Raw genomic sequence first — 461,373 nt, forward strand, 5'->3', positions numbered from 1 at the left:
GACCGGGCAACGGCCACCGCCGACTGCCTGGCTATACCAGAGCCACGCCTCGGCATTGATCGGCTCGCCGACCGAACCCAGCACCCGGAGGCTGGCTCGGGACGTGTCGGACAGGCTTGCCGGAGCCTCGCGCATCAGCGCGCGAATGGCGGTGGGCGCGGTGTAGAAGCAGTTGACCTGGTGCTTGTCGATCAGCCGCCACCAGCGGCCTGGCTCCGGCCATGACGGCGTGCCCTCGAACAGGAAGGTGGTACCGCCGTTGGTGAGCGGCCCATACACGACATAGCTGTGTCCGGTCACCCAGCCGAGATCCGCTGTGCACCAGAAGACGTCGCCGGCGCGATGGTCGAACACGATCTCCTGGGTCAGGCTGGCCCAGAGCAGGTAGCCGCCAGTGGTATGCAGCACGCCCTTCGGGGCACCGGTGCTTCCCGACGTGTAGAGGATCATCAGAGGATCCTCGGCCTGCATGATCTCCGGCTCGCAGTTCGGGTTGGCGGCTGCGACCAGGGCCGCATAATCATGGTCCCGGCCTGCCTGCATCGGCACGTCGGCACCGGTCACCGACACCACCAGAACGGTGTGGAGCGGCGAACCACCTGACGCGCCGTCAAGCTCCAGAAGGGCCTGGTCGGTTATGGTCTTGAGGGGAATGCGCTTGCCGCCGCGCCGGCCCTCGTCGGCGGTGATCAGCAACTTGGCGCCGCAATCGCGCAGCCGTCCCGCCACCCCGGAGGCCGAGAAGCCGGCGAACATCACGACATGCACCGCGCCGATCCGGGCGCAGGCCAGCATTGCCACGACGCCTTCGACCACCATCGGCAGGTAGGTGGCGACCCGGTCGCCACGTTCGACGCCCAGGCCCTTAAGCACGTTGGCCAGTCGGCAGACCTCCTCATGCAAGGCACGGAAGGTGACGTGGCGGACCGCGTCCTCGACCTCGCCCTGCCAGATCAGCGCGGTCCGGCCGCCATTCTCGGCGAGATGGCGGTCCAGGCAATTCACCGATGCGTTCAGCGTCCCGTCGGAGAACCAGGATGTCCTGACGTCGCCATCGAAGCTGCCGTTGCCGGCGAGCTCGGGAAACCGGAACCAGTCGAGCCGTCTGGCCTGCTCCAGCCAGTACGGATCCGGGTTCTGCATTGCATGGTTGGTCATGACGCCGAACCGCGACGCATTCACGCGTGCCGACGCTGCAAAACTCGGCTTGACGTGGAAAATCATCTCGTCGGCCATTGGCACTCCCGATCAGGAGTTCGGATCGCGCCGACCCCCGTTGGGCCCTATGGTCGGCTCGACGGCCGCATAAGGTCAACCGCCGGGGGGATTGGCTGCCTGTTCGGCCATCCGGCCTGTCGCGTGGTTTTGCGGATGCAGTTCGGCCCCGAGCGAAACCAGCGACGGCGGGGCCGACATCGACACACCGGGACGCAACATGCGATTCAGGTCCGAAACCGGCGCATGCGACCGGCCGACGATGACGATCGAAAGCCCGCACAGGACCGTAGCGGCAAGCACTGCCTCGAAGACCCGGCGCCTGTTCAACCGCGATCCGTGTCGATCCATGTAAGCACCCCTGGCAGCCGAGGATCATTATATCCATCGGCGGAACCGTGATGCAAATTATACCACGAATCTCGTTAGTTGTTATTACGCGATGCCAAAGCCTACCGCGATCCCGTAAAGCAGACCGACCGCCCCGAGCGTGGCGCCCACGCCCAGCAGCCAGAACAACCGGGTCGCCATGAAAAGGCCGACCAGCACGATTGCGATCTGCAATGCCCGCACGCTGCGTTCGAACCCCTCATGCAGATGCAGCGCGTGGTCGCGCCGATGCTCTTCCTCCTGGGCCCTGGCCGCCAGCTGGCGCATCCCGTCGTGACCCGGTTCGTTCTCGAGCCTGGCGGCCCCAATACGCGCCGCCGCGACCTTGGCATCGAGTTGCGTCTTCGCCGACTGGGCCGAGGTCGAGGGTTGCGTTCCGCTTTGGGGCGCATCGGTCGCCAGGATCGCCGCCTGCGACTCCAGAATGTCGGCGGTCTGCAACATGACGGTGTGGCGGACCGACTTGCCCTGGTATTGCGACCACAGGTCGGAGGCAGCGACATCGTTCGCCAGATACATGGTCTGCTGGTCGTTGCCGCTCATCTCGACGACCACTGCAACCGCCGCCAGCACGGCGACCAGCACGGCCGCGATCCGGGTAGAGGTAGGCGGTCCACCGGCTGCATGCGCTGCATGGCCGTGCGCATGTTCCAGGCTGTCCTGGGCCATCTCGACATTGTCCAAGGCGTGGTTCTCCGCACCTCGAGCCTGAGGCGAACCGCCTGGAGACACGCACGACCGATTGAAATCAAGCCCGTTCACAGACGTGATGCAGCCATTGAGGCTCCTTGATCGTTATCCCCCTGTTAATGGGTTGTGTATGAAACGGGATTATCGTGATAAGCAAACGATGGGACGTAATTACAGCCGTATTAAACATCCCTGATTGAACAAAGCTCGCGTCAGCTGAGGTCGGCGGTTCGGCCACCCTGACGGAAGCGGAGAAGAAAACAGATGCCGAACGACTTGAACATGGAAGACCTGTCCGAGATCCGGGATGCCGTCCCGCATCTTGATCTGCTGGCGATCCGCTCCCTTCGTCGAGCAGGCTTCGATATCGTGCGGCAGGAACCGGAACCGGTCGAGACACAGAACCTCTGGCACCACGTTCCTCGCCCGATGGCCACATCGGCCCTGCGTGTCGCCCCGGCAGATGCCTCCGACGAGGTGAGCTGAACCCGGAGTTGGCAGAGGCGGTCTGATCGACTTCTGCCAATACTTGTTTATGGGCTCGAATATTGCAGTGCAATATTTTATAATCGTCACTTAAGGTTAGTAAAGGCGACGACCCTGATACGCTAGACCATGCGCCGTCATGTTATAACGGAGCTGGGTTTTGCAAGATCAGGATCGTCGTTCGTTCCTCAGGCTCATGGGTGCGGGAGCCGTTGCGGCAACCCTCCAGGAGAGCATCGGCAAGGCGCTGGCACTACCCGCCAATGACGCCACCCGATCGATCAACGATGTCGAGCACATCGTTATCCTGATGCAGGAGAACCGGTCGTTCGACCACTATTACGGGTCGATGTCCGGGGTCCGCGGTTTCAACGATCCTCGCGCCATCCAGCTTCCGGGCGGCAACCCGGTCTGGTACCAGCCGAACGGGGCCGGCTACCTGCTCCCGTTCCGGCCTACCGGGGACAGCCTCGGGCTCAGCTTCATCGGCGACACGCCGCATGATTGGAACAGCACCCAGCGCGCCTGGAACGACGGAAACTGGAACGACTGGGTTGCCCAGAAGACCACCGCGACCATGGTCTATTTCAACCGCGGTGATATCCCGTTCCATTACGCGCTCGCGGACGCCTTCACGATCTGCGACGCCTACCACTGCTCGGTCATGGGCCCGACCTACCCGAACCGCGCCTACATGTTCACCGGCTGGACCGGAAACGACGGACAGGGCAACGGTCCGCAACTCGACACCAATGCGCTCATCTGCAACTGGCCGACTTACCCGGAGCGCCTCGAGGCGGCGGGCCTGTCATGGAAGATCTACCAAGATACCGGCTCCGGGCTGACCGCCGCCAACAACTGGGGCGACGACCCCGACCATTATGTCGGCAACTCCGCCAACAACACGCTGCTCCGGTTCGTCAAATACCAGAACGCCGCCGACACGGATCCGTTGGCGATCAAGGCACGCACCGGAACCAATATCACGGCGTCCGGAACATTGTTCGATATCCTGCAGAAGGATGTCGACACCAATACCCTGCCGCAGATCTCCTGGCTCATGTGCCCGAACGCGTATGACGAACATCCGAACTGGCCGGCAAACTACGGCGCCTGGTTCATCTCGAAAATCATCGACACCCTGACCTCGAACCCCGAGGTCTGGAGCAAGACCGCGCTGTTCGTCACCTACGACGAGAATGACGGCTTCTTCGACCATATGGTGCCACCGGCCGCGCCGCCGAACGCAGCCCAGGGCCAATCGACGGTTTCGGTCGCCAACGAGATCTTTGCAGGCAACGCTACCCACGATGCCGGTCCGTTCGGCATGGGCCCGCGCGTCCCGATGCTGGTGGTATCGCCATGGAGCAAGGGCGGCTGGGTCAACTCCGAGGTCTTCGATCATACATCGCTGATCCGGTTCATCGAGGCGCGCCATGCCGGCCAGCATCCCGGCCTGATCGAGCCCAACATCACCCCCTGGCGCCGCGCCGTTTCCGGCGACCTCACCTCTGCGTTCGACTTCAAGAACCCGAATGCGAAACTACCGTCGCTACCGTCGACCGCGGCATACCTGCCGCCCGACAAGGCCTCGCATCCGAATACGCCGATCACCCTGCCGACCAACCAGGTTCTTCCCAGGCAGGAACACGGCATCCGCCGCGCACGCGCGCTTCCTTACAACCTGCATGTCAGTGGCGGGCCCGACCAGCACGATGACGCTCTGCACCTGACCTTTGCCAATACGGGCAAGGCGGGTGCGGTGTTCCAGGTACGCGACCTCGCCGGCGGAACCGCGCCCCGCTTCCATACGGTCGAGCCGGGCAAGCAGATCCAGGATAGCTGGCCGGCTGCCGCATCGCGGCTCTATGACCTTTCGGTGCACGGGCCGAACGGATTCTTCCGGTCGTTCAAAGGCAACCTTGCCGGCAGGGGATGGATCGCCGCCTCGGCGGAGGCGGATCCGCTCGGCCTCGCCTTCGTCGTCAGGCTGACCAATCGGTGCCTCACACCCCTGCATGTGCAGATCGAGAACATGTATTCGAAGCACACGACCGAGCACCTGTTGTTTCCGGTCGGCCTCGACCCGATCCTGATCAACCTCGCGCCGACGTCAGGATGGTACGACATCACTATCCGCCTGGCGGAAGACAGCAGCTTCCTGTGGCGTATCGCAGGCCATGTCGAAAACGGCCGGGACAGCATCACCGATCCGGAGATGGGCCTAGCCAGCACCTGATTAGGTAGGGTTTGATCCGCGCTCCACCAGCCGCATCAGGCTGTCGAGCCGGTCGGCTTCGCTTGGCGGCTTGTCCGTGCGGAGCCGGCCGACACGCGGAAAGCGCAGCGCCACACCCGACTTGTGCCGTGTCGACAGCTGCGCCGCGTCGAATGCGATTTCGAGCACGATACCATTTGTCGGTTCGTGCTCGACCTCGCGGACCGGACCGAAACGCTGCGTGGTGTTGTTGCGTATCCAGCGATCCAGCACGACCAGCTCGGCATCGGTGAAACCGGAATAGGCCTTGCCGACCGGCACCAGCTCCTCGTCGCCGTTTTCCAGCTCGCGCCACAGCCCGAAAGTATAGTCCGAATAGAACGAGCTGCGCTTGCCATGTCCGCGCTGCGCATACATCAGCACCGCATCGATGGTCAGCGGATCGCGCTTCCATTTCCACCACATGCCCTTCGGACGGCCGGGCAGATACGGGCTGTCGAGACGCTTCAGCATCAGCCCCTCGATCGATGCCGCACGGGCACCATCACGCATCTCGGACAGCGCCTCGATAGTCGGCGCATGGATAATCTCGGACAGGTCCATCCGCACCGGCGGCGACTGTTGGTAGAACGCTTCCAGTCGCTTGCGGCGCTCGGTGAACGGCAGCGGACGCAGATCCTCGCCGGCCTCGAACAGGATGTCGTAGAGCCTGACCCAGACAGGGAACTCCGCCAGCATCTTGGCGGTCGGCGCCTTGCGGTTCAGCCGTTGCTGCAGGTCCGCGAATGGCGCCACCACCCCGTCCCGCAGCACCAGCAACTCGCCATCCAGCACCGCATCGAAGCCCATCCGCTCGACGATCTCCGGGAATGCCGCCGAGATGTCGTCGGCGCCGCGGGAATAGACGCGCCGGCCGCCCGGCGTGGAGACGAGCTGGACCCGGATGCCGTCCCACTTCCATTCGGCGGCGAAGGCGTCGCAGGCCAGGGCCCGGCGATCGTCCGGCTCCAGCGGATGCGCCAGCATCGGCGGCCGGAACACCGGCGCATCCTGCGGATCCGGGCGCGGCCCGCGTCCCTCGACCCAGGCGAACAGCTCCGCATACGGCGGCGACAGCCCGTGCCAGACTTCCTCGATGTCGTCGGCCGCTATGGTGCCGCCGCTCAGTTCCGCCAGAGCCAGTTTTGCCAGCCGCACCGACGCGCCGACCCGCAGCGAGCCGGTGATGATCTTCAGGATCGCCAGCCGGACGGTCGCCGACGATGCATCGAGCCATCCCGCCACCAGCGCCGGCAGCTCGGATTTCGGCGTGACCGCCAGCGCCTCGACTACATCCGCCAGCAACGGCGGCGGCGCGTTCACCCGTCGCTCGGGCCACATCAGCGCGACGGTTTCTGCCAAGTCGCCGACATAATCGTACGACCAGGCGAACAGCACCGGATCGGTCCGGCTCTCGGCCAGCGCCCGGATCAGTCCCGGCTTGGCAGCCTGGAACGAGAGTTCGCCGGTCAGCGCCGCAAGCCCGATGCCCCGATCCGGGTCCGGCTCGGTTTCGAAGAAACGCCGCAACAGGGCGATCTTGGCGAGACGGCCCGGACTGAGCGTCAGCCGCTCCAACAGCTCGGCGAACGCGATCATGCGGCTGGTACCGGAGCACTGGCGGCGTCGGCTGCCAAGGCCTCGCCTTCCTCTTCCTCGTCGCCGTAGCCGACCAGGCGAAGCGCCCTGCCGCGGCGTCCCTGTGCCTCGGCCGCGTGGATCAGCGCCTCCTCGCGACCATGCGTCACCCAAATTTCCGGCGCATCGACGTCGGTCAGCGTCTGCAGCAGCTCGTCCCAGTCGGCATGATCGGAAATCACCAGCGGCAGCTCGATGCCCTTGGCCTTGGCCCGCTGGCGCACGCGCATCCATCCAGACGCCAGGCACACGACCGGATCGACCAGGCGCCTGGCCCAGCGGTCGGCAATCGCCGACGGCGGTGCCAGCACGATCGCGCCGGCCAGCTCGGCCTTGGCGGCGACGGTCGCCGGACGCAGGTCGCCGAGCGGCACGCCCATCGCCTCATAGGCGCGGCAGACCGGCATCAGCGCGCCGTGCAGGTAGATCGGACCATCCCAGCCGGCCTCGCGGATCAGCCGGATCAGCCGCTGGCATTTGCCGAGCGCGTAGCAGCCGACCACATGCGTCCGCCCGGGAAACAGCGCCACGCTGTCCAGCAGCCGTGCCACTTCTCCGGCCGGCGGCGGATGGCGAAACACCGGCAGCCCGAAGGTCGCCTCGGTCACGAACACGTCGCAGGCGATCGGCTCGAACGGCAGGCAGGTCGGGTCAGGCACCCTCTTGTAGTCGCCGGACACCACAGCGCGGCTGCCCTGCCATTCCATCGCGATCTGCGCGCTCCCGAGCACATGTCCGGCCGGCTGCATCCAGACGCGCACGCTGTCGAGGGTGATCACCTCGCCGTAGCCGAGCGGCTGCTGCACCCGGCCTGACCGGCCTTCGCCCATGCGCACATCCATGATCGCCAGGGTCCCGGGACTGGCCAGCACGGCGCCGTGGCCGGGCCGGGCGTGGTCGGCGTGGGCATGGGTAATCAGCGCGCGCTCGACCGGATTAACCGGATCGATGAAGAACCCTCCCGGCTCGCAATAAAGCCCGTCGGGCAGAACTTTCAACCAGGTCTCGGGATGCGGCATCGAGCCCCAAAGCCTTGCAGGCGCCAAACGGTTGCGTCATCCGACGCGAGCCACAGCAACCGTTTGAAATCTCCGGTCCATGTCGGCATGATCATGCCATGAGATAGGGGCCGGTCGGCCGATCCTGAACGGAACGAGGAGCATCATATGAGCGGGTTTCTGTCCAGTGCCCTGGGATCGCTGATGCAAGGCGGGGGCAGCAACACCGCCAATCCCGCCAGTGCGGGTAATTTGCTGTCGGAGGCATTCGCGTCCGCCGGCGGCGTCTCCGGCATCGTTTCCAAGTTCCAGCAGGCGGGGCTCGGCGACAAGGTGCAGTCCTGGGTCGGCCAGGGTGGCAACATTCCGATCGTGGCCTCGGAGGTCGAGAAGGTGTTCCCGCCGCAGCAGATCGAGAGCTGGGCGCAGGCGCATGGTATCCCGGCCGGCATGGCCTCGCAGGTCCTCGCGCACCTGCTGCCGCATGCGGTCGACAGCCAGACGCCAGATGGCCAGGTGCCTGACCAGGCGATCCAAGCACAAGGCGGCGGGACCCCGGTGACCGGGACCAGCCAGGCCGGCAACGGATCGCCGGGTTTCGATTTCGGTGGTCTGGTGCAGCGACTGATGGGAGGACATTGACAATGCGCAACATTACCGCGACCGGATTCTGGTCGATCGCCGGCTTCGGGCTGGCGCTGAGCCTTGGCCTTGCCGGCCCGGCACAGGCGCTCAGCATGAAGGAGTGCAGCGTCAAGTACGCGGCGGCGAAGAAGGACGGCACGCTGAACGGGCAGAACTGGAAGGCCTTCCGGGCCGCCGAGTGTTCGGCCGCCGGTTCCGCCCCGACTGCAGCGGCAACACCTGCGACGACTGCGGCAGCAGCGCCTGCGGCGACCGCGGCACCGATGCCCACAGCGAGCGTCGCCGCACCGGCGAGTCCCGCCCCGGCGCGAGCGGCCGTCGCGAGCGCGGCACCGGCGGGGAACGCCGCCTTCCCCAGTGCCATTGATACCAAATACGCCAGCCTGAAGCCGGGCAAGGCGCGCATGAGCACCTGCCTCGACCAGTACAAGGCCAACAAGGCCGCCGGCGGTAACGGCGGCCTCAAATGGATCCAGAAGGGCGGCGGCTACTACAGCGAGTGCAACAAGCGGCTGAAAGGCGCCTAGGCTCTATTCCGCCGCGACCTTACGGCGGCGGGGACGGGTCAGCAGTCGCCACGACAGGGCGAGCCCGCCCTTCTGTTGCGCGAGCCACGATCCGGTGGCGAGCGCTTCGGGCACACGGGCATCGCCGGTCTCCACCACGTCGTGCCGGAAGTCCGCGGTGCGGAACAGCATGTCCCACCAGGGGAACACGGCACCGTAGTTGCAGGAGTTACGACCGGCGGCGTTCAGCCCGTGGTGCGCGCGATGGAACTGCGGCGACACCAGCAACCGCTCGCCGAGCCAGCCGAACGAGATACGGGTGTTGGCGTGGCTGAAGCTCTCGACCAGCCGCAGGGTCAGGACCAGCAGCGGGAACTGCAGCGGCGGGATACCGATCAGCAGGCCGGCGCCGATGAACCACATGTAGGTGATGACGTCGTCCAGCACGTGGTTGCGGTCGTCCGACCAGAAGGTCATCTGGCGCTGTGCATGATGCAAAGCGTGCAGGCCGTACCACCAGCCGAAGGTGTGGCTGAAGCGGTGGCGCCAGTAGTCCGCGGAGTCCAGCACCACGGCGTAAATGAAGAAGGTGAGCACCGGCAGGCCGAGCAGCGCCGGAAACAGGCTCTCGAGCGTCGGCGGGATGTAGCCGTGGTCGGTCATCCAACCGTTCATCGCCGTCTGGATCCAGTAGAACCCGAAGAAGGTGACCAGCGGGAACACCCCGATGCGTGCGATGAGCGTGTAGATCACGTCCATTGCCACCGTCTCGCGCCGCTCCCAGCGGGCCAGCGGGAAGTAACGTTCCGCCGGCACGCAGATGGCGTAGTTGATGACTACCTGCAGCACGCCATACACGGCGAACAACGCCCACATGAACGACGTGTCCTCCCACTCCATCTCGCCGGTGCTGAACAGCAGCGGCAGCAGGAGCGTCTCGTGGATCCAGCCCGCGATCCAGGCAAACGGGTCGATCATCGGCCATTCCTTCTAAAGTCCGGACGATCGGCAAACTGAGGCCGGTCGCCCTTGGGTCATGGATCGCCTGCATCGGCCACGAGGCCGGCTGCCTGCTACTGGAAATGCGCCGACCGGGTTCGGAGGGCCGGGATCGATCGGGGGTCATATTGCGTGGGACCGGCCGGTCGCTGCTATATCACCTCGTGGCTAACCATCGCTGCAGATTTCGGCACGACAGCATGGCAACCCTGCCGGCCAACCCCTACCGGGAGAGTTTAGAATGGCCGCTCGTCGGTTGTTGATCGTCGAGGACGAATTCCTCATCCGGATGACGCTCGCCGAGGTTCTGACCGATGATGGATTCGAGGTGCTCGAAGCCGGCGACGCGGACGAGGCGCTCGCGACACTCGAGCGGGAACCGGATCTGGCGATCATGCTGACCGACATCCAGCTTCCCGGTTCGATCGACGGACGGGCACTGGCGGCGCGGGCCCGGCAGACCCGGCCCGACCTGCCGGTGATCTTCATGAGCGGGCGTCCGGATCCGGGCGCCGCCAACACGACGCTCGACCTTCACATCAGCAAGCCATATTTGCCCTCGACGATGTCGGCGGCGGTGCGGCGCCTGATCGGCGACTCCTAGGCGGATGCGCCGGTCGCCGGCACCGGTCCAGGTCGATCACCGTTCGCTCCTGGCGGCAAGCTTCGGTGATCTCCAGGAAGGACGCTTCGAGGCAGCCCGGAACCGACTGCTGCCGATCATGCGCGACAGCTTCAAGCTGCAGGATCTCGAAACCCGGCTGGTGTTCGGGCTGGCACTGGCGGGCACCGGAGACGTGGCTGCGGCCGCGCCGCTGCTGAACGGGATTGCGGCGGAACGGCCGCACACGCTGCATCCGTGCGTCGACCTGGTCACGCTCCTGCAGAAGCGGCAGCGGAGCCGGGACGCCGAGCCCGCTTTCCAGGCCTGCCTCGCGCTGACCCCCGGCGATGCCAGGCTCAGGCTGGGGCTGGCACAACTGCTGTGCGAGCTGCATCGCTTCGAGGATGCACTCGCCGCAATCGACCAGACTCTCGGTCACGACCCGAAGCTCGTCCCGGCGCTGAACCAACGTGCGATCATCCTGGCAGCCCTTGGCCGCGGCGACGAGGCACTGGCCTGCTTCCGGCAGATCGTCGCCACCGACCCACGCAATGCGGCAGCCTGGGCCAATATCGGCATCACCCTCGCTGCCGAGGGTGATTTCGAGGAGGCACTGTCGGCCTACCGGCGCAGCATCCAGATCAAGCCGGCCGAGCCGCAGGTCCGGCTGAACCACTCGATCTGCCTGCTCAAGGCCGGACGCATGGTGCAGGGCTGGCAGGAACATGAATGGCGGCTGCGGCTGCCGGGTCACACCCAGCTTCCGCTCGACCGGCTGCTGCCCAACCTCACCCCGACCAGCGACCTTGCCGGCAAGACCATCCTGGTCACCCACGAGGAGGGCATGGGCGATACGCTGATGTTCCTGCGCTATGTGCCGATGCTGAGCCGGCTCGGGGCGCGGGTGCTGCTCTGGGTCCCGGTCAACCTCGCCAAGCTGGCCGCGCGTGTCGAAGGCGTGTCCGGGGTGATCGTCGCCGACGCTGTGAAGCTGGAGGCCGACTGGCACTGCCCGTTCATCAGCCTGCCGCGCGCCTTCTCCGGAACCGTGCAAGCCTGGGGGGCACCGGCTCCCTACCTCCGGACCGACGCGGGTCGGGTGGCCGAGGCAGCCCTTGCACTGCCCGCGCCGATCCGGGTCGATCCGCTGGCCGATCCGCTCGGCTCCCGGTCCGGCGGGACCCTCATGGTGGGCCTGGTCTGGGGCGGCGCACCGCGGCCCGATATCGTGAACGCCAACGCGATCGACCGGAAGCGCAGCATGTCGTTGGCCGAGCTGGCGCCACTGGCCGCGCTGCGTCACGTCCGCCTGATCAGCCTGCAGCATGGGCCGCATGCATCCGAGGCAGCGCATCCGCCCGCCGGCCTGGCGCTGTTCGACCCGATGAGCTTCGTCGACGACCTGGACGACACCGCGAGCCTAATCCGCAACCTCGACGTGGTCGTCACGGTTGATACGTCGATCGCCCATCTTGCCGGCGGTCTCGGCGTCCCAACGATCCTGATGGACCGCTACGACAATTGCTGGCGCTGGTTCCATGGGCGCGAGGACAGCCCATGGTACCCGTCGATGAGGATCGTCCGGCAAACCGCCTACGGCGACTGGGCCGGAGTGGTCCAACGGGTCGTGCCGCTGCTGCAACGCATGGCGAATGCGAAGCGCGCCGGTACGCCGATGGCCTAGTCCAGTCTCCGGACAGGTGGATGTCGCAGCGCGGGCCAGACTGATTCAACCTGAAAGAGACCGCCGGCCGATCACGCTTGTCCAAGCGGAATAACTACCGACGCCCGCTGCGTATCTTGGACAGATCAACGGCCATTAGTTGGCGGAGGTGCACGAAGTTAGCTTGATGATCGCACAACCGTATGCATCCAAGTGAAGCCGCCCATGCTGCACAGAACTTGCCTCGATCAATTCGAACCCTGCAGGTAGCCCCTCGACCTCGACCCGCTCGGAGGTCGTATTCTGCAGGAACAGGAGTCGGCGATCGTCGCTTTCGCGCAGCGTTGCCTCTACTCCCGCAGGCAGTCCGGCGACCAGCGGCTCTATCCCAGCTTGCGGAAGCAGCAGATCGCACAACGATGCGGTAAGGGCAGGCGTCAGGAAACTTCCGACATAGATCACGCGACCCCGCCCGGCGGCACGTTGCGTGATGGCGGCCTCGCCTTTCAGGAAACGGCTGTCCCAGCGAGCCAGTACGGTGGTGCCATCGTCGGGGACCAGACGCTCATACCAGAACGCGGCCGGGATCCGAGCTTCACCGAGGCTGATGACGTGCTGGCGCTTGCCAGACTCCGCCGGCTTCGATGCAAGCGGTTCGGAAAGTCCCCATATCGCCGTGAGAGCGGGTGCGCCTTCGGCAGGAAGCGGGCCGAACTCCTCGACTGCGACGCCACATAACGTGCGCAGTGAACCGGGCGGCGTCACCTGGATCATGTGGTTATCCGGCGTATGTGCGCCGGTACGGGCGCCGATAACCAGCGTGCCGCCCTGTTCGGCAAAGCGTTCGAGCAGAGGCGTCCATTCCGGCTTCCACAGCATCCAGTGCGGGACGAAGAACAGCTTCAGCCGATGCAGGGCATCCTCGGGATGGACGAAGCCACAAGCGATCCCCTGCTCATAGCAGTAGCGATGCAGCGGCATTGCCGCCTCCTGGGGAGTCGGAAGGCCAAGCGAGTAACTTTTGGCGGCTTCCTCATTGTCGAAATCCGGACCGGCAATCCCGACATCGATCCGCACCGTGGTGCCGAGAATTTCCGGAGCGATGCGGCCAACCTCGTGGGCGAAGCGGCTCGCCTCATCGTAGCGACGGCGGGGAATGTCGTCATGGTCGAGCACCCCCATCCAATAGATTTCGGCGCCATAATGCGCCGGGCGCCAGCGGAAAAACATCAGTCCGTCGACGCCGCGGGCAATCGACGAATAGGCCATCCTGCGCATCTCGCCCGGTTCCGGCACCGGGGTCGCAAACCCCGGCTGGCTGCCGAAGCCGCTTTGCTGCTCGGGCACGATCAGGTTACCGGCCGCACCGCGCACAAGATCCAGATGGAACGCCGGGAGATAGGCGTGACCGCCGCGCAACCGCTCGTCGAACAGGAACGGATAGATGTCGTAGCCGACGAAATCGAGATCGCTCGCGAGTGGCCCCCGCATATCCAGATCGCGAATGGCACCGATATTATGTGTCACGAACCAGTCCGGGTTTATCCGTCGCAGGATCTCCACCTGGTCGCGCTGGAACATCGCGGTCGCATGGGCAAGGAAGCGGTGATAGTCGAGTACCTGGCTAGGATTGCCAGCAACCGGCATATGTGGATACGGCAGGTCGATTTCACTGAAATTATTATAGCTCTGTGCCCAGACGCGTGTGCCCCAGGCTTCGTTCAGCGCGTCGACCGTGCCGTAGCGCGCAATCAGGAAAAGCTGGAACTCATCCAAGGCGGCAGCCGAGAAGCTCTCGGAGTAGGACGTGTTCAGCTCGTTGTCGGTCTGCCAGCCGATAATCCCAATGGTGCTGCGATAATGCTGCGCCATCACCTCGGTGATACGGCGACTATGCTCCCGGAAGCGTGGGTTGGTCGTATCGACATGCTGGCGGGAGCCATGACGGTGCGGAGCGCCTGAGGCCGTCATCCGGAGCAGATCCGGTTCGGCGACAGTTAGCCAGCGTGGCGGTGTCGCCGTCGGCGTGCACATGATGGTGCTGACGCCATGTGCCGCAAAGGTCTTGATCGCACGGTCGAACAGGGCGAACTCGTAGCGGCCCGCTACCGGCTCGAACAGGTTCCAGGCAAATTCGCCCATGCGCACGACGTTGAAGCCGGCCGCGGCGATCCGGACAGCGTCACGTTCGAGAAAGCTCTCGTCGACATGCTCCGGATAATGCGGCACGCCGAGCAGGAAGCGATCCAGCGACAAAGTGCGCCAGGCAGAAAGCGGGCGTTGCTCGAACATGATGGATCCAGTTGAAATTTGTGGGGTGGCGGTCATTTAACGCCGCCGCTACCCAGGCCGGTCTGCCAGAACCGCTGCAGGCACAGGAAGGTGGCGAGGACGGGCAGGATGGCGACGAGGGCGCCTGTAAGGACGAGGGTAAAGATCGCCTGCGATCCACCGCCCGCACTGGCCGCCTGATACCAGGATGCCAGGCCGACGGTGACGGGGAACAGGCTCGGGCGGCTCAGCACCACAAGCGGTAGGAAGTAGTTGTTCCAGGTTGCCACGAACGAAAGCAGAAGCACGGTCGCAGCCGCCGGAGTAATGAGTGGGAACACGATGGTGGTGAAGATCAGGAGCTCGCCGGCGCCATCCATTCGGGCAGCATCGATGAGGTCCTGTGGCACCGCCTGCTCGATATAGACCCTCATCAGGTAGACCCCGAGCGGAAAAACCAGTGATGGAAGAATCACCGCCAGCGGCGTATCGATCAGCCCGAGTTGGCTCAGGAGCAGGAAGATCGGGATAGTCAGTGCGGTCTGTGGGATCATCACCGCGCCAAGCACCAAGGCAAATAAAGCGCGGCTGCCGATGAACCGGAACCGGGCAAACGCGTAGCCTGCAGCGCTCGAGATGAGCGTGGTGCCGATCGAAGCGGAACCCGAATACAGTGCCGTGTTGATCAGCCAATGCAGGAAGACACCGTTCTCGAACGTAAAGACGGCATGGATGTTCGAGAAGAGCGCCATGCTGTGGCCGAACGCAAAACCGAAGGTTCCAAACAGGTCGGACTGGGTCTTGGTCGCGGCGATGACGAGATAAGCGAGTGGCAACAGGGTGTAGAGCAGCGGCACGCAGAGGAAAGTGGTGCCGATGGCGCGGGTACGCCGGTAGGCGGCCGTTCCGGGTCTTGCGCCGACCATTCTCATCCGGGCTCTCCCTTATCGCGGGTCGAGAGCATGAAACCGTAGGAGATCACCGCGATCAGTGCGCCAAGCACGAAGGACACGGCCGCGGAGTAGTTGTATTGCTGGTCGGTGAAAGCCAGGGCATAGGCATAGACGTTTGGCGTGTAATGGTCGCCGATCACGCTGGGTGCAGCGGCCTTCAGAAGTTGCGGCTCATTGAACAACTGCAATGTGCCGATGATCGAAAATATTGCAGTGAGCAGAAGTGCACCTCGGATCGAGGGTACTTTCACCAGAAGCGCTGTCTGCAAGGGCGAGGCGCCGTCCATCGCGGCGGCTTCGGCAAGGTCGGCCGGCACCGCCTGCAGGGCGGAATACAAGATGACCATGTTGTAGCCGACGAACTCCCAGGTCACCACGTTGGCAAGCGAGGGAAGCATCCATCGCGACGAGAGGAAATCGATGGTGGGCAGGCCGAGCGCGTGCGCCGCTTGCGAAAACGGCCCGAAGCTTTTCCCATACAGGTAGCCCCAGATCAACGTGGCAACCACGCTGGGAACTGCGTAGGGAATGAAGAACGCGATCCTGAACGCACCGCGCAGCCATACGACACCGTGGTCGAGTATCAGGGCCATCGCAAGCGACAACGCCAACATCACCGGAACCTGCACGACGCCGAACAGCAGCATGTGCCAGACGCCCTCCCAGAACGCGTTGTCGCCGAACACGTCGACGTAGTTGGCGATACCACTGAAATGTCGCCCGCCGATCAGCTTGTCCTGGAACAGGCTGAGATAGAAGGCATAGCAGAGCGGCACCATCACGAATGCCGCGAACACCACGAGGAAGGGAGTGATGAAGAGGTAGGGAGCAACGGACCGACGCAACCGGTGCGGGCCCGGGCTGGACCGCTTCGCTTGGCGGTCAGACGATCGGTCCAGAGGCAGCGTCGCAGACATGTCAGCTGCTCACCCGGAAGCCCTGCTGTTTGGCGTAATGAGCGATCCGGTCCTGCAGCCGGTCGAACGCGGCTTCGAGGGTGCCTCCGCCGGACGCCGCGGCGCCGAGTTCGTTGCTCATCTGCGACATGAAGTAGTCGTTGAACGGACTCCACTGGAAGCCTGCACCGACCCGCTGCGCCGCCTCCGCGAACACCGTGTTGATCGGCTGGTTGCCGTAGAACGGATGGGGCGTCGACAGGAACTTGGTGTCGTCGAGCAGCGCCTTCTGCACCGGGAACAGGAACTGCTTGGTGGCAAAGGCGGTTCCTGGCTGCTTCTGCGCCAGCAACCACTGGATCGCCGTCGCGGCCGCCTGCTTGTTCGGGCTCGTCGAAGACACCGCAAGCGAAGACCCACCATAATTGCCGTTGCTAGGCTTTGCGGTGTCCCATTGCGGCAGTTGTGCACACCGCCATTGCCCGGAACTGGATTGGGCAAACTGGGAGAGAAACAACGGTCCCCACGCCGCGGTCAGCCAGATCGCGTAGCGGCCGCGTGCAACCGACTGATACCAGTCGGTCACAAAGCCCGGTGCGGTATCGACCGCCTTGGCGTCGATCAGCTTCTGCCAGTAACGGGCGAAGCGTCGCGCGACGTCGTCGTTGATCCGGATGGTAATCTTGTCGTCGTCGATCGCGAACGGACGCCATCCTGCCTGCCACAGCAGGCCGGTCGACCAGCCGCCATCGGAGAAGGTCGCGTTGCACAGGTAGCCCTCGCCGCCATCCTTGCGTATCCGGATCGCGGTTTCCGCAAACTCATCCCAGCTTTTCGGAATGGTGAATTTCTGCTTCTCCGCGATGTCCTGGCGGTAGATCTGACCCATCGGACCGCTGTCCCAAGGGAGGGCGAACACGCCGGTGTCACGCGTGACCTGCTTCCAGCTCCAATCGACGTAGGTGTTGCCTAGGCTGGCGGCGCCAAGCGGCGCAAGGTCGGCCAGGCCTTTGACCTGCATGAATGTCGCCACCATGCTCAGTTCGAGCTGGACTATATCCGGAGCCCCGGTGCCCGCCTTCAGGGCTGTGCGCAGCTTCGCGTATTCGGGCGCCGACTGACCGGCGTTGATCACGTCAATGCGAATGTCCGGATGCGCGGCCTCGAACATGTCGAGTTCAGTACGCAGGTCCGGAACCCAGCTCCACATCGTCAGTCGTATCGGTGCCGCCGCACTGGCCGGAGTCCAGCCGAGAATGGGTGCGGCCAACCCGGCAAGTGAAGCAGCGAGCACCTGGCGCCGGGTTGGAGATAGAAACGTAGTGTCGCGATCATTGGTCATCGTGGTGCGTTTCCCTGTTTATATTTTCTCGTTATCCACAAATCGTCAGCGCGCTGGCGGCCCGGTGCTGGCACGCCGGACCAGGGCCGGCGTGCCGACGACACGCAGCGCCGATGCCGGGACCGTTGCCGGATCGTCGATCAGGTCGAGCAGGAGATTGACGGAACCGTCCGCGAGCGATGCTGTGGCGATATCGATCGTCGTCAGTGCCGGGCGAACCTGGGCAGACATCCAGATACCGGTCAGGCCGATCACCGACAGTGAGTCTGGCACGCGTATCTGACGTTCAGCCGCCGCCTGCAGAGCACCGATTGCCAGCAGATCGTTGGTGGCGGCGATCGCGGTGACGGTGGGATCTAGGTCGAGAAGCCTGTTTGTCGCCAGACGCCCGCCCTCGATGCTGTCGGACCCGATCTGCAGGCGTGGCGACGGCACCGTGACATCGTAAGCGGCGAGGCTTTTGCGGAGGCCCGCGAGGCGCGCATGATGCGCAACATCACCGACGATCTCCGGGTGTTCGGAGCCGGCCACGATGCCGATGCGACGATGGCCCAGTTCGGCGAGATGCGCTCCGGCGAGCTGACCGGCCTTGTGAAAGTCGACGGTTACGCAGGGCACCGTCGGATACATGTCGGTCTCCTCCCAGGTCGACAGCACAACCGGAACGCCGGCGGGGAGCATCGCCAGCAGGCTCTGCTTGCCGAGGTCGCTGCCCAGCACGATCAGTCCCTCTGCAAGTCTTCCAGCCACTGCGTTGAGGTAGGCGGTATCAAGGGAACCCTCCGGCGTCGCCGCATTGCAGATCAGCAGGAAGTGCTCGCGTCTGCGTGCAGCCCGCTCAGCGGCGAAGGCGAACTCCGAGTAGAACGGATTGAGGATGTTGGTAAAAAACACGGCAATAGTCGGTGAGCGGCGTTCCGCCAGGGCACGGGCGACCAGGTTAGGCCGGTAGCCGAGGTCGCGCGCAACCTGCTGTACCTTGGCGATGGTTGCGGCGCTGGCCGCTCCCCGTTGACGCAGCACATTCGACACTGTGGCACCGGACACGCCGGCTAGCTTTGCAACGTCCTCGAGAGTGGGCATCGCCGATCCCCCTGCCGCAGCTCACTTTTAGTTAAGCGCTTAATCTTGTTAGGACCCTCGGTGTTCTGTGTCAAGTGTTTGCGCCGAGGCGGATCGGAAGATCCTAGGCACGCTCACGCAGCGGCTACGATTGGCACAAACCGGCTGGCCAATCTGGCGTGCTCTCGACCGTCGCCACCCCTTCCCAAGATGGCCGGATGCTTGGAGATGCAGCGCTACCCGATATCAGGGCGGGCGCATGCTCGTCGGAGCGATTCTACATGCGCTGTTGCAACAAAGCGGCTTGCGTTCGACTGATGGCATCGCAACCATGCTGCCATGCGTCTCATCCAGCTCGCCCTTCTCCCCGCCCTTCTCTGTTCCACCGCCTGGACCACCACCGCCGCTTTCGCCGAGCCCTCGGGGCCGCCGGCGATCGCTCCGGTCCCGCATGACGATCCGGCGGCTCCGGATCCGGCGGTGATCTTCGCGCCGTTCGAGAAGGGCAACCAGCCGAACGCTACCCGGTCCGGCAGCGGCCTGCCCGGGCCCGGCTATTGGCAGAACCGCGCCGACTACACGATCGCCGCCTCGATCGAGACCGGGCCGCACGTACTGCACGGCAGCGAAACGATCGCGTACACCAACAACAGCTCCGATCCGCTCGACGTGCTGTGGGTGCAGCTCGACCAGAACATCTATCGCGCCGACGCACGTGCAAGATTCTCGTCGCGTTATTTCAACGGACACACCACCGACGGCGACGTCATAGAGTCAGTCAGCGTCGAACCCGCGAAAGGCGGCATGCCGGTCCCGGTTCCGTTCCTGATCTCGGACACGCGGATGCAGGTGCGCCTGCCGGCCAGCCTCGCGCCGCACGGCGGACGCCTGCGGCTGCACATCGCCTGGCATCATACGGTGCCGGGCAGCTGGGGCGGACGGACGGCGGTGACGCCGACCAGCAATGGCGACATCTACGAGATGGGCCAATGGTTTCCGCGCATGGCAGTCTATGACGACCTGCGCGGCTGGGATACCTCGCCCTATCTCGGGCAGGAATTCTATCTCGAATACGGCGACATCGATTACAGCGTGACGGTGCCGTGGAACTTCATCGTCCAAGGGTCGGGCGCGCTGCTCAACCCGGGGCAGGTACTGACCGCGACCGAGCGGGCACGCCTGGCACAGGCGGCCACCAGCGACCGCACGGTGATGATCCGCAGTCCCGCCGAGGTGACCGATCCGGCCAGCCGCCCGACCCGGTCGGGGAGCCAGACCTGGCACTTCCGCATGCAGAACACCCGCGACGTCGCCTTCGCGGCATCGGCCGCCTTCGCCTGGGACGCCGCGCGCCTGAACCTGCCGCCGGTGTCCCCGGCTCCGGGCGCCAAGCCGATCCCCCGGCTGGCCATGTCGATCTATCCGGTGGAGGCCGCCGCCAACTGGACGCGCTCGACCGAATACGTGAAGCACGCGATCGAGTATTTCTCCCGGCAATGGTACCCCTTCCCCTGGCCGAACGCGATCAACCTCGCCGGGCATGGCGCCGGGATGGAATATCCCGGCATGGCGTTCGACGGGATCAAGGACCATGGCAAGGAGCTGTTCTGGATCACCACCCATGAACTCGGCCATAACTGGTTCCCGATGATCGTCGGCTCCAACGAGCGCCGGGATGCTTTCATGGACGAGGGCTTCAACACCTTCATCGACGTCTATGCCTCGGACCATTTCAATCACGGCGAATATGCCCCGAAGCGCGATCCGGAATACGCCCCGGGCGGCGGCAACCCGGCCGACGAGATCATCCCTTGGCTGAAGGACCCGAAGGCGCCGACGCTGCTGGAACCGCCCGACCTCGTGGTCGAGACGTACCGGCACCCGATCACCTACTTCAAGGGATCGCTCGGGCTGGTGCTGCTTCGCGAGCAGATCCTGGGACCGGACCGGTTCGATCCGGCGTTTCGTCGCTACATCGCAGCGTGGGCCTACAAGCATCCCACCCCGTATGATTTCTTCCGGTTCATGAGCAGCGAAGGCGGCGAGAACCTGTCCTGGTGGTGGCGTGGTTGGTACGAACACAACTGGACGCTCGACATGGGAATTACCGGAACGTCGTATCCCGACAACGACCCGGATCACGGCGTGACGATCGCCCTGCACAACAAGGGCTGGCTGCTGATGCCGGCCACGTTGCTGGTCACGTCCGCCGACGGCACCGCCACGCGCGCGACGGTTCCGGTCGAGGCCTGGATGCAGGGCAACAAGACCAGCATCACCCTGCCGACACATGGTGCGATCCGTTCGGTCGTGCTGGACCCGGATTTGAAACTTCCCGATACCGACAGGAGCGATAATATTTTCGATCCTAAGCCGTAGCCGGGATATCGAAACACGGGGGCCGAGGCGTCCCGTGCGGGGTGGGACGCGTTACGAGGCGCACCCGGCCGATCGGCGGTTTAGGGCGCGCTTCCCAGCACCACGCGAAGTTTCTGTGCCAGCTCGTCCCGGCGATAGGGCTTGCTCAGTATCGGAAGGCTCCGGCCGACCAGCTGGCTGGCGCCGCTCTCGCCCGCATAGCCGGAGGTCAGCAGCACCTTCAGGCCGGGCCGTAGGCGCTGCGCCTCGATCGCCAACTGGGCACCGTTCATGCTGCCGGGCATGACCACGTCGGAGAACAGCAGGTCGATCCGTGCCTGCCCGGCCAGGTGTTCCAGCGCCTCGTGCGCATTGCGCGACACCATGACGGTATAGCGCAGCTCCTCGAGGCTCTCGACCGCCATGTCCAGCACCTGCTCGTCATCCTCGACCAGCAGCACCGTTTCCTCGCTGGCCTGACGCAACGGCATGAGGGTCGACGGGGCGGGCTTCGCCTCAGGCGCGGTCTCTCCCGAACGCGGCAGATAAAGGCGCACGATGGTCCCTGCCCCAACTTCGGATTCGATCGCCACGTCGCCACCGGCGCTTCGCATGAAGCCATAGACCTGGCTGAGGCCGAGACCGGAGCCCTTGCCGATTTCCTTGGTGGTGAAAAACGGCTCGAAGGCCCGTGCCAGGGTCTTCGCATCCAGGCCCGAGCCTGTATCGGACACCGACACGACCACATACGAGCCCGCAGCCAGCTTCCGGTCGAATGCCGCTGCCGGGCCGAGCTCGATATTATGGCAGGCAAGCCTGATGGCCCCGCCATTGCCGCCGGCACCCTGGATCGCGTCACGCGCGTTGACGATGAGGTTCAGCACGGCCGACTCGAACTGGGCCGGATCGACCCGTACCGGATAGACGTCGGGGTCGAGGTCGAACCCGAGTACGACCGCCTCGCCGACCGCGTGCTGGGCCAGCTCCTGAAAGCCGCGCAGCAGGCGGCTCGGATCCAGTGTTTCCGGCTGCAGCATCTGGCGGCGGGAATAGGCCAGAAGTTGCTGGGTCAGTTGCTCCCCGCGGCGCGCCGCGGTCATCGCGGCTTCGGCCAGGCGAACCACGCGGTCAGTCCGTTCAGGTTTGCGGATGACCATGTCCAGGCCACCGACAATCACCGTCAGCAGGTTGTTGAAATCGTGCGCGACACCACCGGTCAGCTGCCCGATCGCCTCCATTTTCTGCGCCTGATGCAGCGCATCCTCGGTCTGCCGACGTTCCGTCGTATCCATGACGACCCCGGCCATCCTGACCGGTCGCAGAAGATCGTCGTACTCGACACGACCTTTGGCAACCACCCAGCGGATGCTGTCATCGTGGCGCCTGATCCGGCACTCGACATCGAGCCGTCCGGTAACGACCGCCTGGTCGAACGACGCCGCCACGGCATCGCGGTCTTCCTCGATTACGACTGCGAGAAACAGGTTGCGGCCCCATGACGGGCGCTGCTCGGCGAAGCCGAAAATCCGGTCGTGCTGTCCCGAATGTCGCGACATGTCGCTCAGCAGGTCCAGGTCCCACGAGCCCATCCCGGCCGAATCCAGCGCGAAGGCCAGGGTTTCGCGCGCGGCCTCGAGTTCGCGGGTGCGCTCGTGGACGCGTTGCTCGAGCGTCTCGTTCAGCAGGCGAAGCTCGGTCTCCCGGCGATCTCGTTCCAGCAGCAGGCCTCGGGCCTGGTATTGCCGGCGTCGTGCCCGAAGTGCGGAGTCCGCAGCACTGAGCAGGGTTTCCGCGTTGATCGGGCGCTCCAGCAGCACCACGTTGCCGAGCCGTTCCAGAAGGTGGGAGGCGGGCTTCGATCGTCGTGCGCTCTGCCGGGTGGCGAGCACGATGATCGGCAGGTCGGACCATGGCGGCTGCGCGTCCACCCACTCCAGCAGCGAGCGCAGATCGGTCTCGGCCAACGCTTCCTCGGTGACGACGACACCACCGACATCGCCATCGAGGCAGACACGCAACGCTGCAAGCCCGTCGCACACCTGGCACACGATGCTGCTGCGGCCTAGGACCTGAGCGATGATCGTCGCGTCGCGTCCGCGTGGGGCGAGAACGAGAAACCGCTCGACCATCGTCAGCCTGCGACGCCGGCGACCGCAGGTTCCTTCAACAGCGAGACCTGGCCCTTATAGGACGGCATGCCGCTCAACAGGCCTTCGAAATCGCTGAGGGCCTCGCCGACCTGCAGCCCGGCCGAACCCAGCTTGAACTCCCTGATCGTGTGCTCATGCGCGCTGATCCGGCTCTTGATCACCGAGACGGCGCTTCGGATCGAACCCTCGGACTCGAAAAACCGGAACAGCAGGATTCCATCGCTGAGGTAGCTCAGATCGAGATCCGAACGCATATCCCCGAGAACGCCGTGCTGCCCGAGTATCAGCAATGTCTTGACCCCCCGCTGGTTCAGGTAGCTCAGCAATTCATGCATCTGCAGGATCAGGAACTGCTCGCCCGGCATCGCGTGCAGGTAGGCGTTCAGGCTGTCCACGACCAGGAACGTCGAGCGGTCATGCTCGACCGCATCGCGCACCATGCAGGAGAACTCGCCCGGCGACAGTCCGGCCGGATCGATCTGGCTGATCGTCAGCCGGCCGTTGTCCAGATAAGGCTGCAATTCCATACCCAGGAGCCTGCTTCGAACCAGCAGCGTCTTGAGGCCTTCGTCGAACAGGTAATACGTGGCCCGCTCGCCGCGCTCCAGGGCCGCAAGCATGCAGCGCACCGCGGTGGTGGTCTTGCCGACACCCGACGGCCCGCTCAGCAATGTATTGGTTCCCGGCACGAGCCCGCCGCCAAGCAGCGCATCCAGTCCACGATTACCGGTCGAGACCGGCCTGTCGTCGAAACTCCCATGATGCCTCGACGCGACCAGTCGGGGAAACACGGTGAGGCCGCCCTTGTCGAGTGCGAAATCGTGATAGCCGCCGCGGAAGCCGATGCCGCGCATCTTGATGATCCGCAGGCGCCGGCGCTCGGCACCGAACTCCGGCGGCGCCTGCTCGAGCGACAATACCCCGTGCGCGATACTGTGCAGTTGCAGGTCGGTAGGGTCGGCAGTGCGATCGTCCAGCATCAACACGGTGCAGTTGCGGCTCGCGAAGAACTGCTTGAAGGCCAGGATCTGGCGGCGGTAGCGCAGCGGATTCTGCGCCAGCAGGCGCAGTTCCGACAGGCTGTCGAACACCACCCGCGCCGGCCGGAGCTCGTCGATCTTGCGCATCACCTCCCGCGTGGTCTCGCCGAGCTCGACCTCCGATGGATGCAGGATCGACTGCTCGCTGTCGGCATCGAGTTCGGCCTCGCTCACCAGTTCGAACAGCGTCAGTGCGTCGAGCGACCAGCCATGGCTGGCGGCAACGGCTGTCAGTTCCTTCGCTGTCTCGGACAGGGTGATGTAGAGGCCGGTCTCGCCCCGTCCCGCGCCCTCGAGCAGAAACTGCAGCGACAGGGTGGTCTTGCCCGTACCTGGCGAGCCTTCGACGAGATAGACGCGGTCCCGGGTCAGGCCGCCGTTCAGGATTTCGTCCAGCCCCGATATTCCGGTCGTCACGCGCGCAGGATCGGACAAAGAGGGTGTTGACGTCATCGCTGCACACTCGAAGCACTGGGTCTGCCAAACCGGTCAGACCGGATCCGCCCGACGACAAAGCCCGAGCGCGATCAGAGTTCGAACACATTGCCTGCGTCGGTGACGCCTCAGTACTGGAACTGGTACTTCAGCGCGACCGAACTGCCTGGATCGTTCTCCGGCGTGATGATCCCGGTGGTGGCACCGCCGGTTCCGACCGTGGTCTGCAACTTGAGGCGGCGGGTCAGGTCGATCTGCACCGTGGCCTGACTGCCGCCACCGCTGGTCGCCTGCTTGGCACCGACATACACGCCGCGCGCCACATATTTGCCGGCCTCGACACTGGCTCCGGTGCCGCTGCTCCCGCTGCTGCCGACCGCGAGCCGATCGAGACCGAGTTTCTTGCGCACCGTGCCGAGCGGATCGAAACCGCCGCCGGCTCCGGTCAGCGAGGCCAGGCCCGCCGCCACCTGGGCGATCTGCAGCGGGCTCAGCGATTTCGTGTTCTGGCCGAACAGCAGCAAGGCCAGCACCTGGTCCTGCGGCAACGACGGCGTCGAGGACAGGGTGATCTTCGGCGCGTCCGCATAGCCGCCGACATTCAGCCGCGCCACGGTCGAGCTGACGACGCTCTCTGCGGTGAAGTCGAGCGTCGGGTCGATCTTGTGGGCGACGCCGGTGCCGTTGAAGCCGACCTTGCCCTTGGTGAAGGTCAGCGAAATGCCGGCCAGGTCGAAGGTGCCGCGTCGCATGTCGAACCCGCCGCTGATCGCCGGTGCGCTCGACGTGCCGCCGACATGCAGCTTGCCGCCGAGCTCGGCATCGAGCCCATGGCCGCGCACGAAGATCTGGCCGGGTGCGTTCAGCGTGAGGTCGAGCCCGACCAGCGACGTCGAAGGCGCCGCCGCGACCGGTGCAGGCTTGTCGTCCGGACGGATGACCTTCAGCTGGGCGACCGACGGCGGCAGGCCGTTCGGGATGTTGATCGAGGCGCTGTCGATCGTCACCGTGCCACCGACATCGAGGCGGCCGGCCGCCTGCCCGTGCGCGCGGATATCCGCATCCAGCACCGCGGTCAGCAGATCGCTGGACAGTGGCCGGGCATTCTTGGCGGTGATGCGCAGATCGACGGGGAGGCCGGGCACGAGGGCGCCGACGGTTCCGCTGGCGCCGATAGTCCCGCCCCCGGCCTGCGCGGTGAAATTCTCGATGGCCAGGCTCTGGCCCTGGGCGCGGATCAGCGCGGAGATATCGGTGAGACGCAGGCCCTGCGCGAAGTCCTGGATGCCGCCACCGGCGAGTTGCACCGTGCCGTCGAGACGGGGCGCCGCAACCGTCCCGGCCACGCCCATGGCGAGCGTGATGCGGCCGCTGACCTGCCGCCCCTCCGCACCGAGGACGGCGTTCGCCAGCCCGAGATCGACAGTGCCGTCCGCCCTGAGGGCCAGCGGGCCGGTCGATGAGGTCGGCGCGGTGCCGGCGAGCGTCAGCGCCACGTTCGGGCCTGCGTCGAGACGCACATCCACCCGGGCACTGGTGCCGGCAAGCGCCACGTTGGCGACCAGCCTGGCCGCCGGCAGCGAGGCAGCCGGCCCGGTGCGCAGCCGCAGCCCGTCGCCGGTCAGGTGCACCGTGCCTGCGGGGCGGCTGGTGGTGCCGGTGAGCCGGGCCTGCGCCGCGATCACGCCGACCGCGTCGAGCGTCGGCGCGAACGGCCGCGCCAGCGCCGGTGTCACGTTGGCAACCATCACGGTCAGGTCGAGGCGCGGCATGATCCGGCCGGCCACGTCGATCGTGGCAGGGGTTGCGCCGGCCGTGCCGGCCGGCACCACCGACAGGCGCAGGCGGTCGACCATGACATCCGTGCCGAAGCCGATGCGCGCCGGGGCCAGCAGGCGGATGGTCTCGCCCTTCGCATCGGCCTCGAGCCGGCTGATCGCGACCTGCTTGTGCGGCAGGTCCAGGCGCAGCGCGGTATCGAGCCGGGCCGGGGCACCGGCGACGTTCTGCAGGATCGCCTGCGCCGTCACGTCGAGCGCCGTCTGCGGTCCGCGGGCGACGACATGGGCGTTGCCGGTGATCGCGCCGGCGGCGATGCCGGTCGCATCCAGCCGGAGATTCACCGACGGCGACGCGATCGGGTCGTCCACGGTGCCGGCAAGCAGCAGCCGTCCGACCCGCGCGCTCTTGATGCCGCCATCGGCCCGGACATCCAGGGTCACCCGCGGCGCCGCCCCTTCCGTCTGCGCGGTCCGGATATTGGCCTGCAGGCTGCCGGCGACCGGCTGGCCGATCACCGGCTGCAGATCCCCGAGCCTGGCCATCCGCACATCCAGCGTGCCCAGCGGCAGCTTGGCGCCGACCGGGAGCGTCATGTCGGCGTGTCCGACGGCGCTCTTCCAGGACAGCGCGTCCAGCGTCAGGTGCAGCGCGCCACCGGCGAGCCGAGCTGCCTGCGCCTTGAGCGTCAGCGGGGCGCGATCGAGCGTGCCGGTCAGCGACGTCGTACCCTCGGGTGCGGACGGCAGATGCCGGGCGTCGAGCAGCAGATGCAGCGGTCCGGTCGCCATGGTCGCGGTGCCCGGATTGCCGTCCGCGGTGATGTGGGCCGCGAGATCGGTCGTCGGCCCCGTGGCGGTTCCTGCCAGCGACAGGGCCCCGCGCAGGCTCGGCAGCGCACGTTCGAGCGCCGGCAACACCAGAGCAAACTGCGCGGCCAGCACGTTGGAACGGTCGGTGCCGGACGCGGTCAGGTGCAGCGCCTGCCCGTCGAGCTTGAGCTGGCGCAGCACCAGGTCGGCACCGTCCTTCGAGGCGGCGAGTGCCAGTTGCCCGGCGGGTCCGATCAGTCCGGCCGCCTGCGGCTGGCCGCCGGTGATGGCAACCGGGCCGGCGATGGTCACATCGGCTTTGGAACCGTTCTGCGAGAAGCCGACTGCGAGCCGGGCATTGCCCTGCAGATCCGTACCGCCGGCGGCGGCGAGCGGTGCCAGGTCCGGCAGGGTGACCATCAACTGGCCATGCAGCGGCGCTGCGGTGACAATCCGGCCGCTGACGCCGGCCAGCGGATGCGAAACCACGAGATCGAGCGGCCTGCCCGCCTGGTGCGGGTCGAGCGTCGCATCGAGCGTCAGCGGCGCTCCCGCCAGCAGCAGCGGCTTCGGCCCAGGGATACGAATACCCTCCGCCACCGCATGCAGATGCACCGGCCCCGAAGTCTCCGCACCGTCGAAGCGCGCGGTCAGCCGGTTGAGCCCGGCGCCGGCGGCGGATAACTCGTCCAGCACCAGGTTACCCTGGCCGAACGGCGCCTGCGGCGTTCCCTGGATGTGCGCATCCAGCGCCACCTTGTTCCAGGCGACGCCCGCCATCGGCTGCATCGCCGGGGCATCGAGCTTCACCTGCACGTCGAAGCGCGGCTGCAGCAGGTCGAGACTGCCGTTGGCCGCGAGGGTCAGGACGCCACTGGCCGGCGCGCCCGCCGTGGCCGCCAGGGTCAGGGCGGCACGGTCGCGCGGCCCATCCAGATCAAGCGACAGATGCAGCGGATCGAGCACCGGCATATGCGCCAGCACGGTCACGAAGCCATCGGCCGGATCATCCGCCTTCAGGTGCAGGGCGAGGCGTGCCGGCGTGACCCGGGCAGAGAGTTCGGCATGGCCGGGATGGTCGAGACGGGCCAGCGACAGGGCGAGGTCGGTGTTCGGCAGGGTGGCGATCGTGGCGCCACCGAGCAGCGGCGCCAGGTCGGCGATCCGCGCGTGGCCATCAACGCCGGCGCTGACCGCGGTCCCGGCCACGGGGGCGCCGAGATCGATGCGGCCGACATGCAGCCGGTCGATCAGCACGCCCAGGTGCAGGCCGCTCTTCTGGTCGGGCCGCGCCGGCGGCACCGGTTTTGCGTTGGGATCGGGCACGGCCAAGCGCGGCACTTCTATCCGGTCCGCACTGGCCAGCTCGACATGCGCGTCCAGTGCCAGCAACCGCAGCGGCGACCAGTCGAGCACCAGATGGTCGATCGCCAGCCAGACGCCCTTGGTGTCGTGTATCTCGAGCCGGTCGACCTTGAGCGCATCTGGGAACCGCCCGCCAAGACCGTGCAGCGCAACCAGCCCACCGCTCAGGGAGGCGGCCTGCCGCTCGATCAGCCGCCGGCCGGGGTCGGTATTGGCGCCTATCAGCACCACCGCCAGCAACAGCAGCACCAGTGCCAGCGGCAGCCCGACCAGCAGCCCGAGTACCCAACCCACAATCCGCAACCCGCGCCGGGACCGCGTCCGGGAAGAGCCGTCCCGACTTGACGGGGGCGTGGATGATCCGCTCATCAGAACGCCTCCCCGAGGCCGATATACAGCTCGAAGCTGTCGCCGCCGGCGGGCTTGTTCAACGGAACGGCGACATCGAGCCTGATCGGCCCGATCGGGGTGTAGTAGCGGGCACCGACGCCCGCTCCGATCCTGAGCTTGCCATGGAGCGGCGCGCTACTGGCCGACACCTGCCCCGCATCGGCGAACGCGGCCACGCCGAAGCTCTTGCCGATGCGCTGGCGGAATTCAAAGCTTCCCGCATCGAGCGAGGTGCCACCGACCGGGTTGCCGTTGGAAAACAATGGCCCGACCCCCTGGTACTTGAAGCCGCGTACCGTGCCGCTGCCGCCCGCATAGAGCCGCTGGTCGGGCGGCAGATCGAACGTCGTGGCGCCCTGCACCGTCCCGACCACGATCCGGACCGCCAGGACGCTGCGGCCAGCCTTCGTCAGGCCGAACCGGGCAAGGTCGAAGTAGGTGGCGGCGGAACCCTGCAGGATGGTGAAGAAGCTGTTGCCGCCCGAGCCGGAAAGCCCGTTGGACCCGTCGCCGGACTGGCTGCCGAGACTGTAGGTCGGGGTGGCATTCAGCGAGATGCGGAACCCGCGGGTCGGATCGTCGAGCGGATTGGCCAGATGGGTGCTGTCGTAGCTCGCGGTGAGCGGTACGAACGCCAGCGTGTAGCTGCGCGAAACCCCCTGCTGCACGATCCGCTCCTGCTCCGCGCCGACGCCGGCCGAGATGCTCCAGCTCGCGGAAATCTTGCGGCTGACGATCGCATGCACCAGCAGGGCGGTCTGATTATAGGCCTCCAGATCCTGCTTCAGCCCTTCGACGCGCAGGTCGAGCGTCTGGTCGCGGTGGTAGTAATCGGGCTTCGACAGGTCGGCGTACACGTCGTAGCCGAGCCCGTTCTGCGACGTGCCGCCCAGCCCGGTCAGCAAGGCCACCAGGTCGAGCTTCTCGGCATGGCCGAACAGGTTGTGATGGGTCCAGGTCACCCCGGCGCTGCCGCCGAGGTCGGTCGAGTAGCCGCCCTGCAATGCGACCGTGTGGCGCAGCCCTTCGGTGAAGTCGAAGGTCAGCGGCAGCGTGCCGGCCTGGTCCAGGGACGGGGCAGCGGCGACGCCGACATCGGAAAATACCCCGAGCGATGCCAGATCCTGGCGCGCCGCCTCGATCCTGCTCGGCTGGTAGAGCTGGCCCGGATGGACGAGCAGCCGGCGGCGCACATAGGCGGGATCGACCTTGACCAGCCCGACCAGCTGGATCGGGCCGATATCGACACGCGGCCCGAGCTTTGCCGTGGTCACGATATCCAGCGTCCGGGTGGCGGGCCGGAGGTAGGCGGTCGGCTGGCCGACATCGGCGAAGGCGTGTCCCTCCTCCTGCAGCGTGGTCAGCAGCCGGCCACGGGCCGCGAGCACATCGGAGGCCACTGCCGGCTGGCCGGCCTCGAGCCCGAACGCGACCTGTTCGGTCATGGACAGCATCTCGCCGGGAGGCAGCTGGAGGGTGACCGTGCCGACATGGAACAACGGCCCGCGCTCGACGGTGATCCGGACCGGCGCGACGCTGCCCTTCGCGAGGTCTCCGAGCAGATCCGGAAGCCTGGGATCGGAGACCGGATGACCGGCCACCTCGATGTCGATCCGGCCGGCATAGTAGCCAAAGCTTTCCAGCGCGGTGCGGAGCCGGGCTTCGTCGGCCCGGGCGCGGCCAGCCAGCGCGAAGGGTCCGACCGCCTGCGTCTTCTGCAGGCTCACCAGGCTGGAGGCTGCCTTGAGCGTGGTGTCCAGGGTCGCATCGCCGGTGGCCACCACCGTTACCTGGTAGGCCTGCGGATCGGCGGCCAGGGCGTGCGTCGCCGTCCGGCCGGCGAGGATCAGCAGCATCGCGCCGATCACCACCCTGCCGGCTGGATACATGATGAAGCGCCCATCCCGGGCGCCGTCCCGGCCATGGCGGGCTCTGTCGGCACGTGCAGTCAGAGCGCGTCTTCCCCGGTGTGAGCCCGTTCCTGTAGCACCGGCCATGATTGTCGTCCCGCCCCTAATCACGCTATGTCGGGCCGATGCAGGTTCTCCCTGGCAATTCAAACCTTCGCCATGCCGGTCATACCCAGCCCGAGCTTCAACGTTCGGCATCCTCGTCGCGACCAGGCATGTCGCCGTTTTCTCGCGGATCACGCACCGGCCCGGCATCGTGCAGGCTGGTCGGCGGTGCAGAAGTGGAGGCTTGGCCGTCCAGCGACACCCGGACCAGCCCCGCAATCCGGTTGCTGCGCGCAGTCCGGGTGGTCCGGCGCGGCGTGGCGATCCTGGCCTGGACCGGTGCCGCGTGCGTCGTACAGTCCGTGCTGCTGCACATGCCCGGGCGCGCCAAGGCGCGGTTCGCGCGTTTCTACTGGTCGGTCACCTGCATGCTGCTCGGCATGCGCATCCGTGTCATCCGGACCGGCGCATCGGTCGAACCATGCGGTCGGCCGATCATCTACGTCTCCAATCACTCCTCCTGGATCGACGTTCCGGTCCTGGGCGCGCGGGTGCTCGGCTGCTTCGTCGCCAAGGAGGATGTCAGCCGCTGGCCGGTGGTGGGCACCGTGGCCCGGCTCGGGCGCACGATCTTCGTCAGCCGGCAGCGCAAGGCGACCGGCCGCGAGCGCGACGACATGCGGCTTCGGCTGGCGGGCGGCGACAACCTGATCCTGTTTCCGGAGGGCACCAGCTCGGACGGTTCGCGGGTGCTGCCGTTCCATTCCAGCTTCTTTGCGGCAGCCAAGTCGGGCGGCGTGGACAAGGCCGGTTGCGAGGATACGGGTGCCGCCTTTGCCCTGCCGCTGATACAGCCGGTCTCGATCGTCTACGACAGGCTGGGCGGCCTGCCGATCGGCCGCTCCAACCGACCGGTGTTCGCCTGGTACGGCGACATGGACCTGGCCTCGCATTTCACCCGGCTGGCCCGGTGGCGCGGCATGCGTGCGACCATCCTGCTGCATCCGGTTCTCGACCCGGCGGATTTCGCGACCCGCAAGGCCCTGTCCTCCGCGGCCTGGACTGCCATCGCCGGGGGTGCGGCAGCGCTGCGGCAGAACCGGGTTCGTGACATCGAGGTGAAGATCGTCGCCGTCCCCGGCCGCGACTCCCCCGTCGAGACGTTTCCGCTTGACAGCAAGGCCCCGTCTTTTGCCTGATCGGAATGCCTCCAGCGGGAGGATCCGGTTCGGGGGAATGGTGATCGACACACGGGGTGCGAGACAGAGGGTCTTCCGGGGCAACCCTGCCCATTGACGTGTTGCCACGCCTCTACGGGCAGGTGCCCTTGACCGGGGGCCGCTCCGACACGATTGCTCTCCGTGCTTCCGCACGGACTCCTCCGGCGGCTGCCGGGAATTCCCTGTCCGTGACCCCTCCACCCGCCGACAAGCGTCTCCACGTCATCACCTGGGGCTGCCAGATGAACGTGTACGACAGCGCCCGAATGGCCGATGTGCTGAAGCCGCTCGGCTATCGGCCGACCGAGACCCCGGCCGATGCGGACATGGTCATCCTGAATACCTGCCACATCCGCGACCGTGCCGCGGAGAAGGTGTTTTCCGAACTCGGCCGCCTGCGCGTGATCAAGCAGGCACGCGCCGCCGAGGGGCGTGCCACCGTGCTCGCCGTCGCCGGCTGCGTGGCCCAGGCGGAAGGCGCCGAGATCCTGGCACGTGCCCCCTACGTCGATATCGTGCTGGGACCACAGACCTATCACCGGCTGCCCGAGATGGTGGCGCGTGCGGCACGTGCAGGCGGTGCGGTGATCGAGACCGATTTTCCGGTCGAGCAGAAATTCGACTTCCTGCCGGACGCGACCGGCCCCCAGCTGCCCGGCGGCGTCACCGCGTTCCTCACGGTGCAGGAAGGCTGCGACAAGTTCTGCTCGTTCTGCGTGGTGCCCTACACGCGCGGCGCCGAGGCAAGCCGCCCGGCGGCGTCGGTGATCGCCGAGGCCCGTCGCATGGTCGCCGGCGGCGTGCGCGAGATCAGCCTGCTCGGCCAGAACGTGAATGCCTATCACGGTGCCGGCTCCGGCGGCGGCGCGGACGAGAGCAGCTGGAGCCTGGCCCGGCTGATGCGGGCGCTCGCCGAGATCCCCGGCCTCGTACGCATCCGCTACACCACGTCGCATCCACGCGACATGGGCGAGGATCTCATCGCCGCCCATCGCGACCTGCCCGCGCTGATGCCGTTCCTGCATCTGCCGGTGCAGTCCGGATCGGACCGGATGCTGAACGCGATGAACCGCGGCCACACCGCCGACGACTACCGCCGGCTGATTGAACGTCTGCGCACCGCGCGGCCAGACCTCGCCTTCTCGTCGGACTTCATCGTCGGCCACCCGGGCGAGACCGACGCCGACTTTGCGGCCAGCATGGCGCTGATCCGCGACATCGGCTTCGCACAGGCATACTCGTTCAAATACTCGTCCCGTCCCGGCACCCCGGCGGCAGGCGCCCCCATGCCTGTGGCAGGACCGGTCGGCGACGAGAGGCTGCAACAGCTGCAGGCGCTGGTGCGCGTGCAGCAGGACCAGTTCAATGCGTCCAGCGTCGGCCAAACGATGGAGGTGCTGTTCACTGGGCACGGACGCAAGCCCGGCCAGCTGTCCGGACGAAGCCCATACCTGCAGGCGGTGCATGCCGCAGGACCGGATCAGCTGATCGGCACCACCGCGATGGTGAAGATCGAGCAGATGCTCACCAACTCACTGACTGCATCGCTGTTGTCACCCGTGCCGACCCGTCCCATTCCCACCCGCGCGAACCCCTTGCTGGAGAGAGCCTGCGCTTGAACGAGCTTGTCACCGCCACCCCGATCACCCCGGCCTCCGCGAGCGCCGGTTCGCTTTCGCCTTTGTCCGCCGCTGCGGTGGCCTCCGGGCCCGCCGCGGTGCCTCGACCGGGCCTCGATCCGGAAACCAGGGCGGCAACCATGCAGTTCAACGACAACGCATTGCTGCAACTGCTGCTCGGCGATCATGACCGGCACCTGGTGCGGCTCGAGCAGGGTCTCGGGGTGCGCCTGGCCTGCCGCGGCAACCGTGTGTCGATCAGCGGCGACCCCGGACGCGTCGCGCTGGCTCGCTCGACCCTCGCCACCCTGTATCGCCGTCTCGAGGAAGGACGTCCGATTGACTCAGCGGAAATCGATGCGGCGATCCGCATGTCCGACCTGCACGGCAACGTGCTCGATCCCAGGCGCGAAACCATTCGCGTCACCGGCGCCGCATCCGCGCGCGCATCGAATGGACGCCCGATGAGCCCGCGCCGCGACAACGAGGGATTTCACGGACTGCCCGGACCCTCCGGGCTCGGTGGCCTGCACGGCACCGACGCCGACCCTCGCCTGCCGTTCGCCGACTTGCCGGCAATCCGCACCAAGCGTGGTGCGATCGAGCCGCGCTCGCCTGGCCAGGCTGCCTACATGGAAATGCTGACCAGCCACGAGATGGTGTTCGGCATCGGCCCGGCCGGCACCGGCAAGACGTACCTCGCTGTGGCCCAGGCGGTCGCGATGCTGCAGGCCGGCCGTGTCGACCGGATCGTCCTGTCACGCCCCGCGGTCGAGGCGGGCGAGCGGCTCGGCTTCCTGCCGGGCGACCTGAAGGACAAGATCGACCCCTATCTACGGCCTCTGTACGATGCGCTGCACGACATGATGCCGGGCGACCAGGTGCTTCGGCGGATGGCGTCAGGCGAGATCGAGGTGGCGCCACTGGCATTCATGCGCGGTCGCACCCTGGCGCACGCATTCGTCATCCTGGACGAGGCACAGAACACCACGGTCGCGCAGATGAAGATGTTCCTGACCCGCATGGGCTCCGGCACACGCATGTCGATCAACGGCGATCTCAGCCAGATCGACCTGCCCCAGGGCATCTCCAGCGGGCTGCGCGACGCCGTCGAGACCCTCGAGGGCCTGCCCGGGATCGGCTTCACCCGGTTCGAGAGTCGCGACGTGGTGCGTCATCCGCTGGTCGCGCGGATCGTGGATGCGTATGATCAGCGAGCGGCAGCCGAGCGGGACATCTCCCGGCACAGGACGCGCCGGGAGAGTGATGGAACCGCCAAGTAGATCCGAACGTCCCTCAGGCTCTGATCAGGGCACGAAGGGGAAGCGTTCGTCGAAGCGGGCCAGGCGCGACAAGCGCCGGGCCAAGGCCATCGCCGGGGTGTCGCAGCTTGCGGCTGCGCGCCGCCGTCTTGAACAACCGGGTTCCGTCGAGATCTTCGTGATCGACCAGCGCTGGCGGCGGCTGGTGCCGCACGTCGAACGGCTGGCCCGCCGAGCCGCAGCCGCCGGCGGCGGTGCGGGGTCGATCGTGCTGGACAACGATTTGCGCGTGCGCAGGCTCAATGCGCGTCATCGCGGCAAGAACAAGCCTACCAACGTGCTGACCTTCGAGACGCCCGCGGGCATTGCGGGCGGCGACATCGTACTGGCTCTGGAAACCGTGCGCCGCGAGGCCCTGGCCGCCGGGCGCCTGCCGCGTCACCACCTGGCCCACCTGGTCGTGCATGGCGCGCTGCACCTGCGCGGTCACGACCATCATGGGGTCGGCGAGGCCCGGCGTATGGAAATGCAGGAGGCACGGATCCTGCACGGCCTGGGCGTGCCGAATCCCTGGAAGCCTCGTGCCCTGCCCATCGTGGGAGCCGTCCGATGAGCGGACACTCCGAAAGAAGCGCGGATGGCGCTTCCGAACCTCAGCCGCGACCTATCCTGCGCGGCCTGATGGCCAGGTTCTCGCGACGTCGTGGCGATCAGGGACTGCGCAACTCGATCGCCGCCCTGGTGCAGGAAGCCGCGGACGCCACGCCGACCGACGGCGAGTTGCCCGAGCTCGACCGGCAGGAACGCGCCCTCATCGCCAATGTGCTACGCCTGCGCGGAACCACGGTGGACGACGTGATGGTGCCGCGAGCCGACATCACCGCGATGCCGGTGGCGATCAGCTTCGAGGAAGCGCTGGCCACGATGAAGCGGGAAAACCACTCCCGCCTGCCGGTGTATGGAGAGCAACTCGACGATATCGTCGGCATGGTCCACGTGAAGGACCTTGTGGCCTATGCCGGTCCGAGCGAGACGTTTCGTCTGCAGGCGATCCTGCGCCAGCCACTGATGATCGCGCCGCAGATGCCGGTACTGGACCTGCTGCTGCAGATGCGGCTGCGCCGCATCCACTTGGCGCTGGTGATCGACGAATATGGCGGCATCGACGGCCTGGTCACGATCGAGGACCTGGTCGAGACCATCGTCGGCGACATCGCCGACGAGCACGACGAACCCGATGTCCCGATGCTGGTCGAGCGCCACGACGGCACGCTCGACATCGACGCCCGCATGCCGCTCGAGGATTTCGAACACCGGCTCGGCCCGATCCTGACCGAGCAGGAACGCGACAGCGACATGGAAACCGTGGGCGGCCTGGTGTTCCAGCTGGCCGGCCACGTCCCGACGCGCGGCGAAGTGCTGAGCCACCAGAGCGGCATCCAGTTCCGTGTGCTCGATGCCGATGCGCGTCACATCCGCCGCGTCCGCGTCCGGCCGATACAGGAGCCCGAGCCCGAACCGGCAAAGGACAAGGCCGAGGCTGGAGACCGGAAAGCCGTCGCCACCGCGGATGCGAGCGACACACGGTCATCGCTTTAACAACGTGTCTGAAGCAATGCAGGTATGTGTTTTAGGTTGACCTGTTCGTTATAGCACCATCATGATCGTCCTGCCGTAGTTTCGCAGAAGGAATGATCATGAACAGTGCGCTGGGCCGGGACGCCAGAGAAGACCTGATTTCACGCGGTTATTCCCGTCGTCAGTTCGGGCGGGTATCTGCCCTGCTGGGGATCGGCGCCGCCGTTTCGACCGGCGGCCTGGCATTTCCCGGCCGGTCTGCAATCGCTGCACCCGGCCAGGCCCGGACGTTGGCGAGGCCCGACCTTTCGGGAATGATCCGGATCGGGACCAATGAGTGCTGGACTGGTCCTTTTCCTGCCGCTGCGCTCGCCGGCGCGGACATGGTCCAGCATGGCAATCGCTATGAACCGAGTGATCTGCGCCAGCGGCTTATCGACAACGTGGCGACGGTGGAGAAAGTCCCGGTCAGCCATATCGTGCCCTGGCCCGGATCGAGCGATCCGCTGGCGCGTGCGATCGTTACCTTCTGCTCGCCGACCCGCGGCGTGGTCACCGCCGACCCGACCTTCGAGGAAGCCTGGGTCACCGCGGCCTGGCTGAAGATCAAGGTGTCGAAGGTCGCGCTACGGCCCGACAATCACTACGCGACGGACGTGCGGGCGATGCTGGCCGCCGATCCGAACGCCGGGCTCTACTATGTCTGCTCGCCGAACAATCCGACCGGAACGGTCACCCCCGTCGCCGACATCGCATGGCTGGTCGAGAACAAGCCGGCCGGCTCCATCGTCCTGATCGACGAGGCCTACCTGCATTTCGCCGGAACCCCGAGTGCCGCCTACCTGGCGACCCAGGGCAAGGATGTCGTGGTTCTCAGGACATTCTCCAAGATTTTCGGAATGGCCGGACTCCGGTTGGGCCTGAGCATGGCCCGTCCCGACCTGCACGAGCGGATGATGCGCTACGACGGCAGGATGCAGAGTGGCGCGCTCTCGGTCGTGGCACTTGCGGCCGGTGGTGCAAGCGTCCTGCTCGCGTCGGACATCGTCGCCAGGCGCCAGGAAATGATCGACGCACGCGAAGCCACGTTCGCCCATCTGAAGTCACGCGGAATCACCCACCTGCCGAGCAACGCGAACATGTTCATGGTCGACTGGGGAAAGCCTGCCGCCGACATGAAGGCCGCGTTCGCGGCACAGCAGATCGACATCGGACGCGACTGGAAGATCTGGCCGACACGATCGCGCATCACCGTCGGCTCGGCGTCCGAAATGAAAAGCTTCTGCAGCGCGCTAGACAAGATCATGGTCTGATCCGAGAGCGCCTACCCCTCCCCGGTCTCGTCTTCCAGGCGAGCCCGGGTACGTTCCTCCTCGACCAGGCGGTGCGCCTCGCGGTCCTGCGCCTCGACGAACACGCGGGTCACCTCGGGGTGCGACGCGCGCACGCGCCTTTCGATCCGCGACACCGCCTGCTCGATATCGACGGCGCCGCACCGATCGACGAAGTCGAGGCTGAGAGCCAACAGCACGTCCTGCGGACCGAAATGCATGGTCAGCACCTCGTTGGTCCGCGCAACCAGCGGTTCCTCGGCGACGATGCGACGGATGCCGGCCTGGACCTCTGCCGAGGCGCCCTCGCCGGTGAGGAGCGACTTGCATTCCCAGGCCAGGAACGAGGCGGTTCCGGCAAGGATCACGCCGATGACGATCGAGGCCACCCCGTCCAGGACCGGCAGGTCGAGCACCTGGGCAAGCCAGATCCCGATCAGCGCGGTGAAGAGCCCGAGCAGCGCCGCCGTGTCCTCGAACAGCACGGTGAACATCGTCGGATCCTTGCTGTGCCGGATCGCTTCCAGCCAGCCCTGCTTGCCCTTGTGCCGGCGGAACTCGCGCAGCGCGACCAGCCAGACCCCGCCTTCGAACAGGATGCCGAGTGCCAGCACCAGGTAGATCAGCCAGGCATCGGTAACCACATGCGGATGACGGATCTTGTCGATGCCCTCGATCACCGACACGCCGGCGCCGACACCGAAGATCAGCACAGCGACCACGAAGGTCCAGAAATAGAGCTGCAGCCCATAACCGAACGGATGCAGCGCATCGGCGGGGCGTGCAGCCTGGCGCAAGCCGAGCAACAGCAGCAACTGGTTGCCGCAATCAACGACCGAGTGGATCGCCTCGCTGAGCATGGCGGCACTGCCGGTCCAGAAGGCCGCGCCGAACTTGGTCAGCGCGACCAGGATGTTGCCGCCGAGGGCTGCGTAGATAACCAGTCTAGACGAAGAACGTGCCATATGCCGAGCATACACAACGCCGACGCCAGGATATGCCGGTCACATCATTCGTAAATCGATGCCGCAGCCGTGCTTCCCCGGTGCGCGTTCTCAGGCTGCCGCCGCGACCTCATAAGCCTGCGTGGAAGCATGCCGTGCCCGCGCAACGATGCAGGCTTCACGCAACAGGCACAGGACCGTCGGCATGCAGTTGCCGCACTCGGCACGACGACCACAGCCGGAATAGACCTCGCTCGGACGCGTCGCACCGCCCTGGATCGCCAAGCGGATGTCACGGTCGGTCAACGCGTTGCAGCTGCAGACGTACATGATGCCCCCCTGAAGCCCGTCACCAGCTCCTACAGGTAATGAGAGGCAGTCGCAACACCGGCGGTGAATATCGCGATCTCGTGATGAAAGCCGCTATAGAGGATGGGCAACCTGAGGCGGACCCCATGAAGCGCGACCAGCAGATGATCGACTATCTCAACACCCAGCTCACCAACGAGCTGACCGCGGTCAACCAGTATTTCCTGCACGCACGGACGCTTCGGCACTGGGGCGTCACGCTGCTCGCCAAGCACGAATATGCCGAGTCGATCGACGAGATGAAGCATGCCGACTGGCTGATCGAGCGCGTCCTGTTCCTGGGCGGCCTGCCCAACGTGCAGCGGCTCAACCAGATCCAGGTCGGCCAGACCGTCGAGGAGGTCCTGCGTTGCGACCTGTCGCTCGAGGAAAAGGCGCATGGCGACCTTCGCGACGGCATCGCCTACGCCGAGACGATCCGCGACTACGTCACCCGCGACCTGCTGATGCGTATCCTGGCCAGCGAGGAAGGCCATGTGGACTTCCTCGATCGTCAGTTCGACCTGATCAAGCAGATCGGTATCGAGCGCTATATCATGCTGAACTCGGCAGCCGCGCCGGATCAGGAGGCCGACACCGAGGGATGAGGGCGGTCGACTTCAGGCCGGTACCGCCGGCAGACGTGAGGTGAGATGAGCCGGCGGACCGGATGAAGTCCGCCGGCGGGATGTTCGCTAGGACACCGGCCGGCAAATCTGATCGGCGACCGATCGCGGTGATGCAGAGTGGAATTGCCGGGCCGCATGCCATCTGACGGCAGCCAGGCTCGGCAGGATCTTGCCATGCATCGGCCGGACCCGATCGTCGGTTGCGAAGAAGGCCCGGTCGATCCGGTTCGGCTGCAGGATGGCGGTGCCGACGAACACGCCATCCACCTCGACCACGTCGCTCTTGAACATCAGCCTCAACCTCGGAGTGCAGCCTGCCTCGGATCGGCTTAGGCCTGCCGGGACGCTACATCGTCCCTAGCCAATAAACAATCACGCAGTGTGGTGTAATTATTACTACACGTATGTAACCGTTGAATGACGCCCGTGTTGCGTCGATGCCTCGTTGCTGACCGGTTTTTACAAGCTGGCTGGATCAGGCCTCGTGCAACGCCTGGAGCCGGTCCAGCCCTGTCTCGGAACCCAACACTGCGGCACGTTCCTGCGGCGTCAACAGCGCCAGTGCCCCGGCCAGGGTCGTGGTCTCGCCGAGCTTGGCCAGGCCCAGCACCAGCAGCGGCTCGAACGGATCACGGCCGACGACCCGCGCCGGCGGCAACATGGCACGGTGTGCCGCCATCAACGCCGGCTCGTCCAACAGGCGCCGCAGGCTCTCACCGGGCGCGGCGTCACGTGCCAGGGATTGGAGTTGGACGGCGCGGGCCAGCACCGCAGGGGGCGCCGCTTCCTCGGGGATACGCAGCAAACCCATCCGTCGCAGCGCCAGCCCGGTATTCCTGCCGGCGGTCAGCGACACCAGCGGGACCGCCAGGGCCAGGCCGAGCAGCACCGGCGACATCCAGGCGAACAGCGCCGGCGACACTGCCCAGGCAATGGCGGCCAACACCAGCCCAAACACCATGTAGCGCCAGTAGCCGGACCAGATCACCGCCAGCGGGATCTGCCCATCGTCGCGGCGCTGGGTGTTCCAGCCGGAATCGCGGCCGGCGAGGATGGAGATCACTCCGCTGGTCTGGATCAGCATGGCGATCGGCGCGATGAGGCCGCCAAGGAGCGTCTCGATCAGCAACGACAGCAGCGCACGGATGCCGCCACCGGCACCGCGCCGGTCGGTCGGGTTCAGCAACAGGGCGAGGTAGGCAAGCAGTTTCGGCGCCAGCAGCACTCCCATGGTGCCGATGAACACCCATTTCGCCAGCACGGGATCGACCTGCGGCCAGTTCGGATAGAGCGTCTTGGTGCCGCCGAAATATTCCGGCTTCACGAAACGCGACTGCAGCGAGATCAGGATGCCGCACAGCAGGAACACCAGCCACAGCGGCGACGTCACATACGACCCGATCCCCATCAGCAGGTGCAGCCGGCTGACCCAGTGCAGGCCGCGCGCCGGCAATACGCCGGCATGCTGCAGGTTGCCCTGGCACCAGCGACGGTCGCGGATCGCGATGTCGGTCAGCGATGGCGGGCTTTCCTCGTACGATCCGGCCAGTCCCGGCACCATGTGGATCGCCCAGCCGCCACGGCGCATCAGGGCGGCCTCGACGAAATCATGGCTCAGGATATGGCCGCCGATCGGGCGACGGCCGGTCAATACCGGCAGCCCGGCCTGTTCGGCAAAGGCGCGGGTGCGGATGATCGCGTTATGGCCCCAGTAGTTGCTCTCCGGGCCGTGCCACCAGGCAATGCCGTAGGCGATCAGCGGGCCATACACCCGGCCGGCGAACTGCTGCATCCGCGCGAACAGGGTGCTGCCGTTGACGATGACCGGCAGGGTCTGGATCAGGCCGACGCCCGGATGCTGCTCCATCGCGGCGGCGATGCGCACGATCGTGGTTCCATCCATGACGCTGTCCGCATCGAGGGTGATCATCTGCGGATAGGCGCCGCCGAACCGCCTCACCCACTCGCCGACATTGCCGGCCTTGCGCTCGGTGTTCTTCGACCGGCGGCGATAGAAGATCCGCCCGTGCCCGCCGGTGCGCTCGCGCAACGCCAGGAAGGCAGCCTCCTCTTCCAGCCAGACGTCGGCATCGGTGGTGTCGGACAGGATGAACATATCGAAATGGTCGAGCCGGCCTGTCGCGGCCAGGCTCTCATAAATCGCTTCGAGTCCGGCCATCACCCTGGACGGGCTCTCGTTGTAGGTCGGCAGCAGCAGGGCCGTACGCGTCGAGAGCGACGGCACCGGACCATCTCGGTCGATTCCGAGACCCAGCCCGCCCCGGCGAAGCAGCGGCACGAACCCGCCCAGGGCCGAGGTGAACGCGAGCGCGATCCAGGCGAACAGCACCACGAACAGGGTCAGCACGATCAGCCCGAGCGTGTTCGGACCGTTGCCGTTCAGCACGAAATACATCTCGTAGCCGCCGCCGATGGTCATCAGCACCGCGCCGCCGATCACCAGCAACCGCCGCAGGGCCAAGGTAGCCGGCCGGGTCGACGACGCCGGCAGCCCTCCGCCCGCCACCGTCCCGCCTGCTCTGGGCATGGCGGACAGCGACTGCACCGGCATCGCCAGCGGCGCATCCGGCGGCAGGGCGGCAAAGGGGCTGATCAGGGTGTCCAACGATAGACCCATGCCTCAGACAGCGGCCCCTGCTCGCCGGATAATACGCAGTGCAGTTCGGCAATCTTGCTGCTGCCTGGGTAGAACTCGAAGGTGATCCGCCAGCCCTGGATCTCGGGGTTCGGCTCCACCACGACGTTGCGTATGTCGCCTGCGTTGGTACCGAGGTCGGCATGCAGCTTGGCGTCGGCGCCCAGCGATTTCACCGACTCGCCGGTGAAGTCCAGCATCACGAACCGGCCCTTCTTGTCGTCGGTCGTGCCGATCCGGGTCTGGCTGATGCGGGCAAGCCTGCTGGACCAGGGATTATCCCAGCACCAGTGCATCCGGTAGGTGTAGGTGTACTCCCCACCCGCCGCGAGCGGCGCCTTCGGGCGCCAGAAGGCGACAATGTTGTCGTTCACCTCGTTCGGCGTCGGGAGTTCGACGAGGTCGATCGCCCCCTCGCCCCAGTCGCCGATCGGCTCGATCCAGAGGCTGGGCCGCTTCTCATAGTTGAGTGCCAGATCCTGGAAGTCGCTGAATGCGCGCTTGCGCTGCATCAGGCCGAAGCCCTTGGGGGTGACGTCGGAGAATGCGCTGAACTGTAGGTCGATCGGGTTGACCAGCGGCCGCCACAGCTGGTCGCCCTTGCCGTTCCACATCGACAGGCCTTCGCTGTCATGCGCGGCCGGCCTCGCATCATCGATGTGCTGGCGGTCGTTGACATCGAAGTAGAACATGCCGGTGAGCGGCGCGATCCCGGACCCGGCGATCGTCCGGCGCGGATACAGCACGCTCTCGACGTCGAAGATGGTCTCGTCGCCCGGACGGATGGTGAAGCGGTAGGCGCCGGTCACGGTCGGACTGTCGAGCAGCGCATGCACGACGATCGCGGTCATGCCGGCCTGCGGTTTCTCCAGCCAGAAGGCACGGAACAGCGCGAACTCCTCGCCCTTGGGGTCGCCGGTGCCATTGGCGAAGCCTCGCGCCGACAGCCCGTAATTCTGGCCCTTTGCCACCGCCCGGAAATAGCTCGCGCCGAGAAACACGCAGATCTCGTCGTAATAATCGGGGCGGTTGATCGGGTAGTGGATACGAAAGCCGGCGAACCCGAGATCGTCGGTCACCCGCAGCTTCTGGTCCTCGTAGGAGAACAGGTCGGGGTTGTAACCGACCCGCGCCGCCTGCCCGTTCTGCACCTCGAAAATATCGATATGCGGCCGGTACAGGAAGCCGCGCGGCAGGAACTCGACCTGAAAGTTGAGCCCCTGGCCGTGCCACAACGCGCTCTCCTTCTTGAAGCGCACGCTCCGGTACTGGTCGAAGCTCATCTGGTCGATCGCGCCCGGAAGCTTGCTGTCGGGTGCCTGGTACGCATGCTTCGCCATGGCCTGGGCAAGGCGGCGCACGGTCGCGCCGTCGAACGGTCCAGGCCCGGCTGCCGCCACCGTCTCGGCTGCGTGCGCTACGCCCGGCGTCGCGACGCGTGCCATCATGGCCAGCATCGATGCACCTAAACCGGCTTGTACCAGGTCCCGTCGAAGCAGAGCCAACCGCATCCTCCTTGTTCCGCACCTGCGCGTTGCCGCCTGGGTGCACTGCTGCGTCATGCGTCTCTGCGTGCTCAGGCATCGTCCAGGACGTTGCAAAGGCCGGTCTGAAATCGTCGCCGCTCGTATCAATAGGACAGGGCTGTGGCAATTTGACGGCATCGGACGCCCCGAGTTGCAGCGGAGCACTGAAATCGACGGTTCTGGAGGGTGTTGCGCAGAACCGCCGTTGCATAGAAGAATAACTATCTCTAACCGTTCATTAAGGGGCGGACACCTTATAATCCCAGATCGGCTGTTGTTATAACAATTACCCCCGGATGCCCATGGCCCTGAACATGCCCCGCCCACGCCGCAACAGGCCGTCGCCGTCATCGCTACTGCCATCGAGACCGGTGGTACTGGGGCTGGCCGGGCTGCTCGCGGCCGCGGGTTCATCCGGTGGCGCGCATGCGCAAGGCCACTCGGCGACCCTGCACACGGCGCCGCAGTTCGCAGCCTTGCCGCAGACCCGCAGCAACCCGACCAAGGCACAGGCACCGCAATCCATTCATACCGGCGACTGGGGGATCTTCAACCGGCTGGATGGCTCGCCCGCCGGGTTCGGCCCGGTTGCCCGCTACGGCGTTGCGCGCTGGGCCGAGGACTGGAGCGCCCTGCGCAATCCGAAGCTGCGCAGCGATCCTTTCGACCCGCTCAAGTTCATCCCGCTCAACGACAGCAAGAGCATCTACCTGACGCTCAGCGGCGAGAGCCGGCTCAAGAACTGGTTCGAGAACCGTCCCTTCCTCGGCACCCAGAAGCCGGACGATTCAGGACGCATGACGGTGCGCAATATCGTCGGTGCGGATCTGCACATCGGCGAGCATCTCCGGATCTACGGGGAGCTGATCAACGGCGAGGCGGCCGGATGGAATGGCTACGGCTACAACACCACCTACCGGACCCGGCTCGACACGCAGCAATTGTTCGTCGAGGCCAAAGCGACCCTGCTTGGCGCCAAGACCGGTGTCATAGTCGGCCGGCAGCAGTTCCTGGATGCCCCAAACTACGTGCTGTACGCCCGCGAGACGCCGAACATCCCACTCTCTTGGAACGGTGTGCGTGGTTATGCCGTCTTTCCGCGCATCCGCTTCGATGCCTATGATTTCACGCTGACCAATACCGCTCAGCAGCAGCTGTTCCGTGACAACGAGAACTACAATTCACGGCTGTTCGGCGGCAACACGTCCTATGCCCTGCCCGACTTCAAGGTTCTCGGCCAGCCCGGGCGCGTATTCGTCGACCTGTTCTATATCGGCTACCTGCTCGGCGGCACCCCGGCGGCGATTGCCACCGCCACCGGCACCCAGGCCGGCTCCACCTTGCGCAACAATTACGGCACCCGCATCTGGGGCAAGGCCGGACCGATCGAGTTCTCGGTCGGCGGGATCTACCAGGGCGGGGAGTTCCGTGCCGCCAAGACCAACGTGAGCCGGGACGTCAGCGCGTTCTCGATCAACAGCTTTCTGGGCTACCGCTTCCAGAGCATCTATGGACGTCCGTTGGTCGGCATCCAAAGCGATGTTTATTCGGGCGGCAGCTACAACCGCAAGACAGGCGACGTTCACACATATAGCGCGCCCTACAACCCGTCGACCAACTACCTCGACACGACCACCTATTTCGCACCCTCGAACCTGGTCAGCATCGCTCCCAGTATCGAATACACACCGAGCCAGTCTACATTATTACGGTTCAAGGTTCCCGTGCTGTGGCGCGAGAACACCGACGACGCAGTCTACGGCGCCAGCCGCATCTACAGCTTCCGCAGCAAACTCGCCGGCGGGTTCATCGGCACCGTACCGCAGGCCAGCCTGGGCTGGCGGATCACCCGGCACTTGACCTGGACGCATGATCTGGCGCGTTATTTCGCCTCACACGCGATGCAGAAGGCGGGCGCATCCAGCGGCACCTACTACCTGTCGACGCTGGCGTTCAGGTTCTGATACGTGCCGTTCATGACGGGCGGTCGATGAACCCGACCGCCACATGGCATCGCGCGATCCTCCATCGTATCCTCGAGGTCACGCTTGCGACTGCACATTCATCCTGTTCGCCCAACTCTCCTGACGTTCCTGCTGGCATCCCTACTTGGCGGGTGCGCGGTCGAAGACTCCCACATCTCGCATAGTGCCCAGACCAGGCTGCTCGGCCTCAGCGAAGTCGATCTCGAAGCCTGCCTGGGCGTGCCCGACCAGCACGCGACATTCGATACCACCGACATACTGACCTATTTCGCGACGTCGAGCAGTTCGACGAGCTACTCGCTGCCGATCGTCGGCGGCATCGGCCTGTCGAATGGCGGCTATTGTCATGCGACGTTCCGGCTGGACCGGGGTCGCGTCACGCAACTGCTGTATTCGGGCGAGAAGAACGCGACCATGGCGCCGGATTCATACTGTGCGCCGATTTTTCGCACCTGCATGAACTGGCTGAGCCAACACAAGGACCTGCGCAGTTCGACCGCCGCCGACCAGGGCACGCAAAAGAACTCTGCCAACGGTTCGAGCGCGATACCGCCCGGCGCCACGAGTGCCGCCCCGCAGCCCGGCGCCTCGACCGCCGCGTTGCCCGCCAACGTGCCGACGCCGACGCCACGCTGATGCACCATCTTGACGGGACCACCGCTCCGGTCCCCTGATCCGACACCACGCACACCGTTTGCCGGCCAGGAACACACCCATGAGCACATCCAGACTTTCCGGACGTCGCGTCCTCGTCACCGGCGCCGGCAAGGGTATCGGCCGGGAGACGGTACGGCGCCTGGTCGCTGATGGTGCCGAGGTGGTGGCGCTCAGCCGGCAGGCCTCCGACCTGCAGAGCCTGGCCGGCGAGACCGGGTGCGGCACCATCGCGGTGGACCTCGCCAACCTCGAGGAAGCCGCCGACGCGGTGACGCAGGCGCTGCCGTTCGACTGCCTGGTCAACAATGCCGGCATCACCTCGCTGCAGTCGGCGCTCGAGACCTCGATGGCACAGTTCAGCGCCGTGCTCGCGGTCAACACGCTGGCGCCGCTGCGGCTCGCGCAGATCGTGGCGGGCGACCTCGTCCGCCGTGGCGAGGGCGGCGCGATCGTCAACCTGTCCTCGATCGCCGCCTCGGTCGGGCTTGCCGACCATGCCGCCTACTGCGCCTCGAAGGCTGCCCTCGATGCACTAACGCGAGTGCTGGCGGTCGAACTCGGGCCGCACCGTATCCGCACCAACAGCGTCAACCCGACCGTGACCCTCACCCCGATGGGCCAGCTGGCCTGGTCCGATCCGGCCAAGGCGGGGCCGATGCTGGCCCGCATTCCGCTCGGACGCTTCTGCGAGCCCGGCGACGTCGCCGGCGTGATCAGCTTCCTGCTGAGCGACGACGCCGCCATGCTGAACGGCATCACGATCAACGTCGATGGCGGCCTGCTGATAAGCTGATCGCCGACAGAGGACTGGCGAAACAACGGCGTTCACCGAGATCGGACCACAGGCGCAACTGGCATCTGCTTGGCATATACCAGTCGCGACGTCAGCGCGTGTCGCGCCGGCTACGTCTGTTCCGTAACAACTGGAACCAAGCGATCCGCATCCCAGTGGAATTCGACATGCCCGGGAGCGAAGTGATCATCATACGGAACGGCGACCGCCTTATTATCGAACCGGTGAGGAAAACGGTCTCAGTGCACCCCGGATAGCTGGGAGCCATCCAACGAGTGATGTCCCGGGATCGACGATCGCCCACCAGCGCGCAAGGCTATTTTCTGGGCATGCTCAACGTGCTGATTTGCTGATCGCCACTCATGCCTATGTTCTCGGTGCTACCATCGTGGCAGGAAATCCCGGTGAACTCCGACGTATCGATGGCCTTAAGGCGGAGAACTGGCTTACCTGACCGGAACTCTGCCGGTTCGCTCCAGGTTCAAGCGGTTTGGGTCGTCATCAGGTCGCGGTAGGCCATCTGGTCTTCGAACATGCGCTGAAACACAGCGTATTTGGCATCGTGGTAGCGACGAACAGTGTCCGGTCCCGGCTCGATCACCGAGCCCGACCGGCTCATCGCGGCCATCGCATCCCGGACGCTCGCTTGCGCGCCGCCGGCCACCGCGCCCAGGATCGCAGCCCCGAGCAGCACGGCCTCCGGCTCGCGCGGCAGGACCAGGGTGCAGCCGCTCGCGTCCGCATGCTCGCGCAGGAACACCGGGTTCTTGGTGCCGCCGCCTGACGCCAGGATCGTGTCGATCGCATACCCCTCGCCGTTCAGCGTCTCGATGATGTGCCGGGTGCCGTAGGCGATCGCCTGCACGGTCGCGAGATAGAGCAGCGCGAGATCGTCGGCGTCGGCACCCAGGCGCAAGCCTGAAATCATGCCGCGCAGGCTCGAATCCGCACGGGGCGACCGGTTGCCATGGAAGTCCGGCATCACATGAAGGTCGCGGGTCAGCATCGCAGGAAACGCCACCGCCTGGGCCAGGTGATCCAGGCGGGCATTGAGCGTCTGGTAGATGCTCACTCCCGCCGTTGCCGCCTCCCCAGCCAGGGCCGGATAGGCGGCATGGGTGGTGATGACATGATCGATGAGACTTCCGGTCGCCGACTGGCCGCCTTCATTCAGCCACAGGCCCGGCACCATCGCCGCGAAATACGGGCCCCAGATCCCCGGCACGAAACGGGGTGATGTCGAAACCGTCATGTGGCAACTGGATGTACCGCCGACCAGCGCAAGCCGCCGCAGCAGTTCGTCATCACCCGGCGGACGCCCATCCAGCGCCGCACCGATGGTGCCGATGCCGCCGGCATGCGCGTCGATCGCCGAGGCACCGACCGGTATGCCCGCCGACAGGCCCAGCGCAGCGGCAGCCTCGGCAGACAGGATACCGATCATCTCGCCCATCGGCCTGATGTCGGTGCCGATGCGACGGAACCCCTCATCGACCAGTTCGCCCAGGCCGATCGAACGGAAATACGCCTCGTCCCAGCGTGCCTCATGGCCGAGATAGGTCCATTTGCAGACTGTCGAGCACAGCGAACGGGTGTCGCTGCCGGTAGCACGCCAGGTCAGCCAGTCCGGCAGGTCGAAGAAGTGCGCTGCGCGCGACCACGCATCGGGCCGATGCTCGCGCAGCCAGAGCAGCTTGGGCGTCTCCATCTCCAGCGAGATCCGGCCACCGACATAGCGCAGCACGTCATGCTCGCCGGCATTGATCGCATCCGCCTCCGCGCCGGCGCGGTGATCCATCCAGACGATGACGTCCTGTTCAGGCGCATCGTCCGGACTGATCGAGACCGGGCCACCGGCTTCGTCCACCACGACCAGCGAGCAGGTGGCATCGATGCCGATTCCGCGCACCGTGACCGGCCCGGCTGCGGCACAGGCCTCGCGCACCGAGGCGCAGACGGAAGCCCAGATATCGGCGCTCGATTGCTGAACGAAGTCGGGCCGAGGCCGCCATGCCCGGATCGGCCGGCTCGCCTGGGCCAGCATCGTGCCGTCCAGGGAGAACAGGCCGGCGCGTGCGCTGCCGGTTCCGACATCGATCCCGATCACCGCATCCACGGGCATGCCGCAGTTCCTACGAAATCGCCGAAGCGGACTTGAGCAGGACCTTGATCGAATCGAGCGAGTTGGCGACCTTGATCGCCTCGTCCCAATCCTCGAACGCGTAATCGTGTGTGACGATGCCATCCGAGGTCACCAGCTTGCGATCGAGCAGGTCGATGGCGATCGGGTAGCAATACGGGCCGAGATGCGCCCCGCGGATATCCAATTCCTTGCGGTCGCCGATGATCGACCAGTCCACGCTGGTTTCCTTGCCGAACACCGAGAACTCGACGAACCGACCCAGCTTGCGGATCAGTTCCAACCCCTGGGTGACGCCGCCCGGCGAGCCCGTGGCCTCGATATAGACGTCGCAGCCGTAGCCGCCGGTCAGCGACTTCACGATGGCGTCGGCATTCTCGTTGGCCGGATCGATCACCACGTCGGCGCCGAACTTCAGGGCGAGATCCCGACGCTCCTCAACCATGTCGATCACCACCAGCTTCTTCGGTGTGCGCAGATGCGCCACCTGCACCATCATCAGCCCGATCGGCCCGGCGCCGGCGATCACCACGACGTCGTCGAGCTGCATCTCGGCACGGTTGACCACATGGATCGCGCAGGATAGCGGCTCGATGATCGCGGCATCGGCGAGCGCCATCGATTTCGGGATCGTGTGCACGCGCGCGGTTTTGGGGATCAGCATGTATTCCGACATGCCGCCGTCGGCCACCTTGCGCTGGAAGCCGAAGATGTTGTGCACCTCGCACATCCAATACTGGCCGCCACGGCAGTAGCGGCATTTGTCGCATGGCACGATCTGCTCGGCGATGATGGTATCGCCGGCCTGCACGCCGAAATGCTCGGCCGCGTCGGGGCCGAGTTCATCCACGACGCCGAAGAACTCGTGGCCGGGAATCACCGGTGCCTTCACCCAGGGGTTCTCGCCCCAGAACATCTTGGCGCCTGACCAGCACTTGCAGTCGCTGGCGCAAATGCCGCACGCGGAGATGCGGATGACCATCTCGTTGATGCCGGCCGTCGGGCGATCGACCTGCTCGACCCGGTAATCCTCGGGCCCGTGGCAGACGACGGCGGTCATCCGGTTATTCTGGCGGTCCATGGAACGTGCCTTTCGATATTGATGTTGCGGCGACGTAGAAGCAGGCCGTACGTCAGGCGCGCCGACGCCGTTCGCGGCCGATATAGATTGCGAGCAGGATGATCACGCCCTTGACCACCGTCTGCACGTAGGGGTTCACGCCGACCATGTTGAGGCCGTTATTCAGCACGCCCAGCAACATCGCGCCGAGCAGCGTGCCGATCAGCGAGCCACGGCCGCCGGCGATCGAGGTGCCGCCGAGCACGACGGCGGCGATGGCATCGAGTTCGAACCCCTGGCCCGCATTCGGCTGGCCGCTCATCAGGCGCCCGGTCAGCACCACCGCCGCGATCGCCGCGGTGAAGCCGCTGAGCCCGTAGATGAGAAGCTTGGAGCGAGCGACGCGAACACCCGACAATCGTGTCGCTGTCTCGTTGCCGCCGATCGCATAGACGTAGCGGCCGAACGGGGTGCGCTCGAGCAGCACCCAGCCGACTACATAAACCACCAGCATGATGACGATCGGTGTCTGCACGCCGAGCAGCCGCCCCTCGCCGAACCAATTGACCCATCTGGGAAGTCCGCTGATCGGATAGCCACCGGTGTAGATCAGCCCGAGCCCGCGGGCGATGCCCATGGTCGCCAGGGTGACGATGATCGGCGGCATCCCGGCAAAGGCCACGAAGGCGCCGTTCGCCAGACCGAAGCCGCATCCGAGCAGCAGGCACAGGATCAGCGCCAGCACGCCGTTCATCCCGGCGGCCATCAGCCCGGCGGCGACGGTGCCGCACAGCGCCATGACCGCGCCCACCGACAGGTCGATACCGCCGGTCAGGATCACGAAGGTCATGCCGACCGCGATCAGCGCGTTGATCGAGACCTGCCGGAGGATGTTGGTGATGTTGCTGTAGGACAGGAAGCTGTCCGACGCGAACACCATGACGATCGAGACGACGATCAGTCCGACCAGCGGATAGAACGACGTGTAGCGCGACGCCCGCCGCAGTGCGGCCGTGAACTGGCGCGGTTCGCGACCTGGCGCCAGGGTTTCAGACGAGCTCATGGATATCTCCCGCGGTCGCATGGCGCATGATTTCGGCCGGCGCGATATCGGCGGCCTCCAGGGTGCGGACGATCCTGCCCTCGCGGAACACGGCGACCCGGTCGCTCATGCCGACGATCTCGGGAAGCTCCGACGACACCATGATGATGGCATAGCCGCGCTCGGTAAGTTGCCGCATCAGCGTGTAGATTTCCGCCTTGGCGCCAACATCGATGCCGCGCGTCGGCTCGTCGAAGAACAGGATCTTGCAGTGGTGGTTGAGCCAGCGTGCCAGCACCACCTTCTGCTGGTTGCCGCCGGAGAGCGTCTCGACGGTGGTCCCCATGTCCGGTGCCTTGACGCCGACGCGCTTCATCATGTCGTCGGTAGTGGTGCGTTCCAGTGCGAAGTCGAGGAATGCACCCATCGACTTGTACTTGCCGAGATTGTTGATCGAGATGTTGTCGCGAATGCTGAAGCTGGTGATCAGTCCCTCGACCTTGCGGCTCTCCGGCAGAATGCCGAGTCCGTGCGTCAGGGCCGCCGCCGGATCGGTCAGCCTTACCGCTTCGCCGTTGATGCGAACGGTCTTGGCGTAGGCGGGATCGGCGCCGAGCACCGCCATCACCGTCTCGGTCCGCCCGGAACCGACCAGGCCCGAGAAGCCCAGGATCTCGCCTTCGTGCAGCACGAACGAGTTCACCGGGCCGCCGCGTTCGATCTGGAGCCCTTCGACCTCGAGCACGATCTTCGCGTTCGCGGGACGCGGCGGCTTCGGCGGGAAGCTGCGCTCCAGCTTGCGACCGACCATCATCTGCACCAGGCTGTCCATGTCGGTCTCGGCGACCGGCGTCATCCCGATGAACTGGCCGTCGCGCAGCACCGTGATCCGGTCGCAGATCTCGAAGATCTCTTCCATGTGGTGGGATATGAAGATCATCGCGACGCCCTGGGTCTTGAGCGCGCGCATGATGATGAACAGGTGCTCGGCATCGGTCGGCGTCAGGGTCGCGGTCGGCTCGTCGAGGATCAGGATGCGGGCATCCAGCGCCAGAGCCTTGGCGATCTCGATGAATTGCTGCTGCGCCACGCTCAGCATGCGCACTTCGACGGCAAGGTCGATCCGGACGCCCAGCCGTTCGAACAGCCGGATCGCCTCGTTCCGCATGGCCGCGGTCTGCAACAGGCCGAAGCGCCGGCGCTCGCGTCCCAGGAAGATGTTCTCGACCGCGTTCAGGTACGGGATCAGCGAGAATTCCTGGAACACGATGCCGATGCCGGCGGCGACGGCATCATGATAGTTTCCGAATTGCTTCTCCTCGCCGGCAATGACGATGTGCCCGTCATCGGGCCGGATGATGCCGGACAGCACCTTCATCAGCGTCGACTTGCCGGCGCCGTTCTCGCCGAGGAGCGCATGGATCTCACCCGGATTCACCGAGAGATCGATCCCGGCGAGCGCCTTCACGCCGGGAAAGCTCTTGGTGATGCCTCGAAGTTCCAGGATTGGATCCATGCTCGTTACCCCTTGGATCAGACGACCCTTACCAATGGAACGTCTTGGCCGCCTCTGCATCGACCATTTTCACGTCGATCGGTACCAGCTTCGGAACCGTGTTGGTGGCGCCCCAATAGTCGGCGAGTGCCAGGCCCAGCCCGATGCGAACCATGTCGCCCGGAAACTGCGCCGACGTCTCGATGAACTTCGAGCCCGGTTTGGCGATCGCAGCGACGGCTTCCGGCGCGCCATCGACCGATGTCAGCTTGATGTCCTTGCCGCTGCTCTCGATCGCCGACAGCACGCCCATCGATCCGCCGTCGTTGACGCTGAAGATGCCCTTCAGGTCGGGATGCGACTGGATCATGTTCTCGGTCACGTTGAGCGCCACGTCTCGCTCCTGCTTGCCGTTCTGCGTATCCACGATCTTGATGTTCGGGAACTTGGCGAGACCGTCCTTGCAGCCGCGTACCCGCTCCAGGATCGGCACCACCGCGATGCCGTCCAGGATCGCCACGTTGCCGGTGCCGCCGATCGCCTTCGCCAGGAAGCTGCACGACATCACGCCGGCATCGTAGTTCTTCGAACCGACGAATGCATCGACCGGCCCGTTCGCGTTGGCATCGACCGCGACCACGACCACACCGGCCTTGTGGGCCTCTGTGACCGCGGCCTCGATGCCGGCGGTGTCGGTCGGGTTCACCAGCAGGATGTTGATATGCTGCTGCAGCATGTCCTCGATGTCGCTGATCTGCTTGGTCACGTCGTGATGCGCGTCCGTCACCACGACGGTGGCGCCGATCGAGGCGGCCGCGGACCGCAGCGCCTTCTGCATGGTGACGAAATATGGATTGTTCAGTTCCTGGAACGTCATGCCGATCTTGATCGGCGTGGCGGCGTGCGCGCCGGCCGACATGATCGTCAGGGCGAGCGTGCCGAGGAGGGCGGATTTGAGGCTGGACATGGTATCTCCCGTGATTATCTTATTGTTGCCGTATCTTGGGTCGTTAAGCTGCAACGATCGTATTCTCCCTGTGCCGGCGCCTGAACTCCGACGGCGACATTCCCTTCTGCGCCCGAAACTGTCGATTGAAGTTGGCAAGGTTGTTGAACCCGACCTCGAAACAGATATCGGCGATATGCGTATCCTCTCCGATCAGCAGCGCACAGGCCCGATTCAGCCTGATGCCGTTCAGATAACGCACGAAGCTGTTACCGGTCTTGCGCCTGAAGGCCCTGGAGAAGGTGCTGGGGCTGTAGCCGCTCAGGGCGGCGAGATCGCTCTCGCGCAGATCGGATGTCGGGTTTGCGGCGATCTGTGCCAGCGCATGATTGAGCGGCTGGCTCATGTAGATCTCCGGTGTCGGATGATGGTCGATCCCCGCCAGCGGGTGGGGCGCGGGACCGTCCTGGATCACCGACATCAAGGCAAAGAACAGCTCGATGCGGCGGGGACCATCGGCATCGAGCATCCTGCGCATGATCGGGCGCGCGGCGGCGCCGACCGGCGTCGGGAACTCGAGGCCGCGCCGCGATGCATCCAGCAGCGATCGCAGAAACAGCAGTTCGGGAAACAGCGCGATGCAACCGGCGGCGAATGCCTGGGTGAACTGCAGGACGATGCAGCGCTCGGCAACGACCGTCCCGGTCGGGACGTCGCTCAACCAGTTATGCGGAACGTTGGGCCCGATGATCGCCAGGTTGTCGGGTTCGAAGCGCCCGATGTAATCACCCACGAAAGTTTGGCCACTGGTCGTGGTGATCAGGTGGATTTCGTATTCCGGATGAAAATGCCAGCGCACGGTGCGATAGGGCAGGCCGTGCGACCAGACCTTGAGACATGCGCTATCCCCGACATCCACCAACTCGAGGGCGGGCTGGGTGTTCATGCGGCAAGCCTGATCGCGCGGTCGGTCTTAGGACGCCGACGCGCCGCTCGGGGTCGGACAGTTTCGCATGGCCTTGCTGATTTTCAACATCGGGGACGATCTCCATTCCGGCCGCTGTTCATGCAGTTCGCCGGCCGCTATTTTCAGCGACGTTAGCGAGGTGGAACAACTTCCTCTACTACTATCCTACCCGAAAACCGATACGTTTTGTGCCGGATGGCCACATGGAGTTAGAAACTACTGCTGGAACAGCGCAAGGAATGCCGCACTGCAAAATTTGCGGTGGTCCCGGTGAGCGACGCTGGCACATGGGAGCCATCCGGCACCCGTGCAGCCTTGTGGAACCAGCCGGACGGTCTCCATATGCTCCGGACAGGACCGGTATTGTCGGCGCCCGCGGGCGTCATGTGTGCAGGAGAGACATCATGCGTATTGCGTTGGGCGGAGACAGTGCGGGCGAACCCCTGGTACGGGTAATCGCCGATCACCTCCGGAAGTCGGGCCAGCACGAGGTGATCGATCTCTCGATCCCGGACATGAAGACCGAGACCGGCGAGTACTACGCCGAGATGACCGATCGCGTCGCCAGCCGCGTGCTCTCGGGCGAGTTCGATCGCGGCATCCTGAGCTGCGGCACCGGGATCGGCGTCTCGATCTCGGCCAACAAGATCCCCGGCATCAGGGCGGCACTCACCCACGACACCTATTCGGCCGAGCGCGCCGCGCTCAGCAACAACGCACAGATCATCACCATGGGTGCGCGGGTGATCGGGCCGGAGCTGGCCAAGGCGATCGTCGATACTTGGCTCGCCAACATCTACGATCCTGCCAGCCGGTCCGCCCCAAATGTGGACGCGATCGACGCTCTGGACGCCAAATATGCCCGGAACGCATGACGCTGCGCGGAGCGGGCCGAGCATGACCGGCAACTCCGCGTTCGTCGTCATCGCCGAGTTCCGGGTCAAGCCGGGAATGGTCGATGCCTTCATAGAGCTCGCCCATATCGATGCGGACGGCTCGGTCGCCAACGAGGCCGGCTGTCGCAGCTTCGAGATCCTGGCGACAGAGGACGATCCGGAGAGCCTCGTGCTCTACGAGGTCTATGACGATCGTGCGGCGTTCGAGCTGCACCTGCAGCAACCGCACTTCTTCACCTTCCGTGACGGTGTTCTGGCGGTGCAGGTCTCGGAACCCACGGTGCGGTTCTTCACACGCCTGGGCTGACCGGATCTATCGGTCGCTGCCCATGACCAGTCCCTCGATATCGTGCTTCTGGGTGATCGGCACCAGTTCGTCGACCACCCGGCACGTGAGGTGCTCACGGACCGAGGCCGGCAGTCCGGCATAGAACTCCTTCGTGACCATCATGTCGTGGAGGGCCGCATGGCCGGCGCCCGGCGCATCGACGCCGATCACCAGCACCGGTCGTGCGATCGGCGACGGGTGTGCGGTGCCACGATGCATGGTCAGTGCCGACCGGCAGGATATATCGCCGCGCTGCGGGTATTTCCGCGTCGCCCGCTCCTCGAAGCGCGGCCAGACCGACCGGTCGGGGAACATCTCGTGGTTCCAGCCGCGGCCGTCATCCCACTGGGTTCCCGGTGCCACTTCGAACGGACCCATGTCGGGGGTCACGTCGACGCCGGTCAGGTTGAAGGCGAGCGAGGTGATCCTCCTGCCCTCGTACGTGTCGACCGGCGACGGAAAGTCGCGATGCCAGGGCTGGTTCGACGCCCCCTGGAACGGCGTGTCGAAGCCGATCTCGACGATCTGGTAGTCCGGCCCCAACACCTTCTCGGCCATGGCGGTGATCCAGGGATGCGACACCAGCTCGGTGAAACCGCTCAGCGCCTGCGGATGCAGCTCGACATACCAGCGGCGTGGACCGCGTCCGACCGCGCCGCCCGGTCGCTGGATCGCCTCCCAGAACGCGGTCATCATGTCCTCGCGAAGCTGGTCGACCCAGCCCGGCGCAAAGGCGCCCTTCTTGCCGACGACGCCGTCGCGCTGGAGGATTTCGAACTCCCCGGCCACATCGACACGGACCGGGTTCGAGAGAATGTCGGTTGTCATGCTGTATGCCTCCGATCGCAGGGATACTGGTCGTGCCGAAGACTATCGGGTTTCAGCCGCCGGGTGCCATGTTCAGGACCGGTGCATGGCGTGCGTCAGGCACAGCCTCGCCGCGTCACTTCGTCGCGCGATCGTCGGTCTCCGGCCTGAGCGCCAATGCCGCCTCGCTGATGTCGCGGCTCAGCATCTGCAGGGTGAATCGCGGCAGCGGCCCAGCCTCGTCGCCGAGCCGGCCGATCACCGCCATCAGCCGATCGGCCTCCCGCAAGGCCTGGTCGTGCGCATGGCTGTTATTGTCCGCCTCGTCCTGCATCGCCGTCCGCAGCGCCTGCAACGCAGCTGAAATCGCGTCGGCGACCGCGCTCAGCCGGGGCACCAGGGGCGCATCGCGGTCCGGGGTCGGCGTCGTCACCGCGGTCTCGTGGACGGCACGAGCCACGAACAGCACGTCGCTCTGCAGGCGACGCAGCATCGGGGCAAGCCGTACCATCAGCGGCTCGTGCCGCTCGATCGAGCCCAGCCGCTCGCGCCGGGCCTCCAGGATCGACGTCACCAGGACCTTTAGCAGCTCCGAACTCGCATCGTTCAGCCGCTCCAACTCCGGGATCGGCAGCCGGTGGACCAGCGCCTGCCGCTGGGTGTCGTCCAGTGTCGCCAGCATGGTGGAAGCCGCCTCGAACGCCTGGGTCCGGGACCGCGACCGGAACACCGCGTAGGACACCAGCAGCGATACCGCCGCCCCCACCAGGATCGCCAGCACGCGATCGACCGGACGGCTGAATGCGCCGCCCTGGGCCGGGAACAAAAACACCACCACCAGCGTCACGCCGGCCAGCCGCAGGTTCGGCTTGAAGGCTGCCAGGAGTGCCAGCGGCACCATAAGGGCCGCGAACAGCGGCACCCGCGGCAGCCCGGCCAGGGCCAGCGCGATCGCGATGGCACCGGCAAAGGCGCCGATCAGCGTGCCGAGGATCTGGTCGCGGCCGGCTTCCAGGCTTGAGCTGACCCGGGCCTGGGTGACGATCACCGCGGTGATCAACGCCCAGGCCGGCTCATGCAGGTGCAGGCCGCGCGCGACCACGTCGGACATGAACACCGAGACCAGGGTCCGCACGGTCTGGCGCAGCTCCGGGGTCCATGAACGGAGCCGGTTCAGGAGATGATACCGGGAGACGCCAGTCTGGTCGCTCATGCCACTTCGGATGCCAGGGCATGATCCGATCATCCTGCCATCGGATCGGATCATGCTCGCTAAATAGAGTCGGCCAGGAACGTCTCGGGCGGAGCCCTAGTCGTGGTTACCCGGACCATGCCGGCCTTTCGGCGTGGCCTGGGGGGCAGTCGCCTGCACCGGCAACGGCACCCAGCGCATGCCGTCGCCGCTCTGCACCAGCATGACCACCGACGGCCGCTTTTGCTTGCGCGCCTCGGCGATCCGCGCCTGGATCTCGGCAGGGGTGCTGACCTCGGACTGCTGCACCTCGACGATCACGTCGCCCACCTTGATGCCGCGGTCGAACGCCGGACCGGGCTCGATGATATCGGTCACCACCACGCCCTTCTGGCTGTCGCCGAGCTGGTATTTCTGCCGCAGCACGTCGTCCAGGGTGGCAAGCTTCATGCCGATATCGGCCATGTCGACCGGCGCCGGACCGGATTGCTTCGTCGGCGCCGTCGGCGCGGCCGGCTTCGGCTGGTCCTCGGGGAAGTCGCGGATCGCCACCTGCAACGTCTGCGACTTGCCATCGCGCCAGATACCGAGTGGCACGGTCTGCCCGACGGGGGTCTCGCCGACCACGCGCGGCAGGGTGCGGCCATCGACGTCCTTGCCGCCGACCTGCTGGATCACGTCGCCAGTTTTTAGTCCGGCTTTCGCGGCCGGCCCGTTCGGCTCCAGCCCGGCCACCAGCGCGCCCTTGGCAGTTTTCAGCCCAAGGCTGTCGGCGATGTCCTGGGTCACGTCCTGGATGCGCACGCCGATCCAGCCGCGCTTGGCCTTTCCGAACTGGCGCAGCTGGTCGATCACCGTCCGTGCCTCGTTCGACGGGATCGAGAAGCCGATGCCGATCGAGCCGCCCGACGGCGAATAGATCGCGGTGTTGATGCCGATCACCCCGCCATCCATGTCGAACAGCGGGCCGCCCGAGTTGCCGCGGTTGATCGGCGCATCGGTCTGGATGAAATCGTCGTACGGGCCGCTATCGAGCGAGCGTCCACGCGACGACACGATGCCGGCGGTGACGGTGCCGGACAGGCCGAACGGGTTGCCGATCGCCAGCACCCAGTCGCCGACCCGGCTCTTGTCGCTGTCGCCGAACACCACCGCGGGCAGCGGGTGGCCGGCATCGACCTTCAGCAAGGCGAGGTCGGTCTTGTCGTCATGACCCAGCAGCTTGGCCTTCAGGACGGTGTTGTCCTGCAGCGTCACGGTGATGGTGTCGGCGCCCTTGATGACGTGGTTGTTGGTCACGACCAGGCCGGACCCGTCGATGATGAAACCGGAACCCAGGCTCTGCATCTTGCGTCCCGGGGTGGCCGGACCGCCCGGGACGGCGCCGCCCTTGCCGCCGCCATGCTTGTTCATGAAGTCGTGGAAGAACTTCTCGAACGGCGATCCGGGCGGGAAGGCCGGGGTCGGGCCGTCACTCTTGCCGCCACCCTTGCCACCTGGGGTCTTGAGCCCCGGCGCCTGCTGTCCCGGCGTTTGCGGGGACGGATCCTTGTCGCCGGGGCCGGCACCCGGTGCGCCCTGGTCGGTCGGATCGTCGTCATCGTCCTGGCTGTCGTCGGTGACGGTCTCGGTCGAGGAGATGTTGACCACCGACGGCAGCAGCCGGGCCGCGAGATCGGCGAAACTGTCCGGCGCGCCGCGGGCAAGGGCCGCCTGGGGCGCCAGCACCGACAGCGCCGGAGCGGCGATCAGCGACAGCGAAAGGCCGGAAGCCAGCAGCCGGGCACGAAGACTGGACGCGGCGCTTGCGCCGGAACACGTGGTCGCAAAGCGCATGAGGTCGGGTGTCTCCTGGGACGGGCACAGAACGATCGAGGCAGGGAAACGTGAAGCGGCGGACTCTGCTCATGCGCCACGCCGGACGCAAGGCCCGCCGGTCGGGCACAGCGTGAACGCGCCGGAGACAGAAACCGTCAGGAATTACGCTGTTTTCAGGCCAGGTCGAGAAGCCAGACCGCCAGGGCCTCGCCCAGCAGGGCGTAGCCGCGATCGGCCATGTGCAGCCCGTCGGGCGAGAGCGTGTCGCGCGTCAGCTCCGACCCTGCGCACCAGTCCAGCATGCGTGCGTGCCGATCGAACAGTGGCACGTCCATGTCCATGGCGATCCGGTGGAGCGCGGCCAGGAACGAGGGCGAGGTCGGGCATTCGTCGAGGGCGCGGCAATATTGCTGGTCGACCAGGACGAGGTCGGTGCCGGTGGCACGCAGCCGGTCGATGCCGTCTCGGGTCAGGTGCTCGAAAACGGCAAGCGGTATCTCCTGCAGCGGGTCGTTGGAGCCGGTCTGCCAGACCACGAGGTCGGGACGCTCCTCGATCACCGCCCCGATGCGGACATCCATCTGGATTGCGGTGTCGCCGCCGATACCGCGGTTGGCGAGCGCGATGCCGCCCGCAAAATACGGCAGCATGGTTCGCCGCATCACGGCGGGATAGGTGTGGGCCGGACCGCTGGAGCCGGAGCCCTCAGTGGTCGAGGAGCCGAACGCCACCAGGCGCAACGGCACCGGCCCGGCGTCGCTGGACCCAAGGCGATGCGCATGGGTGCGTGGCAGGGCGGGAGCCAAGGTCATCAGGGGGCCAGGGTTCCACCGGTTGTCGGGACGGGCAAGGGCGCGGCCGGATTCGTGCGGCTGCGCGCTGCCGCCTTGCGGCGATCGAGGGTGACCGCCAGGAGATAGATCGTGCCAAGGCCGATGACGTTGACGGCGATCTGCATCGGCCAGGCGGTGCCGTACGTGGTCATGATCAGCCGGGCCAGCAGGTCGAGCACGGTGCCGAGCGAGAATACTTCCAGCGAGTGGCGGCCGATCACCGCCAGCACCTGTCCGATCCGGCCGGCGGACAGGCGGCTGGCGAGCTGGCTGCTCTGCACCAGGTAGAAGATCGCCAGCACGTCGATCAGCCGCAGCGGTGAAAGCGGCGTTTTTTCCGGCGGCGCCAGCGGCAGCAACGACAGGTCCGGCAGGCCCCAGAGCGCCCACGGGAACGACTGTACCGCGCTGAAAGCTAGATACAGGCAGCAGAGGCCGGCCAGCCAGCGCGACTTCGGCACGTCGCCGCCGGTGTTGCGGGTTTCCATCGCCGCCCAGGCGCCGATGGTGAACAGGAACTGCCAGGCGAACGGATCGAAATACCAGCCATCCGGATCGAGCCAGTTAGGCAGGTTGATCTGCGGGTCGAGATTGATCAGCAGCCACACGCCGGCGCTGAGGGTGAGTGCCGCCCAGCGGTTGAACCTGAGCGCCAGGTAGATCACCGGGAACAGGATCAGCAGCACCATGTAGAGCGGCAGGATGTTCAGGTTGCCGGGCAGTGCCTCGAGCGCCAGCACACGCCAGAAGCTGTGCACGCCGTGCGCCAGTTCCGGCTCGAGGAAATCGACCGGCACCGGGTGGTAGCGCCGCCATTCCTTGATCACCAGCACCGTGGTGAGCAGCATCCCCATCTGGAACAGATAGAGCTTCACCACCCGCCGAAGCAGCTTGTTCAGGGCCGACCCTATGCTTTCCCGTTCGAAGGCACGGCCATACGCCAGCATCGAGGCGAAGCCGGCCAGCAGCACGAAGATCTCGGCGGCATCGCAGAAACCGAGATTTCGGATGGTCAGCCGGTTCAGCAGGTTCTGCGGGATGTGGTCGGCGAACATCATGGTCAGCGCCACGCCGCGCAGCGCATCGACGCGATGGTCGCGGCCGGGCTTGGGCGGGCGGACCGTGCCGTCCGAAAGCGACGCATGGTCGAGCGATGGCGACGAGGCGGCCGGTGTCACGATCATGTCCATGGTTGCCCCCTCGTCGCTCGCGTCGATGCCGCACCGATCCGGACAGTATGAACGCTTCCGGTCCCGGTTCCAGGGCGACAGGCTCGAAGTTACGGTCCGGTACGGCATCGCAACGCGCGCATCGCGGTGCCGGTTTGCCGGCCGCGGGGGGCTGCACTATGCCCGGCCAGGCCCAACCTCCTGTCTGTGGCAGGATCGGGTCGGCCACCGGAGGCAGCATGACGGACATCGAGAAGGGCACACTGGACCAGGCGGTCCGGCAGGTGCTGGAGCGGGTTCGCGACCCGCGCAGCCAGCAGGACCTGGTGACCGCCGGCCTGGTCGAGAGCGTGCGCATCCAGGGCGGGCTGGTGCAGATCACCCTCGCCGCCGATCGGGCCCATGCCGCCGGGCTGGAGCCGGCGCGTGCCGAGGTGGAGCGGGCGCTGCGCGCCGTTCCCGGCATCATGAACGCGACCGTGGTGCTGACGGCGCATCGCCCCGCAGGGTCCGCGCCGGCACCGGCGCCGGCCAGGCCGCCCGTCCCTGCAGCCCCGGCGGGCGGTGGCGGCGGTCATCGGCCGATCGGACTGGGCGGCGGCGGGCCTGCCCCGGCGGCGACGGATGGTCCGCCGGCGAAGCTGCTGGCGGGCGCCAAGGCGGTGATCGCGGTGGCGTCCGGCAAGGGCGGCGTCGGCAAGTCGACCACTGCGGTGAACCTGGCCATCGGGCTGGCACGCACCGGATTGTCGGTGGGCCTGCTCGATGCCGACATCCACGGGCCCAGCCTGCCGCGCATGCTGGGCATCACCCACCAGCCGGAGGTCCGGGACAAGCGGCTGATCCCGATCGATGCCTGGGGCCTGAAGGTGATGTCGATCGGGCTGCTGGTCGAGGAACGGACCGCGATGATCTGGCGTGGCCCGATGGTGATGGGCGCGCTGCAGCAGCTGATGGTCGATGTCGACTGGGGCGAGCTCGACGTGCTGGTGGTGGACATGCCGCCGGGAACCGGCGACGCGCAGCTGACGATGGCGCAGAAGGTGGCGCTGGCCGGCGCCGTGATCGTGTCGACGCCGCAGGATATCGCGCTGCTGGATGCACGGCGCGGGGTGGCGATGTTCGAGAAAACCCGCGTGCCGGTGCTGGGCATCGTCGAGAACATGAGCACCTTCTGCTGCCCGAACTGCGGCCACTCGACGCCGCTGTTCGGACATGGTGGGGCACGTGCAGAGGCGCAAACGCTGGGCGTGCCGTTCCTGGGCGAGGTACCGCTGCTGCTCGACATCCGTGTCAGCGCCGACGCCGGAACGCCGATCCTGGCCAGCGCGCCGGACAGCGATGCGGGCCGGGCCTACATGGCGATCGCGACGCGGGTTGCCGAGGCGCTGCGGCCGCAACTGGAAAAGAAGCGCGCGGGCTGACGGGCATGGATGAGGAAATGGGCGGAGCGGCCTGCTAGGCGTAGGCACCGGGCAAGCCGGAGCGGCAAGACGACGTGCGGGTCGCACCCCCGTACGCGTTCCGCGCGCCGGTCGATACCGGGCGAACCGTATGGACCGCGTTCCGTTCACACGCCGTTGGATCGAGGTGTGTGATGCCGGGAAGCTTCCCAAGCCGGAACGCCCGGTATCGCTATTTGCAGCAGATCGTGTCCGGGGTCAGCGACGGGGTCATCCTGATCGAGACCGACGAGACGATCATCTGGGCCAACGAGACCGCATTGGAGATGCACGGGGTACGGACCCTGGCAGATCTCGGGACCACCGTTCCCGACTATTGCGGCCGGTTCGAGCTGCGATACCGCAATGGCCACCGCACCGCCGGAGGCCACACGCCGATCGAGCGGGTGATGGCCGGCGAGACCTTCAATGAGGTCGTGGTCGACGTGGCGCGCAAGGGCGAGAAGGCGGCCCGCTGGACGCACCGCATCCGCAGCCTGGTCCTGACCGACGATGACGGACGCCGCGACCTGCTGGTGCTGATCCTCGACGACGAGACCGAGCGCTACCATGCCGAGGAGCGCTTCGAACGCGCCTTCAATGCCAACCCTGCCCCCGCTTTGATCCTGCGGCTGCGCGACCTGACGCACATCCGCGTCAACCAGGGCTTCCTGGACATGACCGGTTGCCGCGAGGACCAGGTGGTGGGCCGCTCGATCTACGAGGTCGACATCCTCGAGGGGGCCGCACGCCGGGAACTGGCGATCGAGCGGCTGCAGGAGGGCCGAACCGTCCCGCAGATGGAGGCGACGATGCAGTTGCCGCAGGGCGGCGAGCGCTGCGTGATCGTCGCCGGACAGCCGATCGATGTCGGCGATACGCGATGCATGCTGTTCACCTTCGCCGACCTCGAGGGGCGCCGGCAGGCGGAGGCGGAACTGCGCCGCAGCGAGCAGCGGTTCGAACTCGCCTTCCGGATGGCGCCGGTCCCGACCGCGATCATGGTGTGGAAGGGCTGGCATGTGCTGCTGGCCAACGATGCGTTCGCCCGCGAGTCCGGCCACGCGACGGACGAACTGGTCGGGCAGGACGCGCATGCCCTGCCACTCTGGGCCGACCCGCAGTCGACCGCCGTGCTCGATCGGCTGCTTCGCAAGGACGGACGGGTCAGCAACCTTGCTTTGCCGCTACAGACCAGAGGCGGCGACCGGCTCGACTGCCTAGTCTCGGCAGAGCTGGTCGAGATCCGTGACCAGAGCTGCGTTCTTCTCGTGGCCCAGAACGTTGCGGACCGGCAACGCTCGAAGCTGGAGGTCGCCGATGCCATTGCCGCGGTCATGCATGACACGAGCTGGTTCACCGATGCGGTGCTCGACAAGCTGGCACGCCGGAGTGCCGGCGTGACGGACGAACAGACGAGTTCACTCGCGGAACTGCCGCCCCGCGCGCGCGAGATCCTCGACCTGGTCTGCGAGGGCCTGGACGACGGCACGATCGCCGAACGCCTGGCTGTGGCGCGCAACACCGTGCGCAACCATGTCGCCAGCCTGTATCGGCGCACCGGCGTCGACAGCCGGGCCAAGCTGATCATCTGGGCCCGCGAGCGCGGCGTGATGGGCGCCCCGGTTCGTCCGCGCCCGCGCCCGCGCCGCTGAGCCGCCGGCATCCTGACGGACTAGCCGGACTAGTGCCGGACCACCAGTCGCCGGTCCGGATCCGGAAATAGCCTGGAGAACCTGCCGTCGCATCCATGCTTGTCTCAGCGCCAGTCGAAAACGACAGGCAACGGAGGAGAAACACCATGGACAAAGATCGCATCAAGGGCGCCGCGAAACAGGCAGTCGGTTCCGTCAAGGAAACCGCCGGCAAGGTGACGGGCGACACGAAGCTGCAGGCCGAGGGCACCACTGAAAAGACCGCCGGCCACGCGCAGAAAACCGTAGGCAGCGTCAAGGACAAGGTGCGCGACGCCTGACGCCGATCCACGGATAGACGAAATGACCACGGTCTACCCCGGTCCGACCGACAGTACCGCGGCCGGGGCGGATGAAGAGATCCTCGCTCTGCACAGCGAGGATCTCGTCGTCGGCAAGCGCGTCGTCGATCGCTCGATCGTCCGCGTCGCCACCGTCACACGCAGCCACGACCATCTGGTCGACGAAGAGCTGACGCATCGGCGCGTCGAGATCGTGCATGTGCCGATGGGCTACTTCGTCGATGCGGTACCGCCCGTTCGCGAGGAGGGCGACTTTACCATCATGCCCGTGGTGGAAGAGGTCGTCATCGTGGAACGCCGCCTCCTGCTCAAGGAGGAAGTGCATATCCGGCGCGTCAGACACACCGCACAGCATGTCGAGACGGTCGCGCTGCGCAGGCAGGAGGCGATGGTCACGCGCACCCCGATCACCACGGCCGACGAGACACCATTCCCCACCAGCAACCCGTAACCAACATCAGGAACATCGAGACCATGACACACGAAACCATCGTAGCGGTCTATGATACCGCAGCCCACGCCGATGCCGCGGTGCGTGATCTGGATGCGGCAGGCTTTCCGCCCGACGCGATCTCCAGGACCGGCGCAAGCTCCGGCACCGCCACCCCGGGCGCAGCCCCGGTGCGCGAGCAGGGTTTCTGGAGCAGCCTGTTCGGCGGCGAGCCGGATCATGACACGGCGGTCTATGACCGCAGCATCGAGAGCGGTTCCAGCATCCTGACCGTCAGGGCCCCGGCCGAGCATGTCGCCGGCGTGACCGCCATTCTCGAGCGGCACAACCCGATCGATATCGATGAGCGCTCCAACAGCTACGGCCTGGGCCGTTCCGCTTCAGGTGCGATCCCGGCGACGGCAGCGGCCACCGCGGCCGAGCCGTCCTATGGCAGCGGCGAGGCGGTCATCGCGCTGTCGGAGGAGCAGATCTCCGTCGGCAAGCGCTTGGTCGATCGCGGCACCACGCGTGTGAGGCGCTTCGTGGTGGAGAAGCCGGTCGAGCAGCAGGTGACGCTGCAGTCCGAGCGCGTGTCCATCGAGCGGCGTCCGGTGACCGGCAACGTTGCGTCCACCCCGGACTTCTCCGATCGCGTGATCGAAATGACCGAGAGCGACGAAGAGGCCGTTATCGCCAAGACCGCGCACGTCGTCGAGGAAGTCGTCGTCCGCAAGGAAGCGACCGATCGCGTCGAGACGATCCACGATACGGTTCGGCGCGAGGATGTCGAGATCAGCCGCGATGATGCCGTCGCGACAAAGCCGGCCGCATCGCCGCTTGCGCGTCCGAAGATCTGATCACCACCACGCGGGCCCCTGATCGGGCCCGCGTGCCACGGCCGTTCCCCCTAGCCCAGGACCATCCCATGCGCCGCATCTTCCTCGGTATCGCCAGTGCGATGCTGACACTTGGTACCGCCAGCGCCCAGACCTCCGGGACTGCACCCGCGACCGATACCGCTTCCGGAAACGACAACCAGGCCGTCGCCACGACCACCGCGAACGCGCCGACGCCCGCTCACGGGCGCAATTCCTTTACCCAGGGCGAGGCACGGCGCCGCATCGGTTCGCATGGCTTCACCGCTGTCCATGCGCTCCACAAGGACGCGACTGGCGTCTGGCGCGGTGCGGCCGAGAAAGGTGGCAATCCGGCCTCCGTCTGGCTCGACTACAAAGGCAATGTCGGCAACAGCGCGATCGCGGGATAGACGATCATGACCACCAGAACCTTTACTCATCTCTACGACAGCTATGACGATGCAGCCCGTGTGGTCGGCGACCTCGAAGCCAACGGCGTGCCGCATGCCGACATCAGCATCGTCGGCAGCAATCATGATGACCGGGTGCCGGCAACGAGCCTGGCGAACGGCACTGCGCCGGACGCTCCGACCGGCGCCGGAACCGGTGCCAGCGTCGGCACGATGGTCGGTGGCGGTGCGGGCCTGCTGGCCGGCATCGGTGCGCTGGCGGTCCCGGGCATCGGCCCGCTCGTCGCCGCCGGCTGGCTGGTCGCGACCCTGACCGGCGCAGGTGCCGGTGCGGCAGCCGGAGGCCTGCTCGGCTCGCTGACCGGTGCGGGCGTGCACAAGGACGACGCGCATGTATATGCCGAGGGTGTCCGCCGTGGCGGCACGCTGGTGACGGTCCGCGCGGACGAGGGCGACGCATCGCAGATCGAGCAGGTTCTTTCAGGCAGCGGATCGGTCGACATCGCCGCGCGCCGTGCCAGCTACCAGTCGAAGGACTGGAGCCATTTCGACGACACGGCTGCCGGCTACCGCACCGCCGAGGTGACGGCCGAGCGCCAGCGCGCCCGTAGGCTTTGACGTCTGACGCCGGGAAGATGCCTCCGGTGTTTCGGCAACCGGAATCAACCCGGTCTCGTTGACCGTTCGTTAGCAACAACATTCGGAGTTATATCATGTCCATCATTGCCTGGATCATACTCGGCCTTGTCGCCGGCTTCATCGGCAGCAAGATCGTCAACAAGTCGGGAGAAGGTATCGTCCTCGATATTATTCTGGGGATTGTCGGCGCGATCGTGGGCGGCTTCGTGTTCAGCTATTTCGGCGCGCAGGGCGTGGACGGTCTCAACATCTACAGCCTCATCGTCGCAGTTGTCGGTGCGGTCATCGTTCTGTTCCTATACCATGCGATCGTCGGACGTCGCGCAATCCGCTAGATCCCGGGCTGGCGGTGGGTAAATCCACCGCCTTCCATGACCGTTTCGATAGCCGCTTCGATAATGTTATCGGCGTTGCCTTCGATCTGGCCAAATGCTTTTAAAAGCGGATCGAATAAGCCGTCACGGTACTCGGAGACGGATCCGTCCAGAGATCGTTTCCGGCAATCGCGAGTTGAATAGGGACAGGCGCAAGATCGCCGCAACAACACGTCCGCTACTCAGGCTTCTCAAGCTTACGAGATGTGGAAACATGTCGGCCAGACGCCCGGCATCGCCGGCGTAGATGAGATCCGTTCATGAACCGGCTCAGGCAAGGTAGATGTCTCGATCGATGATCCGGTAGATTGGGCAGGCTATGTAGCGCCTTCATCTGCGACGGCCCGGTTCCTAGCCCCCGTCGCACCCTGCCCGTCCCCGACGCTTGGGGTTACGGCCCCTGTTATCCGGGTGACAATCGGTGGTGCGGCTTGCCTGTCCGATGAGCGGCGACAGCATTCGAGATCGGCCCTCTCGACCATGGTACCCGCCCATCCTGATCGCGCCAATCCTTCAGCGGAACGGCAAGACCCGATGGTCAATTCACCCGTCGACGCTGGATCGGCAACGACGGTGTTCCACTTCCTGGCTCGATCACCATCGCGGTTCGTCACCAGAACTGCGATGCTCACCGACGGCGGCTGGCTGAACCGACAGCCAGGCCGCGGCGGAGGACAGAACATGAAGCTTTTGCGCTACGGCCCCAAGGGCCACGAAAAGCCCGGACTGCTCGATCCGGCCGGCCAGATCCGTGACCTGTCCGATCATGTCGCCGATATCGCAGGCGCGGCCCTGCTGCCGGAGACGCTGCGCAAGCTGGCCTCGCTCGACCCATCCACCCTGCCGCCGGTTGTGGGCGGGCCCCGGCTCGGAGCCTGCGTCGGCGCGGTCGGCAAGTTCGTGTGCATCGGGTTGAACTACTCGGACCACGCCAAGGAGACCGGTTCTCCGATCCCCAAGGAGCCGATTTTGTTCGCCAAATGGACCAGCGCCATCATCGGTCCGAACGACGACGTGGAAATCCCGGTCGGCTCGGAAAAGACCGACTGGGAAGTCGAACTCGGCGTAGTGATCGGCCAGGGCGGCCGCAATATCGACGAGGCGCAGGCGCTCGACCATGTCGCCGGCTACTGCGTCATCAACGATGTGTCCGAGCGGGCGTGGCAGCTCGAGCGTGGCGGCACCTGGGACAAGGGCAAGGGCTGCGACACGTTTGGTCCGATCGGACCGTGGCTGGTCACCACCGACGAGGTGCCCGATCCGCAGGCGCTCGGCCTGTGGCTCGAGGTCGACGGACATCGCTACCAGGACGGCAACACCTCGACGATGGTATTCGGAGTGCGCACCCTGGTCAGCTACTGCAGCCAGTTCATGAGCCTGCAACCCGGCGACATCATCTCCACCGGAACCCCGCCCGGCGTCGGGCTGGGCTGCAAGCCGCCGGTGTTCCTGCGTGCCGGCCAGGTGATGCGTCTCGGCATCGACGGTCTCGGCGAGCAGCGCCAGACGGTCTCGATGGCGAAGTAATGTGCGGACCGGGCTCGGGGCTACCGATGTCCGGTCCCTGGAGCCAGGGAACAGTGCAAAGCCCTGGCGCCGGTAGAGCAGGCTGCCGAACGATCCGACGGATGATCAAGGCGGGCTGGTGCAGTCGGTCCGTCCGCTCGCGACGCAGTCCTGCTGCGTCATCATGGTCTTGAACCTCGGGAACAGCGCGAAACCCAGGAAGATGACCAGCAGGAGGACAGCCATCACCACGAACGGGAGCAGGCTCGGTATCGAACTCGGCTTGGATGGATCGCGCATGGACCGATACTAGGCCGCCCGGTGGGCTTCGCAATTCCAATCGGCAAAGGCCCGCCGCGACAGCCCCGATAGCGACCGGGCGCGGTCCAGGAGGTCAGGCCCGGCCCAGCGCCTGCATCAGCTCGTCCCATTCGCGACGGCTCAGCCCGCTCGCCTTCTGCTCCAGGGGTTCGCCATCGAGCAGGCGCTTCACCACGCCGAGCATCGAGCTCGACAGGGTGAAGGCGCCGAGCCGGTAATCCTCGAATGCGGCGCAGGCGGTCGGCACCCAGGCACGCACGCAGTCCAGCATTGCCTCGGCATAGACCCGGATCTCGAACTGGGCATGGAGGTCCAGGCGCAGGCTGAGGAAGTTGAGCAGGTTATGCAGGTCCGACTTCCAGTACCACTGCGTATAGGTATTGAGCGTCAGGTTCATCCGGGCGAGCTCGCGCGCCAGGCCATAGCCGCGCTGGCCGGGATTGCCGCCGGCGACCTCCTGCTCGTCGTCGCCCAGCATCAGCGCGTAATGGTCGTGGCAGCGGGCGGCATCGTCGCGCAGCAGGTCGAGCACCGCCGAGGCGGCCTCGCCTTCCAGCACGTCCCCCCTGCCCTGGCGGTTGCTGGAGCTCTGGGCCGCGAGGTGCTCCGGCTCCGGGATGTAGAATTCTCGATCGAGGATCGAATAGCGGGCGGAATATTCGTTCACGTTGGCCATGCGGTGGCGGATCCACTGGCGGGCGACGAAGATCGGCAGCTTCACGTGGAACTTGATCTCGCACATCTCGAACGGCGTCGAATGACGGTGGCGCATCAGATAGCGGATCAGCCCGGCATCCTCGGACACCTTGCGGGTGCCCTTGCCGTAGGACACGCGGGCCGCCTGCACGATCGCGGCATCGTCGCCCATGTAGTCGATGACACGGACGAACCCGTGGTCGAGCACCGGAGTCGCGCGATAGAGCATCGCTTCCAGGGCGGGCACGGTGGCCCGCCGGGTGGGCGCGGACGCCTGCTGGTGCTGATCGATCTCGGCGAGCTGGTCAGGACTTAAGGGCATGATGCGGACGTAGCATCGGTGGTGCCCGGCTCCAACCGAACAAAGCGTCCATCTGGACGCAACGGCATGCACACCCTATATTCAGTAGTGCGAGGGGCAACCCTAGCTATGGCGATAAACGGTGTGTGGAATAATCGTTGTGGACCCGGGGGCAGTGCCCGGCGTCTCCACCAAACGCCGGAGGCCGCGAGGCCGAGGGCCTCATGGGGACGAAACAGGCTCGACACGCGTGGTAAAGACTAACTTTTTGCTCGGCATGATACCGCCGTCATCGGGTCATATTACAAGTGCCAACGATAACAATCAGGCGCTCGCTGTCGCTGCATAAGCGATAAGCGCGGTTCGGGGGGGCACCGGGCAACAGAAGCCCCCTCACTTAAGAGTTTGGCAGAGCATGTGATGCGCGTTTTAGTCCGCTTGCGTCGCCTGTGGCTTTGCCTCATGGCTGCACGATTGAGGCCAGTCGTCCGGGAACGGACTCCGGCGCGAATTCAGGGGGCCCACATGGCCGAAGACGATGTCGGTGGCATTTCCGGTGGCGGTGACGAGACCAGCATGGCCGACAGCCTGCTCCCGTACGACCGTTGGATCGAAGACGCCTATCGGCAGGTGATGATCAAGGCGATCAACTTCGCCGCCGCCGAGGGTCTGCCGGACGGGCACCATTTCTATATCACCTTTCGCACCGACGATGCCGGCACGTTCATTCCCAAGCGGATGCTCGCCCAGTATCCGCAGGAAATGACCATCGTGCTGCAGCACCAGTTCTGGGACCTGAAGGTCGACGAGGAGGCGCAGCTCCTGACCGTCGGCCTGTCGTTCGGCAGCGTGCCGACGACACTGGTCGTGCCGCTCCGGGCGATCACCGGCTTCGCGGACCCGTTCGTGCACCTCGCCCTGCGCTTCACCCCGGGTGACGAGGCAGCAAATGCCGACGACGCGCCGGAGGAAACCCAGGCGCTTCCTGCAGCCGCTGCCGTCAAGGATGACGCGGATGACGGCCCGGCGCCTGATCCTACCCCGCAGGTCGTAAGCCTGGACGCGTTCCGCAAGCGAGGCTCCACGCCCAACTGACCGCAACCGGCCGCGTGACGCCAGATCGTCCTGCCGCCTGAACCGGAACCACCATGAACGCCATGCCGCCGCTTCCGCGCCGCTCCTCGCAGCCGCCGGTCAACGAGTTCGCCTACACGCCGATGTTTCCGCTCGGCGAGGACGACACACCCTGGCGCAAGCTGGCGATCGAGGGTGTTTCGACTGCGGTGTGCGACGGCAGGACGGTGTTGCGGATCAGGCCCGAGGCGCTGTCCGACCTCGCGGCAGAGGCGTTCCGCGATGTGTCGCATCTGCTGCGCCCCGGACATCTGGCGCAGCTCTCGCGCATCCTGACCGACCCCGAGGCATCCGCGAACGATCGGTTCGTGGCCCTCGACCTGCTCAAGAACGCCTCGATCGCCGCGGGCGGCGTGCTACCGATGTGCCAGGACACGGGCACCGCGATGGTGTTCGGCAAGAAGGGCCAACGGGTCTGGATCGACGGCAACGAGGAAGAGGCGCTGAGCCACGGGGTGCATCGCACCTACACCGAAACCAACCTGCGCTACTCGCAGATGGCGCCACTCACCATGTTCGACGAGGTCAACACCGGTAACAACCTGCCGGTGCAGTTCGACATCGCAGCTGCACCCGGCGAGCATCATGCCGACGAACTGCACCTGATGTTCATCGCCAAGGGCGGTGGTTCCGCCAACAAGACCTTCCTGTTCCAGGAGACGCGGGCGCTGCTGGCGTCGAAGGAAAAGCTGCTGGAGTGGCTGGGGGTCAAGATCCGTACCCTGGGGACCTCGGCCTGCCCGCCCTACCACCTGGCGATCGTGGTCGGTGGAACCTCGGCGGAGCTGACGCTCAAGACGGTCAAGCTGGCCTCCACCAAATATCTCGACGCGTTGCCGATCGAGGGTTCGGCGCTTGGGCACGCGTTCCGCGACGTTGGCCTGGAGCAGGAGGTGCACAAGCTGACCCAGTCGCTCGGGATTGGCGCACAGTTCGGCGGCAAGTATTTCTGCCATGACGTCCGGGTGATCCGGCTGCCGCGGCATGGCGCCTCGCTGCCGGTCGGGATCGGCGTATCGTGCTCGGCGGACCGGCAGATCAAGGCCAAGATCACGCCCGAGGGCATCTTCCTGGAGCAGCTCGAGACCGATCCGGCCCATTTCCTGCCCGAGGCATCGGACGAGGTGCTCGGCGGTGATGTTGTCCAGGTCGACCTGAACCAGCCGATGTGGGAGATCCGCAAGCTGCTGTCGCAGTATCCCGTGAAAACCCGGCTGTCGCTGACCGGCACCGTGGTGGTCGCGCGCGACATCGCGCATGCCAAGTTCAAGGAACGGATGGATCGCGGCGAAGGCCTGCCGGACTATTTGAAGAATCACCCGGTCTATTACGCCGGCCCTGCCAAGACCCCGGAGGGCCTGGCGACCGGTTCGTTCGGTCCGACCACCGCCGGCCGCATGGACAGCTATGTCGAGATGCTTCAGGCCAATGGCGGATCGTTCGTCATGCTGGCCAAGGGCAACCGCTCGAAGGCGGTGAAGGATGCCTGCCAGAGCCATGGCGGCTTCTATCTCGGCTCGGTCGGTGGGCCGGCGGCGCGGCTGGCGCAGGACTGCATCCGCAAGGTCGAGCCGCTCGAATATCCGGAGCTCGGCATGGAAGCGGTCTGGCGTATCGAGGTCGAGAATTTTCCCGCGTTCATCGTCATCGATGACAAGGGCAATGATTTCTATGATGGATTGACCTGATCCGATGCGCTTCACCGTCGACCGGCTGGACCATATCGTCATCACCTGCCGCGAGGTGGAAAAGACCGCCTCCTGGTATCAGCGCGTGCTCGGGATGGAACGTGAGGAGTACGGCCGCAACCGGCGCTGCGCGCTGAAGTTCGGCGGCCAGAAGATCAACCTGCGACCATTCGGCGTCGAAGGATGGACCACCGCCGACGATTCGATGCCCGGCAGCCAGGATCTGTGTTTCGTCACCGCCGTCGAGAGCGACGACGTGATCGATCATCTGACCAAGTGCGGCATCACCATCACCGAGGGGCCGGTCGAACGGCTCGGCGCACTCGGGCCGACGATCTCGGTCTACTGCCACGATCCGGATGGAAACCTGATCGAGATCGCCTCTTACCAGGCGTGATCGCCGGACCGCCGGAACGTCATCCGATCGTCCTGCCCTCCGATCTGAGAAACGGGTCCGCCGGATCTTCCTGATGTGACTCCGGCGCTTCTTCCAGTTCGGACAGCTCGGCCATCGCGGCCTTGGCTGTGGCGCCGGGGACATCGACAGCGAGGCCGCGTCCGGCGTTGACCGCCTGGCCGGGCTTCAGGCGACCGGTGACGACGAACGCGGTGATGACCGCGAGGCTGCCGAACAGCATGCCCCCGGCCGCCTGGCCGAACAGCACGCCGACCGGGCCATAGCGCATGCCGAACGCCACGAACGGGATCGTGCCGAGCGTGGCCCGTCCCCAGTTGAACAGGGTCGACAGCAGCGGAAAGCCCAGATTGTTGAATGCGGCGTTGGCCACGAACAGCGCGCCGACCCACAGGAAGCCGGCGACCGCCACCGAGCAGAACAGGTGGATCAGCATCGCAGCCGCGCCCGTTGCCGAAAACAGCAGGACGAGCTGGTCCTGCAGCAACGCCAGGATCGCCCACATGATCGCGACGCAGGCCAGCACTAGGATCAGCGAGGCCCGCAGCGTTTCGCGCACCCGGCCGAGCAGCCCAGCTCCGAGATTCTGCGACATGATCGGCCCGACCGAGCCGGTGAGCGCGAAGATGAAGGCGAAGGCGACCGGGGTGATGCGGTCGATCGTCACCTGGCCGCCGACCGCCTGCAGCCCGAAGCTCGACATCGCGTGGGTGACGTAGGCGCCCCCGACCGGGGTTGCCAGGTTGGTGAGGATCGCCGGCATCGCGACGGTGCCGACGCGGCGCGCATCGGGGACGATGCCGCTCCAGGTCGGACCCTCGAGCAGGGCATGGCGGTGCACGCTGCGAAAGCCGATGAGGGCGACGACGCTGCGTGACAGGACGGTGGAGATCGCGGCCCCGATCAGCCCCAGATGCAGCCCGGAGCCGAGGCCGAGGATCAGCACCGGATCGAGGCAGGCGGTCACCCCGGCACCCCAGAGGGTCACGGTCATCGACCGGCGCGCATCACCGGAGGCCCGCAGCAACGCGGAGAACCCCATGCCGAGCGCCACCAGCGGCAGGAACGGCGATACCAGCGTGAGGTAGCCGGCGGCGGCCCGGAGGGTCTCGCCGCTGGCGCCGACCGCGCGTAGAATCGGGTGCAGCAGCATGACCGTGACCAGCCCGATCAGCAGCATCACCGCGGCCATCACCACCAGCGCGGAGGACGCCACCCGCCGCGCTTCGTCATGGCGCTCGGCGCCGATCAGCCGGGATACCACCGCGCCGAGGCCGATCGACATGCCGATCGAGACCGACATCTGCAGGTAGCCGACCGCGCCGGTGAAGCCGATCGCGGCGGTCAGGCTGCGGTCGCCGAGCAGGGAGATATAGAACAGGTTAAGCAGGTCGACCGAGAACACCGCGACCAGCCCGATGCCGCCGGTCCCGGCCATGACGGCCGTGTGGCGCATGATCGAACCGGTGCAGAAGCGTGCTCGCCGGCCGGATGGCGAAGCGGCTCCTGCCGATAATCGAGGCTTGTCGTCGCGCGGCCGTCTCACGAGCGAGGGTGTGCCACGAACCGCACCGGCATGGCCATTGCGGGATCGCGACTTCGCGGTCACATCGGGCGCATTTTCACGACACCGACACCGGCCGGAGGCGAGAGCCGAAATCCCCGGGCTATGGCGGACCCGGACAGTTTCACACAAGGCGGGTAATGGTCTTGTGGCGCCAGACCGTGCGGTAATAGAGGCCCTGGAACAGCAGCATCGCCATGAAGGTCAGTGGGTAGGCGATCCAGACGCCGTCGATGCCCATCATGCGACTGCCGATCCAGGCCACCGGGACCTCGACCAGCACGATCGCCACGACCGACAGGCTGGTCGGGACCAGTACGTCGCCGCTGGCGCGCATCTGGCCGGACAGGATGCCGGCGGCGCCGTAGGCCACCACGCTCCACAACACGATATGAAGCAGCGACTGGGTCAGCCCGATCACCCCGTCCGTGGTCAGGAACAGGCTGACGATGCTGCGCGAGAACAGGTAGGCCAGCAGCACCAGCGTGCCGGTGAGCACCAGGTTGAACAGCATGCCGGTGCGCAGGATGCCGGGCAGGCTCTCGACGCGCCCGGCACCGATCGCCTGGCTGCTCAGGATCGAGGTGGTGATCGCCACCGAGATGGCCGGAAACTGCACGTAGGCCAGAACCTGGTTCACGGCGCCGTAGGCCGCGGTCGCGTCGGAGCCGTAGCGGTTGACCAGGCCGAGCAGCACCATCTCGGCGAGCGCCATGATCACCATCTGGACCGCCGCCGGCACGCCGAGGCGCAAGACCAGCTTCAGGATCGACAGGTTCGGCCACATCGCGCGCAGGAACACCGCGTCCGGCGCCAGCGGATGATCGCGACGGCGCAGGTACCAGACCATCCAGCCAACGGTCAGGGTCCAGGACGCCACCCCGGCCCAGGCGGCGCTGGCGACACCCAACGGCGGCAATCCGAGCCGGCCGCGGATCAGCAGCGGGGTCAGCACCATGGCGATGCTGATCGATACCGCCAGCGCCTTCAGCGGCGTGACGGTGTCGCCGACGCCACGCAGCAACTGGGTGAACAGCAGGAACGCCACCAGCACCGGCATGAAGCTCAGGATCACCGTGGCGTACGCGATGGCGCCCGGCAGCACGTTCGCCGGCGTTCCGAACGCCGTCATCACCAGACGCGTGAACGGGGTCATTGCCACCGCGATGAACACGCCGAATGCGAGTGCTGCCGTCATGGTCGTCGCGGCGATCACCTTGACCCGGTCGCGCTCCCCGGCACCCCAGGCCTGGCCGATCAGCACCGATGCGCCGGCGCCGGTTCCCATGATCAGGGCGATGAAGAAGAACAGGATCGGGAAGAACACGCTGGCGCTGGCGAGTGCCGCGGTGCCGATCATCTGGCCGAGATAGATATTGTTGATCGTGCCCGAGAGCGCCTGGAGGATGTTGCTGAGCATCATCGGCGCCAGGAACGCGAGGAAGCTCCGCCAGAGCGGACGGACCGGAATCACGGTCGAGGCTGATGGCGTGGGCATGGCGCAGGTTCAAACCACACAAGGTCGGGGTTCGCCAGATGCCGAAACGTTTGGCGCGCTTTCGTATGGCGGGAGCCGGATACGGACGCACCGACGGATCGGGCCGGATGATCACGCCGGTGCCGTATCGGCGGCCGATAAGGCTGTTGCAGGCTGGCGATTCCGGGCCGCAGCACGTAGATCGTGCCGGTCATGAGCCTGCTTGCCTCGGACTTCGATTTTCACCTGCCGCCCGAGCGGATCGCGCACGTCCCGGCGCGGCCGCGGGAGAGCGCACGGCTGCTCGATGTCGGGCCCGACCGGGTGGCCGACCGCATCGTGGCGGCCCTGCCGTCGTTGTTGCGGGCGGGCGACCTGGTGGTGGCCAACGACACCCGCGTGATCCCGGCACAACTCACCGGCTTCCGGGGCGACGCGCGGATCGGCATTACCCTGGACCGCATCCTTGCAGACGGGAGCTGGCATGTGCTGGTGCGCAACGCGCGTCGCCTGCATGACGGCGACATGCTCCGCTTCCCCGGAAGCACGATGACGGCTGAAGTGGTGTCCCGTGAGGAAGGCGGCGCGGCCGTGCTGCGGTTCAGCGAGGATGCAGGCTTCGACCGGTTCCTGCGGGAAGTCGGCCGGCTCGCGCTGCCCCCTTATATCGAGCGTCCGGACGGGCCGACCGCCGACGACACCAGCGACTACCAGACCGTCTTCGCCCAGGCCGATGGCGCGGTCGCCGCACCCACCGCCGGGCTGCACTTCACCCCATCGTTGCTGGCGGAAACGCAGGCGGCCGGGATCGGGCACCTGACCGTGACGCTGCATGTCGGCGCCGGCACCTTCCTGCCGATGCGCGAGGATGCGGTGAGCGCGCACCGCATGCATGCCGAGCGCGGCATCGTCTCCGCGGACGCAGCCGCCGCGATCAACGCCGCACGCGCCCGCGGCGGCCGGATCGTCGCGGTCGGCACCACCTCGCTGCGGCTGCTGGAAAGTGCCGTCGATGCGGACGGCCAGGTACAGCCGTTCGATGGCGAGACCAGCCTGTTCATCAAGCCCGGCCATCGGTTCCGCACCGCCGACCTGCTGCTGACCAATTTCCACCTGCCGCGCTCGACCCTGTTCATGCTGGTCTGCGCGTTCGCCGGACGCCGGACCATGCTGGACGCCTATGCGCACGCGGTGGCGACCGGCTACCGGTTCTATTCGTACGGCGACGCCTGCCTGCTGCAGCACGATCCGGCTGCGTCATGAACGGGTTCCGCTGGCAGCCGGAGGCGACCGACGGCGCCGCCCGCGCCGGCCACCTTCATACCGCGCATGGCGTCGTGGCGACGCCGACCTTCATGCCGGTCGGTACGGCGGGTACCGTGAAGGCGATGACGATGGACTCGGTGCGCTCGACCGGTGCCGGCATCGTCCTCGGCAACACCTACCACCTCATGCTGCGGCCGGGTGCGGAGCGGGTGCAGGCGCTCGGCGGGCTGCACCGGTTCATGGACTGGCCGGGGCCAATCCTGACGGATTCCGGCGGTTTCCAGGTGATGTCGCTGGGCGCACTCCGGAAGCTGGACTCGGACGGGGTGACGTTCCAGTCGCATATCGACGGCTCCCGGCACCGGCTGACGCCCGAGCGCTCGACCGAGATCCAGCACATGCTCGATGCCACCATCACCATGTGCTTCGACGAGTGCCCGGCCCTGCCGGCGGAGACCGACGCGATCGCTGCCTCGATGCGGCTGTCGATGCGCTGGGCGGCACGCTCGCGCGAGGCGTTCGTGGCCCGTGACGGGTATGCGCAGTACGGCATCGTCCAGGGCGGCACCGAGCCGCAGTTGCGGGCGGAGAGCGTGCGGGCACTGACCGATATCGGCTTCGAGGGCTACGCGATCGGCGGGCTCGCGGTCGGCGAGGGCCAGGCGCTGATGTTCCAGACGCTCGACGGAACCGTCCCGCTGATGCCCGCGGACAAGCCGCGCTACCTGATGGGCGTGGGCACGCCGGACGACCTGCTCGGCTCGGTGATGCGCGGCATCGACATGTTCGACTGCGTCATGCCGACCCGGTCCGGACGCACCGCGCGGGCCTATACCGGGTTCGGGACGCTCAACCTGCGCAATGCCCGTCACGCGCTCGACCCGCGGCCGCTGGAAGCCGGCTGCCCCTGCCCCGCCTGCACCAGACACAGCCGCGCCTACCTGCATCACCTGTTTCGCGCCGACGAGATACTCGGGCCGATGCTGCTGACCTGGCACAACCTGACCTACTACCAGCGGGTGATGCAGGGTATCCGGACGGCGATCCTGGAAACCCGGCTCGGCGCACATGCAATAGAGCTGCGAGCAGGCTGGGCAGCCGGCGATCCGCCGCCGTGACCGAGGTAGCGCGGACGGCCCCGACGCCAGGCGAGCGCATCCGCGACAAGGCGCTGGCGCTCGGCTTCGACGCGTTCGGCATCTGCGACGCCGCACTCGGACCCGAAGCGCGCACCCGGCTGATGGATTTCCTGGCCGCCGGCCAGCATGGCGAGATGGGCTGGCTGGCCGAACGCACCGAGCAGCGCAGCCATCCCCAGGCCTTGTGGCCCGAGGCACGCAGCGTGATCGCACTCGGACTGTCGTACGCACCCGGCGAGGACCCGCGTCATATCCAGTCGCGGCCCGACCGTGGCGGGATCTCGGTCTATGCGCGCCACCGCGACTACCATGACGTGATGAAGGGCATGCTCAAGCATTTGGCCCAGTTCGTGGTGAGCCAGGCACGCGTCGACGCCGGACCCGAGGTGAAGGTGTTCGTCGATACCGCGCCGGTGATGGAGAAGCCGCTGGCGGCGCGGGCCGGGCTCGGCTGGCAGGGCAAGCACACCAACCTTGTCTCGCGCACCCATGGATCGTGGCTGTTCCTCGGCGAGATCTACACCACCCTTGAGCTGGCGCCGACGCCACCGCGCGCCGGCAGCTGCGGCAGCTGCACGCGCTGCCTGACCGCCTGCCCGACCGACGCGTTTCCCGCACCCTACCGGCTCGATGCGACACGCTGCATCTCCTACCTGACGATCGAACACCCGGGACCGATCCCGCTGGAGTTCCGGGCAGCGATGGGCAACCGGATCTACGGTTGCGACGATTGCCTGGCCGTCTGCCCATGGAACCGGTTCGCCGCGGCCGGGCATACCGCCAAGCTGCAGGCGCGTGACGACCTGACGGCGCCGCGACTGGCCGAACTGGGTCGGCTCGACGATGCGGGCTTCCGCACGCTGTTCTCCGGATCGCCGGTCAAGCGGGTCGGGCGCGGCCGGTTCGTGCGCAACGTTCTTGTCGCGATCGGCAATTCCGGGCTGCCGGAACTGTTGCCGACGGCGAGTGCGCTCACCGCCGATGCCGATCCGGTGGTGGCGGAGGCCGCCGGGTGGGCCTGCGCCCGGCTTGGGCCATGACGGCGTCGAGCCTGGTCAAGCGAAGCCTGGCGCTTTCCGGGCACCGCACCAGTGTCGCGCTGGAACCGGAGTTCTGGGATGCACTGGACGCGCTCGCGGCTGCGCGTGGCCAGACATTGATCACGCTCGTCGCGGCCGAGGATGCAGCACGCGACCCCGGCCGCAGCCTCGCATCCGCGTTGCGGGTACTGGCGTTGGGTGCCGCGACTCATACCGTGAATTCTATGCAGGGTTGAGAACCTTTCCCTGTATTTGACCGGCAAGAGACCGTCTTCAATGCGTCTTGCATTACACAATATGAATTCAAGCCTATAAGCCCATATGATTTTTTGGGCGTTGCAGCCGCGTAAGTTCCGTTGCATCATAATTGAGACATCTGCTCTTCTGCAGCTGGAAGAACGTTGGATTGGTCGCGATGGTGCTGCAGGTCGACGAGATCGAGCGCCTGGTTCGATTATATTCTCTCGGGATCCTCGATACCCAGCCAGAGGACATTTTCGATACGCTGACGCAGGTCGCGGCAGACGTCTGTGGTACGAGTTCTGCCCGCCTGAACTTTCTTGATCAGGAAAGGCTCTGGGCGAAGTCGATCTTCGGGGTCAAGGATTACCCGCAGATCCCGCGCGATGTGGCGATCTGCTTCCTGGCTATCCCCATGTCGCAGGTCATGGAAATACCGGATGTCAGGCTCGACACGAGATTCCTGCATAGTCCGCTGGTTCAGGGAGACCGGGGATTTCGATTCTACGCATCGATGCCGTTGCTGATCGATGGTTTCTGTGTCGGCACGCTCTGCGTCATGGACGAGAAGCCCGGGAAGCTGACTGATCATCAGATCCGGACCCTGTCGACGCTGTCGATGGCGGTCATCAATGCACTGGACACCAGGCAAAAGTTCCTGGTGACCTTCGACAATCAGGCCCGGTCGCGACGCAATACGCAACGCCTATACAGAACCACTCCGGCGATGCTGCAATCGACCAACGCCGAAGGACAATTGATCGCCGTGAGCGATCGATGGTTGTCCAGGCTCGGCTACACGAGGCAGGAAGTCCTGGGTCGCCCATTCGGCAGCTTTCTCGCCAGCCCTCTGCAACCCGATCCCGTCGACATGGCGCGCGCGTCCACGATGGAGGAGGGCGACATCCAGACGGTCGAGTGCCGGATGGTCTGCAAGGACGGCACGGTCATCGATGTCGGACTGGCTTCCAGCATCGATCGTGCGCCGGACGAGACGTTCTCGCGCATGACGACGGTGGTGGAAGAAACCACCCTTCAGCGTTCGACCGAAGCGGCCTTGTTGGCCGGTCCGGACACGCTGGACGATGTCGTCTCGGCCGTCGGCATGGGCAGCTGGGAACTCGACTTGTCGACGCGCCGGGTCAGCTGGTCGGATCAGACCTGCAGACTGCACGACCGGGAACCCGGCTTTCAACCGACATTGGAGGAATGGCTCTTGTATTACACCAGCCATTCCAGACCGATCATCGACGCTGCAATCACCCAGGCGATCATGCATCGGGTGCCGTGGGACCTGGAACTCGAGCTCGTGTCGGCGCGCGGACGTCCGTTCTGGGCACGGGTCGTCGGACAGGCCGAGCCGACGGAGGGTGCGCCGACGCGACTGACCGGGGCATTCCAGGATATCACCGGCCGCAAGCGGCTCGAACGCGAACTGGCGGTGAATCGCGAACTGCTTCAGGTGACGTTGAACTCGATCGGCGATGCCGTCATCACGACGGATACCGAACGCCTGGTGCGATGGATGAACCCGGTGGCCGAGCGGCTGACCGGATGGTCGAGCGACGAGGTGCTGGGCAAGCCGATCGCGACCGTGTTCAGGCTCCTGAACGAGGTCGAGCGTCAGGTGACGTTCCATCCGGTCGAGGAATGCATCAGGCTCAATAGTACCATCAAGCTCGCAGTGGGCACGGTCCTGGTTTCCCGCGACGCCAGCGAATATGCGATCGCCGCGTCGGCCGCCCCGATCCAGGATGCGAACGGACAGATCCTGGGGGCGGTACTGGTATTCCAGGACGTGACCGAGCAGCGTCGCCAGGATCTGCAGATGGAACATCGCGCAACCCACGACGCCCTGACCAATCTGGCCAACCGGGTTGCGTTCGAGACGAGGATCGATGCGCTGCTGGCCCGGGCACGGACCCATCCGGACTTCTCGCATGTTCTGCTGTTCATCGACCTGGACCAGTTCAAGATCGTCAACGATACGTGCGGGCACCTGATCGGCGACGTGCTGCTGCGCGAGATCAGCCAGGTATTGACCGCATGCGTCCGGGATCGCGACATGGTCGCCCGCCTCGGTGGCGACGAGTTCGCGGTGATCCTCGAGGACTGTCCGGTCGAGCATGGAAAGCGGATCGCGGAACGAATCCGCATCGAGGTTTTCGAACACCGCTTCTTCCACGACCAGCGCCGCTTTCGCGTCGGAAGCAGCATCGGGCTGGTGCCTTTCGATAAACGCTGGTCCGCCCGGGAGAAATTGGTGCAGGCAGCGGACATGACCTGCTACGCCGCCAAGGAAGCCGGACGCAACCAGGTCAAGACCTGGTCCGAGAGCGACCAGTCGGTGATCTATCGGCTGGGTGACGTGCAGTGGGCGGCTCGTCTCGAGCAGGCGATCGAGAACGATCAGTTCGAGCTCTTCGGACAACGGATCGAGGCACTGACCGACGGCCGGTCCGACGTGCGCTGCGAAGTCCTCCTGCGTCTCCGCGACATGGATGGCAGCCTGGTTCTGCCGAGGATCTTCGTGCCGGCAGCCGAGCGGTTCCACATGGTCGCCCGCGTCGATCGATGGGTGCTTCACCGGGTCATCCATCTCCTCGAAACCAGCCCCTGGCTGTTCGACACGATCGGGATGCTGTCGGTGAATGTGTCGGGCCAGTCGATCGGCGACCGGGCGTTCCATGCCGATATCTGCGCCATGCTGCAGCGGGCGAGTTTCGACATGAGCAAGCTGTGTATCGAGATCACCGAGACGTCGGCGGTGACACGCCTTGCGGATGCGCGGGTTTTCATCAGCGAACTTCGCGGCATGGGGGTGAAGATCGCCCTCGACGATTTCGGAGCCGGCGCATCCTCGTTCGGCTATCTGAAGGCGCTGCCGGTCGATTTCATCAAGATCGATGGCCAGTTCAGCGAGAATATCCTGGCGGACCCGCTCGATATCGCCGCCGTCCGCTGCTTCCGCGACGTGGCTTCAACCCTAGGCGTCATGACGATCGCGCAATATGTCGAGAGCCACGACCAGAAGCACGCTTTGACGAGCCTGGGCATCGATTTCGGCCAGGGCTACGGGATCCACCGTCCGGAGCCTCTCGAGCAGGCGGTCGGTCCCGGCTGGAGCCGCCCGGACATCGCGGCCAGCTCCGTCGGACTTGTGGAACAGGCGTCCGCACCGGCCGACCGGGCAACACTTTATTAACCGATCGGCGTCCAAGGTCGGTCACGGCACCAACAGGGGGCCGGATCCGCCCGAAGGAAAAAGTCCGATGCGCTCCTCATTTCACACCGGTGGCAACAATGACCGGAACGAGACTGTCAGCCCGCTCCTGCTGTCGCACCAGCTGCTCGCGCTGGCAGAGGAGGCGCACCGCGCCGGCATGCCACACAGCGCCACCCGGCTGCTCAGGCTGGCGCATTCCGTCTGTTCCGACCGTCCCCGGCCTCTCTGAGGCCCGGATGGCGCGACCGGACGCAAACCCGTCAGCACTTGCCCGTTAGAGCAGGAGCCCATCCAATGCGGGCTTGTGATACAGGCAGGTTATGGCGATCTGGGGCAAACTTTTCGGCGGGATGACGGGCTTCGCGATGGGCGGGCCGATCGGAGCCATGGTGGGCACGGCCCTGGGCCACGCGGCCGATCGTGGCGCCCTGCTCGACCCGCCGCAGGGTGGTTGGGGGAGCTGGGGCGGTACCGGGTTCCTTGGCAGCGAGACCGGCAACCGGGCGGCACCCGACCCGAACGGCGCGGCGCTGCGATTCGCGGTGAAGATGGCAGCGGTGGCCGGCAAGCGAGACCAGCTGTTCGCGATCGTGGTGGTGATCCTGTCCGCCAAGCTTGCCAAGTGCGACGGGCCGGTGAACCGGCCGGAGATCGACAGCTTCAAGCGCAGCTTTCGTATCCCGTCCGAATCGACCCGGGAGATCGGCCGGCTGTTCGACCAGGCCCGCACCCGGACGGACGACTACATCCCGTTCGCGGAGGAACTCGGGCGCGCCTATGCCGACCAGCCGCATGTGCTGGAAGAAGTGCTCGCCGCGCTGTTCCTGATCGGCAAGTCGGACGGGCCGCTCAACCGGCAGGAGCTCGACTTCCTGGGCACGGTGCATCACGCATTCGGCCTCGGCCCTACAGCCTGGGACCGCGCCGAGAATGGCGGCGCGCGCGCCTCCGTCGGCGAGCCTGACGCCTATGCCGTGCTTGGACTGCGCCGCAATGCCAGCGACAACGAGGTGCGGGCCACCTGGCGCAAGCTGATGCGCGAGATCCACCCCGACTCGCTGGCTGCGCGCGGCACGCCGGCGACGGATATTGCCGCCGCCTCCGATCGGGTGGCGCGGGTCAATGCCGCCTGGGACCGCATCAAGCGCGACCGCGGCATCTAGGCCCCGCTCTGGCCGGTCGGTCCACCGCGGGCAATACTGCTCCGACGGACCCGGCGACTGGCAGGAGCCTCCATGCACGACGCGATCATCGACAGCCCGAGCCCGAACTGCCGCGAGCGGGACCCCGGCTCGGTCATCGACACGCTGGTGCTGCACTACACCGGCATGCAGACCGGCCAGGCAGCACTCGACCGGCTGCGCGATCCGGACGCCGCGGTCTCGTCGCATTATCTCGTCGAGGAGGACGGGCGCGTCTTCCGGCTGGTGCCCGAGGCGCTGCGCGCGTCCCATGCCGGCATCAGCGTCTGGCGCGGACGATCGATGCTGAACGACACGTCGATCGGCATCGAGATCGTCAATCCCGGCCACGAATGGGGCTACAGGCCGTTTCCGGCGGTGCAGATCGACGCGCTGCGCCGGCTCTGCCTCGGCATCCTGTCGCGCCACGCGATCCCGCCGATCCGGGTCGTGGCGCACAGTGACATCGCTCCCGACCGCAAGCAGGATCCGGGCGAGTTGTTCCCCTGGCCCGGGCTGGCGGACGCAGGCATCGGCGTGTTCCCCGAAGGCGTGGCGGATGCCGGGACGGATGACGTGGTGGCCGACGCGTTGAGCCTGGAAGCCGTGCGGCAAGACCTTCGACGGATCGGCTACGACATCGCCGGGAACGGCAGCCTGGACGAACCGCTTGGCCTGACGCTGGCTGCGTTCCAGCGGCACTGGCGACAGGAAACCATCAACGGGCAAGCCGACGCCGGCACACGTGCCCGGATCGCAGCCGTCGCGGGATTATCCTCATGACCGGCACGACGCCGCCCGCCTGCCCGAAAATCATGGAGACCGTCGAGGGCCAGCGGCTGATCGCAGCGCGGCCCGACAAGGCCGGGCGCGTGCCGTGGAAGGCCTGGGGCCCCTATCTCAGCGACCGCCAGTGGGGAACCGTCCGCGAGGATTACAGTCCGGACGGCCAGGCCTGGGACTACCTGCCGCACGACCATGCAAGGAGCCGCGCCTATCGCTGGGGCGAGGACGCGATCGCCGGCTTCGGCGACGAGCGGCTGCGCTGGTGCCTGGGGGTGGCGCTGTGGAACGGCCACGATCCGATCCTGAAGGAGCGGCTGTTCGGGCTGACCAACCAGGAAGGCAATCATGGGGAGGACGTCAAGGAACTCTATTACCACCTCGACAACACGCCGACCCATTCCTACTCGCGGATGCTCTACAAGTATCCGCACGGGCCCTACCCGTACGATGAACTCGTAAAGGTCAACGGCGCGCGCGGGCAGGATGCGCCGGAATACGAACTGATCGATACCGGCATCCTGGCCGGCGAACGCTATTTCGACGTGTTCGTGGAGTATGCGAAGGCGGCCCCCGACGACATCCTGATGCGCGTGACGGTGATCAACCGCGGACCGGACCCGGCGCCGCTCTGGCTGTTGCCGCAACTCTGGGCGCGCAACGTCTGGTCCTGGTCCGACCGTATCGAAAAGCCGCTGCTGCGTGCGATCTCGGATACCGAGATCGCCGCCACGCGGTCGTCGCTGCCGGAGATGCGCCTGTCGGTCGAGGCTGGTGCCGACCTGCTGTTCTGCGACAACAACACCAACGTCAACCGGCTGTACGGCGCGAGCGACGTCGGATTCTTCAAGGACGGGATCAACGACTTCATCGTCGATGGTCGCGAGGCCGCCATCAACCATGGCCGGACCGGCACCAAATGCGCGGCCCTGCACCGGATGACCCTCGCGGTTGGCGAAAGCCGCGTGATACGGCTGCGGCTGCGCACGCATCGCGACGACAGCGATGCCTTCGCCGATTTCGACAGCGTGTTCGCAGCGCGACTGGCCGAGGCCGACGCGTTCTATGCAGCCCTGCAGGAGAAGGTCGAGGATGCCGATGCCCGTCTGGTGCAGCGACAGGCACTGGCCGGCATGCTCTGGTCCAAGCAGTTCTATCGCTACGACGTGCATCGCTGGCTGATCGGCGACGAGAAAGGCCCGACGCCTCCCCCCGATCGCGGCGCGGTGCGCAACGGCGACTGGGACAACCTGAATGCCGCCGACATCATCTCGATGCCGGACAAGTGGGAATATCCCTGGTTCGCGTCGTGGGATCTCGCGTTGCAGTCGGTGGTTCTGGCGCTGGTGGACCCGGATTTCGCCAAGGAACAAGTGCTGCTGCTGACGCGGGAGGGTTACATGAACCCGAACGCGGCAATGCCGGCCTACGAGTGGTCGTTCGGTGATGCAAACCCGCCGCTGCATTCGTGGGCGGCGGTGCGGGTGTTCGAAATCGATCGCGCGCTGAACGGGCGTCCGGACCACGACTTCCTGAAGCGCGTGTTCATCAAGCTGTCGATGAACTTCACCTGGTGGGTGAACCGCAAGGACGAGAAAGGCCGCAACATCTTCCAGGGCGGCTTCCTGGGCCTCGACAATATCGCGATCTTCGACCGGTCGTCGCCGTTGCCGGGCGGCGGCACCCTGTCGCAGTCGGACGGGACCGCCTGGATGGCGATGTATGCGTTGTCGATGCTGCACATCTCGATCGAGCTGGCCTTGCAGGACAGTGCCTACGAGGACATCGCCACCAAGTTCTTCGAGCATTTCCTGCTGATCGCCGCCGCCGACGGTAACGCCCTTTGGGACGAAGAGGACGGCTTCTTCTACGACACGCTGTCGATGCCGGACGGCGAACGTATTCCGTTGCGGGCAAAGTCGATGGTCGGGCTGATCCCGCTCTATGCGGTCACCGTGCTGCAGGCCGATGAAATAGAGCGCCTGCCGGCATTCGCGTCACGCATGCGCTGGTTTCTCGAACACCGTCCGGACCTCGCCGCCCAGGTGTCGAACTGGGACCGGGTCGGCAAGGAAGGCACCGTGCTGGTGTCGCTGCTGCGGACGCACCGCATGTCGCGCACGCTCGGACGGATGCTGGACAGCGACGAGTTCCTGTCGCCGAACGGAATACGCGCGGTGTCCAAGGCGCACGAGACGGCGCCCTACCAGTTGGAACTTGACGGCAAGCGCTTCGAACTCGGTTACTGGCCGGGCGAGAGCCGGTCGAGGCTGTTCGGCGGCAACTCGAACTGGCGCGGTCCGGTCTGGATGCCGGTCAACTACCTGCTGATCGAGAGCCTGTTCCGGTTCGACCGGTATTACGGCGACAGCTACGAGATCGCCTGCCCGACCGGCTCGGAGAAGCGGATGAACCTGGGCGCGGTGGCGACCGATCTGTCGCACAGGCTGATCGGACTGTTCGCTCGCGGCAAGGATGGCCGGCGGCCGGTGCATGGCGACGTGGCCACGCTGCAGGAGGATCCGGCATTTCGCGACCTGCTATTGTTCTACGAGTACTATGACGGCGATACCGGACGTGGCGTCGGGGCATCGCACCAGACCGGTTGGTCGGGGCTAGTGGCCTTGCTGATCCACAACCTTGCCTGGCACTGGCCGCAAGCCGTCGCCACCGAGGCGAACACGACGGACGCTTCATAACGCCTCGTTAACTTCGCGGGCGGATGATCCCGATGGCTTTCACATCGGGATCGGAACCTCACGCCATGAGTGGCAGCGTCAGTCAGGCCTCGTTTGCCACCGCCCCGGCGCCCCCGGCACCGGCATCCGCCGTCGCAAAGCCGTCAGGCAGCGGCTCCGCGTCCGGTAGCAGCCAATCGACCTCCGGCAACACCACCAGCGTCACCACCAATGCCGACGGATCGATCACCACCACCGTTACCGGCACCAAGGGCAATGTCGTGTCGAGCACCACGGTGGCTTCGAGCGGCGGAGCCTCGTCGTCCGCAGCGCCCGGGAGCCAGCTCAGCCTGCAGGCATGACCAATGGTGGCTCGGCCTGAACCGGACGCACGCCCAGAATATGGGCGATCGCATAGGTCAGGTCGGGTCGGTTGAGCGTGTAGAAATGGAACTCGTCGACGCCGTTGGCCTGCAGGAGACGCACCTGCTCGGCGGCGATGGCGACGCCGATCATGCGCCTGGTTTCCAGATCGCCTTCGGTGCCGGCGAACATCGACTCCAGCCAGTCCGGTACCCGGGCACCGCAGCTTTCGGCGAAGCGCTTGGCCGGCCCGAAGTTCGAGACCGGCATGATGCCGGGCACGACCGGCGCGGTGATGCCGACGGCGAGGCACTGGTCGAGAAAGCGCAGGTATGTCTCGACGTCGAAAAAGAGCTGGGTGATTGCACGATTGGCGCCGGCATCGAGCTTGCGCTTGAGGTTATCCAGATCCGCCTGGGGGCTCGTCGCTTCCGGATGCATCTCGGGATAGGCCGCGACCGTGATCTCGAAGTCGGCCACCCGCTTCAGTCCGGCCACCAGCTCGGCAGCGCTCGCATAGCCGTCGGGGTGCGACTCGAAGCGGCCGCCCTTGACCGTCGGATCGCCTCGCAGCGCGACGATGTGTTTTACGCCGCAATCCCAGTAGCGCCGTGCGACATCGTCCACCTCGCCGCGGCTGGCATCGACGCAGGTCAAGTGGGCCGCCGGGGTCAGGTCGGTTTCCTTGACCAGCCGCGCGACCGTGTCGTGCGTACGGGCCTGGGTCGAGCCGCCGGCCCCGTAGGTCACCGACACGAAGCTCGGCCGCAGCGTCTCGAGCCGCCGGATGCACGCCCAGAGCTGCTGCTCCAGCACGTCGGTGCGTGGCGGGAAGAACTCGAAGGACAGCACCGGCGGCGTGCGGTCGGCATTTGGTGCGGGGAGCCCGGCAACCCTCGGCCCGGTCAGCCAGCGTTCGAGCGGCGGCATCGACTTCGCCTCTGAACACGCCGGCATCATGCCGTCGCGTCCGGTCGGAGTGTCGGTTCGTGCCATGGTGCCGTCATCAAGGTCGATCATGGTGATCCGGTTCGAGATAGGCCGCAGCGAAGGTGCTGGATAGGATGTTGGGGCGAGCGGCCAGGCTGCAAGCCCGCGACCGCCTCTCCGGTTTCGATCGTAGTCAACCACGACCAGACGACAAGGACCGCAACTTCGTTCCCGACCGCGAGGATTGCGCCGGGCCGAACCCATGTTAGACAGGTCGCTCAGTTGGTTCGGAGGGGCGGCAATGCTGTCCATGCTGAACCGCGTCCGGGTTTTTCCAGGCCCGCCATCAGGGTAGCCGAGGTCAAGAATGCAGCCAGAGACTCGGGCCAGACGGTCGCGGAAAGTGCAGGCTGCGATCGCTGCATCGCTTTCGTTGCTGGCGCTCGGAGCCTGCGCGACCAAGCCCGCCAATCCGGCGCTCCTCGGCGAATACAACCAGTCCAACGATCCGCTCGAGCCGACCAACCGGTTCTTCTATCGGGTCGGCGACACGCTCGACGCCTATACGCTCCGGCCGGTGGCGCAAGGATATGTCTGGGCGGTCCCGCTGCCGGTCCGCACCGGCATCCACAACGTGTTGCGCAACCTCAACAGCCCGGTCGTCTTCTTCAACGACGTGTTCGAGACCAAGCCACGCCGCGCCGGCGACACCTTCGTACGGTTCGTGGTCAACTCGACCATCGGGATCGGCGGCGTGCTGGACGTGGCCAAGGGCTGGGGTTATCCGGCCCACACGGCCGACGGCGGCATGACCCTGGCCAACTGGGGCCTGCCGCAGGGGCCATATCTGTTCCTGCCGCTGCTCGGACCGTCCAGCCCGCGCGCCCTCACCGGCTTCGGGATCGATATCGCCTTGTCCCCGTTCACGTACGTTCCACGCGGCTATGGTCTGCTCACCTTCAACTGGGCGCGCTATGGGGTCGGCGTCATCGATGCCCGGTCGCAGGTGCTCGACGACCTCGACCAGCTGAAGCGGAATGCGCTAGACCCTTATGCAACGATACGCAGTCTCTACCGCCAGCACCGCAGCGCCGAAATCCAGGCGATGCGTGACGACCACCGGACGACGGTTCCGGACTGGTATTCCCATTGAATCGGGGCAGATCGCCATGCTGAAGACCAATATCCGCTTCCGGGCGACAGCCGCCATGCTCGCTGCCCTTGTGCCTGCAACCGCATCGGTCGGCGCCCTCGTACTGGCGCCGGTCGGACTGGTAGCCCTCACATCCGGCGCGCAGGCGCAGGCCCCAGCCGCCGCCTTCGTGCAGGGCCTCACCAGCAGGCTGACCGCCGTCGTCAACGGTTCGGGAAGCACCGCCGACAAGAAGGCGGCGATCCTGCCTATGCTCAGCCAGGATGTGGATGTCGACGCGATCGGCCGGTTCTGCCTGGGCCGCTTCTGGCGCACCGCCACGCCGTCCCAGCAGCAGCGCTACCTGACGCTGTTTCATCAGGTCCTGGTGAACAGCATCACGGGCAAGCTCGGCGACTACAAGGGGGTCAGCATCACCACCGGATCGGCCACGGTGCAGGATGGCAAAAGCACCGTACCGACCGTCATCACCCGGCCCGGCCAACCGACCGCAAACGTCCAGTGGATGGTCAGCAGCGAGAGCGGATCACCCAAGGTGGTGGACATCGTGGCCGAGGGCGTGAGCCTGAGCCTGACCCAGCGCAGCGACTATGCCAGCTACCTCGCCCATAACGGCAACAACGTCGATGCACTGCTGAACGCGCTCTCCAGGCAGGTGTCACGCACCTCGTCCTGACCTGACGATCGCGGCCTGCAGGCGTCACGGTGACGCATGCAGGCCGCTTCCCGGTGCACGCACGCTCTCATAGACCAGCATCCGGTAGCCATCGCGCTCGAAGCGGTCGAACACCGTCATGCCAATCCCGCCCAGCGTGGTGCGGGATGCGAAGTTGGTCTCGCGTGCTACCGCGATGATCCGTTCCTCGCCTGCGTCATGGGCGAACCGCAGCGCCGCCGCCGCCGCCTCGCGAGCAATCCCCCGCCCGCGTGCCGCCGGAAACAACGCGAACCTCAGACCCAGTCCGCGCGCGTCCGGACGCTCATGCAGCCCGGTCATGCCGACGAACTGATCATTTTCCCGCACGGTAAAGATGCCGACGCCGCGCCGCGCCCAGAAGGCGAGGTCCTCGATCATTTCGGCCTCGACCTCCGCCCGGCGGCGGACACCACCGAGCATCAGGCCGAACGCGCCGGCATCGCCCTTGAGGCGCGCCATGTCGTCCATGTCGGACCAGGTGACCGGGGCGAGCACCAGCCGGCCGGTCCGCACGGAACGCCCCATCGGCATGGAATGCGGACCGTGCGCCGGCCCCGTGCGCTTAACGCGCCAGCGGCCGGTACTTGATCCGATGCGGCTCGGTGGAATCGGCGCCAAGTCGGCGTCGCTTGTCCTCTTCGTAGGCCTGGAAATTGCCCTCGAACCACTCGACGTGGCTATCGCCCTCGAAGGCGAGGATGTGGGTCGCCAGCCGGTCCAGGAACCAGCGATCATGGCTGATGATCACCGCACAGCCGGCAAACTCGCCGAGCGCGTCTTCCAGGGCCCGCAGCGTATCGACATCGAGGTCGTTGGTCGGCTCGTCGAGCAGGATGACGTTGCTCTCCAGCCGCAGCATCTTGGCCAGATGCACCCGGTTTCGCTCGCCGCCGGACAGAATGCCGACCTTCTTCTGCTGGTCGGCGCCCTTGAAGTTGAAGGCTCCGACATAGGCGCGCGACGGTACCGCCCGCTTGCCGAGATAGATGATGTCGGTGCCGCCGGTGATCTCTTCCCAGACATTCTTGTTGTCGTCGAGCGAGTTGCGGGACTGGTCGACATAGCCGAGCTTCACCGTCTCGCCGACCCGGAGCGAGCCGCTATCGGGCTGGTCGTCGCCGGTGATCATCTTGAACAGGGTGGATTTGCCGGCGCCGTTCGGGCCGATCACGCCGACTATGCCGCCAGGCGGCAGCGCGAAGTCGAGCCCGTCGATCAGCATGCGGTTGCCGAAGCCCTTGCGGAGCTCCTCCGCCTGGATGACCGTGCCACCAAGGCGCGGACCCGGCGGGATGACGATGTCGGCGGTGCCGCCGCCACGCTCCTGGCTCTGCGCCTGCATCTCCTCGTACTTGGCGATGCGAGCCTTGTTCTTGGCCTGGCGCGCCTTCGGGCTGGCGCCGATCCATTCCTGCTCGGCGGCGAGCGCACGGCTGCGCGCACTCTCCTCCTTTTCCTCCTGCTGCAGCCGCTTGCGCTTCTGGGTCAGCCAGGACGAATAGTTGCCCTCGAACGGATAGCCGCGGCCACGCTCGATCTCCAGGATCCAGTTGGTCACGTTGTCGAGGAAGTAGCGGTCATGGGTGATGACCATGACGGTGCCCTCGTAGTCGCGCAGGGTGCGCTCGAGCCAGGCGACGCTCTCGGCGTCGAGATGGTTGGTCGGCTCGTCGAGCAGCAGGATATCCGGCTTCTCGAGCAGCAGCCGGCATAGCGCCACGCGGCGGCGCTCGCCGCCGGACAGCTTGGAGACCGGGCTCTCGGCGGGCGGGCAGGCCAGCGCGTCCAAGGCAATCTCGATCTTGCGGTCGAGCTCCCAGCCGTCGCCGGCCTCGATCACTTCCTGCAGGGTGGATTGCTCGGCGAGGAGGTCGTTCATCTCGTCCTCCTCCATCGGCTCGGCGAACCTGTTCGAGATCTCGTTGAAGCGATCGAGCGCCACCTTCAGCGCGCCGAAGCCCAGCGCCACGTTCTCGCCGACGGTGAGTTCCTCCTCGAGCTTCGGCTCCTGCTCCAGGTAGCCGATGCTGATGCCCTCGGCCGCCCAGGCCTCGCCGCCATATTCCTTCTCGATCCCGGCGATGATCTTGAGCAGGGTCGACTTGCCGGCACCGTTCACGCCGAGCACGCCGATCTTCACGCCGGGCAGGAAGGAAAGCGTGATGCCCTTGAACACCTCGCGTCCGCCCGGATAGGCCTTGGTCAGGTCCTTCATCACATAGACATATTGGTAGGCGGCCATGGTGAGGCTCCCGGAACGAGGGGTATGCGACAGGGTAGTTATGGCGCGTCGAATGCGGGACGGCACCAGGAATAAGGGACCTGCGCCCGGCAGGACTCGAACCCGCAACCAAGCCGTTATGAGCGGCCCGCTCTAACCATTGAGCTACAGGCGCACAGGCCGGGCATGGAATCGCGCATCGTCCGAGTTTTTGCAAGCTGCCGACGCGACAATCCGGCTTCTGCTTGGCAAATTGCCGTCCCCCCGATACGGTCGCGCGCCCGAACACGGCCGAACCCCTCGACACAAAGAGAAGCACGCGATGGACGTCTCGAAGATCAGCCCCGGCAAGGACGTCCCGTGGGACATCAACGTCGTGATCGAAATCCCGCAGGGCTCGCAGGTCAAGTACGAGATCGACAAGGAAAGCGGCGCGATCTTCGTGGACCGCTTCCTGTTCACGCCGATGGCCTATCCCGCAGCCTACGGTTTCATCCCCGGCACGCTCGCGGCCGACGGCGACCCTGCCGATGCGCTGGTCCTGGCGCCGGCGCCGATGGTTCCGGGTGCGGTGATCCGTGCCCGTCCGATCGGCATGCTGAAGATGGAGGACGAGAGCGGGATGGACGAGAAGATCATCTGTGTCCCGCACGACAAGATGCACACCCAGTTCACCGACGTGCACGAGATCGGCGACCTGCCCGAGATCACCCGGCTGGCAATCGAGCACTTCTTCACCCGCTACAAGGACCTCGAGAAGGGCAAGTGGGTAAAGGTCACCGGCTGGGCCGGCAAGGAAGAAGCCGGGCAGATCATCCGCGAGTCACTGGCCGCCGCCCAGAAGGCCTGACTGGCTCCGGCACTATCGCCGCTTCAGGCAGCGGCGATAGTGCGCTCGATCAGGGCCTCGTACCGGCTGATATAGTCGGTCATCGACAGGGTACGCTCCGCCTCCTTGCGCGCGGCCCGACGCAGCCGCTGGGACAACGCCTTGTTCTCCAGCAGCTCCAGCACGCTGTCCGCGACGCCGACCGGATCGTGGAACGGCGTCAGCAATCCGTTCTTGCGGTGCCGGATGAACTCCTGCACCGGCCCGGTATCGCTGCCGACCACCGCGCACCCCGAGGCCAGCGCCTCCCGCAACGACCACGACGCCACGAACGGGTAGGTCAGGTAGACATGCGTGTCGGACCTTTTGAGCAGGTCGGCGTAGCTCTGGTAGTCGAGCTTGCCGACGAAATGCACGCGTGAAAGGTCCAGCCGGGCACCGAGTTCCGCAGTCAGGATCTCGCGCCAGCATCCTTCGGACAGGCGGGCGCCATAGCTGACCCCGTCGCCGCCGACCACGATCACCCGGGCGTCCGGGCGCGCATCCAGGATGCGTGGCAGCGCACGCATGAAGATATGGAAACCGCGATACGGCTCCAGGTCGCGCGCAACGTAGGTCACCAGTTTCTCGTCCGGCGAGACGACCACGTTGCGCAACATGAAGTCCTTTTTCGCCACTGACGCGTCCGGTGCGCAAGCCTGCAGATCGACGCCTTCATGCAGAACGTCGATCTTGTCATGCGACCAGTCCGGATAGGTCGATTTCTGGAACAAGGTCGGGGTTTGGCCGCGTCCGGTATTGTTCAACGCGAGCAGATTGACCGCGTTCTTCGCCCGCACACGCGGATACATGGCGGGATTATCCGGGAATTCCGGATCGAACCCGACGTCGAACCTGTCGATATGATAATAGAATTCCAGATACCCGAGCATCGGCGTGTCCGGATACACGTCCGGCATGTTCAGCAACTCGCCCCAGCCATGATGACCGATGATGATGTCGGGCTCGAAGCCGAGCTTCTTCAAGGTCTGTGCGGTCAACGCAACCATTTCGGCGCGCAGCATGGCGAGCTCGAATTCCTGCGCCGCCGGATGGGTTTCGGTAAAGGCACCCCGTGGCATCTTATAGAAGATGCGACGGACGCCGGGCATCACGTTGGTGTTCGGCTCGCTGATGAACACCACCTCATGATTGCCCTGCTGCGTGAGGTGGCGCACCAGGTGCAGGAACTGGCCTGGAAAGTTCTGGTGAACGAACAAGTATCTCAAGACCGTTCCACCATTCGTTCGACCGTCGTCACACCGTAACGACCCAATCATGTACAACGAAACGTGTGACCGGACGGTTAATCACGTTTCGTTGTGAAGGCGAGATGAACAAACCGGGAAGCTGGCTTGGTCAGCGACGCACCTTGGTTCCCGGCTTGCCACTCGACCGGCCAGGCGGCAGTGGCGGCGGCGCCTTGATGACCGGCCGCGACACGATGGGCTTCGGAGCGTTGAGCCGGGGTGGCTCGGCTCGCACCGGTTCCGGCTTCGCGGCTCCCGGACGGCGCAGCACCGCCGCTGCCGCCCTGACCGCATCGCGAGCCCCGACCGGCTCGCTGATGGCTTTCGGAACGGCGCCGACATTCGGCTGGGTCGCCCGGGCCGGTTCGCCGGCTACGGCCACCGGCACGATCTCGACCATGAAGGCCTCGAGCGGGGCCAGGCTCGGGGCTTCGGCGGTTCCGGTGGCATCGACCGGTCCGACGCTGGTGCCGTCGGTAAAGCTTGCACTGACACGGACATCGTAGTGCTCGGCGGCGTCCCCCTTCAGGCGTACCCGCAGCCCCAGGATCGGCAGCGCCATGCCGCGGCTGCCGCAATACTGGCCGCCCTCGGACCAGGGCGAAAGCCAGCCCTTGCCCAGCACCGCCTGATACTCGATGTCGGCCGGCTCGACGAAGCGGTTCGGCGAGATCGCGAAACCCTCGATCCAGTTCTGGCTGCCGCGCTCGCCCATCCACTCACCGAGCAGGGTCAGCAGGTCGCCGCGTCGCTGCACATGCGCCGCGACCTCGAGCTTGGCCGGAGGTGCGGCAGGTGCGGTGGTCGGCGTGCCGGGAAGTGCGGGCACGGCTGGTGATGCCTGCGGGTGAGCGGCCTGGCCCGCGTTCTGGATCGGCGCCTGCCCCGGGCGGGCCGGTGCCGCGTCGCTCAGGCGCAGCACCTGGAGCTTGGGCGCTTCCTGGCTGCTGTCGCTGGTCTGGTAGATCGTGACCAGCACCTGCGAGGGTGCCTGCGTCACCCGGACCAGGGCCGCACCGGTTTCGGCGCCGAGCCACCCGTCCGGGTTGAACGTGCTGATCGAGACGGCGTCCGGCGACGATCCGGGCGGCCGGGTAATTCGTACGCCGGGGAGCCCGGATACGGAGTCGGGAAGCGGGCCGCCGGGCGCGTGGAACACGCAGAACAGGCCGGGGTCGAGCAGCATCAGGTGTGCTGAAACCTTGAGCTCCGTCACCACTTTCTGGTTCGGTGTCGGATTGGTCTGCGACATCGGTGATATCCGTTTCTGCGGCCCCGGAGGGCGAGGGTTATCGATACGGGCTGCGATCGTGCGACGATGGCCGCACCTCCGCAATGGGTTGCATCGCCGCGGACGATGGCGGAATCGCGGTTGTGCCGAGCCTGCACAGCCTGAGCAATACCGTGTTCATCTCTGCAATTGGTAAACCGAGCGGCAGGACGACGCCGCGGCGGGTGAGCCCGATCCGTTCCGCCGGTGCACCGATATCGAACGAGGCCGTGGGCAGCCCCGCCCGCCAGGCGAGACTCAACGTGAAGCACCAGGTTTCCGGCCAGATCGACGGCAGCAGCGCCAGGTCGGCGTCCTGCGACCGGATCAGCCCGACCGCCTCGTCCTCGCCGTATTCGCCGGTGACGAACAGGCATCCCGCATCCATCAGCGCCGTATCGTCCGGGGTGTGTCCGACCACGACGAACTCCAGCGGCAGCGCCCGCGCCCGCGCGTCGGCGAGACAGGCCAGCAGCACGTCGTAGCCCTTCTCGCGCCCGATCGCGCCGATCACCACCACCCGTCCCGGACGCATGTCGCGCGGCCCCGTCATGCCCTGCCGCGGCAGCCGGTCCGTGCCCGGCCTCGGCGCCAGCGACGAAACCGCCGCCAGCCGCTCCAGCGACAGGTCCGGACGATCATCCTCCCAGGCCACGATGTCCGGACGGAGCTTCGGGAAGTGCCGCGTCATCCGGCTGGCCGCATCCCTGGAGGGCGCGATCACCCGGCGCGCCGCCTTCAGTTCGGCTGCCGACCGCGACAGCAGGTCCGGCATCGAGATCGCCTCGCGCAGGTTGCTGCCCTGGATGGCCACGCAGGCCTCGCAACCGGCGATGTCCGGCTCGCCGCAATAGCGCCCCTTCGGCCCGACCAACGCGATCCGCTGGCAGAACCAGGCATAGTCGTGGACATAGGCGTCATAGGGCACGCCGAGCCGGTCGCACACCGTGCGCAGCGATGCGTGGTGGCCGAGCAGACTGTGCCACTCGGCGTGCAACACGCCCTCGGCGCCCAGCAGCGCCACCAGCGCGTCGAGTTCGCTGGGCAGTGCATAGCGCAGGTTCGGATACGGCGTTTCGTCGACCGCGTCCGACACGATCACGCCGTCCCGGGTCTCGCCGTCCGGCCCCATGCCGGCCGGTTCCGGCCGCACGATGATCGACCGGATGCCCTGGGTCCGAAGCTGGCGTGCGCGCTCCCGCACCACGCGCTCCACGCCGCCGCCCTGGTCGTGGGTGATCAGCAGCACCGAGCGCGGTGCGGCGTCGCGCGCAATGCGGGCGCGTCTTGCCTGGACCCAGCGCGCCAGGTCGAACCGGCGCCGGGCCGGCGCCAGCGGGTCGGCCGCGATATGGGCGAGGATCATGTCGTTGTAGCCGGGATGCAGCCGGTTCAGCACATCGAGGTTGCGCCGCATCAGTTCGGTCCGGGCGGCACCGAACGAGACGTTCCCGTAATGCGCGACATACACACCGAGAGCCGCGACATGACGCCAGCCCAGATGGCGGGCGCGGAGGCAGAAATCGTTCTCCTCGCCGTAGCCCTGCGCGAACAGATCCTCACGCAGCAGCCCGACCTGGTCCACGCAATCCCGCCGGACATACAGGCAGAAACCGTTGCCGGTCGGGATATCCTGCACCCGGTCCGGATTGGCAGACGCCGCCAGCGCCATCAGGCCATCCGTGCCGGCGCGGTCGGGCGCCTTGTTGCGCTTGCCGCTGTCAGGGTAGCTGAGAATGCTGGCGTCGTTCGAGAACGGCGTCACCGTGCCGATGTCCGGCGCGTGGTAGGCCGCCCGGCGCAGGCCTTCCAGCCATCCGGGCGCCACCAGCGTATCGCTGTTGAGCAGCACCACATCCTCGCCGTCGCAGGCGGCGATGCCGTCGTTGACGCTCGCCGGGAAGCCCTGGTTCTCGGCATGGCGGATCAACTGGATCCGGCCGGCCTCCGCCATCTCGACGAGAGCCTCGATCAGCGGCGCATCCGGAGAGGCATCCTCGACCACCACCAGCCGCGTATTCGCGGGCACGGTCGCCAGCACGCTGTGCAGGCAATCGAGCGTGCGGCGCAAATGCCGATAGACCGGCACCACCACGGCGACCGGCGCGGGTGGCCGGATCGCCGGCCAGCGACCGATCAGCCAGGCCGAGATCGGCAGGAACGGCGGCATCGGGTCGCGCGGCGCGCCTTCGTCGATCGGCGGGAGGCGTCCATCCCTGCGCCGGCTGTCGGTGCTGTGCCGTGCCTGCAGCAGTGCGGCGGCCGCCGCCGCCCGAAGTTCCAGCCCCGGGTCCAGCGGGCTCCCGAGCAACTCGCGCCCGTCGCTACCGCGCAGCCGCAACGGCCCGTTCGTCTCGAACACCGAGATGCCCGCCGGAAACACCAGTTCCCTGGGCCGCGCCAGGGGCCGGTCGCTGGCGATGCTGTCGGCAAAGCGGGGCATCGCCACCGTCATCCCGGCGCGTTCGCCGGGCACCACGGCAGCAACAGGGGTCTTGCCCGGCGTGACGCTGCCGAGACGGATCCGTTCCGGCGTGACCGTGACGAAAGGGATCCGTTCCGGCGTGACTGTGACGAAAGGGATCCGTTCCGGCGTGACCGTGACGAAAGGGATCCGTTCCGGCTCTCCGGGATGCCAGACCCACCCGGTCAGCCGCCCGTCCCTGACCTCCACGAACCCCTCGACCCGCAGGATCGCCTGGATGTCCAACGGACTGCCCAGCAACGGCCGGCCGCCACGCGACACCTCAAGCCGGTGCCCGCCTCGCCAGTCGCCGGTCAGCACGGTGACCCCCTTGCGGGTCTGCGCCCGGACCGGTGCGCCATCCAGTTGCAACGACAGCAGCTCCGCGGGGTCGGCGCGCCCCGGACCGGTCCGCACCGTCGCCGGCGCCCGGTCCAGATGCAGCCGTCCATCGCCCGAGAGCCCGCACCAGCCGGACCACCCGCCCGCCTGCGCGATGTCCGACAGCAGGCCGAGCATCGCCTGGTCCGGCGCGTTGCGGGACAGCGCCTCCGCGATCGCGGCCGCCGCCTCGGTCGGCAGGCCGGCGGCACGACGCACGGCAGCCAGCATCATCCACCCCTCGCGGAAATCGAACTGCTGCACCAGGGGCTGCAGCAGCCGGATCGCGCCGTGCAGGTCACCGCAATTGAGGCGCGCGACGGCAAGCGGAAACACCACGTGGCCGGCCTGGGGCGCGAGACGGCGCGCGCGCTCGAGCCAGCGCAACGCCTCCTCCGGCCGGCCGCTATCGGTGGCGATGCGTCCGTGACGGAATGCTTCCTGCGCGCGCTCCTGCGCCCATTCCCGCCAGACGGCACGGTCGGCCTCGGTAACGCGGATGGGGTTCGGCACGCGGGTCAGGTTCGCATGCAGGGGCAGGTCAGGGGCTCCACCCCTGGACCCCGATGAAGACGAAGCCTTTGCAGTCCGTTCGGGAAAGGAACAGGGAGCTGGCTAGCGCTGGCGCGCGGCGCGGGTGAGCGGCGCCTGCACGGGCTGCGGCTTGGCGCCGAGACGGCTGAGCTCGGTGTCCGCCTGGGTGATGCCCTGACCACTCGCGCGCTGCAGCCACAGCCTGGCCTCCGCGACATCGGTTTCGCCGGCGAGACCTCGCGCCAGGTAGCGGCCGAGCATGAGTTGCGCCATCGCATGCCCGCGCTCGCCGGCCTGGCGGAAATACGACTGCGCCAGCATGCGGTTTTCCGGAACGTCATGACCGCCGCCATGCATCGCGGCAGCCGAGAACGTCGCGCCGATGTGCCCCTGCTTCGCCGCACGGACGAACATCTCGAGCGCCGCGGGGTGATCGCGCGGGCCGCCACGACCGCTCAGCAGCATCTCCGCATAAGCCATCTCGGCATCGGGCAGGCCGGCATCGGCTGCCTTGGCGATCCATACCCGCCCCTCCTTGAGGTCGACCTCGACACCACGACCCTCGGCCAACATCCGCCCGTACCAGTATTGGGCATTCACCACGCCATCCGCGGCGCGGCGTAGCCACAGCGCTGCCTGCCGGTCGTTGCGCTCGACGCCGACACCCTCCGCCAGGCACACGCCGAAATTGAAGGCCGCGACCAGGTCACCGGTTTCGGCTGCCTTCTCGAACCGCTCCCGTGCATCGACGCGGTCCTGCTCGGTGCCGGACCCGCTCAGGACCAGGTTACCGAGATCGACATGGGCCAGCTGGTCGCCGCGCTCCGCCGAATGCCGGAACCACCGCGCCGCTTCCCCGGCATCCCGCTGCACGCCCGCACCGGTCAGATAGAGCAACCCGAGCGCACGCGCCGATGCGGCATGACCGGCCGCAGCCGCCCGGCCATACCAGCTTGCAGCCTCGGCGTAGTTCGGCGGCAGATCACCGCCGCGTGAATAGATGTCGCCGACCAGGGCGGCGGCTTCCGCGTCGCCGCCGAGCGCCGCCCGGCGCAGCCAGGACTCGCCCTTGGTGATGCTGCGTTCGACGCCGCGGCCTTCCATCAGCGCCAGGCCATATCTTGCCTCGCCCGACCGGACATGTCGTTCGGCCGCCTGGCGATAGAGGTCGACCGCCGCAGCGATGTCCTGTTTCACGCCAGCCCCGCGCTCGGTCATCACGCCGAGCAGATACAACGCCGTCCCGAGCCCGCCCTTGGCCGCCTTGGCCAGGCTCGATGCGGCCTGCTGCTGCCCTTCGGCGTCGAGAGCGTTGCGAAGCTTCGCGAGCGCCACGCCGAGATGCCCCTGCGGACAGCCGGCATCGGCTGACTTTCCGTACCAGACGTCGGCTTCGGCGAGGTCCCGCATCTCGGGCGGTCCGGAGGTGAGGATGTAGCCGAGCAGTGCCTGGCCGTCCGGAGATCCGGCATCCGCCGCGCGCCGCGCCCAGAGCGCCGCACGCTCGAAATCGGGCTTGGCTTCGTGCTGGTTGGGGCTAGGCGCGAACACCATGCCGCCGACGCTGGCGCCGACCACCAGTCCGAACAGATGCAGCGTGGCCAGCACCACCTGTGCCTCGACCCAGCCGGCCCCGGCGGCGCGCTCCATCCAGCGAGCGCCTTCCTCGCGGCTGACCGGGACCCCGGCACCGTCGAGATAGGCACGGCCGACACGGAACTGCGCCTCGGGAATACCCGCACCGGCGGCCGCGCTGAGCGGGGCGAAGGCGCGTCCGGCCTCGCCGGCCTCGATCAGGCTCACCGCGTAACGCAGCTTGGCGCGAGGTGAAAAGATCGAAGCGACGCGCTGGGTCAGAAAGTTAGCCATCGGACCTCGCATCAGCCTTCGTGAACAAGAGGTCTGTGACGGTCCCGCATGCCACGAAGCCTGATCGGGCAATCATGCTTCGGGCAGTGCGGCGGCAGCCCGGACATGGACGGCATCCGGGCGAACCGATCAGCCTGGGTCACGCATTCCTTCGGTCGCGGTCGGGATGACCGTGCTCAACAGGAACTGCAGGATGGTCCGCTTGCCGACATTGATGTCCGCCGCAACGAGCATGCCGGGCGTCGGCTTGAAGAACTTCGGCACGTTATGCAGCGTGTATTTATCGATGCGTATCCGGACCCGATAGAACGACGTGGCACTGCCGCCCGGCGTCGTCAGCCCGTTCGCCGGCGCACTGGCGGAGGACGCCTCCGTCTGATCCTGCGAGAACGTATTGGCGCTGATGTTGGTGACCGTGCCGACGGCACCGCCATACTGCGTGTAGGAGAACGTCTGGAACTTGATGTTGGCGGTGTCGCCGACCCTTACGTAACCGGCGTCGTCGGCACTGAGCCTCGCTTCGATCTGAAGCGGCGCATCGAGTGGGATCAGCGTTATGAACTGCTGGGCGGCACTGATGACCGATCCGGTGGAAACCCTTGCGATGTTCAGCACCACGGCATCCCGATCCGCGGTCATGACGTTCAGGGCGCTGGCCATATTGGCTTTCGTGTAGGAGCCGCTCGCATCGAACAGCTTGCGCTGCGCGTCGGTCAGGTCCTGATACGTCTGTGCCTTGCTGCTCTGCACATACTCGTCACGCTCGGCGACCATCGCGTTCAGCTTGTTGCGGGCCGAGGTGGCGCTCTGCTGCGAGGTCAGCTGCGAGCGCTCGACTTCCATCAGATCGTCCTGCGACGCCAGTGAGTTCAGACGGCTGCCGACCTGGTCCCTCTGGAGCTGGACCCGCATGTTGTGCACGTCGGACGCCACCTTGACGCGTCCCGCATACATCGCAGCACTCGCCTGGTAGCCGACCAGGTCGCTCTGCAGTCCGGCGATCTGCTGGTCGTAGTCGGTCAGCTTGGCAATGTTCTGGGATTTGCGGCGCAGGAAGATGGCTTCCTGCTGGGTCGAGGCGGGGTTCTTCGGATCGACCACGTAATCCTTTCCCGACACCTCGGCAGTCAGACGATCGACCTCGGCCTGGAAGCTCTGGGTCTGGCCCAGCAGGTTGGTGACATCGGCATTCGAGACGGTCGGATCCAGGTGGGCAAGAGCCTGACCCTTGTGAACGACGTCGCCTTCGCGAACATCGATCGAACGGATGATCGAGGTCACGAGCGGCTGTACGACCATGGTCGGAACCGTGGGCACGAGTGCGCCGGGGGCTGTCGCGACCCGATCGATCGGGAACAGCGCGAGCACCAGCATGCCGGCCAGCGACATCGAGGAAATGATCCAGGTGATGTAGCGGGCAGACGGCGTCGGAGGCATCGATGCGATAGCGGCACTGGGGGAATGGAATTCCAGCAGTGCGGGAGGCATGTCGTCGTCGTTGCGACGCTTGCGAACGGCGAGCTTGCGGCCGGGAGTTTCGCCCGGGCCCTGGGTGACGAGATCGGTAGAGCCGCTCATGGTCAATCTCCCTCGGCGAGCATGGGAGCCGGGCCGGCATTGCGGTCCGGGTTCATGTGGCGATTCTGCTGCAGCCAGAGCTGGCGATAGATGGCGCAACGCTCGACCAGCACGTTATGCGGGGCGATGTCGTCCACCTTGCCCATTTCCATGACCAGGATCTGGTCGCAATCTACCAACGACGAGAGACGGTGGGACACGATGACCATCGTCCGACCCTTGCCGATACGCTGCAGGTTCGCGTTGACCAGCGCCTCGCTCTCCGGATCGAGCGCCGAGGTGGCCTCGTCCAGGATCAGCAGCCGCGGATCGGAGATCAGTGCGCGGGCGATCGCCAGGCGCTGCTTCTGGCCACCGGAGATGTTGGTCGAGCCTTCCTCGATGAAGGTCTCGTAGCCGGCCGGCATGCGCTCGATGAACTCCTCGGCGCCCGCAAGTCTTGCCGCCTGAACCACGTCGTCCAGGGTCAGTCCGGGACGGCCGGCGGTGATGTTGTCGCGGATGGTGCCGCGGAACAGGAAGTTGTCCTGCAGCACCACGCCGAACGAGCGGCGCAGATGGTTCAGGTTGATCTCGCGCATGTCGATGCCGTCGAGCTTCAGGTAGCCGGTATAGTTCCGGCTTACGCCCTGCAGCAGGCGGGTGAGGGTCGACTTGCCCGAGCCGCTTCGGCCGACCACGCCCAGCATGGTACCGGCCGGGATCTCGAAGTCGACGCCGTCCAGCGCCTTGGTCGGCGAACCCGGATAGGCGAAGTTCACGTCGATGAACGACAGCGCGCCCTGGATCTTGGGCCGCATGCCGGTGGTCAGCGCCTTGGTCTCGGTCGGGTTGTTCAGCACCGAGCCGGCCTGCTCGAGCGACGACCGGACCTCGGTGAAATCCTCGAGCAGGCGGGCGAAGCCGACCAGCGGCGAGGCCACGCGCCCACCGAGCATCATGAACGCGACCAGGCCACCGGCGCCGACGGCACCGCCGGTGGTGTCGCTCAGCGCCAGATAGGCACCGACCAGCAGCACGCCGCGGCTGATGAACATCTCGATCGGCATGATGATGGTCTGCGGCCAGTTGCTCATGCGGCCGGCTGCGAGCTTCCAGCGGGTGACCTCGGCGGTCTTCTCGTCCCACTCCTGGCGACGGGCCGGCTCGAGCGCCAGCGTCTTGAGCGTGCGGATACCGGCGATGGATTCGTAGAGCACCGCGCCGCGCGCCATCTCGGCACCGGTTACGCGCCCGACATAGTAGGCGACCGGGCCCATGAAAATGACCACGATCAGTCCGATCGCTCCGGCGGCGGCGAGCACCATCCAGGCCAGGGTCGCGTTCAGGAAGAACAGGAACGGCAGGATCAGCACCAGCGTGAACATGTCCAGGAAGGTGCGCAGCAGCGACCCGGTCATGAAGTCGCGGACCTTGTAGATCGCCATGACCCGGCCGATCACGTTACCGGCCTGCTGCCGCTCGAAATATTCCAGCGGCAGGGACAGCAGCCGGTTGAAGATGTGGATGCTGATCCGGCTGTCGATGCGGGCCGTCATGACCAGCACCAGCTCGCGCCGGGCATAGCTCAGCAGGGTCTCGTAGAAGGTGATGGTGATCATGATCATCACGATCGAGAATAAGGTCGCCATTGAATGCTGGCCGATGACCTTGTTGATGACCTGCATGATGATCAGGGCGGGCAGGATGGTCAGCACCGACAGCACCATCGAGGCCAGCGCGATGTCGCGGAGCGACTTCTTCTCGCGCATCACGACCCGGGTCAGCCAGCGGATGTCGACCGGCGACTCGGACTCCGCCTGGGTGCGGGAACGGCGGATCAGCAGGACGTCGCCGGTCCAGACCTGCGACAGCCGCAGCTCGTCCACGGCGACCAACGGATCGCCCTCGTCGCCCATCGGGTCGCGCAGCCAGACCACGCCGCGCGAATAATCGGCGGAGATGAAAAGGCCTGCGGAGCCGTCCTTGAACATGAGGACGACCGGCGGGGTGTTGAACATGCGGAGCAGGTAGCGCCACTTCAGGTGCATCCCCTTGGCGACCATGCCCTGGTCGTCCAGCCAGCGCACAAGCGTGGCGGGCGACGGCGACGGCTCGTTCGGCTCGGCCCGGAACGTCTTCGGGTCGAGCTCTACACCGTGATATTTCGACGCCGCCATGACCGCGCGAAGCCGGACCAGCAGGGGCTCGGGCATCTTGGCAGTGTGCCCCGCAGCAGGCGCATCCGGCGGAATGCCGAGGTCACCAGCATTTTCGTCGCGTTGATCCACAGGATCTCCTTCGTCAGGTCGCCGCCGGGTTCAGGACCCTCCCCGAGCGGTAGGCGCAGCTGCCACGTGTGTGGCCAAGAGCAACAACCATAGCATGCAATAGCCTGAAAACGGATGAATTTGTTCCCTACGGCTGCTCCAGTCGGAACAGTGCCGAAACCAACCTGTCGTCCGTCGCCAACCGCCTGAAACCGCTCTCGGCCGACACCGACATCACCAGCAGAACCCGGCGAAACAATGGCAGTGTTCCGCGTGCGCGCTGCTGGAACAGCTCCGACAGCAACACCGCGAGCGCTGGCCGGGCGACGCAGCAGGCACAACCGCTAGCATGTCCGGCTATCGGGCCGCTGGCCGAGCTAGCCACCCGGTTCGATGGCGGAACCCTGACAGCCGCCCAGCCCTCGGCCGGCAGCGACAACGCTGCCCGGTCCGCCACGCTCGCCACCAGCACGGTCGACCCGTCGGCCTCGGCCGCGAGGGCCGGGGGTCGCCCGATCGAACCGCGCCAGCCCGCTCCGGGAACCGTCACGATCCTCAGAGAAATGCGCGCATCGGGCAGCATCGGCCGCCTCCCTGTCGGTTCGGGCATCGTTTGGCGCCCATCACGCTGGTCATATGTGCAGCCGGGGCGACTGGACACGGGGCAACAGCCTTGTGAGAACCAAGGCCGCCCTATCTATCAGTGATGGCCTGTCGACCGCGACGTGCCGCACCATCGTAGCGACCGCTTCAGCCCGACAGGATACCATGGCTCGACCCCATCTCCTCGACGCCCTCCGGGACCAGGTGCTGCTCTGCGATGGCGGCATGGGCTCGCGCGTGCAGATGCTCGATCTCGATGTCGAGCGCGACTACTGGGACCGCGAGAACTGCACCGAGGTGCTCAACCTGTCCCGCCCCGAACTGGTCCGCGACATCCATCGCGGCTACTTCGAGGCCGGCGCCGACATGGTCGAGACCAACAGCTTCGGCGGCTCGCCGATCACCCTGGCCGAATTCGACCTCGGCGATCGCACTCACGAGATCAACCGGATCGCCGGCGAGCTGGCCCGCGAGGCCGCCGACAGCTTCTCCGACGGCCGCCACCGCTATGTGGTCGGCTCGATCGGGCCCGGCACCAAGCTGCCGTCGCTCGGCAACATCGCCTATGACCCGCTGGAAGCGGCGCTGGCGGAGCAGTGCCGCGGGCTGATCGCCGGCGGCGTCGACGCGCTGCTGATCGAAACCTGCCAGGACACGCTGCAGATCAAGGCGGCGGTGAACGGCGCCAAGCTCGCCCGCCTCGAAGCCGGTACCGACACGCCGATTTTCGTGCAGGTGACGGTCGAGACCACCGGCACGCTGCTGGTCGGTCCGGACATCGCGGCGGCGGCCACCACCATCCACGCGCTCGACGTGCCGTTGATCGGGCTGAACTGCGCCACCGGGCCGCAGGAGATGTCGGAGCATGTTCGGTGGCTCGCCGCCAACTGGCCCGGCCTGCTGTCGGTACAGCCCAATGCCGGCCTGCCCGAGCTGGTCGATGGTGCCACCTACTATCCGCTGTCGCCGGCCGAGATGGCGAGCTGGGTCGAGCGCTTCATCAACGAGGACGGGCTCAACCTGATCGGCGGCTGCTGCGGCACCGGCACCGACCATATCCAGGCACTGGACTCGATGCTCCGCCGTCGCGCCGGGTCGAGCCGCCGGCCCGCGCCGACCCTGCGCCGCCCGGTCTGGATCCCGTCGGTCGCCAGCCTGTACAGCCAGACCCCGTTGCGCCAGGAGAACAGCTACTTCTCGATCGGCGAGCGCTGCAACGCGAACGGCTCCCGCAAGTGGCGCGAGCTGCAGGAGAATGCCGACTGGGACGGCTGCGTCGCGGTCGGGCGCGAGCAGGCCGAGGAAGGCTCGAATGCGCTCGACGTGTGCACCGCCTTCGTCGGGCGCGACGAGATCATGGAGATGGACGAGGTGATCCGCCGCTTCACCAGCTCGGTGAACGCGCCGCTGGTGATCGACAGCACCGAGACGCCGGTGCTCGAGAGCGCACTCAAGCTGCATGGCGGCAAGGCGATCATCAACTCGATCAATTTCGAGGATGGCGAAGCGCCGGCGACCGACCGGCTGGTGCTGGCCCGCAAGTTCGGCGCGGCCGTTATCGCGCTCACCATCGACGAGGTCGGGATGGCGAAAACCCCCGAGGAGAAGCTTCGCATTGCCGAGCGCCTGGTCGCGTTCGCCTGCGACAAGCACGGGTTGCCGCAATCCGACCTGATGATCGATCCGCTGACCTTCACCGTGGCCACCGGCAACGAGGATGACCGCAAGCTCGGCGCCTGGACGCTGGAGGGGATCCGGTTGATCCGCGACCGCTTCCCCGACATCCAGATCATTCTCGGCCTGTCAAACATCTCGTTCGGACTCAATCCGGCGGCACGCGCGGTGCTGAACTCGGTGTTCCTCGATCTTGCCGTCAAGGCCGGCATGTCCGGGGCGATCGTGCATGTCAGCAAGATCCGGCCACTGCACCTGATCGCGCCGGAGGAGGTGCAGGTCGCCAACGACCTGATCTTCGATCGCCGACGCGAGGATTACGATCCGCTGAAGCGGCTGCTGGAGCTGTTCGCCGACCGCAAGGCTTCCGAGGCCACCAAGAAGGTACGGGCCGAGACGGTCGAGGGGCGGCTGCGCGACCGGATCGTCGACGGTGACCGCAAGGGGCTGGAAGCCGAGCTCGACGAGGCGATGGCGAAGATGCCGCCGTTGGAGATCATCAACACGATCCTGCTCGACGGTATGAAGATCGTCGGCGAGCTGTTCGGCTCGGGCAAGATGCAGCTCCCGTTCGTGCTGCAGTCTGCCGAAACCATGAAGGCGTCGGTGGCGCATCTCGAACCGCACATGGAGCGAAAGGAAGGCCAGCAGCGCGGAACCATCGTGCTGGCAACGGTCAAGGGCGACGTTCACGACATCGGCAAGAACCTGGTCGACATCATCCTGACCAACAACGGCTACAGGGTCTGGAACCTCGGCATCAAGGTGCCGCTGGCCGACATGATCGCCGCCGCCCGCGAGCATAAGGCGGACGCGATCGGCATGTCCGGGCTACTGGTGAAGTCGACCGTGGTGATGCGCGAGAACCTCATGGAAATGGCGCGCCAGGGGCTCGATGTCCCGGTGCTGCTCGGTGGTGCGGCGCTGACCCGCAATTATGTCGAGGAAGAATGCGTCGCCGCCTACACCGGCACCGACGGCGGGGTCGGCCGGGTCGCCTATGCACGCGATGCGTTTGACGGGCTGACGCTGATGGACAAGGTGGCGACCGGCCAGTTCGAGGATTATCTCAGCGCCATCCAGTCACGCCGCAAGGGCAAAGCCCGGGTGAACAAGCGGGCTCCGGAACAGGCGGAGTCGCGTGGGTTCCAGCCGGTAGATGCCGCAGCTGCGACGTTGCGACGGCGGCGGCTGAACGACGGGGTCGAGGTGCCGGCGCCGCCGTTCTGGGGGCCGCGCGTGGTGCAGGCGACGCCGAATGCGGTGATCCCCTTCCTTAACGAGCGCAGCCTCTATCAATTCCAGTGGGGCTTCCGGAAACAGGGACGCTCGCTGGACGACTTCCTGGGCTGGGCCAAGCAGGAACTGCGTCCGGTGATGAAGCGCATGCTGGCCCTGTGCGCCGAGCAGGACATCCTGAAGCCGCAGGCGATCTACGGGTATTGGAAAGCGGCCGGCGACGGCAACGACCTGATCCTGTTCGAGCCGGACGGCACCACCGAGGCGGCGCGCTTCTCCCTGCCCCGGCAGCCGCGCGAGGACGGCGCATGCATCGCGGATTTCGTGCGCGACATCGGCGATGGCGGCGCCGACGGGCGCGACGTCATCGGGTTGCAGGTGGTGACGGTAGGCCAGAAGGCGTCCGACGTGGCGCGGGTCTGGTTCGAGGATAATCGTTACCAGGACTACCTCTATCTGCACGGATTATCGGTCGAAATGGCCGAGGCGATGGCGGAATACACACACAAGCGGATGCGCGCCGAACTCGGCTTTGCCGCCGAGGACGACCGTGACATGGACAAGCTGCTGTCCCAGGGATATCGCGGCTCGCGCTACTCCTACGGCTATCCGGCCTGCCCGAAACTCGAGGACCAGGAGCCGCTGCTGCGGCTGCTCGACGCGAGCCGGGTCGGGGTGTCGCTGTCGGACGAATGGCAGCTGCATCCGGAGCAATCGACCAGCGCTCTGGTGATCTTCAACCGGGAGGCAAAGTACTTTTCCATCTGACCGGATCGCGAGTTCGGCCACTAACGTTTTGTTAGAATTTCGTTGCGTATCGGTTATGACAGACGCTATGGTTTCCTTGATGGCGCGTTCCCATCGAGGAAGGCACGACCATGGCGACCACCTACGACATGACCAGCGACGTCGAGTTCACGGCGAGCTACACCACAGCCTCGGGCGGCTTCTACGAAGCGGCGAACTCCGTATTCAGCGCGTTCAGCAAAACCGGCACGTCCAGCACGATCGTCAGCGTGCTGTTCGGGATGTATGGGCAGACGGCCGGCGGCACCATCAATGCCGGCTGGTATTCGCACATCGAGTACAATGCCCCGGTTGGTGCATCGCCGTCGACGACGTCCATGACCATCGGCGAGACGTCGAAGGCCGCCAATTCGTCCTACTATTCGACCGCCCCCAACAAGGTCACGCCCGCTGCATCCAACGGGGGACCAAGTGATGCGAACACCGGCTACGGCACGCTGTAGATCTCTCCGATCGGGATCGGCACCACCTTCAGCAAAGGCATTACCTTCTCCGGCATCAACAACACCCTGGTCTTCGATACGAGCACGCCGAATATCGCGTCGCTCGGCACGCTGAACAACTTCCAGGCCGCCGGCGATCAGATCGTGCTCAACGGCGTCGCCGCCGCGACCGCCTCAATCACCAGCTACAGCAACGGCACGCTGACCTACGTGAACAACGGCGTCAGCTACCAGATCATCTTCGGCGGCATGGCGGCCAGCGTCGGCACGTCGAACTTCGCGATCGGATCGGTGGCGGCCATCGAAGGCGGCAATGCCTCGACCTTCGCCAACAACCTGGTGATCAGCTACGTCCCCTGCTTCCTGCGAGGCACGATGATCGCCACGCCGGATGGCGAGAGGCCGGTCGAGAGTTTCCGCGCCGGCGATCTCGTCAGCGTCCTCGAGGGTGGGGCCCGGGTCGCCAGGCCGCTCATCTGGACCGGCGGCCAGACCATGCGGACCGGCGAGTTCGCGGATCCGGGAGCGATGTGCCCGATCCGGATCCGCAGCGGAGCATTTGCGGACGCCATCCCCCATCGCGACCTGCTGGTCACGCCCGAGCATTGCATCCTGACCGAGGCCGGTCTCGTCCCGGCGCGGATGCTGGTGAACGGCAGTTCGATCCTGATCGACCGGAGCATCCCGGACTACGCGTTCTTCCATCTCGAGCTGGAGCGGCACGGCATCCTGCTGTCCGAGGGCCTGGCCACGGAGAGCTATCTCGACACCGGCAATCGCGGCGTGTTCGCGAGCGTCGGGGCGACCGACCGGCCTATGGTGATAGCGGCACCGCTGGCGGTCAGCCGTGCCCTGGTGGAACCGCTCTGGAACCGGCTCTTCGCCCGCGCCGGGCTTCTCGGCTTCGCGCCCACGCAGGCCAGCTTCGCCGTGACCAGTCAGCCGGACCTGCGCCTGCTGCTCGATGACGGGCGTGAACTCGGCGCCTGCCTGCATCACGAGCACCGCCACATGTTCCATATCCCGCAAGGCACCCGCCCGCTGCGGCTCCTGTCGCGCTCTGCAATTCCGGCCGAGACGATCGGACCGTTCGTCGACGATCGTCGCACGCTGGGTGTTGCCGTCGATCGGCTGGTGCTCTGGGCCGGGCTGGATGGGACGGTGCTGGCCGCCGCTGACATGAACCTCGGAGGCTGGCATCCGCATGAGGCAAGCGGACGCTGGACCGACGGGAATGCCGGGCTCGACCTGCCCAAGGCCGGTTCGGATACCTTCCTGGACGTGCATGTCGCTGCGACGATGTTCTACCGCGACGAGGCGTGCATGGCCGGCTGATCCATGACCGGCCCATTGCCCGCTGGGCTGGCTGTCCTGCATGATGGTTCTCGCAGCGCGGCCTCCGGCGCGGGCGGATCATTCGCAACGGGACGCTGTCCAACCGATGGAACACACCGCCAGAGCCGATACCGTCCTGGCCGCCTTGTTCAGCCGGCTGGACGAGGACCGTAACGAGCCCGCGTCGGTCAAGAGCCTGGCACAGGAGTTCGGGGAGCAGGCAGTGCATTGCGTCGCCCATACGCTCGAAAGGCGCCACGATGCCCTCGTGCAGTCGAGTGCCTCCATGCTCCGGACGCTGGTCCAGCTATGGGCCGCCTCAGGCCTGGCCCCCGACGAGATCTGGATCGAGCTACATAAGCGCGAGCAGCTCGGCAGCCTGCTGATGCAACTCAACCAGGCGCAGAGCCAGGCCCCGCGGCGGCTGCTCAAGCCATGGCGCGTGGACAGCACCAAACTGCCGTGAACCGGATGCCGCGCGGCGGTCGGCCGAGGGAATGGCAGGGCTGATATGACAGGGCTGGCGTTGCGGCGTCGGCGGGGCGATATACCCGGCATCTTGACCCCGTATCCTCTTCTCCCAGGCCAGGCCGAGCGCTTCCGAGTCCCGGAGTGTCCGGCGCGATGAGCTGGGTCGACCTCGCCGTGCTCGCGATCCTCGTGTTGTCTGGGCTGATCGGGCTGATGCGGGGCGGTGCCCGCGAAATTCTCGGACTGTGCGCCTGGATCGGCGCGGCCGTGCTGGCGACGCGGATCTATCCACAAGGTCTGCCCCTGTCGCGCCGCCTGATCGGCGATGACGCGGTGGCGGACCCGGTCGCCTTCATGGTGGTGTTCGTCGTGCTGCTGATCGCGTTCCTGCTGGTGGCGGCAGCCCTGGGCAGCCTGGTACGCGGATCCCTGCTGGGCAGCCTCGATCGCCTGGCGGGGGGCTTCTTCGGGCTGGTTCGGGGGTTTGCCGTGCTGGTGGTCGCCTATCTGGTAGTGGTGCCGCTGCTCCCGACCGATGAGTGGCCACAATCCGTGCGCGACAGCCGCAGCCTGTTCTATGTTCGCCAGGGCGCCTTCTTCGTGGCGGCCCGATTGCCGGACCGGTTTCGCCCCAATCTCGGTTCGAACCCCACCGACGGCCCAGCCGGGGCGTCCGGGGAAGACCATGCCACCTGATCGCCGCGCATCGATCGCCGGCAGGAGACATTCGCCATGACCGATCAGTTCGGCGGCCATCCTTATGGCCCGACTTCGTCCCATGAGGCCGGCGGGCCGGACGGCCCGACCCGTTCGGAGATGCTCGGCGAGCCGAGCGGGCCGCACGACGACGACAAGCCGCACGAGGAATGCGGCGTGTTCGGGATCTGGAACGCGCATGATGCCGGCGCCATGACGGCACTCGGCCTGCACGCGCTGCAGCATCGCGGCCAGGAGGCGACCGGTATCGTCTCGTTCGACAAACAAGGCAGCGGCTTCCATACCCACAAGGGTCTCGGCCTGGTCGGCGACGTGTTCGGCGATGCCCGCATAATCGGCGCCCTGCCCGGCCATGCCGCGGTCGGCCATAACCGCTACGCCACCACCGGCGCCACGGTGATCCGCAACGTTCAGCCGCTCTACGCCGAGTTCGAGTTCGGCGGCCTGGCGGTCGGGCATAACGGCAACCTGACCAACGCCGCCAACCTCAGGCGGGCACTGGTCCGGCGCGGCTGCATCTTCCAGTCGACAACGGACAGCGAGGTGTTCATCCACCTCATCGCCATCAGCCTCTATTCCAGCGTGACCGACCGGCTCACCGATGCGCTCAAGCAGGTGATCGGCGCCTATTCGCTCGTGGTGCTGACCCAGGAGGGGCTCATCGGGGTTCGCGACCCGCTCGGGGTACGGCCGCTGATCCTGGGGCGCATCGACCAGCCGTCCGAGAACGGCCTGGAGACCAAGCCGTCCTGGGTACTGGCCAGCGAGAGCTGTGCACTCGATATCGTCGGCGCCGAATTCGAGCGCGATATCGAGCCGGGCGAAATCGTCATCATCAACGATGACGGCGTGCGCAGCATCAGGCCGTTCGGCAACCAGGCCGGCCGGTTCTGCGTGTTCGAATACATCTACTTCGCCCGCCCGGACTCGGTGCTCGACGGGCACGGGGTGTATGAGGCGCGAAAGCGGATCGGCGTCGAGCTGGCCCGCGAGAGCGCCATCGAGGCGGACGTGATCGTGCCGGTGCCGGACTCAGGCGTGCCGTCCGCGATCGGCTTCGCGGTGGCAAGTGGCATCCCATTCGAGCTCGGCATCATCCGCAACCACTACGTCGGCCGCACCTTCATCGAGCCGACCGACCAGATCCGCAATCTCGGAGTGAAGCTGAAGCATTCGGCCAACAAGGCGATGATCGAGGGCAAGCGGGTGGTGCTGGTCGACGACTCGATCGTACGCGGTACGACCAGCCGCAAGATCGTCGAGATGGTGCGGGCCGCGGGTGCCACCGAGGTGCACATGCGGATCTCGTCGCCGCCGACCACGCATAGCTGCTTCTACGGCATCGATACGCCGGAGCGCGGCAAGCTGCTGGCCGCCAACCACTCGGTCGAGGAAATGGCCCGGCTGATCGGCGCCGACAGCCTCGCCTTCATCTCGATCGACGGCTTGTATCGTGCACTCGGTCGGCCCGAGGGCCGCGATCCGGAGACGCCGCATTACTGCGACGCGTGCTTTACAGGCGACTACCCGATCAGCCTGGCCGATATCGACGAGAACAGCCGCGCCCGTGCGCCGGTGCTGGTGTCGGAGGCAAGCTGACCAAGGCTTCTCCGAAGGCGGATAACTTCCGGATATAGCTTTCGGTCCACGCCCGCTCTCACGTGCCCGGCCGGCCCCGTCGAAACGACCGGGCCGGCCGGTGGTGTGTAGAGAAGGCTGCTACACGCCGGTGAGGTAGGTCATCTTGCCGATTTCCACGCCCTGCTGCCGTACCAGGCCGTAGGCTGTCGTGACGTGGAAGAAGAAGTTCGGGATGAGGAACTGCGTCAGGTAGTCCCCGCCATTCTTGAACACGTGCGGTTCGCCGCGCGCCGGAATGGTGATGCTCCGCTCCCCGCCCGCATTGATCTGCTCCGGGGTGAAGCTCTCGACATAAGCGATGACCTTCGCGATGCGGCCTTTCAGCTCGTCGAACGTGGTCTCGGTATCGGCGTGGCTCGGGGGCACTTCGCCGCTGAGCCGGGCAGCACCGGCCTTGGCGGCATCCGCCGCGCTCTGCACCTGGCGCGCCAGGTTGAACATGTCCGGTGCCAGACTGGATTCGATCATGGTGGCGGGCTGGATGCCCTTGGCCGCGGCATGGGCGGCTGCCTTGTCCAGGATGCTGGAGAGATTTTGCAACATGCGAACCATCATCGGGATGGAGGCGTCATAGATCGTGAATGCCAAGGCTGCTGCTCCGTTGCCAACCGGCCGTATACGACCGAACGTCGCGTCCATAAAGCCGGCGTGACCGGAGTTCGGTTCTTCGCGCCATCGACCGGAAGCGACCTCGATCGTTCCGGGCCCATACCGGCCCCGGGGGATCGTTTGCGCGGTTACGATCGGGCTGCAGATGCACCCGCATCGGACTTGCGGGCCATGACGATCCCGAGCGGTGGGAACGTGGTCAGCGGCCAGGGTCCACGGCGCTGCACGGAGAGACCTTCGTTGCGGAGCGTCGCAGCGTAGTCACCGAGATGCATCATGTCGGAGAGCAACGCGACGCCTCCGGGGCGCAGGACGCGGGCGATCTCGCGGCATGCCAGGGCGCGCCCATCTTTTTGCGGGATATTGTGCAGGCACAAGTTCGATACGACGACGTCGATGGACTCGTCCGGCAGCGGCAAGGCTCGGGCGTCCCCTGAACAGATACCGGTCCGGTCGGCCACCCCCTCACGGTCCATGGCCGCTCTCGTCTGGTCCGCGCCGTTACCGCTCAGATCCTTGGCCTGCCAGAGATCGATGCCGATCGCGTGCCCTCGCAACGCCCGACGGGCCGCGCCGGCAAGAAGCACGCCGCGCCCGGTCCCGACATCGAGCACCATCTCGTCGCCACGCCAGTCATGCAGGGCGAGCAGCCGGTTGCAGTGCCGTGGCTTGCCCCAGATTGAATACCCCAGCATGGCAAAGCCCGGGGCTGCACAGAACAGGATCGGGAGCCAGAGGACGATGCGTAAGGGCCCGATCACCAGCGCCCCTTCGACAAGCTGCACGATGAGCATCAGCGCGGCGATGGCGAGGTTCACCCGGATCATTCCGGGCGCATCGATGCCCCATGGAGCGATGACCGGCCTGCGAGCAGCGACGTTCATTCCGCACTCTCCGAATACCCGCCGATGCGGGATGACGGCAGCATGGCACCAATCGCCCGCTGGCAAGCATGCCGAGGAGAAGCCTGCCTCGAACCGGAGACGGCAACGATCATCCGTTGCAGCGTGGCAACGTTATTTCAGGCATTTCCGATACGCGGGTACCGCCATCCAGGCCACCATATCGCTACCGTATCGGATGGAGAGCGGTGGCAACCTCATCGCGTCGCTTGTTCAGTGCCTGCGTCTATCGTCCGTCCGCATCGCTCTCGCGACGTGAGCGGGGCGGGGGAGAATCAGATGCGACACGGGACGTTGATCGGCGTTAGCGTCGGAGGCGTGGCCAGACGCGACTGTCTCGCGTCGATATGCCCAACCACACCAAGGAGCCACCAATGATCGATCTGAGCCAGATCAAGGAACACGCCGAAGTGATCGGCGCCGACGGCGTGCATGTCGGCACCGTCGATCACCTTCAGGGTGACCGGATCAAGCTGACCAAGAAGGACTCGTCCGACGAGAAGCATCACTACATCGCGACGTCGCTCGTGGCCGAAGTAGAGGACGGCACGGTCCGGTTGTCGGCCAATTCGGACGTGGCGCTTACGTTCGAAGAAACCGAATAAAGTCTACCCCATCGCGGACTACGCGGCGGCGTCGAAGCATGGCGTCGCGTGGTCCGGTATCGAGACCAGGTCCCTCAGGATGAAGGTTGGGCTGAAGCCACCGGGCAGGACCAGCCATCATGATGACCGGAGCCTCCTTGCTCATCGGCGTCATCACGGCGTGCTTGGCTGTAAGCTGGTGACGGACTGCCCCTTGCCGCACGAGATACCGATCCGGCCGGTTTTCAAGATGCTCCGTTCCTCGCGAGCAGGCAGTCGGACCATCGGCCGGCGCATTCGGCCAGGATCACCGGGCTCTGCGTGATCAGCATCAGGGAGGCGTAGTCTCTACGGGGACTGGACCACCGGGGCGGGCGCCGGGGCGGCCAGCATCAGGCCGCGCAGGCGCTCGACCGTGCTCCGCTCGGGAGATGCCGTACCGGGCATTGTGACGGCAGCGGCGCCGGTGGCGACGCCCCAGGCAAAGGCATCCTCGGGGCTTCGTCCGTCCGCCAGCGCCATCACCATCCCGGCCAGGAAACTATCACCGGCCCCGACCGTGCCGTTCACCACCACGTCGAGTGCCGACAGGCGAACCGCGCCCCGCTCGCTGACCAGCAGCGCGCCGTTCTCTCCGAATGTGACCGCCACCAGGCGAGCCTTGCCGGCACTGATGATCGAGGCGGCGGCGTGCTCCTGGTCCTTCGGATCGGGCAGCCGGCGCCCGATGACCGTCTCCAGTTCCGAAAGGCTCGACTTCAGCAACTCGATGCCACCGCCGCCGAGGCCGCCACGCAGCGCCGAGCCGGAACTATCGAGTGCCACGCGCATCCCCCGCCCCCGCGCGACGCTCGTCAGGCGCGCATAAAAATCCTCGGGCACGCCCGGAGGCAGGCTGCCGCTGGCGACCAGCCAGGCGGCGTCCAGGGTCGCGACCGTGTCGAGCATGGCGGTCCATTCCGCGCGGCTCACCGTCGGACCCTGGGCGATGAACCGATACTCGTTGCCGTTCGAGGCGTCCGTGACTGTATGGCTGGTTCGGGTGCGCCCGGCGATCGGCACGCTGCGGTGCTCGATCCTGCGACCCTGGAGCAGCGCCTCGAACAGGCGCCCGGTCGGACCGCCGCACAGGAGCAGTGCCAGGGCGTTGCCGCCAAGCGCATTGACCACGCTCGCCACGTTCACACCGCCGCCACCGGGATCCTCGCGTTCGCCGAAGGTGCGGAGCTTGTGGGTCGGCTGGACGCTTTGGGCCTGCGCCGCGGTATCCACAGTCGGGTTCATCGTGACCGTAATGATCGGCGTCTTGGACGAGGAAAGCGGCATGCAGGCTCCATCGGCGTAATCCAGGTTCGGCGCAGACGCGGCGTGCATCGTCCACGGTCGTCGCTGCCGGCCCCGGTCATGATCCCAGCAACCGGACCTCTGGCGGTCAACTGCGAACTATGACCGGTCGGTCGTCAACATGGAGGCAGCGCCGCCTATGCTCTCAGGCCGCATCCCGCAGGTTGCGGCCACCGGTCATGTCCAGCGCGAGTGCCTCGGCAGCCCTGATCCCGTCCATGCCCGCCGTCATGATGCCACCGGCGTAACCGGCGCCCTCGCCGGCTGGATAGAGGCCGCCCGTGTTCAGGCTCTGCATGTCGGCGCCTCGGGAAATGCGCAGCGGCGACGAGGTGCGGGTTTCCACACCGGTCATGACGGCGTCCTCCATGTCGAAGCCACGGATCTGGCGGCCGAACTGCGGCAGCGCCTCGCGAATGGCAACGATCGCGTAGTCGGGCAGGCACGCCGCCATGTCGGTCGGGGTAACACCCGGCGTGTAGGACGGCACCACGCTGCCGAGTTCGGTGGAGGCGCGGCCGGCAAGCAAATCGCCGACCCGCTGGACGGGTGCCCGATAGTCGCCGCCGCCGGCCTGGTAGGCCATGCTCTCCCAGTGGCGCTGGAACTCCATGCCTGCGAGCACATCGTCGCCGTAGGGCGTGTAGTCGGCCGGGGTGAGGCCGACGACGATGCCGGCATTGGCGTTCCGTTCGGCGCGGGAATACTGGCTCATGCCGTTGGTGACGACACGGCCCGGCTCCGACGTGGCGGCAACCACGGTGCCACCGGGACACATGCAGAAGCTGTAGACGCCGCGGCCGTTGGCGGCGTGGTGCACGAGCTTGTAGTCGGCGGCGCCGAGTAGCGGGTGGCCGGCATTCTCGCCGAAGCGGGCCCGGTCGATCAGCGATTGCGGATGCTCGATCCGGACGCCGATCGAGATCGGCTTGGCCAGCATCGATACGCCTGCCTGGTACAGGGCGGCGAAACTGTCGCGGGCGCTATGACCGACCGCCAGCACGACATGGGTCGCGGCGATGCTGCTGCCGTCGGCAAGGGTGACGCCCTCGATTCGACGCCGGCCGTTGGTGCCGAACCCGACTTCGAACGACGTCACGCGGCTCTGGAACCGGTATTCGCCTCCCAGCCGTTCGATCTGAGCCCGGATGCTCTCGACCATGGTGACCAGCCGGAACGTTCCGACATGCGGCTTGGAGACAGTAAGGATCTCCTCCGGCGCACCGGCGCGGACGAACTCGTGCAGCACCTTGCGGCCGTAATGCTGGCGGTCGGCGACCTGGCTGTAGAGCTTGCCGTCGGAGAAGGTGCCGGCGCCGCCCTCGCCGAACTGCACGTTGCTCTCGGGAGTGAGTTCGGACCGGCGCCACAGCGCGAAGGTATCGACGGTGCGCTCGCGCACCACGCGGCCGCGCTCGAGAATGATCGGGCGCAGGCCCATCTGCGCCAGGATCAGCCCGGCGAGCAGGCCGCACGGTCCCGCACCGATCACCAGCGGGCGGGCATAGTCCGGCCGCGACGCCATGGCAGGTCCGTCGTCGGTCACGAAGCGATAGGACATGTCGGGCGTTGGCTGCACATGGCTGTCGGCGAGGTGGCGCGCCAGTACCGCCGGCTCGTCGCGCAGGCTGACATCGAGCGTGTAGACGAGGCTGACCGCCATCCGCTTGCGGGCGTCGTAGCCGCGCCGGAACACCGTATGCGCGAGCACGTCAGTAACCGGCACGCCGAGGCGCGTGGCGATCGCGGGTGCCACCGCCTCGGGACCATGATCGAGCGGCAGCTTGAAGTCGGTCAGTCGAAGCATGGTAAACCTGGGTTCATGGCTCCCGGACGGGTCGCAGATGATTGGTGCTCGATATCGCCCCAGCATCGTGCATACGCAAGCTTGGGACAGGATAATCGGAATGGACGCCTCGAATGGATGATCACGCGCACGACCATGACCATCCGCACGATCATGGCCATGCCGGCCATAACCACGCCGGGCACGGGGGTCATGGCGGGCACGTCCATGCCCCGGCGAGCTTCGGAGCCGCGTTCGCGATCGGGATCACGCTGAACCTCGCCTATGTCGCCGGCGAGGCAATCTATGGCGTGCTGGCCGGTTCGCTCGCCCTGCTGGCGGATGCCGGCCACAATCTGGGCGACGTTCTGGGACTGGCCGCTGCCTGGCTGGCGGCCGGGCTGGGGCGGAGGCTGCCCAGCTCGCGCTTCACCTACGGGCTGCGGCGTTCCTCGATTCTTTCGGCGCTGTTCAACGCAGTCGTGTTGCTGGTGGTCACCGGCGGCGTGGCCTGGGAGGCCATCCGCCGGCTGCTGCATCCAGAACCGGTCGCCGGTACCATCGTAATGATTGTCGCCGGGGTCGGCATCCTGGTGAACGGCAGCACCGCGCTGCTGTTCATGTCCGGCGCCAAGAGCGACCTCAACCTCCGGGCGGCGTTCCTGCACATGGCCTCGGACGCCGCCACCGCGGCGGCGGTCGTGGTCGCCGGCCTGCTGATCATGATGACCGGCTGGCTGCGGATCGATCCGGTGGTCAGCCTGCTGGTGGGGCTGGTGATCGTCATAGGCACCTGGTCGCTGCTGCGGCAGTCGCTGGACCTGGCGCTGGACGCGGTGCCGCCCGGCATCGATCCGGCGGAGGTGATGCGGTACCTGCGGGCGCTCCCCGGCGTATCCGAGGTCCATGACCTGCATATCTGGGGCATGAGCACCACCGAGACCGCGCTCACGGCGCATCTGGTACGCCCCGGCCTGCCGCCCGACGACGCCCTGCTGCACGATGCCGCCGCGATGCTGGCCCGCAAGTACGGGATCGGCCACGCGACCTTCCAGGTGGAGAGCGGCGAGGACGGACATGGCTGCGCCCTGGCACCCGCAAGCGTGGTCTAGCCTTGCAGGCGCCGATCGCGGAGGAGCTGGTCACGGACGGGTCGGCCGGGAACCATGCCGTGCGGCTGGTGAAGCGTCCGGACGATGCGGTGCCGGCCTGGCAGGCCGCGATCCTCGGCCTGCAGCATGCGTTGTCGATGGATGTGTACGTGGTGCCGTTCCTGATCGGGACCGCACTCGGGCTGACGGCCGCGCAACTGGCGACGCTGATCGCCGCCGGGTTCCTGGCGGCCGGGCTGGCCAGCCTGATCCAGTCGCAGCTGTGCCTGCGCATGCCGGTGATGCAGGGTCCGTCGTATGTGCCGATCGGCGCGGTGATCGCGATCGCATCGGCATCGGGCGGCGGCATGACCGGCCTTGGCACGGCGTTCGCGGCACTCATCCCGGGCGCGATCCTGGTGGCGCTGCTGGGCTGGCCGCTGCGGCTGTTCCACCACGTGATCCGGCGCCTGGTGCCGCCGCTGGTCGGCGGGGCGATCATCGTGGTGGTCGGGATCACGCTGATGCCGATCGGCATCCGGGCCGACGTGCTGTCCGGCGATCTGGCAACCGTGCAGGGCAACATCCTGCTGGCCACGGTCTCGGCCGGGCTGCTGGTCGCCACGAGCTTGATCGGAACCGCGCTGGGACCGCGCGGCATGGCGTTGCGCACTGGCTCGGTGTTGCTGGCATTGCTGGGCGGCAGCCTGGTGGCCTGGTGGATGGGCCGGCTCGACCTGTCTCCGGTCGCGGCGGCACCGTGGCTGCAGCGCCCGCATCTGGCGATGCTGGATTTCCCGCTGCGGTTTTCGGGCAGTGCCGTCGTGGCGATGCTGCTGGTCTATGCCGTGGTGCTGGCGGAAACCACCGGCACCTGGCTGGTGGTGTCGGCGGTGACATCGACCCGGTTCGAGCGGCGCCATGCCGATCGCGGCGCATTCGGCGAAGGGCTCGGCTGCCTGGTCTCGGCGCTGCTCGGAAGCGTGCCGGTGACCGGCTATTCGGCCAATGGCGGCGTGATCGCATTGACCGGGATCGCCAGCCGGAGCGTATTCCTGGCGGCGGCCGTGTTCCTGATGGCGTTCGGGCTGTGCGGCAAGCTGGCAGTGCTGATCGCCTGCGTGCCGGCGCCGGTGATCGGCGGCATGTTCGGCGTGCTGTGCGTAGTGATCCTGATGAGCGGGCTGCGCATCCTGGCGCAAGCCGGGTTCGACGAGCGCGCCACCATGGTGGCCGGCCTGCCGGTGCTGCTCGGCCTGTCCGCGACGCTGCTGCCGCCGGCGCTGCTCGCCTCCTGGCCGCCGCTGGCCCGCGAGCTGTTCGGCTCGGCGACCGCGGTCGGGGCGGGATCGGCAATCCTGCTCAACCTGATCCTGCCCGGCGCGAAACCTTACCGGGCCGCTCCACCAGCGGTCCAGACCGAAGAAATGTTGGGCCGGGACGCGGTGTAGAGCAGCGTCGCCAGCAGGTCGTCCTCGCTCTCGCCGCCCCATAGCCTGATGGTGCCGCCGGGTGCGGCCGGATCGATCAACATGGCATCGAACAGGCAGCCCGGCTCGAACCGGCCGACGGGCAAGGCCAGCACATCAGCCCCGCCGGCGGTCGCCAAGTGGAACGCGGCGCGTATGTCGATGCGTGAGCCGGGCCGGCCGCGCATCTCCGGCGACACCTTGGGGTCGACCCCGGTCTCCAGCATGCGCGACGCGGCCACTGCCATACGGACCGTGTCGAACATCGAGGCGCTCGGACCACCCGATATGTCGGTGCCCAGCCCGGCCCGCACGCCGCGCTGCATCGCCGCGCGCAACGGAAACACCGCGCCGGCGAAATAGGCGTTGGAGAGCGGGCAGTGCGCGACACCCGAGCCCCGGAGGGCCACGCGGTCCATGTCGGCTTCCGACAGGAAATTGGCATGTGCGAGCACCGTGCGTCGGGTCAGCAGGCCGAAGCCGTCCAGCACCTCGGCATCGCTGCGGCCGAACCGGTCGAGCACATGGCGGTGCGCCCAGTCGCTTTCGGAACAATGCGTCTGCACATGGCAATGCCCGGCGCGGGCGATGTCGCCGAGCCCCTGCAGCAGACGGTCGGTGCAGGCCGGCACGAAGCGTGGCGTCACCACCGGCTGCACCAGGCCGTCATTGCCGGGCAGCGTGCGGATCTCCTCGATCAGGGACCGGGTTCCATGCAGACCGGCATCGGCATCGCTGTCGCGATAGGAGATCGGGCAGAGATCGGGATGGTCCATGGCGACCTTGCCGACCAGTGCCCGCTGGCGCCTCGCAACGCAGAGCTCGGCAAGCAGCCTCGTGGCCGGACCGTGGATGGTGCCGAAATAGACCGCAGTGGTGGTCCCGCCGGCGAGCAGGTCGTCGACCAGCGCACCGTACGCATGCCGGGCGAAGGCGAGATCGGCGTAACGCGCTTCCAGCGGGAAGGTGTAGCGCTGCAGCCAGTCTTGCAGCGGGATGTCCAGCGCCTGCCCGAGCTGTGGATATTGCGGCGCATGGACGTGCAGGTCGACGAACCCCGGCAGCACGAAGCCATCCACGCGGGTCAGCGATCCGGACCGCGATGCAGACTCGACGCGTGCGGCATAGCCCGGATCGGCCGTCCCGGTGACCGACACAATGCGGCCATCCAGGTCGATCTCGATCAGCGCCGAAGCCAGCAGCGGCGCGGCATCCGGATCGGGCGCGTGAAAGAACGACCCGAGCACGGACCTGCCCCTGAGGTCGGCCGTCGGCTGGGCTCGTGGCATCCGCACCTCCGCCCCGCGACCGGAGCAGATTGCTCATACCGAAACCGGCTGTCTCAGAACAGGACGAGCTGTGCACTCTCCTTCTGTCGCAGGCCTGCCGCAGGAACCTGGGCGGGAGGTGTGAAATGATCGGTGCTGAGGGCGGCGCCGGTGGTTAGCCCGTGCAGCCTGGCCGCCCGCCTGAACCGCTGAGCCAGAAGGTCCGCGTAGGGCCCCTGCCCCGAGAAGCGCTGGCCGAAGCGGATATCGTTCAGCTTTCCCTCGCGTGTCTCCCGGATCAGGTTGAGCACGTGTTTCGCGCGCTGCGGATAATGCTGCTGCAGCCAGGTCTCGAACATCTGTCGGAGCTCGAGCGGAAGCCGCAGCAGCGTGTAGTTGGCGTCACACGCGCCGGCGGCGGCGGACGCGGCCAGAATGCGCTCGAGTTCGGCATCGTTCAGCCCGGGGATCATCGGCGCAGCCAGCACGCCGGCGGGCACACCGGCTTCGGCAAGCCGCGAGATGGTCGCCAGCCGGCGCTCGGGCGTGGCGGCGCGGGGTTCCATCCGGCGTGCCAGCGCCGGGTCGAGCGTGGTGACAGACAGCCAGACCCGCACCAGCCCGCGCGCGGCCATCCGTTCGAGAATATCGAGATCGCGTACCACCCCGGCCGACTTGGTGACGATGCTGACCGGATGGCCGAACCGTTCCAGGACTTCGAGCACCTGGCGGGTCAGGCTCAGGGTGCGATCGACCGGCTGGTAGGGGTCGGTATTCGAACCCAGCGCCACGGTCCGGGGGACGTAGCCGGGCTTGCTCAGCTCGCGTTCCAGCAGCCGGGCGATCTCGGGTTTGAAAGTCAGCCTGGTCTCGAAATCGAGCCCGGGCGAATAGCCGAGATACGCGTGGCTGGGCCGGGCGTAGCAATAGACGCAGCCATGCTCGCAGCCGCGATAGGGATTGATCGACCGGTCGAAACCGAGGTCGGGGCTGTCGTTCCAGGACAAGGCGGACCGGCTTCGATCCGGCGTGAGAGTGGTGGAGACCGGCGGCGGAGCCTGCTGTTCCTCGATAATGGTGGACCAGCCATCGTCGAACGGTTCGGACCCGAGCCGGTCGAACCGGTTCCCCACATTGCCCGACACGCCGCGACCCTTGCGTATCGCAGGCGCCGATCCGGCCGTATCGCTCAGTTGTTGCAACATATTGCGCTCTCCTCGACGGGACGCCCATGACACCGGAGTGTCCTGCCGTTCGCCTCCGGACACAAGAACAAAATGGGAACAAAGCCGCATGGGTCAAGCCTGGCGGTCGCATGGGCGTGCAATGCCGGCACAAAGACCGGTTACGGACGGCGCTCCCGGTCGGAACAGCTATAATTCGGGCGAAAGACACAATAGAAACAAGGACGACCTGGGCCAGAACGGCGCATGATGAAGACGGAAATCCCTGAGATGCGCGCGACACCATGTCATTGATCGCAATACTCGACGATCGTCTCACGAATAGGAACATCTACGCGCGCCTTGCTGCTGCTCTGGAGACCAATATCGAGGTGGTTACCTTCGATGACCCTCTGGTAGCGCTTGATCATCTGCAAACGGTGCAGCCCGACCTTGTCGTGACCGATTTCAAGATGCCGCATCTGGACGGCGCGGAGTTCACCAGGCGGTTCCGTTCCTGCCCCGGTTGCGCCGACATCCCGGTGGTCGTCATCACCGCCTACGATGACCGGTCGTTTCGCCTGCAGGCGCTCGAAGCGGGTGCCACCGACTTTCTGCAGAGCCCGGTGGACCATGCCGAGTTCATTACGCGCGGCCGCAACCTGCTCCGCATGCATCGGCAGCACCGCATCATCGAGACCCGTGCACGCGATCTAGAGCTGGAACTGAAGAACAGCGAGCTCTCGCACCAGAAACTGATGCGTGACAGCAGGGAAGCCCTTGCCCAGGTCATCGATACGGTGCCGGCCTTCATCAGCGCGGCCGATCGGGACGGCCATATCGTGTTCATCAACGCGTCGCAGTCGGAACTGACCGACCACGGTGCACCCGATCGGCGCGTGCCTGACCAGTACGCGGACCAGCCTGAAAGGCTCGGGTCCGGAGCCGTGTCGTTCGGCAATGACTACCAGCAACGCAGCCGGTCGCTGGATCTGCTTGTGTTCAAGAGTGGCAAGCCGTTGCAGGCCTTCGAACAGGAAGTCACCGACCAGCAGGGTCGGCGCCGGATCCTGCTCACCACGAAATCGCCGCTGCGGGACGGTTCCGGCGACATCGGCAGCGTGCTGACCACCTCGCTCGATATCACCGAACGCAAGCGCGCCGAGCAGCACCTGCAGCATGTGGCCAGCCACGACCCGCTGACCGACCTGCCCAATCGGGCGCTGCTGCGCGAACGCCTGCAGCACAGGCTGTCGCGCGGCGGACGGGCCGAACGACTGATCGCGCTGCACTACCTGGACCTCGACCGGTTCAAGGAGGTCAACGACCAGATGGGCCATCATCTCGGCGACATCCTGCTGAAGACCGTCTCGGCCCACCTGATTGCCTGCGCCGGCAAGCAGGACACCGTGGCGCGCATCGGCGGCGACGAGTTCGCGATCCTGCAGACCCAGATCGACCACCCGGACCAGGCGGCCGAACTGGCGGCGCGGATCATCGCGCGGATCAGCCAGCCCTCGATGCAGAACGGCCAGGAGATCACGATCAGCGGCAGCATCGGCATCACCATCTTCCCGACCGACGGCACCGACACCGAGGAACTGATTCGCAACGCCGATCTGGCGATGTACCAGGCCAAGGCCGAGGGGCGGAACAGCTACCGCTTCTTCGTCACCGACATGAACGAGCGCATCAGCCGGATCCAGCGGATACGCCGGGAACTGCGCCAGGCGTTGCGCTCGAACGAGTTCGTGCTGCACTACCAGCCGCAGATGAACCTGCTGACCGGGCGCATCGCCGGGGTCGAGGCGCTGTTGCGCTGGAACCATCCGGTCGACGGGCTGCTGGCGCCCGGCGATTTCCTGGTCATCGCCGAACAGGGTGGCCTCGGTGGAGAGATCGACGACTGGGTGCTGCGGCGCGCCTGCCTCGATGCGATGATCTGGCAGAAGAACGGCCTGCAGCCGATCGCGGTCGGGGTGAACCTGTCACCCGTCCGGATTGGCACCCTGCGGACGCAGGAGTTGATCACCACCGTCCTGCACGAGACGGGCCTGGACCCGTCGTTGCTAGAGCTGGAGCTGACCGAACACGAGTTGGTGGACGATCTCGACGCGGCGGCCCGGGTCCTGAACCAGATGCGCCTGCTCGGCGTCCGCCTCGCGATCGACGATTTCGGAACCGGCTACTCGTCGCTGAACTATGTGAGGAGCTTTCCGGTGAACCGCCTGAAGATAGACCAGTCCTTCATCAGGAACCTGCGCACCGACGTCAACGACGCGGCGATCGTCCGGAACATCATCAGCCTGGCGCACGACCTGAACATCACCGTGGTGGCCGAGGGCGTCGAGACCGTCGAACAGCTCACCCACTTGGCCGGCGAAGGCTGCGACGAGATCCAGGGTTTCTATTTCAGCCGGCCACTGCCGACCGACGCGCTGCAAGCCATGCTCCGGCGCGAGCTCGCGTCTACCCATCTTGGCTGAGGCCGGCCGTCTTGGCTGAGGCCGGACAGGCTCAGGGCTGGACTGCCGGCCGGGTGGCCGGGCTTCGCGCGATTGCTCAAGGTCTGCAGGCAAGGCTCCGGGAGCGGCCGGACCTGGAACACGAGATGGGCTTCAACCGGCTTATCTTCTGCGCGCTGATCGCGACCTACCTCTGGCTCGTTCCGTCCCCCGACATGTTTACGGGCCTACAGGCCTGCGCCGTCTACTTCGCGTTCGCGCTGGTGCTGATCACCGCCATGGTGCTGCAGCCGCGCATCTCGCACCCGCGTCGCATCGTCGCGATGATCGGTGACCTGACCGCGCTCGGCACGGAAATGCATATCAGCGGCAGCGCCAATGCCGGCTTCTATCCGCTGTATCTCTGGATCATCTTCGGCAACGGCTTCCGGTTCGGGCTGGGCTACCTGTTCCTGACGCTGGGCGTGGCGCTGGCGAGCTTCGGTGTCGTGGTCGCGACGACGCCCTATTGGTCCGGCAAGCCGATGCTGTCCGGCAGCCTGTTGCTGGCCCTGCTGGTCCTGCCCGCTTACGCGAGCGGCCTGATCCGCAAGCTTTCGGAGGCCAAGCGTATCGCCGAGGAAGCCAATCGCGCAAAGAGCCGGTTCCTCGCCAATGTCAGCCACGAACTCCGCACGCCGCTGAACGCCATCCTGGGCTCGACCTCGTTGCTCCGGGGTACGCCGCTCGAGGCGGAGCAGCGCGAACTGACCGATGCCCTCGATGTCGGGACCCGGGCGCTGCTGTCGCTGATCGGCGGCATCCTCGACTTCTCCCGGATCGAGGCGAACCGGATGCCGCTGCGGCTGGAGCCGTTCGACCTGCCGGACCTGCTGGCGGACATCCGCGAACTGCTCGGCCCGCAGACACGCCTCAAGAACCTCCGGCTGCGCTTCCATGTCACGCAGCGCGTGCCGGAAATCATCCGGACCGACCGCCGCCATCTCCACGAAGTGCTGCTGAACCTGGCAAGCAATGCCATCAAGTTCACCTCGGCCGGCGAGGTCATGATCTCGGTCGATGCCAGGCCGTGCGGTCCGGAGCGTCTACGCTTCCGCTTCGAGGTATCGGACACCGGCATCGGCATCAGGCAGGAAGCGCGCGAACGCATTTTCGAAAGCTTCACCCAGGCCGAGCCGACCATCATCGACCGCTTCGGCGGCACCGGCCTCGGCCTCACCATCGCGCGGCAGCTGGTGACGCTGATGGGCGGCACGATCGGCGTCGAGAGCGTTTTCGGCGAAAGCAGCACGTTCTGGTTCACCATCGAGTGCGACGAGGTCGTTGCCGCAACCACACCGACCGATCAGATGGCGATTCCAAACATCCGGGTGGTGCTGCTCTGCGACGATGCGCTCATGGGCGGACGCATCAAGCGGCAACTGGAAGCACTCGGACTGGAGGCCGAGCGCGCGTCGGATGAGCCGGACGCGCTGGCACGGCTGGCACGGAAGCCGAACGCGGGCGTCCGTCTCCGAACCCTGCTTCTGCTGCAGCGTGACAGTCTGCATCCGGCGGCTACGCTCGACGAGGAGACCGGCCGTTTCCTCGGTTCCGCGGACGTGCCGATCATCGGCGTGGCGACACTCGCGGAGACCGGCCCGCCGGCCGACATCGCGATCCGGCGCTATGTCGGAACCTGGATCTCGCAGCGTCCCGATCCGGCCGAACTTCGCGCCGCCCTCCGCAAGGTGGCCGCCAGGCCGGAACAGCACGCGGAACCGGACAGCGTAGCTGGATCGAATGCGGTTCCGAAACGAAGCCTGCATGTGCTGGTAGCAGACGACAACGACATCAATCTCCGTGTCGTCGCGAAAGTGCTGGAACGCGCGGGTCATTCGATGCGGCTGGTCAGGAACGGCGTCGAAGCGCTCGACGCACTGGAGCAGGAACGGTTCGACATTGTCCTGATGGACGTCAACATGCCGGTCATGAACGGGATCGAGGCCACGAAACTCTATCGCTTCGCGTCGCTCGGCGAGCCACGCGTACCGATCGTGGCGCTGACGGCAGATGCGACGCAGGAGACAGAGCGCGACTGTCTTGAAGCAGGAATGGATGCCTGCCTGACCAAGCCGATCGAGGTGTTTCGGCTCGCCGCCGCACTGGAGCGCATCGCGCATCCGGCCGCCCCCCCGGCGTCTTCGCAATCGCATCGGTCATCATCCGCGGCGATGCTGCCGATCAGGCAGGTGCCGCAGCACCCGATTTTCGATGACGAGATGCTGGATAACCTTCGCACACTCGGCGGCGAGGAGTTCCTTGACGAAATGGTCGCAAGCTTCGCCGGCGATGCGGTCCTGCTGGCAGGCAATATCGCCGGTGCGGCGCAGGATGGCGACCTGCTGATGTTTCGCAGCGAGATCCACGCGCTGCGCAGCTGCGCCGCGAACGTCGGCGCGCTGGCGATCCAGGAAGCCTGCAAGTCGTGCCGCGACGTCGGGCCTGCGGAACTGCAGACCCGCGGCGTCGAGTTGGCACGACGCGTAAGCGACGAGGTCGTTCGATTGGAAGGGGCGGTGGCGCAGTCCCCAAATCGGTACCTGCGCACGCCATCCGCAGCGAGCGAGCTTCCGACATGAAGCCGCTGGCTGTCGGGAGACGGACGCTTGATCACCGCGTTCCCGCGCCTTATTCGGCCGCTACGGCATGGGCCGGCTCCATCGCCATCAGCCGGCGCCGCTGTGCCGCGACCAGGCGCTCCATCTTGCGCAGGTCGGGCTCGCCGAGCTGCAGCGCGGCATCGACCCAGATTTCGACCACGTCGCGCAGTTCCTGCTCGGTGATCGCGTTGACACGGCGGCGCGCGCGCAGAAGCGCATGATGTGCGTTGAACTTGCGACTGTTGCGGGCGATGTAGTTCCGGACCGTCAGGACGCCCTCGCCATCTTCGGCAAGCACGTCGACGACACCCATCGCATGCAGTTCCTCGCCGGTGTAGAGGCGGCCGGACATGATCATCGCTTCTGCACGTGCGGCATCGAGCCTGCGTCGCAGGAAGCTATAGGCGCCCATGCCCGGAAACAGGTTGAACAGCACCTCGGGGAGACCGAGCTTCGCGCTGCGCTCGGCAACCAGCACGTCGTAGGACAGAGCGCTTTCGAAACCGCCACCGAGTGCGTCGCCCTGCACGAGCCCGATGGTGATGATCGGCTGGTGGAAGGCGACGTGATTGTTGAAAATCACGTCGATGCAGAGGTGCGCGTAGTCGCGCAGCACGGTCTCGTCGCGCTCGCGGATACGATCGGCGAACAGGGCCAGGTCGCCACCAAGATTATAGATGCCGGGAATATCCGAGCCGAACACGAAATACTGGACCGGATCCTGGTTCCGGGCGATCTGGCGCTCCCGCAGGGTCCTGACAACGCCATGGGTCGACAGAACGTCGCGCAACAATGGCGGAGTGACCCGGACGGTTCCATGACGCAATTGCATCATGCTCCAGAACGTCCGAGCATCGGGATCATAGCGGTTTGCCAGATGATCGAAATCCACGACCGCATGATGATCGTCGCTCCCGCCGAAGATCGGAGAGGCATAAGATGCTCCGGGCTGTTCGGTCGTATCGAGCGCGCTGAAATGCTGGGCCTGCTTATTGATAAAGGTCACGGCACAATCCTTTTGTAGATGCTGAGCGTTGCGAATACAGACGAACCCAGGCGCGGTTCGTCCATGCAACCCCAACAGTGTGTGCCGTCTTGGTATCCCCCCGCTACATCCTTATTCAGTTAACGTTACTGTCACGCAGACTTATCTCTATTTTTAGATACGGACGTCACATGAAATGGAATGTGAGACGATCCCTGTATTAGGGCGGTCATCATCAGCGGGCAGCTAGATCGACGACCGCCATCCTTCCGTTTTCGCAACCAAAGGCCAGCAACGTTCCGGCGGGATTGAACGCCAGTGCACTGACCGAACTGCTGCCTCCGCCGTCGCCCGGACCGCATACCGGCAAAACCCTTTTCGTCGCGACATCGGACATCAGGACAGTGCCATCGGCGAAGCCGGCCGCGACCAGTTCATGCTGCGGATGGAACGCGACGCGGGTGCACATCGAATTCGGCGCACCGGCCAGTTCGACCGGCGGCTTGCCCATCGGCCCGCCGCCGAAGAACGGCCACAGCACCACCACCTCGGCGCCACTGGTGGCGAGCCAGCGCCCGTTGCGGGAGAAGCTGAACGACTGGGTCTTCTGCGGATAACCGCTCATGCGCATGTTGTGACTGTCGGACAGCCGCCAGCCATGCAGCTCGTTCTCCTGCATCGCAGTGACCACCGCCTCGCCGTCGGGGTGGATGGCGATGCCGATATGGCTGCCCTTCCAGGTCAGCAGGCGCGGCGTGTCGGATCTCGAGTTGGCGAACCAGATCGAGGCGCCGTTATAGTGCGAGGCGGCGATCCGCTTGCCTTTGGCGTCGAAGGCAATGCCTGAGACCGTGCTGTCGTGGTCGAGCGTCCTGAGCAGCTTGCCCTCGGCGTCGCGGAGTTCGACCTGCTTGCCGACCGCGGAGGCGATCAGGCCCTTGCCGCCATCGCTGCCCGGGCGTTTCGCCGAACCCGGCTTGTCCTCCGAGAAACTTGCCACATGTTCGACCCAGCGACGGCCGCTGGCGAGCACGCTCGCCTCCAGGGTGTCGCCGTCGACACGGCACAGGCGGTTGTCGTCGCCGCCGGTCAGGAAGCCACGGCCGGCGATGTCTGGCGCCAGGCCGAGAATTGCACCGTCATGCGCTGCCGCCACGCGCCAGTTGCCGCCGCTGGCAGGAGACGATGCGAGATGCAGTTCGCCCTCGCCGGTTGCGAAGGCGGCCAGGCTACCATCGCGCGAGAATGCGCATCCGAGCACGAACGCATCGACCGTATGGGTGATGCCACGCGTCCGGAGCAGATGGTCGGGATCGGACAAAGCTGCCTCCATGGCCGCGTCTCCTGTGGAAGTGCTCATCGGGCGCGGCAGCTCTCGAAGCCCCGGCGAAGACGGGGTCGGTTCAGGTTGCGACCGATGAACACCAGCCGCGACGTCCGCGCATCGTCTGGCTTCCAGGCGCCGATGAAATCGCCATCGGCCATCATGTGGACGGCCTGGAACGCGAACCGGCGGTTCTCGCCGGTAAAGCTCAGGATGCCCTTGGAGCGCAGGATGTCGCCGCCCTGTTCCTGCAGGAGTGCCCCGATCCAGGCCTGGAACTTGCCCTGGTCGAGCGGCTCGTCGACCTCGAACGACAGGCTGGTGATGTCCTCGTTATGACTGTGGCTGTCGTTCTCCAGGAAGTCCGGCGCGACCTCGAGTGCCCGGCCGAGGTCGAAGCCGCCCTGGTCCAGCACGTCTGTGATCGGCACGTTGCCGCGCACCGCGCGATGCAGCCTGACGAACCGGTTGATGCCACGGATCCGCTCCTCGAGCGCCACCAGCGTGGCCTCGTCCACCAGGTCGGTCTTGTTCAGTACGATGACGTCGGCGAACGCGATCTGCGTCCGCGCCTCGGGACTGTCCTCGAGCCTTGCGGGCAGGTTCAGCGCATCGACCACGGTCACCACCGCATCGAGGCGGGTGCGGGCGCGGATATCGTCGTCGACGAAGAAGGTCTGGGCGACCGGCGCCGGGTCGGCGAGGCCGGTGGTCTCGACGATGATGCCGTCGAACCTGGTCCGGCGCTTCATCAGCGCGCCCAGGATGCGGATCAGGTCGCCGCGCACGGTGCAGCAGATGCAGCCGTTGTTCATCTCGAACACTTCCTCGTCGCTCTCGACGACGAGGTCGTTATCCACCCCGAGCTCCCCGAACTCGTTGATCACCACCGCATATTTACGGCCGTGCTGCCCGGTCAGGATGTGGTTCAGCAGCGTGGTCTTGCCGGCGCCGAGATAGCCGGTCAGCACGGTGACCGGGACCAGGCCCGGCTCGGCCACTGCCTGTTCTCTGGGATCGGTCATCGCGTCAGCCATGTTGTTTCTCACTGTCCGTGTTGGCCTGGATATAGGCGGCGCCTGCAGTCTGCACAGGGGATCGGGCTATCCCGGACGCTTCTGCCAGCCCTGTTCCCAGGAGCAGGAAGAACCATCCGCCGAGCGGCATGTTGGTGAATGCGCTGGCCGATGCGATCGGCCATTCATGGATGAACACCGCGGCGAACAGGCCGACCCGCCAGGCCTGCCGCGTTCCGCCCGCGCCCTGGGCCAGGCCCCGCCCGAGGGCGACGAGCCAGGCAACCACCATGGCGCAGAACATCGCCAGCCCGATCAGGCCGGAGTCGGTCAGTGCCTGCAGAACGTGGTTATGGGCGTGCTGGACGCAGATCGCGGCACCACCGCCACTGCCGTTGTTCAGGCTCCAGGGGGGCCAGTCCTGGAAGTAGGCGGGTAGCGGGCATCCGTTGCGGAAGCCGTCGAAACCGAGCCCAGTCAACGGGTTGGCGATCGCGATGGCCAGCGCTCTATTATAGATCAACCCGTACGGGCTGTTCGGGAAGTCATGCATCTGCGTGCCGAAGAGCACTACCAGGTGCTTGAAGCTGTGCGGCGAGACGAACGCGCTGATCGCGATCAGCACCGGCGCCGCGGCAAGAGCCGCCAGCAGCGGCAGCCGCAGCCGTCGCAGCACCAGCCCCGACACGACCAGGCCGAGCAGCACCAGCAGCATCGGCATCCGCTGGCCCGCCAGCACCATCACGGCGAGCCCCGCCAGCAACGGCAGCACCGAGGCCGCAAGCAGCCACCAGCGAGAATGGCGATTCGTGGACCCGGCGCGGTCGGCAATCCAGGTGCTCGCGACCAGCATCACCGGCAGCAGCAGGCGGGACAGCGGCGCCGAGGCACGCGGCTTGTCGTATGGGCCGGTCAGGGTACCGTCGTGGAAGCGGGGATCGCCGAACAGATTGTAGCCGGTCACCGCCTGCAGCAGCAGTTGCGCCGCGATGTACAGGCAGGCAGCCACGAGCAACCCGCGCATGAGCCGGCGGGACCGCGGGTCCGACAGCACCCCATGCTGGAGCGCCGCCACGAACACCAGGAACCGCAGGGTCGCAAGTGCCTGGCCGAAATCGGGCCAGCCGCCGATGCCGAATGGCCCGACGGGCAGCGAGCACATGACGAGCCAAAGCCACCAGAACAGCGATACGGGCACCCAGCGCGTTCGCAACCAGAGCCAGTCATGGCTGATGGCGGATCGCAGCAGGAAGGCAGTGGCGGTGATGTCGATCATCGCCTCGGCAATCCCACGGCCATGCACCAGGAAGACCGGACACAGCAGTGCCGCGACGAGACACAGGCGGTCGAGCAGGCGGATCGCCGTGGGACGGGACAGAGAGGGTGAAGACATCGGCACAGGGGTTAGCGCGAACGCGGTATCCAAGGAAATGACGCCAGTGCGTCATGGCGAAGGGTCCGCAGCCGGGCGCGGGCTTCCGGTAGGTCGAATCCGCGGGCACGGGCAAGCCCCGCCCCGGATAGCCGTGCACGTTCGGTCTGGCCATGACCGAGCCGCAGCAATGCGGCTGCCAGCGTTTCGGGCCGATCGGGATCGATCACCAGGGCCGCATCGGCCACCAGTTTGGCAAGGCCGCCACGCCCGGAGCAGACCAGGGCCGCGCCGCAGGCCATCGCCTCCAGCGCGGTCATTCCGAACGGCTCCATCCACCGGCTCGGCACGACGACGATCGCCGCCCGCGCCATCGCCTCCAGCACAGCGGCATGCGGCTGGTAGCCCGCGAGCGTCACGCCGGCCCGTCCGGCCGCCGGACGCAACGTGGCCAGGAACGGTGTATCGGCCGCGCCGTGATGAAAACGGTCGGCGCCGATCATCTCCGCACGCCAGCCGGGCAGCGACGGCAGCACCTGCGCGCACGCGGCGACGAAGCTGTCGGCGCCCTTATCCGCGACCAGCCGGCCGGCGAACAGGATCAACCGCTCGCGTGCCTCGGCGGGACGGGGCGGTGGCAGCGCTGCCAGATCCAGGCAGTTGGGCAGGAGCCCGATCGTGACGCCCGGCCCCACGCCCTCGAGGAAGCGGCTGCGCAGATAGTCCGAGACCGCGACGATCCGCATCCGCCCGGCCAGCGCCCGCCGGGCCCGCGGCGACCGGGCGCCCCGCATGTCCTGCGGGTCGTTATGGAGGAACAGGCAGACGGGAATGCGCGGCAAGCGTCGGGCCAGCATCGACGCGACCTCCGGCCGGTTTTGAACCTCGATCAAATCCGGAGGTGTCGGCGCCAGCATCCGTGCGGCGGCAGCGGCATAACGGGCACCCCCACCTCGGACGAACGGGTCACGTGGCCAATCCGGCGCCTGCACCGGCCAGAAGTGCCGGTCGGCGAATGGTGCCTGCGACAGCTTCCGTCCGAGGATCAGGTCCTGCGGGTCCGACAGCCGGTGCACCAGCAGCCCGATGGCGCCGACCGCATCCGGCGAGAAACCCTCGCGCGGCGGCAGCACGATCGCCACGCGCGGATCATCGACAGCTATGATCAGGCGACGCTCTCATAGCGATCGAGCTGCCAGTCGGCCGGTTCCAGGGTGGCGGCCTCGTACCATTCCACCATCAGCGGATGGGCCAGCACCGCATCGCGATACGCGGAGGAGGCTGCACCAAGCCGCACGCCATACGAGATGAAGCGGGCCACCACCGGAGCGAACATCGCGTCGGCCACGGTGAACGCGGGTCCGAACAGAAAGGGGCCGCCGGCGCCGTATTTCGCGCGGGTCGTGCTCCAGAGTTGATCGAGCCGATCGATATCCGCCTGGACATCGGGCGCGATCCCGCCGGCCAATGGATGGTTGCGCCCCAGGTTCATCGGCATGGCGAGCCGCAATGGCCGGAAGCCCGCATGCATTTCGGCGGATAGCACGCGGGCATGGGTGCGGGCGCGCAGATCGGCAGGCCAGAGCGCGGGCGCCAGCTCGGCGCAATATTCGCCGATCGCCAGGCTTTCCCACACCCGGTTGCCGTCATGCTCGAGATACGGCACCAAGCCGTTGGGCGTCGCGGCAGCGATTTCCGGGGTGATCCCACCCGCCAGCCGGATCACCTCTTCGGTAACGTCGAGCTCGGCCAGCCGCACTATCAGCCATCCACGCAGCGACCAGGAGGAATACCGCCTGGTCCCGAGAACCAGCGTACCGTCGCTCATCTGCATGCTCCGCCAAAGACCTGCCTATCTAACGGGGCGCGGACCGGTTGAGAATGCATTGTGTCGGGTAAGAGCGGAGGGACGTCGGATCGCCATCACAACGCGTTCTCAGCCGGTCCGCTGGATGTAGCCGCCGCCCAGGATGCGAGACCCATCATAGAACACGCAGGCCTGGCCCGGGGCCGGCAGGGCGGGCTCGTCCAGCACCACCGCGTTGCCATGGATGGTGGCGGCACGAACTGCCTCGCGGGCACGCAGCTGAACCTGGCAGCGGAGGGGCGCCGTCGGTGCGTCGATCAGCCAGTTGATGTCGCGCAACGCGAGGTCGCGGGTGCTGCTGCGGCCGCGCGGGCCGATCACCACGCGCCGGGCAGCCGGGTCGAGCGAAACTACCTGCTGCCGTTCGCCATCCCGCATCGCCGCGTTGCCGAGGCGCTTGGACTGGCCGACCGTATAGCCGGCCAGACCCGAATGCTGCCCGAGCACGGTTCCAGCGGCATCGACGATCTCGCCGGCCTCGGCGGTTTCCGGGCGCAGCCGGGTCACCAGGTCGGCATACGATCCGGTCGGCACGAAGCACAGATCCTGGCTGTCCGGCTTATCCGCAACCGACAGACCCAGACGCAGCGCCTGGGCACGCACGACGTCCTTGCTGGCCAGGTCGCCGAGCGGAAACCGCAGATAGGCGAGCTGTTCGCGGGTGGTGCCGAACAGGAACCAGCTCTGGTCGCGGCCGGCATCGACCGGGCGATGCATCTCTGCGCCGGACTTGCCGTCGACGCGGCGCACGTAATGGCCCGTCGCCATCGCGTCGCAGCCAAGCTCGCGGGCGAGGCCGAGCAGGTCGGTGAACTTGACGCCCTGGTTGCAGGCGATGCACGGCACCGGTGTCTCGCCGGCAGCATAGGCGTCGGCGAACCGATCGATCACGCTCTCGCGGAATCGCGCTTCCGCATCGATGACATAATGCGGGAAGCCGAACCGGTCCGCGACCCGCCTGGCATCATGGATATCGTCGCCGGCGCAGCAGGCGCCCTTCCGCTTGGCGCTGGCACCATGGTCATAGAGCTGCAGCGTTGCACCAACGACATCATGTCCTTGCTCCGCCAGCATCGCCGCAACGACACTGCTATCCACGCCACCCGACATGGCGGCCAAGATGCGCATCAGCAGCACCTGCTCGAAAGAACGAGACCGTTCGAGAATGTGCTGTGCCGAGTGAGAGCTCCCCCTTCGGGAGCGCCCGTCGTGGCTACCGGAGCACCGAAGCGGAGCGGCCTCCCGGCCGTGAGCATCGGATCGCACGGAAGTCGCGTCGGATCGCCGGCACAGTGCATTATCGAGCGGTCTCGCACGGGTTAGCCGGTCTTGGGGAGGCGCACGACTAGGCCATCCAGGGCGTCGGTGATGACGAGCTGGCAGCCGAGCCGCGAAGTCTTCTCCAGGCCGAAGGCGAGGTCGAGCATGTCCTCCTCGTCCTCTGTCGGCTTGGCCAGTTTGCCTGCCCAGGCCGGGTCCACCACCACATGGCAGGTGGCGCAGGCCAGCGAGCCTTCGCACGCACCTTCGAGGTCGATGCCGTGACGATGCGCGATCTCGAGCACGGAAAGGCCGAGCGGCGCCTCGACCTGGCGGGGGGCGCCATTGCGCTCGATGAAAGTCATGCTGGGCATCGTCGACCTCGGCCGGGAAGCGGATTGTGTGAAAGGGGATGGTGCGTCACGCCGGCACGGGGATGCCGGAATGAACCAGAGCATGGGCATCGGCCAGCATGTCGGCGGCCTGGCCCAGCTCGTCGGCGGACGTAAAACGTCCGATCCCCAGACGCAAGCTTCGTGCAGCCTGGTCCCGGCTCAGTCCCATCGCGGCGAGCACGTGCGACGACTCGATATCCGCCGCGGAACAGGCCGATCCGGTCGAGACGCAAAGGTTCGGCATCGCTGCCATGATCGCCAGCGCATCGCCTCCGGGGAAGCGGAGGTTGAGATTGCCGGCGATGCGGTGCTCGCGGCTGCCGTTGACCAGGATGCCGGGAATCACCGCCTGCAGCCGGATAAGCAGCTGGTCGCGAAGGGCGGCGATCCGGGCCGTCTCGCTATCGAGGTCCACGCCTGCCACACGCGCCGCCTCGCCCAGGCCGACCACGAGCGGCGCGGGGAGCGTTCCGGACCGGAGCCCCCGCTCCTGCCCGCCACCGGACATCAGCGGCACCAGCCGTACGCGGGGCCGGCGGCGCACGAACAGGGCGCCGACACCCTTGGGCCCATAGAATTTGTGGCCGCTGATCGAGGCGAGATCGAGGTCGAGCGCCCGCACGTCGACCGGCAGCTTGCCCACCGCCTGGGCCAGGTCGCTGTGCAGCAGCGCCCCGGCCGCGTGCACGATCGGCGCCAACAAGGAAAGGTCCTGGATCACCCCGGTCTCGTTGTTCACCGCCATGATGCTGACCAGCAGCGTCGGCACGCGAAGGGCCTCGCGCAGCCGGTCCGGATCGACCCGCCCGTCCGGCTCGACCGGCAGCACGACCGGCTCGAACCCTTCTCCGGCAAGGTCGCGCACGGTTTCCAGCACGCAGGGATGCTCGGTCGCCAGAGTGACGACCCGGCGCCGCGGGTCGCCGGAACGCATTGCCTGGCGGGCTGCGCCCTTGATCGCCAGGTTGTTGGATTCCGTAGCGCCGGAAGTGAAGACGAGCTCGCGCGGATCGGCACGAAGCAGGTCGGCCAGGTGCCGGCGTGCCTGTTCGACCGCATCGGCCGCCTGCTGGCCCATGGCATGCTCGGCACTGTGCGGGTTGCCGAAACTGGTCGTGAACCAGGGCAGCATGACGTCCAGCACGCGGGGATCGCAGGCCGTGGTGGCCTGGTTGTCGAGATAGATCATCCGGCGAGCATAGCTCATGCCGCCAGCCCCGGGCGCCCGGATCGGGCCAGAGACATGTAGGCCTCGATGAAGCGGTCCACGTCCGGCTCCTGCACGTTCCAGGGCAGCGAGACGCGGATCGCCGAGCCGGCCAGATCGGGCAGGCCCATCGCCGCCAGCACATGCGACTGCGCGACCTTGCCGGAGGAGCAGGCGGCCCCCGACGAGACCGCGAACCCGGCCAGGTCCAGCGCGATGAGCTGCACGTCCGCGCGCCGCCCGGCCAGGCCGAGGCAGGTGGTGTTAGCCAGCCTGGGCGCATCGGCGCCGATGCAGACGGCTCCGGCCGTTCGGGCCGCCTGCTCGATCCGGTCCCGCAGTCCGGCGAGGCGGGATTGCGACGAGAGGGTCGTGCACGCCGCCTCGCACGCGGCCGCGAACCCGGCGATCGCCGGCACTGCGGGCGTGCCGCCACGCCGGCCACGCTCCTGGCCGCCGCCCTCGATCAGCGGCGCCAGGATGAACCTGTCGACCAAGGAGGAGAGCAGCAATGCGCCGGCACCCTTGGGGCCGCCCATCTTGTGGGCCGAGATCGCCATGCTGTCGGCGCCGATCACCGCCAGCGACAACGGCATCCGCCCCGCCGCCTGGACGGCGTCGACATGTAGGCGCGCACCATACCGGCGGCAGAGGTCGGACACCTCGGCCAGCGGGTGCAGCACGCCGGTCTCGTTGTTCGCGGCCATCATACAAACCAGCGCCGGGCCGCCCGGGCCGGCCAGCGCGGCTTCCAGGCCGGCAATGTCGAGCGTGCCGTCCCGGGCGACCGGCAGCACGGCTGCTCCGGGGCCGGCGGCCCGACGGATCGCGTCGTGCTCGGTAGCACCAATCAGGAGCCGGCGGCCGGCGCCGAGCGCATGCAGTGCCAGCCCATCGCTCTCGGTGCCGCCCGAGGTGAACACCAGGCCGGCCGGGTCGGCGCCGAAGCATGCGGCGATCCGTTCCCTCGTCTCCTCGAGCACAGAACGCGCCCGCCGCCCGGCCATGTGGACCGAACTCGGATTGCCGACGAGGTCGAGCGCCCGGATCAGCGCGCCACGTGCCTCCGGCCGCAGGGGTTCGCTGGCGTTGGCGTCGAAATAAACTGGATCGTTCGCGAAACCGCGAGCATGTCCGGTCTCATGGTGCAGATCGGTCATGGAGTTGTCCTCACGGCTCCGTGTCGCCGCAAAGGCGTTCGTGCGGGTTCAGGGTGCGGTATTCCGTTGTAATTGCTCGAACCGTCTCGTTATAGAGTTCATGAACAGGCGCTGACGATGCACGCACCACTGTGGGACGGCCGGGATGCCGTCCGACAGGCGATGCCGGATCACAGTGTGCCGGAGCAGGGAGAGACCTCGTGTCCGATGTTCGGGAAATCAATCGCGTTTCCATCCCAGAGCCTGATCGAAACCTGATTTTACAGCAAAGCCAGCCCCGCGCTTGGCGCAAGCGTGACCTGCACGCCCTTTGAATCATGCGGCGTTCTGCGCCATATGCGTGCAATCAAAGCATCTATCGACCTGGACAGCCCGGCCTGAGCAGCCAAACGGCACTTTCTGATCGTCGACTATCCGAAATCATCGAACCACGTCCGGCGGGGCATCGTCGGGTGTCGAGATTACGTTAACAAGCTGCCGTTCATGCCATCGAACGGAGCAATAAGAATCGCGGGAAATAATGCCTGAGGTGATGTTCGCCGGCCCTGACGGCCGACTCGAGGGACGCTACCACCATTCCAGCGAGAGCAACGCGCCGCTCGCCCTCGTTCTCCACCCGCATCCGATGCACGGCGGGACCATGAACAACCGCATTACCTATAATATGTACCGGACGTTCGAAAAGCTCGGCTTCTCGGTAATGCGCTTTAACTTCCGTGGCGTCGGCCGCAGCCAGGGCCGCTACGATGGCGGCTTCGGCGAGATCTCCGATGCGGCGGCAGCGCTCGACTGGATGCAGATGGTCAATCCGAACTCGGGTGGGCTCTGGATTGCCGGCTATTCGTTCGGTGCGTTCGTCGGCATGCAGTTGCTGATGCGCCGTCCGGAAATCTCCGGCTGGGTCAGTGTCGCGCCCCCGGCCAACCACTACGATTTCGGCTTCCTGGCGCCATGTCCGTGTGGCGGCCTGCTGCTGCATGGCGATTCCGACGAGATGGTGCCCGAGCCCGCGGTGCGGAAGCTGGTGGACAAGCTCAACACGCAGAAGAACGTCACCGTCGACTACCGGGTGTATGCCGGCGCCGACCATGTGTTCGCGACCCACGCTGAGCACGTCTCCGAGGCGGTCGAGGATTACGTCGGCAAGATCGTGGCACGCAAGGCGATGGCGCTGGCTGCCGATTAGGCCAGAACCGGCAGGGGCGGTGGGGCTTTATCCAAGCGGGATTGATCTCCTCCGTCCAACCGATTCGTCCTGCAGGCTCCCTATGATGGCCTGACCAGGCGTCCTCCGGGAGTAGGCTCAGGCGCACCCGTGGTGCCGGGCCAGGAGAGCGGAAGTCCAGCTTCGACCCGGACGGCGAGAAACGCGAAACACTGCGCTTCCAGGGCGTCGCCGTCCCAGCCGAGGCTCTCGACCGCTTCGACCGGCGCGTGCAGGCGATCCCGAAGCGCCTGCATCAGCACCGGATTGCGCCGGCCACCCCCGCACACGAGCCAATGTTTCGGACGCTCGGCAAGGATCGTCATGGCGATCGATGCGGCGGTGAAGGCGGTCAGGGTCGCGGCGCCATCCGCCGCCGACAGGCCAGATACAGCATCGAGTGCGGCATGGAATTGAAGGCGGTCGAGCGATTTCGGTGCGGGCCGGCTGAAGAACGGATGCGCCAGCAACCCGGTCAACACCGCCTCGTCCACCCGGCCCGATGCGGCCAGCCGTCCGTCGGTGTCACAGGGGGTGCCGGTGTGCCGCATTGCCCAGTCGTCGAGCAGCGCGTTGCCCGGGCCGGTGTCGCAGGCGATGAGGGCATCGTCCGGGCCGATCCAGGTAAGGTTTGCGACACCGCCGAGATTGAGGAACGCCACCGGTCGCTCCAGCCGCGCCGCCAGCGCCGCATGATAGGCCGGGACCAGGGGGGCGCCCTCGCCGCCTGCTGCGACATCCGCGCTCCGAAAATCGTACGCCACCGGCAGCCCGGTCCGGTGCGCCAGATAGGCGGCGTCGCCGATCTGCCATGTCCGGCCTTCGCCGGGGCGATGCAGGATGGTCTGGCCATGGAAGCCGATCAGCGCCGCCGGTTCGCCGAGGGCCGCCACCGCCGCCACATGTACGTCGGTCAGGCGGCGCTCGAGCTGCAGCAGCTCCGGATCGGTCGCATCGATGTGTGCTGCACGATCGAGCAGGCCGCGTAGGGCGGTGCGCAATGCGGGATCGTAGGGGATGGTGAGGGCGGTGCCGAACGAGGCGATACGCTCGCCGTCGGTCTCGATCAGCGCCGCATCCACCCCGTCGAGCGAGGTGCCGCTCATCAGTCCGATCACCCGGCGCATGGTCGCTCCCCCGTCTGGCAGGCCGCCCGCTTCGGGAACCCCTGCCCGCATGCTACAGCACCGCCGCCGGTGGACCAGGAGATCCGGCACTCAGCGATGGTGGTTCCAGACATGTCCAAGAGCGATTTCCTGGCAGAGGCCGAAGCGCGCGGCTTCGTGTTCCAGTGCACCGACAGCGAGGCGCTCGATGCCGCACTGAACGCCGGGATCGTGTCGGGATACGTAGGCTTCGACCTGACCGCGGACAGCCTGCATGTCGGCTCGATGGTGCAGATCATGCTGCTGCGGCTGCTGCAGCGTCATGGGCATCGTCCGGTGCTGCTGCTGGGGGGCGGCACCACCAAGATCGGCGATCCGTCCGGCAAGGAGGAGGCGCGGCAGCTGCTGACGCCGGAGCGCATCGCCGCCAACGGCCACGGCATTCTCGCGATCCTGAAGCGGTTCGTGCAGATCGGCGCCGGGCCGACCGACGCGCTGATTGCAGACAATGCCGAATGGCTCGACCGGCTCGGCTATATCGAGCTGCTGCGCGAAGTCGGGCAGCATTTCTCGATCAGCCGGATGCTGTCGTTCGACAGCGTCAAGCTGCGGCTCGAACGCGAGCAGGGACTGACATTCCTCGAGTTCAACTATTCGATCCTGCAGAGCTACGATTTCCGCGAGCTCGGGCGGCGGCATGGCGTGAGCCTGCAGATGGGTGGCTCCGACCAGTGGGGCAACATCGTGTCGGGCGTGGACCTGGTGCGCCGCACCGATGCCAGGCAGGTATTCGGGCTGACCACGCCGCTGATCGCCACGGCCTCCGGCGCGAAAATGGGCAAGACCGCGGCCGGTGCCGTTTGGCTGTCGGCGGACCGGGTGTCGCCGTTCGACTACTGGCAGTTCTGGCGCAACACCGAGGATGCCGATGTCGGCCGCTTCCTGCGCATGTTCACCGACCTGCCTCTGGCGGAATGCGAGCGGCTGGCGGCGTTCGAAGGTGCCGCGATCAACGAGGCGAAGAAGATCCTGGCCACCGAGGCGACCGCGCTGTGCCACGGACGCGACACCGCGCTCGCGGTAGCCGAAACCGCGAGACTGAGCTTCGAGCAGGGTGAGCTTGTGCAAGCATCGCTGCCGTCCCGCGAGATACAAGCCGCCGAGTTGTCGGCCGGCATCCCGATCTTCCGGTTGTTCGCCGAAGCCGGGCTGGCCACCAGCAACGGTGAAGCCCGCCGCCTGATCCGCGGCGGCGGTGCCCGCATCAACGACGTCGCCGTCAGCGACGAAGCCCGCATCATCTCCGACGCCGACCTCATCGACGGCGCCATCAAACTCTCAGCCGGACGCAAACAGCACCTGCTCCTGCGCCCAGTCTAAGCCCACCAACGACGCCCCCCATCCGCGGAAGGCCGTTCGAGAATGCGCTACGGCGAGTCAGAGGCGCGCTCTACGCGCCGCCCGTCGTGGTTGTCCGAGCACCGGAGCGGAGCGGCCATCAGGCCGTGAGCACCGGAGCACAGGCCAACCGCGTCGGATGACCGCCGTAGTTAGCATCATCGAACGGCCGGCTTAGGGGAGGTGGTTGCCGCCGGTGACCCCGTAGATTTCGCCGGTGACGTAGGAGCTTTCCTGCGAGGCGAGCAGCACATAGACCGAGGCGAGTTCTGCCGGCTGGCCGGGGCGGCCGATCGGGGTTTTCGACCCGAAGGTCGGGATCTTCTCCTGCGGCTGGCCGCCGGACGGCTGCAGCGGCGTCCAGACCGGGCCGGGAGCGACCGCGTTCACGCGGATGCCCTTCTCGGCGACCTGCTTTGCGAATGCATGCGTGAAGGCGACGATCGCAGCCTTGGTGCTGGCGTAATCCAGCAAGGTTTCCGACGGCTGGTAGGCCTGGATCGACGTGGTGTTGATAATGGTGGCACCGGCCGGCATCAGCGGCAGGGCGGCCTTGCACAGCCAGAACATCGCATAGACGTTGGTGCGGAAGGTCTCGTCGAGCTGCTCGGTGGTGAGGTCGGCGATGCTCTTCTGGGCCGTCTGCTTGCCGGCGACGTTTACCAGGATGTCGAGCCCGCCGAGCCCGGTGTTCGCCGTCTCGACGAGGCTCTTGCAGAACACCTCGTCGGAAATGTCGCCGGGCGCGGTAACGACCTTGCGGCCGGCCTGCTTGATCAGCGCCACGACCTCCTGTGCGTCCGGCTCCTCGTCGGGGAGGTAGCTCATGACGATGTCGGCACCCTCGCGGGCGAACGCGATCGCCACGGCACGGCCGATGCCGCTATCGGCACCGGTAATCAGCGCCTTGCGGCCTGCGAGACGGCCGAACCCCTTGTAGCTCTCTTCGCCGTGATCGGGCTTGGGGTCCATGTCCTTGGCAAGGCCGGGCGCCGACTGAGGCTGCTCCTCGAACTTCGGCTGGAAATACTGCTTGGTCGGGTCCTGCATGTCGTACTGGTTGAGGGTGGTCATGATGCTGCTCCGTTCAACGCGATCCAGAGCCAGCCAACGTAGCCGGCAGCTGCCGCGTTGCTGAACGTTCCGCATGCGCACCACCTTGGTCGTCGCCGGAGCTTCTGGAGGACCAATCTCGGTGGAGCCGGGACGTCCGGTATCTGCCGGTTCGATGATCGGCCACGTTCTTCATCGGGCCGTCCGGAACAAGCAAGTCGACACGTAGATCCCTGGTATGCAAGGGCGTCGTCAGCGCCTGTTTCTCGGTCATGCCGGCTGCGGCGGTTCGTTCAGTTCGCGCCTTCGGATCTACCACAGTTGACGAACACGCGCAGGTCGGCTTCGGTCGAGCCGGTGCAGTCTGGTGCTATCGATTCAGGCTCACTAGAATACCTGTATGTTTATGAGTTGGCTCCTGATCTCCCTCTTTATGTCGTAGCAATCTTATTCCGGATCACGATGCTTGCGGTTTCAATCCTGGGCAAGAATGAGCGTCTTACAAACGTTACGACGGAACACGGCGCCGCCAACTCGCGAGGTAAGCTTCAGAATGCTGATCCAGCATTTTATGATTCACGGACCAGAATATATTGCGGTAGTTCAAAACATATTGCGAAAGACATACATTTGATCTTCTTCAAGAAGACCCAGCAGGCGCCCACGAGACAAGCTGATTTCGATCGGTGTAACCAGCCTCTCCATCATGACCAACTTCGTCTCCGCCCCATATCTATCGAAGCGTTGCGTTGGTTCGCCACGATCGGCCTCGTCTCCATCTATCTTGCCCCAATACAAGGCTCCGCCAAGGAACCGGGTTCACTGGCGATGCAGACTCCTGAGGCAGACTCGGTCGGAACATCGACCAATCTTGAGCTGGCCTCGAAGACATTGCTCACGCGGTTCGGCCAAATATCGAGACGAGGAGATCGGCTATCATTGGAAGACCTTCGCCGGGAAGTTTCGGCGCACGCGACCGATGGCCAGCACAAGGCACAGGATGCTGCTCGGTTCTTCATCGCGAGTCCGATCGCGAGGATACTGGCCGGCGAAACGAAAACCGGTGGGCTTACCCGCGCGGGTCTGGCGTCGGCTGCGCAACTGACGACGGACCCACGGCTCGATGAGCGGCTTATATCATTGAACGACCATGAAAAGCAGGATCCGGCGCGTTTCCAATCCCTGCTGCTTCGTGATCCCGGCATTCCGAACGCCGTTCGTGCTCGAATCATCATGCGACTTGGGGACGAACGGCTTCTCCAGGCAATCGGACGTCCGATCGTGATGGGAAACGAGCAGGACAAGCGCGACGTAACGACAGCCTTTCTCTACCTCGCGCGGCTGAGTTGGCTAGGGGGGGCAGAGGCGGAGGCAATCGTTGAATACAAGGTTCCCTACACGATGCTTCGCGGAGACAAGGACCATTCGGCTTCCTACTGGAACAATCACACCGTGCAGATCAGCGAGAAGATGATCAGTGGCGGTAGCGGAATGGTCAACGACCAGGCGCTCGCCAGGCATATCGGGATCTTCGCACATGAAAGTGGCCATGCGATATCCGGCCTGTCCGGTCAGCAGAAGAAGCTGAACGCGGATCTGGCGGCGCAGCGCATCACCCGCGGCATGGACGGCATAGTGAACGAGGCGGTGGCAGGCGTATTCCAAAACCGGGCCCACGTGGCAGCACTCGGCTACGGCGCCAACAAGGACAGCGACAAGAACCTAGCTATCATCCATGACGTCGAGAAGAACATCGTCAACGGCAACACGATGTATGCACGCTACTACCATGTCGATGTCGATGCGGCCCACGCACAGCTTCCTGTCGTAAAGCAGATCATCGCCAACGACCTGATCCCGTTCTTCCAGACCCGGTTCGGCCTTCTCGATGACCCTCAGTTGACGTCGGGACTGCCACCGTCGCACCGTTGATCGCATTGCGAATTGAGCGTCTTCCGCTGCGGCTGCAAAACTATCCTCGATCCACGGCTTCGAGCCGTCATGAAGGAAATCACATGCAAAAAAACCGTCTCTACGGAATCCTGGCGATCGGCCTGGCAACCAGCGCACCGCTGTATCCGGCTTCTGCAGCCGAGAAATGGACTGCGGATCATAATCAGTGCAACAACCAAACCAACACGATCGACATAACGTCCTGCATCAATGCGCGAACCGCAATCTGGGACCAGAGACTGAACCAGGCCTACAAGGCGCTGACCGTGATGCTGGCCGGGGAGCCATCGACCAAGAGTCGGCTGGCGCCGCTGCAGACGGCGCAGAGGGCATGGCTCAAATATCGCGACGCGAACTGTGCGTACTACAACGCCCAGGAGGGCACGATCCGCTCGGTCGAGGTGTCGGACTGCATGCAGAGGATGACCCAGGATCGCGCCATCGAACTGCAGGGTGAAGGCCCGCAATAGGCACGCATCGCCGACATCCCACCTTGCGGGGTCAGCTCGATACCCCGTCCGGCCGCTCGGTCGGCGTTCCCAGCCGGGCCTTCATGTCGGCGAGCGACGTTGCGGCGAGAGCGACGCGCATTGCGGTCTCGGCGCCCAAGAACACGTCGCCGAACAGCCAGGGAACCTGGCTGCCGACCGGACAGCCCGGGTCGGGACTTGCATGGAGCGGCAACAAGGGCGGCGCCGGTGCCGGATGCACCGCGCACCAGACATCGTCCAGGCTGATCCCGGCCGCCTCGCGTCCGAGCGAGGCGCCGCCCTGGCCGCGACGGACGTGGACCAAGCCGGCACGGGCCAGCAGGCGCATGATGCGGCGGACGACCACGGGGTTGGTGTTCACGCTGACGGCGATGCGCGGGCTGGTCAGCCGGCCGACGGGCTCGGTCGCCATCAGCAGCATGATGTGGGTGGCGACCGAAAACCGTGTTGCAATCATGATGGTGCTGTAAGCCGCATTCGCTTCCTTGGTTCATCGAAGATATTCGCGACTTGCAGCAAGGCCTGCCCGGGCGGCATGAAGATCCGGCATGGACATGCCTTCCTCCGATCCGGCCGTCGTCGACACGCCGGCATCCGATCCGCTGCTCTCGGCAGCGCCCGAACTGATCGGGCTGCCCGAGAACCAGCTTGCGATCCGGCGGGCAACGACGATGCTGTGCGGCCGGCTGGCCTGGGTGGTGCTGCACGAGGTGCCGCTGCCGAACGGACGGCGCGCCGACATCCTGGCGCTCAGGCCGGACGGTGGCTTCGTCTGCATCGAAGTGAAGTCCGGGCCGCGCGACTTCCTGGCCGACGGCAAATGGCCCGAATACCGGCCCTATTGCGACGCGCTGTATTTCGCGGTGGATGACGGCTTCCCGCAGGAGCTGTTGCCGGACGATGTCGGCGTGATGGTCGCCTGCATCGGGCCGCACTGCCTGCCGAAGGGGGTGACGGCGGATGCCGACCTGCTGCGCGAGGCCCCGGCGCATCGCCTGGCACCCGCGACCCGACGCGCCCTGATGCAGCGGTTCGCCACCATCGCCGCCAGCCGGCTCGCGGCCCTGGAAGACCCGGCGATCACCGCGTCACTCCGCGCGGCCCTGCGCGTCGAGTAGGCACGCCTCCCCTGGTCCGACCGTGCCAACACATGCGAGATTGCGTCGCATGACATCCGTGTCCTCGCAGCCTCCCCTCGAACTCCGACGCCGCTTCGAGTCCGCCCGCATCGTGGTCGCCGAGGCGGCCGAGATGGCGATGCGCATGCGGCCGCCCTCGGGCGGGCCTGTCGCCACCCAGAAGGGCGCGCAGGACTGGCTGACCGAGGCCGACGGCGCGGTCGAGGCGATGATCGCCGCTCGCATCGGCGCGCTGTTCCCGGATGACGGCTTCCAGGGCGAGGAGACCGGTCGCACCCGCGACGGCGCATTTCACTGGGTGGTGGATCCGATCGACGGCACCTCGAACTATGCACGCGGCCGCAACCGCTGGTGCGTCTCGCTCGGCCTGCTCGAGCATGACCAGCCGGTCGCCGGCATCCTGGCGGCGCCGGCCCTGGGCGAGACCTACGCGGCGGTGCGCGGCATGGGCGCCACCCTCAACGACCTGCCGATCCAGGCATCCCCGGTCGTCGATCCAGGCCGCGCGATGATCGAGGTGGGCTGGGGGCCGCGCGTGCCGGTGCCCGAGTTCATCGCCACGATCGACCGGGTGATGACGCTGGGTGCGATGCCGCGCTCGAGCGGATCGGGTGCGCTGGCCCTGGCCGACGTCGCCTGCGGCCGGCTCGACGGGTATATCGAGCTCTCCATCCACCTATGGGACGTGGCGGCGGCGCTGGCGATCCTGGCCGAGACTACGGCGATGGTGTCTCCGTTTCTGCGCGACGGCGGGCTGGAGCGGGGCATCCCGATCCTGGCGGTGGCACCGGGCATTGCGGCGGCGCTTGCCGAAGCCGCCCGCATCCCGCTGGACTAGCTGTTCTACCAAGATCAACTATTGTGCGAAGCTGGCAGCGCAGGCCATTGTTTCGGCACAATTTCGGCGTCAGTCGAACCGAGATTTCAGGAACCACCAGAATGCCCATGAGCCGTGCAACATCCAGCATCCGCCGCGGGCTGGCTCGTGTCCTGTCGACGAACCTGATCACCAGCGGCGTGGCCGCCGGCCTGATGGTGATGGCGGGCGCGGTTCCGGGCGCGAACGCACAGAGCGAACGGGCCCAGCAGCAGCAGCAGCTGGTCGATCGCTCGACCCTGGCGGTGCAGGACGTGCTGGCCTGGAAGCAGAATGGGGGCACCGCGCAGAACCTGCTCCGGAAGGCCAAGGGCGTGATGATCTGCCCGAGCATCTTCCGCATGAGCTTCCTGTTCGGCGGTTCGGGCGGCGGCTGCGTGCTGCTGTCGCGCGATGCCGCAGGATCGTTCTCGGCCCCGGCCTTCTACTCGATGGGCTCGGGCAGTTTCGGCCTACAGGCCGGCATCCAGGATGCCGAGCTGGTTATGTTCATCATGACCCATCGCGGCCTGACGGCGATCATGGACAGCCAGTTCAAGTTCGGCGCCGACGCCTCGGTCGCCTTCGCAACGCTGGGTGCCGGCATGGAAGGCGCCACCACGGCAGCATTCCGGGCGGATATCGTCGCGGTCGAGAAGGCCAAGGGCCTGTTCGCCGGCATCTCGCTGCAGGGGAGCATCATGAGCTCGGACAGCGTCGGCAATCGCGCCTACTACAACCAGCCGGTCGGCCCGGAGGACATCGTGGTGGCGATGCGGGTCAACAATCCCGGTGCCGACCCGCTCCGTGCCGCGCTGATGCATTTCAGCACCCGGCCGGGTGCACCCGGGCCGGCGCCGGCCTATGGACAGGGCGGTCCCGGCGGCGGCTACGCGCAGCCGTCGAACGAGAACGGCCCGATGCAGCTGGCCCCGACCGGCCCGGTCCAGCAGCAATCGTTGCCGCCGCCGCGCTGAGGCGACGGCGGCTGGATCAGGCGGCCTCCTCGTCGAGCTTCAGCGTCGCCATGTCGATCACGTAGCGGAAACGGGCGTCGCCCTTGATCACCCTGGCATAGGCCTGGTTGATTTCCTGGATCGGAATCACCTGGATATCCGGGCCGATCCCGTGCTCGGCACAGAAATCGAGCACGGCCTGGGTCTCGGCGATGCTGCCGATCAGCGAACCGGCGACGCTCTTGCGATGCATCACCCGCTCCTGGTTGTTCTCCGACGGCAGGGGCTCGATCGCACCGACGATGGCCAGGGTGCTATCGCGCTTGAGCATCTTCACGAACGGGTTGACGTCGTGCTTCTCGGGCACCGTGCTCAGCATGAAATCGAAACTGTTCGCCAGCGACGTCATGGTTTTCTTGTCGCTCTCCAGCACCGCCGTCACACCGAGCTTCTTTGCTTCCTCGAGCTTCTCGGCGGTCCGGGTGAACAGCGTGACCTCGGCACCCATCGCCTTGGCGATCTTGGCCGCCATGTCACCGAGCCCGCCGAAGCCGACGATACCGACCTTGTCGCCCGCCTTGACGCCCCAGTGCATCATTGGCGAATAAGTGGTGACCCCGGCGCACAGGATCGGCGCCGCAACTTCCGGCTTCAGAGATGCCGGTATCTTCAGGACGAAATCCTCGGACACGACGATCGAGCTCGAATAGCCGCCATAGCTGTTGTCGCGGCCGTACATGTTGATACCGCCCGGCGCCATCTTTGCCGGGATCATCGGACCGTTATAGGTGGCGAGCCAGCTGTTCGGGCCTTCGCAGTAATTCTCCTCGTGCGCATGGCAAGGCTCGCAGACGCGGCAGCTATCAATCATGCAGCCCACGCCGACGAGGTCGCCGACCGCATGCTTGCTCACCGACCCGCCGACGCGTGCGACCCGACCGACCACTTCATGGCCGGGCATGCAGGGATAGACGGTGTTCGACCACTCGTTCTTGACCTGGTGGATGTCCGAGTGACAGACGCCGCAGAACATCACCTCGATTTCGACCTCGGAGTCCGTCGGGTCGTCGCGCTCGAACACGATCGGCTTCAGGCGGCTGTATGAATGCTGGGCGGCGTAACCAATTGCCTTGGTCATGTGATTGCCTCGACGATCGCTTGCGGGAGTGGATTATGCGGGACGGAAACGGAACAGCTGGGTCTCGGTGATGCCCGGCCCCTGCCACGCCTTCATCTCCGGAATATGCGAGGCGGTGACATAGATTGCGCCGTCTGGCCCTTCCGCCATGCTGTCCGGCCAGAACAGTCGCGGGTCCTGCACCAGAACGGTAAAGCTGCCGTTGCTCTCCATCCGCTTGACCGAGAATTCCTCGGCACTGGTCAGCAGCATTCCGTGTTTGCGGCTGAACCAATAGCCGTCGGTGACGAAGGTCCGGGCCACGACCTGCACCTGCGCACCTAGGTGAGCAGGCAAGAGCGAGGCGTCGAACAGCGCGGCGAGCGGCACGCGATACATCGTGCGGCCGGTGGTCGCCTGCCAATAAAGGTAGCGATCCTGCCCATCGATCAGCAGCCCGTCGGCGGCGAAATGGGCCGGCTGCCCGTCGAGCATCCGCAACGGCTTGCCATTCACGGTGATGGTGACGGCCGGGTCGAACTGGGTCGATGGATGGTTGACCAGAGCCTGGCGCGCGACCCCGCTCTGCACGTCGAGCACGATCAGCGAGCCGGGATTGCCGGAGTTGGTGATAACCGCCCGCCTGCCGTCCGAGGTGAAGCGGATGTCGTTCAGGTAGCTGCCCTGCGGCGCCACCCTGGTATCAAAACGGTAGACCCGCTTCACCGTGTTGGTGGCGAGGTCGATGCAGACGAGCTTGGGTCCGCCCGGCACGATGAAGGTGAGGCCGGGTGCCGCCGGGTCGAGCACCCAGAGGTGGCCCTGGGCATCGACCGTCACGCTCTGGACGCACACGAAGCTGGATCCCGCCTTGCCGGCACTGCCGGGATCGCCGTTACGGAACCCGTTCCAGGCGGCATCGGGGAACGGCTTCAGACTGCCACCGGCGCCGACCTCGGCCACCGAGATCGATACGTCCTCCTCCCAACGCGGGAAATTAACGAAAATCCGGCCGGTCGGAGAGACCGCCACACCGGTGACCTGCCTCGGACTGGTGAAGCGTGCCACGAGTTCGAGAGAAGCCGGGCCGGTAGCGGCGCGTGCCCGCGACACCGGCGCGACCGTCGAGAGGGCGGAGACCGCCACGATCCCCGTAAGAATATCGCGTCGTCCCGGCTGGAAAACGGCGTCCTGCATAGATTTAATCCATCATCTTCCGGGACCTAATCTCTCCATGCGATCACAGTTTCGTCTCATGAGACATTCCTCCGCGCCTCTTCACGATTTTGTGTGTAAACAGTTGATCGTAAGCCCGGGGCATGCGGATCTTCTGACCGGACGCACCGCATCCTCACCGGCCAGGACGGAATATGTCGATATCGACCGGTAGCGACCTCAGGACACGATCGCAGCATGGCTGGACGGCTCCGGACCCGTGTGCCGACAGCCATCTGGACATGCTCACGCGCGTTGCCTGCGAAGCCTTACTCATGCCGATGGCGATGGTGAACCTGTTCGACGGCGACCGGCTGGCCGTCGGCTCGGCGTTCGGACTCGGGGCCCGCGAGACCGACCTGCAGGATCCACCCTTCTGCCGGCACGTCATGCGGAGCGACCAGAAGCCGCTGATCGTTTCCGATGCATGGGCGGATCCGCACTACGCCACCAGTGCGCTGGCGGCAGGCTGTCTCGGGGTGCGCTTCCAGGCGGGCACGGCCATTACCGATGCAACCGGGCAGACCCTCGGCACCCTGTGCGTGTTCGATACTCGCCCACGTCACCTGGACGAGCATGCCATCGGCATCCTGCTCGACCTGGCGGCCACCGTCGCAGCCAGGCTCGATTTCCATCAGGTGAAGGCGGCGTTCGAGGAGAGCGAACTGCATTACCGTCACGCACTGGAGCTCAATCCGCAGATGCCGTGGACCGCATCCGCGGACGGGATCGTCGATGAAGCGAGCCCGCGCTGGCGAGCCGTGATGGGCGAGCCGGCAGACAAGGCGACGCCACTCGGACGCTGGGCATCGGGGTTTCATCCTAACGAGACCATCGACGTCATGGCCGCATGGTGGAAGTCGGTGAAGGATGGCACGCCGTACGACATCCAGTGCCGCCTCCGTACCGGCGGTGCGATCTATCGGTGGTTTCGCATCCGTGCCGCTGCGAGACGCGATGACGACGGCCACATCGTGCGCTGGTACGGAACCACCGAGGATATTCACGACCAGAAAACCACCGACCTGGCCTTGGCCGAAAGCGAGCAGCGGCTGCGCTTCGCACTCGAGAATGCGAAACTCGGAACCTGGGATCTCGATCTCGCCAGCGGACATCTGAAATCCTCTCCGCTCTTCGCCGCGTGCTTCGGCTTCGAACGGGTGGACGAGGAGACCGGCCATCAGCAGCTTCTGTCGATGCTGCATCCGTCGGACGGGGCCGTCCGGCGCGACGCGATCGAAGGCGCACTGGCGCGGCACGAGGATCTCTATGTCGAGTATCGTATCATCTGGGCCGACGGCAGCACGCACTGGGTCAGGATCACCGGCCACGGCATCTACGACCGGGCCGGCAAGCCGACGCGGATGACCGGCCTGGCGCTGGACATCACCGATCAGCGGCGGGACGAGGAAGACCGTGCCCTCGCGGAGGCACGGATCCGGTATCTCGCCTACCATGATCCGCTGACCGGCCTCGCCAATCGCCGGCTTCTGCACGATCGCCTGAACGAAAGCGTATCCGACGCTCACGAACAGTCCCGGCTGGCGCTGCTGTGCATCGACATCGATCAGTTCAGGGCGATCAACGACACGCTGGGGCACGACGCCGGCGACCGCCTGCTGCTGCATGCCGCCGACCGGCTGCGCGCCTGTGCCGGACCGAAAGACATCGTCGCCCGCTATGGCGGCGACGAATTTGCCTTCCTGGTCACGGATGCGCGCAACGACGCCGACATGGACCGGCTGGTGATTCGCATCCAGCAGGCGCTGGCGAAGCCGTTCGAGGTCGAGCAGCACACGGTCCTGCTGACCGGCAGCATCGGCATCGCATTCTCGCCGGACCACGCAGGCGATGCGGAGCAGCTGCTGCGCAATGCCGACGCTGCCCTCTACCGCGCGAAATTATCGGGACGAGGCAGCTCGCGTGTATTCGAAGCCGGAATGGACACGGTGATGCAGGCGCGCCAAGCCCTCAAGCTCCGGCTGCGCGATGCCCTGACCAAGAACCAGTTCAGGCTGTTCTACCAGCCGCTGGTCGACGTCGCGACCGGACGCGTCGACAGCTTCGAGGCGCTGCTGCGATGGCAGCATCCGGAACGCGGCCTGCTGGCACCGAGCGAGTTCATCCCCGCGGCCGAGGAAACCGGCTGGATCGTCGCAATCGGACGATGGGCGCTCCAGGAGGCGTGCCGCGAGGCCATGAAGTGGCCGAGTACGATCGGCGTCGCCGTCAACCTGTCCGCGATCCAGTTCCGGTTCGCGACCCTGACCGCCGATGTCATCGGCGCCCTGGAACAATCGGGGCTACCCCCGAACCGGCTGGAACTGGAAGTCACCGAGACCCTGCTGATCCAGGACAACGACACCAACACCTCGATCCTGGAGAGCCTGAGCGAACTCGGCGTGCGGATCGCGCTCGATGATTTCGGTACCGGGTATTCGTCGCTCAGCTACCTCCGCAGCTTCCGTTTCGACAAGATCAAGATCGACCGGTCGCTGATCACCACCCTGACCGAGCCGCCGGACAGCGATGCCGTGATGAACGCCATTGTCGGCCTTGGCCGGAACCTGGCGATCGCGACCACCGCCGAAGGTATCGAGACCGACGAGCAGTTCGCCCTGGTCCGTGCCTATGGCTGCACGCAGGCGCAGGGCTTCCTGTTCAGCGAACCGGTGCCGGCCTCGGGCGTCTCCGGCCTGCTCGAGCGGCTCGGCAGCCGCTAACGTCGCGCGCGGCCGGAATCACACGAGGCCGAGGCGCTATCCGACGGTCGGAACGAACGCGCCGAGTTCCTTCGGCCATGGACCGCGGGTGGTGTCCAGCCCGTCGACCGGAGGCAGCTTCACCACGCCGCCACCAGCCGCGGCCTGATAGATCGCTGCCATGATCTTCATGTCCTGCAAGCCTTCGGCACCCGGCGTGCGTGGTTCCTGGTTCGCGTGCAGGGACGCGGCGAACGCATCCATTTCGTGGGCGAACTGGCTTTTCGGCGAGAAGCGTCTTGAGTCGGTCGAGCTCGCCATTCCCGCCTTGCGATTGATGCCCAGCGTCAGGTTGTCGTAGCCGAACGCCGGGTCGAGCCCGAACCATCCGGTCTCGGCGTGCACCCGCAGGAACCGGCTTTCGTGGAAGCTGTAGCCGGCGGTGCCGTTGGCGACGACGCCGCTCGGAAACCGCAGGGTGAACATGGAGATGTCCTCGATCTCGCGGAAGCGCGGATCGTTGGCGGGTCGGGTCAGCTGGCCGGTCACCTCGATCGGCTCCTCGCCGGTGATGTAGCGGAACGCGTTCAGGCAATAGAGTCCGACATCGGGCAGCGAGCCGCCACCGGCAAGCGCCTTGATCTGGCGCCACTGGCCATTGGGCGCGTCGTTCTGCCCGTTCACCGCCTCGATCATGCGGATCGCGCCAAAGGTTTTCGACCGGGCGAGATCGATGACGGTGCGGTGCTCCGGCGTGTATTGCAGGCGGTAGGCGATCATCAGCTTGCGATTGGCCTGGGCACAGGCATCGACCATCGACTGCGCCTCGGCAACGGTCGCCGCCATCGGCTTCTCGCACAGGACATGCTTGCCTGCCTTGGCGGCGCGAATGGTAAACTCGGCATGCAGTGCGTTGGGCAGCACGATATAGACGATGTCGATATCGGGATTGTTGCTGATCTGGTCGAAGGTATCGTAGCTGTAGAGGTTCTTTTCCGGCACGCCGTACTGCGCGGCGATCGCGCGCGCCTTGGCCGGGTCGCCACTGACCAGGCCGGTCAGGCGAACATGCTTGGTCTCGCCGAAGCCCGGGATGATATTCTCGAGTGCCAGAGCGCCAAGTCCGACCACGGCGATGCCGAGGCGTTTGCCCGGCGGCATCGGATTGGGTGCATCGGCGTTCTGTTCGCTCGACTGGTGCAGGGGTGGCAAGCTCACCTTGCCGTCCGTCACGGTGCCGCGCAGCGATTGCGGCTCCTGTTCGGGTGCGCCGGCAGCCGGCAGCGAAGCGCCCAATGCCGGGCCGACCAGCCCGATGCCGGCGGCGATCCCGGCAGCGCTTCCAAACAAGGTACGGCGGGTAAGATCGGTCATTGCAACGCTCCGGCATCGACGCGCCGTGTGAACCCGACTGGACCAGCCTGGTTCCGTGACGGCGCGCCACGGCAGACCCGGACGATTTTCACGAATCGCAAGCGCTGGCTAACGAGATTGCCGACTGGTTGGTTGGAGCAACAAGAGAGGGTGTCGCGCTCGATCGCCGGGTTGCGTCCCCCTCTCAGACGCCTGGAATCGGCCGGGAGAACCTTGGCGGCTGAACGATTGTCATGTGCTCCGGAGCGTGTCCCTGACACTTGCCGAAAGCGAACGGGCGGCAGCCAACACGAGCGGGGAGTGCGCGCGGACAAGCATGACGACCTGCGACGCGGGGAGCGCCGGTAGATCCGACAGCATCTCGTATTTGCCAAGCCCGCCCGCAACGAGCCTTCCCAGGGGCGCCACGCCGAGACCCGCCCGAACGGCTGCAGCCAGGGCGAGGCAGCTTCCACCGACGAAGGCCTCGCGCCAGGGAATGGATGCCTGGTCGAGCACCTTCAGGGCGGCCCCACGCACGCCGCAGGGGGGAGGCAGCGACACCAGCGGCAATGGCCCCTCCGGTCGCCTCCATCCGGAAGGGGCGCACCATGCGATCGGATCCTCGCCCAGCACCTCACCTTCGGCTCCGCGACCCTCCCGCCGGATGATGGCAAGATCGACCTCGCCCCGGTCGAACAGGTCCTTCACCTCCAGCGACTGCCCCAACCGAAGAGCGAAGGTGACGCGCTGCGGAACCGCACTCCGAAGTCTGCGCAGAATGGTATCGAACGACGTACCAAGCGTGTGATCGCTCACCGCCAGGGCGATGTGAAGTGGTCCGCCATCCTCAGGGGCTATCGCAGCGTCATGGGCTGCAAGCAGATGGCGTGCACGCTCGAGAAAGATGGTGCCCGCCTCGGTGAGCCGCACATAGCGGGGCGTCCGATTTAGAAGCTTTCTCCCCAGCACGGTCTCGAGCGTCCTGATCCGCTGGCTGACGACCGGCTGCACCGTGCCCGCGGCTTCCGCGGCCCGTGTCATGTTGCCGTGCTCGGCGACCAGCACGAAAATCCGGACGGACTGGAGATCGAGCATGATCGCGTTTTCCTATCATAGAAATTGCCTATGATAGTGTTCACCGATGGCTGGTGCGAGTGCACAAGATCGATGGACAAGATGGGATGTCGATCATGCCGATGATTACCGTGCGTTACACCGTGCCGCACCCCGGAGCCGACCTCCGCCCGCCCGTCTCCGCCCTCGCAGCCCGGCTCGCATTCGAGCAGCTTGGGAAGGACTACGCCTTGACCACCGTCCTGGCAGAGCCGGCCGAATCCTCGGCCTGGTTCACAGGCGGGACACCCCTGGTCGAGGCCGGACTGTCAGCTTTCTGGCTGGAGATCACCGTCACGGCAGGCACCAACACCAAGGCCGAAACGACGTCGTTCGTAAAGGAAGCCTTCAGCGGGATGAACGACCTGCTTGGGCCACTGGCCGAGCATAGCTACGTTCGTGTGCATGCAGCCGACGGCGACAGCTACGGCTATGGGGGACGGACACAGAGTGGCCGGTGGGCTGAGGCCAATCCCGACGGTGCACAGGATTGCCGAGGACCAACCTGACGGCTGCCCGATCGCTCCGTCAGCTATTGCGAATCAGCCAGCCGAAAAGGCAACGAAGATGAAGCAGTCACTGATCGGATCGATCGCCCTCGTTGCCGTTCTGGCGTCGCCGGCAAGCTATGCGGCGCCGAACCCGTCTCGTTTTGAAAGCGACGGTGCAGACCGAAAAGCGATCATGACCCTCCTCCACAATTATACGATCGCGGTATCCGCCAAGGATCAGGTGCTCTTCGAGACGCTGCTCCTCAACAAGACGATACCGTTCTCGTCGGTCGCGTCGGCAGTCAGATCGGCGGGAGCCGAAGGCGGAACACAGAACTACGACTCGTTCCGGAAAGGAGTGTTCCTGGGACCACCCTTCACGCAACGCTTCGAGGACGTGCAGATCCGGCAGGATGGAGCACTTGCCGACGTGTCGCTCGTATTCGTCAATACCAGCCGAGAAACATCGAGCTGGGGCTGGAAGACCCTGCAACTGATCAAGGTCGGCAAGAGCTGGAAGATCGCCAGCGAGCTCTACACGAATCACTCTTCCTAGAGCCGCCGCCTACAATGTTTGTCTGACCAGAGGATGAGGATGCGCAGGCTTCGGGCGGAGGGCCGGGTCAGTCCCGCGTTCCGATGATCAGCGTCGCGGGCAAAGGTTCGACGCCTGCGATCCGATCGAGGTTCGTAACCAGGCGCGTGAGCAGGACGCGAAGCAGTCCGGCCTCCTCTTCCGTGAAGTCGTGCAGCACGTCACGATTACCCAGGAGCAAAGCGGCAATCGCATCCGGCAGGCGAGCTTCGGCGACCGCCGTCAGGGTGATGCGACGGCTGCGCCCGTCAGCCGGATCGGGCGCACGACTTATCAGCCCATCCCGTTCCATGCGGTCGAGCATCTGTGCCATCGGCGGCTGCTCGATCCTTGCAAAGCGGGCGAGGTCACGTTGTGTGCTCGCCTGGCCATCCCGGAGTGCAACCAGCACCGGCAGGTGTCCAAGGCCGAAGCCGAGCGGCTTGAGCCGCGCTTCGCTGAGGCGGGCGAACCCGCGCGCCGCAAGGCCGACCAGATGCCCAGGCGTCGAAAGCACATCCAGTTTCATCTCGCCTCACCTCTTGCATCCACCACCAAGCGAATGCATACGTGCATATGTAACGACGCCGGCCTTTGATGCAAGTCGTCACGTTTGCAAGGAGCGACCCGATGGACGAAGACGTCGCGATTTTGGTGCGCATCTACGATTGCTTCAATGCACGGAATATAGGCGGCGTGCTGGCGGTTCTCACCGACGACGTCACCTGGGCCAATGGAATGGATGGTAGCCACGTCCATGGACACGTGGCTCTACACGACTACTGGACGCGCCAGTGGACCACGGTCAGTCCGCACGTCGAGCCCTTAGCGTTTCACCGGACCGCGGATGGGGCGATCGTCGCGGAAGTCCGGCAATCCGTCCGCGATCTTTCAGGCAATCCGCTCCAGGAGCAGGCACACGGGTTGAAGGACAAGACGGTTCAACATTCTTTTCGTTTTCGAGCGGGCAAGGTAGCCCGCTTCGACATCCAGGATGCTGCTTGAATTCAGGACCTGGGTGCATCGGGAAAAGACCGCTGCCGGAGCAGCATCGGAGCACGCACAATGACCGATCCGATTGCAATGCCTAATTCGGCATCCGCTAGTGATAGCGCTTCCGCATCGCCTCGAGCGGCACCTGCGGGGGTGCCCTGAGCGGATCGAGCGTCGGCATCTGGCCGGTGCGGGCGGCTTCGACGGCGCGGAACTGGGCGACGTTGCGCAGATGCTCCGGCAGCGTCGCCGCGAAGGCATGCCCGCCGGTCCCTGTCGCCACGAAATACAGCAGGTCGCCCTGTGCCGGGTGCGCCACCGCCTGCAGCGAGGCGAGCCCCGGCGAACTGATCGGGCCGGGCGGCAGTCCCGGGATGACGTAGGTGTTGTATGGGCTCGGCTGCATCAGGTCGGATCGGGTCAACGGGCGAGGCAGGCTGCCCAGGCCACCGCCGGCGCCGTAGGCCACGGTCGGGTCGGACTGCAGTTTCATGCCCTGGCGGATGCGGTTGACGAACACCTCGGCCACCTGGGGTCGCTCGGTGCCCAGCCCGGTCTCGCGCTCGACGATGCTGGCAAGCGTGAGCAGCTGCGCCGGGTCGGTCAACGGCAAGGACCGGTCGCGGGATGCCCAGGTGGCGGCCAGCGCCTTCTGCATTGCCGCCTGCATCCGCTCCAGCAGCACCGGACGCGACGTGTCCAGTTCGTAGGCATAGGTCTCCGGCAGGACCGAGCCCTCGGCCGGCACATCGAGCGAGCCGATGAGCGCCGGCGCGCGATCGATCAGGCCGGCGATCTGTGCCGAGGTCAGGCCCTCGGGAATGGTGAGTTCGTGCTGCACCGGCCGGGCGTGACGCAGCACCTGCAGCACATCGGCGATCGACGCGTGCGCCGGGATGCGGAATTCGCCGGCATGCAATGGACCATTACGGTCGGTGAGCCTGGCCAGGCCCATGAACAGCAGGCGCCCGGCATCCCCGGCGGGCAGGACCCGGTCCGCCTGCAGCGCCGTGGCCACGGTGCGCAGATGACCGTGCGGGATGAGCAGGTCGGTCGCCTGCGGCAATGGTCCGGGTCGCTGCCACAGCACGCGCAGACCGACTGCGCCAACCCCGGCGAGGATCAGCAGCACGATCAGTAGAGTCACGACGCGGCGCATCACTCGGTCACGGGCGAAGGTAGGGACGGCGAACGGTCAGACGCCGCGCACCAGCAGGCTCGCGTTGGTACCGCCGAAGCCGAAGCTGTTCGACAGCGCGACCTTGATCGGGCGCGGCTGCGCCTGGTGCGCAACACGGTCGATCACGCTGTCCCGCGTCGGATTGTCGAGGTTGAGTGTCGGCGGCGCCACGTTGTCGCGGATCGCCAGCAGCGAGAAGATCGCCTCGATCGCGCCAGCCGCGCCGAGCAGATGGCCGGTCGCCGACTTGGTGGACGACATCGCCAGCCCGCGTGCGTGATCGCCGAACAGCCGCTCGACCGCATCAAGTTCGAGGTCATCGGCCATGGTCGAGGTGCCATGCGCGTTGACGTACTGGATGTCGGCCGTGGTGACGCCGGCGCTTTTCAATGTCTTGACCATGGCGCGATAGGCGCCCGCATGGCCATCCGCCGGAGCGGTGATGTGATGCGCATCGCCGGACAGGCCGTAGCCGATGATCTCGCCATAGATCTTGGCGCCACGCGCCTTGGCATGCTCGTACTCCTCGAGCACGACGATGCCGGCACCCTCGCCCATGACGAAGCCGTCGCGATCTCGATCCCAGGGACGCGAGGCACGGGCGGGCGTCTCGTTGAAGCCGGTCGACAGGGCGCGCGATGCACAGAACCCGGCGATGCCGAGCGCGCAGACGGCCGCCTCGGCGCCGCCGGCGATCATCACGTCGGCGTCCTCGAGCATGATGAGGCGGGCCGCATCGCCGATCGCATGCACGCCGGTGGCGCAGGCGGTGACCGCCGAATGGTTCGGCCCCTTGAAGCCGTAGCGGATCGAGACGTGGCCGGAAATCAGATTGATCAGCGCCGACGGGATGAAGAACGGCGAAATCCGCCGCGCCTTGCCTTCATGCACCTGGATCGATGCCTCGTAGATGGTCTGCAGGCCGCCGATACCGGACCCGATCATGACGCCGGTGGCTTCCTGATCGGCCTCGGTCTGCGGCACCCAGCCGCTATCGGCGACCGCTTCGGCCGCCGCGACCATTCCGAGATGGATGAACCGGTCCATCTTTTTCTGGTCCTTGTGGGGAATCCACTCGTCGAGAGTGAGTCCACCGGTCTCCCTGGTGCCCGCGGGAACCTGACCGCCGACCTGGGCAGGCAGATCCGACGGATCGAACGCATCGATCCGGATGATCCCGGACTCGGCCTCGAGCAGCCGTTTCCAGACTGTCTCGATGCCGACGCCGAGCGGGCTGGCGATGCCCATCCCGGTGACGACGACGCGTCGCCGGCCGGAATGGGACGAAGAAAGAGCGGGACCGGCTGTGCCGACCGTATCGTGGCTATCAGTCGCCATGCATCCAGTTCCCAGTCACGCCGAAGTCCAGACCTGAAGAGTTCAGGCGGCCTTCTGCTTCTCGATGTAGTCGATCGCGTCCTTGACGGTGCTGATCTTCTCGGCGGCATCCTCGGGGATCTCGACGCCGAAAGCCTCCTCGAAGGCCATGACCAGTTCGACCGTATCAAGGCTGTCCGCGCCCAGATCGTCGATGAACGAAGCCTCGGGGGTTACCTTGCTCTCCTCGACTCCGAGGTGCTCGACCACGATCTTCTTAACCTTGTCGGCGATTTCGCTCATCTGCTTCTGCTTCCTGTCTGCCCTTGGTGAACGGGCGGTTCGAAACTCGTTCGTCCTGTCCTGCATTCCGGTCCCGTAGCCATATAGGGCCACAGTGGCAGATGCGACTACCCGCTCCGGACGAAGCAGCGGGCGATTAGCATGGTTACCTCATAGCCGCCAAGACGGCCCGCGATACCACGCCATGACCTCAAATCATTGCCATGCCACCGTTGACATGGATGGTGGCTCCGGTGACCCACGCGGCCTCCGCCGAAGCAAGATAAACCACTGCGGCCGCGATGTCCTCGGGCGTACCCATCCGACCCAGCGGAATGGCCGCATTGAGCATCGCCTTCTGCTCGTCGGGCAGGCCGTCGGTCATGGCGGTGGCGACGAACCCGGGTGCCACCACGTTCACCGTGATGCCACGCGAACCGACCTCCTGCGCCAGGGACTTGCTCATGCCGATCAGCCCGGCCTTGGCAGCGGCGTAGTTGGCCTGGCCGCCGTTGCCGGTCACGCCGACGATGCTGGCGATCGACACGATACGGCCCGCGCGACGGCGGACCATGCCCTTCAGCGCCGCCCTGGCCAGCCGGAACGGGGCCGCGAGGTCGACCTCGAGCACGGTGTTCCAGTCCGCGTCCTTCATGCGCAGCGCCAGCATGTCCCGGGTGAGCCCTGCGTTGTTCACCAGGATGGTCAGCGGGGCCCCCGCAAGGGCCTCGACGCTGGCGACCAGCGCGTCGGGCGCCGCCGGATCGGACAGGTCGGCCGGGCTGGCGAACGCGTGCCCCGGGGTGATCGCATCCAGTTCGGCGGCCAGCGCGTCCAACGCCTTGCGCCGGGTGCCGGACAGTACCACCCTGGCACCCTGGGCATGCAGCGAGCGGGCAATGGCGGCACCGATGCCGCCGGAGGCGCCGGTGACCAGAGCGGTCTGACCGTCGAGCCTGAACATGGGAAATTTATCCTGCAGCGATTGTGAACAAGTCAGAACGTCTTCAGCAAGGCTTCGATATCTTCCGGCGTGCCGGCCGATCGTGTCGCGGCATCCGGCGCGATCCTCTTGATCAGTCCGGACAAGACCTTGCCGGCACCCAACTCGACGAAGCTGTCGATGCCGATCGCGGTCATGGCGAGCACGCTCTCGCGCCAGCGCACGGTGCCGGTCACCTGCGCCACCAGCAACTCGCGAATTCGATCCGGCGCGGTCACCTTGGCAGCGGTGACATTGGCGATGATCGGCACCGACGGAGGCCGCACCGCCGCCTCGGCCAGCGCCTCGCGCATCGTCTCGGCGGCCGGCGCCATCAGCGAGCAGTGGAACGGCGCCGAGACCGGCAGCGGCATGGCGCGCTTCACGCCGCGCGCCTTGGCGATGTCGATCGCGCGGGCCACCGCTCCGGCAGCACCGGAAATCACCACCTGGCCGCCACCATTATCATTGGCGATCTCGATCACCTCGCGACGCGGCTTCTCGCCCGCCTCGACCGGCACCACCGCAGCCGCCTCACAAATTTCACGAGCCTGGTCCAGTTCGACACCGAGCAGCGCCGCCATGCCGCCCTCGCCCGCCGGCACGGCCTTCTGCATGGCGTTGCCACGCACCCGCAGCAGCCGGGCGGTGTCGGCGATGCCGAGGCTCGCCGCTGCCGCCAGAGCGGAATATTCACCGAGCGAGTGGCCGGCGACCAGCGTCGCACGGTCGGCCAGCCTGAGGCCGCCCTCGCTTTCCAGCACGCGCAGCACCGCCAGCGACACGGCCATCAGGGCCGGCTGGGTGTTCTGGGTCAGGGTCAGTTCCTCGATCGGGCCGCTGAACATCAGCTTGGACAGCTTCTCGCCGAGCGCCTCGTCCACTTCCTGGAACACCTCGCGAGCCGGCGCAAAGGCGGCGGCCAGATCCCGACCCATGCCGGCGAACTGGCTTCCCTGGCCGGGGAAGATGAAGGCGTGCACGGGCATCGATGCGTGTTCCGGCTGTTGACGGGCCCCGTCGCGGCGAACCGCTCCGACACCGGCCCCCGACGCGACAGGCGCTCGGGGTATTGGGCGTGAGATGAGGGACGAGGTTACCGGATGTCAATCTCACGGCCTGCGACGCCCGACGCTCCCGGCCCGGAACACCAGCCGCCACACGCGCTTCACATGCCCATGGTGGCGAACATTCCGATCGCCGCCGCGGCCATGGTGGCGGTGGCGATCCAGCCGATGGTGCGCAATACCGGCGGCAGAACGAAACGTCCCATGATGTCGTGGCGCGACGACAGATGCATCATCAGCACCATGATCGGCACGGCCGCCACGCCGTTGATGACGGCGCTCCAGAACAGCGCCTTGACCGGGTCGATATGGATAACGTTCATCACGCAGCCGAGCAGGATCGAAACGCACAACACGGCGTAGAACGACCTGGCGCGACCGACCGGATGCGCGAGCCCGACGGTCCAGCCGAGCGTCTCGCCGACCGCGTATGCAGTCGATCCGGCCAGCACCGGGATCGCCAGCAGGCCGGTGCCGATGATGCCGATCGCGAACAGCTCGAACGCGAACCGGCCGGCGATCGGCTTCAGCGCAAGGGCTGCCTGCGACGAGGTCTGGATGTCGGTGATACCGTGTGCGTTCAGGACCGCGGCGGCAGTGGTCATGATGAACAGGGCCACGAGGTTCGACAGACCCATGCCGATCCAGGTATCGATGCGGATGCGCTGGAACTCCCGGTCGGCACTTGTGGGATCGGTGCGCAGAGGAAGCGTGCCGGGATGCTCGCCGATCTCCTCGACTTCCTCCTCGGCCTGCCAGAAAAACAGGTATGGGCTGATGGTGGTGCCGAGAAGTGCCACGACGACGGTCAGGTAGCCGGCGTTCAGCACGATATGCGGCGCGACCATGCGGTAGAGCACCGTGCCCCAAGGCACATGCACCACAAGCGCCACCGCCACGTAGCTGAACAGCGACAATGCAAGCCATTTTAGGATCGAAACGTAACGCGAATAGCGGACGAACACCTCGAGCACGATCGACAGAAGGCCGAAGCCCAGCACGTACAGGAACAGCGGACCGCCGATCACCAGGTTCAGCGCCGCCCCCATGGCGCCGAGATCCGCGCCGAGATTGATGACGTTGGCGACCACCAGTGCTGCGAGCACCAGCGTCACCAGCCAGGCCGGATAATGGTGCAGCAGGTTGCCGGCAATCCCGCGGCCGGTCACCCGGCCGATGCGGGCGCTGACCTCCTGGATCGCGCACATCAGCGGCCAGGTGAATAGCAGGGTCCAGCCGAGATTGTAGCCGAACTGCGCACCGGCCTGGGAATAGGTGGCGATACCGCTCGGGTCGTCGTCCGACGCGCCGGTGATGAGGCCGGGTCCCATGACCTGCAGCAGCCTGGGCCGCTCCGGCTGCTTCACGAGGTCATCGCCCGGCGCCGGTCCGACAGGCATGTTGGTCATTGTCGGATGGTTCCGCTCGCGGTTGGTCAGGTGGGTCTATACGCGACAATCCGCGTCGGAGACCGAAAAGATCGACCGCCGGCGAACACCGGGCGAACACCGGGTGTTTGGCGGGCGGACAGGTCGCTATCCGATGACCGGCGACCCGCACCTGATGTTGCGCGCTTCCTGCCCGCTACCGCGCGGCTTTCGCTGCTGCGCGGATGAAGGCAAGGCCGTTGGGCACGCCGTAGCCGGTGGCGTCGTCCCAGCCCGGCTGTGCGATGAGCGAGCTGTCGGCGCCGAAGCTGAAATCGAACGTAGCACCGATGCCGGCGGTCGGCGAGGTGACCTGCGCACCGACGCCGACGAAGCCGTTCGGCTGGATCGCCGCGATGTCGAGCAAGGCGGCCGGCAAATAGAACTTGGTGTCGGACACCGTGCCGATCGAGCCGGACAGGTTGGACAGGCTTGCCTGCACGGGAACGATGTCGGTGAGCGCCGCCGGTGCCATTCGGGAAATGATCGGCGCCGCCTGGCCCAGCTTCGTGCCCGCGGCCTGATCGGCCAGCGCCCAGATGGCGGAAAACACCGGGCTCGACAGGCTCGTGCCGCCGATCACCTCCACCACCGTCTGCGTGCCGTCATCGCTCGGCGTCACGATGATCGCGCCCGTGAACGGATCGGCGAACGCGGAGACGTCCGGCAGCATCCGGCCGGTGCCGACCAAGTTCTTCTGCCACTTGGGCTTCTCGAGATAGGCGCTCTGCCCGCCGCCACCGCCCTGCCTGAAGCCCTCGAAGCCCGGCGGGACATCGATGCCGTTGATGTCGCCGAGGTCGGTGAAGACGCTGCCCCACGATGTCTCGACCGGACCGTCGTCGCTCGGGATCCCGAGGCTGGTTCCGCCGACGCCGGTGGCGTATGGCGAGTCCGCGGGGATGGACGCGGCACCGTACGGCCTGCCCAGACCGAAATCGCCGCTGTCGCCGGTGGATACGTTGACCGCGATGCCCTGTGCCGCCGCCTGCCGGATCACCGAATTGAATGCACGAGCCGTGGCAGGGCCATAGGCGGCTTCGGCATATCCGTAACTGTTGGAGATGACCTCCCCCAGCTTGTGCGACACCGCGTACTGCATTGCGTAGGTCAGTTCGTCCGCATCGTCGCTGGGCGCCACGACCAGCACCAGCTTCGCCTTCGGCGCGATCGCATGCGCCCACTCGACATCCAGCGAAACCTCGACCGGCCAGCCGGTCGGGTAGGGATTGGCGATCGGCGGACCGTCCGGATAAACCACCTTGAAGTTGGCGGCGGTGAGCGCCGGCAGGCCCATCATTTTCGAGAAGGTATTGGCGTCCGCCTGGATCGTCGGCGAACCGTAGGCATCCACCAGAACGATGGTCTGGCCTTCGCCCTGGTATCCTTGTCTGTAGACGGCATCCAGGCCGTAATGCGCGCTGGCCTGCTTCGCGGTGTAGCCGCACGTTGCGGTGGCCGGATTGACGCCGGTGGCGAGATACCCCGGACCGGTGACGCTGAAATGCTCGGTGCCGCCATTCGGGATGAAGTGCGCCAGGGCCAGCGTCCGCTTGGCGACGAAACAGTCATCGGTAAAGACGGTGCTTGGATCGGCAGCGTCCGCAAGCGAGAACTGCACCGGCTTGCCGGTGGCGAAATTGACCTGCCGGATTGCATAAGGCGTCATCCGCGCCGTCGCGAGCCCGGTAATTCCCGCCACCAGCGTGTTCATGCTGCCCGACAATCGCGGTTCGGCGACAGGCGCACGGTACTGCGTGTTGCCGACCTTGAACTGATGCAGCGTGGTATTGAAAACATGCGACAAGGCGCTCGCCGTCCCGGTAACCCGTAATGCGCCTGTGCCGTCGCCTCGCATCGAGACCTGCAGGCCCGACGCTTTCAACGATGTCACCAAGGCGGAGGCCTCGTCCGCGGTCACGCCATAGGCCGCAACTTCAGCCTGCGTCATCCAGTGGTGGTAATCCGGCGAGCCGGGCTCCATCCGCCTGGCGATGGCGGTCTCGAGCGCCTGCTCGCTGTGCGGCTTGAGCCAGATGGTCGCGCTGACCTGACTGGCGGCTGCAACCTCTCCCAGATCCTGCACGGCATCCGCCGAGGCGGCGGCGCTGGCGATTGGAATGATTGTGGTGGTGGACACGACGGCCACGGACACGAACAGGAGCGCCCGGGTTAAGCTGGTTGATGATTGGAAAGCCATTCTAGCTCCTGAAACATCGTGCCCTGGAGGCAACCGTAACAGAACCGTAATGGGATCGTTTTGAATGTCAAATATCGTTATTTATTTGGGAATGATGTTCACAGGCCGCATATCGACGCGCTCATGGCTTCATGGCCCGTGTCGCGAACAGGACCGGCATGAAGCGCGATCGTCCCGTATCGGGCATGCCGAAATCCTTGTCCTCGAACAGGCCGGTCAGCACGAAACCTGCCTTGAGCTGGCCGCCGATCTGGGTTTCAAGCGAGTGGCTGAACTCGACCACGTGATCCTGCTCGACCAGGCGCTGGAGCTCATCCGCAGGCAGGCTGGTGATGTCGGCGTATGGCAATGGAAACCGCACGACAAGCTCGTCCCGTTCCTGGGCATCGAGGTCGAAGATATAGACGTCCGGGTTCATGAAGCCGGCGAGCAGCGCGCCGCCCGGCCGGAGCACCCTGAAGCATTCCCGCCAGACCGGCTCGATATCCGGTGCGAAGCAGTTCGAGGCCGGATGGAAGATCAGGTCGAAGCTGGCATCGGGGATATCGGACAGGTCGTGCATCAAGCCAAGCCGGGTCGCCAGGACGAGGCCATCGCGCGCGGCGACCATCTCGTCCTGCGCGAGCTGCCGGGGCGACGCATCGAACACCGTGACCCTGGCGCCGGCGGCTGCCAGGATCGGCCCCTGCTGGCCCCCACCGGAGGCGAGGCACAGGATGTCCCGCCCCGCCACGTCCCCGAACCAGTCCCGCGGTACCGGCCGGTCGGGCGTGAGGAAGATTGCCCAGTCGCCGTGCCTGGCGCGATCGACGCTGACCGACGGGACCGGCCGGGTCCAGACATTCCGCTCCTCGACCAGACGATCCCATCCGAGCCGGTTGAGCCTGGCCACGTCATCCATGATGTCGTCCACTCCGTCGACCGGTCGCAGCACCGGGGAGCCGGCCCCCTAGGGTTTCTGCAGCACCAGCAGGACTTGCGGCAGGCGCACCGGATTGTCGAGGAAGTCGATCATCCGGAACAGGTGGCCCCACTTTTTCACCACGTAGCCGCGCGGGATCACCGCCTCGCCGTAATGCGACTGCGGATGCGGCGGCAACGCGGATGCGGCATGCAGGAACTGGCCGGCCTCGTAGCGCGCTGTCTCCAACTCCTCGTCGACGAAGCTGTTGGCGCAGGCCTCGTACCAGGGATGCTCGAGGCTGATGCCGGACGCGCGACGCAGCCGCATCTCGGCGCAGAACGCGATGAAGCGCCGGCTCTGCGTGGTGATCAGCAACAGTCCCCCCGGCTTCAGGATACGCGCGAACTCCTCGATCCAGCGCAGCGACAGGAACTCGTCGAGATGGCTGAACACCGACCAGGAAATCACGTAATCCAGGCTCTCGGACGCCAGGATCGACGGCGGCGCAAGCTGGCACGACAGGAAATTGACGCTCGGGTTGCAGCGCCTGGCCTCCATCAGGAAACGAGAGGTGCTGTCCGCGCCGAACAGGTTTTCGGGCTCGATATCCTTCATGAACAGCCGGAGCATCCGCCCCCAGCCGCAGCCGAAATCCAGCAGGGTCCGGTGCGGCGCGATCGGCCGCCCGGCATAGGCGCAATACGACTTCACCTCGCGAAAGAACACGTGCGCCTCGTGCAGCGAGACCTCGCCGGCGTGGCCGTGGATCTCGCGCTGCAGGTCGTCGGACGGGAAGCCGGGCATCGGCACGCCATCGATGCCTGGAACACGCAACGAACTCAGCAGGATGTCGAGCCAGGCCTCGTCGCTACGGTTACGGAACGTCCTGAACAGGGCTTCGGCGCCGGCTGGATGATACATGCGCACTCGCCGATCGGTTCGATCACGCAATGCTAACGTTTTGTCAGCAGCCTGTCGATCGTCCGCCGGCGGAGCAGCAGCAGCACGTCCCAGGGCAGCGCCGGCACCTCGCGCAGCCGCCAGCGCCAGCGACGCATGAACTGCTGCGAGGCCGGCGGACGGGGTGGCGGCACGGCGCGGGCAGGCACGCCGGCCAGCCGCAGCAGCACCAGGCACCGCGGCAGGTGATAGGCGCTGGTGGCGGCGAACACCGGGCCGGCATGGGGCCTCGCCCGCAGCAGCGCCGCGCAGGCATCCACCGAGTCCAGCGTGTCGGTGGCGGTTTCCTCCGTCAGGATACGCGATAGGGGGATGCCCTGCGCCCGCAGGAGCGCTGCCATGGCGGAGGCCTCGGATGGTCCATAGCGGCCGATCCCGCCGGTCGGTACATAGAGCGGCGGCATGTCCAGCCGCTCGCCGAACCGCCAGGCCGCCTCGGTCCGGCGGCTGAGCGTCGGGGTGGGTGTGCCATCGGGACGTAGTGCCGCCCCGAAGATGATGATGGCCGCCTGCTCCGGGCTCGGCATCGAAATCAGGCCGGTGGACGCAGCAGGATCCGGTTGACCCGCGACAGGGCGCGATAGGTGTCCGCCCAGGCGACCTCGAACTTCGCCTGCGCGATGCCACGGTCGGCCAGCGCCGCGGCGATCGCGGCGATCGAGCGCTCGCCGTCCACCAGTCCGAGGATGGCTTTCGCCAGCGGCGGCAGCGGCACCGGCACCATGAGCCGCCCGAACGCCATCGGCAGGCTGCCGTCCGGGCCGATCTGGCGGATGATCTCGGCCGCCGGCATCTCGCGCACCACCGGCACCGCATCCGGCGCCATCGGATCGGGCGCCGCCGGGACCTCACCGCGCCGCACGGCATAGGCGACATGGGTATTCATGTTGCCGGCGAGCGATTCCGCCAGCGACGCCCGTTCGATCGGCGACATCGAAGCCGTGCGGGCGCGCAGGCGAGGATCGGGCAGCAGCAGGTCGGGATCGTAGCGCGCCGGCTCCATCAGGCAGGCCGCCTCCAGCCCGGCCCGATCGAGCAGGCCCATGAAGCCGCGAACGTCGTAGGCCACGTCGCGCGGATTGAGCAGCAGGTCATACAGGCCCGCGTCGCCGCCCTCGAGATGATCGCCGAAGTTCATGTTGGCGCGCAGCCAGGCGGTCGCCGGCAGGTGCCGCATCACCCGCTTCGCGGTCTCGAGCCTGGTGTGCGGCGCCTCATCGATCGGTGCCAGCAGCGCCAGCGCGTCCTGCAGCATGTAAACGCCGGTCCGGCCATGCGGCGCATACACCATCAGGCCGATGCCGCCGCCCGGGGCCAGCGAGCGCTCCAACCCGATCAGCGCACCGGCCGGGTCCGGCAGGTGATGCAGCACGCCGCAGCAATCGATGTAGTCGAACTGCCCGAGGTCCGCCGCCGGCAGGTCGAGCAGCGACCGTCGCAGGAACGCGATATTGGTGAGCCCCCTGACCGTGGCCCGCTCGCGGGCGACGCCGAGCGCCCGCTCCGAACGGTCGATACAGGTGACGCGCCCGGGGCGCCCGGCCTGCTGCAGCTGGGCCGCGATCATGATGGCACCGTCACCGGTGCCGCAGCCGGCAACCAGTACGTCCAGCGGCCGGCTGGCCGGCCGGGCGGCGCCGAACACCCAGTGGTCGATCTCGCGCAGGTGGCTCGGGCTGCCGATGAACAGCCGCTTCGCCTCGTCGCGCGGGTCGCGCTCGGGATAGGGGTAGGCCTCGTACTGGGCGGCGAGGTTCAGATCCTCGCGGTCCCCGGTCGCCGATACCGGGCCGGCCGGCGCCTCACGCACGGGGGGTCAACCGTCCGCGCTGCCAGGCCTCCGCCGCCTCGTCCGCCGTCATGCCGTCGGTGCGCATGGCATATTCGAGCGCGCTGACCACCGGGTTGCCGAGGGTGAGTTCCCCCAATTCGTCCAGCAGATGCGGATCGAGCGAGGCGCGCAGCCCCGTCCGGAGCAGCAGCTTGGCCTCCTGCCGGGCCGGGAGCGCCGCCCTGGGGTCATCCAGCGGGCGCAGCCGGCCGCCATGCGCCAGTGCATGCGGTTGCCACAGCGGCAGCACCCTGGCGGCCGTCGCGTCGAGTGCCGTGGATGCATGGGCATAGGCCGCCTCGTCATCCAGCACATCGAGCCGGTAGCCGGCCTGCTCCAGGTCGTAGGCGGCCAGGACGCGGATGGCATACGTTTCGAGCCGGCGTGGCAGGACGATCGCGTGGTCGATCACCGAAGCGATATCCGGCTTCGACAGGTCGGCGATCGAGCGCAGGCCGGCGATGTCGAGCGACGCGGGCACCGCCCACAGCAGATAGGGCCGATAAAGGACGCTGCCGAGGATCTCCGCGGTCGCGGGATCGGCCAGCATCGGGTCGATGTCGGGGAGCCAGGCGGTCGCCAGCAGGTCGATGTTGCCATCGCGCAGGGAGCTGAACAGCGTATCGCGATCGCCGGCCACCATCTCGACCTCGATGTCGTGCGCCTCGAGCACCCGCAGCACCGCAGCGGCAGCGGCCTCGTGCTGCCGGTTGTCGAGATGGCCCAAAGTCAGGCTGGAGATGAAGCTCATGGCGCGCAGTTCCTGAGGACGGCCAGCGGTTGCAGCAGGTGCGGGCCGGTTCTGCAAGTGCGGAGCCGGGCGGACGCCGCCGTGGACGCTGGCCCGATGGGGATGCCTCGACTGGCGCCTGGTCGCGGATAGGCCAAGTCCGGTGTGGGGCCAAGGGATCGACCCAGGTGTCGTCGACCGTGTCATTCTCTCGACTAGTCGCGCGAAACGAGACGCAAGGAGTAATAATCGGCCTGAAATGCAACTGAAACGAATGACGAGAGCAATGTTGCAACAATATCGGTCTAATCAATAGACTTTAATACTGGAAGCTTTTAGATAATGCGTCTAAGCTTCCAATCGTTAACAGACTACAGGACTTCTGACAGTCGAGACGGATCAGTGATTCAGCATCGGCGGGCATGACTGACCGGAGATTACAGCCATCAACGTGCTCCACGGCCTGTTTCGAACGCGATCCTTCTTGCGCAGTTCGCCCTGGCTGGTTTCGACCTTATCGTTGCCAAGACGGAACACGGGCCAGGAGCCTGCCGATCCCGGCCTCGACGGCTATGCGGCGCTGGCCGCGACATCGCATGCCGTTATCGTCACCGATGCGACCCGGCCCGACGGGCCTATCGTATTCGCGAACGACGCCTTCAGGCTCCTGACTGGGTATTCGCAGGCTGAAATCCTCGGGCGCAACTGTCGGTTCCTGCAAGGCGTCGACACCGACCCGCTCGCGGTCGCCGAAATACGCCTGGCAGTTGCGTCGGGCCAGTCGCTGAACCGCAGGATATTGAACTACCACAAGGACGGCACGTCTTTCTGGAACGACCTCACGATCGACCCGATCCACGATGCGGCCGGGCAGGTAACGGGTTTCATCGGGCTGCAGATGAACTCGGATGCCATCCATCCGGCGGACGAGGCAAGGACGGTAGCGGAGTCCGAGCTCCGGGGCATCGCAAGCGACATACCGGGCTATATCTTCAGGCGCGTGATGCGAACGGATGCCACGATCGAGATGGTCTATTGCAGCCCGTCCCTGAGCAGGATGCTCGGGATCACGCAGGCGGACGCCACGAAATCCTTCTATGACTACGTCCATCCGGACGATCATGGCGCGCTGAACACGGCGATCCGCTCCTCGGCCGCCGACATGTCGGTTTTCCGGGAGGAGTTCAGGCTCGTTTCCAAGACCGGCACCGTACACTGGCTGCGCAGCGAGGCTCCGCCCCGACGGACGGACGATGGCGAGATCGTATGGGATGGTATCGCGATCGAGATCAGCGCAGAGAAACGCTGGAAAACCGAGATCGCGCAGCTGGCCCTGAGCGATCCGCTGACCGGTCTTCTCACGCGCGAAGCATGGTGGCAGGCCATGACCATGCGGATGAACACAGCAAGCGACGATGCGAACCGCTTCGCACTCTTCTACATCGATATCCAGGCGTTCCGCGATCTCAATGATACGCTCGGCCAGCGCCGGTGCGATGACATCCTGCGCGAGATTGCACAGAGGCTCGCGGCGCATGCGCTTTCAGGCGAAGGGATAGCGGGCCGGCTCGGCGGCGACGAGTTTGCAGTGCTTGTTCCGGTCTCCGCCCACGACGACGCCCTTCCCCTGCTCGCCGACGCGCTGATCGCCGCTCTTGCACTGCCGATGCAGATCGGCAAGCGTTCGCTGGCGATCAGGACCTGTATTGGCGCGACCCTCTACGAGAGCCGGAACAGTACGGGTGCGGCCGATAAGGACTTTGCGATCGAGTTGATGATCCAGGCGGAACTGGCACTCCGCTGGGCCAAGCAGCCGGGCTGCAGCGGCTATGTTCTCTATTCGCGGTCGCAGGATGATCGCTTCCATAATCAGGCCATTCTTGCCAGGTCGCTGGAGCGCGCCATCGATGACGACGAACTGGAACTTCATTATCAGCCGGTCGTCGATCTCGCATCCGGCCGGATCGTGTCCGCCGAGGCGTTGGTTCGATGGAACCACCCGACGCTCGGACTGCAAAGACCCGATCTCTTCGTTCCCATAGCCGAAAAATCCGGCCTGATCGTCCAGCTTGGCCGCTGGGTGCTCAACCAGGCAATGCGCCAGCGGACGGCGTGGCTGAATGCCGGTCTGATGCCACCGCCGATCGCAATCAATGTATCGGGGAATCAGTTGCTCGATACAGCCTTCGTCGAGTTCGCCAAGCAAGCGCTGGCTACCCAGAACGCGGATGCGAGGGACTTCGAGATCGAGCTGACGGAAGGTCAGTTGATCGAGGCATCGCCGCAGATCATGAGTTCGCTGCACGCACTGCGGACCATGGGTTTCACCATCGCCATCGACGATTTCGGCAGTGGTCATGCAACGTTTCGTTATCTGCGCGACTTTCCGGTGGACAAGGTAAAGATCGACCAGATGTTCGTGCGCAAGCTCGTGGTCGGCTCGAGCGATGCGTTGATTATTCGCGCGATCATCTCGCTGGCCCGCGGCATGGAAATAGAGTTCGTCGCCGAAGGGATCGAGACCGAAATGCAGCGGGAGTTTCTGCAGCGCGAGGGATGCAGGATCGGCCAGGGCTACCTCTTCAGCGTGCCGCTGGTCGCCGAGGATTTTGCCTGGTTGCTGGCAAACGATTGTCGGCTGCCGCTGTCCGCACCCACCGAGGACTCCTGACATGGTCCGGGTATCGGGAACAGAAGATGGAGACAAGCCCGCAATGAATGCAAAGGAACCAGCTGCCAAGGCACCGAGCGTACCGCATGGCCGGACAATCGAGAAGGTCATCACCGGCATACCGGGATTCGACGAGATCAGCTTCGGTGGACTGCCGCGAGGTCGGCTGACGGCTGTCGTCGGTTCCCCCGGCGCGGGCAAGACGGTATTCGCGCTTCAGACCATTATCAATCGCCTGATTACGCTCGACGAGGCTTGCATCTTTGTCACGTTCGAGGAACCGCTGTCCCGGATCCGGAGCAACATCGCCTCCTTCGACTGGAAGGCCGACATTCTCGAAAACCCGATGTTCCGGTTTGTCGATGCACGGCTACCGGAACAAGCCGTGATGACCGGCGCGTTCGACATCGATGGCTTGCTTGCCGGACTGACCGCACTGGTCGAGGAGATCGGTGCACGCAACATCGTGTTCGACGGGATCGACATGTTGCTCAGCAGTCTTCAGGACGAACGGCTCGAGCGGCAGGAGTTGCTGCGCCTCGGTCATTGGATAAGCAATTCGGATATATCGGCTATCGTGACGGTCAAGACATTCGTAGCCGGAGACCGGGACCAGATCCGGGCCGATTTCCTCCTCTATATGACCGACTGCCTCATCGTCCTGACAGAAACCGTCACGGCGACCGGATCGTCACGGACCATCCGCATCGCCAAGTATCGAGGATCCGGATTTGCAGGCAACCCGGTGCCCGTCGTCATTGGATCATCCGGCATCGATGTTGTCGCTTTCAAGGGACAACGGGTTGATTATCCCACCTTCCTGGACCGGCTATCCTCGGGCGTGCCAAGGCTCGATGCGCTGCTCAATGGGGGGTATCTCCGCGGCAGCAGCACCTTGATCTCGGGTTCACCCGGTACATCCAAGACCAGCCTGGCCGTCAGTTTCATTGCCGCGGCCTGTGCTCGCGGTGATCGTGCTTTGCTGGTCAGCTTCGATGAGAGCGGCGCCCAGATCGTTGCGAACATGAGCTCGATCGGGATCGACCTTGCTCCTCATATCGAGAGCGGCCTGCTCTCCATCTGCTCGTTCCTCTCGGGAGGGCGAAGCCCGGAACAATTCTTTGTTGAAATCCGGAACCAGTTCGAGGCTGACCGGACCGATTGCCTGGTCATCGACCCGATTTCCGCGTTGTTGAAAACGGATTATCCATTCTCGGCGATGATCTGCGAGAACCTCCTGGACATGGCGAAGTCGAGGGGAGCCACCGTGGTGTGCACCTCATTGCTGGACCAGGCGAGCCACAGCACCGAGTTGTCGGCAAGCCAGGTGTCAACGATCGCCGATACATGGCTGCATGTTTCGTATGTCGCTCGCGACGGAGAACGTAATCGCGCGCTGACCATCATCAAATCGAGGGGCACCGGACATTCGAACCAGGTGCGTCAGCTGGTGCTCGAGGCGTCCGGGATCGATCTCGTCGACGTCTATGTTGCCGAGGGTGAAGTACTGATGGGGAGTGGGCGGGCGCAGAAGGAAGCCGAGACCGAGCGGCTCCATGTCCTCGAGCAGATCGTCGCGGAACGACAACGCCTCAATCTTGACCGTCAACTGGCGGAAGCGCGTGCACAGGTCCAGGCGGCTGCACTGGAACTTGGATGGAAGCAGCGGGAGGCCGACCTGCTCACCCTGGCCGAAAAGAATCGTCAGGAAGTCTACCGCGAAGCCGCCATCGAGCGGCTGGGGCTGAGACGTGCTACCGACGATCTCCCTCCGGCAGAAATTTCGACAACCCAGGATATCCTACAGGATCAAAACAATGCATCCGGTTGACCCGCCCCCGGACGGCATCGACGCCTCCGGCGAGGGCGCCGGTGAAGAGCCGGCCGTCTACCTGCGACTTTATGTGGCCCGGTCCACGCCCAACTCGGTGCGCGCGGAACGCAATCTGACTACCGTGCTCGCGTCCCTGAAGCACGAGCGCGTGCTCCGTTTCCTGGAAGTGATCGATGTGTTCCTGCAGCCCAGGCGCGCCGTTACCGAGGGTGTCATCGTCACTCCGACGCTCATCGGGCTTTGCGGCGACAAACGGATCGTGCTGATGGGAGATCTGGCCGACCGGAGCCAGCTGGAAGGCGTTCTCGCAGGACTGTCGAAGGACTGACACACCGGCTGCGGGGTCACGCAGGCAGCAGTCCGGCAGTCTGAAGCAGAAGCGTCACGTTCAGGATCGACACGAAGGCCACCATGATCGAGGCCATGACCAGGGTCCGGCCGTTCATGCGGAACCGGCCCATCACCCGCCTGTCTCGGCTGATCATCAACAGGGTGATCATCGGCAGCGGCAGCACGAAGCTCAGCACCACCTGACTCCACAGCAAGGCGCTGGTCACGTTGGCGCCGAGCGCGATCACGATGAACGACGGCAGCATCGTCACCAGCCGGCGGATCCAGATCGGGATTCGGAAGCCGACGAACCCCTGCATCACCACCTGACCGGCCATCGTGGCCACCAGCGAACTCGACAGGCCCGACGCCAAAAGCGAGATCAGGAAGATCAGCGCGGCCGCGCGGCCGAGCAACGGCGTCAGCGTGTGGTAAGCGCCTTCCAGGCTGTCGATCTCGGCGTGGTTGCCATGGAAGCAGGCGGCCATGACCACCATTGCCATGTTCACCAGCCCGGCGATGGTCAGCGCGAACACCACCTCGCGGTTCGAGAACCGGACCATGCGGGCCCGCTCGGTGTCGTTGTGCAGGACGACCCGGTTCTGGGTCAGGCTCGAATGCAGGTAGATCGCGTGCGGCATGACCGTGGCGCCGACCAGGCCGATGCACAGGGTGATCGCGGCCGGATCGGGAATGCTCGGCACAACGCTGTGATACAGCACCGCTCCCCAGTCGGCCGGCGCGATCAGCAGCTCGCCGAGGTAGCTGATGCTGATCGCCGCGACCAGGCCGGCGATCACGATCTCCAGCGGTCGGAAGCCGCGCTTCTGCATGTTGAGCAGCAGCAGTGTCAGCACGCCCATGGTCGACATGCCGACCAGCAGGCCCACATGCAGCAGCAGCGACAACCCGACCGCACCGCCGATGAATTCGGCGAGGTCGGTTGCCATCGCTGCCGCCTCGGTGAGCAGCCACATCGCCATCGTCACCGGGGTCGAGAAGCGGTCGCGCGACAGTTCGGCCAGGTTGCGGCCGGTGACGATGCCGAGCCGGGCCGCCTGTGCCTGGAAGAACATCGCGATCAGGTTGGCCACCACCACGACCCAGAGCAGCGCGTAGCCGTAGCGGGCACCGGCCTGGATGTTGGCGACATAGTTGCCCGGATCGACATAGGCGACCGACGCCACGACAGCCGGCCCCATCAGCGGCAGCAGGCTACGGATGCCATGGCGCCGACCGCTGAGGGTTTCGCCGAGGGCATGCTGGGTCCGGTCGGTCAGGGTCGGAGAGGTGGCGATGAGGAGAGACTTTCCGGAAAAGGGAACCAGCCGCGATGAGATCGTGTACACCAAGTGTAGCCTCGGCTACAATTCGGTCAACCGCCCCGAATGGCGTTATCGTGCCGCCGACATGACAAGCCCGCGACACCCGGCACTGCAGCACGACAAGGACGGCGAGCGGCCCGTGCTGGCGGAACATCATGACCGCGCGCGGACTGCACAGACGCGCGTGCTGCTGGAGGACTATGTCGAACTGATTTCCGATCTCGCCGGCGAAGGCCAGGCGGTCGGCCCCAGCTCGCTGGCGCGCCATCTCGGGGTCAGCCACGCCAGCGTCATCAAGAGCATCGGCCGGCTTGGACGCGAAGGGTTGGCAACTACCCTGCCCTATCGCGGCGTATCCCTCACCGAGACCGGCCAGGCCATGGCGGCCCGTGTCCGGCGTCGGCATCGGGTCGTCGTGGCGTTGCTGCGTGCGGTCGGGGTGCCGGAAGCCGAGGCAGAGGCCGATGCCGAGGGGATCGAACACCATGTCTCGAACGCGACGCTCGAAGCGTTCGAACGCTTCCTGACGGCGTCGCAAAAGCCTTGCACACGCGCAATTGATCCCGATTGAGCGAGCATCGCAGTTAATACATCACGAGATAACCGTGATGGTTGAAATTATAGTGAGTGGCGCACGCACGCAGCGTGGTTCGATGTGAACCGTTTCAACGCGCCCGCATGAAGACCGGATCTTCACTCAGCCTGATCGTGGTAGCGCACTGTTCTTTACGCCGACAATCTGACCATATTTCGGGACAGGCACCTTGTTCCTGAACCGTGTGCTGATCGTCGAGGACGAGGCGATGATCTCGATGATGATCGAGGATTGCCTGGATCATCTCGGCTACGATGTCGTCGCGGTCGCATCGCATCTCGATGACGGGCTGGAAAAGGCACGCACGCTGGACATCGACGTCGCGGTGCTCGACGTGAATCTGCATGGAAAGCTCAGCTATCCGATCGCGGAGATGCTGGTGGACCGACATATCCCGTTCATCTTCGCCACCGGATACGGAAGGGCCGGGCTGCCGGAAAACCTTCGCAACGTGCTGGTCGTGACCAAGCCGTTCCGCGAGCAGCAACTGGCCGACGCGCTGCGGGCCGCGACCGCCGGGGCATCGACCAGCGGGATGGATCCGCTCGCCAGGTAGATCGGCCGGCCTGTTCAGGCAGGCGTCTCGGGGCTGCTGATCATGATGTCGGCCGGGCGGCTGTTGGCAAGCACCAGCCGCACGTTCGGGAGGTCGTTCCCTTCCATCTTGGTGACGATCGCCGCCTCGTCATAATCGAACCCTGCCCAGCGCTCGAGCAGTCGTTCTACCAGTATGTCCTCGGTGACATCGAGCATGACGGTCAGATCGAACAGCGGGCCGAGATCCCGCCAGCCCGGCTGGTCCAGGAGCAGGTAGTTTCCTTCCGCCAGGATGATGCGGGCCGATGCCGGGACGATACGGCCGCCGGCACGCGCGATCTCGATCGACCGGTCGAACACCGGCACCGCGATATCACGTCCGTCATCGGCGCGCAGACGTTGCAGCATGGCGCGGAACCCATCCAGATCGAATGTGTGCGGCGATCCCTTGCGGGCGCGGTCGCCACGTGCGTTCAGCACCATGTCGTCGAAATGATAGCCATCCATCGGCAGGATATCGGCATGACCGGGGCGCACGGCATTGATCCGCTCCTTGAGCGTCTCGGCGGTCGTCGACTTGCCGGAACCGGGAGCACCGGCGATCGCGATGATCCGGCGCGACGCCGACTGTTCGGCCAGGACCCGCTCGACCAGGGACGAAACGGTCAGGTGCTCGGACATTGTTTCGTGCTCCATGCCCGATGCGGCTCGAATCGGGTGGCAGACTTCATACGATCACATCGGGATCGCCGCCACCGGCTGGATCGGGATGCTGATCTCGACCCGCAGACCCGGCTGGTTGTCGGTTTCGGTCAACGTTCCGCCAAGCTGCTTGACCAGCCCATCCATGATCCGGGAGCCGAAACCCATCTGGTGCGAGCTTCGGCCGATGCCCCGGTCCGCTACGACCATGCTGACATGCGTCGGCGTCCGATCCAGCCCGACCCGGATCGGGCCCGACGCACCCGCATAGGCATATTTGTTGGCGTTGATCAGCAACTCGGTGAGGACCAGTCCGAGCGTGACCGCCCAGTCGGCGGGGATCATGACCGCATCGACGTCCAGGGTGAAGTGTCCCATCCAGTCCTGGCCCATGAACGCGAAGGTGTCCGCGCAGAGCTCCCGGACATAATGGCCGGCATCGATCCGGTCGATCGTGTCGCCGCGATACAGGCGCCGATGTACCAGTGCCACCGCGGTCAAGCGCCGCCGCGCCTCTTCCAGCGCGGCGTGCAGGCCGGGATCGGTCGATGCGCGCGACTGCATGGCAAGAAAACTCGAGACCAGGCCGAGGCTGTTCTGGACGCGATGATTCACCTCGCCGATCGCCAGCTCCTTCTGCAGCAGCAGCAGGTCCTTTTCCAGCAGGATTCGGGTCAGCCGCTGGTTGAGCTCCCGGGTCCGGCGGTTGTGCTGCACCTCCAGCAGCACCGCCCGCAGCCTGGTGGCGGCCTCGACCTCCGCGACCGACCAGGGCCGTGCACGGCCGCTGACGGTTTCCGACCAGTCGGCGAACGACGCCCGGGGCGTCAACGGCGCGGCATGATCGGTTTCGGCTGGCTTGTGTGGATTGCCGGCCCAGTTGACCGTTTCTAGCCGCTCGGCCCTGAACCAGCACAGCAGCCAGGGCTCGTCGGCGGACAAGGTGATCGCCAGCAGGCCACTGCCGAATTTCTGGAACCGTTCCGCCTCAGGATAGGTTTTTGCAAGACTGGCACTGGCGAAAACTGGCACCAGGCTGCGCGCGATCAGCCAGACCGCCAGCTCGCGCAGCTCGTGCTCGGCGGGGCAATGGCCGGTGCTGACCAGCTCGTGCCCGCGCAGCACGGCGACGCCATCGCCGTTCATCATGCGGCCGACCTCGTCGAGATGGCTCGAGAGCACGGTCTCGAGCGGGCCCTCCTCGGACAGCACCGCGACGATCTCGTCCTCGCAGGCGCGCAGCCGGATCCGCTGGAGATAGCCTTCCGCCTCCTCCTTCGCCTTGATCTGCAGGGCGAGATTGCCGACCAGCGCCCGGCAGGTGATGCGGACATCGTGCGGGATCCTGCGCGGGATCATGTTGTGACACGCGACCAGTCCCCACAGAATGCCGCCGATCACGATCGAGAACGATGCGGACGCCCGCACCCCCATGTTCTGCAGGTAGCGCACATGGATCAGCGAGACGCTGCGCAGGCTGGCATCGCTCATGTCGAGCGGCTGCGGATCGGTCCAGGCCGGTCTCAGCTCGGCCGGCTGGTAGAACGAGTCCGGGATCACCCGGAACAGGTTGCGCACATAGAGCTCGCGCGCCTGTTGCGGAATGTCCGAACCCGGGAAATGATGGTTGAGAAACCCGTGCACGTCGTCATGCCGGTCCTCGGCCAGCACGGTTCCGGCGCCATCGTCGAGAAACTGGTAAACCATTACGCGGTCGAAACCGGTAAGGATGCGGACCTCCGCCGCCGCCCGCCTGCAAACATCGATCGGCGACGCCGACTGCTCAAACCCCGCCGCGATGATCGCCACCCGCTCCATCGCCTGCCCGGCCCGCACGCCGACGTCGTTGGCCGGCTCCAGCTCGATGATGAGGTGCGGGACGCTGCGATGGACATTCACATCCAGCAGGGCGCCGGCGGTCGTCCGGAGCTGGCCCATGAAACCATCCACGGCATCCGGACCGCGGAGGGACGCGATGTTCGCCGCGAGCGTCTCGCCCAGCATGATGTCAAGACCCTGGCCGTGCCAGTCCTCGATGCCGAGCACGCGCTCGACGTCGCCCGCGACATGCGTGACGAGCAGGCTGTCGATCGACGCCACCAGCATGATGCCGTGCGGCTGGATCGACCCCGGCGTACGAATGGGCTCCCGGTCGCAGGAGGAGCCTTCGGTCGGTGTGAACAGGATCTCCATCGACAGTGCTCCTCGCGCCAAGGCGGGAGCACTGCACGGCTCTCAGCCGCCTGCGCCCGGGATCTCAGGCAGGCGATGACCGATCATACGCGATGGCCGCGATAGTTAGACAGCCTTGAATAAGGCCGTCCTCACGCGAGCCGGCTTACCAGATCTGGGCGCGATCCTTCGGGGCCAGATAGAGCTTGTCACCGGGCTTCACGTTCCAGGCCTTGTACCAGCCATCGATGTTGTGCATCGGCATGTTCACCCGTGCCGATGGCGGCGAATGCGGATCGGTCACCAGCAGCATCCGCGCCCGATCAGGGCGCACCTTCTGGCGCCAGACCTGCGCCCAGCCCAGGAACACGCGCTGGTCGCCGGTCAGCCCGTCGATCACAGGTGCCGGCTTGCCGTTCAGGAAGGCGTGATACGCATCCAGCCCCAGCGTCAGCCCGCCCAGGTCGGCGATGTTCTCGCCCATCGTCAGCTTGCCGTTCACATGCGCGCCGGGGAACGGCTCGAGCGCGCTGTATTGCGCGCCGAGCCGGTCGGCACGCACCTGGAAGCGCTTGGCATCCTCCTTGGTCCACCAGTCGTGCAGGCGGCCCTTCTCGTCGAACTTGCGGCCCTCGTCGTCGAAGCTGTGCGTCATCTCGTGGCCGATGACGCCGCCGATCGCACCATAGTTGATGGCCGGGTCTGCATCCTTGTTGAAGAACGGCGGCTGCAGGATGGCAGCCGGGAACACCACCTCGTCGAAGGGCGGGTTGTTGTAGGCATTCACCGTCTGCGGCGTCATGTCCCACTCGTCGCGATCGACGACGTGACCCTGGTGGCCGACCCAGTAGGCCCACTCGAAGGCGACCGATCGTTTCGCATTGCCGTACAGATCGTCGGCATGCACCTCGAGGCCGGAATAGTCGCGCCACTTGTTCGGGTAGCCGATCTGGATCAGGTGGTTGTCGAGCTTCCGGATCGCGGCCTTCTTGGTCGCGTCGCTCATCCAGGCATTGTGCTGCAGCCGGATCCGGAATGCCGCCTTCAACTCGCCGGTCAGCGTCTCCATCGCCGCCTTTTCCTCGGGCGGGAAATACCGTGCCGCGTAGACCTTGCCGATCGCCATGCCCATGGCGCCGCTGGTCGCCGCAACCGCACGCTTCCAGCGCACCTCGATCTCCGGCTGGCCGGACAGCATCTTGCCGTGGAACTCGAACGATGCGTTCACGAACGGCGAACTCAGATTGTCGGCGGCATCGTCGACCAGATGGAACGCCAGCCAGGCCCGCAGCGTGACGAGGTCGGTCGCACCGGCGATCTTCGCCTCGGCGGCGATCGCGGATTTCTCGGCCAGCACGATCGTGTCGGCGTGCGGCAGGTCGGCCTTCGCGAAATAGGTCCGCCAGTCGAAGCCGGGCGCCTGCTTCACGAGGTCCGCCAGTTTGGTCGGGTTGTAGGTCTTGTCCGGATCGCGCTCGTCGGCACGCGCCCAGTGCGCCTGTGCGAGCTTCGTCTCGAACGCGACCACCGCCGGCGCCGCCTGGTCCGCGTCCGGCCAGTTCACCAGCTTGAGCATCTGCGCCACATAGGCCTGGTAGGCGGTTTTCTTGGCGGCGAATTCCGGCTTCGAGTAGTAGTCGCGATCCGGCAGGCCGGTGCCACCCTGGGCCAGACCGACCGAATATCTGGTCGGGTCCTTGGCATCCGGCTGGATCGACAGGCCGAACAGCGAGGTCTGGTAGTTGTGCTGCGCGTCGCCGAGCAGGGCGGCGAACGCGGTCCGGTCGGTGACCGCCTTGACCGCGTCGAGATCGGGGGCGAGCGGCTGCATGCCGCGCGCTTCGATCGTCTTCTCGTCCATGAACGACGCATAATAGGCACCGAGCTTCTGCTCGATCGTGACCGGGTTCTGCACCGGATTGGCCGATACCTGCTTCAGGATGTCCTGCACGCGGGTGCGGGACAGTTCGGCCAGCTTGTTGAACGCGCCCCAGGAGGTGTGGTCGCTCGGGATCACCATCTCCTTGATGGCCGTGCCGTTGGCGTAGTCGAAGAAGCTGTCGCCCGGCTTGGCCGAGGTGTCGCGCCCAGCCAGGTTGAAGCCCCAGGGCGTGAAGGTGTCGCTCGGATCGACCGCGGCAGGCGCCGGAGCGGGCGTTGCGGCAGCCGGCGCCGTCGTGACGGCGGCAGTCGGGGACGCCGTCTGCGCACCGGCAACACCGGCCAGAAGGCAGAGGCTCGTTGCCGTCAGCAGGGCCAGCCGGAGCGTCCGGTTGGTGCGCGGACCGCTGCCGTCATGTCGTTCGCCAAATCCCACGTCGAAGTGCCCCTGCTCATGTTGTAACGGCGAGCAGAGCAAGGATCGGGCCCAGCCTGTCAAGCCGCCGGATGACGGTCGATCAGCCGGTGGCGAGCGCCTCGGTTTGCGGCCGCCGCACGGTTGCCGGGCGCCTGGCCATGATGCGGGCGAATTTCCGGCGGCGTGCCTGCATCGCGGCGAACGCCATGCGCGCGGCGAACTTGGAGACGCGCCCGTGCGGCGTGAAGCCGATCGTCTTGAACATCATGCCCATCGCCCGCTCGATATGGCTGCGGCGATAGAAGCCCATCGCCCGCGACATGTAGGCGGCGATACAGCGCTTGTGGTCGTACGCCACCCCGTCGCCCTCGTTGGTGCAGTGATAGGCGTAGGCGAGCTCGTCATCCTCGCTCTCGGTGATGCGACCCAGCGCGATGCGGGTGCGGCTCATCACGCCCAGCTTCTCGCGCTTCAGGTAGCGATGCATGTGATCGTAGAACAACTTGAAGTGACGATACTCGTCCGCCGCGATCTGCTTGCAGATCAGCTTGAGCACCGGCTCCTCGGTCGCCTCGGCCATGGCGGTGTAGAAGCTCGACGTGCCGGTCTCGACCATGCAGCGGGCGATCAATTCGCCGGTACGGCTGCCGCGCACCGAGGCGTCGACCTCCAGCGGGATATGGTACGACGAGCGGTAGCGCTCGAAACTGGACGGGTAGTCCCAGCCCGGATCGGCCAGCATCGCCCAATGGCCGAGCGCGTCGCCGTGCTGCACTTCCTCGATCGCCCAGTTATCGACCGCGCCCTTGAAGTCCGGATCGTCGGTGAAGACGTTGTTCAGATAGACCGCATAGTCGAGCCCGTTGCGCTCGACCACAGAGGCCGCCTTGACCATCCGAAGCACATCGAGATCCACGAGGGCCGGGTCGAACCGGTCCCAGGACACATCCTCGATCCGCCAGTGCTTCATTCCGTCCTGCTCCTGCTTCCGTCGGCGCGCCATGCCGCCGGCCCCTTGTGGCCGGGACCGGCCCGCCCGTGACAGCCTCAAGTCTGTCACAATGCCATCGGTTCGGCGAACCCGGAGCAACAGTCCCCCACTCCGTGGCCGTTCTGCCACAGCCGTGACCACGGCGATCGTCGCACGCCGTGGCGTGACTTTATGCCCGGGCCGATGCAAACATCCCCGCAGTTCGGGGGCCTCGTCGTCCAGGGCCATCGACAAGACGCCAGCCAACCGTTCGCACTGCCACCCCCGGCCGGGCCGGGCCAGGCATCGACCGGATCGGAGGGCCGGACCACACCGGAAGGAGCCCTCGCGGCCATGAACATCCACGAATACCAGGCCAAGACCCTGCTCAAGGGATATGGCCTGCCCGTGCTCGCGGGGCGTGTCGCACGCTCCCCGGAAGAGGCGCTGACCGCGGCCCGCACATTGCCCGGCCCGGTCTATGTCGTGAAGTCGCAGATCCATGCCGGCGGCCGCGGTGCCGGCCGCTTCGCCAACGACCCGAACGGCAAGGGCGGTGTCCGCCTGGTCAAGACCCCGGCCGAGGCCGAGGAAGCCGCGACCGCGATGCTGGGCCATATCCTGGTCACCAAGCAGACCGGCCCGGCCGGCAAGCAGGTCAACCGCCTCTATATCGAGGCCGGCTGCGACATCAAGCACGAGCTGTATTTCTCGATGCTGACCGATCGCGAGAGCGGCCGGATCGCCATGATCGCCTCGCGCGAGGGCGGCATGGAGATCGAGGAGATCGCCCATAACAGCCCGGAGAAGATCCTCAACGCCACCATCGACCCGGCGCTGGGCTACTCGGACTACATCGCCCGCGACCTCGCCGCCGGCCTCCAGCTGACCGGCAAGTCGATCGGCCACTTCGCCAAGGTGGTGCGCGCCATCTACACCGCCTTCGTGGCGCTCGACGCCGCCTCGATCGAGATCAACCCGCTCGTGGTGACCGGCGACGGCAGCCTGGTGGCGCTCGATGCGAAAATGACCTTCGACGACAACGCGCTGTTCCGTCATCCCGAGCTCGAAGACCTCCGCGACGAGAGCGAAGAGGACCCGAAGGAGCTGGAAGCAGCCCGCCACGGCCTCTCCTACATCGCCCTCGACGGCAATATCGGCTGCATGGTCAACGGTGCCGGCCTGGCGATGGCGACCATGGACATCATCAAGCTGGAAGGCGCCGAGCCTGCCAACTTCCTCGATGTCGGCGGCGGCGCCACCAAGGAGCGCGTGGTCGCGGCCTTCAAGATCCTGCTGTCGGATCCGAACGTCGAAGGCCTGCTGGTCAACATCTTCGGCGGCATCATGCGCTGCGACATCATCGCCACCGCGGTGATCGAAGCCTCGCGCGAGGTGAAGCTCACCGTGCCGCTGGTGGTTCGCCTCGAAGGCACCAACGTCGAGCTCGGCCAGCAGCTGATCAACGATAGCGGCCTGCCGATCATCAATGCCAGCGATCTGTCGGACGCCGCCCGCAAGATCGTCGCGGCCGTCAAGGGGGCGAAAGCCTGATGTCGATCCTCGTCAACAGCCAGACCAAGGTCATCACCCAGGGCTTCACCGGCTCGCAGGGGACCTTCCACGCCGAGCAGGCGATCGCCTACGGCACGAAGATGGTCGGCGGCGTCACCCCCGGTAAGGGCGGCACCACCCACCTGAACCTGCCGGTGTTCGACACCGTCGCCGAGGCGCGCGAGCGCACTGGCGCCGACGCCTCGGTGATCTACGTGCCGCCGCCGTTCGCCGCGGACTCGATCCTCGAGGCGATCGCCGCCGAAGTGCCGCTGATCATCTGCATCACCGAGGGCATCCCGGTGCTCGACATGGTGCGGGTGAAGAGCGCGCTTCAGCACAGCAAGAGCCTGCTGATCGGCCCGAACTGCCCGGGCATCATCACCCCCGACCAGTGCAAGATCGGCATCATGCCCGGCCACATCCACCGGCCCGGCAAGGTCGGCATCGTGTCCCGCTCGGGCACGCTGACCTACGAGGCGGTCGCGCAGACCACGGCGGTCGGCCTCGGCCAGAGCACCTGCGTCGGCATCGGCGGCGACCCGGTCAAGGGCATGGACTTCATCGAGGTGCTGGAGATGTTCCTGGCCGACGATGAAACCACCTCGATCGTCATGATCGGCGAAATCGGTGGCGCGTCCGAAATCAACGCCGCGCATTTCCTGAAGAGCCACAAGGTTAAGAAGCCGACCGTCGGCTTCATCGCCGGCGTGACCGCCCCTCCGGGCCGTCGCATGGGCCATGCGGGCGCCGTCATCACCGGCGGCAACGACACCGCTGCCGCAAAGATCGAGGCGATGCTGTCCGCGGGTATCCACGTCGCGTCCAGCCCGTCGTTGCTGGGCGAGACGATGATCAAGGCGCTGAAGGGTTAAAGCAAGTCAGGGCTCTGCCCTGGACCCGGGAGGGGACGGTCGTCCCCTCCACCCCTATTTAAAGCTGGGTGGCTCAATCGGCCCGTTAGCGAAATAGCGATATACAATCCGATAGCAGATTGTTGTAGAATCAGTTGAGACAGCCGTTTCTAGCCAAAAGCTCCCTGTCTGCTGTGCCCAGTGTGCAAAAGCAGACGCTATACGGACACACTTCTTCGGCGGTTTTCGACCATCAAGATGAACGTTGAGCGCTGATTAAAACTTTCCCCCGTGCAGCCGTCCGTTCATCCTCTACTTCTCGGAGAGGCAAGCATGAAGCCACCTGATGCCCGTGATGGTGACGAAGCCGGATAAGCAACCGAAATCCATTAGACGAATCTTTAAGTCACATGCTCCGCTGCTATTAGCTAGATTTAAAGAACTCTACCTCAGCCACGGTCAGGAAGAGACACATGCTGCCTCGCGGGCAACCAGTTCGAGGTAAGTCATAAACGGCTCTTTAGGGTCAGAACCCGCCAGCCGAAATGCAGTTTCGGTTCCGCTACTACCGAACCCACTAATTACCGCGCGCGTTTGCCTTCATCGGGTCCGTCCTCTCATCAGAGTGAACCAAGCTCAACCACCTGTCCGAAATGCGGAGACCACCTGAGTAATCGTGGCAGCGCGCTTGCCGCCGGATCCGGCAAGCAGCCCGTTTTTCCGGCCGAGCGCCACCGCCGCATGGCAGTGCCCCAGCTCGCTACAGCGAGTGCGGGCAAGAGCTGTAAAAGTGAAACGACAAGGTTTATAGTAATGCTTGTTAAACACGCTGGAGCGCGTCACCAGCGTCATTCTGCTTATTAGAAGGGGCGCAGTCGGAATGACGATGGACTTCGATGCTGCGGTTGAGGATGTGACGGCTCATCTTACTTCTGAACGGCAAGCATGGCTGTTTGGAGCAGGCATCAGCTGCCGCTCCGGCCTTCCACTGATGTATCCGCTCACGGAGCTTGTCGCCGCCAACTATGCGGATGCAGCCACAAGCCACCATGCATTGTTTATTGCGCTTAGGTCGAGCCTCCCTGCCAACGCCCATATCGAACACGTCTTGAGCCAGCTCGGCGACTTTATTACTCTGGCGGAGCGGTCAAAGAATCAGACCGCAGCCATCGCCGGAGTAGACCAGGACTTAAGAACCCTTCGAGCGCTCCACGGCAATATCCGTGACGCGATTCGTGACGTCATTCGTCATGGCTATCATCCTGCGGCGGGTGAAGACGCGCCCAAGGTCGCCGCTGACGGCGAGCACGTGGTAACAGTTGATCATCACCGGTCATTTATGCGCACTCTCTTCGCCGCTCGGGACAAAGCCGGGCGGCCAATGCGGCCATTGCACTTTTTTACCCTGAACTATGACACTCTCATCGAAGACGCTCTCGCGCTTGAGCGGATCAGCTTTGCTGATGGATTTAGTGGCGGCGCGATGGCTTATTGGTCTCCTGAAACGGCCTATGCTGAAACGAGCGCCGGCGGTCGGGTAACTGCTCACCTCGTCAAGCTACATGGCTCGATCGATTGGCACGCTGAACCGAACGGCTCGGTGATCCGCTGTCGCGAGGGGTGCGGTTATCCCGATCGTGCCGGCAATGTCCTAATCTATCCGCAGGCTACAAAATACGTTGCGACCCAGCGAGACCCGTTCGCATCCCTATTCGAGCGGCTCCGCAGTGTGTTGCGGTCGTCCGGTCCAATGGTGTTCGCGATTTGCGGTTACAGTTTTGGGGACGAGCATGTCGACCTCCAAATCGAAGAAGCCATGGTCAGATCCGATTGCAAGACGGTGCTGATCGCCTTCGTCCAAGAGGTCAACGCAGACGGCAATCACACTTTGCCGAAACGTCTAGATGAGTGGCTCAGGACGAAGACCTGGGCTAACCGTATCTTTGTCCTCACAAACCGGGGCCTCTACCACGGCAGCACTGTCAACCTTAGCCAGAAGGCCGAGGATCACGAGTGGTGGACGTTTGAAGGGGTCACGCGCTTCCTGGGCGATGGTCCACAGCAAGGCGTCGAGTCGATTGTGCCCATCGTAGCCACCGCTCTTAATAGTGAAGAAGCCCATGCTCCGGGAGCTGCCAAATGAGAACTTTCGACGTCGTGCCGGACCTCAGGATTGGCTCGATTGTCGAGGTTTCAGGAACTACAGCCCGGGTCGAACTCGACGGTGACATTACGGAACTCAGTCGAACCTACGAAGGGCGCGTTTACGCGGTCGGCCAAATCGCGAGCGTCGTAAAGATCCACTTTGGTCGGCGCGTCCTCTTCGCTTACGTTCGCCTTCTGCGCATGCGATCCGAGATGCAGCTAGCGATTGGTGGCCCGCCGCTGCCGCCCGAGCGCGATCAACGGGTCATGGAAATCGATTTATTTGGAGAAGGCATTTGGCACGCCAACAAGAGCAGTTTGGCGTTCGGTCGCGGCGTGACGACTTACCCACTTCCGCTTCAGGGCGTCTACCTCATGTCCCATCAGGAGGTACAGGCTCTTTTCACCGCCGCTGAACAACAGCGCGGCGACGGTGAAGATCCGATGGTGGAAATTGGCCGCTACGTAGGCGCAGAGGCGGCGGTCGCCCGCGCCAACATTAACAAGATGTTCGGCCAGCACTGCGCCATTCTGGGATCGACGGGTTCCGGCAAGTCGGCGACCGTAGCGGCTCTCCTTCATGGCTTGCTGCGTCAGCCCGTCGGAGGTGCGACTTGGCGTCCGCGTGTCGTCGTCATCGACCCGCACGGCGAGTACGCTAAAGCGTTCGGAGACCGCGCCATCGTCTATAGGGCCTATGATTCGAGCGCTGGCGGGGAAGAGGCCGCGAGACCCATCCTTCGGCTTCCCTACTGGCTCATGACGGGCGACGAGTTTCGCTCGCTGGTCATCGGCAAGACCGAGGAAGAAGCCACTACACAAAACAACATTGTCTATAAGGCGCTGGCTCACGCCCGCATGGTCCAACTGAGTCTGATTGAGCCGTCTAGGAATTGGGTCGACAAGCAGACCGTCATTTCCCCGGACGATCCTCGGCCGCTAAAGCCGGAATACTCCGACAAGGTCACGGGGTTTGATAGAGATTTGCCGTTCCCATTCTCGCTCGATGAGTTCGTCGCTCACATTTTTGAAGAGCAAGGCGTAACTGTTGATGCCAAGGGCGCGGCCAAACGAAAGTCTGCCACGGACTCGAAGTCCCACCGCTCGATACTTGACAAACTCAATGTCTTACGCGCCGACCCGCGCTTGTCTTTCCTACTCAAGAACTTTGCTGTGGACGATCCGGACCTCGCCGCGATCATTGAGCAGTTTGTCGGCGGAGGAGCTGCGGAGGAGCGCAAAGATATTCGGATCATCGATATTTCTGGCCTCCCGAACGAAGTTGCCGGTCCCCTGACGGCAGTCATCGCTAGGCTGCTGTTTCAATACAAGGTCTGGCAGACGCGCGAAGAGCGCGAACGCGATCCTGTGTTACTCGTTTGCGAAGAAGCTCATCGGTACGTCCCCAACCATGGTCAGGCTGAGTACGAGACGGCACAGACTGCGGTGCGACGCCTAGCCCGGGAAGGCAGGAAGTACGGCCTCGGCTTAATGCTGGTCTCGCAGCGCCCTGCGGATGTCGAGAGTACCGTACTCTCTCAGTGCAACAGTTGGATTATCCTGCGCCTCACAAACTCGGTTGACCAAGAGCACGTCGGACGGTTTCTGCCCGACAGCCTTGCAGGACTAACAAAGCTGTTACCATCATTGGTAAGGCGCGAAGCAATTTTTGTCGGTGAAGCTGCGGCCATTCCTGCAAGAATCAAAATTCGCGAACTGGCCGAAGATCAACTTCCAGACTCAAACGACATCAAGTTCGCGGACGGCTGGGCGAAGCCTCCCATCAGTCGTGAAGCGATCGAAACGGTAGTGAAGCGCTGGCGGCGTGAACCCTAAGAGGACTGACCTGAAGCACTAATCCGTCCGAGTATCTGATCACGGTGTAGGGCAAGAGTTCGCTCCTGGCGCATAGAGTCGCATCCTATCGCTATTACGGCGGTGTTTTCCAAAGGTAGTCGCTAGCCGAGCATTCGACGCCCTCAAGGTTGAGCCGCTCAAGCAGCAAGCGCCCGTCGATGGGATCGATCGTGGGCGCAACATAGATTCCTTTAATTTTCCGGTTTCGCCCGTTCATGAGGCTCAGACTGTTCGCGTCGCGCATCGAGTGACCGATGACTATTGGCCGGGACGTCTTCAGCACGTCCTCAACCGCAACCCAAAAAAGCCTGTCCATCCGCGCACGATCCGCATCGGCGGTGCTTAGAACGAGCGTCGTCGGGCGGTCCATCGACCCATCGATCTTAAAGATCGTGACCGCCGGCTTTGCATCGCCTTTCACATAATCACCTGGCGTTCGCACGGCATATGGGATCGCGAGCATTTCGCAAGCGTGCTCGAACAGCCGGTCGTAGTTGGTGGTCAGGATGATGGGAAACCGCTGCACCGCCGCCACGTGAGCCAGCGTAGGCTCGACGGGCAGAGGCGGATTGAGGAGTTCGCCGACGATACTGAGGCTTCGGGCGCGTCCGAGCGTCGTTTCGGCCACCTCGAATAACTGAGCTAGGCTGTGGCGTGACGTCTGGTCTGAATCAAGGCCGAGAGCCTGGCCGACAACTCCCGCCAAGGCGTTTGCGCTCGGATAGCCGGCACTGAGCGACAATCCTGCGCCAGCGAACAGAACCTCGGGCGGCGCGGCAGCGTCTCTCGGAGGCGTCGGCGGTGCTCGGCTCGCGGAGGTAAGCTCGACTGGCGATTGCGCTGCTATCTTCGAGACTTGAGTTTCTACCGCGGTGCGCAGGTATGAGCTGGTGAACACGTCAAGCAACGCCTGGAATACTTTTCCTCTCAGGTCAGATGCAAGATTGAACTCGGTGCGAAATAAACCGCTCTTCCAGTCGGCGATTTCCTTACGGAACTTGTCCCTCAGAATCGCATCGTCGCTGGTCGAATCTGCCCCGTACTTTAGCTTCTTGAAGAAAGGCAGGATCGGTATCCCCTGATCTTGGGCGACGTCGATCTCGAGATGGGTAACGGACTTGCCTTTGTCGGCGCCATAACCGCCCATCGGTATCCAGCCATACCGTTCACCTTGGATCAGAATGCAAATTAGGGAAGTTCGAATTTCTGGCTCCAGGACGTCCCAGCTTGTGCCGCCGTTCGGGAGGATGCCTTCGGTGTTCACCGGCTCGAAATTAAGGCTCTTGATAACCTCGACGACTGCCTCACGCTCGTTAGCGAGGTCGTCCATGGTGCTGCTCACGAACACTCGGATCTTCGCCGGCATGCAATCCCTCCACCCGCAGTTCCAATAGCATAGTTTAACATCTGCTTGCGATTCCGCGATTGGAGTTGCTTATGGCTCAACCGCGAACTCTGGAGCGCCTTTCGTGCAGTTTTGAGTTAGGCTTAACCGTCGCATAGAACTTGGTCCTTAGGTACGGCTTCGGAATGTGAGAACGATGCCGCTATCAGGGCCTAGTTTCCAGCGAGAAATGGACTTCTGCTTCTGGCGCCACCCCGACGTATCGGACTGCACTTCGCAATGGCCGCGCTCAGAAAGTGGCGAAGGCCGCCTCAACGGCCGACATGAGCGCAAACCGGTCATTCAGGTTGCTCATCCTCCATCTCCGCTACTCACTCAGGATCACGATTGACTCTGGGCATCGCCTACGGCTTTTCTTGAACAAGAATGGCGGACACGCTCAAAGGTCAAGGATGGGATCTCTACTCTGTGGGCGCAACAAGCAGTCGTCACTTGAGACGGCGAGCACGCAGTCTTCATCTTCGAGTCATCCAACTCCATCAACAGCAGGGCTCGCGCTCGAATACGGACGACGGTCGGTCTCATGGTCGGCCGGCCCGATGATACGGGTGGCCGGTGCTGATCGCCCTCGCCCGGTAAAGCTGTTCCGCCAGCAACCCCCGCACCAGCATGTGCGGCCAGGTCATCGGGCCTAGCGACAGGCTGGTGTCCGAGCGGGCCATAACCGTCGCGTCCAGGCCTTCGGCGCCGCCGATCAGGAAACACAGCGGACGGGCACTGCCGAGCCAAGTTTCCAGCCGCTGCGAGAACATCACGCTGTCCGGACGTTCGCCGCCTTCGTCGAGTGCCACCACCAGCGCGTTTGTCGGCAGGCAGGCCAGCAGCGCCTGCGCCTCGCGACGCTTGATCTCGACCGGAGCCCCACGGCCTTCGGCGACCTCGATCATCTCCAGCTTCGGGTTCAGGCGCTGCTGGTAGCGTTCCAGCAACGCCCGCTCCGGGCCGTCCTTCAGCCGTCCGACCGCGATCAGGCGCATGGCGGTCGGAGGCCGTTCCTACGAATTGACGGGCTGTTCGGCTTCAGCTTCGGCCTCGGCCGGCTCGTCGAGGTCGGCGCCCCACATGCGCTCCAGCCCGTACAAGGCCCGCGCTTCCGGCTTGAACAGATGCACGACGATGTCGCCGGCATCGAGCAGCACCCAGTCCGAGCTGCCGGCGCCCTCGATCAGCACGCGCTGCTTGAGGCCGACTTCCTTGAGCTTGGTCTCCAGATGCGTCGCCATCGCGCTGATCTGGCGGTCGGCGATGCCGGTCGCGATCACCATCCGGTCGGCGAACGAGGCGCGGCCGGTCAGGTCGAGCGTGACGATGTCCTCGCCCTTGTCGTCGGCCAGGCTCTCGGTGATGACGCCGAGATACTTGTCCAGTGCCGCGACATCGAGCGGCTCGCGCACGATTTTGCGGCCCCGCGCGCCCTGCGGTCCGGCAACGACGGCCTTCTTGCGGGCGGTGCCAGGAGCCTTGGCGACTTCGGCGAGGGATGCGGACGGCATGGACGCGCCGGCTGCACGGGTGGGCTTGCCGGTTTCGGCAATGGGCTTCCTGGCGATGATAAGTCTCCTGCCGGACATGATTCTCGATCACGGCCTGCATCATGAAAGGTCTGGGCGATGGTGGTCTGGTGCGCCTTATCGGCTTCTCCGGCGCCAGGGCCAAGCATTGCGTTGCACAGACCCCCTAGGCAGTCCCGGAAGAGCCGTTCGCCAGGCGCAGCTTGGTCGCGGAAATGTCGGTCTGGGGAGCGGTCAGGAACACCCAGGCGGGTGCGGGACGGTCGGCTAGGACCGGCGCCTCGCGGGCCGGCCGCCGGTCATGCCGTAGCATCAGCGCCGCCCGACCGGCCAGTGCGCGGTGGTTGTAGGACGGGCGCGGCAGCACGGCGATCGGCACCGCGCGCACCACTTCCCGCCAGCGCCGCCAACGCGGCAGCTCGGCCAACCCGTCGGCGCCCATCAGCCAGACGAACTGGATCCGCGGGAAGCGCCGCTTCAGGCCGCGTATGGTGTCGACCGTGTAGCGGGTGCGCATGATGCGCTCGATGTCGGTGGCGATGATGCGCCGCCCGTCCACCAGCGCCTTGGCGCCGGCCAGGCGGGTGGCCAGCGGCGCCATGCCGTGGCGCGGCTTCAGCGGATTGCCCGGCGAGACCAGCAGCCACACCTGGTCGAGCTGCAGATGCGCCAGCGCCTGCCGGGCGACCAGCAGATGGCCGTGATGCGCGGGATTGAACGACCCGCCCAGCAGGCCGACCCGGAGGCGGCGGGTGTCTCCGGCGGGGGGGATGCGGCTCACGGTCGGATCTGGCCGGACCCGATCACCTCGTAGCGGAAGATCGTCAGTTGCTCGAGGCCGACCGGTCCGCGCGCATGCACACGCCCCGTGGCGATGCCGATCTCGGCGCCGAAGCCGAACTCGCCGCCGTCGCAGAACTGCGTCGAGGCGTTCCACAACACCACCGCGCTGTCGGTGCCGGCCAGGAACCGGCACGCCACCGCCTCGTCCGCGGTCACGATCGCCTCGGTATGCGCGCTGCTGTGCCGCGCGATGTGCGCCAATGCCGCATCGACATCCTGCACTACCGCGATCGACAGCACCGGGCCCAGCCACTCGGTATCGAAATCGGCCGGGGAGGCAGCGACGAGCCCGGGGACGATGGCGCAGGCGGCCGGGTCGGCGCGGAAATCGCAGCCGAGTGCGGCCAAATCGTCGACGATCATCGGCAGCAGCGAACCGGCGATCGCCTCGTCGATCAGCAGCGTCTCGGTCGCGCCGCACACGCCGGTGCGGCGCATCTTGGCATTGGCGATCAGCGCGCGCGCCATCTCGGGGTCGGCCGCGCGATGGATGTAGGTGTGGCAGAGCCCCTCGGCATGGGCGAGCACCGGCACCCTGGCCTCCCGCTGCACCCGCTCGACCAGCGATCGGCCGCCACGCGGGATGATCAGGTCGATCAGCCCGGCGGCGCCGAGCATGGCGGCGACATGGGCACGGTCGGCGTCGGGCGGGATCTGCACGCACGCCTCGGGCAACCCGGCCTGCACCAGGCCCTCGACGATGGCGGCGTGGATCTCGCGCGCGCTGCGCAGGCTCTCGGAGCCGCCGCGCAGGATCACCGCGTTGCCGGATTTCAGGCACAGCCCGCCGGCGTCGGCGCCGACATTGGGACGGCTCTCGTAGATCATGCCGATGATGCCGACCGGCGTCGCCACCCGGCGGAACCGCAAGCCGTTCGGCCGGGTCCATTCCGCCAGCACGCGGCCAAGCGGATCGGGCAGTGCCGCGATCTCGTCGAGGCCCCGCGCCATCGCCTCGATCCGTGCCGGGTTAAGGGTCAGCCGGTCGCGGAAGGCGTCGGAGGCGGTCGAGGCCGCGACGTCCAGCGCATTGGCGGCCAGGATGGAGGCGCTACGGGCACGGATCGCCGCCGCCGCCGCGGTCAGCGCATGGTTGCGGGTCTCGCCGCTCGATTGCGCCAGCACGCGGCTCGCGGCACGCGCCCTGGCGGCTGCTCCGGCGATCCAGCTCTCGTCCAAATGCATCACGCCCCTGTCCTCGGCACCCGGTCCGGCTTCAGGCGGCCTTGGCTTGGACCAGCGTGGCCAGGTCGCCGACATTCTTGAGCTGGTCGACCTCGCGCGAGCGGAGCTTGATGCCGAACTGCTGCTCGACGCTGATGATGATGGTCACCATCTTGATCGAATCCCAGCCGGCCACCTGCTCGGCCGACGTGGTCGGGGTCAGCCTGATGGTGTCGTCGCCGAACACCTCGTGGAACACTTCGGTCAGGCCTGCATAAACTTCTGCTTCCGTCGCCACGTCTGAAACTCTCCTGGATGGTGGTAGGCGACGCGGTCAGGCGCCCTCGGTCACTGCCATGTAGCTGTCTGCCGGCACGAAGTCATGCAGCCGCAGGCGGGCCAGGTGTCCGCCATGCGCCTGGGCCGCATGGTCCGAGAAGCCCAGCCTGGCGTAATGGCCCGCCACCATGCCGTTCTTCGCAGTCGGGATGTATTCGCCCACCAGCGTCTCCGCCCCGGTCGCCGCGGCGGTCCGGGCGATCAGCGCCAGGGTGGCGTCCTCCACGCCGCGGCCGAGCACCCGGCACGACATCAGCCAGGTATCGATGTGGCACACCCTGGCCGCGTCGACCTGGCCGATCACGATGGCGATGATGCCGTTATCGCCGAAGCGGTCGAGCAGCCGGAGCTGCAGACCGAACGCGTTCGGATCCTCCATCAGCGTCGCCACCTGCTGCTCGGTCCGGCGTCGCGTGGTCAGGTTGAACTGGTTGGTCTTGTTGATGAGCTGGACGATCCGGCCGAGCCCGATCCGGTCGAAGCGGCGCCACACCAGCTGCATGTCGAGGCTGCGCAGGTAGGCCGGCATGTCGGTCGCCGAGCTTTCCAGCGCCGCCCGCTCGCGGTTCGCCTGGTACTGCACGGTGCGGGCGCGATCCTCGCCGGTGATCGACAGGCCCTCGAAATAGCCGGCATCGGCCAGCACCTGCGCCATCAGGGCGGGGTCGTCGCCGGGTATTTCCGGCACGCCGACTTCAGGCAGTTCGGCGCGCACCAGGTTGCGCTCGAACGGGTTGTCATCGAGGAACACCAGGCTGTCGAGGCCGATACTCAGGTCCGCGGCGATGCGGCGGAGGTTGGTCGCCTTGTCGTCCCAGTTGGCGACGAACGCCGATATGTCCGAGCGCTTCAGCAGCATCTCCGGATGCCTCTCGAACGCCGACAGCGCATTGGCCTCGTCGTTCTTGGAGCACACCGCGAGGATCACGCCGCGCTTGGCGAGCGACTTCGCATAGGCCTGCACCGACAGGAACGCCTCGCCGAGCGCCGAGCCCTGGCCGATCGCGATCCCCTCCAGCCCGTCATCGCCGATCACCCCGCCCCACAGCGTGTTGTCGAGATCGAGCACGAGGCACTTGGACGAGCGACCCTGGAGTGCTGCCACCAGCCGCCCGACCATGTCGCCATAGACCGGCGCCGCGACCGGGGTGATGTCCTGCTTGGCGCGGTGCCACAGCACGGGGTCGTGCCAGTCGGCGATACCGTCCCGCGCCGACGCATCGTCCAGCGCCAGCAGATGCACGCCCGCCTCGTCCGCCGCCGGGCGCAGCGCCGCGTTCAGCCGGGCGATCAGTCGAAGCGGCGAGCCGGACAGACGCTGTTCGTTGTTGCCCATCAGCGTCGGCAGGGTCGGCATCACCGTCTGCTGGATGACCGCCGCGCCTATCGACCTGGCCAGCGACCAGCATCGACGCATGCGCGACAATTCGTCTTCGAGTGCCGCGTCGGCGCCGGCCTGATCGGCGGCGACATCGAGGCCGGCGGTCACATGACGGCTATCGAACGACAGCAGCACGATATCCGGCCGGAAACGGTGCAGTTCCGCATCGACGTCGGCGAGTTCCTGTTGATACTGGCCATACTCGCCCTCGTGCAGGGTCAGCCAGATGTTGCGCCTGAGTGCCGCGACCCGGATCGGAGCCAGCAGATGCACCGTGGTGGAGGAGCCGAGGACCGCCAGCCTGACCGGCCTGGTCGCCAGCCCGGGCGGCGGCGCGTCGGCGAAATGACGTTGCAGCAGCCGGTCCAGGCGTTCGGTTTTCAGGAAGTCGAGGCGGTGGTTGGCGAGTGCCACCAGATCCGCCCAGGCCACCGCTCCGGCGGCCTCGAGCGCCTTGATCCGGGGCACGAAATCGGTGGGTTCCGGCAACCAGGCGAGGCTAGGCTTGGGCATCGAGACCTCGAACGGGCTGGCCCGCATCGTTCCTGCCACGTGGCCGGGTGTCAATTCGCCGGACCTGGCGTGGGCGGCGCATGAACTCGGCGCTCGGCAAGCCGGTGCGGAATCTGATCGGCGGCGTCGTGTTCGTGCTGGCGGTCATGGCGCTGGCGATCACCGGTTATGTTTCGGTCGGCTGGAGCTTCGGCGACGCGCTCTACATGACGGTGCTCACCGTGTTCACCGTCGGCTACGAGGAGGTGCACGCCGTCCAGGGGCCGGAGCTCCGGGCGATCACCATCGGCCTGATCGTGCTCGGCTGTTCCGGCACGATCTTCCTGACCGGCGCGCTGGTCCAGTTCATCACCTTCAGCCAGCTCAACGAGATCCTGGGAACCCGACGCATGAAGAGCCAGATCGAGAACCTGTCAGGCCACATCATCATCTGCGGCTATGGCCGCATCGGCCAGATGCTGGCGCACGAACTGGTTGCCGGCCAGGTGCCGTTCCTCATCCTGGAACGCAACCCCGAGCGGATGGCGGGCGCGCAGGCACAGGGGTTCCTTTGCCTCAACGCGGACGCGACCGACGAGGAAACGTTGCAGCGCGCCGGCATCCTGACGGCGCGCGCCCTGGCCACGGTGCTGCCCGACGATGCCGCCAACGTGTTCATCACGCTGAGCGCCCGCAGCCTGAACGCGAAGCTCACCATCATCGCCCGCGGCGAGGCACCGTCCACCGAACGCAAGCTGCTGCAGGCCGGTGCCGACAGGGTGGTGCTGCCGACCCATATCGGCGCGGAACGCATTGCCGAGATCATTCTCTACCCGGAACTCTCCGAGGCGCTCCGCCGGCCATCGGAGAACCAGGATGCCGCGACCGGCCTGCGCCGGCTCGGGCTCGAGCTGCATGTGGTCGCGGTCGAGGAAGGCAGCCCGTTCGACGGCCGCCGGATCGCCGAGATCGAGCGGCGTGCCGAGAACGGTTTCCTGATCCTGTCGGTTCAGGCCGGCCAGAACGAGGAGCCGAAACGCGCCGAGCCGAACATGCGGGTCGGCAAGGGTTCCGGCCTCACCCTGGTCGCCCGCACCGGCCGGGCGGTGGCACTGGACGGGTTTCGCGCGCCAGTGCGAACTGGCCGCGGCGGGCCGATCAGACGGTGAGCTCCGGCCGGAATGCCCATGGGCCGCGAACCAACGCGGCTACGGCACCTGGTCCCGGCACGTCATGATCCATCAAAAATGGTGAACACAGGCCGAGCCCGGTGCGGTGCGCTAAAAAGAGACTTGGATTCGTTTCGCGTTCTACGTTACGTTTTAGCCGCTATTCCCAAAAAGGATACGATGTGGCAGGGGCGGGGAGGGGCATTCCGAGTTTGACCGGGGTCCGGGGTATTGCCGCGGTCTGGGTATTTCTCAGCCACTTCTATGGCCTCGCCGCTTGGGTCTTGGCTGCCCCTTCACTTCTCCACTCGGTGTTCCTGTTCAACGGCTTCCGTGGCGTCGACCTGTTCTTCGTATTGTCCGGCTTCATCCTGATGCACGTGCATGCCGACCAGTTCAGCAGCATTCGGCGTGATGATCTGCGCCAGTTCTTCCTGGCTCGTTTTTTTCGCGTCTATCCGCTCAACACCGCAATGCTTCTGGCAATGCTGGTCGTGGTCGTTCTGTTACCCGGCTATGTCGCGACCGAGCGCAGCTGGACCGATCCGCACGCTGCCTACCGGGCGCAGAACCTTTCGTTTCCCGGCTTCGTGCAGACGCTACTGCTCGTGCAGAGCTGGACAGTGCTCAAGCTTGGGGAATGGAATATCGTCTCCTGGACATTGAGCGCCGAGGTGCTCGGCTACCTACTGTTCCCAGCCATGGCTTGGGGGCTGATGCGTGAGCGGTCGGCATCTCGTTGCGTGTTGTACGCAGTGCTCAGTCTCGTCGTGCTGACGGCAATCCTGTTCGTGGCTCACCATGCAAACAATAACCCCACGGGTACTTTCGGCTCGATACGAATGATCTTCTGCTTCCTGGCCGGGATCGCGTTGAATCGCGCCTACCAGATTGCCGGGGATCGCTGGGTGCCGGCTGCCGTGCCGATGACCGTCGCCGCGTGCCTGTTTCTCTTGATGACCTGGTTCGTGCCGGTCCTGCCGGTGCTCGATGTATTCGGGTTTGCCGCTCTCATACTCGGGCTCGCCTACCAGCGCGGCCCGATCGATGCGATGCTATCGTCGAAGCTGGCGATATCCCTCGGGCGCATCTCGTTCTCCTTCTACCTGGTGCATTTCATGATCATCAAGCTCGTGAGCTGGTCCGCCGGCGAATGGCTGGCAATGCAGTCGCTGAGCGTTCGTATCGCCGGGCTCTGCGGCGTGGTGTTGATGTGCCTCGTGGCCGGTATCGTCTGCTATCGGCTGGTCGAGCAGCCGTCGCAGCGGCTGGGACGGAAAGTCACTGCCGGTTACCGGGTGACGATCGAACGCCGAGGCGACCGAAAGCGGCTGGCGCTGCCTTTAGGGGCAGCCGGCGACTGATCTCGTCGGTCTCCCACTCGAATGTCGTCTATACGGGAGGCGGGGGCGCTTGCCGAAGCCGACGCAGGGCGCCGATCCTTGACATGCCTCGGCGGCCCGCCGCCTAGACGTTGAAGCGGAACAGCAGGACGTCGCCGTCCTTCACCAGGTATTCGCGGCCCTCGATACGCATCTTGCCGACTTCCTTGGCGCCGACTTCGCCCTTGAAGGCGATGTAGTCGTCGAACGCAATCGTTTCGCAGGCGATGAACCCACGCTCGAAATCGTTATGGATCACCGCGGCAGCCTGGGGAGCCTTCGTACCGACCGTAATGGTCCAGGCACGGGTCTCCTTCGGGCCGACGGTAAAATAGGTGGTCAGGCCTAGCAGGCGGTAGCCGGCGGCGATGACCCGGTCCAGGCCGCTGTCGGACAGGCCGAGCCCTTCCAGGAACTCGGTCCGGTCGGCTTCCGGCAACTGGCTCACTTCCGCCTCGATCGCGGCGGACACCACCACCATTGCGGCACCCTCGGCACGGGCCTTCGCGGCGACACGCTCGGACTGCGCGTTGCCGGTGGCGGCCGCAGCTTCCTCGACGTTGCACACATACAGCACCGGCTTGCTGGTCATCAGCTGGAGCCGGCGCACCGCCTCCTCCTCGCCCTTGGGGATCGCGGTGCGGGCCGGCTGGCCGGCGCGCAGGACCTCCAGCAGCGGCTCCATGATCGCGACCTGCGCCTGGGCGTCGCGGTCGTTGTTCTTGGCTTTCTTCTGCAGCGGCAGCAGACGCTTTTCCAGGCTGTCCATGTCGGCCAGCATCAGCTCGGTCTCGACCGTGTCGGCATCGCGGATCGGATCGACCGAGCCCTCGACATGGGTAACGTCATCGTCCTCGAAGCAGCGCAGCACGTGGATGATGGCATCCACCTCGCGGATGTTGGCGAGGAACTGGTTGCCGAGACCCTCGCCGCGCGAGGCGCCGCGCACCAGGCCGGCAATGTCCACGAACTCGAGGCTGGTCGGCACGATCTTCTGCGACTTGCCGATGGTGGCCAGCGCCTGCAGCCGCGGATCGGGCACCGCGACGCGGCCGACATTAGGCTCGATTGTGCAGAACGGATAGTTCGCCGCCTGTGCCGCCGCCGTTGCGGTGAGCGCGTTGAACAGGGTGGATTTGCCGACGTTCGGCAGTCCGACAATGCCGCAATTGAAGCCCATCAGTTTTGATCCTTCGAGCCCTGATCGCCAACGAGAAGGGCGACGCGCGTCATGAACAATTCAGGTTTTCCGTCCGGCAATCCCGCCGCCAGCAACGGCGCCGCATCCGCGACTGCGTCGAGCATGGTTCTCAGCCAGGGCAGGTCCACCTTGGCGAAGTCTCCGAGCACGTGGCCGGTGACCCGCTCCTTGGAGCCCGGATGGCCGATACCGAGGCGCACCCGCCAATAGTCGGGCATACCCAGCATGCGATCCATGCTCCGCAACCCGTTATGCCCGGCAGCACCGCCGCCCCGCTTCACCCTGATCCGGCCGGGCGCCAGGTCGAGCTCGTCGTGAAAGGCGGTGATGGAATCGGGCAGCATCTTGTAGAACGCGGCCGCCGCCTGGACGCTCTCGCCGGACGCATTCATGTAGGTGAGCGGCTTCAGCGCCAGCACCTTGATGCCGCTGACCTGGCCTTCGCAGAACTCGCCCTTGAATCGCTTCCGCCACGGCGAGAAGCCGTGGCGGCGTGCGATCGCATCGATCGCCATGAACCCTATATTGTGCCGCTGCCGCGCCATCCCGGGCTCGGGATTGCCGAGTCCGGTCCAGAGCAGCATCGGCGTCAGGGTCCGTGCGGCCTACTTCTTGCCGGCGGGCTTGGCGGCCGGCTTTGCTGCGGCCGGCTTGCCCGCTGCGGGCTTGGACGGCGCCTTGCTGCCACCCTTTGCCGGAGCGGCCGGTGCAGCCGCTGCTGCGGCAACCGGCTCGAGCTCGGCAACCACGGTCGGCGCCGCGACAGTCGCGATGACGAAGTCGCGGTCCGCGATCACCGGATGCACGTTCTCGACATCCTTGACGTCCGACCAGCGCACGTTGTCGTTGATGTCCAGGCCAGCGAGGTCGACGGTGAAGTTCGCCGGGATATGGTCCGGGTCGACCGACACTTCGATCGTGTGGCGAACGACGTTCAACACACCGCCGCGCTTGATGCCGACCGAGGTCTCTTCGTTGATGAACACCACCTGGACGGCGACCTTGATCTGCTCGCCCGGTGCCAGTCGCTGGAAATCGACATGGATGGGACGGTCGGTCACCGGATGCAGCTGCACTTCGCGCATCAGCGCACGCACGGAAGCGCCGCCGCCGGCATTGACCTCGTACAGGCGCGAGCGCCAGCCGGACTTGGTCAGCTCGCGCATCACCACGCGCGGGTCGAGCGAAATCAGCGTTGCCGGCTGTCTCGCGCCGTAGATCACGGCCGGGACCAGCCCTTCACGCCTCGTTGCGCGCGCCGCCCCCTTACCAGCCTCCTCACGCGTCGAAGCCTCGATCGTCGTAAAATTGGTCACTGTCTGCTCCTGAATGGAAACGCGCCGGCCTCCAGGGGTGCCAGCGCGTGGACGCACGCTTCCAGGCGAAACGCCAAGCGCGAAGGCGCGCATCTAGCGAAAAACCGTTTGCGAGGCAAGCTTTTGGCCTGTCTCAGCTCACCACGAAACGGTAGCTGGTCGAGCGGCTGCCGCCCTCGTTGCGGATCAGCAGGCCGCGCGCGACCAGCCCGGCGATATCACGCTGGGCCGTATCGGCCGAGCAATGGCCCAGCGAGGCCCATTTGCGGGCGGTGACATGCCCCTCGAACCCGTCGAGCAGACGCCCGAGCATGGCCTGCTGGCGCTCGTTGAAAGGCGCTGTCCCGGCCTGGGCCTGCCAGAAGGCCGCACGTGCCAGCACCCTGGCGGTCGAGCCTTCGGCGGCCTCGATCGCACCGGCGTAGCAGTCGATGAACCAGACCAGCCAGGCGGTGATGTCGAGGGAGCCGCCCTGGGCGGCTTCCAGCGTGTCGTAATAGCCCTTCCGCTCGCGCTCGATCTGCGCCGACAAGGCATAGAAGCGGCTGCCGGTGCGCTCCATCTGCGCGATCGCCAGGTCCACCACGGCCCGGCCGATGCGGCCGTTGCCATCGTCCAGCGGATGGATGGTCAGGAACCACAGATGCGCCAGTGCGGCGCGCAGCAGCGGGTCGAGGCTCACGCTCGTGTGGTTGAACCAGTGCAGGTATCGCTGCATCTCCACCGGGACACGCGATGCGGGCGGCGCTTCGTAATGGAGCCTGGGTTTGGCGCCATACAGGCCGGACACGATCTGCATGGCGCCGAGCCAGTCGCTCCGCCAGCACCCGACATCGATCGGGTGTTTTCTGGTTTGCACCACCGGGAACAGGTCGGCGTGCCATCCGAACAGCCGCCCGTCGGTCAACGGGGCGTCGTAGTGCCTGGTGGCGTCGAACAGGATGTCGGCCAGCCCTTCGGCCCGCCGGTCGCGAGGCCCGGTATCGTCCAGGCCGAGATCCACCCCAAGTCTGCGCGCGATCGAGGAGCGAACGCTGTCGGTGTCCAGGGTCTCGCCTTCGATGGCGGAAGTCTTGAGCGCGTCCTGCGACAGCGTCTCGAGTTCGGTCTCGAGGCGCGCATGCAGCCCGACGCTGCGCATCAGGCCCAGGAACAAGCCCTGCCGGTGCCGGACCTCGGCAAGGCGCGGCAGCAGAACCACGCCGTCCCAGCGAAACGCCGGCCAGTCCGGCAACTGCCAGATGTAAGTTGGTCCCGCCATGACTATTCGCCGCACATCATGCGGTAAATATAGCAGCTATTCGCCGCATAGTGTGCGGCGAATAAGCGATTATTCACCGCAACCGTGGTCTACCCGTGCTGGGTAACGTCCGTCAGCACCCACGGCAGCGGCTCTGGCGAGCCTGGCGTCAGCCACAACGGCACTGCGTTCTGCAGCCGGACGTTGGCCGGCAGCCCCATCGCCATGCGCAGCGCCCGGAACATCGCGCCGTGGCAGACGATCAGCGCCGCACCCTCGCCGGAGGTCGCCCGATCGACGGCTCCGACGGCACGCGACACCAGGTCCTGGAAAACCTCGGCACCCTTCGGCGTGTAATCGCCCGCAATCCAGGAATCGTACCAGCTCCCCATCGGCTGGCCTTCCTGCTCGCCGAAACAAACCTCCTGGAGGTCGGTCTCCGTGGTGATCGGCAGCAGCACCCGATCCTGAGTGGCCAGCGCCTGCGCCACGATCTCGGCGGTGCGAAAGGCACGCTTAAGAGGCGAGGATACGATGCGGGTGATCGGCGCGAAATCGTCCCAGTGCTTGGCCATCACCTGGGCGGCGCGCTCGGCCTGTTCGATCCCGTTCTGGTTCAGCTCGATGTCGGAACGGCCCTGGCTCAGGCCACGGGCATTCCAGTCCGTTTCGCCATGGCGCAGATACCAGAACGGTCGTGTGGATAATCGTGCAGTCATGAGGCTCTCAATCGAACAGCGAGCTGACGGAGCTTTCATCCGACACTGCCCGCATGGCGTTGGCAAGCAGCTGGGCAATGGTGATCTGGCGCATGTTGGCGGCCGAGCGCACCGCGTCGGTGGCCAGGATGCTGTCGGTGATCGTCATCATCTCGATCGGCGATGCGGCGACGCGCGAGACCGCGCCGCCGGTCAGCACGCCGTGCGTGACATAGGCGCCAACCGAACTGGCGCCGCGACCGATCAGCGCATCGGCCGCGTTGCAGAAGGTGCCGCCGCTATCGATGATGTCGTCGACCAGCAGGCAGTGCCGGCCGGACACGTCGCCGATCACGTTCATCACCTCGGACATGCCGGCACGCTCGCGTCGCTTGTCGATGATCGCGAGATCGACGTTCAGCCGCTTGGCCAGCTGACGGGCCCGCACCACGCCGCCAACGTCGGGCGAGACAATCATCAGGTCGCGATTGCCATAGCGCTCCTTGATGTCGCGCGTGAACAGGGGTGCGGCGAACAGGTTATCGACCGGGATATCGAAGAAGCCCTGGATCTGGCCGGCATGCAGATCCATCGTCAGCACCCGGTTGGCGCCGGCCTCGACGATCAGGTTGGCGACCAGCTTGGCGCTGATCGGGGTGCGCGGGCCCGATTTCCGGTCCTGCCGCGCATAGCCGAAATACGGCATGACAGCGGTGATGCGCCGTGCCGAACCCCGGCGCAGCGTGTCGATCATGATGAGCAGTTCCATCAGGTTGTCGTTGGTCGGGTAGCAGGTGCTCTGCACCACGAACACGTCCTCGCCGCGGACGTTCTCCTGGATCTCGACGAAGATTTCCATGTCGGCAAAGCGTCGCACCACCGCCTTGCAGAGCGGCAGGTTCAGCGCGGAAGCAACTGCTTCGGCCAGGGGCCGGTTGCTGTTGCAGGCGACGATCTTCATGGCGTGAGGCTCCGGAAGCGGCCAGTCCGGCCATGGTCACGGCAAAGCCGGGACCAGCGCCGCCGCGTTCTATCAACGGCACCCGGCGCTGTCACGCGATGGCGGACGGTCACCGCGTGATTGCCCGCGCAGCGTGGCTTTCGGGAAGACCCTCAGGAACCGGGCAGCGGCGGATGGGGCCGGCCTTCGTTGTTGGCGATCACCTCGCGTATGCCGCCCGCCGCCTCCTGGGCCGCATCGGTGGCGACATTGCCCCAGAACCCGTCGAGCGAATGCGCCGGCACGTCGTGCAGCTGGGTCGCCTTGCCAGCCTCGTGGCCCTTGGCGTTCTGCACCGTCCAGACGATCTCGATGTGCTGGACGCCGTCCTTGGGCCGGTCCGGCTTGGAGATCGAGACATGCCCGCCGACCGTGTAGTCGGCGTCCTTCGGGGTGGTCTGCAGCAGGTTGCGGCCATCCGGCAACTGCATCGCCAGCTGGCGCGCGAGCTCGATATCGCCGTTGCCGGGGGCCCCGGTGACGCCCGTGAAATAGACGCGGGTCGGGCGGTTGAGCAGGCTGTTCGGGTCGGTCTGCGCCTGCTCGGCCTGGATGCCGGTCAGCATGGTGTTCACCTGGACGGCGGCAAGCTGCGCGTTGCCGGCGAGCAATGCGGGATCGGCGCTGACCCAGGCGCCGGCCGGGACCGGAGTGCCATCCTGGCTGGCGCGCACGTGGCCGCCGGGGCTCACGATCTGGTAGGTCGGGATCACCTGGTCGCCATGCAGCCTGGCCTTGACCGCCAGGTGCCAGTCACCCCTGCGAGCTGGCTGTGCGACCGCAGGCACTTCCTTCTGCAGCAGCGCTGTGACCAGCGCGTTGGTCCAGACATGCGCCTGCGGGTCAGCCAGCAGCGCGCCCGTCGGTGTCGGGATGTCGAGCCTTGCCGGCGGTGGCACGGCCAGCCGCAAGGCGGTGGCGCCGGGATTGCCGGCAAAGGGCTGCGGCAGATCGCCGCAAGCCGACAGCATTGCCAGCAGGCAGACACTGGCAATTGCCGCGAGCCGAGGGCGGTTGATCAGCCGCATGCGATCACCGACATCTGGTGGCCGATCGGCCCGCCGCCGCCGAGCGTGCGCCGCCGGTGGCTGAAGAATCTCGTGTCGTCCGATTTTGTATCGCAGCCGAGTACGTCGATCGTGCCGACACCGCAGGCCAGCAGCCGGGCTGCACAATAGCCTGCAAGATCGAAATGTAGCCGGTCGCCGGCACCTGCGTGGAAGAACCGGTCCGGCGCCTCGATGGTGCCGGCATCGACGATCTGGTCGCGCACGTCCGGGCCGACCTCGTAGCTCGCCTGGCCGATGCAGGGTCCGACCGCCGCCACGATGTCGCCGCGCCGGGCGCCGAGCGCTTGCATGGCGACCACGGCGCTTTCGAGTATTCCGGCCGCTGCGCCGCGCCAGCCGGCATGCGCCGCACCGACCACGCCGCGGGCCGGGTCGGCCAACAGCACCGGTCCGCAATCGGCGGTGATGATGCCGAGCGCGATGCCGGGCCGATCTGTGACCATGGCGTCGGCGCGCGGACCTTCGCCGGTGCGCCAGGGCACCGATACGCTCGCGACGTCGGTCCCGTGGGTCTGGGTCACCCCCATCAGGAACTCCGGGGCCACACCCATTGCCGACGCGATCAGGCGACGGTTCTCGCGCAATGCGTCCGGGGTGTCGCCGCTGTTGACGCTCGCATTGAGGCTCGCATACGGCCCCTCCGACACGCCGCCGATCCGGGTAAAGAAGCCGTGCCGGCATGGCGACAGCAGCTTGCTTTCCAGGAACACCGGGGATTGGACCGTCATGCCTGCGTTCATCCTGTCCTCTCCACTGGTTCGAAACCCGGCAGCATGCCGATCGACGGGTGGCAGACCGCCATCGCCTTGAACAGGCGCCCCATCCGCTCGGGCGCCGCCAGCCGGTGCGCACCATCGATCAGCGCCCGAGCCTCACCGGGTGGACGCCCGCGCGCAAGCCGCTCGGTGCGTGCGAACAGGCCGAGCGCCGTCAGGAAGGCGCCCTGGCCGACTGGGCCATGCACGGTGGCACCGATGCCGAGCGCCACGTCGCGCAGGGCCGGAAAATCGACATGCGCGGTCAGGTCGGCTTCGCCGGGATCGAGCAGTGGATCGGCCGGCTGGCCCTGCCGCAGCGCCTGCAGGGTTTCGCCGGCCACCGGCCGGTCCAGGCCGTAATCAAGGAACAGGGCGACGCCGACGGTACCGGCCAGGCGCCGTGCCAGGAGGCCGGCGATCGCCAGGGCGGGCTCGCAGATCTCGATCACCCCGCCGGGTTCCACCGTGCGCCGGTCGAGCGGCGGCGGGGGCGGGTCCGAATCGTGCAGGACGAAATTGCCATCCCGGACATGGCGCTCCATCCAGCCGTCCTGCGTCCGGACCAGCTGGCGGATCGGCAGGGCATCGAGAAACTCGTTGGCCAGCAGGATGAACGGCCCGTCCGGCACATCCTCGAGCCGGTCGTGCCAGGCGATCGGCGCGGCGGTGGCCGGCGCCAGCGCGTCGTGCTGGATCGCCCGTAGCCTCGGCGACGTCTCCACCAGCTGCAGGCGCAGCGCCTGGGCGAAATCCGGCGCCAGGCGCCCGACCAGCCGGAGCGCATCCGCCATCAGCGTGCCCCGGCCCGGGCCGGCCTCGATCAGCAGCACCGGGTCGGGCGAGCCCATCGACTGCCACGTCACGACCGCCCATGCACCGAGGATTTCACCGAACGCCTGGCTGATTTCCGGCGCGGTGATGAAGTCGGCGAACGGATCGCGGGTCGCGTAGTAGGCGGCGTTGGCCCGCTCCATGAAGCGGTCGAGCCGCTCCTCCGGAAGGGCCGGCCCGGCCGGGTCCAGGGGAATGCCTTCGCTCAAGCCGCGTCCTGCAGCAGGATCGGCGTCAGCTTCGGCTGGCGCCTGGAATAGACGATGAGGGCGATCCCGGCGACCGCCATCGGGATGCAGAGCAACTGCCCCATGGTGGTGCCGAAGGCCAGGTAGTTCAGGAACGAGTCCGGCTGCCGGAAATGCTCGCCGATGGCGCGCAGGATCGCATATCCCAGCAGGAAGATGCCGGTCAGCAGCCCGGCTCGCTCGCGGATGGTGATCCTGCGGGCCAGCAGCAGCATGACGCACAGCAGCAGCACGCCCTCCATCAGCGCCTCGTAGATCTCGCTCGGATGACGCGGGATGGCATCGACGCGCGGAAAGATCATCGCCCAGGGCAAGGACGGATCGGCGGGCCGGCCCCACAGCTCGCCGTTGATGAAGTTGGCGAGCCGGCCGAGTCCGAGCCCGACCGGCACCACCACGGCGAGCCGGTCCGCAAAGCCGAGCAGGTTGATGCCGCGCCTGCGGGTGAACACGATCAGCGCGACGACCACGCCGAGCATGCCGCCATGGAAGCTCATGCCACCGTGCCAGAGCTCCAGCATCGCCAGCGGGTGCGAGAAATACAGGCCGGGCTGATAGAACAGGATGTAGCCGAAGCGGCCGCCGAGCACGACGCCGAGCGTGGCCCAGGTCAGGAAGTCATCGACCTGCAGCGGGGTCGCCACGGCCGGTGCCCGCACCGCGAGCCGGCGCATCAGCCGCCAGCCGATCACCAGGGCGGTGATGTAGGCCAGGGCATACCAGCGGATCGCCAGCGGACCGAACTGCACCAGTACGGGATCGAATTCGGGGAACACCAGAACGGGAAACATGGGCAGGCGGGTCCTGGATCAGAGATACGGGTCGTTGGACGCCAGGCGCTGCACGTAGCGGCGCACGCCGTCCTCGAGCGAGGTGAACTGGCCCGGGTAGCCGGCAGTGCGCAGCCGGGTCATGTCGGCGCAGGTATAGGACTGGTACTGGCCGCGCAACGCTTCGGGCATGTCGACGAACGCCACCTGACGGCCGACGCCGGCGGCATCGGACACCGCATGCGCCAGGTCGAGGTAGGTCCGGGCGATCCCGGTACCGAGGTTGAACAGGCCGCTGACCGATGGCGTATCGAGCAGCCATAGCAGCACGTCCACCACGTCGCCGACCCAGATGAAATCGCGTGCCTGCGCGCCGTCCGCGAGGCCGGGCCGGTCCGAGCGGAACAGCCGCGCCGGCAGCCCGGCCACGACCTCCCGGTGCTTGACCTTCACCACCGAGATCATGCCGGCCTTATGATACTCGTTCGGGCCATACACGTTGAAGAACTTGAGGCCGGCCCATTGCGGCGGCGCCTCGGCGCCGCTTTCCAGCTGGCGCCGGACCCAAAGGTCGAAGGCGTGCTTGGACCAGCCATACAGGTTGAGCGGCCGCAGATCGTCCAGGCGCCCCGGATCGTCGGAGAACGCGCCCTCCCCTTCCGCGGCGCCGTAGGTTGCGGCGGAGGACGCATACAGGAACGGAACCCGTTGCCGCGCGCACCAGGACCAGAGGCGTTGCGACAGCGCAACGTTGGTCTGCCAGACAAGGTCGCCGTCACGCGCCGTGGTCTCGCTGATGGCGCCCAAATGCACCACGGCGTCGAGCCCGGGCCCGCCCTGCGTGGTCGTGCCCAGGAACTCATCCAGCTGCTCGGGCAGCAGCAGGCGCTGCGGCGGGTGCCGGGCGATGTTGCGCCATTTCAGGTCGCTGCCGAGCCGGTCCACGAGGGCCGTGTCCAGCCCACGCTGCTGCAGGGTGGCGTTCAGGCACGAGCCGATGAAGCCGGCGCCGCCGGTAACGAGGATCATGCCTCGCTTATACGAGGCTGGGCCGGACTTGGAACAGCCAGGGCCCGGACCGGCAGGCCGGGAACGGGCGGGCGATGAAACCGGGCAGGTCGGCGCCCATATCCGTAAGTGGAGCGGTCCCGTAGAGTACGGGGACCAACCAGGCGCCGCTGGTGCGCCGTATCGAAGAGGACAGGACAATGGCCGAGAGATCCCGGATCTTCGACGACTTCGCCGGTGTTGCCGGTGGGGCGTTTTCCGCCATCGCAGGCATAGGCGAGGAACTCGGCGCCCTGGTGCGTTCGCGTGTCGACGAGGCGCTTTCGGCGCTGCAACTGGTCCGGCGCGAGGAATTCGAGGCGGTGAGCGAACTGGCCGCCGCGGCCCGGGACGGCCAGGAAGCGGCGACTGCGCGGCTGGCAACCCTCGAGGCGCGGCTTGCCGTGCTGGAGGGACATGCCGGCCTGGCCACCGGGACGCCGGGCGGTTCGGGCGAACATGACCCGCATGCCGCGCAGGGTGCGCCGGGCGGACCGCCGCCGCGATCCGGTATCGACGATGGGTCCTCGGACGTGCCGTCCGCCGGCTTCTGAACGACCTGAGGCAAGCACGCCACACTCGCGTGTGAATTGGCAGGGGTGCTTGCGGCGTCGCCGCCACATCCATAGGCTTCGCTTCGGGCTAGCCCCACAACGTCCGGCATGCTGTCCGAACGACAGTCGCCGACGCATTGGTGCAATACCCGTTCGCAGACGTAGGCACTCGGGCCAATGCCCGAGCCGCCCTCCACAGATTTGGGGAGCCCCGCATGCCTGCTCTCAATACCGTCTCCAACAAGCCCGCTTCCAACCCGCTCGACCTGATGGAACAGATCGTCGGCGGCTACGAATGGGCGTTCGACCGACGCACCGACAACGAGATGGCCGCCGAGGCGCCAGGCAAATGGTGCGACTACGGCCTCTATTTCTCTTGGTCGCGCGAGATCAGCGCGATGCACTTCACCTGCGCATTCGACCTCAAGGTGCCCGCCCAGCAGCGCCGGAACCTGTTCGAGCTGCTGGCGCTTGCCAACGAACGGCTCTGGATCGGCCATTTCGGCATGGACCCGGATGACGGCATGCCGCTGTTCCGTCATTCGGTGCTGCTGCGCGGCACCGCGAGCGCCTCGGTCGAGAGCCTCGAGGACATGGTGGATATCGCGCTGACCGAGTGCGAGCGGTTCTATCCGGCATTCCAGTTCGTGCTGTGGGGCGGCAAGTCGCCGGCCGACGCGCTCGAATGTGCGATGCTGGAATGTGCCGGCGAAGCCTAGATTGGCCGACCAGGATGCCCTGATTCCACCGCTGCTGCTGGTAGGCTGCGGCCGGATGGGCAGCGCGCTGCTGTCCGGCTGGAACGCGGAAGGCCTGTCGCCGTCGGTGATCATCGATCCGGCTGCCGATAGGTCAGCGCCGGATAGTCATGTCCGAGTGACCACGGCGGCATCTATCCAGGCCGGAGCCCGATTCGCGGCAGTGATCCTGGCAATCAAGCCGCAGCTCGCCGACCAGGCAATGGCGGCGGTCGCGCCGCTGATCGGCGACGCCGTGGTGCTGTCGATCATGGCCGGACGCACGCTCGCCGGCCTGCGCACGGCGCTTCCCGCTGCCGCCGGCCTGGTCCGGGCGATGCCGAACACTCCGGCCGCGATCGGCAAGGGCATCTCGGTGGCGGTCGCCGAGCCCGGTGTCGGGACGCTGCAGCGCGATCTGTGCGACCGGCTGCTGCGAGCCGCCGGCTCGGTCGCATGGATCGAGGACGAGGCGCTGCTCGACCCCGTGACCGCAGTATCCGGCAGCGGGCCGGCCTACGTGTTCCTGCTGGCCGAACTGCTCGAAGCCGCCGGTCGCGAGCAGGGGCTTCCCGCCTCGCTTGCCCGGCGGCTGGCGCGAGAGACCATCACTGGCGCCGGCGCCCTGCTCGCCGCCGCCGACGAGGATGCCGCGGACCTCAGGCGTGCGGTCACCAGCCCCGGGGGCACGACCCAGGCCGCCTTGTCGGTGCTGATGGCAGAGGACGCCTGGCCACGGGCAGTGCATCAGGCGATCCGCGAGGCGACTACCCGGTCGCGTACGCTGGCAAGCTGAGCCCGCGACCTGGGCGCCAGGTCACGTCCCCACGATATCGCCGCTTGCAACTGCCCTGATCCGGTCACACGAATGCGTCATGGATTGCCGCGTTGGCATGTGAAGCTATTTGGGCGAGACACCTCTTCATGGACGAACAATTCGACTCTGCCCTGATCCAGGCTGCCATGGCCCGCGCCGAGCTGGTGGGCTGGCGCCGCGTCAACGTCGCGGAGGCGGCTCGCGACGCCAACCTGCCGCTGGACGAGGCGCGGGTCCGGTTCCCGTTCCGGTCCACGATCCTGCTCCGGCTCTGTCTGCTGGCGGATCGCGCAGCGCTGATCGACGATGGTTCGACCGGCACCGTCAGGGAGCGGCTGTTCGACCTGCTGATGCGCCGGATCGACGTGCTCCAGCAGTATCGCGGCGGCGTGCAGTCGGTGTTGCGGGCAATCCCGTTCGATCCCGCGCTGGCCCTGCTGCTCGGGGCGGCGACGGCGGACAGCATGAGCTGGATGGCACAGGCAGCCGGGCTGGACATCAGCCGGCTTAGCGGCGGCCTTCGCAACCGGGGCCTGATCGGCGTGTGGCTACAGACCGTCCGGGCCTGGGACAAGGACGATAGCGCCGACCTGTCCGGCACGATGGTGGCGCTGGACAAGGCGCTCGACCGGGCCGAGTGGCTCGGACGCATGCTGGACCGGCCGCTGTTCGGCCAGGGCGGCGCGGAGGTGGATCCAACGCCTCTGGACCAGAGCGTCATGCTGGCCGGAGGACAGGTCGGCCGGCAGGCGAACGGTGGCCTGGACGATGACGAGTTGCTCGATACCGGACCGGTCGGCCCGCTGGCCTGACGATACCCTGACCGGTCGGCTGCAACGGTGGCCCTTTACGGCGCCGCAGCCTGATCCTATCTAGGGCCGCCGTCCGGATGGACGGGATGGCGATGGGGCGTAGCCAAGCGGCAAGGCAGCGGATTTTGATTCCGCCATGCGGAGGTTCGAATCCTCCCGCCCCAACCAGAACAGGCCGTTAGTCCTCCGACAGGAGATCGAACGACGGTCGAGCCAACATCGAATTGTGGCAAACTGTTACGAAATGATTATGGAAAGTTACGGCGATTGCAAAAGCAGTGGCCGGCTGATCCCCTGTCCATGTCATGACAGTCCGGAAGTGCGCTGGCCTGGAGTAAAAACACCGTGCCAGCGCAGTCGACGCAATTCCCGGAGGAAAGAGCCTGTGGCTCAGACCGCCTTCTTCAGGTTCGGGCTGGCCTTGAACCGGACGGTCTTGCCAGCCTTGACCTTGACCGGCTCGCCGGTGCGGGGGTTCAGCGCCTTGCGGGCCTTGGTCTTGCGCACGGTGAAAGTGCCGAACGAGGGAAGCGTGAAACCACCTTCCTTCTTCAGTTCACGCACGATCGCCAGGATCAGATCGGCAGCAGCCAGATTGGCAGCGACACCGGTGCAGTCGATGGAGTCCTGGATGACACCGGCAATGAAAGCCTTGCTCATAGAAACGGGTTGCTCCTTGTTGAAACCAAAAAACACCATTGATAAGTCAACTGCTCATCATTGGCCTGTCGTCATCTCTGGCTCTTACTCCCGGTTCACGCCATGCGCAAACAGCTAAAGCGTGAAGAACTGGCAATATCCTGTTGCCAGGACTGCAAAGGGACGAGGTTGTCGCTAGACGTCGTATCCGATCTGCGAACTCCGGAAACAAAAAGAAGACATCGCGTATATGGCCACCAAGATCTGCCTTTTTTCACATTACGATGCGCGTGGCGTGATTGCCCCACATGTCATCCATTACTTGAAACAAATCGGCACATGCGGTTTCACGGTCCATATCGCCCTGTCCGGGATGACGGGCCTGTCCGACACGGACAGAACAGCGCTCGATTGCATCGGTGCGGTCGCCCATCTGCGACCGAACCGAGGTCTTGATTTCGGTGCGTGGCAGGATCTTGTCGCAACCGGATGCACGGCCGGCGCAACCACTATTCTTTTGGCCAATGACAGTGTCTTTGGACCAATGCAGCCGCTGGAGCCGATTTTTACCAGGATGCAGGCCCGTGACACTGACGTCTGGGGGATGGTCGAATCACGCGAGGGTGCCTGGCATCTTCAATCCTGGTTCCTGTGCTTCACGGCGGCGGCTTTTGAAGCGCCGGCGGTCGAACGGGTCATGCGACTTCCGTTCCATGAAATGAGTAAAACCGAGATCGTCCTGCACGGCGAACTCGGACTCGGCGTGGCGATCACGGCTGCAGGGCTCAACTGGGATGCATCCTGGTCTCCATCCAGACGCCGGCTACGACGACTGGTGCCGGGAAACCCAATGCATCTCGACTTCCTGTCCGTGATGCGATCGGGACAAGTACCGTTCATCAAGGTCGAGCTGCTGCGCGATAATCCAACCGCGGTGCGCTGGGTCGAACAGTGGCGGAACCACGTGGGGGAACGGGCGATTTTTTCGGCAGACTGGATCGATCTGCACCTCGCCGACGGGGGCCGTCATACGGCGCCGCGGCAGCCACGAAGCATCAGGACCCGGCTGCTCTACGCAGCGATCAGTCGCGATCAGCCGGAGGCACTGCGCTCGCTGGTCGGCCTGTAAGTCGGCCGGCCAGCGTCCTCAAGGACTCGGCTGAGCCAGCCGATCGGTCACGCTGCGCAATACGCCGAGTAGTTCATCGGCTTGACGATGATAGGTGGCGAGCGCCGACGTGTGCGGATTGTTATATCGGTCAAGACGTTCCGGCACGAGAAGGAGTTCGCTGACTGCTTCAAGCAGGCCGTGTTCGCGGCCGTCGAGCGGGATCAAACGCCCGTTGACGCCATCGTCGATATCCTCCGCCTGACCGCCGCCGGCCGTGGCGATCACCCAGACATCGCGGGCCAGGGCCTCGCGGACGCTGAGCCCGAAGCTCTCCTTCCATTGCGACGGGAACAGCAGGACATCGATGCGGTCAAAGAAATCATCGAGCTCCGACTGCTTGTAGGCCGGCACGACGGTGATCTTTCCCTGCACCGTCCAGGCGGATACGTCGATCGACCGGAAGCCGAGATTGAGCGTGTTGTCGACCAGCACGAGTTCCCAGTTGGACTGTGTCAGTGCCTCGAATGTCGCGCGGACCAGGTGGAAGCCTTTGATCGGCTCGTTGCCACCGACGAACCCGAACCGTAGCGGACTGCCCGGCTGCCTCGGCGTTCGCGCCTTCGACGGCATGCGGATGCCATTGCGATGAACCCGCACCGTCGACGGGTCCAGCCCGTTCGCCAGGTAGAGCTGGCGATGCGATTCGCTGGGCGAGAGCAGCAGGCTGGCCCGATGCAGGATACTGGTCATGATCCGCATCCGCTCGTTCAGGTGACGGGCGGCAGGCAGGCAATTCTGGCACACACGCAGGTCGATCCGGGTCTGGAAACAGTAGCGGTTGTCGCCACGGACCATGAACTGGCGATCGCAGAGCCACCACGCATCGTGCAGCGTGACCACGTAGGGAATGCCGCGCTCATGGCACAGGCGCAGGATCGAAGCGCCGAATCCCTGGATGGAATGCGCATGCACCACGTCCGGCCGCACCGCGTCCAGCATCTGGCCGAAGACCGCGACCATCGACGGGTTGTCCAGCTGGGCGACCTGGTCGCTCGATGACGACAGGTTCGTGGCAAACACCGTGATGCCGTCCGTCGTGTAGCGGAGGATCGAGTTCGGGCGCCCGGGCAGGGCTGGCCGGGAGGCAAAGACACACAGCTCGACCCCGTCCGCCCGGTTCAGCCGTGCGGCAAGTTCCTGTGCCACGATGGTCGCGCCGCCGAAGCTTTGTGGCGTAAAGAAGATGTTCGCGGATACCACGCGCAGCGCCTTGCGTACCGGTTCCGGCAATGGACCAGCTAGCTGCGCGACCTGCTCGCGTGCGATCCGCTCCGGTGCATAGCGGTCCATGACGTCCTGCAGAGCCTGCGCGCCCAGGCGTTGCCGCAGATCCGGGTCGAGGATCAGGCGTTCGAGCGCCGCCTCCCATTCCTGGACCGTATCGGCGAGGAGCCCGTTGCTGTCCTGCACGACGACATCGCGGAATGACTGCCGCGGCGAGACCACGGACGGCATTCCGAGGATGGCAGCTTCCTGAAACTTGATATTGCTTTTGGCGTCGTTGAAGACCGTCGGCTCGAGCGGCGCGATCGCGATATCCGCTTCCGCGAGCAGGCCGAGATAGGCGCGGTAGTTGGTGCCGGCGATTTCCTCTATGCGGCCGGCGACGGCGGCGAACCCTTCGGGGATGGTGAGATCCCCGACGATACGCAGGCGCAGATGCGGGTGCCGCTGCAGCAGCAACAGGATCGCCGGCGCCGCGACCACGAAGTCGGCATCGTGAGTCTTGGTGCCGGACCCGTAGACGATCGTCACCGGTCGCACGTCCGCTTCGCTGCTCAGAATTGCCGACCGGACCTGCCGCAGGGTGGCGGCGACCTCGAGCGTTTCCGCGTCGAGCGCATTCTCCACGACGCAGGTCGTCGGAATGCCGGCCTCCCGCATGCTCTGGGCCAGGCGTGAGGTAGACGCGATCGTGCGTCTGCAGCTCAGCATCGCCTCGCGGTAGAGCCGGATACCAGCCAGGACCTCGCGACGCAGGGCGGGTTCTAGCGTCTTGAGATTGCTGTTTTCGCGATAGAGAGCCTCGTCGAAAATGAGGTCGTCGACTTCCCACCAGGGGTCGAGCCCCAGGCGCCTGGCTTCCTCGATCATCGAGAGCACGATCGGCTCACCGGGCACCCGGTAGAAAATGACCTCGGTGCAGAACTGCAGTCCGGTCATCACATGGTCGATCTCGCGCCAGCCGATGACCTGGCAGGACCAACCAAGGCGCTCCAGCAGTTCCTGTTTTTGCCAGACGCGATATTTCGCGCATTGCGGGATGCTGAGCTCGGCAACGATAAGGATCGACGGAGACAGGAAGCCCCGCTCGACCAGGGATGGCGCTTCGTAGGGATTGACCGGCGCTTCCTGAACGGTCGCGGCCACAGCGTCCGGGACGGGCGGCTCGGTCACGCCAGGGATCGGCTTGGCCCGGCGCCATCTATGGTCCGCCAGGGGTACACGCCGCGCCAGCCGGCGACCGAGCCCTGCGGCACCTTCGGCCTGGAAGATGCCCGCAACATGATTCGCGACCTGTGCGATGGTACGGCCACTCGGGAGCCGGCCGGCGGCGAGGGCACGGACATTGCGGACAGGAACAGTCAGCCTCCAGGAGACCGAGCGCTCAAGGAGCCAGATACGATGCCGGACCTGGTCCAGACTGGCCTGGAGCCCGTCGCTTCGAAGCCCCTGCAATCTGAGGCTGGCGTTCGCACTCTCGAGCATAGCCTGGTTGTCGATGATCTCGCGTCGAAGCCGGATCAGTTCGTCAGCCGGCGCCTGGTCCGGTCGGCTGGATGCATGAAGGCTGGTCGGAGACACCGGATCACCGTCCATTTAAAATCCTGCCATCCAAGACGCTCTACGAAAAAAAACCGGGCCACGAGGGCCCGGTTTCTTGCACGTTTACTGCCAGGACCCAAGGGCCCTGGCGGAAGCGGTCGGGTTATGCGTCGCCGATGAAGCTGCCGGACTTCAGGTTGGTGACGTTGTTGAAGGTGATGGTCGACTTGTCGGCCAGGGTGACCGTGGTGTTGGAACCGGAAACCACCGCGGTGCTGAGCGTCTTTGCAACTTCGTTGGCGCCGTAGCCATAAAGCTGGACCATGTTCCCGGCGGAGCTGCCGAAATCGCTGATCGTGATCGAGGCGTTACCTGCGGTGCCGTTCGCGGCGATGATGAACTGGTTCACACCGGTGCCGCCGGAGAGGGTCTGGTTACCGATGCCGGCAACCAGCGTATCGTCGCCGCTACCACCGCTGACACTGACGCCAGTTGCCGTGGATGCGTTCGTAACGAAGCCGATGAAGCCCTGGCTGCTCCCCGATCCGTTGAGTGTCTCGTTGCCGGAGCCTGCAATGACCATCCCGTGGCCGGTGTAGGTGATGTTCGAGCCGTCCGCACCGAATACGGTGGCGGTACCGTTGCCGGAGTTCACCGTCGCGTTGCCCAAGCCGCCGACGAACGTCAGCGAAGCGCTGCCGGTCTGCGTCAGGGACGTGCCGCCCGCGCCATAGACGGTTGTGTCGCCGGCTGCGTTGATGGTGTCGGACGTTCCTGCGAACACGGTCGAGGCGCCGTTCAGGGTGTAGAAGCTGTTCGTGCCGCCGACGATCAACGCACTGCCGGTGCCGCCGGAGAGGCTGGTGCTGGTGCCTGCCTTGTCGTCGACGACAAGGTTGCCGGAGCCGCCATAGATGGTGCTGTTCGTGCCGGTCAGGCTGATGGTGGCGCTGCCCGAACTGGCCAGGATGCGATCGGTGCCTTCCGAGACAACGGTATCGGCGCCGGAACCGAGATTGATCAGATTGTTGCCGGTGCCGCCATAGATCTGGGTCGCACCCGTTCCGGCGAAGATGCTGTCGTTGCCGTCGCTGGTCGCGATGCTGTAGGTGCCTGCACCGGATCCAAGGAACAGGTTGTTCCCGCCGCCGGCGATGAACGAGCCCGACTCGTTACCCGAGATGAATGTCGCGCCGCCGATGCCGACCAGCGTGTTCAAAACGGTGCCGGTCTGGGCTGCCGAGGCATCGAGGAAGACCTGCTTGGTCGTTTCGGTCGTGATGTAGTTGTAGCCTGCCGGGAAGGTATAGAAACCGCCCTCGGTCGCCACATATTCGTTGATCTTGCCCGTGGGGGTCGGAACGGCGGTTCCGTCGCCCTCGACCGAGAAGAGAGTGCCATTGGAGGCCGCCCCGTTCACAGCGTCATGATACGCCTGCGACAAGGAATAGGCATGGGCACCGTTGACCGTGACCGCAATCACATTCCCCGACGCGCCGACAACCGTAACTACGCCACCACTAGCCATACTCATCCCCTGTTTATCGTCCCAATGACCGATCGGTCATTACGACTGTCCGACGCGTGCAGCCGCAACCTAACAGTATTATGCCGCAGTGCAACCAAAAACCCATCTTGAAAGATGACTTGATTATGAACCGAGAATTCTTTCGAGATAATGAGACCGATCCGGAGGCGGTATAGTTAACACACCCGATTCCGGACCGGCGTCCGCTTCTTTAGACACCTCAATTCTTAACCAATGCTTAAAAAGTGCGATTATGGGTATTCGAAGGCAGCCTTCCGTGGTCTTTTTCGAGCATTGACGGCATTCAGGCATCAGTTAAGTCCGGGATGGCAATGCAGAACCAGATCGCTTCACCTGACCGCGCCGCGTCCGGCATTCCGGAACACAAGGCGGCGGCCAGCTACGGGCCGGGCCCGAATGCGATCCTGCGGCTGCTCGACCCGGCGCTCGATTCGGTATTCTCGCGCCCGACCAGGCTCGGTGTCGACAGCGCCTGGTATGGCCACCTGCCCTTCGCGGCCTGGACGGTCAGCGCCCTGCGACCGGCCCTGCTGGTCGAGCTCGGAACCCATGCCGGGGTGTCATACAGCGGTTTCTGCGAGGCGGTGATCGCCTCGGGCCTGCCGACGCGCTGCTTTGCGGTCGATGGCTGGACCGGCGACGAGCATGCCGGCTTCTATGACGACAGCGTGCTGACGGACCTGCGGGCCTTCCACGATACCCGCTACGGCACGTTCTCCCGGCTGCTGCAGATGCGCTTCGACGAGGCACTGTCGCTCTTCGCCGACGGCAGCATCGACCTCCTGCATATCGATGGACGGCACCATTTCGAGGACGTCGCGCACGACTACCGGAGCTGGCTGCCGAAGCTGTCCCCCCGGGCGATCGTGCTGTTCCACGATACCAATGTGCGCGAGCGGGATTTCGGGGTCTGGCGGTTCTGGGCGGAGGTATCGACGTCCAGCCCGAGCTTCGAATTCCTGCATGGCCACGGGCTGGGCGTGCTGGCACCCGGCTCCGCGCCGCCTGCTGCGTTCGACGCACTGTTCGGGCTCGACGCCAATCCGGCCGCCACGGCACGCCTGCGGGACCGGTTCGCGCTGCTCGGCGAGCGGTGGGAGGTCGAGTTCCAGCGTACGGCCGAAACTCGCGACCGCCAGGCACTCGTGGCACGTGCCGAGGTGGCTGCAGCGCTCGACTCGGAACTGGGACGTCTGCGAGCCGACATGGCGAAACAGGCGTCCGACGCCGACGAGGGCCGCTGGTCGCTCCATACCTTGCAGGCCCAGCACGACCGGCTGCGCGACGACCTCGCACGCAGCAAGGCGGATCGCCATCAACTGGCGTTACAGGCCGCCAAGCTGGAGCAGACGGCCCTAGCTGCAGACCGCGAGCGCATCTGGAACGCCGAGATGCTCGAGACGGCCCTGAGGGATGCCGCTGCCGCGCAACAGGCGGAACGGGATGCAGGCCTGGTTCGGCAAGACGCGTTCGAACGCTTGGCTGAAGCCGAGAGCGCTGCGCGCTCCGACACCTGGGGGCAGGAGCGGGCCCGGCTGCAACGCGAGCTCGACGCGCGCGAGCTGGAGGTCGCGGCCTTGCGTGCGGATCTCGCCGTGATGCAGGCATCGTCGTCCTGGCGTCTGACCAGGCCGGGCCGGATCGTGGTGGCCCTGCTGCGCGGGGCGGCGGATGCCCGCAGCATCCAGGCGTCGGCGCCCGACGGCTATCCGATCATCACCCGCCACGATGCCGCGACGGACCTGAAGCCGGACGCTGTCGCCGACGCGCCGGACCAGCCGGATATCGGAACCACGGCACAGCCGGAGCCCATCCTACCGGTTTCGACAGAAGCGCATTCCACCGGCGCGGATGTCTCGCCCCCGGTGCCTGCGGAAGATGCAGCCGACACCTGGCATCGCCCATGGCGGCCGATCCGGCGCGTCCTGTTCGTCGCAGGCGAGCCAGGCACGCCGGGCAGCGTATACCGGACACGGCGCAACGCCGCTGCCTGCGCTGCCGCAGGCTACGAGACCGAAACCGTCGATATCTTCGACGTCAACCCGGACAACCTAGCGGCTGCCGACCTGGTCGTGTTGTGGCGCTCCGTCTACAGCGGCCACGTGCAGTCGATGATCCAGCTGGCGCACGATGCCGGCACCCGGATCGCGTTCGACGTCGACGACCTGATCGTGAAACCGTCGCTCGCGGTGATCGAGATCATCGACGGCATCCGCACCACCTTCGTCACCGAGGCGGAAGGCCGGTCGTACTTCCAGGGAATGCAGCGAACGCTGACCTCCTGCGACGTCTGTCTCACCACGACCGAGGAACTGGCGTTGCCGATCGGCGAGTTGCACCCGATCGTCCATGTGCTGCCGAACATTTTCGACGATACGACCGCCCTTGCCTCGCGCTATGCGGTCAGGTTGCGCGCGGAACAAGCCGGCGATGGCCGGGTCAGGCTGGGCTACGCCGGCGGCACCCGCACCCACCAGAAGGACATGGCCGCAATCGCCGGCGCCCTGGCGCGCGTGCTGCAGCAGCGGCCGGACACCCTGCTGGTGCTGTTCCGTGACGGCAGCAGCGGCGAAGGCCTGGTGCTGATCGAGGAGTTTCCCGACCTCATGCCGTTCGCGGACCGCGTCGAGTGGCGCGACATGGTGCCGCTCGCCGACCTGCCGGCCGAGCTGGCCCGGTTCGACATCTCGCTTTGTCCGCTCGAGCTCGGAAACCCGTTCTGCGAGGCCAAGAGCGAGCTCAAGTATTTCGAGTCTGCACTGGCCGGCGTGTGCCTGGTCGCCTCGCCGACCGGACCGTTCCAACGCGCGGTGCAGGACGGGATCACCGGCTTCCTCGCCGCGACACCGGACGAGTGGGAACAGGTCCTGCTCCGGCTGATCGATGACCCGGAACGGCGGGCTCGCACGGCTCGCGCTGCCTACCATCATGTGCTGTGGCAGTTCGGGCCCCGCCGGCAGATGGAGCTCTGGTCGCAGCTGCTGGACGGGCTGAATGGCGGGGTCGCCGGCGCCCGCGCATCCGAGCTGGCACTGTATCGTGGCGAGTATCGGGCCCGTGCGCTGCCCGAGGTTCCGGACAGCGACACCTTGTACTCTTATGATGCACTCGGCGAGGCGCGGGTCACCGTCGGCCTGACCTCGTACAACTACGAGGCGCATATCGGCGAGGCCCTGGATTCGGTGCTGGCGCAGACGATCGACGCGATCGACATGGTGGTGGTCGATGACGGCTCCAGCGACGGTTCGGTCGCGCTGCTGCTCGACTGGGCGGAGCGGCACCGGATGCGCTTCAACCGACTGCTCATCCTGAGGACGCGCGTCAATGCCGGCCTCGGCGGTGCCCGCAACGTGGTGTTCGACCAGGCCGAGACGCCGTGGATCATGGTGCTGGACTCCGACAACCGGCTGGCGCCCGAAGCCTGTGCCCGGCTGTTGCAGGCGCTCGATGCCGAGCCGGCGGCGGCATTCGCGTATCCACGCATCCGGCAGTTCGGCACGAGCGAGACGCTGATGGGCGACGCCGAGTTCGACCCGTCCCACCTCGCATCCGGCAACTATATCGACGCGATGGCGATGGTCGCGAAATGGGCCTGGGCGGCGGCCGGCGGCTACTACGTGCGTCGCGACGCCATGGGCTGGGAGGATTTCTCGCTCTGGTGCCGGCTCGTCGAGCTCGGGCAGTTCGGGGTCGCGGTGCCGGACGAGCTCGCCGACTATCGGGTGCATGCAGGGTCGATGGTGAATGCGATCACCGAGCAGGACGACAACAAGCGGCTGATGGTGGACTTCGTCGAGGACCGACATCCGTGGCTTCGGCTCCGCATGCGCGCGACCAGGAAGCGGCGCTGAGCCAGGCACCGCACGGCCTGTCGCCGCCCCCGCCGGGTGCGCGGTGCCTGGTGCTCGGCGCAGGTGGTTTCATCGGAACCAACCTGTGCCTGGCGCTGGATCACGCCCGAATACCGACCACCGGCTTCGGTCGGGCCGCGCGGGTTCCCCAGGGACTGGCCGAGCTCGATCGCCTGGACTGGCGCCATGGCACGATCGAAATGCTGTCCGATCCTGAGCGGTTGGTCGCGGGCCACACCCACCTGTTCGACCTGATCGGGGCCGGCCTGCCGAACAGCTCGAACGACAATCCCGCCCAGGCCGTCGCGGACGGGCTGCCGCTTAAGGTCCGGCTGCTTGAAGCCTGCCGCCGCGAGGGGGTGCAGCGCACCGTGTTCACCTCGTCGGGCGGTACGGTCTACGGACCGGCCGGCAATGTGCCCATTCTCGAGACCGCGCCCACCAACCCGATCTGCGCATACGGGATAGGCAAGCTGACCGTCGAGAAATACCTGGCGCTGTACCGGCATCTGCACGGGCTCGATTACCGGGTATTGCGGATCGCCAATGCGTATGGCGAGCACCAGCGCCCGGAACGTGGCCAGGGCCTGGTCGCCGCCGTGCTGGACCGGCTGCTGACCGGCATGCCGATCCCGGTCTGGGGCGACGGCGCGACGGTGCGGGACTACCTGCATATCGACGATGTGGTTGCGGCGATCCTGGCGGCGGCGTTCTCGGACGCCGACGGCGCGCGGCTCTACAATGTCGGCAGCGGCATCGGCCGCAGCGTGCGCGCGGTGATCGACGACGCCGCACGGGTCACCGGCCTGCAACCGAAGCTCGCGATCACCGCCGCCCGGAGTGCGGACGTCGCCGTGAATATCCTCGATAGTGGATTATTGCGACGCGAGACCGGGTGGACACCGGTGGTCGCCTGGGAGGACGGGCTCGCCCGGACGGCGGCGTGGCTGCTTGGCCGGGACAGGATGCCAGGCACCTAGCGACGCATAGGGACCGCCGTTTCCATGCCAGCATCGTTTCAAGGAAGATGACGGCCTCAGATTGCATGTTCAGACTTGGCGAACTGAAGAATGCCGGCGTTCGACCCACCCTGATGCGCCGATGCAGGCTGCTAACGCACCGAGTTCGACTGCAAGGTATGGTTAAGGATTATCCTGTATCAGACGGGCTGTTTCGCGTGACGGTTTTCATCCGTTCCTGCCTGAGCCGATGGGTTGGAGAACATACGGCAATGGTCTTGGGTGATTGCAGATGGCGTTTCGACAGCGTTTCACCGCCTTAGACAATAGCTGCACGCGGTGATAAGATAATCGGGGTCTGGTAACTTGCAGACCAGTGCCCGATGTTCGTTATGAGAATTCAGGCAATACCCCATCTTCCAAGAAAGCTCATTCAATCCGCCGGGTCCTGCAGGCCTCCGGCGTTCACGTGTCCAGCCATGTATGGACCGCACTGCGCAGGAACTGTTCGTCTTCCGGGTTTGAACCGGGACTGCCTGCACCGTGACCCCAGATCGACGGGATCGGACGAAGTTCGGCGTGACGCAGGCCGAGCAGCTCCGCCTCGTTGTCGGCCACGCGGAAATACAGATCTGTAGTCCCCGGCAGCAAAAGTACTTTCGCCTCGATGGCAGCCAGCGCCTGGTCGAGATCATGCGCATACAACTCGTTGGCGCTGATGTCGGATGCAGCCCAGCTGCAGGCCTGAGCATAGAGGTCCGCCGCATGGCATCTGGTAAAGCCCGGCGCCCATTCGCGGTCGAGGTAATCGTCGAGGCTCGATGCGGTCGCCAGGTGCAGGCCGGCGCGATACCAGTCCTGGCTCTTGGCCCAGCCGGCATAGGTCCGTGCGAAGGCACGCAACGCAGCCTTCGGTTCGGCGCTGAACCGGCCGCCTCCCAGATGCTCCGGGGCGGCTTCGAGGATCGCCAGCAATGCCTTCAGGAACACCTGGTTGTGCACGGCGGTCCGGGCACTGCCGCAGACGACGATCGCGCGCTCGACCAAGCCTGGATACAGCGCCGCCCAGTGGTAGGCCTGTTGCGCGCCCATCGAGAAGCCATACACGGCGGCGATCCGGTCGATCGCGAACAGTTCGTGCAGCAGGCGCCGCTGCGCCCGCACGCTGTCGGTGGTGGTCACCAGCGCGGGATAATCGTCGCTGTTGGACGGGCTCGACGACAGGCCGTTGCCGAACAGGTCCGGCGTCACGATGAACCATCGGGTCGGATCGAGAATACCGTCCGGCCGGACCAGCCATTCCTGGTCGGTGTGGGTGGCGCTGTAGCTGGTCGGATAGACGACGACATTATCGCGCGCCGGCGAGAGCGTGCCGTAGCTTTTCCAGGCAAGGCGCGCATTTCGAAGCGTCGCACCCGACTGCAGCGGCAGATCGCCCAGTTCGTAGACACCGGTCTCGCTGGCCCACATGTTGAATTCCAGTTCGGCGAAGGGGTGGTTGGTTCGGTCTAACGCGGCGCACCGGACAATGGCGCCATCAGAACATCGTCCGCACGGTTCCAGGCCCGGGTGAAATACGGTTGCGATAACCGATCAGGCAAACAACCAGGGATCAGGCCGCCGGCCTTTGCAGATCCCGCCTCAGGTCGGCTTCGCGACGGTGCCGGCTTCGACATCCTCCAGGCGATCTGTTAGGCCGGGTTTCGAAGCAAATGACCGTGATCGAGGCTGCTACCGCACGAGCGTTCGGCAGCAAGGAATGCTGGATCGGTTTTCCATGGGGCAGACTTGCTAGAGATCATCCTGAACGCGCTGGTTCCGGTATTTTTCGGGATCGCGCTCGGCTACCTGGGCGGCTGGACCCGCAAACTCGACAACACGCATGTCAGCGGGCTGAACGCCCTCGTCATGGACTTCGCGGTGCCGGCGGCAATATTTTCAACCGTCGTCCAGGCATCCCGCACGACACTGTATCAGCAGCTTCCGCTCGCCGCGATCCTGTCGCTGTCCATGCTGATCATGTACGCCGTGACCTATGCCATGGTCCGGCGTGTCTTCGGCGTGCCGTCCGGCGAGGCCTCGGTCCAGGCCCTGACCGCGTCGCTGCCGAACTACGCGTCGGCAGGATTCCCATTGATCGCCGCCCTCCTCGGGAGGTCTCACCTGGTCTCGGTCGCGGTGGCGATCGCCTGCGGATCGATCGTCGTCTCGCCGATCACCCTCATCATCCTGGCCAGGACCTCGCAGAAGCCGGGCCAGGGCGGCATCGGGCGCGCATTCCTGAGCACGTTCAAGAAGCCGATCGTGCTGGCACCGCTGCTGGCGGTCGCGTTCGTCGCCACCGGGCTGGGACTGCCGGATCCCCTGGCACGCTCGGTGTCGCTGATCGGGCAGGCCGGCGGCGGGTCGGCCCTGTTCCTGACCGGTTTGATCCTGTCGGCGCAGAAGGTGCGGCTCGGCATGAGCGTCAACATCCAGGCGCTGGTCGCCAACATCGCTCATCCGCTGCTCGCGGCTGGACTGGCCTGGATTTTGGCCGTCTCTCCCCTGATCATGCGCGAATCCATCGTGCTTTCGGCGCTTCCAGCAGGGTTCTTCGGCATCCTGTTCGGCTTACGCTTCGGCATTGCATCGGAGGTAGTCGGCTCGACGTTGATTGCGAGCACGATCCTCAGTGCCGCGACACTGGCCGCGGCGATCTATCTGACTGCCGGCCTGGGGTAGAAGCCGCCTCGCGATCCAGGCCTTATCGTCGACACCATCATGGGACCTCAACCACATGGCCGAATGGCAAGCCCAGCGTAAATCCCGCGACGACCGGCTCGCGGCGGGCGGTGCGTTCGCCAAGGGAAAGCTCGTCTCGCCCGGGGATACGACGGCGCTGCTCGAAGCGGTGATACGGCCGGGTGATCGCGTCTGCCTCGAGGGAGACAACCAGAAGCAGGCCGATTTCCTGGCCGCCTGCCTGTCCAGGGCCGATCCGGGCCGGCTGCACGACCTGCACATCGTGCAGTCCGGGATCGTGTTGCCGGAGCATATCGACCTGTTCGAGAAGGGCATCGCGAAAAAGCTCGATTTTTCCTATTCCGGCCCGCAGGGCGGCGCCATCGCGCGCGTCCTGAACGCAGGCAAGATCGAGCTCGGCGCGATCCATACCTACATCGAGTTGTTCGCGCGGTATTTCGTCGACCTGACGCCGCATGTGGCGCTGACCGTCGCCCGTGCGGCCGACCGTCACGGCAATCTCTACATGGGCCCCAACACCGAAGACTCGCCGGCGGTGATCGAGGCGACTTCGTTCAAGCAGGGCATCGTCATCGCCCAGGTGAACGAGCTCATGGACACGCTGCCACGGGTCGATATTCCCGGCGACCGGGTCGACTACGTGATCGTGACGCCGAAGCCGTTCTACGTGGAGCCGCTCTTCACCCGCGATCCGGCCAGCATCACCGAGATGCATATCCTTGCTGGCATGATGGCGATCAAGGGGATCTACGCCGAATACGGCATCAAGCGGCTGAACCACGGTATCGGCTACAACACTGCCGCGATCGAGCTGCTGTTGCCGACTTTCGCGGAAAAGCTCGGGCTCAAGGGAAAGATCGCCACGCACTGGGCGCTCAACCCGCACCCGACGCTCATCCCGGCGATCGAGTCCGGCTGGGTCAAGCAGATCCACAGCTTCGGCTCCGAGGTCGGCATGGACGAATACATGCGGGCACGTCCGGACATCTATTTCACCGGGCGCGACGGCTCGATGAGCTCGAACCGCATGTACTGCCAGGTCGCCGGCCTGTATGCGACCGACCTGTTCATCGGCTCGACGCTGCAGATCGACCTGCAGGGCAACAGCTCGACGGTGACCACGGACCGGATCGCCGGCTTCGGCGGCGCCCCGAACATGGGCTCGGACCCTCATGGACGACGCCATCCCAGCGACGCATGGCTGAAAGCCGGACGGGAGGCGAACGACGGCAACCCGCAACTGATGCGAGGCCGCAAGCTGGTCGTACAGCTGGTGGAGAGCTTCAGCGAGAAGATGGTGCCGGTGTTCGTCGAAAAGCTCGACAGCCTCGAACTGGCGAAAAAGCTGAAGCTCGAGCTGGCACCGGTGATGATCTATGGTGACGACGTGACCCACATCGTCAGCGAGGAAGGCATTGCCAACCTGCTGCTGTGCCGCACGCCGGAGGAACGCGAGCAGGCGATCCGCGGCATCGCCGGCTTCACCGAGGTCGGCCGCAAGCGCGACCGTGCCATGGTCGAGAGGCTGCGCGCGCGAAAGATCATCCAGCGTCCCGAGGATCTCGGCATCAATCCGCTGGACGCCCAACGCGGGCTGCTGGCCGCCCAGTCGATCAAGGAGCTGATGCACTGGTCTGGGAACCTCTACGCGCCACCAAGCAAGTTCCGGAACTGGTAGGAGACGCGGACCATGCTGACCCCTCAAATTCGCCCACACCGCCCACCAGCGACTGCCCGGCAACAAGGACCAGGCGATCGTCGGCGTCGTGGCCTCCGGAAACCTCGAGATCCTGCTGGAGCGCCTGCTTCCCGGGGCCGAGTGCGAAGTGATCATCGCCACGCCCGTGAAGGGCTATGACGACACGTGGAAAGCGGTGGTCGACGAGTTCGTCGAACGGTCCTCCCCCGGCGGCCTGCGGATCTCGATCAATGACGGGGGTGCGCGCCCCGACACGGTTTTCCTGCGCCTGCTCCAGGGCAGCGCTCTGATGGGTTCCGAATGATGGCAACGCCCGAGACCTATGGTCACAGCAGCTGGCTGCAGGCGACGGCGCGCCAGCGCATCGCCGGCCTGCTGGACCCGGACAGCTTCACCGAGTTCCTGCGTCCGTCCGAGCGCATCCAGAGCCCGCATCTGCACCTGTTCGACCTTCCGGCGGCCTTCGACGATGGCGTCGTCATCGGGCGAGGCAACCTGGACGGCGCGCCGGTGCTGCTTGCGGCACAGGAAGGCCAGTTCATGGGCGGCACCTTCGGCGAGGTCAGCGGCGCCAAGATCGTCGGCCTGCTGCGCGCCGCCCGCGACCACCCCGAGCTGCCGCGCACCGTGTTGCTGCTGCTCGATAGCGGCGGCGTGCGGCTGCAGGAAGCCAACGCCGGCGAGCTCGCGGTCGCCGAGATCATGCGCGCCGTGGTCGAGGCACGCGTCGCCGGCGTCGCGGTGATCGCGCTGGTCGGGGGCCGGGCGGGCGCCTTCGGCGGCGCCGGCCTGACCGCGGCCACCTGCTCGCGGATCATCGTGTCGGAGCAGGGCCGCATCGGCGTTTCCGGACCCGAAGTCATCGAGACCAACAAGGGTGTCGAGGAGTTCGATTCCAAGGACAAAGCGCTCGTGTGGAGCGTCACCGGCGGCAAGAACCGCCGGCTGATCGGCGGCGCGGATGCGTTTGCCGCGGACACGATGGAGGGGTTTCGCGCGGCCGCGAAGGCGATCCTCGGCCATGCGCCGGGCTTCGACCTCCGCTCCATGCGCGCGGAACAGGACCGCCTGTCGAAGCGGGAGATCCTGTTCGCCGGCTGCGACGATGCCGCCTCGATGTGGAAGATCCTCGGGATCGATGATCCCCATGATATCAGCGCGATGGATACCGACCTGTTCGTGACGCTCGCAAACGCCATCGAGGGAGCCAGCCATGACGCTCGATGAGGTGCTGAACAGCCTGTTCCCGTCCGGCCACGCCGTGAGCGTCGGCAACGAAGGCATCATCACCGGCTCGGCCAGGCGTCCGGGCGGCGAGCCGGTCTCGGTCATCGGCGTCGCGAACGGCGTGGCGCTGGGAACGGCCGGGGTCTTGCCGCTGGCGGAACAGGTGCTGCAGGTGATCGCCGCCGGCGGCGACACCCCGATCCTGGTGCTTGTCGATACCCAAGGCCAGCTCATGACACGGCGCGACGAGATGCGCGGCCTGAACGAATACCTGGCGCATCTCGCCAAGTGCCTGCTGCTCGCCAGCCAGCAGGGCCATCGGACCATCGGCCTGGAATACGGCAAGGCCGCCGCGGGTGCCTTCCTGGCCACCGCACTCGCCACCGACACGCTCATCGGCCTCCCCGGCGCGACGCCGACGGTCATGGACCTGCCCTCGGTCTCGCGGGTGACCAAGCTGCCGGTGGAGCAGCTGGAGGAGCTTTCGAAAACCACGCCGGTGTTCGCACCCGGGCTCGAGCATATGGTCCAGATGGGTGCCTTCGCGGCGGTCTGGGATCCGGCGCAACCACTCGATGCACAGCTGGAGGCGACCCTGGCAACCGGCCCGTCCGGCGACGTGCGCGATGAGACCGGCGAACGACGCAAGGGCCGGCCCATGGCGGCGTCGGTCGCCAGGCGTGTGATCGCGGACGCGCTGGTCCAGAGCGGCGGTCGTGCGACGGCATGATCTGCTGCGGGTGCCGCCCGCAACATGGGACGCGATGCTTGCGCGCCATCCCGACCTTGGCGAACTGCCGCTGGTGACCGGCTGGGCGCTGCAGGGCTGGCCGGTCATTGTCCGGCGACGCCTGGCGGCCGATGCCTCCGGCGACATACCCGCCGCACTGCCCCTGCCCCCGGCATACGGCAAGCGCCGTATCGCCTTCGCTTTTCCGGGCGATGCCGACCTGCATGCGCTCCCGCCGGTCTCCCTGCGCGATGCCGCCCACGCGGCGCCACCGGAATGGCAACCGGTGATCGCCGAGATCATCCAGCTTGGCGAGGCCGTGGGGGTCGTGCCTCGCGTGTTCGGGTCGCTGCTCTGGCAGCACGCGACCGGGCTTTCCTATATTGCGGCAGGATCGGATCTCGACCTGCTCTGGTCGGGCGCGAACCACGCTTCCATGAGAACCCTCGCCGGTGAACTTCAGCGTCTCGACGAACACGGTGCGGTCCGGATCGACGGCGAGATAGAGATGCCGGACGGAGCGGCGTTCAACTGGCGCGAGCTTGCGTTGCGCCGGGGCGGCGACACGGTGCTGCTGAAGACGATGGCCGGCGTGGAGTTGCGGGCGATCGACGACCTGATCCGCGGCCCGGTCGCGTGACGTCAGTCGCCCTGCATCGCGTAACCGGCTCGGGTGCCGATCGGTTCACGTCGCAGAGCGCGGCCCATATCTCCGGTGTCGCCGTCGCCGCCCTGATCGCAGAGCTTGAGACATGGCCCAAGCCCGGCCTCGTCAGCCACGTGGATAGCGGCAGCCATACCGACATGACGGCCTCCACCTTCCGGGACAGTGCCGCGGCGATCGAGCCGTTCCTGGCCGAGCTTGCAGAGGCCGGTGCCGCCGGGGCACCCATGGGCCGGCTCCGCACGATCGGCATCGCGGCGGAACACGCGATGCTGTCGGCCACTCGCGGCGTCAACACGCATCGCGGCGCCATCTTCGGTCTTGGGCTCCTCTGCGCCGCAGCCGGTACAGCGTGGACCGACGCTTCCGGCCTGGCGCGTCGCCGGCCGCCCGGGCTGCTCTGCGAACTCGTGCGCGTACATTGGGGCCAGTCGATCCTGGGCGGGCCGATCCCGCTGCACAGCCATGGCGCAAACGCGCTGCGTCGGCATGGCGCCGGTGGCGCGAGAGCCCAGGCTGCCGCCGGCTTTCCGCACGCCCGGGAGGTCGGGCTGCCGGCCCTGCATTTTGGCCGCGTGCTGGCGCCCGGGAACGAGGAGGCCGCCCGCGTCCAGGCCTTCTTCGCGCTGCTGGCGGCTACGGAGGATACGAACCTGCTGCATCGTGGCGGCACCGCCGGCCTTGCATATGCGCAGGCAGCGGCGGCCGACTTCCTCGCATCGGGCGGGATCGCGCAGCCGGACTGGCAGGATGAAGCGGAGCGGATCCACCGCGCCTTCATCGATCGTCGCCTGAGCCCCGGCGGCTGTGCCGACCTGCTCGCCATCACGCTGTTTCTCGATGGGCTGGAGGAGCATCCATGACCGGCACTGCCATCCTGTGTTCGGGCCAGGGCGCGCAGGGTGCCGGCATGTTCGCCCTGCTGGCCGACGCGCCGGAAGCCGCCTCCGTGTTCGAGGCTGCGAAGGCGCTCCTGGATGGGGCCGACCCGAGGGAACTCGTTCATGCGGCAAGCGACGAGGAGCTGCACGCGAACCGGCTGGGGCAGATACTGTGCTGCACCCAGACGCTGGCGGCATGGGCGGTCATCCGCGACAGGCTGTCCGGCACGCTGGTCGTCGCCGGTTACAGCGTGGGCGAGTTGGGCGCCTGGGGCGTTGCCGGACTGGCCGACCCCGGCGAGATCCTGCGGCTCGCCGCGCAACGCGCCGCGGCGATGGACGCCGCGACGACGGAGCCATCCAGCCTGGTTGCCATACGAGGCCTCGACCGGGGGAAACTGGAGCCGATCTGCGTCGCGCATGGCACTTTCGTCGCCATCGTCAACGGAAGCGACCAGATGGTGGTTGGCGGAACCAGGACAGCGCTGGTCGGCTTCGTCGCCGATGCCGGTGCGGCAGGGGCGACGCGGATCACCCCGCTTGCGGTCGAGGTGGCATCGCACACGCCTCTTCTCGCCGAGGCGAGCGCGCAGTTCCGGAACGATCTTGCAAGCGCCCGCCTGGCCGGCCGCATCCCGCCCGACATGCGCCTGCTGAGCGGCATCGACGGAGCCGCACTCTTCGATGTCGAGGACGGTGCAGACAAGCTTGCCCGGCAGATCTGTCAGACGGTCGACTGGAGCGCCTGCATGGAAACCTGCACTGCGTCGAGCGTGTCCAAGGTCGTGGAACTCGGGCCCGGCAATGGCCTTGCGCGCATGATGCAGGACGCAGCCCCGGGTATCGATGCACACAGCCTATCCGAGTTCCGTTCGCTCGAGGGGTTTCTCCGTTGGGTCGAGAAGCCGGCATCGTGAGCGAGCCGATGCGGACTACGCTCCGCGGCCGCCTGCATTGGTAACGGCTGAATTTGTGAGCTAAGGTTGGCTGCACAGCTGGATGTTTCGATGTTCAAATACATGCCCGTCGGCCTGGCCATTCTCTCCTGCGCAGCGGTCATGCCGGCACGAGCGGCGGCACCGGCCACGCGATTTTTCACCACCGGGGACACGCCCAAGCCATTTTCCGCCGCTGTCCGGATCGGAAACATGGTCTTCGTATCCGGCGTGATCGGCGTCGGCCCGGACGGTACGTTGCCTGCCGACTTCACGGTCCAGGCGACGAACGTCATGGAGGGCATCTCCAATGAACTGAAACTCGCGGATGCATCCATGGACGACGTGTTCAAGTGCGACGTCGCCTTGGCGGACATGAAGAATTACGCGGCGTTCAACTCGGTCTATGTGAAATACTTCAAGGCCGGTCATTTCCCGGTCAGGATGGCGTCCGGCGCCAACGGCCTGGCCAAGGGCGCTGCCGTCGAAGCCTCATGCCAGGCCTATACGCGGAAGTAGTTTCCCGACCGGTACGTCCGAGCGACACGTTACGCGGATCGTCTGGGCGTATCGCTCGACAGCCTGTGCAGGAAGCTTCGCATCCGGGTGAGGAACAGTTCGGGCCGGGCGAGTTCTCCATCCTGGTGCGACGCCAAATCCTCGGCGATCGCGGCCTGGCTGCGGAGCGCCAGTTCCTCGAGTGCCGTGGCAAGCCCGGGGCTGGTCCTGATCGCCTCGGCGATCGCCGGCCCGTCCAGGCGATAGGCTCGGACCGGTGTCAACGCCGTCGCCGTGGCGACGTAGGGCGCGCCGGTGATGAGCCCGATCGCACCGAGGCTGCCGCCGGGGCTCATCCGGTGCAGCACATGCGAAAGGCCCGGGGTGTCGCTGGTGATTTCCACGGTGCCTGACGCCACCAGGAACAAGGCCTCCGGCTTGTCGTGCTGGCGGATGAGCGTGTTGCCGATACCGAGCCGGATCTCGACCAGCTTTTCCGCAAGCAGGTTGCGCTGGCTGTCGGGGATCATCCCGAACAGGTTGGATTGCTGCAGCAGTTCAGCCGGTGTCGGCACCGGCAGCCGCGGCACCGTCGCCTGGCCCGCAACCGCGAGCCCGATGCCGGCATGACGCAAGTGACGCTGCACCAGTGCGAACAGTTCGGTCCGGGCAGCGCCGAGCTTGTCGCTGGAAGCCACCGAGAAGCTGATCTCATAGGTGGCCCCATCGCCCTGCAGCCCGACCGCAGACACGCCTGCGGCCGGCGTGTCGAGCGGCATCCGGCTCGCGGCGACCGCGGCGACGAGCGCCGCCATGCAATCCTCCGGGCTCGCACCGGGGTCCAGCCGCACCGTGATCGTCTCGCGGCGGGCCGTGGTGCGCAGCGTGTAGTTCACCAGGCGCGCCTTCGCCATGACGCTGTTGGGCACGATCGCGATGTTGTTCTGGCCGGTGGCGATATGCGTCGACCGCCAGTTCACCTGGACGACATGGCCTTCGACACCGCCTTCGACCCACAGCAGGTCGCCGGTCCGATACGGTTTCTCGATGCCGACCGCGATCCCGGAGAACACGTCCGACAGCGTGCTCTGCAGCGCCAGGCCGAGGATGATCGCGAGCACGCCGGAGGTTGCCAGCAGCCCGCCGATCGGTACGCCGAACACAAAGTTGACCACCACCAGCGCGGTGGAGATGTAGACCGCACCGGCAATGAGGTCGGACATGAACCGGGTCTCGCGGGATCGTGTTTCCAGCATCACCACGAGGCGCGCGACGCCGACGGCACTGCGAGCCGCGATCGTCCACCAGCCGGCATCGACCAACTGCTCCCAGAACCGCACGTTCGCCGGGCCGACATGAAAGTGCGGCAAGACCGGCGATCCGAAGATCCGCGGCAGCAGGATGGTCAGCACCACCAGGGCCACGATGTTCCACGCCGCGCGGCCCCAGAGCGGCCAGCCCCGGAACAGCAGGGGCAGGATCAGCGCACCGGCTACGATCAACGTGGCCGACAGAAGAAGGCTATGAGCGTCCACGGCGACCTCGGGGCGTGCGATGCGGGACGACGGGCCCAGGACGCGACGGTCGCGGGCACACACGCTTATGCACCGTAACGATCGGGGTGTCCTCTCTCCGCATCGGGGCCGGCGCAGTCGCGGCATCCCGGACCGGTGGAGCGCGTTATGCGCGCGATACGTCTCCCGCCTGGACACATCCGATGCATCTCAACACTGTCACGATCGTCAGCCTGTTCGCGGCCACGCTGTCGATGGTCAGCTACGTGCCGCAGGCCTGGAGCATCATCCGCACCCGCGATACCGACGGTATCTCCCTGAAAATGTATCTGATCACGGTGTTGGGTTTCACCACCTGGCTGATCTACGGCTTCCTGCAGGGGCAATGGCCGATCATCGTCCAGAACCTGATCTGCCTCGGCCTGTCGACCTTCATCCTGACGATGAAATTGTTGCCGCAGCATAAGAAGGAGGCGGTCGCCGACACGCTGGCCCCGATCGTCGGCGCGGACGGGGACTAGCCGGACCGGCCTGGATGCAGTGGCATGCAACGTGCTTGACCGGAAGTTCCCCGGCCTTGCTCATCGAGTGCCACCATGCGTTGCAGCCTCCCCTGCCAGGCGATCCCTCGCCCCGTCGCCGCCCTTTCGGACGAATACCCGCAAGGATTCGTCGATACGCGCCACCGGCATGCACGGGCGCAACTGCTGTTCGCGGCGAGCGGGGTCATGATGATCACCACCGATGCGGGCACCTTCGTCGTACCGCCGCAGCGGGCACTCTGGCTGCCGTCCGGCGTCCAGCACGAGGTGGCATGCCGGTCGGCGGTGTCGCTACGCACGCTGTATGTCGACGACGCGGCCATCGCGGGCCTCCCGCATCAACCGCGGGTGATCGAGGTTTCCGGCCTGCTGCGGGCGCTCATTCTCGAGGCGATGAGGATGGACGCCAACTATGCGGTCGACGGACGCGATGGACGGATCATGCGGCTCATCCTCGACGAGATCAGCGAGGAACCGGAAATACGCCTGTTCCTGCCGATGCCGTCCAGCGAACGGCTGCTGCGCGTATGCCGGTTCGTGCTCGCGGACCTGACGGACGGTGATCTCGATGCATGGGCCAGTATCGCCGGGATGAGCCGGCGCACGATGACCCGGATGTTTCGCGACGAGACCGGGGTCAGCCTCGGCACCTGGCGGCAGCAGGCGCGCCTGGTGACCGCCTGCGCCCGGCTGTCGGAGGGGGCATCGGTCGCGCAGGCGGCCTGCGAGGTCGGCTACGACAGTCCGAGCGCATTCACGGCGCTGTTCCAGCGGGTGTTCGGCATGACGCCCAGCGTCCATATGCGCCGGACATTCAGTCCGGCGGCAACGGCACCAGCCGCCTGATCAGGCCGGCAATCGCCTGCGCGCCGGCGCCGCCTTCCGACAATGCCGCCAGGACCCGGCGGCGATCGTCCGGGTCGTTAGTCTGGCCCAGCCGCAGCTGTGTCTCGACCTGCTCGATCTCGATGCTGAAGCCGACGATGTGCGGCATCAGCCGCTCGGTGTAGCCGACGATCTGGCCGGTATCCCAATCGCTGCCGGCCGGTTCGAGCTCGGCCGACAGCCGCTCCACCATCGCCCGCAGCGCCGCGGGATCGGTGACCAGGACCGCCCTGCCCCGCACATGCACCGCGACATATAACCAGGTCGGCGCCCTCGGGCGTGTGCCGTACCAGGACGGCGACACGTGCGCCTGGGGCCCGAGGAACGCGACGCGGCATTCCGGCCGGGCCGCCAGCGCCTGCCATTGCGGATTGCGCCGGTCGACATGGCCGATCAGCCGGCCACAACGACCGGTCCCCGGATCGGCACCGTCGCGGTCGACCATGAAGGGCAGGTGGCTGGCATCGGGTGCGCCGGTGCCATCCGGGCTCGCGGTCATGAGGGTACCGGTGCGGATCTCCTCGATCAGGTCGAAGGCGGTGGCGGCGTCATCGAGACGATAGGCTTCGGGGATGAACATCGGGAGCTGCCCTACCCTGCCCGGTCCAGCCCGAAGGTCGTGCGCAGCCAGGCGGCGGTTTCCTGGAACGCACGTGCGCTGGTGGGCGAGATCGAGACCGCTTCCAGGAAGCTGTGCAGCATCCCGGGATAGGTCTGCGACCGGACGGAGACGCCGGCCTTCTGCAGGGCCGCCGCGAGGGCCAGGTTTTCGTCGCGCAGCACATCGCATTCGGCAATCGCGAGATAGGTCGGCGGCAGGGCGTTCAGCGTCCCGCGTAGCAGGGCGGCACGCGGGTCCTGGCGAACCGCCGGATCGAGCGCGTAGCCGTCCCAGAAACCGCGCATTTCCTCCTCGGTCAGATTGTAGTCGGGGCCGCCGTAGATTCTGTACGATGGCCGGGTTTCGTCGCTGTCGGTGACTGCATAGTTGAGAATGATCGCCTGCAGCCGGTCGATCTCGCCGGCGTCGCGCAGCGTCAGGGCGGTGGCCATCGCCAGGTTGCCGCCAGCCGAATCTCCGCCGATCGCGGTCGGCAGGCCGGTGGGATCGAAGCCCAGCCAGGCCGGCGCATCGGGCTCTCGCAGCAGCCGGACCAGGGCCGTCACCTCGTTCACCTGCCGTGGAAACACCGCCTCCGGAACCAGCGTATAGTCGATGCCGACCACGGCGATGCCGGCGCGGCCCGCATACTCGCGCATCACCCGGTCATGCGTGTCCATCGAGAACAGCGTCCAGCCGCCGCCGTGGACATAGACCAGCACGCCGTCCGGTGTTTCCTTGGGCCGATGCACACGCAGCCGGAGCGACAGGCCGCCAAACTCGACAACGTGATTCCGCGTGTCGTGCATCGCCGGGCCGCCGCTGGCCCAGGGCGCACGAACGATCTCGGCCACTGCACGGGCTGCCTGGATCGAGAGCGTGTGCAGCGGCGGATGCTGGGCATAGGAGGCCGCCAGCAGATCGCGGAACCGGATCATGTCGGGAGCAGGCGGCTGCATCCGCGGCGACGGGTCGGACATGGGTTTCCTTCTGTCTGAGGACGGCACCCGTGGTAGCGGCCCCCTCGTATGCGCGCCATGCCCGTGCGGGCCGATCATCGTCGTGGCCGGGCCATTAAGCCATGGCGTGGCGAAGATCCGCCCCGACCGGGTATGCTTGCGGGGAAACCGCGAGCTATGCTCGGCGACCAGCATCATTCGCGTCGGGGTTCTCCATGCAGACAGTCTCCAGCAGACTGCTTCAGCGCAAGACGCCCGAGGCGATCACCCGCGAGGCAGGCGAGACCGGCATGCTGCGGACGCTGGGACCGCTGCAGCTCACCCTGCTCGGTGTCGGCTCGATCATCGGCGCCGGCATCTACGTGATGACTGGCAACGCCGCAGCCAACTATGCCGGTCCGGCGATCCTGCTGTCGTTCGTTCTCGCCGGGATGGCCTGCGTGTTCGCAGCGCTCTGCTACGCGGAGCTGGCCTCGGCGATGCCGGTCGCCGGCTCGGCCTACACCTACGCCTATGCCACCACCGGCGAGCTCAGCGCCTGGGTGATCGGCTGGCTGATGCTGCTCGAATACGGCATCGCCGGCGCGGCGGTGTCGTCCGGATTGTCGGGCTACCTCGCGTCGCTGCTCGCCGATCTCGGCATGGGCATTCCAGGCTGGCTGCACGTGTCGATGATCTCGACCGTGACGACACAAGGCGGTCAGCATCTGGTCTGGAGCGGCGGGTTCAACCTGCTGGCGATGCTGGCGATCGCCGCGGTGGTTGTTCTGCTGGTGCGCGGCGTCGCGGAGTCGGCCGCTGTAAACAGCGTCATCGTGGTGATCAAGCTGGGGGTGCTGCTGCTGTTCGTGCTGTTCGGCGTCGGTGCGATCCATCGCGCCAACTGGGTGCCGTTCATCCCGCCGAACCAGGGCGGTTTCCGGTTCGGCGTGCCCGGAATCTTCCGCGCCGCCTCGGTCATCTTCTTTGCCTACATGGGCTTCGAAACGGTTTCGACCGCCGCTGCCGAGGCACGCAATCCGCAGCGCGACATGCCACGCGGCATTCTCTCGGCGCTGCTGCTGAGCACGGTCGCCTACCTTTGCGTGGCCGCCGTGCTGACCGGTGTGGTGCCGTACCAGCGCCTCGGCGTGCCGGACCCGCTGGCGATCGCTGTCGACGCGATGCATTACCCGGCCCTAGGGCTGGTGGTGAAGTTCGGCGCGGTTGCCGGCCTGTCGTCGGTGCTGCTGGCACTGACCTATGGCCAGTCCCGCATCTTCTACACCATGGCGCGCGACGGGCTGCTGCCGGCGCTGTTCGGCCGGCTGCATCCGAAGCGCCGCACCCCGTGGCTCGGCACGATCGTGCTCGGCGTGTGCATGGCCGCCGCCGCCGCGACCCTGCCGATCGCCATCATCGGCGACCTGGTCAGCCTCGGCACGACGGCCTCGTTCGGCATCGTGTGCGTCACCGTGATGTGGCACCGCAACCGCTTTCCCGACGCGCCGCGACCGTTCCGGGTACCGCTGGGCGGGATCAAGGTGAAGGGCATCTGGATCGGCACGGTGCCGACGCTCGGCGTGATGTTCTGCCTACTGATGGCGTTGCCGTTGCTGATCGACCTGGTCGGCAGCGCGCTGCACGGCAACATGCTGCCGCTGTCGCTGCTGGTCGGATATCTGCTGCTGGGAGCGGCCGCCTATGTCGGCTACGGCTACCGGCATTCGCAGCTCGGCCGGGCTGAACCACCGCGCGCGGCGGTCTGAGCCGGTTCCACGCGCCGATGTCGATTGGCCCATCCACTGCGATGTTCGGCCCGCCGGAGCGAGACGATGAAGCGCGAAGCGAAACATAATCGATCATGCGGAACAGTTCCTTCGACGCAGAACCGGCGACCACCACCAGCACGACCCGCGTTGGCCGACGCACGCTGCTGGCAGGCTCCGTCGCCTTACTGGCGCTTCGTTCGGAACTTGCCCGTTCAGAAGATATTGCGATGGCGGACGCGGTTCGGGGCCTCGCCTTGCCGCCGGCGCCGCTGACGGCAAAACATCCGGTGCGGCTCGAACGCTGGGGGATGGTGCGGACCGACGAATACCAGTGGCTGCGCAATCCGGACTGGTTCAACAGGCTGTTGCATCCGGAAAGCCTGGAGCCGGCGATCCGCACGCATCTGGACGCGGAGAATGCCTATTGCGCGGAGGTGATGCGTCCGACCGACGCGCTGCAGGCGGAACTGCTGCATGAGATGCGAGCCCGCAGCGGCGGCAGCGGGGCCGGCCCGCCGGAGCCGGATGGCGCATGGCTATACTGGTCCGACATGCGGCCCGGCGCGCAGCAACCCGTGTATCTGCGCCGGCCCCGCGCCGGTGGCGCCGACGAGCTGCTGTTCGACTTCGACGCGGCGGCACGTGGCAAGCGCTATTTTCGGCTCTCCTCGCTCAAGGGTCCGGCACACAGCCCGGACGGACACTATTTTGCCTGGACCGTGGACGAGCGTGGCGACGAGCATTTCAGCCTGCACGTGATCGACCTCGACACGAAGCAGCCGATGTTTCCGCCGATCGAGAACTGCTACGGCGAGTTTGTGTTCTCGCCCGACAGCGCTTCGATCTTCTGGCTGCTGCGTGACGAGCATAGCCGTCCGACCAAGGTGTTCCGGCGCGCCCTGTCCGGGCGCACCGACGTGCTGGTCCATGAAGAGCACGACCCGGCCTTCTTCATCGCCCTGTCGCGTACCGCCTCGAACGGCTACGTGCTGATCACCATCGAGAATGGATCGACGTCGGAAATACGGCTGATCCCGGCCACCGACCCGACCGCGATGCCCACGATCATGCAGCCGCGCACAGCCGGGCTGCGCTATGCGATCGAGCATTGGGGCGACCGGTTCGTGGTGCGCACCAACGCCGATGGCGCCATCGACAACAAGCTGATGCTGGCGCCGGTGCACACGCCGGACCGGACGCGCTGGCAGGACTGGATCGCGTATCGCCCCGGCACCTACATTGCCGAGATGCGCGCGTTCCGCGACCATTTCGCCCGCGTGGAATGGGTCGATGCCAGCCCGCTGCTTGTGACGATCGCCCGCGATGGTCGGCAGGAGCGACGCGTCGGCTGCGAGGATGCGGCCTATGTGCTGACGCTCGATACCGATGCCGCCTACGACAGCACGCTGGTCCGCTTCTCCTGCCAGTCGCCGCGCCTGCCGGTCCAGTGGGAAACCGTCGACATGGCGTCGGGCCAGCGCTCGGTCATCTGGCGACAGACGGTGGCGGGGGTGCGTCGCGACGACTACGTGGTGGAACGACTGCTGGCGCCGACCGCGGACGGTGTCCTGGTGCCGATCTCGCTGCTCCGCCGCCGCACGACGCCGATGAACGGCCAGGCGCCGTTGATGCTGTATGGCTATGGCGCCTACGGGTTTTCGCTGCCGCCGGAATTCTCCGCACCCGACCTGTCCCTGGCCGATCGCGGCTGGATGGTGGCGATCGCGCATGTGCGCGGCGGCTCTGAGCGCGGGATGGGCTGGTACACCCAGACCCTGACGACGGGAAAGCCGCGCACGATCACCGACTTCATCGATTGCGCCGCGCATCTCGTCACGACGGGGCACACGGGCACCGGACGCATCGTCGGCCACAGTTTCTCGGCGGGCGGCATCCTGATCGGCGGCGCGATCAATCGGAGGCCGGACCTGTTCGCCGGCGCAATCGGGCAGGTGCCGTTCGTCGACGTGCTGAACACCATGCAGGACGACAGCAACCCGCTGGTGGCGTCGGCCCTGTCGCTCTGGGGAGACCCGTCCGATCCTGCGATGTTCCGCTCGATCGCCGGCTGGGCACCATACGAGACAATCCGAACACAGGACTATCCGGCGGTGCTGGCGACCGCCGGGCTGCTGGATGATCGGCTCGGGTATTGGGAGGCCGCCAAATGGGTGGCCCGGCTGCGCGACCGTTCCACCAGCGGTCGGCCGGTCATGCTGCTGACCAACATGCATGCCGGGCACCAGGGAGATGCCGGCGAGGATGCCGTGCTGGCACAGCACGCGTTGTTCTACGCGTTCGCGATCCGCGCGGTGTCGAATGCCTGGGCTTGAGCTGCGCCGGCTGGTTTTCGTCACGCATCGCTATGTCGGGCTGGTCATGGCGCTGTTCCTGCTGATCGCCGCGGTGACGGGATGCCTGCTGGTGTTTCGTGCCACCCTGGATGCGGCACTCAATCCGTCGTTTTTTGCCATTCCCGTGCGACCCGCGCTGCCGGCGACCGAACTGGTGCAGCGGCTGCAGCAGGCGCATCCCGGCTGGCGGGTCCAGAGCTTCGATCTGCAGACGCAGCCCGGCCAGGTGCTGCATGTCGGTGTAGGCGCACTACACTCGGACGGACACGACGCGATCATCGAGGGGGCGGACCAGGTGTTCGTCGATCCGGCCGACGCGCGCGTGGTCGGCATGCGCAGCAGCGGTGCCGGGATCGATCGCCCGCATCTGTTCCAGGCGATCTACCTGCTGCATTACACACTGCTCGCCGGCACCGCCGGGCGCTGGCTCATGGGCATCGTCGCACTTGCCTGGCTGGTGTCGAACGGCCTCGGGGTCTGGATCACCTGGCCGCGCCGGCGGCCGTGGCTGGCAGGCTGGCGTCCGGCGTGGGTGACCACACGGGCCCGGCTCCACCGGCGGCCGATGCCGGAACTGCATCGTGTCGGCGGCGTGTGGCTGCTGGTTCCGCTGACGGTCCTGGCCATCACGTCGGTGGCGATGAACTTCTACGACGAGCTGTTCAGGCCGTTGGTCGAGATGGTGTCGCCGCCACGGGTTTCCCCGTTCGACCGGCCGCCGGCCACGCCGGCGTCGTCCGGCCCGACGATCGGGTTCGCCGCCGCCGAGCGGATCGCCATCGCAGCCGCGTCGACGCAGACACCCTCCCTGGCGCCGGTGGCGATGACCGACGATCCGGTGCACGACTTCTACGATATAGGCTTCGCGCCGGGTGGAACCTCGCTGTATGAGGATTTCGGACGGGTGACCTACTCGATCGACCGGCACACCGGGCAACTCGCATGGATCGATCGGCCACGTCTCGACGGCACCGGCCGGCTGGTGCTGCGTGCGCTGTATCCTCTGCATAGCGGGCAGGTGTTCGGCCTGCCGACGCGCCTGCTGGTCCTGCTGCTCGGGGTGGTTACCGCAGGCCTGGCCGTTACCGGCTTCCTGCCATGGTGGCGACGCCGGCACATGCGTAGGCGGCAGGCCCATGCACGCACCCCCGAACATATCTGATCCGTTCCAACCCATAGAGGACTTCCCGATGCAGGACCGCCCAGGACGCCAGCCCGGCCGCCGGACATTGTTGCGTTCGCTGATGTTGTCGACTGCCGCGCTGCCGCTGGTTGCATATCCTGTCGCCGCACAGGACGCCCCCCAGGCCGCGGCATCCGGCACCAGCGGTGCCGCTCCGGAGATCGTATCGGTGATCGGCCATGGTTCGAGGCGCAACGGCTTCGTGCCGAAGGGTTCGAACGCCGCCACCAAAACCGATACGCCGCTGATCGACACGCCGCAGGCAGTCTCGGTGGTGACGCGCGCGCAGATGGACCAGCAGAACGCGCGCACCCTGGGCGAGGCGCTGCGCTACACCTCCGGCATCGCCAGCGAGAATCGCGGCTTCTCGACACGCTACGACCAGATCAGCATACGCGGCTTCAACGCGGTCGACGGGATCGACGAGTTCCTCGACGGGCTCAAGCTGTTCAACGGCGCGTTCTATGCGACGCAGCAGATCGACCCGTTCCTGCTCGAGCGGGTGGACGTGCTGAAAGGCCCGCCCTCGGTGCTGTATGGCCAGGCGAGCCCGGGCGGCGTGGTGGTGCTCACCTCGAAGCTCCCTGTGCTCGATCCGATCCACATGCTGTCGATCGAGGGCGGCACCTTCGGCTATGTGCGCGGCACCGCCGATTTCGGAGGAGCCCTGGATAAGTCTGGACACTTCCTGTACCGGCTCGCCGCCACCGGCACCACCTCCGGCGCGCAGGACGAACACACACGCTCGGAACGCTACGCCGTCGCTCCCTCGGTGTCATGGCTGGCGGACGACCAGACTACGCTCACCATCAACGGCTTCTACCAGCATGATCCGCGCGGCGGCGGTTACGGCACGGTGCCGCTCGACGGCTCCATCCTGCCCAATCGCAACGGCGAGATTTCCGAGAACGTCTACACCGGTGACAACGGCTTCGAGAAGTTCGACCGGTCGCAGGCGTCGATCGGATACCAGCTCGAACATCATTTCAACGACGACTGGACGGTACGCTCGGTCGCCCGCTACGCCCAGGTCGGCACCGACTACCGGCAGGTCTATGGCAGCGGCGCGCTGGAAGCCGACGATCGCACCCTCGACCGGTCCACGGCCGGCTCCAAGGAGCATTACGATACCATCACGCTCGAGGAGCAGATCCTCGGACATTTCGATACCGGTCCGTTGCATCACAGCATGCTCGCCGGGGTGAACTGGCAGAACCTGCGCGACGGCTATAATTTCTATTTCGGGTCGGCCCCTTCCATCGACATCTTCGCGCCGAATTCCAACCAGGCGATCCCGTCGCCGTCGCTAACCACCGTGGAAGGCGTCACCACCAACCAGGAGGCGATCTTCGCCGAGGACCAGATCGCCTTGGGCCGGCTGCATCTGCAGATCGGCGGTCGCGAGGACTGGTCAGCGATCGACACGCGCAACCAGCTTTACCAAGCCAGCAGCTTCAATCAGTTCGACCGTGCCTTCACCTGGCGCGCCGGCATCCTGTATGCGTTCCCGGTCGGGCTCTCGCCATATTTCAACTATGCGCGCTCGTTCCAGCCCGCCAACTCGGTGGATTTCTCCGGCCATCCGTTCGTGCCGACCAAGGGCGAGCAGTACGAGGTCGGGCTGAAGTTCCAGCCGCGCGACATCGACGCCTTCGTCACCGCCGCCTTGTTCCACCTGACCGAAAGCCATGTCCTGGTCGCCGATCCGGATCCGGCGCACCTGTTCGCAAGCGTCCAGACCGGCGGCATCCGTTCGCAGGGGATCGAGCTGGAGGCGCACGCCAACATCACCCGCCGGCTCAACATCATCGCCGCGTACACCTATCAGGACGTGTCGTACGAAAGCGGCAGCGGCGCACTGGTCGGCAAGCGTCCGACGCAGATCCCGGCGCAGTACGCGTCGTTGTGGGGCCATTACGACATCGGTGACGGCAGGCTCGCCGGCCTCGGCTTCGGTGCGGGCGTTCGCTACAACGGCAATACGCTGGCCGACCAGACGATCGAAAGCGTGACGCCGAACTACACGCTGGTCGACGCACAGATCCAGTATGCGCTCGGCAACGCGTTACCGTCACTGAAGGGCGCGCTGCTGCAGGTCACCGCGCAGAACCTGCTCGATACGCGCTACGTGTCGAGCTGCTATTCTGCATCGTTCGGCTGCTTCTTCGGCGCCAGCCGCAACGTGATCGGCAAGCTGACCTACCGCTGGTAGGTCGGCCAAGCCGCGAGCCACGGCGCAAGGGGATGCTGGCTATCTGTTTTCATCTGATAAGATTCTAGGTTTCAGATGATCTCAGAGTCGAAGCCAGTGCCGGTAGCCAAGAGAGCGTCGACCAGCATCCTGCGCATCGGTGGCAGCGGGCGGCCGCGTGGTCCGATGCCGGTGATGAGCCTGATGCGCGAGGTCGAGAAGGGCCTTGCGGTCACCGTGCTGGATGAGGCGCGCGGGCGGTCGCGCCAGGCGACGGCGCCTTTGCATCCCGGATCATCCCCAAGGCCACCCTGTCCCGGCGTCGCAAGGCATTCGCGATGGCTGACGGCGACACGGCGGTGCTGGCGCCGGAGGAAGGGGGACGCGTGGCCCGGGTCGCCGAGGTTTAAGTATCGGCGATCGACGTCTGGGGCGGCGAGGAGGCTGCGCGTGCCTTCCTGTTCCGTCCGCATCCGCTGCTTGAGGGGCAGCGTCCGATGGATGTCGTCCTGGCAAGCGAATATGGCCGTCCCGTCGTCCTGGATATTCTGGGCAGCCTCAAGCACGGGACCGCCGTGTGACGACTCAGACGCTCGACCGGGTGACGCGCGCCTATCGTATCGGAGACCCGGATGGCGGCTACCCGATCCATGACGCACGAGGGTGCACGATCAGCCCGGGCCGTTGGAACACCACGCGCAGCCCGATGATCTATGCAGTCGAGCATTACTCGACCGGGATGCTCGAGAAACTAGTGCACGGCAGCGGCTTCATGCCGCCCAACCAGCATTCCATCGAAATCACCATTGCGGACGGGGTCAGTTTCGAAGACCTCACACCCGCGCATCTGCCCGGCTGGGACGATCCGAGTTGTGCCGCCTCCCGTGCTTTCGGGGAGCGGTGGCAGCACAAGGAACGCTCGCTGCTCCTGTTCGTGCCGAGCGTGGTGGCACGCATGGAGATGAACATCCTGATCAACCCGGATCACGCCGATTTCCGCCGGGTCACCCCGTCACGGCACCGGAAGATCTGGTGGGACATGCGGTTGTTCGTGTCGGCAGCCTAGAGACCGTCCGACAATGCGCTGTGGCGGCGATCCGGCGCGGCTTTCGGGCGCTCTCGAAGGGGGAGCTCTCACTCGCCACAGCGCATTCCCAACCGGTCTCTTAGGACCCGGTAGGAAACGACTACTCCTCCGTCGGCACGTTCGTGCGCAACTCGTCCAGCCAGGCGCGGGCGTTGCCGTCGGAGGGCGCGCGCCAGTCGCCGCGAGGCGAGAGGGAACCGCCGCTCGATACTTTAGGGCCGTTCGGTGCGGCCGAGCGCTTGAACTGGCTGAACCCGAAGAAGCGCTGCAGAAATACCTCCATCCAATGGCGGATCTCGGGCAGGCGGTATTCGACCCGCTTGGCGTCCGGGAAGCCGGACGGCCAGGCATGCCGCCCGGCACTTTCCCAGGCCATCAGCGCCAGGAAAGCCACCTTGGACGGGCGGAAGCCGTAGCGCAGCAGGTAGAACAGGGTAAAATCCTGCAGCGCATACGGGCCGATCTTCGCCTCGGTGCTCTGCAGCACGCGGTCCTCGCCGGCCGGAACCAACTCCGGCGAGATCTCGGTGTCCAGGATCGCGCCGAGAATTTCCAGCACCGGCGGCTCGAACCGCGCCGAGGAAATGATCCAGCGGATCAGATGCTGTATCAGCGTCTTCGGCACCCCGGCATTGACGTTGTAGTGCGACATCTGGTCGCCGACGCCGTAGGTGCACCAGCCGAGCCCAAGCTCGGACAGGTCGCCGGTGCCGACCACGATGCCGTCATGCTGGTTGGCCAACCGGAACAGGTAGTCGGTGCGCAGCCCCGCCTGCACGTTCTCGAAGGTGACGTCATAGACCGGCTCGCCGCGGCCGAACGGATGCTCCATCTGCTGCAGCATCAGCGTCGCGGACGGGCGGATGTCGAGCTCGGCCTGGGTCACGCCGAGGGCGGTCATCAGCGCTATGGCGTTGCGCTTGGTGTCGTCGCCGGTGCCGAAGCCTGGCATCGTGTAGGCAAGGATGGCGCTGCGCTCGAGGCCGAGCCGGTCGACCGCGCGTGCGGCAACGATCAGCGCCTGCGTCGAGTCCAGCCCGCCGGACACCCCGATCACCAGCCGCTTCACCCCGATCGCCCGCATCCGCTGCATCAGCGCCGACACCTGGATGTTGTAGGCCTCGAAGCAATCCTGCTCGAGCCGCGCCGGGTCGGACGGCACGAACGGGAACCGCTCCAGCGGGCGGTGCAGGCCCAGATCGCCGGCGGGCGGATCGAGACGGAAGCCGATACGCCGGTAGGCCGGCTGGCCGGACCGGCTGGCGGACCGGTTCGCATCGAAGGTGTTCATCCGCGCCCGCTCCTGCCGAAGCAGGTCCACGTCGATGTCGGCGACCGCGGACTGGGCTCCCGACGGGAAGCGCTCGGACTCGGCCATCAGCGCGCCCGCCTCGAAGATCGACACCTGCCCGTCCCAGGCGACGTCGTTGGTCGATTCCCCCTCGCCGGCGGCGGCATAGAGATAAGCGCACAGCGAGCGCGCCGATTGTCCCTGGCACAGCAGGCGGCGCGTCTCGGCCTTGCCGATGGTGATGTTGCTCGCCGACAGGTTGGCGACGACCGTGGCGCCGGCCAGGGTGGCGTGGGTGCTGGGCGGCAACGGCACCCAGAGATCCTCGCAGATCTCGGCCGCCAGCACGAAGCCGGGCACATCCTCGGCCTCGAACAGCAGGTCGGTACCGAACGGAACCGGGTCGCCGGCGATGCGGATAATTTCGCCGACCCGCCCGACCCCCGGTGCGAACTGCCTGGCCTCGTAGAACTCGCGGTAGTTCGGCAGGTAGGATTTCGGTATCACGCCGAGAATGCGACCGCGATGGATCGCCACGGCGCAGTTGAACAGTGCGCCGTCATGACGAAGTGGCGCGCCGACCAGCAGGATCGGCAGCAGCGTCATGCTTCGTTCGGCCAGCAGCGCCAGGCCACGTTCGACCGAATCGAGCAGGGCGTCCTGCAGCCTGAGATCGTCGATCGCGTAGCCCGAGATGCCGAGCTCGGGGAAAACCGCCAGGATCGCGCCCTGTTCTCCCACCACGGAGGCAAGTGCCGCCGTGGTCTCGGCATTGTGCACTGGGTCGCCCAGGGCCACCGGGAGGGTGCAGGCAGCGACACGCGCGAAGCCGTGCCGGTAGATCGAGCGGAAGTCCGCCATCAGGCCGCTCCAGGGTTTTTCGAGGCCCGGACAACATCCGGAGCCAGTCATGGCCCGCCGGCAACCGGCCGGGCTGATAAGCTTGTGATGGGATGAAGTGCCGTAGAGTGCAAGCAGCACGCGTCCCAGGGTTGAAATTCGGCCTCGCAGACGACTGGTAAGGGTGAACAAAGCATGTAAGCTTCTTGTCGAATGATGCGTCCTGTCTCAATCATCGGTGCCGGTCCCGGCGGTCTTGCGGCAGCGATGCTGCTGTCTCAGGCCGGGGCGGATGTTACCTTGTTCGAACGTCACGCCCGGGTTGGCGGGCGATCCGGCACGATAGAGGCGCCCACCTCGCATGGGCGTTTCCATTTCGACATGGGGCCGACCTTCTTCCTGTATCCCCGCGTACTGGCCGACATCTTCGCTACGTGCGGGCGCCGGCTCGAGGATGTCGTCGAGCTCATCAGGCTCGATACCCATTATGACGTGATCTTCGAAAGCGGTGCGCGTATCAGCGCGAGCAGCGACATTCCCCGGCTGCAGCGCTCGATCGCACAGATCAGCCCTGAGGATGCCGCCGCGATCCCGGCCTTCATGGCCGACAACCGCGCCAAGTTGGCAGCCTTCAGGCCGGTGCTGGAAAGCCCGTTCAACAGCGCGGCCGACCTGCTGAAGCCGGAGGTGCTGAAATCGTTGCGGCTATTGCGGCCGTTCACCTCGGTCGACCAGGATCTGAAGCGCTGGTTCAAGGATCCGCGGGTCAGGCTCGGCTTCTCGTTCCAGAGCAAATATCTTGGCATGTCGCCCTACCGGTGCCCGAGCCTGTTCACGATCCTGGCATTTATGGAATACGAGTTCGGAATTTTCCACCCACGTGGCGGTCATGGCGCGATCATGCGGGCGATGGCCGATGCGGCCAGGCAGATGGGTGCCAAGATCAAGCTGGGCGAACCGGTGCGCGAGATCCTGTTCGAGGGCAGGCGCGCGGTCGGTGTGCGAACCGACGCCGGCATCACCAAGGCGGATGCCGTCGTGGTCAATGCCGACTTCCTGGATGCGATGACCAACCTGGTCCCGAACGGACTCCGCAAGCGGTGGAACGACAAGCGAATCGCACGGGCAAAACTCTCCTGTTCCACCTTCATGCTTTATCTCGGCATAGAAGGCAGACTCGAGAATCTCGCGCACCATACGATCTATCTGTCGGACGATTACCGGCGCACCTTGCAGGATGTCGAGGAAGGGCGCGTGCCGCCCGGCGAACCCTGCTTCTATATCCAGAATGCATGCGTAACCGATCCGGCGCTGGCGCCACCCAACCACTCGACCTTGTATGTGCTGGTACCGGTCGGGCACGAGCGGACCGGAGGCATCGACTGGAAGGTCGAGGCGCCGAAGTTCCGACGACTAATCCTGGATCGGCTATGCCGGGCCGGTGTGCCTGATATCGAGAAGCGGATCGTGTTCGAGAAGATGATGACACCGGACGACTGGCGCGATGATCTCGCCGTACATCGTGGCGCGGTCTTCAATCTCGCCCATTCCCTGACCCAGATGCTGCAGTTTCGGCCGCATAACCGCTACGAGGATCTGGATGGCGTGTATCTGGTCGGCGGCGGTACCCATCCCGGAAGCGGACTGCCGGTGATTTTCGAAGGTGCGCGCATCACCGCGAAACTGCTGGCAGACGATCTGGGCCTGACCCCGATCGATACGGCAATGCATTGGACCGGAACACCGGGGGCTCCGATGGAGCCGGTGCTCGAAGGGGAAGTGTCGTGATCGATCCTGTCGGCGTCATCGGTTCCGGGTTGGGCGGTCTTGCCGCGGCGTGCACGCTGGCGGCGCGTGGGCACAAAGTCGTGCTGTTCGAGAAAAACGACTGGCTCGGCGGCAAGGCGGCACTCTACGAGGAAGCCGGCTACCGGTTCGACATGGGTCCGACTATCCTCACGGTGCCGTCGGTACTGGCGCGGATTTTCGGCGAAGCGAACGACCGCCTGGAGAACAGCCTCGATCTTAGGCGGCTCGATCCGCAATGGCGCTGCTTCTTCGACGACGGTGCGGTGCTCGATCTCGACGAGGACGTTGCCACGATGGCATTGCGCCTGCGCGGCTTTTCCGGCGCCGGCGAGAACAATACCGAACAGGGCTACATCGATTTCCTGGCGCTGAGCGAGAAGCTGCACGACGTCAGCCGGAAGTTCTTTTTCTGGCGGTCGGTCGAAGACATCTCCGACACTATGGATCTCAAGAAGAACATGGATCTGGGCACGCTCCGCGACGTGCTGAGCCTGCGCATGGGCTCCACCGTCGCACGACAGATCCGCAAGCGCATCGGCGACGAGCGGGTCAGCCAGATGCTCGATCATTTCACCCAGTATGTCGGATCGTCGCCGTATCTTGCGCCGGCAGTACTCTGCAGCATCGCGCACATGCAGACGCAGGAAGGCATCTGGTATCCGATGGGCGGCACCCGCGCCGTGCCGGAAGCTCTGGCCGAACTGGCAGGACGGCTCGGTGTCGAGTTCCGCACCAGCACCGGGATCGCCCGCATCACCCAGAGCAACGGTCGGGCCGATGGCGTGGTGACGGAGGCGGGCGAGACGGTGAAGCTGTCGGCCGTGGTGTCCAACATGGACAGCGTGCGGACGTATCGCGAGCTGGTCGGGGGGGCTGCGCAGAAGAGCTTCGCCAAGCGGCGCAAGCGCGAGCCGGCGTGTTCGGGCGTGGTGCTGTATCTCGGTCTCGACCATGCGTACGATCATCTGCTGCACCACGACTTCGTCTTCTCGCGCGATCCGGAAGAGGAGTTCGACTACATCTACAAGAAAGGCGAGCCTGCGCCGGACCCGACCTGCTACGTCGCGGCTCCCTCCCGCACCGAGCCGGGTGTGGCTCCACCGGGCGGCGAGGCGTTGTATGTGCTGGTGCACACGCCGTATCTGCGGCCGCATCACGACTGGAATGCGATGCTGCCTGGCTACCGTAAGGTGATCCTGGACAAGCTGGCACGCACGGCCGGCATGAAGGACCTGGAAAGCCGGATCAAGGTCGAGCGCATCCTGACGCCCGCCGACATCCACGAGCGATACCGGGTGCTCGACGGGGCGATCTATGGGTTGGCCAGCCATGGCCGGTTCATCGGCGCGTTCAAGCCAGGTAATAGGTCGCGCGACCTCGATGGGCTCTATCTGGCCGGCGGCGCGGCGCATCCGGGACCGGGCATGCCGATGGTGATGATGTCCGGCTGGATCGCGGCGGACAGTCTGGATCAGGACGTGCGGTCCAATCATCCCGGTGCGAGCGAGACGAGGCTCAGCGCCTGACCAACCAGGATCCGGTCGCAGCGCGGTCGGAGTTCCTGTTCCGCCTGTTCGCTTTCTATCTGAGGCTTTCGATCCGCCGGCGCTTCCGGGCAATCCGGATCTCCGGCTTCGATGCCGAAACTCTTCCACGCGACCGACCGCTGATCATCTATGGCAACCATCCATCCTGGTGGGACCCGGCGCTGTATCTTCTGCTCGCCGATCTGCAGTTCCGCGGACGCCCGGGTTTCGGTCCGATGGAGGAGGATGCGCTCGAACGCTACGGGTTCTTCCGGAAGCTCGGCATCTTCGGCATCGACAAGCACAGTGCGGCCGGCGCGCGTCGCTTCCTGTCCGTGGCAAAGCAGGTGCTGGGCAATACCGGTGGCCCGGGCGGGCGAATGATGCTCTGGGTGACGGCCGAGGGCGATTTCACCGATCCACGAGTACGCCCGGTCCGGCTGCGCCCCGGCATCGCCCATCTTGCGGCGCTGCAGCCCGACGCGCTGCTGGTGCCGCTTGCCGTCGAATACGTGTTCTGGAATGAGAGCCGGCCCGAACTTCTGCTCCGCCTCGGCACGCCACTCGCGGCAGACCGGAGCGTGCGCACCGCCGAGTGGACCAGCCGGCTGGAACGTGGATTGACCGAAACGATGGACCAGCTCGCCCTCGACAGCCAGGCACGCAACCCGGCCCGGTTCACCCGGCTGCTGTTCGGCGGCGCCGGCGTCGGCGGCCCTTACGATGCGTGGCGACGCCTGCGTGCCCGGCTGTCCGGCCAGCGGATCACGACCGCGCATGGCGAGGAGGCATGAACCACGGTCGGGCGGCAGCGGTCGCCGGATGGATGGCGCTTGGTCTCGCCGCGCTTCCGCTGGCGCTGGCAATCGGCAACCTGAAGCGCCTGCAGGCCCCCAAGCCGGCGGCGATCCGGCCGCGCATGTCGGTGCTGATCCCGGCCCGGAACGAGGCCGCCAACATCGGCGATGCGGTGGCCTGCGTGCTCGCCAGTCGCGACGTCGAACTCGAAGTGCTGGTGCTCGACGACGGCTCGACCGATGCGACGCCCGCCATTCTGGCGACAATCGCCGATCCGCGGCTGCGGGTGATATCCGGGGGCGGCGTCCTGCCGTCCGGCTGGTCCGGCAAGCAATATGCGTGTGCACGCCTGGGTCGCGAGGCCAGCCTCGAGTTGCTGGTGTTCGTGGATGCGGATGTCCGGCTAGCCCCGGACGCGTTGTCGCGCATGGCGGGCTACATGCAGGCGAACCCGGATATCGGGCTGGCCAGCGGCATCCCGCGCCAGATCACCGGGACCTGGTCCGAATGGCTGTTGTTACCGCTGATCCACCTGTTGCTGCTGGGCTACCGGCCGGATGCGCTCGATCATGGCCGTGTCGATCCCCGCTTCGCAGCCGGTTGCGGCCAGTTGTTCATCGCGCGCTCAGGGGCCTATCGCGCCATGGGGGGCCACGATGCGATCCGTGCATCGCTGCATGACGGGCTTACCCTGCCCCGGGCCTTCAGGCGCCACGGGATGCCGACCGGCCTCTTCGACGCAACCGCGCTTGCCTCCTGCCGGATGTATACCACTGCCGCCGACCTGTGGGAGGGCCTGACCAAGAACGCCACCGAAGGCCTGGCCACGCCGCGCGGCCTGCCGATCTGGACGATCATCCTCGGCGGTGGCCACGTGCTGCCACTGCCGCTCATGCTGTTCGCGCCGAGCCTGCCGGCGGCAGCGGCGGTCGCCTGCGGGACGACGCTCCGGCTGTTGCTGGCACGGCGGTTCGACCAGAGCATGCGCAGCGTGGTCCTGCATCCGTTGGGCGTGCTGGCGTTGCTTGCGCTGCAATGGTCGGCGCTGGTTCGTGCGCGGTCGGGGCGGCCATCCACCTGGCGCGGGCGCGTATATCCGGCAGCGCAGTCGTGACGCCGGCTCCCGACATCACGCACGAGGCGGGCAGAGAGACAATGCGCCGTGCACCCCCCGCCGGGAGACGGTTGGCCCCTCGTCTTGTTCCCGGCTGTCTCCGCCTCATGGTCCTCGGCGTGTTCCTGTCATGCGGGACATCCGCCTGGTCAGCCGCACTGACCATCACTGTCGCCAACCTGCCAAGCGAGAAAGGTCACGTACGGATAGGCGTCTGCACACGTTCGCAGTTCCTGAGCGAGCGGTGCAGCTATCACGCGATAGTGTCGGCAAAAGCCGGCACGATTACGACAACGATCCAGGATGTGGCTCCCGGCACCTACGCGGTTGCGGCGTACCAGGATGAAACCGACCTCGGGCGCATGCGCCGCAACCTGTTTGGAATTCCGCTGAACCCGTCGGGCTTCTCGCGCGATCCGAAGATCGGCTATGGGCCACCTTCGTTCGACGCCTGCGCGTTCCGGATCGGCGCCCAGGATGCCGCGATCACCGTCACGGTGCGTACCCACTAGGCTGTTGCGAACCGGCTTCTTCTTCTTGAAGATACCTGCATCGAATAGATGCACGGAGCGGGCGGCTTATGGCGGATCGGGTCCTGGTCACGGGCGGAGCGGGCTTCATCGGTCGGCATGTGGTGCGGGCCCTCCTGGCGCGCGGCGATAGCGTCCGTGTCTATGACAGCCTGATCGAGCAGGTGCACCCGCATGGTGCAACTTCGGAATCCGTGCCCGACGACGTCGAACTGGTCCAGGCCGATATCCGCGATAGCGAAGCGCTCGGTCATGCGCTGGATGGCATCGACAAGGTCGTGCACCTGGCGGCAGACGTCGGTGTCGGCCAGAGCATGTACCTGATCGAACGCTACGTGGCGGTCAACGATCTCGGGACGGCCTGCCTCTGCCAGGCGCTGATCGACAAGCCTGTGAAGCGGGTCGTGGTGGCATCCTCGATGTCGATCTACGGCGAGGGCCTCTACACCGCGACCGACGGCACGATGATGCAGGAGGTCGTGCGCCCGGTGCGTCAGGTCGGCGCGGGCTGGGACCCGCTCGGGCCGGACGGGTCCCCGCTCACTCCCGCCGCGACGCCGGAGTGGAAACAGGCGCGGCTCGCATCGGTGTATGCGATCACCAAGTACATGCAGGAGCAGTTGATCCTGTGCGCGCCTCCGGCTTATGGCATCGAGGGCGTCGCGTTACGGCTGTTCAACGTCTATGGACCGGGCCAGGCGCTTTCCAATCCGTATACCGGCGTGCTGGCGATCTTCGCGTCGCGGCTGCTCAACCGCGAGCGGCCGCTGGTGTTCGAGGATGGCGGTCAGCGCCGCGACTTCGTGCATGTGGACGACGTGGTGCAGGCGTTCCTGCTGGCGCTCGACCACCCGGCCGCGGCCAACCGGGTGTTCAACATCGGCAGCGGCCGCAACGTCTCGATTTCCGATGTGGCCCGGGCAGCCGCTTCAGCGATGGATCTGGCTCAAATCGAACCGGAGTTCGTCGGCAAGGCCCGCACCGGCGATATCAGGCACTGCTTCTCCGACATCACCCTGGCCCGCGACGTGCTGGGTTTTGCGCCTACGCGGACGTTCGACAATGCACTGCCCGAACAGATGGAATGGGTGCGTCGCCAGCAGGCCACCGATCGCGTGCAGGAAGCCCGCAGCGAACTGGAAGCACGCGGACTGGTCGCATGACGGATCTCCTCCGGACCGATGGCATGAGCGATCTCCTGCGGGCCGGTCGCGCGAAGGAAATTCCTCCGACCGCTCGCGTCAAGGAAGTCCGCCGGACTGGTCGCGTGGAGAAAGTTCTTCGGGGCGGAGGCGGCGCGCTCGGGCTGGTCGAGTGGTTCCATCCGGGCGAGCATGCACGCGTCGAGGAAAGCCTGGGCCGGTTGCGTGTTCTCGGCATTACCCGCTTGCGCACGCACATCTCCTGGGCCGAATACGTCAATGACGGTGGCGCAGACTGGTATGGCTGGCTGGTGCCGCGCCTGGCAGGCGAAATCGAACTGCTGCCGTGCGTGCATTTCACCCCGCCGAGCCTGTCCCGCACCGGCCGCACCAGTGGCCCGCCGCACGATCTCAGGGCCTACGCCGATTTCATCGACCATCTGATCACCCGGTTCGACGGCATGTTCCCTGCCGTCGAGATCTGGAACGAGCCGAACAACCTGCTCGACTGGGACTGGCAGCAGGACCATGACTGGCTGCTGTTCTGTGAGATGGCGGGCGCCGCCGCGCACTGGATCCAGGCGCGCGGGCTCAAGGCGGTGCTCGGCGGCCCCTGCCCCGCGGACCTGAACTGGCTCCGGCTGATGGGCGAGCGCGGGCTGCTGAACGTGCTCGATGCGGTCGGGCTGCACGGGTTTCCCGGCACATGGGATGCGGAGGCACGGTCCTGGCGCGGCTGGCCGGCGCTGATCGCCTCGGTCCGCGAGACCGTTGATGGATTCAACCCGAAGCTTGAGCTGTGGATCACCGAGACCGGCTATTCCACATGGCGTAACGATCCGTTCGCGCAGGTGACCCGGTTCGTCGAGATCGCCGAGCTGCCGGTCGAGCGGATCTACTGGTACGGGTTGCAGGATATCGCCGCGGACGTGGCGGTACAGGAAGGCCTGCATTTCGACGAACGGCACTATCATTTCGGGCTGTACACCGAGGCAGGCAGCCCGAAGCTGCTCGGCAGACTGCTTGCCAGCGGCGGCCTGGCGCTGGCACGCGACATCGCCGATGCCGGCGCGCCGAAACCGGCCCTCGGCAAGCCCGGCCTGATCGGCACCAAGCCCGCGCTGGTGACCGGAGGCGCCGGCTTCATCGGCACCAATCTCGCCGACCGGCTGGCACGCGACGGCGAGGATGTGCTGATCCTGGACAGCCTGGCGCGGCCCGGGGTCGAGGAGAACCTGGACTGGCTCAGGCGGCGCCACCGCGGCCGGCTGTCGGTGGCGATCGCCGATCTGCGCGATACGAAGGCGGTGGCGGATGCCGCACGCGACGCCTCCAGCGTGTTCCATCTGGCCGGCCAGGTGGCGGTCACCACCAGCCTGGTCGACCCGCTGGCCGACTTCGACATCAACCTGCGCGGCACCATCAACCTGCTCGAGGCGCTTCGCCGCCGGAGTGAAGGCGCCGGGTCCGAACCGGTGCCGCTGGTGTTCGCCAGCACCAACAAGGTCTATGGCGACCTCGCCGACATAAGGCTGTCGCACAACGACGACGCCTACCTGCCGATCGACCCGTTGCTTCGTGCGCACGGCATCGGCGAAGCCCGGCCGCTGTCGTTCCACACCCCATACGGTTGCTCCAAGGGTGCTGCCGACCAGTATGTACTGGACTATGCCCGCTCGTTCGGCCTGCCGATGGTGGTGCTGCGGATGAGCTGCATCTATGGGCCACGCCAGCTCGGCACCGAGGACCAGGGCTGGCTCGCGCATTTCCTGTTGTCGGCGCTGCAGGATCGCCCACTGAGCCTATACGGCGACGGGCGCCAGGTCCGCGACGTGCTGGAAGTCGAGGATGCGGTCTCGGCCTACCTGGCGGCGCGGGACCATGCGCCGCTGGTGGCGGGCGAGGCGTTCAACCTCGGCGGCGGCGCCGACAATGCGATCACACTGCTGATGCTGATCGAGGAGATCGAGCGGCTCACCGGGCAGCGGGTACGGCGCGATTTCCATCCCTGGCGCACCGGCGACCAGCGCTATTTCGTGGCGGACACCAGGCGCGCCAGGCAGGTTCTGGGATTGTCACAGCCCCTGGGATGGCGGGACGGCGTGGCGAGGCTGCTGCGCTGGATCGAGACGGAACGGCCGCATCTGGTCGGGCGTTCGATGGCGACCGGACAGATGATCGAGGGTGCCGCATGAAGGTCGCGTTGCTGAACCCGCCCTGGACGTTCGAACACAGCATCTATTTCGGCTGTCGCGCCCCGCACTTGCCGATCGAACTCGGCGCGTCGAAAACCCTGCTGGAACGGGCCGGTCACGCGACACTGATGCGCGACGGCCTGCTCGACGAGCTCGATATCGGCGGCATGGCCGAGGCCTGCGCCGGGTTCGCGCCGGACATGATCGTCGTCACCACCGCGCCCACCTACCTGTTCTGGCGCTGCGCCCAGCCCGAGTTGCGGCTGCCGCGGATGCTGCTCGATGCGCTGCGTGTGGCATGCCCGCACGCGACGCTGGTGGCGGTCGGACCGCACGGATCGGCCACACCGGACGCGGCACTGCGCAAGCTCGGCGCCGATATCGTCGTGCGCGGCGAATGCGAGGAGGTGGTGCTGGCGCTGGCGAACGGTGGCGTACCCGGCGAGGTTCCAGGAACCGCCGCCCTGCAGCCGGACGGCAGCATCCGCGCCAATGGCGGGCCACAGGCGACACGCTTCACCGACCTGCCGGCAGTGCGCTGGCCGGACCACTGGGTCGCCCGTCACCATCATCATCATCATCGGTTCGAGCAGCCGCACCAGGGGTCGGGCCACGATCTGCCCGGTGCCGAAGTGGAAGCCTCGCGCGGCTGCCCATACTCGTGCTCGTTCTGCGCCAAGATCGATTTCCGGGACTCCTATCGTCGTCGCGACCTGGTGCCATTGCTGGAAGAAATCGATGCGCTTCGGGCGCAGGGCGTCGGCTACCTGTATTTCATCGACGAGATCTTCCTGCCGAACCGGTTGCTTCTGGAGGCACTGGTCGGACGCGGGCTGAAGTTCGGCGTGCAGACACGGATCGACCTGTGGAAGCCGGAGATGCTGGAACTGCTGGGACAGGCCGGCTGCGTCTCGATCGAGGCCGGGGTCGAGAGCCTGACCGAAGCGGGGCGTGCGGAACTGGACAAGAACTGCAAGCTCTCGACCGACGAACTCGCCGACCGGCTCATCATGGCAAAGCAGCATGTCGCCTTCGTGCAGGCCAACCTGATCCAGGTGAGCGGCGACGATCCGGCGATGGTGACGGCCTGGCGCGAGCGCCTTCTCGCCGCCGGGGTATGGGCCAACGATCCGGTGCCGCTCTATCCGTATCCGAGTTCACCCGATTACCGGAAGCTGTTCGGCCTCCCCGACGCGCAGGCCTGGGAACGGGCGCACGCGCATTATCTCGGGCTGTTCGACCGGATGTCCGACATCCAGGATGACACCCCGCTACCGCTCGCCGAGCTGGAATCCGTCTGCCGCCGCTGATGTCGCGGCATATCCTGGTCACCACCGATGCGGTCGGCGGCGTCTGGCGCTACAGCCTGACGCTGGCGCGGGAATGGGCCAAGGCCGGCGTGCGGGTCGAGCTCGCCGTGCTGGGCCCTGCTCCCGACCCGGCACAGCGTGCGGAGGCGGGGGCGATCGACGGTCTCGCCATCCACGTGACCCTCCTAGAGCTGGACTGGACCGCGCCGGATCGTGCGTCGCTGGAACGCGTCGCCGTCGCGCTGGCCGATCTGGCGCGGCAATGTGGCGTGACCTCGGTGCATCTGCATGCACCGGCGCTGGTGGGCATGGTCGAATGGCCCGGTCCGGTTATCGCAGTGCTGCATTCCTGTCTCGCCACATGGTGGCGCGCGATGCGTGACGGTCCGCCGCCGAAGGATTTCCGGTGGCGCATCGAAGTGACCGCCGACGGACTGCGGCGTGCCGAGCACATCGTAGCGCCGAGTCGGGCATTCCGAAACATGGCAGTCGAAGCCTATGACAATTGCAGGCCGATCACCGTCGTCCTGAACGGGCGCGATCCGCCTGCCGGTCTTTTCGGGCCTGCATCGGCGCGAACGCGGCAGGTATTGTCCGCCGGACGGTTCTGGGATGAGGGCAAGGACGTGGCGACGCTCGATCGCGCGGCGGCACTGGTCGATGCTCCGGTACAGGCAGCGGGGAGCTTTCGCGGGCCGAATGGGCAGGAGGCGGCATCGTCTTCGCTGGTCAGGCTGGGCAGCCTCGGCGAACCTGCCCTGGCTCTGGCATTTGCCGATACGCGCGTGTTCGTTTCCACCGCCCGCTACGAGCCGTTCGGCCTCGCCGTGCTGGAAGCGGCCCAATGTGGTCTGGCATTGGTGCTCTCCGACATCACGAGCTTTCGCGAACTCTGGGACGGCGCCGCCCTGTTCGTGCGACCGGGCGATGCGGCCGATTTCGCATCCGCAACGATGCAGGCACTGGACAACCCCGACCTGCTTGCGGCGAACGCGCATGCTCGCGCCAGCCAATATTCCGCTGCCGGCATGGCCGGCGCCACCCTGGCATTGCATCATCGCGCATGACCTAAACCGAAAGGATCGCCTGAGCCGTGCAGGTCGTCGTGTTCACCCACTCCCTCACTTCATGCTGGAACCACGGCAACGCGCATTTCCTGCGCGGCGTGTTGCGCGAGCTGCAGGCGCTGGGTCATGCGGTCCGCGCCTACGAGCCGGAAGGAAGTTGGAGCCGGGAGAACCTGATCCAGGATGGCGGCGATGAGGGTCTTGCCGCGTTCACCGACCATTATCCGGAACTTACCGCCAGGCTCTATCCGCCGGACGCACCCGATTTCGACGCCATGCTCGACGGGGCCGACCTGGTGCTGGTGCATGAATGGAACCCGCCCGAACTGGTCGCGGCGATCGGCGCGCGGCGCTCGGCCGGCGGGCAGTTCCTGGCGCTGTTCCACGATACCCACCACCGCGCGGTCAGCGATCCCGAGGCGATCCGGCATTTCGACCTGTCCGGCTATGATGGCGTGCTGGCATTCGGGGCGACCCTGGCCCGGATCTACGAACACTGGGGCTGGGGCGGACGCGTGTTCGTCTGGCACGAGGCGGCCGACCTGAGGCGTTTCCAACCGCCTGCGGAACCGGTCGACCGCCAGGGCGGTGTCTGGATCGGCAACTGGGGCGACGGCGAGCGGAGCGCCGAACTCGAGGAGTTCCTGCTGCGGCCGATGCACGAGGCCGAGCTGCCGCTCGACATCTACGGCGTGCGCTATCCGGACGAAGCGAAACAGACGCTGCTGCGGCACCACGCGCAACTGCGCGGCTGGCTGCCGAACCCGAAAGCGCCTGACGTATTCGCGCGTCATCTGGCAACGGTGCATGTGCCGCGCCGGTTCTACGTCACGCTGCTGCCCGGCATCCCGACCATCCGCGTGTTCGAGGCGCTGGCGTGCGGCATCCCGCTGCTGTCGGCACCCTGGGACGACGCGGAAGGCTTGTTCACGCCGGGCGAGGATTTCCTGGTTGCCCGCGACGGCGCCGAGATGACCCGGCTGCTGCGCGATGTCGCCAACGATCCCGACCTGCGCTCGGCTCTTGCGGCACATGGGCTCGCCACGATCCGCGCCAGGCATTCGTGCGCACACCGCGCCGTCGAGCTTCTGGCGATCGCCGCACACCTTGGGACACCAGCCTGATGCAGATCGCCGTCTATGGATCGAGCCTGCTGTCGTCGTACTGGAACGGCGCCGCCACCTATTATCGAGGCCTGCTTGGCGCTATGGCGCGTCGCGGCCACGGCATCGTCTTCTTCGAGCCGGACGCGTTCGGACGGCAGCAGAACCGCGACATAGCGCCGCCCGACTGGGCGAAAATCGTGGTGTATGAAGCGACACCGGAGGGCGTGCGCGACGTGCTCGGCCAGGCCGGTGACGCAGACATCATCGTCAAGTGCAGCGGCGTCGGCGTGTTCGACGACGAGTTGCTGGACGGCATTCTCGTCAATGGCCGTGCCGGCGCGGTCCGGGTGTTTCTCGACGTCGATGCGCCGGCGACGCTTGCCGAGCTGCGGCAGAACGAGGCGCACGCGCTGCATGCAGCACTGCCGGCGCTTGACCTGGTGCTGACCTATGGCGGCGGCGATCCGGTCATGCGTGCCTATGCCGGATTCGGCGCGCGCGCCTGCGTTCCGATCTACAACGCGCTCGATCCGGCCACGCATCATCCGGTCATGCGCGATCCCGCTTACGAGGCCACGCTATCGCTGCTGGCCAACCGGTTGCCCGATCGCGAGGCTCGGATCGAGGAGTTTTTCCTGCGCCCCGCCGCATCGCTGCCGGGGCAATCGTTCCTGCTGGGCGGCTCGGGCTGGCACGACAAGCCGATGCCGGCGAACGTGCGCGCCATCGGCCATGTCCCCACGGCAGCGCACAACGTGCTGAACGTGTCGGCGCGGGCGGTGCTGAATGTCGCCCGCGACAGCATGGCGGAAGTCGGGTTCTCCCCGGCGACCCGGGTCTTCGAGGCGGCCGGCGCCGGTGCCTGCCTGATCACCGACTTCTGGAACGGGATCGAGCTGTTTCTCGAGGCGGGCAGCGAAATCCTGGTGGCGCGGGATGGACAGGACGTGGTGGAGCACCTGCGCACGCTGACGGCGGAGCGCGCGCGAAGCATCGGCGAGGCTGCACGGGCGCGCATCCTGGCGGGTCACACCTACGACCAGCGCGCCGTGCTGCTGGAGACGGTGCTGGCCGGCGCGATCGCCGTGCGCCGCGACCAGCCGGGCCGGACCTGAGCGATGCGCCTCGTCGTCGTCGGTCTCAGCCTGAGCTCGAGCTGGGGCAACGGCCATGCCACCACCTACCGCGCTTTGCTCGCCGCCTTCGCCGCACGCGGCCACGACATCATGTTCCTCGAACGCGACATGCCCTGGTACGCGCAGAATCGCGACTTGGCCGATCCGTCGTTCTGTCGGCTAGCGCTGTATGACGGGCTGGACGGGCTGCGCGAGCACGGCCCGGCAATCGCCGGCGCGGATGCGGTGATCGTCGGATCTTACGTGCCGGACGGGATCGAGGTCGCGCGGTTCGTGCAGGATACGGCCCGGGGCGTGACGGCGTTCTACGACATCGATACCCCGGTGACGCTGGCGGCACTCGAGCGCGGCGACTGCGCCTATCTGTCGCGCGCCGTGATCCCGGGCTTCGACCTCCTGTTGTCCTTCACCGCCGGGCCCACGCTGACCCGCTTGGAGCAGGAGTTCGGCGCCCGCGATGCAAGGGGCTTCTACTGTTCGGTCGATCCGGCGCGCTACCGCCCGACAGCTGCTCTACGGCGTTGGGATCTCGGTTACCTCGGGACCTACAGCGATGACCGCCAGCCGACCCTCGACCGCCTGCTGATCGAGGTCGCCCGTCGCGCACCCGAGCGCCGCTTCGTGGTTGCGGGACCGCAATATCCCGCATCGATCGACTGGCCCGGCAACGTCGAGCGGATCGAGCACCTGGCGCCGCAGGACCACCCGGATTTCTACTCAGCCTGCGGCTGGACCCTGAACGTGACCCGCGCCGACATGATCCGCGCCGGCTGGAGCCCGAGCGTGCGGCTGTTCGAAGCCGGGGCGTGCGGATGCCCGATCGTTTCGGACCGCTGGGACGGGATCGAGGACGTACTGACGCCGGGCCTGGAGATCGTCCTGGCCGATGATACCGACGCCCTCGTGACACTGCTCGACTGGCCGGCCGAACGTCGCGAGACAGTGGCGGTGGCGGCAAAAACCCGCATCCTGGCTGCCCACACCAGTGCTCACCGTGCCGTGCAGCTGGAAACGATTTTCCTGATGCAGCCGAAACGGTCGGCGCGGCGTTAGCCAGTGGTCCTTCATCCCACAACAGGAGACACGATGCGCAAGCTCATCCTGCTCTGCTCGGTGCTTGGCATCGGGCTGACGCTCTCGGCACCGATGGCCATGGCCCAGCCAGGCCCCGGACGCGATGGTCCTCCGATGGCCGGTCCGCACGGACCGCCGCCCGGCTACCACCACAGGCCGCCGCGTCACCGTCACTGGCGCATGCGCAACCATCGTCGCTACTACTACTGACCCGTTCGGGCAGTCATCGGCGCGTTCGGCGCGCCGGTGGTCCCGAGCCTGACCAGAAGGACGTACGTCCATGGACCTTCTTCGCTGGACCCTGATCTTCCTGGTGATCGCCCTTGTCGCGGCCGTGTTCGGTTTCGGCGGCGTGGCCGCGAGCTTTGCCTCGATCGGCAAGATCCTGTTCTTCGTCTTCATCGTGCTGTTCGTGATCAGCCTGTTCTTCGGCCGGGGCGGCCGCCGCAACAGGCTCTGATCCAGGCTCCGTGCGGCCTTAGGCCGCGCGGACTCCCTGAACGAACACGCCGACCTCGCTGGAGAGCTGCTCGGCCTGCTTCGACAAGCCGGCGGCTGCGCTGAGTACCTCTCCGGCGGCGGTGCCGGTATCGTTGGCGGCCTGGCTGACCCCGGCGACGTTGATCGTCACGTCGTTCGCAGCCGTTGCGGTCTGCTGGACATTGCGGGCGATCTCGGACGTTGCGGCGCCCTGCTGCTCGACGGCGGCGGCGATCGTGGTCGCGATCATGCTTACCTCCTCGATCGTGCTGGTGATCGCCCGGATCGCCTCGACCGCCTCGCGGGTCGCATCCTGGATCCGCGTGACCCGACCGGCGATCTCGGCCGTTGCCTGCGCCGTCTGGCTCGCAAGGTTCTTGACCTCCGATGCAACCACCGCGAAGCCCTTGCCGGCATCCCCGGCCCTGGCCGCCTCGATGGTCGCGTTCAGGGCCAGAAGATTGGTCTGGCTGGCGACGTTCTGGATAAGCCCGACCACGCCGCCGATTTTCTGAGCCTCGTCAGCGAGGGTGCGGACGATGGTGTCCGTTCGCCTGGCATCATCCACCGCGCGGCCGGTGATCCGTGCCGACTGGGCCACCTGCCTGCCGATCTCGCTGATCGACACCGACAGTTCCTCGGCAGCGGCTGCCACGGTCCGGACGCCGATCCCCGCCTCCGCGGCGGCCGCGGCAACCGTGGTCGCCTGGCGGTTGGCCTGGTCGGCGGAACCGGTCATCGAATGCGCGGTTGCCTCTAGTTCGGTGGATGCCGAAGCCAGGAGACCGACCATGCTTCCGACCCTGGCCTCGAAATCGCGAACCAGTTCGCTCATCCGGATCGACTGGCGCTCCTTGAGTGCACGCGCCGCGTCCTGTTCGGCGGCAAGACGGTCAGCCTCGATCATGCCGTCCTTGAACACCTGAACCGCGGTTGCCATTCGTCCGATCTCGTCGGCACGGCCGACACCCGGGATGGTCGTCGCCAGATCCCGGCTCGCCAGCCGATGCATGGACGCCGTCATCGCAGCCAGCGGCCTCGAAATGCTCCGGATCATCGACCAGCCGGTCAGGATGCAGAACAGCGCCATCGCGCACAGCACGACGATGATCCACGCATGCGCGGACCGTCCCAGACTGGCTCCACGGTCCGCCCTATGCGTGCCGTCACGGACGTTGAAATCCGACGCATCCTGTATCGCCTGGCGGAAATCGTTCATTGCCGGGTTCATCTGGTCGAGCAACGACCCGGCCTTGGCGATGTCGTGGGTGGCCAGCACTGCGACCAGTTGTGCGGAGACCGTCTGGTAGCGGGCCCAGGTATCGGCAATCAACGCCGCAAGCGCGGCTTCCTCGCCGGCGCCGGCCAGCGGCTGGTAGTCGGCATAGGCTGCGTCGAACAGACTGGATTGCTGGTCGGCAAGCTGGATCTTGGCCTTGCGACTATCGTCCGTCAGCGCGGTCACCGCCTGATACTGGTTAAGCCGGAAGCGTTCCGACGTCTGGCTCATCTGGCCAAGCGCCCTGGTCGCCGGGAGATTGATGTCGCGCAGACCTGCCGCGGCCCGGTTGACCTCCCCAAGACGGTCCAGCGCGAACAATCCCATCGCGACCGCACAAGCCAGCACGAGAGCGAAAGCGAAAATGATTTTCGCGCGGATCGTGATCCGCTTCGAAATACCGGTCACAGGCAGCCCTCCAACGGCTCCCGGTATGCACGTGCATGGAGCCAGGCCAGGGTGATGCCATGGCAAGGACTGAGATCCGGTTAACGGAAAACCTCTAGACGATCTCGCTGGCGGCAATGGCCACCTTGCAGCCGGTCTTGATCAACCGGGCGAGCACGCGGTAGCCGGGGGTCAGCTCGGCCTCGTTGGCCAGGCCGATATCACGGTGCTCCAGTTCCTCGATGCGGAATTTCTCGATCGTCGCACGCAGCCCGGGCTCGTCGCCGTCGGCGAAGGATGCTGCCTGTTCAGCGTAATGCTCGTCGATCGCCTCCTCCACCGCGACGGTGCAGGCCATCGCGGCACGCCTGCCCATCGCCGCGGTCAGTACGCCGAGCGCGAACCCTGCCACATGCCAGACCGGCAGCAGCACGGTCGGACGTACCCGGCGGCTGACGATCATCGCCGAGAAGGTGTCCCTGTGGACGGTCTCCTGCGCCTTCATGTGGCGGAGGATGTCGCCGGTCTCGGTATGGCCGAGCACGGCGAGCTGGCCTTCATAGATGCGCTCCGCGCCGTATTCGCCGGCGTGATCGACACGGATCATCCGGGCAAGCCGGACGGGGCCCATGGCGTCGCCGGGCTGGGGTGGCGAAAGGGACGAACGGCGCGTCTCGCTCATTCAGGCTCTCCGTGACGATCCCAGCAGGCGCCGCAGGACGACCTGCCCCACGACCAGCAGGAACGCCGCGTAGAGCAGATCGATCATCGCCATCGAAACCGGCAGCCACTGGAACAGCCGGTTCGGCGAGTCGCATGGCTTGGCAGGCCGGGCCGGCATCGATGCCAGCCGCTCGGCGAAGCTGCCGCCGCTGAAATGCGGAGCCATGCATTCCGGCAGCGGGCTCGGCCACCAGCCCTGTTCGACGCCGACATGGATGCCGGCGATGACGATCGCCGCAATCAGCGTGAGGGTGATCAGGATGCCGATCGGCCTGGCCGGACGCAGCTCAAGCGCCGCCAGCGCGCTCCAGACGAATCCCAGCGCGATCAGGACGCGATACGGCCAGCGCTCCCAGAGGCAAAGCGCGCATGGCGCCATGCCTTCCAGATGCTGCGCCCACCACACCCAGGCGATCGCCCAGAACCCGGCCAGGGCCCAGAAGCCGCCCTGGAGCAGGCCGGCCTCGCGCCTATCGATGACTGGCATGCGGCTTCCGCTCCGGGGTCGCGTTCAGCACGGCCAGGAAGTCGCGGGCCCAGGTCGCGGCAGTGACGCGATGCACCGCTTCGTTCATCGCCTCCCAGCGCCGGGACCGCTCCTTCAGTCCCATGGTCAATGCCTGGTCCAGCGCTTCGGCGATCTCGTCCGGGTCATACGGATTGACCATCACCGCATCGCTGAGTTCCGGCGCCGCGCCGGCAAAGCGGGACAGCACCAGCACGCCCGGATCGGCCGCGTCCTGGGCCGCGACATACTCCTTGGCGACCAGGTTCATCCCATCCCGCAACGGCGTTACCAGCCCGACGGCGGCGCGACGATGCACGCCGGCCAGCACCTTCCGCGGCAGGGCGCGGGTGATGTAGCGCAGCGGGATCCAGTCGATCTCGGCCCAGTTGCCGTTGATGCGTCCGGACAGCTCGTCCAGCTCGCGGCGCAGCGCCTTGTATTCCGCGACCTCGCCCCGCGAGACCGGGGCGATCTGCAGGAACGACACCTTGCCCCGGTGCGCCGGGAAGCGCTGCAGCAGTCGCTCGAAGCCGCGGAACCGCTCGGGGATGCCCTTGGAATAATCCAGCCGGTCGACGCCGAGGATCAGGGCGCGGCCATTCAGCGCCTGGGTCAGGCGCGCCATCTCCTTGCTGGTCTCGCCGCGCAGCGCCTGCTTGGCGAACGCCACCGGATCGATACCGATCGGAAACGACTGTGCCTGCACCTCGACGCCGAGAGCCGACAGCGACTGGTTCATGTTGTCGGCGTCCTGCTGCGTCTGCACGCCGACAACATCGTAGGCGCCGAGATCGGCCAGCAGCAGGTCGGCGCCGGGCAGTGCACGGAACAGCGCTTCCGGCGGAAACGGGATGTGCAGGAAGAAGCCGATCTTGGACGTGACGCCCTCGCGCCGGAGGGCCTCGCCGAGCGGGAACAGATGATAATCCTGCACCCAGATCACGTCGTCCGGCTTGAGCAGCGTCTTCAGGCTGCGCGCGAAGATCGCGTTGACCTCGAGATACGTCTCGAGCTCCTCGCGGCTGTACTGCATCAGGCCGAGGCGGTAGTGGCAGACCGGCCAGAGGATGCCGTTCGAGAACCCCTGGTAGAAGCCTTCATGCTGCTTTGCGGTCAGGTCGATGGTGGCGTAGGTGACGCCGCCCTGCTCGGCCAGCTCCGGCGTGGGCGCCGGCGACTCCTTGCCTTGCGAGCTGCCCGACCAGCCGAACCAGAGGCTGGGCTGGCCCTTGATCGCGTCGGCGAGACCGACCGTCAGTCCACCGGCCGGCTGGGTCCGCTCGCGAGGCGACGGAACCCGGTTCGAGACAATGACTAGCCTTCCCATGAGTCTGCCGCGCCGGAGCTGCGAGCCAGCTCGCCGAGCCACGCCCGGAAGGCGTCGGGATCGGGGAAGTCGTCCGGGATGCGGAAGCCGAGCCCGCCCAGCGCTTGGGCGCCGCGGATGCCGTCCTCGTCGGTCACGTCGTCGCCGATGAAGATCGGGACCCGGCCGGCAAAAGGCGCTTGCTGCATCAATTGGGCGACCGCTGTGCCCTTGTCGATGCCGCCGGGCTTGAGCTCCCAGGCCATCTTCGCCGTCTGCAGATGGAACCGGCGCTGCGGGTCCTGCGCCAGCAGCGCCTCCGCCTCGGCCTTGAGGGCTGCGCCGGCATCCGGTGCGCCGCGGAAATGCAGCACGAGTCCGGTCTGCTTGCGCTCGACGCTGGCACCCGGATGACCGGCCACGATCCGTTCGGCTTCTGCCAGCCAGTGCGAGGGCAGCGCGGGCAGAACGGCGCGGACGACCGGCTGGTCCGGCGCATGGCGCACGGCGACCCCGTGCTCGCCGGCAACGGCGTACGGAATGCCCGGGATGAAATGGTCGATCTGCGCGATCGGCCGGCCACTGACGACCGCAAGGGCGCCGCCGCAGCGCTCGCGCAAGGCGACGAGGATCTCGGGCAGGCCCGGCACGACAGACACCGATTCCGGGGTTGGCGCGATATCCACCAGGGTGCCGTCGAAATCGAGCAGGAACGCGGCGCGTGATGGTGGCGGCAGCCGGGCAAGGGTCGGATGACGGGGGGTGCTTGAGCTCATGCTGACGGAACCAGTGTCAAACGGACCGGCTTCACGGCGCGGCCCTTCAGGCCGCCCGTCAATTCCGTGGTCCGGCCGGCGGGTCTGCCGGCGGCGTCTGGGAGGCACCCGCGGGTGGGGCGCCGGACGGATAGACCGGGTCGGGCTGGGTATCGTCGCCCGGTGTCTGGTCGTTGGCAGGGGGATGCCGGGCGGCGGCTGCACCGGCAGCGCTGTCCGGATCGGTTTCGGCGCCGGTGTCGGCATCGGTCAGACCGCCATCGTTGGCACCCGCCGACGGGTCGCCAGGCGACTGGCTCGACACCATGTCCGGCGGCGGCGGTGCCGGCGTGGGCAGAGGCGGTGCCATCGGTGCGACCAGGTCGCCCTGGCATGTCACCAGCTGCACGCCATAGATCGGGCTCTCGAACACGCCGACCGACGGCTCGCCTGCGAAGGTCCAGCCGCTGAACGGCTGCACATCGCCACGCTTGTCCTGGATGTCCAGGAATGCACCGGAATCACGGGGGAGCCCGTCCGGACGGTCCATGCAGCTGCGGACGGTGACGGTCAGGGTCTTGTAGGTCCCCGTCTCGCCGGCTTTCAGTGTCATGGTCTCGATATGCGCGTCGAGCTTGTCGAGCACGCGCACCACCGCCTGACCCCGGCCCTGCCACGCGGTGGCGATCGGCATTACCGGGGCCGCGATATACGAGGCGGCAACCGCCGGCCCGCTCGCCACCACGAGCACGGCGAGGGTTGCGGGAGCGAACGGCACCCTCATCCCGCGGCTTTCCCACGGTTCGGGCTCGGGAGGGCCTGGATCGTCTCGATCAGGATCCGCCGCATCTCGCCCTCGTCCACGCCCATCAGCACCGCATCGTCGAACACGTCGCGCAGCATGGTGTGCAGTTCGGCCTGGTTGTCGGCGAGCACACGCAGTTTTTCACGGCAGCTGATCAGTGAACCGTCCGCCTGCGGCCAGGTGGTGGTCACGGCTGCGGGCTGGCGGGCGGTAGCGACGGGGTCGTTACGGGAGCGGGGGTCGTTACGGGAGCGGGGGCCGTTACGGGCGTGGGGGCCGGAGCGTTCAGGCCCGCCGGCTTGGGCTTCTGCGCGGTCATCGCGTCGGTCACGCTGAAGATGAACTTGCTCAGCAACTGCTCCAGGCTGATCGAGCCCTGGGTGAGGTCGATCCGGCTACCGGGCTTCAGGATCGCCTCGGCGCCGCCGGGATCGAGCGCCAGATACTTGCCGCCGAGCAGGCTGTCGCTGGTGACCACGGCGGAGCTATCGGTGGGAAGCTCGATGCCGTCGCGCACGGTGAAGGTGACGCTCGCCTGGTAGGTTTTCGCATCGACCTGCTCGGCGACCACCTGCCCGATCGCCACGCCGGCCAGCCGGACGTCGGAGCCGACGCTGAGACCGTCGATGTGGCTGAACCTGGCGGTCAGGCGGTAGCCATCCTCGGAACGCCGTCCGCTGCCGATGATCGCGAACACCAGCATGCCGAACAGGGCCGCGAGCACGACGAGGCCGGTCAGGAATTCGATGGCGCGGCCATCACGACGCGGCAGGCCGGCAAGGGCTGGTGCGGAACTGGTGCCGGCGATCGGCTGATCTAGCATTGCCATGTATCAGGCGTCCGGGGTCCAGGATTCGTAGTCGCCGGTCGCATGCGGTCGCAGTCCGCCACGATAGTCGCTGCCCGGAGGACGATAACCGGCGGGATCGCCGGTGCGGTTCGCCTGGAACGGAATCTGCCATGGCTGGCGCGCGGCGGCTGCCAGCGGCGCGTCGTCCGCATGGTGCAGCCAGTTCCACCATTCCGCCGGCACCGAGGAGGCATCCTCGTCGCCGTTGTAAATCACCCAGCGGCGAAACCGCATGGTGTAGCCACCCGGCTTGCGCGATTCATAATAGGCGCGTCCATCGGCGTCGCGGCCGATCAGGCGCCCCCTGAGGAGGGTGAAAAGACGGGTGCCGATGCTGGTCATGGTGGCCACCTATACGCACGAGACGGCTACGGGTCCATCCGTCCGGATGCGGCACCACGATCCGGCTTCCGCGCGCAATCGCCACGGTCTAGCATCCGGGTCATGGCACAGATCCCCGATCCGACCGGACCCGAAACTACCGTAACACCTCCGGGCCAGGGTGCCAGCCGGGCAAGCCGGGGGCGCTGGAACGGGGTCAGGATGCGGATCGCCCATGCGGCTGCCGATCCCGACGCTGCACCCCGGCGCATCACCCTGCCCACCGACTGGGACGACGAGGCGGCGCAGGCGCTGGCGGCCATGGCACCGGGCGACGGCGCGGCTTCGCTCGCCGAGATGGCCGATCGCTGGATCGACCGGCTGGCCGGCCTGCCGGGTGCGGACGATGGGCTCGGCCGGCGGCTGGCACGATTGCTGCTGCTGCGTCAGGCAGCGCCTGGTCCCCTCATCTGGACCGGCATCGGCTCGACTGGCGCGAACGAACCGCCGGTGTTCGTGCTGAACCTGGCCGGGTTCGTGAAGCCCGGCAGCGGGTTCGAGACCGAGAGCTATACCGAGGCGCTGCACACCCTCTCCACCGCGTTGCGCCTGGTCGAGCCGGGCACCCAGCCAGCACCCGGGCGGCCGCGCCTGCTGCTGACCAATCTCGATGCCTGCCTCGCCGGGCTCGGCCTCGACTACGACGGCGAACCGGGCCGCGACGTCGCGCGATGCCTGGCCACCGCCGCCGCCGGCGTGATGCGCGGCGACGAGGATGGCGGGCAGTTGCCCCTGGTGCGGCCCCCGGGCTCCTGCGTCGTGCCCGGATTGGCGGCACTGGCTGCGGTGGTGCGTGAAGCGGCACCGCCGGGACAGCGGATCGAGACCGGATTTTCTGCACCCGGACCGGTCGATGCACTGCTCGGTGTCGAGGGATGCGGGTTCGCGCCGATCTTCTCGCCGCTGCGCCCCGACGGCCGCCTGTCCGAAAGCACCCTGGCCCGGCTCTCGGGACGCGGCCTTACCCCCGAGGCAGCACTGGCATTGAGCCTGTCCGGCGACGGCGTGCTGCCCCGTCCCGGTCGCGACGCGTGGCTGGCGATGCACCGCGCCCTGGGCGGGCTGGTGGACCGCATGCCGGCGCTGCCCGAGCGGCAGCCGACCACCTTGCTGGCCGGCCCGTTGCGGCGCGAGCTGCCGGCACGCCGGCGCGGCTTCACCCAGAAGGCGGCGGTCGGTGGTCACCGGCTGTTCCTGCAGACCGGCGAGTTCGAGGATGGCAGCCTCGGCGAGCTGGCGATCACGCCGCCGCGCGAGACGCCGGCGATGCGCGGGCTGATGGACGCGTTCACCCGCTCGGTCAGCCTGGGGCTGCAGCATGGGGTGCCGCTCGAGGCCTATGTCGAGGCGTTCGCCTATACGCGGTTCGGTCCGGCCGGGCCGGTCGACGGCGACGGCGGCATAGCCCACGCCACGTCGCTGCTCGATTACGCCTTCCGCATGCTGTCCGAAGCCTATCTCGGCCGCACCCTGCCGGACGCCCCGCATGCCGATGCCGACCCGCATGCGGATGATCGCCCGCTGCTGCCGCTGGACCTGCCGGAGACCGGGTTCCGGCCCCGGCAGGCAACCTCCCCGCGGACCGGGCGAACGGTTCTTCGCGTCGTTGGAGGCGGGTCATGAGCGAGAGCTACGTCGAGCGGCTCGCAGCGCTCGGGATCGTTCTTCCGGTCGCCGCATCGCCGGTCGCGAATTATGTCGCTGTCGTGCGCACCGGGTCGCTGCTGGTGGTGTCGGGACAGCTGCCCCTGGTCGAAGGCAGGCTGAGCGCCAACGGCAAGCTCGGCGGCGGCATCACCGTCGAGGTCGGCGCACAGGCCGCCCGCCAGTGCATGATCAACGTGATCGCCCAGTTGCAGGCAGCACTCGGCGATCTCGGCAAGGTCAGGCGGGTGGTGCGGCTTGGCGGGTTCATCGCGTGCACGCCGGACTTCATCCAGCACGCCACGGTGATGAACGGCGCATCGGACCTGGCCGTCGCGGTGTTCGGCGATGCCGGCCGGCATGCGCGATCGACCATCGGCGTGCCCTCGCTGCCGCTCGATGCACCGGTCGAGGTGGAAGGCTTGTTCGAGGTGGAAGACTGTTAGAGAGCCGTCCGCGTTCCATATCGGCCTGATGACCGACGCGGCGCCCTCCCTCTCCCTTTCGCTTCATCCGACGATCGCCTCGATCGACGCAGCCGGCTGGGATGCCTGCGCCGGCGACGATAATCCGTTCGTCAGCCACGCCTTCCTGTCCGCCGTCGAGGAAAGCGGTTCGACCGGGCGTCGTACCGGCTGGCTGCCGCAGCATGCCGCCCTGCGCGACCAGGGCGGGCGGTTGCTGGCGGTGGCGCCGATGTATGCGAAGTCGCATTCGTACGGCGAATACGTGTTCGACCATGGCTGGGCGCAGGCATTCGAGCGCGCCGGCGGCAACTACTATCCCAAGCTCCAGGTCGCCTCGCCCTTCAGCCCAGTGCCTGGTCCGCGCCTGCTGGTACGGCCTGATAGCGGCTACCCGGCGGCTGCGATGACGGTGGCACTCGGGCAGGCGCTCGCACAGGCCTGCGAGGAGCTGTCGCTATCGTCCGTGCACGTGACCTTCTGCCAGGAAGACGAATACGAGGCGCTCGGCGAACAGGGCTGGCTGCAGCGGCTGGGCACGCAGTTCCACTGGGAGAATAACGGGTTCACCAGTTTCGATGATTTCCTCGGCGCCCTCAGTTCACGCAAGCGCAAGGTGCTGCGACGCGAGCGACGCGATGCCAACGCAGCCGGGCTGGAATTCCGGACGCTGCGGGGCGCGGAGATCACGCCGAAGCACTGGGCGGCGTTCTACCGGTTCTACCAGTCAACGGTCGACCGCAAATGGGGCAGCGCCTACCTGACCGAACGGTTCTTTTCCCTGCTGTCGGAACGGCTCGGCGACCGGGTGGTGCTGATGCTCGCCGAGCATGACGGCAAGCCGGTGGCCGGGGCGCTCAACCTGATGGGGCGGGACGCGCTGTATGGGCGCAACTGGGGTTGCGAGGGCGACTGGCCGTTCCTGCATTTCGAACTCTGCTATTACCGCGCCATCGATTTCGCGATCGAGCACGGGCTGAAGCGGGTCGAGGCGGGCGCGCAGGGCGAACACAAGATCCAGCGCGGCTACCTGCCGAAGCCGACCTATTCGGCGCACTGGATCGCCCATCCCGGGTTGCGCGACGCGGTGGCCGACTACCTGGTGCAGGAACGGGCGTCACGGCTCGAGGAGATGGAAGAACTGGCGACATTGTCGCCATATCGCCGCGGAGACGGCGACGGCTGATCCCGGGAAGGGCGCGCTCCGAAGAACGCGCCCCTGGTTACATCCCGATCAGATCGAGGCTTTCTTCAGATTGTCGTCGATCTTGGCCAGGAAGTCCTGGGTGGTGAGCCATTTCTGGTCCGGGCCGATCAGGATCGACAGGTCCTTGGTCATGAAGCCGGCCTCGACCGTGTCGATGCACACCTTCTCCAGCGTCTCCGCGAAGTTGGTGACGTCGGGGGTGTTGTCGAAGCGGCCGCGATAGACCAGGCCGCGGGTCCAGGCGAACACCGAGGCGATCGGGTTGGTGCTGGTCGCACGGCCCTTCTGGTGCTCGCGGAAATGTCGGGTCACCGTGCCATGTGCGGCCTCGGACTCGACCGTGTTGCCGTCCGGCGCGAGCAGCACCGAGGTCATCAGGCCGAGCGAGCCGAAGCCCTGCGCCACGATGTCGCTCTGCACGTCGCCGTCGTAGTTCTTGCATGCCCACACGTAGCCGCCCGACCACTTGATCGCGCAGGCGACCATGTCGTCGATCAGCCGGTGCTCGTAGGTCAGGCCGAGCGCGTCGAACTGCGTCTTGAACTCGGCGTCGAACACCTCCTGGAACACGTCCTTGAACATCCCGTCATAGGCCTTGAGGATCGTGTTCTTGGTCGAGAGATAGACCGGCAGCTTGCGCGACAGACCGTAGTTGAAGCTGGCGCGGGCGAACCCCTCGATCGAGTGCCTGGTATTGTGGATGCCGAGCGCGACACCCGGTCCCTTGAAGTCGTGGACTTCCATCTCGAGCGGTGCGCCGCCGTCGGCGGGCTGGTAGGTGAGCGTCACCTTGCCCGGACCAGGAATCTTCGTCTCGACGGCGCGGTAGATGTCGCCGTATGCGTGACGGCCGATGACGATAGGCTGGGTCCAGTGCGGCACCAGGCGCGGCACGTTCGAGCAGATGATCGGCTCGCGAAAGATTGTCCCGTCGAGGATGTTGCGGATGGTGCCGTTCGGGCTGCGCCACATCTTTTTCAGGCCGAATTCGGTGACCCGCGCTTCGTCCGGGGTAATGGTCGCGCACTTCACGCCGACGCCATAGGTCTTGATCGCGTTCGCCGAATCGATGGTGACCTGGTCGTTGGTCTGGTCACGGTATTCGATGCCCAGATCGTAGTATTTCAGGTCGATATCGAGGTACGGGAGGATCAGCTTCTCCTTGATAAAGCTCCAGATGATGCGCGTCATCTCGTCGCCGTCGAGTTCTACGACGGGTTCCTTCACCTTGATCTTGGCCATGTTTCCATCCCGATTTGGCGCAGAACGCTCGAGATACGCGCTGCTATGGTTTCCGTGCGGCGGCAAAATCGCACTTGCGACGGACACCGGCAAGCAGCGGCAGCCACTTGCGAATGATTATCAGTCTGGATTAGGCTCGACGGACCAGGTTGGAGTTCCCGGTCATGCAACGTCATCTCTCCGCAGGCACGATGGTCCTGAGCGCCCTGATGTCAGCCCACAGAGCCCAGGATCACGGGCCCCGATCGGCTGGCGTGCCGGATGTCAGGCAATTGCTGGCATTGATGGGCGAACACAGCAAAAGGACGGCTCCACCTACGCAGCGCCGTCCTGAAGCAGATCGTTCGGAAAGTCGGAACCGGAGCAGCGCGGCTTTCTAGCCGCGCCGTCCGATAAGGCCGACCTCAGGCGTCGGCTGCCTCGTGCTCCTCGGGAGCCACGATCAGCGCATTGGCGACGACGCCGGACTGCTCGCGGATGCGCCTCTCGATTTCCTCGGCCATCGCCGGATGGTCGCGGAGATACTGCTTGGAGTTCTCGCGGCCCTGGCCGATCCGGGTGCTGTCGTAGCTGAACCAGGCGCCGGCCTTCTCGACGATGTTCGCCTTGACGCCGAGATCGATCAGCTCGCCCATCTTGCTGACGCCCTCGCCATACATGATGTCGAACTCGACCTGCCTGAACGGCGGCGCCATCTTGTTCTTGACCACCTTCACGCGAGTCTGGTTGCCGACGATCTCGTCGCGTTCCTTGATCTGGCCGATGCGGCGGATGTCGAGGCGCACCGACGCATAGAACTTCAGCGCGTTGCCGCCCGTGGTGGTCTCCGGGCTGCCGAACATCACGCCGATCTTCATCCTGATCTGGTTCAGGAAGATGATCATGGTGTTGGACCGCGAGACCGTGCCGGTCAGCTTGCGCAGCGCCTGGCTCATCAGCCGCGCATGCAGGCCCATGTGATTGTCGCCCATGTCGCCATCGAGCTCGGCGCGCGGCACCAGGGCCGCCACGCTGTCGATGACCAGCACGTCGATCGCGCCGGAACGCACCAGCGTGTCGGCGATCTCCAGTGCCTGCTCGCCGGCATCGGGCTGGCTGATCAGCAGGCTGTCGATGTCCACGCCGAGCTTGCGGGCGTAGCCGGGGTCGAGCGCATGCTCGGCATCGATGAAGGCGCAGGTGCCGCCCTTCTTCTGGGCCTCGGCGATCGCGTGCAGCGCCATGGTGGTCTTGCCGGAGCTTTCCGGGCCGTAGATCTCGACCACGCGGCCGCGCGGCAGGCCGCCGATGCCGAGCGCTATGTCGAGCCCGAGCGATCCGGACGAAACCACATCTACGTTGTCGTTGGTGCGCTGGCCCATGCGCATGATGGAGCCTTTGCCGAACGCCCTCTCGATCTGGGTGAGAGCGCCTTCGAGCGCCTTGCTCTTGTCCATGTCTGCTCCTTGGAGCGCATCCTGCGCACGCGTGTCGTTGGCCGAACCTTACCGCACGCAGCTTAACGAAGCAGCGCACCGGCTGGCTTCACAATAAGCTCCATGCCTTACCGAATCGTTTCCGTGTCGTGCCCAGCAGGCTACCAGCCCAGAACTCTTTTGCCTGAGAACAAATAGGGCACAGACGCACGAATTGCCACTGTCTTGGCCGATTTTCTTTGTGTCGGCGACGCGGGACCGGGCCTGGCGTCACCGGATCGGCCGCGAGCCGGGCGGCGGACGCTGCAGCCGCCAGACATAGGCGATGATCCCGGCGACCACCTGGAAATGTTCCTGCGGGATCTCCTGGTCGAGCGGCACGGTGTAGAGCGCCCGGGCCAGCGGCGGATTCGCGACCAGCGGCACCTTGTTGTCCTCGGCGATGGCGCGAATCCGGGCCGCGATCTGGTCCACGCCCTTGGCGATGATCCTCGGAGCACCCTTGCCACCCTGGTCGTAGGCGAGCGCCACCGCGAAATGGGTCGGGTTGACGATCACCACCGTTGCCCGGGACACCGCATCCATCATGCGCCGCTTCGAACGCTGCCGGCGTATCTGGCGCTGGCGGGCCTTCACGTGCGGGTCGCCGTCGCTTTCGCGCTGCTCGTCGCGCAGTTCCTGCTTGCTCATGCGCAGCTTCGACATGTGCCGGTAGCGCACCCAGCCCACGTCCAGCCCGGCGATGACCGCCTGCACCCCCAGCAACATTAGCAGCGCATGCATCACCACCCCGGCGGCACGGTTCGCCAGCGTTCCGGCGTCCCAGGCGGTCGAGCCCAGGAGCACGGGCCATAATCCTTCGAGGACGTGACGCAGCACGAGCGCGAACGCGATCAGCTTGACCAGCGCCTTCAGCGTCTCCATCAGATTGTCGCCGCCGACGATCCGCATCAGCCCTTTGGCCGGGCTCAACCGGCCGAGTTGCGGCATCAGCCCGGCCGGACGGAGCAGGAACCCGGTCTGCAGCAGCGTGATCCCCACCACGCCGCCGACCGCCGCAAGAACGACCGGCGCCGCGAGGCCGACACCGAGCAACAGCATCTCGCGGATGACCGCCGTGCCGCCGGCGCTCATGTCGACCTGCCCGACGCTGCTCATCAGGCGCTGCATCCCCAGGATGAAATGCGTGGTCCGCGCCGGACCGGTCATCGACATCGCCAGCAGCGCGCAACCGATCACCGTCACCGACTGCAACTCGCGGGACAGGGCGACCTGCCCCTCCCCGCGCGCAGTCTCGAGGCGCCGCGCCGACGGGCCCTCGGTCCGGTCGTCCTTTTCCGAAGCGGCCACCCGGCGTCAGAGCCCGGGAAGCGAGGCGAAGCTGGTCGAGACGCTGGAAAGCCATCCTTCCAGCATCCGCTGCAGCACCAGCCCGAATACCAGCAGCCCGCCGAGCACCTGTCCTGGCAGTGCCAGCGAATAGACCTGCAGCGACGGAACCAGCCGTGCCAGCAGGCCGAGCATCACCTGCCAGACCAGCCCGGCAATCACCAAAGGTGCTGCCAGCTGCAACGACATTGCGAAGCAGGCTTCCGTCGCCCGGGCCACGCTCTGCGCCGCATCGCCCACTGGCAGCAGGGTGCCGGGCGGAAACAGCCGGTAGCTGCCGGCCAGGGCGCCGAGCGGCAAGGCATACAGACCCGAGGACAGGATCAGCACGGGACCGGCCAGTGCCAGCAGCCGGCTGGTGCCGCTGGTCTGCGACCCGAGCTCGGGATCCGGCTGCAACACGCTGGACAGGCCGATCTGCACCGCCGCGATCTGGCCGGCGATCGGCAGGGCCAGCGCCATCAACCTCGCCAGCCAGCCGATCAGCAGGCCGACCAGCAACTCGCCGCCGACCAATGCCAATATCCGCAACGGCTGTTCGCCGACATGCGGGATCAGCGTTTCGACACCGGGCAGGATCAGCCCGGTGATCGCCAAGGCGAGCCCGGCGCGCACCATCATCGGCGCGTCGCTCTCACCGAAACCCGGCAGGACCATGATCGCCGCACTGACCCGCGATAGCACGATCGCGAAGCCGAACGCCCAGTCCGGCAGGGAGGCGAGCAGCAGGTCATCGGTCATCCGCGACCGGGCCCGCCGCCGGCACGGTTATTGGCCACCGGACGCGATCAGCCGGTCGAACAGCAAATGCGTGTAGTCGGTCAGCGTCACGAACATGAACGGACCGGCGATGGTCAGCGCGACCCCGAGCGCCAGCAGCTTGGGCACGAACGCCAGCGTCGATTCATTGAGCTGGGTGACAGCCTGGATCAGCGAAATGACCAGCCCGACCACCAGCGCCGCGACGAGCGCCGGCGCGGACAGCTTGAGCACCACCATGAACATGTCACGCAGGATCAACCCGACGTCACCTTCCTGCATCTCGACCCTCCTGGCCAAAGTCTCCGAACACGTCGTTCAGATCGACATCTTCATGATGTCCTGGTACGCCTGCACCACACGATCGCGGATCGCGGTGGTGGATTGCAGCGCCATCTGGGCGCGGGACACGGCCATCACCACGTCGGTCAGGTTGCCCTCACCGGAAATACCCTTGGCCGCCGCGGCATCCGCTGCGTGGCCGGTCTGCACCACGCCCTGCAGCGCCTTCGCCAGCGTATCGCCGAAGCCGCTGCCGTCGGCTGCATCGGCGACACTATCGGTGCCGGACTGCGACTGCATCCGCGCATAGGCATTTGCCGCCGTCGACGGTGCCACCAGAAGCCGGCCATCGCTCATTTGAGCAGATCGATCGCGCGGGTCATCATCGAGCGCGTCGCCTGCATGACATTGAGATTGGCACTGTAGGAACGCTCGGCCTCGCGCATGTCCATGAGCTCGACGAAACTGCTGACGTTCGGTGTCTTGACGTAGCCGCTGGCGTCCGCGGCCGGGTGCGACGGATCGTAGCGCGTGGTGAACGCGGCCATGTCGTGGCCGATCTCCTTGACGCTGACTTCGGACTGGCCGGATTGGCGATCCATCGTCTCGCCGAAGGTGACGGTCTTGCGACGATACGGGTCCGCGCCGGGGGTCGATCCGGTGGTGTCGACGTTGGCCAGGTTTTCGGCGATCACCCGCAGGCGCAGGCTCTGTGCATCCATCCCGGACGCAGAGATATCCATCGCGTTCGAGAGGTCCATCAGCCTTTTCCGAGCGCCGTGGCATACATGCTCATGTATTTGCCATACAGGTTGGTCACCAGGCGCTGCTGCGTTTCGGTGTCGGCGACCTTGGTCATCTGCTCGTCCAGCGCAACCGCGTTGCCGTCGATCGAGCGCTGGTGCGGACGCGTCTCGACGCTGCTGGCGGTGTCGACCGTTCCGGCCAAGTGCATCGGATTGGTTTGTACCGGCGCCACCTGGATATTGGCGAGGCTCTTGCTGAACGAGGTCTCGTCCCTCGGGACAAAACCCGGCGTGTCTGAGTTTGCGATGTTGCGGGCAAGCACGCGTTGCCGATCATCCAGCCAGTCGAGCCGGTTGGCCGCCAAACCCAAGAGATCAGTCTGACCCGCGCCCATGGTAAAACGCTCCTGCAGCAGAAGCGACCACCGCTCCTTGATGCAGGATGACGCGATATCCTTGCCGAACAGTTAATCCCGCCGGACGGCTCCTAACGTTGCATTAGGGAATTGCCTTGCATGCTGGGTTTCGCTGCCCCCCCCCCCCCGGCAAAAGGCCGTCGCATGCCCATGAACGACCTGTTGAGCGCCACCGGTGCGCTCGCCCTGGTGATCGGGCTGATCGTGCTGCTGCGGTTCGGCAGCCGGTTCGTGCAGTCGCGGCGTCCGCACGACGCGTCGATCCAGCTCCGGCTCACCGGGCAGCTTGCCCTCGATGGCCGCCGGCGGCTGCAACTGGTCCAGTGCGGGTCCGGGGAGGTGCTGCTGCTGACCGGAGGCGTCACCGACATCATGCTGCCCTGGCCGCACGCGGCGGGACCGTCGGCATGACGCACCGTCGCATCGTGCAGGCGATCCTGCTGGCGCTGGCACTCTGCGTGGCGCCGGAGCTCGCCCACGCCCAGGCGGTGAGCATCGACCTGGGTCACGCCGGCGAGGCGGGCGCCACCGGCCGGCTGGTGCAGATCACCGCGCTGATCACGCTGCTGTCGCTGGCACCGAGCCTGATGGTGATGGTGACGGCCTTCACCCGGATCGTGATCGTGCTGTCGCTGTTGCGCAGTGCGCTCGGCGCGCAGGGAACGCCGCCGAACACGGTGCTGGTGGGGCTCGCACTGTTCCTGACCTTCTTCGTGATGCAGCCGGTGCTGCTGCAATCCTGGACCAACGGTATCGTGCCGTTGATGGACGGGCGCATGGCCGAGCTCGATGGGCTGAAGGCGGCAGCGGAGCCGTTCCGCCATTTCATGCTGGCCAATGCCAGGCCGCCGGACCTGCGCCTGTTCATGGATATCGCCAAGTTGCCCCCGCCCGCCACCGCCGCAGATACGCCGTGGCGCACGCTGGTGCCCGCCTTCATGATCGGCGAGCTGCGACGAGGGTTCGAGATGGGGTTCCTGCTCTATCTGCCGTTCCTGATCATCGACATCGTGGTGTCGAGCGTGCTGATGAGCCTCGGCATGATGATGCTGCCGCCGAGTTCGATCTCGCTGCCGTTCAAGCTCATATTCTTCGTGCTGATCGATGGCTGGCACATGGTCGCCGGCAGCCTGGTGCAGAGCTTCGCGCCGGGGTGATGGCTGAAACTCCGAGGATAGCGGGCGTTACGACATTACCAAGGGAGCGCGTCATGACCGAAGAGCACATGGAACAGACCATCATCCATACCGATGGCCAGCAGGATACCGGCAACCACAAGAAGCCGGATGCGCCCGACGCCAAGGGCGCCGACAAGTTCGGCGGGACCCGTGCCGGCGCCGAAAACGTCGAACCGGCCGATCGGCACCGGAGCGAGGCCGAGAAAGCCGAGCTTCCGGATGCGGCACCGGATCTTACCAACCAGCACGGCGAGCATGCCGAGCGTGCGCCCGAACGCGACGAACGCGGTCGCCTCTAGCCGGCCAGGGACGTCAGTCGCGGCGAAAATACGGGTCGGCGTCTCGTCAACACGCCGGTTCTCCCACGGACCCGGCGTCTACTAGCTCCAGTAGCGCTGCATCGTGCGATAGTGGCGCCACTGTTTTGCCAACCTGCCGCCATTTGCGGTCGACTGGAACGCCAGCCAGCCCGCGACCGCGCCGAGAGCCCGGTGCACATCCGGAGACCGGGTTCGAGCCGCCAGATCGTCGAGCAATGGCTGCGTCGTCGCAGCATCCTGGTCGAGACCAAGCCTATCCTGCAGCCTGGACAGGCATTGTGCATGTCGTCGCGACTGCATTGCGGTATCGAACAGCGGATGAAAAAACTCCGACGCGTAGCGCAGCTTTTTCAGAGTGATCCTGAGATCGTGTCGCTCGTCACTGGACAGGGCCCTGAACCGCCGCCCCTGCTTCAACGCCTTGCCGTGCAGGCGCGTCAGGATCCGTGCCGCAAGGATCGGCGCCGGCTGGGCGAGCGTCCCGAGGCCGTCGCTGTCCGCATCGTTTCGCCACCCACGCCGCGCAACCCACTGGCATAGCGACATCTGGAACCGACCATACCGGTCCGACGAGATCATCGCGCGAGCCGCCGCATAAGCCTCGAGCCGCGGCGCTTCGGCAACCCGGCGCAACCCGTCGAAGTCGGCATGGCCTCCGGTCAACCGGAGCGGCCCATCGAGCGTGGTCGTCAGGAAGACGTCCCATGCCCGCGCCTGTCCCAGTTCGTCGGCCGCCCATTTCGCCTCGCGGGCGAGGTTGATCATCGTCGCCGACGGCAGCACCTGTTTCAACATCGAGAGGACAGACCGTATGCGTCGCAGGGCCACCCGCATCTGGTGCACGCCATCCACGCTGCGTCCGTCGAAGGCCACCATCTGGTTGGCATGCAGATGCGCCTGGGCTGCCCCGAACACGCAGGCGATCAGCTCATCGACCGTCGACCCGGGCGTCACTGCGGATGCGGCTGCCTTCTCCGCCGCAGGAACGGTATCGGAGGCAAGGAAGTAGCCACGGGTCACGATTTCCGTCGTGGCGATCCGTAACGGTACCGTCTCGAGAAGGCGCATGCCGATCTCGTAGAGAACGCCCTCGTCGCCTGACTGGAGCACAAGCTGGAGTTCGGTCAGAGGTTCACGACGATCGCCGGCGATGATGATCCCGTCATCGAGCAAAAGATCGACCACCGCGCCCGAAAACTCCAGGCGCCTGATCCGACGCCTGATCCGGGTTGCAAACCTCGGGAGCAGCGTCAGGTCCGGCAGGCTGTCGGCAAGGGTCGGCGATAGCCACGTGATCTTGTCGTTTGCAAAACGAACAATATCGGGAGTTCCCGTATCGATGGAAACTTCAAGCGTCGCCGGACGGGCCAGGCTCTGTCGAGGTTCTTGTTTCAGCAGCCGCTGCACGAAATTCTTGCCGCGTTTCTGCACGCTGAGAGAGATGCCGTTCTCGAACAGCATATTTTCGGACGTGTCATAATACGTGGAGTCGATGCGGCGGACGACACCTGCGTTGCGCGTGTGGTTGAGGATGATCGGTGCCTGCTGCAGCGACGTCAGGAAGTCTGGTGATGTCTGTAGCCGGAGCGTCTGGCTGCCCTGGACCAAAGCCGGAAGTTCGTCCGGCATCAACGCCACATCCGGAGGGCCGACATGCTGTTTGACAGGGCGCCGGACGTCCCGAGCCGGGAGGTCGACGACCGATACGGTGTCAAGGCTACGCATATCTACCAAAGGCTGGCTGTGACGGCACGCGGTCGATCATGCACATCTCTAGCAGAGGTTGTCATCAAACTGCAACTTTAAGAACGTCAAGAACCACGATATATTATAGTGCAACGGCTATTGTTCCTGGCACGACCAACGAGGCACCGACATATTTGAAGCCTCTCGACGAATACTGTGTCGATCACATGACTATTATTAAACACCCTGGCCGATCCTCCTCAGCCGGTGTACCGAGCAACCGGCCTGGGGATAGTGCGCATGGAATATGGACGCCGATTCAAGTTTCTGATCTGCGCGCCGGCTTTTAATCCGCTGGATCTCGAAGGCGCACGGCTCCACCAGATCCTCACCGAGATCGAGGAGGACGGCTACACCGTGCTTCGTGCCCGGCAGGAGGATGATGCCGAACTGGTCATCCGCACCGATGCCGCGATCGGTTGCGTGGTGGTGGACTGGGGCAAGAAGGGCGCATCCGGCAAATCCGCCGGACTGATCGACCTGGTTCGCAAACGCGGCCTCGACGTTCCGATCATCATCCTGGTTCGCCGCCACCGGCTCGAGGACATCTCGGTGGACGTTCTAGACCATGTCGACGGCTTCATCTTTCTTGCCGAGGAAACCCCCGACTTCATCGCCAAGAACCTCGTCGCCCGGCTGCGGCAATATGCCGATACCCTCAAGACGCCGTTTTTCGGCGCGCTGGTGGATTATGCCGAGCAGGGCAACATGCTTTGGACGTGTCCTGGGCACAATGGCGGTGCCTTCTACCGTCGGTCCCCGATCGGCCGTATCTTCGTGGAGCATCTCGGCGAAGCGGTGTTTCGCGACGACCTCGACAATTCGGTGCTGCAGCTCGGCGACCTGCTGACGCACGAAGGCCCGGCCCTGCGCGCCCAGCAGGAAGCTGCCGTCATCTTCGGCGCCGAACGCACCTACTTCGTGCTCAACGGGACATCGACCTCCAACAAGATCGCCTTGAGCGCGCTGCTCGCCGAGGGCGACGTGGTCCTGTTCGACCGCAACAACCACAAGGCCGCCCATCATGGCGCGCTTTTGCTCAGCGGTGCCACGCCGATCTTCATCGAGACCCTGCGCAATCCCCACGGTCTGATCGGCCCGATGCGCCTGGAGGCGCTGGAGGAAGCAGCCCTGCGCGAGGCGGTGCGCGTTCATCCCCTCGTCAAGGACAAGGAGGCCTGGCGCCAGAAGCGGCCGTTCCGTGCCGCGGTGATCGAGCAATGCACCTACGACGGAACCATCTGCTCCGCCGAGGAGGTCCTGGCCCGGATCGGGCATCTCTGCGACTACATCCTGTTCGACGAAGCCTGGGCGGGCTTCATGAAGTTCCATCCGCTGTTTCGCGGCCGGTTCGGCATGGGCCTGCGCGACCTGGGGCCCGACGATCCGGGCATCATCGTGACCCAGAGCACGCACAAGCAGCTCGCGAGCTTCTCACAGGCCTCCCAGATCCACATCAAGGATAGTCATCTCGCCGGCCAGGATCGCCAGGTCGGGCACCGGCGCTTCAACGAGACGTTCCTGCTGCATGCCTCGACCAGCCCGTTCTACCCGCTGTTCGCCTCGCTCGACGTCGGTGCGCAGATGATGAAGGGGCGCTCGGGCGAAGTGTTGTGGGACGACACGGTGCGGCTGGGCATCGAGCTCAGGAAGAAGATCCGGCTCAGCAGCCGTGAGTACCAAGAGAGCCAGCAGGATCCTGCCCGGCGCTGGTTCTTCGAACCGTTCGTTCCCAAGACCGTCCAGGCATCGGCGCGATCGGGCTCCTACGAAGGCATGCCGTGGGAGGACGCCCCGACCGACCTGCTGGCAAGCGATCCCGCCCAGTGGGAACTCCGCCCGGATGCAGCCTGGCATGGCTTCCCCGGCGTCCATCCGGGGTGGGCCATGACCGATCCCAACAAGCTCACCCTGCTGACGCCCGGCTTCGACGCCGATAGCCCGGACGGCTACGCCGAGCACGGGATACCGGCCCCGGTAGTGTCGGAATATCTGCGCCAGAACCGGATCGTCGCGGAAAAGAACGACCTCAACTCGCTGCTGTTCCTGCTGACGCCGGGCGTCGAAAGCAGCAAGGCGGGAACGCTTCTGTCGCATCTGGTAACGTTCAAGAAGCTGCATGACGAGAATGCGCTGCTCGACTTCGTCATGCCGGACTTCGTCGCCCGCCGCCCGCAGCGCTACAAGGGCGTCAGGCTTCGCGACCTGTGCAGGGAGATGCACCGGTTCTACCGGGGTGCACGGCTCAGCGAACTACAGGCGGCGCAATTCCAGGCGCGGCATCTGCCCGAGCTTGCCATGCTTCCGCACGAGGCAGCGCGCGAACTGGTGCGCAACCGGGTTGATTACGTGCCCCTTGACGAAACGTCCGGCCGGATTGCCGCTACCCTGTGGCTGGTCTATCCGCCGGGGATCGCCACCATCGTCCCGGGCGAGCGACTGGACGACCGGGCGCAGCCGATGATCTCGTATCTCCAGGCGTTCGAACGCGCGTCGAACCTCTTTCCCGGCTTCGATACGGAAGTTCAGGGACTGTTTCGAGAGGTTAAGGATGGGATCATGCGGTTCTACACGTACGTCGTACGGGAAACCCGCTAAGCCGACTGGTGGTGCCGGAGGGATCCGAAGATCCGCTCCGGCACCGGCTGGTCAGCCGATGCGACCGCGACGCTGCTCGTCCAGGTCGACGCGAAGCGCCTGGAACGTGCGCTGCATGACCGGGATCGCCAGGTGCGGATCGCAGGCGCCGCACATGAAGATGTCGACCGCAGCGAAGTCGCGCTCGGGCCATGTGTGGATCGAGATGTGGCTCTCCGCGAGCACGACCACACCGGACACGCCACCATTCGGCGTGAAATGATGGAAGTGGCTGTGCAGGATGGTTGCGCCGGCTGCCAGGGCCGCCTCGCGCAACGTGCGATCGATCAGATCCGGATCGGCAAGGTTGGTCGCGTCCCATAGATCGACCAGAAGATGCACACCTGCAAACTTCATTCCGTCTTTCTCGACGAAGTAATCCTTAGCTTCGTCCATCGCGGCGATGGCGGAAACGGGTGACATCTGGATATTGCTCGGAAGATCCGAGACCATCCCCAGTTGAGCTAGTGCGTTCATCACGTACCCTCGAACCAGTAGACAGCCTGTTGGGCGGGTTCGCCCCCTTCGGCCAGGGGAGCGGATCTAGAAGTTTGCTATGGTATACGCAAGAAAATTGAGCGCTTGGCTGACCTGCAACCATGCGGTCGAACCGAAAGCGAGCTGGCAAACGGGTAGTGCCCGTGAACGGAAGTGAAGGCGATGTCACTGGACGTTAATGAAATCGACCGGATCGGACCCGATGGGATGGTCTGGAGCCTCTACTTCCAGCCGGGTGAGCAACCGGTCGGCGCGAGCCAGGCTGTCGTCTCGCAGCGTCTTGCCGGAAGGGCTTTACCCGACAAATCCTGGCTATGGCTGCATTTCGATGCGGTCCCGGCATTGGCGACGCAGCGTCTCGGCCGGCTCGGCTGGCTGCCCGAGATCGCTCGCGATGCCCTGATCGGCGCGGATGGCGGCCTGCGGCTGGAAGCCGAGGACGGTGCGGTGTTCGGTGCCCTTCCGGCCTTCGACGACACCCTGACCGATTTCGACAAGGAGCTCTGCGCGTTCCGGTTCGCCCTGCTGCCGGACCTGCTCATCACCACGCGTCGCCGCCGTGTGCCGGCGCTCTATCGCATCTACCGCTCGCTGGTGGCAGGAACCGAAGTCGCCTCGGCGGCCGCGTTGATCGACCTTGCGCTGCTCGAATTCGGCGGTGGCCTCCGGCACAATATCGGCGAGCTGGACGATTATCTCGACCAGGCCGAGGACGTGCTGCTGTCCGACGACCGGGACAGCAATCTGCATCATGTCGGTGGCATCGTCGGCAAGACCCGCCGGCGCTCGACCATGCTCAGGCGGGTGATCGCGCCGATGGACCGGATCATGCGGAGCGAGGACCTGGCACTGCCCGAATGGGCGGAGGAAGATCTGCTCGACCGGTCGCGCAGGCAGCTTCATGCGGCGCTCGACGACCTGCTGGCGCTGCAGGATCGGGCACGTTCGCTGCAGGACGAGCTTGCCGCCCGCCAGGCGGAAGAGACCAACCGTCGCCTCTACGTCGTCTCCGTCATGACGACCCTCATGCTGCCGGCGACATTCGTGACCGGATTTTTCGGAATGAACACCGGTGGCATGTTTCTCTCGGGAAGCCACGCCGGTACCATCGAAGCCGGCTTCGTCTGCTTCCTGTTCATGGCCTTCACCTGGCTGCTGATGAAGCGGGCGCGAATTTTGTAGGGGATCGCCGCGTGTGGGTCATGGAACAGTCACACCATAACGATCTGCATTTGATCTAAGACACGCCCGGCGCTTGCGAACAGCGCCGATCCCAGGGTAACCCGAGGCCTCCCACCGTGTTGAAGTCAACGATCGTCGTCGTCGAGAACATATTCGTCGGCGTGGCTGTCTCGCAGCGTCGTTCCGACTGGCTGTCGTTCTATGCGGTTCACCCGTCTGTGCAGACCATGCATAACGCGGTCCGGTCCGACCTGAACTCGATCCAGGCCGAAGCTCGCTCGGTCTTTCGGCAATCCCGATACAGATCACAACCGGCTACCGGAGAAACCGTGGCGCCTCGATAATCGAGTCACGCAGCGCGAACCCGCTTCTGCCCCCCACGTCCATCCGCCTATCGAAACCAAAAGCACCGGCCGGATATCAGGCTCCGGCGAGGCCGCTACCGACCATCTTCGCCGGATCGACGGCATCGTCGAATGCCTGCTCGGAGATGGTGCCGGATGCGAGTGCCGCCTCGCGCAGCGTCAAATCGTGCTCGGTCGCATGATGTGCGATTTTCGATGCCGCATCGTAGCCGATCACCGGCGACAGCGCCGTCACCAGCATCACCGAGTTCGCGACATGCTGGGCGATCCGCTTGGTGTTGAGCGTCGTGCCCTCGACCGAGAACCTGCGGAAATTGCAGGCACCGTCTGTCAGGTTGCGGATGCTGCGCAGCACGTTGTTGATGATGATCGGCCGCATCGCGTTGAGCTCGAAATTGCCCTGGCTGCCGGCGAACGCCACCGCGGTATCGTCGCCGATCACCTGGATGCCGATCATCACCACCGCCTCGCATTGGGTCGGATTGACCTTGCCGGGCATGATCGAAGAACCCGGCTCGTTCTCCGGGAGGAACAGTTCGCCCAGGCCGCAGCGCGGGCCGGAGCCGAGCCAGCGCATGTCGTTGGCAATCTTGATGAGCGCCACCGCAACCCCGCGCAGTGCGCCCGAGGTACGCACCATCGCATCGAGCGAGGCCTGGGCTGCAAACTTGTTGGGCGCGGTGATGAATTTCCGTCCGGTCAGCTCGGCGATGCGGGCGGCGATATTGACACCGAAGCCGGCCGGTGCGGTCAGGCCGGTTCCCACCGCGGTACCGCCGGCGGCCAGTTCCAGCAGGCCTGGCCTGGTGGCGCTCAAGGCCGCCATCGCGTCGCGGAGCTGATAGGCATAGCCCGACCATTCCTGGCCGACGGTAAGCGGCACCGCATCCTCGAGATGGGTCCGGCCGATCTTGACCACGTCGTGCCATTCCGCCGCCTTGGCTTCGAGACACGCCGCCAGCGCGTCGAGCTCGGGCAGCAGCCGGTCGTCCAGCGCTTCCAGCGTCGCCACGTGCATGGCGGTCGGGAAGGTGTCGTTGCTCGACTGGCCCATGTTCACGTCGTCGTTCGGATGCACCGGGCTCTTCGAGCCGGGCTCGCCGCCGAGCAGCTGGATCGCGCGGTTCGAGATCACCTCGTTGACGTTCATGTTCGACTGGGTGCCGGACCCGGTCTGGTAGACGAACAGCGGGAAGTGCGCATCGAGGGCACCGGAGATCACCTCGTCCGCCGCCCGGATCATCGCATCCGCCTTCCATTGCGGAAGCCTGCCTTCGGCCGCGTTGACCAGCGCCGCAGCCTTCTTGACGAGGCCGTAGGCACGCGACACCGCGACCGGCATGCGCTCCTCCCCGATCGAGAAATGTTTGAGCGATCGCTGCGCCTGCGCACCCCAGTAGCGATCTGCCTGAACCTCGATCTCGCCCATCGAGTCTGTCTCGACACGCACCCCCGTGGCGTCGAGACCGATCGGGATATCCTGGAGAATGGGGTGCATGTTCGACCTCGCGCCAGCTAGATCAGCATAAGCTTGTCGCCAAGCGCCATCCAGCCGGCAGGTTCCCTGACCAGGGCGGCGACGTCGTAGGCGCCGAACACCCGCGTCGCACCACGCTTGGTGAAAATCTCCCAGACGATCGCCGAGGCTGGTCCGGCCTCACGGCCGATTTTCTTCGGCTGCAGTTTCGGAGTGAGAGGAGCGGCCCGCTGCAGGGCCGGTGGCGGCGATGACGGGCGGCTGGACGATGTCGTCTGGTGCGTTGCCGCCGAGTAGAAGGCCGTCGCGCCGGAACGCGTCGAGGCGCCGGATGATGATCCGCTGGTCGAAGCGGGTTGCGCGCCCATCGGCAGCATCTCGATCGAATTGGCGGCAATCTGTTCGTTATAGGCGATCCAGTGCAGTTGCGCCGCCGCAGCGAAACAGGCGCCGGTGGTGGTCAGCTTCACGCCGGTCTTGATGACGGCCGCGGCGATCGCGGTCGGCATCGACGCGAGCGGCACGACGGAACCCACCAGCTGGCTGCCGCGGACACCGAGCTTGATCGCCTTCATCGCCTCGACGAGCTTGCACCAGTCCTGGACCTGCTGCGCCTTGCTGTAGGTGTTGGCGATGTAGCCGATCCGCGCCATGTGCATCGCGGTCAGGCCGGTCGCCTGGCCGTGATAGATCGTCCCGGCAATGTTCACGCCCGCGGTGGGCGGCGCCAGGCTCAGCAGGTTGCCCAGCGTCTGGAAGGCACTGCCACCGAGCTTCTTCCAGCGACGGCTGGTCAGGTAGTTCTGGGTGACCGGGCTTTGTCCACCGGTCTCGATCGCGTATTCGTCGAAGAGCGGGTTGCGCTTGCCGGACAGCTTCTTCAGCGCCTCCTCGCCCTTGCCTTCCAGAAGCTTCGCGCCGTCGACGCCGGCCTGTGCCCCATAGGAGGTGGTCTTGATCGGGTGGTCGTAATAGGCGCCCTCGATCGTCGAGTTCAGCAGGGTGGCGGCCTGGATGACGATGTCATAGGTATCGGCCTTGGTCTGGCCGGACGCCTTGAGGGCCTGCTCCTGTGCCTGCTTGTCCGGAACCCAGGCAGCACCGGTGAAGTGGGCCTTGTTCGCCATCTGCGGCAAGGCAGGCAGGATCTTGACCATCTGGCAGGGTTTCTTTCGGCGGATCGTCGCAGGACACTCCTGCGACGGGCCGCCAGCATTGCCCATGCAACCGCCGAGCGTAACCTTGCCGGGCGGTCGTCATCAATTGATCACAAACACCCGATCACACGTCGAACACCACGCCTTGCGCCAGTGGCAGGGTCTTGCCGTAGTTGATGGTGTTGGTCGCCCTTCGCATGTACGCGCGCCAGCTGTCCGAACCGGACTCGCGGCCACCGCCGGTATCCTTCTCGCCGCCGAAAGCGCCGCCGATCTCCGCACCGGACGGGCCGATATTGACGTTTGCGATGCCGCAGTCGGAGCCCTCGACCGACACGAACCGCTCGGCCTCGTGCAGGTCGCGGGTAAAGATCGACGAGGACAGTCCGGCCGCGACATCGTTCTGCAGGGCGATCGCCTGCTCGAGGCTGCGGTAGCGCATGACATACAGGATCGGCGCGAAGGTCTCCCGCTGCATGATCGCCGGCTGACCACCCGCACCCGGCGGGAATTCGACCAGCGCCGGGCGCATATAGAACGCGTCCTCGCCCGCGACATCGACACGGTCGCCGCCATGGATCGTGCCGCCGGCCTGCTTCGCCTCGGCCAGGGCCGCAACCATGCCGTCATGGGCGGCATGGTCGATCAGCGGGCCGACCAGCACGCCGGGCACGCGGGGATCGCCCACGCGCACCGAGCCGTAGGCGGATTTCAGCCGGTCGACGAACACATCGTACACTTCCTCCTGCACGAACAACCGGCGCAGCGTGGTGCAGCGCTGTCCGGCCGTGCCCATCGCCGCGAACGCGACGCCGCGCAACGCCAGGTCGAGGTCGGCGGTGTCGGACACGATCGCCGCGTTGTTGCCGCCGAGCTCGAGTATCTGGCGGGCGAACCGTGCCGCCAGCTTCGGCGCCACCGCACGTCCCATCGCGGTCGATCCGGTCGCCGACACCAGCGCCACCAGCCGGTGCTCGACCAGCGCCGCGCCGACGGCGGCATCGCCGATCAGCACCGAGGACAGCGCCTCCGGCGCGTCCGCCCCGAACCGCTGCCGGGCGCGCTCGAACAGCGCCTGCACGCCGAGTGCGGTCAGCGGGGTTTTCTCCGACGGTTTCCACACCACGCTGTTGCCGCACACCAGCGCAAGCGCCGCGTTCCAGGCCCAGACGGCGACCGGGAAGTTGAACGCGGAGATGATGCCGACCACGCCGAGCGGATGCCAGCTCTCCATCATCCGGTGCTGCGGGCGTTCGGTGGCGATGGTCAGGCCATACAGCTGGCGCGACAGCCCGACCGCGAAGTCGCAGATGTCGATCATCTCCTGGACCTCGCCCAGACCCTCCGACGTCACCTTGCCGGCCTCGAGCGTGACCAGCCGCCCCAGATCGTCCTTGGCGGCGCGAAGCTCCTCGCCGAGCAGCCGCACCAGCTCGCCACGGCGCGGGGCCGGCACGGTGCGCCAGGCCAGGTGGGCCTCGTGCGCGCGCTCGATCACCGGTGCGGCGGAAGCAGGGTCGACCACGGCCAGGCGGGCGGTCTCCTCGCCGGTCAGCGGCGACCGGGCGACCAGGTCACCGCGTCGGAGCAAGGCCGGATCAACGCCGAACCCGGTCAGCAGCGCGACCGCCTCGGCGGCGACGGAGGCGGGACTGGTCGTGGTGGACTGGTCGAGGATTGTCATCGGTTCCGGCTCCCGGGCAGTGAACTCTGTATGGTGTGGGGCACCCGTCAGGCTGCCCGCGAGGATTGCCCGATGGTCTCGTAATGCCGGCCGAACCGGTTGGCGAGGAAGTCGGCAAGCGCGATCTCTTCCTGCCGGACGAAACCGTGGCCGCGCACCTTGTGTGCCGCCAGCATGTCGAGCACGGCGCAGATGCCGGATGCGGTGGTGATCTGGATGGCGCTGCGGGTGACGCCGCCGATCGATGCCGAGCGGATATGGTTGGCGTAGTTTTCCTGCATCAGCTGCCCCCCGCGCATCCCGGTGACGGTCACGAACACGATCACCACGTCCTGCATGGTGATCGGGATCGCGGTCTCCAGGATGTCCTTGAGCAGTGGGCGGCGGTCGCGCAGGCCGAGATCGTGCAGCAGCATCCGCATGATCGCCGCATGGCCCGGATATCGGATGGTGCGGTAATTCAAGTTGCGCACCCGGCCGGCCAGCGTCTCGCACAGCGACCCAAGGCCACCAGAGGTGTTGAACGCCTCGTAGGCGACACCGTCGAGCGCGAAACTCTCCAGCTCCTCCAGCGGCAGGGTCTGGCGCAGCATGCCGTCGACGATCGCCTCGCACGGCTCGCAGTATTCGTTGATGACGCCGTCAGTGCTCCAGGTCAGGTTGTAGCCGAGCGCGTTGGACGGAAACTGCGGCAGCGCACCGACCCGCATGCGCACGTCCTGCAGGCTGTCGAAATGCTGCACCAGGTCGTGCGCCACGATGGTGATGAAGCCGGGCGCCAGGCCGCATTGCGGGATGAACGCGGTATCGGCGCCCTCCGCCAGGCCACGCACGATGCGGGTGCTGGCGACATCCTCGGTGAGATCGAGGTAGTGCGCCCGGGCGGCCTTGGCAGCGGTGGCGATCCGGGTGGTGAGCTGGAACGGACCGGCATTCAGGACCGCGAACATGCCACCCAGGGCGTTGGTCAGCGCCGCCTCGTCGGCGATGTCGATGACCTGGCGCTCGACCGGCTGGCTGGTCTGCAGGCGTGCCAGCTGGTCGGCATCGCGATCGAGCACGGTAACCGCGTAGCTGCCGCACGATGCCAGCAGTTCGGCGATCATCGTCCCGATCTTGCCTGCCCCGATGATGGCGATTTTCTGCATGGGCAGGCTCTCCGTTTGCTTGATGTCCATCCTGACGCGAGCCGGGGCGACGGCGAGACGCCAAACGGCGGCGATACGGCGGCAATCTCGGCGTATCGACGCGAATGCCGCCGATGTGCCGAAATCGTGATCGGCCTGGTTGATCGATGGCACGCGCTGACCAAATGATGCGTCGGTGCCGATCAGGCCCGGACAGCTACTGCGGATCCGACGTGTACGCATCAGACGACGTCAACGCGCTATTGGCCGCAACCGCATTTCTGCAGGACGGCGGCGATGCCGGGCTGCGGCTCCGCGCAACCGACTGGTCCGCCTCGTCGCTGGGCGAGCCGTCCGGATGGCCGCAAGGCCTCAAGGCGGCGATCGGCCTGCTGCTTCCCTCGCGTGCGCAGATCTGCCTGTTCTGGGGCCCGGAGCTGATCGCGTTCTACAATGACGGCTACAGCGTCGCGATCGGCGACAATCATCCCTCCGCACTTGGAAAGCCGGCGCGGGAGGGATGGTCCGCGCTGTGGGACGTGCTGGAACCACTGCTGCAGGGCGTGATTCGCACCGGACAGGGATTCGAGGATGGCGGCCACCTGTTTGCACAGAAGCGGCACGGCTTCATCGAGCACACCTACTTCGACATCTCGTACAACCCGGTGCGCGGTGCCGAAGGCCGGGTCGAGGGCGTGTTCTGCATCGTCAGCGAACAGACCAGGCGCATCGTCGATGAGCGCCGGTTGAACACGCTGCGGATACTTTCACTGCGCCAGGGCATCGGCCACGCCGACGAGGCGGCACGCAGCTTCGTGGACGTGCTGGCCGATATCGGCCTGGCCGATACACCCTGTTCGATGGTGTATTTGCGCCAGCCGGACGGCACGCTCCGGTTTACGGCCGGCCATGGCGGCGAACCGGAACCCGACCTGCATCAGGTCCGGCCGCTGGGCGACCTGGCCGTCGACCCGAGGCTGGCGGCACTGGAGCGGGTCGCCCGGACCGGCCTGGTCGAGACGATCGATTGCCATCTGCTGGCCCGCTCGCCGGTGGAGGCCGCGAACCGGCTGGTTCTTCTGCCGCTGCATGCGGGACGTGAAATCACCGGCGTGCTGGTGGCGACCGAGAACAGGCACGTCCAGCCGGGAGCGGATTACAGCCGCTTCTTCGAGCTGCTGGCAGCCCAGCTTTCTGCGTTGCTATCGGCGGCCCGCGTGCTCGCGGAGGAGCGTCATCGCACCGCCGCCCTGGAACAGCAGGTTGCGGCCGCCTTGGCCGAGCGCGCGACCACGGAGGCGCAGCTGCGGCAGTCGCAGAAGATGGAGGCGATCGGCAAGCTGACCGGCGGCGTCGCGCATGATTTCAATAACCTGCTCCAGGTGGTCAGCGGCAACCTGGAGCTGCTGAGCCGCGACGTCGCCGGCAACGAGCGTGCGGAGCGCCGGATCGGCAACGCGCTGGCCGGCGTGGCCCGGGGCGCCAGGCTGTCCGGCCAGCTTCTCGCCTTCAGCCGCAAGCAGACGCTGGTGCCCAGGGTGGTTTGCGTCGAGCGGCTGGTGGCCGGACTGGACGACATGCTCAGGCGATCGCTGGGCGAGGCGATCGAGATCCGCACCACGATCCGCGACCGGATCTGGAACGTGCTGATCGATCCGGCGCAGATGGAGAACGCCCTGCTCAACCTGGCGATCAACGCCCGCGACGCGATGGAGGAGCAGGGGGATGGCCGCCGCCAGCTCGCCATCGAGGTGGACAACGTCCGGCTTGCCGAAGGCGATGCGCCGTTGCAGCCCGACGTATCCGCCGGCCACTACGTCATGGTCGCGGTCACCGATACCGGCAGCGGCATGACCCCCGATATCATCGAACAGGTGTTCGAGCCGTTTTTCTCGACCAAGCAGGAGGGTCGTGGAACCGGCCTTGGGCTATCGATGGTGCAGGGTTTCGTCAGCCAGTCCGGCGGCCACATCAGGATCGAGAGCGAGCCCGGACACGGCACCACCATCCGGCTCTATTTGCCGCGAACGACCCGGGCCGAGGATACCGACCCCGCGATATCGGCCAGCCCGGTGCAGGGTGGCACCGAAACGATCCTGCTGGTGGAGGATGATGACGGCGTGCGCGATATCGCCGCCGCCATGGTCGGCGAGCTCGGCTACAGAGTGCTGAGCGCCAAGGATGCAGCCGGCGCGCTCGATGTGATCGGGAGCGGCGCCGACGTGGATCTGCTGTTCACCGACGTGATCATGCCGGGCTGGTTGCGCGGTCCGGAACTCGCCCGCAAAGCGCGCGAACGCATCCCCGGCCTGCCTGTGCTGTTCACCTCCGGCTATGCCGACGACGCGATCCTGCAGGGCGGCCCGCTCGATGCCGGTGTGGGCCTGCTGGCCAAGCCGTACACGCGCGAGGCACTGGCGCAGAAGCTGCGGCAGGTACTGCCGATGTCGGGACCGGACCACGATGGCGGGCCGGCTCGCGACATGGCCGGGTCAAGGACGGTCCTGCGGCTGCTTCTGGTCGAGGACGACAAGCTGATCCGAGACAACAGCGCCGAGCTGCTTACCGAGGACGGTCATGTGGTGACCCGGGCAGCCAGTGCGGAAAGGGCGATCGAGGTCCTGGAGCAGGGGCAGATCGACGTGCTGATCACCGATCTCGGCCTGCCCGGGATCGACGGGCTGGAACTGGCGCGCATCGCCCGGCGGCAACGGCCGCTGCTCGGCCTGGTGTTCTCCACCGGCACCGATAGTCCAGACATCCTGGCATCGGGCCCGCTGGCGGACGCGGTGCTGCTTCGCAAGCCCTATGACAGGAAGTCCCTGGTCGCCGCGGTCGCGGCGGCGTCGGTGGTTCGCCGGTCAGTGCCGTAGCAGGGCGAGCAGCACCTCGGCGAGAATGAGCACGACGATCACGAACTCCATGGCCGCCGCGCGACCGCCCGAGGCTTCCTCGTAAAGGGCGGTGTAGGTATCGCGGATGATCGACAGCTTGCGATCGACGGCGGCGCTCACCACGCTGACCCGGAACAGATCCAGCGCCGCGGTGTAGATCCGGGCGAGATAGACGTCCTCGGTGACCTGCAGCGCGTTGTCCACCTTCTCGGTCAGCTCGGTCACTTCGGCGACCAGCGCATAGAAGCGGCGGGCCAGGCTGGCGAAGCGGCGCGAGCTCAGGAAGCCGCCGATCCGATGGGTCCTCTCGACGAGGTCGTACATGCGCGGCAGTTCGTCATCGAGCAGCTCGTCGTAGTAGCGCATCTCGAGCAGCTGGGCGTTCGCCACCTCGATCACGTCCAGCACATCGGAGTCGCCCCGTGGCTCGTACAGGAAGCCACGGTCCCAGGTCAGCACCACTAGGTCGTCGGTGTAGTAGGAGAAGCGCTTGCGCATCAGGTCGGCGCGCGCGCCTTCGGACAGGGGCAGAACCTCGCCGGAGAGCAGCGGCGTCAGGTCGTATCCGTCCAGCAACGAGGCCGCCGTCATCGGCCGGTCGAAGGCGTGCACCACGCCGACCAGGTAGTCTTCCTGGAGATCCGATCGTTGCGGACGCGTCATCGCGGTATCCAGCACTGCATGCATCTCGCCGGCGAGGCGCATCCAGACCGGATGGTCGGAGCCCGGACCGACCGCCACATCGATCGCATTCAGCAGATCGGAGAACTCAGGCCAGCCAAGATCCTTGACCGGCACCGCAAGCGAGAGGGTGAGCACGCCGAAATCATAGAGCCGCGCCGTAACGACCGCGGTGACCTGGCTGTCCGGCAGCGTAAGCAGCACCGGCTCGAGCGGCAGCACGATCGGCGGCACGTCGTAGGACATTGCCTTGGGCAAGGTCGTGTTGAGGCGTTTGCGTGCGCTGCTGGTGCCGGTGTGGCGGTGCCAGAGCTCCGCTGCCTGGACCAGATCGGCGGAGTAGGAAAAGTCGAACAACCGATATGCGATGATCTCGGCCGAAACGATTTTCAGCGCGTCCCGGGCTGACAGCAGAAAGCTCCTCGATCGGTCAATGACTTGTCGAGCGTAGCACGATCGATCGCTCCTGTCTGCCCGCCGCGGCCACCGGCGGCTTGCTACAGACCGGATGGCGCCTTGAAGCGGTGGCGTAACGTCACGATGGTGCGGCTTGCATGGGCGAGAAAGGCGGGGCGAAGTGATCCGGATCGAGACCGAGCGGCTGATACTGCGAACGCCGACGGAGGCGGATCTCGATGCCTACCTGGCCTATCGCAACGAGCCGGCCGCGCTGCTGGCGCAGCACCTAGAGCCCGCAGATCGGCAGGAGGCGCGGGCGTTCCTGCTCGCCCAGCAAGAGCTTTCCGAGGACGCGGCAGGCTGGCGGATGCTGGGGATCGAGCAAAAGCATCGGTCGGACGCCAAGGGCAGGATCGTCGGCGAGGTCGGCGTGTTCGTGGAGGCAAACAAGCCGGACGAAGGAAATGTGGGATGGTGGCTACATTCCGAGGCACGCGGACGTGGCCTCGCGACCGAGGCGGCGTTCGCGCTGCTCGGGTGGTGCTTCGACGCGCGCAGGCTGCACCGGGTGACCTCGGCATGCCTGGCGGACAACGCGGGATCGTTACGCATCATGCAACGGCTGGGAATGCGCATCGAAAGCCGGATGCAGGAGAGCCGCAAGCTTGGCGACGAATGGCATGACGAGATCGAATGCGCGATGCTGTCACGCGAATGGAACGAACGCAGCGACTGCAGCCGATCCTTGGCCGAGTTTCGCTCGCCGAACTGAAACCGTCAGTCGTGGTAGAGAACCGAGCGCCCGCCATCGATCGCAATGCTCGCGGCATTGATGAAAGGCGCCTCGTCGGACGCGAGAAACACCGCGGTCATCGCGACTTCCTCTGGGCGCCCGATGCGCTTCGGCGGATGCAGCGACTCCGCGCGGCTGCGTTCTGCGGCCGGATCGGCGAACGTGGCCCAGTAGTCGCGGGCGATCTCGGTATCGATGTAGCCGGGCGCGATGGCGTTCACCCGCACGCCCCGAGCCGCATATTCGATCCCGAGCGCTCGCGTGAGACCGAGCAGGCCGTGCTTGGCGACCGGATAGGGAAATGTTCCTGGAATGATCGTGCTCGAATGGCTCGATGCGATATTCACGATCGCTCCCTGCCCCTGCTCCAGCATGGAGGGCAGGGCGGCGCGGCACATATGCCAGACCCCGTCGAGATCGACCGCGAAGCAGCGCCGCCACTCCTCCGCCGATGTCTGCAGCGGCTCATGGAACACGTTGATGCCGGCATTGTTGACGAGGATGTCGAGCCGTCCGAACGCGGCCAGCGTCCGTGCCACGACCGCTTCCGCCGAAGCCGGCAGCGAGACATCGGTCTCGACGAACAGGGCGCGAGCCCCCTGCCCGCTCAACTCGGCCGCAATGGCGGCGCCGGTCACCGGATCCTTTTCCGCAATCACCACCGCAGCGCCCTCGAGCGCAAAACGCCGGGCGATGGCAGCACCGATGCCGCGGCCGGCGCCGGTGACGATCGCGACCTTATCGGCGAGGCGGCCGGCCATCACCAATCCACCACGGTGCCATCGGGAAGCACTGCCTCGGTCGCCGCAAGGATCTCCTGCTTGAACGGGTGCCTGGCCGCGACCGTTTCGTCGATCTCGATGCCGAGGCCCGGCGCTTCGGGAAGCTGCCAGTATCCGTCGACCATGCGGATCGGGCCCTGCAGCACCTCGCCGTACCACGGCACGGCACCGGCCATCTCTTCCTGGATCACGAAGTTCGGGGTCGCGATGTCGAAATGCAGTGCTGCCACGCCGGCGAGAGGCCCAAGCGGATTATGCGGCGCGATCCCGACACCCGCCACTTCCGCCGCCGCCGCGATCTTGCGCGCTTCGGTAAAGCCGCCGACATGGCAGAGATCGGGCTGCGCGATATCGATCGAACGGTCGCGGAACAGCGGCGCGAATTCCCAGCGATCGACCAGCCGCTCGCCGGCCGCAAGCGGCACATGGGTGCGTGCCGCGAGCATGCGCATGCCATCGGTGTCCTGTGGCGGCAGCGGCTCCTCGACGAACAGCGGCCGTCCCTCGGCAATCGCGTCGATGTAGTGGAGGGCCGCGCCGACGGAGGCGCAGCGACCGTGGAAATCGACCATCAGCTCCACGTCGTCCCCGACGGCCTTGCGCAGTTCGGCCATCATCCGGGCCACGTTGTCGATCTCGCGTGGCGGAGCCGTATAGTGGGTGTACGGGATGAACACGACCTTCATGGCCGTGTAGCCACGCGCCAGGACCTCGTGCGCGCGCTCCACCAGCGGTCCGACCGACATGCTATTGTACACTGCATCGATCTGGCCGAGGCCCAGATGCGTGTAGACTTTGACCTTGTCGCGCATCTTGCCGCCGAGAAGCCGCCATACGGGCACGCCGAGACTCTTGCCCAGTATGTCCCACAGCGCCACCTCGATGCCGGCGACGGCGCTGGTGCCGATCACGCCGATGCGCCAGAAACCATGCTTTTGCATGATGCGCAGCAACTGCTCGATATCGCGCGGATCGCGACCGATGATGAGCGGCGCCAGATCCTCGACCGCACCCGCGACCGCGCGGGTCTTCCACTCCAGCGTCGCCTCGCCCCAGCCATACAGGCCGGGCTGGTCGGTATCGACACGCACGAAGATCCAGTTGCGCATCTCGGCATTGACGACGACGGTACGAATACCGGTGATTTTCATGCGGCTTTCCTGACGAGCCCGGTCGCTTCACGCGGACGGAACGATACCGACCGGCTAAGTGTTTCGCCGGGTGCCAGCACAACCAGTCCGGCAAGATCGGCCGAGCGATGGGCGTTTGCCGCATGGGTCATCGGCTCGAAGCAGAAATAGTCCCCGGTAAAGTCCGGTTCGAAGCGACGGTCCGACATGAAGACGTAATAATCCTCGAAGGCCAGGTCCGCGTCGATCGCCAACGCCAGCTGCCGCTCGGGCCAGGCGATCTCGGCGGTGCCGTTCCAGCCTGCAAACCCGTTATTGATCCAGCGCCGCGGCGGCATCGTCGGCTGCCGGAAATCGAGGTCCGGCGGAACCGCCTCGCGTACGCCGGGCATGAACTCGGCTTCTTCCGGATAGAAGCCCCTGGCAGAAGCCTGGAGCGTGGTGCCCGGCGTCAGCGGATAATAGGGGTGCAGGCCGAGGCCGAACGGCAACGCGCTACCGCCCTGGTTGGTGACCCCCAGCGCGACGACGAGTTTTTGGTCGGTCACCGTATAATTGATGGTCGCCGCATAGGCGTACGGGCTGAGGCGATCAGCGTCGCGGGTCATGGCGAAGGCGACGGACGTATCGGTGCGTGCGGAAACCGACCAATGGGACAGCCAGCCATCGCCATGCAGATAATGCCGGTCCCAGGGCTGGTTCGGCTGGAACTCGTACTCGCTACCCGCAAAGGAGAACCGGTTATCCAGCACCCGGTTGCAGAACGGCAGCAGCGGGAAGCAGGCTGCCTTCAACGGATCGCCGCCATGCGCCCTGCCGTCCCGCATCAACGGGATCTCGATGCCGTTGGTATCCCGCCAGACAAAACCGGCAATGACCGCGCCCCGGCGATCGAGATCGACACTCAACCGACCGGCCGTCAGGCGCACCGCATCCACGTCCGGCATCAATCCTCGACCCGGATGATGATCTTGCCCGACCGGCCGGTTGCCGCCAGCGCATAGGCGGCCGGCGCCTCGGTCAGGGCGAAGCGGTCGGTAATGAGATCGCGCGGATACAGCTTCCAGTCGGCAAGATCCTCGGCGCACTGGTCCATGTTGTGCAGGCTGGTCACCCACGAGCCGATGATGCGTCGCTGCTGGTGCATGAGGTCGTCGCTGACCTTGAAGGTGACCTCGCCGGTTTCGCCGATATAGACGCAGCGGCCCCAGCTATGGGTCGCCTGGAGCGCCAGCAGCCGTCCGCGCGCATTGCCCGAGCAGTCGAGCGTCACCGTTGCGCCGCCACGCGTGACGGTCCGGACCGCCTCGAGCGTGTCCGGGCCGGCGACGAACCCGTGCGTCACCAGGCCGAGCCGCGTCGCGGTGTCCACCCGATCCTGCTGGGTGTCGACGCCGATGGTCATTTTCGCACCACGGCCTTTGGCCAGCATCAGCGCCGCGAGCCCGACCGGGCCCAGCCCCACCACCATCACGGTATCGCTTCCCGAGACCTCCCCGCGCAGGATCCCCTCATAGGCCGTGCCGACGCCGCACGAGATGAAGCAGCCATCCTCGTAGGTGAGCGTGTCCGGTAGCTTGACGAGATCCTTCTCGTCGGCGACCAGATACTGGGCGTGGCCACCGTCCCGCTGCCAGCCATAGGCGGCGCGCATCGGATCCGTGCAGCTAATCTGGTAACCCTTTCGGCAGCTCCGGCAGAAACCGCATCCCGAGATGTGATATACGGCGACGCGATCGCCTTCCTTGAAGTGCCGGCAGCCCGCACCGAGGCTCTCGATCTGGCCGCTCGGCTCGTGGCCGGCAACGACCCCCATGTAGCGCGCACCCTTCTCGCCGACATGCTTGTGATAGATATAATGGATATCGCTGCCGCACAGGCCGGATGCCTTCATGCGCAGCCGAACCTGGCCGATCCCCGGCACCGGAACAGCAACTTCGCGCAGATCGACCTGATCGTTCCCCGGGAGGTAGGCCGCAAGCATCATGGACATCTTCAACGACCCTCAACTGTAATTCGGTGTCAGCCGTGCCGGCCCGAGCGACGCGCGGCCGCGACGTTCAGCAGCACCGCCGCCACGATGATCACGCCGCGCACCACGTCCTGCACGAACGAGTTGATGCCGTACAGCACCAGCCCGTCCGAGATGACGGTAATGGTCAGTACCCCGAGCAGCGTGCCCAGCATCGAACCGCGCCCGCCCGACAACGACGTGCCGCCCACCACGACCGCGGCGATCACATCGAACTCCAGGCCCGATGCGGCGCCCGCATTCCCGGTACCCAGGCGTCCCAGCAGCATGATCGCGGTGATGGCCGCCATCAGGCCGGAGATCGCGAACACCACGATCCGGATGCGCGTCACGTTGATGCCGCACAGATGTGCTGCATTGGCATTGCCGCCGACCGCGTAGACCGAACGTCCGAACGCCGTCTTGCGGGACGCGAACACGAAGGCTCCGAACAGCACGAACATCACGATCGCCGAAACCGGCAGGCCGAGCAGGTTGCCGCCGATCCAGTCCAGCGTATCGTTGTCGTCGAACGAGATCGGCAGCGCATTGGTCATGAACAGGGCAAGCCCGCGCAGCGCACTCCAGAGACCGAGGGTCGCCACGAAGGACGGCACGGTGAACACGGCGCGCAACACACCTGCAGACGCGCCGAGGGCGCTGCCGAGCACCAGGCCGCCAGCCAGTGCGACAGGAAGCGGCAGGTGCCACTTCAGGAGAAACGCCATGATGACCGAGATGAAGGCCACCATCGGCCCGACGCTGATATCGATCTCGCCAGCAACGATCACCAGGGTCTGCGCCCAGGCCGCGATGCCGATCGTGGCGCCGTCGCGCAGGATATTGACCTGGTTGTTGACGCTGAGGAACCCGGGCGATATCGCGCCGAAGACGACATAGAGTATCGCCACGATCGCGATGAGGCCGATCTCGTTCATGTGTCCCAAAAGGGACGGCAGAAGCCTGCGGGCCGGGATGGACGACGCTGTCGATGCACTCATGGGAGGCTCCCTTTCATCCGATGCAGGCAGCGAGAAGCTGCTCGGCATCGATCGCCGGAGCGACATGTTCTTCGGCCATGATGCCGTCGCGCAGGACCAGGACCCGATCGCAGACCTGGTCCAGTTCCTCGATCTCGCTCGACACGAACAGGATCGCCCGTCCTTCGGCAGCAAGGGCACGGATGATGTCGTAGATCTGGATCTTCGCCTCGACATCGACGCCGCGTGTCGGCTCGTCCATCAGCAGGATACGCGACTGCGCATGGATCCAGCGGCCGATCACCACCTTCTGCTGGTTGCCGCCCGACAGCGTCGCGATCGGCGTCTGCATCCGGGCGGTCTTCACATGCAGCCGCTCGACCACGGCGCGGGTCGCGAGCTCGATGGCCGGCGCCGACAGGATGCCTCGACGCTGGACGCGGCCGAAATCGGTCAGGACCGTATTCTCGTCGACACCCAGCAACGGCACGATGCCGTTCTCCTTGCGGCTCTCGGGCGTGTAGCCGAAACCGCGACGCATCATCGCCTTGTAGCCCGGCTTCTGGATCTTCTCGGTTCCAACATGGATTTCGCCAGCCGTTGGTGCACGCAGGCCCATGATGATCTCCAGGAGCTCCGTACGGCCCGAGCCGAGCAAACCGGCGATACCGAGCACCTCCCCCTCATGCAGATCGAGGTCGATGCCGGCGAGCTTCGGCGGCGACGCGATCCCCCGCACCGACAGGACGGTCTTGCCGATCCTGCTCCTGTGGGGAGCGCGCGTCTGTTCCGCACCGCCGAGCATCATCTGCACGATGTCCTCGGTCTTCGCGCCGGCCACCGGAAGCGTGGAGGCGACGCGGCCGTCGCGCATCACCGTGGCACTGTCGGCCAGGCGACGGATCTCGTTCATGCGATGGCTGACGTATAGAATGGCGACCCGATCGGCCGCGGCGTTGCGTACCGCCTCGCAGACCTGATCGACTTCCGCCGCTGCAAGGGAACTGGTCGGCTCGTCGAGAATGACCAGGCGCGGCGAGCCCAGGAAGGCGCGGGCGATCTCGACCATCTGGCGGGATGCGGGACTGAGGGTGCTTGCGAGTTGTCGCGGATCGAGCGTCAGCCCCAGGCGACGCATCGCCGCCGCCGACTGCTCGGCCATCCCGTGATGATCGAGCATCCCGGACCGTCTCGGCCAGTCACCGAGGAACATGTTCTCGGCGATGCTCATGTCGGGAACCAGGCTCAATTCCTGGTAGACGGCACGGAGCCCGCGTCGGGCGGCTTCGCGGGTCCGGCGCAGGCCGGACTCGACGAACGGCCGGCCATCGAGAAGAACGTCCCCGCTATCGGGTGTTTCAGCACCGGTCAGCAGGCGAATGAGGGTCGACTTCCCGGCGCCGTTCTTGCCGAGGATCGCGCGGACCTCGCCGGGCATCACGCTGAAATCGACCCGGTCCAGCGCCACGACGCCGGGATAGGTCCTGGTCGCGGCACGAAGCTCCGCGACCGGGCCCTGGTGCCCGCTCATGCGCCGGTGGCCGTCATCGCACCGACCGTTCCGGCATCATGGAATTCCGTCGCTGTGTGCACCGAGCCAAGCGTTCGCCTCGTCCGTCGTGGTGTAGAGGCCGATATCCGCCGGCACGATCCGGCTGCCCTTGCTCTTGCCATCGACGGCGTCCATCGCCTGCTGGATCGCAAGGCGTCCCACCGACTTGCCTGAGATATCCACGACCGCCTTGAGAATGGTGTGGGCCGCCAGCGCGTGACCGATATCGCTGGTCATGTCGCTGCCGAAGACCACGACCTTGCTGTTCCCGGCATGCTGCACGGCCTTGGTCGCACCGAGCGTGGCACCGCCGGACTCACCGAAGAATGCATCGAGATCGGGATGCGCGGTCATTATTTTCTCGGCGACTGCCACGGAGGTGTCGACGGTCGTGCCTTGCTGGTTGTCGACGAACGTCGCGCCGGGCACGCGAGCCAGCAGCGCCGTTTCGAAACCCTTGCGGCGGTTGATGCAGACTTCGACGAACTCGCAATTCACCACGGCGAGCTTCGGCGCGGTGAGACCGGCCTTGACGAAATAATCCGCCGCAGCGCCGCCGAGTTTCGAGCCGAATGCGACAGGGTCGCCGACGACATACGCATAGACGTATTTCTTCATCGCGGTGTCGTTGACGCAGGTATTGTAGCAGACGATGGGGATACCGGCCTGATGCGCCCGCTTGATCGCGTGCACCGAACCATCGGCCGATACGGCCGACAGCAGGATGGCCTTGACGTTGGCGGAGACGAGCGTGTCGATGAACCCGCTTTCCTTGGACGGATCGTCCTGCGCGGTGGTTTCCACCAGGCGGATCGGACGCTTCAGGGCGGCGGCGCCATCCTGCACGCCCTTGCGGACACCGGCGTAGTATCCTTGCGAATCGAGGTAGATCGCACCGATTCCGACCGGATCGGCGGAATGGGCAACCTGTGCGGATCCGACAAGCGCCACCGCGCTCGCCATGATCATGAACGACCTGAACGATCTCATTTCGACCCTCCCTCTGCGACATCCCTGCTTCCCGATCGTCCGGTGCGGGTATTATGATGTGGTAGCGCCACAATAGTCGGATCATTCATCGATGCAAGTCGGATCAGCCAGCCGCCCTCGGGTGCATCGGGAGGTGGTGGCCGAACTCGCGAGACGCATTGTTTCCGGTGAGATCGCGCCGGGCGACGGGTTTCCGAACACCATCCAGCTGAGCGTCGATCTCGGCGTCAGCCGGTCGGCGTTGCGGGAGGCGCTCAAGGTTCTTTCGGCCAAGGGCATGCTGGAGGTGCGTCCCCGCACCGGCACGCGGGTACGGCCGCGCGACAGCTGGAACCTGATGGACCCCGAGCTTCTGTCCTGGTGCCGGCCGGAGCTGGACCCCGAGCTGCTGCGCAGCCTGCTCGAGTGCCGCCTGCTGATCGAGCCGGGCGCCGCCGCCCTTGCAGCCGCCAGGGCGAACGCGGCTCAGCTTGCGGGGATCGAGGCCGCGTTCGACCGCATGAACAAGGCTGCCGACCTGAACGCGCGCATCGAGGCGGATCTCGAATTCCATGTCGCGGTGTTGAAGGCGAGCGGCAACCTGTTCCTGGCGCAATGGGCCGGTACGGTCTCCTCGATCCTGTTGGCCACCTTCCGCATCTCTGCTGAAATGACCACGTCCGAGAGCGACGCCTTCACCGCGCATCGCGACGTGATGGAGTCGATCCGGCTGCGCAACGCGTCGCGTGCGGACCGGGCGATGCGGCATCTGTTGTCGATCGCAGCGAAGGATCTTCACATCAAGGCGGCACAGGCCCGCTCCAACCGGTAGGGGGACCGGTACGCGCAGTGCCGGATTGCCGGCACCCAAACGCATGGTGCTGGTGTTCGGCCGGCTCGAACGGACGCGGGTGCTCGATGAGGCGACGAGCCGTGCGGCGAAACTATCCCGCGTTCGCATCGCTGGTCGTGATGACGAATGATTGCCGCAAGGCGGGCACAACGATGGGCGGGAGACGCACGTGACACGAGTTGCAGTTCTGGACGATTGGCAGGGTGTCGCGCGGCAGAGCGCCGACTGGTCCGAGGTTGCCGCGCAGGCGGACATCGTCTTCTTCCAGGAGGCCTTCGCGGACGAGGACGCGGCGGTCGCGGCACTTGCCGACTTCGACATCCTGCTGTCGATGCGCGAACGCATGCCGATGCCGCGCAGCCTGATCGTCCGGTTGCCGAAGCTCGCCATGGTCGGGATCACCCTCAAGGTGAACGCGGCACTCGATGTCGCCGCCTGCACCGAGCGGGGCGTCCTGGTCTGCCATACCGATGGCTATGGCGGTGCGGATCACGCAACCGCGGAGCTGGCGCTGGGCCTGCTCATCTCAGCGGCCCGGGGCATCCCGACCGGCGATTCCAACATCCGGGCGGGGCGCTTCCAGCATGGCATACCGACCGGCATCGGCCTGGCCGGCAAGACGCTCGGGATCGTCGGGCTCGGCCGCCAGGGCTCCAGGATGGCCCGCTATGCCGAAGCCCTCGACATGAACGTGCTGGCCTGGAGCGACAACCTCACGCGCGAGAAGGCTGCCGGGGAAGGTGCCGAACTCGTCTCCAAGCAGGAGCTGTTCGAGCGCTCGGATGCGATCAGCCTGCATGTCGTGCTGTCGCCGCGCAGCCGCGGCATCATCGGGGCCGAAGACATCGCCCGCATGAAGCCGGGGGCGATATTGGTGAATACCTCGCGCGGACCACTGGTGGATGAGGCCGCGCTGATCGAGGCGGTGCAGGCCGGCCATATCACTGCCGCCCTGGACGTGTTCGACCACGAGCCGCTGCCTGCGGACCATCCGCTTCGCTCGGCCCCCAACACGGTGCTGACGCCGCATCTCGGCTATGGCGTCGCCGAGACCTGGGCCTCCTTCTATCCGCAGAGCGCCGAGAATGCTCTCGCCTTCATCGCCGGCTCGCCGATCCGCGTGCTCAATCCGGATGCCGCCGGCAACCGGGAGCAGGCGACCCACGGATAGAGGCGTCTGTTTGGCCATGTGCAGGTGCGGGCGAACGACTGGACCCGCCGAACGTTGGGCTCGCTCAAACGAGGAGACTGGGACAGATGAGCAAGAATGGAACGACCTGGTACGTGGTCGCGGACGGCGGCAAGGCCCGCATCCTGACGCTCGGCGACAACGGCATGCACACCCTGCAGCAGTTCGACAATAGCGGGCATGGCGACACCGACGAGGATCCAAGCGGCGGCACCAGCCAACTCAAGGCACCCAAATCCGATCCGCATGCGCAAGCCAAGTCGCACTTCGCCAAGCTGGTGGCCGCCCGGCTCAACGAAGCGGTCCGGACCGGCAAGGTCGACGAGATCGTGCTGGCGGCGTCCGCGCATGTGCTGCACGACATTCGCGAGGAACTCGACAAGGCAGCGACGGCGAAGCTCACCAAGTCGCTGAGCAAGGACCTTACGAATACGCCGGACCACGATCTGGCCTCGCACTTCGCCTGAATCGTACAACAAGGTTACGGGCCACCGGCCCGTTGCCGATCCCATCCGGAGGGTTTCATTTGCGCATCATGACGTCAGCTTTCGCCACCTCGCGATCCGGTCGTTTTCTGCTGGCCGTGCCGTTACTGGTTGCGGCCTGCGGCGAGGTCGGTGCGCCGACCAAGGCCGACATCCAGCAGGTGATCCAGACCCGCATGCAGGCTGCCAACCAGCAGACGTCGAACAACACGCTGGGCCTGTTCAGCGGTCCGTATGACGTCAACGACTTCAGCGTGACCGCAGCCGACTGCACCGCCAAGGATAACGGCGTCTATGGCTGCGCAGTGACCGCGGTGACCAAGAAGGGCACCAATACGGCCCAGCTGCAGTTCAAGAAGGTCAACGGCGCCTGGACCCTGGTTCAGCCCTGAGACACAAGTCGGCCGGTCCATTCGGTAACGTGATCCGACAGGGCCGGCCGCCTGACCAGGGCGGGCACATCGCGCGGGGTTCCGACGAACAGGAACCCGGCGAGCGTATCCGGCGGCACGAAGCCGAGTGCCGCCTGGACGCCGGGATCGTAGGCGTTGGCGCCGGTCACCCAGATTGCACCGAAACCCTCGGCATGGATTGCGTTCAGCAGGTTCATCGCACCGGCTGCCACGGTCATGAGTTGCTCGGCCTGCGGTATCTTGTGATCCGGCCGCAGGTGCGCGCCAAGCGCCACGATCAGAGGCGCACGCAGGAACTTCCCGCGCTGCTTCTCGACCATTGGCGGTGTGGCGTCCGGCTCGCGAGCCAGCAGCGCCCGGCCGACGATATCGGCCAGGGCAGTCCGGGCCTCGCCGCGAATCAGCACGTAGCGCCACGGCGCCAGCCTGCCATGGTCGGGCGCACGCAATCCGGTTTCCAGGATGCGCTCGAGCACCTGACCGTCCGGCGCCGGATCCTGCAGGGCCGAGAGGGAAACGCGGCTCAACATCGTGTCGATAGCGAGCATGTGTCTCAGTCCCTCGATGGCCAAGCGATCGGCACATGGCCCAGATCGTAGCCATGCAGGCGGGCAACGGTCAGGGCCGCGGCGGGCACCGACCAGGCCAGCGAGCGCGGGGTCGCCAGCAACCGGCCGGATGCGGCAAGTGCACGGGCCAACGCCCGGACCGCCTCGGTCAGCGATGTCCTCGGCTCGCGGGCCGGTACAAGCCGCGCGAGTAGGCGATCGAGCGCCGGTTCCTCCGCATGCTGGGCGGCTGCCAGGGCTCGCAGCAGGCCGACTTCATCGGGTGTCAGCTCAGGTTCCTCCGGCATCGCGACATCGAGCCTGACCGGCCCCGCATCGCCGTCGGTGGCACTGGTTCCATGGCCGATCATGGTGCGGATCAGTGATGCAGCCTGTTCGAGATCCGGGCTCTCGAGGCTGTCGGTCGACGATCCGGAACGCGGAGACAGTATCCTTCGGAGCAGCCGGATCGCGACCCGCTCCTCGTCCGCCATGGACGCAACCTGCAGCGACGGCTTGGCGATGCCGTCACCCACAGGGCGGTTTGTGCTCATGCGATTAAACCTCGACCAGACGCTAGCAATGAGAACCGTTCGCAACACGCCGGCAAGCAGAAAGATCCACCGGCCGGCGCCCGGCAGATCGCGCGCCGTCTAGCCTGGACGGCCGAGTTCGTGCGCGATGGCCTCGCTCAACGGCTTCTCGTCCACGCTGACATCGGGAGCGAAGCGGCCGGCAACACTGCCGTTCCGGCCGATCAGGAATTTTTCGAAGTTCCAGAGAATGTCGCCGTTCTCGGATACGACGCCATGCTTGGCGAGGCGCTCGCGCATCTGTCCATCCGGCTTCTCGAGTGCGGTCGGAGCGGCCGTGACCAGCGCCTCGTAGAGCGGATGGCGCTCGGGGCCATTGACCTCGACCTTGGAGAATAGCGGGAAATCCACGCCGTAGGTGGTGGTGCAGAATTCCTGGATGTCGGCCTCGGTGCCGGGCTCCTGGTCGCGGAACTGGTTGCATGGGAAGCCCAGCACGACCAGCCCGTCCGCCTTGTGTGCGGTATACGCCCGTTCCAGCGACTCGTATTGCGGCGTCAGGCCGCACTTGGAGGCCACGTTCACGACCAGCACGACCTGGCCCGCATAATCCGCCAGCGATCCGCTGCTGCCGTCGATCCGGCGCAAGGCGATGTCCTTGAGGTCGGGCATGAACGTAACTCCTGCGACGGGCGGCGGATCGGAGGATCCGGCCGCACCGGCGACTGAGGTTGGCGCGTGTACGGTCGCGAGGCAAGCGAGGTGCTCTCGCCTCCCGGATGGTGATGGTGCGTCAGTAGAAGCCGGGACCGAACCCACCACCGAAACCTGGCCCCCAGGCGCCGCCCCAGGGACCGAAATTCCAGCCCGGGTCACTGTACATCTGCGCGGTCATCTGCTGCTGATCGGCCAGGTTCTGCTGAAACTTTTGCTGCTTGTACGTCGAATAGGCCTGCGCCGAACCGACATAGAGGCAGCCGCAGACCAGCGGGTCCGAATAGAGATACACGTAGTTGCCGTTCACGGCGCGCATGACGAAGTGATGCGGCGGCAGCTTCTGCAGCATCGCCTGGCGTGCCGGCGTATCGGCCGGACGCGCGATGAAGCCGGCCGCCACCAGCATGTCGGTCTTGGCGACGACGCGGTCCTGTTCGGTGGCACACGCCCCGAGCAGGAGCGGCAGCAGGAGTGCGGCCGCGCAGGCGGGCGTACGGATCGGCGTTCGGATACTGGACTGGATCATCACAACGCCTTCATGCATTGGCGACATCGGGAACACGGTATGCCCATGATGACGCCGGGAGACGCAGGCCGTTCCCACATCCGTCAAGGGCATGCGGGAGTGGCCTCGCGATAATCGATCCTGTAGGGAAAGCGTCCATGGATGCCAGTGAAAACTCCCTGCCCCGCGCCCCCGACCTCCACCCGGCGACGGCTCGACACGCGACGATCCAGCGCGTCACCGGCGAGACCGACATCACCCTGTCGCTGACCCTCGACGGGACCGGCCGGTCGCGGATCGAGACCGGGATCGGCTTCCTCGACCACATGTTGACCGCCCTCGCCGGGCACGCGCTGTTCGACCTCGAGATCAAGGCGATCGGCGACCTTCATACCGACTTCCACCACACCACCGAGGATATCGGCATCGTGCTGGGCCAGGCACTGGTGCAGGCGATCGGCAACAAGGCAGGCATCCGTCGCTACGGCCATGCGGTGGTGCCGATGGACGAGGCGCTGGTCGAGGCGGCGATCGACATGTCCGGCCGGTCGTTCCTGGTCTGGAACGTGACGTTTCCGCGCGACAAGATCGGCGAGATGGACACCGAGCTGTTCGAGGAGTTCTTCCGCGGGTTCGCCGGCAACGCGCAGCTCGCCCTGCACGTGACCCAGAAGGCCGGGACCAACAACCACCATATCGCCGAGGGCTGCTTCAAGGCGGTGGCGCGTGCGCTGCGGGCGGCGGTCGAAGCCGATCCGCGCACCGCCGGCGTGGTGCCCTCGACCAAGGGGGTTCTGTGAGGCTCTACAGCACGCATTTCGGACCGGCCGACGCGTCCCGTCCGGAGCAGCCGCCGATGCTGGTGCCCGAGGGGTTCTCGTGGTGGGGCCTGCTGATCGGATGGCTCGTGCTGCTGCGGCCGGGAAGCTGGCTGGTGGCGATGCTGGCCGGTATCGCCACGCTGCTGATCGGCATGCTGTCGCAGCGGCTCGAGGCGGCCTGGGTGCTGCTGCCCGGATTGCATCTGGCGGTGGCACTGTTCGCCAACGACTGGCGCCGCTGGGAATTCGGCCTGGCCGGCATGACGCCCGGGCCGATCGTGGCCGCATCCGACCGCGATACCGCCCTGCTCCGCCTCCTCGACCTGCGGCCCGATCTTCTCGGCCGGGCCCCGGCCGCTCTCTCGTGAGCGGCCGGGCCAGCCGCGAACGGGCGGCCGGCGGCCGCATCGCCGTCGTCGATTACCAGAGCGGCAACCTCGCCTCCGCCTCACGGGCGCTGGAGGAAGCGGCATCTCGTGCCGGCATCGATGTCGAGGTCAGCGTGACCTCCGACCCGGACTGGATCCGCACCGCCGACCGGATCGTGCTGCCGGGACAGGGCGCATTCGCCGACTGCGCGCGCGGCCTGTCCGCGGTGCACGGTCTGCGCGCGGCGATCGAGGATGCGACCGGGGCCGGCACGCCGTTCCTCGGCATCTGCGTCGGCATGCAGCTGATGGCCGAGCGCGGCCTCGAGCATGGCGAAACACCTGGCCTCGGCTGGATCCGGGGAGAGATCGCACCGATGCATGCACCGGGCCTGCGCCTGCCGCAAATGGGCTGGAACGAGCTGGTGTTCACACCGGGCGCCCATCCGCTCACCGAAGGGCTCGAGCCCGGTGACCACGGCTATTTCGTCCATTCCTATGCCCTGACCGACTATGATCCCGCCGACCTGGTCGCCTCCACCGAGTACGGTGGCGACGTTCCGGCCCTGGTCGCGCGCGGCAACCGCGCCGGTACCCAGTTCCATGTCGAGAAAAGCCAGCGCGTCGGGCTGCGCATCCTGGCCAACTTCCTGCGCTGGGCTCCCTGACATGACGACGACAGGGCACGATACCCGACCCGATCTGGTGGCCGAACGGGTCAGCGTCCTCAGCGACGACGACATGCAGTCGCTCTGCGAGGCCACCAACGCGGCGATCCTGGATGGCGGCGGTTTCGGCTGGGTCTCGTCGCCCGGGCGACGCACGCTGGAACAATATTTCCGAGGCATCCTGCTGGTGCCTGAGCGGGTGCTGTTCGTGGGCCGGCTCGACGGCACCATCGTCGGCGCCACCCAGTTGCTGCGGCCGCCGCGCAATAACGAGGCGCAGGCGATGAACGCCACGCTCATGCACAGCTACATCGCCCCCTATGCACGCGGCCACGGCCTGGCCCGGCTGATGACCGAGGCGGTCGAAGATTGTGCGCGGGGCCTCGGCTACCAGGTGCTGAACCTCGATGTGCGCGAGAGCCAGAAGGCCGCCATCTCGCTCTACAAGAGCCTCGGCTACGAGCATTGGGGCACACATCCGCATTATGCCCGTGTCGCCGGCGAGGTGGTCGGCGGCTTCTTTTTCACCAAGCGGCTGCAGGACGGTGCCCGCCCGCCTGCGCCCAGGACGGAGCACGCGGCCGCCATGCCCCGTCCCTCGCACAAGACCGACAAGCCCGTGCCCAGCCCGAGATCCCTCACCCTCTATCCCGCGATCGACCTCAAGGACGGGGTCTGCGTCCGGCTCCGGCGCGGCGAGATGGACGACGCCACCGTCTATTCCGACGATCCGGGCGCGCAGGCGCGGGCCTGGGTCGCTGCCGGCTGCCGCTGGCTGCACGTGGTCGACCTGAACGGCGCGTTCGCGGGACGGTCGGTCAACGAGGAGGCGATCGAGGCGATCATCGACAATGCCGAGGTGCCCGTGCAGCTCGGCGGCGGCATACGCGACATGGCGGCGATCGAGCGCTGGCTGTCCGCCGGAATTGCCCGCGTCATTCTCGGCAGCGCGTCGGTGAAAAATCCCGATCTCGTTCGCGAGGCCTGCCGCGCATTTCCGGGCCGGATCGTCTGCGGCATCGATGCGCGCGACGGGCGGGTGGCGACCGAGGGCTGGGCGGAAGTATCGGACCTGTCGGCGACCGAACTGGCGCTCCGCATGCAGGATGCCGGGGTCACGGCGATCGTGTTCACCGAGATCGCCCGCGACGGCATGCTGACCGGGCTCGATATCGACCAGACCTGCGCGCTCTCGGCGCGGCTCTCGACGCCGGTGGTGGCGAGCGGCGGGGTCGGGCGGATCGAGCATCTGCATGCGCTGCGGGCGGCGTCTGCCCATTTCACCGGGATCGAGGGCGTGATCGTCGGACGTGCGCTCTATGACGGCCGGATCGAGCCGCGCGATGCGCTCGCGGCGCTGACCTGATGCTCAAGCTGCGAGTAATCCCCTGCCTGGACGTCAAGGACGGGCGGGTAGTGAAGGGGGTGAACTTCGTCTCCCTGCGCGACGCCGGCGACCCGGTCGAACAGGCCGCTGTCTACGACGCGGCCGGCGCGGACGAGCTGACCTTCCTCGATATCACCGCCAGCCACGAGCAGCGCGACACCATCCTCGATGTGGTCAGCCGGACCGCCGCACGCATTTTCCTGCCGCTCACCGTCGGAGGTGGAATTCGCACCACCGGCGACATGCGCCGGCTTCTGCTGGCCGGTGCCGACAAATGCGCGATGAACTCGGCCGCGGTCTCGAGGCCGGAACTGGTTTCCGAGGCAGCACTCAAGTTCGGCAGCCAGTGCGTGGTGGTGGGCGTCGATGCACGCTCGGACGGACATGGCGGCTGGGAGGTGTTCACCCATGGCGGCCGTACCGGCACCGGGCTGGATGCGGTGGCGTGGTGCCGCCAGGTGGCCGCGCGCGGCGCCGGCGAGATCCTGCTGACCAGCATGGACCGTGACGGCACCGGACAGGGGTTCGACCTCGACCTGCTGCGGGCGGTGTGCGGCGCGGTGACCGTGCCGGTGGTGGCGTCGGGCGGCGTCGGCACGCCGACCCATTTTGTCGAAGGCGCCGAGGCCGGTGCATCCGGTCTGCTGGCCGCCAGCGTGTTCCATTTCGGGCAGCTCACCATTGCCCAGGTCAAGCAGGCGCTGCGCGATGCCGGCCTGCCGGTCCGGCCACCCGTATCCAGTCAGGATTTCGACCGATGACCAAGCCGCCGAAACGCGACGCCAAGGCTCCGAAGAACACCGTTCCGGGGAAGAAAACCGCCATCGGTGGCAAGGCGCTCGCGGTCGAGAAAAGTGCGATACCGAGGGTCGAAGGCCGGCGTGTGGTCAGCAAGAAGCTGGCGAAGACCGCCGCGTTCGACATGTCCGGAGCGACCGCCGACGTGCTGGACCGGCTGTTCGAAGTGGTGACGTCGCGTCGCAATGCCGATCCGAACATCAGCCATTCCGCCCGGCTGCTGTCGCGCGGCACCGCGAAGGTGGCGCAGAAATTCGGCGAGGAAGCGGTCGAGTGCCTGATCGAGGCGGTGATGGGCAACAGCTCGAAGCTGATCGGCGAGAGTGCCGACGTACTCTATCATCTGATCGTGCTGTGGGTGGATGCGGGGGTGAACCCCGGCGAGGTCTGGTCCGAACTGCAGCGCCGAGAAGGCACCAGCGGCATCGCCGAGAAGGCCGCGCGCCCGGGGCCTATCGCGAACCGAAGCGGAGGCTGAGATCATGCCGGTCAGCGGCCTCGGACCATACGACGACCAGAACATCTTCGCCCGCATCCTGCGCGGCGAGATCCCGTGCCGGCGCGCCTACGAGGACGAGCATGCGCTCGCCTTCCACGACATCGCCCCGCAGGCGCCTGCGCATGTGCTGGTGATCCCGAAGGGCGCCTACGTGTCGTTCGCCGACTTCTCGGCGACGGCGTCTGAGGCCGAGATCGCCGGGTTCTTCCGGGCAGTCGGCAGGGTCGCCCGCGAACTCGGGCTGGAGCAGCCGGGCTATCGGCTGCTGGCGAATACCGGCGTGCATGGCGGACAGGAAGTGCCGCACTTCCATGTCCATCTGTTCGGCGGCGCCGGCCTCGGGCCGATGCTCGACCACAGGATCGCACAGCCGGCGTGACCGCAAGCATTGGAGCCCCGATCATGAGCCAGGACGATCCCGACCGGCATGATTTCGCGACGCCGCATCTTGCCGCCAGCGTCATGGCGCATGGTGCCGAGCTCTGCAGGCTGCAGAACGGAGCTGGGCTGGATTATCTGTGGCCGGCGGCCCCGGCGTGGCCACGGCACGCGCCGGTACTGTTCCCGATCGTTGGCCGCCTCGCCGACGACACGCTGGTTCATGACGGCAAGAGCTACCGGCTGACTCAGCACGGCTTCGCACGCGACCGGCGGTTCACCTGGATCGAACGGTCCGCAACCGGATGCCTGTTGCGGCTAGAGGACGATGCCGAAACCCAGGCAATGTATCCGTTCCGGTTCCGTTTCGAGGTCCGTTACGCAGTGACGGATGCGACGCTCGAGATCACCTACACCGTCATCAACACCGGCAGCGCGGTGCTTCCCGCGTCGATCGGCGCCCATCCGGCGTTCCGCTGGCCGCTCGATCCGACCCGGGCCAAGGAAGACTACGCGCTTACCTTCGACCATGACGAAACCGCGCCGCTCTACGGAGTCGAGAGCGGCCTGCTGACCGTCACCGACCGCGCCTCACCGATAGCCGGACGACGTCTCGCGCTGAACGACGGGTTGTTCACCGCCGACGCGCTGATCCTGCCGAACCCCGACAGCCGATCGGTGCGGCTGGCCGCGGCCGACGGGCCCGCCCTGACCGTCTCCTGGGAGGGTTTCGACCAGCTCGGGATCTGGTCGAAACCCGGCGCGGACTTCGTGTGCATCGAACCCTGGTGCGGCATGGCAAGCCCGGCCGACTTCGTCGGCGAGTTCATCCGCAAACCCTGGTTGATGCTGCTCCCACCGGGCGAAAGCCACGCCGCCATCCACCGGATGACCGTAGAGGCGTAACCCCGGCCCGGTCGGTTCGGCTTATCGCTGGCCGAACGATGTTGTTTCAAACAGGTCTGACAAGCCATGCGGCTGCGACCGCCAATATTGTTTCGGCGCACTGACATGCGCGCCGAGCTTGGCGGCGGCATGCCAGGGCCAACGCGGATCGTAGAGCATGGCGCGGGCCAGCGAGACCGCATCGGCTTCGTCGCCGGCGATGATCGCCTCTGCCTGTTCCGGCTCGGTGATCAACCCGACCGCGATCGTCGGCAGCCCGGTTTCCGCCTTCACCCTGGCGGCAAACGGCACCTGGTAGTTCGGCGCGAGCGGGATTGCCTGCGACGGCGAGACACCGCCGCTGCTGACGTGGATCGCGGCACAGCCGATCGCGCCCAGCACCTTCGACAACGCGATGGTGCCGTCGACATCCCAGCCGCCCGGCACCCAGTCGGTAGCCGAGATACGGACCCAGACCGGACGCCCGGCCGGGAACGCAGCACGCACCGCCTCGAAGATCTCGATCGGGAACCGCATCCGGTTCTCCAGGCTGCCGCCGTATTCGTCGTCACGATGGTTGGCGAGCGGCGACAGGAACTGGTGCAGCAGGTAGCCATGCGCCGCGTGGATCTCGATCCCGTCCAGGCCGATCCGCGCGGCGCGGTGCGCGGCCGAGACGAAATCGTTGCGGATGCGCTCGAGCCCAGCACGGTCGAGTGCCGTGGGCGGCACGTCGCCATCCGCATGCGGCACTGCGGAGGGCGCCTCGGTCTGCCAGCCCTGCTTCTGGTCCGGCGCGATCTGGGTGCCACCGTCCCATGGCGCACGGCTGGACCCCTTGCGACCGGCATGGCTGAGCTGGACCGCGACGGGCATGTTCGAGTTCGCCCGGATCGCGGTCAATACACGCAAGAGGGCCGCCTCGTTGGCGTCGGAATAGAGGCCGAGATCGGCGGGGGAAATGCGGGCTTCCGGCGAAATCGCCGTCGCCTCGAGAGTTAGCAGGCCGGCGCCGGACAGGGCCATGTGGCCGAGATGGATCATGTGCCATTCGCCGGCGGACCCATCCTCGGCAGAATACTGGCACATCGGCGCGATGACGATGCGATTGGCAAGCGCGAGCGAACCCAGGCGCCACGTGTCGAACAACCGGCTCATGCGATCTCTCCTGTCCGGTGGCGCACAAGCAGTCACGATGCCCATCTCGAACGATCGAGATATCTATCTGTCGCCCGAGACGTCAAGCATGCCTCCCCCAGAAGCTCAGGAGGCGAACCCGGCGAAGGAGAGTGGCGCTAGGGCCTCGGCGGGAAGATCGCACTGTCGCCACAAAGACCTTCGAACATCGGGCGCGCGAAGTAGAAGCCTTGCATGAACCTGCCTCCGACCGATCGCAAGGCCTCGACTTCACCGATCCGTTCGACGCCCTCGAGTATGACCTCGGTTCCAATTTTGGCGCACATCGCGATCAGACCTGCAATGATCGCGAGGCGCGCCTGGTTATGGTCGCAATCCTTTACGACAGCCTGATCGAGCTTGATGATATCGGGCCTCAGATCCGCAAGCCGGGAGAGGCCGGAATAACCGGTTCCGAAATCATCCAAGGCCATTTTGAAGCCCAACCGGCGGTACTCGCCCATGACGTTGAGGAGATGCGCCGTGTCTATGACCGTTTCCGTCTCTATCAGTTCGAAGGTCAGCTGGCTGCATTGGAAGCCGGTCCGGGCGGCGACGTTCAGTGTCTCGCGCATGCACGAGATGGGGTCATAGATCGCGTTCGGCAGCAGGTTGATGTTGAGTCTTCGATCCAGCTTGAGGCGAGCCGCCATCTCTATGGCCTTGGTCCTGCATGCCTGGTCGAAGACATAGAGATTATCGTGCGTGACCTGGGAGAGGACGTGAGACGCGCGTTCACCTTCCGGTCCGCGAACGAGGGCCTCGTAGGCATAGATGTGATTGTCGGCCAGATCGACGATCGGCTGGAACGCCATGCTGAACTGGAACAGGTCGACATCAGGTTTCAGCGCAGCGATATTGGTCAACGGTGCCGACAGGTATGGCAATGACGTCGGCCTGAAGGGCGGCAGTGGGACGATGGCGTCCACAACCTCGATGCGTGGATCGTTGCCCGCGGTTGAAAGCTGGGACAGCGTTCTCCGTGCCAGGAGACCTGAACGACCGGCCAGACTGAAGACCTTGTTTCGACCGGCTCGCTTCGCGTCATACAGCGCAGTATCCGCATTGCCCAGCATCTGTTTCAGGTCGGCGTTGCCTCCGTCGGACACGCCGGCGCTGATCGTCAATCCAACCGGCGTGCCCTCATGCATCATCTGCAGGCTTGCCACGCCCACACGTGATCGCTCGATGATATGCTCTGCCTGATCGAACGTAACGCCAGCCATCAACACGGCGAACTCTTCACCGCCCAGGCGGCCGACGAGATCGGTGTCCCGGGCTTCCATCTGCAGCACCTGGGCAACCGCCCGAAGCGCGCCGTCTCCGATGACGTGACCATGGGTATCGTTGACCATCTTGAAATGATCGACGTCCACCATCGCGATACAGCATTCCGTGCCGGCTCTTGCATGGCGGAGCAACTCCTGCTCGGCAAGATCGAAGAACGAGCGCCGGTTGAGAACGCCGGTCAGAAAGTCGGTGGTCAGTGCGCGCCGCAGCTCTTCAGCCGAGTGACGCCGCTGCGTGATGTCGCGCACCACCATCAAGTAGCGCATCAGCGGCGGATCGATGTTGTCCACGTCCAGCGGCGACACCATGCACGTCGCCCAGAAGCGACTTCCATCCGCCCGAACCCGCCATCCCTCGTCGAGATGCCAACCGTCCCGGTCGGCGATGACCAGACGCTGGTTGAACTCGGCTTCACTGGACCCGGCCGACGCGACAATGCTGCTCGAGTGTCTTGTGAGCGCTTCGGCCGTGTCGATCCCGAACAACCGCGTTCCCGACAGGTTCCAGTCGCAGATCTGTCCGGACAGGGTGAGCCCGAGTATCGCGTAATCATCGGCACCCTGCAGCAGGGCGGTGAACCAGGCCTCGTTTTCCTTGACCCGACGCTCCTGTGCCACCTGGGTGCTGATATCGGACAGCACGGCCAGGTGCCGGTTGGCATCCATGCGCACGACGGTCAGCGCCAGCACCGCCGGATCCTGCCCCAGTGCCACCGCGCCAAGATGAACCCGCACCCCGTCGCAGACAGTGCCGCGGACGATCGGTTTCGCGAGCAGGGTCCTCAGGTCGGGCAGGAATGGCTCGAGCAGCTGGACCAGGTTATCGAGCGGACATTCCGGCGTCGCCAGCGGCATCGTCAGGCAGGAGAAGGCCGGATTGACCATGCTGATCGTACCGTCGCGGTCGAACTGCGCCATGCCATGCGGGCATAGATACATGAACTCGAGCAGCGATTCCTGATCAGGTTCGTGAAAATCATCCTCGAGCGGCTCCTGCGCTCGCTCAGACACGCGAGATCAGTATCCAGCGCGGTGAGGATGTAAGCCCGGTCAACATGCGAAGCCGCACCCGGGTCGGCCGCATCCGGAACGTCAGCACATACGGGATGATCTCATCGAGTTCGGTCTCGTTATTGAGACGCTCTGCAACCAGGTAGTTGTTCATGCAGGGCGCGACGTCGAAGAAACAATGCCGTCCGACCACCCGGTCGCGGCTCAGTCCTGAACAACGCTCCTCGTACTGATTGTATTTTTCGACCATGGACCCGGCATCCAGGCCGAGAACTCCGAATGACAGGCCATCCATCGCCTGCACGGTCATGTTCGAGAGGGCTTCGAGCATGTGTTCCGCCTCGAACGCTAAACTCGTTTCAATATTCAAGATTTTTGACCATGAATCATCTATACCGACGCGGGCTTGCCTCTACAAGTATGGACTGATTTGGTTCATGACACGTTAAGCTGACACTGTTTAAAATAATGGAAGTCGAAAGCGGGATGTTCGCCGTCGACAACTTAATGAGAAAGAGCAAGCCCGCCGTGATGAGACGACCGAGGGCATGGTGGGGAAGCGATCGCGCGACCTTGTCGAGGGTGCTGGCACACCAGCTTCATGCGGAGTTTGCTCGGCTCCGGCTTGGCAGTACCAGCGCCGTCCCGCCCTGGCTGTGGAACGATGAAACGGTCCTCTCGGAGATGCTCGGCGAGGATGTGGACTCGCTCGACCTCATGTCGCTGTCGGCCGCCGTCGCGGAACTGCTTCCTGGTTACAGCGTCGAGCCGGGACTCATTCGGACGGCGGCATTCGGAGCATGGTGCGCCGCCGCTGCGGACAGCGTGCGGGACCAACCGACCACCGTAACGTTCCGGTCGTCCGGAAGTACTGGAATCTCCAGGTCCACGACCCACCCGCTCGCCCAACTCGAAGAGGAAGCCGCGTCGCTCGCCATACTGTTGGGAACCGGCCGCCGCCGGGTGATGTCGGCCGTCCCGGCCCATCATGCCTACGGCTTCATCCATTCGGTGTTGCTGCCGCGACATCTCGGCGGTCTGCCGCTGGAAGATCTTCGACATCATAATCCATCCGAACTGACCGTGCAGCTGCGGCCTGGGGATCTGGTGCTCGGTCATCCGGCTTTCTGGCACGCGGCAGTGCGGGGTATGCTCAAACCGTTCCCGGCGGACGTCGTCGCCGTGACATCTTCAGCGCCATGCCCGCCGGCCACGGCTCTTGATCTGGAGCGTGCCGGGCTTGTGCGGCTGGTGCAGGTCTATGGCACTTCCGAGACCGCCGGGATCGGATGGCGGGACGATCCGCTCGCGCGATACACCCTGCTTCCGGCCTGGCAACGCGACGGGCATGGGTTGAAGCGTGACGGACAGCCGGTCGAGCCGCCGGATCGACTGGACTGGGACGGGAACGACCGCTTCCACGTGCTCGGCCGTCACGACCAGTCGATCCAGATCGGCGGGCTGAATGTCGATCCCAAACAGGTGCGCGATACATTGTCGGCACATCCCGAAGTCGCCTGTGTCGCGGTCCGGATGATGCGTGCCGACGAGGGCCAGCGACTCAAGGCGTTCGTCGTTCCTCGAATCGAAGATTGCGACCGGACGCGCCTGAGAGCCGATCTGCGCCGCTTCGCCACCGCGGCGTTGCCTCCGCAGGATCGGCCAGGCGCCTATAGTTTCGGTCCGGCCTTGCCGGTGAACGATCTGGGAAAGGCCGCTGACTGGCTCGTCGTCTGATGTCCTGAAGGTGGTTATGAAGCGCCAGGTCGAGCCTTTCGAGAAACCTGCATAGGCTGAACCCGACATCGTGGGATCTGGATAGCCCGACTGTCATGCTGAGAACCCACGGCGGCTCGCCAGGAAATGATCACATCCGGGGCTTGGTCAACTGCCAACGATCGAGATCATGTAGGCGCTTTTCACAACGATCGAAGCCTGCCCCGGTCTGGATCGTGCCGATCTACAGCCAGAGGCCTCATGCAGCCCAGCGCGCAACCAGTGCGCCGATCGCGCGGAGCAAGGCTTCGCCGTCATCCATATCGAGATCCGATTTCTCGTAATACACCGCAATCAACAGCGGCGAACGGCCTGGCGGATAGGCGATCGCGTAGTCGTTGCACACCGAATTGGTTGTCCCGGTCCGGTCGCCCGTGGTCCAGCCCTCCGGGAAGCCGGCGCGGACCCGCCGCCCGCCGACGACGTTGGCCGCCATCCAGCGGTTGTTCAATGCACGCGTGGGTGGACGAAGCACGTCGCCGAGACTGATGCGGGCGGCCACCGCCGCAATCGCGCGCGGGGTGGTGGTGTCCTTCATGCCGGACCAGCCCCCGACGAGTTCGTAGCGATCCACGCGCGTGACCGTGTCGCCAAGCGAGCGCAGCCAGCCGGTAAGCGCCGGTGGCCCGCCGATGCGGCGGAGGAGCAGGTTGGCCGCGGTGTTGTCGCTCCGCTCCAGGATCGCCTCGACGAGCGTTCCGACGGCGAGCACGCCGGCCGCGACATGCGCGGTCGTTATCGGCGAGGCCGGCAGCAGGTCGTGCTGGCCATAGGGGACCAGGTGGGCGAGGTCGTCGTGCCCCGCATCCACGCGGGCGAACACCATCGCGGCGAGCGGCCCCTTGAACGTGCTTGCAAGCAGGAAGCGCTCGTCGGCACGGTGGGCAAGGGTGCGTCCGGTTCCGGTATCCTGCACGAAGACGCCGAGGCGCCCTCCGTGTTGCCGCTCGAGCGCGGCGATCGCGTCGCCGCCCTCGGCGCGGGCAGGACCAGCCCTTCCGGCAACGATCGCGCCGAATCCGGCGGCAACGAAGCCGCGACGGGAAGGCCATGCATTCATATCAAGTCGTTCCCATCTGCATTCGGTGGCGTGGCCTTGCTTACCACTGAACGTGATGGGAAGCCGAGATCAGCAGGGCTGGATGACGATGCCGCCGAAGCGAGCTTCGTCCGCACAACATTTCACGCCATCGATAACGCAATCATGGCAAGGGTAATCCAGGCCTGTTTCCACATAACGGGTAAGATAACCGCCGAAAATGGTCTGATTGAAAAATTCGAGAAATTCACCCTCGGGCGACGATGCGCGTTGTTTACAACTGGAACAGACGTACCGACGGTATCTCGGATTCGCCTGTACGGTGACACCAAAGATTGGACAATGCCGGAGCATAACCTCGCGTGATGCTCCAGTTGCGGCGGGCGTCGAGCCCCGAGGCCGGTGAGACGCGAACATGAGCGATCGGAAGTATCGTCGGATGCGGAGCCTCGCCGGCTTCATGGCAAGGCTGGCCTGCAACGGCGAGCTTCATCGTCCTCGTGAGTCTCGATAGGTCGATCTTCCATGGCCTGCTGACATTGCTTTCCGCTGTTGTGCTGACTGGCGCTTTGATCATCCTCGTCTACGCGAAGACCGGAGCAGAATGGAGATGGCGCTCCGGAAATTCATGAGCCGGATCGCCGCGCCGCGGACGGACTACTCCGCCGCCAACCCGAGCGCCTGGCGGTCGAACAGCCGGCGATAAAGACCGCCCTCGTTGGTCAGCAGCCGGTGATGTGGGCCGTCCTCGACCAGTTCGCCGCGCGAGAATACCAGGATGCGGTCGAGCGCCACCACCGTCGAGAGCCGGTGGGCGATGACGATGACCGTGCGCCCGACCATCAGCCGTTGCATCGCCTCCTGAACCAGCGCCTCGCTTTCCGAATCCAGGCTCGACGTCGCCTCGTCCAGGATCAGTATCCGCGAGCCTGCCAGGAAGGCGCGCGCGATGGCGATGCGCTGGCGCTCGCCGCCGGACAGCTTGACGCCGCGCTCGCCGACCAGTGTCGCATACCCCTTGGGCAGCCGGGAAATGAACTCCGATGCATTGGCCAGCGCCGCCGCCGCCTCGATTTCGGCCAGGGTCGCGTCCGGTCGCGCATAGGCGATGTTCTCCGCAAGCGACCGATGGAACAGCAGCGGCTCCTGCGGCACGATCGCGATCTGCGCGCGCAGGCTTTCCTGGGTGATGCCGGCAATATCCTGCCCGTCGATCAGGATGCGTCCCGAGGTGACGTCGTACAGCCGCTGCACCAGCTTGGTGGCCGTGGTCTTGCCGGAGCCGGACGGGCCGACCAGTGCCACCCGGCTGCCGGCGGGGATATCGATCGAGAGGTCGCGGAACAGCGGCAGGGTCTGCCCGGTGTAATGGAAGCCGACCTGCTCGAACCGGATCTCGCCGGCGGTGATGCGGATCGGGCGGGCGTCCGGGCGGTCCTGCACGCCGGCCGGCTCGTCATAAAGCGCGACCAGTTCCTCCATCTCGTTCACCGAGCGCTGGACGACGCTGATCTGCTGGCCGATGTCGCGCAGGTAGCCCTGCACCAGGAACACCATGGTCAGCACATATGCGATGTCGCCGGCGCCGGCCCGGCCATGCCACCAGAGCCAGAGCACCGAGCCGACCATCAGGATACGCAGCCCGACCAGGCACAAATTCTGCAGGTTGCCGCTGTCGGTGCCGCGCAGCCACATCCGCGTGGTGCGTCCGGACCAGCGCTGCAGCACCCGCGACAGCCGCGCATCCTCGCGGCCCTCGGCCCCGAACGCCTTGACCACCGCGTTGCAGGTGATCGCATCGGCCAGGGCAGCACCCATGCGGGTGTCCCAGACATTGGCGAGGCGTGCGGACGGCGCGACATAGTTGAGGGTGAGCAGTGCCGACAGCACCGCGAACCCGACCGAGCCCAACCCGAGCAGCAGCCCCATCAGCGGCCAGCGCAACGCCAGCACCACGGTCGTGCCGGCCAGCACGCACATCTCGGGCAGCAGCATCAGCAGCAGCGTGTCGTCCAGCATGTCGACCGCCCACATGCCGCGGGTCAGCCGGCGCACCGTGGAGCCGGCGAAATGGTTGGCGTGCCAGTCGGTCGAGAAGCGCTGCACCCGCGCGAACGCGGTGCGCGCGATGCCGCTCATGATGCGCAGCGTCAGGTGGGTGATCGAGATGAAGGCGAGCCGGCGTCCGAGCAGGCTGACGATGCCGAGCAGCGTCAGGCCGCCCAGCATCAGCAGCGTGTCGTGCCGGGTGGCGAACGCCTCGGGGGAGCGGGTGGCGCCGGCACCGAGCAGATGCGGCGGCAACCTGGTGACGTCGTCGACCAGACGCCCGGCCAGGATCGGCGTCACCACGTCGGTCAGCGTCGCCAGGATCATGCCGCCGGCGACCATGGACACCAGCAACGGCGACGATGCCCATCGCCGGAACAGGAACTTCAGTACATCGACGAACACGCCGCGCCCGCTACGCCTGGTCGGCACGCCCACGGTGGCTGCCTGTATCGCAACGCCAAGGTCCGGGGAAGGCAGTTCGGGCTCGGCGGTCACGGCGGTTCCTGTGCGTCCGACGCCGGTGCACCTGTTGCCCTGGGTCGTCAGGGGAAGAGGATCTAGGCCAGATCCGCCGTCGGTGGAACCGGAAGACGTGCGTGCGACACGCTTACGGAGCGGTCCAGCAAGCCTCCGGCGAGTGCGGCCGGCCAGACCAGTGGGCCACGCATGGACATGGCCCAATGCTTCGGCTGGCCGCTACCGCGATCGTGCGGATCCGGATTGCCGCCCGGGCTGCGGAGAGCAAGCATCATGGGAAGGTCATCGAGAAACACTTTTACCAGGGTCGGATCATAGCGACGGCCAGCCTCGACGGCGATGTGTCGCGCTGCATTCTCGATCGACCATGCGGTCCCGTTAAGTCGCTCCGACGCCAAGGCATCGAATGCATCGGCGAGTGCGACGATCCGCGCGCCGATCGGGATATCGTCGGCGGCGAGTCTTCGCGGGTAGCCTTCGCCGTTCCAAAACTCGTGGTGACACAGAGCCAGCTCGGCTGCGAACTCGAACGCCGGCGACGGGGTGCCGACCAGCAGGCGTGCCCCGACCTCGGTATGGCGTTGCAGGATGCCGAGCTCACGCTCGTCCAGCAGTCCGGATTTGCACAGAATCGCCTCGGGAACCGAGATCATGCCGATGTCGTACAGCGGGATCGCTGCGATCAGCCCTTCGGTCTCGGCTGGCTCAAGCCCGGCGAGTGTCGCCAGCCTGCGTACCATCGCCCCGACCCGGACCTGCGACGGGCTGGCGGACAGACGTGCCAGCTTCGCCAGCATTGTGTCGGGCGCGGCGTGAAATATGGTGAGAACCAGCCTGCGCCGAATCCGTTGGTGCCGAACCAGCAGCCAGACTCGCAGCAGCCACCAGACCGCCAGCAGAAGCCCGGTAGACAAGAGTGCGAGCGGTAGCACGGAGGCCAGAAAATGAGAGCCGGGAGAACGAGCCGTCAAAAACAAGTCGGGTGTCCTTCTACACTCGTGTTTACAGCCAGTCGCGCCTTCGCGTTATTTCATCGTAAATACAACCTGGGGCTTTGCCTAGATGATACGTTCGGCCACACGCGGCACGCTTGTTAGGGTCGTTATGCAATCGGAATGTATCTTGGAGTTTCAGCCGTGAGCAGCAAGTCCGCCGCTGACGGTACGCTTCCGGCACGGAGCGCGCTCCTCCTTAAGGTCAAGAAAATGACGCAACGGGAGGTTGTATCTTTCATCGAGGCGCTGGCACTCGCCAACCCGAATGCCAGCAGCGAACTGGTGTTCACCAACGCGTACACGTTGCTGGTTTCGGTCGTCCTGTCTGCGCAGGCGACCGACGTATCGGTGAACAAGGCGACGGTCGGGCTGTTCGCCGATGCACCGGATCCGGCCACCATGGTCCGGCTTGGCGAGGACGGCGTGGCCCGCCATATCCGCACGATCGGCCTGTGGCGGGCGAAGGCGAAGAACGTGGTCGCCTTGTCGCAGGTGCTGATCGACCGGCATGGCGGCGAGGTGCCATCCGACCGGCTCTCGCTTGAGGCGCTGCCCGGGGTCGGGCGAAAGACCGCCAACGTCGTGCTGAACGTCGTTTTCGGCGAAAGCACGATGGCGGTCGACACCCATATCCTGCGACTGGGCAACCGCACCGGACTGGCGCCGGGTGCGACGCCACGCGCGGTCGAGGACCAGCTGGTCAAGCGCATCCCGCGCGACATGCTGCGCCCATCGCATCACTGGCTGATCCTGCACGGTCGCTACGTGTGCAAGGCCCGTGCGCCCGAATGCTGGCACTGTGTCGGCCGGCCCTACTGCCACTACCCCGACAAGCGCCTGGAGCCCGTCTGAGACTGGGTTCTCCCGCCGGCGCGACACGTCCCGGCCGGTCTCCGCAGTGCGACGCTATTCCAACCGCGCCATCGGGAGTGTCGGGCGTCGGCCGCCGCCGGGAACCGGTGCGGCGGGCACCCAGGGGCGGTGGCCCCGATACGTGCGGGCGCTCTCGACACGAATGCCTACGGCACGCAGCCAGACCGCTTCCGGTCCGTCGCGCCAGACGCTGAAGCGGTCGATCCGGGGGATGCCGTGGCAGGTACCATGCGCGGGCCTCGACGAGACGACAAGGGCGATGCCGTCGCAGTCGTCCGGTTCGGTGGCGGGCTTGGCGTCATCGCCGGTCTCGCCTGCGTCGCGCAACAGCAATACCGACTGGCGGCGGATCGTGATGATGCAGGCGGCCGGGTTGCAGACGACATCGCCGGCCGGGTTCGCCCCGGCATCGGCGAACGGAACCGGCGCGGCGGTGATGGCCCACGCACGACGCCAGTCCGACAGTGTGATCGGATCGGCCCAGGAGGCCTGCTCGACCAGCATGGTGCGGCCGCGATGCAGGGCGATCAGCCTGCCGTCGCCGGAGACAAGCAGGTCAGGCGCATGCACCAGCCACGGCGAGGCAAGCCCGATCGCCAGCGGCACCGCCGCCAGCAGGCGCCAGCGCTGCCGCCAGAGACACAGCCAGAGCAGGCCGAAGGTCACCGTCAGCAGGCCCCAGACCGGCGAGGCCGGTACCGCCAGGCTCGCCGCCGGGAACGCGGCGACCTCGCGCGCCAGCCACAGGATCAGGTCGATGCCGGCGCCCATCTGCCGCAGCGTCACCCATTCGAGGCCGAACGGCATCAGCAGCAGCGACAGCAGGCCCTGCGGCAGCACCCAGAAGGCGGTCAGCGGCACCGCCACCAGGTTGGCCAGCACGAAATAGAACTGCACCCGACCGAAATGGAATGCGGCATAGGGCAGCGACGCGGCGCCGGCGACCAGGCTGGTGAAGAACAGCTGGAACACGTGCAGGCCAACGCGCCTGCGCCAGCCGAGCAGGCCCTGCGCGTGCAACCGCACCATCATCGGCCGCAACGCCTCGTAGCCGGCCAGCAGCGCCATCACGGCGGCGAAACTCATCTGGTAGCCGACATCGAGCAGCGTTGCCGGCGACGCCAGCAGCAGCAGGATCGCGGCGATGGCCAGGGTGCGCATGCTGACCGCCCGGCGGCCGACCAGCAGCCCGAGCACGGCGATCCCGGCCATCGCCAGGCTGCGCAGGCCCGGCAGGTGCAGGCCGGTCAGCACCATGTAGCCGCAACCGGCCGCCAGCGCGCCGAGGGCGGCGATCTGGCGCATCGGCAGGCGCAGGCTGCCCCACTCCCACGCAGCCAGGACGATACGCAGGATGAGGAGCGTCAGCCCCATGACGATGCCGAGATGCAGCCCCGCCACCGCCAGCAGGTGGGCCAGCCCGGAGGCGGCGAAGGCGTCGCGGTCGGTCTGCGGGATGGCGCTGCTGAGTCCGGTGAGGAGTGTGGCCGCCACCGCTCCCCGCGGGCCGGGCAGCACGACCATGATCCGGGCGGCGATCGTCTCGCGTAGCCGGCGCACCGAACCCCACACGCCGCCGTCGGACCGGTGCGACAGCAACACGACCGGAGACAGCGCAGAGCCGGAGCCGGCGAGACCGGAAAAGAACGCGTCGCGCTGCGGGTCCCGGCCGCCCGGGTAATCGGGCGGTGACGGTGCGTGCAGCAGCGTGCGGATCCGCACCAGGTCCCCGGTCGCCAGCATGGTCCGGTCGGTGTCGCGCAGCCTGATCCGCAGGCGCCGGCCGGCGAGCGGTTCGGGATCTTCCCCGCCGGCGGCCGGCGTCGCCAGCGTCACCGCGCCGAGCGTCACCCGGCGCCGTCCGTCGGCCAGCAGGTCGATCTCGTCGATCCGGCCAATCGTCAGCGACGCCTTGCGCGGCAGGTCGGCCGGCGGCGGCATGCGCCGGGTGGTCGCCTGCGACACCAGGAACCCGACCGACATGGCCAGCAGCGCGGCCGCGACGGCGCGCGTGGACACACGGGTCCGGGCGCCCGCAAACAGCAGGAGCGACACGCCGGTCATCGACAGCCCGACCGCGAGTCCCGGTTCCCGGGTCAGCCCGAAATAGGCGAGGATGCCGATCGACACGCACATCGGCAGCCACAGCACCAGCCTGTCGCGATCGGCTTCCAGGCTTGCCTGGAGGTCCGACCAGGTCCGACGGGCCCGGCGGCGCCAGTGGGAACGCCGCAACGCGCCCCGCGTGACGGGGACGAACGAGGGCCGAACGCTGGGTGGATCGGCAAATCGTTGCACGATCGTAAGCTTAGCGGCACCCTGCCCACCTGACCATCGACCTGACCATCGACAGCCGGCTCTACAGAAGCCGGCGAACGCGTGTTACAGGACCGCCTCATGACCGTCCGTACGCGCTTCGCGCCGAGCCCCACCGGGTTGCTGCATATCGGCAACGCCCGCGCCGCCCTCTTCAACTTCCTTTTTGCCCGCCACCATGGCGGCCAGTTCCTGCTCCGGATCGAGGATACCGACCGGGAGCGCTCCACCCAGCATGCGGTGGACGTGATCCTGGACGGGCTCGACTGGATGGGCCTGAACCCGGACGAGCCGCCGGTCTACCAGTCGACCCGGCAGGCGCGGCACACCGAGGTGGCCCTGGCGCTGCTCGAGGCCGGCCACGCCTATCGCTGCTACTGCACCGCCGACGAGCTCAGGCAGATGCGCGAGCAGGCCACCGCCGAAGGCCGGCCGCCGCGCTACAATGGCATGTGGCGCGACCGCGATCCGTCCGAGGCGCCCGAGGGCGCGGCCTACACCATCCGCCTGCGTGCGCCGCAGGATGGCGAGACCGTGGTGAACGACCTCGTGCAGGGGGAGATCCGCGTCGCCAACGCCGAGATGGACGACATGATCATCCTGCGCGGCGACGGATCGCCGACCTACCTGCATGCGGTGGTGTGCGACGACCACGACATGGCGATCACCCACGTGATCCGGGGCGACGACCACATGACCAACACCTTCCGGCAGTCGCAGATCTATGCGGCGATGGACTGGGACCGGCCGGCATTCGCCCATCTGCCGCTGATCCATGGACCGGACGGCGCCAAGCTGAGCAAGCGGCACGGCGCCCAGAGCGTGGTCGAGTTCCGCGAGCAGGGGTTCCTGCCCGAGGCGCTGAACAACTACCTGTTGCGGCTCGGCTGGGGCCACGGCGACGCCGAAGTGCTGGCGCGCGACGAGCAGATCCGGCTGTTCGACCTGGACGGCGTCGGCCGGTCCGCCAGCCGCATGGACTACGTCAAGCTGACCCACCTGAACGGCATCTGGCTGCGGCAGGCCGACGACGACCGGCTCACCGCCGACGTGCTGGCGCGCCTCGCCGGGCGCGACGGGCTGGTGCTGGACGACGTCGCCGCCCGACGTATCCGCATGCTGATGCCGGGGCTGAAGGAGCGCGCCAAGACGCTGGTCGACCTCGCCGACGGCTCGGCGTTCCTGGCGCGTTTGGTGCCGCTGCCGTTCGATGCCAAGGCGAGTTCGCTGATGACGCCGGATGCCCGCGCGCTGCTGCGCGGCTTCGCCGGCGAGATCTCGCTGCTGGAGCCGTTCACCGCGATCGAGATCGATGCCGCCCTGCGCCGGTTCGCCGAGCAGGAGGGCCGCAAGCTGGGCCAGGTGGCGCAGCCGCTCCGCGCCGCCGTCACCGGCAGCAGCATGAGCCCGGGGATCGACATCACGCTTGCCGCATTGGGGCGCGACGAGACGCTGGCCCGGATCGGCGAGGCGATCGGCGGGGAACCACTCGATGCCTGACAGCCAGCGCATGTTCGCCAATGCAGACGGCAGCCGGCATCTGCTCGGGCTGCAGGGCATGCATCCGACCAGGATCGAGCCGTTCCTGGACCTGGCCGAGAGCTACGTGCTGCTGAACCGGCAGCGCAAGACGCAGCGCGACCTGCTGCGCGGGCGCACGCTGATCAACCTGTTCTTCGAGGACAGCACCCGCACCCGGACCAGCTTCGAGCTGGCCGGCAAGCGACTCGGCGCCGACGTGATCAACATGACCGTCTCGACCTCGTCGGTGAACAAGGGCGAGACCCTGCTGGACACCGCGGCGACGCTGAACGCCATGCGGACCGACCTGCTGGTAGTGCGCCACGCGCAGTCCGGCGCCCCGGCGCTGCTGGCGCAGAAGGTCGAGGCCAGCGTGATCAATGCCGGCGACGGCACCCACGAGCATCCGACCCAGGCGCTGCTGGACGCGCTCACCATCCGGCGCCGGTGCGGCTCGCTGGCCGGGCTGGTGGTGGCGATCTGCGGCGACGTGGCGCATTCCCGCGTGGCGCGGTCCAACATCCACCTGCTGACCGCGATGGGCAGCCGGGTCAGGGTGATCGGGCCGCCGACCCTGATCCCCGCCGAGATCGAGCGGCTCGGCGTCGAGGTGTTCCACGACATGGACCAGGGGCTCGACGGCGTGGACGTGATCATGATGCTGCGGCTGCAGCGCGAGCGCATGACCGGCGGGCTGGTGCCGAGTGCTCGCGAGTATTTCAGGTTCTTCGGCCTCGACGCCGCCCGGCTGGCACGCGCGAAGCCGGGCGCGCTGGTGATGCATCCCGGCCCGATGAATCGCGGCGTCGAGATCGACAGCCAGGTTGCCGACCATCCGGAGCAGAGCGTGATCCAGGAACAGGTGGAGATGGGCGTTGCCGTCCGGATGGCGGTGCTGGACCGGCTCTCGCGCGGCCAGGATCGGACCGACCGATGAGTGCCGTGCTGTTCGACGCCGTGCGGCTGATCGACCCGGCGACCGGGCTGGACCGTCCGGGCCGGCTGCTGGTCGAGAACGGGATCATCGCCGGGCTCGACATGGCGGCCGGCGACAGCGTGCCCGAGGGTGCCACCGTGATCGACGGGCATGGGGCCGTGCTGTGTCCCGGCCTGGTCGACATGCGGGTGACGCTGGGCGAGCCCGGCTACGAATATCGCGAGACCATCGCCCAGGCCGCCGAGGCCGCGTCCGCCGGCGGCATCACCACCATCTGCGTGCTGCCCAACACCCGGCCGGCGATCGACGATCCGGCGCTGGTGCGGCTGCTGCGCGCCCTCGGCGACGAGACCGGGCGGCTGACTATCCTGCCGTACGGCGCCGTCACCCGCGGCTGCGCCGGCGAGGACATGGCCGAGCTCGGTTTGCTGCGCGAGGCCGGTGCGGTCGCGTTCACCGACGGCACCCGCGCGATCGCCGACGCCAGGCTGATGCGGCAGGCGCTCTCCTACGCCGGCGGGTTCGGCGCGATGGTGATGCAGCATCCCGAGGATCCGTCGCTCGCGCGCGGCGGCGTCGCCACCGAGGGTGAACTGGCCACGCGGCTCGGGCTGCCGGGCATACCCGCCGCCGCCGAGGCGATCCTGGTGGCGCGCGACCTGCGCCTCGCCCAGCTCAGCGGCGGCGCACTGCATCTGTGCCACATCTCGACCGCCGAGACGGTCGCGCTGATACGACAGGCCAAGGCTGACGGCGTCCGCGTCACCTGCGACACGGCACCACCCTATTTCGACCTGAACGAGACGGCGATCGGCGATTTCCGCACCTACGCCAAGCTGTCGCCGCCGCTGCGCCCCGAGGCCGACCGGCTGGCGATCTGCGAAGGACTCGCCGACGGGACCATCGACGCGATCGGCTCCGACCACATGCCGTGCGACCCGGACGACAAGCGGCTGCCGTTCGCGCAGGCGATGGCCGGCGGGGTCGGGCTGGCAACCCTGCTCGGGGTAACGCTGGCGCGCGTGCATGACGGTACCATCGGGCTGATGCGCGCGCTGGAACTGCTGACGGCCGGCCCGGCCCGGATCGTCGGCAGCCACGCCGGGCGGCTGGCGGTCGGGGCACCCGCCGACCTGTGCCTGTTCGACCTGGAGCGGGCCTGGCAGGTGGTCGCCGGCCAATTGCCCGGACACGCGCAGAACACCCCATTCGACGGACGCGCTCTCGAGGGCCGGGTGATCGGCACCTGGAAAGCCGGGCGCCGGGTGTTCGGATGAGCGCCGCACCCGCCGTCGACGGGATCGTCCTGTTCGCGGCGGCCGGGCTCCTGTCCTACGTGATCGGCAGCATCCCGTTCGGGCTGATCATCACCGATCTCGGCGGTGCCGGCGACATCCGCCAGATCGGCTCCGGCAATATCGGCGCGACCAACGTGCTGCGCACCGGACGGCGCGGCCTGGCGGCGGCGACGCTGCTGCTCGACGGGTTCAAGGGCTTCTTCGCGGTGGTGCTCTGCGGGGCATTGCTGCCGCTGCTGCTGCCCGATGTAGCGGCGCTGGCCGCGGTCTGCGTGGTCGCCGGCCACTGCCTCCCGGTGTGGCTGAAATTTCGCGGCGGCAAGGGCGTGGCGACCGGGCTCGGCGTCGCCCTGGGGCTGGACTGGCGGGTCGGGCTGATCTGCTGCGTGCTCTGGCTGCTGGTGGCACGGCTGACCCGGATCTCGTCGGCGGGGGCGCTGGCCGCGATGTTCGTGCTCGGGCCGCTGCTGCTCGCCTTCGATGGCGGGCACCTGGTGAACCCGGTCCCCTGGGCGGGGCTGGCGGTCGGGCTCGGCGTGTTCCTGCGCCACAAGGACAATATCGGCCGCCTGCTCGCCGGCACCGAACCGAGGATCGGCCGCAAGACCGCATGAGATCTCTGCCGGCTTCGCTCGCCGCGACCCTGCGGCTGGTCCGCACCGACGGCGTCGGTCCGGCCACCTACCGGCGACTGATGCAGCGCTTCAGCACCCCCGAGGCGGCACTCGATGCGTTGCCCGCCCTCGCCCGCAATGCCGGACGCCAGATCAGGGCGCCGATCCCGTCGCTCGGCATGGCGGAGGACGAGATCGACGGGCTGGCGAAGCTCGGCGGCCGCTTCCTGGTCCTGGGCACGCCCGACTATCCACCCCTGCTGGCCCAGCTTGCCGACGCGCCGCCGGTGCTGGCGGTGCTGGGCGATCCCGCGATCCTGCACCGACGCTCGGTGGCCATGGTCGGATCGCGCAATGCCTCGTCGGCCGGGCTTCGCATCGCCGAGGCGCTCGCCGCCGAGCTCGGGGGCGCCGGGCTGATCGTGGTGTCCGGCCTGGCGCGCGGGATCGACGGCGCCGCGCATCGGGGCGCGATGCATGTCGGTCCGACCGTGGCGGCGATCGCCGGCGGGCTCGACCAGCCGTATCCGCCGGAACATACCGACCTGCAGGCACGGATCGCGCTGACCGGCTGCGTGGTCGCAGAGGCGCCGCTCGGCACCGCGCCGCAGAGCCGTCACTTTCCGCGCCGCAACCGGATCATCGCCGGCCTGTCGCTTGGCTGCATCGTGGTCGAGGCGGCGCCGCGCTCCGGCAGCCTGATCACCGCCAACCTCACCCTGGATTACGGCCGCGAGCTGTTCGCGGTGCCGGGCTCGCCGCTGGACCCGCGCTCGCGTGGCTCCAACGACCTGCTGCGCGGCCGCGCGCATCTGACCGAGACCGCCGAGGACGTGCTGCGCGAGCTCCCGGAGATGCCGACCTACCTGGGACCGGACGGGTTCGGCGAACCACTGCCGGGATGGGGCGCCGAGGGTCCGGAAGACTGGAAACAACTCGAGAGTGTGCGCGTTGCAGTGTTGCAACTCCTGAGCCACGCACCGACCCCAGTTGACGATCTTGTGCGCCGCTGCCAGTTCTCGGTGTCCGCCGTGCTGGCGGTACTGACCGAACTGGAGCTTGCAGGCCGCGTCGAGTCCCATCCCGGGAACCGCGTCGGCCTTCTGGATCACCCGTTTCGGTCGGACTGACGGCCCAGGCGGCGGCTCAGGTCCGAGCACCGCACCCCGGAGAATGCATGACCGACGTCGTCGTGGTCGAGTCGCCTGCCAAGGCGAAAACGATCAACAAGTATCTGGGCGACGGCTTCACCGTGCTCGCCTCGTTCGGTCACGTCCGTGACCTGCCGCCCAAGGATGGCAGCGTCCGGCCGGACGAGAACTTCGCGATGGACTGGGAAGCCGATGAGCGCGGCAACCGCCAGATCGCGGCCATCGCCAAGGCGCTGAAGGGCGCCAAGCGCCTCTATCTCGCCACCGATCCGGATCGCGAGGGCGAGGCGATCAGCTGGCATGTCCGCGCGATGCTGGAGGAGCGCAACCTGCTCCGCGGCGTCGACGTGCAGCGGGTGACGTTCAACGAGATCACCAAGGGCGCCATCAAGACCGCGATGGGCCGTCCGCGCGAGCTCGATATGCCGCTGATCGAGGCCTACCTGGCCCGGCGGGCGCTCGACTACCTGGTCGGCTTCACCCTGTCGCCGGTGCTGTGGCGCAAGCTGCCGGGCAGCCGCAGCGCGGGCCGCGTGCAGTCGGTGGCGCTCAGGCTGATCTGCGAGCGCGAAGCCGAGATCGAGATCTTCAAGCCGCGCGAGTACTGGTCGATCCTGGCGCAGATGACCACGCCGGCCGGCGCGCCGTTCAATGCCCGCCTCACCCACCTGGACGGCAAAAAACTCGACCAGTTCGACCTGAACAACCAGGACAAGGCATTCGCCGCCAGGACGGCGGTCGAGGCCGGGCAGTTCTCGGTAACATCGGTCGAGCGGCGCAAGGTCAAGCGCAACCCGCCTGCCCCGTTCACCACCTCGACCCTGCAGCAGGAAGCCAGCCGCAAGCTCGGCATGGGCGCCCAGGCGACGATGCGGGCGGCGCAGCAGCTGTACGAGGGCATCGAGCTCGGCGGCGAGACCACCGGCCTGATCACCTACATGCGGACCGACGGCGTGCAGATGGCGCGGGAAGCGATCGACGCCATCCGCGAGCATATCGGCGAGCAGTTCGGCCGCGACTACCTGCCCGGCCTGGCACGGGAATATTCGACCAAGGCCAAGAACGCCCAGGAAGCGCATGAGGCGGTGCGGCCGACCGACGTCAACCGTGCGCCCGAGGAGATCGGCCGCTATCTGTCCGACGAGCAGCGCCGGCTGTACGAGCTGATCTGGAAGCGCGCCGTCGCCAGCCAGATGCAGTCGGCCGAGCTCGACCAGGTGATCGTCGAGATCGCCGAACCGACCGCGAAAGCCAAGCTGCGTGCCACCGGCTCGATCATCGCCTTCGACGGTTTCCTCAAGCTCTACACCGAGGGCCGCGACGACGACGCGAAGCCTGGCTCGGAAGAAGAGGACAGCCGGATGCTGCCGCCGATGCGCGAGCAGGACACGCTGAAGCGCGGCACCGTAAGCGCCGACCAGCACTTCACCCAGCCGCCGCCGCGCTTCTCCGAGGCCAGTCTGGTCAAGAAGATGGAAGAGATCGGCATCGGCCGGCCATCGACCTACGCGTCGATCCTGTCCGTGCTGCGCGATCGCGACTATGTGCGGATGGAGAACAAGCGCTTCGTGCCGGAGGATCGCGGCCGTCTCGTCACCGCGTTCCTGACCAGCTTCTTCGAGCGTTATGTCGACCCGCATTTCACCGCGGGCCTCGAGGAACAGCTCGACGACATCTCCGACGGCCGGGCCGACTGGCGCGATGTGATGGCCAAGTTCTGGGGCGCGTTCTCGCACGCCGTCGCCCAGACCAAGGACCTCAAGATCTCGGACGTCATCGACGCGCTCGATGCCGATCTGAGCCCGCATTTCTTCCCGGTGAACGCCGATGGCAGCGATCCGCGCCTGTGCAAGGCCTGCGGCACCGGCCGGCTCGGGCTGAAGCTCGGCCGCTACGGCAGCTTCATCGGCTGCTCGAACTATCCGAACTGCCAGTTCACCCGCAGGCTGGTGATCGACTCCAAGGACGGCGAGGGCGGCGAGACCCTCAAGGATGGCATGCGGGCGCTCGGCACCCATCCCGCCACCGGCGAGGACGTCACCGTCAAGCGCGGGCCATGGGGCCTCTACGTGCAGCAGGGCGAGCCCGACCCGAACGATAAGAAGGCCAAGCCCAAGCGCACCACCCTGCCGAAGGGGTTCGAGGGCGACACCGTCACCCTGGAGCAGGCGGTCGGACTGCTGTCGCTGCCGAGGCTGGTGGGCATGCATCCCGAAATGGGTGAGCCGATCGAGGCGGGCATCGGCCGGTTCGGGCCGTATGTGAAGATGGGCGCGATCTTTGCCTCGCTCGACAAGGATGACGACATCCTGCTGGTCGGCATGAACCGGGCGATGGACGTGCTGGGCAAGAAGCTGGCCTCGGTGCGCGCACTCGGCGAGCATCCGAAGGACAAGGAGGCGGTGCTGGTCCGCAAGGGTCGGTTCGGTCCGTACGTCCAGCATGGGCAGATGGTCGCCAACCTGCCGCGCGAACGCACCATGGAGGATTTCACCCTCGAGGATGCGCTGCCGCTGCTTGCCGAGAAGGGCAAGATGCTAAAGCCCAAGGGCAAGAAGGGCGCGAAGGCCAAGCCGGTGCGCAAGGCCGCGGCCAAGGTGACGGCAAAGCCGGACACGGTCGAGGCGGCCGAGAAACCGGCGGCCAAGCGCGCGGCAGCTGCAAAGCCAGCCGCCAAGGCCGAGGCCAAGACCAAGGCGAGCGCCAAGCCGGCGGCGAAGAAGAAGCCATCCGCGAAGATCGCAGCCAGCGCGACCGCCCCGGTCGCCAAGAAGCGGGCCTGATGCCGAAGCGGCCACCGGGCGCGCCGGCCGCGTCCAGGGCCGACCAGGAGAAACGGGCGACCGGATCGGTGCCGTCTCGCGAGGAACTGCGCCGGTTCGTCTCGGAGACAGCCGGCCGGGTCGGCAAGCGCGAGATCGCGCGCGCGTTCGGGCTCGGCCCGGAACATCGGGTGGCGTTGCGCAGCCTGCTGAACGAGCTGGAGCGCGACGGCGAGTTGGCCAATGCCGGCGCCAGGCGGTTCACCACGCCGGGACGCCTGCCTGAATCGATGATCGTCCAGGTGACCGGGACGGATTCCAGCGGCGACGCGCTGGCCCGTCCGGTGAACTGGGACGGGCCCGGCCCGCCGCCCGCCATCTACATGCATCCCGAGCCGAAGGGTCGGCCCGCTTTGGCGCCCGGCCAGCGCGTGCTGGCCAGGCTGCGCTCGATCGGCCACGGCAAATACGAGGGCCGCACGCTCAAGCGCATCGAGGCGCAGCCCGGCCGCGTGCTCGGCGTATATCGCCCGGCCGAGCCGTCGGACGAGCCGTATCGTCGCGGCCAGGTGAAGGAAGCCGGCCGGATCATGCCGACCGATCGCCGGGTGAAGGCGGAGTGGAGCGTGCCGATCGGCGAGACCGGCGAGGCCGAGCCGGACGAGATCGTGCTGGCGGAGCCCCTGCCCCATAACGGCTACGGGTTGAAGCCGGTCCGCGTGGTCGAACGTCTCGGGCGCCTAGGGGATGCGCGCTCGGTCAGCCTGATCTGCCTCTACACGCACGACATTCCGCAGGTGTTTCCGGACGAGGCGATCGAGGAAGCCGAGGCCGCCATCGAGGTCGGGCTGGATGGTCGCACCGACCTGCGCGACGTGCCCTTGGTGACGATCGACGGCGAGGATGCGCGCGACTTCGACGATGCCGTGTTTGCCGAGCCGGACCCCGAGGGCGGCTGGCGCCTGATCGTGGCGATCGCGGATGTGGCGCACTACGTCCAGGCCGGCTCGGCGCTCGACCGCGAGGCGCGCAAGCGCGGCAACTCGGTGTATTTCCCCGATCGCGTGGTGCCGATGCTGCCGGAGGCGCTGTCGAACGGATGGTGCTCGCTGCGTCCGGAGGAACCGCGCGGCTGCCTGTACGTCGAAATGCGGATCGGCGCCGACGGTGCCAAGCACTCGCACCGGTTCGGCCGCGGGCTGATGCGCAGCGCGGCCCGGCTGACCTACGAGCAGGTGCAGTCGGCAGCCGATGGCGAGATCGCGCTGACGCTGCCGGACGGGTTGCTGGCGAGCCTGTATGGCGCCTACCGGTCGCTGCTCGGGGCGCGCGAGCGTCGCGGCACGCTGGATCTCGACCTCCCCGAGCGCAAGGTGGTGCTGGACGAGGGCAAGGTGGTGGCGATCACGCCGCGGCCGCGCCTCGACAGCCACCGGCTGATCGAGGAGTTCATGGTGCTGGCCAACGTCGCCACCGCCCAGGAGCTGGAGCGGCTGCACCAGCCCTGCATGTACCGGGTGCACGCGCCGCCCTCGCCGGAAAAGATCGAGAACCTCCGCAGCTTCCTCGGCACGCTGGACATCAGCCTGAAGCCTGCCGGCGAGATCAGGCCGACCGATCTCGACCGTGTGCTGAAGGAGGTGGCCGGCACCGAGCAGGGCCCACAGGTCAACGAGATGGTGCTGCGCAGCCAGAGCCAGGCGGAATACAGCCCGGAGAACCAGGGGCATTTCGGGCTGGCGCTGCCGGAATACGCCCATTTCACCAGCCCGATCCGCCGCTATGCCGACCTGCTGGTGCATCGCGCCCTGATCGCCGGCCTGAAGCTCGGCCCGGATGGGCTCCGGTCGCAGGATGGCGGCGCCGGCTTTGCCGATGCGGGCGAGCACATCACCCGGACCGAGCGGCGGGCGGCCCTGGCCGAGCGGGACGCGATCGACCGTTACATTGCTGCACACATGGCGGATAAAATCGGCGCGAGCTTCGAGGCGCGGATTTCGGGCGTGACCCGGTTCGGGCTTTTCGTCACATTGATGGAGACAGGTGCCAGCGGACTGGTGCCGATATCCTCGCTGGCTGATGATTTCTGGATGCATGACGAAGCCGAACAGGCACTCATCGGCAGGAGCTCCCGCCGGTCCTACCGACTGACCCAGAGGGTGGTGGTGCGGCTGGTCGAGGCCACCCCACTCACCGGTGGATTGCTGTTCTCCGTCTCCGGCGACCAGGCAGGCGATCCGGCACCCGGCCAACATACCGAAATTCGGAGCGGATTCCCGGGTCGCCAGGCTCGGGGACGCGGCAAGCTCCGTCCGTGAGTGCACCCGACGGGCGCGTGTCCGGCGGACACGCCTTGAAACTTCTTAAAAGCCGGCTGCCGGGTCCACGTGGGCGCGCGACGCTGCTGTTGTGCGTGGTGTTGGCGTGCGTGCTGGCGGCGTCGGTGCCGGGAAGCGCGCAGACCATTCCGCCGCCGCCTCGCCAGGAGCTCGACACGGCGCTGGCGACCGGGGTGATCCAGACCGCGCTGACGGTGCTGCAGCCCCGTACGCTGGAGCCGCACACGGCGCACCAGCTCACCATCTGGGGCCTGAACGGCCTGACCGCGATCGATCCCGGCCTGACCGTCGAGGATGGGTCGGCCCAGCCGGGCGGGACGGTCCGGCTGCAGACGCCGCAAGGCACGCTGTTCTCGCAGGCAGCACCGGCAGCCGACGACAGTGCCGGCTGGGCGCGACTTGCGGTCGCCATGGCCGCCTCGGCCTGGAGCAACTCGCCGGCGATCCGTGACGTCGGACAGCAGGCGGTGATCCAGAGCTTCTTCGACGAGCTGTTCAACCATCTCGATCCCTACTCACGCTATGTCGCGCCGGCGCCGGCGTCGACCGAGCGGGCCGCCCGCAGCGGGGGGACCGCCAGTGCCGGGCTGACCCTCGCCAGGCAGGGACGCTCAATCGTTGTGGCATCGGTGAATGCCAATGGGCCGGCCTGGAGTGCCGGGATCGCGGTCGGCATGCGGCTGCTGTCGGTCGATGGCAGGTCCGTGCGTGGGCAGCAGCCGGATGCGGTGGCGGCCCTGCTGCAGGGTGATCCCGGGAGCCAGGTCACGCTGGTGCTGGCACCACCGACCGGCCGTGGCCAGACCAGCTATCCGCTTGCGCGGGCCGCAGTACCGCCGGAAACCGTGTTCGCGTTCAGCAACGGCAACATCGTGGTGATGCGGGTCACCGGCTTCTCCGCCGATACCGCCCAGGAGATGAGCCAGTTCCTCGACCAGGCGACACAGGACCAGAGCACCGATCGCAAACCGGACCCGCACCGGCTGCGCGGCCTGATTTTCGACCTGCGCGGCAATCGCGGCGGCCTCCTGCAGCAGGCGGTGACGTCGGTGGCGCTGGTGCTCGATCATGGCATCGCGGTCACCGCGCGCGGGCGCGATCCCCAATCGAACCATGTCTGGGCGGTCCAGGGTGGCGACCTGACATTCGGGGTGCCGATCGTGGTGCTGGTGGACGGACGCACCGCCAGTGCCGCGGAGATCATGGCGGCTGCCCTCTCCGACCATCGGCGCGCGGTGGTGGTCGGAAGCTCGACGCTCGGCAAGGGGCTGGTGCAGACGATCGCGCAGCTGCCCGACGGGGGCGAGCTGTTCGTGACCTGGAGCCGGGTGTTGGCGCCGCTCGGCTGGCCGTTGCAGGGGCTGGGCGTGATCCCGCAGGTCTGCACCAGCCGGGGACAGGCGAAGCTCGATCAGCAATTGCATGACCTGGGCGACGGCACGTTCGACCAACGCGACGCGGTGATCGCCAGCCGTGCCGCCCGCTCGCCGTTGCCGATCGCGCGTATCCTGGAGCTACGCGCTTCGTGCCCTGCGGCGATCGGCAGCGATGCCGACCTCGATGCGGCGCGGACCCTGCTCGAGACGCCCGGCGCTTATCGGGCGGCCCTGGTACCGATGCCCGACGCCCCGGTTGCCGAGGCGGGCGGATCCGCGGGCGGGATCGACAGATGAGCGAAGCGAGGCTGAAGGCGGGGATCTGGGCCAGCGCGGCCCTGCGCCGGGCACATCAGCTCGGCCGCTCCGGCATGGTGCTGCGCAAGGGCGACGCCGACGCCGGCGGCATACTGGTGGTGTTGCGCGATCGCGACGGGCGGATCGTGGTGCTGAGCCAGGCACGCACCCTTGATGGCGACGCCGCGTGGCACCGCGGCACCGGCCCTGCCCCGGTCGATCAGCAGGCGGCGGATATCTATGTCGAACGCCAGGTCGGACGCGATCCCGACCTTTGGGTGCTGGAGATCGACGGCCCCGATCTGACCCCGCCGTTCGAGGCGATCATCGTCTAGAAACCCGGGACGGCCGGAAGCCTTTCGATAGCGTGCCGTCGGCATCGAGACAGATCGGAGTAACGACCATTTCAGACCTTGCCACCTCAGTGCTTCCGCTTCCGCCTTTAGCACCGATCCCGACCGTCGCCCGCTCGGGCACCGCGAACCGCAGCCGTACGGCACGGTCGCAGGCGACGCTGCATCGTCTGTTCGCCCGCAGCCGTGCGATCCGCCGGCTGACGGTCGGCACGCTGGCACGTGTCGAGTTGGCGATCCTCGGCGGTCATAAGCAACGCACCACCATGGACATCATCCGCCGGGTGCGCGGGGAGCGGGAGAGCCTGCTCAGCGGCAACGAGGCGTTCATGATCCACTCGCTGGCACGCACGCAGCGCGCGGTCGGCGGGGTGATGGCGGAAGTGGGCGTATTCCAGGGCTGCTCTGCCAAGCTCATCAGCCTGGGCGCAAAGCCCGATGAGCTGCATCTGTTCGACACGTTCGACGGGCTGCCCGAGCCGGATGGCGCCGAAAAGAAGTCGATGCGCCGAGGCCATTATGCGGCGTCGCTGGAAGCGGTGAAGGCCTACCTGTCGGACCAGCCGAACCTCGTGTTCCACAAGGGCATGTTCACCGGGCACGACGTGTCGTGTGCGGACAGGCGTTTCTCGCTGGTGCATCTCGACGTGGACCTCAAGGAAGGCACGCTGGCCTGCCTGGAGTTCTTCTATCCGCGCATGCTGCCCGGCGGCGTCATTGTCAGCCACGACTATTCGTACCTCGCCGGCGTGCACGAGGCGTTCGACGACTTCCTCGCGGACAAGCCGGAACGGGTGGTGGAGCTGCCGACGTCGCAGGCAATGTTGATCAAGGCGTAAGAAAACCGGGCACCGGCGCGGAGCGTAGAGCCGCGCCGGCCTAACGCGTCAGTGGGTGCCGTGCGGGCCGCCAAGATTAGACGTGATCGACGGGTCATTGGTGTTGCCGTTGGCATTGACGCCGGTATCGGTGCCCGACAGCATGCTCCCGGTCGATGCCGCGTCCTGATGATGCATGGACGGCGTATAGGTGTTGTCGCAGGCAGTGATTCCGAGAAGGCAGACAATACCGATCGTCCCGGCAATAATACTCTTCATCATGGTTGTTCCTTATTCGAATCGGCCCAAGAGTAACCTCAAGCGATGTCTTTATAGAAATGGCAAATGGGCCGGCTGGAACGCAGTCACGCAAAGAGGCGGTGTACGCCTTCCAGACCGGCAACTATGCGACGGCGATGCGGCTGCTTATGCCGCTGCTGATACAATGCCCCGAAGACAGCGAACTATCCCGCATGTACGGGATGGCGATGGTGCGGACCGGCGCGGCGCCCGAGGGCCTGCCTTCGCTGGCACGGGCGGTATCTCTGGCGCCGGGCGACGCGGTGGCTGCGACCTGGCTCGGCATCGGGCTGCACGCGGCTGGCAGGTTCATGGAGGCCGCCATGTCCCTTGAGGCGGCCACGCGCCAAACCCCCGTTGATCCCGCGCCGCTGATCCATCTGTCGCGGGCGCTTCTGAAGTGCGACCGGCCGCAGGAGGCGCTCGCCGCGGCGCAGCGTGCCTGCTCGCTGGCTCCTCGCCTGCTCGATGCCGAGCACGCCGCACGTCTAGCCGCCCTGGCAGTGGCACAGGCCTCCTCTGCCATATCAGACGCCGACATGGCCGGTGCGTGGCTGGCGTTCGGCCGGATCTCCATGCGGATGGACAAGGTGATGGACGCGCGCGCGGCCTTTATCGAGGCGTTGGGCCTGCAACCGCTTTCGTCAGACATCGGTTGCGACCTGGCGCTAGCGGAGCATCTGTGCGGTCAGCCGCTGTTGGCGACGGCGCGTCTGCGTGCGGTGCTGGATCGCGATCCCGGCTGTCACGCTGCATGTCTGGCGCTGGCCAGCCGCCTGCTGCTCGATGACGAGGCAGCGACAGCGCTCGGTCTGCTGGACAGCGTTGTCGCGCCACCGCACGGTCCATTGCGGGCGAAGTGGCACGCGGAGCGGGCGCAGGCGCTGGTGGCACTCGGCCGCAATGACGCGGCAGCTCGCGAACTCGATCAGGCGGAACGGTATCCGGTCGAGGAACTCCAGCTCCTGCTGAATTGGCAGCGCTTCGTGCTGGCGCGCCGCAACCGGCGGCCAGAAGCGGTTATGCTGGGGGACCGGGTCGCCCGCCTGGCGACAATCCGCGAAGCCGGAACTCTCGAGCACAGGATCGACGTGCATTTCGATCTGGCGGACCTGCGGCGTAAGGAGGGGGATCGCCCGGCGGCATTCGGGAACTGGAAGCGCGGCCATACGCTTCTCGGCGCCGCGCAGCCATTCTCCCGCCCTGATCACGAGCGGTATCTGGCGGCGATCATGCAGAGCTTCGACGCGCGCCGGCTGGCTGACGGACCGCGCGCCGGCACGGTCGATCCCGCCCCAGTGTTCATCGTCGGCCTGCCGCGAACCGGCACCAGTCTGCTTGAGCAGATTCTGAGCGCCCACCCGATGGTACATGGTGCAGGCGAGCGGCTGGCCGTACGCGAAACATTGGCCGGGCTCACCGGAACAAATACGGCCGCCACGGCGATGCTGCGGGCAGCCGGTCTCGACGCGACGATCCTGACGACGGCGTCGAGCGATTATCTGGCCTGCCTGCACGCGCTGGCTCCATCGGCGGCGCGCGTGCTGGACAAGATGCCGGACAATGTCTTTCAGCTCGGCTTCATCGCCACGCTGCTACCCCAGGCGCGGATCATCTGCTGCACGCGCGACCTGCGCGATGTCGGCGCATCGATCTTCCAGCATCGCTTCATCGGCCATCATCCCTATGCGCACGATCTCGCCGACCTCGGTTGGTACATGGCGGCACATCGGAGGTTGCTGGCGTACTGGCAGGCGAACCTGCCATCGCCGATGCTGATGCTCGATCATCAGGACTGGATCGCGGATTTCGACGCCACGCTGCGCCGTGTGCTGGCGTTCCTCGACCTGCCTTACGACCCGGCCTGCGAGAGGTTTTTCGAAAATGACCGCCGCGTCGGAACCGCCAGCCGTGCGCAGGTGCGGCGGCCGATCAATGCGGATGGCGTCGGCCGCTGGCGCGACTATGCCGAGCAATTGGCACCTATGCTGCGCGAACTGCCGCCAGGCGTCTGACATGAAAAAGGCTGTGCGCCACAAGGTCGCACAGCCTCCATTCATGACCCTGTGAAGGAACGATCAGAACTTGACCTGCATCCTTGCATAGAAGAACCGGCCGAGGACGTCATAGACGGTTGGCGCGGTATTGGTCGACGCATCGAGCGCGAAGGGCGGCGTGCGATCGAACAGGTTGTCGATACCGGCGACCAGTCCGATCTTCTTGAAGTTATAGGTGGCCACGATGTCGTGGTAGAAGACCTCGTTGGTCTTATAGAAGCGCTCGGCGTCGGGGCTGAAATTCGCCCCGCCTTCGTTGTAGGTCATGCCGTCGATGTAGCGGACCGTCCAGCTGAAGCTGAAGGGGCCGTGCGCGTAGGTGCCGGTGAAGTTGTCGCGGATCACCGGCACGCCGACCGGATACAGGCCGCCACCGAGAACCGTATTGAGCGTACCTTTCAGGTTGTAGAACTGACCGCCGTTTACGAGCTGTTCGGTGTAGCCGATGGTGTCGACCAGCTCGTTGGTGAAGCTCAGCGTGTTGTGGCCGCGCAGCTTGATCAGATAGCTCATATCGAAATCGATGCCATTGGTGCGCGTCACACCTAAATTCTGCTCCGGAGCACTGGCCAGGGAGATCTGGCTGGAGGCATTACGCGTCCCGGCGCTGGCGCAGAATGGGCTGCTCAGATTGACGCTCGTGTAGCACTGATCCTCGACATACTGCACCGGCACCTCGCCGATCGAGTTGTTGATCGAGGTATGATAGTAGTCGATCTCGGCAGAGAAGTTCTTAAGGAAGCGCGGTGTCAGCACGGTGCCGATAGTGTAGGTGCGCGAGCTTTCCGGCGTGAGCTGAGGATTGCCGCCAACCAGTGTCGCGATCTGGCCGGAACCGGCCTGCTGGAAGCCGACGGGAACACCTTTCCGGGCGCAGTTGGCGGCGACGGTGCCGGCAAGGGCCCCGTAGCTGGAGATCTGCCCGCACGGATCGTTACCCTGCTCGAAGCTGAGAGTACTGCCGCCGAACGCCTCAGAGATTGCAGGCTGGCGGACCGAGGTGCCCAGGTTGGCGCGGAAACGGATATCCCGGGACGGAGACCAGTTTAGGCCGGCCTTGAAGTTCTGCACGCCGCCGAAGGTGTTGTAGTCGGACCAACGACCGGACACATCTGCGGACAGATCCTTTGCCATCACGAGGTTCTTCAGGATCGGGATGTTCAGCTCGCCGAACACTTCGCCGACGTCGAAGCCGCCGCCGGTCGGAAACTCCTGAGCCGCAGTCGACTGACCGGCCTCGACGAACGGATCGGGATGATAGGCGCCGTTCTCCTGGCGATACTCGAAGCCGACTGCCAGACCGAGCGGACCATACGGCAGCTGCAGCAGCTTGTTGTTGGTGATGGTGCCCCCATAGTCGCGGAACTGATAGTACGCGTTGGAGCTCGCCGTGTACCTGACGTAGTTGACGGCCGCAGCGCTGGCTGCATTTGCGCCGAACGGGTTGAACAAGGCGCAACCTTCAGCGGCATTGCAGAGGCTGGCATTGAACGGGTCGGCCGGATTGCCGTCGGAGCCGAGCGAATTCGCGAGCCTGGTGGCGTTGATCTGGTTGGTCTCGTGAATGGTCGTGTTGGAATAGCCGTAGGTGAAGTAGCCGTCGTAGTTCCAGTTGCCGGTAATGTTGCCGCGGGCGCCGACTGTCGCCTGGTAGGTGTCCGTGCCGGTGTTGTACTGACGCGCGCCGAGATCGGTCGAGCGGCGATATCCGCTCAGCGCCTCGTCGACGCCCAACGCCTCGGCAAACGGGTTGCCTTGCGGAATGATCAGCGACGTCGGGGTGTTCGGATTGCCGGTGACCGGCTGGCCCGAGAGCTGCGTCTCGGTATTCTTGTGGGTGTAGAACGCCGACGCGTAAGCGGTGAAGTGGTCGTTGACGTCGAAATGCGTCTCCGCCGCGAGATTGGCCTGCGACTCGTAGTTCGAGAGGTAGGTGTCGTGGCCGTAATCATAGCGGCCGTTGATGTTCGGCGTGGAGCCGTTCGCGCCCAGATAGCTATTGACGAACGGAACGACCTGGCCGTTGACCACGGTGCCGCCGCCGCCGGATGCGAAGGCGTTCTCCGCTGGAGTGCCCGTTGCCGAGCCGAAATAGCGCCCGTTGACCGGGAAACCGGAACCGATCGTGTAGGGGTTGCCAGGACCGTTATCGGCGGAAACGACCGGATCGGACCAGTCGCGATCCTTCTGCAGCACCGGCTGACGTTGCAGGTAGTGGCCGCTCACCTCGAAGTTGCCGCGGCCTTGCGCGAAGTCGAACCCGGTGAGGCCGGAGATGTCGCCCTGCTTGTCGTCACCTGACGCGGTGATGTTGCCGCCGAGGTTGATTTGCGTGCCGGCGAAATTCTTCTTCGTAATGATGTTGATGACGCCGGCGACCGCGTCGGCGCCGTAGATGGTCGAGGCGCCGTCCTTCAAGACCTCGATGCGGTCGACCATCTGGATCGGGATGGTGTCGAGATCGACGCAGTCGTTGCCGGTGCCATAGGCGGAATGGACAAAGCGGCGCCCGTCCACCAGCACCAGGGTGCGGTTGATGCCGAGATTGAGCAGGTCGAGGCAGGACGACCCGTTGCCGCCGTTGTTGGTGGTGGCGAAGTTGCCATCGGTGCCGATCGACGGGAGCTTTTTGAGCACGTCCTCGATGGTCTGCGAGCTGGACTGCTCGATCTGCTTGGCAGTGACGACAGTGATCGGCGCTTCGCTCGTCACGTTGCTGGTCCGCAGCCGCGAGCCGGTGACTTCGACGTTCTCGGTCGGCGTGGGGCCAGTCTGCGGTGTCGCACCGGCAGCGAACGGCGTGCCGGCGATCTGGGCGAATGCCGGGGCTGAGCCAAGTACCGGCGCCAGCGCAAGCGCCGCGATCGACCCGGTCAAACCGGCTCGAAGGGTGAAGTAACGGGGTCGTGTCATCTTCGGCACTCCAAAACCCGCCTCAGTGACGGGACAGACGACAAGAAATTGACCGTGGGACGATGCGGCGGCGGCAGTCGTCTGGAAGAGGGCGTCGATAACGAAATCGAGAGTGCCCAGTCTCCTTCGACGAAAATCGTTGCAGCAAGCCTTTCAGGCAAAGGGGTGGAGCCGAAAGACCGTGTTGCGACGGGTTACGGCATGTGGCGATACTTAAAGTTCAGACACGTCACCCATGCAATGCCCGCATGGAACCCTGTTACAATGCCATGACGCCACGTTGCTGAAAGGTCACACAGTCGTTCCGCAGACGGGTGCATGCCGTCGCGCCCGTGCCACAACGCCGAGCAACCGACCGGTCATCGGCAGCCGGTGCTTCTTCCGGACGCGAAAACCGGCTACGTCCAAGCGGATGACGCGGCCGCAGCTCGGCCGCCTGGGTGTCGCGCGCCAACCGCCTGACCGGCGGCGCGTGAACGGAGGGCGTGTGACGATGACAAGACGGATCTGGTTGCTGGCAGGCGTGGGCGCTGTCACGACGATGGCAAGCTTTGCGGATCGCGCCGCGGCACAGCCGGTTACCGGCCTGTATGGTGCCGTCGCCGGCGGCGCCAACCTGGCTCAGGACCAGACCGTCCGCCTGTCGTCGCAGGCTCCCAGCGGTCAGCTTCGCTACGGTCCCGGCCTGGCTGGCCTCGGCAGTGTCGGGTGGGGCTTCGGCAACGGGCTGCGGGCCGAGATCGAGGGCAACTATCGCCGCGACACCCTGCAGCACTTCCGCGGCACCAGCTTTCCGACGCTGGCCGGCGGAAACCAGGAAAGCTACGGCGGCATGGCCAACGTGCTGTTCGACATGGATATCGGCCAGAACTGGCTCTACCCGTATTTCGGGCTCGGTGTCGGCTATGCCTGGTCGCATTCCGAGATGCACTACGCCGGAGCGGAAAGCGCCGAGCGCATCGGCGGCACCAGCGACGGCAACTTCGCCTACCAGGGCATCTTCGGCCTGTCGGTGCCGGTGCCATGGGTCGTCGGGCTGTCGACCACGCTGGAATACCGCTTCTATTCGATCCTCGGGCCGCAGCGCTTCACCGGCGACGAGATCGGCAACCAGGGCGGGTTCGGTGCCAAGGCTTACGGTCGGGACCGTGGCAACCAGGACATCACCACCAACTACAACCACACCTTCCTGCTCGGCGTTCGCTACGAGCTGAATCCCGCGCCGCCGCCGCCGCCGCCGGTCGCGCCAGCGGTACCGGCAGCGCCGGCACCCGCGGAGGCGCGCACCTACCTGGTGTTCTTCGACTGGGACCGCTCCGACCTCACCGGCCGCGCCCGCGAGATCGTCGCCCAGGCGGCCCAGGCCTCGACCCACGTCCAGACGACGCGGATCGAGGTGGATGGCTATACAGATACCTCATCGATCCATGGCGGCGTGCGTGGTGCCAGCTACAACCAAGCGCTGTCCGTCCGTCGTGCAAAGAGCGTGCAGACCGAACTCGTTCGCGACGGCGTCCCCGCCTCGGCCATCGACACGCACGGCTACGGCGAAACCCGCCCCCTGGTGGCCACCGGCCCGAACACCCGCGAACCCCAGAACCGCCGCGTTGAAATCATTCTCCGCTAGAACCAAGCCTCCCGGCTGGTCTCCTGCAGATCAGCCGGAAGAGACCGGCCGAGAACGCGCTGTGCCGAGTGAGAGCTCCCTTCTCCGGGAGCGCTCTTCGAGGTTCCCGGAGCACACGGGAACCGCGTCGGCTCGCCGGCACAGTGCGTTATCGGCCGGTCTCTCAGCCGAGGCCGGCGAAGAGGGAGGTCGACAGATATCTCTCTGCAAACGAGGGGATGATCACCACGATCTGCTTGCCGGCATGCTCGGGACGGTGGGCAAGGGTGAGTGCAGCGTGCAGAGCCGCGCCGGAAGAAATACCGATCGGCAAGCCCTCCATCCGGGCGCAGCGCCGCGCGGCGGCAATCGCCTCACGCTCCGACACGGTCAGCACGCCATCCAGAACGTCCAACTCGAGCACGCCCGGGCAGAAGCCGGGCCCGATGCCCTGGATCCCGTGCGGCCCCGGCTCGTCGCCGTTCAGCACCGCACTCTCCGACGGCTCGACGCCGTAGACCTTCAGGCCAGGCTTGCGCGGCTTGAGGGCGCGGGCAATGCCGGTGACGGTGCCCCCGGTGCCGATGCCGGCCACGACCATGTCCACGCCACCTTCGGTATCGGCCCAGATCTCCTCGGCCGTAGTGCGGGCGTGGATGTCGGGATTGGACGGGTTGTCGAACTGGCGCGGCATCCAGGCATCCGGCGTACTGGCCAGGATCTCCTTGGCGCGGGCGATCGCGCCGGCCATGCCGAGCCGCGACGGGGTAAGCTCCAGCTGCACGTCCATCAGCCGCAGCATCTTGCGTCGCTCGACCGAGGCACCTTCCGGCATGGTGACGATCAGCCGGTAGCCGCGCGAAGCCGCGACGAACGCCAGCGCGATGCCGGTATTGCCGGAGGTGGGTTCGACCAGGACGGTGCGGCCGGGGGTGATGGTGCCGGCCCATTCGGCTTCCAGCAGCATCGAGGCGCCGATCCGGTCCTTGACCGAGCCGAGCGGATTGAAGAACTCCAGCTTCAGCATGACGTCGCCGACCAGTTCGTCTTCCTTGGTCAGGCGGGGCAGCCTGACCAGAGGCGTGCCGCCGATCGTCTCGACGATGCTGTCGTAGATCCGGCGACGTGGTGCGGCAAAGCCGGAGAAGCCCGGGCCTTGCTCGACAGGGCCGGGATCCCGGAGTTTCGCGCTGGAAGTGGTCGAAAGCCGTTCGGTGCGTGCCATACGGTGATTATAGCACCGATCTGCGGCGTGGATAAGCGACGAAGCCCATGATATACTAGAGGCCACGCAGCCGGTTGCGAGTCTTCGTCGACGTCGCACTGCCTGCTGCCATCGTACGATCGGGGACGGAGATGCTGCTACGGCGCGACAGGGCGATGATTGCAGTGTTGATCATGCTGGATGTTGCTTTCCACGCCGGCCGCGCCGGCACGGTCAGTGCGGCAGATATCGCCGAACGTGCGGGTCTCGCCCGCCGGGGCATCGAGCCCTTGCTGCAGACGCTATCCCGTTCATCGCTGCTGGAAAGCGTCCGCGGGCCGCGCGGCGGCTACCGGCTCGGCCGCCCGCGCCGCGATATCCGCCTGTCGGAAGTGATCGAGACCGCGGTGTCCGACGATGCCGGCAGTGAGGATGGCCCAATCGGCGAGCTGTTCGCCCGGGTCGTGGAGCCGAGCTGGAAGCAGCTCGACGACGGCCTCAGAACGCAGCTGCATGACCTCACGCTTGATGATCTGGTTCGTCGCGCCGAGGGCGCCGGATTGAGACGCCCCCTGGCAGAGCCGATCAGCTTCTCCATATAGGGTTTAAGGCTGCATCAGAAGCGAACCACTGCCCTGCGGCGTGGTCCGTTTGACCTGCGCCGCGTGGTCGTTTTAATCGCACGTATGGCCGAGCGGCATGTAGGCCCCGAGACCTCGCCGCCCCTTGCGTGGCCGCGGATATATTGATCGACGGCGCCCAAGGAACAGCATCATGACGATCCAACTGGGCCAGATTGCCCCCGATTTCGAGCAGGACACCACCCTGGGACGGATACGTTTCCACGAGTGGCTTGGCGATAGCTGGGGCGTGCTGTTCAGTCATCCGAAGGATTTCACCCCGGTTTGCACCACCGAGCTGGGCATGGTCGCACGGTTGGGACCGGAATGGGTGAAGCGGAACGTCAAGGTGATCGGCCTGTCGGTCGATCCGCTCGAGAGCCATCACGCCTGGGAGAAGGACATCGAGGAGACCCAGGGCCACGGGGTCGACTTCCCGATGATCGCCGATCCGGACCGCATCGTGTCGACGCTCTATGGGATGGTGCATCCGCTGGCCGATGCGAGCCTGACCGTCCGCACGGTGTTCGTGATCGACCCGAACAAGAAGGTCCGGCTCAGCCTCACCTATCCGCCATCAGCCGGCCGCAACTTCGATGAAGTGCTGCGGGTGATCGACAGCCTGCAACTCACCGACGCTCACAAGGTGACCACGCCGGCAAACTGGCAGTCTGGCGATGACGTGATCATTGCCCCGAGCGTCGATGACGAAACCGCCAAGGGCATGTTTCCCGCTGGATGGAAGACGCTGAAACCCTATCTACGCATGGTCAAGCAGCCAATCGACCGATAGCCACTCGACATTCTCCGACGCCGGGATCCCGTTCCCGGCTCTCCGCCCAGTCAGGATCACCGTTTTGCCCGACCAGATCATCGCAGCACCGAAGAAGCTCTCCGGCGTCGAGACGCTCAAGGAGAGCAGCCATGGCCTGCGCGGTCGCCTGGCTGAGGAGCTTGCGGAAGGCGGCATCCAGGTCAGCGAGGATGCCTACAACCTGCTGAAGTTCCATGGCAGCTACGAGCAGTTCGACCGCGACACGGCCACCGCGCTCAAGCAGCAGAAGCTGGAGAAGGAATACCAGTTCATGGTGCGCGTGCGCATGCCCGGCGGCATGCTCACCGCGGCTCAGTATCTCGGGCTGGACCGGCTGGCGGACGACCACGCCAACGGCACGCTGCGCATCACTACCCGCCAGGGCATCCAGTTCCACGGTATCGTCAAGGGCGAGCTAAAGCCCTCGATCGCGGCGATCAACCACACCTTGCTGACCACGCTGTGTGCGTGCGGCGACGTGGTGCGCAACCTGATGACGACCTCGGCGCCGCACAGCGATGCGCGCCATCGGCGGCTGCGCGACGACGCGCACATGCTGTCGACTGCCCTGCTTCCCAAGAGCCGCAGCTACTACGAGATCTTTCTCGACGAGCAGCCGGTTGCCGGCACCGACGAGACCGAAACGCTGTACGGCGAGACCTACCTGCCGCGAAAGTTCAAGATCGGACTGGCGGTTCCCGACGACAACAGCGCCGACGTGCTCGCCAACGACCTCGCGGTGATCGCGCTGTTCGAGCCGGATGCCGAGGGCAACGATGTCCTCCTCGGCTACAATATCGCGGTCGGCGGCGGGCTCGGCATGACCCACAACCGTGCCAACACCTTCCCGCGGCTGGCGACGCCGATCTGCTTCGTGGGTCCTGACCGGTTGCTGGCGATCGTCGAGGCGGTGATCCGTCTGCAGCGCGACCATGGCGACCGCACCGATCGCCGGCGTGCCCGCCTGAAATACGTGGTCGAGGATAACGGGCTGGTGTGGGTGAAACAGACCCTTGACGGCTATTACGGCGGCGACCTCGAAGGTCCGCGGCCGATGCCGAAGCTGCATATTCCCGAGCTGCTCGGCTGGCATGACCAGGGCGACGGGAGATGGTGGCTCGGCGTTCCGGTATCCTCCGGCCGCATCCAGGATACCCCGACAGTTACGCTGCGGACGGCATTGCGGCGCGTGGTCGAGCAGTTCGGCGTGGATCCGATCATGACCGCGCAGCAGGATATCCTGCTGTCCAACATCCAGCCGGGCGACCGCGCGGCGATCGACGCGCTGCTGGCCGAGCATGGCGTGGTGCCGGCGACTGCGCTGTCGACCTTCTCGCGGTTCGCACTGGCCTGTCCGGCGCTGCCGACCTGCGGACTGGCCCTGACCGAGGCGGAACGGGTGCGCGAGCCGATCGTCGAGAGCCTGGAGACGCTGCTACGCAGGCACGATCTGCAGGATCGCCGCATCAGCCTGCGCATCACCGGCTGCCCGAACGGCTGTGCGCGGTCCTACTCCGGCGATATTGGGCTGGTCGGGCGGATACCCGGTCACTACGCGATCTATGTCGGCGGTGATTTCGACGGTCAGACGCTGTCGTTCCGGCTGCTGGAGCGGGTGCCGGAAGCGAGGCTGGGCGAGAAGTTCGGCCCGTTGTTCGAGGCCTGGGCGCTGCAGGGTCAGCCGGACGAGGGGTTCGGCGAGTTCTGCACCAGGCTCGGCCGGGACGCGCTGCTGGCGCTGACCGGTGACCAGGAGCAAAGCGCCGCCTGATCCGGTCCACGAAAGGCCCCCGGCGTGTTCCGCCGGGGGCGTGATCCGGTCTAGGACGAGCTGGCCTTCTTGTGCTTCGTCCGGGTTGAGTGGGTCGACTTGCTGCTTCTGTGCGAGCTTTTCGAAGGCGTGGCGACATAGGGAGCCGGCGGCGGCGGCGGAAGCACGACGCCGGTCGCGTCCGCGAGTGCAGCAACCTGCAACGCCACGCGCGCATGGCCGGCGGTCGGGATGAGACTGACGGTGAAACCGTCCGGACCTGCGTAGGCAGTGGTCGCGGTATAATTCACCAGGGTCTGGTTGTTGTAATTATAGATGAACGCCTTGCCGTGCGCCGGCAGCGTCTGCAGCAGGAACGAGGCATAGGCGGTGCCATCCGGCTGCGATAGCGCGACGGTGCAGAGGCCATCGTCGGATCGCACGCTCATCTTCGCGCTACGCCCGGTCGGCCCGTTCACGATGGGGCTCACCGTGCAGACGGCGGACTGCTTCAGGTAGCCGAACGGATTCGGCGCAATGGCCGCGGCCGGCGCCGGCAATGGTTTCTGTGCACATCCGGTGATCAGGATGCCAGTCATCAACAGGGATGCAGCAGCTCGCACGTGCACTCGTCAGCTCCGAATTCTGGCAGCCCGCGACACGTGCGGGGGACAGTGCCATAAGCCAAAACCGAACGCGGCGGAAGACCGGGAAACGTTATCGAAAATTTGCGACTCGGGGCGTTTTTGCGATGCTTGCCGGATGAGGGGCGGAGCGGTAAACCACCTCCGCTGCAAGATCGAAATGGTTTTCTGGACGTATCTCGTAGTGAATCAGCGCTTGCGGTGCAACTCCGCCACACTGGTCCCGGTCTTTGCCGTTGTGGCAGGGATAATGCTTGCAGAACCGTCGTTTACGGCGTCATCCTCGCTTTATAGTTGAGGGAGGCCGTTGCTTCCCGCAGCACCTTCCTTGCCGCATGGCCCGGTCCGGAGAACACCATGTCTTTCCCTGTAGGGCGTATCGCGATGACGCCAAAATGTTCGCGGATACGGCAGTTGGGTCGCGCGACCATGGCCGGGGTGGTGGCGACCCTGCTAAGTAGCCAGGCGTTCGCAGCCGGCCAGTGCGGCATGTCGTCCGCCAGGCAGGCATTCGATGTGCAGGGCCTCAAGAGCGAGCTGATGGTCACCGCCCTCTCCTGCAACGTCCAGGATCGCTACAACGCGTTCGTCGAAAAATTCCGGCCGGACCTGACGGCACAGGAAGTGGCGCTGAACAGCTATTTCCGCACGACCTATGGTCGCGGCGCCCAGACCGCGCATGACGACTACATCACCCAGCTCGCTAATGCGCAGTCGGAGCGAGGCCTGAAGGCCGGCGTGGCGTTCTGCCAGCAGCGGGTGAGCATGTTCGACGAGGTCGCGGTGCTCGAAAATGCGACGGATCTCGGCGGCTATGCCGAGGCCAAGGACATCGTCCAGCCTGCCAGCTACGAGACCTGCGCCGCGCCGAGCTCGCTCAACCATCCGGCCCGCGTTCGTCATATTCGCGCCGTCAGAAGCAGCCACAAGGGCTGATCGATCTTCCCAGGGGTGGGGGTTTGTGGGGGGACCATGCGGTGACGCGTGGTCCCCCTTTCTGTTTTCCGGCCACCGGCACCGGACCGGCCAGAATGATGAATCGGGTCGTCCCTAGCCGGACGCCTGTTTACCTTCCTTCTTCTCCGGCAGCACGTGAACCTTCTGGCCTTCGGAGAGGTCGGTCGGCGGATTGACGATAACCTTCTCCGTGCCGTCCAGGCCTTCGCGGAGTTCGGCTTCGGTGCCGGTGTCGCGGGCGATGCTGATCGTGCGCATCGCCACCTTGCTGTCCTGGCCGACCACCGCGACGTGCAGGCCCGAGGCGTCGAAAATCAGCGCGGCATCCGGAACGACAACCACCGGCGCCGGGCGCGTCACGTCGAACGCCACCGTCACGAACAGGCCGGGCGTGAGATGGCCATCGCGATTGTCGATATCGACCTCGACCAGCATCGAGCGGGAGTTCTGCGCCAGCGAGACGGACGACCGCGACACCACCGCCTTGAATACCTGTCCTGGCAGTTCCGGGATCGTGACGTGCGCCGGCAATCCGGCATGGATGCCGGTGAATTGGCTTTGCGGCACATAGACCTGGCAACGCAGCAGGTCCTGCTGGTCGATGTGCAGCAACGCGGTGCCGGTGCTGGAGTCGCTCTGCACCAGGTTGCCGATATCCACATCCCGCTGGGTGATCACGCCGTCGAAAGGCGCCTTGACGTTCTCGAAGCCGGTCAGTGCCACCAGCCGGTCCACGCTGGCCTGCTGGGCCCGCACGTTGGCAACCGCAACGCCGATGCCCGCCTGGGCGGATTTCACGCCGGTGCTGCTGACATTGTAGTTGGTGACCTGCGTGTCGCGGTTCTGCTTGGTATCCCAGCCCTCGCCCGCCAGGATCTGCGACCGGTTGCGATTGACCAGGGCAAGCTTGGTGTTGGCATTGGCCTGGCCGAGGCTGGCCTTCGCCTGCTCCAACTGGGCCTGCATCTGGCCGAGTTGCGCCTGCGCCTGTTCCAGCTGCTGGTCCAGGTCCGGCGACGCGATCACGAGCAGCAGGTCGCCCTTCTTCACGTGGCTGCCGATATCGACCATGCGCTGGGTGACGTAACCGGTCGCACGCGCGAACAGGTCGGCGGACTCGAACGCCGCGGTCTGCCCGGGAAGCGATGTCGCGGTCAGGCTGGATGTCCGATGCGCACTGGCCACCTGCACATCCGGCACCGAGGCCTGGGCATGCTTCAGTGTGTCGGATGCGTCGCTCGACTGGCGCCAATGCACATACACGCCCCAGCCGACCAGCAGCGCCAGCGGTAGCACCACATACAGCGCAAGCCGACGCCGCGGCGGCTTGGGTGGCGGCGCAGGCGGCTCCTGCTCCTGCTTCGGACCGGGCTTCCGGTCCGGATCCTGGCCCTGCTTGCGATCGGTTTCCGGCTTGTTCACGGACGTATGGTGGCCGCCATCGTCGTATTCGCGCGGGCTCATACGTAGTCCTCCGGGCCGCGAACCGGCCCTGTGCGAAACAGGCTGTAGAGGAAGGGCACGAACAGCAGCGTCGAGCAGGTGCCGACGGTGATGCCGCCGATGACGGCACGTGCGAGGGCAGCGTTCTGTTCACCGCCCTGCCCCAGATCGAGTGCCATCGGGATCAGTCCCACCACCATCGCACCGGCCGTCATCAGGACCGGCCTGAGCCGTGCGTCGGCGGCCGCGATCGCACCCTCGATTGCCGAGCACCCGGTTTCCTCGCGATGCTCCCGTGCGAACGTCACCAGCAGAATCGAGTTCGCGGACGCGACCCCCACGCTCATGATCGCCCCCATCAGCGATGCGATCGAGAAGGTGGTGTGGGTGATGAACAGGCTGAGCACGATGCCGCAGAACACCAGCGGCAGCGCGCACAGCACCACGAACGGGTCGCCCCAGTCCTGGTAGTTCAGCACCATCAGCAGGTAGACGGCGACCACCGCCACGAACAGCCCGATCTCGATATGCGAGAAGGCGCTGTTCATGCTCTCGATCTGCCCGCGCACGATGATCTTGTCGGGCGCCTGCAGGTGCTTCTGCTCCTCCTTGACGATGCGGTTGATGGCGCGTGCCGCCGAACCGAGGTCGGTATCCTGGACCGCGGCATAGACGTCGAAGGTCGGCTCGGTGTTGACGTGGCTCAGCACCGACTGCTCGATCCCGCGGTGGAAGGTGGCGACATTGCTCAGCAGGCTGACCGGCTGCGGGCCGTTGACGCCGCCATCGCCGGTGACCAGGGGCGTGTTGGCGATCTGGGCCAGGTTGTCGAGCCGATATTCGGGCGTCTGCACGGTGAGCTGCCAGGGAATTCCCGTCTTGGGGTCGGTCCAGAAGTTGGGGGCGACCTGGAAGCTGCCCGACAGTGAGATGTTGAGCTGGTTGGCAATCTGCTGCTCGGTCAGCCCAAGTTCGGACGCGCGCTGCCGGTCGATCTCGGCCAGGAACTCGGGCGCATCCACGACCTGCTGCAGATGCACGTCGACCAGACCCGGCAGCGTTTTAAGCCGCCGTTCCAGGGTTCGCGCCATCGCCAGGTCGACCGGACCATGCCGGCCATGCACCTGCACGTCGATCTGCGATGGCACCCCAAAATCGAGGATCTGGGTGATGATGTCGGCTGGCTGGAAGTAGAAGATGGTGTCCGGGAAGCGCTGGTGCAGCAGCACCCGCAACCGCTTGGTGACCTGGCTACCGCTGATTCCGGGCTTGAGGGTCGCCAGGATCTGGCCGTCGGAATAGGACACGAACGTGCCGTCGTTGAAGGCAAGATTATAGTTCACCGAGGGCAGGCCGATATTGTCGAGCACGGTCACCACGTTCGACGCCCCCTTGGAGTCCTGGCCCGCGACTTCGCGCATGGTGTCCTCGACCCGGCTGAACAGCTTCGCCGCCTCCTCGATCCGGGTTCCGGACCTGGCGCGAACATGCAGGGTAATCTGGCCGCTCTCGATCGCCGGGAAATAGTCCTCGCCGAGAAACGGGAACAGGCAGCCGCACACCACCAGCACGACGCCCACCACCGCGCCGGTGAGCACGCGGCGCTCCAGGACGACATGGAGCAGGCCAAGATAGCGGCTGTGGAACCGGCCGAAGCCGCGCTCGAAGCCGGCATGGATGCGGCTGAACAGGCCGGGCTTGCTTCTGTCCTGGTCCGGCTTCTCCTTCTCCTCTTCCCGGCGCTTGTGCTCGGGCGCCACCAGCACGTCGATCAGGATCGGCACCAGGGTGCGTGAGAGCACGTAGGAGGCGAGCATGGCGAACACCACCGCCAACGCCTGCGGGGTGAAGATGTATTTTGGCGCGCCGACCAGGAACAGCACCGACACGAACGCCGAGCAGATCGACAGGGTCGAGATGAGCGTCGGCTTGGCGATGGCCGAAGCGCCCTCGACCACGCTCTCGCGGAAACCCTTTCCGGTTTCCATCACCCGGTAGGTATTCTCGATCGCCACCGTCGCGTCATCGACCAGGATGCCGACTGCCAGCGCCAGCCCGCCCAGGGTCATGACGTTCATGGTCTCGCCCATCGCCGCCAGCACCGCGAGCGAGCTCAGCACCGCCAGCGGGATCGACACCAGCACCACCAGGGTCGCCCGCCACGATCCCAGGAACAGCAGGATCATCAGCCCGGTCAGCGCCGCCGCGATCAGGCCTTCCTCGGCCACGTCCCTGATCGCCTCGGAGACGAACACCGACTGGTCGAACAGCGAGACGATGTGGATGTCCTTGGGCGCCGCCGCGATGATGCCCGGCAGCATCGACTTCACCGTGTTGACGATGTCGATCGTGGAGGTCGAGCCGTTCTTGAGCACCGGCAGCAGCAGGCCGTTCTGGCCGTTCACATGCACCATGTTCTGCTGCGGCGGCCCGCCCGCCCTGGCCCAGCCGATGTCGCGCAACAGGATCGGCGAGCCGTTCACCAGCTTGATCGGGATGGTGTTCAGCGCATCCAGCACCTTGGGCAGGGTGTTCATCCGCATGATGAACTGGGTCTGGCCCAGCTTGGCGAGACCGGACGGCACGGTCAGGCTCTGCGCGTTGACCGCCGTCACCACCTGCATGGGCGTCAGCCCGTAGGCCTGCATCGCATGCGGATCGAGGTCGATCATCACCTGCTCGGGCACGCCGCCGTAGGGCGGCGGCATGGTGGAGCCGGGCGTGGTCTGCAGGGTCGAGCGCAGCCGGAAGCGGACGTAATTATACACGTCGGCCTGGCTTTCGACCTCGGAGGTCGCCGCGATCTGGATCACCGGCACCGAGGATGCCGAGAACCGGATCACGATCGGCGGCTGAATGCCGGGCGGAAGCAGGCCGCGAATGGCGTTGGTCGCCGAACTCACCTGGCTGAGCGCCAGGCTGATATCGATGCCGGGCTGGAAATACACCTTGGTGATGGTGATGCCCTGGAGGGTCGTGCTCTCCATGTCGCGTATGCCCACGACATTGTTGGACAGGGCCAGCTCGTTGTACGAGGTGACCTGGTTCTGCATGTCCGGCGTATCCAGGCCGGTGTAGGTCCATATGATGGTAACAACCGGGATGTTGACGTCGGGCAGCACGTCCTTAGGCATGACGATGGCTGCACCGCCACCGGCGAGCATGATCAGGACCGCCATCACATAGAAGGTGATGCGGTATTTCAGGGCAAACTTGACCAGACCCACAGTCGGCGCTCCCGTCCGGCCACAACGATGGAGCAGGATGTTGCAACACGGCGCGGTGACAACAAGCCAGCAGGCAAACGTATTCGCATCAAAAGGTAACAGCTATATCCATCGGCCTTCGGTCTCGCAGGGTTGACTTGGATGCAGCAGGGGAGTGAGAACCAATCATGAACGACCTGTTCTCACCCGTGCCACGCAAGCCTCGCGGCGGCGCGCAGCCAGCTGCCACGCCGGCGACGCGGAAGCCGGCCGCCGCCCTGCCGTCCGGCACGGGTGCAGCGGACGCCAGCTACTCGGCACGCGATATCGAGGTGCTCGAAGGGCTGGAGCCGGTTCGGCGCCGCCCCGGCATGTATATCGGCGGCACCGACGAGAATGCGCTGCACCACCTGGCGGCCGAGATCATCGACAACGCGATGGACGAGGCCGTCGCCGGCCATGCCACAACCATTGAGGTCTCGCTCGAGGCCGGCAACCGGCTGACCGTGCGCGACAACGGCCGCGGCATCCCGGTCGACGCGCACCCTAAATTCCGCGACCGGTCGGCGCTCGAGGTCATTTTCACCACCCTGCACTCGGGCGGAAAGTTCTCGGGCAAGGCCTACGCGACGTCGGGCGGCCTGCACGGGGTCGGCTCCTCGGTGGTGAATGCGCTGTCGTCGCTGCTCGAGGTGGAGGTGGCGCGGGATCGTGCGGTCTGGCGGCAGTCGTACGAACGCGGCAAGCCGATGGGCAGGCTGGAAAAGGTCGGCGCCACCCAGAACCGGCGCGGCACCCAGATCAGCTTCATCCCGGACACCGAGATCTTCGGGCCGATCATCTTCTCGGCGGCGCGTCTGTACCGCTTCTGCCGGTCCAAGGCGTTCCTGTTCCGCGGCGTCACGATTCGCTGGGAGTGCGAGCCGAGCCTGCTCAAGGGCGCCGACATTCCCGAGGCGGCGGTGCTGCACTTTCCGGGTGGCCTCGCCGACAGCCTGCGCGACGAACTCGACGACAAGGCAACGCTGCTGTTCGACCTCTGGTCGGGCGAGGCCGATCTGCCGGCCAGCCCGGACGGTGCCCAGACCGGGCGCGTCGAGTGGGCACTGGCCTGGCTGGAGTCAGGCGAGGCGGCGCTGGCTTCGTTCTGCAACACCATCCCAACCCCGTTGGGCGGCACCCACGAGACCGGGTTCCGCAACGCGCTGATCAAGGGCCTGCGCAACTGGGGCGAACAGCGGAGCAACAAGCGGGCGCAGCAGGTGACCGCCGAGGATCTGCTCGGCGCCGTCGCGGCCAAGCTGTCGGCGTTCATCCGCGAGCCGCAATTCCAGGGCCAGACCAAGGAGAAGCTGACCAACGTCGAGGCGACCCGTTTGGTCGAGACCGCGCTGCGCGATCGTTTCGACCATTGGCTGGCCGGCCATCCGGCGCAGGCCGACGCGCTGCTGGCGGCGATCATCGAACGCGCCGAGGAGCGGCTGCGGCGCCGCGACCTCAAGGACACCCCGCGCAAGACCGCGACCCGCCGGCTGCGCCTGCCCGGCAAGCTGACCGACTGCACCCGCGAGAATGCCGCGGAGACCGAGATCTTCCTGGTCGAAGGCGACAGCGCCGGCGGTTCGGCCAAGCAGGCGCGCAACCGCGAAACCCAGGCGGTGCTGCCGTTGCGCGGCAAGATCCTGAACGTCGCCAGCGCCTCGGCCGAAAAGCTGCGCGGCAACCAGGAGCTGAAGGACCTGATGGAAGCGCTCGGCTGTGGCCAGGGCGCGCGCTACGAGGAGAGCAAGCTGCGCTACGGGCGCGTCATCATCATGACCGACGCGGACGTGGACGGCGCCCATATCGCCTCGCTGCTGATGACCTTCTTCTATCGGGAGCTTCCCGAGCTGATCCAGGGCGGTCACCTGCATCTGGCACAGCCGCCTCTGTATCGGCTGACCCAGGGGGCGAAGACGGTCTATGCGATGAACGACCGGGATCGCGAGCGGAAGCTCAAAACCGGCTTCAAGGCCGGTACCAAGATCGAGGTCAGCCGGTTCAAGGGCCTGGGCGAGATGCCGCCGGCCGATCTCAAGCGTACCACGATGGACCCGGCGCACCGCACCCTGCTGAAGGTGATCGCGGCCCACGAGGATCGCGAGGCGACCGACGAGCGGGTCGAGAGCCTGATGGGTCGGCGTCCGGAATTGCGGTTCCAGTTCATCCAGGAAAACGCCAACGCGACGTCCGAGGCGCTCCTCGACATCTGATCGCCAGGGTGGCGATCGGGTTTGAGGGGGTTACCGGCCCGGCCAACCCGGACATGCCGCGGGTTCGCAGCGGTCGCCTCGTCGTGGATCACCCACTGCCGACATCCTGACGCCGCGCAGGAAACACCCGCCCGCCACGACATCGCGTCGCCGGGGTGAACACGATCGCGCTTGCATGCTCTAGGATGAGCCGGATGATCTGTCGCACCCTCGCCTCCGTCCTTGCTGCGTCCATCGCGGTTCCGCTGACCGGCTGCATTGCCCGTGGCAACAGCCGGATCACCAACGTCATCCCGGTGCCGCTGCAGGAGGGCGCCAACCTGGTGCCGCACCTGGCCCCGGATGGACGCCAGGGGCTGGTGGTCCAGGCGCGGGAGCCGGATATCGGCCATACCCGCCTGATCATGACCATGCTCCCGCGTGCGGAGGGGATGCGTGGCTGGGACGTGGTCGCGATGGATGCGGCCGATGGCTCGCGCATGCCGACCATCGATAATCGCGGCCGGTCGGTGGTGTTTGCCCGCGCCAAGGTGTCCGGCATCCCAGCCACACTCCTGTTCGTCACCTCCGCCGATACCGCCGACACGGCATCGCCGGGCAGCCCGCATCGGATGCTGATCAGGACCATGCGGCTGCGGACGGATGAGACCTCGGCCCATTTCGAGTCGATCGCCACCGAGACCACGCGTGGTCGCTATTGCAGCTTCACCGACGCGCTGGCCGCGACATACCGGCTGGCCCTGCCGGAGGATGGTGCTGCCGACAGCCGGTGTGATCCGCCGGGTTCGTGAACCGGGCTCGCCCGGCAAACCTATTTCTATCACTTGCGAATCGCGACGGGACGATTGTAGGCTCGGCTTATCGAATTCAACTGAGAGGAGGTGATCCAGTGTCTCATTGCCTGACAAAGGCTCCACGCGGAGCGACCCGGATGGCCCCCTTCTCCATCGAAAAGGCGGTCTGACCGACCCTCTGCAGTGACAAGCCGCAGACAATGCGAAGGCTCCGGGGGAAATCCCCGGAGCCTTTTCATTTTGTGCGCTAGCTACGCCGGTCGGTCAGCCGGAACCGGACGGCACGATCGGGCTGCGTCGTGACCAGGCCGCGTGGCACCACGGTAGACGATCCGGCGAAGCTCAGCCGGAACCGTGCCAGCAGCCGCGCCAGCACCAGGGTTCCTTCGGCGAGCGCGAACTGCGCGCCGACACAGATGCGCGGTCCCGCACCGAACGGCATGTAGACCATCCGGTCCGGCACCGGTGCACCGGCCAGGAACCGGGACGAATCGAAGCGGTCCGGGTCGGTCCAATGACTCTCGTGCCGGTGCAGGATCCAGGGCGAAATAGTGACCACGGTGCCGGGATCGACCTGATGACCGGCGATGGTATCGGCCTCCTTCGCCTGTCGCACGATCAGGTAGGCCGGTGGGTACAGGCGAAGCGCCTCGTCGAGAAAGGCGCGGGTCAGCTTGAGTTTCGGAAGCGCCGAAGCGGCTCCATCCGGTGACAGGTCGAGGGCGCTCGCTTCGGCGGCGATCGCGTCCTGATATTCGGGCAGGCGGGCTGCCGCGTAGCAGGCCCAGAACAGGCTGACGGCGGTGGTCTCGTGCCCGGCCAGGATCAGCGTCGAGACCTCGTCGCGCATCAGCTCATGGCTGAAGCCCTGGCCGGTTTCGGGATCGCGCGCCTGCCTGAGCAGGTCGAACAGGTCGCGTGGCGCATCGTCGGGAACAGCGGCGTCCTGTTCCGTGCGGGCGGCGATGATCCGGTCCATCAGGGCCAGCCAGTCGGCGCGGAAGCTGGCACGGCCACGATCGAGCGGCGTCGTCCAGCCGTCCGGCAACAGCATGTCGAACAGCCCGACCTTGGCGTAGTCGCGGGCGTAGCGGACCAGCAGGCCGCGCAACGCATCGCCGAACCGGCCCATCTCCAGCGAGAACATCGACTGTCCGGCGATATCGAGAGTGAGCCGCTGCAGCACCGGCATCAGCTCGAACGAGCCCGCGCCGCGGGAGGCGAGTTCCTGCTCGGCCGACTGCGTCACCGACACGATGTGGCGGACCAGGATCGGCAGCACGCGGGGTGCCAGGGCCGGCGCGATCACCCGGCGCTGATGCCGCCAGGCCTCGCCCTCGGCCAGGAACAGGCCCTCGCCGAGCACCGGCTGCAGCACCCGGCGGGTCGGCGCGCCGCGCACGTAGTTCTCGTGGTTGCCCAGCAAGACATGCCGGATCGCGGCGGGATCGTTCAGCAGGAGTTGCTTGCTGCCCAGGAACGACCCCGGCAGGATCAGCTCGCGATAGGCCGGCGCCCCCCAGAGCTCGAGCGGATTGCGGCGCAGCACCAGGAAAGATTCCGGCTGGCTGCGAATCCGCGTCGGCAGCGGCGGTTTCGGCAGATGGGCACCGGTGCGAGGGAAGACGGCTCTGGGGAGAGCGGGCCGTGTGGGAGCGAGAAGTGTGTCCTGCATCCCTCACACATGGAGGCCAGGATACCTCGCGGGAAGAGCCGGCCCGGCTTTCGGACTAACCGTGATCGGCGCTTGCACCCGGGGCCACCGGCGCCTGGACGCTCGAGGCGGCGATGGCTGTCACCGCCGGGTCGAACACGCGGGTGAAAGACGAGGGATAGATACCCATCCACAAGGTGATAGCGGCCAGCGGGACCAGCATCGCGATCTCGCGTGGGGTCAGGTCACGGAGCACGCCGGCAAAATCCCCGGCAGCGCCGCGTGCACCGTCAAACATCACCCGTCGATACAGGACCAGCATGTAGACGGCGCCCAGGATCATCGCCAATCCGGACAGCAGCGCCACCCAAAAGCCGACATGGATCGCGCCGATCATAACCAGCAATTCGCCGACGAAGCTTCCGGTGCCGGGCAGGCCGATATTGGCCATGGCGAACAGCATCGCGAGCGCCGCCAGGACCGGCATCCGGCCGGCGATGCCGCCGAAGCCGGTCACCGCATGGGTGCCGGTGCGGCTGGACAGGATCGCCACGATGAAGAACAGGGCGGCGATGATAATGCCGTGCGACAGCATGACGAACACCGCGCCGTCGATGCCGGTGGCGTTCAGGGTGAACAGCCCGACCAGTACCAGACCCATGTGCGAGAACGACGAGTAGGCAATCATCCGCTTCATGTCGGTCTGGGCGAGCGCTACCATCGCGGCATAGATCACCGCCACGATGCCGAGCGCGATCATCAGCGGCGCGTAGCGATGCGACGCATCGGGCAGCATCGAGATCACGAAGCGCAGGAACCCGTAAGCGCCGGCCTTGGCCAGCACGCCGGACAGCATCGCGGTCGCCGCGGACGGTGCCTCGGTATAGGCGTCGGGCAGCCAGCCATGCAGCGGGAACAGCGGCAGCTTCACGCCGAACGCCAGCACCAGGCCCAGGAACATCCAGCCCTGCACGGCGGGTGCGAAATGGGTGTGCAGCAGCACCGGAATGTCGGTGGTGCCGGTGATGTGCCACATCGCCAGCAGCGCCAGCAGCATGAACAGCGAGCCGCCGAAGGTGAACAGGAAGAACTTGATCGACGCGTAGACGCGCTTCGGTCCGCCCCAGATGCCGATCAGCAGCGAGCCTGGGATCAGCGTGGCTTCGTAGAAGACGTAGAACAGGACGAAATCGAGCGACGAGAACAGGCCGATCAGCGTCGTTTCCAGCAGCAGCAGCGCGATCAGGTAGTCGCGGATCCGGCTGAGGCCGGCAGGCCAGCTCGCCAGGATCGAGACCGGGGTGATCGCCGCGGTCAGCACCACGAACAGCAGGCTGATCCCGTCCAGGCCCAGATGATAGGAAATGCCGAAGCCCGGCACCCAGTCGGCATGGTCCTCGAACTGGAAGCCAGGCTGCCTGGGGACGAAGCGTATCCAGAGGATGACCGAGAGCAGCAGCACCAGCAGCGAGGTGCCGAGTGCAACCCAGCGACTCGTTCGCTCGACGAACGCGGCATCGCCGCGGATCGCCAGCATGGCGAGCGCCCCGACGAGGGGGAGGAAGGTGAGAATCGTCAGCAAAGGCAGGTGCACGGATTTTGTCGTCCCGAACGTCAGGCCGGCCGTCCGTGGCACCGGCGAGGCAGGCAATGCATCCTAGGCTGCGTCGCTGCACTGCACCAGAGGCCGTGCCGCATGCCGATGCTTGCTCCGGTCGAGCTAAAAGGATATACAAGTTATATATCCCAAGAGGGCGTTGTTGGAATGCGTACGAAGTTGTTCCTGTCGAACCGCTCGCAGGCCGTTCGCCTGCCGAAAGCCGTTGCTTTCCCCGGCACCGTTACGGAAGTCGCGATCGTTCGAGATGGGGTCCGGCGGATCATCGTGCCGGCCGATGCCACCTGGGATGATTTCTTCGAAGCTGCAGGTGTCGATCTCGGCCCGCGCACGCAACCGGCGCATCAGCAACGCGAGCCGTTCTGAGCCATCGGCATGCTGCGCTACATGCTCGACACCAACCTGTGCATCCGGGTCATCCGTGACCGTCCTGCCTGGTTGCGACCTCGCTTCAACGCCGAGGCAGCAGGATTATGCCTGTCGAGCGTGGTTTTGTATGAACTGCTCTACGGTGCGGAACGATCCGCGCGGCCGGCGGAGACGAGACAGCAGGTCGAACGGTTCGCATCGCGGCTAACCCTGCTGCCGTTCGATGACGAGGCTGCCGCGCACAGCGCGATCATAAGGGCCGAGCTGGAACGGCAAAGTCATGTGATCGGCCCCTATGACCTGATGATCGCAGGCCACGCGCGTAGCCGCGGGCTGGTCGTGGTCACCGGCAACCTCGTCGAATTCCAGTGCGTCGCCGGATTGCGATCCGAGGACTGGCTGCACGAGGCAAGTTGAAATCAGCGCCGGCCGAACATCCGTTCGATCTCGTGCCGGCTGAGCTTCAGGTAGGTAGGGCGGCCGTGGCTGCAGGTGGCGGCGCGCGGGGTGGCTTCCATCTGCCGGAGCAGATGGTCCATCTCCTCGGCGGTCAGGCGGCGCCCGGCGCGAATGCTGCCGTGGCAGGCCATGCGGGCGATCACCGCATCGAGCCGACCGGTGAGCACGCCAGACTCGTCGGGCGTGGCCAGTTCGTCGGCGCCCAGTTCCTCGGCCAAGTCGCGCAACAAAGCTGTCGGATCGGGATTGCCGAGCAGCGCCGGCACCGCCCGCAGCAGCACCGAGCGGCCTCCGAACGATTCGATCTCGATACCGAACGCCGACAGCGTGCCGCTGAACTCCAGCAGCCGCTCGGCATCGCGGACCGGCAGGTCGACCACTTCCGGCAGCAGCAGGCGCTGCGCCTGGATTGCGCCATCCAGATATTGCTGGCGCAGGCTTTCATGCGTCAGGCGTTCATGTGCCGCATGCTGGTCGACCAGTACCAGGCTACCGTCGCCGGCCACCGCGATCACATAGGTATCGAGCACCTGGGCAACCGCGGCGCCGAGCGGATGCGGATCGGGCTCGACCGGCGACGACCGGACCTGGGCCGGTGACTGTGACGGCGCCGCGAACGGCTGGGCTGGAAGCATGCGGGCGGACGGCCCTGCCCCCAGCGCCAGATGCGGCTCGGCGAAACCGGTCGGCATGGCAGGTGCCGTGCGTTCCGGCGGATACCAAATCCCGTGGCCGGGCCGTCGTGGGGTCAGCAGGCCGGACTGCACGCCACCGGTTCCCGCACCGCCCCCGAGCGCCCGCCCGAGGCTGCCGATCACCAGGGAGCGCACCGAGGCCGCATCGGCATAGCGCAGCTCGGTTTTCGCCGGATGCACGTTGACGTCGAGCCGGTCCGCCGGGATGTCGACGAACAGGGCGACCACGGCATGGCGCCCTTGTTCCATGACCTGGCGATAGGCCACGCGGACGGCCGTGCGGAGCACCGGGTCGGCGACCGGGCGGCCATTGACCACGAGATACTGTCCGTTGGCGGTGGCACGATGGACCGCCGGACCGCAGGCAAACCCGGACAGCGTCATCCCGTCGCGTTCGCCTTCGACCGGCAGCAGGCCCTGCGGACCCGCCTGCCCACCCTCGTCCGCCAGCAGGGCGGTGACCCGGGCCTCCCGCGACTGGCCGGGAAGGTCGAGCAGCACCCGGCCATCGATCTGCAGCCGGAACGCGATCCACGGCGCCGCAAGCGCGAGCCGGCGCACGATGGTTTCGGCGTGACCCGCCTCGACCCGCGGACTCTTCAGGAATTTCCGCCGCGCCGGGGTGGCGAAGAACAGGTCCTCGACCAGCACCTGCGTGCCGGGCGGGCCGGAACTGGGTTCGGCGGGATGCAGTATTCCGCCCTCGACCCTCAGCCGCCACGCCTCGCTGGCGATCCCGTCCACCGGCCGCTGCCGCGACGTCAGGCACAGGCGTGCAGCCGCGCCGATGCTGGGCAGCGCCTCGCCGCGGAAACCGAGCGTGGTGATCGACACCAGCGTGTCGTCGGTGAGTTTGGAGGTGCAGTGGCGCTCGACCGCCAGGGCGAGGTCGGTCGCGGACATGCCGCTTCCGTCATCGACCACCTCGATCCGCTCGATCCCGCCGCCGACCAGCGACACCGCGATGCGCGTCGCGCCCGCGTCGATCGCATTCTCGACCAGTTCCTTGACCGCCGCCGCCGGCCGCTCGACCACCTCGCCCGCCGCAATCCGGTTGACCACCCGCTCCGACAAACGACGGATCGGAGACGGGGACATCATTGGCTGGCTGGATTGGCGATCAGTGGCCACTGCTTATCGATCGAGGGTCGCCCGGAAATGGGCTGTGCCGAGCGAGAGCTCCCTCTTCGGGAGCGCCCGTCGTGGCAGTCGAGAACCGGAGCGGAGCGGCCTTATCGGCCGTGAGCACCGGAAGCGCAGAATGCTGCGTCGGATCGCCGGCACGGCCCATTACCGGGCGATCCGCTAGAAGAGGCGATCGAAGAAGCCGGGCTTGCTCACCTTGACGGTCGGCGTGGCACCGACGGTCGGGCTGCGACCGAGGGCAGAGTTCTCCTGCAGGCGCTGGCGCTCGGCGGTCGCATCGACCACTTCGCCGGCCTGGCCGCCCTTCCAGAACATCAGCTCGTTGACGAAGCCCTGGCTCGGATGGTCGAGACCACCGGTCGCAGGCTGGCTGCTGGCCTGGTCGGCTCCGGCGACGAGTGCCTGCTGGCCGGTGCTTGTGGCGCCGTTGGCACCCTGCAGCGCCACGTTCGGGGCCAGCGTCTCGAGCGCCTGGGTCTGGCTGCTCTGTTCCTGCGGCCGTTCCGCACCGGGCGTCGGCTGGTTCAGGGCGGCGGTCGGCGGCATCGACAGCGGTGCCCGCGTGGTGACGGTGAATTCGTCCGGGGCGGTCCGGATCATGCCAAAATCGCGCTCGATCTGCTCCCCGGTGCAAGCGGAGAGCATGGAGCCGGCTGCCACGAGGGCAGCCAGCAGGACGACACGGTTCTGGAGCACGGACATGCTGGCCTCATAGGATGGAAACACCCCTCGGGCAAGCATCGTGCCGTATCAACGGCAACTCCTGCAACAGGCGCTAGAAGGTGTTCGGGTCCGGCCCGATCCGCCGGCCGCTCTCGAGGCTGCGCATCTGCTCCATGTCGTCATCCGACAGCGCGAAGTCGAAGATGTCGATGTTCTCGGCGATCCGCGACGGCGTGATCGATTTCGGGATCGCCACGATGCCGCGCTGCATGTGCCAGCGCAGCACGATCTGCGCCGGGGTGCGTTCGTGCTTCGCCGCCAGTTCCATGATGACCGGTGCATCGAGCTCGCCCTGGGCCAGCGGGCTCCAGGCCTCGGTGACGATGCCGTGCGCTTTATGAAATTCGTGAAGCTCGTTCTGCGGCAGGGTCGGATGCAGCTCGATCTGGTTGACCGCGGGTACGATCGCGGTTTCGGCCAGCAGTCGCTCCAGGTGAGGCACCTGGAAATTGGACACGCCGATCGCCCGGGCCCGGCCCTCCTGCTTGAGCTTCTCGAAGGCGCGCCAGGTATCGAGATACTTGTCCAGCGCCGGCTTGGGCCAATGGATCAGATAGAGGTCGACATAGTCGAGGCCGAGCCGCGCCAGGCTGGCATCGAACGCCTTCAGCGTGGCCTCGTAACCCTGGTCGTCGTTCCACAGCTTGGTGGTGATGAACAACTCGTCGCGCTCGATGCCGGACTTGGCGATCGCCTGGCCGACGCCCTGCTCGTTCCGGTAGATCATCGCGGTGTCGATGGAGCGGTAGCCAGCATCAAGTGCCAGCCCGACGGCCTTCTCGGCCTCGTCGGCGCCGACCTTGAACACGCCGTACCCGAGTTGCGGGATCGCGTTGCCCTGGCTCAGGCTGATGGTCGGGACATGCGGCATGGACTGGTGCTCCGGCGTGCTGGTCTGGACGGGTGTCGTCACAACAGCGCAGGCGGCCCGGCGTTCATTGCTGTTTCGGAGGCCGATCGAACAGGCTGTCGATCAGCAGCACACCGACGCCGCAGACGATCGACGCGTCGGCCAGGTTGAAGATGTAGTTCCAGGACAGCGAGCCCAGATGGGCATGGATGAAATCGACCACCGCGCCGAAGCGCAGCCGGTCGATTACGTTGCCGATGGCGCCGCCGGCGATGGCGCCGAGCGCCGCGGCGACCCACGGTTTCGGGGTGCGTCGCATCCAGAACAGCAGCATCACCACCACGGCGAGCGCCACGGCGCTGAACAGAAAGCGTCCGGCGGCACCCACTCCGCCGAACAGGCCGAAGGTCACCGCGTGGTTCCAGACCATGACGAAGTCGAGCACCGGCAGCACCGTGACGCGACCGCGCACGGGCAGGTCGAGCCGGTCCAGGATCCACCATTTGCTGGCCTGGTCCGCCACCAATACCACCAGCCCGAGGATCAGCCCGAGCGGCAGGTAGCGCCCGTTCCCGGCGCGCGCGCGGTCGGCGAGAGCCGATGCCTTGATGCCGCTCATGCGACGACCGCGGCGCAACGCAGGCAGAGGGCCGGGTGGGCGGCAACCTGGCCGACCTCGGCGAGCACCTTCCAGCAGCGGGCGCATTTCTGGCCGGACGCCGCCTGGACCCGCGGACCCCGATGGGCGGTTCCGTGGGCTGACTGCTCGCCCTGACGCTCGCTCGCGAACAGCGAGACCGCGGACGGGTCGACCTCGATCCCGGCCTTCGAGACGATCGCCAGTTCTTCCCAGTCGATCCCCGCGAACTCCGCGGCCTCGGTCTCGGACAGCGGCAGGGTCAGCGCGGCCTGCAGCGACGACCCGACCACGCCATCCCGGCGTGCGGTCTCGATCGCGGTGGTGATCAGCCGCCGGACCGCGCGCAGCCGGACCCAGCGTTCGCCGAGTTCCGGGTCATGCCAGTCCGCCGGCAGCGTCGGGAACGACTGCAGGTGCACGCTGCCCCGACCCTCGTCGCCTGCACCGAAGCGCTCGGTCCAGGCTTCCTCGGCGGTGAACACCAGCACCGGCGCGAGCCAGATGGTCAGGCTGCGGTGCAGATGGTCCAGCACGGTCCGGGCGGCCCGACGCTCCAGGCTGGAGGTCGCATCGCAATAGATCGCGTCCTTGCGGACGTCGAAATAGAAGGCCGACAGGTCTGCGGCGCAGAAGGTGTGCAGCGCCGGATACACGCCCACCCATTCGTGCGTCTCGACCGCGCGGGCGATCATGCGGCCCAGTTCGGCCAGGCGGTGCAGCACCCAGCGCTCGAGCTCGGGCATCTGGTCATGCGGAACCCGTTCGGCCTCGTCGAAGCCGTCGAGCGCGCCGAGCAGCCAGCGCAGCGTGTTGCGCAGCCGGCGATACAGCTCGCCCTGCTGCTTCAGGATCTCCTTGCCGATGCGGAGATCCTCGTTGGTGTCGGAGTTCATCACCCACAGCCGGAGGATGTCGGCGCCGAGCGTGTTGTTGACATCCTGCGGCGCGGTGACGTTGCCGAGCGACTTGCTCATCTTGCGGCCCTGCTCGTCGAGCACGAAGCCGTTGGTCACCAGGGCGCGGAACGGCGCCATGCCACGTGTGCCGACGCTCTCAAGCAGGCTGGACTGGAACCAGCCGCGATGCTGGTCGGAACCTTCGAGATAGAGGTCGGCCGGGAACGGCAGGTCGCCCTGCCCCAGCACGAACGCATGCGTCGAGCCGCTCTCGAACCAGACATCGACGATGTCGAACACCTGATCGTACTCGGCCGGATCGCGGTCGTTGCCGAGGAAGCGCGCGGGCGGCGAGGCATACCAGGCATCGGCGCCCTCCAGCCTGAACGCCTCGACCACGCGCTGCATCACCGCCGGGTCGCGCAGCACCTCGCCGGTACGCCGGTCGACGAACACCGCGATCGGCACGCCCCAGGCGCGCTGCCGGCTGATGCACCAGTCCGGACGTCCCGCGACCATAGCGGTCAGCCGGTTGCGGGCCTGCGCCGGCACGAAGGTGACATCCTGCAGCGCCGCCAGCGCCTGCGCCCGGATGCCTTCGTCGGCATCGTCGCCGGGCCCGCCATCCATGCGGATGAACCATTGCGGCGTGGCGCGAAAAATCACCGGCGCGCGCGAGCGCCAGCTATGCGGGTAGGAATGGACGATCTGGCCGCGCGCGACGAGGCCTGCCGGGCCGCGGTCGGGATCGCTGTCCTCGGACTGCGACACCGCCATCGCATCGGTCAGGGCGGCACACACAGGGTCGGCCGCCTTGAACACGTGCACGCCGGCGAAGCCCTGCACCCAGGGCGCATACCGACCATCGCCCTCGACGGTCTCGGGGACCGCAATGCCGTAGGCGACGCAGAGCGTGAAATCGTCCTCGCCATGCGCCGGCGACATGTGCACCAGGCCGGTGCCGGCATCGGTGGTGACGAAATCGCCGGGCAGCATCGGCACGTCGTAGTCGTAGCCGCCGTCATAGGCCGCCACGCCGCGCCACGGATGCGCGCAGACCGCACCCTCCAGGGCGCTTCCGGGGAGTGTGTAGAGCACGTGGTGCTGCAGGATGCCGGCGACCTTCACGAACGGCTCGATCAGCGCCTCGGCGATCAGCACGCGGGCGCCGGGCTGCAGGCCCTCGGCGGTCTCGGACGGGGACGCGCCGACCTCATCGACGCAAAGCACCACGTAGGTGATCTCCGGCCCGTAGGCGATCGCCCGGTTGCCGGGGATGGTCCAGGGGGTCGTGGTCCAGATCACCGCCGACACGCCTTCGAGCGCACAGGCCGGCGTCGGATCGCGGACGAACGGGAACGCCACCCAGATCGTGGTGCTGGTCAGGTCGTGATATTCGATCTCTGCCTCGGCCAGGGCGGTCTTCTCGACCGGGCTCCACATGACCGGACGCAGGCCGCGATACAACGAGCCGTTGGCCAGGAACTTGCCGATCTCGCCGGCGATGATCGCCTCGGACTTGAAGTCCATGGTGGCGTAGCGGCCGGCCCAGTCGCCCTGCACGCCGAGGCGGCGGAACTCGGTTGCCTGGAAATCCAGCCAGGTCTGCGCATGCGCGCGGCACTCCGCGCGAAACTGCAGCACCGGCACCTGGTCCTTGTCCTTGCCGGCCTTGCGGTACTTCTCCTCGATCTGCCACTCGATCGGCAGGCCGTGGCAATCCCAGCCGGGGACGTAGTGCACCGCGTAGCCGCTCATGCGGTGGGCGCGGTTGATGACGTCCTTCAAGATCTTGTTGAGCGCGTGACCGATATGCAGCGGGCCGTTCGCGTAGGGCGGGCCATCATGCAGCGTGAAGTACGGACGGCCCTCCCCGGCGGCGCGCAGGGCGTCGTCCAGGCCGATCGCCTCCCAGTGCGCCAGCGTCGCCGGCTCGCGCTTCGGCAGGTCGCCACGCATGGGAAAGCCCGTACGGGGCAGGAATACGGTGTCGCGATAGTCGGTCTCGGTCATGCCGCCGTTCTTTACATGCCGTTCCCGGCTTCGCCACGCTTTTGCGGGGCCGGGCCTTGGCGGGTCAAGCGGTGCAAAGGTCCGGCCAAGCGTCGGGCCCGGGATGCAGCCTTGCAGGCGACGGCACTGGAACTTCATGCGAACAGCCTTCGCCCGCATCGACTGCGACAGTGCGGACATGCCGATCGTCCTGGTCGGCCAGCAGCGGAACGCTCTAGATCAGATGGTTCCGGAACTGAAGGGACTCACCACGCACCCCAGCCGCGGCGCGGTTACTCAAGGGCAGGATGTCGTTGCCCTGCGAGACGGACCACGCTGCAATGCCTGCCAGCCGGCAGAGTACGTCCGTGACTCCGGAGCCCGGCTCGTTGGCGCAAGGAAGTCAGCGACCAGTCATTGTACCGCTGCCGCCAGGCGTCGCGCCCTTGCCGCCCGGCATCTCGAAGAACCGTCATCGACAATTGATCCGGCCCGAAGCGCTCGGCCCGCGCATCTATCGGATGCCGCGGTCGTTGCGTGTGCCACCCCTGTCGAGGCGCCAGACAATGATCCCGACCCGCATGCATGGAGCGATCGACTACGGCGTGGCCTGCCTCCTGGGCGGGCTGGCGACGTCCCGCGCCCTGCCAGCGCCAATACGGGGCGTGCTGGCGACGGCGGCCACGTTCCACTCCACCTATGCGACCCTCACCAATTACGAGGCCGGGCTCCGTCCGGTCCTCAGCATGCGCCAGCATCTGGCGCTCGACGCACTCGGCGGAGCGGCGGTGGCCGGCGCCGGGTTGCTGATGCACCGCCAGCCCTGGCAAGCCCGCGCCTTGCTGATCGCCGCCGGCCTGTCGGAACTGGCGGTGGTCGCAGCCAGCAGCGCCACCCCGGTCAGTGGTCCGGGACAGGGTTCCGGGCCGGTCGCGCGTGTGCTGGGCCTGACCGTGCCGCCTGCCGGCAAGGTCGGCTATCCGCCGATCGACATCCCGAAACCGGTTGCCGACGATGTGTTCATCGTCGACAGCCTGCTGCCGGGCCCGATGGGCACGGCACTTCCGGTGCGCATGACGGTGATCCGCCTCGGCAACGGCGACCTGCTGCTGCACTCGCCGACGCAATTCAGTGACGCACTCAAAACCGAACTCGAGAAGATCGGTCGTATCCGGCACCTGATGGCGCCCAACGTTGCGCACTGGACGTTTCTCGAGGCGTGGCAGCGCGCCTGTCCGGACGTGACGACTTGGTCCGCGCCCGGCCTGCGCGAGCGCTCGCAGGTGAAGAAGAGCGGCGTCCGGCTCGATCACGACCTGAGCAGCTTCCCGCCGACGGCCTGGATCGGCATCACGCTAGTGGAGGTTGTCGGCGGCTTGGGGTTCAGCGAGATCGCCCTGTTCCACCAGGCATCGCGTACGCTGGTGCTGACCGACCTGGTGCTGAACCTGGAGGCATCGAAGCTTCCTGCGCCGATCCGTCCGCTGGCCCGGCTGTTCGGTGTGACCGCCCCCGACGGCATGCCGCCGCCCTACCTGCGCGCGGCGATCAAGCGGGACAGGGCGTCCGCCACGAAGGCGGCATCGCGGCTGCTCGAGCTGAAGCCCGAGCGGGTGATCTTCGCGCATGGCTTGTGGTTCGAGCGGGATGCGACCAATGCGCTGCGCCGGTCCCTGCGCTGGCTGCTTGGCTGAGAGCAGGAGCTGCGAGCACCCTGAAGGCGACATGATGCGGCTGCGATAGAAACGCGAGGCCGCAGACTTTACGAGGCCGGCAGCGCCCGCAGATAGTCCCGCGCCCACGTGGCATCCAGGCCGATCTGCGCTTTGAGGGCGTCGAGGCCGTCGAACTTGCGTTCGGCGCGCAGCAGCGTGTGCAGCGAGACCGACAGCTCCTGGCCATAGAGGTCGGCGTCGAAGTCGAACAAATGCGCCTCCATCCGGCTCTCGGTGGTGCTGTTGACGGTCGGGCGGCGGCCGATATTGGCGACGCCCGGACAGACCGTGCCGTCCGGCAGGCGGATGGTGACGGCATACACGCCACGTGCCGGTTCGAGATGCCGCCCGAGGCTGATGTTGGCGGTCGGAAAACCGATCGTGCGGCCACGCTTGTCGCCGTGCGCCACGATGCCGCGTACCGCCCAAGGACGTCCCAGTTCCTCGGTGGCGCGCTCGGGGTATCCATCCAGCAACGCCCGGCGGATGCGGCTCGACGAGAGCGGGCCACCGGCGTCGGTCAGTGCCGGAACGATGGTGAGGCCGATGCCGAGCGCCTCGGCATGGATCGCCAATGTCGCGACGTCGCCGCCACGCCGGTGGCCGTAGGCGAAGTCGGCCCCGCAGGCGAGATGCCTGGCGCCGAGAGCCGTATGCAGCACGTCGTTGACGAACTGCTCGGCGGTCAGGGTCGAGAACTCGCGGTCGAACGGGATCTCGAATATCCGGGCGACGCCGAGTGCGGCGAGCGCGTCACGTCGTTCGGCCGACAGGCTGAGCCGGAACGGCGGGTCTTCCGGACGGAACAGCTCGCGCGGATGCGGCTCGAAGGTCAGCACCCCGAGTGGCGTATTCGGCCGCGCCGCATGCAGCGTGCGCAGCAGATGGGCATGCCCGAGATGCACGCCGTCGAAATTGCCGAGCGCCAGGATCGCGCCGCGTGCCTGCTCGGGTACCGTCCGCCAATCGGTGTAGAGCGCCGTCACGGTTCGGAACCGGATCGTATGTCTGGAGAAGGTGACAGCGGCAATCCAAATCGCTGCGACACCGCATCGAAGTCGATGGCGACCGGATGAACCGTGCCCGCCTTCGTGCCATCCTGTGCCCGCACCAGCTGGCATGTAGCAAGGCCGGCGGCGGCGGCGGCATCGAGTTCGGCCTCGATATCGGACAGGAACAGCACGCAGTCGGGTGGAACCCCAAGCCGCCCGACGATGCCGGCATAGCTCCCGGCCTCGCGCTTGGTGCCGACCCTGGTGTCGAAGAAATGGCCGAACAGCCCGGCCAGGTTGCCGTCCTGGCTATGGCCGAAGATCAGCTTCTGCGCTTCCTCCGACCCCGATGAATAGACCGCCAGGGACAGCCCGGCCTCACGCCAACGGCGCAGCGCGGGCGCCACGTCCGGATAGAGTTCGCCGGTCAGGACACCGGCCTCGTAGCCGTCGCGCCAGGTGATTCCCTGCAGCGTCTTGAGCGGGGTGATCTTGGCATCCTCGTCCATCCAGGCGAACAGCTGCGCCAGCGGATCGCGGCCGGGAGCCAGCACGTCGATCTCGGCCAGCGCCTGGGCGACCTGCAGTTCCTCGGAACGACGTGTCACCAGCGCCGGCAGCTCCATCCTCGCATGCGGGAACAGAACGCGATGGACGAACGCGATCGGGGTGGTGGTCCCTTCGATATCGACCAGCACGACGGACGGCACCGGCATCAGCTGACCGGAAACCGCTCGGCCACGCTATCGCCGGTATAGTGCGCGACCCAGCCCGTCGTGTCGGTAAAGACCCGCAACGCCGTCACGAACGGCGGATCACCCGCGTCGAACCAGTGCATGGTTCCGTTCGGGACCGAGATCAGGTCGCCGGCAGTGCATTGCGCGTCGTAGATGCGGCTTCCGACATGCAGCACGAAGTTGCCTTTGCCATGCACGAAGAAACGCACCTCGTCCTCGGTGTGCGTGTGCTCGGACAGGAACTTCGTTCGCAGGGCCTCGCGGTTCGGCGTCTCGGGACGCAGCTTGATGACGTCGGCGGTGCCGGCGCCATTCTCGCCCATCAGCCGGTCGAGGTAGGGCCGGTATGCCGCAAGAATGGTGTCGGCGTCATCGTCCGGGGACAGGGTGACCGGACTGTCCCAGCGCTCGAACCGCACGCCGATGGTGGCAAGCTCCCGGGCAATGGTGTCGAGATCCTCGGCACGCAAGACCGGACGGTCGGGGGCATCGTCGGTGTAGATGGTCAGTCGGCTCATGGTCTCGATTCCAGCTTCCGGCGTTCCAGCACGCACGCCAGCAGGAATTCGAGCCCCTCCAGCCGTGCCAGCGCCATATCCATGGTACGGCCCCAGACATAAACACCGTGGCCACGGATCAGATACCCCATCGGGCATTTGCCCAGGTCCGGAGAAATCAGCTCCGCCAGCCGCGCGATATCCTGGTCGTTGTCGTAGATCGGCAGGTGCAGGGAGGCCTGGTGGGTGTCCTGCCCCTCGAATGCCTTGAGCAGTTCGTAGCCGGAGAACTCGATCGCATCCCACGATCCGTCGCTGGACCGCCGATCCGGCTCGTGCATCGACAGCACGGTCGCAGCGACCGAATGCCCATGGATGACGGCACCCTCCGGCAGGATCCGGCGATAGAGATCGGTGTGCAGTCGTGTCTCGGCACTAGGGCGGATGCGCGGGATTGTCGCGAGCCCGTCCAGATCGACCTCGATTACATCCTGGGGTGTCAGGAAGCCCTTGTGACAACCGCTTCGGGTGATCGCGATCCGGCCATCCGGCAGGCGGCGGCTGATGTTGCCGGCGGTCGCGGGAACCCAGCCATGCCTGTCGAGCCGGCGACCGGCAGCAACGATCTCATCGGCTGCCGTCAGCCAGGCATCATCTGACGCAGCCGGCGCGTGGCCGGCTGCAGGCTTGCTCTGGTTCATCGCATCGATCCGGCCGACAGGCGCCAACCGGGTCCAGGACTAGTTCTGGTGACGGACTGGCTCGACCGGCGCGGTGCCGGCGGCGGGCTGGTAGACCGGTGCGACTGCCGGGTTCTGCACCACGTGCGGTGCCGTCGCGTTCGGCGCGGCAATGCTGCCGGAGGTCGGGCCGCCATGCTCCATCGATTCGTCCTCGCCCATGTTGCGCTTGAACGACTTGATGCCTTTTGCGAAATCACCCATCAGCGTGCTGATCTTGCTGCTGCCACCGAACAGCAGCAGGACGACCGCCAGCACGATCAGCCAGTGCCAGATGCTCAAGCTACCCATGACGACCTCTCTGTCGGACCCAGGCCTGGACCGTGCCGGCCTGATTGATTGCGATACGGAGGCAGCTGGATGACCCCTCTGCCATACGATCGTGCGGGCGATGGTTGCCTGCAATAGGAGGACATGGCGCCGACCGGCGAAGCATGCAAGCGGCGAATGGGGAGACCCTGCCCCGACCTAGAGGCGCTTGAGGTGCAGGATCAACCGGTCCGCCTCCTCGCGGTCCGTCGAGAGCGCGCGCTCGGCGACGTCACGACTGAAGCCGGCGCGGGCCAGGGCGCCCAGGGCCCGGTTCCGGACGCGCGCCTCGGCGAGCGGATCGTCGCCCGCCTCGTCAGCCGATTGCACGTCGGGATCACCGAACGGCCCGATCCGGCGGCGGCGGGCCTGGGTGAGTGCAGCTGCGAGCTCGGTGTCGGCATCGTCGGACAGCGAGGCCGCCGCCAGATCGGGGTCGATGCCACGCTGCGCCAGATGGGCACCGATAACCCGGCGCGATCGGCCCGAGCGGGTCAGCGACCGGGCTCGCGCGGCCGCATATGCCGCGTCGTCCACCACCCCCGACGCCACCATCGACGTCGCGACCAGGCGGGCGGCGGCCCGGGCCGCCGCGGCCAGCTCCGCCACCCGGTCCGGTGCGTCGCCAAACGTGACGGCCCGGCTGGCCCAGCGCTGGATGCGGCGATCGAGTACGCGCACCAGGCCTATCTCGGTTGTGGAATAGCGTGCGAGGTGGGCCAGGGCCGCGTTTCGAAGCGTGCCGGCTCCCGGGGCGGGCCCGGGCGGCAGTTCGGCGAGCTCGGCCGGGGTGAGACGCTGGCCACGCCTGCGTTTGCGCTTGCTCGGGTCGGGGGCCACCGTGTCGGCTGCCTCGTTGTCTGGCGGCACGTCCTGCATGCCGCCATCATGGCCTGCCCGGGACCGAGAAGAAACCGCCTGAAATGACCGTTCCCATGCGCTCCTTACGGAACGGCTTCAGGTTGATGCAAGCGGCCGGCGGCCGATTGCCCGATCTGCCGTGGCTCCTGCTGCTGCTGGCGATGCCGGTGCTGGTGCATCTTGCCGAACTGGCCGGACTGATCTCGTCGGACCCGCTGCTGCTGGTTTCCGGGCTCGGGGTCGATGTTCCCGGCGGGGTGCTGCTGACGGGGCAGCCGGGCTGGATCGACGGCAATGCCGGCGTGACGGTGCAGGCACTCGGACGGCTGGTGGCACGCGACTGGGCGCACGGCATCGTGCCCTGGTGGAACCCGTATTCCGGGGTGGGCGTGCCGCTGGCCGGGGAATACCAGCCGGCTGCCTTCTTCCTGCCCTGGGTGCTGCTGTTGGGGTTCCACAACGGCGTGCTGCTGCTGAAGGTGGCGCTGCAGATCGTCGCCGGGCTCGGATGCTGGGGACTTGGCCGCCGGCTCGGCTTCGTCCGGCCGGTCGCGGCGATGGGCGCCCTGCTGTTCGCGTTCAACGGCAGCTTCGCGTGGGCATCCGACGCGCCGATTCAGCCGATGGCTTTCCTGCCGCTGATCCTGCTCGGCATCGAGCAGGCGCGCGACCGTGCCGGGCGGATGGGCGGATGGGTGACGCTCGGCTTCGGGCTGGGCTGGTCGCTGCTGGCGGGATTTCCCGAAACCGCGTTCCTCGACGGGCTGCTGGCGCTGGCCTGGAGCCTGGTGCGACTGGCCGGGGAGCGCGGGAACTGGCCCGGTCTGGCAGGACGGCTGACGCTCGGCAGCGTGTTCGGGCTGCTGCTGGCAGGACCGCAACTGGTCGCCTTCATCGACTTCCTGCCCGATGCCTTCGTCGGGTCGCATGCCGGGCCGATCGCGTCGCCACTGCCCTCGGCGGGCTTCGCGATGTGGCTGATGCCCTGGCTGCATGGGACGATCCAGCTGGATCGCATCGCCGACCTCTGGTTCGGGCTCGGCGGCTACCTGGGAGCGGCGCCGGTGCTTCTCGCAGGCCTCGGGCTGGCGGCGCGAGGCGGTCGCGAGCCTGGCCTGCGCTGGATGCTGTTCGGCTGGATCGTGCTGGTGGTGGGCAAGACCGCAGAGTTGCAACCGTTCGCGGCCCTCGCCGACGCGATCCCGATGATGGCGCATGCGGTGGTGTCACGGTACGCGACCGCGTCGGTCGAACTGGCGGTCATCCTGCTGGGCTGCTTCACGCTCGATGACTGGTGCCGAGGCCGCATCTCCAGCCGGACGCGGATCGCCATCGGGCTCACCGGCTTCTGCGTCGTCGTGGTGCTGTGCCTGATCCTGGCATGGCCGGTCAGCCGGACCCTGCCGCGCCCCGCCTGGCTGCTCTCCGTTGGCTTACTGGTCCTGGTCGCCGGAGTGCTCGCGGCGCTGCTTTCCCGACCCGCGACGCGCAAGCGGCTGGGCGGCGTGGTCCTGGTCGGGGTGATCGAGGCGCTGATCCTGTTCGCCGTGCCGCTGGCCTCGGGCCGGACCGGCGGGCGCCTGGATACCGGCACCATCGCCTTCCTGCGCGCCAATCTCGGGCTGCAGCGCTTCACGACCCTCGGCAGCGCACTGGTTCCCAACTACGGCGCCTACTGGGGCCTGGCCTCGATCAACCATAACCTGATCCCGGTGCCGCGGCACTGGTCCGACTACCTGCATCGCGCGATCGACCCGGACAGCGACCCGGTGCAGTTCTATGGCGCCGATGGCGGCAACCCTGCCGGGATCCGGCGACGGGCCGCGGCGCTCGCGCCGCGGATCGGCGCGTTGTCGGCCCTCGGCGTGCGCTACCTGCTGCAGGATCACGGACGTGACTGGCTGGCGGTTCCGGCGGTGCCGGAAGACGGTCGCACCGATGCCGGCTTCACCGGGCTCTCCGGCAGCGACGTGCTGACCGCCATGTATCCGCACGGGCCGCGATCGGCGATGCAGGTGGGGCGCGTGTCGGTCATGCTCGGCACCTTCCGGAGCCGGTCGAGCGGCCTGCTGCTGGCGACGCTTTGCAACGGCACCGAGTGCGCGCATGGCTCGGCCGACCTGGGGGCCGCCGTCGATAATGGCGCGATGCTGGTCCGGCTCGACCGGACGGTGACGCTCCGGCCGGACCAGCCGTTCCGCCTGACCCTCACCCATCCCGATGGCGCCCGCGTCGCGATCTGGCTGTGGCAGCGGGGAGACGCCGCCCCGCCCCTCCCGCGCCTCACGCTGCAGGACGGGTTCCTGCCGATGCTGACGCTCGTGCACCAGGGCGAGGCCGCGGACATCTACGCCCTGCCCGATCCGGCGCCGTATGCGGAGGTTCGCGGACCATGCCGGCTGCGGATCGACAGCCGGACCCGCATGGTGGCCGATTGCACGGCGCCGGCGATGCTGGTCCGCCGCGAGCTGTTCCTGCCGGGCTGGGAATTCCGGACCGGGGGCGCCTGGCAGCCGGTGCGCCGCGACGGCGAGCTGTTCCAGTCGGCAGCTTTGCCGGCGGGTCATTCCGGGATCGAGTTCTCTTATGCGCCGCCGCACGCACCGGTCGGCTGGTGTGCGCTGCTGCTGGCACTGGCCATGCTCGGCGCAAAGCTTGGCCTGTGGCTTGCACGTCGCGTTGCGCCGGTTTGACTTGGTTTTGAACGGCGCCGCATTCTCCGGCGTTCAACCCTCCTCAACCCCCCGCTGCAATGCCCCAAAAGGCCGAGAAAGCCTGACGATGATCCCTTCGCTGATGCCCACCTACAACCGTGCCGACCTCGCTTTCGAGCGTGGCGACGGCGTCTGGCTGTACACGTCGGATCAACGACGATTCCTCGATTTCGGCGCCGGGATCGCCACCTCCTCGCTCGGCCATAACTATCCGCACCTGGTTGCCGCGATCGCGGAACAGGCGGGCAAGGTGATGCATGTCTCGAACCTGTATCGCGTGCCGCAGGCGGAGCGGCTGGCGGCGCGGCTGGTCGCGGCGTCGTTCGCCGACAGCGTGTTCTTCTGCAACTCGGGCGCGGAGGCGAACGAGGGCATGGTGAAGATGATGCGCCGGGCGCAGGCCGCCACCGGCCATCCGGAACGCACCGGCATCATCTGCTTCGACGGCGCGTTCCACGGACGCACGCTGGCGATGCTGTCCGCCACCGGCAATGCCAAATACCTGTCCGGATTCGGCGAGCCGGCACCCGGCTTCGACCACGTGCCGTTCGGCAACATGAACGCGTTGCGCAACGCGATCGGCCCGACCACCGCCGGCATCATGATCGAGCCGATCCAGGGCGAGAGCGGGGTGAATTCCGCCGACGTCCGCTTCATGCGCGACCTGCGCGCAGCCTGCGACGAGTTCGGCCTGCTGCTCGGGCTGGACGAGGTCCAGTGCGGCATGGGCCGGACCGGGCGGCTGTTCGCGCACGAATGGGCCGGGATCAGCCCGGATGTGGTCTCGACCGCCAAGGGTATCGGCGGCGGCTTTCCGCTCGGCGCGATCCTGGCGACCGAGGCGGTGGCCAAGCACCTCACGCCCGGTTCGCATGGCACCACGTTCGGCGGCAACCCGCTCGCCTGCGCCGCCGGCAACGCGGTGCTGGACGTTATGTTGGCACCGGGATTCCTGGCCCAGGTCGAGGCACGCGGCCGCACGCTGCATGCGGCGCTCGAGCGTCTGGTGACGGCACGGCCGGACCTGTTCGAGGGCGTGCGCGGCCACGAGAGCACCGGCGGGCTGATGCTCGGCCTGAAATGCCGGTTCCCGGTGTCGCAGCTGCAGGCGGCGGCGCTGCAGGAGGAACTGCTGGTGGTGGTCGCCGCGGATGACGTGCTGCGGGTGATTCCGCCGCTGATCGTCAACGACGCCGAGTGCCTGGAAGCGGTGGAGCGACTGGCGCGTGCAGCCGATCGCATCGTCCTGGCGGCGCCGCTACTGCACGCGGTCGCTGCGCAATGAGTGCTGTGCTGGACGATCTGGCGAGGCACGAGATCGCGGCGCCGGCGGGTGCGCCGGATACCGGGGCGCTTCGCCACTTCCTCGACCTGCGCGACATTCCCGCCGAGGTGTTGCGCGAGATCATCGACGTCGCCAAGGCGATGAAGCTGTCCAGGCGCGGCAAGCGCCTGGCGGATCCACGCAGGCCGCTGGCCGGGCTGACGCTCGGACTGATGCTGGAAAAGCCGTCGACCCGCACCCGCGTGTCGTTCGAGGTCGCCATGCGCCAGCTCGGCGGCGACGTGGTGGTGCTGAGCCCGCGCGACATGCAGCTTGGGCGCGGGGAAAGCATCGCCGATACGGCCCGCGTGCTGTCGCGCTTCCTCGACGTGCTGGTCGTGCGTACGGACGGTGCCGCCACGCTGCGCGAGCTGGTGGCTCATGCGAGTATTCCGGTGATCAACGGACTGACCAGCACCTCGCATCCAGCGCAGCTGCTAGCCGACATCCTGACCTTCGAGGAACATCGCGGACCGATCGCCGGCCGGGTCGTGGCCTGGTGTGGCGACGGCAACAACGTCGCCACCAGCTGGATCGAGGCGGCGATCCGGTTCGGCTTCACCCTGCGGCTGGCGACGCCACCGGAAATGGCGCCGAATTCGGAGGTGCTGGCCTGGGCGGAGCGTGAGACGGCGCGAAATCCGGGGTCGGGCCGGATCGAGCTGGTGCACGACGTACAGTCTGCCGTCAGGGGCGCGGACTGTGTCGTTACGGACACGTGGACGAGCATGTCCGACGATCCGACCGAGAATCGGCATATGCATCTCGAAGCCTATCGGGTCGATGCCGCGTTGATGGAGCAGGCAAAGCCGGACGCATTGTTCATGCATTGCCTGCCGGCGCACCGCGGCGAGGAAGTGACCGACGAGGTGATCGAGGGACGGTGGTCCGTGGTGTTCGACGAGGCCGAAAATCGGATGCACGCGCAGAAGGCGCTGCTTGCGTGGGTCCTGGGCGGTCCCGACTGGGCTGCGATCGGACAGGACGGCGACCACCATGATGTGGTGAGGCAGAGCCGATGACAGGCATGAGCGACGATCCCCAGAGCCCGTCCAGCACCGAGGACGTACCGTCGGCGCCGGGCTGGGTGGAACAAAGCGTCGAGGAGATATTCTCGACGCTGCGACAGGGGCCCAACACCAACAAGCTGCGCAATGCGTATCTCGACTGCCTGGCCTCGACCCGCAGCCCCGAGGATATAGACGCGGCGCACGATCGCTGCCGGCAGAGCCTGATCAAGGCCCTGCGCGAGCAGGAGAAAGTCGGGGGGCAGGCTTTGGCGGCGCTGGAGCTGAAGCTCGAGGCGCTGGAAGCTGCGATTTCCGAGCGGGTGTAGTTCGCGAGGCGCCGCATCGGTTGCCAGTGCTGGCGGACCGGGGAGCGCCGCACTATTTTGGCTTCATGGTCGATACCCCCGCTTTTCTTGATCCGAACCGCCCGGACGTGCCCGATATCGTGGTGCCGCGCGGACTGACGCCGTTCTTCCTGCCGAACCGCCCGGTTCGCGGCCGGCTGGTGCAACTCGGCATCCTCGCCGACGCCCTGATCCGCCGGCACGACAACCCGCCGCCGGTCAGCAAGCTCGCCGGCGAGGCACTGGCGCTGGTGGCCGGTCTCGCATCCGCCCTCAAGTTCCGCGGCTCGTTCAGCCTGCAGGCCAAGGGCGACGGCCCGGTTTCCATGCTGCTGGCCGACTGTACCGATTCCGGCGCCCTGCGCTTCCATGCCCGCGTCGACCAGGAGCGCATGTCGGCGCTGCTCGATGCCGATCCGGCACCGACCGCCTATGCGCTGCTTGGCAGTGGCTACCTGGCTTTCAGCGTCGACCAGGGTCCGGACATGGAACGCCACCAGGGCATCGTGTCGATCGAGGGCGAGACGCTGGGCGCGATGGCCGGCCATTATTTCGAAACCAGCGAACAGCACGAGTGCTGGGTGCGGCTGGCCTGTCGCCGGACGTCGAACGGCTGGCGCGCCGCGGCACTGGTTCTGGAACGGATCGCGGCGGACGGCGGCATCGAGCTGAACCGCGAACTCGACAATGCGGTGCTGGACGCCGAGCGTATCCCGCATGACGGCACCGATGCGGATGCCTGGAACACCGCGGTCATCCTGGCATCGACCCTCGGCGAGGAGGAACTGCTCGACGAGACGCTGAGCTCGGAGCAACTGCTCGAGCGGCTTTTCCTGACCGAAGGGGTGGCGATCGACCGGCCCCGGGCGCTGGCCTACGGCTGCCGGTGCTCGCGTGCGAAACTCGCGGGCATCCTCGAAACCTTCCCGGCGCCCGACCTGGACGACATGCAGCTCGAGGGCGACATCATCATGACCTGCGAGTTCTGCAACATCGATTTCCGCTTTCCCCGGGAGACGGTGCACGGCAGCTGAGGCGATCGGCGGGTCTCTCCGCTTGTCGCGAGAGCCGTTGCTTTGTAGTTTCGAAACGACAGTCTTCTGCTGGAGGTCCCCACGTGCCTATTTGGCCGGTCTCGTTTGTTGACGGCAGCGTTCAGGTGGCCGACGCCGATGGCGCGTTCTATCCGATCACGATGAGCGGTGCGCCGGTACCGGACTTCAACGCGGGCTGGAGCGCACGCGGCCTGCAGACCGGCCTGCCGCCGTTCCACATCCTCGAACTCGTGCATGCGGACCATCCGGGCACCTACTGGATGCTCGACTCCGCGCTCGATTTCCGCTCCAACGCCGCCAACCTTTTGGCCGGGGCGCAGCGCGACCTGTTCCTGCAGCATGTCGGGCCATTGGTGCAGAACCTGTTCGACGAGGCGGTCAAGGCACCGCATGCGGCGGTCCCGTCGGCGTCGCAGTCGTTCGAAGGGTTTCTCCCCGAGAACGTGCACAACCTGATCGCGGCAGTGGTCCCGACCACCCCCGGCCGGCCGGACGTCGTTTCGGTGGCATCGCTGGGCGAGGTCGGCACCGGCTACACCCATGCCGGGTTCACCTTCCCCGCTGCCCATGTCGAGCAGATCCTGCAGAGCCCGCCTGCATCGTCGCCACAGATCTCGGTGCCATCGCCGCTGGACGGGACCGCACTGGCTTCGCAGGAACGACTGGAGCTGCCCGGCCATACCGCCTTCCGTTTCCTGGATCGCGAGAGCGGCCTTGTGTTCTATCTCCTGGTCGGCGAGGGATCCGGCGACCGGCACCTGTACGTGCCGTCCGCATCCATCGTGTTGACCAGCGGCCCGGCCACGACGGCGCACGATCCGCTGACGCTGCTGCTGGTCTATTACGCGACCAACACGAACCGCGCCGTCATGTTGCCGGAGGCCGAAGGTCTCGAGCCCGGCCTGGTGCATATCGTGCCGCCGCCGCGGACCGGCCTGGACGAACCACCGGCCCGGACACCGGAACCGGCACGAGCCGCAGCCCCCGCCGCATCGCGCGACGATGAGCGGGTCCTCCAGACTGCCTATGCGACCCGGGCGGCGGTCGCCGAACCACTCTCGGCATCGCCACGGACCCCGCCTCCGGTCGCACCGGTACGGACGGCCAGCCCGGAAGCTTCCTTGTCACCGCCCGCGTCATCGCAGAACTGGTGGCAGCGCCTGCTGGGGTTGGGGAACAACTGATGGACCTGTTGGCAATGCGGCGGCCGCGCGACAGCTCTCTGCGGCTGTGCCTCGGCCTGACCAGCCTGACCGCGATCATGCTGCTGGCCGGATGCGGCGGCGACAGTCGCTCCGAGCCGGTGTTCAAGCAGCCGAGCTACACCTACCTGACCCCGTTGCGGATCAATGTCGGACAGATCCAGGTCGAGGATCATGTCCCGCCGCCGACCGGCCCGAACGATCTCGGTCCGAGTTCGCCGGTGTCCCCGGACCAGGCGCTCAAGCAGATGGCGCAGGACCGCTTGGTCGCCGCGGGCAGTTCCGGCACGGCGGTCTTCACGATCGACCAGGCCTCCATCACCGGGCAGCCGGGCGGAGCCCTGGATGGCGCGATGGCCGTGCATCTGGACATCGTCAGCAACGGCGGCGGCCATGCCGGCTATGCCGAGGCGCACGTGTCCCGGCAGTTCGTGCCCGGCTCGAACTCCGACAATGATGGGGTCAAGGCCGAACTCTACAACCTGACCACGCAGATGATGCAGGACATGAACGTCGAGTTCGAGTTCCAGCTGCGGCGGACCCTCGGCGACTGGATGCTCGATGCCTCCGGCGCACCGGTAGCCGCCTCTGTCGAGCAGCAATCGCTGACCGGGCCCGGTGCCTCGCCGGCATCCGCACCTGCGAACCAGCCCAGCTCGATGATGCCGCCCGCATCCGTGGGAGCACCGATGCAACTTGCGCCGCCGCCGGGTGCGATCCCGGCTGGCCAGCCGTTGCCGCAGGGCCCCGTGCCGGGTGCGCCGGCGTCTACCGGTCCGGATGCGGTCGACCCCACGGCAGCGCCGGGGCCGATCCAGCTATCGCCGCCGCCGAGCTTCCTGCAGGCGCCGCCCGGTGCGTCATCGCCTGTCGCGCCGTCTTCCAATGCCGCACCTGCGCCCACGAACCTGGCGCCAGCCGGCTATCCGGTGCCGCCGGGCTATCATCCGGGAAGCCAGGGCACCGACGGGCCGACCTCGCTGGCTCCGGCGCCGTCGCCTGCCTATCCGACCCCGCCCGGTTATCACCCAACCAGCAGCACCGCGGACCAGCCGCCGACCGGCTCGGGCTACTGAGCTCTCGTCGCGTCGATCGCGTGTAGCACCAAGTTCGGCGTCAGGATCTGCGGCCAGACCTGACCGTCCGCGCCGGCCGGATAATAGATGTAGAACGGCACGCCATCGCGTCCGTGTGCCTGCAGGAACCGGGTGATCGCCTCGTCGCGCAGGGTCCAGTCGCCTTTCAGCAGAGCCACGTGATGCTCCGCGAAGGCAGCGCGGACCGACGCCGACTGGAACGCGATCCGCTCGTTGACCAGGCAGCTCACGCACCAGGCGGCACTCATGTCGACCAGCACCGGACGACCGGACTGGCGTAGCGAGGCCAGCTTCGGCTCCGAGAACGCCTCCCAGCCGTCGCTGGCTTGCGCGTTCTGTCCGCCATTGGACGATGCCTTGCCGAGGCCGGGCAGCATGGCAAGCGCCGCCAGCAGAAAGGCCAGCGACAGGAAGCCGGCGAAACGCGTGCCCCGCACGCCCTCGGTGCCGGCGCTCGACATCGCCAGGCGTTGCGACAGGCCGAACAGCCAGGCGGCGGTCCCGAGCAGGACCAGGCCGGCCGCGACGGTGAGCACGCCGGCGGACCCGCCCTCGGTGCTGGCGACCCAGGCAAGCCAGGCGCAGGCGGCGAAGATCGGAAACGCCATCGCCTGCTTCAGGATGTCCATCCAGACACCGGGCCGGGGCAGCGAGGAGGCCAGCCGGGGAATGCAGGCGAACAGCAGGTAGGGCAGCGCCAGCCCGAGACCCATCGTCAGGAACACCGACATGCCGACCAGGGCCGGGGCACCCAGGGCGCCGGCCAGTGCGCCGGCCATGAACGGCGCGGTGCAGGGCGTGGCCACCAGCACCGCCAGCAGGCCGGTTGCGAAGTCGCCGACATGGCCGCGACGGCTGGCCAGTCCCTGTCCGGCGCCGGTCAGGCTGCCGCCGACCTCGAAGGCGCCGACCAGGTTCAGACCGACCAGGAACAGCAGCCAGCAGGTCGCGGCAACGAACGCCAGCGACTGGAACTGGAAGCCCCAGCCGACCGACGAGCCGGCCGCGCGAAGCCCGAGCGTGAGGCCGCCCAGGGCCCCGAACGCGACCAGGATTCCGGCCGTGTAGAACAATGCGGACAGGCGCTGCTCGCGGCGAGCCAGGCCCGAGAGCTTGCTGAGTGCCATCGCCTTCATCGCCAGCACCGGAAACACGCACGGCATCAGGTTGAGGATCAGCCCACCGAGCAGCGCCAGGCCCAACATGCGCGGGATGCCGGCGGTCGAACCGGCGCCGCCCGGGACGGGCATGCCGGGCGTCGCCGATACGGTCAGCGCGCTCTGCTGGCCGGCGGGATCGCGCAGCACCACCAGCGCCTCGAACGGACGGTCCGGCTTGAAGCCGGAAGCCGGCTTGAGCGGGATGGTGATCGAACCGTCATGGATGACCGGGGTCTGTACGGCGGTCTGGTCGATCAGCCCGGTGCTCGCCGGGAACAGCCAGGCCGTGGCGACCGAGGTCGGCGACAGGCCGGCGCCGGTCAGGGTGAAGGTTCCGTCGCGGGCGATGTGGGCGGCGAACGGCGACGGGCGCGGCGCTGCCTCGCGGGCGGCCTCGAACAGGCCGGCCTCGGGCGACGCTTGCGGCGACGCGGTGGCAGGACCGGCGGGCAGGGTGATGGAGAAGGTGCCCTGTTCCGGCACGCAGACCGTGGCGCAGGCGAGCCATTCGGCGGTCGCCTTGATCACCAGCGGCGCGCCGTCATTTGCCGAGGCGGCGGTCGGCACCAGCTTCAGCGGCAGCAGGACATCGCCGGTGTAGGCGTAGCTCATCAGCGGGCCTTCCGGCAGGCGCTGGGGTACTGGCCAGATGATCGTGCCGGTCTGGCCAGCACCGCCACCCGATGCGGTCACCGCGATCGTCGCCGGCTCGCCGGCGTCGCCCGGGTTGGACCAGTAGGTGTGCCAGCCCGGAGCCAGCTTCAGTCGAAGGCCGACCCCGAGCGCGCGGCCCGGGGCCCAGCCCTGCTGATCGGTGACCAGCGTGACGGCATCGTGGTCGGTGGTGACGGCGGCGCTCTCGGCCGCCCGCGCCGATGGCGCCGCGATGGCGGACAGGCACAGCATGGCGGCCGTGGCCAGGATAGCCGGAAGCCGGAGACGAGCGGAGGATGCAGTCAAGTCGGTCTCCAGCCAGGAAGGGCGTGCAGGCATAGGCCCGTCTTTGACACGAGTTGCTCCACCCTCATACAGGGCGGATGCTTCCTGACCCGCTGCCGGACCTTCCCATCGTCGAGGCGCTCCCTGCCCTGCTGGCAAGCCTGGACACCACGCCGAACGCCGTGCTCGTGGCACCTCCCGGCGCCGGCAAGACCACGCTGGTGCCGCTTGCCCTGGCAAGTGCCGCCTGGCTCGGCACCGGCAGGATCGTCATGCTGGAACCACGCCGGCTGGCCGCACGCGCGGCGGCGCAACGCATGGCCAGCCTGATCGGCGAGGAAGCCGGCGGTCTGGTCGGGTTCCGGACCCGCATCGACAGCGCCATGTCCGGCCGTACCCGGATCGAGGTGGTGACCGAGGGCATCCTGCTCAGGCGGCTGCTGTCCGACCCGATGCTCGACGGGATCGGCTGCGTCATCGTCGACGAGGTGCATGAGCGCAGCCTGGACGCGGACACGGTGCTGGCCTTTTGCCTCGACCTGCAGCGCCAGCTGAGGCCGGAGCTGAGGCTGCTGGCGATGTCCGCCACGGCGGATGCGGCGGCGCTGTCGCAGCGGCTGGGCGGTCCGGTGATCGAGAGCCAGGGCCGGATGTTCCCGGTCGAGATCCGTCATGCGACGCGCGACCTGCCCAGCCTGCGCGACCTGCCGGATGCGGTAGCGCGGGCGGTGCGCACTGCCCTGGCCGACCAGCCGGAGGGCGACGTACTGGCGTTCCTGCCGGGGGTGGGTGAAATCAGGCGCACGCAACAGGCGCTGACGGAGTTCCGCGTCGATGCCGAGCTGCTGCCGCTGCATGGCGAGCTGCCGCCGGCCGAGCAGGATCGCGTGCTGCGTCCAGCGCCACCGTCCGAGCGCCGGCGGCACGTGGTGCTTGCCACCTCGATCGCCGAGACCTCGCTGACCGTGCCGGGGGTGCGTATCGTGGTCGATGGCGGCTGGCGGCGGGTGCCGCGGCTCGATGCGGGTAGCGGGCTGACCAGGCTGGAGACCGTGCGGGTCAGCCGGGCCGCCGCGACGCAGCGATCGGGCCGGTCCGGACGCGAGGCGCCAGGCACTGCCTACCGGCTCTGGACGGAAATGACCGCGCGCGGCCTGCCGCTGCAGGACCGGCCGGAGATCCTGGATGCGGAGCTGTCGGGGTTCCGGCTGCAGGCGGCGGCCTGGGCCAGCCTGATGGACACCGCGCCGAACGCGCTGCCGCTTCCCGATCCGCCGCCGGCAGGCGCGTTCGAGGCGGCAGGCAGCCTGTTGCGGGCGCTCGGCGGGCTCGATGAGGACGGACGCATCACCGGCCTGGGCAACCGGATGGCGGCGCTGGGCGCACATCCGCGCCTGGCGGCGATGATGCTCGCAGCGGACAGTCCAGCCGAGGCGGCACTGGCGGCGGACCTTGCCGCGCTGCTGGAGGAACGCGATCCACTGCGGCCGCGTCCCGCCGCCGGTGGCCGCCCGGTCGATCCGCCGTCGGACATTTTGCTTCGGCTCGAGCTGCTGGCCGGCCGGCATCCTGCGGGCCAGGAAGCGGATCGCGGCGCACTGGCCCGGATCAGGCAGGCCGCGAACGGCTATCGTCGCCGGCTGCGCACCGACGCTCCCGCCGAGGGCGACGCGGCGGCGCTGCTGTCGGCCGGGTTCCCGGACCGGATCGCCCAGGCGCGCGGCGAGATCGGCTCGTTCCGGCTGGCGGGCGGCGGATCGGCCAAGCTGGCACGCGGCGACGGGCTGTCGTCGTCGAAGCTGCTGGCGGTCGCGGCGCTGCATGTGCGGGATGCGGCACGGATCACCCTGGCGCTGCCGCTCGATCCGGAACGGCTGCCGTCGGCACTGCTGGCACGCACCACCGAGCAGGTCGAAAGCGGGCTCGATCCGGTCAGCGGCGCGGTGATGAGCCGCCGGCGCCGGCGGCTGGGCCAGCTGGTGCTGCAGGACCGCATCATCGAGGCCGATTCCGCCGAGACCGCCCGGCTGCTGGCAAAGGCGGCGTCCGAGCGGCTCGGCACGGCTCTCGACTGGAGCGAGGCGGCGCGGCAGTTGCAGGCCCGGGTGATGGTTCTGCGCGGTCTCGACGGGGACATTCCGTCGCTGCCCGACCTGTCCGATACGGCGCTGGCGGCGTCGGCGCAGGCGTGGCTGGCGCCGCATCTGCGTGGCCTCACCCGCCTGCCCGAACTGTTGCAGCTCGACCTGGCCGGGCTGCTGCGCCGGCAGCTCGACCATGCGCAGATCACTCGGCTGGACCGGCTGCTTCCGACCCAGCTGGCGCTGCACGGGCGTCGGATCGCGATCGACTATACCCAGCCGGTGCCGACCGCTTCGGCCAGGGCGCAGGATTTCTACGGGGCGACCCGGCTGCCGCCGCTGGCCGAGGGACGGCTCAGGCTGCAGGTGGCGATGCTGTCGCCGGCCGGACGGCCTGCCGCGATCACCGCCGATCTCGAAAGCTTCTGGCGCGGCGGCTGGGCCGACATGCGCCGCGACATGCGTGGGCGGTATCCACGGCACGACTGGCCGGAAGACCCATCGGCTCCGGCTCCCGGCGCGCAGACCGCGTCCAATGGGACACACCCTGGCGCGCATGCCGCTACGCGCAAGCCACAGCGGTGATTTCCCGAACGTTCTGGTATTAGGATGAACGCCAATTGCCTTGAGGCTTTGGCTGCATGAACGAAACTGGCTCGACCCTGCCCCGGCGCCCAGTGCTTGGGGCGGTCATACCGGTGGCGGCATTCCGAGCCCTGTTGGCGGTTGCCATCTGGACCGGATCGACGGCCGCCCGTGCGGAGCCGGACCCGCAGGGTGGACCGCTGCTGGTGGTCAGCGGGCCGCTGAGCTTTGCGCCGCTGGTGCGCAAGGTGGTGCCGGCGGTGGTCAACATCGCCGTGACCCAGGATGTGGACGACGATAGCCAGACCAAGGTGAAGGTGCCGCAGGCGTTGCGTGGCACGCCGTTCGAGAAGCAGTTCCGCGAGCGGATGCGGTCGCGCCGCGAGCAGATGCTGGGCGCCGGCTCGGGCTTCGTGATCGACCCGTCCGGAATCATCGTCACCAACAACCACGTGGTCGGCAACGCCAACAAGATTTCCGTGTCGTTCTCGGACGGCACCGAGTTGCCCGCCAAGCTGCTCGGCAGCGACGAGCTCACCGACATCGCGGTGATCCAGGTCAAGGCGGACCACAAGCTTGCGTTCGTGACCTGGGGCGACAGCCGCAAGGTCGAGATCGGAGACTGGATCCTGGCCGCCGGTAATCCGTTCGGGCTGGGCAGCTCGGTCACCGCCGGCATCGTCTCGGCGCGCGGGCGCGACATCGGCGCGGGTCCGTTCGACGATTTCCTGCAGCTCGACGCGCCGATCAACCCGGGCAACTCCGGCGGACCCTCCTTCGACATGCACGGGCAGGTGGTCGCGCTGAACACCGCGATCGTCTCGCCGACCGGTGGTTCGGTGGGGATCGGCTTCGGCATTCCGAGCGAACTGGTGGCGCCGATCGTCGAGCAGTTGCGCACCAAGGGGCATATCGATCGCGGCTGGCTCGGCGTGACACTGGAAAATGCCACCGGCGGCGGCGTGGCGATCGTGTCGGTCGACAAGGGCGGGCCGGGCGCCAGGGCCGGCCTCCGGTCGGGGGACATCGTGAGCATGGTCAATGGCGACCATGTCGACACCAATCGCGGACTGATCCGCACGGTTGCGGCCGCGGCGCCCGGCAGTTCGATCCGGCTGCAGGTGACCCGCAAGGGCCATGCTGTGGACGTGCTGGCCGTCGTCGGCCGCCGCGTCGACGAAAACCCGGGCTGAACACCTTCTGGCCGGTGACCGGTGCGCGTCCGACGTCACATGGACAACTTCGCCGTTGTGGGTGCACGCTCCACTCATGAAGCCGGCCGTGTGGCATGGCGATGCAAAAGGCGTAAGCGATGCGTATCCTGCTGGTCGAGGACGACCAGACCGTCCGCGGCTTCGTTGCCAAGGGCTTGAAGGAAGCGGGCCACATCGTCGAACAGGCCGATAACGGCAAAGACGGCCTGTTCATGGCCGTCAGCGAAAGCTTCGACACCATCATCCTGGATCGCATGCTGCCTGGCGGCATCGACGGGTTGCACCTGCTGGAAACCATCCGCGGCCAGAACAACCGGACACCGGTGCTGCTGCTGTCCGCGCTGAGCCAGGTGGACGAGCGGGTCGCGGGCCTGAAGGCCGGTGGCGACGACTACCTGACCAAGCCGTTTGCCTTCTCCGAGCTGCTAGCGCGGGTCGAGGTGCTGTGCCGCCGTGGCAAGGGCGAGACCGGGCCGACCACGCGTCTTGCGGTCGGCGACCTCGAGATGGACCTGCTGTCGCGGCAGGTGAAGCGGGCCGGCCAGAAGATCGACCTGCAGCCGCGGGAATTCCGTCTGCTGGAATACCTGATGCGGCACGCCGCCCAGGTCGTGACCCGCACGATGCTGCTCGAAGGCGTGTGGGATTATCATTTCGATCCGCAGACCAACGTTATCGACGTGCACGTGTCGCGGCTTCGGCAGAAGATCGACAAGCCGTATCCGACCCCGCTGATCCATACGGTCCGCAACGCCGGCTACATGCTGCGTGACGACTAAACAGCCCGTCGGCGCACGCGTCCGGCCGGCCTGGCTGCGATCGCCGGTCACGGGCAGTCCGGCCCGGCGATCGATCGAGCCGGCCGCCGGTCCGCGCAGGAGCCGCCGAAACGACATCCTCCGGTCCGCCAGCCTCAGGCTGGCCCTGGTCTATGCGCTGCTGTTCATCCTCAGCGCGATCATCTTCATGTGCTTCATCTGGTGGGCGACGGTCGGCCTGCTGGAGCGGGAAGCCGAGGCGGCGATCGAGGCCGATGCGCGCGCCCTGTCGGAGCGGTTTGCCGAGGATGGGCTGCTCGGGCTCGGCAACACCATCCAGGAGCGCCTGGCGCAAAATGTGGACGACGACGCGATCTACCTGATGGTGGACAGCGCCGGCGTACGGGTCGCGGGCAATCTGCGCGACTGGCCGCACGTCGTGGCGCGAACCGACATCTGGTACCAGCTCTCGATCTCGCGGGCCGGCCTGCGCGGGCGGGCGGAGCTGCGGGCGTTCACCCTGCCTGGCGGTTTCCGCCTGCTGGTCGGGCGGGACGTACGCGCACGCACCATCCTGAAGCGCCTGCTCACCGATACGCTGCTGTGGGCGGTGCTGATGGTGGGAGTGCTCGGGGTCAGCGGCGCGTTCGTGGTGCGGAGTCTGTTCCGGCGCATGGTCCACAACGTCGCCCGCACCACCGCGGCGATCGCCGCCGGCGACCTGACCCAGCGGGTGCCGCTGTCCGGCAGCGGCGACGAGTTCGACCGGGTCGCCGAGACGGTCAACGAGATGCTGGACCGGATCGCCCGGCTGATGGACGGGGTGAAACAGGTCTCGAACTCGATCGCGCACGACCTCCGCACGCCGATCACCCGCGCCCGCGCCCGGCTCGAGGATGCGGCCCTGCACGCGACCGGGGACGAGGAAATGCGTGCGGCGATCGAGCGGGCGGTAGCCGACCTCGACGGGGTGACGGCGGTGTTCGAGGCGCTGTTGCGGATCGCCGAGATCGAGGCCGGCGCGCGACGCTCGGCGTTCGCGCCGCTGGAGCTGTCGGCGCTGCTGGACGACCTTGCCGACCTGTACGGCGCGCTGGCGGAAGAACAGGAACTGACGCTGGAGCGGCTGCCCTCCCCCTCGATCACCCTGCAGGGTGATCGTAGGCTGATCCAGCAGGCAGTGGCGAACCTGCTCGACAACGCCATCAAGTTCTCCAGGCCGGGCGGGGTGGTCCAACTCGCGGCCATCCCCGACGCGGGCCTGGTCCGGATCACCGTCCGCGACCAGGGAATCGGCATGCAGGCGCCCGACCTGGCACGCGCCTCCGAGCGCTTCTATCGCGCCGAGACCTCGCGGAACATGCCGGGTTCCGGCCTTGGCCTGTCGCTTGTGGTGGCGGTGGCGCACCTGCACGGCGGACGGTTCGAGCTGGGCCCCCCGGCAGGCCGGGATGGCACGACGACCGGTCTCGAGGCGACGCTGATCCTGCCGCTGACCGGCATGGCAGGACAGCAACAGCCGTTGCTAAAACAACCTGTCCCACTCCGGATGGAGCCGCCGTCATCTTCGGACCATCAGCCGGACAGGGCGGACCGCCTATCCTGACGCCATGATCCCATCGGCTCTCCGTCCCCGACACGTCGCACTGCCGCCGCTCCTGCTCCCCGCAATGCTGGTGCTCGCCGTCTCGGTGGGCGGCAACGACCCGGCAATCGCCCAGGATTCGGAAACCGAAGATGCGCCGATGGTGGTCACCTCGGATACGCGTGCCTACTGCCTGAGCCTGTCCGACCGTATCGACCGCTATGGCACGATGCCGCAGGAGGTGCGCGACCTGGAGACCGAGGGGCGCGAGCTGTGCCAGCAGGGCCGCGTCCGCGGTGGCATCAACCGGCTGCGTCGCGCCCTGATGGTGCTGCGCGCCGAGCGTGGGCCGGCGGGCGAGAGCGTGGATGTCGCAACCCCGGACAAGAACCAGGAGAACGACCCGCATGAATAGCATGCCCAACCATCGCGCCCCCTTCACCGGACCGGTATCGCTCACCGGGGCGGTATTCCTGGCCGGGCTCGGCGCATGGGCCCTGGCGTCGTCCGCACAGGCAGCACCGCCGGAAGCGTCGCTGCCACCGGGCGCCACGCTGCTGCATCTGTCGGCGACGGGTACGGTGCAGGAGGCTCCCGACCTGCTGGTGGCCCAGCTTGCAGCGGAAGCGACCTCGGCCGATCCGGTCGTGGCACAGAAGCAGGTCAACCGGCTGATCGCCGCGGCAACCGCTATGGCAGCCAAGATGGAGGGTGTCGTGCCGCACCTCGCCGACTACAGCGTCGAGCATAGCGGCGAGAAGCAACAGCTCTGGACGGCGCGGCAGATGCTTCGGCTGCAGGCGACCGACGGGACCGCGCTGCTGGAACTGGTCGGGCGGCTGCAGGGCAGCGGCCTGGTGATCGGCGACCTGGCCTGGACCCTCTCGCCCGCGCGCATGGAAGAGGCCGAGCGGCTGGCGGCCGACAAGGCCCTCAAGACACTGCAGGCGAATGCGGCCGCGGCGGCGCGGTCGCTGGGGCTGAAGGTCGGGACGATCCGCGACGTCAGCCTGAGCGGCGGCGGCGGCGAGCCACGTCCGATGATGCGGATGAAGGCGATGGTCATGTCCGCGCCCGAAGCGACCCAGGACGCCCAGGGTGTCAGCCGCGAAGCATCCGCGGAAATCGAGCTGGATCCCATGCCGGGAAGCGCCGCACCGACGCCCTGACCAGGCGCTTCCGAAGCCGCGGACGGCCGATCGCCGCCGTGGTCGCTCACCGCCCCGTGTCCTGCGATCAGGTTGGCTTGAGACGAGCAACCCCGATCGGCGCCCTACGTATCACCAGCTCACAGCCGTGAACTGGAAACGTACATGAAGGCCCTCACCTGGCAGAGCAGAGGCAAGATCACCTGCGAGACCGTGCCCGATCCGATCATCCAGGACGGGCATGACGCGATCATCAAGGTGACTGCCTGCGCGATCTGCGGCTCCGACCTCCATCTGATGGGCGGCTTCATGCCGACGATGGAATGCGGCGACATTCTCGGCCACGAGACCATGGGCGAAGTGGTCGAGGTCGGTCGCGAGAACACCAAGCTGAAGGTCGGCGATCGCATCGTGGTGCCGTTCACCATCTGCTGTGGCGAATGTCGGCAGTGCAAGTGGGGCAATTTCAGCTGCTGCGAGCGCACCAACCCGAACGGCAAGATGCAGGCGGAAACCTTCGGTTATCCGCTGGCAGGCCTGTTCGGCTTCTCGCACATCACCGGCGGCATTCCGGGCGGACAGGCGGAATATCTGCGCGTCCCCTATTCGGATGTCGGCCCGATCGTGGTTCCGGATGGGCTCACCGACGAGCAGGTCCTGTTCCTGAGCGACATCTTCCCGACCGGCTACCAGGCGGCGGAAAATTGCGACATCCAGCCCGGGCAGACCATCGCCGTATGGGGCTGCGGGCCGGTCGGCGTGCTGGCGATCAAGTCCTGTTTCCTGCTTGGCGCCGAACGGGTGATCGCCATCGACACGGTGCCGGAGCGGCTTGCCCTGGCGCAGGCCTCGGGCGCTGAAACCATCGATTTCGGCACCCAGAACGTGCAGGAAACCATCATGGAAATGACCCATGGTCTCGGCCCCGACGCAGTCATCGAGGCTGTCGGCATGGAGGCGCATGGCGTCGACACGCTGGCACAGAAGGTCAGCTCGGCGGTGATGTCGGCGACGGTCAGCATGGAACGGCCGTTCGCCCTGAACCAGGCGCTGCTGGCGTGCCGTCCGGGCGGGACGGTATCGATACCGGGCGTGTATGCCGGCATGGCCGGACCGATCGGAATGGGCCTGCTGATGAATAAGGGGCTGACCGTCCGCACCGGCCAGACCCACATGCTGCGCTACATGAAGCCGCTGATGGAGCGGATCCAGAAGGGTGAGATCGATCCGTCGTTCATCATCAGCCACGTCTCCACCAACCTGGAAGATGGGCCGGCTCTCTACGAGACGTTCCGCGACAAGAAAGACGGCTGCACGAAGGTCGTGTTCAAGCCGCACGGCTGACACCAGCGCGAGGGGTCCCGAACGGGCCCCTCAAGCCGGACTCACCCGGCGGCTTCTCGATGTTGGAAAGCTCTCGGCACGGCTGGATGGGTTTGCTAAGGCCAGCCTCGGGCGCGGTCGAATCTCGCGACCATTCTCGATTGAATTCGCTGTCATCGCGAACCCGCTGAGCGGGAACACCCAGCCAGCCCTCCCGTACAACATTCAGGTCAAACCCTCGATCCCGCCGTACCAGGCCCGAGCTGCGTGCTCAAAAAGTGAGAGCATCCGTATCGTGTGAGTGAAAAAGGATTATTCCAAGTTAAGCAAACAAACTATTAGCCAGATCGACCGGCTTCGTTATAACTGGATAAATAATTCAGATCGGACGACCATAAAGAATTCAGAAATGTCGTTGTTTTAGCGTATCGAACAGTATTCGATGCGGATGCGGCGCTGATATCGCGCATCCTCGAGTGACAGATGAGGCGCTGATGTTCGACAGCACTATAAGTGGCAAATACGTTCCGCCGCTCGACGATCGCGTTCCACTCTGGAAACTGTTCGACCGGGAATGGTATCTCGATCGATATCCGGATGTCGCAGTTGCACTCCCGGCTTCCGAAACCGATGTCGCGGAAGACCATTACCGGGAACATGGCGCCCGCCTCGGCCACTCCCCTAACATGTTCTTCGACGAAGCCTGGTATCTCGGCCGTTATCCCGGGGTCGCTGCCCATGTCACCGCCGGCGGCGCGCGCTCGGGCTTCGATCATTATTGCAACGATGGCTACAGACAGGGCTATTCGCCGCACTGGTTGTTCGACGAGGCGTTCTACCTGGCCACCCACCGCGACATCACCCGGGGCCTGCTGAACCGGAATGGTTTCGTCAATGGCTACGACCATTACCTGAGACAGGGCGACGCCGACATCCTGAGCGGCCATCGCTTCTTCGACGCCGCACTCTACCAGCAGAACGCCATCGAGGACGACGCCGGCCGAACCGTGTCCGGTGGCCCGTTCGCGCGCTTCCTCGCCAACCGCGCCCGCGCCGGCAGCACCGCCCGCCTCTCCTGGTATTTCGACCCGGTGTGGTATCTGGCCACCTACCCGGATGTTGCCCAGGAGATCGACAAGGGCTGGTGGAGCTGTGCCCTGCAGCACTTCCTCTGCAACCGCTCACCGCAACGCTACGCCGCCCTGGAGTGGTTCTCCGAGAGTTTCTACGGCAAGACCTATCCGGACGCGCTGGGCGCTGTCCTGGACGGCTCGTTCCGCAATACCTACGAACATTTCGTCCGCTTCGGCGCTGCCGAATGTCGCAAGCCGCACCAGGATGTCGACCTGGTCCGCTATGCCCGGTCCCTGCGCGTCCAGGCCGAACTCGAACGCCGCGACCATCCGGACGCCTTCACCCACTGGCTGGCCAACGCCGCCGGGCTGGGTGCGGACGACATCACGCCGGCCACGAACCTGCCGGAAGCACAGAGCAAGCAGTTGTTCCTGCGTCAGGCCGAAGCCATGCTGCTGCAGTTCGCCCACGCCAGGATCGACTTCACCCTGCCGGACCCGGACGATCTGATGCCGGCGGTCAGCGTCGTCATGATCCTGCACAACCAGTTCGCGCTGACCATGACGGCACTGGCGTCCCTGCGTGCCTGCCATGGCGGCGCGATCGAACTCATCCTGATCGACTCCGGCTCGCGCGACGAAACGCGCCGTATCGCGCGCTATGTGTCGGGCGCCCGCATCGTCCGGTTCGAGCATAATGTCGGCTTCGTCGCAGCCTGCAACGCCGCACTCGCCCACGCCACCGCGCCGTCCGTGCTGTATCTCAACAACGACCTGACGCTCGGCATCAAGTCGGTGGAGCGTGCACTTGCCCGCCTGGCGTCGGACCCGCGGATCGGCGCGGTCGGTGCCAAGTTCATCCGCACCGACGGTCGCCTGCAGGAAGCCGGTTCGATCATCTGGCGCGACGGCTCCACCGCGGGTTACCTGCGCGACGGCGACCCGAACCTGCCGGAAGCCAACTTCGTCCGCGAGGTCGATTTCTGCTCCGGCGCCTTCCTGATGGTGCGCGCCGACGTGCTGAAGTCGCTCGACGGCTTCGATGATGATTTCCGGCCTGCCTACTACGAGGAAACCGATCTCTGCGTGCGCCTGAAGAAGGCCGGCTACCGCGTGATCTACGACCCTTCGATCATCGTCCAGCACGTGGAATACGGCTCCGCCGGCGCCAGCAGATCCACCCATATGATCCAGCGCAACCACAAGGTGTTCGCCGGCAAGCACCAGGACTGGCTGCGCTACAAATACCCCCAGCACAGCCGCAACGCCGTGCTGGCCCGTTCGCCACGGCCGGTCCATGGCTGCAGCCGCATCCTGTTCATCGAGGATCGCATCCCGATGCGCGATCTCGGCTCCGGCTACGTCCGGTCCAACGACATCGTCCACGCCATGGCAGCCCTCGGCCATCATGTCAGCGTCTATCCGATTTATCCCGCCGGCTGCGACGCACTGGAAATCCTGTCCGATTTTCCGGAAACGACGGAGGTGCTATACGACCGGGGCCTCGACCAGCTCGCATCCTTCATCGCGGAACGCGCCGGCTACTACGACATCGTCTGGATCGGCCGCACCCACAATCTCGAACGCCTGCTGCCGACCCTGAGCGATGCATCCTCGTCGCTGCCGGAACATGGCTTCATCCTGGACACCGAAGCGGTCAGCGCGCCTCGCACCATCGAGCAGGCGAGAGTGCTCGGCCGTACGCTGGAGCATGATCTGGAAACCATGCTCCGCCGCGAATTCGCCTGCGCCTATTTCTGCCAGCGAATCGTCGCGGTGAATGAGCGCGATGCCGGCCTGATCCGCCTTGCCGGCCATGGCAACGTCGCCGTGCTCGGCCACATGAAAGAGGTCACGCCGACGCAATCGGGATGGGGCGAGCGCGCCGGCATCCTGTTCCTCGGCGCCTTCCACGAGGAGAGCAGCCCGAACTACGATAGCCTCTCCTGGTTTATCGACCAGGTATTGCCGCTGCTGGAGGGCTGGTTGCCGCCGGAAGTCCGCTTCACCATCGCAGGCTATGTCGCGCGCCAGGTGGATATGTCGCCGTTCGGCCGCAACCCGCGCATCGACCTGCATGGCCCGGTCGAGGATCTCGAAATGCTCTATGACAGCCACCGCGTGTTCGTGGCACCCACCCGCTTTGCCGGCGGGATCCCGTTCAAGGTGCATGAGGCGGCATCGTTCGGACTGCCCGTGGTGGCGACCGAACTGCTCTGCCGACAGGTCGGCTGGACCGATGGCGCGGACATCCTGTCCGGCGGCACCGACGACGCGCAGCGTTTTGCCGATCGGATCATCGAAGCATACGACGACGAGGATGTCTGGACCAGGATACGCAACGGCGCGCTTGCCCGCATCACCGACGAGAACAACCGCGCTGCCTACCACGCACGCCTCAAGGAGATCCTGACCGACACGAACCCCGAATGACGTCGTGGCTTATCTGGACGGATCGAACGGCGTTCGCGCCCGGGTCGATCAGGGCGGGCTCTGGGGTTTCCCGCTGTCGACAAACCGGTTGCGGCACAACAGAGTGGATGGGGCGCCAATGGAACTAGCCGCAGTCTAGCCGGCTGCTCCGGGCTTCCAGCCGACCCGTGCGAAGGGTGGTTCCCGAAATCCCTGCGCTGCCTCACGACGATCCGGCATGCACCTGCGGTATCGCCGGCGCAGTCAGCAGCACCAGCCGCGCCGGCCGGCGGTCACGCAACAGGATGACCGCGTTCTGCCGGAAGCGACGGGCCAGGCACATACCCCGGGCGGGAGCGATCGCCACCAGCAGCAACGGCTCCGACCAGCGTCCCAGCCGGCCCTCGCCCTCGACACAGGAAAAGCCACGGAGCGCCTCCCGCAGATGGTCCATCATGCGCCGGTTCCAGCCGTCGGGCCGGAGCCGGCCGCAGGGATTGCAGGCGCTCAACACCACCAGGTCGCGTCCGGCCCAGTGCCGCGGCATCGGGCCGGGACGACGGCCGACATGGGCGACGACGCCGCCGGCGGTATAGGTGCTGAGCCGATAGGCACGCAGCACCGCCGGCGTCGGCGGCACCAGGCCGGTCATCGAGTGCCCGTCACGGGTCGCACGTCACGGATCGGCGTCGCCGAACCGCATGTCGCGATGCACATACACCGACAGCAGCAGCCCGAAGCCGAACATCACCGTCAGCATCGCCGAGCCGCCGTAGGAGATCAGCGGCAGCGGCACGCCGCCGACCGGGATCGCGCCCATCACCATCGACAGGTTGACCACGCAGTAGAGAAAAAAGTTCATCGCGATGCCGAGCCCGAGCAGCCGGCCGAACTGGTTGCGGCAGCGCAACGCCATCAGCATGCCGCCGATGATCATCACCAGCAGCAACGCCATGACCGAGAGCCCGCCGACCAGTCCCCACTCCTCGGCGATCATGGTGAAGATGAAGTCGGTCTGTTTCTCGGGCAGGAAGTTAAGCTGGCCCTGGGTGCCGTGCAGGTAGCCCTGCCCCCACATGCCGCCGGAACCCAGCGCGATCTTGGACTGGATGATGTTGTAGCCGGCGCCGAGCGGGTCGCTTTCCGGATGCAGGAAGGTGGTGATGCGGGCCCGCTGGTAGTCGTGCAGGTGGCCATAGGCGAAGCGGCCGAGGAACGGCAGCGGCGCGATCAGCAGCGCCATCTGCCAGAGCCGCATGCCGGCCGCGAGGAAGATCGAGCCGCCGACCGCGGCGATGATCACCGCCGTGCCGAGGTTCGGCTCCTTCAATACCAGCGCCACCGGCGCCAGCACCATCAGGGCCGGCGGGATCAGGAATAGCGGGTTGCCCATGCGGTCCGGGCCGGCGCGGTGGAACCAGGCGGCGAGGATCAGCACCAGCGCGATCTTGGCGAGCTCGGACGGCTGCAGCTGGAAGCCGCCCAGAACCAGCCAGCGCTCCGCGCCCTTGCCGACATGGCCCATGCGCAGCACCGCCACCAGCAGCGCCAGCGAGAAGAAATACAGCGGCCAGGCAAACTTCACCAGGATGCGCGGGCTGACCATGGCGATGCCGAGCATCATCAGCAGCCCGAAACCGAAGCGGATGCTTTGCGGTCCGGCAAACGGTTTTGCCGACCCGCCACCGGCCGAATACAGCGCGCCGTACCCGACCCCGGCCAGCAGGCAGATCAGCAGCACATACAGCCAGCTCACCCGCCAGAGCTTGGCCAGGAAGCGGAAATTGGGCTCGGCCCGCAGGAGACGCTTGTCGGTGATCATTGCCGGCAGAAATGGCGCGTGCCGCTGCGCGTGTCCATGAAAAGCGGGCGGCGCCCATGCAAAGCCGATTGCGTCTTCGGAAGCCGGCGCTAGGCCGGCATCAGGGTGGCAACCAGGGCGGCGACCTCGCGCGGCTGGGTGGTGACCTGCGGCAGGCCCATCAGTTCGCCATGGGTGCCACGCGCCAGCGGGCCGACCACGAACAGGCTGGGCCAGGCCTCGCCATCGACGGCGATGACCCGGCTCGTCTCGTCGACGTCGATGCCGAGCCGGCATGAATCGGCGCGCAGCGCTCCGGCGTCGGCCAGGCTGCGCAGCAACGGATGCGCGGACACCACCGAGCGATGGCCCGGACCGGTGCAGTTCACCACGGCGGCGATCCGCACCTGCTCGATGGCCGATCGGCCACGACGCCGGAACCGGACGGTGATCGCGTCGGTGTCCGCTTCGGCATCGAGTGGCATCGCAGCCGTCACGGTCAGCCAGCCGGACCGTTGCCCGTCCGCCAGCACCGCCTCGATCTGCGGGGCGCACTGGAAGCGATGAACATCCCAGAACGGGCGAAGATGGCGCAGCAGGCGCCGGCGTTCCACGACCGGGAGCGCCTTCCAGATGGTTCGTGCCTGGCTGCGGATCGCATCGACGACACCCTCCCAGGGCTCGCCCAGGGCAGCGATCTGCGCCACCTGTTGCCGCACGCGCCGCAACAGGCCGAGTGCCGTCGCTTCGGGATCGGTGGCGAAGTCGCCGGATGCCGATACCGGCAGCCAGGTGCGTGGACGCGGGAGCAACCCGCGCCGGGACAGTGCCAGGATCGAACCCCGATGCCCCCGCGCCCGCAGCGAGGTGATGACGTCGCAGCCGGTCAGGCCGGTACCGACGACGAGCACCGCATCGTCCGGTCCGATCGCCTCGAGCGCTGTCCGCTCCCAGGGATCGCGGACCACACGCGGATCGGCCTCGAGCCCGTGCAGGAAGGCCGGGAGGTCCGGCGCGGTGTGGCTGACGCCGAGCACCAGCAGCGGTGCACTGACGGTGTCTCCGGTTTCGAGCGTCACCTGCCAGCCACCGCCCGGGGACGGGGCAGCCGAGGAGGCCCGCTCGCGCCGGTGACGGACGATCACGGCGGAACCAGCGATCTGCGTTCGTACCGCGTCGTCGACATACGTGCCGAACAGGTTGCGCCGTACATGGCGCCTTCCGTCAGAAGTGACGGCATCGGGATCCTGTGCGGCCTCGCTCGTACCGCTCAGCCAGTCGATGAAGTGATCCGGCCGGTCCGGGAACAGCGACATGCGCCCGGCGGTGACGTTGGTGCGATGAGCCGGATCGGCGGTGCCGTAGGCGAGGCCGGCACCGAGCCGTTCCGCCGGCTCGATGACGACGACATCGCCCTGCAGGTCCGGGTGGTCCCGAAGCAGGTGCGCCACGAACGCGGCTCCGGATAGTCCTGCGCCGACGAGGATGACATCGGCTTTGGAAGAGGTCGGTCTCTGCACCATGCCGACACTCTTATACCGTAGACCGACGATAACCCGACAGCATACCTGCCAGATCCGGTTATCGTTTTGTCATCCCGCTCGTCCTTGTGACGAGGCACAGGCTCCTAGGATCACCGGCGCAGGTTCGTCCGTGCGAGTTCGACCAGGTCACCCGCGCGGCCGTCGAGGACCGCCTTGGCCATGTAGAGCGAGAATCCCTTGGCCATGTCCGCCGTGACCTTGGGCGGCATCGCGAGTTCCATGCGGTTGACCACCGCATCCACGAGAACCGGGCCGTCATGGGCCAGCGCGGCCTGGATGCCGGCATCCACCTCGTCGGGTCGCTCCAGCCTGATGCCGCGTATCCCGACCGCCTCGGCCATCTTGGCGAAGTTCGGGTTTTTCAGCTCGGTGCCGGTGTCCAGGAAGCCGACCGACTTCTGCTCCAACTCGATGAAGCCCAGCGAGCCGTTGTTGAACACGATGACCTTCACCGGCAGGCCAAGCTGCACCAGCGACAGGAAGTCGCCCATGAGCATGGTGAACCCGCCATCGCCCGACAGGGAAATAACCTGGCGTCCCGGGAACGCCGCTTGTGCCCCGATCGCCTGCGGCATCGCATTCGCCATGGAGCCATGCCAGAACGAGCCGATCAGGCGCCGTCTGCCATTCATCGCGAGATAGCGGGCGGCCCAGACTGTCGGCAAGCCGACGTCGCAGGTGAAGACGGCGTCATCGGCCGCGAAGGTGTTGACGGCACTCGCCACCTGCTGGGGGTGGATGAAACGTCCGCCCTTCCGCTCCTTCGCCAAATCATCGAGTTCCTTGCGGGTCTCGCCGTAATGCTTCCTCGCGGCGTCGAGATGCGAGCTGTCGGTCTTTGGCTCGAGGCGTGGCAGCATCGCCGCGATGGTCGCCGCCACGTCGCCGACCAGGCCGAGTTCGATCGATGCACGACGCCCCAGGTTCTCCGGCCGGATGTCGACCTGTGCGATGCGCACGGCGCCATCCGGATAGAACTGCCGGTAGGGAAAGTCGGTCCCGAGCATCAGCAGCATGTCGCAATCGCGCATCGCGTAGTAGCCCGAGCTGTATCCGATCAGGCCCGTCATGCCGACATCATAGGGGTTCTCCCATTCGACATGCTCCTTGCCGCGCAACGCGTGCACCATCGGCGAGCGCAGTCTCGAGCCCAGTGCCAGAAGCTGGTCATGGGCGCCTTCGCACCCGGACCCGCACAGCAGCGTCACCCGCGAGGCGGCATTGAGCATGGCGGCCAGGCGGTCGACCTCGTCGTCGACGGGACGGACGATTGCTGGAACCGCCAGCAGCCTCTCGATCCGTGGCACCGGTGCCGCGACGGCAGGGAGCAGCGCCGTGTCACCCGATACGACGACCACCGAGACGCCGCGCTTGCCGACCGCCGTACGGATCGCCGCCTCGAGCATGCGCGGCATCTGGGCCGGCGTGGAGACCAGCTCGCAGAAATGACTGCACTGCCGGAACAGGATTTCCGGATGTGTCTCCTGAAAATACCCGGAGCCGATCTCGCTCGAAGGTATCTGGGCGGCTATCGCCAACACCGGGACCCGGTTGCGATGGCAGTCATAGAGACCATTGATCAGGTGCATGTTGCCCGGTCCGCAGGAGCCCGCGCACACGACCAGGGAGCCGGTCAGATGCGCTTCGGCGCCGGCGGCGAAAGCGGCGACCTCCTCGTTGCGGACGTGCACCCACTCGATCTTGCCGTGCCGGCGCAGTGCGTCGGTGAAGCCGTTGAGGCTGTCGCCGACCAACCCGTAGATACGTTTCACACCGGCGGCGGCAAGGATCTCGACCATCTGCTCGGCAACCGTCTTGGTCATGACTATGTTCCTTCTGTCGATTAACAGCGTAACGGCCTGATCGAACGAGACGAAGCCGCCTGGGCGCATCCGTCGCCGGCCAACCTTGCCACAAATGTGCGCTGCTGCCTGAAGCTGCCATTCATCCAGATGTGGAACGGGAACATGTCGAGATGCCCGCTTGCCAGGATCTCGTCGCACACCTTGACGATCGACTTGTGGACCTTGTCGTTCAGGTCGCCACCCAAATGATCCGCGTCGGCGGCTGCCTGCTTCATGATCGCATAAGCCGTAATGATCTCTGGCGGCATCGGACCCCTTGCCAAGTCCGGAAAGTTTCGGGGAAGGCTATGTCTGCGCGCCTCTGAGCCGGTTTGGATGGGCTTGCACATCGCAATGACTGTCGTTCTCGGCCCAAACTCGGGCATCCGCCTTCTCCTACGATCGAAGTCGATCAGGCTTTCCTCTGAGGTTCACGACCTGATGAATGCCGGAGGCAGTCACCGACGGTCTGCCGTGCGTTCCTTCATGCAGATCGGGAACGGCCAATCCCGGAGTGCCGTCGGTGGCGACGAGACAATGCGGAACGGTCGCTTGCGCAGGGAACGAGTCCTCAGACTGTCTCGACGACCTCGTATCGCCTGACGGACCGCTACAGCGGAAAATCCAGCCTCCTATTGGTCGGATGAGGATGCACCCGGACGTTGGTCCGTCCAGCGTTAGCCTACTCCGGCGGCAGCGGCGTGCAGGCAATCGAAGCGGCGCGGCCGAGGACGATCATGCGACGGGCCGCCACCGCGCCGCCTGCCATCTCGCCGGCCAGATGCGTGAGCAACGGCGTACTCAGCACCGCATGCGCGGCGGTGTTGATCGCGGCCTCGGTCACCGCCGTCGCGGTCGCGGCATAGGCGGTGCGTCGCAGCAGGCCGAGCGTACCGAACAGGCTGGGACGTAGCCCATACAACGATGCGATCTGGCGGATCAGCCGGAGGCCGCGCCACGAGATCAGCAGCACCACCAGCGACGGTGCCGGCGTCGCGGCCATGCCGGCAACCACCTGGAGCGCAGCACGGCGACCAAGCTGGTCGGCTTTCGCGCGCAGGCCGGCCTCGGCACCGGCGCGAAGCAACGGCAGCACGGCATCGGGATCGTTCAGCGCATCGAGCGCCGGACGCAAAGCGGCACCGCCTTCGATACGGTCGAGCCAGCGTCTGGCCGCCTCGACCTTCACCGTCGCATCGTCCGAGGCAAGGTCACGGCGCAGGCGGTCCACGGCATGCAACGCCGCCAGCGCCCGCAGCTCGCGCCAGATGCCGAGCAGGATCAGGCCGAACCCGAGCAGCGCCACCAGCAGGGTGAGACCGCCGAGCAGCCGGGACCGGGTGAACTCGGCCGCAACGAAATTGCCGGTCTGCAGCGCCGCCAGTCCGAACGCCAGCACGGCAAAACCGCTCAACACCAGCAGCGGCATGCTCCAGCGCGGATCGGCGGGTTCGACACCGGTTCCCGGCACGATCGGCACCAGTTCGGCTGCGATCTCGAGGCGGTCGGCACGGCCGGTCTCGGTTTCTATGCGCGGCCTGACCAGTGGTTGCGTCGGTCGCTCGTTCACAGCAGGTCCTCCAGCAGGAAGCCGAGCAGTGCGTCGAGCCCGATATTGGGGATGGCCGCGCCACGCAACAGCCGCGCCGGCTCGAACGCCGGCAATTCGAGGAACGGGTGCGCCCAGAATTCCGGCCCCGGCGGCCGGTCCGGCACCTCGCCCGGATAGGATCGGGTCAGGCGCTCGCTGCCGAGAAGCCGGCCGCGTACGGCGGATACCGGATGCCCGTCCAGGGTCCAGACGAAATCCTCGGTGCAGCGGGCGGAGGCGACCGCGAAGCTGGCACTGCGTACGCCGGAAGGGAGTGCCCCGGACGCTGCATCCCCGCGCAGACCGGGCTGGCCGGTGAGTGCCCCCATCAGCGCCGCGAGATTACCCCGCTGGCGTTCGGACACGTGGTCCGCCTTGCTCGCGACGTAGGCCACGCGGGAGATCACCCGCGGCGGCAGGCGCAATGCCGCAAGCGACGCGATCGACGACAGCCACGACCCCTGCCAGCGCAGGCCGGACGATGCGGCAGCAAGCGCGGCCTGGGCGTCCGCGAAAGCGTCGGGGCCGGTATGCAGCGCGCCGAGCAGGTCGGCCAGCACCACCAGCCGGTCGATCCGGCCGAACAGCGGCGAGACCAGCGCGTCGCGCGTCGCGGTCACGTACGCCTCGTAGCGCCGGCGCATCAGGTCGGCCAGCGGGCCGCTGCCCATCAGGGGGAAAAAGCTCATCCAGGGTGGTGCGGCGCCCGGAGCCGGCATCAGGAAACGGCCGGGCTGCAGCATCGCCATTCCGTGCAGGTCGCGCAGACGGGTCAGCGTCGCGACATACAGGCGGTGCCCGGACAGGGCGAGCGCCTCGTCGGCGGATGCATGTGCCGGCAGCGCGTGCGCAAAGGCCAGGAAGTCGCGGGTGGCGTCGATCAGGCCGGGCCGCTCGAGCCGCGACAATACCGACTGCGACCAGTCGGCGTAGGACAGTTCCAGCAGCGGCAGGTCGAGCAGCCATTCGCCGGGATAGTCGAGCAACTCGAGCCGCACCTGCCGGGGCGGCAGGGTGGCGAAGGCGGGCCGAAGCTCGAGATCGAAGGCCAGCAGGGACACCGCGTCGGTCCGGGCCGGCCAGTGCGGCGGGTCGGCGGCCAGGGCGGCCAGGTGCGCCACATGGTCGAAGCGAGGCAGCGCCTCGGCACCGGCGGATGCCAGCCTGGCACGGACGATGCGGCCACCGAGCGCGTTGCTGGCGAGCAGCGTCGAGGCGAGCGAGGTGAGCAGCACGGTCTTGCCGGCGCGTGCCAGGCCGGTGACACCGATGCGGATGGTGCGCGGCCGCATGTAGTCGAGCGGTGCCCGCAACGCCGGGAGCAGTTTCTGCCGCCAATCCTGGACCATGATGTGTTCCCCGCCCGCCGCCGCTCCTAGCGGAACGCGCGCAGTTTCACGTCGGTCTTGTACTGGCTGAGTGCGTAGACCGCCCAGATCGTGGCCGGCAGCCAGCCGATCAGGGTGACCTGCAGGATCAGGCAGAAAATGCCGGCGATCGGCCGGCCGATCGTGAAGAAGGTCAGGAACGGCAGGATGAAGGCGATCAGCAGACGCATGGGGAGCTCCGGGAACAATGTCCCGGCAAACCTAACGCGGATCCTGCCATCCTGACTGCATGGCGCAGTTCAGGCGCCTACCCGGAAGGCCTCCCGGTTGTTGCCGATCCTGCATCCCTGCAGCGAGCCGGACTTTCCACACCGCGCCGTCATGGATCAACGAAATAAGATTGCGCGGGTCCGGAATGAGTTTTTGCCGTGGATCACACTGACCATTCCGGCAACACTGGTCTATCGAGACGCTACAAGCCAGCAGGCTCATAGCAACTTAACAAAGAATGTTTCCGACACCGAAAATATTCGAACGGTATCCCGCGTGTCGTATCGCAGACACCCTCGCCCGCGCATGGGCTGCAAGCATCCAAGCCATTCGTCTCGCAGCATCAACGCCAGGTGTGGCAGAGTTGCCGCGTCGTGGTTTGTAACAACAGCAGGCGACTTCCAGGGATCCCGACGCCGTGACCGGTTGGTCCGCCCGTGGCGCCGGTCTCGATAAGCGCTTTCAGGCTTCTGCATAACGACAGAAACGTCGGGGATACGTCCATGCACAAAAAACGCAGCCTGTTCCTGGCCTGCACGGCCATGAGCCTCCTCATGTCTTGCCGGGCAATCGATGTGCAGACCACCGATACCCACGCTGCGGCAGGCCCGGCCGACGCGGAGGCGCCGCCCTGGATGGATGCCTCGTTGTCGCCCGATCGACGCGCCCGCATGCTGGAACAGCGGCTTTCCACGCAGCAGTTGCTGCAGCTGGTGTACGGCTATTACGCAGTGCCGGCCAACTACATGCTTCCGGCCAATGTCGTTCCGCAGGGCGCGGTCGGATCGGCCGGCTTCGTGCCGGGCATTCCGGAACTCCTGGTGCCGGCGCTGCAGGAGAGCGATGCCGGGACCGGCGTCGCCGATCCGGTGAATGGCGAGAACGGCCAGCCGATCCGCGGTGCCGCCGGTTATTCGACCGAGCTCCCGTCGGGTCTCGCCACCGCCGCGACCTGGAATCGCGAGACCGCCTTTCGGGGCGGCGCGATGATCGGCGAGGAAGCGCATCGGGAAGGGTTCAATGTGCTGCTGGCAGGCGGCGTCAATCTCGCCCGGGAACCGCGCAACGGCCGTAATTTCGAATATGGCGGCGAGGACCCGCTGCTGGCCGGCACCATGGTCGGCGAGCAGATACGCGGCATCCAGTCGCGCCACGTCGTGTCGACGATCAAGCATTATGCCCTGAACGACCAGGAGACCGGCCGCAACTCGGCCTCCTCGAATATCGACTGGACCGCGGCGCGACAGAGCGACCTGCTGGCGTTCGAGCTGGCGCTCGACATCGGCAAGCCGGGGTCGGTGATGTGCTCCTACAACCGCGTCAACAGTGCCTATGCGTGCGGCAACGATGTCCTGCTGAACCAGATCCTGAAGGGCGACTGGGGGTACAAGGGGTGGGTCATGTCGGACTGGGGTGCTGTGCATGCCGTCACCGACGCCAATGGCGGGCTCGACCAGGAGTCCGGCAGCTTCTTCGACCAGCCGAACGGCGGTCCGTTCTTTACCACCAGGCTCGAGCAGGCGATCCATGACGGAACGGTCAAGCCATCGCGCCTGCTCGACATGGCGCATCGGATCCTGCGTTCGGAGTTCGCCAACGGGCTGTTCGACGATCGCGTCACCAACATCGTTCCGATCGACGCCGCAGCCGACGCTGCGGTGGCACAGGCGGACGAGCAGGAAGGTATCGTCCTGCTGAAGAACGCGCACTCGACGTTGCCCTTGTCGAAAAAAATTGGATCCGTCGCGATCATCGGCTCGAACGCGGCCAACGGCGTACTGGAAGGCGGCGGTTCGTCCCAGGTCTGGCCGGTCGGCGGCCCGGCGGCACCGGTGGACGCCAGCAAGAGCTTTCCGCGCCCGCTGATCTGGAACCCCTCCTCGCCGATGGCGGCGATGAAGCGGGAAGCGCCGAACGCCACCTTTTCGTATGACACCGGCGCCGATCCGTCTGCCGCCGCAGCAGTTGCGGCCAAGGCGCAGGTGGCGATCGTGTTCGTCAACCAGAGGCTGGGCGAGAGCATCGATGCGGCCAGCCTGTCGCTACCGGCCGACCTGCAGACCAAGGCCGATCAGGACGCGCTGGTGCGAGCGGTGGTCCGCGCAAACCCGAATACCATCGTGGTGGTCGAGAGCGGCGGGCCGGTGCTGATGCCTTGGCTTGCGCAGGTGATGGGCGTGCTTGAAGCCTGGTATCCGGGCTCGGGCGGGGGCGCTGCAATCGCCAACGTGCTGTTCGGAGACGTGAACCCGTCCGGCCACCTGCCGCTGACCTTCCCCGCGTCGGAATGCCAGCTGCCACGGCCGGTGCTCGATGTCGGCACGCCCACCAACCGGAACTTCCCGATCGACTACACTGTCGAAGGTGCCGCGGTCGGCTACAAATGGTTCCAGAAAAAGCACCTGACGCCGCTGTTCCCGTTCGGCTACGGGCTCAGCTACACCACCTTCTCCTACGGCGAACTGCACGCGACGTCGGGCAACGCCCTCACCGCCACCTTCACCGTCACCAACACCGGCGCCAGGGCGGGATATGCGGTGCCGCAGCTCTATCTCGGCCTGCAGGGACGCGGTGAGGCACCGACCCGACTCGTCGGCTTCGCCAAGGTCATGCTGCAGCCACACCAGAGCCGATCGGTCAGCATCACCGCCGACCCGCGCCTGCTGGCCGAGTTCGATGGCACCAACGACCGCTGGGTCGTGAAAGCCGGGCACTATCCGCTCTATCTCGGCACCTCGGCGAACGACATCGTCCGCACCGGCACCACCACCCTCAGCAGCCAAAGCCTGGCTCCCTGATCCAGCGACCAGGGCCGCGAGCCGTCCGCATCAACGTGCGGGCGGCTTTCGGCCGGTCTCAGATCGCGTCGGCGACCCGCTGTCCCGGCGCTTCGCGACGGTTGGCCGGATCGCGGGTGAGCGTCACGGTCATGATGTCGCGGGCGAGTGGCGCTGCGACCTCGGCGGCTGCGTTGCCGTGCTCCACGACGATCGCGGCCGCATAGCGCGGTGCGTCGTACGGCGCGAAGCAGATGAACAGCGCGTGCGGCCGGAACTCCCAGGGCAGCTTGGCCGAATTGAAATGGCCGCTCTCGCGCAGCCACCGGCTGACCCGGCGAACCTGAGCCGAGCCGGTCTTGCCCGCCATCTGGATGCCGGCGAGCGATAGCCGGGCTTTCGGCGCCGTGCCGTGTGGCTCGTTCACCACCGCATACATGCCAGCCCGCAACGCGGCCAGATGGGCTTCCGGCAGCCCGAGCTCGGGCCAGTGCAGCGGGTTGCCGGCCGGCTGTATGACGCCGTTGATCTGGCGGGTCAGATGCGGCTGCACCGCGCGGCCGGTAGCGATGCGGGACGCGTAGGTCGCAAGCTGCAGCGGCGTCACCTGGACGTAGCCCTGGCCGATGCCGCTGACGATGGTGTCGCCGCCGTTCCAGTGCCTTCCCTTGGAATGCTGCCACGCCGGAGTCGGGATCAGTCCGATGCGCTGGTGCGGCAGCTCGATGTCGAGCGACGTGCCGAGGCCGAACCGGTGCGCGGCCGCGGCGATCGCATCCATGCCGGTACGGCGGGCGGTCTCGTAGAAGAACACGTCGCAGGAGAACTTGATGCCGCCATGCAGGTCGAGCGAGCCGTGCCCGTGCTTGGCCCAGCAATGGAAGCGGGTGCCGCCGACATCGAGGTAGCCGGGGCAGAAGATCCGGTCGGACGGCGACAGGCTGCCGGACTGCAACGCCGCCATTGCGACGGCCGGCTTGAAGGTCGAGCCGGGCGGATACAGGCCGGCGACGCTCTTGTTGATCAGCGGCGTACGCTGGTCGTTGGTCCACTCGACCCATTGCGCCTGGCTGACGCCGGAATCGAACAGGCTCGGGTCGAACGACGGCGTGCTCACCATCGCCAGCACCTCGCCGTTGCGGCAATCCATCACCACGGCGCTGGCGGACTGGTCGCCGACATAGCCGAGCACCGCCTGCTGCAGGCCGAGATCGATCGAGAGGCCGACCGCCTCGCCCTGGATGCCCTCGCGACGGTTGATCTGGCCCATCACCCGGCCAACGGAATCCACCTCCATCTGCACCGAGCCGGCGGTGCCGCGCAGGCCGACATCGTGGAACTGCTCGATGCCGGCACGCCCGACCCGCATGCCGGGCAGAGCCAGGTTCGGGTCGGCAGCGACATCCTTCTCGTTGGGAGGCGCCACGTAGCCGACCACATGCGCCAGCAGCGGGCCCTGGGGATACAGGCGGGTGGTGCCGACATCGACCAGGATTCCGGGCAGGTCGGGCGCGTTGACCTCGATCCGCGCCATGTCGTCCCAGGTCAGGAAGTCGCGGACCACCACCGGGATGTATTTGCGGCCGTGCTTGAGTTCGCGGGTGATACGGGCCCGCTCGTGCTCGTCCAGCGGCAGGATGGCCGAGAAGCGGTCGAGCGTGGCGCCGACGTCGGTGGTCTTCTCCGCCAGGAGCAGCGCCCGCCAGTTGACCTTGTTGCCGGCCAGGCTCGCGCCGAACCGGTCCAGGATGCGGCCACGCGGCGGCGAAAGCATGCGCGTGTTGACACGGTTGTTTTCGGCAAGTGCCGCGTATTTCCGGCCATCGGCCACCTGGAGCCGATAGAGCCGGTCGCCGAGCGCACCGAGTGCCCCGACCTGGGCCGCCATCAACAGCAAGGCCCGCCGGGTAAAGATTCCGCGCGACGGGCTTTCCTTCGGGGCACGACCCGGGCGGACGCCTTTGGCGCGCGACTTCCCCGAAAACAGTCGCCCCGGAAGCAGGCCTCTGGGCAGCCGCTTCATGATGCGGCTACGCCAGCGTGGGGTCGGCGATGCCGCGATGCGCCCAGGTAAACAGCGCCGAAAGCAGCGGATAGAGGCCGGTGGCGAGTGCCAGTTCGAACAAGGCAGGTTGCGGCGGCAACAGTCGCTGGCTGAACGCCGACATCAACGCCCAGTCGAGCCCGATCACGCCGGCAGCCACCAGCAGGAACACCATCCAGACCAGCAGAAACCCCTGTCGGGCCAGTCCATGACGCCAGCCGAGCCCGCAGGCATGCACGATCAGCAGCGTCAGGATGGCGATACCCGGCGGCGAGAAACTGAGCAGGTCGTAGAGCAGGCCGAGCATGAACACGACCGCCGCCGGCATCGAGGCCGGCCGGAACACCGACCAGAAGAACACCGAGGCCATCGTGGTGCCCGGCAGCAAAGCCTGCTGTTCCGGCAGGCCCAGCGGCGCACACAGCAACAGCACCAGCAGCACGCTGAAGGCGGCCGGAAGCGCACGCCGGCCCGCGGCGTCGAGGCGGCGCCAGATGGTCGGCCGTGGCCTGATGCCCGGATGCCGTTCCGGGCGTGGCTGTCGCGACATTCAGGAAGTCCTTCACCCGCGTTCGATCACAGCCGCGGCCGTGCCGGTATCGATCGGCAGACGGCCGGGCCGGGTGACCGGTAACGCTCCGTCGCCGGGCGCCTCGATGCTGTTGGCCGATCCGCGGATAAGGTTCCTGGATCCGCCGACCGCACCCTTGGGCACGGTATGCTGGCTGCTTCCCCCGGAGGCCGGCCGGCCCGGCGAGTCCGGTGGGGTGATCGCGGCAAGGCCATAGTCGAACAGCCTGACCACCACGACGTGACCGAGTTGGGCATAAGGTTCGACCACCGGATTGTTCGGGCCGATATAGTGGACGGTGCCGACCGGAAGCCCGGCCGGGAACACATTGGTGACGTTGTTGGTCACGACGCGCTCGCCTTCCTCGGGATGCACGTCTTCGGGATAGCTGGTCAGGCGGGGCGCGGCCGCGTTGGTCCCTTCCATGATCGCCGCCGCATGAGACGATTCCAGCGACACCGGGACCCGGCTGCTCATGTCGGTGATCAGCATGACGCGTGCCGAGCGCGAACCGACCTCGGTGACCCGTCCGACCAGTCCGGCCGCATCGACCGCGACCATGTCCTTCGACAGGGTGACGTGGTTCGCCAGGATCTGGCCGGGAGCCACCGACAGCAGGATCGAACGTGCATAAAACTGGCTGGTATCGGCCACCGCGCGGGCTGTGACGAACGAGGGCGCCGGTTCGGGGATCCAGTTCAGGTTGGCTTTCAGCGTGGCGTTCTCTGCCTGAAGCGCCATCGCGACATCATACCAGCGACGAAGCTTCAGGTTTTCCTCCCGCAGACGCTGGTTCTCGGCAGAGACCGCGACCAGGTGGCGGGTCTCGCCGGCAATGCCACGCAGCCCATCGATCGGGCGTGCCAGCAGCGAATAGAGCGGCGCCACCGCATCCGACATGGCGACCCGCGCCTGTTCGGCGACGCGGCGGTCGGCCTGGCCCAGCAGCATGACACAGCAGGCCAGGGCCACGAGCAGCGGCAGCGTCAGCTTGGCCAGAGCCTGGCGCAGCTGGATCGACAGACGGAACACCGCATCACCTCCGCCTTGGCCTCAGGCTCGCCGTGCCATTGGCACGCAGTCCGGGCTCTCTAGTTCCCGTCGAAATGGACGATCTGGAACGTTAATACATCGTTGTGAGCACGTTGCGCAGCCGCTTCATTTCCTCAAGGGCCCGCCCGGTGCCGAGTGCCACGCAGGATAGCGGATTTTCCGCCACCACGACCGGCAGGCCGGTGGCATCACGGAGCACCTCGTCGAGCCGATAGAGCAGAGCGCCGCCGCCGGTGAGCACGATGCCCTTGTCGACGATATCCGCCGCGAGCTCCGGCGGGGTGTTCTCGAGCGCGGTTTTCACCGCATCGACGATCTGGCTGACCGGCTCGGCAAGGGCCTCGGCGATATGGCGCTGGCCGACCACGACCTCCCGCGGCACCCCGTTCATCAGGTCGCGGCCCCTGACTTCCTTCCAGGGGCCATACTCGTTCTCGTCGTCCGGCGGCTTGGCGGCCCCGAGCTCGATCTTGATCTTTTCCGCCGAGCTCTCGCCGATCAGGAGGTTATAGTTGCGACGGATGTAGGAGATGATCGCCTCGTCCATCTTGTCGCCACCGACCCGTACCGAGCGCGCATACACGATGCCGCCGAGCGAGATCACCGCGACCTCGGTGGTGCCGCCGCCGATATCGACGATCATGCTGCCGGACGGTTCGGTCACCGGCAGGCCGGCGCCGATCGCGGCGGCCATCGGCTCCTCGATCAGCAGCACTTTGCGGGCGCCGGCGCTCTCGGCGCTCTCCTGGATCGCGCGGCGCTCGACTGCGGTCGAGCCGGACGGCACGCACACGATGATCATCGGGCTGGCGAAGCTGCGGCGGTTGTGGGCCTTGCGGATGAAATGCTTGATCATCTCCTCAGCGACCTCGAAGTCGGCGATAACCCCGTCGCGCAGCGGCCGGATGGCGGTGATGTTTCCGGGCGTGCGGCCGACCATGCTCTTGGCCTCGTTTCCGACCGCCAGCACCTGCTTCTTGCCGCGCACATCGGCGATCGCCACCACCGACGGCTCGTCGAGCACCACGCCGCGGCCCTTGACGTAGACCAGCGTGTTGGCAGTGCCGAGATCGATGGCCATGTCGTTCGACATCAAGCCCAGCAGGCGAGAAAACATCCGCGACTCCGAAAATAGGACTGCGTCCCGGTCGGGATACGCAGGATCAAACGCGAGAATGTCGGCTGTCTCATGGTCGGCGAGCAGAACCACCGGGCGCGCACGGCTTAGCGGGGCCTCAACCGGTGAGCAAGCATTGCTTCCACGATAGCGGTGGATGATCACAGCCGCGTGAGGTGATACTCTGCCACCGTTTCGACCTGTAACAGCCACGATCTCACCGCGTTGTGAAGTTTATCTGGTTCGTGATCGTCAGGTTCGTCGGCGAAACGCCGTTCGGGGATCCTGCGGAACGGCAGGTTAAATTGGGGATAATAAAAACATGTTGCGCAAAATCACGATGATCACCGCTGCCGCAGGCCTGTCGCTCGGTCTCGCTGCCTGCGACCCGTATAGCCCTGGCCAGCGCGCGGTCGGCGGCGGCTTGCTCGGTGGTGCCGGTGGCGCCGCGATCGGTGGCATTGCCGGCGGCGGCAACGGTGCGTTGATCGGCGGCCTGGCCGGCGGCGCGCTCGGCGCAGTCGGTGGTGCCGCCACCACGCCGACCCGTCGCAGCGGCTACTAACAGGAGCCGAGCATGTCCCACTGCCTGAACATGAGGCCTCGCCGGAACGCTCTGCTGGGTGGTCTGGCCGTGACCGGGCTTTTGTTGACCGGCTGCACCGATCCGTATGATCCGGGTCAGCGGGCTGTAGGCGGTGGACTGCTCGGGGCCGGAGCCGGCGCTGCACTCGGAGCAGTCGCCGGTGGCGGCAGGGGTGCGGCAATCGGTGCACTGGCTGGTGGCGCGGTCGGTGCGGTCGGCGGTGCGGCGACGACGCCGTCCCCCGGGTATGGCCAGGGTGGATATGCCCAGCCAGTCTATGCACAGCCGCAATATGTCCAGCCCGGCTACGCTCAACCTGAATACCAGCAGCAAGGCTATGCCCAGCCTGGCTATGCTCAACCCGGTTATCAGCAACCTGGCTATGCCCAGCCCGGTTATGCACAGCCTGGCGACGCTCAGCCCGGTTATCAGCAACAAGGCTACGCCCAGCCTGGCTACGGACAGGAACAACCGGGACCGCAGCCGGGCGAGGGGTACGCTTACTGATCTGATCGCTGCCTCCGGTGGCGGGCATCGTGCTCATCACCGGGGTATCGAGCGGGAGCGGCCGGGCATCTGTCATCGCCTGTGCCGGACCTGATCTAATCGTGCATCCCGGAGGCCGCGATGCCTCCACCTGCCACGGACTGTCGCGGCGTATTTTGCTCGCGCGCCGGTGCATCGCCGGCTCGTCGACCTCATCGGTCCTGCGGTGGTGCTGGACAGCATCGGCCGGCTGATTCCCCCGCACCCGCGAACCTGCGGGCACCGACACGGTTCAGCAACGATGGATGACATCGCCTACCCGATCCTGCTTGCCGGCCTTGGTGCGCTGGCCCTGCTCGTGGCATGGCTGCCGCTGGTGCTGAAAAGCCTGCCGCTGTCGTTGCCGATCCTGTGCGTCGGCCTTGGCTACGCGATTTTCTCGATCCCGGGCGTGCCGCTGCTGCTCGACCCGCTGGCGCCCAGCGGCGGCGCCGAGCACCTGGCCGAGCTGGTGGTGCTGATCTCGCTCATGGGCGCGGGCCTGAAGCTGGACCGGCCGGTGAGCTGGCACGGCTGGACGGTGACCTGGCGGCTGATCTTCATCACCATGCCGGTGTCGATCGCCTTCCTGACCATACTCGGCTGGTGGATGCTGGGACTGGGCTTCGGCGCCTGCCTGCTGCTGGGCGGGGCCTTGGCGCCGACCGACCCGGTGCTGGCGGGAGATATCCAGGTCGGGCCGCCCGGCAGCGGCGAGACCGACGAGGTGCGCTTCTCGCTCACCTCCGAAGCCGGGCTGAACGATGCGGCCGCATTCCCCTTCATCCTCCTGGCGCTCGGCATCGTCGGGCCGAACACCACCTGGATCAGCCACTGGTTCGAAGTCGACGTGGTGCTGCGCACGGTCATCGGTCTGGCGATCGGCTTAGCCGGGGGCAAGCTGCTCGGCTGGCTCGCGTTCCGTATTCCCAAAGTCGCGCAGCTCTCGAGCACCGGCGAGGGCTTCGTATCGCTGGCGGCAACGCTGCTGGTATACGGGATCTGCCAGATAGTCGGCGGCTACGGCTTCGTCGCGGTGTTCCTGACCGCGATCACCTTCCGGCACATGGCGCACAGGCACAAATACCACAAGACGCTGCACGGCTTCGCGGAGAGCGTCGAACACCTGCTGACGATGGTCGTATTGCTGTTGCTGGGCGGGGCGTTCGCGCATGGCCTGCTGCAGGCGCTGCAGTGGCAGGACGCCGCGTTCGGGCTGATGGCGGTGTTCGTGCTGCGACCGCTCGCCGGCATGATCGGGCTGACCGGTCTGCGCCATCGCAGCAGCGGGCGCGCCTGGTTCTGGGACGAACGCGCCATCATCAGCTTCTTCGGGATCCGCGGGATCGGCTCGATCTACTACCTGGTGTTCGCGCTCAACCACCATGCCTGGGCCGCGCAGGCCCGGATGCAGGCGATCATCGGCTTCATCGTGCTGCTGTCGATCGTGATCCACGGCATCAGCGTGACCCCGGCAATGGGTTGGCTCGACCGGCAGCGACGCCGGCGGCCCTCAGCACCACTATCGATCGCGGAGTGACGGGCCGGGGGATCGATTCGCCATCCATTTGTCCATCCAATCCGATCAGGTCCGGGACGTGGCGATCTCCAGGTCGGCGGCGAGGGCGCGCTGAAGAGCCCTGACGCCGATGTCGCGGCGCCAGATCGCGTCGGGCCAGTCGATCGCGGCAACGCCGGCGTAGGCCGCATCGCGGGCGGCTTCCAGGGTCGGCGCGGTCGCCACCACCGTCAGCACGCGGCCGCCGTTGCCGACCAGGGTGCCGGCGGCGTCGTGCGTCGTGGCCGCCTGGAACACCCGCACGCCGGTCATCGCCTCGGCCCGCTCGATGCCCCTGATCGGCGCGCCGGTGGCGGGAGTGCCGGGATAGCCCCGGCCGGCCATCACCACGGCAACCGACGCCTCGTCGGCAAAGCGCAGGTCGGCCCGGGCGAGCGTGCCGTCGCACATCGCGACCAGTGCCGGCAACAGGTCGGTACGCAGTCTCGGCAGCAGCGCCTGCGCCTCGGGGTCGCCGAAGCGGATATTGTATTCGATCAGCTCCGGACCGCGCGTGGTCAGCATCAGCCCGGCGAAGATCACCCCGCGGAACGGCGTGCCGCGACGGACCATCTCTCGCAGCATCGGCCGCACCAGCAGGTCGAGCGCCTGCTCCTGCGTGGCGGGATCGAAGAAGGCGGGCGGCGACACGGCGCCCATGCCGCCGGTGTTCGGGCCGGTATCGCCCTCGCCGATCCGCTTGTGGTCCTGGGCCGCACCGATCAGCACCGCGGTCTCGCCGTCGCAGAACGCGAACAGCGACACCTCGTCGCCTTCCAGGCACTCCTCGATCACCACCGAGACACCAGCCTCGCCAAGGCTCGACTGCTCCATCATCGCGCCGATCGCCGCTTCCGCCTCGGCCACCGTCTGCGCCACGACCACGCCCTTGCCCGCCGCCAGCCCGTCCGCCTTGACCACGATCGGGGCGCCGCGGCGACGCACGAACGCACGGGCGGATGCGGCATCGTCGAACCGCTCCCAGCGCGCGGTCGGGATGCCCGCGGCATCGCAGATTTCCTTGCTGAAGGTCTTGCTGCCCTCGAGCCGCGCGGCCTGGGCGGTCGGTCCGGCACAGGCGATGCCGGCCACCAGGCAGGCATCGGCGAGCCCCGCGACCAGCGGCGCCTCAGGGCCGGGGATCACCAGGTCGATGCGCTCGGCCGTGGCGAAGGCGACCAGCGAAGGGACATCGTCCACCACGATCGCGACATTGGTGCCGAACAGGGCGGTGCCGGGATTGCCCGGGGCGGTGAACAGCGCGTCGAGCGCCGGTGACCGGCTGAGCGTCAGCGCCAATGCGTGTTCCCGCCCGCCCGACCCTACCAGCAACACTCGCATCAGCCGCTCCCTGTCGATGACGCCGCAACGCCTCTCGCGATGCGCGCGGCTCTATCATACCCTGGCCGGATGGACGAAGCCGCCTCCCCCAACTCCGGCAATCTGACCGAATACAGCGTCTCGGAGATATCCGGCGCGGTGAAGCGCGTGCTGGAGGGCAGCTTCTCGCGGGTGCGGGTGCGCGGCGAGATCACCGAGTTCAAGCGCTACCCGTCCGGCCACCTGTATTTCTCGCTCAAGGACGAGGGCGGCAAGATCGCCGGCGTGGTGTGGCGCAACAGCGTCGCCCGGCTCGGGCTGGTGCCGGAGAACGGACTGGAGGTCGTGGTCACCGGCCGGATCTCGTCCTACGGCGAGCGGTCCTCATACCAGCTCATCATCGAGCGCATGGAATATGCCGGCGAAGGCGCGCTGCTGGCCCGGATCGAGCGGCTGCGGCAGACGCTGGCCGCCGAGGGCCTGTTCGACGCCGCGCTGAAACAGAAGCTGCCGTTCCTGCCCAGCCTGATCGGCCTCGTCACCTCGGCGCAGGGCGCTGTGCTTCACGATATCCGCACCACCATCGCACGCCGGTTTCCGCGCAGCCTGCTGCTCTGGCCGGTGCCGGTGCAGGGCGAAGGCGCCGCCCTCAGGATCGCCGCCGCCATCTTCGGGTTCGACCGGCGCACCGGCACCGGCACCGGCATCCCGCGTCCAGACCTGCTGATCGTGGCGCGCGGCGGCGGCAGCCTCGAGGACCTGATGGCGTTCAGCGACGAGGCCGTCCTGCGGGCGGTCGCCGCCTGCCGCATCCCGGTCATATCTGCGGTCGGGCACGAGACCGACACCACGCTGATCGATTTCGTATCCGACTGCCGCGCGCCCACGCCGACGGCCGCCGCCGAACTCGCCGTGCCCGCCCGGGCCGAGCTGGTCGCCGACCTCGCGCATCGTGCGGCACGGCTGGAAAGCGGCATCGTGCATCTGAACCGGGGCCTGCGGCTGCGGCTCGATCGCGCCGCCGGGTTGCTGCCGGACCTGCCGACGCTGCTCGGGCACGTGCGGCAGCGCCTCGACGATCGCCTGCACCGTCTGGACCTGGCACTGCCGAACCTCTTGCATGCGCGCCGGGCGGCCCTCGCCGCGGGCGGGGTCCTGCCTGACCTGCCCGGACACCTGGCCACGCGCCGGCGCGACGTCCGCGAGCTCGGTCATCGGCTGGCGCTTGCCCTGCCGGCGCTGACCGCGGCGCGACGGACGGCGCTGGTTGCGGCCGAACGCCACATGCCGTCGCCGCACGGGCTGATCGGGATCCATCGCGGCCGCGTCGCGGTGGCGGCGAACGGACTGCAATCCGGCCTGCGCCAGACATTGCGGGATTCTGGTGCCACGCTCAGGCGCCACCAGGTCAGTCCGGCGCCGCTGGCCGGGATGCTGCGCGAACGACGGGCGGTGCTGGACGGGTTGTCGGCGCGACTTGCCTCGATCTCGCCGATGACGGTCCTGTCGCGCGGCTACGTCCTGGTTCGCGACCAGGACGGGCACGCAATGACGGAGGCAGCCTCGCTGCGCGCGGGCATGCGGCTGAGCCTGACCTTCGCGGACGGCGAGCGGCAGGTCCGGGTGGAGCGAGACCCGACGTCGCAGGGCGCGCTCGCCCTGTAGCCGCTACTTGTAGGTCTTGCCGTCGTAGATGACGAAGCCGACCGGGCTGTGGGTGAAGTGCAGCACCGGCAGGCCGGGATCGTTGACGCCGGCGGTCGCTTGCGCGGCGGGAATGAACATGCCCTGCAGCTCGACCGGGGTGCCCGGCTGGAACGGAATATCCTGGCCGATGCCGCCGTCGGTGATGCGGATCGCCACGAAGACATTGCCGGCGTAGCTGAAGCCGTCGCCGTTCAGGCTGGTCAGTGCGTCGATCCAGAGCTGCTGGTGTTCGGCGTCGGCCACCCTCACCCGGTCGCCGAACAGCTTCACGACGGTCGCCGAGACATGCCTCAGCGTGCCGGCGCCGGTACCGTCGGGGTTGCGGAATACGAGGTTGGGCATCTGGTCGGTCAAGGCGGTGGCCCTCATGATGGTAGGCTGGCGAGGCAACGCGCAACGCCGGCGCAGCGTTCGAACCGATAGTGGGTTCGCATGAAGAACGGGAGTGGTCGATGGCCGGTGGTGCGATGCGGGCAGGCTTGGGATTGATCGTGGCGCTCGGAACCGGAGCGTCGCTGGCGGGCTGCGCGGATACGCCAGCAACGCCAGCGCCCGCGGGGCCGGTCGCCGCGGTGACATCCGACACGCCCGACGCGGCCGGCGGCATCGTGCTGCACCCGACCACAGGCGGCGACGGAACCGCCCCGGTGATGCTGGTCAACGATCCGTCGGCCCCGCTCGATACGAAGCTGTGCGGAATGGCCGCGCGCGAAGCCAACGCCATCGGACAGACCCTGCTCAGCCGACAGTATGCGACCGTCGGAATCTGCAGCAGCTATGCCTGCTACGATCCGGCGACTGCGACCTATATCGGCGCCGACGGCTACCGCCATGTCTGTCGGTGAGGCGGCGAATTCGGCCCGGTCGTAATTGATGGTGCGGAGCCGACCACCACATCATGGCTTGGCGCCTTCAACTGCCGATCAACCCCGGAGCCCACCCATGATCGCATCGCCGAAAGCCGGCCGCTTCTTCACGCCGGGGAACGGCCCCTCCGCCAGTTCCGGCACGAGACGTGCAGCCGGCGGAGCGCCATTATCCTCGATGGACCGTGCGCGGCGTCTGGCCCGGATCCGGCGCCTGGCCTGGCTGCTCGATGCGGCCGTGAAGGTGCCGGGTACGAAGTTCCGCTTCGGCCTGAACAGCGTGGTCGGTGCGGCCCCGGGTGTCGGCGACGCGGCGATGGCGGCGGTGTCGCTCTATATCGTCTACGAGGCCTACCAGCTCGGCCTGCCGAAGCAGCAGATCGCGCGCATGGTCGGCAACGTCGCGGTGGAGGCGGTCGCGGGCTCGGTGCCGATCCTCGGCGACCTGTTCGACGCGGCATTCAAGGCGAACCTGCGCAACATCGCGTTGATCGATGCCCATGTCGGACCGGAGGGTCGCGCATGAAGCGGGCGCTCCTGGTTTTCGTCCTTATCGGCACCGTCACGGTCGCGCAGGCGCAGACCAATCCCGGCTCGACCGGCGCCGGGCAGGCCGCCGTCGCGCCCCGCGATCCCGGCGCGGCCACCACCGGCACGCTGCCTGCACGCCAGCACAAGATGGACGACACGGTCGACCGGATCGACCAGCATCTGCTGAACGCCGAAAAGGATAGGCCGGCATTGCCGGGACAGGCGCCTTCGCCGTCGCAGACGGTGCAGGGAGGAACCGCCGCGTCATCCGGGGCTTCGCCGCCGCGCTGATCCGCAGATGATGGACAAGCTCAAGAGGCTGCTCGGCACCGCCGCATTCGATTTCGGCGGTGTCATTGTTTTCTACGCGTTGCTGGCCACCCTGGGCCTGCGCGCCGCAATCGCCGGCACGCTGGTGTTCGTGCCGATCGACGCCTACCGCCGGCACAAGCTGAAGATCGGTTTCCCACGGCTCTATATCCTGTCCACCGCGATGGTCCTGATATTCGGCTCGATCGACGTGTTCTCGAAACGGCCCTTCATGCTGAAATACGAGGGCGCGGTGACCGAGACGATCGTCGGCATCGCCTTCGCGCTCGGCTCACGCGGACGCTCGATCATCGAGGAACTGGTGCTGCAACAGCAGCCGGACCTGATGTTCCCGCACTTGCGGCGGTTCTTTCAGCTCATCACTCGCTGCTGGGCGATCTATTATTTCTGCATGGCGTGTTTTTTTCTGTGGGTGAGCCAGCACTTCACCCTGGTCCACGCCGTCGGGATCAGACAGGTGACCAGCCTCGTCGGCGCCGGCGCGATGGCGCTGTTCAGCTTCAGCGGGAGCTTCGCGTTCCGAATATTCCAGTCGCTGGGGCTGTTGCCGGCGGACGCGGAAGTCCACGAATAGGCAGGCTTGGAGGGAGTGCCACCGGCGCTCCCCATTGGATCAGGCGACGCTGTCGCGTCGATCCCGCAGTTTCACATAGGCCAGCGCCGCGTGCTCGGAACAGTATGGCTTGTTGGCGACCGGATCGGCGCCGCAGAACCGGAACTCCTTCGTGCCGGGATCGCCCAGCGGCCAGCAACAGGCCATCCCACGCCGGCGCGGTGTGGACGGCGCATGACCGCGCACGGTCTCCTCTGCCTCGATCGGCGCCACCGGAGCCGGTCTCGGCGCGGTCGGCGCGATGCGCTCGACGCTTGCAACCAGGCGTTGCGCAACCGGCAATGCGGCCGGGCGAAGCTGGTGAACAGTGGCCGCCTCACGCACCGGCACGACCGGCTTCGGAAGCTCGGCAGACGTCGGGATCGCATATGGCGCGACCGCCATGGCTTGTATCGCATCGACGTCGCGATCGTTCGACGGCATTCCGAATGAAGGCGACACGGGCAACGCTGTCGGTTGCCGGCCCAGATCTGCCACGGGCACCGGGCGACGCGGCTGCTCGCTGCCGTCCACCGTCTCCAACCCCTTGCGGATTGGCGAGGGTCGCGGCGAGAGGATCAGCCGGTGCGCCTTGCCGACCACCGCGTTCTTGGTGATCTGCATCCGCCGGCCGATCTCGGCAGTCGACAGACCTTCCTGCCAGAGGCTCCGTAGACGGGAAATAGACTCATCGTTCCACTCCATCTTCGTGCTCCTCCAACCCGGTGAGGGTCATTGATAGACTAAATACGGGGGTCACTCAATCAAATGACCACATAATGTTGTGGACAAGTCGGTGCGTAACGTCGGGCCAACCGGTTTAATCAGGGGCGTAACAACCTGATCCGCCGCCCATCGACGCCCAGTGAGATTTGTCCCGCCTTGAGAGACAAAGCGTCGTTTCCGAATACCTCGCGCCGCCATCCATGCAGTGCTGGGATCTCCGGTTCGGCCTCGATCGCCAGCCGGTCGATATCGTCCGAGGACGCGAGCAGTCTCGGGGCGACGTCATGCTGTTCGCACTTGGCCGCCAGCAGGACCTTGAGCAGCGATACCAGGGCCGGCGATGGCCTGGGCCCGTCCTTGCGCGGTGCCGCCGGGAGGCTGTCCTCTGGCAGGGCCTGGGCTGCCGCGATCGCCTCGAGCAGGCCGATGCCGCTGCGGCCGTCGGCGAAGCCGCGGCTGACGCCGCGCATGGCACTCAATGCGTCGGCATTGGCTGGGGCGGTGGCGGCGATCTCGAGCAGGCTCTCGTCCTTGAGCAGGCGCTGGCGCGGCACGTTGACGCGCTGGGCCTCACGCTCCCGCCAGGCGGTGATCCCGCGAAGCACACCGAGCATGCGGCGATTGCCGGTACGTGGGCGCAGCCGCTCCCACAGGCCGTCCGGATCGGGACGGAAGGTGACCGGATCGGACAGGCAGGCCATTTCCTCGCCGACCCATTCCGCCCGGCCGTCGCGCTCGAGCCGCTCGCACAGCTTCACATAGACATCGCGCAGATGGGTGACGTCGGCGGCGGCATAGGCGATCTGCGCCGGCGACAGCGGCCGCCTGGACCAGTCGCTGAAGCGGTGCGCCTTGTCGATCTGGCCGCCGGTCAGCGCCGACACCAGGCTGTCGTAGCCGACCTGGTCGCCGAAGCCCGCCACCATGGCAGCGACCTGGGTGTCGAACATGGCGACCGGCAGCCGGCCGAACTTGTAGAGGAAGATCTCCAGGTCCTGCCGGGCGGCGTGGAACACCTTGACCACGGCCGGATCGTCCAGCAACGGTGCCAGCAGTTGTAGGTCGAGGCCCTCGGCCTCCGCGTCGATGATCGCCACCTCGCTCTCGCCGGCGAGCTGCACGACGCACAGCTCCGGCCAGTAGGTTCGTTCCCTGACGAACTCGGTATCGATGGTGACAAAGCGTTCGCTTCGGAGTCTTTCGACGACCGCGGCCAGATCGTCGCTCGCGGTGATCAACTTGGGCTCCGGAAACCGGGCCCGGGCAGGACGTGACATGCTCCACCCTCTACACGGGCCAGCCTCGACGGGGAAGCGGCTTGGCTTCCAGCAGTGATGCGGATAGTGAGCGCTCACTCTCCGTGTCAGGACTTTCGGCCATGCATGCCTATCGTACCCACAACTGCGCAGCGCTCCGTGCCGCCGATGCCGGGCTGACGGTCCGCCTCTCCGGCTGGGTACATAGCAAGCGCGACCATGGCGGGCTGCTGTTCATCGACCTGCGCGACCATTTCGGCATCACCCAGATCGTGATCCCGGCCGGCTCCGAGCTGCTGGCGATCGCCGAACGCGTCCGCGTCGAGAGTGTGCTGACCGTCACCGGCGACGTGGTCCTGCGCGAGGGTGCCACCGTCAACCCGAAGCTGCCGACCGGCGAAGTCGAGATACGCGCCGGGACGATCGAGGTGCAGTCCGCCGCCGCGGTGCTGCCGCTGCAGGTGGCTGGCGCCGAGACCTATTCTGACGAGCTGCGGCTACGCTATCGCTACCTCGATCTGCGCCGCGACCGCGTCCACAAGAACATGATGCTGCGGGCCGGGGTGATCGCGTCGTTGCGCCGACGCATGATCGACCAGGGCTTCACCGAGTTCCAGACGCCGATCCTCACCGCCTCCTCGCCCGAAGGCGCCCGCGACTTCCTGGTTCCGTCCCGCAACCACCCGGGCAAGTTCTATGCGCTGCCGCAGGCGCCGCAGCAGTTCAAGCAGCTCCTGATGGTCGCCGGCTTCGACCGCTATTTCCAGATCGCGCCCTGCTTCCGCGACGAGGCCGCCCGCGCCGACCGCTCGCCGGGCGAGTTCTACCAGCTCGATTTCGAGATGAGCTTCGTGACCCAGGAAGACGTGTTCGCCACGCTCGAACCGGTGATGGCCGGCGTGTTCGAGGAATTCGGCCAGGGCCGCACGGTCGATACGTTTCCGTTCCAGCGCATCGCCTACGACACGGCACTCGCCGAATTCGGCTCCGACAAGCCGGACCTGCGCAACCCGCTGCGTATCACCGACGTGACCGAAGCTTTCGCCGGATCGGGCTTCGGCCTGTTCGCCAAGATCGCCGCGTCCGGCGGCCAGGTGCGTGCGATTCCGGCGCCGGGTGGCGGCGGACGGCCACGCTCGTTCTACGACAAGCTGAACGAGTGGGCGCGCGGAGAAGGCGCCGGCGGGCTCGGCTACATCACCTTCGACGCAGACGGCGCCAAGGGCCCGATCGCCAAAAACCTGGAGCCTGAGCGCTGCGAGGCGATCCGTACCGCCTGCGGCGTCGGTCCCGGGGATGCGGTGTTCTTTGCCGCCGGTCCACGCGAGGGGCTCAAAGGCATGGAGACGATCAAGTTCTCCGGCGCCGTGCGCACCCGCATCGCCAACGAACTGTCGCTGATCGAGACCGACGCGTTCCGCTTCTGCTGGGTGGTCGACTTCCCGATGTTCGAGCTGAACGAGGACACCGGCCTGATCGATTTCAGCCACAACCCGTTCTCGATGCCGCAGGGCGGGCTCGACGCGCTGAACTTCCAGGACCCGCTGACCATCAAGGCGTTCCAGTACGACATCGTGTGCAACGGCATCGAGCTGTCGTCAGGCGCGATCCGGAACCATCGCCCGGACGTGATGATCCGCGCCTTCGAGATCGCCGGTTATCCGGAGAGCGAAGTCGAGGCCCGGTTCGGCGGCATGCTGAACGCGTTCCGTTTCGGAGCGCCGCCGCATGGTGGTTCGGCGCCGGGCGTCGACCGGATCGTCATGTTGCTGGCGGACGAGCCGAACATCCGCGAGGTCATCCTGTTCCCGCTCAACCAGCAGGGCGAGGACCTGATGATGGGCGCACCCGCCGAGGTGTCGGAAATCAGGATGAAGGAGCTGTCGCTGAGGACGGTGCTGCCGCCGGCCAAGCCGGTATCCGGTGCCACGTCCCCGGTGGTGCCGGAGACGAACCCGGACTGACACACGACCAGGCACCGCCGCACCGGCCTGTAGCGGATTTTCTTCCGGTGCTACGCTGGCACCGACCAGATCCGGAGTGTCAGCCGCATGCATAGACCGACTGTCCATGGGCGTGCCGCTTTGCCCCCGCTAGCTGCCGGATTTCTGGTTGCGGCGTGCTTTGTCGTCTCGTCCGGAGCAGCCCGTGCGGCTCCCGCAATGGTTCCGGGGCACGAAGCCACCGGTCCGGTGCCGCTCGCGGCGCACCGCGCGGTGTACGATCTGGCGCTGGCGTCGACGCATGGCGGCAGCACCGTGGCGGCGTCGGGGAGCATGAGTTTCCAGGTGATCGATGCCTGCAGCGGCTGGGCCAGCCAGCAGCAGCTCAAGCTGCAGCTCGTCACGCGCGAGGGACAGGCCAGCGACATGGTCTCGGACTACGCCACGCTCGAGAGCAAGGACGGCAAGCACCTCACCTTCGACATGCAGGAGCGGGACAATGGCAGCCTGACCCAGCAGGTGCGCGGCGAGGCCAGCGTCGATGCCAAGGGCGATGGCGTGATCCACTTCACCCTGCCGCACCCGTCGACCATGTCGCTGCCGCGCGGCACCCTGTTCCCGATGGCGCATACCGAGGCGATCATCCAGGCCGCGCGCGAGGGCCGTAAAAGCATCGATCCGGTACTGTTCGACGGTACCAGCGCGGACGGTCCGACCGACAGCTACGTGACCATCCTCGGCTGGCACGCGGCGCCGTCTGACAGCCAGTATCCGAGCCTGGCATCGCAGGCATCCGGCCGGGTGCACGTGTCGTTCTTTGCCCGCAAGCCCAGCACCATCACGCCCGACTACGAGCTCGGCATGCGCTACTTCGAGAACGGCGTATCGGACCGGCTCGACATGAATTTCGGCGAGTTCACCATGCACGGCACCCTGAGCAGCTTCACCCCCACCACGAAGCCGCGCCATTGCTGAGCGACGCGTCCCGCCCCGGCATGGCGCCGGCCGAACTCGCCACCCTCTCCCACAGCCTGCGGCCCCGCCACGTCACCATGATCTCGATCGGCGGGGTGATCGGCGCCGGGCTGTTCGTCGGCAGCTCGGCCGCGATCGCCGGCTCCGGCCCGGGCGTGCTGCTGAGCTACCTGCTGGCCGGCACGGTGGCGCTGCTGGTGATGCGGATGCTGGGCGAGATGGCGATCGCCGAACCGGGCGCCGGCTCGTTCATCGGCCATATCAGGCGCGGCCTCGGCGGCCGGGCCGCATTCGTCGCCGGCTGGATCTACTGGCTGTTCTGGGCAATCGTCGTGGCGGCGGAGGCGATCGGCGGGTCGGCCATCCTGTCGGCCTGGGTGCCGCTGCCGCGCACGGTGCTCGGACTGCTGCTGGTGCTGTCGATGACCGCGACCAACCTGGTTTCGGTGAAGAGCTACGGCGAGTTCGAGTTCTGGTTCTCGACGCTGAAGATCCTGGCGATCGTGGTGTTCTGCGCGGTGTGCATCGCGGCGCTGGCCGGATTGTTCGGCCCCGGCCAGGCCAGCGTGAGCCACCTCTGGACCGGCGGCGGCTTCCTGCCGCACGGGATCGGCGCGGTACTGGCGATCATCCCGACCATCGTCTTCCAGTATACCGGCAGCGAGATCGCGACGGTGGCGGCGGCGGAATCGAACGATCCTGGGCGCAACGTCGCCCGTGCCACCAACACGGTGGCGCTGCGGGTACTGCTGTTCTACCTGAGTTCGGTTTTGCTGATCCTGTGCGTGGTGCCGTGGCGCGAGCTGGTTCCGGGGCACTCGCCGTTCGTTGCGGCGATGGACCGGCTCGGCATTCCGGGTGCTGCCACGGCGATGTCGATCATCGTGCTGGTCGCGGTGATGTCGTGCCTGAACTCGGCACTGTATGTGACCTCCCGGGTACTGTTCGAGATGGCGGCGCATGGCGACGCGCCGCGCTGGCTGGTGCGCACCGGGGCCGCCGGCGTGCCGAGGCGGGCGATCATCGCGGGCAGCGCAGTCGGCGTGGTGGTGGCGATCGCCTCGACGATCTCGCCTGACCGGGTGTTCGCCTTCCTGCTGAACGCGTCCGGTGCGCTGATCCTGTTCGCCTACCTGCTGATCGCGCTGGCGCAGATCCGCCTGCGCACGCGGATGCAGCGCACCGGACAACGGCCGGCCTTCGCGATGTGGCTGTTTCCCGGCCTGTCCTGGGCGACCATCGCAGTGATCCTGGCCGTGCTCGCCGCAATGGCATTCGATGCATCCACCCGGCCGCAGATCGTGCTCGGCAGCCTGACCGTGCTGGTGGTCCTGGCCTTGTACGAGATGTCCCACCGCAACCGGAGAGCCGCATCATGACCGATACGCCCGCCCATGACTGGCTGCTGCCGCGGCTGCAGCAGATGCTGATCGAGGCCGAGCAGGCCGGCATCGATCGATCGGTCGCCGTGGCCGTGTTGACCGACCTGATCACCGGCACCGGGTTCAACCCGACCCATCTGTCGAGCGATATCGACGCCTGACCACGAACAGAAAGCGGCAGCGCACATGAAGCGGTTCCTGAATTCTCGCGAGACACTGGTCGATCAGGCGATCGACGGCTTCCTGGCCTCGTCGGCCGGTGCCGGCCTGGCCAGGCTGGCAAGCGGTCCGGGGAGTCGGGTGGTGCTGGCACGCGAGCCGGACCGATCGCGTGTCGCGATCGTGTCGGGCGGCGGCTCCGGCCACGAACCCGCCCATGCCGGCTTCGTCGGGCCCGGGATGCTGGACGCCGCCATCTGCGGCGACATCTTCGCCTCGCCGCCGGTGGATGCGGTGCTCGCCGCCATCGTGGCTGTCACCGGCGAGGCCGGATGCCTGCTGGTGATCAAGAACTATACCGGCGACCGGCTCAATTTCGGACTGGCGGCGGAACAGGCGCGCGCCCTCGGGCTGCGGGTCGAGACGGTAACGGTCGCCGACGATATCGCCCTGCCCGATCAGGCCCGCCCGCGTGGGCTCGCCGGGACATTGTTCGTGCACCGGATCGCCGGCTTCATGGCGCAGCAGGGCCATGCGCTCGGCGAGATCGCCGCGGCGGCACGGGCGGTCGCTGCGGATACCGCGTCGATCGGCCTGTCGCTGTCGGATTGCGATGCCTACACCGATCGGGATGCCGGCACGTCGCGGCTGGGGCCCGACCAGTTCGAGCTGGGGCTCGGCATCCATGGCGAACCCGGCGCCGAGACGCTCCCGATGGAAAACGCCGATGCGCTAATGCAGCGCGCGGCGGCCCGGCTCGCGCAGGCGCTGCCGGACACCGATGCGCCGCTGGTCATGCTGTTGAACAACCTCGGCACGGTGCCGCCGATCGAGATGAACCTGTTGCTCGACGCGCTCCGGCGCACGCCGCTGGCGAGCCGGATCGAGCTGGTGATCGGGCCGGCGCCGATGATGACGGCGCTCGACATGAACGGCTTCTCGCTGTCGGTGCTGCCGCTGACGACCGATCGCAGGACGGCATTGCTGTCACCCTGCACGGTGGCGGCCTGGCCCGCGGCGCGTCTGTTCGCACCACCGGCCACGGTGCAGGCGCCGAAACTGCTCGACGCTCTGCAACACGAGGCGTCGAACGAACCGGTGCGGCGCAGTCTGATCCTGAACGCAGCCCGGCTCCTGGCGGGCATGGAAACCGAGATCAACGCGATCGACGCCCGCATCGGCGACGGGGATACCGGTTCCACCTTCACCCATGCCGCCCAGGTCATCGCCGGGGCGATCGACCGGCTGCCGTTGGCGGACGACGCAGCCCTGTTCGCGGCACTGGGCCGATTGCTCGCATCCAGCGCCGGCGGATCGAGCGGTGTGCTGCTGTCGATCATGTTCACCGCTGCCGCGACGGCGCAGGCGGATGATCCGCATTGGGCACGTGCGTTGCGCGCCGGCCTGGAGCGGATGAAGTCGCATGGTGGTGCCGGACCTGGCGACCGGACCATGATCGACGCGCTCGAACCGGCACTCGACGCGCTGCAGGGCGGTGCGGGGCTCGCCGAGGCGGCACAAGCCGCGCGGGACGGTGCGAACGCGACCCGACGCATGGGGCTGGCCGGGGCTGGACGGGCGAGCTACGTGCCGGAAGCCGCCTTGCGGGATGTGCCCGATCCGGGAGCGGAGACAATAGCCCGGCTGCTTGAAGGATTAGCCACCGCATAGCGCCTGACCGTGCCGGCGGTGGAATGCAGCGCCGAACCGGGTCTCGGGGTTGGATGCTAACGGCGCGAGATCGCCCGAGCGCTTGCTGATCCATGTGGCTTCAGACAACGCCCGCTTCCTGCGTCGGAAGCAGTTGCAGGCGTGGTCGAGCTCTAACCTATCCGGTGATTAAGGGACCTAAGATAAACAGCCACCGCCCACGTGCGGAGGTTCGGTCCTCAACGGGACGTCGAGGAGCGCGACCTCCTGGGTCAGCTCGGCGGAGCAGCTGCTTCGGGCAAGAGCCACGTCCGTTCCTGCACGCTGCCCGACCTCCGCTTAAGCGGCCCGCGCCGGCATTATGCGCGGCGGTGCCGCGCTTGGTCGGCGACGGGCACGAGTGGCGATACCGACCACACCCGCCAGCACTCATTCGCATTGACGCAGTGCAGCATTATTCGTAAATGGCTGCGCTCCGAACCAGCGAAGCCCGATCAGGCGCACCCTTTTTCAGCGCCGGAGGCGCCGCTCGACCATGTCCATGACGTTCGCCGATCTCGCCCTGGCGCCTGCCCTGCTGCGCGCACTCGCCGAGGAAGGATATGCCAACCCGACCCCCATCCAGGCTCAGTCGATCCCGATGCTGCTGGAAGGCCGCGACGTGCTCGGCATGGCCCAGACCGGTACAGGCAAGACCGCCGCCTTCGCTCTGCCGCTGCTGCACCGCCTGTCCGCGGATCCCCGGCCGGCGCCGAAGGGCGGTGCCCGGATCCTGGTGCTCGCGCCCACGCGTGAACTGGTCTCTCAGATCGCCGCCGGCTTCGAGACCTTCGGCCGCCATCTGCAGCTCAGCGTCACCACGATCTTCGGCGGCGTCAGCCAGTTCCACCAGGTCAATGCACTCAAGGCCGGGGTGGACATCATCGTCGCCGCACCGGGACGGTTGCTGGACCTGATCGACCAGGGTCTCTGCGACCTGTCGCAGCTCGAGGCGCTGGTGCTGGATGAGGCCGACCAGATGCTCGATATGGGTTTTGCCAGGCCGATCGAGCGGATCGTCGCGACGATGCCGAAGGACCGGCACACGCTGCTGTTCTCGGCAACGATGCCGAAATCGATCGCGCTTCTGGCCGAAAGCCTGCTGCGCGATCCGGCAAAGGTCGAGATCGCCCCGCCCTCGACCACCGTCGACCGGATCGAGCAGTCGGTCATGTTCATCGATGCGGCCGACAAGAAGGCGGCGCTGATCGAGCTGCTGCGAACCCCGGGAATCGGCCAGGGCGTGGTGTTCACGCTGCAGAAGAACATCGCCAACGACGTCTGCGCCTTCATCGTCGAGGCGGGGATCACCGCCGAGGCCCTGCATGGCAACAGGTCACAGGGCCAGCGAGAGCGCGCACTGGACGCCTTTCGCACCGGGACCGTGCAGGTGCTGGTAGCGACGGATATCGCGGCGCGCGGCATCGACGTCGACACGGTGACGCACGTGTTCAACCACGACCTGCCGAGCCTGCCGGAGAGCTATGTCCACCGCATCGGCCGCACCGGCCGCGCAGGGCGCAACGGCTTCGCAATCACGCTCTGCGATGTCGAGCAGCGCGCATGGCTGCATGACGTTGAGCGGGAAATCGGTCGCGCCCTCACCGTCCAGGCCGATCACCAGTGGCATTCGGAAGCGGCGCGGAACTCGACCATGCGCCCGCCCGTGCTGGGCGGCGGACCGGTCAAGCAGGTCAAGCCGCAGAAGCAGCGGGAGCACAAAGTCTGGACCGAGGAAGAGAAGCTCGCCGCACGGGCGGCAGCCATGGCGGCCTGATCAGGCGCTGCTGTCCTGGGGTCGCTCAGGCCCCGGTAAGACCACGCCCGACCAGGGCTAGAACACTCTCGTTGGTGGTATCGGCATCGGGATAACGCTCCAGATGCGCCTGCGCCTCGGCTTCGGTGATGCCGTGATCGACCATGAGCAGCGTCACCAGGCGCCAGTGATGCAGCCACAAATCGTTGACCAGCTTGCGGTTGCCGCTCTGGGGCGTCGCGGTGATCGCGCGGGCCTTCGCGGACAGCCAGGGACGATCGAAGGCGCGCATCGCGGACGGCGGAAACACGAACATCGCCCGGCCGGTGACCCGGAGCCGGCCGCAGTCCGGACAGTCAAAATCCGCATGCGATGGCTTCTCGTCGGGCAGCATGGCCTGGGCCCCGCAGATGAAGCAGGCGACTTGTATCGGGGCGATGGCGGGCACTGGTTGCTCTCGTTCGTGGGCCGGTAGCGGCAGCCCGGCGGTCAGCGTGGATGCAAGGCCCGGCGCAATGCGGCGCGGGACCGGTTGCGAGCAACGGCGGAGGTCCGCGACGTCGGCACCATGTCGAACCCGTGGAACGCACCCGGAAACACATGCAGCTCGGTGGGCACGCCGGCACGGACCAGGCGGCGCGCGTACTCGACGTCCTCGTCGATGAACAGGTCGAGCGCGCCGACCGAGATGAAGGCGGGCGGTAACCGCGACAGGTCCGCGGCGCGGGCAGGCGCCGCGTACGGCGAGGTGGTCGGCAGGCCAGGCTCGTGACCCAGCAGCGAGGCCCAGCCGAACCGGTTGAATTCCGGCGTCCAGACGAACTCGCCGGCGAATGGATGGGGTTCGCCAAGGGTGCCGGTGCGATCGTCCAGCATCGGGTAGATCAGGTGCTGGAACACGATCGGCACCTCGTCGCGATCGCGCGCCAGCAGGGCCAGGGCAGCGGCCAGGCCACCGCCGGCGCTCTCGCCGCCGACCGCGATGCGGGTGCGGTCGACACCGAGCGAACGGGCCTCCTCGAACAGGAACTTCAGCCCGGCATAGGCATCCTCGACCGGCCCCGGATGAGGTGTTTCCGGCGCGAGACGATACTCGACCGAGGCGATCACGCAGCCGAGCTCGGCGGCCAGCGACGCATGGGCCGCGTCCTGGCTACGGGCGGCACCGACTACGTAGCCGCCGCCATGCAGATGCAGCAGGGCCGGATGTAACGTATCCTCCTCGCCACCGTGCGGGGTGAAGACGCGCACCTCGATGGCCCCGATACGATGCACGACTAGCGCGGCCAGAGACGCATCATGCGGCGGAAGCACGTCGCCCATCTCCAGCATCTCCCGCCGGATCATCGGCAGGGTCTCGAGCGAGAACGATCTGGCCGGGAACATCTCGAGCCCGACCAGCAGTTCGGGATCGATCAGGTGGCGCGTCGTCATCCATGGATCCTTGTTCTGCCGTTCGGGGGCGTCATACTTCCGCTTCAGCTTCCGCTGGTGCGATAGGTGCGGTGGATGTCGCGCGGCCAGAGCCAAGCCGCGCCACGCACGCCGGAGCTGTCGCCATGCAGGTTCGGCAGGATCGGGGTCGTGCATTGCGGGCTGACGACGTGCCGCTGCAGCAGCGGCGGCACCTTGCTGTACAGGTGCTTCATGTTGGACAGGCCGCCGCCCAGCACGATCGCATGCGGGTCCAGGATATTGATGATCTGGGCGAGGCCCCGGGCCAGGCGCTCGGCATGGCGATCCAGTGCCGCGATCGCCTTCTGGTCGCCGGCCTCGGCGCGCTCGGGGATCTTGCTCGCATCCTGGTGGCCCGGGCCGTCGCAATCCATGGCCAGCGCCGATCCGCACAGATAGCGCTCGGTGCAACCGGTATTGCCGCAGAAGCAGGTGGGGCCGGGAACCTCGGAGAGGCTGGGCCAGGGCAGCGGCGTGTGTCCCCATTCGCCGGCGATGCTGTGCCGGCCGACCAGGACCCGCTCGTTGACGACGATGCCGCCGCCGACCCCGGTGCCGAGGATCACCCCGAACACGATCGAGTGCCCGGCACCGGCACCATCGACCGCCTCGGACAGCGCGAAGCAGTTGGCGTCGTTCTCGACGCGCACTTCGCGGGCCAGCGCCGCGGTCAGGTCGCGGGCGAACGGCCGGCCGTTCATCCAGGTCGAGTTGGCGTTCTTGACCAGTCCGGTATCCGGGCTGACAGCGCCGGGAATGCCGACGCCCACGGTCGCCTTGCCGCCCAACTCGAGTTCCGCGCCTTCGACCAGTTCGCGCACCGCATTGACCGCGCTCTCGTAGTCGCGGGGGTTGGGCACCCGACGCCGCAGCGTTTCCTTGCCGTCGTCCCCGAGCACCGCAATCTCGATCTTGGTTCCGCCGAAGTCGATCCCGACCCGAAAATCCGCCATGTCCGCCTCGCCACGCCTTCAGGTTCGCCGGTATGATGACGCGATGGACGACACTGCACAATCGGCCGGCCCATCCGCAGCTTCACCATCCACCGGCGCCCCGCGCCCCCCGGCGCCCGAGCTGTTGCTCGACGTGAAGGGGTTGAGCTGCCCGTTGCCGGTGCTGCGGGCCAACCGGATGCTGCGCGGCATGCCGGAAGGATCCAGGCTCCGCGTGCTGGCGACCGATCGGGCGGCGGTGCAGGATTTCCATGCGTTCTGTCGCGAGACCGGTCACGCACTCGTCGCTTTCGGCGAGGAAGCGGGGGTGCTGAGTTTCACGATCCGCCGCCGGTCCGACCCGCCGGCCTGACCTGGCCGATCCGCGGGTGAGGGTCGGGTTTGCGGAGAGAAGCCTTCCACCCGGCCGGGGTTGGCGTTACTCCGTCGCCATCATGCGGATCTCGCCCGCCCTGTTTTTGCCCCTACCGTCACAATGCACGCCCCGGAGCCAGGATGTCTGACAGTCTGTCGTCGCTCTCCTTCGAGGACGCATTGAGCGAATTGGAAAAGATCGTGCGCGGGCTCGAGGGCGGCCAGCAGAAGCTGGAGGACGCGATCGCTTCCTACGAACGGGGCGCCGCCCTGCGCCGGCATTGCGAGACCAAGCTGGGCGAGGCGGAAGCCAGGGTGCAGGCGATCGTCGAGCGGGCGGACGGCACGCTGGCGATGCAGAAGCTGGATTGAAGCCGACATGAACGAACTGACTCCCACCGGCATCCCGTCCGGTTTGGCAGGTTCGAACCCGGCTCCCGGCGCGATCGGGCAGCATGGGTCCGCCGATATCGGGGCGGCCGAGACGTCCGGTGGGATTCCTTCCGGCCCGGCTGATGCGCCGCATGTGCATGCGGAGTCGCACGCCGGCGTCGTTGCGGCGTCCGCACTGAGGACCTCGCTTGCAAGCCGCGCGACCGCGATCGAGCGGATGCTGGGGGCCCTCATGCCGTCGGTCGAGGGCGGAGAGGCCAGGCTGATCGAGGCCATGCGCTATGCGACACTGGGCGGCGGCAAGCGGCTCCGCGGGTTCCTGGTGATGGAAGTGGCCGCACTCTTCGATGCCGAACCGGAGGGTGCGCTCCGCGCTGCGGCCTCGGCCGAAATGCTGCACGCCTACTCGCTGGTGCATGACGACCTGCCGGCGATGGACGATGACGACCTGCGTCGCGGCCAGCCCTCGACGCATATCAAGTTCGACGAGGCGACCGCGATCCTGGCCGGCGATGCGCTGCAGACGCTGGCCTTCGCGACCATCGCAGACCCTGCGACCCATCCCGACGCCGAGGCGCGGATCGCGCTGGTGGTGGCGCTGGCCGATGCGTCCGGCGCGGCCGGAATGGTCGGCGGGCAGATGATCGACATGGAAGGCGAAGGCCATGCATTGCCGCTTGCAGCGATCGAGCGGCTGCACGCGCTGAAGACCGGTCGGCTGATTCGCTACAGCGCGGAAGCCGGCGCGATCCTGGGCCGTGCCGGGCCCGAGGTCCGCGACCGGGTCGCCGCCTATGGCCGGGATCTGGGCGCGGCATTCCAGGTCGCCGACGACGTTCTGGATGCGACGGCAAGCGCCGAGGAACTCGGAAAGACGGCTGGCAAGGATGCCGAGGCAGGCAAATCGACGTTCGTGGCGTTGCTCGGTATCGATGGCGCCCGTGCCGAAGCGGAGCGGCTGGCGCGACAGGCTACCAAGGCACTCGCCGGCTTCGGAGCGGAAGCGGATGGGTTGCGGGCGCTCGCGCGTTACGTGGTCGAGCGTCGGAATTGAGCCGGGATCCCGGACCAGTAGTGAGATCAGCGCGATGAACCCTGGCAAATACCCCCTCCTCGACCGTGTTCGGTCACCGCGCGACCTGCGCAACCTGTCGATCGAGCAGTTGCGGCAGGTGGCGGATGAGCTGCGTGGGGAGACGCTGGACACGGTGTCGACCACCGGCGGGCACCTGGGCGCCTCGCTCGGCGTGGTCGAGCTGACGGTGGCGCTGCATGCGGTGTTCGACACCCCCGACGACCGGCTGATCTGGGATGTCGGCCACCAGACCTATCCGCACAAGATCCTGACCGAGCGGCGCGAGCGCATCCGCACCCTGCGCCAGCCCGGCGGCCTGTCCGGCTTCACCCGGCGCTCCGAGAGCGCCTACGACCCGTTCGGTGCGGCGCACTCGTCGACCTCGATCTCGGCCGGCCTCGGCATGGCGGTGGCGCACGACATCCTGGAGAGCCAGGGCCGCGCCACGGTGCGCGACCGCCATGTGATCGCGGTGATCGGCGACGGCGCCATCTCGGCCGGCATGGCCTACGAGGCGATGAACAATGCCGGCTCGTCCAAGGCCCGGCTGATCGTGGTGCTGAACGACAACGAGATGTCGATCGCCCCGCCGGTCGGCGCGATGTCGGCCTACCTGTCGCGGCTGATGTCGAGCCAGAAGTTCCTCAGCCTGCGCGACCTCGCCGGCAAGGTGGCCAGGCGGCTGCCCAGCGGCATCGAGCGCACCGCCAAGCGGGCGGACGAGTATGCGCGTGGCCTGCTGACCGGCGGCACGTTGTTCGAGGAGCTGGGCTTCTACTATATCGGCCCGATCGACGGCCATAACCTCGACCACCTGATGCCGGTGCTGCGCAACCTGCGCGATGCCGACGAGGCCGGCCCGGTGCTGCTGCACGTGATCACCCAGAAGGGTCGCGGCTACGCGCCCGCCGAGGCGTCCGGCGACAAGTATCACGCGGTCGCCAAGTTCAACGTGGTCACCGGCGAGCAGGCCAAGACGCCGCCGGGGCCGCCGACCTTCACCGCGGTGTTCGGCCGCGAGCTGACCGCGTGCGCCGGCGACGACGAGAGCATCGTGGCGATCACCGCCGCGATGCCGTCCGGCACCGGGCTGGACGCATTCGCCAAGGCCTATCCGGACCGGTTCTTCGATGTCGGCATCGCCGAGCAGCATGCGGTGACCTTTGCCGCCGGCATGGCGACCGAGGGCCTGCGTCCGTTCGTGGCGATCTACTCGACCTTCCTGCAGCGCGCCTACGACCAGGTGGTGCACGACGTGGTGCTGCAGAACCTGCCGGTTCGGTTCGCGATCGACCGGGCCGGGCTGGTCGGCGCTGACGGCGCCACGCACGCCGGTGCGTTCGACCTGAACTATCTCGGCTGCCTGCCGGGCATGACCATCATGGCGCCGTCCGACGAGATCGAGCTGCTGCACATGACCGCGACGGCGGCGGCATTCGATGCCGGTCCGATCGCGCTGCGCTACCCGCGCGGCAACGGGCTCGGGCTGCAGGCGCTGCCGGCACGCGGCAGCCTCCTGGAGATCGGGCGTGGGCGCATCGTGCGCGAGGCCGGACGCCAGCAGGGCCGCGAGCAGGGCGGCATCGCGCTGCTCAGCCTGGGCTCGCGCCTCGGCGAGACGCTCAAGGCCGCGGACGAGCTGGCCGCACGCGGGCTGCCGCCGACGGTGGTGGATGCGCGCTTCGCCAAGCCGATCGACACCGCGCTGATCGAGCAGCTGGCCCGCAACCACGCGGTGCTGATCACCATCGAGGAAGGGGCTGCCGGCGGCTTCGGGTCGATCGTGATGCACCACCTGGCGCTCACCGGCCTGCTCGACCACGTCAAGGTCCGGCCGCTGACACTGCCGGACCGCTTCATCGACCACGATACCCCCGCCGCACAGATCATCCACGCCGGATTGTCCGCCAGCCACATCGTCCAGACCGCACTCCAGGCCCTCGGTGCGCCGGAGACGATCGGAGTTTCAGGTCTCGCCTGATCGATGAAAACGCGTGCGGATCAGCTGCTGGTCGATCGCGGACTGGTCGAGAGCCGCGTACGAGCCCAGGCGCTGATCCTGGCCGGACTGGTGTTCACCGGCGAGATGCGCGTGGCCAAGGCGGGTGACATGCTGGCGGAGGATGCGCCGCTCGGCGTGCGTGGGCAGGAGCACCCGTGGGTATCGCGGGGCGGGCTGAAGCTGGACCATGCGATCACCCATTTCGGCCTGTCGCCGGCCGAGCGCATATGTCTCGATATCGGTGCCTCGACCGGCGGCTTCACCGACGTCCTGCTGACGCATGGCGCGAGCCGGGTGCATGCGGTGGATGTCGGGCACGGTCAGTTGGCATGGAAGCTGCGCAGCGATCCGCGGGTGGTCGTGCACGAGAAGGTCAACGCCCGGACGTTGACTGCGGACATCGTGCCGGACCCGATCGGGGTGCTGGTGTGCGACGCCAGCTTCATCGGACTGCGGACGGTCCTGCCCGCTTCACTCGAACTCTGTATGCCCGGAGCCTGGGCGGTCGCGTTGATCAAGCCGCAGTTCGAAGCTGAACGTGGGCAGGTCGGCGCAAAAGGCGTCGTGCGGGACCCGGCCATTCATGACCAAGTCTGCGCGATGATCCGGGACTGGTGGGCGGCCTGGCCGGGCTGGACCGTGATCGGCATCGAGCCGAGCCCGATCACCGGTCCGGAAGGAAACCGCGAGTTCCTGATCGCCGCCCGGAAATCCTGAACTTCAGGTCGCGTGGGTCTGGAGCGGCAAATCGTGGTAAGAGACCTCCGCAAGCAGATCCCAGATACGGGATGGCTCGGTCTCGATGTCCAAATCGTTGAGCAGGTGATCGAGCTCATCCAGCTTGGCGTTGTATTCCAGTTCATCCATGCCGAACCTCCCTACCCGAACCCATGACACCAAGCTTGTAGAACGTGGCGCTAATGCGACAGTTGGCTCCTAATGATCCTGCACCCCGTGATTCTACTCGGAAGTTGATCAACAAGTACCTGGTGCTTGTCCCGCAATGCGCTCCCGCCCAGATGGCATCGATGTTCAGGCCCAGTCACATATGAGTTTCGTCGCTCCGACCATCACTCGCATCTCGCACGATGCGCATGACCTTTCCGAAGCCGAGCGCGATCGGATCATGGCCAAGGCTGCCCTGTTCGCGCCGCCGCCGGCGGTGCTGCCGGACGGTCGCCGCGAGATCGTCGGGCTGTCGCGCGAGGAGCTGACCGAGGCGCTGGTCGAGATCGGCGAGAAGCCTTTCCGCACCAAGCAGATATGGCACTGGGTCTATCATCAGGGCGTGACCGACTTTGCCCTGATGAGCTCGCTGTCCAGGCCGCTGCAGCAGAAGATGGCCGAGCGGTTCGTGATCGGCCGGCCGGAAGCGGCCGTCGTGCAGACCAGCACCGACGACACCCGCAAGTTCCTGTTCCGCTTCCGCGACGGGCAGGAGGCGGAGACCGTCTATATTCCGGATCGCCGCGAGGACCGGGGCGCCGTCTGCATCTCGAGCCAGGTCGGCTGCACCCTGTCGTGCCGGTTCTGCCATACCGGCACCCAGAAGCTCGCCCGCAACCTCGGGGTCGCCGAGATCGTCGGCCAGTTCATGGCGGCGCGGGACAGCTACAACGAGTGGCCCAGCCCTCAGGGCGACACCCCTCGCCTGCTCTCGACGATCGTGCTGATGGGCATGGGCGAGCCGCTCTATAACTACGAGAACGTGGCCAAGGCGATGCGGATCGTCATGGACAACGAGGGCATCGCCCTGTCGCGCCGGCGCATCACCCTGTCCACGTCCGGCGTGGTGCCGATGATGGACCGGTGCGGCCAGGAACTCGGGATCAACCTCGCGGTCAGCCTGCACGCCGTGCGCGACGAGTTGCGCGACGAGATCGTGCCGCTGAACCGGAAATATCCGATCGCCGAACTGATCGCCGCCTGCCGGCGCTACCCGGCGGCGAGCAACGCGCGCCGGATCACCTTCGAGTACGTCATGCTGCGCGGCGTGAACGACAGCGAGGCGGAGGCGCACGAGCTGGTCCGGCTGATCGCCGGGATCCCGGCCAAGGTGAACCTGATCCCGTTCAATCCGTGGCCGGGCAGCCAGTACGAGCCGTCGACCCGGCAGCAGCTCATGAAGTTCGCCCAGATCGTGACGGATGCGGGGTTCGCATCGCCGATCCGGATGCCGCGTGGCCAGGACATCCTGGCTGCCTGCGGACAGCTGCGCACCGAGAGCAAGCGGGAACGGCCCGCGGCCTGACGCTCCGGACAATCGACCGGGCCCTGCCTCCGGGTGTTAGATCACCCGGTATTCAGGAGATCCCGGCATGATTCGTTCATCGACCGTTGCTGCCGCCAGCTTTTGCACCGTTCTCGCCCTCGCCGTGAACGCGCACGCCCAGACCCTGCCGTCGATGCCCTCGATCCATTCGATCCCGTCACTGGGCGGCTCGGGCGGGAGCATGTCAAACATGAGCGGCGGCGTCGGCGGGCTGCTGGGCAACGCAATGCCGTCGGTCTCTTCCGCGCCGACCGGCAATGTCGCCGGCGTGCTCAGCTACTGCGTGCAGAACAACTACGTCCAGGGTGCCGGTGCGACAACCGCACTGAGCGCGCTCTCCGGCCGAAGCGGCGTGGCATCCTCTCCCGCGTACACCCAGGGCCAGCAGGGCATGCTGCAGACCGGAAGCGGAAATACGCTGTCGATGAGCGGCATGAAGGACCAGATGCGCACCAAGCTGTGCAGCATGGTGCTGAACCGGGCGAAGTCCTCGCTGTAGCCCGAGCGGCCCGGGGGCCGACAGGGGGTATTGACGGGCGCTCCGTGGTGACGCTGGCTAGGGAAAACCAAGAGGAACGGCCGGATCATGAGTGCCATCGACCTGAAGCGCACCACCCTGAGCAGCCTTCCGGACACCATCCTCCGGCCCGGCTACGATCCGGCGGCGGTGACGCCGGGCATCGTGCATCTCGGGCTGGGCGGCTTCCACCGCGCCCACATGGCCCGGTACATCGACGAACTGATCGGCAAGCGTGCGGACCAGTCGGAATGGGGCATCGCCGGCGCCATCCTGATGCCGGGCGACCGCCGGATGGCCGACAGCCTGATCCCGCAGGACGGGCTCTACACGCTGGTCGAGCGGACCGCGGAGACCGAGACGGTCCGGGTGATCGGCTCGATCGTGCGGGTGCTGTTCACCGCCGAGGACAGCGACGCGCTGCTGGCGCAGATCGACCAGCCCGGCGTGCGGATTGTGAGCCTGACAGTCACCGAGCACGGCTATTGCCTGAACCGGTCGACCAAGGTCCTGGACCCGGAGCATCCGCAGATCGTCCGCGATCTGGCCGACCCGACCCATCCGCACAGCGCCCCGGCGATCATCGTCGAGGCGTATCGTCGCCGCCGCGATGCGGGCGCTCCGGCCTTCACGGCGTTGAGCTGCGACAACATCCAGCATAACGGCAACGTGCTGCGGGAAGCGGTGCTGAGCTTCGCGCGGCTGCGCGAGCCGGCACTGGCCGACTGGATCAATGCCAATGCGAGCTTCCCCAACACCATGGTCGACCGCATCACGCCGGTCACCAAGCAGGCGGATATCGACGACCTGCGCGAGCGCTACGGCATCGCCGATCGCTGGCCGGTGTTCTGCGAGGGCTTCACCCAGTGGGTGGTCGAGGACCGGTTCGTGCAGGGCCGTCCGGCGCTGGAGGATGTCGGCGCGCAGTTCGTCGAGGACGTGACCCCGTACGAGTTCATGAAGCTGCGGCTGCTGAACGGCAGCCACCTGGCGGTCGCCGGGCTCGGACGCCTCATCGGGACCGCCGACACCACGATCGACGAGGCACTCGCCAGCCCGATCATGCAGCACTACATGGCAGCCCTGATGGACCGGGAGACCGGACCCACGCTGCGCCCGGTGCCGGGGATCGAGCTCGACGACTACAAGCAGGAGCTGGTCGAGCGGTTCGCCAACCCGGGCATCAGGGATACCGTCGAGCGGGTCAACACCGACGCGCCACTGAACGTCCTGGTCGACCCGATCCGCGACCGGCTGGCCGCCGGCGAGTCGATCGACTTGCTGGCCCTGGCGCTGGCGGCCTGGATCCGGCGGATCCGGGGCGACGACGAGCAGGGCCAGCCGATCGAGATCAGGCACCCGCTGGCCGAGGTGCTGAAGGCGAAGGCTGCCGAGGGCGGTGCCGATCCACGGCCGGTGCTCGGCATCCGCCAGCTGTTCGGCGAGCTCGGCGACGACCCGGTGCTGATCGACAGGACCGGACACTGGCTTGCCAGCCTTTACGAAGTGGGTGCCAAGCGGACACTCGAACACGCGGCCGCCACCCTCTCCTTCTGACCAACCGCCGGGTTCCCTGAACTCGCACTCCGATTAGGCACGACATGTATCTCGGCATCGATTTCGGTACCTCCTCGGTCAAGGCCCTGCTGGTCGACGGGGAGCAGCACATCGTGGGCAGCGCATCGGTGTCGCTGGAGGTGCAGCGGCCGGCGCCGGGGCACAGCGAGCAGGAACCGGACGCCTGGTGGCAGGCGATGCTGTCGGCGGTCGACCGTCTGGCCGCCGATCATCCGGCCGGACTGGCGGCGGTCCGGGCCATCGGGCTGTCCGGGCAGATGCACGGGGCAGTGCTGCTCGATGCAGCGGGCACGGTGCTGCGTCCGGCCATCCTGTGGAACGACACCCGCTCGACCGCGGAATGCGTCGAGCTGGAGGCGAGCTTCCCCGAGCTTCGGGCTGTCACCGGCAATCCCGCGATGCCGGGCTTCACCGCGCCGAAGCTGCTGTGGGTCGCCAAGCACGAGCCCGAAATCTTCGCACGCACGGCGACGGTGCTGCTGCCGAAGGCCTGGATCCGCTACCGGCTGACCGGCGAGATGATCGAGGAGATGTCCGACGCGGCGGGCACGCTGTGGCTCGATGTCGGCAAGCGCGACTGGTCCGATGCGGCGCTGGCGGCAACCGGGCTGACACGCGCGTCGATGCCGCGGCTGGTCGAGGGCAGTGCGCCGGCGGGACGGATGCATGCGGACCTGGCCACCCGCTGGGGCATGCGCCAGCCGCCGATCCTGGCAGGCGGCGCCGGCGACAATGCGGCGGGTGCGGTCGGGCTGGGCGCCATCGAGCCGGGCAGCGCGTTCGTCTCGCTCGGCACATCCGGCGTGCTGTTCGTGACCACGGACCGGTTCCTGCCCAATCCGGACGCAGCGGTGCATGCCTTCTGCCATGCCCTGCCCGGGCTCTGGCACCAGATGGGCGTGACCCTGTCGGCTGCGGCCTCGCTGGCGTGGTGGGCTTCGGTGACCGGACGGGACGAGGCGACGCTGCTGGCAGAGCTCGAGCATGAAACCGCCAGGGCCCCGATCGGGGAGGGTCCGATCTTCCTGCCCTACCTGTCCGGCGAGCGGACGCCGCACAATGACGGTGCCGTGCGTGGCAGCTTCGCACGCCTGTCGCAGGACAGCGACCGTGCCTCGATGACGCGTGCGGTGCTGGAAGGCGTCGCCTATTCGATGCGCGACTGCCTCGATGCGCTGATCGCGTCCGGCACCCAGGTTACCGAAGCCGACGTGATCGGAGGCGGCTCGCGGTCGGGCGCGTGGATCGCCATCCTGGCATCGGTGCTGGAGATGCCGCTGCACCGGCTCGAATCCGGCGAGCATGGCGGCGCGTTCGGGGCGGCGCGTCTGGCCCGGCTCGCCGACACCGGCGAGGACCCTGCACTCGTCTGCACGCCGCCGAGGCGGGTGGAGACGTTCCTGCCCGACCCGGCGGCGACCAAGGCCTACGCCGCCGGCCTCGCCCGCTATCGCGCCCTGTATCCGGCTCTCGCGCGCCTGTAGGTCCGAGCATCACATCATCCGACGACGGCCTCGGCCGCCGTCGGACGGGCCCGTTGTCGGGTCCTCAACTCTCACAGGCGGATAAGGAACCGATTACCGGCCGTAGTGCGACGATCGCCTCGTTGCTGGCGGTGTCGGCATCGTCCGGCTGCGCCGGCACGGACGCGCTGGTCAATCAGGCGGACCTTACCGTCCATACGCATATGTCCGAGACTGTTTCTCTCGATCCGGTCGGCGTGAACCACAAAGCCATCTACATGGGCTTCAGGAACACGTCCGACTATCCCGATATCGATATTTGCGTGGCGCTGGCAGCCGGGTTGGCCAACCGGATTTATCGTATCGTGAGCGATCTGAACGAGGCCGACTACATGCTGCAGGGCAACGTGCTTCAGGCCGGCAAGCTGGAAAAGAACCAGGAAGCCGCCCTGCTCGGCGGTGGGTTAGGCCAGCAGCTTCTCCGGGGCGCATTGGCAGGTGGACTGGCCGGCGGCCTCACCAACGGCACCGGGACCGGCCTCGCGCTGACGGTCGATCTGCAGCTTTCCGAGCGGCCTCTGCACGGTGCACGGGTTTACAAGCACGCGTTTTTCCATGGCCATGCCAACCACCAGTCTCAGGTGGCGGTTACCGATGCGACCGCACAAACATATGGCGAAGCGGATTCTCAATCGATGAGTAGTTCCGGCCGCACGAAGGACGTCGATAAGACCACGAATTTCAAGAAATACAATATCCGGGATGTCGCATATGCCGACAACGTCAATCTCAAGATGGAGGAAGCGATGCCGATGCTGAGTCAGCATCAGGCCTCGAGCTTCGCCAACCTGTTCGAATAGCAGGCAGCCGGAAACTGTGCGGGGACGAGACGTGTCATGCGGCTCGTCTTCCGACGCAACATTGAACCGGCTTCACGCAACCCGATGCCAGTTCGCGGCGTCCACTCGGTGACAGGGAGAGCCGCCATGACCGCTTCATCGAACCAGACTACGGGCAACGTGCCGGTCGAGGGAATCGACCCGGGCGGCACGCACGGGGCGCCGAAGGGTGACGCGACCAAGAAGGGCAAGTCGGACCTCTCGAATGCGCGCCCGGACGTGCAGAGCGGCGAAGAGAACGACGATCCCAAGCGGACCACCGGCACCGACACCGCGGGCGCCGACTGGGCCGGGTCACGCCCACCGCCGGGCAAGGGCTGACGATCCCGGCCTCGATGTTCGACGCTGTGCCGGCGACTGCGCTGGTCGAAGTCGTTGCAGGTCATTTCGACGCGCTCGACGCGGAGGCCGCACGGCTCGATCGGGACGGTGGTTTTCCCGATGAGGGTTTCGGGCTGCTCCGCGCGGCCGGCGCGCTGCTGGCTCCACTGCCGCGGCACGTGGGCGGCCAGGGGATCGGCACGGAACCGGCTGGCGGCCTGGCACTGCTGTCGCTGCTGCGCACAATCGGGCGTGCGAGCCTGTCGCTTGGGCGATTGTACGAAGGGCACGTCAACGCGCTCAAGCTTATCGTTCATTACGGTACCGATGCGCAGGTCGCGACGGCCGCGGACGATGTGCGCGACGGACATGTCTTCGGCATCTGGGTGACCGAGGGGCCCGACCCGGTTCGCCTGATCGGAACCGGAGCGACATCACATCTCGCCGGCGAGAAGCTGTTCGCGTCCGGAGCCTGCGTGTTGACCCGACCGCTGATCACGGCCCAGCCGGCGGACGGTCCGCCGCGCATGGTGGTGGCGCGGCTGGGCAGCGATCGGAACGCGAGCCCGACCGTCGGGGGGCTGACCGGCATGCGTGGAGCGGCGACCGGACGATGCGACTTCACCGGCATGCCGATCGTGCCGGAACAACGTGTCGGCGCGCCGGGGGATTATCTGCGGCAGCCGGAGTTCTCGGCCGGGGCCTGGCGGGGAATCGCGGTGGCGCTGGGCGGGATCGATCGGCTGGTGGATACGATCCGTGACCAGCTCGCGAGGCGTGGACGCGCCGGCAATCCGCACCAGGCGGTCCGGATCGGCGAGGCGCTGATCGCGCGCGAGACCGCGTCGATGTGGGCGCGGCGGGCGGCGCTGCTCGCTGAAGGCGGCATGTTCGAGCCGGGTGATGTCGCGGCGACGGTCAACCTGGCCCGCATTGCCTGCGAACAGGCCGGACTCACGGTGATCCAGCTGACGCAGCGGGCACTGGGGCTGCAAGGGTTCCTGCAGACCAACCAGGCGGAACGGGTGATGCGCGACCTGGCGACGTATCTGCGCCAGCCGGCGCCGGACGAAACCCTGGTGGAGGCCGCGATGTGGTTTACCGGTCGCGACCTGCCGGACCCGGAGCGGCGGCCGTGAAGGCCGGCGAAGCGCAGGCGATTTTCCGGGGGCTGCCGATGGGCCTGCTGGACGAGATCGTGCCGGGAACCGCGATGATCCTGGCCCCGCACGCCGACGATGAAAGCCTGGGCTGCGGGGGGCTGATCGCCGCCAGTTGCGCAGCGGGCCGGCCGCCGCTGGTGGTGATCGTGACCGACGGCGCCGGTTCCCACCCCGGCTCACCGACCTGGACGGCGGCGCGTCTGCGAGCGCGGCGCGAGGCCGAGGCCGAGGCAGCCACCTGTCATCTCGGCCTGCCCCCGGCGCGGCTGGCATTCCTGCGGCTGCCGGATACACGGAGCCCGCATGCGGGTGCCGGGTTCGAAACGGCGGTGGAGACGCTGTCCAGCCTGGCCGGCGAGCATGGCTGCGACACCATCCTGGCGCCGTGGTCGCACGACCCGCATTGCGACCACGAGTCCGTCTGGAAGATGGGGCTCGCCTTGTCGCGGCGCGAGCAGATGCGGCTTCTCGCCTACCCGGTCTGGGGCTGGCTGCTGGCACCGGAGATCGAGCTCGATACCGGCGTATTGACCGGGTGGCGGTTCGACGTGACCCCGTTCCAGTCGCGCAAGGCGCTGGCGATCCAGGCGCATGAAAGCCAGTACGGCGAGCTGATCGCCGATGATCCAAACGGCTTCCGCCTGCCGAACGAACTGCTTGAGGTATTCGCGTCCCCCTACGAGGTGTTCCTCGGGCCATGAGTGACAAGAGCTGGTCCGGTGATGTGTTCGACAGGCTGTATGCGGGCAATCCGGATCCGTGGAATTTCGAGACCAGCGACTACGAGCGCGCGAAATATGCCGAGACTTTGGGAGCGCTCGATGGCCGCCGCTTTGGCCAGGTGCTGGAGCTGGGTTGCTCGATCGGAGTGATGACCGCCTTCCTCGCGGAACGGGCCGAACGCGTCATCGGCGTCGATATCGCCGAGGCGGCACTGAAGCGTGCACGCACCCGCTGTGCGGCATTCGAGCATGTGAGCTTCCAGCGCTGCAGCCTGCCCAGCGAGTTTCCCGATGTCGGCGCCGGGTCCTGCGACGCGGTGCTGGTCTCCGAATTGCTCTATTTCCTGTCGCCTGCCGACAATGCCGAACTGGCTGCCAGCGTGCTGCGTATCCTGGCACCCGGCGGCATCGTGGTCCTGGTGAACTGGACCGGCGAGACCAACACCCCATGCACCGGCGATCAGGCGGCGGCGCTGTTCATCGGCGCGTGCGAGGCTGCCGCCATGATCGTCAGCCTGGCGGCACGACGAGATGGATACCGGCTGGACCGGCTGGGCGGCTGAACGGCACCGACGATCGCACAGGTTCATCCACCCGGGCGCGTGCAGGAACATGGTGGTCCTGGCGGCACAGGGCATGGACGATTCGTTCCGCCGCCTCATGGTGACGAGCCAGATCGGCGCGTGGGACGGGCCTGCGGATCAGGAGAGGGCTCTCAGCTTCAAGCCTGGCCCAGGCTGCACCGAAGAACGGCTCTTCGAGCCATCGCGCGATCAGCTCTGGCGGGAGCCCGACCTGTTTCGCGAGGGCCATGCATGAAGACCCGCTGACGGATCTTGCGCTGGCAATACCCGCCATCCCGGCGCGATGCCGCGAACCGAACAAGGCATGCAGCGTGGCACGTGCCTTCGCCCGGCGCAGGCAGTCGACGGCAGGCTCGAGATTATCGTCCAGCGCCTCGTCCTGGCGGATGATCCGCCGCGCCATGGTTTCCGCCATGCCTCCCGGCGCGCGGCCAAGAGTGCGGCCGGACACCGTTACCACGACGCCAGCCGCATGGCGGATCGGCACGTCGACCTGCCGCAGTGCTTTCAGAAAGCCGCGATCCTCGCCGGACGCGAGGCCGGGGACCCCGCCGGCCCTGGCCCAGGCATCCACGGTGACGGCGATACTGGCGCCGGAATGCTCGGTATGGCGTGGCCATGGATCGTTCGGATCGGGGTCCACCAGGTCGTGAATCCGGTCGAGCAAGGTGCCATAGGCAACCTCGGCGGCATCGTCTGCGTGTAGATGATCGGGGATCGCGCGGGCCTCGACCGGGTCGATCTCGGCCCGGCCGCAGACCGCTTCGGCGCCGAGCGCCATCGCGGCGAGGTTCGCGGACAACCAGTTCGGTGTGACCCGGCCATCGGCATCGCTGGTGAACAGGATGCCGTCCGGGCCGGCAATCCCAGCCGCGAGTGACATCGCCTCTCGCCGCGCAGTACCCGCATGGGCATTGGCCGCTGGATAACTCCGTTCCGCGCAGGTGACCCCGAACGGGAGGGTCGGTGCCGCCGCGCGGACGATGGCAGCGGTGTGGTCGGTGCAGTTGTTGAGCAGGAGCACGACATGGTCGAGGCAGGCATCCTGCTGCGCGGCAAGCGCCTGCAGGCAGTCGGCGATGCGGTCCTCCTCGTCGCGGACCGGGATGGCTGCAACCAGCACCGGCATCGAAGCAAGGACATGATCTCGCACGTGTTGCCGCCCCGGATTTGTGAATACGGTCAAGCAACATCGGCGTGCCGTGGTTGCACCCGCGCTGCCTGACGTTTTCTTGTCCGATCGCGCCGCCGCTTCTCCGGTGGCATACCCGGTGCTAGGGGAACGGCCACACACGCCAACCCGTCGCACTCAGGAGCCCGCATGGCTATCAAGGACGTCAAGAAGGTCGTGCTCGCCTATTCGGGCGGCCTCGATACCAGCGTCATCCTGCGCTGGCTGCAAACCAACTACGGCTGCGAGGTGGTGACCTTCACCGCCGATCTCGGACAGGGCGAGGAGCTCGAGCCCGCGCGCCGGAAGGCCGAGGCAGCCGGCGTGAAGCAGATCTTTGTCGAGGATTTGCGCGACGTTTTCGTGCGGGACTTCGTGTTCCCGATGTTCCGCGCCAACACCCTCTACGAGGGCCAGTACCTGCTCGGCACCTCGATCGCGCGGCCGCTGATCGCCCAGCGGCAGATCGAGATCGCCGAGATGGTCGGCGCCGATGCGGTGGCGCACGGCGCGACCGGCAAGGGCAACGACCAGGTCAGGTTCGAGCTCAGCTACTACGCGCTGAAGCCGGACGTGAAGGTGATCGCGCCCTGGCGGGAATGGGACCTGACCAGCCGGACCAAGCTGCTGGCATTCGCCGAAGAGCACCAGATCCCGATCTCGCGCGACAAGCGCGGCGAGGCGCCGTTCTCGGTGGATGCGAACCTGCTGCACTCATCGTCGGAGGGAAAGATCCTCGAGGATCCCGCGGTAGCGCCGGACGAGAGCGTGTATCAGCGGACGATCAGCCCGGAAGCGGCGCCCGATGTCGCAACCGAGATCAGCATCGACTTCGCTCATGGCGACGCGGTGGCGGTCAATGGCGTGACGCTCGGGCCGGCAGCGTTGCTGACCAAGCTGAACGAGCTTGGCCGTGCGAACGGGATCGGGCGGCTGGACCTGGTCGAGAACCGGTTCGTGGGGATGAAATCGCGCGGCATCTACGAGACGCCCGGCGGCACGATCCTGCTGACCGCGCACCGGAACATGGAAACCATCACGCTGGATCGCGAGGCCGGGCATCTCAAGGACAGCCTGATGCCGCGCTACGCGTCGCTGATCTATAACGGGTTCTGGTTCAGCCCGGAGCGCCGCATGCTGCAGGCCCTGATCGACGCCAGCCAGGCGAGCGTGACCGGCCGGGTGATGCTGAAGCTCTACAAGGGCAATGTGATCGTGACCGGCCGGGAGAGCCCGAACAGCCTGTACGATACGCGGGTGGTGACGTTCGAAGACGACCAGGGCGCCTACGACCAGATCGACGCGCAGGGCTTCATCAAGCTGAACGCGCTGCGGCTGCGGCTTGGCGCCGCAGTCGGGCGGAAGGGCGGCGCGCTATAGGCGCGTCGAACCGGACGCTTCGGCGAGCCGCGACGACCTGCTGAACCGCTACCGGATGCTTCGTGCGGTCGGCGCGGGGCATCCGGATGCAGTCGTCGGGAGGCTACCGAGACTGATATCTGACGGTGTCTGACGGTAGTTTGGAGTGGTGATGGCCGGCGACTAGGCACGACCGCGCCAAGGATTCGATGCGACTTTTCGAGGGTTCTGGGCGGGTTAATTCCTGGAGCGCAAGCATTTCCGGTGCCGCGGCGCGGCGGCAGCGTTCAATCTTGCAGCTCTGCTCTACCGAGCATGGGGTCATGAACGACGCAGCGTTCCACTACTAGAAATTGGTATCAGCCGAGCGACAGATGGCGTTGCCGCCCAGAAACGGACCAAATTGTAGCCTTAGCCACGGTCGATGGCTGACGATCTACTTTACGATGGCGTTTACTTTACACGTTCAAATATTGGAAGGAATGCTATTGTTGAAGCGCCCAGAATTCTCAGCTACTCGTCATTCACGCCGATATTTTATCAGCCATATAACCGTCGCGATCTGAGTTATCGCGCCGATGATCGTGAAGACAACGGCCCCGGTCGACTCGTTCCCTTGGATTGATCCAAACAGCGTTAGCCCCAGAAGACCAAAATTAGCAAAAACCGAGAGGATCATAACGATCGTCACGAATGCTCTGACGATATTTTGCATCATGCTTGAAATTCTTGACCAGAAAACTAACCGGATCGCGAATAGAATCGCGAAAGCCAGTATCTCACCGATTGTTCCTAATGTTCCGCCCGCATCTGCTGATCGGGGCTGTATAAGCTCACCTAGAGCAATGCCGAACAGGGCAATCCCGACACAGCCCAGCGCCAAAGATATCAGGTAACCTGACGATGCTGCTCTCAAACTACTTGAATTAATCATCGGCCTGCCGTCACAGTATGAATCTGGAGGCGCTGTAGTAACGCCCGTAAAGATGAATCATCGTTTCCCATTTCTTCTTTTAGTAGAAGAAGAGCTGATCCAAGGCCAGCTCCACGTGGAGAAACTTCATACTTCAACGACCCAGAGATTTGCTGACTTCGTATCTGTGATCGCAGATTTGCACGCTCAGCTATCTGTTCATATTTCTTTGCACGAACCGAATCAGCCGAGCGCTGAGCAAGTGCATCAGCTGACGCAGCAGTCCCACGATCTATTGCACGTAGTTTCTTCACCTCATTCAACTCTTGGAGCGCTTTCATTTCGCCCCACAGCGCGTCGGGCAAAGTGGCGATCGTCGCAAAGATTCGAATCTTCTCCGTATTAATTTTGAAAGCCTCTGCCCGTTCATTATCCCCAGCGAGTTCCATCCCATAAGATGTTCCATCAGTGATCAGCAGCAGCGTCCCACCAAATAATCCAAGCGCTGCAAGGACACCCAATCCCGTCGGGATCAGTGCAAGCGACAGACCCACGCAGACAACGTCGAGCGCTACGCCAAGGCCAT

Annotated in this window: 403 protein-coding genes, 2 tRNA genes, 1 other RNA gene and 3 pseudogenes (2 of these 409 only partly in view); 210 read left to right on the forward strand and 199 right to left on the reverse strand. The window is 66.5% G+C overall.

All coding sequences use genetic code 11. The annotated features are described in order from the left end of the window. From acs to HN018_RS15660, 3 genes are all read right to left on the reverse strand, one after another. A protein-coding gene (gene acs, locus HN018_RS15650; protein WP_171833187.1) for an acetate--CoA ligase crosses the window boundary here: on the reverse strand, positions 1-1,236 show its 5' portion. 720 nt of this gene lie to the left of the window's left edge; only the first 1,236 of its 1,956 coding nucleotides appear in the window; it begins with the start codon at positions 1,234-1,236; the stop codon falls past the left edge of the window. A 75-nt stretch (positions 1,237-1,311) separates the two neighbouring features. After that, the gene (locus HN018_RS15655) at positions 1,312-1,545 is read right to left on the reverse strand and encodes a hypothetical protein (RefSeq protein ID WP_171833186.1); all 234 of its coding nucleotides are present in this window, start codon (positions 1,543-1,545) and stop codon (positions 1,312-1,314) included. Positions 1,546-1,650: 105 nt separating this feature from the next. Then, complete coding sequence (locus tag HN018_RS15660) at positions 1,651-2,289, reverse strand: DUF4337 family protein (protein WP_171833185.1); 639 nt, start codon at positions 2,287-2,289, stop codon at positions 1,651-1,653. Between the two features lie 270 nt (positions 2,290-2,559). On the opposite strand from HN018_RS15660, the gene HN018_RS15665 reads away from it, so the two are divergent. Beyond that, positions 2,560-2,781, forward strand: a complete 222-nt coding sequence (locus HN018_RS15665) for a hypothetical protein (RefSeq protein WP_171833184.1) — start codon at positions 2,560-2,562, stop codon at positions 2,779-2,781. A gap of 160 nt (positions 2,782-2,941) precedes the next feature. Continuing rightward, positions 2,942-5,020, forward strand: a complete 2,079-nt coding sequence (locus HN018_RS15670; RefSeq protein ID WP_171833183.1) for a phosphocholine-specific phospholipase C — start codon at positions 2,942-2,944, stop codon at positions 5,018-5,020. Here the strand turns inward: HN018_RS15670 and HN018_RS15675 are convergent, their stop codons facing one another. Next, positions 5,021-6,637 (reverse strand): cisplatin damage response ATP-dependent DNA ligase, encoded by a 1,617-nt coding sequence (locus tag HN018_RS15675; protein WP_171833182.1) that lies wholly within the window; start codon positions 6,635-6,637, stop codon positions 5,021-5,023. After that, complete coding sequence (locus HN018_RS15680) at positions 6,634-7,695, reverse strand: ligase-associated DNA damage response exonuclease (protein WP_171833181.1); 1,062 nt, start codon at positions 7,693-7,695, stop codon at positions 6,634-6,636. Before HN018_RS15680 ends, HN018_RS15675 begins: the two co-directional genes overlap by 4 nt. Positions 7,696-7,842: 147 nt before the next feature. Here HN018_RS15680 and HN018_RS15685 point away from each other — a divergent pair, with 147 nt between their 5' ends. After that, on the forward strand, positions 7,843-8,316 hold the full coding sequence (locus tag HN018_RS15685; RefSeq protein ID WP_171833180.1) for a YidB family protein: 474 nt from the start codon (positions 7,843-7,845) through the stop codon (positions 8,314-8,316). A 2-nt stretch (positions 8,317-8,318) separates the two neighbouring features. Beyond that, entirely contained in the window at positions 8,319-8,846 is a 528-nt protein-coding gene (locus tag HN018_RS15690; protein WP_171833179.1) for a hypothetical protein, read from the forward strand. Between the two features lie 3 nt (positions 8,847-8,849). Here HN018_RS15690 and HN018_RS15695 read toward each other — a convergent pair whose 3' ends face one another. After that, on the reverse strand, positions 8,850-9,803 hold the full coding sequence (locus HN018_RS15695; RefSeq protein WP_171833178.1) for a sterol desaturase family protein: 954 nt from the start codon (positions 9,801-9,803) through the stop codon (positions 8,850-8,852). Positions 9,804-10,065: 262 nt separating this feature from the next. Between HN018_RS15695 and HN018_RS15700 the strand changes: the two genes are divergently transcribed. Together HN018_RS15700 and HN018_RS15705 are read left to right on the forward strand one after the other, a co-directional pair. Next, on the forward strand, positions 10,066-10,428 hold the full coding sequence (locus HN018_RS15700; RefSeq protein ID WP_171833177.1) for a response regulator: 363 nt from the start codon (positions 10,066-10,068) through the stop codon (positions 10,426-10,428). 4 nt (positions 10,429-10,432) lie between these two features. Further along, positions 10,433-12,112 carry a tetratricopeptide repeat protein gene (locus HN018_RS15705; protein ID WP_171833176.1) on the forward strand — a complete coding sequence of 560 codons (1,680 nt, stop codon included), beginning with the start codon at positions 10,433-10,435 and terminating at the stop codon, positions 12,110-12,112. Positions 12,113-12,247: 135 nt separating this feature from the next. Here HN018_RS15705 and HN018_RS15710 read toward each other — a convergent pair whose 3' ends face one another. The 5 genes from HN018_RS15710 to HN018_RS15730 are packed head-to-tail and all read right to left on the reverse strand — an operon-like array spanning position 12,248 to position 18,636. Continuing rightward, the gene (locus HN018_RS15710; RefSeq protein ID WP_171833175.1) at positions 12,248-14,383 is read right to left on the reverse strand and encodes a beta-galactosidase; all 2,136 of its coding nucleotides are present in this window, start codon (positions 14,381-14,383) and stop codon (positions 12,248-12,250) included. 32 nt (positions 14,384-14,415) lie between these two features. Next, positions 14,416-15,294: a carbohydrate ABC transporter permease gene (locus tag HN018_RS15715; RefSeq protein ID WP_204259548.1), complete on the reverse strand. Its 879-nt coding sequence runs from the start codon at positions 15,292-15,294 to the stop codon at positions 14,416-14,418. After that, positions 15,291-16,232, reverse strand: coding sequence for a carbohydrate ABC transporter permease (locus tag HN018_RS15720; protein ID WP_171833174.1), 942 nt, complete (start codon positions 16,230-16,232; stop codon positions 15,291-15,293). The genes HN018_RS15715 and HN018_RS15720 overlap by 4 nt, the downstream gene beginning before the upstream one ends. A 1-nt stretch (position 16,233) precedes the next feature. Next, the gene (locus tag HN018_RS15725) at positions 16,234-17,553 is read right to left on the reverse strand and encodes an ABC transporter substrate-binding protein (protein ID WP_171833173.1); all 1,320 of its coding nucleotides are present in this window, start codon (positions 17,551-17,553) and stop codon (positions 16,234-16,236) included. Between the two features lie 45 nt (positions 17,554-17,598). After that, positions 17,599-18,636, reverse strand: coding sequence for a LacI family DNA-binding transcriptional regulator (locus tag HN018_RS15730; RefSeq protein ID WP_171833172.1), 1,038 nt, complete (start codon positions 18,634-18,636; stop codon positions 17,599-17,601). A gap of 318 nt (positions 18,637-18,954) precedes the next feature. Between HN018_RS15730 and HN018_RS15735 the strand changes: the two genes are divergently transcribed. Next, positions 18,955-20,994, forward strand: coding sequence for a M1 family metallopeptidase (locus HN018_RS15735; RefSeq protein ID WP_171833171.1), 2,040 nt, complete (start codon positions 18,955-18,957; stop codon positions 20,992-20,994). 80 nt (positions 20,995-21,074) lie between these two features. Here HN018_RS15735 and HN018_RS15740 read toward each other — a convergent pair whose 3' ends face one another. From HN018_RS15740 to HN018_RS15755, 4 genes are all read right to left on the reverse strand, one after another. After that, complete coding sequence (locus tag HN018_RS15740; protein ID WP_171833170.1) at positions 21,075-23,102, reverse strand: PAS domain-containing hybrid sensor histidine kinase/response regulator; 2,028 nt, start codon at positions 23,100-23,102, stop codon at positions 21,075-21,077. A gap of 2 nt (positions 23,103-23,104) precedes the next feature. After that, complete coding sequence (locus tag HN018_RS15745) at positions 23,105-24,616, reverse strand: ATPase domain-containing protein (protein WP_171833169.1); 1,512 nt, start codon at positions 24,614-24,616, stop codon at positions 23,105-23,107. A gap of 110 nt (positions 24,617-24,726) precedes the next feature. After that, positions 24,727-28,848 carry a translocation/assembly module TamB domain-containing protein gene (locus HN018_RS15750; protein ID WP_239478733.1) on the reverse strand — a complete coding sequence of 1,374 codons (4,122 nt, stop codon included), beginning with the start codon at positions 28,846-28,848 and terminating at the stop codon, positions 24,727-24,729. A gap of 74 nt (positions 28,849-28,922) precedes the next feature. Beyond that, a complete protein-coding gene (locus tag HN018_RS15755) occupies positions 28,923-30,833 on the reverse strand; it encodes an autotransporter assembly complex protein TamA (protein ID WP_239478738.1) in 1,911 nt (636 codons plus the stop codon). Positions 30,834-31,069: 236 nt separating this feature from the next. Here HN018_RS15755 and HN018_RS15760 point away from each other — a divergent pair, with 236 nt between their 5' ends. From HN018_RS15760 to HN018_RS15785, 6 genes are all read left to right on the forward strand, one after another. Then, entirely contained in the window at positions 31,070-32,098 is a 1,029-nt protein-coding gene (locus tag HN018_RS15760) for a lysophospholipid acyltransferase family protein (protein ID WP_171833167.1), read from the forward strand. Positions 32,099-32,307: 209 nt separating this feature from the next. Further along, the gene (miaB, locus tag HN018_RS15765; protein ID WP_275434105.1) at positions 32,308-33,738 is read left to right on the forward strand and encodes a tRNA (N6-isopentenyl adenosine(37)-C2)-methylthiotransferase MiaB; all 1,431 of its coding nucleotides are present in this window, start codon (positions 32,308-32,310) and stop codon (positions 33,736-33,738) included. 140 nt (positions 33,739-33,878) lie between these two features. Beyond that, positions 33,879-35,021 (forward strand): PhoH family protein, encoded by a 1,143-nt coding sequence (locus HN018_RS15770; RefSeq protein ID WP_171833533.1) that lies wholly within the window; start codon positions 33,879-33,881, stop codon positions 35,019-35,021. A 97-nt stretch (positions 35,022-35,118) separates the two neighbouring features. Next, the gene (ybeY, locus tag HN018_RS15775; protein ID WP_239479321.1) at positions 35,119-35,613 is read left to right on the forward strand and encodes an rRNA maturation RNase YbeY; all 495 of its coding nucleotides are present in this window, start codon (positions 35,119-35,121) and stop codon (positions 35,611-35,613) included. 68 nt (positions 35,614-35,681) lie between these two features. Next, positions 35,682-36,599: a hemolysin family protein gene (locus HN018_RS15780; protein ID WP_239479322.1), complete on the forward strand. Its 918-nt coding sequence runs from the start codon at positions 35,682-35,684 to the stop codon at positions 36,597-36,599. Positions 36,600-36,697: 98 nt separating this feature from the next. Then, complete coding sequence (locus HN018_RS15785) at positions 36,698-37,891, forward strand: pyridoxal phosphate-dependent aminotransferase (RefSeq protein ID WP_239478740.1); 1,194 nt, start codon at positions 36,698-36,700, stop codon at positions 37,889-37,891. Positions 37,892-37,902: 11 nt separating this feature from the next. On the opposite strand, the gene HN018_RS15790 is transcribed toward HN018_RS15785, so the two are convergent. Beyond that, a complete protein-coding gene (locus HN018_RS15790) occupies positions 37,903-38,874 on the reverse strand; it encodes a cation diffusion facilitator family transporter (protein ID WP_171833163.1) in 972 nt (323 codons plus the stop codon). Positions 38,875-38,964: 90 nt separating this feature from the next. Then, positions 38,965-39,183, reverse strand: coding sequence for a (2Fe-2S)-binding protein (locus HN018_RS15795; RefSeq protein ID WP_171833162.1), 219 nt, complete (start codon positions 39,181-39,183; stop codon positions 38,965-38,967). A 125-nt stretch (positions 39,184-39,308) separates the two neighbouring features. Here HN018_RS15795 and bfr point away from each other — a divergent pair, with 125 nt between their 5' ends. Further along, positions 39,309-39,809, forward strand: a complete 501-nt coding sequence (gene bfr / locus HN018_RS15800; protein ID WP_171833161.1) for a bacterioferritin — start codon at positions 39,309-39,311, stop codon at positions 39,807-39,809. 87 nt (positions 39,810-39,896) lie between these two features. Here the strand turns inward: bfr and HN018_RS15805 are convergent, their stop codons facing one another. The 3 genes from HN018_RS15805 to HN018_RS15815 form a co-directional block, all read right to left on the reverse strand. Continuing rightward, entirely contained in the window at positions 39,897-40,121 is a 225-nt protein-coding gene (locus tag HN018_RS15805; RefSeq protein ID WP_171833160.1) for a hypothetical protein, read from the reverse strand. A 184-nt stretch (positions 40,122-40,305) separates the two neighbouring features. Beyond that, positions 40,306-42,468: a glucans biosynthesis glucosyltransferase MdoH gene (mdoH, locus tag HN018_RS15810; protein ID WP_171833159.1), complete on the reverse strand. Its 2,163-nt coding sequence runs from the start codon at positions 42,466-42,468 to the stop codon at positions 40,306-40,308. Then, a complete protein-coding gene (locus tag HN018_RS15815; RefSeq protein ID WP_171833158.1) occupies positions 42,444-43,997 on the reverse strand; it encodes a glucan biosynthesis protein in 1,554 nt (517 codons plus the stop codon). The genes mdoH and HN018_RS15815 overlap by 25 nt, the downstream gene beginning before the upstream one ends. 386 nt (positions 43,998-44,383) lie before the next feature. Between HN018_RS15815 and HN018_RS15820 the strand changes: the two genes are divergently transcribed. The 4 genes from HN018_RS15820 (at position 44,384) to HN018_RS29730 (ending at position 47,704) form a co-directional block, all read left to right on the forward strand. Beyond that, positions 44,384-45,976, forward strand: coding sequence for an alginate export family protein (locus HN018_RS15820; protein ID WP_239478742.1), 1,593 nt, complete (start codon positions 44,384-44,386; stop codon positions 45,974-45,976). A gap of 84 nt (positions 45,977-46,060) precedes the next feature. Then, positions 46,061-46,633, forward strand: coding sequence for a hypothetical protein (locus tag HN018_RS15825; RefSeq protein ID WP_171833157.1), 573 nt, complete (start codon positions 46,061-46,063; stop codon positions 46,631-46,633). Positions 46,634-46,712: 79 nt separating this feature from the next. Beyond that, positions 46,713-47,447 carry an SDR family oxidoreductase gene (locus tag HN018_RS15830; protein ID WP_171833156.1) on the forward strand — a complete coding sequence of 245 codons (735 nt, stop codon included), beginning with the start codon at positions 46,713-46,715 and terminating at the stop codon, positions 47,445-47,447. 98 nt (positions 47,448-47,545) lie between these two features. Further along, positions 47,546-47,704: an antitoxin gene (locus HN018_RS29730; protein WP_456307000.1), complete on the forward strand. Its 159-nt coding sequence runs from the start codon at positions 47,546-47,548 to the stop codon at positions 47,702-47,704. A gap of 224 nt (positions 47,705-47,928) precedes the next feature. Here the strand turns inward: HN018_RS29730 and HN018_RS15835 are convergent, their stop codons facing one another. The 6 genes from HN018_RS15835 to HN018_RS15860 are packed head-to-tail and all read right to left on the reverse strand — an operon-like array spanning position 47,929 to position 55,076. Beyond that, on the reverse strand, positions 47,929-49,569 hold the full coding sequence (locus tag HN018_RS15835) for an FGGY-family carbohydrate kinase (protein WP_171833155.1): 1,641 nt from the start codon (positions 49,567-49,569) through the stop codon (positions 47,929-47,931). Between the two features lie 10 nt (positions 49,570-49,579). Continuing rightward, the gene (locus HN018_RS15840; protein WP_171833154.1) at positions 49,580-50,668 is read right to left on the reverse strand and encodes a zinc-binding dehydrogenase; all 1,089 of its coding nucleotides are present in this window, start codon (positions 50,666-50,668) and stop codon (positions 49,580-49,582) included. Between the two features lie 52 nt (positions 50,669-50,720). Further along, a complete protein-coding gene (locus HN018_RS15845) occupies positions 50,721-51,710 on the reverse strand; it encodes an ABC transporter permease (RefSeq protein ID WP_204259549.1) in 990 nt (329 codons plus the stop codon). After that, positions 51,697-53,205: a sugar ABC transporter ATP-binding protein gene (locus tag HN018_RS15850; protein WP_171833152.1), complete on the reverse strand. Its 1,509-nt coding sequence runs from the start codon at positions 53,203-53,205 to the stop codon at positions 51,697-51,699. The genes HN018_RS15845 and HN018_RS15850 overlap by 14 nt, the downstream gene beginning before the upstream one ends. A gap of 28 nt (positions 53,206-53,233) precedes the next feature. Then, positions 53,234-54,151, reverse strand: coding sequence for an ABC transporter substrate-binding protein (locus HN018_RS15855; protein ID WP_171833151.1), 918 nt, complete (start codon positions 54,149-54,151; stop codon positions 53,234-53,236). Positions 54,152-54,194: 43 nt separating this feature from the next. After that, positions 54,195-55,076, reverse strand: coding sequence for an AraC family transcriptional regulator (locus HN018_RS15860; protein WP_171833150.1), 882 nt, complete (start codon positions 55,074-55,076; stop codon positions 54,195-54,197). A gap of 425 nt (positions 55,077-55,501) precedes the next feature. Between HN018_RS15860 and derI the strand changes: the two genes are divergently transcribed. Continuing rightward, positions 55,502-55,972 carry a D-erythrulose-4-phosphate isomerase gene (derI, locus tag HN018_RS15865; RefSeq protein ID WP_171833149.1) on the forward strand — a complete coding sequence of 157 codons (471 nt, stop codon included), beginning with the start codon at positions 55,502-55,504 and terminating at the stop codon, positions 55,970-55,972. Between the two features lie 22 nt (positions 55,973-55,994). Next, entirely contained in the window at positions 55,995-56,300 is a 306-nt protein-coding gene (locus HN018_RS15870; protein ID WP_204259551.1) for a putative quinol monooxygenase, read from the forward strand. A 6-nt stretch (positions 56,301-56,306) separates the two neighbouring features. On the opposite strand, the gene HN018_RS15875 is transcribed toward HN018_RS15870, so the two are convergent. From HN018_RS15875 to HN018_RS15895, 5 genes are all read right to left on the reverse strand, one after another. Continuing rightward, positions 56,307-57,149, reverse strand: coding sequence for a phytanoyl-CoA dioxygenase family protein (locus tag HN018_RS15875; protein ID WP_171833147.1), 843 nt, complete (start codon positions 57,147-57,149; stop codon positions 56,307-56,309). A 115-nt stretch (positions 57,150-57,264) separates the two neighbouring features. Continuing rightward, on the reverse strand, positions 57,265-58,341 hold the full coding sequence (locus HN018_RS15880; protein ID WP_171833146.1) for an FUSC family protein: 1,077 nt from the start codon (positions 58,339-58,341) through the stop codon (positions 57,265-57,267). A gap of 96 nt (positions 58,342-58,437) precedes the next feature. Then, entirely contained in the window at positions 58,438-60,156 is a 1,719-nt protein-coding gene (locus HN018_RS15885) for a DegQ family serine endoprotease (RefSeq protein ID WP_171833145.1), read from the reverse strand. A 155-nt stretch (positions 60,157-60,311) separates the two neighbouring features. Continuing rightward, a complete protein-coding gene (locus HN018_RS15890; protein ID WP_171833144.1) occupies positions 60,312-60,950 on the reverse strand; it encodes an SGNH/GDSL hydrolase family protein in 639 nt (212 codons plus the stop codon). Beyond that, positions 60,950-62,269, reverse strand: coding sequence for an OpgC family protein (locus tag HN018_RS15895; RefSeq protein WP_239478744.1), 1,320 nt, complete (start codon positions 62,267-62,269; stop codon positions 60,950-60,952). Before HN018_RS15895 ends, HN018_RS15890 begins: the two co-directional genes overlap by 1 nt. Positions 62,270-62,379: 110 nt before the next feature. On the opposite strand from HN018_RS15895, the gene HN018_RS15900 reads away from it, so the two are divergent. The 10 genes and pseudogenes from HN018_RS15900 (at position 62,380) to HN018_RS15940 (ending at position 69,818) form a co-directional block, all read left to right on the forward strand. Continuing rightward, positions 62,380-63,564 (forward strand): Mrp/NBP35 family ATP-binding protein, encoded by a 1,185-nt coding sequence (locus tag HN018_RS15900; RefSeq protein WP_171833143.1) that lies wholly within the window; start codon positions 62,380-62,382, stop codon positions 63,562-63,564. Between the two features lie 173 nt (positions 63,565-63,737). After that, positions 63,738-64,826, forward strand: a pseudogene (locus HN018_RS15905) (PAS domain S-box protein); the annotation flags it as partial. A gap of 201 nt (positions 64,827-65,027) precedes the next feature. Continuing rightward, a pseudogene (locus tag HN018_RS29415) lies at positions 65,028-65,237 on the forward strand (LuxR C-terminal-related transcriptional regulator); the annotation flags it as partial. Positions 65,238-65,383: 146 nt separating this feature from the next. After that, on the forward strand, positions 65,384-65,557 hold the full coding sequence (locus HN018_RS15910; RefSeq protein WP_171833141.1) for a CsbD family protein: 174 nt from the start codon (positions 65,384-65,386) through the stop codon (positions 65,555-65,557). A 22-nt stretch (positions 65,558-65,579) separates the two neighbouring features. Beyond that, positions 65,580-66,029: a DUF2382 domain-containing protein gene (locus HN018_RS15915; protein WP_171833140.1), complete on the forward strand. Its 450-nt coding sequence runs from the start codon at positions 65,580-65,582 to the stop codon at positions 66,027-66,029. A 23-nt stretch (positions 66,030-66,052) separates the two neighbouring features. Continuing rightward, positions 66,053-66,868, forward strand: coding sequence for a YsnF/AvaK domain-containing protein (locus tag HN018_RS15920; RefSeq protein WP_171833139.1), 816 nt, complete (start codon positions 66,053-66,055; stop codon positions 66,866-66,868). 68 nt (positions 66,869-66,936) lie between these two features. Further along, complete coding sequence (locus HN018_RS15925; protein ID WP_171833138.1) at positions 66,937-67,278, forward strand: hypothetical protein; 342 nt, start codon at positions 66,937-66,939, stop codon at positions 67,276-67,278. A gap of 6 nt (positions 67,279-67,284) precedes the next feature. Next, positions 67,285-67,896 (forward strand): hypothetical protein, encoded by a 612-nt coding sequence (locus HN018_RS15930; RefSeq protein WP_171833137.1) that lies wholly within the window; start codon positions 67,285-67,287, stop codon positions 67,894-67,896. A gap of 95 nt (positions 67,897-67,991) precedes the next feature. Beyond that, positions 67,992-68,252: a GlsB/YeaQ/YmgE family stress response membrane protein gene (locus tag HN018_RS15935; RefSeq protein ID WP_171833136.1), complete on the forward strand. Its 261-nt coding sequence runs from the start codon at positions 67,992-67,994 to the stop codon at positions 68,250-68,252. A 720-nt stretch (positions 68,253-68,972) separates the two neighbouring features. Beyond that, positions 68,973-69,818 carry a fumarylacetoacetate hydrolase family protein gene (locus HN018_RS15940; RefSeq protein WP_171833530.1) on the forward strand — a complete coding sequence of 282 codons (846 nt, stop codon included), beginning with the start codon at positions 68,973-68,975 and terminating at the stop codon, positions 69,816-69,818. Between the two features lie 105 nt (positions 69,819-69,923). Here the strand turns inward: HN018_RS15940 and HN018_RS15945 are convergent, their stop codons facing one another. Continuing rightward, the gene (locus HN018_RS15945) at positions 69,924-70,097 is read right to left on the reverse strand and encodes a hypothetical protein (RefSeq protein ID WP_171833135.1); all 174 of its coding nucleotides are present in this window, start codon (positions 70,095-70,097) and stop codon (positions 69,924-69,926) included. 94 nt (positions 70,098-70,191) lie between these two features. Then, positions 70,192-71,136: an FAD-dependent thymidylate synthase gene (gene thyX, locus HN018_RS15950; RefSeq protein WP_171833134.1), complete on the reverse strand. Its 945-nt coding sequence runs from the start codon at positions 71,134-71,136 to the stop codon at positions 70,192-70,194. A gap of 49 nt (positions 71,137-71,185) precedes the next feature. Between thyX and ssrA the strand changes: the two genes are divergently transcribed. From ssrA to HN018_RS15970, 4 genes are all read left to right on the forward strand, one after another. Next, positions 71,186-71,511, forward strand: a transfer-messenger RNA (tmRNA) gene (gene ssrA, locus HN018_RS15955). Between the two features lie 129 nt (positions 71,512-71,640). Next, on the forward strand, positions 71,641-72,210 hold the full coding sequence (locus tag HN018_RS15960; RefSeq protein WP_171833133.1) for an SspB family protein: 570 nt from the start codon (positions 71,641-71,643) through the stop codon (positions 72,208-72,210). 62 nt (positions 72,211-72,272) lie between these two features. Continuing rightward, on the forward strand, positions 72,273-73,937 hold the full coding sequence (locus HN018_RS15965; protein WP_171833529.1) for a fumarate hydratase: 1,665 nt from the start codon (positions 72,273-72,275) through the stop codon (positions 73,935-73,937). A gap of 4 nt (positions 73,938-73,941) precedes the next feature. Then, on the forward strand, positions 73,942-74,334 hold the full coding sequence (locus tag HN018_RS15970) for a VOC family protein (protein ID WP_171833132.1): 393 nt from the start codon (positions 73,942-73,944) through the stop codon (positions 74,332-74,334). Between the two features lie 19 nt (positions 74,335-74,353). Here HN018_RS15970 and HN018_RS15975 read toward each other — a convergent pair whose 3' ends face one another. Then, positions 74,354-75,808 carry an MATE family efflux transporter gene (locus tag HN018_RS15975; protein WP_171833131.1) on the reverse strand — a complete coding sequence of 485 codons (1,455 nt, stop codon included), beginning with the start codon at positions 75,806-75,808 and terminating at the stop codon, positions 74,354-74,356. A 232-nt stretch (positions 75,809-76,040) separates the two neighbouring features. Further along, positions 76,041-77,414 carry an MATE family efflux transporter gene (locus HN018_RS15980; RefSeq protein ID WP_204259552.1) on the reverse strand — a complete coding sequence of 458 codons (1,374 nt, stop codon included), beginning with the start codon at positions 77,412-77,414 and terminating at the stop codon, positions 76,041-76,043. 192 nt (positions 77,415-77,606) lie between these two features. On the opposite strand from HN018_RS15980, the gene queA reads away from it, so the two are divergent. The 10 genes from queA to HN018_RS16030 all read left to right on the forward strand — a co-directional run bounded on the left by queA (position 77,607) and on the right by HN018_RS16030 (position 89,308). Further along, positions 77,607-78,656 (forward strand): tRNA preQ1(34) S-adenosylmethionine ribosyltransferase-isomerase QueA, encoded by a 1,050-nt coding sequence (queA, locus tag HN018_RS15985; RefSeq protein ID WP_171833130.1) that lies wholly within the window; start codon positions 77,607-77,609, stop codon positions 78,654-78,656. Next, positions 78,653-79,777: a tRNA guanosine(34) transglycosylase Tgt gene (gene tgt, locus HN018_RS15990; protein ID WP_171833129.1), complete on the forward strand. Its 1,125-nt coding sequence runs from the start codon at positions 78,653-78,655 to the stop codon at positions 79,775-79,777. Before queA ends, tgt begins: the two co-directional genes overlap by 4 nt. Further along, the gene (gene queG / locus HN018_RS15995; protein WP_171833128.1) at positions 79,774-80,838 is read left to right on the forward strand and encodes a tRNA epoxyqueuosine(34) reductase QueG; all 1,065 of its coding nucleotides are present in this window, start codon (positions 79,774-79,776) and stop codon (positions 80,836-80,838) included. Before tgt ends, queG begins: the two co-directional genes overlap by 4 nt. After that, the gene (locus HN018_RS16000) at positions 80,835-81,074 is read left to right on the forward strand and encodes a ribbon-helix-helix domain-containing protein (protein ID WP_171833127.1); all 240 of its coding nucleotides are present in this window, start codon (positions 80,835-80,837) and stop codon (positions 81,072-81,074) included. Before queG ends, HN018_RS16000 begins: the two co-directional genes overlap by 4 nt. 179 nt (positions 81,075-81,253) lie before the next feature. Further along, entirely contained in the window at positions 81,254-84,283 is a 3,030-nt protein-coding gene (locus HN018_RS16005; protein ID WP_171833126.1) for an EAL domain-containing protein, read from the forward strand. A gap of 67 nt (positions 84,284-84,350) precedes the next feature. Next, entirely contained in the window at positions 84,351-84,533 is a 183-nt protein-coding gene (locus tag HN018_RS16010; RefSeq protein ID WP_171833125.1) for a hypothetical protein, read from the forward strand. A 91-nt stretch (positions 84,534-84,624) separates the two neighbouring features. Then, complete coding sequence (locus tag HN018_RS16015; RefSeq protein ID WP_171833124.1) at positions 84,625-85,467, forward strand: TerB family tellurite resistance protein; 843 nt, start codon at positions 84,625-84,627, stop codon at positions 85,465-85,467. Positions 85,468-85,539: 72 nt separating this feature from the next. Next, entirely contained in the window at positions 85,540-86,268 is a 729-nt protein-coding gene (locus HN018_RS16020; RefSeq protein ID WP_171833123.1) for an N-acetylmuramoyl-L-alanine amidase, read from the forward strand. Beyond that, on the forward strand, positions 86,265-88,967 hold the full coding sequence (locus HN018_RS16025; protein WP_171833122.1) for an MGH1-like glycoside hydrolase domain-containing protein: 2,703 nt from the start codon (positions 86,265-86,267) through the stop codon (positions 88,965-88,967). Before HN018_RS16020 ends, HN018_RS16025 begins: the two co-directional genes overlap by 4 nt. 65 nt (positions 88,968-89,032) lie before the next feature. Then, entirely contained in the window at positions 89,033-89,308 is a 276-nt protein-coding gene (locus HN018_RS16030) for a hypothetical protein (protein WP_171833121.1), read from the forward strand. On the opposite strand, the gene metF is transcribed toward HN018_RS16030, so the two are convergent. After that, on the reverse strand, positions 89,292-90,239 hold the full coding sequence (gene metF / locus HN018_RS16035) for a methylenetetrahydrofolate reductase [NAD(P)H] (RefSeq protein WP_171833527.1): 948 nt from the start codon (positions 90,237-90,239) through the stop codon (positions 89,292-89,294). The two genes, HN018_RS16030 and metF, sit on opposite strands and share 17 nt — an antisense overlap. A 367-nt stretch (positions 90,240-90,606) precedes the next feature. On the opposite strand from metF, the gene HN018_RS16040 reads away from it, so the two are divergent. Together HN018_RS16040 and HN018_RS16045 are read left to right on the forward strand one after the other, a co-directional pair. Continuing rightward, positions 90,607-91,392, forward strand: coding sequence for an MlaA family lipoprotein (locus HN018_RS16040; RefSeq protein WP_171833120.1), 786 nt, complete (start codon positions 90,607-90,609; stop codon positions 91,390-91,392). Between the two features lie 55 nt (positions 91,393-91,447). Continuing rightward, positions 91,448-92,068 (forward strand): MlaC/ttg2D family ABC transporter substrate-binding protein, encoded by a 621-nt coding sequence (locus HN018_RS16045; RefSeq protein ID WP_171833526.1) that lies wholly within the window; start codon positions 91,448-91,450, stop codon positions 92,066-92,068. A 24-nt stretch (positions 92,069-92,092) separates the two neighbouring features. Here HN018_RS16045 and HN018_RS16050 read toward each other — a convergent pair whose 3' ends face one another. From HN018_RS16050 to HN018_RS16060, 3 genes are all read right to left on the reverse strand, one after another. Further along, positions 92,093-92,620 (reverse strand): GNAT family N-acetyltransferase, encoded by a 528-nt coding sequence (locus HN018_RS16050; protein WP_171833119.1) that lies wholly within the window; start codon positions 92,618-92,620, stop codon positions 92,093-92,095. Positions 92,621-92,651: 31 nt separating this feature from the next. Next, positions 92,652-94,331, reverse strand: coding sequence for an energy-dependent translational throttle protein EttA (gene ettA, locus HN018_RS16055; protein ID WP_171833118.1), 1,680 nt, complete (start codon positions 94,329-94,331; stop codon positions 92,652-92,654). Positions 94,332-94,412: 81 nt separating this feature from the next. Continuing rightward, positions 94,413-94,485 (reverse strand) — tRNA-Ile (locus HN018_RS16060). 147 nt (positions 94,486-94,632) lie between these two features. On the opposite strand from HN018_RS16060, the gene ppa reads away from it, so the two are divergent. Then, a complete protein-coding gene (gene ppa / locus HN018_RS16065) occupies positions 94,633-95,160 on the forward strand; it encodes an inorganic diphosphatase (protein WP_171833117.1) in 528 nt (175 codons plus the stop codon). Between the two features lie 23 nt (positions 95,161-95,183). Here the strand turns inward: ppa and HN018_RS16070 are convergent, their stop codons facing one another. The 7 genes from HN018_RS16070 to HN018_RS16100 all read right to left on the reverse strand — a co-directional run bounded on the left by HN018_RS16070 (position 95,184) and on the right by HN018_RS16100 (position 107,356). Further along, on the reverse strand, positions 95,184-96,407 hold the full coding sequence (locus tag HN018_RS16070; RefSeq protein ID WP_171833116.1) for a glycosyltransferase family 4 protein: 1,224 nt from the start codon (positions 96,405-96,407) through the stop codon (positions 95,184-95,186). A 130-nt stretch (positions 96,408-96,537) separates the two neighbouring features. Then, positions 96,538-97,680 (reverse strand): hypothetical protein, encoded by a 1,143-nt coding sequence (locus HN018_RS16075; RefSeq protein WP_171833115.1) that lies wholly within the window; start codon positions 97,678-97,680, stop codon positions 96,538-96,540. Between the two features lie 37 nt (positions 97,681-97,717). After that, entirely contained in the window at positions 97,718-101,056 is a 3,339-nt protein-coding gene (locus HN018_RS16080; RefSeq protein WP_171833114.1) for a glycosyltransferase, read from the reverse strand. A 102-nt stretch (positions 101,057-101,158) separates the two neighbouring features. Next, on the reverse strand, positions 101,159-102,946 hold the full coding sequence (locus tag HN018_RS16085; protein ID WP_171833113.1) for an SEL1-like repeat protein: 1,788 nt from the start codon (positions 102,944-102,946) through the stop codon (positions 101,159-101,161). Positions 102,947-103,075: 129 nt separating this feature from the next. Further along, positions 103,076-104,524 (reverse strand): HlyD family type I secretion periplasmic adaptor subunit, encoded by a 1,449-nt coding sequence (locus HN018_RS16090; protein WP_171833112.1) that lies wholly within the window; start codon positions 104,522-104,524, stop codon positions 103,076-103,078. A 2-nt stretch (positions 104,525-104,526) separates the two neighbouring features. Continuing rightward, a complete protein-coding gene (locus HN018_RS16095) occupies positions 104,527-106,794 on the reverse strand; it encodes a peptidase domain-containing ABC transporter (protein WP_408886723.1) in 2,268 nt (755 codons plus the stop codon). A 127-nt stretch (positions 106,795-106,921) separates the two neighbouring features. Beyond that, positions 106,922-107,356 (reverse strand): hypothetical protein, encoded by a 435-nt coding sequence (locus HN018_RS16100; protein WP_171833111.1) that lies wholly within the window; start codon positions 107,354-107,356, stop codon positions 106,922-106,924. Between the two features lie 185 nt (positions 107,357-107,541). Here HN018_RS16100 and metH point away from each other — a divergent pair, with 185 nt between their 5' ends. The 6 genes from metH (at position 107,542) to purF (ending at position 115,661) form a co-directional block, all read left to right on the forward strand. Next, a complete protein-coding gene (gene metH / locus HN018_RS16105; protein ID WP_171833110.1) occupies positions 107,542-111,057 on the forward strand; it encodes a methionine synthase in 3,516 nt (1,171 codons plus the stop codon). 110 nt (positions 111,058-111,167) lie between these two features. Further along, positions 111,168-111,539, forward strand: coding sequence for a hypothetical protein (locus HN018_RS16110; protein ID WP_171833109.1), 372 nt, complete (start codon positions 111,168-111,170; stop codon positions 111,537-111,539). Positions 111,540-111,683: 144 nt separating this feature from the next. Further along, entirely contained in the window at positions 111,684-112,874 is a 1,191-nt protein-coding gene (locus tag HN018_RS16115) for a Hint domain-containing protein (RefSeq protein WP_171833108.1), read from the forward strand. A gap of 40 nt (positions 112,875-112,914) precedes the next feature. Continuing rightward, positions 112,915-113,340, forward strand: coding sequence for a hypothetical protein (locus tag HN018_RS16120; protein ID WP_171833107.1), 426 nt, complete (start codon positions 112,915-112,917; stop codon positions 113,338-113,340). A 158-nt stretch (positions 113,341-113,498) separates the two neighbouring features. Further along, complete coding sequence (locus HN018_RS16125; protein ID WP_171833106.1) at positions 113,499-114,041, forward strand: CvpA family protein; 543 nt, start codon at positions 113,499-113,501, stop codon at positions 114,039-114,041. A gap of 120 nt (positions 114,042-114,161) precedes the next feature. Next, complete coding sequence (gene purF, locus HN018_RS16130; RefSeq protein ID WP_171833524.1) at positions 114,162-115,661, forward strand: amidophosphoribosyltransferase; 1,500 nt, start codon at positions 114,162-114,164, stop codon at positions 115,659-115,661. A gap of 120 nt (positions 115,662-115,781) precedes the next feature. Here the strand turns inward: purF and HN018_RS16135 are convergent, their stop codons facing one another. Together HN018_RS16135 and HN018_RS16140 are read right to left on the reverse strand one after the other, a co-directional pair. Next, positions 115,782-116,291 carry a DUF1993 domain-containing protein gene (locus HN018_RS16135; protein ID WP_171833105.1) on the reverse strand — a complete coding sequence of 170 codons (510 nt, stop codon included), beginning with the start codon at positions 116,289-116,291 and terminating at the stop codon, positions 115,782-115,784. 149 nt (positions 116,292-116,440) lie between these two features. Then, a complete protein-coding gene (locus HN018_RS16140; protein ID WP_171833104.1) occupies positions 116,441-117,196 on the reverse strand; it encodes a class I SAM-dependent methyltransferase in 756 nt (251 codons plus the stop codon). Between the two features lie 392 nt (positions 117,197-117,588). On the opposite strand from HN018_RS16140, the gene HN018_RS16145 reads away from it, so the two are divergent. Then, positions 117,589-117,819 (forward strand): DUF2171 domain-containing protein, encoded by a 231-nt coding sequence (locus HN018_RS16145; RefSeq protein ID WP_171833103.1) that lies wholly within the window; start codon positions 117,589-117,591, stop codon positions 117,817-117,819. Between the two features lie 327 nt (positions 117,820-118,146). Here HN018_RS16145 and HN018_RS16150 read toward each other — a convergent pair whose 3' ends face one another. Together HN018_RS16150 and HN018_RS16155 are read right to left on the reverse strand one after the other, a co-directional pair. Then, positions 118,147-119,124 carry a 1-phosphofructokinase family hexose kinase gene (locus HN018_RS16150; RefSeq protein ID WP_171833102.1) on the reverse strand — a complete coding sequence of 326 codons (978 nt, stop codon included), beginning with the start codon at positions 119,122-119,124 and terminating at the stop codon, positions 118,147-118,149. A 163-nt stretch (positions 119,125-119,287) separates the two neighbouring features. Next, positions 119,288-120,949: an NAD(P)/FAD-dependent oxidoreductase gene (locus HN018_RS16155; RefSeq protein WP_171833101.1), complete on the reverse strand. Its 1,662-nt coding sequence runs from the start codon at positions 120,947-120,949 to the stop codon at positions 119,288-119,290. Positions 120,950-121,062: 113 nt separating this feature from the next. Here HN018_RS16155 and HN018_RS16160 point away from each other — a divergent pair, with 113 nt between their 5' ends. Both HN018_RS16160 and HN018_RS16165 read left to right on the forward strand, forming a co-directional pair. Continuing rightward, positions 121,063-122,040 (forward strand): cation diffusion facilitator family transporter, encoded by a 978-nt coding sequence (locus tag HN018_RS16160; protein WP_171833100.1) that lies wholly within the window; start codon positions 121,063-121,065, stop codon positions 122,038-122,040. Positions 122,041-122,042: 2 nt separating this feature from the next. Next, entirely contained in the window at positions 122,043-123,470 is a 1,428-nt protein-coding gene (locus HN018_RS16165) for a uracil-xanthine permease family protein (protein WP_204259553.1), read from the forward strand. On the opposite strand, the gene HN018_RS16170 is transcribed toward HN018_RS16165, so the two are convergent. Together HN018_RS16170 and HN018_RS16175 are read right to left on the reverse strand one after the other, a co-directional pair. Then, a complete protein-coding gene (locus HN018_RS16170; RefSeq protein WP_171833099.1) occupies positions 123,410-124,777 on the reverse strand; it encodes an amidohydrolase family protein in 1,368 nt (455 codons plus the stop codon). The two genes, HN018_RS16165 and HN018_RS16170, sit on opposite strands and share 61 nt — an antisense overlap. Positions 124,778-124,830: 53 nt before the next feature. Then, a complete protein-coding gene (locus tag HN018_RS16175) occupies positions 124,831-125,961 on the reverse strand; it encodes a PA0069 family radical SAM protein (protein WP_171833098.1) in 1,131 nt (376 codons plus the stop codon). Positions 125,962-126,224: 263 nt separating this feature from the next. Between HN018_RS16175 and HN018_RS16180 the strand changes: the two genes are divergently transcribed. Both HN018_RS16180 and HN018_RS16185 read left to right on the forward strand, forming a co-directional pair. Further along, positions 126,225-128,405 (forward strand): EAL domain-containing response regulator, encoded by a 2,181-nt coding sequence (locus HN018_RS16180; protein ID WP_171833097.1) that lies wholly within the window; start codon positions 126,225-126,227, stop codon positions 128,403-128,405. A gap of 11 nt (positions 128,406-128,416) precedes the next feature. Next, positions 128,417-131,005: an ATP-binding protein gene (locus HN018_RS16185; RefSeq protein WP_171833096.1), complete on the forward strand. Its 2,589-nt coding sequence runs from the start codon at positions 128,417-128,419 to the stop codon at positions 131,003-131,005. A gap of 49 nt (positions 131,006-131,054) precedes the next feature. Here the strand turns inward: HN018_RS16185 and HN018_RS16190 are convergent, their stop codons facing one another. The 10 genes from HN018_RS16190 to HN018_RS16235 form a co-directional block, all read right to left on the reverse strand. Beyond that, positions 131,055-132,032: a crotonase/enoyl-CoA hydratase family protein gene (locus HN018_RS16190; RefSeq protein WP_239478748.1), complete on the reverse strand. Its 978-nt coding sequence runs from the start codon at positions 132,030-132,032 to the stop codon at positions 131,055-131,057. Positions 132,033-132,246: 214 nt separating this feature from the next. After that, positions 132,247-133,344, reverse strand: a complete 1,098-nt coding sequence (locus HN018_RS16195) for a WD40 repeat domain-containing protein (protein ID WP_171833095.1) — start codon at positions 133,342-133,344, stop codon at positions 132,247-132,249. A 23-nt stretch (positions 133,345-133,367) separates the two neighbouring features. Next, entirely contained in the window at positions 133,368-134,372 is a 1,005-nt protein-coding gene (locus HN018_RS16200) for a CobW family GTP-binding protein (protein ID WP_171833094.1), read from the reverse strand. Continuing rightward, complete coding sequence (locus tag HN018_RS16205; RefSeq protein WP_171833093.1) at positions 134,365-135,744, reverse strand: O-antigen ligase family protein; 1,380 nt, start codon at positions 135,742-135,744, stop codon at positions 134,365-134,367. The genes HN018_RS16200 and HN018_RS16205 overlap by 8 nt, the downstream gene beginning before the upstream one ends. An 11-nt stretch (positions 135,745-135,755) precedes the next feature. Continuing rightward, the gene (locus HN018_RS16210; RefSeq protein WP_239478749.1) at positions 135,756-136,865 is read right to left on the reverse strand and encodes a glycosyltransferase family 4 protein; all 1,110 of its coding nucleotides are present in this window, start codon (positions 136,863-136,865) and stop codon (positions 135,756-135,758) included. Between the two features lie 23 nt (positions 136,866-136,888). After that, the gene (locus HN018_RS16215; RefSeq protein WP_171833092.1) at positions 136,889-137,551 is read right to left on the reverse strand and encodes a glutathione S-transferase; all 663 of its coding nucleotides are present in this window, start codon (positions 137,549-137,551) and stop codon (positions 136,889-136,891) included. 108 nt (positions 137,552-137,659) lie between these two features. Further along, positions 137,660-138,718, reverse strand: coding sequence for a tRNA 2-thiouridine(34) synthase MnmA (gene mnmA / locus HN018_RS16220; protein ID WP_171833091.1), 1,059 nt, complete (start codon positions 138,716-138,718; stop codon positions 137,660-137,662). Positions 138,719-138,909: 191 nt separating this feature from the next. Next, positions 138,910-139,224 carry a ferredoxin family 2Fe-2S iron-sulfur cluster binding protein gene (locus HN018_RS16225; RefSeq protein ID WP_171833090.1) on the reverse strand — a complete coding sequence of 105 codons (315 nt, stop codon included), beginning with the start codon at positions 139,222-139,224 and terminating at the stop codon, positions 138,910-138,912. Positions 139,225-139,270: 46 nt separating this feature from the next. Beyond that, positions 139,271-140,452, reverse strand: coding sequence for a cysteine desulfurase family protein (locus HN018_RS16230; protein ID WP_171833089.1), 1,182 nt, complete (start codon positions 140,450-140,452; stop codon positions 139,271-139,273). Continuing rightward, positions 140,449-141,612 carry a cysteine desulfurase family protein gene (locus tag HN018_RS16235; RefSeq protein WP_171833088.1) on the reverse strand — a complete coding sequence of 388 codons (1,164 nt, stop codon included), beginning with the start codon at positions 141,610-141,612 and terminating at the stop codon, positions 140,449-140,451. The genes HN018_RS16230 and HN018_RS16235 overlap by 4 nt, the downstream gene beginning before the upstream one ends. A 520-nt stretch (positions 141,613-142,132) precedes the next feature. On the opposite strand from HN018_RS16235, the gene HN018_RS16240 reads away from it, so the two are divergent. Continuing rightward, the gene (locus HN018_RS16240; RefSeq protein ID WP_171833087.1) at positions 142,133-142,798 is read left to right on the forward strand and encodes an alpha/beta hydrolase; all 666 of its coding nucleotides are present in this window, start codon (positions 142,133-142,135) and stop codon (positions 142,796-142,798) included. A gap of 80 nt (positions 142,799-142,878) precedes the next feature. On the opposite strand, the gene HN018_RS16245 is transcribed toward HN018_RS16240, so the two are convergent. Beyond that, positions 142,879-143,943, reverse strand: a complete 1,065-nt coding sequence (locus HN018_RS16245) for an anhydro-N-acetylmuramic acid kinase (RefSeq protein ID WP_171833520.1) — start codon at positions 143,941-143,943, stop codon at positions 142,879-142,881. Between the two features lie 111 nt (positions 143,944-144,054). Between HN018_RS16245 and tyrS the strand changes: the two genes are divergently transcribed. Next, on the forward strand, positions 144,055-145,302 hold the full coding sequence (gene tyrS, locus HN018_RS16250) for a tyrosine--tRNA ligase (RefSeq protein WP_171833086.1): 1,248 nt from the start codon (positions 144,055-144,057) through the stop codon (positions 145,300-145,302). A 192-nt stretch (positions 145,303-145,494) separates the two neighbouring features. Here tyrS and HN018_RS16255 read toward each other — a convergent pair whose 3' ends face one another. Further along, positions 145,495-146,394 carry an SDR family oxidoreductase gene (locus HN018_RS16255; RefSeq protein WP_171833085.1) on the reverse strand — a complete coding sequence of 300 codons (900 nt, stop codon included), beginning with the start codon at positions 146,392-146,394 and terminating at the stop codon, positions 145,495-145,497. 300 nt (positions 146,395-146,694) lie between these two features. On the opposite strand from HN018_RS16255, the gene HN018_RS16260 reads away from it, so the two are divergent. Together HN018_RS16260 and HN018_RS16265 are read left to right on the forward strand one after the other, a co-directional pair. Next, complete coding sequence (locus HN018_RS16260) at positions 146,695-148,305, forward strand: hypothetical protein (protein WP_171833084.1); 1,611 nt, start codon at positions 146,695-146,697, stop codon at positions 148,303-148,305. Positions 148,306-148,388: 83 nt separating this feature from the next. Continuing rightward, positions 148,389-148,796, forward strand: coding sequence for a lysozyme inhibitor LprI family protein (locus tag HN018_RS16265; protein WP_171833083.1), 408 nt, complete (start codon positions 148,389-148,391; stop codon positions 148,794-148,796). 31 nt (positions 148,797-148,827) lie between these two features. Here the strand turns inward: HN018_RS16265 and HN018_RS16270 are convergent, their stop codons facing one another. Further along, on the reverse strand, positions 148,828-149,274 hold the full coding sequence (locus tag HN018_RS16270) for an Rrf2 family transcriptional regulator (protein WP_171833082.1): 447 nt from the start codon (positions 149,272-149,274) through the stop codon (positions 148,828-148,830). Between the two features lie 91 nt (positions 149,275-149,365). Between HN018_RS16270 and HN018_RS16275 the strand changes: the two genes are divergently transcribed. The 3 genes from HN018_RS16275 (at position 149,366) to HN018_RS16285 (ending at position 151,789) form a co-directional block, all read left to right on the forward strand. Next, entirely contained in the window at positions 149,366-149,935 is a 570-nt protein-coding gene (locus HN018_RS16275) for an MmcB family DNA repair protein (protein ID WP_239478750.1), read from the forward strand. 49 nt (positions 149,936-149,984) lie between these two features. Then, positions 149,985-150,794, forward strand: a complete 810-nt coding sequence (locus tag HN018_RS16280; protein ID WP_171833081.1) for an inositol monophosphatase family protein — start codon at positions 149,985-149,987, stop codon at positions 150,792-150,794. A gap of 107 nt (positions 150,795-150,901) precedes the next feature. After that, positions 150,902-151,789 carry a lipid-binding SYLF domain-containing protein gene (locus HN018_RS16285; protein ID WP_171833080.1) on the forward strand — a complete coding sequence of 296 codons (888 nt, stop codon included), beginning with the start codon at positions 150,902-150,904 and terminating at the stop codon, positions 151,787-151,789. Positions 151,790-151,805: 16 nt separating this feature from the next. Here HN018_RS16285 and HN018_RS16290 read toward each other — a convergent pair whose 3' ends face one another. After that, positions 151,806-152,906, reverse strand: a complete 1,101-nt coding sequence (locus HN018_RS16290; RefSeq protein WP_171833079.1) for an NAD(P)-dependent alcohol dehydrogenase — start codon at positions 152,904-152,906, stop codon at positions 151,806-151,808. 33 nt (positions 152,907-152,939) lie between these two features. Then, positions 152,940-154,082, reverse strand: a complete 1,143-nt coding sequence (locus HN018_RS16295; RefSeq protein WP_171833078.1) for an L-dopachrome tautomerase-related protein — start codon at positions 154,080-154,082, stop codon at positions 152,940-152,942. A 173-nt stretch (positions 154,083-154,255) separates the two neighbouring features. On the opposite strand from HN018_RS16295, the gene HN018_RS16300 reads away from it, so the two are divergent. Next, on the forward strand, positions 154,256-156,823 hold the full coding sequence (locus HN018_RS16300; protein WP_171833077.1) for a bifunctional diguanylate cyclase/phosphodiesterase: 2,568 nt from the start codon (positions 154,256-154,258) through the stop codon (positions 156,821-156,823). Between the two features lie 36 nt (positions 156,824-156,859). On the opposite strand, the gene HN018_RS16305 is transcribed toward HN018_RS16300, so the two are convergent. Then, complete coding sequence (locus HN018_RS16305) at positions 156,860-158,176, reverse strand: Gfo/Idh/MocA family protein (RefSeq protein WP_171833076.1); 1,317 nt, start codon at positions 158,174-158,176, stop codon at positions 156,860-156,862. A gap of 231 nt (positions 158,177-158,407) precedes the next feature. Then, the gene (locus HN018_RS16310; RefSeq protein WP_171833075.1) at positions 158,408-159,253 is read right to left on the reverse strand and encodes a LysR family transcriptional regulator; all 846 of its coding nucleotides are present in this window, start codon (positions 159,251-159,253) and stop codon (positions 158,408-158,410) included. A gap of 95 nt (positions 159,254-159,348) precedes the next feature. On the opposite strand from HN018_RS16310, the gene HN018_RS16315 reads away from it, so the two are divergent. Both HN018_RS16315 and HN018_RS16320 read left to right on the forward strand, forming a co-directional pair. Continuing rightward, positions 159,349-159,780, forward strand: coding sequence for a 4-oxalocrotonate tautomerase (locus tag HN018_RS16315; protein WP_171833074.1), 432 nt, complete (start codon positions 159,349-159,351; stop codon positions 159,778-159,780). Next, complete coding sequence (locus tag HN018_RS16320) at positions 159,722-160,318, forward strand: hypothetical protein (RefSeq protein ID WP_204259554.1); 597 nt, start codon at positions 159,722-159,724, stop codon at positions 160,316-160,318. The genes HN018_RS16315 and HN018_RS16320 overlap by 59 nt, the downstream gene beginning before the upstream one ends. A gap of 67 nt (positions 160,319-160,385) precedes the next feature. On the opposite strand, the gene HN018_RS16325 is transcribed toward HN018_RS16320, so the two are convergent. Beyond that, complete coding sequence (locus tag HN018_RS16325; RefSeq protein WP_171833073.1) at positions 160,386-160,865, reverse strand: MarR family winged helix-turn-helix transcriptional regulator; 480 nt, start codon at positions 160,863-160,865, stop codon at positions 160,386-160,388. 101 nt (positions 160,866-160,966) lie between these two features. Here HN018_RS16325 and HN018_RS16330 point away from each other — a divergent pair, with 101 nt between their 5' ends. Further along, positions 160,967-161,341: a nuclear transport factor 2 family protein gene (locus HN018_RS16330; protein WP_171833072.1), complete on the forward strand. Its 375-nt coding sequence runs from the start codon at positions 160,967-160,969 to the stop codon at positions 161,339-161,341. A gap of 97 nt (positions 161,342-161,438) precedes the next feature. Here the strand turns inward: HN018_RS16330 and mltG are convergent, their stop codons facing one another. From mltG to HN018_RS16390, 12 genes are all read right to left on the reverse strand, one after another. Then, entirely contained in the window at positions 161,439-162,488 is a 1,050-nt protein-coding gene (gene mltG, locus HN018_RS16335) for an endolytic transglycosylase MltG (protein WP_171833071.1), read from the reverse strand. A gap of 36 nt (positions 162,489-162,524) precedes the next feature. Further along, positions 162,525-163,847, reverse strand: a complete 1,323-nt coding sequence (gene fabF, locus HN018_RS16340) for a beta-ketoacyl-ACP synthase II (protein ID WP_171833070.1) — start codon at positions 163,845-163,847, stop codon at positions 162,525-162,527. Between the two features lie 42 nt (positions 163,848-163,889). After that, the gene (locus tag HN018_RS16345) at positions 163,890-164,129 is read right to left on the reverse strand and encodes an acyl carrier protein (RefSeq protein WP_138325421.1); all 240 of its coding nucleotides are present in this window, start codon (positions 164,127-164,129) and stop codon (positions 163,890-163,892) included. A gap of 190 nt (positions 164,130-164,319) precedes the next feature. Then, the gene (locus tag HN018_RS16350) at positions 164,320-165,072 is read right to left on the reverse strand and encodes a beta-ketoacyl-ACP reductase (protein ID WP_171833069.1); all 753 of its coding nucleotides are present in this window, start codon (positions 165,070-165,072) and stop codon (positions 164,320-164,322) included. A 32-nt stretch (positions 165,073-165,104) separates the two neighbouring features. Next, a complete protein-coding gene (fabD, locus tag HN018_RS16355; protein ID WP_171833068.1) occupies positions 165,105-166,079 on the reverse strand; it encodes an ACP S-malonyltransferase in 975 nt (324 codons plus the stop codon). A gap of 179 nt (positions 166,080-166,258) precedes the next feature. Then, positions 166,259-167,566 (reverse strand): NRAMP family divalent metal transporter, encoded by a 1,308-nt coding sequence (locus HN018_RS16360; protein ID WP_239478752.1) that lies wholly within the window; start codon positions 167,564-167,566, stop codon positions 166,259-166,261. Between the two features lie 175 nt (positions 167,567-167,741). Further along, positions 167,742-169,784, reverse strand: coding sequence for a S53 family peptidase (locus HN018_RS16365; protein WP_171833067.1), 2,043 nt, complete (start codon positions 169,782-169,784; stop codon positions 167,742-167,744). Positions 169,785-169,905: 121 nt separating this feature from the next. After that, the gene (locus HN018_RS16370; protein WP_204259555.1) at positions 169,906-170,718 is read right to left on the reverse strand and encodes a class I SAM-dependent methyltransferase; all 813 of its coding nucleotides are present in this window, start codon (positions 170,716-170,718) and stop codon (positions 169,906-169,908) included. A gap of 15 nt (positions 170,719-170,733) precedes the next feature. Then, a complete protein-coding gene (locus HN018_RS16375) occupies positions 170,734-171,609 on the reverse strand; it encodes a class I SAM-dependent methyltransferase (protein ID WP_171833066.1) in 876 nt (291 codons plus the stop codon). A 32-nt stretch (positions 171,610-171,641) separates the two neighbouring features. Then, a complete protein-coding gene (locus HN018_RS16380; RefSeq protein WP_171833065.1) occupies positions 171,642-172,175 on the reverse strand; it encodes a YdcF family protein in 534 nt (177 codons plus the stop codon). 5 nt (positions 172,176-172,180) lie between these two features. After that, positions 172,181-173,458: a class I SAM-dependent methyltransferase gene (locus HN018_RS16385; RefSeq protein ID WP_239478754.1), complete on the reverse strand. Its 1,278-nt coding sequence runs from the start codon at positions 173,456-173,458 to the stop codon at positions 172,181-172,183. After that, positions 173,451-174,230: a glycine betaine ABC transporter substrate-binding protein gene (locus tag HN018_RS16390; protein WP_239478756.1), complete on the reverse strand. Its 780-nt coding sequence runs from the start codon at positions 174,228-174,230 to the stop codon at positions 173,451-173,453. The genes HN018_RS16385 and HN018_RS16390 overlap by 8 nt, the downstream gene beginning before the upstream one ends. A gap of 499 nt (positions 174,231-174,729) precedes the next feature. Between HN018_RS16390 and HN018_RS16395 the strand changes: the two genes are divergently transcribed. Genes HN018_RS16395 through HN018_RS16405 form a run of 3 tightly spaced genes read left to right on the forward strand, consistent with a single transcriptional unit; the run spans position 174,730 to position 179,042 of the window. Next, entirely contained in the window at positions 174,730-176,880 is a 2,151-nt protein-coding gene (locus HN018_RS16395; protein WP_171833064.1) for a putative bifunctional diguanylate cyclase/phosphodiesterase, read from the forward strand. A gap of 43 nt (positions 176,881-176,923) precedes the next feature. Further along, entirely contained in the window at positions 176,924-178,711 is a 1,788-nt protein-coding gene (kaiC, locus tag HN018_RS16400; protein ID WP_171833063.1) for a circadian clock protein KaiC, read from the forward strand. Further along, a complete protein-coding gene (locus HN018_RS16405; protein ID WP_171833062.1) occupies positions 178,698-179,042 on the forward strand; it encodes a circadian clock KaiB family protein in 345 nt (114 codons plus the stop codon). Before kaiC ends, HN018_RS16405 begins: the two co-directional genes overlap by 14 nt. Before the next feature lie 16 nt (positions 179,043-179,058). On the opposite strand, the gene HN018_RS16410 is transcribed toward HN018_RS16405, so the two are convergent. Next, complete coding sequence (locus tag HN018_RS16410; protein ID WP_239478758.1) at positions 179,059-180,393, reverse strand: Nramp family divalent metal transporter; 1,335 nt, start codon at positions 180,391-180,393, stop codon at positions 179,059-179,061. Between HN018_RS16410 and mntR the strand changes: the two genes are divergently transcribed. Together mntR and HN018_RS16420 are read left to right on the forward strand one after the other, a co-directional pair. After that, complete coding sequence (gene mntR / locus HN018_RS16415) at positions 180,386-180,940, forward strand: manganese-binding transcriptional regulator MntR (protein WP_239478761.1); 555 nt, start codon at positions 180,386-180,388, stop codon at positions 180,938-180,940. The genes HN018_RS16410 and mntR overlap by 8 nt on opposite strands. 193 nt (positions 180,941-181,133) lie before the next feature. Further along, entirely contained in the window at positions 181,134-181,520 is a 387-nt protein-coding gene (locus HN018_RS16420; protein ID WP_204259556.1) for a response regulator, read from the forward strand. Between the two features lie 14 nt (positions 181,521-181,534). Here HN018_RS16420 and HN018_RS16425 read toward each other — a convergent pair whose 3' ends face one another. From HN018_RS16425 to HN018_RS16440, 4 genes are all read right to left on the reverse strand, one after another. After that, on the reverse strand, positions 181,535-182,182 hold the full coding sequence (locus HN018_RS16425) for a nucleoside triphosphate hydrolase (RefSeq protein WP_171833061.1): 648 nt from the start codon (positions 182,180-182,182) through the stop codon (positions 181,535-181,537). A gap of 54 nt (positions 182,183-182,236) precedes the next feature. After that, positions 182,237-184,396 (reverse strand): histidine kinase dimerization/phosphoacceptor domain -containing protein, encoded by a 2,160-nt coding sequence (locus HN018_RS16430; RefSeq protein WP_171833060.1) that lies wholly within the window; start codon positions 184,394-184,396, stop codon positions 182,237-182,239. 145 nt (positions 184,397-184,541) lie between these two features. Beyond that, positions 184,542-186,692: a M13 family metallopeptidase gene (locus HN018_RS16435; protein WP_171833059.1), complete on the reverse strand. Its 2,151-nt coding sequence runs from the start codon at positions 186,690-186,692 to the stop codon at positions 184,542-184,544. Between the two features lie 82 nt (positions 186,693-186,774). After that, positions 186,775-187,644 carry an acyl-ACP desaturase gene (locus HN018_RS16440; protein WP_171833510.1) on the reverse strand — a complete coding sequence of 290 codons (870 nt, stop codon included), beginning with the start codon at positions 187,642-187,644 and terminating at the stop codon, positions 186,775-186,777. A 354-nt stretch (positions 187,645-187,998) separates the two neighbouring features. Between HN018_RS16440 and sucC the strand changes: the two genes are divergently transcribed. From sucC to HN018_RS16460, 4 genes are all read left to right on the forward strand, one after another. Further along, positions 187,999-189,198: an ADP-forming succinate--CoA ligase subunit beta gene (gene sucC, locus HN018_RS16445; protein ID WP_171833058.1), complete on the forward strand. Its 1,200-nt coding sequence runs from the start codon at positions 187,999-188,001 to the stop codon at positions 189,196-189,198. Beyond that, positions 189,198-190,073, forward strand: a complete 876-nt coding sequence (gene sucD / locus HN018_RS16450; RefSeq protein ID WP_171833057.1) for a succinate--CoA ligase subunit alpha — start codon at positions 189,198-189,200, stop codon at positions 190,071-190,073. The genes sucC and sucD overlap by 1 nt, the downstream gene beginning before the upstream one ends. 865 nt (positions 190,074-190,938) lie before the next feature. Further along, positions 190,939-192,195 (forward strand): SIR2 family protein, encoded by a 1,257-nt coding sequence (locus tag HN018_RS16455; RefSeq protein WP_171833056.1) that lies wholly within the window; start codon positions 190,939-190,941, stop codon positions 192,193-192,195. Continuing rightward, on the forward strand, positions 192,192-194,033 hold the full coding sequence (locus HN018_RS16460; protein ID WP_171833055.1) for an ATP-binding protein: 1,842 nt from the start codon (positions 192,192-192,194) through the stop codon (positions 194,031-194,033). The genes HN018_RS16455 and HN018_RS16460 overlap by 4 nt, the downstream gene beginning before the upstream one ends. 94 nt (positions 194,034-194,127) lie before the next feature. On the opposite strand, the gene HN018_RS16465 is transcribed toward HN018_RS16460, so the two are convergent. The 7 genes from HN018_RS16465 to HN018_RS16495 all read right to left on the reverse strand — a co-directional run bounded on the left by HN018_RS16465 (position 194,128) and on the right by HN018_RS16495 (position 201,210). Next, positions 194,128-195,420, reverse strand: coding sequence for a DUF4062 domain-containing protein (locus tag HN018_RS16465; RefSeq protein ID WP_171833054.1), 1,293 nt, complete (start codon positions 195,418-195,420; stop codon positions 194,128-194,130). A gap of 560 nt (positions 195,421-195,980) precedes the next feature. Then, positions 195,981-196,436 carry a 23S rRNA (pseudouridine(1915)-N(3))-methyltransferase RlmH gene (locus tag HN018_RS16470; protein ID WP_171833053.1) on the reverse strand — a complete coding sequence of 152 codons (456 nt, stop codon included), beginning with the start codon at positions 196,434-196,436 and terminating at the stop codon, positions 195,981-195,983. 18 nt (positions 196,437-196,454) lie between these two features. Continuing rightward, entirely contained in the window at positions 196,455-196,952 is a 498-nt protein-coding gene (gene rsfS, locus HN018_RS16475) for a ribosome silencing factor (protein ID WP_171833509.1), read from the reverse strand. Positions 196,953-197,136: 184 nt separating this feature from the next. After that, positions 197,137-197,751 (reverse strand): nicotinate-nucleotide adenylyltransferase, encoded by a 615-nt coding sequence (locus HN018_RS16480; RefSeq protein WP_171833052.1) that lies wholly within the window; start codon positions 197,749-197,751, stop codon positions 197,137-197,139. Beyond that, a complete protein-coding gene (locus HN018_RS16485) occupies positions 197,748-198,998 on the reverse strand; it encodes a glutamate-5-semialdehyde dehydrogenase (RefSeq protein ID WP_239479327.1) in 1,251 nt (416 codons plus the stop codon). The genes HN018_RS16480 and HN018_RS16485 overlap by 4 nt, the downstream gene beginning before the upstream one ends. 31 nt (positions 198,999-199,029) lie before the next feature. Then, a complete protein-coding gene (locus HN018_RS16490) occupies positions 199,030-199,275 on the reverse strand; it encodes an acyl carrier protein (protein WP_171833050.1) in 246 nt (81 codons plus the stop codon). Positions 199,276-199,311: 36 nt separating this feature from the next. Further along, the gene (locus HN018_RS16495) at positions 199,312-201,210 is read right to left on the reverse strand and encodes an HAD-IIIC family phosphatase (protein WP_171833049.1); all 1,899 of its coding nucleotides are present in this window, start codon (positions 201,208-201,210) and stop codon (positions 199,312-199,314) included. 80 nt (positions 201,211-201,290) lie between these two features. Here HN018_RS16495 and HN018_RS16500 point away from each other — a divergent pair, with 80 nt between their 5' ends. Beyond that, positions 201,291-202,358 carry a potassium channel family protein gene (locus HN018_RS16500; protein WP_171833048.1) on the forward strand — a complete coding sequence of 356 codons (1,068 nt, stop codon included), beginning with the start codon at positions 201,291-201,293 and terminating at the stop codon, positions 202,356-202,358. A gap of 182 nt (positions 202,359-202,540) precedes the next feature. Then, positions 202,541-203,722, forward strand: coding sequence for an acyltransferase family protein (locus HN018_RS16505; protein WP_171833047.1), 1,182 nt, complete (start codon positions 202,541-202,543; stop codon positions 203,720-203,722). Between the two features lie 103 nt (positions 203,723-203,825). On the opposite strand, the gene ychF is transcribed toward HN018_RS16505, so the two are convergent. The 11 genes from ychF to rfaD all read right to left on the reverse strand — a co-directional run bounded on the left by ychF (position 203,826) and on the right by rfaD (position 213,901). Continuing rightward, positions 203,826-204,920, reverse strand: a complete 1,095-nt coding sequence (ychF, locus tag HN018_RS16510; RefSeq protein ID WP_171833046.1) for a redox-regulated ATPase YchF — start codon at positions 204,918-204,920, stop codon at positions 203,826-203,828. Next, a complete protein-coding gene (gene pth / locus HN018_RS16515) occupies positions 204,920-205,525 on the reverse strand; it encodes an aminoacyl-tRNA hydrolase (protein ID WP_171833045.1) in 606 nt (201 codons plus the stop codon). Before pth ends, ychF begins: the two co-directional genes overlap by 1 nt. A 21-nt stretch (positions 205,526-205,546) precedes the next feature. Continuing rightward, positions 205,547-206,257 (reverse strand): 50S ribosomal protein L25/general stress protein Ctc, encoded by a 711-nt coding sequence (locus HN018_RS16520; protein WP_239478762.1) that lies wholly within the window; start codon positions 206,255-206,257, stop codon positions 205,547-205,549. A gap of 133 nt (positions 206,258-206,390) precedes the next feature. Further along, a complete protein-coding gene (locus HN018_RS16525) occupies positions 206,391-207,518 on the reverse strand; it encodes a Fic family protein (RefSeq protein ID WP_171833043.1) in 1,128 nt (375 codons plus the stop codon). An 89-nt stretch (positions 207,519-207,607) separates the two neighbouring features. Further along, complete coding sequence (locus HN018_RS16530) at positions 207,608-208,216, reverse strand: histidine phosphatase family protein (RefSeq protein ID WP_171833042.1); 609 nt, start codon at positions 208,214-208,216, stop codon at positions 207,608-207,610. A 7-nt stretch (positions 208,217-208,223) separates the two neighbouring features. After that, positions 208,224-209,156, reverse strand: coding sequence for a ribose-phosphate pyrophosphokinase (locus tag HN018_RS16535; protein ID WP_171833041.1), 933 nt, complete (start codon positions 209,154-209,156; stop codon positions 208,224-208,226). A gap of 152 nt (positions 209,157-209,308) precedes the next feature. Beyond that, the gene (locus HN018_RS16540) at positions 209,309-210,223 is read right to left on the reverse strand and encodes a hypothetical protein (protein ID WP_171833040.1); all 915 of its coding nucleotides are present in this window, start codon (positions 210,221-210,223) and stop codon (positions 209,309-209,311) included. Then, positions 210,214-210,993 carry a peptidoglycan editing factor PgeF gene (gene pgeF / locus HN018_RS16545; protein ID WP_239478763.1) on the reverse strand — a complete coding sequence of 260 codons (780 nt, stop codon included), beginning with the start codon at positions 210,991-210,993 and terminating at the stop codon, positions 210,214-210,216. Before pgeF ends, HN018_RS16540 begins: the two co-directional genes overlap by 10 nt. 8 nt (positions 210,994-211,001) lie before the next feature. Then, positions 211,002-211,997 carry a class I SAM-dependent methyltransferase gene (locus HN018_RS16550; protein WP_171833508.1) on the reverse strand — a complete coding sequence of 332 codons (996 nt, stop codon included), beginning with the start codon at positions 211,995-211,997 and terminating at the stop codon, positions 211,002-211,004. Positions 211,998-212,059: 62 nt separating this feature from the next. Continuing rightward, on the reverse strand, positions 212,060-212,893 hold the full coding sequence (gene lgt, locus HN018_RS16555; RefSeq protein ID WP_171833038.1) for a prolipoprotein diacylglyceryl transferase: 834 nt from the start codon (positions 212,891-212,893) through the stop codon (positions 212,060-212,062). An 18-nt stretch (positions 212,894-212,911) separates the two neighbouring features. After that, a complete protein-coding gene (gene rfaD / locus HN018_RS16560; RefSeq protein WP_171833037.1) occupies positions 212,912-213,901 on the reverse strand; it encodes an ADP-glyceromanno-heptose 6-epimerase in 990 nt (329 codons plus the stop codon). A 179-nt stretch (positions 213,902-214,080) separates the two neighbouring features. Here rfaD and HN018_RS29420 point away from each other — a divergent pair, with 179 nt between their 5' ends. From HN018_RS29420 to HN018_RS16585, 5 genes are all read left to right on the forward strand, one after another. Beyond that, positions 214,081-214,473: an accessory factor UbiK family protein gene (locus tag HN018_RS29420; RefSeq protein ID WP_171833036.1), complete on the forward strand. Its 393-nt coding sequence runs from the start codon at positions 214,081-214,083 to the stop codon at positions 214,471-214,473. A 215-nt stretch (positions 214,474-214,688) separates the two neighbouring features. Then, positions 214,689-215,192, forward strand: coding sequence for a type III secretion system chaperone family protein (locus HN018_RS16570; RefSeq protein ID WP_171833035.1), 504 nt, complete (start codon positions 214,689-214,691; stop codon positions 215,190-215,192). A gap of 1 nt (position 215,193) precedes the next feature. Next, positions 215,194-216,006: a pyrroline-5-carboxylate reductase gene (proC, locus tag HN018_RS16575; protein ID WP_171833034.1), complete on the forward strand. Its 813-nt coding sequence runs from the start codon at positions 215,194-215,196 to the stop codon at positions 216,004-216,006. A 128-nt stretch (positions 216,007-216,134) separates the two neighbouring features. Next, entirely contained in the window at positions 216,135-216,839 is a 705-nt protein-coding gene (locus HN018_RS16580) for a TetR family transcriptional regulator (protein ID WP_171833033.1), read from the forward strand. 93 nt (positions 216,840-216,932) lie between these two features. Next, positions 216,933-217,007, forward strand: a tRNA-Gln gene (locus HN018_RS16585). 222 nt (positions 217,008-217,229) lie between these two features. Here HN018_RS16585 and HN018_RS16590 read toward each other — a convergent pair. After that, the gene (locus tag HN018_RS16590) at positions 217,230-217,499 is read right to left on the reverse strand and encodes an HU family DNA-binding protein (RefSeq protein ID WP_171833507.1); all 270 of its coding nucleotides are present in this window, start codon (positions 217,497-217,499) and stop codon (positions 217,230-217,232) included. Positions 217,500-217,752: 253 nt separating this feature from the next. Next, on the reverse strand, positions 217,753-217,911 hold the full coding sequence (locus HN018_RS28705; protein ID WP_239479367.1) for a hypothetical protein: 159 nt from the start codon (positions 217,909-217,911) through the stop codon (positions 217,753-217,755). Here HN018_RS28705 and HN018_RS16595 point away from each other — a divergent pair. Continuing rightward, positions 217,852-218,607 carry a rhamnan synthesis F family protein gene (locus HN018_RS16595; protein ID WP_239479328.1) on the forward strand — a complete coding sequence of 252 codons (756 nt, stop codon included), beginning with the start codon at positions 217,852-217,854 and terminating at the stop codon, positions 218,605-218,607. The genes HN018_RS28705 and HN018_RS16595 overlap by 60 nt on opposite strands. Positions 218,608-218,625: 18 nt before the next feature. Here the strand turns inward: HN018_RS16595 and HN018_RS16600 are convergent, their stop codons facing one another. Together HN018_RS16600 and HN018_RS16605 are read right to left on the reverse strand one after the other, a co-directional pair. Beyond that, positions 218,626-221,469 (reverse strand): glycosyltransferase, encoded by a 2,844-nt coding sequence (locus HN018_RS16600; protein WP_239478766.1) that lies wholly within the window; start codon positions 221,467-221,469, stop codon positions 218,626-218,628. A 109-nt stretch (positions 221,470-221,578) separates the two neighbouring features. Further along, entirely contained in the window at positions 221,579-222,949 is a 1,371-nt protein-coding gene (locus tag HN018_RS16605; protein WP_171833031.1) for a beta strand repeat-containing protein, read from the reverse strand. A 326-nt stretch (positions 222,950-223,275) separates the two neighbouring features. Here HN018_RS16605 and HN018_RS16610 point away from each other — a divergent pair, with 326 nt between their 5' ends. Both HN018_RS16610 and HN018_RS16615 read left to right on the forward strand, forming a co-directional pair. Continuing rightward, entirely contained in the window at positions 223,276-226,815 is a 3,540-nt protein-coding gene (locus HN018_RS16610) for a glycosyltransferase (RefSeq protein WP_171833030.1), read from the forward strand. Further along, on the forward strand, positions 226,773-227,795 hold the full coding sequence (locus HN018_RS16615) for an NAD-dependent epimerase/dehydratase family protein (RefSeq protein WP_171833029.1): 1,023 nt from the start codon (positions 226,773-226,775) through the stop codon (positions 227,793-227,795). The genes HN018_RS16610 and HN018_RS16615 overlap by 43 nt, the downstream gene beginning before the upstream one ends. A gap of 444 nt (positions 227,796-228,239) precedes the next feature. On the opposite strand, the gene HN018_RS16620 is transcribed toward HN018_RS16615, so the two are convergent. After that, the gene (locus tag HN018_RS16620) at positions 228,240-229,244 is read right to left on the reverse strand and encodes an alpha/beta fold hydrolase (RefSeq protein WP_171833028.1); all 1,005 of its coding nucleotides are present in this window, start codon (positions 229,242-229,244) and stop codon (positions 228,240-228,242) included. 318 nt (positions 229,245-229,562) lie between these two features. On the opposite strand from HN018_RS16620, the gene HN018_RS16625 reads away from it, so the two are divergent. The 9 genes and pseudogenes from HN018_RS16625 (at position 229,563) to HN018_RS16665 (ending at position 237,174) form a co-directional block, all read left to right on the forward strand. Continuing rightward, on the forward strand, positions 229,563-230,498 hold the full coding sequence (locus HN018_RS16625; RefSeq protein ID WP_171833027.1) for an AEC family transporter: 936 nt from the start codon (positions 229,563-229,565) through the stop codon (positions 230,496-230,498). Between the two features lie 55 nt (positions 230,499-230,553). After that, complete coding sequence (mdcA, locus tag HN018_RS16630) at positions 230,554-232,197, forward strand: malonate decarboxylase subunit alpha (protein WP_171833026.1); 1,644 nt, start codon at positions 230,554-230,556, stop codon at positions 232,195-232,197. Positions 232,198-232,231: 34 nt separating this feature from the next. Continuing rightward, positions 232,232-232,522 (forward strand): annotated as a pseudogene (gene mdcC, locus HN018_RS16635) (malonate decarboxylase acyl carrier protein); the annotation flags it as partial. Continuing rightward, positions 232,519-233,445, forward strand: a complete 927-nt coding sequence (locus HN018_RS16640) for a biotin-independent malonate decarboxylase subunit beta (protein WP_171833025.1) — start codon at positions 232,519-232,521, stop codon at positions 233,443-233,445. The pseudogene mdcC and the gene HN018_RS16640, both read left to right, overlap by 4 nt. Next, positions 233,432-234,175, forward strand: a complete 744-nt coding sequence (locus HN018_RS16645) for a biotin-independent malonate decarboxylase subunit gamma (RefSeq protein WP_171833024.1) — start codon at positions 233,432-233,434, stop codon at positions 234,173-234,175. Before HN018_RS16640 ends, HN018_RS16645 begins: the two co-directional genes overlap by 14 nt. Continuing rightward, entirely contained in the window at positions 234,162-234,815 is a 654-nt protein-coding gene (gene mdcG, locus HN018_RS16650) for a malonate decarboxylase holo-[acyl-carrier-protein] synthase (protein WP_171833023.1), read from the forward strand. The genes HN018_RS16645 and mdcG overlap by 14 nt, the downstream gene beginning before the upstream one ends. After that, positions 234,812-235,702, forward strand: coding sequence for a triphosphoribosyl-dephospho-CoA synthase MdcB (mdcB, locus tag HN018_RS16655; RefSeq protein WP_239478767.1), 891 nt, complete (start codon positions 234,812-234,814; stop codon positions 235,700-235,702). The genes mdcG and mdcB overlap by 4 nt, the downstream gene beginning before the upstream one ends. Next, positions 235,699-236,637 (forward strand): acyltransferase domain-containing protein, encoded by a 939-nt coding sequence (locus tag HN018_RS16660; protein ID WP_171833022.1) that lies wholly within the window; start codon positions 235,699-235,701, stop codon positions 236,635-236,637. The genes mdcB and HN018_RS16660 overlap by 4 nt, the downstream gene beginning before the upstream one ends. A gap of 66 nt (positions 236,638-236,703) precedes the next feature. Further along, entirely contained in the window at positions 236,704-237,174 is a 471-nt protein-coding gene (locus HN018_RS16665) for a RidA family protein (RefSeq protein WP_204259557.1), read from the forward strand. Between the two features lie 29 nt (positions 237,175-237,203). Here the strand turns inward: HN018_RS16665 and HN018_RS16670 are convergent, their stop codons facing one another. After that, on the reverse strand, positions 237,204-238,751 hold the full coding sequence (locus HN018_RS16670; RefSeq protein WP_171833021.1) for a mechanosensitive ion channel family protein: 1,548 nt from the start codon (positions 238,749-238,751) through the stop codon (positions 237,204-237,206). Between the two features lie 119 nt (positions 238,752-238,870). Here HN018_RS16670 and HN018_RS16675 point away from each other — a divergent pair, with 119 nt between their 5' ends. Together HN018_RS16675 and HN018_RS16680 are read left to right on the forward strand one after the other, a co-directional pair. Then, positions 238,871-239,188, forward strand: coding sequence for a SemiSWEET family sugar transporter (locus HN018_RS16675; RefSeq protein ID WP_171833020.1), 318 nt, complete (start codon positions 238,871-238,873; stop codon positions 239,186-239,188). Between the two features lie 75 nt (positions 239,189-239,263). Continuing rightward, entirely contained in the window at positions 239,264-240,055 is a 792-nt protein-coding gene (locus tag HN018_RS16680; protein WP_171833019.1) for an AraC family transcriptional regulator, read from the forward strand. Here HN018_RS16680 and HN018_RS16685 read toward each other — a convergent pair. Next, positions 240,024-240,674, reverse strand: a complete 651-nt coding sequence (locus HN018_RS16685; protein WP_171833018.1) for an FMN-binding negative transcriptional regulator — start codon at positions 240,672-240,674, stop codon at positions 240,024-240,026. The two genes, HN018_RS16680 and HN018_RS16685, sit on opposite strands and share 32 nt — an antisense overlap. Before the next feature lie 11 nt (positions 240,675-240,685). Further along, positions 240,686-241,675, reverse strand: coding sequence for an alpha/beta hydrolase fold domain-containing protein (locus HN018_RS16690; RefSeq protein ID WP_171833017.1), 990 nt, complete (start codon positions 241,673-241,675; stop codon positions 240,686-240,688). A 194-nt stretch (positions 241,676-241,869) separates the two neighbouring features. Here HN018_RS16690 and HN018_RS16695 point away from each other — a divergent pair, with 194 nt between their 5' ends. The 6 genes from HN018_RS16695 to HN018_RS16720 all read left to right on the forward strand — a co-directional run bounded on the left by HN018_RS16695 (position 241,870) and on the right by HN018_RS16720 (position 250,199). Next, positions 241,870-243,402, forward strand: a complete 1,533-nt coding sequence (locus HN018_RS16695) for an amino acid permease (RefSeq protein WP_171833016.1) — start codon at positions 241,870-241,872, stop codon at positions 243,400-243,402. Between the two features lie 95 nt (positions 243,403-243,497). Continuing rightward, positions 243,498-245,738 (forward strand): S9 family peptidase, encoded by a 2,241-nt coding sequence (locus HN018_RS16700; protein WP_171833015.1) that lies wholly within the window; start codon positions 243,498-243,500, stop codon positions 245,736-245,738. Further along, positions 245,725-246,921 carry a PepSY-associated TM helix domain-containing protein gene (locus tag HN018_RS16705; RefSeq protein ID WP_171833014.1) on the forward strand — a complete coding sequence of 399 codons (1,197 nt, stop codon included), beginning with the start codon at positions 245,725-245,727 and terminating at the stop codon, positions 246,919-246,921. The genes HN018_RS16700 and HN018_RS16705 overlap by 14 nt, the downstream gene beginning before the upstream one ends. A gap of 28 nt (positions 246,922-246,949) precedes the next feature. Further along, positions 246,950-249,154 (forward strand): TonB-dependent siderophore receptor, encoded by a 2,205-nt coding sequence (locus HN018_RS16710; protein ID WP_171833013.1) that lies wholly within the window; start codon positions 246,950-246,952, stop codon positions 249,152-249,154. Between the two features lie 437 nt (positions 249,155-249,591). After that, a complete protein-coding gene (locus HN018_RS29425; RefSeq protein ID WP_408886808.1) occupies positions 249,592-249,714 on the forward strand; it encodes an antitoxin Xre/MbcA/ParS toxin-binding domain-containing protein in 123 nt (40 codons plus the stop codon). Beyond that, a complete protein-coding gene (locus HN018_RS16720) occupies positions 249,711-250,199 on the forward strand; it encodes an RES family NAD+ phosphorylase (protein WP_171833012.1) in 489 nt (162 codons plus the stop codon). The genes HN018_RS29425 and HN018_RS16720 overlap by 4 nt, the downstream gene beginning before the upstream one ends. Before the next feature lie 121 nt (positions 250,200-250,320). Here the strand turns inward: HN018_RS16720 and HN018_RS16725 are convergent, their stop codons facing one another. After that, entirely contained in the window at positions 250,321-252,372 is a 2,052-nt protein-coding gene (locus tag HN018_RS16725; RefSeq protein WP_171833011.1) for an NAD(+) synthase, read from the reverse strand. Positions 252,373-252,564: 192 nt separating this feature from the next. Here HN018_RS16725 and crtI point away from each other — a divergent pair, with 192 nt between their 5' ends. From crtI to HN018_RS16795, 14 genes are all read left to right on the forward strand, one after another. Next, a complete protein-coding gene (crtI, locus tag HN018_RS16730; RefSeq protein ID WP_171833010.1) occupies positions 252,565-254,139 on the forward strand; it encodes a phytoene desaturase family protein in 1,575 nt (524 codons plus the stop codon). Then, positions 254,136-255,686, forward strand: a complete 1,551-nt coding sequence (locus HN018_RS16735; protein ID WP_171833009.1) for a phytoene desaturase family protein — start codon at positions 254,136-254,138, stop codon at positions 255,684-255,686. The genes crtI and HN018_RS16735 overlap by 4 nt, the downstream gene beginning before the upstream one ends. Before the next feature lie 98 nt (positions 255,687-255,784). After that, positions 255,785-256,480: a lysophospholipid acyltransferase family protein gene (locus HN018_RS16740; protein ID WP_275434344.1), complete on the forward strand. Its 696-nt coding sequence runs from the start codon at positions 255,785-255,787 to the stop codon at positions 256,478-256,480. After that, the gene (locus HN018_RS16745) at positions 256,477-257,598 is read left to right on the forward strand and encodes a glycosyltransferase (protein WP_171833008.1); all 1,122 of its coding nucleotides are present in this window, start codon (positions 256,477-256,479) and stop codon (positions 257,596-257,598) included. Before HN018_RS16740 ends, HN018_RS16745 begins: the two co-directional genes overlap by 4 nt. Before the next feature lie 71 nt (positions 257,599-257,669). Further along, complete coding sequence (locus tag HN018_RS16750; protein WP_171833007.1) at positions 257,670-258,110, forward strand: DUF2141 domain-containing protein; 441 nt, start codon at positions 257,670-257,672, stop codon at positions 258,108-258,110. Positions 258,111-258,178: 68 nt separating this feature from the next. After that, positions 258,179-259,291 (forward strand): NAD-dependent epimerase/dehydratase family protein, encoded by a 1,113-nt coding sequence (locus tag HN018_RS16755; protein WP_171833006.1) that lies wholly within the window; start codon positions 258,179-258,181, stop codon positions 259,289-259,291. Positions 259,292-259,314: 23 nt separating this feature from the next. Further along, on the forward strand, positions 259,315-261,465 hold the full coding sequence (locus tag HN018_RS16760) for an NAD-dependent epimerase/dehydratase family protein (RefSeq protein WP_171833005.1): 2,151 nt from the start codon (positions 259,315-259,317) through the stop codon (positions 261,463-261,465). Continuing rightward, the gene (locus HN018_RS16765; RefSeq protein WP_171833004.1) at positions 261,462-262,775 is read left to right on the forward strand and encodes a TIGR04295 family B12-binding domain-containing radical SAM protein; all 1,314 of its coding nucleotides are present in this window, start codon (positions 261,462-261,464) and stop codon (positions 262,773-262,775) included. Before HN018_RS16760 ends, HN018_RS16765 begins: the two co-directional genes overlap by 4 nt. Beyond that, positions 262,775-263,842 carry a glycosyltransferase family 4 protein gene (locus HN018_RS16770; RefSeq protein WP_171833003.1) on the forward strand — a complete coding sequence of 356 codons (1,068 nt, stop codon included), beginning with the start codon at positions 262,775-262,777 and terminating at the stop codon, positions 263,840-263,842. Before HN018_RS16765 ends, HN018_RS16770 begins: the two co-directional genes overlap by 1 nt. A 26-nt stretch (positions 263,843-263,868) precedes the next feature. Further along, on the forward strand, positions 263,869-264,966 hold the full coding sequence (locus tag HN018_RS16775) for a CgeB family protein (RefSeq protein WP_171833002.1): 1,098 nt from the start codon (positions 263,869-263,871) through the stop codon (positions 264,964-264,966). After that, positions 264,966-266,063, forward strand: coding sequence for a CgeB family protein (locus tag HN018_RS16780; RefSeq protein ID WP_171833001.1), 1,098 nt, complete (start codon positions 264,966-264,968; stop codon positions 266,061-266,063). Before HN018_RS16775 ends, HN018_RS16780 begins: the two co-directional genes overlap by 1 nt. Positions 266,064-266,066: 3 nt before the next feature. Beyond that, positions 266,067-267,137 (forward strand): CgeB family protein, encoded by a 1,071-nt coding sequence (locus HN018_RS16785; protein WP_171833000.1) that lies wholly within the window; start codon positions 266,067-266,069, stop codon positions 267,135-267,137. Positions 267,138-267,170: 33 nt separating this feature from the next. Next, positions 267,171-267,368, forward strand: coding sequence for a hypothetical protein (locus tag HN018_RS16790; protein ID WP_171832999.1), 198 nt, complete (start codon positions 267,171-267,173; stop codon positions 267,366-267,368). Between the two features lie 70 nt (positions 267,369-267,438). After that, positions 267,439-267,618: a DUF1328 domain-containing protein gene (locus HN018_RS16795; protein ID WP_171832998.1), complete on the forward strand. Its 180-nt coding sequence runs from the start codon at positions 267,439-267,441 to the stop codon at positions 267,616-267,618. An 18-nt stretch (positions 267,619-267,636) separates the two neighbouring features. Here HN018_RS16795 and HN018_RS16800 read toward each other — a convergent pair whose 3' ends face one another. The 9 genes from HN018_RS16800 to HN018_RS16840 form a co-directional block, all read right to left on the reverse strand. Next, on the reverse strand, positions 267,637-269,325 hold the full coding sequence (locus HN018_RS16800; protein WP_204259558.1) for a methyl-accepting chemotaxis protein: 1,689 nt from the start codon (positions 269,323-269,325) through the stop codon (positions 267,637-267,639). Between the two features lie 94 nt (positions 269,326-269,419). After that, the gene (locus HN018_RS16805) at positions 269,420-269,986 is read right to left on the reverse strand and encodes a demethoxyubiquinone hydroxylase family protein (RefSeq protein ID WP_171832997.1); all 567 of its coding nucleotides are present in this window, start codon (positions 269,984-269,986) and stop codon (positions 269,420-269,422) included. Then, positions 269,987-270,514, reverse strand: coding sequence for a disulfide bond formation protein B (locus tag HN018_RS16810; protein WP_171832996.1), 528 nt, complete (start codon positions 270,512-270,514; stop codon positions 269,987-269,989). Continuing rightward, on the reverse strand, positions 270,498-271,862 hold the full coding sequence (locus tag HN018_RS16815; protein ID WP_171832995.1) for an alpha,alpha-trehalose-phosphate synthase (UDP-forming): 1,365 nt from the start codon (positions 271,860-271,862) through the stop codon (positions 270,498-270,500). The genes HN018_RS16810 and HN018_RS16815 overlap by 17 nt, the downstream gene beginning before the upstream one ends. Beyond that, positions 271,850-272,617 carry a trehalose-phosphatase gene (gene otsB / locus HN018_RS16820; RefSeq protein ID WP_171832994.1) on the reverse strand — a complete coding sequence of 256 codons (768 nt, stop codon included), beginning with the start codon at positions 272,615-272,617 and terminating at the stop codon, positions 271,850-271,852. Before otsB ends, HN018_RS16815 begins: the two co-directional genes overlap by 13 nt. A gap of 58 nt (positions 272,618-272,675) precedes the next feature. Then, positions 272,676-273,380, reverse strand: a complete 705-nt coding sequence (locus HN018_RS16825; protein ID WP_171832993.1) for a DUF2155 domain-containing protein — start codon at positions 273,378-273,380, stop codon at positions 272,676-272,678. Further along, positions 273,377-273,592 (reverse strand): hypothetical protein, encoded by a 216-nt coding sequence (locus tag HN018_RS16830; protein ID WP_171832992.1) that lies wholly within the window; start codon positions 273,590-273,592, stop codon positions 273,377-273,379. The genes HN018_RS16825 and HN018_RS16830 overlap by 4 nt, the downstream gene beginning before the upstream one ends. Beyond that, the gene (gene mlaD, locus HN018_RS16835; RefSeq protein ID WP_408886724.1) at positions 273,589-274,230 is read right to left on the reverse strand and encodes an outer membrane lipid asymmetry maintenance protein MlaD; all 642 of its coding nucleotides are present in this window, start codon (positions 274,228-274,230) and stop codon (positions 273,589-273,591) included. Before mlaD ends, HN018_RS16830 begins: the two co-directional genes overlap by 4 nt. A gap of 3 nt (positions 274,231-274,233) precedes the next feature. After that, a complete protein-coding gene (locus HN018_RS16840; RefSeq protein ID WP_171832991.1) occupies positions 274,234-274,593 on the reverse strand; it encodes an NADH-ubiquinone oxidoreductase subunit NDUFA12 family protein in 360 nt (119 codons plus the stop codon). Positions 274,594-274,794: 201 nt separating this feature from the next. Between HN018_RS16840 and HN018_RS16845 the strand changes: the two genes are divergently transcribed. Genes HN018_RS16845 through HN018_RS16855 form a run of 3 tightly spaced genes read left to right on the forward strand, consistent with a single transcriptional unit; the run spans position 274,795 to position 277,926 of the window. Continuing rightward, entirely contained in the window at positions 274,795-276,255 is a 1,461-nt protein-coding gene (locus tag HN018_RS16845; RefSeq protein WP_171833499.1) for a TSCPD domain-containing protein, read from the forward strand. Next, positions 276,252-276,722: a RidA family protein gene (locus HN018_RS16850; RefSeq protein WP_171832990.1), complete on the forward strand. Its 471-nt coding sequence runs from the start codon at positions 276,252-276,254 to the stop codon at positions 276,720-276,722. The genes HN018_RS16845 and HN018_RS16850 overlap by 4 nt, the downstream gene beginning before the upstream one ends. Before the next feature lie 28 nt (positions 276,723-276,750). Next, positions 276,751-277,926 carry a GNAT family N-acetyltransferase gene (locus tag HN018_RS16855; RefSeq protein WP_171832989.1) on the forward strand — a complete coding sequence of 392 codons (1,176 nt, stop codon included), beginning with the start codon at positions 276,751-276,753 and terminating at the stop codon, positions 277,924-277,926. A 48-nt stretch (positions 277,927-277,974) separates the two neighbouring features. Here HN018_RS16855 and HN018_RS16860 read toward each other — a convergent pair whose 3' ends face one another. The 8 genes from HN018_RS16860 to HN018_RS16895 all read right to left on the reverse strand — a co-directional run bounded on the left by HN018_RS16860 (position 277,975) and on the right by HN018_RS16895 (position 284,175). Next, positions 277,975-279,189: an NADP-dependent isocitrate dehydrogenase gene (locus HN018_RS16860; RefSeq protein WP_171832988.1), complete on the reverse strand. Its 1,215-nt coding sequence runs from the start codon at positions 279,187-279,189 to the stop codon at positions 277,975-277,977. Positions 279,190-279,593: 404 nt separating this feature from the next. After that, a complete protein-coding gene (gene recA, locus HN018_RS16865) occupies positions 279,594-280,625 on the reverse strand; it encodes a recombinase RecA (RefSeq protein ID WP_171832987.1) in 1,032 nt (343 codons plus the stop codon). A 249-nt stretch (positions 280,626-280,874) separates the two neighbouring features. Next, entirely contained in the window at positions 280,875-281,954 is a 1,080-nt protein-coding gene (locus HN018_RS16870; RefSeq protein ID WP_171832986.1) for an EscU/YscU/HrcU family type III secretion system export apparatus switch protein, read from the reverse strand. Positions 281,955-281,960: 6 nt separating this feature from the next. Beyond that, on the reverse strand, positions 281,961-282,734 hold the full coding sequence (locus HN018_RS16875) for a flagellar biosynthetic protein FliR (RefSeq protein ID WP_171832985.1): 774 nt from the start codon (positions 282,732-282,734) through the stop codon (positions 281,961-281,963). Between the two features lie 27 nt (positions 282,735-282,761). Beyond that, a complete protein-coding gene (locus tag HN018_RS16880) occupies positions 282,762-283,034 on the reverse strand; it encodes a flagellar biosynthetic protein FliQ (RefSeq protein WP_171832984.1) in 273 nt (90 codons plus the stop codon). 36 nt (positions 283,035-283,070) lie between these two features. Continuing rightward, positions 283,071-283,391, reverse strand: coding sequence for a flagellar hook-basal body complex protein FliE (gene fliE, locus HN018_RS16885; protein WP_171832983.1), 321 nt, complete (start codon positions 283,389-283,391; stop codon positions 283,071-283,073). Further along, complete coding sequence (gene flgC, locus HN018_RS16890) at positions 283,388-283,795, reverse strand: flagellar basal body rod protein FlgC (RefSeq protein ID WP_171832982.1); 408 nt, start codon at positions 283,793-283,795, stop codon at positions 283,388-283,390. Before flgC ends, fliE begins: the two co-directional genes overlap by 4 nt. After that, entirely contained in the window at positions 283,795-284,175 is a 381-nt protein-coding gene (locus tag HN018_RS16895; protein ID WP_171832981.1) for a flagellar basal body rod protein FlgB, read from the reverse strand. The genes flgC and HN018_RS16895 overlap by 1 nt, the downstream gene beginning before the upstream one ends. 171 nt (positions 284,176-284,346) lie before the next feature. Between HN018_RS16895 and HN018_RS16900 the strand changes: the two genes are divergently transcribed. The 3 genes from HN018_RS16900 to HN018_RS16910 are packed head-to-tail and all read left to right on the forward strand — an operon-like array spanning position 284,347 to position 285,673. Beyond that, a complete protein-coding gene (locus HN018_RS16900) occupies positions 284,347-284,607 on the forward strand; it encodes a flagellar biosynthetic protein FliO (protein WP_171832980.1) in 261 nt (86 codons plus the stop codon). Next, positions 284,604-285,353 carry a flagellar type III secretion system pore protein FliP gene (gene fliP, locus HN018_RS16905; protein WP_171832979.1) on the forward strand — a complete coding sequence of 250 codons (750 nt, stop codon included), beginning with the start codon at positions 284,604-284,606 and terminating at the stop codon, positions 285,351-285,353. Before HN018_RS16900 ends, fliP begins: the two co-directional genes overlap by 4 nt. Before the next feature lie 53 nt (positions 285,354-285,406). Continuing rightward, positions 285,407-285,673, forward strand: a complete 267-nt coding sequence (locus tag HN018_RS16910) for a hypothetical protein (protein ID WP_171832865.1) — start codon at positions 285,407-285,409, stop codon at positions 285,671-285,673. 81 nt (positions 285,674-285,754) lie between these two features. On the opposite strand, the gene HN018_RS16915 is transcribed toward HN018_RS16910, so the two are convergent. Further along, a complete protein-coding gene (locus HN018_RS16915; protein WP_171832978.1) occupies positions 285,755-287,323 on the reverse strand; it encodes a CYTH and CHAD domain-containing protein in 1,569 nt (522 codons plus the stop codon). Positions 287,324-287,680: 357 nt separating this feature from the next. Here HN018_RS16915 and HN018_RS16920 point away from each other — a divergent pair, with 357 nt between their 5' ends. Next, on the forward strand, positions 287,681-290,038 hold the full coding sequence (locus HN018_RS16920) for an Orn/Lys/Arg family decarboxylase (protein ID WP_171832977.1): 2,358 nt from the start codon (positions 287,681-287,683) through the stop codon (positions 290,036-290,038). A 51-nt stretch (positions 290,039-290,089) separates the two neighbouring features. Here HN018_RS16920 and speD read toward each other — a convergent pair whose 3' ends face one another. Next, a complete protein-coding gene (gene speD, locus HN018_RS16925) occupies positions 290,090-290,554 on the reverse strand; it encodes an adenosylmethionine decarboxylase (protein WP_171832976.1) in 465 nt (154 codons plus the stop codon). Positions 290,555-290,737: 183 nt separating this feature from the next. Between speD and HN018_RS16930 the strand changes: the two genes are divergently transcribed. Further along, positions 290,738-291,757, forward strand: coding sequence for a CorA family divalent cation transporter (locus HN018_RS16930; RefSeq protein WP_171832975.1), 1,020 nt, complete (start codon positions 290,738-290,740; stop codon positions 291,755-291,757). Positions 291,758-292,177: 420 nt separating this feature from the next. Here the strand turns inward: HN018_RS16930 and fumC are convergent, their stop codons facing one another. The 4 genes from fumC to HN018_RS16950 form a co-directional block, all read right to left on the reverse strand. Next, a complete protein-coding gene (gene fumC / locus HN018_RS16935) occupies positions 292,178-293,620 on the reverse strand; it encodes a class II fumarate hydratase (protein WP_171832974.1) in 1,443 nt (480 codons plus the stop codon). A 17-nt stretch (positions 293,621-293,637) separates the two neighbouring features. Then, positions 293,638-294,756: a hypothetical protein gene (locus HN018_RS16940; protein ID WP_171832973.1), complete on the reverse strand. Its 1,119-nt coding sequence runs from the start codon at positions 294,754-294,756 to the stop codon at positions 293,638-293,640. 124 nt (positions 294,757-294,880) lie between these two features. Further along, entirely contained in the window at positions 294,881-296,440 is a 1,560-nt protein-coding gene (gene amaB / locus HN018_RS16945; protein ID WP_171832972.1) for an L-piperidine-6-carboxylate dehydrogenase, read from the reverse strand. 47 nt (positions 296,441-296,487) lie between these two features. Then, positions 296,488-297,810 carry a saccharopine dehydrogenase family protein gene (locus HN018_RS16950; protein ID WP_338033985.1) on the reverse strand — a complete coding sequence of 441 codons (1,323 nt, stop codon included), beginning with the start codon at positions 297,808-297,810 and terminating at the stop codon, positions 296,488-296,490. Between HN018_RS16950 and HN018_RS28470 the strand changes: the two genes are divergently transcribed. Beyond that, a complete protein-coding gene (locus HN018_RS28470) occupies positions 297,801-300,440 on the forward strand; it encodes a response regulator (protein ID WP_239478771.1) in 2,640 nt (879 codons plus the stop codon). The genes HN018_RS16950 and HN018_RS28470 overlap by 10 nt on opposite strands. Here the strand turns inward: HN018_RS28470 and HN018_RS16960 are convergent. Continuing rightward, positions 300,429-301,499: a hypothetical protein gene (locus tag HN018_RS16960; RefSeq protein WP_204259560.1), complete on the reverse strand. Its 1,071-nt coding sequence runs from the start codon at positions 301,497-301,499 to the stop codon at positions 300,429-300,431. The genes HN018_RS28470 and HN018_RS16960 overlap by 12 nt on opposite strands. A gap of 220 nt (positions 301,500-301,719) precedes the next feature. Here HN018_RS16960 and HN018_RS16965 point away from each other — a divergent pair, with 220 nt between their 5' ends. Further along, the gene (locus tag HN018_RS16965) at positions 301,720-302,313 is read left to right on the forward strand and encodes a GNAT family N-acetyltransferase (RefSeq protein WP_171832971.1); all 594 of its coding nucleotides are present in this window, start codon (positions 301,720-301,722) and stop codon (positions 302,311-302,313) included. A 5-nt stretch (positions 302,314-302,318) separates the two neighbouring features. On the opposite strand, the gene HN018_RS16970 is transcribed toward HN018_RS16965, so the two are convergent. The 7 genes from HN018_RS16970 to HN018_RS17000 are packed head-to-tail and all read right to left on the reverse strand — an operon-like array spanning position 302,319 to position 309,779. Further along, the gene (locus tag HN018_RS16970) at positions 302,319-303,095 is read right to left on the reverse strand and encodes an SDR family oxidoreductase (protein WP_171832970.1); all 777 of its coding nucleotides are present in this window, start codon (positions 303,093-303,095) and stop codon (positions 302,319-302,321) included. After that, positions 303,095-304,267 carry a galactonate dehydratase gene (gene dgoD, locus HN018_RS16975; protein ID WP_171832969.1) on the reverse strand — a complete coding sequence of 391 codons (1,173 nt, stop codon included), beginning with the start codon at positions 304,265-304,267 and terminating at the stop codon, positions 303,095-303,097. The genes HN018_RS16970 and dgoD overlap by 1 nt, the downstream gene beginning before the upstream one ends. Continuing rightward, complete coding sequence (locus HN018_RS16980) at positions 304,264-305,193, reverse strand: aldose 1-epimerase (protein WP_171832968.1); 930 nt, start codon at positions 305,191-305,193, stop codon at positions 304,264-304,266. Before HN018_RS16980 ends, dgoD begins: the two co-directional genes overlap by 4 nt. Beyond that, positions 305,193-306,239 (reverse strand): zinc-dependent alcohol dehydrogenase family protein, encoded by a 1,047-nt coding sequence (locus tag HN018_RS16985; protein WP_171832967.1) that lies wholly within the window; start codon positions 306,237-306,239, stop codon positions 305,193-305,195. Before HN018_RS16985 ends, HN018_RS16980 begins: the two co-directional genes overlap by 1 nt. A 29-nt stretch (positions 306,240-306,268) precedes the next feature. Beyond that, positions 306,269-307,258, reverse strand: coding sequence for an ABC transporter permease (locus tag HN018_RS16990; RefSeq protein WP_171832966.1), 990 nt, complete (start codon positions 307,256-307,258; stop codon positions 306,269-306,271). Positions 307,259-307,271: 13 nt separating this feature from the next. Continuing rightward, entirely contained in the window at positions 307,272-308,768 is a 1,497-nt protein-coding gene (locus HN018_RS16995) for a sugar ABC transporter ATP-binding protein (RefSeq protein ID WP_171832965.1), read from the reverse strand. Between the two features lie 36 nt (positions 308,769-308,804). Beyond that, a complete protein-coding gene (locus HN018_RS17000) occupies positions 308,805-309,779 on the reverse strand; it encodes a substrate-binding domain-containing protein (RefSeq protein ID WP_171832964.1) in 975 nt (324 codons plus the stop codon). A 91-nt stretch (positions 309,780-309,870) separates the two neighbouring features. Here HN018_RS17000 and HN018_RS17005 point away from each other — a divergent pair, with 91 nt between their 5' ends. The 4 genes from HN018_RS17005 to HN018_RS17020 all read left to right on the forward strand — a co-directional run bounded on the left by HN018_RS17005 (position 309,871) and on the right by HN018_RS17020 (position 312,677). Then, the gene (locus HN018_RS17005) at positions 309,871-310,590 is read left to right on the forward strand and encodes a FadR/GntR family transcriptional regulator (protein ID WP_171832963.1); all 720 of its coding nucleotides are present in this window, start codon (positions 309,871-309,873) and stop codon (positions 310,588-310,590) included. A gap of 190 nt (positions 310,591-310,780) precedes the next feature. After that, positions 310,781-311,782 carry a D-2-hydroxyacid dehydrogenase family protein gene (locus tag HN018_RS17010; protein ID WP_171832962.1) on the forward strand — a complete coding sequence of 334 codons (1,002 nt, stop codon included), beginning with the start codon at positions 310,781-310,783 and terminating at the stop codon, positions 311,780-311,782. 86 nt (positions 311,783-311,868) lie between these two features. Beyond that, positions 311,869-312,267 (forward strand): baeRF12 domain-containing protein, encoded by a 399-nt coding sequence (locus HN018_RS17015; protein ID WP_171832961.1) that lies wholly within the window; start codon positions 311,869-311,871, stop codon positions 312,265-312,267. A 68-nt stretch (positions 312,268-312,335) separates the two neighbouring features. Beyond that, positions 312,336-312,677, forward strand: coding sequence for a hypothetical protein (locus tag HN018_RS17020; protein ID WP_171832960.1), 342 nt, complete (start codon positions 312,336-312,338; stop codon positions 312,675-312,677). Here HN018_RS17020 and HN018_RS17025 read toward each other — a convergent pair. The 4 genes from HN018_RS17025 to HN018_RS17040 all read right to left on the reverse strand — a co-directional run bounded on the left by HN018_RS17025 (position 312,668) and on the right by HN018_RS17040 (position 315,022). Next, a complete protein-coding gene (locus HN018_RS17025) occupies positions 312,668-313,246 on the reverse strand; it encodes a nitroreductase family protein (RefSeq protein ID WP_171832959.1) in 579 nt (192 codons plus the stop codon). The two genes, HN018_RS17020 and HN018_RS17025, sit on opposite strands and share 10 nt — an antisense overlap. 5 nt (positions 313,247-313,251) lie before the next feature. Continuing rightward, positions 313,252-313,800, reverse strand: a complete 549-nt coding sequence (locus HN018_RS17030) for a hypothetical protein (RefSeq protein WP_171832958.1) — start codon at positions 313,798-313,800, stop codon at positions 313,252-313,254. Positions 313,801-313,899: 99 nt separating this feature from the next. Next, positions 313,900-314,451 (reverse strand): glutathione peroxidase, encoded by a 552-nt coding sequence (locus HN018_RS17035; RefSeq protein ID WP_171832957.1) that lies wholly within the window; start codon positions 314,449-314,451, stop codon positions 313,900-313,902. 121 nt (positions 314,452-314,572) lie between these two features. Further along, a complete protein-coding gene (locus tag HN018_RS17040; RefSeq protein WP_239478772.1) occupies positions 314,573-315,022 on the reverse strand; it encodes a hypothetical protein in 450 nt (149 codons plus the stop codon). A gap of 137 nt (positions 315,023-315,159) precedes the next feature. Here HN018_RS17040 and hisB point away from each other — a divergent pair, with 137 nt between their 5' ends. From hisB to HN018_RS17075, 8 genes are read left to right on the forward strand one after another with little or no spacing between them, the layout of a single operon-like run. Further along, the gene (gene hisB, locus HN018_RS17045; protein WP_171832956.1) at positions 315,160-315,801 is read left to right on the forward strand and encodes an imidazoleglycerol-phosphate dehydratase HisB; all 642 of its coding nucleotides are present in this window, start codon (positions 315,160-315,162) and stop codon (positions 315,799-315,801) included. Then, the gene (locus HN018_RS28715) at positions 315,798-316,190 is read left to right on the forward strand and encodes a hypothetical protein (protein ID WP_239478773.1); all 393 of its coding nucleotides are present in this window, start codon (positions 315,798-315,800) and stop codon (positions 316,188-316,190) included. The genes hisB and HN018_RS28715 overlap by 4 nt, the downstream gene beginning before the upstream one ends. Then, positions 316,187-316,858, forward strand: a complete 672-nt coding sequence (hisH, locus tag HN018_RS17050) for an imidazole glycerol phosphate synthase subunit HisH (protein ID WP_239478774.1) — start codon at positions 316,187-316,189, stop codon at positions 316,856-316,858. Before HN018_RS28715 ends, hisH begins: the two co-directional genes overlap by 4 nt. 1 nt (position 316,859) lies before the next feature. Further along, a complete protein-coding gene (hisA, locus tag HN018_RS17055) occupies positions 316,860-318,224 on the forward strand; it encodes a 1-(5-phosphoribosyl)-5-[(5-phosphoribosylamino)methylideneamino]imidazole-4-carboxamide isomerase (protein ID WP_171832954.1) in 1,365 nt (454 codons plus the stop codon). Beyond that, entirely contained in the window at positions 318,224-319,006 is a 783-nt protein-coding gene (gene hisF / locus HN018_RS17060) for an imidazole glycerol phosphate synthase subunit HisF (protein WP_171832953.1), read from the forward strand. The genes hisA and hisF overlap by 1 nt, the downstream gene beginning before the upstream one ends. Further along, a complete protein-coding gene (locus tag HN018_RS17065; protein WP_239478775.1) occupies positions 319,003-319,521 on the forward strand; it encodes a phosphoribosyl-ATP diphosphatase in 519 nt (172 codons plus the stop codon). The genes hisF and HN018_RS17065 overlap by 4 nt, the downstream gene beginning before the upstream one ends. Before the next feature lie 4 nt (positions 319,522-319,525). After that, the gene (locus tag HN018_RS17070) at positions 319,526-319,921 is read left to right on the forward strand and encodes a histidine triad nucleotide-binding protein (RefSeq protein WP_171832952.1); all 396 of its coding nucleotides are present in this window, start codon (positions 319,526-319,528) and stop codon (positions 319,919-319,921) included. A 23-nt stretch (positions 319,922-319,944) separates the two neighbouring features. Then, the gene (locus HN018_RS17075) at positions 319,945-320,826 is read left to right on the forward strand and encodes an aldose 1-epimerase family protein (protein ID WP_171832951.1); all 882 of its coding nucleotides are present in this window, start codon (positions 319,945-319,947) and stop codon (positions 320,824-320,826) included. Positions 320,827-320,847: 21 nt separating this feature from the next. Here HN018_RS17075 and HN018_RS17080 read toward each other — a convergent pair whose 3' ends face one another. The 3 genes from HN018_RS17080 to HN018_RS17090 all read right to left on the reverse strand — a co-directional run bounded on the left by HN018_RS17080 (position 320,848) and on the right by HN018_RS17090 (position 324,612). Beyond that, positions 320,848-321,963, reverse strand: a complete 1,116-nt coding sequence (locus HN018_RS17080) for an NADH:flavin oxidoreductase/NADH oxidase (protein ID WP_171832950.1) — start codon at positions 321,961-321,963, stop codon at positions 320,848-320,850. 137 nt (positions 321,964-322,100) lie between these two features. Beyond that, entirely contained in the window at positions 322,101-324,281 is a 2,181-nt protein-coding gene (locus HN018_RS17085) for a putative bifunctional diguanylate cyclase/phosphodiesterase (RefSeq protein WP_171832949.1), read from the reverse strand. Then, positions 324,274-324,612 carry a hypothetical protein gene (locus HN018_RS17090; RefSeq protein WP_204259561.1) on the reverse strand — a complete coding sequence of 113 codons (339 nt, stop codon included), beginning with the start codon at positions 324,610-324,612 and terminating at the stop codon, positions 324,274-324,276. The genes HN018_RS17085 and HN018_RS17090 overlap by 8 nt, the downstream gene beginning before the upstream one ends. 200 nt (positions 324,613-324,812) lie before the next feature. On the opposite strand from HN018_RS17090, the gene HN018_RS17095 reads away from it, so the two are divergent. Further along, the gene (locus HN018_RS17095) at positions 324,813-326,018 is read left to right on the forward strand and encodes an AMP-binding enzyme (protein ID WP_171832948.1); all 1,206 of its coding nucleotides are present in this window, start codon (positions 324,813-324,815) and stop codon (positions 326,016-326,018) included. 238 nt (positions 326,019-326,256) lie between these two features. On the opposite strand, the gene bla is transcribed toward HN018_RS17095, so the two are convergent. Beyond that, on the reverse strand, positions 326,257-327,117 hold the full coding sequence (gene bla, locus HN018_RS17100) for a class A beta-lactamase (protein ID WP_171832947.1): 861 nt from the start codon (positions 327,115-327,117) through the stop codon (positions 326,257-326,259). 30 nt (positions 327,118-327,147) lie between these two features. Here bla and HN018_RS17105 point away from each other — a divergent pair, with 30 nt between their 5' ends. Continuing rightward, positions 327,148-327,462 carry a hypothetical protein gene (locus HN018_RS17105; protein ID WP_171832946.1) on the forward strand — a complete coding sequence of 105 codons (315 nt, stop codon included), beginning with the start codon at positions 327,148-327,150 and terminating at the stop codon, positions 327,460-327,462. Positions 327,463-327,753: 291 nt separating this feature from the next. On the opposite strand, the gene HN018_RS17110 is transcribed toward HN018_RS17105, so the two are convergent. Together HN018_RS17110 and HN018_RS17115 are read right to left on the reverse strand one after the other, a co-directional pair. After that, on the reverse strand, positions 327,754-329,598 hold the full coding sequence (locus tag HN018_RS17110) for an ABC transporter ATP-binding protein (RefSeq protein WP_408886809.1): 1,845 nt from the start codon (positions 329,596-329,598) through the stop codon (positions 327,754-327,756). A gap of 107 nt (positions 329,599-329,705) precedes the next feature. After that, complete coding sequence (locus tag HN018_RS17115; protein ID WP_172443486.1) at positions 329,706-330,422, reverse strand: HD-GYP domain-containing protein; 717 nt, start codon at positions 330,420-330,422, stop codon at positions 329,706-329,708. Positions 330,423-330,830: 408 nt separating this feature from the next. Here HN018_RS17115 and nth point away from each other — a divergent pair, with 408 nt between their 5' ends. Then, complete coding sequence (nth, locus tag HN018_RS17120; RefSeq protein WP_171833491.1) at positions 330,831-331,472, forward strand: endonuclease III; 642 nt, start codon at positions 330,831-330,833, stop codon at positions 331,470-331,472. 54 nt (positions 331,473-331,526) lie between these two features. On the opposite strand, the gene HN018_RS17125 is transcribed toward nth, so the two are convergent. After that, the gene (locus HN018_RS17125; RefSeq protein WP_171832944.1) at positions 331,527-333,728 is read right to left on the reverse strand and encodes a ComEC/Rec2 family competence protein; all 2,202 of its coding nucleotides are present in this window, start codon (positions 333,726-333,728) and stop codon (positions 331,527-331,529) included. Between the two features lie 162 nt (positions 333,729-333,890). Between HN018_RS17125 and gltX the strand changes: the two genes are divergently transcribed. The 10 genes from gltX (at position 333,891) to HN018_RS17175 (ending at position 347,296) form a co-directional block, all read left to right on the forward strand. Further along, positions 333,891-335,309, forward strand: a complete 1,419-nt coding sequence (gltX, locus tag HN018_RS17130) for a glutamate--tRNA ligase (protein ID WP_171832943.1) — start codon at positions 333,891-333,893, stop codon at positions 335,307-335,309. Then, positions 335,302-336,267, forward strand: coding sequence for an aspartate carbamoyltransferase catalytic subunit (locus tag HN018_RS17135; protein WP_171832942.1), 966 nt, complete (start codon positions 335,302-335,304; stop codon positions 336,265-336,267). Before gltX ends, HN018_RS17135 begins: the two co-directional genes overlap by 8 nt. After that, positions 336,264-337,544, forward strand: a complete 1,281-nt coding sequence (locus tag HN018_RS17140) for a dihydroorotase (protein ID WP_171832941.1) — start codon at positions 336,264-336,266, stop codon at positions 337,542-337,544. Before HN018_RS17135 ends, HN018_RS17140 begins: the two co-directional genes overlap by 4 nt. Continuing rightward, positions 337,541-338,179, forward strand: coding sequence for a glycerol-3-phosphate 1-O-acyltransferase PlsY (gene plsY, locus HN018_RS17145; protein ID WP_171832940.1), 639 nt, complete (start codon positions 337,541-337,543; stop codon positions 338,177-338,179). The genes HN018_RS17140 and plsY overlap by 4 nt, the downstream gene beginning before the upstream one ends. After that, positions 338,176-339,309, forward strand: coding sequence for a DNA-processing protein DprA (gene dprA / locus HN018_RS17150; protein ID WP_171832939.1), 1,134 nt, complete (start codon positions 338,176-338,178; stop codon positions 339,307-339,309). Before plsY ends, dprA begins: the two co-directional genes overlap by 4 nt. Positions 339,310-339,356: 47 nt before the next feature. After that, on the forward strand, positions 339,357-342,113 hold the full coding sequence (gene topA, locus HN018_RS17155; RefSeq protein WP_171832938.1) for a type I DNA topoisomerase: 2,757 nt from the start codon (positions 339,357-339,359) through the stop codon (positions 342,111-342,113). Next, on the forward strand, positions 342,113-344,410 hold the full coding sequence (gene rnr / locus HN018_RS17160) for a ribonuclease R (protein WP_171832937.1): 2,298 nt from the start codon (positions 342,113-342,115) through the stop codon (positions 344,408-344,410). Before topA ends, rnr begins: the two co-directional genes overlap by 1 nt. Then, positions 344,407-346,104 (forward strand): S41 family peptidase, encoded by a 1,698-nt coding sequence (locus HN018_RS17165; RefSeq protein ID WP_239478778.1) that lies wholly within the window; start codon positions 344,407-344,409, stop codon positions 346,102-346,104. Before rnr ends, HN018_RS17165 begins: the two co-directional genes overlap by 4 nt. Then, complete coding sequence (locus HN018_RS17170) at positions 346,101-346,439, forward strand: DUF1491 family protein (protein WP_171832936.1); 339 nt, start codon at positions 346,101-346,103, stop codon at positions 346,437-346,439. Before HN018_RS17165 ends, HN018_RS17170 begins: the two co-directional genes overlap by 4 nt. Positions 346,440-346,528: 89 nt before the next feature. Next, positions 346,529-347,296: a TylF/MycF/NovP-related O-methyltransferase gene (locus HN018_RS17175; RefSeq protein ID WP_171832935.1), complete on the forward strand. Its 768-nt coding sequence runs from the start codon at positions 346,529-346,531 to the stop codon at positions 347,294-347,296. Between the two features lie 48 nt (positions 347,297-347,344). Here HN018_RS17175 and HN018_RS17180 read toward each other — a convergent pair whose 3' ends face one another. After that, positions 347,345-347,557 (reverse strand): hypothetical protein, encoded by a 213-nt coding sequence (locus tag HN018_RS17180; protein WP_171832934.1) that lies wholly within the window; start codon positions 347,555-347,557, stop codon positions 347,345-347,347. 98 nt (positions 347,558-347,655) lie between these two features. On the opposite strand from HN018_RS17180, the gene HN018_RS17185 reads away from it, so the two are divergent. After that, positions 347,656-349,590, forward strand: a complete 1,935-nt coding sequence (locus tag HN018_RS17185) for a tetratricopeptide repeat-containing sulfotransferase family protein (RefSeq protein WP_171832933.1) — start codon at positions 347,656-347,658, stop codon at positions 349,588-349,590. 63 nt (positions 349,591-349,653) lie between these two features. On the opposite strand, the gene HN018_RS17190 is transcribed toward HN018_RS17185, so the two are convergent. After that, a complete protein-coding gene (locus HN018_RS17190; protein ID WP_171832932.1) occupies positions 349,654-352,545 on the reverse strand; it encodes a TonB-dependent receptor domain-containing protein in 2,892 nt (963 codons plus the stop codon). A 493-nt stretch (positions 352,546-353,038) separates the two neighbouring features. Between HN018_RS17190 and HN018_RS17195 the strand changes: the two genes are divergently transcribed. Then, entirely contained in the window at positions 353,039-354,172 is a 1,134-nt protein-coding gene (locus HN018_RS17195; RefSeq protein ID WP_171832931.1) for an OmpA family protein, read from the forward strand. Between the two features lie 163 nt (positions 354,173-354,335). Here the strand turns inward: HN018_RS17195 and cysK are convergent, their stop codons facing one another. Further along, complete coding sequence (cysK, locus tag HN018_RS17200; protein ID WP_171832930.1) at positions 354,336-355,376, reverse strand: cysteine synthase A; 1,041 nt, start codon at positions 355,374-355,376, stop codon at positions 354,336-354,338. Positions 355,377-355,507: 131 nt separating this feature from the next. Here cysK and HN018_RS17205 point away from each other — a divergent pair, with 131 nt between their 5' ends. The 3 genes from HN018_RS17205 to HN018_RS17215 all read left to right on the forward strand — a co-directional run bounded on the left by HN018_RS17205 (position 355,508) and on the right by HN018_RS17215 (position 358,560). Beyond that, the gene (locus tag HN018_RS17205) at positions 355,508-355,957 is read left to right on the forward strand and encodes an RrF2 family transcriptional regulator (protein WP_171832929.1); all 450 of its coding nucleotides are present in this window, start codon (positions 355,508-355,510) and stop codon (positions 355,955-355,957) included. A 172-nt stretch (positions 355,958-356,129) separates the two neighbouring features. Beyond that, entirely contained in the window at positions 356,130-356,768 is a 639-nt protein-coding gene (locus HN018_RS17210; RefSeq protein WP_171832928.1) for a peroxiredoxin, read from the forward strand. Positions 356,769-356,832: 64 nt separating this feature from the next. Beyond that, complete coding sequence (locus HN018_RS17215; protein WP_239478779.1) at positions 356,833-358,560, forward strand: NADPH-dependent assimilatory sulfite reductase hemoprotein subunit; 1,728 nt, start codon at positions 356,833-356,835, stop codon at positions 358,558-358,560. A gap of 50 nt (positions 358,561-358,610) precedes the next feature. Here the strand turns inward: HN018_RS17215 and HN018_RS17220 are convergent, their stop codons facing one another. Then, positions 358,611-359,138, reverse strand: a complete 528-nt coding sequence (locus tag HN018_RS17220) for a hypothetical protein (RefSeq protein WP_239478780.1) — start codon at positions 359,136-359,138, stop codon at positions 358,611-358,613. 402 nt (positions 359,139-359,540) lie between these two features. Here HN018_RS17220 and HN018_RS17225 point away from each other — a divergent pair, with 402 nt between their 5' ends. Further along, positions 359,541-360,119: a hypothetical protein gene (locus tag HN018_RS17225; RefSeq protein WP_408886725.1), complete on the forward strand. Its 579-nt coding sequence runs from the start codon at positions 359,541-359,543 to the stop codon at positions 360,117-360,119. A 114-nt stretch (positions 360,120-360,233) separates the two neighbouring features. Here HN018_RS17225 and HN018_RS17230 read toward each other — a convergent pair whose 3' ends face one another. After that, positions 360,234-361,604: an efflux RND transporter periplasmic adaptor subunit gene (locus tag HN018_RS17230; protein WP_171832926.1), complete on the reverse strand. Its 1,371-nt coding sequence runs from the start codon at positions 361,602-361,604 to the stop codon at positions 360,234-360,236. Then, entirely contained in the window at positions 361,601-364,810 is a 3,210-nt protein-coding gene (locus HN018_RS17235) for an efflux RND transporter permease subunit (protein ID WP_171832925.1), read from the reverse strand. Before HN018_RS17235 ends, HN018_RS17230 begins: the two co-directional genes overlap by 4 nt. 167 nt (positions 364,811-364,977) lie before the next feature. Between HN018_RS17235 and parE the strand changes: the two genes are divergently transcribed. Beyond that, positions 364,978-367,041: a DNA topoisomerase IV subunit B gene (parE, locus tag HN018_RS17240; protein WP_171832924.1), complete on the forward strand. Its 2,064-nt coding sequence runs from the start codon at positions 364,978-364,980 to the stop codon at positions 367,039-367,041. Positions 367,042-367,235: 194 nt separating this feature from the next. Further along, positions 367,236-367,832 carry a hypothetical protein gene (locus HN018_RS17245; protein WP_171832923.1) on the forward strand — a complete coding sequence of 199 codons (597 nt, stop codon included), beginning with the start codon at positions 367,236-367,238 and terminating at the stop codon, positions 367,830-367,832. 250 nt (positions 367,833-368,082) lie between these two features. Here the strand turns inward: HN018_RS17245 and HN018_RS17250 are convergent, their stop codons facing one another. Next, entirely contained in the window at positions 368,083-369,384 is a 1,302-nt protein-coding gene (locus HN018_RS17250) for a cytochrome P450 (protein ID WP_204259562.1), read from the reverse strand. Positions 369,385-369,565: 181 nt separating this feature from the next. Then, positions 369,566-371,083, reverse strand: coding sequence for a complex I subunit 4 family protein (locus HN018_RS17255; RefSeq protein ID WP_171832921.1), 1,518 nt, complete (start codon positions 371,081-371,083; stop codon positions 369,566-369,568). Positions 371,084-371,185: 102 nt separating this feature from the next. Here HN018_RS17255 and vapB point away from each other — a divergent pair, with 102 nt between their 5' ends. Further along, positions 371,186-371,473 (forward strand): type II toxin-antitoxin system VapB family antitoxin, encoded by a 288-nt coding sequence (gene vapB, locus HN018_RS17260; protein ID WP_275434130.1) that lies wholly within the window; start codon positions 371,186-371,188, stop codon positions 371,471-371,473. A gap of 9 nt (positions 371,474-371,482) precedes the next feature. Next, positions 371,483-371,893: a tRNA(fMet)-specific endonuclease VapC gene (vapC, locus tag HN018_RS17265; protein ID WP_171832920.1), complete on the forward strand. Its 411-nt coding sequence runs from the start codon at positions 371,483-371,485 to the stop codon at positions 371,891-371,893. A gap of 2 nt (positions 371,894-371,895) precedes the next feature. Here the strand turns inward: vapC and mutL are convergent, their stop codons facing one another. The 5 genes from mutL to ileS all read right to left on the reverse strand — a co-directional run bounded on the left by mutL (position 371,896) and on the right by ileS (position 378,898). After that, complete coding sequence (gene mutL, locus HN018_RS17270; protein WP_171832919.1) at positions 371,896-373,731, reverse strand: DNA mismatch repair endonuclease MutL; 1,836 nt, start codon at positions 373,729-373,731, stop codon at positions 371,896-371,898. 204 nt (positions 373,732-373,935) lie between these two features. Next, positions 373,936-374,478 (reverse strand): DUF3035 domain-containing protein, encoded by a 543-nt coding sequence (locus HN018_RS17275; protein WP_171832918.1) that lies wholly within the window; start codon positions 374,476-374,478, stop codon positions 373,936-373,938. Positions 374,479-374,551: 73 nt separating this feature from the next. Beyond that, a complete protein-coding gene (locus HN018_RS17280; RefSeq protein ID WP_171832917.1) occupies positions 374,552-375,370 on the reverse strand; it encodes an aldo/keto reductase in 819 nt (272 codons plus the stop codon). 64 nt (positions 375,371-375,434) lie between these two features. Next, complete coding sequence (gene lspA, locus HN018_RS17285; protein WP_171832916.1) at positions 375,435-375,968, reverse strand: signal peptidase II; 534 nt, start codon at positions 375,966-375,968, stop codon at positions 375,435-375,437. Then, a complete protein-coding gene (gene ileS / locus HN018_RS17290) occupies positions 375,965-378,898 on the reverse strand; it encodes an isoleucine--tRNA ligase (RefSeq protein WP_171833486.1) in 2,934 nt (977 codons plus the stop codon). Before ileS ends, lspA begins: the two co-directional genes overlap by 4 nt. Positions 378,899-379,443: 545 nt before the next feature. Between ileS and HN018_RS17295 the strand changes: the two genes are divergently transcribed. Then, complete coding sequence (locus tag HN018_RS17295) at positions 379,444-380,571, forward strand: DUF4336 domain-containing protein (protein ID WP_204259563.1); 1,128 nt, start codon at positions 379,444-379,446, stop codon at positions 380,569-380,571. Between the two features lie 68 nt (positions 380,572-380,639). Here HN018_RS17295 and HN018_RS17300 read toward each other — a convergent pair whose 3' ends face one another. The 6 genes from HN018_RS17300 to HN018_RS17325 form a co-directional block, all read right to left on the reverse strand. Next, positions 380,640-381,578 (reverse strand): bifunctional riboflavin kinase/FAD synthetase, encoded by a 939-nt coding sequence (locus HN018_RS17300; protein WP_171832864.1) that lies wholly within the window; start codon positions 381,576-381,578, stop codon positions 380,640-380,642. After that, on the reverse strand, positions 381,575-382,300 hold the full coding sequence (gene mtnC, locus HN018_RS17305) for an acireductone synthase (protein ID WP_171832915.1): 726 nt from the start codon (positions 382,298-382,300) through the stop codon (positions 381,575-381,577). Before mtnC ends, HN018_RS17300 begins: the two co-directional genes overlap by 4 nt. Then, positions 382,300-382,839: a 1,2-dihydroxy-3-keto-5-methylthiopentene dioxygenase gene (locus HN018_RS17310; RefSeq protein ID WP_171832914.1), complete on the reverse strand. Its 540-nt coding sequence runs from the start codon at positions 382,837-382,839 to the stop codon at positions 382,300-382,302. The genes mtnC and HN018_RS17310 overlap by 1 nt, the downstream gene beginning before the upstream one ends. Further along, the gene (locus HN018_RS17315; protein WP_171832913.1) at positions 382,836-383,519 is read right to left on the reverse strand and encodes a methylthioribulose 1-phosphate dehydratase; all 684 of its coding nucleotides are present in this window, start codon (positions 383,517-383,519) and stop codon (positions 382,836-382,838) included. The genes HN018_RS17310 and HN018_RS17315 overlap by 4 nt, the downstream gene beginning before the upstream one ends. A 39-nt stretch (positions 383,520-383,558) precedes the next feature. Continuing rightward, on the reverse strand, positions 383,559-383,849 hold the full coding sequence (locus HN018_RS17320) for a twin-arginine translocase TatA/TatE family subunit (RefSeq protein ID WP_171832912.1): 291 nt from the start codon (positions 383,847-383,849) through the stop codon (positions 383,559-383,561). 177 nt (positions 383,850-384,026) lie between these two features. Continuing rightward, positions 384,027-384,737 (reverse strand): RecX family transcriptional regulator, encoded by a 711-nt coding sequence (locus HN018_RS17325; RefSeq protein ID WP_239478781.1) that lies wholly within the window; start codon positions 384,735-384,737, stop codon positions 384,027-384,029. Between the two features lie 65 nt (positions 384,738-384,802). On the opposite strand from HN018_RS17325, the gene HN018_RS17330 reads away from it, so the two are divergent. The 7 genes from HN018_RS17330 (at position 384,803) to HN018_RS17360 (ending at position 393,453) form a co-directional block, all read left to right on the forward strand. Then, positions 384,803-387,421, forward strand: coding sequence for a hypothetical protein (locus tag HN018_RS17330; RefSeq protein WP_172443487.1), 2,619 nt, complete (start codon positions 384,803-384,805; stop codon positions 387,419-387,421). A gap of 88 nt (positions 387,422-387,509) precedes the next feature. After that, on the forward strand, positions 387,510-388,727 hold the full coding sequence (locus HN018_RS17335; RefSeq protein ID WP_171832909.1) for an aspartate aminotransferase family protein: 1,218 nt from the start codon (positions 387,510-387,512) through the stop codon (positions 388,725-388,727). After that, positions 388,724-389,788, forward strand: coding sequence for an ornithine carbamoyltransferase (argF, locus tag HN018_RS17340; RefSeq protein ID WP_171832908.1), 1,065 nt, complete (start codon positions 388,724-388,726; stop codon positions 389,786-389,788). Before HN018_RS17335 ends, argF begins: the two co-directional genes overlap by 4 nt. Positions 389,789-389,793: 5 nt before the next feature. Next, entirely contained in the window at positions 389,794-390,102 is a 309-nt protein-coding gene (locus HN018_RS17345; RefSeq protein ID WP_239478783.1) for a hypothetical protein, read from the forward strand. A gap of 65 nt (positions 390,103-390,167) precedes the next feature. Beyond that, positions 390,168-391,154, forward strand: coding sequence for an Hsp33 family molecular chaperone HslO (gene hslO / locus HN018_RS17350; protein WP_171833484.1), 987 nt, complete (start codon positions 390,168-390,170; stop codon positions 391,152-391,154). An 83-nt stretch (positions 391,155-391,237) separates the two neighbouring features. Next, positions 391,238-392,359, forward strand: coding sequence for a hypothetical protein (locus HN018_RS17355; protein ID WP_171832906.1), 1,122 nt, complete (start codon positions 391,238-391,240; stop codon positions 392,357-392,359). Further along, the gene (locus HN018_RS17360) at positions 392,359-393,453 is read left to right on the forward strand and encodes a hypothetical protein (RefSeq protein WP_171832905.1); all 1,095 of its coding nucleotides are present in this window, start codon (positions 392,359-392,361) and stop codon (positions 393,451-393,453) included. The genes HN018_RS17355 and HN018_RS17360 overlap by 1 nt, the downstream gene beginning before the upstream one ends. Here the strand turns inward: HN018_RS17360 and HN018_RS17365 are convergent. Continuing rightward, a complete protein-coding gene (locus HN018_RS17365) occupies positions 393,447-395,594 on the reverse strand; it encodes a protein-disulfide reductase DsbD family protein (RefSeq protein WP_338033986.1) in 2,148 nt (715 codons plus the stop codon). The genes HN018_RS17360 and HN018_RS17365 overlap by 7 nt on opposite strands. A gap of 77 nt (positions 395,595-395,671) precedes the next feature. Here HN018_RS17365 and hrpB point away from each other — a divergent pair, with 77 nt between their 5' ends. The 8 genes from hrpB (at position 395,672) to HN018_RS17405 (ending at position 407,773) form a co-directional block, all read left to right on the forward strand. Continuing rightward, a complete protein-coding gene (hrpB, locus tag HN018_RS17370) occupies positions 395,672-398,239 on the forward strand; it encodes an ATP-dependent helicase HrpB (protein ID WP_171832904.1) in 2,568 nt (855 codons plus the stop codon). Positions 398,240-398,295: 56 nt separating this feature from the next. Then, the gene (locus tag HN018_RS17375) at positions 398,296-399,432 is read left to right on the forward strand and encodes a trypsin-like peptidase domain-containing protein (protein WP_171832903.1); all 1,137 of its coding nucleotides are present in this window, start codon (positions 398,296-398,298) and stop codon (positions 399,430-399,432) included. A gap of 119 nt (positions 399,433-399,551) precedes the next feature. Continuing rightward, a complete protein-coding gene (locus HN018_RS17380) occupies positions 399,552-400,232 on the forward strand; it encodes a response regulator transcription factor (protein WP_171832902.1) in 681 nt (226 codons plus the stop codon). Further along, positions 400,222-401,817, forward strand: coding sequence for a sensor histidine kinase (locus tag HN018_RS17385; protein ID WP_338033987.1), 1,596 nt, complete (start codon positions 400,222-400,224; stop codon positions 401,815-401,817). Before HN018_RS17380 ends, HN018_RS17385 begins: the two co-directional genes overlap by 11 nt. Positions 401,818-401,821: 4 nt before the next feature. Further along, on the forward strand, positions 401,822-402,211 hold the full coding sequence (locus tag HN018_RS17390) for a hypothetical protein (RefSeq protein WP_171832901.1): 390 nt from the start codon (positions 401,822-401,824) through the stop codon (positions 402,209-402,211). Then, positions 402,204-402,965 carry an SIMPL domain-containing protein gene (locus HN018_RS17395; protein WP_171832900.1) on the forward strand — a complete coding sequence of 254 codons (762 nt, stop codon included), beginning with the start codon at positions 402,204-402,206 and terminating at the stop codon, positions 402,963-402,965. Before HN018_RS17390 ends, HN018_RS17395 begins: the two co-directional genes overlap by 8 nt. Before the next feature lie 144 nt (positions 402,966-403,109). Then, a complete protein-coding gene (locus HN018_RS17400) occupies positions 403,110-404,288 on the forward strand; it encodes a zinc-dependent alcohol dehydrogenase (RefSeq protein ID WP_171832899.1) in 1,179 nt (392 codons plus the stop codon). A 473-nt stretch (positions 404,289-404,761) separates the two neighbouring features. After that, positions 404,762-407,773 (forward strand): glycosyltransferase, encoded by a 3,012-nt coding sequence (locus HN018_RS17405; RefSeq protein WP_171832898.1) that lies wholly within the window; start codon positions 404,762-404,764, stop codon positions 407,771-407,773. A 202-nt stretch (positions 407,774-407,975) separates the two neighbouring features. Here the strand turns inward: HN018_RS17405 and HN018_RS17410 are convergent, their stop codons facing one another. The 8 genes from HN018_RS17410 to HN018_RS17445 form a co-directional block, all read right to left on the reverse strand. Next, entirely contained in the window at positions 407,976-408,404 is a 429-nt protein-coding gene (locus HN018_RS17410) for a DUF3293 domain-containing protein (RefSeq protein ID WP_171832897.1), read from the reverse strand. Between the two features lie 24 nt (positions 408,405-408,428). After that, positions 408,429-409,574 (reverse strand): rod shape-determining protein RodA, encoded by a 1,146-nt coding sequence (gene rodA / locus HN018_RS17415; protein ID WP_171832896.1) that lies wholly within the window; start codon positions 409,572-409,574, stop codon positions 408,429-408,431. A gap of 89 nt (positions 409,575-409,663) precedes the next feature. Next, a complete protein-coding gene (locus tag HN018_RS17420) occupies positions 409,664-411,076 on the reverse strand; it encodes an FAD/NAD(P)-binding protein (RefSeq protein WP_171832895.1) in 1,413 nt (470 codons plus the stop codon). A gap of 110 nt (positions 411,077-411,186) precedes the next feature. Next, the gene (gene poxB / locus HN018_RS17425; protein WP_171832894.1) at positions 411,187-412,920 is read right to left on the reverse strand and encodes a ubiquinone-dependent pyruvate dehydrogenase; all 1,734 of its coding nucleotides are present in this window, start codon (positions 412,918-412,920) and stop codon (positions 411,187-411,189) included. Positions 412,921-412,940: 20 nt separating this feature from the next. Then, on the reverse strand, positions 412,941-413,210 hold the full coding sequence (locus HN018_RS17430; RefSeq protein WP_171832893.1) for a hypothetical protein: 270 nt from the start codon (positions 413,208-413,210) through the stop codon (positions 412,941-412,943). Positions 413,211-413,623: 413 nt separating this feature from the next. Continuing rightward, on the reverse strand, positions 413,624-414,511 hold the full coding sequence (locus tag HN018_RS17435) for a DUF697 domain-containing protein (protein ID WP_171832892.1): 888 nt from the start codon (positions 414,509-414,511) through the stop codon (positions 413,624-413,626). Further along, a complete protein-coding gene (locus HN018_RS17440) occupies positions 414,508-415,881 on the reverse strand; it encodes a YcjX family protein (RefSeq protein WP_171832891.1) in 1,374 nt (457 codons plus the stop codon). Before HN018_RS17440 ends, HN018_RS17435 begins: the two co-directional genes overlap by 4 nt. Before the next feature lie 26 nt (positions 415,882-415,907). Continuing rightward, positions 415,908-416,090 (reverse strand): YqaE/Pmp3 family membrane protein, encoded by a 183-nt coding sequence (locus tag HN018_RS17445; RefSeq protein ID WP_171832890.1) that lies wholly within the window; start codon positions 416,088-416,090, stop codon positions 415,908-415,910. Positions 416,091-416,633: 543 nt separating this feature from the next. Between HN018_RS17445 and HN018_RS17450 the strand changes: the two genes are divergently transcribed. Continuing rightward, positions 416,634-418,928: a beta-glucosidase family protein gene (locus HN018_RS17450; RefSeq protein ID WP_171832889.1), complete on the forward strand. Its 2,295-nt coding sequence runs from the start codon at positions 416,634-416,636 to the stop codon at positions 418,926-418,928. Positions 418,929-418,986: 58 nt separating this feature from the next. Here HN018_RS17450 and mrdA read toward each other — a convergent pair whose 3' ends face one another. The 4 genes from mrdA to HN018_RS17470 form a co-directional block, all read right to left on the reverse strand. Next, positions 418,987-420,930: a penicillin-binding protein 2 gene (gene mrdA / locus HN018_RS17455; RefSeq protein ID WP_171832888.1), complete on the reverse strand. Its 1,944-nt coding sequence runs from the start codon at positions 420,928-420,930 to the stop codon at positions 418,987-418,989. Positions 420,931-420,937: 7 nt separating this feature from the next. After that, positions 420,938-421,501, reverse strand: a complete 564-nt coding sequence (gene mreD / locus HN018_RS17460) for a rod shape-determining protein MreD (protein WP_171832887.1) — start codon at positions 421,499-421,501, stop codon at positions 420,938-420,940. A 12-nt stretch (positions 421,502-421,513) separates the two neighbouring features. Next, positions 421,514-422,554 carry a rod shape-determining protein MreC gene (mreC, locus tag HN018_RS17465; RefSeq protein ID WP_171832886.1) on the reverse strand — a complete coding sequence of 347 codons (1,041 nt, stop codon included), beginning with the start codon at positions 422,552-422,554 and terminating at the stop codon, positions 421,514-421,516. Positions 422,555-422,645: 91 nt separating this feature from the next. Beyond that, a complete protein-coding gene (locus HN018_RS17470) occupies positions 422,646-423,692 on the reverse strand; it encodes a rod shape-determining protein (protein WP_171832885.1) in 1,047 nt (348 codons plus the stop codon). Between the two features lie 322 nt (positions 423,693-424,014). Between HN018_RS17470 and HN018_RS17475 the strand changes: the two genes are divergently transcribed. From HN018_RS17475 to HN018_RS17485, 3 genes are all read left to right on the forward strand, one after another. Beyond that, positions 424,015-424,257 carry a hypothetical protein gene (locus HN018_RS17475; RefSeq protein WP_204259564.1) on the forward strand — a complete coding sequence of 81 codons (243 nt, stop codon included), beginning with the start codon at positions 424,015-424,017 and terminating at the stop codon, positions 424,255-424,257. Positions 424,258-424,269: 12 nt separating this feature from the next. After that, positions 424,270-424,785 carry a YMGG-like glycine zipper-containing protein gene (locus HN018_RS28720; protein ID WP_239478785.1) on the forward strand — a complete coding sequence of 172 codons (516 nt, stop codon included), beginning with the start codon at positions 424,270-424,272 and terminating at the stop codon, positions 424,783-424,785. A 280-nt stretch (positions 424,786-425,065) separates the two neighbouring features. Next, entirely contained in the window at positions 425,066-426,343 is a 1,278-nt protein-coding gene (locus tag HN018_RS17485) for a cation:proton antiporter (RefSeq protein ID WP_171832884.1), read from the forward strand. Between the two features lie 45 nt (positions 426,344-426,388). On the opposite strand, the gene purD is transcribed toward HN018_RS17485, so the two are convergent. After that, positions 426,389-427,702: a phosphoribosylamine--glycine ligase gene (gene purD, locus HN018_RS17490; protein ID WP_171832883.1), complete on the reverse strand. Its 1,314-nt coding sequence runs from the start codon at positions 427,700-427,702 to the stop codon at positions 426,389-426,391. A 69-nt stretch (positions 427,703-427,771) separates the two neighbouring features. Between purD and xseA the strand changes: the two genes are divergently transcribed. Further along, positions 427,772-429,346, forward strand: a complete 1,575-nt coding sequence (gene xseA / locus HN018_RS17495) for an exodeoxyribonuclease VII large subunit (protein ID WP_171832882.1) — start codon at positions 427,772-427,774, stop codon at positions 429,344-429,346. Positions 429,347-429,349: 3 nt separating this feature from the next. Here xseA and HN018_RS17500 read toward each other — a convergent pair whose 3' ends face one another. Next, positions 429,350-429,742: a hypothetical protein gene (locus tag HN018_RS17500; protein WP_172443488.1), complete on the reverse strand. Its 393-nt coding sequence runs from the start codon at positions 429,740-429,742 to the stop codon at positions 429,350-429,352. Positions 429,743-429,840: 98 nt separating this feature from the next. On the opposite strand from HN018_RS17500, the gene HN018_RS17505 reads away from it, so the two are divergent. The 4 genes from HN018_RS17505 to HN018_RS17520 all read left to right on the forward strand — a co-directional run bounded on the left by HN018_RS17505 (position 429,841) and on the right by HN018_RS17520 (position 431,689). Further along, positions 429,841-430,233, forward strand: coding sequence for a BA14K family protein (locus HN018_RS17505; protein WP_239478787.1), 393 nt, complete (start codon positions 429,841-429,843; stop codon positions 430,231-430,233). Positions 430,234-430,330: 97 nt separating this feature from the next. Beyond that, a complete protein-coding gene (locus tag HN018_RS17510) occupies positions 430,331-430,780 on the forward strand; it encodes a DUF4112 domain-containing protein (protein ID WP_239478789.1) in 450 nt (149 codons plus the stop codon). Beyond that, positions 430,777-431,076 carry a hypothetical protein gene (locus HN018_RS17515; protein ID WP_171832880.1) on the forward strand — a complete coding sequence of 100 codons (300 nt, stop codon included), beginning with the start codon at positions 430,777-430,779 and terminating at the stop codon, positions 431,074-431,076. The genes HN018_RS17510 and HN018_RS17515 overlap by 4 nt, the downstream gene beginning before the upstream one ends. A gap of 7 nt (positions 431,077-431,083) precedes the next feature. After that, positions 431,084-431,689, forward strand: coding sequence for a septation protein IspZ (locus HN018_RS17520; protein ID WP_171832879.1), 606 nt, complete (start codon positions 431,084-431,086; stop codon positions 431,687-431,689). 39 nt (positions 431,690-431,728) lie between these two features. Here the strand turns inward: HN018_RS17520 and HN018_RS17525 are convergent, their stop codons facing one another. Continuing rightward, a complete protein-coding gene (locus tag HN018_RS17525) occupies positions 431,729-432,412 on the reverse strand; it encodes a GcrA family cell cycle regulator (RefSeq protein ID WP_171832878.1) in 684 nt (227 codons plus the stop codon). A 119-nt stretch (positions 432,413-432,531) separates the two neighbouring features. Beyond that, on the reverse strand, positions 432,532-433,710 hold the full coding sequence (rnd, locus tag HN018_RS17530) for a ribonuclease D (RefSeq protein WP_171832877.1): 1,179 nt from the start codon (positions 433,708-433,710) through the stop codon (positions 432,532-432,534). Between the two features lie 101 nt (positions 433,711-433,811). Here rnd and aspS point away from each other — a divergent pair, with 101 nt between their 5' ends. From aspS to HN018_RS17560, 6 genes are all read left to right on the forward strand, one after another. Then, a complete protein-coding gene (aspS, locus tag HN018_RS17535) occupies positions 433,812-435,653 on the forward strand; it encodes an aspartate--tRNA ligase (protein ID WP_171832876.1) in 1,842 nt (613 codons plus the stop codon). An 87-nt stretch (positions 435,654-435,740) separates the two neighbouring features. Continuing rightward, positions 435,741-436,607, forward strand: a complete 867-nt coding sequence (locus HN018_RS17540) for a cell envelope integrity EipB family protein (RefSeq protein ID WP_171832875.1) — start codon at positions 435,741-435,743, stop codon at positions 436,605-436,607. Then, positions 436,601-437,986: an amino acid permease gene (locus tag HN018_RS17545; RefSeq protein ID WP_239478791.1), complete on the forward strand. Its 1,386-nt coding sequence runs from the start codon at positions 436,601-436,603 to the stop codon at positions 437,984-437,986. Before HN018_RS17540 ends, HN018_RS17545 begins: the two co-directional genes overlap by 7 nt. Continuing rightward, positions 437,983-438,150, forward strand: a complete 168-nt coding sequence (locus HN018_RS17550) for a hypothetical protein (RefSeq protein WP_171832874.1) — start codon at positions 437,983-437,985, stop codon at positions 438,148-438,150. Before HN018_RS17545 ends, HN018_RS17550 begins: the two co-directional genes overlap by 4 nt. Positions 438,151-438,175: 25 nt before the next feature. Continuing rightward, the gene (locus HN018_RS17555) at positions 438,176-439,819 is read left to right on the forward strand and encodes a dihydroxyacetone kinase subunit DhaK (protein ID WP_171832873.1); all 1,644 of its coding nucleotides are present in this window, start codon (positions 438,176-438,178) and stop codon (positions 439,817-439,819) included. Between the two features lie 514 nt (positions 439,820-440,333). Beyond that, the gene (locus HN018_RS17560) at positions 440,334-441,614 is read left to right on the forward strand and encodes a DEAD/DEAH box helicase (protein ID WP_171832872.1); all 1,281 of its coding nucleotides are present in this window, start codon (positions 440,334-440,336) and stop codon (positions 441,612-441,614) included. Positions 441,615-441,639: 25 nt separating this feature from the next. Here the strand turns inward: HN018_RS17560 and HN018_RS17565 are convergent, their stop codons facing one another. From HN018_RS17565 to HN018_RS17575, 3 genes are read right to left on the reverse strand one after another with little or no spacing between them, the layout of a single operon-like run. After that, on the reverse strand, positions 441,640-442,041 hold the full coding sequence (locus tag HN018_RS17565; protein ID WP_171832871.1) for a hypothetical protein: 402 nt from the start codon (positions 442,039-442,041) through the stop codon (positions 441,640-441,642). A gap of 41 nt (positions 442,042-442,082) precedes the next feature. Further along, the gene (locus HN018_RS17570; protein WP_171832870.1) at positions 442,083-443,027 is read right to left on the reverse strand and encodes an alpha/beta hydrolase; all 945 of its coding nucleotides are present in this window, start codon (positions 443,025-443,027) and stop codon (positions 442,083-442,085) included. A 44-nt stretch (positions 443,028-443,071) separates the two neighbouring features. Continuing rightward, positions 443,072-444,001 carry an ROK family protein gene (locus HN018_RS17575; protein ID WP_171832869.1) on the reverse strand — a complete coding sequence of 310 codons (930 nt, stop codon included), beginning with the start codon at positions 443,999-444,001 and terminating at the stop codon, positions 443,072-443,074. Between the two features lie 121 nt (positions 444,002-444,122). Here HN018_RS17575 and HN018_RS17580 point away from each other — a divergent pair, with 121 nt between their 5' ends. The 5 genes from HN018_RS17580 (at position 444,123) to HN018_RS17600 (ending at position 448,542) form a co-directional block, all read left to right on the forward strand. Further along, a complete protein-coding gene (locus HN018_RS17580) occupies positions 444,123-444,353 on the forward strand; it encodes a sulfurtransferase TusA family protein (protein WP_239479336.1) in 231 nt (76 codons plus the stop codon). 143 nt (positions 444,354-444,496) lie between these two features. Beyond that, a complete protein-coding gene (locus HN018_RS17585) occupies positions 444,497-444,727 on the forward strand; it encodes an exodeoxyribonuclease VII small subunit (protein WP_171832867.1) in 231 nt (76 codons plus the stop codon). A 238-nt stretch (positions 444,728-444,965) separates the two neighbouring features. Then, positions 444,966-445,802, forward strand: a complete 837-nt coding sequence (locus HN018_RS17590) for a polyprenyl synthetase family protein (RefSeq protein WP_171833477.1) — start codon at positions 444,966-444,968, stop codon at positions 445,800-445,802. 34 nt (positions 445,803-445,836) lie between these two features. Then, positions 445,837-447,804: a 1-deoxy-D-xylulose-5-phosphate synthase gene (gene dxs / locus HN018_RS17595; protein ID WP_172443489.1), complete on the forward strand. Its 1,968-nt coding sequence runs from the start codon at positions 445,837-445,839 to the stop codon at positions 447,802-447,804. Between the two features lie 3 nt (positions 447,805-447,807). Then, entirely contained in the window at positions 447,808-448,542 is a 735-nt protein-coding gene (locus HN018_RS17600; RefSeq protein WP_171835224.1) for a TlyA family RNA methyltransferase, read from the forward strand. A 3-nt stretch (positions 448,543-448,545) separates the two neighbouring features. Here the strand turns inward: HN018_RS17600 and HN018_RS17605 are convergent, their stop codons facing one another. After that, a complete protein-coding gene (locus tag HN018_RS17605) occupies positions 448,546-448,692 on the reverse strand; it encodes a peptide chain release factor 1 (RefSeq protein ID WP_171835225.1) in 147 nt (48 codons plus the stop codon). Positions 448,693-448,873: 181 nt separating this feature from the next. On the opposite strand from HN018_RS17605, the gene rlmN reads away from it, so the two are divergent. From rlmN to HN018_RS17650, 9 genes are all read left to right on the forward strand, one after another. Continuing rightward, positions 448,874-450,076, forward strand: a complete 1,203-nt coding sequence (rlmN, locus tag HN018_RS17610; RefSeq protein WP_171835226.1) for a 23S rRNA (adenine(2503)-C(2))-methyltransferase RlmN — start codon at positions 448,874-448,876, stop codon at positions 450,074-450,076. Positions 450,077-450,143: 67 nt separating this feature from the next. Next, positions 450,144-450,596 carry a YjjA family protein gene (locus tag HN018_RS17615; protein WP_171835227.1) on the forward strand — a complete coding sequence of 151 codons (453 nt, stop codon included), beginning with the start codon at positions 450,144-450,146 and terminating at the stop codon, positions 450,594-450,596. An 87-nt stretch (positions 450,597-450,683) separates the two neighbouring features. Beyond that, positions 450,684-452,171 carry a mannitol dehydrogenase family protein gene (locus tag HN018_RS17620; protein ID WP_171835228.1) on the forward strand — a complete coding sequence of 496 codons (1,488 nt, stop codon included), beginning with the start codon at positions 450,684-450,686 and terminating at the stop codon, positions 452,169-452,171. Positions 452,172-452,215: 44 nt separating this feature from the next. Beyond that, positions 452,216-453,676, forward strand: coding sequence for a xylulokinase (gene xylB / locus HN018_RS17625; RefSeq protein WP_171835229.1), 1,461 nt, complete (start codon positions 452,216-452,218; stop codon positions 453,674-453,676). A gap of 131 nt (positions 453,677-453,807) precedes the next feature. Beyond that, positions 453,808-454,515, forward strand: coding sequence for a complement resistance protein TraT (gene traT, locus HN018_RS17630; RefSeq protein ID WP_239479337.1), 708 nt, complete (start codon positions 453,808-453,810; stop codon positions 454,513-454,515). Positions 454,516-454,641: 126 nt separating this feature from the next. Then, on the forward strand, positions 454,642-454,875 hold the full coding sequence (locus tag HN018_RS17635) for a hypothetical protein (RefSeq protein WP_171835231.1): 234 nt from the start codon (positions 454,642-454,644) through the stop codon (positions 454,873-454,875). A gap of 14 nt (positions 454,876-454,889) precedes the next feature. Continuing rightward, on the forward strand, positions 454,890-456,014 hold the full coding sequence (locus HN018_RS17640; RefSeq protein ID WP_171835232.1) for an acyl-CoA dehydrogenase family protein: 1,125 nt from the start codon (positions 454,890-454,892) through the stop codon (positions 456,012-456,014). Beyond that, positions 456,011-456,739 carry a PIG-L deacetylase family protein gene (locus HN018_RS17645; protein ID WP_239478793.1) on the forward strand — a complete coding sequence of 243 codons (729 nt, stop codon included), beginning with the start codon at positions 456,011-456,013 and terminating at the stop codon, positions 456,737-456,739. The genes HN018_RS17640 and HN018_RS17645 overlap by 4 nt, the downstream gene beginning before the upstream one ends. Further along, positions 456,736-457,323 (forward strand): class I SAM-dependent DNA methyltransferase, encoded by a 588-nt coding sequence (locus tag HN018_RS17650; RefSeq protein ID WP_171835233.1) that lies wholly within the window; start codon positions 456,736-456,738, stop codon positions 457,321-457,323. The genes HN018_RS17645 and HN018_RS17650 overlap by 4 nt, the downstream gene beginning before the upstream one ends. Here HN018_RS17650 and HN018_RS17655 read toward each other — a convergent pair. Then, positions 457,271-458,497 (reverse strand): glycosyltransferase family A protein, encoded by a 1,227-nt coding sequence (locus tag HN018_RS17655; RefSeq protein ID WP_239478794.1) that lies wholly within the window; start codon positions 458,495-458,497, stop codon positions 457,271-457,273. The two genes, HN018_RS17650 and HN018_RS17655, sit on opposite strands and share 53 nt — an antisense overlap. 168 nt (positions 458,498-458,665) lie before the next feature. On the opposite strand from HN018_RS17655, the gene HN018_RS17660 reads away from it, so the two are divergent. Continuing rightward, positions 458,666-459,895, forward strand: coding sequence for an argininosuccinate synthase (locus HN018_RS17660; protein WP_171835234.1), 1,230 nt, complete (start codon positions 458,666-458,668; stop codon positions 459,893-459,895). 499 nt (positions 459,896-460,394) lie between these two features. On the opposite strand, the gene HN018_RS17665 is transcribed toward HN018_RS17660, so the two are convergent. Both HN018_RS17665 and HN018_RS17670 read right to left on the reverse strand, forming a co-directional pair. After that, complete coding sequence (locus tag HN018_RS17665; RefSeq protein ID WP_171835235.1) at positions 460,395-460,808, reverse strand: hypothetical protein; 414 nt, start codon at positions 460,806-460,808, stop codon at positions 460,395-460,397. Continuing rightward, a protein-coding gene (locus HN018_RS17670; RefSeq protein ID WP_171835236.1) for a hypothetical protein crosses the window boundary here: on the reverse strand, positions 460,805-461,373 show its 3' portion. The gene runs 379 nt beyond the window's last position; only the last 569 of its 948 coding nucleotides appear in the window; its start codon lies beyond the right edge, outside the window; the stop codon is at positions 460,805-460,807. The genes HN018_RS17665 and HN018_RS17670 overlap by 4 nt, the downstream gene beginning before the upstream one ends.

Source organism: Lichenicola cladoniae (genome assembly GCF_013201075.1).
Classification (GTDB): Bacteria; Pseudomonadota; Alphaproteobacteria; order Acetobacterales; family Acetobacteraceae; genus Lichenicola; species Lichenicola cladoniae.

Excerpts from the sequence above, each read along its gene's own strand:
- HN018_RS16155 (WP_171833101.1), bottom strand. The coding sequence starts at position 120,949 with ATGCTTCGACTGACCGACTTCAAGCTGCCGCTCGATCATGGTCCCGAG.
- HN018_RS17650 (WP_171835233.1), top strand. The coding sequence starts at position 456,736 with ATGAGTGACAAGAGCTGGTCCGGTGATGTGTTCGACAGGCTGTATGCG.
- rodA (WP_171832896.1), bottom strand. The coding sequence starts at position 409,574 with ATGATCACCGACAAGCGTCTCCTGCGGGCCGAGCCCAATTTCCGCTTC.
- HN018_RS15920 (WP_171833139.1), top strand. The coding sequence starts at position 66,053 with ATGACACACGAAACCATCGTAGCGGTCTATGATACCGCAGCCCACGCC.
- HN018_RS15930 (WP_171833137.1), top strand. The coding sequence starts at position 67,285 with ATGACCACCAGAACCTTTACTCATCTCTACGACAGCTATGACGATGCA.
- ppa (WP_171833117.1), top strand. The coding sequence starts at position 94,633 with ATGGACGTCTCGAAGATCAGCCCCGGCAAGGACGTCCCGTGGGACATC.
- HN018_RS16695 (WP_171833016.1), top strand. The coding sequence starts at position 241,870 with ATGCAGACAGTCTCCAGCAGACTGCTTCAGCGCAAGACGCCCGAGGCG.
- HN018_RS16205 (WP_171833093.1), bottom strand. The coding sequence starts at position 135,744 with ATGTCTTCACCCTCTCTGTCCCGTCCCACGGCGATCCGCCTGCTCGAC.
- HN018_RS15830 (WP_171833156.1), top strand. The coding sequence starts at position 46,713 with ATGAGCACATCCAGACTTTCCGGACGTCGCGTCCTCGTCACCGGCGCC.
- recA (WP_171832987.1), bottom strand. The coding sequence starts at position 280,625 with ATGGACAAGAGCAAGGCGCTCGAAGGCGCTCTCACCCAGATCGAGAGG.
- HN018_RS16790 (WP_171832999.1), top strand. The coding sequence starts at position 267,171 with ATGCGCAAGCTCATCCTGCTCTGCTCGGTGCTTGGCATCGGGCTGACG.
- HN018_RS16170 (WP_171833099.1), bottom strand. The coding sequence starts at position 124,777 with ATGCCACGAGCCCAGCCGACGGCCGACCTCAGGGGCAGGTCCGTGCTC.
- HN018_RS17230 (WP_171832926.1), bottom strand. The coding sequence starts at position 361,604 with ATGAGCCCGCGCGAATACGACGATGGCGGCCACCATACGTCCGTGAAC.
- flgC (WP_171832982.1), bottom strand. The coding sequence starts at position 283,795 with ATGGACCTCTCGAACGCGATGGATATCTCTGCGTCCGGGATGGATGCA.
- ychF (WP_171833046.1), bottom strand. The coding sequence starts at position 204,920 with ATGGGCTTCAATTGCGGCATTGTCGGACTGCCGAACGTCGGCAAATCC.
- HN018_RS16245 (WP_171833520.1), bottom strand. The coding sequence starts at position 143,943 with ATGCGCCGGGTGATCGGACTGATGAGCGGCACCTCGCTCGACGGGGTG.
- HN018_RS17430 (WP_171832893.1), bottom strand. The coding sequence starts at position 413,210 with ATGCCGCCAGAGATCATTACGGCTTATGCGATCATGAAGCAGGCAGCC.
- HN018_RS15730 (WP_171833172.1), bottom strand. The coding sequence starts at position 18,636 with ATGCCCACTCTCGAGGACGTTGCAAAGCTAGCCGGCGTGTCCGGTGCC.
- HN018_RS16770 (WP_171833003.1), top strand. The coding sequence starts at position 262,775 with ATGTCGCGGCATATCCTGGTCACCACCGATGCGGTCGGCGGCGTCTGG.
- pth (WP_171833045.1), bottom strand. The coding sequence starts at position 205,525 with ATGCTGCTCTGGACCGGACTCGGCAATCCCGAGCCCGGGATGGCGCGG.
- HN018_RS15740 (WP_171833170.1), bottom strand. The coding sequence starts at position 23,102 with ATGGTCGAGCGGTTTCTCGTTCTCGCCCCACGCGGACGCGACGCGACG.
- HN018_RS16605 (WP_171833031.1), bottom strand. The coding sequence starts at position 222,949 with ATGAGTATGGCTAGTGGTGGCGTAGTTACGGTTGTCGGCGCGTCGGGG.
- HN018_RS17400 (WP_171832899.1), top strand. The coding sequence starts at position 403,110 with ATGAAGGCCCTCACCTGGCAGAGCAGAGGCAAGATCACCTGCGAGACC.
- HN018_RS15840 (WP_171833154.1), bottom strand. The coding sequence starts at position 50,668 with ATGGACCGCCAGAATAACCGGATGACCGCCGTCGTCTGCCACGGGCCC.
- HN018_RS17665 (WP_171835235.1), bottom strand. The coding sequence starts at position 460,808 with ATGATTAATTCAAGTAGTTTGAGAGCAGCATCGTCAGGTTACCTGATA.
- HN018_RS17225 (WP_408886725.1), top strand. The coding sequence starts at position 359,541 with ATGTCTTTCCCTGTAGGGCGTATCGCGATGACGCCAAAATGTTCGCGG.
- HN018_RS15690 (WP_171833179.1), top strand. The coding sequence starts at position 8,319 with ATGCGCAACATTACCGCGACCGGATTCTGGTCGATCGCCGGCTTCGGG.
- HN018_RS16590 (WP_171833507.1), bottom strand. The coding sequence starts at position 217,499 with ATGAGCAAGGCTTTCATTGCCGGTGTCATCCAGGACTCCATCGACTGC.
- hisB (WP_171832956.1), top strand. The coding sequence starts at position 315,160 with ATGGATGCCAGTGAAAACTCCCTGCCCCGCGCCCCCGACCTCCACCCG.
- HN018_RS15880 (WP_171833146.1), bottom strand. The coding sequence starts at position 58,341 with ATGAGCGACCAGACTGGCGTCTCCCGGTATCATCTCCTGAACCGGCTC.
- topA (WP_171832938.1), top strand. The coding sequence starts at position 339,357 with ATGACCGACGTCGTCGTGGTCGAGTCGCCTGCCAAGGCGAAAACGATC.
- bla (WP_171832947.1), bottom strand. The coding sequence starts at position 327,117 with ATGAATGCATGGCCTTCCCGTCGCGGCTTCGTTGCCGCCGGATTCGGC.
- hisF (WP_171832953.1), top strand. The coding sequence starts at position 318,224 with ATGCTCAAGCTGCGAGTAATCCCCTGCCTGGACGTCAAGGACGGGCGG.
- rsfS (WP_171833509.1), bottom strand. The coding sequence starts at position 196,952 with ATGCCGTCCGCATCCCTCGCCGAAGTCGCCAAGGCTCCTGGCACCGCC.
- HN018_RS15860 (WP_171833150.1), bottom strand. The coding sequence starts at position 55,076 with ATGAACACCCAGCCCGCCCTCGAGTTGGTGGATGTCGGGGATAGCGCA.
- otsB (WP_171832994.1), bottom strand. The coding sequence starts at position 272,617 with ATGAGCTCAAGCACCCCCCGTCATCCGACCCTTGCCCGGCTGCCGCCA.
- HN018_RS16160 (WP_171833100.1), top strand. The coding sequence starts at position 121,063 with ATGGATGATCACGCGCACGACCATGACCATCCGCACGATCATGGCCAT.
- HN018_RS15925 (WP_171833138.1), top strand. The coding sequence starts at position 66,937 with ATGCGCCGCATCTTCCTCGGTATCGCCAGTGCGATGCTGACACTTGGT.
- HN018_RS28705 (WP_239479367.1), bottom strand. The coding sequence starts at position 217,911 with ATGGGCGACCGCACCGATGCAATCGAGCGCTGTTCTGTCCGTGTCGGA.
- fabD (WP_171833068.1), bottom strand. The coding sequence starts at position 166,079 with ATGCCCGTGCACGCCTTCATCTTCCCCGGCCAGGGAAGCCAGTTCGCC.
- HN018_RS15855 (WP_171833151.1), bottom strand. The coding sequence starts at position 54,151 with ATGTCCAGCCTCAAATCCGCCCTCCTCGGCACGCTCGCCCTGACGATC.
- HN018_RS16050 (WP_171833119.1), bottom strand. The coding sequence starts at position 92,620 with ATGCCGATGGGGCGTTCCGTGCGGACCGGCCGGCTGGTGCTCGCCCCG.
- HN018_RS17590 (WP_171833477.1), top strand. The coding sequence starts at position 444,966 with ATGCTGGGGGCCCTCATGCCGTCGGTCGAGGGCGGAGAGGCCAGGCTG.
- HN018_RS16375 (WP_171833066.1), bottom strand. The coding sequence starts at position 171,609 with ATGTATCATCCAGCCGGCGCCGAAGCCCTGTTCAGGACGTTCCGTAAC.
- vapC (WP_171832920.1), top strand. The coding sequence starts at position 371,483 with ATGCTGCGCTACATGCTCGACACCAACCTGTGCATCCGGGTCATCCGT.
- metH (WP_171833110.1), top strand. The coding sequence starts at position 107,542 with ATGGCTCGACCCCATCTCCTCGACGCCCTCCGGGACCAGGTGCTGCTC.
- HN018_RS16000 (WP_171833127.1), top strand. The coding sequence starts at position 80,835 with ATGACGGCGTCGAGCCTGGTCAAGCGAAGCCTGGCGCTTTCCGGGCAC.
- HN018_RS16850 (WP_171832990.1), top strand. The coding sequence starts at position 276,252 with ATGAGCGAGAGCTACGTCGAGCGGCTCGCAGCGCTCGGGATCGTTCTT.
- HN018_RS15850 (WP_171833152.1), bottom strand. The coding sequence starts at position 53,205 with ATGGATCCAATCCTGGAACTTCGAGGCATCACCAAGAGCTTTCCCGGC.
- amaB (WP_171832972.1), bottom strand. The coding sequence starts at position 296,440 with ATGACAATCCTCGACCAGTCCACCACGACCAGTCCCGCCTCCGTCGCC.
- HN018_RS17445 (WP_171832890.1), bottom strand. The coding sequence starts at position 416,090 with ATGCGTCTGCTGATCGCCTTCATCCTGCCGTTCCTGACCTTCTTCACG.
- HN018_RS15940 (WP_171833530.1), top strand. The coding sequence starts at position 68,973 with ATGAAGCTTTTGCGCTACGGCCCCAAGGGCCACGAAAAGCCCGGACTG.
- HN018_RS17440 (WP_171832891.1), bottom strand. The coding sequence starts at position 415,881 with ATGGTCCAGGATTGGCGGCAGAAACTGCTCCCGGCGTTGCGGGCACCG.
- HN018_RS17375 (WP_171832903.1), top strand. The coding sequence starts at position 398,296 with ATGAACGAAACTGGCTCGACCCTGCCCCGGCGCCCAGTGCTTGGGGCG.
- HN018_RS16285 (WP_171833080.1), top strand. The coding sequence starts at position 150,902 with ATGAGCCGTGCAACATCCAGCATCCGCCGCGGGCTGGCTCGTGTCCTG.
- HN018_RS16265 (WP_171833083.1), top strand. The coding sequence starts at position 148,389 with ATGCAAAAAAACCGTCTCTACGGAATCCTGGCGATCGGCCTGGCAACC.
- HN018_RS16305 (WP_171833076.1), bottom strand. The coding sequence starts at position 158,176 with ATGACCGATCTTACCCGCCGTACCTTGTTTGGAAGCGCTGCCGGGATC.
- HN018_RS16680 (WP_171833019.1), top strand. The coding sequence starts at position 239,264 with ATGCGTTGCAGCCTCCCCTGCCAGGCGATCCCTCGCCCCGTCGCCGCC.
- HN018_RS16270 (WP_171833082.1), bottom strand. The coding sequence starts at position 149,274 with ATGATTGCAACACGGTTTTCGGTCGCCACCCACATCATGCTGCTGATG.
- HN018_RS16110 (WP_171833109.1), top strand. The coding sequence starts at position 111,168 with ATGGCGACCACCTACGACATGACCAGCGACGTCGAGTTCACGGCGAGC.
- HN018_RS17330 (WP_172443487.1), top strand. The coding sequence starts at position 384,803 with ATGCGCTCCTTACGGAACGGCTTCAGGTTGATGCAAGCGGCCGGCGGC.
- HN018_RS16460 (WP_171833055.1), top strand. The coding sequence starts at position 192,192 with ATGAGAACTTTCGACGTCGTGCCGGACCTCAGGATTGGCTCGATTGTC.
- HN018_RS15715 (WP_204259548.1), bottom strand. The coding sequence starts at position 15,294 with ATGAGAATGGTCGGCGCAAGACCCGGAACGGCCGCCTACCGGCGTACC.
- HN018_RS16125 (WP_171833106.1), top strand. The coding sequence starts at position 113,499 with ATGAGCTGGGTCGACCTCGCCGTGCTCGCGATCCTCGTGTTGTCTGGG.
- HN018_RS17525 (WP_171832878.1), bottom strand. The coding sequence starts at position 432,412 with ATGGAGTGGAACGATGAGTCTATTTCCCGTCTACGGAGCCTCTGGCAG.
- HN018_RS17080 (WP_171832950.1), bottom strand. The coding sequence starts at position 321,963 with ATGAGCCGGTTGTTCGACACGTGGCGCCTGGGTTCGCTCGCGCTTGCC.
- rlmN (WP_171835226.1), top strand. The coding sequence starts at position 448,874 with ATGAGTTTCGTCGCTCCGACCATCACTCGCATCTCGCACGATGCGCAT.
- derI (WP_171833149.1), top strand. The coding sequence starts at position 55,502 with ATGCGTATTGCGTTGGGCGGAGACAGTGCGGGCGAACCCCTGGTACGG.
- HN018_RS16500 (WP_171833048.1), top strand. The coding sequence starts at position 201,291 with ATGAACTCGGCGCTCGGCAAGCCGGTGCGGAATCTGATCGGCGGCGTC.
- HN018_RS16910 (WP_171832865.1), top strand. The coding sequence starts at position 285,407 with ATGACCGAAGAGCACATGGAACAGACCATCATCCATACCGATGGCCAG.
- HN018_RS15745 (WP_171833169.1), bottom strand. The coding sequence starts at position 24,616 with ATGACGTCAACACCCTCTTTGTCCGATCCTGCGCGCGTGACGACCGGA.
- HN018_RS16530 (WP_171833042.1), bottom strand. The coding sequence starts at position 208,216 with ATGACTGCACGATTATCCACACGACCGTTCTGGTATCTGCGCCATGGC.
- HN018_RS16980 (WP_171832968.1), bottom strand. The coding sequence starts at position 305,193 with ATGCCGGACGTGGATGCGGTGCGCCTGACGGCCGGTCGGTTGAGTGTC.
- HN018_RS16700 (WP_171833015.1), top strand. The coding sequence starts at position 243,498 with ATGCGGAACAGTTCCTTCGACGCAGAACCGGCGACCACCACCAGCACG.
- HN018_RS17420 (WP_171832895.1), bottom strand. The coding sequence starts at position 411,076 with ATGGTGCAGAGACCGACCTCTTCCAAAGCCGATGTCATCCTCGTCGGC.
- nth (WP_171833491.1), top strand. The coding sequence starts at position 330,831 with ATGACGCAACGGGAGGTTGTATCTTTCATCGAGGCGCTGGCACTCGCC.
- HN018_RS15870 (WP_204259551.1), top strand. The coding sequence starts at position 55,995 with ATGACCGGCAACTCCGCGTTCGTCGTCATCGCCGAGTTCCGGGTCAAG.
- HN018_RS16380 (WP_171833065.1), bottom strand. The coding sequence starts at position 172,175 with ATGCCGAGCCCGGAGCAGGCGGCCATCATCATCTTCGGGGCGGCACTA.
- HN018_RS16860 (WP_171832988.1), bottom strand. The coding sequence starts at position 279,189 with ATGGCCAAGATCAAGGTGAAGGAACCCGTCGTAGAACTCGACGGCGAC.
- HN018_RS15770 (WP_171833533.1), top strand. The coding sequence starts at position 33,879 with ATGCAGTTCAACGACAACGCATTGCTGCAACTGCTGCTCGGCGATCAT.
- HN018_RS15970 (WP_171833132.1), top strand. The coding sequence starts at position 73,942 with ATGCGCTTCACCGTCGACCGGCTGGACCATATCGTCATCACCTGCCGC.
- cysK (WP_171832930.1), bottom strand. The coding sequence starts at position 355,376 with ATGGCACGCACCGAACGGCTTTCGACCACTTCCAGCGCGAAACTCCGG.
- HN018_RS16785 (WP_171833000.1), top strand. The coding sequence starts at position 266,067 with ATGCGCCTCGTCGTCGTCGGTCTCAGCCTGAGCTCGAGCTGGGGCAAC.
- HN018_RS16825 (WP_171832993.1), bottom strand. The coding sequence starts at position 273,380 with ATGAGGGTGCCGTTCGCTCCCGCAACCCTCGCCGTGCTCGTGGTGGCG.
- HN018_RS16920 (WP_171832977.1), top strand. The coding sequence starts at position 287,681 with ATGGAATATGGACGCCGATTCAAGTTTCTGATCTGCGCGCCGGCTTTT.
- HN018_RS16470 (WP_171833053.1), bottom strand. The coding sequence starts at position 196,436 with ATGCGCCTGATCGCGGTCGGACGGCTGAAGGACGGCCCGGAGCGGGCG.
- HN018_RS15900 (WP_171833143.1), top strand. The coding sequence starts at position 62,380 with ATGACGGACATCGAGAAGGGCACACTGGACCAGGCGGTCCGGCAGGTG.
- hisA (WP_171832954.1), top strand. The coding sequence starts at position 316,860 with ATGACGACGACAGGGCACGATACCCGACCCGATCTGGTGGCCGAACGG.
- HN018_RS15835 (WP_171833155.1), bottom strand. The coding sequence starts at position 49,569 with ATGCCCGTGGATGCGGTGATCGGGATCGATGTCGGAACCGGCAGCGCA.
- HN018_RS16525 (WP_171833043.1), bottom strand. The coding sequence starts at position 207,518 with ATGGCGGGACCAACTTACATCTGGCAGTTGCCGGACTGGCCGGCGTTT.
- HN018_RS16175 (WP_171833098.1), bottom strand. The coding sequence starts at position 125,961 with ATGTTGCAACAACTGAGCGATACGGCCGGATCGGCGCCTGCGATACGC.
- HN018_RS17245 (WP_171832923.1), top strand. The coding sequence starts at position 367,236 with ATGATCTGTCGCACCCTCGCCTCCGTCCTTGCTGCGTCCATCGCGGTT.
- HN018_RS16540 (WP_171833040.1), bottom strand. The coding sequence starts at position 210,223 with ATGCGGCTGATCAACCGCCCTCGGCTCGCGGCAATTGCCAGTGTCTGC.
- HN018_RS15725 (WP_171833173.1), bottom strand. The coding sequence starts at position 17,553 with ATGACCAATGATCGCGACACTACGTTTCTATCTCCAACCCGGCGCCAG.
- HN018_RS17075 (WP_171832951.1), top strand. The coding sequence starts at position 319,945 with ATGAGCCAGGACGATCCCGACCGGCATGATTTCGCGACGCCGCATCTT.
- HN018_RS17090 (WP_204259561.1), bottom strand. The coding sequence starts at position 324,612 with ATGCTCGAAGCCCTCTCGAACATGACCGTGCAGGCGATGGATGGCCTG.
- HN018_RS16675 (WP_171833020.1), top strand. The coding sequence starts at position 238,871 with ATGCATCTCAACACTGTCACGATCGTCAGCCTGTTCGCGGCCACGCTG.
- HN018_RS17560 (WP_171832872.1), top strand. The coding sequence starts at position 440,334 with ATGTCCATGACGTTCGCCGATCTCGCCCTGGCGCCTGCCCTGCTGCGC.
- HN018_RS15700 (WP_171833177.1), top strand. The coding sequence starts at position 10,066 with ATGGCCGCTCGTCGGTTGTTGATCGTCGAGGACGAATTCCTCATCCGG.
- HN018_RS17140 (WP_171832941.1), top strand. The coding sequence starts at position 336,264 with ATGAGTGCCGTGCTGTTCGACGCCGTGCGGCTGATCGACCCGGCGACC.
- HN018_RS17030 (WP_171832958.1), bottom strand. The coding sequence starts at position 313,800 with ATGAGCACAAACCGCCCTGTGGGTGACGGCATCGCCAAGCCGTCGCTG.
- HN018_RS16020 (WP_171833123.1), top strand. The coding sequence starts at position 85,540 with ATGCACGACGCGATCATCGACAGCCCGAGCCCGAACTGCCGCGAGCGG.
- HN018_RS16280 (WP_171833081.1), top strand. The coding sequence starts at position 149,985 with ATGACATCCGTGTCCTCGCAGCCTCCCCTCGAACTCCGACGCCGCTTC.
- HN018_RS16360 (WP_239478752.1), bottom strand. The coding sequence starts at position 167,566 with ATGACCAACATGCCTGTCGGACCGGCGCCGGGCGATGACCTCGTGAAG.
- HN018_RS17390 (WP_171832901.1), top strand. The coding sequence starts at position 401,822 with ATGATCCCATCGGCTCTCCGTCCCCGACACGTCGCACTGCCGCCGCTC.
- HN018_RS15705 (WP_171833176.1), top strand. The coding sequence starts at position 10,433 with ATGCGCCGGTCGCCGGCACCGGTCCAGGTCGATCACCGTTCGCTCCTG.
- HN018_RS15695 (WP_171833178.1), bottom strand. The coding sequence starts at position 9,803 with ATGATCGACCCGTTTGCCTGGATCGCGGGCTGGATCCACGAGACGCTC.
- HN018_RS15735 (WP_171833171.1), top strand. The coding sequence starts at position 18,955 with ATGCGTCTCATCCAGCTCGCCCTTCTCCCCGCCCTTCTCTGTTCCACC.
- fliE (WP_171832983.1), bottom strand. The coding sequence starts at position 283,391 with ATGAGCGATGGCCGGCTTCTGGTGGCACCGTCGACGGCGGCAAATGCC.
- HN018_RS16985 (WP_171832967.1), bottom strand. The coding sequence starts at position 306,239 with ATGTCCATGATGCTTGCGGCCTACCTCCCGGGGAACGATCAGGTCGAT.
- HN018_RS16240 (WP_171833087.1), top strand. The coding sequence starts at position 142,133 with ATGCCTGAGGTGATGTTCGCCGGCCCTGACGGCCGACTCGAGGGACGC.
- HN018_RS16840 (WP_171832991.1), bottom strand. The coding sequence starts at position 274,593 with ATGACCAGCATCGGCACCCGTCTTTTCACCCTCCTCAGGGGGCGCCTG.
- HN018_RS16290 (WP_171833079.1), bottom strand. The coding sequence starts at position 152,906 with ATGACCAAGGCAATTGGTTACGCCGCCCAGCATTCATACAGCCGCCTG.
- HN018_RS16235 (WP_171833088.1), bottom strand. The coding sequence starts at position 141,612 with ATGACCGATCTGCACCATGAGACCGGACATGCTCGCGGTTTCGCGAAC.
- HN018_RS16705 (WP_171833014.1), top strand. The coding sequence starts at position 245,725 with ATGCCTGGGCTTGAGCTGCGCCGGCTGGTTTTCGTCACGCATCGCTAT.
- HN018_RS15890 (WP_171833144.1), bottom strand. The coding sequence starts at position 60,950 with ATGACCTTGGCTCCCGCCCTGCCACGCACCCATGCGCATCGCCTTGGG.
- HN018_RS16310 (WP_171833075.1), bottom strand. The coding sequence starts at position 159,253 with ATGCTCGATCTCCAGTCCGTCCGGATTTTCGTGCTGGTCGCCGAGCAC.
- lgt (WP_171833038.1), bottom strand. The coding sequence starts at position 212,893 with ATGTTTCCCGTTCTGGTGTTCCCCGAATTCGATCCCGTACTGGTGCAG.
- mltG (WP_171833071.1), bottom strand. The coding sequence starts at position 162,488 with ATGCGCCGCGTCGTGACTCTACTGATCGTGCTGCTGATCCTCGCCGGG.
- vapB (WP_275434130.1), top strand. The coding sequence starts at position 371,186 with ATGCCGATGCTTGCTCCGGTCGAGCTAAAAGGATATACAAGTTATATA.
- mtnC (WP_171832915.1), bottom strand. The coding sequence starts at position 382,300 with ATGCCGGTGCCGTCCGTCGTGCTGGTCGATATCGAAGGGACCACCACC.
- HN018_RS15785 (WP_239478740.1), top strand. The coding sequence starts at position 36,698 with ATGAACAGTGCGCTGGGCCGGGACGCCAGAGAAGACCTGATTTCACGC.
- HN018_RS16465 (WP_171833054.1), bottom strand. The coding sequence starts at position 195,420 with ATGCCGGCGAAGATCCGAGTGTTCGTGAGCAGCACCATGGACGACCTC.
- plsY (WP_171832940.1), top strand. The coding sequence starts at position 337,541 with ATGAGCGCCGCACCCGCCGTCGACGGGATCGTCCTGTTCGCGGCGGCC.
- lspA (WP_171832916.1), bottom strand. The coding sequence starts at position 375,968 with ATGAGCGGCATCAAGGCATCGGCTCTCGCCGACCGCGCGCGCGCCGGG.
- HN018_RS17195 (WP_171832931.1), top strand. The coding sequence starts at position 353,039 with ATGACAAGACGGATCTGGTTGCTGGCAGGCGTGGGCGCTGTCACGACG.
- rnr (WP_171832937.1), top strand. The coding sequence starts at position 342,113 with ATGCCGAAGCGGCCACCGGGCGCGCCGGCCGCGTCCAGGGCCGACCAG.
- HN018_RS17095 (WP_171832948.1), top strand. The coding sequence starts at position 324,813 with ATGAGACGACCGAGGGCATGGTGGGGAAGCGATCGCGCGACCTTGTCG.
- HN018_RS17585 (WP_171832867.1), top strand. The coding sequence starts at position 444,497 with ATGTCTGACAGTCTGTCGTCGCTCTCCTTCGAGGACGCATTGAGCGAA.
- HN018_RS15710 (WP_171833175.1), bottom strand. The coding sequence starts at position 14,383 with ATGTTCGAGCAACGCCCGCTTTCTGCCTGGCGCACTTTGTCGCTGGAT.
- HN018_RS15795 (WP_171833162.1), bottom strand. The coding sequence starts at position 39,183 with ATGTACGTCTGCAGCTGCAACGCGTTGACCGACCGTGACATCCGCTTG.
- HN018_RS17615 (WP_171835227.1), top strand. The coding sequence starts at position 450,144 with ATGATTCGTTCATCGACCGTTGCTGCCGCCAGCTTTTGCACCGTTCTC.
- HN018_RS15665 (WP_171833184.1), top strand. The coding sequence starts at position 2,560 with ATGCCGAACGACTTGAACATGGAAGACCTGTCCGAGATCCGGGATGCC.
- hslO (WP_171833484.1), top strand. The coding sequence starts at position 390,168 with ATGGTCGATACCCCCGCTTTTCTTGATCCGAACCGCCCGGACGTGCCC.
- sucD (WP_171833057.1), top strand. The coding sequence starts at position 189,198 with ATGTCGATCCTCGTCAACAGCCAGACCAAGGTCATCACCCAGGGCTTC.
- fumC (WP_171832974.1), bottom strand. The coding sequence starts at position 293,620 with ATGCACCCCATTCTCCAGGATATCCCGATCGGTCTCGACGCCACGGGG.
- ettA (WP_171833118.1), bottom strand. The coding sequence starts at position 94,331 with ATGGCCGCCTACCAATATGTCTATGTGATGAAGGACCTGACCAAGGCC.
- HN018_RS16690 (WP_171833017.1), bottom strand. The coding sequence starts at position 241,675 with ATGTCCGACCCGTCGCCGCGGATGCAGCCGCCTGCTCCCGACATGATC.
- HN018_RS17345 (WP_239478783.1), top strand. The coding sequence starts at position 389,794 with ATGAGCGACGATCCCCAGAGCCCGTCCAGCACCGAGGACGTACCGTCG.
- HN018_RS16010 (WP_171833125.1), top strand. The coding sequence starts at position 84,351 with ATGCGCTCCTCATTTCACACCGGTGGCAACAATGACCGGAACGAGACT.
- HN018_RS16915 (WP_171832978.1), bottom strand. The coding sequence starts at position 287,323 with ATGCCGGACGAACTTCCGGCTTTGGTCCAGGGCAGCCAGACGCTCCGG.
- HN018_RS16645 (WP_171833024.1), top strand. The coding sequence starts at position 233,432 with ATGACGCTCGATGAGGTGCTGAACAGCCTGTTCCCGTCCGGCCACGCC.
- HN018_RS16425 (WP_171833061.1), bottom strand. The coding sequence starts at position 182,182 with ATGTCCGAGCACCTGACCGTTTCGTCCCTGGTCGAGCGGGTCCTGGCC.
- HN018_RS17310 (WP_171832914.1), bottom strand. The coding sequence starts at position 382,839 with ATGAGCCGACTGACCATCTACACCGACGATGCCCCCGACCGTCCGGTC.
- HN018_RS15805 (WP_171833160.1), bottom strand. The coding sequence starts at position 40,121 with ATGTTCAAGAGCGACGTGGTCGAGGTGGATGGCGTGTTCGTCGGCACC.
- HN018_RS16005 (WP_171833126.1), top strand. The coding sequence starts at position 81,254 with ATGGTGCTGCAGGTCGACGAGATCGAGCGCCTGGTTCGATTATATTCT.
- mdoH (WP_171833159.1), bottom strand. The coding sequence starts at position 42,468 with ATGGGTCTATCGTTGGACACCCTGATCAGCCCCTTTGCCGCCCTGCCG.
- HN018_RS17510 (WP_239478789.1), top strand. The coding sequence starts at position 430,331 with ATGATCGCATCGCCGAAAGCCGGCCGCTTCTTCACGCCGGGGAACGGC.
- HN018_RS16225 (WP_171833090.1), bottom strand. The coding sequence starts at position 139,224 with ATGCCCAGCATGACTTTCATCGAGCGCAATGGCGCCCCCCGCCAGGTC.
- HN018_RS17005 (WP_171832963.1), top strand. The coding sequence starts at position 309,871 with ATGCAAGTCGGATCAGCCAGCCGCCCTCGGGTGCATCGGGAGGTGGTG.
- HN018_RS16405 (WP_171833062.1), top strand. The coding sequence starts at position 178,698 with ATGCATCCGGTTGACCCGCCCCCGGACGGCATCGACGCCTCCGGCGAG.
- HN018_RS15790 (WP_171833163.1), bottom strand. The coding sequence starts at position 38,874 with ATGGCACGTTCTTCGTCTAGACTGGTTATCTACGCAGCCCTCGGCGGC.
- HN018_RS17180 (WP_171832934.1), bottom strand. The coding sequence starts at position 347,557 with ATGATGAAGAGTATTATTGCCGGGACGATCGGTATTGTCTGCCTTCTC.
- HN018_RS15755 (WP_239478738.1), bottom strand. The coding sequence starts at position 30,833 with ATGTATCCAGCCGGCAGGGTGGTGATCGGCGCGATGCTGCTGATCCTC.
- ileS (WP_171833486.1), bottom strand. The coding sequence starts at position 378,898 with ATGACCGAGACCGACTATCGCGACACCGTATTCCTGCCCCGTACGGGC.
- HN018_RS17070 (WP_171832952.1), top strand. The coding sequence starts at position 319,526 with ATGCCGGTCAGCGGCCTCGGACCATACGACGACCAGAACATCTTCGCC.
- HN018_RS15935 (WP_171833136.1), top strand. The coding sequence starts at position 67,992 with ATGTCCATCATTGCCTGGATCATACTCGGCCTTGTCGCCGGCTTCATC.
- HN018_RS16580 (WP_171833033.1), top strand. The coding sequence starts at position 216,135 with ATGGACGAACAATTCGACTCTGCCCTGATCCAGGCTGCCATGGCCCGC.
- HN018_RS16990 (WP_171832966.1), bottom strand. The coding sequence starts at position 307,258 with ATGAGTGCATCGACAGCGTCGTCCATCCCGGCCCGCAGGCTTCTGCCG.
- HN018_RS15780 (WP_239479322.1), top strand. The coding sequence starts at position 35,682 with ATGGCCAGGTTCTCGCGACGTCGTGGCGATCAGGGACTGCGCAACTCG.
- rfaD (WP_171833037.1), bottom strand. The coding sequence starts at position 213,901 with ATGATCCTCGTTACCGGCGGCGCCGGCTTCATCGGCTCGTGCCTGAAC.
- HN018_RS16040 (WP_171833120.1), top strand. The coding sequence starts at position 90,607 with ATGCAGCCAGAGACTCGGGCCAGACGGTCGCGGAAAGTGCAGGCTGCG.
- crtI (WP_171833010.1), top strand. The coding sequence starts at position 252,565 with ATGATGCGTCCTGTCTCAATCATCGGTGCCGGTCCCGGCGGTCTTGCG.
- HN018_RS16180 (WP_171833097.1), top strand. The coding sequence starts at position 126,225 with ATGTCATTGATCGCAATACTCGACGATCGTCTCACGAATAGGAACATC.
- mlaD (WP_408886724.1), bottom strand. The coding sequence starts at position 274,230 with ATGGCAATGCTAGATCAGCCGATCGCCGGCACCAGTTCCGCACCAGCC.
- HN018_RS17555 (WP_171832873.1), top strand. The coding sequence starts at position 438,176 with ATGAAGCGGTTCCTGAATTCTCGCGAGACACTGGTCGATCAGGCGATC.
- parE (WP_171832924.1), top strand. The coding sequence starts at position 364,978 with ATGAACGACCTGTTCTCACCCGTGCCACGCAAGCCTCGCGGCGGCGCG.
- HN018_RS15965 (WP_171833529.1), top strand. The coding sequence starts at position 72,273 with ATGCCGCCGCTTCCGCGCCGCTCCTCGCAGCCGCCGGTCAACGAGTTC.
- HN018_RS15945 (WP_171833135.1), bottom strand. The coding sequence starts at position 70,097 with ATGCGCGATCCATCCAAGCCGAGTTCGATACCGAGCCTGCTCCCGTTC.
- HN018_RS17660 (WP_171835234.1), top strand. The coding sequence starts at position 458,666 with ATGGCTATCAAGGACGTCAAGAAGGTCGTGCTCGCCTATTCGGGCGGC.
- argF (WP_171832908.1), top strand. The coding sequence starts at position 388,724 with ATGAGTGCTGTGCTGGACGATCTGGCGAGGCACGAGATCGCGGCGCCG.
- HN018_RS16780 (WP_171833001.1), top strand. The coding sequence starts at position 264,966 with ATGCAGATCGCCGTCTATGGATCGAGCCTGCTGTCGTCGTACTGGAAC.
- HN018_RS16760 (WP_171833005.1), top strand. The coding sequence starts at position 259,315 with ATGAGCGATCTCCTGCGGGCCGGTCGCGCGAAGGAAATTCCTCCGACC.
- HN018_RS16030 (WP_171833121.1), top strand. The coding sequence starts at position 89,033 with ATGAGTGGCAGCGTCAGTCAGGCCTCGTTTGCCACCGCCCCGGCGCCC.
- HN018_RS17405 (WP_171832898.1), top strand. The coding sequence starts at position 404,762 with ATGTTCGACAGCACTATAAGTGGCAAATACGTTCCGCCGCTCGACGAT.
- HN018_RS17450 (WP_171832889.1), top strand. The coding sequence starts at position 416,634 with ATGCACAAAAAACGCAGCCTGTTCCTGGCCTGCACGGCCATGAGCCTC.
- HN018_RS16455 (WP_171833056.1), top strand. The coding sequence starts at position 190,939 with ATGGACTTCGATGCTGCGGTTGAGGATGTGACGGCTCATCTTACTTCT.
- HN018_RS16325 (WP_171833073.1), bottom strand. The coding sequence starts at position 160,865 with ATGAAACTGGATGTGCTTTCGACGCCTGGGCATCTGGTCGGCCTTGCG.
- tyrS (WP_171833086.1), top strand. The coding sequence starts at position 144,055 with ATGTCCAAGAGCGATTTCCTGGCAGAGGCCGAAGCGCGCGGCTTCGTG.
- purF (WP_171833524.1), top strand. The coding sequence starts at position 114,162 with ATGCTCGGCGAGCCGAGCGGGCCGCACGACGACGACAAGCCGCACGAG.
- HN018_RS16845 (WP_171833499.1), top strand. The coding sequence starts at position 274,795 with ATGCGGATCGCCCATGCGGCTGCCGATCCCGACGCTGCACCCCGGCGC.
- HN018_RS17275 (WP_171832918.1), bottom strand. The coding sequence starts at position 374,478 with ATGTCCGTGCTCCAGAACCGTGTCGTCCTGCTGGCTGCCCTCGTGGCA.
- HN018_RS17570 (WP_171832870.1), bottom strand. The coding sequence starts at position 443,027 with ATGACGACGCGCCACCTGATCGATCCCGAACTGCTGGTCGGGCTCGAG.
- HN018_RS16640 (WP_171833025.1), top strand. The coding sequence starts at position 232,519 with ATGATGGCAACGCCCGAGACCTATGGTCACAGCAGCTGGCTGCAGGCG.
- HN018_RS17600 (WP_171835224.1), top strand. The coding sequence starts at position 447,808 with ATGAAAACGCGTGCGGATCAGCTGCTGGTCGATCGCGGACTGGTCGAG.
- HN018_RS16900 (WP_171832980.1), top strand. The coding sequence starts at position 284,347 with ATGAACGACCTGTTGAGCGCCACCGGTGCGCTCGCCCTGGTGATCGGG.
- HN018_RS16440 (WP_171833510.1), bottom strand. The coding sequence starts at position 187,644 with ATGAAGCACTGGCGGATCGAGGATGTGTCCTGGGACCGGTTCGACCCG.
- HN018_RS16215 (WP_171833092.1), bottom strand. The coding sequence starts at position 137,551 with ATGAGCGACGGTACGCTGGTTCTCGGGACCAGGCGGTATTCCTCCTGG.
- HN018_RS15875 (WP_171833147.1), bottom strand. The coding sequence starts at position 57,149 with ATGACAACCGACATTCTCTCGAACCCGGTCCGTGTCGATGTGGCCGGG.
- HN018_RS17015 (WP_171832961.1), top strand. The coding sequence starts at position 311,869 with ATGAGCAAGAATGGAACGACCTGGTACGTGGTCGCGGACGGCGGCAAG.
- HN018_RS17635 (WP_171835231.1), top strand. The coding sequence starts at position 454,642 with ATGACCGCTTCATCGAACCAGACTACGGGCAACGTGCCGGTCGAGGGA.
- HN018_RS17220 (WP_239478780.1), bottom strand. The coding sequence starts at position 359,138 with ATGACTGGCATCCTGATCACCGGATGTGCACAGAAACCATTGCCGGCG.
- HN018_RS16930 (WP_171832975.1), top strand. The coding sequence starts at position 290,738 with ATGTCACTGGACGTTAATGAAATCGACCGGATCGGACCCGATGGGATG.
- HN018_RS17210 (WP_171832928.1), top strand. The coding sequence starts at position 356,130 with ATGACGATCCAACTGGGCCAGATTGCCCCCGATTTCGAGCAGGACACC.
- HN018_RS16150 (WP_171833102.1), bottom strand. The coding sequence starts at position 119,124 with ATGCCGCTTTCCTCGTCCAAGACGCCGATCATTACGGTCACGATGAAC.
- HN018_RS17485 (WP_171832884.1), top strand. The coding sequence starts at position 425,066 with ATGGATGACATCGCCTACCCGATCCTGCTTGCCGGCCTTGGTGCGCTG.
- HN018_RS17065 (WP_239478775.1), top strand. The coding sequence starts at position 319,003 with ATGACCAAGCCGCCGAAACGCGACGCCAAGGCTCCGAAGAACACCGTT.
- HN018_RS16230 (WP_171833089.1), bottom strand. The coding sequence starts at position 140,452 with ATGAGCTATGCTCGCCGGATGATCTATCTCGACAACCAGGCCACCACG.
- HN018_RS17550 (WP_171832874.1), top strand. The coding sequence starts at position 437,983 with ATGACCGATACGCCCGCCCATGACTGGCTGCTGCCGCGGCTGCAGCAG.
- HN018_RS17040 (WP_239478772.1), bottom strand. The coding sequence starts at position 315,022 with ATGATCCAGTCCAGTATCCGAACGCCGATCCGTACGCCCGCCTGCGCG.
- thyX (WP_171833134.1), bottom strand. The coding sequence starts at position 71,136 with ATGCCCTTAAGTCCTGACCAGCTCGCCGAGATCGATCAGCACCAGCAG.
- HN018_RS17335 (WP_171832909.1), top strand. The coding sequence starts at position 387,510 with ATGATCCCTTCGCTGATGCCCACCTACAACCGTGCCGACCTCGCTTTC.
- HN018_RS16620 (WP_171833028.1), bottom strand. The coding sequence starts at position 229,244 with ATGTGGGCCAGCGAGACCGGTGTCTACGAACTGGGCGATCTGCCGCTG.
- HN018_RS16535 (WP_171833041.1), bottom strand. The coding sequence starts at position 209,156 with ATGAAGATCGTCGCCTGCAACAGCAACCGGCCCCTGGCCGAAGCAGTT.
- HN018_RS16940 (WP_171832973.1), bottom strand. The coding sequence starts at position 294,756 with ATGGTCAAGATCCTGCCTGCCTTGCCGCAGATGGCGAACAAGGCCCAC.
- HN018_RS16045 (WP_171833526.1), top strand. The coding sequence starts at position 91,448 with ATGCTCGCTGCCCTTGTGCCTGCAACCGCATCGGTCGGCGCCCTCGTA.
- HN018_RS16085 (WP_171833113.1), bottom strand. The coding sequence starts at position 102,946 with ATGGCTAACTTTCTGACCCAGCGCGTCGCTTCGATCTTTTCACCTCGC.
- HN018_RS16995 (WP_171832965.1), bottom strand. The coding sequence starts at position 308,768 with ATGAGCGGGCACCAGGGCCCGGTCGCGGAGCTTCGTGCCGCGACCAGG.
- HN018_RS17000 (WP_171832964.1), bottom strand. The coding sequence starts at position 309,779 with ATGAGATCGTTCAGGTCGTTCATGATCATGGCGAGCGCGGTGGCGCTT.
- HN018_RS15720 (WP_171833174.1), bottom strand. The coding sequence starts at position 16,232 with ATGTCTGCGACGCTGCCTCTGGACCGATCGTCTGACCGCCAAGCGAAG.
- HN018_RS17515 (WP_171832880.1), top strand. The coding sequence starts at position 430,777 with ATGAAGCGGGCGCTCCTGGTTTTCGTCCTTATCGGCACCGTCACGGTC.
- gltX (WP_171832943.1), top strand. The coding sequence starts at position 333,891 with ATGACCGTCCGTACGCGCTTCGCGCCGAGCCCCACCGGGTTGCTGCAT.
- dxs (WP_172443489.1), top strand. The coding sequence starts at position 445,837 with ATGAACCCTGGCAAATACCCCCTCCTCGACCGTGTTCGGTCACCGCGC.
- HN018_RS16295 (WP_171833078.1), bottom strand. The coding sequence starts at position 154,082 with ATGCAGGACGCCGTTTTCCAGCCGGGACGACGCGATATTCTTACGGGG.
- HN018_RS15910 (WP_171833141.1), top strand. The coding sequence starts at position 65,384 with ATGGACAAAGATCGCATCAAGGGCGCCGCGAAACAGGCAGTCGGTTCC.
- HN018_RS16855 (WP_171832989.1), top strand. The coding sequence starts at position 276,751 with ATGACCGACGCGGCGCCCTCCCTCTCCCTTTCGCTTCATCCGACGATC.
- HN018_RS17520 (WP_171832879.1), top strand. The coding sequence starts at position 431,084 with ATGATGGACAAGCTCAAGAGGCTGCTCGGCACCGCCGCATTCGATTTC.
- HN018_RS16875 (WP_171832985.1), bottom strand. The coding sequence starts at position 282,734 with ATGACCGATGACCTGCTGCTCGCCTCCCTGCCGGACTGGGCGTTCGGC.
- HN018_RS16140 (WP_171833104.1), bottom strand. The coding sequence starts at position 117,196 with ATGAACGTCGCTGCTCGCAGGCCGGTCATCGCTCCATGGGGCATCGAT.
- HN018_RS17115 (WP_172443486.1), bottom strand. The coding sequence starts at position 330,422 with ATGCTGGCGAAGCTGGCACGTCTGTCCGCCAGCCCGTCGCAGGTCCGG.
- HN018_RS17410 (WP_171832897.1), bottom strand. The coding sequence starts at position 408,404 with ATGACCGGCCTGGTGCCGCCGACGCCGGCGGTGCTGCGTGCCTATCGG.
- HN018_RS15975 (WP_171833131.1), bottom strand. The coding sequence starts at position 75,808 with ATGCGCCACACGGCCGTCATGGCCGGGACCGGCGGCATCGGGCTGGTC.
- HN018_RS16880 (WP_171832984.1), bottom strand. The coding sequence starts at position 283,034 with ATGCAGGAAGGTGACGTCGGGTTGATCCTGCGTGACATGTTCATGGTG.
- HN018_RS16810 (WP_171832996.1), bottom strand. The coding sequence starts at position 270,514 with ATGCCAGTCATCGATAGGCGCGAGGCCGGCCTGCTCCAGGGCGGCTTC.
- HN018_RS16815 (WP_171832995.1), bottom strand. The coding sequence starts at position 271,862 with ATGGGAAGGCTAGTCATTGTCTCGAACCGGGTTCCGTCGCCTCGCGAG.
- kaiC (WP_171833063.1), top strand. The coding sequence starts at position 176,924 with ATGAATGCAAAGGAACCAGCTGCCAAGGCACCGAGCGTACCGCATGGC.
- mreD (WP_171832887.1), bottom strand. The coding sequence starts at position 421,501 with ATGTCGCGACAGCCACGCCCGGAACGGCATCCGGGCATCAGGCCACGG.
- HN018_RS16795 (WP_171832998.1), top strand. The coding sequence starts at position 267,439 with ATGGACCTTCTTCGCTGGACCCTGATCTTCCTGGTGATCGCCCTTGTC.
- HN018_RS17395 (WP_171832900.1), top strand. The coding sequence starts at position 402,204 with ATGAATAGCATGCCCAACCATCGCGCCCCCTTCACCGGACCGGTATCG.
- speD (WP_171832976.1), bottom strand. The coding sequence starts at position 290,554 with ATGAACGCACTAGCTCAACTGGGGATGGTCTCGGATCTTCCGAGCAAT.
- dgoD (WP_171832969.1), bottom strand. The coding sequence starts at position 304,267 with ATGAAAATCACCGGTATTCGTACCGTCGTCGTCAATGCCGAGATGCGC.
- pgeF (WP_239478763.1), bottom strand. The coding sequence starts at position 210,993 with ATGACGGTCCAATCCCCGGTGTTCCTGGAAAGCAAGCTGCTGTCGCCA.
- aspS (WP_171832876.1), top strand. The coding sequence starts at position 433,812 with ATGCATGCCTATCGTACCCACAACTGCGCAGCGCTCCGTGCCGCCGAT.
- HN018_RS17320 (WP_171832912.1), bottom strand. The coding sequence starts at position 383,849 with ATGGGTAGCTTGAGCATCTGGCACTGGCTGATCGTGCTGGCGGTCGTC.
- mutL (WP_171832919.1), bottom strand. The coding sequence starts at position 373,731 with ATGATGTCCCCGTCTCCGATCCGTCGTTTGTCGGAGCGGGTGGTCAAC.
- HN018_RS16015 (WP_171833124.1), top strand. The coding sequence starts at position 84,625 with ATGGCGATCTGGGGCAAACTTTTCGGCGGGATGACGGGCTTCGCGATG.
- HN018_RS16725 (WP_171833011.1), bottom strand. The coding sequence starts at position 252,372 with ATGGCGGACTTCCGCTCGATCTACCGGCACGGCTTCGCGCGTGTCGCT.
- HN018_RS17170 (WP_171832936.1), top strand. The coding sequence starts at position 346,101 with ATGAGCGAAGCGAGGCTGAAGGCGGGGATCTGGGCCAGCGCGGCCCTG.
- HN018_RS16595 (WP_239479328.1), top strand. The coding sequence starts at position 217,852 with ATGACGGGCCTGTCCGACACGGACAGAACAGCGCTCGATTGCATCGGT.
- HN018_RS17620 (WP_171835228.1), top strand. The coding sequence starts at position 450,684 with ATGAGTGCCATCGACCTGAAGCGCACCACCCTGAGCAGCCTTCCGGAC.
- HN018_RS16570 (WP_171833035.1), top strand. The coding sequence starts at position 214,689 with ATGCCTGCTCTCAATACCGTCTCCAACAAGCCCGCTTCCAACCCGCTC.
- HN018_RS17315 (WP_171832913.1), bottom strand. The coding sequence starts at position 383,519 with ATGAACCAGAGCAAGCCTGCAGCCGGCCACGCGCCGGCTGCGTCAGAT.
- HN018_RS15980 (WP_204259552.1), bottom strand. The coding sequence starts at position 77,414 with ATGCCCACGCCATCAGCCTCGACCGTGATTCCGGTCCGTCCGCTCTGG.
- HN018_RS17475 (WP_204259564.1), top strand. The coding sequence starts at position 424,015 with ATGTTGCGCAAAATCACGATGATCACCGCTGCCGCAGGCCTGTCGCTC.
- rnd (WP_171832877.1), bottom strand. The coding sequence starts at position 433,710 with ATGTCACGTCCTGCCCGGGCCCGGTTTCCGGAGCCCAAGTTGATCACC.
- xseA (WP_171832882.1), top strand. The coding sequence starts at position 427,772 with ATGGACGAAGCCGCCTCCCCCAACTCCGGCAATCTGACCGAATACAGC.
- HN018_RS16430 (WP_171833060.1), bottom strand. The coding sequence starts at position 184,396 with ATGGAGATCCTGTTCACACCGACCGAAGGCTCCTCCTGCGACCGGGAG.
- HN018_RS15680 (WP_171833181.1), bottom strand. The coding sequence starts at position 7,695 with ATGCCGCATCCCGAGACCTGGTTGAAAGTTCTGCCCGACGGGCTTTAT.
- HN018_RS28720 (WP_239478785.1), top strand. The coding sequence starts at position 424,270 with ATGTCCCACTGCCTGAACATGAGGCCTCGCCGGAACGCTCTGCTGGGT.
- HN018_RS15915 (WP_171833140.1), top strand. The coding sequence starts at position 65,580 with ATGACCACGGTCTACCCCGGTCCGACCGACAGTACCGCGGCCGGGGCG.
- xylB (WP_171835229.1), top strand. The coding sequence starts at position 452,216 with ATGTATCTCGGCATCGATTTCGGTACCTCCTCGGTCAAGGCCCTGCTG.
- HN018_RS17035 (WP_171832957.1), bottom strand. The coding sequence starts at position 314,451 with ATGCCCGACCTCAAGGACATCGCCTTGCGCCGGATCGACGGCAGCAGC.
- HN018_RS16755 (WP_171833006.1), top strand. The coding sequence starts at position 258,179 with ATGGCGGATCGGGTCCTGGTCACGGGCGGAGCGGGCTTCATCGGTCGG.
- HN018_RS16550 (WP_171833508.1), bottom strand. The coding sequence starts at position 211,997 with ATGGAGCGGGCCAACGCCGCCTACTACGCGACCCGCGATCCGTTCGCC.
- queA (WP_171833130.1), top strand. The coding sequence starts at position 77,607 with ATGAGCCTGCTTGCCTCGGACTTCGATTTTCACCTGCCGCCCGAGCGG.
- HN018_RS16710 (WP_171833013.1), top strand. The coding sequence starts at position 246,950 with ATGCAGGACCGCCCAGGACGCCAGCCCGGCCGCCGGACATTGTTGCGT.
- HN018_RS16120 (WP_171833107.1), top strand. The coding sequence starts at position 112,915 with ATGATGGTTCTCGCAGCGCGGCCTCCGGCGCGGGCGGATCATTCGCAA.
- tgt (WP_171833129.1), top strand. The coding sequence starts at position 78,653 with ATGAACGGGTTCCGCTGGCAGCCGGAGGCGACCGACGGCGCCGCCCGC.
- HN018_RS17540 (WP_171832875.1), top strand. The coding sequence starts at position 435,741 with ATGCATAGACCGACTGTCCATGGGCGTGCCGCTTTGCCCCCGCTAGCT.
- HN018_RS16195 (WP_171833095.1), bottom strand. The coding sequence starts at position 133,344 with ATGGAGGCAGCTTTGTCCGATCCCGACCATCTGCTCCGGACGCGTGGC.
- HN018_RS16025 (WP_171833122.1), top strand. The coding sequence starts at position 86,265 with ATGACCGGCACGACGCCGCCCGCCTGCCCGAAAATCATGGAGACCGTC.
- HN018_RS16660 (WP_171833022.1), top strand. The coding sequence starts at position 235,699 with ATGACCGGCACTGCCATCCTGTGTTCGGGCCAGGGCGCGCAGGGTGCC.
- HN018_RS17505 (WP_239478787.1), top strand. The coding sequence starts at position 429,841 with ATGGCCGGTGGTGCGATGCGGGCAGGCTTGGGATTGATCGTGGCGCTC.
- HN018_RS15895 (WP_239478744.1), bottom strand. The coding sequence starts at position 62,269 with ATGCCGTACCGGACCGTAACTTCGAGCCTGTCGCCCTGGAACCGGGAC.
- HN018_RS16895 (WP_171832981.1), bottom strand. The coding sequence starts at position 284,175 with ATGGGCGCGGGTCAGACTGATCTCTTGGGTTTGGCGGCCAACCGGCTC.
- HN018_RS15845 (WP_204259549.1), bottom strand. The coding sequence starts at position 51,710 with ATGAGCTCGTCTGAAACCCTGGCGCCAGGTCGCGAACCGCGCCAGTTC.
- HN018_RS17135 (WP_171832942.1), top strand. The coding sequence starts at position 335,302 with ATGCCTGACAGCCAGCGCATGTTCGCCAATGCAGACGGCAGCCGGCAT.
- HN018_RS15675 (WP_171833182.1), bottom strand. The coding sequence starts at position 6,637 with ATGATCGCGTTCGCCGAGCTGTTGGAGCGGCTGACGCTCAGTCCGGGC.
- HN018_RS17380 (WP_171832902.1), top strand. The coding sequence starts at position 399,552 with ATGCGTATCCTGCTGGTCGAGGACGACCAGACCGTCCGCGGCTTCGTT.
- fliP (WP_171832979.1), top strand. The coding sequence starts at position 284,604 with ATGACGCACCGTCGCATCGTGCAGGCGATCCTGCTGGCGCTGGCACTC.
- HN018_RS17295 (WP_204259563.1), top strand. The coding sequence starts at position 379,444 with ATGATCCCGACCCGCATGCATGGAGCGATCGACTACGGCGTGGCCTGC.
- HN018_RS17205 (WP_171832929.1), top strand. The coding sequence starts at position 355,508 with ATGCTGCTACGGCGCGACAGGGCGATGATTGCAGTGTTGATCATGCTG.
- HN018_RS15960 (WP_171833133.1), top strand. The coding sequence starts at position 71,641 with ATGGCCGAAGACGATGTCGGTGGCATTTCCGGTGGCGGTGACGAGACC.
- HN018_RS16100 (WP_171833111.1), bottom strand. The coding sequence starts at position 107,356 with ATGCTGCCCGATGCGCGCATTTCTCTGAGGATCGTGACGGTTCCCGGA.
- HN018_RS16765 (WP_171833004.1), top strand. The coding sequence starts at position 261,462 with ATGAAGGTCGCGTTGCTGAACCCGCCCTGGACGTTCGAACACAGCATC.
- HN018_RS16330 (WP_171833072.1), top strand. The coding sequence starts at position 160,967 with ATGGACGAAGACGTCGCGATTTTGGTGCGCATCTACGATTGCTTCAAT.
- mdcA (WP_171833026.1), top strand. The coding sequence starts at position 230,554 with ATGGCCGAATGGCAAGCCCAGCGTAAATCCCGCGACGACCGGCTCGCG.
- HN018_RS16090 (WP_171833112.1), bottom strand. The coding sequence starts at position 104,524 with ATGAGCGGCTCTACCGATCTCGTCACCCAGGGCCCGGGCGAAACTCCC.
- HN018_RS16345 (WP_138325421.1), bottom strand. The coding sequence starts at position 164,129 with ATGAGCGAAATCGCCGACAAGGTTAAGAAGATCGTGGTCGAGCACCTC.
- HN018_RS17575 (WP_171832869.1), bottom strand. The coding sequence starts at position 444,001 with ATGGCGGATTTTCGGGTCGGGATCGACTTCGGCGGAACCAAGATCGAG.
- HN018_RS15760 (WP_171833167.1), top strand. The coding sequence starts at position 31,070 with ATGTCGCCGTTTTCTCGCGGATCACGCACCGGCCCGGCATCGTGCAGG.
- HN018_RS16200 (WP_171833094.1), bottom strand. The coding sequence starts at position 134,372 with ATGGCTGACGCGATGACCGATCCCAGAGAACAGGCAGTGGCCGAGCCG.
- HN018_RS16350 (WP_171833069.1), bottom strand. The coding sequence starts at position 165,072 with ATGTTCAGGCTCGACGGTCAGACCGCTCTGGTCACCGGCGCCTCCGGC.
- mnmA (WP_171833091.1), bottom strand. The coding sequence starts at position 138,718 with ATGCGCATCTTGGCCGCCATGTCGGGTGGCGTGGATAGCAGTGTCGTT.
- HN018_RS15815 (WP_171833158.1), bottom strand. The coding sequence starts at position 43,997 with ATGCGGTTGGCTCTGCTTCGACGGGACCTGGTACAAGCCGGTTTAGGT.
- HN018_RS17020 (WP_171832960.1), top strand. The coding sequence starts at position 312,336 with ATGACGTCAGCTTTCGCCACCTCGCGATCCGGTCGTTTTCTGCTGGCC.
- HN018_RS16075 (WP_171833115.1), bottom strand. The coding sequence starts at position 97,680 with ATGTCGCAGACCAATCCGACACCGAACCAGAAAGTGGTGACGGAGCTC.
- HN018_RS17190 (WP_171832932.1), bottom strand. The coding sequence starts at position 352,545 with ATGACACGACCCCGTTACTTCACCCTTCGAGCCGGTTTGACCGGGTCG.
- fabF (WP_171833070.1), bottom strand. The coding sequence starts at position 163,847 with ATGGCGACTGATAGCCACGATACGGTCGGCACAGCCGGTCCCGCTCTT.
- HN018_RS16610 (WP_171833030.1), top strand. The coding sequence starts at position 223,276 with ATGCAGAACCAGATCGCTTCACCTGACCGCGCCGCGTCCGGCATTCCG.
- mrdA (WP_171832888.1), bottom strand. The coding sequence starts at position 420,930 with ATGAAGCGGCTGCCCAGAGGCCTGCTTCCGGGGCGACTGTTTTCGGGG.
- HN018_RS16950 (WP_338033985.1), bottom strand. The coding sequence starts at position 297,810 with ATGCGTACACGTCGGATCCGCAGTAGCTGTCCGGGCCTGATCGGCACC.
- HN018_RS17470 (WP_171832885.1), bottom strand. The coding sequence starts at position 423,692 with ATGTTTTCTCGCCTGCTGGGCTTGATGTCGAACGACATGGCCATCGAT.
- HN018_RS29420 (WP_171833036.1), top strand. The coding sequence starts at position 214,081 with ATGGCCGAGAGATCCCGGATCTTCGACGACTTCGCCGGTGTTGCCGGT.
- HN018_RS16255 (WP_171833085.1), bottom strand. The coding sequence starts at position 146,394 with ATGACCACCCTCAACCAGTACGACATGCAGGACCCGACCAAGCAGTAT.
- HN018_RS16685 (WP_171833018.1), bottom strand. The coding sequence starts at position 240,674 with ATGTTCATCCCCGAAGCCTATCGTCTCGATGACGCCGCCACCGCCTTC.
- HN018_RS16745 (WP_171833008.1), top strand. The coding sequence starts at position 256,477 with ATGAACCACGGTCGGGCGGCAGCGGTCGCCGGATGGATGGCGCTTGGT.
- dprA (WP_171832939.1), top strand. The coding sequence starts at position 338,176 with ATGAGATCTCTGCCGGCTTCGCTCGCCGCGACCCTGCGGCTGGTCCGC.
- HN018_RS17360 (WP_171832905.1), top strand. The coding sequence starts at position 392,359 with ATGGACCTGTTGGCAATGCGGCGGCCGCGCGACAGCTCTCTGCGGCTG.
- HN018_RS16485 (WP_239479327.1), bottom strand. The coding sequence starts at position 198,998 with ATGCATTTGGACGAGAGCTGGATCGCCGGAGCAGCCGCCAGGGCGCGT.
- HN018_RS16145 (WP_171833103.1), top strand. The coding sequence starts at position 117,589 with ATGATCGATCTGAGCCAGATCAAGGAACACGCCGAAGTGATCGGCGCC.
- bfr (WP_171833161.1), top strand. The coding sequence starts at position 39,309 with ATGAAGCGCGACCAGCAGATGATCGACTATCTCAACACCCAGCTCACC.
- HN018_RS15685 (WP_171833180.1), top strand. The coding sequence starts at position 7,843 with ATGAGCGGGTTTCTGTCCAGTGCCCTGGGATCGCTGATGCAAGGCGGG.
- metF (WP_171833527.1), bottom strand. The coding sequence starts at position 90,239 with ATGCCGCCGCTCGAACGCTGGCTGACCGGGCCGAGGGTTGCCGGGCTC.
- HN018_RS16805 (WP_171832997.1), bottom strand. The coding sequence starts at position 269,986 with ATGAGCGAGACGCGCCGTTCGTCCCTTTCGCCACCCCAGCCCGGCGAC.
- HN018_RS16315 (WP_171833074.1), top strand. The coding sequence starts at position 159,349 with ATGCCGATGATTACCGTGCGTTACACCGTGCCGCACCCCGGAGCCGAC.
- HN018_RS16495 (WP_171833049.1), bottom strand. The coding sequence starts at position 201,210 with ATGCCCAAGCCTAGCCTCGCCTGGTTGCCGGAACCCACCGATTTCGTG.
- HN018_RS16970 (WP_171832970.1), bottom strand. The coding sequence starts at position 303,095 with ATGGCCGGCCGCCTCGCCGATAAGGTCGCGATCGTCACCGGCGCCGGC.
- purD (WP_171832883.1), bottom strand. The coding sequence starts at position 427,702 with ATGCGAGTGTTGCTGGTAGGGTCGGGCGGGCGGGAACACGCATTGGCG.
- HN018_RS16600 (WP_239478766.1), bottom strand. The coding sequence starts at position 221,469 with ATGGACGGTGATCCGGTGTCTCCGACCAGCCTTCATGCATCCAGCCGA.
- HN018_RS17640 (WP_171835232.1), top strand. The coding sequence starts at position 454,890 with ATGTTCGACGCTGTGCCGGCGACTGCGCTGGTCGAAGTCGTTGCAGGT.
- HN018_RS16275 (WP_239478750.1), top strand. The coding sequence starts at position 149,366 with ATGGACATGCCTTCCTCCGATCCGGCCGTCGTCGACACGCCGGCATCC.
- poxB (WP_171832894.1), bottom strand. The coding sequence starts at position 412,920 with ATGACCAAGACGGTTGCCGAGCAGATGGTCGAGATCCTTGCCGCCGCC.
- HN018_RS17605 (WP_171835225.1), bottom strand. The coding sequence starts at position 448,692 with ATGGATGAACTGGAATACAACGCCAAGCTGGATGAGCTCGATCACCTG.
- HN018_RS15885 (WP_171833145.1), bottom strand. The coding sequence starts at position 60,156 with ATGCGCTTTGCGACCACGTGTTCCGGCGCAAGCGCCGCGTCCAGTCTT.
- HN018_RS16300 (WP_171833077.1), top strand. The coding sequence starts at position 154,256 with ATGTCGATATCGACCGGTAGCGACCTCAGGACACGATCGCAGCATGGC.
- sucC (WP_171833058.1), top strand. The coding sequence starts at position 187,999 with ATGAACATCCACGAATACCAGGCCAAGACCCTGCTCAAGGGATATGGC.
- HN018_RS16365 (WP_171833067.1), bottom strand. The coding sequence starts at position 169,784 with ATGGCTTTCCAATCATCAACCAGCTTAACCCGGGCGCTCCTGTTCGTG.
- HN018_RS17025 (WP_171832959.1), bottom strand. The coding sequence starts at position 313,246 with ATGCTCGCTATCGACACGATGTTGAGCCGCGTTTCCCTCTCGGCCCTG.
- HN018_RS17280 (WP_171832917.1), bottom strand. The coding sequence starts at position 375,370 with ATGCCGCATGTCCCGACCATCAGCCTGAGCCAGGGCAACGCGATCCCG.
- HN018_RS16390 (WP_239478756.1), bottom strand. The coding sequence starts at position 174,230 with ATGAGCTTCATCTCCAGCCTGACTTTGGGCCATCTCGACAACCGGCAG.
- hrpB (WP_171832904.1), top strand. The coding sequence starts at position 395,672 with ATGCTTCCTGACCCGCTGCCGGACCTTCCCATCGTCGAGGCGCTCCCT.